331 protein-coding genes, 1 rRNA gene, 4 pseudogenes and 2 riboswitches are annotated in these 387,293 nt (G+C 45.1%); of the genes and pseudogenes, 174 read left to right on the top strand and 162 right to left on the bottom strand.

Translation table 11 applies throughout. From position 1 onward, the window contains the following. Positions 1 to 227, bottom strand: a 16S ribosomal RNA gene (locus L3V31_RS02695); the annotation flags it as partial. Positions 228 to 768: 541 nt separating this feature from the next. Then, positions 769 to 1,293 (bottom strand): DUF3087 domain-containing protein, encoded by a 525-nt coding sequence (locus L3V31_RS02690; RefSeq protein WP_237314524.1) that lies wholly within the window; start codon positions 1,291 to 1,293, stop codon positions 769 to 771. Positions 1,294 to 1,439: 146 nt separating this feature from the next. Between L3V31_RS02690 and trmY the strand changes: the two genes are divergently transcribed. Beyond that, positions 1,440 to 2,039, top strand: coding sequence for a tRNA (pseudouridine(54)-N(1))-methyltransferase TrmY (trmY, locus tag L3V31_RS02685; RefSeq protein ID WP_237314523.1), 600 nt, complete (start codon positions 1,440 to 1,442; stop codon positions 2,037 to 2,039). Between the two features lie 80 nt (positions 2,040 to 2,119). On the opposite strand, the gene L3V31_RS02680 is transcribed toward trmY, so the two are convergent. Then, on the bottom strand, positions 2,120 to 3,463 hold the full coding sequence (locus L3V31_RS02680; protein ID WP_237314522.1) for a TldD/PmbA family protein: 1,344 nt from the start codon (positions 3,461 to 3,463) through the stop codon (positions 2,120 to 2,122). Then, a complete protein-coding gene (locus L3V31_RS02675; protein ID WP_237314521.1) occupies positions 3,463 to 4,848 on the bottom strand; it encodes a TldD/PmbA family protein in 1,386 nt (461 codons plus the stop codon). Before L3V31_RS02675 ends, L3V31_RS02680 begins: the two co-directional genes overlap by 1 nt. 355 nt (positions 4,849 to 5,203) lie before the next feature. Beyond that, a riboswitch (TPP riboswitch) is annotated at positions 5,204 to 5,311 on the top strand. 98 nt (positions 5,312 to 5,409) lie between these two features. On the opposite strand from L3V31_RS02675, the gene thiD reads away from it, so the two are divergent. From thiD to L3V31_RS02625, 10 genes are all read left to right on the top strand, one after another. Then, positions 5,410 to 6,267: a bifunctional hydroxymethylpyrimidine kinase/phosphomethylpyrimidine kinase gene (gene thiD / locus L3V31_RS02670; protein WP_237314520.1), complete on the top strand. Its 858-nt coding sequence runs from the start codon at positions 5,410 to 5,412 to the stop codon at positions 6,265 to 6,267. Next, positions 6,257 to 7,015, top strand: a complete 759-nt coding sequence (locus L3V31_RS02665) for an ABC transporter ATP-binding protein (protein ID WP_237314519.1) — start codon at positions 6,257 to 6,259, stop codon at positions 7,013 to 7,015. Before thiD ends, L3V31_RS02665 begins: the two co-directional genes overlap by 11 nt. Next, positions 7,008 to 7,808, top strand: a complete 801-nt coding sequence (locus L3V31_RS02660) for an ABC transporter permease (protein ID WP_237314518.1) — start codon at positions 7,008 to 7,010, stop codon at positions 7,806 to 7,808. The genes L3V31_RS02665 and L3V31_RS02660 overlap by 8 nt, the downstream gene beginning before the upstream one ends. Before the next feature lie 37 nt (positions 7,809 to 7,845). After that, on the top strand, positions 7,846 to 8,796 hold the full coding sequence (locus tag L3V31_RS02655) for an ABC transporter substrate-binding protein (protein ID WP_237314517.1): 951 nt from the start codon (positions 7,846 to 7,848) through the stop codon (positions 8,794 to 8,796). An 18-nt stretch (positions 8,797 to 8,814) separates the two neighbouring features. Further along, positions 8,815 to 9,483 carry a thiaminase II gene (gene tenA / locus L3V31_RS02650; RefSeq protein WP_237314516.1) on the top strand — a complete coding sequence of 223 codons (669 nt, stop codon included), beginning with the start codon at positions 8,815 to 8,817 and terminating at the stop codon, positions 9,481 to 9,483. A gap of 12 nt (positions 9,484 to 9,495) precedes the next feature. Continuing rightward, entirely contained in the window at positions 9,496 to 10,293 is a 798-nt protein-coding gene (thiM, locus tag L3V31_RS02645) for a hydroxyethylthiazole kinase (protein ID WP_237314515.1), read from the top strand. Between the two features lie 67 nt (positions 10,294 to 10,360). Next, a complete protein-coding gene (thiE, locus tag L3V31_RS02640) occupies positions 10,361 to 10,975 on the top strand; it encodes a thiamine phosphate synthase (protein WP_237314514.1) in 615 nt (204 codons plus the stop codon). 69 nt (positions 10,976 to 11,044) lie between these two features. Further along, positions 11,045 to 11,560: a GNAT family N-acetyltransferase gene (locus L3V31_RS02635; protein WP_237314513.1), complete on the top strand. Its 516-nt coding sequence runs from the start codon at positions 11,045 to 11,047 to the stop codon at positions 11,558 to 11,560. A gap of 43 nt (positions 11,561 to 11,603) precedes the next feature. Then, positions 11,604 to 12,086 carry an HAD family hydrolase gene (locus L3V31_RS02630; protein ID WP_237314512.1) on the top strand — a complete coding sequence of 161 codons (483 nt, stop codon included), beginning with the start codon at positions 11,604 to 11,606 and terminating at the stop codon, positions 12,084 to 12,086. Between the two features lie 195 nt (positions 12,087 to 12,281). Next, positions 12,282 to 12,455 carry a hypothetical protein gene (locus L3V31_RS02625; protein WP_237314511.1) on the top strand — a complete coding sequence of 58 codons (174 nt, stop codon included), beginning with the start codon at positions 12,282 to 12,284 and terminating at the stop codon, positions 12,453 to 12,455. A gap of 69 nt (positions 12,456 to 12,524) precedes the next feature. On the opposite strand, the gene L3V31_RS02620 is transcribed toward L3V31_RS02625, so the two are convergent. Continuing rightward, complete coding sequence (locus L3V31_RS02620) at positions 12,525 to 12,800, bottom strand: hypothetical protein (protein ID WP_237314510.1); 276 nt, start codon at positions 12,798 to 12,800, stop codon at positions 12,525 to 12,527. A gap of 402 nt (positions 12,801 to 13,202) precedes the next feature. On the opposite strand from L3V31_RS02620, the gene L3V31_RS02615 reads away from it, so the two are divergent. The 5 genes from L3V31_RS02615 to L3V31_RS02595 all read left to right on the top strand — a co-directional run bounded on the left by L3V31_RS02615 (position 13,203) and on the right by L3V31_RS02595 (position 17,108). Beyond that, entirely contained in the window at positions 13,203 to 15,050 is a 1,848-nt protein-coding gene (locus L3V31_RS02615) for a M3 family metallopeptidase (protein ID WP_237314509.1), read from the top strand. Between the two features lie 68 nt (positions 15,051 to 15,118). Continuing rightward, the gene (locus tag L3V31_RS02610) at positions 15,119 to 15,655 is read left to right on the top strand and encodes a DUF924 family protein (RefSeq protein ID WP_237314508.1); all 537 of its coding nucleotides are present in this window, start codon (positions 15,119 to 15,121) and stop codon (positions 15,653 to 15,655) included. A 25-nt stretch (positions 15,656 to 15,680) separates the two neighbouring features. Then, positions 15,681 to 16,010 (top strand): DUF4144 domain-containing protein, encoded by a 330-nt coding sequence (locus L3V31_RS02605; RefSeq protein WP_237314507.1) that lies wholly within the window; start codon positions 15,681 to 15,683, stop codon positions 16,008 to 16,010. 117 nt (positions 16,011 to 16,127) lie between these two features. After that, positions 16,128 to 16,553 (top strand): VOC family protein, encoded by a 426-nt coding sequence (locus L3V31_RS02600; RefSeq protein WP_237314506.1) that lies wholly within the window; start codon positions 16,128 to 16,130, stop codon positions 16,551 to 16,553. A 39-nt stretch (positions 16,554 to 16,592) separates the two neighbouring features. Further along, complete coding sequence (locus tag L3V31_RS02595; protein WP_237314505.1) at positions 16,593 to 17,108, top strand: macro domain-containing protein; 516 nt, start codon at positions 16,593 to 16,595, stop codon at positions 17,106 to 17,108. A gap of 76 nt (positions 17,109 to 17,184) precedes the next feature. On the opposite strand, the gene L3V31_RS02590 is transcribed toward L3V31_RS02595, so the two are convergent. Next, on the bottom strand, positions 17,185 to 18,318 hold the full coding sequence (locus L3V31_RS02590) for an MBL fold metallo-hydrolase (RefSeq protein ID WP_237314503.1): 1,134 nt from the start codon (positions 18,316 to 18,318) through the stop codon (positions 17,185 to 17,187). A gap of 190 nt (positions 18,319 to 18,508) precedes the next feature. On the opposite strand from L3V31_RS02590, the gene L3V31_RS02585 reads away from it, so the two are divergent. Next, positions 18,509 to 18,754 (top strand): Rho-binding antiterminator, encoded by a 246-nt coding sequence (locus tag L3V31_RS02585; RefSeq protein WP_237314501.1) that lies wholly within the window; start codon positions 18,509 to 18,511, stop codon positions 18,752 to 18,754. 140 nt (positions 18,755 to 18,894) lie between these two features. Here L3V31_RS02585 and ompW read toward each other — a convergent pair whose 3' ends face one another. Further along, the gene (gene ompW, locus L3V31_RS02580; RefSeq protein WP_237314499.1) at positions 18,895 to 19,536 is read right to left on the bottom strand and encodes an outer membrane protein OmpW; all 642 of its coding nucleotides are present in this window, start codon (positions 19,534 to 19,536) and stop codon (positions 18,895 to 18,897) included. 359 nt (positions 19,537 to 19,895) lie between these two features. Between ompW and L3V31_RS02575 the strand changes: the two genes are divergently transcribed. Together L3V31_RS02575 and L3V31_RS02570 are read left to right on the top strand one after the other, a co-directional pair. Next, on the top strand, positions 19,896 to 20,207 hold the full coding sequence (locus tag L3V31_RS02575) for a cupin domain-containing protein (protein WP_237314497.1): 312 nt from the start codon (positions 19,896 to 19,898) through the stop codon (positions 20,205 to 20,207). Positions 20,208 to 20,256: 49 nt separating this feature from the next. After that, entirely contained in the window at positions 20,257 to 20,877 is a 621-nt protein-coding gene (locus L3V31_RS02570; protein WP_237314495.1) for an HAD family hydrolase, read from the top strand. An 18-nt stretch (positions 20,878 to 20,895) separates the two neighbouring features. Here the strand turns inward: L3V31_RS02570 and L3V31_RS02565 are convergent, their stop codons facing one another. Continuing rightward, positions 20,896 to 21,336, bottom strand: coding sequence for an Lrp/AsnC family transcriptional regulator (locus tag L3V31_RS02565; protein WP_237314493.1), 441 nt, complete (start codon positions 21,334 to 21,336; stop codon positions 20,896 to 20,898). Positions 21,337 to 21,463: 127 nt separating this feature from the next. Here L3V31_RS02565 and L3V31_RS02560 point away from each other — a divergent pair, with 127 nt between their 5' ends. After that, complete coding sequence (locus tag L3V31_RS02560; protein ID WP_237314490.1) at positions 21,464 to 22,048, top strand: LysE family translocator; 585 nt, start codon at positions 21,464 to 21,466, stop codon at positions 22,046 to 22,048. A gap of 187 nt (positions 22,049 to 22,235) precedes the next feature. Beyond that, positions 22,236 to 23,009, top strand: a complete 774-nt coding sequence (locus tag L3V31_RS02555) for a siderophore-interacting protein (RefSeq protein WP_237314488.1) — start codon at positions 22,236 to 22,238, stop codon at positions 23,007 to 23,009. 104 nt (positions 23,010 to 23,113) lie between these two features. On the opposite strand, the gene L3V31_RS02550 is transcribed toward L3V31_RS02555, so the two are convergent. From L3V31_RS02550 to kduD, 5 genes are all read right to left on the bottom strand, one after another. Beyond that, the gene (locus L3V31_RS02550) at positions 23,114 to 23,737 is read right to left on the bottom strand and encodes a bifunctional 4-hydroxy-2-oxoglutarate aldolase/2-dehydro-3-deoxy-phosphogluconate aldolase (RefSeq protein WP_237314486.1); all 624 of its coding nucleotides are present in this window, start codon (positions 23,735 to 23,737) and stop codon (positions 23,114 to 23,116) included. An 11-nt stretch (positions 23,738 to 23,748) separates the two neighbouring features. Beyond that, positions 23,749 to 24,678: a sugar kinase gene (locus L3V31_RS02545; RefSeq protein ID WP_237314484.1), complete on the bottom strand. Its 930-nt coding sequence runs from the start codon at positions 24,676 to 24,678 to the stop codon at positions 23,749 to 23,751. 75 nt (positions 24,679 to 24,753) lie between these two features. After that, positions 24,754 to 25,389: an RpiB/LacA/LacB family sugar-phosphate isomerase gene (locus L3V31_RS02540; RefSeq protein ID WP_237314482.1), complete on the bottom strand. Its 636-nt coding sequence runs from the start codon at positions 25,387 to 25,389 to the stop codon at positions 24,754 to 24,756. A gap of 59 nt (positions 25,390 to 25,448) precedes the next feature. After that, the gene (locus L3V31_RS02535; protein WP_237314480.1) at positions 25,449 to 26,006 is read right to left on the bottom strand and encodes a YgjV family protein; all 558 of its coding nucleotides are present in this window, start codon (positions 26,004 to 26,006) and stop codon (positions 25,449 to 25,451) included. Positions 26,007 to 26,027: 21 nt separating this feature from the next. Continuing rightward, entirely contained in the window at positions 26,028 to 26,789 is a 762-nt protein-coding gene (gene kduD, locus L3V31_RS02530) for a 2-dehydro-3-deoxy-D-gluconate 5-dehydrogenase KduD (RefSeq protein WP_237314478.1), read from the bottom strand. A 254-nt stretch (positions 26,790 to 27,043) separates the two neighbouring features. Between kduD and kdgR the strand changes: the two genes are divergently transcribed. Continuing rightward, positions 27,044 to 27,826 (top strand): DNA-binding transcriptional regulator KdgR, encoded by a 783-nt coding sequence (gene kdgR / locus L3V31_RS02525; protein ID WP_237314476.1) that lies wholly within the window; start codon positions 27,044 to 27,046, stop codon positions 27,824 to 27,826. Positions 27,827 to 27,934: 108 nt separating this feature from the next. On the opposite strand, the gene L3V31_RS02520 is transcribed toward kdgR, so the two are convergent. Further along, the gene (locus L3V31_RS02520) at positions 27,935 to 28,804 is read right to left on the bottom strand and encodes a LysR family transcriptional regulator (protein ID WP_237314474.1); all 870 of its coding nucleotides are present in this window, start codon (positions 28,802 to 28,804) and stop codon (positions 27,935 to 27,937) included. 176 nt (positions 28,805 to 28,980) lie between these two features. Between L3V31_RS02520 and L3V31_RS02515 the strand changes: the two genes are divergently transcribed. From L3V31_RS02515 to L3V31_RS02490, 6 genes are all read left to right on the top strand, one after another. Continuing rightward, positions 28,981 to 29,583 (top strand): HD domain-containing protein, encoded by a 603-nt coding sequence (locus L3V31_RS02515; protein ID WP_237314472.1) that lies wholly within the window; start codon positions 28,981 to 28,983, stop codon positions 29,581 to 29,583. Positions 29,584 to 29,607: 24 nt separating this feature from the next. Continuing rightward, a complete protein-coding gene (locus L3V31_RS02510) occupies positions 29,608 to 30,345 on the top strand; it encodes a class II aldolase/adducin family protein (protein WP_237314470.1) in 738 nt (245 codons plus the stop codon). A 270-nt stretch (positions 30,346 to 30,615) separates the two neighbouring features. Next, a complete protein-coding gene (locus tag L3V31_RS02505) occupies positions 30,616 to 31,764 on the top strand; it encodes an S-(hydroxymethyl)glutathione dehydrogenase/class III alcohol dehydrogenase (protein WP_237314468.1) in 1,149 nt (382 codons plus the stop codon). An 89-nt stretch (positions 31,765 to 31,853) separates the two neighbouring features. Then, on the top strand, positions 31,854 to 32,693 hold the full coding sequence (fghA, locus tag L3V31_RS02500; protein ID WP_237314466.1) for an S-formylglutathione hydrolase: 840 nt from the start codon (positions 31,854 to 31,856) through the stop codon (positions 32,691 to 32,693). A 388-nt stretch (positions 32,694 to 33,081) separates the two neighbouring features. Next, on the top strand, positions 33,082 to 33,546 hold the full coding sequence (locus tag L3V31_RS02495) for an oxidoreductase (RefSeq protein ID WP_237314464.1): 465 nt from the start codon (positions 33,082 to 33,084) through the stop codon (positions 33,544 to 33,546). Further along, a complete protein-coding gene (locus L3V31_RS02490; protein WP_237314462.1) occupies positions 33,546 to 34,643 on the top strand; it encodes a GGDEF domain-containing protein in 1,098 nt (365 codons plus the stop codon). The genes L3V31_RS02495 and L3V31_RS02490 overlap by 1 nt, the downstream gene beginning before the upstream one ends. Before the next feature lie 99 nt (positions 34,644 to 34,742). Here the strand turns inward: L3V31_RS02490 and L3V31_RS02485 are convergent, their stop codons facing one another. Then, positions 34,743 to 35,543: an HAD family hydrolase gene (locus tag L3V31_RS02485; protein ID WP_237314460.1), complete on the bottom strand. Its 801-nt coding sequence runs from the start codon at positions 35,541 to 35,543 to the stop codon at positions 34,743 to 34,745. A gap of 148 nt (positions 35,544 to 35,691) precedes the next feature. Here L3V31_RS02485 and L3V31_RS02480 point away from each other — a divergent pair, with 148 nt between their 5' ends. Continuing rightward, positions 35,692 to 37,371, top strand: a complete 1,680-nt coding sequence (locus L3V31_RS02480) for an RluA family pseudouridine synthase (protein ID WP_237314458.1) — start codon at positions 35,692 to 35,694, stop codon at positions 37,369 to 37,371. A 115-nt stretch (positions 37,372 to 37,486) separates the two neighbouring features. Here L3V31_RS02480 and L3V31_RS02475 read toward each other — a convergent pair whose 3' ends face one another. Then, entirely contained in the window at positions 37,487 to 38,827 is a 1,341-nt protein-coding gene (locus L3V31_RS02475) for an MATE family efflux transporter (RefSeq protein WP_237314456.1), read from the bottom strand. 406 nt (positions 38,828 to 39,233) lie between these two features. On the opposite strand from L3V31_RS02475, the gene L3V31_RS02470 reads away from it, so the two are divergent. Further along, positions 39,234 to 40,391, top strand: a complete 1,158-nt coding sequence (locus L3V31_RS02470; RefSeq protein WP_237314455.1) for a GGDEF domain-containing protein — start codon at positions 39,234 to 39,236, stop codon at positions 40,389 to 40,391. Positions 40,392 to 40,417: 26 nt separating this feature from the next. Here L3V31_RS02470 and L3V31_RS02465 read toward each other — a convergent pair whose 3' ends face one another. Together L3V31_RS02465 and L3V31_RS02460 are read right to left on the bottom strand one after the other, a co-directional pair. After that, positions 40,418 to 40,702 carry a hypothetical protein gene (locus L3V31_RS02465; protein WP_237314453.1) on the bottom strand — a complete coding sequence of 95 codons (285 nt, stop codon included), beginning with the start codon at positions 40,700 to 40,702 and terminating at the stop codon, positions 40,418 to 40,420. Positions 40,703 to 40,793: 91 nt separating this feature from the next. Next, a complete protein-coding gene (locus L3V31_RS02460; RefSeq protein ID WP_014233458.1) occupies positions 40,794 to 41,078 on the bottom strand; it encodes a pyrimidine/purine nucleoside phosphorylase in 285 nt (94 codons plus the stop codon). A 517-nt stretch (positions 41,079 to 41,595) separates the two neighbouring features. Here L3V31_RS02460 and L3V31_RS02455 point away from each other — a divergent pair. After that, complete coding sequence (locus L3V31_RS02455) at positions 41,596 to 44,145, top strand: glycosyl hydrolase family 18 protein (RefSeq protein WP_237314451.1); 2,550 nt, start codon at positions 41,596 to 41,598, stop codon at positions 44,143 to 44,145. Positions 44,146 to 44,236: 91 nt separating this feature from the next. Here the strand turns inward: L3V31_RS02455 and L3V31_RS02450 are convergent, their stop codons facing one another. After that, positions 44,237 to 45,094, bottom strand: coding sequence for an alpha/beta fold hydrolase (locus L3V31_RS02450; protein WP_237314449.1), 858 nt, complete (start codon positions 45,092 to 45,094; stop codon positions 44,237 to 44,239). Between the two features lie 130 nt (positions 45,095 to 45,224). Next, complete coding sequence (locus L3V31_RS02445) at positions 45,225 to 45,815, bottom strand: TetR/AcrR family transcriptional regulator (RefSeq protein ID WP_237314447.1); 591 nt, start codon at positions 45,813 to 45,815, stop codon at positions 45,225 to 45,227. Between the two features lie 249 nt (positions 45,816 to 46,064). Between L3V31_RS02445 and L3V31_RS02440 the strand changes: the two genes are divergently transcribed. Both L3V31_RS02440 and nhaD read left to right on the top strand, forming a co-directional pair. Further along, the gene (locus L3V31_RS02440; protein WP_237314446.1) at positions 46,065 to 47,090 is read left to right on the top strand and encodes an acyltransferase family protein; all 1,026 of its coding nucleotides are present in this window, start codon (positions 46,065 to 46,067) and stop codon (positions 47,088 to 47,090) included. A gap of 412 nt (positions 47,091 to 47,502) precedes the next feature. Next, positions 47,503 to 48,933: a sodium:proton antiporter NhaD gene (gene nhaD / locus L3V31_RS02435; protein ID WP_237314539.1), complete on the top strand. Its 1,431-nt coding sequence runs from the start codon at positions 47,503 to 47,505 to the stop codon at positions 48,931 to 48,933. 5 nt (positions 48,934 to 48,938) lie between these two features. Here nhaD and L3V31_RS02430 read toward each other — a convergent pair whose 3' ends face one another. Further along, positions 48,939 to 49,334 carry a GFA family protein gene (locus L3V31_RS02430; protein WP_237314444.1) on the bottom strand — a complete coding sequence of 132 codons (396 nt, stop codon included), beginning with the start codon at positions 49,332 to 49,334 and terminating at the stop codon, positions 48,939 to 48,941. 338 nt (positions 49,335 to 49,672) lie between these two features. Between L3V31_RS02430 and L3V31_RS02425 the strand changes: the two genes are divergently transcribed. Further along, complete coding sequence (locus L3V31_RS02425) at positions 49,673 to 50,281, top strand: YitT family protein (RefSeq protein ID WP_237314442.1); 609 nt, start codon at positions 49,673 to 49,675, stop codon at positions 50,279 to 50,281. A gap of 128 nt (positions 50,282 to 50,409) precedes the next feature. Here L3V31_RS02425 and L3V31_RS02420 read toward each other — a convergent pair whose 3' ends face one another. Both L3V31_RS02420 and L3V31_RS02415 read right to left on the bottom strand, forming a co-directional pair. Continuing rightward, positions 50,410 to 50,892 carry a methylated-DNA--[protein]-cysteine S-methyltransferase gene (locus L3V31_RS02420; RefSeq protein WP_237314440.1) on the bottom strand — a complete coding sequence of 161 codons (483 nt, stop codon included), beginning with the start codon at positions 50,890 to 50,892 and terminating at the stop codon, positions 50,410 to 50,412. Further along, entirely contained in the window at positions 50,889 to 52,256 is a 1,368-nt protein-coding gene (locus L3V31_RS02415) for an AlkA N-terminal domain-containing protein (RefSeq protein WP_237314439.1), read from the bottom strand. The genes L3V31_RS02420 and L3V31_RS02415 overlap by 4 nt, the downstream gene beginning before the upstream one ends. A gap of 196 nt (positions 52,257 to 52,452) precedes the next feature. Here L3V31_RS02415 and L3V31_RS02410 point away from each other — a divergent pair, with 196 nt between their 5' ends. Both L3V31_RS02410 and L3V31_RS02405 read left to right on the top strand, forming a co-directional pair. After that, positions 52,453 to 52,656 carry a hypothetical protein gene (locus L3V31_RS02410; protein ID WP_237314437.1) on the top strand — a complete coding sequence of 68 codons (204 nt, stop codon included), beginning with the start codon at positions 52,453 to 52,455 and terminating at the stop codon, positions 52,654 to 52,656. Positions 52,657 to 53,003: 347 nt separating this feature from the next. Next, positions 53,004 to 53,447: a DoxX family protein gene (locus L3V31_RS02405; RefSeq protein WP_237314435.1), complete on the top strand. Its 444-nt coding sequence runs from the start codon at positions 53,004 to 53,006 to the stop codon at positions 53,445 to 53,447. A 180-nt stretch (positions 53,448 to 53,627) separates the two neighbouring features. Here L3V31_RS02405 and L3V31_RS02400 read toward each other — a convergent pair whose 3' ends face one another. Further along, a complete protein-coding gene (locus tag L3V31_RS02400) occupies positions 53,628 to 54,521 on the bottom strand; it encodes a LysR family transcriptional regulator (RefSeq protein ID WP_237314433.1) in 894 nt (297 codons plus the stop codon). Between the two features lie 148 nt (positions 54,522 to 54,669). On the opposite strand from L3V31_RS02400, the gene L3V31_RS02395 reads away from it, so the two are divergent. Further along, the gene (locus L3V31_RS02395; protein WP_237314431.1) at positions 54,670 to 55,023 is read left to right on the top strand and encodes a DUF413 domain-containing protein; all 354 of its coding nucleotides are present in this window, start codon (positions 54,670 to 54,672) and stop codon (positions 55,021 to 55,023) included. A gap of 152 nt (positions 55,024 to 55,175) precedes the next feature. Here the strand turns inward: L3V31_RS02395 and L3V31_RS02390 are convergent, their stop codons facing one another. After that, a complete protein-coding gene (locus tag L3V31_RS02390) occupies positions 55,176 to 55,427 on the bottom strand; it encodes a DUF3081 domain-containing protein (RefSeq protein WP_014233443.1) in 252 nt (83 codons plus the stop codon). Positions 55,428 to 55,807: 380 nt separating this feature from the next. Between L3V31_RS02390 and nagB the strand changes: the two genes are divergently transcribed. Then, a complete protein-coding gene (nagB, locus tag L3V31_RS02385) occupies positions 55,808 to 56,608 on the top strand; it encodes a glucosamine-6-phosphate deaminase (protein WP_237314429.1) in 801 nt (266 codons plus the stop codon). Between the two features lie 71 nt (positions 56,609 to 56,679). Here the strand turns inward: nagB and L3V31_RS02380 are convergent, their stop codons facing one another. Then, entirely contained in the window at positions 56,680 to 57,546 is an 867-nt protein-coding gene (locus tag L3V31_RS02380; protein WP_237314427.1) for a glycerol kinase, read from the bottom strand. A gap of 193 nt (positions 57,547 to 57,739) precedes the next feature. On the opposite strand from L3V31_RS02380, the gene L3V31_RS02375 reads away from it, so the two are divergent. Genes L3V31_RS02375 through L3V31_RS02365 form a run of 3 tightly spaced genes read left to right on the top strand, consistent with a single transcriptional unit; the run spans position 57,740 to position 59,795 of the window. Next, positions 57,740 to 58,111, top strand: coding sequence for a GntR family transcriptional regulator (locus L3V31_RS02375; protein WP_237314425.1), 372 nt, complete (start codon positions 57,740 to 57,742; stop codon positions 58,109 to 58,111). Continuing rightward, entirely contained in the window at positions 58,108 to 58,965 is an 858-nt protein-coding gene (locus L3V31_RS02370; protein WP_237314423.1) for an ABC transporter ATP-binding protein, read from the top strand. Before L3V31_RS02375 ends, L3V31_RS02370 begins: the two co-directional genes overlap by 4 nt. Then, positions 58,965 to 59,795 carry a hypothetical protein gene (locus L3V31_RS02365; RefSeq protein ID WP_237314421.1) on the top strand — a complete coding sequence of 277 codons (831 nt, stop codon included), beginning with the start codon at positions 58,965 to 58,967 and terminating at the stop codon, positions 59,793 to 59,795. The genes L3V31_RS02370 and L3V31_RS02365 overlap by 1 nt, the downstream gene beginning before the upstream one ends. A 77-nt stretch (positions 59,796 to 59,872) precedes the next feature. Here the strand turns inward: L3V31_RS02365 and gltS are convergent, their stop codons facing one another. Next, positions 59,873 to 61,099 (bottom strand): sodium/glutamate symporter, encoded by a 1,227-nt coding sequence (gltS, locus tag L3V31_RS02360; protein ID WP_237314419.1) that lies wholly within the window; start codon positions 61,097 to 61,099, stop codon positions 59,873 to 59,875. 460 nt (positions 61,100 to 61,559) lie between these two features. Here gltS and L3V31_RS02355 point away from each other — a divergent pair, with 460 nt between their 5' ends. Together L3V31_RS02355 and L3V31_RS02350 are read left to right on the top strand one after the other, a co-directional pair. Beyond that, on the top strand, positions 61,560 to 61,946 hold the full coding sequence (locus L3V31_RS02355) for a DUF393 domain-containing protein (protein ID WP_237314417.1): 387 nt from the start codon (positions 61,560 to 61,562) through the stop codon (positions 61,944 to 61,946). A gap of 60 nt (positions 61,947 to 62,006) precedes the next feature. Beyond that, positions 62,007 to 62,501 carry a peptidylprolyl isomerase gene (locus L3V31_RS02350; protein WP_237314538.1) on the top strand — a complete coding sequence of 165 codons (495 nt, stop codon included), beginning with the start codon at positions 62,007 to 62,009 and terminating at the stop codon, positions 62,499 to 62,501. Positions 62,502 to 62,660: 159 nt separating this feature from the next. Here L3V31_RS02350 and L3V31_RS02345 read toward each other — a convergent pair. The 6 genes and pseudogenes from L3V31_RS02345 to L3V31_RS02320 form a co-directional block, all read right to left on the bottom strand. Next, positions 62,661 to 62,951 (bottom strand): annotated as a pseudogene (locus L3V31_RS02345) (hypothetical protein); the annotation flags it as partial. Next, positions 62,943 to 63,497: pseudogene (locus tag L3V31_RS02340) on the bottom strand (ABC transporter ATP-binding protein); the annotation flags it as partial. The pseudogenes L3V31_RS02340 and L3V31_RS02345, both read right to left, overlap by 9 nt. A 9-nt stretch (positions 63,498 to 63,506) precedes the next feature. Continuing rightward, positions 63,507 to 64,175, bottom strand: a pseudogene (locus L3V31_RS02335) (hypothetical protein). A gap of 222 nt (positions 64,176 to 64,397) precedes the next feature. Further along, positions 64,398 to 65,114 (bottom strand): YebC/PmpR family DNA-binding transcriptional regulator, encoded by a 717-nt coding sequence (locus L3V31_RS02330; protein ID WP_237314415.1) that lies wholly within the window; start codon positions 65,112 to 65,114, stop codon positions 64,398 to 64,400. A gap of 137 nt (positions 65,115 to 65,251) precedes the next feature. Continuing rightward, complete coding sequence (locus tag L3V31_RS02325) at positions 65,252 to 65,461, bottom strand: DUF3283 family protein (RefSeq protein WP_237314413.1); 210 nt, start codon at positions 65,459 to 65,461, stop codon at positions 65,252 to 65,254. Between the two features lie 382 nt (positions 65,462 to 65,843). Further along, positions 65,844 to 66,041 carry a hypothetical protein gene (locus L3V31_RS02320; protein WP_237314411.1) on the bottom strand — a complete coding sequence of 66 codons (198 nt, stop codon included), beginning with the start codon at positions 66,039 to 66,041 and terminating at the stop codon, positions 65,844 to 65,846. A gap of 362 nt (positions 66,042 to 66,403) precedes the next feature. Here L3V31_RS02320 and L3V31_RS02315 point away from each other — a divergent pair, with 362 nt between their 5' ends. The 3 genes from L3V31_RS02315 to L3V31_RS02305 are packed head-to-tail and all read left to right on the top strand — an operon-like array spanning position 66,404 to position 68,654. After that, positions 66,404 to 67,252: an ABC transporter ATP-binding protein gene (locus L3V31_RS02315; protein ID WP_237314409.1), complete on the top strand. Its 849-nt coding sequence runs from the start codon at positions 66,404 to 66,406 to the stop codon at positions 67,250 to 67,252. Between the two features lie 2 nt (positions 67,253 to 67,254). Beyond that, the gene (locus L3V31_RS02310) at positions 67,255 to 68,187 is read left to right on the top strand and encodes an ATP-binding cassette domain-containing protein (protein ID WP_237314407.1); all 933 of its coding nucleotides are present in this window, start codon (positions 67,255 to 67,257) and stop codon (positions 68,185 to 68,187) included. Next, a complete protein-coding gene (locus L3V31_RS02305; RefSeq protein ID WP_237314405.1) occupies positions 68,187 to 68,654 on the top strand; it encodes a transcriptional regulator in 468 nt (155 codons plus the stop codon). Before L3V31_RS02310 ends, L3V31_RS02305 begins: the two co-directional genes overlap by 1 nt. 290 nt (positions 68,655 to 68,944) lie before the next feature. Here the strand turns inward: L3V31_RS02305 and L3V31_RS02300 are convergent, their stop codons facing one another. Then, on the bottom strand, positions 68,945 to 70,915 hold the full coding sequence (locus L3V31_RS02300; RefSeq protein WP_237314403.1) for a replication initiator protein RctB domain-containing protein: 1,971 nt from the start codon (positions 70,913 to 70,915) through the stop codon (positions 68,945 to 68,947). Positions 70,916 to 72,154: 1,239 nt separating this feature from the next. On the opposite strand from L3V31_RS02300, the gene L3V31_RS02295 reads away from it, so the two are divergent. The 4 genes from L3V31_RS02295 (at position 72,155) to L3V31_RS02280 (ending at position 78,429) form a co-directional block, all read left to right on the top strand. Next, positions 72,155 to 73,372: an AAA family ATPase gene (locus tag L3V31_RS02295; RefSeq protein ID WP_237314400.1), complete on the top strand. Its 1,218-nt coding sequence runs from the start codon at positions 72,155 to 72,157 to the stop codon at positions 73,370 to 73,372. A 7-nt stretch (positions 73,373 to 73,379) separates the two neighbouring features. Then, on the top strand, positions 73,380 to 74,354 hold the full coding sequence (locus tag L3V31_RS02290) for a ParB/RepB/Spo0J family partition protein (RefSeq protein WP_237314398.1): 975 nt from the start codon (positions 73,380 to 73,382) through the stop codon (positions 74,352 to 74,354). Between the two features lie 120 nt (positions 74,355 to 74,474). Beyond that, positions 74,475 to 76,496: a GNAT family N-acetyltransferase gene (locus tag L3V31_RS02285; protein ID WP_237314537.1), complete on the top strand. Its 2,022-nt coding sequence runs from the start codon at positions 74,475 to 74,477 to the stop codon at positions 76,494 to 76,496. 256 nt (positions 76,497 to 76,752) lie between these two features. Then, positions 76,753 to 78,429 (top strand): FapA family protein, encoded by a 1,677-nt coding sequence (locus L3V31_RS02280; RefSeq protein ID WP_237314396.1) that lies wholly within the window; start codon positions 76,753 to 76,755, stop codon positions 78,427 to 78,429. A 194-nt stretch (positions 78,430 to 78,623) separates the two neighbouring features. Here the strand turns inward: L3V31_RS02280 and mpaA are convergent, their stop codons facing one another. Beyond that, complete coding sequence (gene mpaA / locus L3V31_RS02275; protein ID WP_237314394.1) at positions 78,624 to 79,334, bottom strand: murein tripeptide amidase MpaA; 711 nt, start codon at positions 79,332 to 79,334, stop codon at positions 78,624 to 78,626. A 133-nt stretch (positions 79,335 to 79,467) separates the two neighbouring features. Here mpaA and L3V31_RS02270 point away from each other — a divergent pair, with 133 nt between their 5' ends. Beyond that, the gene (locus tag L3V31_RS02270) at positions 79,468 to 81,093 is read left to right on the top strand and encodes a peptide ABC transporter substrate-binding protein (protein WP_237314391.1); all 1,626 of its coding nucleotides are present in this window, start codon (positions 79,468 to 79,470) and stop codon (positions 81,091 to 81,093) included. Between the two features lie 130 nt (positions 81,094 to 81,223). On the opposite strand, the gene L3V31_RS02265 is transcribed toward L3V31_RS02270, so the two are convergent. From L3V31_RS02265 to L3V31_RS02235, 7 genes are all read right to left on the bottom strand, one after another. Continuing rightward, positions 81,224 to 81,814, bottom strand: a complete 591-nt coding sequence (locus L3V31_RS02265; RefSeq protein WP_237314389.1) for a mechanosensitive ion channel family protein — start codon at positions 81,812 to 81,814, stop codon at positions 81,224 to 81,226. Between the two features lie 423 nt (positions 81,815 to 82,237). Continuing rightward, positions 82,238 to 84,352, bottom strand: a complete 2,115-nt coding sequence (locus L3V31_RS02260; RefSeq protein ID WP_237314387.1) for a type I secretion system permease/ATPase — start codon at positions 84,350 to 84,352, stop codon at positions 82,238 to 82,240. Positions 84,353 to 84,366: 14 nt separating this feature from the next. Continuing rightward, a complete protein-coding gene (locus L3V31_RS02255; protein ID WP_237314385.1) occupies positions 84,367 to 86,280 on the bottom strand; it encodes a LapD/MoxY N-terminal periplasmic domain-containing protein in 1,914 nt (637 codons plus the stop codon). Positions 86,281 to 86,285: 5 nt separating this feature from the next. Then, a complete protein-coding gene (locus L3V31_RS02250) occupies positions 86,286 to 86,969 on the bottom strand; it encodes a transglutaminase-like cysteine peptidase (RefSeq protein WP_237314383.1) in 684 nt (227 codons plus the stop codon). A 125-nt stretch (positions 86,970 to 87,094) separates the two neighbouring features. Continuing rightward, on the bottom strand, positions 87,095 to 88,486 hold the full coding sequence (locus tag L3V31_RS02245) for an HlyD family type I secretion periplasmic adaptor subunit (protein WP_237314381.1): 1,392 nt from the start codon (positions 88,484 to 88,486) through the stop codon (positions 87,095 to 87,097). A 171-nt stretch (positions 88,487 to 88,657) separates the two neighbouring features. After that, a complete protein-coding gene (locus L3V31_RS02240) occupies positions 88,658 to 89,884 on the bottom strand; it encodes a response regulator (protein WP_237314380.1) in 1,227 nt (408 codons plus the stop codon). After that, positions 89,877 to 91,727, bottom strand: a complete 1,851-nt coding sequence (locus L3V31_RS02235) for an ATP-binding protein (RefSeq protein ID WP_237314378.1) — start codon at positions 91,725 to 91,727, stop codon at positions 89,877 to 89,879. Before L3V31_RS02235 ends, L3V31_RS02240 begins: the two co-directional genes overlap by 8 nt. 269 nt (positions 91,728 to 91,996) lie before the next feature. On the opposite strand from L3V31_RS02235, the gene pdxH reads away from it, so the two are divergent. Further along, positions 91,997 to 92,632: a pyridoxamine 5'-phosphate oxidase gene (gene pdxH / locus L3V31_RS02230; protein WP_237314376.1), complete on the top strand. Its 636-nt coding sequence runs from the start codon at positions 91,997 to 91,999 to the stop codon at positions 92,630 to 92,632. Between the two features lie 68 nt (positions 92,633 to 92,700). Here the strand turns inward: pdxH and L3V31_RS02225 are convergent, their stop codons facing one another. Continuing rightward, entirely contained in the window at positions 92,701 to 93,420 is a 720-nt protein-coding gene (locus L3V31_RS02225) for a helix-turn-helix transcriptional regulator (protein ID WP_237314374.1), read from the bottom strand. A 760-nt stretch (positions 93,421 to 94,180) separates the two neighbouring features. On the opposite strand from L3V31_RS02225, the gene L3V31_RS02220 reads away from it, so the two are divergent. The 6 genes from L3V31_RS02220 (at position 94,181) to L3V31_RS02195 (ending at position 102,665) form a co-directional block, all read left to right on the top strand. After that, positions 94,181 to 94,993 carry an AraC family transcriptional regulator gene (locus tag L3V31_RS02220; RefSeq protein WP_237314372.1) on the top strand — a complete coding sequence of 271 codons (813 nt, stop codon included), beginning with the start codon at positions 94,181 to 94,183 and terminating at the stop codon, positions 94,991 to 94,993. 385 nt (positions 94,994 to 95,378) lie between these two features. Continuing rightward, on the top strand, positions 95,379 to 98,540 hold the full coding sequence (gene putA / locus L3V31_RS02215; protein ID WP_237314370.1) for a bifunctional proline dehydrogenase/L-glutamate gamma-semialdehyde dehydrogenase PutA: 3,162 nt from the start codon (positions 95,379 to 95,381) through the stop codon (positions 98,538 to 98,540). An 11-nt stretch (positions 98,541 to 98,551) separates the two neighbouring features. Continuing rightward, complete coding sequence (locus L3V31_RS02210; RefSeq protein ID WP_237314368.1) at positions 98,552 to 99,259, top strand: 1-pyrroline-5-carboxylate dehydrogenase; 708 nt, start codon at positions 98,552 to 98,554, stop codon at positions 99,257 to 99,259. A gap of 136 nt (positions 99,260 to 99,395) precedes the next feature. Next, entirely contained in the window at positions 99,396 to 100,889 is a 1,494-nt protein-coding gene (gene putP, locus L3V31_RS02205; protein WP_237314366.1) for a sodium/proline symporter PutP, read from the top strand. A 575-nt stretch (positions 100,890 to 101,464) separates the two neighbouring features. After that, a complete protein-coding gene (locus tag L3V31_RS02200; RefSeq protein WP_237314363.1) occupies positions 101,465 to 101,713 on the top strand; it encodes a hypothetical protein in 249 nt (82 codons plus the stop codon). A 475-nt stretch (positions 101,714 to 102,188) separates the two neighbouring features. Continuing rightward, complete coding sequence (locus L3V31_RS02195; protein WP_006740877.1) at positions 102,189 to 102,665, top strand: Lrp/AsnC ligand binding domain-containing protein; 477 nt, start codon at positions 102,189 to 102,191, stop codon at positions 102,663 to 102,665. Positions 102,666 to 102,731: 66 nt separating this feature from the next. Here the strand turns inward: L3V31_RS02195 and L3V31_RS02190 are convergent, their stop codons facing one another. Next, entirely contained in the window at positions 102,732 to 103,439 is a 708-nt protein-coding gene (locus L3V31_RS02190) for a DUF445 domain-containing protein (RefSeq protein WP_237314361.1), read from the bottom strand. Between the two features lie 1,060 nt (positions 103,440 to 104,499). On the opposite strand from L3V31_RS02190, the gene L3V31_RS02185 reads away from it, so the two are divergent. Beyond that, the gene (locus L3V31_RS02185; protein WP_237314359.1) at positions 104,500 to 105,501 is read left to right on the top strand and encodes an arginine deiminase-related protein; all 1,002 of its coding nucleotides are present in this window, start codon (positions 104,500 to 104,502) and stop codon (positions 105,499 to 105,501) included. A gap of 158 nt (positions 105,502 to 105,659) precedes the next feature. Here the strand turns inward: L3V31_RS02185 and L3V31_RS02180 are convergent, their stop codons facing one another. From L3V31_RS02180 to L3V31_RS02165, 4 genes are all read right to left on the bottom strand, one after another. Then, the gene (locus tag L3V31_RS02180; protein ID WP_237314357.1) at positions 105,660 to 107,231 is read right to left on the bottom strand and encodes an arylsulfatase; all 1,572 of its coding nucleotides are present in this window, start codon (positions 107,229 to 107,231) and stop codon (positions 105,660 to 105,662) included. A 314-nt stretch (positions 107,232 to 107,545) separates the two neighbouring features. Then, positions 107,546 to 109,114, bottom strand: a complete 1,569-nt coding sequence (ahpF, locus tag L3V31_RS02175; RefSeq protein WP_237314355.1) for an alkyl hydroperoxide reductase subunit F — start codon at positions 109,112 to 109,114, stop codon at positions 107,546 to 107,548. A gap of 159 nt (positions 109,115 to 109,273) precedes the next feature. Next, positions 109,274 to 109,831 (bottom strand): alkyl hydroperoxide reductase subunit C, encoded by a 558-nt coding sequence (gene ahpC / locus L3V31_RS02170; protein WP_237314353.1) that lies wholly within the window; start codon positions 109,829 to 109,831, stop codon positions 109,274 to 109,276. A gap of 271 nt (positions 109,832 to 110,102) precedes the next feature. Beyond that, positions 110,103 to 110,561: a MarR family transcriptional regulator gene (locus L3V31_RS02165; protein ID WP_237314351.1), complete on the bottom strand. Its 459-nt coding sequence runs from the start codon at positions 110,559 to 110,561 to the stop codon at positions 110,103 to 110,105. A 135-nt stretch (positions 110,562 to 110,696) separates the two neighbouring features. On the opposite strand from L3V31_RS02165, the gene L3V31_RS02160 reads away from it, so the two are divergent. Beyond that, the gene (locus L3V31_RS02160) at positions 110,697 to 111,119 is read left to right on the top strand and encodes an organic hydroperoxide resistance protein (protein WP_237314349.1); all 423 of its coding nucleotides are present in this window, start codon (positions 110,697 to 110,699) and stop codon (positions 111,117 to 111,119) included. Positions 111,120 to 111,197: 78 nt separating this feature from the next. On the opposite strand, the gene L3V31_RS02155 is transcribed toward L3V31_RS02160, so the two are convergent. From L3V31_RS02155 to L3V31_RS02135, 5 genes are all read right to left on the bottom strand, one after another. Then, positions 111,198 to 112,097: a GyrI-like domain-containing protein gene (locus L3V31_RS02155; protein ID WP_237314347.1), complete on the bottom strand. Its 900-nt coding sequence runs from the start codon at positions 112,095 to 112,097 to the stop codon at positions 111,198 to 111,200. Positions 112,098 to 112,262: 165 nt separating this feature from the next. Continuing rightward, the gene (locus L3V31_RS02150; RefSeq protein WP_237314345.1) at positions 112,263 to 113,372 is read right to left on the bottom strand and encodes a lipocalin-like domain-containing protein; all 1,110 of its coding nucleotides are present in this window, start codon (positions 113,370 to 113,372) and stop codon (positions 112,263 to 112,265) included. Next, on the bottom strand, positions 113,372 to 115,861 hold the full coding sequence (locus L3V31_RS02145) for an ABC transporter permease (RefSeq protein WP_237314343.1): 2,490 nt from the start codon (positions 115,859 to 115,861) through the stop codon (positions 113,372 to 113,374). Before L3V31_RS02145 ends, L3V31_RS02150 begins: the two co-directional genes overlap by 1 nt. Then, a complete protein-coding gene (locus L3V31_RS02140; protein WP_237314341.1) occupies positions 115,848 to 116,552 on the bottom strand; it encodes an ABC transporter ATP-binding protein in 705 nt (234 codons plus the stop codon). The genes L3V31_RS02145 and L3V31_RS02140 overlap by 14 nt, the downstream gene beginning before the upstream one ends. A 218-nt stretch (positions 116,553 to 116,770) precedes the next feature. Then, positions 116,771 to 117,016 (bottom strand): DUF3297 family protein, encoded by a 246-nt coding sequence (locus L3V31_RS02135; protein ID WP_237314339.1) that lies wholly within the window; start codon positions 117,014 to 117,016, stop codon positions 116,771 to 116,773. Positions 117,017 to 117,307: 291 nt separating this feature from the next. Here L3V31_RS02135 and L3V31_RS02130 point away from each other — a divergent pair, with 291 nt between their 5' ends. The 3 genes from L3V31_RS02130 to galM are packed head-to-tail and all read left to right on the top strand — an operon-like array spanning position 117,308 to position 120,796. Beyond that, positions 117,308 to 118,702 carry an MFS transporter gene (locus L3V31_RS02130; RefSeq protein ID WP_237314338.1) on the top strand — a complete coding sequence of 465 codons (1,395 nt, stop codon included), beginning with the start codon at positions 117,308 to 117,310 and terminating at the stop codon, positions 118,700 to 118,702. Between the two features lie 10 nt (positions 118,703 to 118,712). Continuing rightward, complete coding sequence (locus tag L3V31_RS02125; RefSeq protein WP_237314336.1) at positions 118,713 to 119,651, top strand: glycoside hydrolase family 43 protein; 939 nt, start codon at positions 118,713 to 118,715, stop codon at positions 119,649 to 119,651. A 56-nt stretch (positions 119,652 to 119,707) separates the two neighbouring features. Beyond that, on the top strand, positions 119,708 to 120,796 hold the full coding sequence (galM, locus tag L3V31_RS02120; protein ID WP_237314334.1) for a galactose-1-epimerase: 1,089 nt from the start codon (positions 119,708 to 119,710) through the stop codon (positions 120,794 to 120,796). A 78-nt stretch (positions 120,797 to 120,874) separates the two neighbouring features. Here the strand turns inward: galM and araC are convergent, their stop codons facing one another. The 4 genes from araC to L3V31_RS02100 form a co-directional block, all read right to left on the bottom strand. Continuing rightward, a complete protein-coding gene (araC, locus tag L3V31_RS02115; protein ID WP_237314332.1) occupies positions 120,875 to 121,711 on the bottom strand; it encodes an arabinose operon transcriptional regulator AraC in 837 nt (278 codons plus the stop codon). A gap of 545 nt (positions 121,712 to 122,256) precedes the next feature. Then, positions 122,257 to 123,759, bottom strand: coding sequence for an L-arabinose isomerase (araA, locus tag L3V31_RS02110; RefSeq protein ID WP_237314330.1), 1,503 nt, complete (start codon positions 123,757 to 123,759; stop codon positions 122,257 to 122,259). Positions 123,760 to 123,822: 63 nt separating this feature from the next. Beyond that, positions 123,823 to 124,557, bottom strand: coding sequence for an L-ribulose-5-phosphate 4-epimerase (locus L3V31_RS02105; protein ID WP_275949714.1), 735 nt, complete (start codon positions 124,555 to 124,557; stop codon positions 123,823 to 123,825). Then, the gene (locus L3V31_RS02100; RefSeq protein ID WP_237314328.1) at positions 124,550 to 126,256 is read right to left on the bottom strand and encodes a ribulokinase; all 1,707 of its coding nucleotides are present in this window, start codon (positions 126,254 to 126,256) and stop codon (positions 124,550 to 124,552) included. Before L3V31_RS02100 ends, L3V31_RS02105 begins: the two co-directional genes overlap by 8 nt. Positions 126,257 to 126,637: 381 nt before the next feature. Here L3V31_RS02100 and L3V31_RS02095 point away from each other — a divergent pair, with 381 nt between their 5' ends. The 4 genes from L3V31_RS02095 (at position 126,638) to L3V31_RS02080 (ending at position 131,899) form a co-directional block, all read left to right on the top strand. Further along, complete coding sequence (locus L3V31_RS02095; protein ID WP_275949713.1) at positions 126,638 to 127,636, top strand: arabinose ABC transporter substrate-binding protein; 999 nt, start codon at positions 126,638 to 126,640, stop codon at positions 127,634 to 127,636. A gap of 59 nt (positions 127,637 to 127,695) precedes the next feature. Then, positions 127,696 to 129,213, top strand: a complete 1,518-nt coding sequence (araG, locus tag L3V31_RS02090; protein WP_237314326.1) for an L-arabinose ABC transporter ATP-binding protein AraG — start codon at positions 127,696 to 127,698, stop codon at positions 129,211 to 129,213. A gap of 17 nt (positions 129,214 to 129,230) precedes the next feature. Beyond that, positions 129,231 to 130,220: an L-arabinose ABC transporter permease AraH gene (araH, locus tag L3V31_RS02085; protein ID WP_237314324.1), complete on the top strand. Its 990-nt coding sequence runs from the start codon at positions 129,231 to 129,233 to the stop codon at positions 130,218 to 130,220. 704 nt (positions 130,221 to 130,924) lie between these two features. Further along, positions 130,925 to 131,899 (top strand): porin, encoded by a 975-nt coding sequence (locus tag L3V31_RS02080; RefSeq protein WP_237314322.1) that lies wholly within the window; start codon positions 130,925 to 130,927, stop codon positions 131,897 to 131,899. Positions 131,900 to 132,085: 186 nt separating this feature from the next. On the opposite strand, the gene L3V31_RS02075 is transcribed toward L3V31_RS02080, so the two are convergent. Genes L3V31_RS02075 through L3V31_RS02055 form a run of 5 tightly spaced genes read right to left on the bottom strand, consistent with a single transcriptional unit; the run spans position 132,086 to position 139,322 of the window. Continuing rightward, the gene (locus L3V31_RS02075; RefSeq protein WP_237314320.1) at positions 132,086 to 133,288 is read right to left on the bottom strand and encodes a type III PLP-dependent enzyme; all 1,203 of its coding nucleotides are present in this window, start codon (positions 133,286 to 133,288) and stop codon (positions 132,086 to 132,088) included. After that, on the bottom strand, positions 133,281 to 135,110 hold the full coding sequence (locus tag L3V31_RS02070) for an IucA/IucC family protein (protein ID WP_237314318.1): 1,830 nt from the start codon (positions 135,108 to 135,110) through the stop codon (positions 133,281 to 133,283). The genes L3V31_RS02075 and L3V31_RS02070 overlap by 8 nt, the downstream gene beginning before the upstream one ends. Next, positions 135,082 to 136,275, bottom strand: coding sequence for an MFS transporter (locus L3V31_RS02065; RefSeq protein ID WP_237314316.1), 1,194 nt, complete (start codon positions 136,273 to 136,275; stop codon positions 135,082 to 135,084). The genes L3V31_RS02070 and L3V31_RS02065 overlap by 29 nt, the downstream gene beginning before the upstream one ends. A 6-nt stretch (positions 136,276 to 136,281) precedes the next feature. Beyond that, positions 136,282 to 138,114, bottom strand: a complete 1,833-nt coding sequence (locus L3V31_RS02060; protein WP_237314314.1) for an IucA/IucC family protein — start codon at positions 138,112 to 138,114, stop codon at positions 136,282 to 136,284. Then, a complete protein-coding gene (locus L3V31_RS02055) occupies positions 138,111 to 139,322 on the bottom strand; it encodes a hypothetical protein (protein WP_237314312.1) in 1,212 nt (403 codons plus the stop codon). The genes L3V31_RS02060 and L3V31_RS02055 overlap by 4 nt, the downstream gene beginning before the upstream one ends. A 238-nt stretch (positions 139,323 to 139,560) precedes the next feature. Here L3V31_RS02055 and L3V31_RS02050 point away from each other — a divergent pair, with 238 nt between their 5' ends. The 3 genes from L3V31_RS02050 (at position 139,561) to L3V31_RS02040 (ending at position 144,872) form a co-directional block, all read left to right on the top strand. Beyond that, entirely contained in the window at positions 139,561 to 141,609 is a 2,049-nt protein-coding gene (locus L3V31_RS02050) for a TonB-dependent siderophore receptor (RefSeq protein ID WP_237314311.1), read from the top strand. Between the two features lie 115 nt (positions 141,610 to 141,724). Next, entirely contained in the window at positions 141,725 to 143,863 is a 2,139-nt protein-coding gene (locus L3V31_RS02045; RefSeq protein WP_237314309.1) for a TonB-dependent siderophore receptor, read from the top strand. Positions 143,864 to 143,999: 136 nt separating this feature from the next. Then, positions 144,000 to 144,872, top strand: a complete 873-nt coding sequence (locus L3V31_RS02040) for a Fe(3+) dicitrate ABC transporter substrate-binding protein (RefSeq protein ID WP_237314534.1) — start codon at positions 144,000 to 144,002, stop codon at positions 144,870 to 144,872. A gap of 94 nt (positions 144,873 to 144,966) precedes the next feature. On the opposite strand, the gene L3V31_RS02035 is transcribed toward L3V31_RS02040, so the two are convergent. Both L3V31_RS02035 and L3V31_RS02030 read right to left on the bottom strand, forming a co-directional pair. Beyond that, on the bottom strand, positions 144,967 to 146,433 hold the full coding sequence (locus tag L3V31_RS02035; protein WP_237314307.1) for an arylsulfatase: 1,467 nt from the start codon (positions 146,431 to 146,433) through the stop codon (positions 144,967 to 144,969). Further along, complete coding sequence (locus L3V31_RS02030) at positions 146,430 to 147,926, bottom strand: sulfatase (RefSeq protein ID WP_237314305.1); 1,497 nt, start codon at positions 147,924 to 147,926, stop codon at positions 146,430 to 146,432. Before L3V31_RS02030 ends, L3V31_RS02035 begins: the two co-directional genes overlap by 4 nt. Before the next feature lie 136 nt (positions 147,927 to 148,062). Here L3V31_RS02030 and L3V31_RS02025 point away from each other — a divergent pair, with 136 nt between their 5' ends. The 8 genes from L3V31_RS02025 (at position 148,063) to L3V31_RS01990 (ending at position 160,657) form a co-directional block, all read left to right on the top strand. Then, positions 148,063 to 149,265: an anaerobic sulfatase maturase gene (locus tag L3V31_RS02025; RefSeq protein WP_237314303.1), complete on the top strand. Its 1,203-nt coding sequence runs from the start codon at positions 148,063 to 148,065 to the stop codon at positions 149,263 to 149,265. A gap of 394 nt (positions 149,266 to 149,659) precedes the next feature. Then, on the top strand, positions 149,660 to 151,381 hold the full coding sequence (locus tag L3V31_RS02020; RefSeq protein WP_237314301.1) for a DUF2264 domain-containing protein: 1,722 nt from the start codon (positions 149,660 to 149,662) through the stop codon (positions 151,379 to 151,381). 68 nt (positions 151,382 to 151,449) lie between these two features. Further along, positions 151,450 to 153,369 carry an ABC transporter substrate-binding protein gene (locus L3V31_RS02015; protein WP_237314299.1) on the top strand — a complete coding sequence of 640 codons (1,920 nt, stop codon included), beginning with the start codon at positions 151,450 to 151,452 and terminating at the stop codon, positions 153,367 to 153,369. Between the two features lie 113 nt (positions 153,370 to 153,482). Further along, positions 153,483 to 154,478 carry an ABC transporter permease gene (locus L3V31_RS02010; RefSeq protein ID WP_237314298.1) on the top strand — a complete coding sequence of 332 codons (996 nt, stop codon included), beginning with the start codon at positions 153,483 to 153,485 and terminating at the stop codon, positions 154,476 to 154,478. A 16-nt stretch (positions 154,479 to 154,494) separates the two neighbouring features. Further along, the gene (locus tag L3V31_RS02005) at positions 154,495 to 155,670 is read left to right on the top strand and encodes an ABC transporter permease (RefSeq protein ID WP_237314295.1); all 1,176 of its coding nucleotides are present in this window, start codon (positions 154,495 to 154,497) and stop codon (positions 155,668 to 155,670) included. 10 nt (positions 155,671 to 155,680) lie between these two features. After that, the gene (locus L3V31_RS02000; protein ID WP_237314294.1) at positions 155,681 to 157,354 is read left to right on the top strand and encodes an ABC transporter ATP-binding protein; all 1,674 of its coding nucleotides are present in this window, start codon (positions 155,681 to 155,683) and stop codon (positions 157,352 to 157,354) included. A gap of 111 nt (positions 157,355 to 157,465) precedes the next feature. After that, positions 157,466 to 159,469 (top strand): methyl-accepting chemotaxis protein, encoded by a 2,004-nt coding sequence (locus L3V31_RS01995; RefSeq protein WP_237314292.1) that lies wholly within the window; start codon positions 157,466 to 157,468, stop codon positions 159,467 to 159,469. Positions 159,470 to 159,472: 3 nt separating this feature from the next. Then, positions 159,473 to 160,657 (top strand): ROK family transcriptional regulator, encoded by a 1,185-nt coding sequence (locus L3V31_RS01990; protein WP_237314290.1) that lies wholly within the window; start codon positions 159,473 to 159,475, stop codon positions 160,655 to 160,657. Between the two features lie 175 nt (positions 160,658 to 160,832). Here L3V31_RS01990 and L3V31_RS01985 read toward each other — a convergent pair whose 3' ends face one another. Further along, the gene (locus L3V31_RS01985) at positions 160,833 to 163,538 is read right to left on the bottom strand and encodes a sugar-binding domain-containing protein (RefSeq protein WP_237314288.1); all 2,706 of its coding nucleotides are present in this window, start codon (positions 163,536 to 163,538) and stop codon (positions 160,833 to 160,835) included. A gap of 153 nt (positions 163,539 to 163,691) precedes the next feature. On the opposite strand from L3V31_RS01985, the pseudogene L3V31_RS01980 reads away from it, so the two are divergent. Continuing rightward, positions 163,692 to 163,921, top strand: a pseudogene (locus L3V31_RS01980) (IS1 family transposase); the annotation flags it as partial. 65 nt (positions 163,922 to 163,986) lie between these two features. On the opposite strand, the gene L3V31_RS01975 reads toward L3V31_RS01980, so the two are convergent. Together L3V31_RS01975 and L3V31_RS01970 are read right to left on the bottom strand one after the other, a co-directional pair. Then, positions 163,987 to 165,327, bottom strand: coding sequence for an arylsulfatase (locus L3V31_RS01975; protein WP_237314286.1), 1,341 nt, complete (start codon positions 165,325 to 165,327; stop codon positions 163,987 to 163,989). A gap of 45 nt (positions 165,328 to 165,372) precedes the next feature. Continuing rightward, entirely contained in the window at positions 165,373 to 166,152 is a 780-nt protein-coding gene (locus L3V31_RS01970; RefSeq protein WP_237314284.1) for a hypothetical protein, read from the bottom strand. 1,194 nt (positions 166,153 to 167,346) lie between these two features. On the opposite strand from L3V31_RS01970, the gene L3V31_RS01965 reads away from it, so the two are divergent. The 7 genes from L3V31_RS01965 (at position 167,347) to L3V31_RS01935 (ending at position 179,798) form a co-directional block, all read left to right on the top strand. Beyond that, positions 167,347 to 168,972 carry a SulP family inorganic anion transporter gene (locus tag L3V31_RS01965; RefSeq protein WP_237314283.1) on the top strand — a complete coding sequence of 542 codons (1,626 nt, stop codon included), beginning with the start codon at positions 167,347 to 167,349 and terminating at the stop codon, positions 168,970 to 168,972. 3 nt (positions 168,973 to 168,975) lie between these two features. After that, a complete protein-coding gene (gene galE / locus L3V31_RS01960; protein WP_237314281.1) occupies positions 168,976 to 169,992 on the top strand; it encodes a UDP-glucose 4-epimerase GalE in 1,017 nt (338 codons plus the stop codon). 13 nt (positions 169,993 to 170,005) lie between these two features. After that, positions 170,006 to 171,055, top strand: coding sequence for a UDP-glucose--hexose-1-phosphate uridylyltransferase (locus L3V31_RS01955; RefSeq protein WP_237314533.1), 1,050 nt, complete (start codon positions 170,006 to 170,008; stop codon positions 171,053 to 171,055). A 256-nt stretch (positions 171,056 to 171,311) separates the two neighbouring features. Then, a complete protein-coding gene (locus L3V31_RS01950; RefSeq protein ID WP_237314279.1) occupies positions 171,312 to 172,481 on the top strand; it encodes a glycoside hydrolase family 88 protein in 1,170 nt (389 codons plus the stop codon). A gap of 67 nt (positions 172,482 to 172,548) precedes the next feature. Continuing rightward, on the top strand, positions 172,549 to 174,735 hold the full coding sequence (gnpA, locus tag L3V31_RS01945; protein WP_237314277.1) for a 1,3-beta-galactosyl-N-acetylhexosamine phosphorylase: 2,187 nt from the start codon (positions 172,549 to 172,551) through the stop codon (positions 174,733 to 174,735). Positions 174,736 to 174,841: 106 nt separating this feature from the next. After that, positions 174,842 to 176,860, top strand: a complete 2,019-nt coding sequence (locus tag L3V31_RS01940) for a polysaccharide lyase 8 family protein (protein WP_237314275.1) — start codon at positions 174,842 to 174,844, stop codon at positions 176,858 to 176,860. A gap of 187 nt (positions 176,861 to 177,047) precedes the next feature. Continuing rightward, positions 177,048 to 179,798 (top strand): M16 family metallopeptidase, encoded by a 2,751-nt coding sequence (locus L3V31_RS01935; protein ID WP_237314273.1) that lies wholly within the window; start codon positions 177,048 to 177,050, stop codon positions 179,796 to 179,798. A gap of 62 nt (positions 179,799 to 179,860) precedes the next feature. Here the strand turns inward: L3V31_RS01935 and L3V31_RS01930 are convergent, their stop codons facing one another. Then, complete coding sequence (locus L3V31_RS01930; protein WP_237314271.1) at positions 179,861 to 180,958, bottom strand: AarF/UbiB family protein; 1,098 nt, start codon at positions 180,956 to 180,958, stop codon at positions 179,861 to 179,863. A 600-nt stretch (positions 180,959 to 181,558) separates the two neighbouring features. Beyond that, positions 181,559 to 181,643: riboswitch (cyclic di-GMP riboswitch) on the top strand. A gap of 264 nt (positions 181,644 to 181,907) precedes the next feature. Between L3V31_RS01930 and L3V31_RS01925 the strand changes: the two genes are divergently transcribed. The 3 genes from L3V31_RS01925 (at position 181,908) to L3V31_RS01915 (ending at position 189,894) form a co-directional block, all read left to right on the top strand. Then, positions 181,908 to 183,482 carry a glycoside hydrolase family 68 protein gene (locus L3V31_RS01925; RefSeq protein WP_237314269.1) on the top strand — a complete coding sequence of 525 codons (1,575 nt, stop codon included), beginning with the start codon at positions 181,908 to 181,910 and terminating at the stop codon, positions 183,480 to 183,482. Positions 183,483 to 183,555: 73 nt separating this feature from the next. Then, a complete protein-coding gene (locus L3V31_RS01920) occupies positions 183,556 to 185,178 on the top strand; it encodes a glycoside hydrolase family 32 protein (protein WP_267135866.1) in 1,623 nt (540 codons plus the stop codon). A 939-nt stretch (positions 185,179 to 186,117) separates the two neighbouring features. Beyond that, positions 186,118 to 189,894 (top strand): S8 family serine peptidase, encoded by a 3,777-nt coding sequence (locus L3V31_RS01915; protein WP_237314265.1) that lies wholly within the window; start codon positions 186,118 to 186,120, stop codon positions 189,892 to 189,894. A gap of 136 nt (positions 189,895 to 190,030) precedes the next feature. Here L3V31_RS01915 and L3V31_RS01910 read toward each other — a convergent pair whose 3' ends face one another. From L3V31_RS01910 to L3V31_RS01890, 5 genes are all read right to left on the bottom strand, one after another. Then, a complete protein-coding gene (locus L3V31_RS01910) occupies positions 190,031 to 190,315 on the bottom strand; it encodes a hypothetical protein (RefSeq protein ID WP_237314263.1) in 285 nt (94 codons plus the stop codon). 80 nt (positions 190,316 to 190,395) lie between these two features. Further along, entirely contained in the window at positions 190,396 to 190,803 is a 408-nt protein-coding gene (locus L3V31_RS01905; protein WP_237314261.1) for a hypothetical protein, read from the bottom strand. A 9-nt stretch (positions 190,804 to 190,812) separates the two neighbouring features. Beyond that, complete coding sequence (locus tag L3V31_RS01900) at positions 190,813 to 191,034, bottom strand: peptidase M6 (RefSeq protein WP_237314259.1); 222 nt, start codon at positions 191,032 to 191,034, stop codon at positions 190,813 to 190,815. Positions 191,035 to 191,045: 11 nt separating this feature from the next. Next, positions 191,046 to 192,611 carry a M6 family metalloprotease domain-containing protein gene (locus L3V31_RS01895; RefSeq protein ID WP_237314258.1) on the bottom strand — a complete coding sequence of 522 codons (1,566 nt, stop codon included), beginning with the start codon at positions 192,609 to 192,611 and terminating at the stop codon, positions 191,046 to 191,048. 865 nt (positions 192,612 to 193,476) lie between these two features. Then, positions 193,477 to 193,935 carry an exoribonuclease R gene (locus tag L3V31_RS01890; RefSeq protein ID WP_237314256.1) on the bottom strand — a complete coding sequence of 153 codons (459 nt, stop codon included), beginning with the start codon at positions 193,933 to 193,935 and terminating at the stop codon, positions 193,477 to 193,479. Between the two features lie 698 nt (positions 193,936 to 194,633). On the opposite strand from L3V31_RS01890, the gene L3V31_RS01885 reads away from it, so the two are divergent. After that, positions 194,634 to 195,557 (top strand): OmpA family protein, encoded by a 924-nt coding sequence (locus tag L3V31_RS01885; protein WP_237314254.1) that lies wholly within the window; start codon positions 194,634 to 194,636, stop codon positions 195,555 to 195,557. Between the two features lie 128 nt (positions 195,558 to 195,685). Here the strand turns inward: L3V31_RS01885 and L3V31_RS01880 are convergent, their stop codons facing one another. Then, positions 195,686 to 196,885, bottom strand: a complete 1,200-nt coding sequence (locus L3V31_RS01880; RefSeq protein ID WP_237314252.1) for a type III PLP-dependent enzyme — start codon at positions 196,883 to 196,885, stop codon at positions 195,686 to 195,688. Positions 196,886 to 197,148: 263 nt separating this feature from the next. Then, positions 197,149 to 198,063 (bottom strand): LysR family transcriptional regulator, encoded by a 915-nt coding sequence (locus tag L3V31_RS01875; protein ID WP_237314251.1) that lies wholly within the window; start codon positions 198,061 to 198,063, stop codon positions 197,149 to 197,151. A 243-nt stretch (positions 198,064 to 198,306) separates the two neighbouring features. Here L3V31_RS01875 and L3V31_RS01870 point away from each other — a divergent pair, with 243 nt between their 5' ends. Both L3V31_RS01870 and L3V31_RS01865 read left to right on the top strand, forming a co-directional pair. Next, positions 198,307 to 199,767, top strand: a complete 1,461-nt coding sequence (locus L3V31_RS01870) for an aspartate aminotransferase family protein (protein ID WP_275949711.1) — start codon at positions 198,307 to 198,309, stop codon at positions 199,765 to 199,767. 23 nt (positions 199,768 to 199,790) lie between these two features. After that, positions 199,791 to 201,287, top strand: coding sequence for a CoA-acylating methylmalonate-semialdehyde dehydrogenase (locus tag L3V31_RS01865; RefSeq protein ID WP_237314249.1), 1,497 nt, complete (start codon positions 199,791 to 199,793; stop codon positions 201,285 to 201,287). 65 nt (positions 201,288 to 201,352) lie between these two features. On the opposite strand, the gene L3V31_RS01860 is transcribed toward L3V31_RS01865, so the two are convergent. Further along, a complete protein-coding gene (locus L3V31_RS01860; protein WP_237314247.1) occupies positions 201,353 to 202,000 on the bottom strand; it encodes a glutathione S-transferase family protein in 648 nt (215 codons plus the stop codon). Between the two features lie 116 nt (positions 202,001 to 202,116). Here L3V31_RS01860 and L3V31_RS01855 point away from each other — a divergent pair, with 116 nt between their 5' ends. Continuing rightward, positions 202,117 to 202,941: a LysR substrate-binding domain-containing protein gene (locus L3V31_RS01855; protein ID WP_237314245.1), complete on the top strand. Its 825-nt coding sequence runs from the start codon at positions 202,117 to 202,119 to the stop codon at positions 202,939 to 202,941. 78 nt (positions 202,942 to 203,019) lie between these two features. Here the strand turns inward: L3V31_RS01855 and L3V31_RS01850 are convergent, their stop codons facing one another. Continuing rightward, on the bottom strand, positions 203,020 to 203,334 hold the full coding sequence (locus tag L3V31_RS01850) for a multidrug efflux SMR transporter (RefSeq protein WP_237314243.1): 315 nt from the start codon (positions 203,332 to 203,334) through the stop codon (positions 203,020 to 203,022). A gap of 94 nt (positions 203,335 to 203,428) precedes the next feature. Between L3V31_RS01850 and L3V31_RS01845 the strand changes: the two genes are divergently transcribed. The 3 genes from L3V31_RS01845 (at position 203,429) to L3V31_RS01835 (ending at position 205,956) form a co-directional block, all read left to right on the top strand. Next, on the top strand, positions 203,429 to 204,316 hold the full coding sequence (locus L3V31_RS01845) for a LysR family transcriptional regulator (RefSeq protein ID WP_267135864.1): 888 nt from the start codon (positions 203,429 to 203,431) through the stop codon (positions 204,314 to 204,316). Positions 204,317 to 204,491: 175 nt separating this feature from the next. Beyond that, a complete protein-coding gene (locus L3V31_RS01840; protein ID WP_237314239.1) occupies positions 204,492 to 204,917 on the top strand; it encodes a DoxX family protein in 426 nt (141 codons plus the stop codon). A gap of 286 nt (positions 204,918 to 205,203) precedes the next feature. After that, complete coding sequence (locus L3V31_RS01835; protein ID WP_237314237.1) at positions 205,204 to 205,956, top strand: alpha/beta hydrolase; 753 nt, start codon at positions 205,204 to 205,206, stop codon at positions 205,954 to 205,956. A gap of 54 nt (positions 205,957 to 206,010) precedes the next feature. Here the strand turns inward: L3V31_RS01835 and L3V31_RS01830 are convergent, their stop codons facing one another. The 5 genes from L3V31_RS01830 to L3V31_RS01810 all read right to left on the bottom strand — a co-directional run bounded on the left by L3V31_RS01830 (position 206,011) and on the right by L3V31_RS01810 (position 210,458). Continuing rightward, positions 206,011 to 206,358, bottom strand: a complete 348-nt coding sequence (locus L3V31_RS01830; protein ID WP_237314235.1) for a RidA family protein — start codon at positions 206,356 to 206,358, stop codon at positions 206,011 to 206,013. Between the two features lie 417 nt (positions 206,359 to 206,775). Beyond that, entirely contained in the window at positions 206,776 to 207,537 is a 762-nt protein-coding gene (locus L3V31_RS01825; RefSeq protein WP_237314233.1) for an ATP-binding cassette domain-containing protein, read from the bottom strand. Between the two features lie 11 nt (positions 207,538 to 207,548). Continuing rightward, positions 207,549 to 208,499: an iron chelate uptake ABC transporter family permease subunit gene (locus L3V31_RS01820; RefSeq protein ID WP_237314231.1), complete on the bottom strand. Its 951-nt coding sequence runs from the start codon at positions 208,497 to 208,499 to the stop codon at positions 207,549 to 207,551. Continuing rightward, positions 208,492 to 209,448, bottom strand: a complete 957-nt coding sequence (locus tag L3V31_RS01815) for an iron chelate uptake ABC transporter family permease subunit (RefSeq protein ID WP_237314230.1) — start codon at positions 209,446 to 209,448, stop codon at positions 208,492 to 208,494. The genes L3V31_RS01820 and L3V31_RS01815 overlap by 8 nt, the downstream gene beginning before the upstream one ends. Before the next feature lie 89 nt (positions 209,449 to 209,537). Next, positions 209,538 to 210,458: an ABC transporter substrate-binding protein gene (locus L3V31_RS01810; protein WP_237314228.1), complete on the bottom strand. Its 921-nt coding sequence runs from the start codon at positions 210,456 to 210,458 to the stop codon at positions 209,538 to 209,540. 197 nt (positions 210,459 to 210,655) lie between these two features. On the opposite strand from L3V31_RS01810, the gene L3V31_RS01805 reads away from it, so the two are divergent. Both L3V31_RS01805 and L3V31_RS01800 read left to right on the top strand, forming a co-directional pair. After that, positions 210,656 to 211,594: a LysR family transcriptional regulator gene (locus tag L3V31_RS01805; RefSeq protein ID WP_237314531.1), complete on the top strand. Its 939-nt coding sequence runs from the start codon at positions 210,656 to 210,658 to the stop codon at positions 211,592 to 211,594. 137 nt (positions 211,595 to 211,731) lie between these two features. After that, positions 211,732 to 213,762 (top strand): TonB-dependent receptor, encoded by a 2,031-nt coding sequence (locus L3V31_RS01800; RefSeq protein WP_237314225.1) that lies wholly within the window; start codon positions 211,732 to 211,734, stop codon positions 213,760 to 213,762. A 70-nt stretch (positions 213,763 to 213,832) separates the two neighbouring features. Here L3V31_RS01800 and L3V31_RS01795 read toward each other — a convergent pair whose 3' ends face one another. The 3 genes from L3V31_RS01795 to L3V31_RS01785 all read right to left on the bottom strand — a co-directional run bounded on the left by L3V31_RS01795 (position 213,833) and on the right by L3V31_RS01785 (position 217,381). Then, complete coding sequence (locus L3V31_RS01795; RefSeq protein ID WP_237314223.1) at positions 213,833 to 215,044, bottom strand: multidrug effflux MFS transporter; 1,212 nt, start codon at positions 215,042 to 215,044, stop codon at positions 213,833 to 213,835. Continuing rightward, entirely contained in the window at positions 215,041 to 215,685 is a 645-nt protein-coding gene (locus tag L3V31_RS01790) for a recombinase family protein (RefSeq protein WP_237314221.1), read from the bottom strand. Before L3V31_RS01790 ends, L3V31_RS01795 begins: the two co-directional genes overlap by 4 nt. Before the next feature lie 256 nt (positions 215,686 to 215,941). Further along, positions 215,942 to 217,381, bottom strand: coding sequence for a sucrose-specific PTS transporter subunit IIBC (locus L3V31_RS01785; RefSeq protein WP_237314219.1), 1,440 nt, complete (start codon positions 217,379 to 217,381; stop codon positions 215,942 to 215,944). 387 nt (positions 217,382 to 217,768) lie between these two features. Here L3V31_RS01785 and L3V31_RS01780 point away from each other — a divergent pair, with 387 nt between their 5' ends. Then, positions 217,769 to 218,755, top strand: a complete 987-nt coding sequence (locus L3V31_RS01780) for a LacI family DNA-binding transcriptional regulator (RefSeq protein ID WP_237314217.1) — start codon at positions 217,769 to 217,771, stop codon at positions 218,753 to 218,755. 102 nt (positions 218,756 to 218,857) lie between these two features. Here L3V31_RS01780 and glgX read toward each other — a convergent pair whose 3' ends face one another. Next, positions 218,858 to 220,840, bottom strand: a complete 1,983-nt coding sequence (gene glgX, locus L3V31_RS01775; protein WP_237314215.1) for a glycogen debranching protein GlgX — start codon at positions 220,838 to 220,840, stop codon at positions 218,858 to 218,860. 456 nt (positions 220,841 to 221,296) lie between these two features. Here glgX and L3V31_RS01770 point away from each other — a divergent pair, with 456 nt between their 5' ends. The 4 genes from L3V31_RS01770 (at position 221,297) to L3V31_RS01755 (ending at position 225,980) form a co-directional block, all read left to right on the top strand. After that, the gene (locus L3V31_RS01770; RefSeq protein WP_237314213.1) at positions 221,297 to 222,574 is read left to right on the top strand and encodes a maltoporin; all 1,278 of its coding nucleotides are present in this window, start codon (positions 221,297 to 221,299) and stop codon (positions 222,572 to 222,574) included. Between the two features lie 100 nt (positions 222,575 to 222,674). Then, entirely contained in the window at positions 222,675 to 223,484 is an 810-nt protein-coding gene (locus L3V31_RS01765) for a MalM family protein (RefSeq protein ID WP_237314211.1), read from the top strand. A gap of 299 nt (positions 223,485 to 223,783) precedes the next feature. Beyond that, the gene (locus tag L3V31_RS01760) at positions 223,784 to 224,290 is read left to right on the top strand and encodes a glycosidase (protein ID WP_237314209.1); all 507 of its coding nucleotides are present in this window, start codon (positions 223,784 to 223,786) and stop codon (positions 224,288 to 224,290) included. Between the two features lie 91 nt (positions 224,291 to 224,381). Next, positions 224,382 to 225,980, top strand: a complete 1,599-nt coding sequence (locus L3V31_RS01755) for an alpha-amylase family glycosyl hydrolase (protein ID WP_237314207.1) — start codon at positions 224,382 to 224,384, stop codon at positions 225,978 to 225,980. A 179-nt stretch (positions 225,981 to 226,159) separates the two neighbouring features. On the opposite strand, the gene pulA is transcribed toward L3V31_RS01755, so the two are convergent. After that, positions 226,160 to 230,146, bottom strand: coding sequence for a pullulanase-type alpha-1,6-glucosidase (gene pulA / locus L3V31_RS01750; protein ID WP_237314205.1), 3,987 nt, complete (start codon positions 230,144 to 230,146; stop codon positions 226,160 to 226,162). Between the two features lie 544 nt (positions 230,147 to 230,690). Here pulA and L3V31_RS01745 point away from each other — a divergent pair. Together L3V31_RS01745 and pdxY are read left to right on the top strand one after the other, a co-directional pair. Beyond that, positions 230,691 to 231,878: a tetratricopeptide repeat protein gene (locus L3V31_RS01745; protein ID WP_237314203.1), complete on the top strand. Its 1,188-nt coding sequence runs from the start codon at positions 230,691 to 230,693 to the stop codon at positions 231,876 to 231,878. 239 nt (positions 231,879 to 232,117) lie between these two features. Beyond that, positions 232,118 to 232,987 carry a pyridoxal kinase PdxY gene (gene pdxY, locus L3V31_RS01740; protein ID WP_237314201.1) on the top strand — a complete coding sequence of 290 codons (870 nt, stop codon included), beginning with the start codon at positions 232,118 to 232,120 and terminating at the stop codon, positions 232,985 to 232,987. A 70-nt stretch (positions 232,988 to 233,057) separates the two neighbouring features. On the opposite strand, the gene sstT is transcribed toward pdxY, so the two are convergent. The 6 genes from sstT to malT all read right to left on the bottom strand — a co-directional run bounded on the left by sstT (position 233,058) and on the right by malT (position 240,815). After that, positions 233,058 to 234,278 (bottom strand): serine/threonine transporter SstT, encoded by a 1,221-nt coding sequence (gene sstT, locus L3V31_RS01735; protein WP_237314199.1) that lies wholly within the window; start codon positions 234,276 to 234,278, stop codon positions 233,058 to 233,060. A gap of 658 nt (positions 234,279 to 234,936) precedes the next feature. Next, complete coding sequence (locus tag L3V31_RS01730; RefSeq protein ID WP_237314197.1) at positions 234,937 to 235,239, bottom strand: PTS glucose/sucrose transporter subunit IIB; 303 nt, start codon at positions 235,237 to 235,239, stop codon at positions 234,937 to 234,939. Positions 235,240 to 235,436: 197 nt separating this feature from the next. Then, positions 235,437 to 236,054, bottom strand: a complete 618-nt coding sequence (locus L3V31_RS01725) for an SCO family protein (RefSeq protein ID WP_237314195.1) — start codon at positions 236,052 to 236,054, stop codon at positions 235,437 to 235,439. Positions 236,055 to 236,063: 9 nt separating this feature from the next. After that, the gene (locus L3V31_RS01720) at positions 236,064 to 236,489 is read right to left on the bottom strand and encodes a hypothetical protein (RefSeq protein WP_237314194.1); all 426 of its coding nucleotides are present in this window, start codon (positions 236,487 to 236,489) and stop codon (positions 236,064 to 236,066) included. Between the two features lie 144 nt (positions 236,490 to 236,633). Beyond that, the gene (locus L3V31_RS01715) at positions 236,634 to 237,551 is read right to left on the bottom strand and encodes a DUF368 domain-containing protein (protein WP_237314192.1); all 918 of its coding nucleotides are present in this window, start codon (positions 237,549 to 237,551) and stop codon (positions 236,634 to 236,636) included. 555 nt (positions 237,552 to 238,106) lie between these two features. Continuing rightward, positions 238,107 to 240,815: an HTH-type transcriptional regulator MalT gene (gene malT, locus L3V31_RS01710; RefSeq protein WP_237314190.1), complete on the bottom strand. Its 2,709-nt coding sequence runs from the start codon at positions 240,813 to 240,815 to the stop codon at positions 238,107 to 238,109. A gap of 571 nt (positions 240,816 to 241,386) precedes the next feature. Here malT and L3V31_RS01705 point away from each other — a divergent pair. The 6 genes from L3V31_RS01705 (at position 241,387) to L3V31_RS01680 (ending at position 252,245) form a co-directional block, all read left to right on the top strand. Beyond that, on the top strand, positions 241,387 to 243,840 hold the full coding sequence (locus L3V31_RS01705) for a glycogen/starch/alpha-glucan phosphorylase (RefSeq protein ID WP_237314188.1): 2,454 nt from the start codon (positions 241,387 to 241,389) through the stop codon (positions 243,838 to 243,840). Between the two features lie 115 nt (positions 243,841 to 243,955). Continuing rightward, complete coding sequence (gene malQ, locus L3V31_RS01700; RefSeq protein WP_237314186.1) at positions 243,956 to 246,136, top strand: 4-alpha-glucanotransferase; 2,181 nt, start codon at positions 243,956 to 243,958, stop codon at positions 246,134 to 246,136. Between the two features lie 281 nt (positions 246,137 to 246,417). Beyond that, entirely contained in the window at positions 246,418 to 248,622 is a 2,205-nt protein-coding gene (gene glgB, locus L3V31_RS01695) for a 1,4-alpha-glucan branching protein GlgB (protein WP_237314184.1), read from the top strand. Positions 248,623 to 248,768: 146 nt separating this feature from the next. After that, positions 248,769 to 249,446 (top strand): monofunctional biosynthetic peptidoglycan transglycosylase, encoded by a 678-nt coding sequence (gene mtgA, locus L3V31_RS01690; protein WP_237314182.1) that lies wholly within the window; start codon positions 248,769 to 248,771, stop codon positions 249,444 to 249,446. Positions 249,447 to 249,607: 161 nt separating this feature from the next. Then, positions 249,608 to 251,671 (top strand): alpha-amylase, encoded by a 2,064-nt coding sequence (locus L3V31_RS01685; protein ID WP_237314180.1) that lies wholly within the window; start codon positions 249,608 to 249,610, stop codon positions 251,669 to 251,671. 193 nt (positions 251,672 to 251,864) lie between these two features. Next, complete coding sequence (locus L3V31_RS01680) at positions 251,865 to 252,245, top strand: YkvA family protein (RefSeq protein WP_237314178.1); 381 nt, start codon at positions 251,865 to 251,867, stop codon at positions 252,243 to 252,245. Positions 252,246 to 252,352: 107 nt separating this feature from the next. Here the strand turns inward: L3V31_RS01680 and L3V31_RS01675 are convergent, their stop codons facing one another. The 3 genes from L3V31_RS01675 to nfsA all read right to left on the bottom strand — a co-directional run bounded on the left by L3V31_RS01675 (position 252,353) and on the right by nfsA (position 255,475). Then, positions 252,353 to 253,657, bottom strand: a complete 1,305-nt coding sequence (locus L3V31_RS01675; protein ID WP_237314177.1) for a dicarboxylate/amino acid:cation symporter — start codon at positions 253,655 to 253,657, stop codon at positions 252,353 to 252,355. A gap of 419 nt (positions 253,658 to 254,076) precedes the next feature. Continuing rightward, positions 254,077 to 254,538 carry a hypothetical protein gene (locus L3V31_RS01670; RefSeq protein ID WP_237314175.1) on the bottom strand — a complete coding sequence of 154 codons (462 nt, stop codon included), beginning with the start codon at positions 254,536 to 254,538 and terminating at the stop codon, positions 254,077 to 254,079. 214 nt (positions 254,539 to 254,752) lie between these two features. Continuing rightward, a complete protein-coding gene (gene nfsA / locus L3V31_RS01665; RefSeq protein WP_237314173.1) occupies positions 254,753 to 255,475 on the bottom strand; it encodes an oxygen-insensitive NADPH nitroreductase in 723 nt (240 codons plus the stop codon). A 198-nt stretch (positions 255,476 to 255,673) separates the two neighbouring features. Between nfsA and L3V31_RS01660 the strand changes: the two genes are divergently transcribed. Both L3V31_RS01660 and L3V31_RS01655 read left to right on the top strand, forming a co-directional pair. Then, positions 255,674 to 256,315: a MarC family protein gene (locus L3V31_RS01660; protein ID WP_237314171.1), complete on the top strand. Its 642-nt coding sequence runs from the start codon at positions 255,674 to 255,676 to the stop codon at positions 256,313 to 256,315. 161 nt (positions 256,316 to 256,476) lie between these two features. Next, on the top strand, positions 256,477 to 257,349 hold the full coding sequence (locus tag L3V31_RS01655) for a patatin family protein (RefSeq protein ID WP_237314169.1): 873 nt from the start codon (positions 256,477 to 256,479) through the stop codon (positions 257,347 to 257,349). 69 nt (positions 257,350 to 257,418) lie between these two features. Here the strand turns inward: L3V31_RS01655 and L3V31_RS01650 are convergent, their stop codons facing one another. Next, positions 257,419 to 257,919 (bottom strand): fasciclin domain-containing protein, encoded by a 501-nt coding sequence (locus tag L3V31_RS01650; RefSeq protein ID WP_237314168.1) that lies wholly within the window; start codon positions 257,917 to 257,919, stop codon positions 257,419 to 257,421. Between the two features lie 245 nt (positions 257,920 to 258,164). Beyond that, on the bottom strand, positions 258,165 to 259,145 hold the full coding sequence (locus L3V31_RS01645; RefSeq protein WP_237314166.1) for a rhodanese-related sulfurtransferase: 981 nt from the start codon (positions 259,143 to 259,145) through the stop codon (positions 258,165 to 258,167). A gap of 366 nt (positions 259,146 to 259,511) precedes the next feature. On the opposite strand from L3V31_RS01645, the gene L3V31_RS01640 reads away from it, so the two are divergent. Further along, a complete protein-coding gene (locus L3V31_RS01640) occupies positions 259,512 to 260,000 on the top strand; it encodes a GNAT family N-acetyltransferase (protein WP_237314164.1) in 489 nt (162 codons plus the stop codon). Positions 260,001 to 260,082: 82 nt separating this feature from the next. Here L3V31_RS01640 and L3V31_RS01635 read toward each other — a convergent pair whose 3' ends face one another. Beyond that, complete coding sequence (locus tag L3V31_RS01635) at positions 260,083 to 261,378, bottom strand: alpha/beta fold hydrolase (RefSeq protein WP_237314162.1); 1,296 nt, start codon at positions 261,376 to 261,378, stop codon at positions 260,083 to 260,085. A gap of 245 nt (positions 261,379 to 261,623) precedes the next feature. Between L3V31_RS01635 and L3V31_RS01630 the strand changes: the two genes are divergently transcribed. Together L3V31_RS01630 and L3V31_RS01625 are read left to right on the top strand one after the other, a co-directional pair. Next, positions 261,624 to 262,781 (top strand): D-alanyl-D-alanine carboxypeptidase family protein, encoded by a 1,158-nt coding sequence (locus L3V31_RS01630; protein WP_237314160.1) that lies wholly within the window; start codon positions 261,624 to 261,626, stop codon positions 262,779 to 262,781. Between the two features lie 150 nt (positions 262,782 to 262,931). After that, complete coding sequence (locus L3V31_RS01625) at positions 262,932 to 263,150, top strand: VF530 family protein (RefSeq protein WP_014234972.1); 219 nt, start codon at positions 262,932 to 262,934, stop codon at positions 263,148 to 263,150. Positions 263,151 to 263,218: 68 nt separating this feature from the next. On the opposite strand, the gene L3V31_RS01620 is transcribed toward L3V31_RS01625, so the two are convergent. Then, positions 263,219 to 263,671, bottom strand: a complete 453-nt coding sequence (locus L3V31_RS01620) for a thioesterase family protein (RefSeq protein WP_237314158.1) — start codon at positions 263,669 to 263,671, stop codon at positions 263,219 to 263,221. 205 nt (positions 263,672 to 263,876) lie between these two features. Between L3V31_RS01620 and L3V31_RS01615 the strand changes: the two genes are divergently transcribed. After that, positions 263,877 to 264,641: a ferredoxin--NADP reductase gene (locus tag L3V31_RS01615; protein ID WP_237314157.1), complete on the top strand. Its 765-nt coding sequence runs from the start codon at positions 263,877 to 263,879 to the stop codon at positions 264,639 to 264,641. Positions 264,642 to 264,732: 91 nt separating this feature from the next. On the opposite strand, the gene L3V31_RS01610 is transcribed toward L3V31_RS01615, so the two are convergent. The 8 genes from L3V31_RS01610 to L3V31_RS01575 all read right to left on the bottom strand — a co-directional run bounded on the left by L3V31_RS01610 (position 264,733) and on the right by L3V31_RS01575 (position 273,654). After that, positions 264,733 to 265,398: a DUF2057 domain-containing protein gene (locus tag L3V31_RS01610; protein ID WP_237314154.1), complete on the bottom strand. Its 666-nt coding sequence runs from the start codon at positions 265,396 to 265,398 to the stop codon at positions 264,733 to 264,735. A 204-nt stretch (positions 265,399 to 265,602) separates the two neighbouring features. Further along, complete coding sequence (locus L3V31_RS01605; protein ID WP_237314153.1) at positions 265,603 to 266,751, bottom strand: AI-2E family transporter; 1,149 nt, start codon at positions 266,749 to 266,751, stop codon at positions 265,603 to 265,605. Continuing rightward, on the bottom strand, positions 266,744 to 267,430 hold the full coding sequence (locus tag L3V31_RS01600; RefSeq protein WP_237314151.1) for a potassium channel family protein: 687 nt from the start codon (positions 267,428 to 267,430) through the stop codon (positions 266,744 to 266,746). The genes L3V31_RS01605 and L3V31_RS01600 overlap by 8 nt, the downstream gene beginning before the upstream one ends. Before the next feature lie 21 nt (positions 267,431 to 267,451). Then, on the bottom strand, positions 267,452 to 268,339 hold the full coding sequence (locus L3V31_RS01595; RefSeq protein WP_237314149.1) for an HlyD family secretion protein: 888 nt from the start codon (positions 268,337 to 268,339) through the stop codon (positions 267,452 to 267,454). A gap of 12 nt (positions 268,340 to 268,351) precedes the next feature. Continuing rightward, positions 268,352 to 268,555 carry a DUF1656 domain-containing protein gene (locus L3V31_RS01590; RefSeq protein WP_237314147.1) on the bottom strand — a complete coding sequence of 68 codons (204 nt, stop codon included), beginning with the start codon at positions 268,553 to 268,555 and terminating at the stop codon, positions 268,352 to 268,354. Further along, a complete protein-coding gene (locus L3V31_RS01585) occupies positions 268,555 to 270,192 on the bottom strand; it encodes a TolC family protein (protein WP_237314145.1) in 1,638 nt (545 codons plus the stop codon). The genes L3V31_RS01590 and L3V31_RS01585 overlap by 1 nt, the downstream gene beginning before the upstream one ends. A gap of 10 nt (positions 270,193 to 270,202) precedes the next feature. Then, positions 270,203 to 272,383 carry an FUSC family protein gene (locus L3V31_RS01580; RefSeq protein WP_237314143.1) on the bottom strand — a complete coding sequence of 727 codons (2,181 nt, stop codon included), beginning with the start codon at positions 272,381 to 272,383 and terminating at the stop codon, positions 270,203 to 270,205. Between the two features lie 413 nt (positions 272,384 to 272,796). Then, positions 272,797 to 273,654 carry a DMT family transporter gene (locus L3V31_RS01575; RefSeq protein ID WP_237314141.1) on the bottom strand — a complete coding sequence of 286 codons (858 nt, stop codon included), beginning with the start codon at positions 273,652 to 273,654 and terminating at the stop codon, positions 272,797 to 272,799. Positions 273,655 to 273,993: 339 nt separating this feature from the next. Here L3V31_RS01575 and L3V31_RS01570 point away from each other — a divergent pair, with 339 nt between their 5' ends. Next, a complete protein-coding gene (locus tag L3V31_RS01570; RefSeq protein ID WP_237314139.1) occupies positions 273,994 to 274,281 on the top strand; it encodes a hypothetical protein in 288 nt (95 codons plus the stop codon). A gap of 91 nt (positions 274,282 to 274,372) precedes the next feature. Here L3V31_RS01570 and L3V31_RS01565 read toward each other — a convergent pair whose 3' ends face one another. After that, the gene (locus tag L3V31_RS01565) at positions 274,373 to 275,413 is read right to left on the bottom strand and encodes a serine protease (RefSeq protein ID WP_237314137.1); all 1,041 of its coding nucleotides are present in this window, start codon (positions 275,411 to 275,413) and stop codon (positions 274,373 to 274,375) included. A gap of 235 nt (positions 275,414 to 275,648) precedes the next feature. Here L3V31_RS01565 and L3V31_RS01560 point away from each other — a divergent pair, with 235 nt between their 5' ends. Beyond that, positions 275,649 to 276,401: a phosphatase gene (locus L3V31_RS01560; RefSeq protein ID WP_237314530.1), complete on the top strand. Its 753-nt coding sequence runs from the start codon at positions 275,649 to 275,651 to the stop codon at positions 276,399 to 276,401. Between the two features lie 141 nt (positions 276,402 to 276,542). Next, positions 276,543 to 276,932, top strand: coding sequence for a cytochrome b562 (locus L3V31_RS01555; RefSeq protein WP_237314136.1), 390 nt, complete (start codon positions 276,543 to 276,545; stop codon positions 276,930 to 276,932). Between the two features lie 203 nt (positions 276,933 to 277,135). Here L3V31_RS01555 and L3V31_RS01550 read toward each other — a convergent pair whose 3' ends face one another. The 4 genes from L3V31_RS01550 to flgA form a co-directional block, all read right to left on the bottom strand. Beyond that, entirely contained in the window at positions 277,136 to 277,852 is a 717-nt protein-coding gene (locus L3V31_RS01550; RefSeq protein WP_237314133.1) for a lytic transglycosylase domain-containing protein, read from the bottom strand. Next, a complete protein-coding gene (locus L3V31_RS01545) occupies positions 277,852 to 278,289 on the bottom strand; it encodes a flagellar protein FlgN (RefSeq protein WP_237314131.1) in 438 nt (145 codons plus the stop codon). Before L3V31_RS01545 ends, L3V31_RS01550 begins: the two co-directional genes overlap by 1 nt. Before the next feature lie 34 nt (positions 278,290 to 278,323). Further along, a complete protein-coding gene (gene flgM, locus L3V31_RS01540) occupies positions 278,324 to 278,605 on the bottom strand; it encodes a flagellar biosynthesis anti-sigma factor FlgM (RefSeq protein ID WP_237314130.1) in 282 nt (93 codons plus the stop codon). 153 nt (positions 278,606 to 278,758) lie between these two features. Continuing rightward, entirely contained in the window at positions 278,759 to 279,544 is a 786-nt protein-coding gene (gene flgA, locus L3V31_RS01535) for a flagellar basal body P-ring formation chaperone FlgA (RefSeq protein ID WP_237314128.1), read from the bottom strand. Between the two features lie 89 nt (positions 279,545 to 279,633). On the opposite strand from flgA, the gene flgB reads away from it, so the two are divergent. The 12 genes from flgB to L3V31_RS01475 are packed head-to-tail and all read left to right on the top strand — an operon-like array spanning position 279,634 to position 289,635. After that, on the top strand, positions 279,634 to 279,978 hold the full coding sequence (flgB, locus tag L3V31_RS01530; RefSeq protein WP_237314126.1) for a flagellar basal body rod protein FlgB: 345 nt from the start codon (positions 279,634 to 279,636) through the stop codon (positions 279,976 to 279,978). Positions 279,979 to 279,980: 2 nt separating this feature from the next. Further along, positions 279,981 to 280,415, top strand: coding sequence for a flagellar basal body rod protein FlgC (gene flgC / locus L3V31_RS01525; protein ID WP_237314125.1), 435 nt, complete (start codon positions 279,981 to 279,983; stop codon positions 280,413 to 280,415). Continuing rightward, entirely contained in the window at positions 280,415 to 281,095 is a 681-nt protein-coding gene (gene flgD / locus L3V31_RS01520; RefSeq protein ID WP_237314123.1) for a flagellar hook assembly protein FlgD, read from the top strand. The genes flgC and flgD overlap by 1 nt, the downstream gene beginning before the upstream one ends. A gap of 26 nt (positions 281,096 to 281,121) precedes the next feature. After that, a complete protein-coding gene (flgE, locus tag L3V31_RS01515; RefSeq protein WP_237314121.1) occupies positions 281,122 to 282,336 on the top strand; it encodes a flagellar hook protein FlgE in 1,215 nt (404 codons plus the stop codon). Positions 282,337 to 282,347: 11 nt separating this feature from the next. Then, complete coding sequence (gene flgF / locus L3V31_RS01510; RefSeq protein WP_237314119.1) at positions 282,348 to 283,079, top strand: flagellar basal body rod protein FlgF; 732 nt, start codon at positions 282,348 to 282,350, stop codon at positions 283,077 to 283,079. Between the two features lie 25 nt (positions 283,080 to 283,104). After that, positions 283,105 to 283,890 (top strand): flagellar basal-body rod protein FlgG, encoded by a 786-nt coding sequence (flgG, locus tag L3V31_RS01505; protein WP_237314117.1) that lies wholly within the window; start codon positions 283,105 to 283,107, stop codon positions 283,888 to 283,890. A 25-nt stretch (positions 283,891 to 283,915) separates the two neighbouring features. Beyond that, positions 283,916 to 284,611 (top strand): flagellar basal body L-ring protein FlgH, encoded by a 696-nt coding sequence (flgH, locus tag L3V31_RS01500; RefSeq protein ID WP_237314115.1) that lies wholly within the window; start codon positions 283,916 to 283,918, stop codon positions 284,609 to 284,611. Beyond that, on the top strand, positions 284,611 to 285,735 hold the full coding sequence (locus L3V31_RS01495; RefSeq protein WP_237314113.1) for a flagellar basal body P-ring protein FlgI: 1,125 nt from the start codon (positions 284,611 to 284,613) through the stop codon (positions 285,733 to 285,735). The genes flgH and L3V31_RS01495 overlap by 1 nt, the downstream gene beginning before the upstream one ends. Positions 285,736 to 285,745: 10 nt before the next feature. Then, positions 285,746 to 286,279, top strand: coding sequence for a rod-binding protein (locus L3V31_RS01490; protein WP_237314112.1), 534 nt, complete (start codon positions 285,746 to 285,748; stop codon positions 286,277 to 286,279). Beyond that, complete coding sequence (gene flgK / locus L3V31_RS01485) at positions 286,280 to 287,653, top strand: flagellar hook-associated protein FlgK (RefSeq protein WP_237314110.1); 1,374 nt, start codon at positions 286,280 to 286,282, stop codon at positions 287,651 to 287,653. Positions 287,654 to 287,667: 14 nt separating this feature from the next. Continuing rightward, positions 287,668 to 288,567, top strand: coding sequence for a flagellar hook-associated protein FlgL (gene flgL / locus L3V31_RS01480; RefSeq protein ID WP_237314107.1), 900 nt, complete (start codon positions 287,668 to 287,670; stop codon positions 288,565 to 288,567). A gap of 18 nt (positions 288,568 to 288,585) precedes the next feature. Then, a complete protein-coding gene (locus L3V31_RS01475; RefSeq protein WP_237314106.1) occupies positions 288,586 to 289,635 on the top strand; it encodes a flagellin in 1,050 nt (349 codons plus the stop codon). Positions 289,636 to 289,774: 139 nt separating this feature from the next. On the opposite strand, the gene L3V31_RS01470 is transcribed toward L3V31_RS01475, so the two are convergent. The 18 genes from L3V31_RS01470 to L3V31_RS01385 form a co-directional block, all read right to left on the bottom strand. After that, positions 289,775 to 290,056 (bottom strand): hypothetical protein, encoded by a 282-nt coding sequence (locus L3V31_RS01470; RefSeq protein WP_237314104.1) that lies wholly within the window; start codon positions 290,054 to 290,056, stop codon positions 289,775 to 289,777. Positions 290,057 to 290,156: 100 nt separating this feature from the next. Next, the gene (locus L3V31_RS01465) at positions 290,157 to 291,131 is read right to left on the bottom strand and encodes a flagellar motor protein MotB (protein WP_237314102.1); all 975 of its coding nucleotides are present in this window, start codon (positions 291,129 to 291,131) and stop codon (positions 290,157 to 290,159) included. Then, on the bottom strand, positions 291,131 to 291,988 hold the full coding sequence (motA, locus tag L3V31_RS01460; protein WP_237314100.1) for a flagellar motor stator protein MotA: 858 nt from the start codon (positions 291,986 to 291,988) through the stop codon (positions 291,131 to 291,133). Before motA ends, L3V31_RS01465 begins: the two co-directional genes overlap by 1 nt. Before the next feature lie 9 nt (positions 291,989 to 291,997). After that, positions 291,998 to 292,726, bottom strand: coding sequence for a FliA/WhiG family RNA polymerase sigma factor (locus L3V31_RS01455; RefSeq protein WP_237314098.1), 729 nt, complete (start codon positions 292,724 to 292,726; stop codon positions 291,998 to 292,000). Positions 292,727 to 292,735: 9 nt separating this feature from the next. Continuing rightward, on the bottom strand, positions 292,736 to 293,239 hold the full coding sequence (locus tag L3V31_RS01450; RefSeq protein ID WP_237314096.1) for a flagellar basal body-associated FliL family protein: 504 nt from the start codon (positions 293,237 to 293,239) through the stop codon (positions 292,736 to 292,738). Positions 293,240 to 293,257: 18 nt separating this feature from the next. Beyond that, positions 293,258 to 294,376, bottom strand: a complete 1,119-nt coding sequence (locus L3V31_RS01445; protein ID WP_237314094.1) for a flagellar hook-length control protein FliK — start codon at positions 294,374 to 294,376, stop codon at positions 293,258 to 293,260. A 3-nt stretch (positions 294,377 to 294,379) separates the two neighbouring features. Beyond that, entirely contained in the window at positions 294,380 to 294,694 is a 315-nt protein-coding gene (locus tag L3V31_RS01440; RefSeq protein ID WP_237314092.1) for a LafD, read from the bottom strand. Beyond that, positions 294,678 to 295,064, bottom strand: a complete 387-nt coding sequence (gene fliS / locus L3V31_RS01435; RefSeq protein WP_237314090.1) for a flagellar export chaperone FliS — start codon at positions 295,062 to 295,064, stop codon at positions 294,678 to 294,680. The genes L3V31_RS01440 and fliS overlap by 17 nt, the downstream gene beginning before the upstream one ends. A 19-nt stretch (positions 295,065 to 295,083) precedes the next feature. Further along, positions 295,084 to 296,421, bottom strand: coding sequence for a flagellar filament capping protein FliD (gene fliD, locus L3V31_RS01430; protein ID WP_237314089.1), 1,338 nt, complete (start codon positions 296,419 to 296,421; stop codon positions 295,084 to 295,086). Positions 296,422 to 296,773: 352 nt separating this feature from the next. After that, positions 296,774 to 297,619, bottom strand: a complete 846-nt coding sequence (lafA, locus tag L3V31_RS01425) for a lateral flagellin LafA (RefSeq protein ID WP_237314087.1) — start codon at positions 297,617 to 297,619, stop codon at positions 296,774 to 296,776. Positions 297,620 to 297,858: 239 nt separating this feature from the next. Further along, on the bottom strand, positions 297,859 to 298,671 hold the full coding sequence (locus tag L3V31_RS01420; protein ID WP_237314085.1) for a diguanylate phosphodiesterase: 813 nt from the start codon (positions 298,669 to 298,671) through the stop codon (positions 297,859 to 297,861). Beyond that, positions 298,664 to 300,754 carry a flagellar biosynthesis protein FlhA gene (flhA, locus tag L3V31_RS01415; RefSeq protein WP_237314084.1) on the bottom strand — a complete coding sequence of 697 codons (2,091 nt, stop codon included), beginning with the start codon at positions 300,752 to 300,754 and terminating at the stop codon, positions 298,664 to 298,666. The genes L3V31_RS01420 and flhA overlap by 8 nt, the downstream gene beginning before the upstream one ends. Before the next feature lie 31 nt (positions 300,755 to 300,785). Further along, positions 300,786 to 301,913 (bottom strand): flagellar biosynthesis protein FlhB, encoded by a 1,128-nt coding sequence (gene flhB, locus L3V31_RS01410; RefSeq protein WP_237314082.1) that lies wholly within the window; start codon positions 301,911 to 301,913, stop codon positions 300,786 to 300,788. Beyond that, positions 301,910 to 302,686, bottom strand: coding sequence for a flagellar biosynthetic protein FliR (gene fliR / locus L3V31_RS01405; RefSeq protein WP_237314080.1), 777 nt, complete (start codon positions 302,684 to 302,686; stop codon positions 301,910 to 301,912). The genes flhB and fliR overlap by 4 nt, the downstream gene beginning before the upstream one ends. Further along, on the bottom strand, positions 302,686 to 302,955 hold the full coding sequence (gene fliQ / locus L3V31_RS01400; protein WP_237314078.1) for a flagellar biosynthesis protein FliQ: 270 nt from the start codon (positions 302,953 to 302,955) through the stop codon (positions 302,686 to 302,688). The genes fliR and fliQ overlap by 1 nt, the downstream gene beginning before the upstream one ends. A gap of 11 nt (positions 302,956 to 302,966) precedes the next feature. Next, a complete protein-coding gene (fliP, locus tag L3V31_RS01395; protein ID WP_237314076.1) occupies positions 302,967 to 303,725 on the bottom strand; it encodes a flagellar type III secretion system pore protein FliP in 759 nt (252 codons plus the stop codon). Between the two features lie 13 nt (positions 303,726 to 303,738). Next, complete coding sequence (gene fliN / locus L3V31_RS01390; protein ID WP_237314074.1) at positions 303,739 to 304,107, bottom strand: flagellar motor switch protein FliN; 369 nt, start codon at positions 304,105 to 304,107, stop codon at positions 303,739 to 303,741. Then, the gene (locus tag L3V31_RS01385; RefSeq protein ID WP_237314072.1) at positions 304,104 to 304,904 is read right to left on the bottom strand and encodes a flagellar motor switch protein FliM; all 801 of its coding nucleotides are present in this window, start codon (positions 304,902 to 304,904) and stop codon (positions 304,104 to 304,106) included. Before L3V31_RS01385 ends, fliN begins: the two co-directional genes overlap by 4 nt. Positions 304,905 to 305,374: 470 nt before the next feature. Between L3V31_RS01385 and L3V31_RS01380 the strand changes: the two genes are divergently transcribed. The 8 genes from L3V31_RS01380 to L3V31_RS01345 are packed head-to-tail and all read left to right on the top strand — an operon-like array spanning position 305,375 to position 313,232. Continuing rightward, the gene (locus L3V31_RS01380; RefSeq protein WP_237314070.1) at positions 305,375 to 306,172 is read left to right on the top strand and encodes an OmpA family protein; all 798 of its coding nucleotides are present in this window, start codon (positions 305,375 to 305,377) and stop codon (positions 306,170 to 306,172) included. Positions 306,173 to 306,226: 54 nt separating this feature from the next. Continuing rightward, entirely contained in the window at positions 306,227 to 307,558 is a 1,332-nt protein-coding gene (locus L3V31_RS01375; RefSeq protein WP_237314068.1) for a sigma-54 dependent transcriptional regulator, read from the top strand. 13 nt (positions 307,559 to 307,571) lie between these two features. Beyond that, entirely contained in the window at positions 307,572 to 307,928 is a 357-nt protein-coding gene (gene fliE / locus L3V31_RS01370; protein ID WP_237314066.1) for a flagellar hook-basal body complex protein FliE, read from the top strand. A gap of 3 nt (positions 307,929 to 307,931) precedes the next feature. Further along, entirely contained in the window at positions 307,932 to 309,686 is a 1,755-nt protein-coding gene (gene fliF, locus L3V31_RS01365; protein ID WP_237314064.1) for a flagellar basal-body MS-ring/collar protein FliF, read from the top strand. Continuing rightward, complete coding sequence (locus L3V31_RS01360) at positions 309,646 to 310,668, top strand: flagellar motor switch protein FliG (RefSeq protein WP_237314062.1); 1,023 nt, start codon at positions 309,646 to 309,648, stop codon at positions 310,666 to 310,668. The genes fliF and L3V31_RS01360 overlap by 41 nt, the downstream gene beginning before the upstream one ends. Positions 310,669 to 310,671: 3 nt before the next feature. After that, the gene (gene fliH, locus L3V31_RS01355; protein ID WP_237314060.1) at positions 310,672 to 311,424 is read left to right on the top strand and encodes a flagellar assembly protein FliH; all 753 of its coding nucleotides are present in this window, start codon (positions 310,672 to 310,674) and stop codon (positions 311,422 to 311,424) included. Further along, entirely contained in the window at positions 311,417 to 312,757 is a 1,341-nt protein-coding gene (gene fliI / locus L3V31_RS01350) for a flagellar protein export ATPase FliI (RefSeq protein ID WP_275949710.1), read from the top strand. Before fliH ends, fliI begins: the two co-directional genes overlap by 8 nt. Before the next feature lie 34 nt (positions 312,758 to 312,791). Beyond that, positions 312,792 to 313,232 carry a flagellar export protein FliJ gene (locus L3V31_RS01345; protein WP_237314058.1) on the top strand — a complete coding sequence of 147 codons (441 nt, stop codon included), beginning with the start codon at positions 312,792 to 312,794 and terminating at the stop codon, positions 313,230 to 313,232. Between the two features lie 94 nt (positions 313,233 to 313,326). Here L3V31_RS01345 and L3V31_RS01340 read toward each other — a convergent pair whose 3' ends face one another. Next, positions 313,327 to 314,256, bottom strand: coding sequence for a LysR family transcriptional regulator (locus tag L3V31_RS01340; protein ID WP_237314056.1), 930 nt, complete (start codon positions 314,254 to 314,256; stop codon positions 313,327 to 313,329). Between the two features lie 348 nt (positions 314,257 to 314,604). Between L3V31_RS01340 and L3V31_RS01335 the strand changes: the two genes are divergently transcribed. The 4 genes from L3V31_RS01335 to L3V31_RS01320 all read left to right on the top strand — a co-directional run bounded on the left by L3V31_RS01335 (position 314,605) and on the right by L3V31_RS01320 (position 318,277). Continuing rightward, on the top strand, positions 314,605 to 315,288 hold the full coding sequence (locus L3V31_RS01335) for a spondin domain-containing protein (protein ID WP_237314054.1): 684 nt from the start codon (positions 314,605 to 314,607) through the stop codon (positions 315,286 to 315,288). A gap of 9 nt (positions 315,289 to 315,297) precedes the next feature. Continuing rightward, positions 315,298 to 315,993 carry a spondin domain-containing protein gene (locus tag L3V31_RS01330; RefSeq protein ID WP_237314052.1) on the top strand — a complete coding sequence of 232 codons (696 nt, stop codon included), beginning with the start codon at positions 315,298 to 315,300 and terminating at the stop codon, positions 315,991 to 315,993. Positions 315,994 to 316,141: 148 nt separating this feature from the next. Beyond that, positions 316,142 to 316,879: a response regulator transcription factor gene (locus L3V31_RS01325; RefSeq protein WP_237314050.1), complete on the top strand. Its 738-nt coding sequence runs from the start codon at positions 316,142 to 316,144 to the stop codon at positions 316,877 to 316,879. Between the two features lie 24 nt (positions 316,880 to 316,903). After that, a complete protein-coding gene (locus L3V31_RS01320; RefSeq protein ID WP_237314049.1) occupies positions 316,904 to 318,277 on the top strand; it encodes a HAMP domain-containing sensor histidine kinase in 1,374 nt (457 codons plus the stop codon). Between the two features lie 32 nt (positions 318,278 to 318,309). Here the strand turns inward: L3V31_RS01320 and sodC are convergent, their stop codons facing one another. Then, positions 318,310 to 318,831: a superoxide dismutase [Cu-Zn] SodC gene (gene sodC / locus L3V31_RS01315; RefSeq protein WP_237314046.1), complete on the bottom strand. Its 522-nt coding sequence runs from the start codon at positions 318,829 to 318,831 to the stop codon at positions 318,310 to 318,312. 538 nt (positions 318,832 to 319,369) lie between these two features. Here sodC and L3V31_RS01310 point away from each other — a divergent pair. From L3V31_RS01310 to tdh, 5 genes are all read left to right on the top strand, one after another. After that, positions 319,370 to 320,788 (top strand): aminotransferase class V-fold PLP-dependent enzyme, encoded by a 1,419-nt coding sequence (locus tag L3V31_RS01310; RefSeq protein ID WP_237314044.1) that lies wholly within the window; start codon positions 319,370 to 319,372, stop codon positions 320,786 to 320,788. Between the two features lie 60 nt (positions 320,789 to 320,848). Then, on the top strand, positions 320,849 to 321,778 hold the full coding sequence (locus L3V31_RS01305; protein WP_237314043.1) for a transporter substrate-binding domain-containing protein: 930 nt from the start codon (positions 320,849 to 320,851) through the stop codon (positions 321,776 to 321,778). After that, complete coding sequence (locus L3V31_RS01300) at positions 321,778 to 324,102, top strand: EAL domain-containing protein (RefSeq protein WP_237314041.1); 2,325 nt, start codon at positions 321,778 to 321,780, stop codon at positions 324,100 to 324,102. Before L3V31_RS01305 ends, L3V31_RS01300 begins: the two co-directional genes overlap by 1 nt. 212 nt (positions 324,103 to 324,314) lie before the next feature. Further along, positions 324,315 to 325,508 carry a glycine C-acetyltransferase gene (locus tag L3V31_RS01295; protein ID WP_237314039.1) on the top strand — a complete coding sequence of 398 codons (1,194 nt, stop codon included), beginning with the start codon at positions 324,315 to 324,317 and terminating at the stop codon, positions 325,506 to 325,508. 44 nt (positions 325,509 to 325,552) lie between these two features. Next, positions 325,553 to 326,584, top strand: a complete 1,032-nt coding sequence (gene tdh, locus L3V31_RS01290) for an L-threonine 3-dehydrogenase (RefSeq protein WP_237314037.1) — start codon at positions 325,553 to 325,555, stop codon at positions 326,582 to 326,584. Between the two features lie 43 nt (positions 326,585 to 326,627). On the opposite strand, the gene L3V31_RS01285 is transcribed toward tdh, so the two are convergent. Then, complete coding sequence (locus L3V31_RS01285) at positions 326,628 to 326,828, bottom strand: hypothetical protein (protein WP_237314035.1); 201 nt, start codon at positions 326,826 to 326,828, stop codon at positions 326,628 to 326,630. A 666-nt stretch (positions 326,829 to 327,494) separates the two neighbouring features. Between L3V31_RS01285 and L3V31_RS01280 the strand changes: the two genes are divergently transcribed. Further along, complete coding sequence (locus L3V31_RS01280; RefSeq protein WP_237314033.1) at positions 327,495 to 327,698, top strand: cold-shock protein; 204 nt, start codon at positions 327,495 to 327,497, stop codon at positions 327,696 to 327,698. Positions 327,699 to 327,788: 90 nt separating this feature from the next. On the opposite strand, the gene L3V31_RS01275 is transcribed toward L3V31_RS01280, so the two are convergent. Beyond that, a complete protein-coding gene (locus L3V31_RS01275; RefSeq protein ID WP_237314031.1) occupies positions 327,789 to 328,226 on the bottom strand; it encodes a DUF3859 domain-containing protein in 438 nt (145 codons plus the stop codon). 368 nt (positions 328,227 to 328,594) lie between these two features. Here L3V31_RS01275 and L3V31_RS01270 point away from each other — a divergent pair, with 368 nt between their 5' ends. Then, entirely contained in the window at positions 328,595 to 329,314 is a 720-nt protein-coding gene (locus L3V31_RS01270) for a carbonic anhydrase (protein WP_237314030.1), read from the top strand. A 65-nt stretch (positions 329,315 to 329,379) separates the two neighbouring features. On the opposite strand, the gene L3V31_RS01265 is transcribed toward L3V31_RS01270, so the two are convergent. Further along, on the bottom strand, positions 329,380 to 330,483 hold the full coding sequence (locus tag L3V31_RS01265) for a mechanosensitive ion channel family protein (RefSeq protein WP_237314028.1): 1,104 nt from the start codon (positions 330,481 to 330,483) through the stop codon (positions 329,380 to 329,382). Positions 330,484 to 330,710: 227 nt separating this feature from the next. Between L3V31_RS01265 and L3V31_RS01260 the strand changes: the two genes are divergently transcribed. Continuing rightward, on the top strand, positions 330,711 to 331,058 hold the full coding sequence (locus tag L3V31_RS01260; protein WP_237314027.1) for a helix-turn-helix transcriptional regulator: 348 nt from the start codon (positions 330,711 to 330,713) through the stop codon (positions 331,056 to 331,058). A 126-nt stretch (positions 331,059 to 331,184) separates the two neighbouring features. On the opposite strand, the gene lldD is transcribed toward L3V31_RS01260, so the two are convergent. Together lldD and L3V31_RS01250 are read right to left on the bottom strand one after the other, a co-directional pair. After that, on the bottom strand, positions 331,185 to 332,327 hold the full coding sequence (gene lldD / locus L3V31_RS01255; protein WP_237314025.1) for an FMN-dependent L-lactate dehydrogenase LldD: 1,143 nt from the start codon (positions 332,325 to 332,327) through the stop codon (positions 331,185 to 331,187). Positions 332,328 to 332,628: 301 nt separating this feature from the next. After that, on the bottom strand, positions 332,629 to 334,320 hold the full coding sequence (locus L3V31_RS01250; protein WP_237314023.1) for an L-lactate permease: 1,692 nt from the start codon (positions 334,318 to 334,320) through the stop codon (positions 332,629 to 332,631). A 161-nt stretch (positions 334,321 to 334,481) separates the two neighbouring features. Between L3V31_RS01250 and L3V31_RS01245 the strand changes: the two genes are divergently transcribed. Next, positions 334,482 to 335,381 carry a LysR family transcriptional regulator gene (locus L3V31_RS01245; RefSeq protein WP_237314021.1) on the top strand — a complete coding sequence of 300 codons (900 nt, stop codon included), beginning with the start codon at positions 334,482 to 334,484 and terminating at the stop codon, positions 335,379 to 335,381. Between the two features lie 121 nt (positions 335,382 to 335,502). Continuing rightward, positions 335,503 to 337,536, top strand: a complete 2,034-nt coding sequence (locus tag L3V31_RS01240) for a prolyl oligopeptidase family serine peptidase (protein ID WP_237314019.1) — start codon at positions 335,503 to 335,505, stop codon at positions 337,534 to 337,536. A gap of 231 nt (positions 337,537 to 337,767) precedes the next feature. Here the strand turns inward: L3V31_RS01240 and L3V31_RS01235 are convergent, their stop codons facing one another. Next, entirely contained in the window at positions 337,768 to 338,265 is a 498-nt protein-coding gene (locus L3V31_RS01235; RefSeq protein WP_237314017.1) for a hypothetical protein, read from the bottom strand. A gap of 195 nt (positions 338,266 to 338,460) precedes the next feature. On the opposite strand from L3V31_RS01235, the gene L3V31_RS01230 reads away from it, so the two are divergent. Further along, positions 338,461 to 340,821, top strand: coding sequence for an ATP-binding protein (locus L3V31_RS01230; protein ID WP_237314015.1), 2,361 nt, complete (start codon positions 338,461 to 338,463; stop codon positions 340,819 to 340,821). Between the two features lie 116 nt (positions 340,822 to 340,937). Here L3V31_RS01230 and L3V31_RS01225 read toward each other — a convergent pair whose 3' ends face one another. Beyond that, positions 340,938 to 341,672 (bottom strand): flagellar brake protein, encoded by a 735-nt coding sequence (locus L3V31_RS01225; RefSeq protein ID WP_237314013.1) that lies wholly within the window; start codon positions 341,670 to 341,672, stop codon positions 340,938 to 340,940. A gap of 130 nt (positions 341,673 to 341,802) precedes the next feature. Between L3V31_RS01225 and L3V31_RS01220 the strand changes: the two genes are divergently transcribed. Together L3V31_RS01220 and L3V31_RS01215 are read left to right on the top strand one after the other, a co-directional pair. Next, complete coding sequence (locus tag L3V31_RS01220) at positions 341,803 to 342,078, top strand: GNAT family N-acetyltransferase (protein ID WP_237314011.1); 276 nt, start codon at positions 341,803 to 341,805, stop codon at positions 342,076 to 342,078. Positions 342,079 to 342,086: 8 nt separating this feature from the next. Then, positions 342,087 to 343,064 carry an ecdysteroid 22-kinase family protein gene (locus tag L3V31_RS01215; RefSeq protein ID WP_237314009.1) on the top strand — a complete coding sequence of 326 codons (978 nt, stop codon included), beginning with the start codon at positions 342,087 to 342,089 and terminating at the stop codon, positions 343,062 to 343,064. A 26-nt stretch (positions 343,065 to 343,090) separates the two neighbouring features. Here the strand turns inward: L3V31_RS01215 and L3V31_RS01210 are convergent, their stop codons facing one another. Continuing rightward, entirely contained in the window at positions 343,091 to 343,591 is a 501-nt protein-coding gene (locus L3V31_RS01210; RefSeq protein ID WP_237314007.1) for a GNAT family N-acetyltransferase, read from the bottom strand. A 389-nt stretch (positions 343,592 to 343,980) separates the two neighbouring features. On the opposite strand from L3V31_RS01210, the gene napG reads away from it, so the two are divergent. The 3 genes from napG to L3V31_RS01195 all read left to right on the top strand — a co-directional run bounded on the left by napG (position 343,981) and on the right by L3V31_RS01195 (position 346,880). Then, positions 343,981 to 344,751: a ferredoxin-type protein NapG gene (napG, locus tag L3V31_RS01205; protein ID WP_237314005.1), complete on the top strand. Its 771-nt coding sequence runs from the start codon at positions 343,981 to 343,983 to the stop codon at positions 344,749 to 344,751. Continuing rightward, on the top strand, positions 344,751 to 345,605 hold the full coding sequence (napH, locus tag L3V31_RS01200) for a quinol dehydrogenase ferredoxin subunit NapH (RefSeq protein ID WP_237314002.1): 855 nt from the start codon (positions 344,751 to 344,753) through the stop codon (positions 345,603 to 345,605). Before napG ends, napH begins: the two co-directional genes overlap by 1 nt. 93 nt (positions 345,606 to 345,698) lie before the next feature. Next, positions 345,699 to 346,880, top strand: a complete 1,182-nt coding sequence (locus L3V31_RS01195; RefSeq protein ID WP_237314000.1) for an MFS transporter — start codon at positions 345,699 to 345,701, stop codon at positions 346,878 to 346,880. Positions 346,881 to 346,986: 106 nt separating this feature from the next. Here the strand turns inward: L3V31_RS01195 and L3V31_RS01190 are convergent, their stop codons facing one another. The 7 genes from L3V31_RS01190 to deoD all read right to left on the bottom strand — a co-directional run bounded on the left by L3V31_RS01190 (position 346,987) and on the right by deoD (position 355,092). Further along, entirely contained in the window at positions 346,987 to 347,535 is a 549-nt protein-coding gene (locus L3V31_RS01190) for an ECF-type riboflavin transporter substrate-binding protein (RefSeq protein ID WP_237313998.1), read from the bottom strand. Between the two features lie 226 nt (positions 347,536 to 347,761). After that, the gene (locus L3V31_RS01185) at positions 347,762 to 348,895 is read right to left on the bottom strand and encodes an HlyD family secretion protein (RefSeq protein ID WP_237313997.1); all 1,134 of its coding nucleotides are present in this window, start codon (positions 348,893 to 348,895) and stop codon (positions 347,762 to 347,764) included. Continuing rightward, positions 348,895 to 349,272, bottom strand: a complete 378-nt coding sequence (locus tag L3V31_RS01180; RefSeq protein ID WP_237313995.1) for a DUF3302 domain-containing protein — start codon at positions 349,270 to 349,272, stop codon at positions 348,895 to 348,897. The genes L3V31_RS01185 and L3V31_RS01180 overlap by 1 nt, the downstream gene beginning before the upstream one ends. Before the next feature lie 379 nt (positions 349,273 to 349,651). Further along, positions 349,652 to 351,235 (bottom strand): GGDEF domain-containing protein, encoded by a 1,584-nt coding sequence (locus L3V31_RS01175; RefSeq protein WP_237313993.1) that lies wholly within the window; start codon positions 351,233 to 351,235, stop codon positions 349,652 to 349,654. Then, positions 351,219 to 352,703, bottom strand: a complete 1,485-nt coding sequence (locus L3V31_RS01170; protein ID WP_237313990.1) for a hypothetical protein — start codon at positions 352,701 to 352,703, stop codon at positions 351,219 to 351,221. Before L3V31_RS01170 ends, L3V31_RS01175 begins: the two co-directional genes overlap by 17 nt. 147 nt (positions 352,704 to 352,850) lie before the next feature. After that, a complete protein-coding gene (locus tag L3V31_RS01165; protein WP_237313988.1) occupies positions 352,851 to 354,320 on the bottom strand; it encodes a lactate dehydrogenase in 1,470 nt (489 codons plus the stop codon). A 61-nt stretch (positions 354,321 to 354,381) separates the two neighbouring features. Next, positions 354,382 to 355,092, bottom strand: a complete 711-nt coding sequence (deoD, locus tag L3V31_RS01160; RefSeq protein ID WP_237313986.1) for a purine-nucleoside phosphorylase — start codon at positions 355,090 to 355,092, stop codon at positions 354,382 to 354,384. Positions 355,093 to 355,489: 397 nt separating this feature from the next. Between deoD and L3V31_RS01155 the strand changes: the two genes are divergently transcribed. Genes L3V31_RS01155 through L3V31_RS01140 form a run of 4 tightly spaced genes read left to right on the top strand, consistent with a single transcriptional unit; the run spans position 355,490 to position 359,603 of the window. Beyond that, positions 355,490 to 356,440: a DUF523 and DUF1722 domain-containing protein gene (locus L3V31_RS01155; RefSeq protein ID WP_237313983.1), complete on the top strand. Its 951-nt coding sequence runs from the start codon at positions 355,490 to 355,492 to the stop codon at positions 356,438 to 356,440. After that, a complete protein-coding gene (locus L3V31_RS01150; RefSeq protein WP_237313981.1) occupies positions 356,430 to 357,245 on the top strand; it encodes a MerR family transcriptional regulator in 816 nt (271 codons plus the stop codon). The genes L3V31_RS01155 and L3V31_RS01150 overlap by 11 nt, the downstream gene beginning before the upstream one ends. A gap of 9 nt (positions 357,246 to 357,254) precedes the next feature. Beyond that, on the top strand, positions 357,255 to 358,670 hold the full coding sequence (gene phrB, locus L3V31_RS01145; protein ID WP_237313979.1) for a deoxyribodipyrimidine photo-lyase: 1,416 nt from the start codon (positions 357,255 to 357,257) through the stop codon (positions 358,668 to 358,670). A 6-nt stretch (positions 358,671 to 358,676) separates the two neighbouring features. Then, positions 358,677 to 359,603: a L,D-transpeptidase family protein gene (locus L3V31_RS01140; RefSeq protein WP_237313978.1), complete on the top strand. Its 927-nt coding sequence runs from the start codon at positions 358,677 to 358,679 to the stop codon at positions 359,601 to 359,603. A gap of 21 nt (positions 359,604 to 359,624) precedes the next feature. On the opposite strand, the gene L3V31_RS01135 is transcribed toward L3V31_RS01140, so the two are convergent. Then, positions 359,625 to 359,870, bottom strand: coding sequence for an Lpp/OprI family alanine-zipper lipoprotein (locus L3V31_RS01135; protein ID WP_014234915.1), 246 nt, complete (start codon positions 359,868 to 359,870; stop codon positions 359,625 to 359,627). Positions 359,871 to 360,426: 556 nt separating this feature from the next. On the opposite strand from L3V31_RS01135, the gene L3V31_RS01130 reads away from it, so the two are divergent. After that, positions 360,427 to 361,758 (top strand): DEAD/DEAH box helicase, encoded by a 1,332-nt coding sequence (locus tag L3V31_RS01130; protein ID WP_237313976.1) that lies wholly within the window; start codon positions 360,427 to 360,429, stop codon positions 361,756 to 361,758. 93 nt (positions 361,759 to 361,851) lie between these two features. Here L3V31_RS01130 and L3V31_RS01125 read toward each other — a convergent pair whose 3' ends face one another. Continuing rightward, positions 361,852 to 363,495, bottom strand: coding sequence for a methyl-accepting chemotaxis protein (locus tag L3V31_RS01125; protein WP_237313974.1), 1,644 nt, complete (start codon positions 363,493 to 363,495; stop codon positions 361,852 to 361,854). A 349-nt stretch (positions 363,496 to 363,844) separates the two neighbouring features. Between L3V31_RS01125 and L3V31_RS01120 the strand changes: the two genes are divergently transcribed. From L3V31_RS01120 to pstB, 4 genes are all read left to right on the top strand, one after another. Then, on the top strand, positions 363,845 to 364,666 hold the full coding sequence (locus tag L3V31_RS01120) for a phosphate ABC transporter substrate-binding protein (RefSeq protein ID WP_237313972.1): 822 nt from the start codon (positions 363,845 to 363,847) through the stop codon (positions 364,664 to 364,666). 101 nt (positions 364,667 to 364,767) lie between these two features. Then, on the top strand, positions 364,768 to 365,700 hold the full coding sequence (pstC, locus tag L3V31_RS01115; protein WP_237313970.1) for a phosphate ABC transporter permease subunit PstC: 933 nt from the start codon (positions 364,768 to 364,770) through the stop codon (positions 365,698 to 365,700). Positions 365,701 to 365,722: 22 nt separating this feature from the next. Further along, positions 365,723 to 366,586 carry a phosphate ABC transporter permease PstA gene (gene pstA / locus L3V31_RS01110; protein WP_237313968.1) on the top strand — a complete coding sequence of 288 codons (864 nt, stop codon included), beginning with the start codon at positions 365,723 to 365,725 and terminating at the stop codon, positions 366,584 to 366,586. 60 nt (positions 366,587 to 366,646) lie between these two features. Then, positions 366,647 to 367,396 (top strand): phosphate ABC transporter ATP-binding protein PstB, encoded by a 750-nt coding sequence (gene pstB / locus L3V31_RS01105; RefSeq protein ID WP_237313966.1) that lies wholly within the window; start codon positions 366,647 to 366,649, stop codon positions 367,394 to 367,396. Between the two features lie 74 nt (positions 367,397 to 367,470). Here pstB and L3V31_RS01100 read toward each other — a convergent pair whose 3' ends face one another. The 6 genes from L3V31_RS01100 to L3V31_RS01075 are packed head-to-tail and all read right to left on the bottom strand — an operon-like array spanning position 367,471 to position 374,172. Then, entirely contained in the window at positions 367,471 to 369,114 is a 1,644-nt protein-coding gene (locus L3V31_RS01100) for a BatD family protein (protein WP_237313964.1), read from the bottom strand. A 7-nt stretch (positions 369,115 to 369,121) separates the two neighbouring features. Continuing rightward, positions 369,122 to 370,780 (bottom strand): VWA domain-containing protein, encoded by a 1,659-nt coding sequence (locus L3V31_RS01095; RefSeq protein ID WP_237313962.1) that lies wholly within the window; start codon positions 370,778 to 370,780, stop codon positions 369,122 to 369,124. Beyond that, positions 370,773 to 371,777, bottom strand: coding sequence for a VWA domain-containing protein (locus tag L3V31_RS01090; RefSeq protein WP_237313960.1), 1,005 nt, complete (start codon positions 371,775 to 371,777; stop codon positions 370,773 to 370,775). The genes L3V31_RS01095 and L3V31_RS01090 overlap by 8 nt, the downstream gene beginning before the upstream one ends. After that, a complete protein-coding gene (locus L3V31_RS01085; protein WP_237313958.1) occupies positions 371,770 to 372,246 on the bottom strand; it encodes a DUF4381 domain-containing protein in 477 nt (158 codons plus the stop codon). Before L3V31_RS01085 ends, L3V31_RS01090 begins: the two co-directional genes overlap by 8 nt. 28 nt (positions 372,247 to 372,274) lie before the next feature. Next, the gene (locus L3V31_RS01080; RefSeq protein WP_237313955.1) at positions 372,275 to 373,201 is read right to left on the bottom strand and encodes a DUF58 domain-containing protein; all 927 of its coding nucleotides are present in this window, start codon (positions 373,199 to 373,201) and stop codon (positions 372,275 to 372,277) included. Between the two features lie 14 nt (positions 373,202 to 373,215). Next, positions 373,216 to 374,172: a MoxR family ATPase gene (locus L3V31_RS01075; protein WP_237313953.1), complete on the bottom strand. Its 957-nt coding sequence runs from the start codon at positions 374,170 to 374,172 to the stop codon at positions 373,216 to 373,218. A 247-nt stretch (positions 374,173 to 374,419) separates the two neighbouring features. On the opposite strand from L3V31_RS01075, the gene L3V31_RS01070 reads away from it, so the two are divergent. The 3 genes from L3V31_RS01070 to L3V31_RS01060 all read left to right on the top strand — a co-directional run bounded on the left by L3V31_RS01070 (position 374,420) and on the right by L3V31_RS01060 (position 376,587). Beyond that, positions 374,420 to 374,620: a chromosome segregation ATPase gene (locus tag L3V31_RS01070; RefSeq protein ID WP_014234902.1), complete on the top strand. Its 201-nt coding sequence runs from the start codon at positions 374,420 to 374,422 to the stop codon at positions 374,618 to 374,620. A gap of 172 nt (positions 374,621 to 374,792) precedes the next feature. Continuing rightward, positions 374,793 to 375,461 carry a LuxR C-terminal-related transcriptional regulator gene (locus L3V31_RS01065; protein WP_237313951.1) on the top strand — a complete coding sequence of 223 codons (669 nt, stop codon included), beginning with the start codon at positions 374,793 to 374,795 and terminating at the stop codon, positions 375,459 to 375,461. Between the two features lie 271 nt (positions 375,462 to 375,732). Beyond that, a complete protein-coding gene (locus L3V31_RS01060) occupies positions 375,733 to 376,587 on the top strand; it encodes a mechanosensitive ion channel family protein (RefSeq protein WP_237313949.1) in 855 nt (284 codons plus the stop codon). Between the two features lie 260 nt (positions 376,588 to 376,847). On the opposite strand, the gene fhuB is transcribed toward L3V31_RS01060, so the two are convergent. The 4 genes from fhuB to L3V31_RS01040 are packed head-to-tail and all read right to left on the bottom strand — an operon-like array spanning position 376,848 to position 382,671. After that, positions 376,848 to 378,815 carry a Fe(3+)-hydroxamate ABC transporter permease FhuB gene (gene fhuB / locus L3V31_RS01055; protein WP_237313947.1) on the bottom strand — a complete coding sequence of 656 codons (1,968 nt, stop codon included), beginning with the start codon at positions 378,813 to 378,815 and terminating at the stop codon, positions 376,848 to 376,850. Next, positions 378,812 to 379,744 carry an iron-siderophore ABC transporter substrate-binding protein gene (locus L3V31_RS01050; RefSeq protein ID WP_237313946.1) on the bottom strand — a complete coding sequence of 311 codons (933 nt, stop codon included), beginning with the start codon at positions 379,742 to 379,744 and terminating at the stop codon, positions 378,812 to 378,814. The genes fhuB and L3V31_RS01050 overlap by 4 nt, the downstream gene beginning before the upstream one ends. Beyond that, positions 379,735 to 380,520, bottom strand: coding sequence for an ABC transporter ATP-binding protein (locus tag L3V31_RS01045; protein WP_237313944.1), 786 nt, complete (start codon positions 380,518 to 380,520; stop codon positions 379,735 to 379,737). Before L3V31_RS01045 ends, L3V31_RS01050 begins: the two co-directional genes overlap by 10 nt. 54 nt (positions 380,521 to 380,574) lie before the next feature. Continuing rightward, positions 380,575 to 382,671, bottom strand: a complete 2,097-nt coding sequence (locus L3V31_RS01040) for a TonB-dependent siderophore receptor (RefSeq protein ID WP_237313942.1) — start codon at positions 382,669 to 382,671, stop codon at positions 380,575 to 380,577. 146 nt (positions 382,672 to 382,817) lie between these two features. Here L3V31_RS01040 and L3V31_RS01035 point away from each other — a divergent pair, with 146 nt between their 5' ends. Continuing rightward, entirely contained in the window at positions 382,818 to 384,644 is a 1,827-nt protein-coding gene (locus L3V31_RS01035; protein WP_237313940.1) for an ABC transporter ATP-binding protein, read from the top strand. Between the two features lie 84 nt (positions 384,645 to 384,728). Here the strand turns inward: L3V31_RS01035 and azu are convergent, their stop codons facing one another. Then, positions 384,729 to 385,181: an azurin gene (gene azu / locus L3V31_RS01030; protein WP_237313938.1), complete on the bottom strand. Its 453-nt coding sequence runs from the start codon at positions 385,179 to 385,181 to the stop codon at positions 384,729 to 384,731. Between the two features lie 276 nt (positions 385,182 to 385,457). Then, positions 385,458 to 386,108, bottom strand: a complete 651-nt coding sequence (locus L3V31_RS01025; protein ID WP_237313936.1) for an HAD family phosphatase — start codon at positions 386,106 to 386,108, stop codon at positions 385,458 to 385,460. 202 nt (positions 386,109 to 386,310) lie between these two features. On the opposite strand from L3V31_RS01025, the gene L3V31_RS01020 reads away from it, so the two are divergent. Beyond that, on the top strand, positions 386,311 to 387,189 hold the full coding sequence (locus L3V31_RS01020; RefSeq protein ID WP_237313934.1) for an NAD(P)-dependent oxidoreductase: 879 nt from the start codon (positions 386,311 to 386,313) through the stop codon (positions 387,187 to 387,189). Positions 387,190 to 387,293 lie beyond the last annotated feature (104 nt).

Below are 387,293 nucleotides of genomic sequence, written 5' to 3'. Positions count from 1 at the left end.
GAGGCCCGAAGGTCCCCCTCTTTGGCCCGTAGGCATCATGCGGTATTAGCCATCGTTTCCAATGGTTATCCCCCACATCAGGGCAATTTCCTAGGCATTACTCACCCGTCCGCCGCTCGACGCCGTTATCGTTCCCCGAAGGTTCAGACAACTCGTTTCCGCTCGACTTGCATGTGTTAGGCCTGCCGCCAGCGTTCAATCTGAGCCATGATCAAACTCTTCAATTTAAGATTTTGTTCGGCTCAATGAATACTGACTTCAAAACTGCTCTTACTCGAAAGTAAGACGTAATTTTAAAGCTATTACCATTCCAACAGAATGATAATGAATTGACTGTGCCAAGATTAAACAAGTTAATCTCGATTGGTCACTCAGTTCATTGAAACCTAATTTGATACCCCTCTTTATTTAAGAGAAATATCTAATTGGATTATCATCAACGAGTGCCCACACAGATTGATAGGTCTATATTGTTAAAGAGCTTGCTTTGCGAGAAGTTTTCTCTCAAAGCGGAGGCGTATTCTAATGAACTAATCTTTCGTGTCAAACACTTTTTAAATTAATTTTTAGAAGTATTTATTCGCCTTATTGCCAATCGCTGTTGCGTTTCCGCTTTGCCCTGACAACGGAGGCGCATTATAGGGAGATGATTTTTCTTGGCAACCCTTTTTGAAGAAAAAATTCAAAAAAAAAGCGCCGAGTGATGAAATCTCACTCAAACGCTTATTTTTAGCACTCATTTGTTAATATCAGGTAGCAAATAGGCAATCAATATGTATCCAACCAAGACTGTTCAAAGCTTGTAATATCAATTACGAGCGATTTACTCGCTTCGATCTCTTCAATGGCTTCTAATTCTTTATTTACGCTGCTCATGGTTAGCGTGTTGTTGTCTAACTCAAATACTTGCCTTTGCGTGGTGTAGTAGAACTTGAGAATGGTCAACGCTTGCAGATCATCAGAACTCGCGGCTGCTTTAATATTTTTTAGTTTGCGGTAAATCTTATTGTGTATCTGCTTAAGCTTCCAAACATACAGTACCTCTTGCATGTATGGATGAGTTTTAAATTGGTTTAGTAAAGAGAGGGACGTAGCAATTGCCAGAAGTACACCAATCAAATTCCAATGAAAGTTACCTGTCGATTGTTCCGGTTGAATATTGGTATTGCCAAAAAGACTAATGAGTAGAGAGCTGAAGGCTAATGAAGAGACAGCAAGCAATACGACAAAGCCACCAATAACTAGGTTTACTTTCTTTTTATAGACTTCTTTATTGATTTTTTTAATTTCCATATATCACTCCTAAAGGGTTATCCCTATTGTAGCGACGAGAATTGGCACCACAATCGAAGCTTTGTAAGTAAGTTCATAATTCTCGCATCAAAGCGTCGTCTGAGTATATACTCCGCGCATTCACTCTTGATATAGAGGCTAAATTCATGCGCTCTTTCGTTTTACGAGCTCGTGCAGCACCGACCACCAGCAAAGCACTACTCGAAGGTGTCGGTCAGGAAGCACACACCGAGATCCTTGCTCACACTATGATGAACACTATGTTTGTTGCGCAGTCACATCGTGAAGACGTGGTTGTGTATTTAGTTCTTGAGAGCACTAAAGATTACTCCCGCACGGTGACAATTCGATCTAATGAAATGACTAATATTGGTGGATTCCATGAGTCGACGTTGATCGCAGCAGTAGCTCGCGCTTTGGATGCATCAGTTGGCATGGGTAAAGAGCAGCTTCGCGACGTTGAGCCGGGTATTACTGTCCGTACTGTTAGTTTCGAGCGTTTGGTTCAAGAACTGGCCGAAGACCACCAGCTTTATATGCTGGATAAGAAAGGCGAATTCGTTCGCGACGCAGAAATAGGATCAAACCCTTGCTTCTTGTTGACTGACCACATTCCAATGCCGAAGAAGTCATTCAACAGTTTGAAACGCCTTGGTACTGAAAAGATCAGTCTTGGTCCTAAAATGCTGTTTGCTTCACAGTGTGTAGTATTAATCCATAATGAACTGGATATTCGCGAATTCTAGTGCTTCGCTGACTGCTGATTAAAAAACGAAAGAGGACTCAATGGAGTCCTCTTTTTGTTTCTGAATTTCTAATGATGGGCTTATTTTCCGCCGATACTCAAGCGAGCAAAACGCACATCTGGTGCGAAGAAGGTACGGCTGTCATTCTTCAGCTGTGTATCTCCGACTGCTTCTACTTCTTGCAACATCTTATAGAAGTTACCCGCGACAGTAATACCGCGAACAGGTTGAACACGTTGACCATCGCGACATAAGAAGCCGCTCGCGCCAAACGAGAAATCACCGCTGACGGCATCTGCGCCAGAATGAACGCCTTGTAGCTCCACAAGCTCAAGGTACTCACCCGATTTAACTTCCGCAACACTGCTCTTGCCCGTAGCAATAACTTTGTGGTTAGCGGCGACATCTAAGCTTGATTTAGCTCCCCGAGCCGCACTCGCGGTTGAAACAGCACCTAAGTAGCTTGCCGTATGGCTGTTGTGTAACAACGTATTTAACTGGCCATTATCAATTAACACATTGTCCTGAGTTGCAAAGCCTTCGCTATCAAATCCGCAAATCGCCATACCATTTGCCATGTACGCGGTGTCAGTAAAGGTAATCAAATCACTTGCAACGCTTTGACCGAGCTTGCTACCCAGTGGTGTAATCCCTTTCACTGCACTTACACCAGAAAAAGCACTACCGAATGCACCGAACAAACTGCTTAGCGCATCGATATGGAAGATAGCTGGATAGTTGCCTGTCTTAACCGGGCTGCCATCAAGCAAGTCACGGGCTAAGTTGTAACCCTCTTCAATACAAAACGCAGAGTTCAACTCATCGAAACGACGCCCTACTGACATCTTACCCGCCATCGACTGCTTACCGTCTTTCTCAAAAAGCGTGTAGGCGTAACAGTTGAAAGATCGTTCAAAATGCTGACATAGAGTACCTTGTGTATTGGCAATGATCAGCTGAGTTTCACCATCGCTGTAACCGTTGTATGGCGAGCTTGAAGCATGAGGTAAGCTGACCACGCCTTGCTCAAGCGCCAAAGAAAGCTCGATTTTTTGATCAACAGACGTGGGATCTTCCTGCGCAATTTCCTCAACATCAGTAGTGATATTGCTGTCTACACAGCTGATCGTTTGATGTTCATCTTGCTTGGAGAAGCGCGCGCTCTGCAACGCATTAGTCAGCATCAAATCTAAGCTTGGTTGTTCTAGTGACTCAGAGTAGCTGGTCGCCACTCGCGCGTCTTTCACCACTCGAACACCTAATACCTGACTCGAGCTTACTTTGTATTCATCCAGCTTGCCTTGGTTCGCTTTGAGAGAGAAGCTGCTGTTGCGATTAACTATCACATCCGCTTCTGCTCCTTGGCGTTTGGCTTCTGACAGGACGTAATCAACGGCATTAAGAAGTTGTTGTTCTTGGCTCATTAGTTACCACCTCCTACCAGAATGTTATCTACTTTCAGCGAAGGTTGACCCACACTTGTTGGTACTGCACCACTCACTGACCCACACATACCCGATGCAAGCGCCATATCCTTGCCCACCATGCTGATTTCTTTCAGAACTTTAGGTCCCGTACTGATCAGCGTTGCCGCTTTGAGTGGTTTTGTAATTTTGCCGTTTTCTATCAAATAAGCTTCACGTACTGCAAAGTTGAACTCGCCCGTACCCGGCTGAACAGAACCGCCGCCCATTTTCTTGGCATAAATACCACGCTCAACCCCCGCCAGCATATCATCGAGTGAGTGCTCACCTTCTTCAATAAAGGTGTTACGCATACGAGAAGTCGGAGCAAACTTGTAGTTTTGGCGACGGCCAGACCCCGTTGGCTCATAACCCGTTTTCATCGCGCCCATTTTGTCGACCATAAAGCTGGTTAACTTACCATCTTTGATAAGTTGAGTGCGCTGAGTAGACATACCTTCATCATCGACATGAATTGAACCCCACTCATTAATCATGGTGCCATCATCGACCGCGCTCACAGCAGTATGAGCAATCATTTCGCCCATCTTGTCGTGGAATACTGACGCCTTCTTCGCAACCGATGTGGTTTCAAGCAAGTGACCACACGCTTCGTGGAAGATAACACCACCAAAACCATTACCGATAACGACTGGCATTTCGCCAGATGGACACACATCCGCGCCAAGCTTAACCAAAGCTTGTTGTGCGATAGTTTGGCCTAGTTCTTTAGCATCCAGTTGTTCACTAAATTCCCAGCCAGCCAATGCTCCCGGGCCTTCCATACCAGAAGATTGTTCATTACCTTTTTGCGCAACGGTGTTACCTGCAACGCGAATGTAGTGCCGTGTATCGTCAACGTGTAGACCTTCTGAGTTGAAGATCGTTACCTTTTGCTCTCGCTGTAGCACGCTACCAATAAACTGGCTGATGTATTCACTTTCTGCTCGTGCCGCTTGGTCAACTTTTAAAAGGAACGCGATTTTAGAATCCAGATTAGCGTCTTTGCTAAGTGGCAAACGACAACTGTGCTGAACTGGATAGCGATTCAAATTAAGAGAACCGGCTGATGCGATTTGCTTACGTTTGTCTTTCGCGGCTAGCAATGAAGTTACGCGTTTAAGTTCCGCTTCGTCAGTGCTGTTGGTGTAGCCATAAAGCACTTTGTGACCGAAGAAGAGGCGAATACCGATACCAAAATCGATACCGGAATTGACCTTATCCACCTCACCAGATGCGATCTGGACGGTGTTAGTTTGATGATGTTCAACGAATAGCTCAGCGAAATCAGCTCCTAAAAAAAGAGCATGATCGATCACTGACTTCGCTGTTACAGAATTAAGCATGAAGTCTCCTTGCTCGATGATCGTCTTAGCCTTCCAAATTAACCTGTTCTCGAAATAATCAAATAGTTGCTGACTTCCTTATCCCAAGCTCAGGTTAAATAACTTACTGTTAATTCAGTAAAGTTAAATTGGCAATGCGTCAAATTTTAACAGTTTTTTAACCTTTTTTTGTGCTAATCCTTGCTAAGTGAGACCACGATTGTTTATTTAATATTCCAGTATTTGCACACAAACCAGATAGTTACACTGGTAAATTTTGCGCTACAAAACAGACTAAACCTTACTCTATCACTCACGACACACAAGTGAATACTCAAAAAAGTATCCCTTGAGGAACTGTCCTGCTATCATCCTAGCGAAATAGTCGGGGGGCCACGCATTAAGCGTTGGCTGAGATCGAAATTCGAGACCCGTTGAACCTGATTCAGTTAGCACTGACGTAGGGAACTATGAGTACTTTGCCTTTCGCCTAACTTACTAGGCACGCTGCAGCGGATACGAAAATCGATCTGCCCACCGTGGTCAAAGTCAGTTCCTATACGTCTTGTAATAGGAGCGACCATGACGCAGCAATCACAGCCTTATTCACACAAGACGCCATCTTCAAGCACGCCTATCGTTTTGACGATCGCTGGTTCAGATAGCGGTGGCGGCGCTGGTATTCAGGCAGACATTAAAGCCATGTCTGCAACAGGCAGTTTTGCCTGCTCTGTCATTACCGCCATTACTTCACAAAACACTCAAGGCGTTTCCGCCATTTTTCCTATCCCACTTGAGCACGTAGAAAGCCAACTCGATGCGGTGTTTACTGATCTTAATATCGTGGCGGTTAAAGTCGGCATGCTGGCCGATTCCAACATCATCAAAGTAGTTGCGAACAAGATTAAACAATACCAACCGAAGCATCTGGTCATTGACCCGGTAATGGTCGCCACCAGCGGTGATTTATTGCTGGAGCACTCCGCGATTAGCACGCTAAAAGAAGAACTCATCCCTCTCGCGGACATCATCACCCCTAATCTTCCTGAAGGTGCAGCATTAACCGGAAAAGCAGCACCGGAATCCGAAGCCGAAATGAATGAGATGATTGCGAATTTGCGTGCTCTCGGCGCAAAAGCAGTCTTGTTGAAAGGCGGTCACTTGGAGAAAAGTGAAAACAGTAACGATCTACTGATCATGCAAGACTCTTATGAACTCATTAGCGCGAAGCGTTTCCCCACCAAGAATACTCACGGTACGGGCTGTACCCTTTCTTCGGCGATTGCTTCTTACCTTGGACAAGGCAATAACCTGCACAAAGCGGTGCATTTAGGTAAGCAGTATATCTCTCAAGCGATCGCCCATGCTGATGAGCTGGAAGTAGGTAAAGGTCACGGCCCGGTTCACCACTTCTTCGCAGGCCACACGTATGTACGCTAATGCGCTTGGTATCCAGCTGAGTAACGCCAGTCTACAATACAACGACAGCCAGACACCCACGCTGGCAGGGGTGAATATGACCATTCCCGCAGGTCAGTGGACGGTATTATTGGGGCGCAGTGGCTGCGGTAAAACCACCATTTTGCGTTATCTAGCCGGCTTATTAGATGACCAAGTTGAGTGGCAAGGTGCACTTACGACTACCGATGGGCTAGCCATACACGACCGTATTGCGTATATGGCACAGCAAGATTTGTTGCTTCCGTGGCTCAATGTGCTGGACAACGTCTGTTTGAGTTCTCGCTTTTCTCACGCCAACTCAAATTCAGCAGGTGAGAAGCAGCGCGCTATTCAATTACTCAAACAAGTTGGATTAACTGACTACGCAGATGCCAAACCCGCACAACTTTCCGGAGGTATGCGCCAGCGTGTTGCCCTTGCTCGCACTTTAATGCAGGACAAGCCTCTGGTATTGATGGACGAACCCTTCTCTGCGCTCGATGCCGTGACTCGTCATAAACTGCAAACCTTATCGGCCACGCTGCTCAAAGAAAAGACAGTGGTACTAATTACTCACGATCCACAAGAAGCTGTCCGGCTTGCCCACCAACTGTATGTACTGCAAGGCACACCAGCACAGGCCAAGCATCTGCTGGTACCACAATCTCTCCCCCCTCGAATTCTTGATAGTGAATGCGCGGCTTTGCAACAAGCGATTTTGGATCAACTGGAGATAGATTATGAGTGATATGACTCAATACAACTCCGTCTCGACACGTATCAGTAAAAAAGAGCGAGTCACCCATCCAGTATTACGTTTGGTGATCAGCACAGCAGTCATCTTAGGTCTGTGGCAACTGATTGTCGTAGTGTTCAATATGCCCAGCTTCATTTTGCCTGCGCCTGTTGATGTGCTGAATAGATTGTTGTCCCGCTACGACGTGTTACTCGCTCATACCTGGGTCACCGCACAGGAGATCTTATTAGGTCTCGGGTTCGGTTTGTCGATGGGTTTGTTGTTTGCACTGCAAATGTTGCTGTTCGAGCCGCTAAAACGCTGGCTGTTGCCCATTCTGATTGCAAGCCAAGCGATTCCGGTATTTGCCATCGCACCCGTGCTGATGCTTTGGCTTGGTTACGGCATCGCTTCAAAAGTCGTGATGGCAGCGATCATCATCTTTTTCCCTGTTACGACATGTTGTTACGACGGTTTACGCAATACCCCAACCGGATACCTGGATTTGGCCAAAACCATGGGCGCTTCGAAATGGCAACTATTGCGCCACATTCAATTACCCGCGGCACTACCAACATTGGCTTCTGGCATTCGTGTCGCGGTCGTTATCGCCCCGATTGGTGCGGTCGTCGGTGAATGGGTCGGTTCCAGTGAAGGTTTGGGTTATCTGATGCTACAAGCCAACGCGCGCATGATCATCGACGAGATGTTTGCGGCGCTGTTTATCCTCGCCGTGCTGTCCATCGCGCTCTACTTCATTACTGACAAATTATTGAAAAAAGCCATCCCTTGGGAAAGCAAATAGATACAACAAATAGAGATTACTAAAAGGAAGATACCTCATGAATAAAAACAAACTAATGAGTGCAGCGGCCCTACTTACTGCGATTGCCTCGACTAATGTACTGGCGGCTGAAAAAGAACTGACGTTGATGTTGGATTGGTTCGTGAACCCGAACCACGGCCCTATTGTGATTGCAAAAGAGCGTGGCTACTTTAAAGAGCAAGGGTTGCAAATCAATATTCAAGAGCCTGCCGACCCAAGCACGCCACCTAAACTGGTCGCCGCTGGCAAAGTGGATATGGCAATTTCATATCAACCAAGTCTGACGATTGATGTTGCCGCAGGTTTACCACTTATCCGCTCAGCAACGCTCATCGCAACTCCGCTGAATACCATGATGGTGCTGGACAACGGTAAGAACGACAGCCTTGCCGATCTAAAGGGCAAGAAGATTGGTATTGCTATCGCAGGGAACGAAGAAGCGACCATCGGCACCATGTTGGCACAAGAGAATGTGAAGTTTTCTGACGTGCAAATCATCAACGTAGGTTGGGCACTATCTTCATCTCTGGCATCAGGCAATGTGGATGCGATTTGGGGTGGTCTACGTAACTTCGAAACTAACCAACTTGCGTTAGAAGGTTACCAAGCCAAAGCCTTCTTCCCAGAAGAACACGGCGTGCCTGCGTATGACGAACTTGTGTTTGTCGCGAATGCAAACAGCTATGACAAAGACGCGATTAAAGCCTTCAACAAAGCGCTTGAGCAAGCCACCACTTACATCGTGAACCATCCAAAACAATCTTGGAAAGAGTTTGTGGCTTACTCACCAGACACGCTGAACAACGAGCTGAACCAACGCGCGTGGAATGACACCTTGACTCGTTTCGCGCTTCGCCCATCTGCGGTAGATCTAAAACGTTACGACGATTACGCCGAATTCATGTACTCACAAAAAATCATCGAAACGCTGCCAAAAGCAAAAGATTACGTGCCTAGCTTTGACTAATTCTGAGGTGATCCCGTTATGAAATACCAAGATTTGATCGACGCTTGCCGTCAAGACTGGCAGGAATACACACAGCACCTCTTCGTTCAGCAATTAGCGCAAGGTACGCTCGCTCAGCCTTGTTTTCTGCATTATTTGAAACAGGACTTTTTATTTCTCAAGCAATACGCGCGCGCTTATGCATTAGCAATTTATAAAGCACGGACTTTGTATGACATGCGCCGCGCACTACCGAGCGTTCATGCTTTATTGGATTCCGAAATCGCTCATCATGTGACTTACTGTGGTCAATGGGGTTTAACTGAATCCGACCTGGAAAACGAACCTGAAGATTTTGGCACCGTCGCCTACACGCGCTATGTATTGGATGCGGGGATGACCGGTGACTTGGTTGACCTGTATGCCGCATTAGCACCTTGCTCTATCGGCTACGCCGTTATTGGCAAAATGTTGATGGACGATGAAAACACCCTCATCGAAGGTAACCCTTACGCAAGTTGGATCACCCTGTATGGCGGAGAAGAGTTCCAGTCTGGTGTCGCAGATGGTGCTGAGCACTTTAACGAGCTTTTAGCTGAAATCGACATCAACAGCCAGCGCGGCCAGAACCTGATTCAGGTATTCAAAACAGCAACACGTATGGAAGTCGCTTTCTGGCAACAAGGCTTGAATGCTCATCAAGATTAATTGGAGAAGCCCATGTTAATTGAACAAATCACTCAAGCATTAACCGCTATACGTCAACAAAAGCCTTTGGTTGTGAACATCACTAACTACGTGGTAATGAACAACACAGCAAACGCTCTACTAGCCGTCGGCGCATCTCCAATCATGGCGCACTCTAAACAGGAGATGGCAGAAATGATGTCATTTGCTGGTGCGCTGGTGATCAACATTGGCACACTCGATAGCGATTGGACACCACGAATGAGCTTCGCGGTAGAACAAGCCAATGCCAATGGTAAAATCGTTGTCCTCGACCCTGTCGGCTGCGGTGCCAGCACACTGCGTACCGAAACGTCACGTCAAATTGCACGTCTGGCAGACAAACTCATCATTCGTGGTAATGCGTCGGAAATCATTGCCCTAGCTGGCGAACAGGCTCAGAGCAAAGGGGTCGATTCTCTGGATAGCAGCGATACTGCTTTAGGTGCGGCTGAGTTTTTGGTTGCAGAATATGGTGCAAACGTTGTGATTTCTGGCGAGACAGATTACATCGTGACAAAATCGCAGACCGTAACACTCAGCAATGGTCACGAAATGATGCCATACGTGACGGGAATGGGTTGTACGTTATCGGCACTCACTGGCGCATTTGCCGCGGTGGGTGATGATACAGGTTTGGCCGCCGCTGCCGTACTTGGCGTAGCGGGTGAAATCGCCGCCGAACAAGCGCGCGGTCCGGGCAGCTTACAATTAACCTTGCTTGACGAGTTGTATCAGCTTGATGAACAAACACTGGCAAAACGACTCAAGATTACCGTCATTAAAGACTAACAACAGAGCAACTTTACATCGATGCCTCCGGCTCATAACGAAGAGTTGGAGGCATAAAGGAAACAAAATGAACGCCTATCGTTTGTATTTGGTCACCGATGACCAACAAGATCTTGCCACGCTCAAGCATGTGGTCAGTAAAGCAGTGGAAGGTGGCGTGACCATGGTGCAAGTTCGTGAGAAACATGGTGACGTACGTGCTTTCATCGAACGGGCTCAAGCGGTAAAAGATATCCTCAAAAATACTAACGTACCTTTGATAATCAATGACCGAGTTGATGTTGCACTTGCAGTCGATGCTGACGGCGTGCACCTCGGGCAATCAGACATGCCAGCTCATATCGCGCGCGAACTGATTGGTCCAAACAAGATCCTCGGTTTATCCATCGAAGATGAACAACAGCTCGCCGAAGTAGACACATTGCCGATCGATTACATAGGCTTAAGCGCTATCTGTGCAACATCTACCAAAACTAATACCCTAAAACACTGGGGCATAGATGGTTTAAAAATGGCACTCAATACCACATCGCTCCCAATCGTCGCAATTGGCGGAATTAACGAATCCACCATCCCAGCGCTAAGCGCGACCGGCGTACACGGTTTGGCACTGGTATCGGCTATCTGTCATGCCGACGACCCCAAACTGGCTTGCGAGTACTTACTTAGTTTGATGGAGTAAGTTCCCTATATAAAGAATATTTTCGGCACTTGGAAGCAAAGTACCCGGACCAATGTAAATAGGAAGCGTATGTCGATTCACTTAACCACTCCCAGAACAATAATGACCCCTATCGGAGAAAGCGACTGGGCATTATTTCACCGTCTTCATACCGATAGGGATATCATCTCTCTCTGTTTCGATGCGCCCAACGAGGTGCAGTTAAAAGAAAAGTTCGCTTCACGCTTACCAACGTGGACAACGAAAAGCGAGCACTGGCTTTGCTTAGTGATAAAAGATTCCGTCACTAAGCAACCGATAGGTATTACGGGGTTTATTGTTCAGAAAGGAACCGCAGAAGTCGGCTATTTGCTTCTGCCAGAGTTTTATGGCAAACAATTAGGCACCGAAACTCTCGAAACCGTAATAAGCTGGGCACATACGCAGCATCAGATCAATGTGTTTTCGGCTACGGTAACTGAGGGGAATATCGCCTCTGAACGTGTGTTGGAAAAATGCGGTTTTACCTTAATGAACGTCATCCCGGATGCTTATGAAATCAGAGGTGTTCGTTTCGCAGACAAGATCTACACTCTGGAAATCTAAGAAAGTTCATTAAGTACAGTTCAGGAAGACTGGAGACTAAAACATGATTTATCTATTCGACTGGGGAAACACATTAATGGTCGATTTCCCTCACGCACAAGGAAAGATGTGTGACTGGAACACCGTGGAGGCAATTCCACAGGCCAAAGAAACGTTGGCAATGCTCTGCAAAGAGCATCAGATTTATATTGCCACTAGTGCTTCGGACTCTGCTATGGAAGATGTCCAGAAGGCTTTCCAGCGAGTTGATTTAGACCAATACATCAGTGGTTACTTCTGTTTTTCTAATATTGGCATTAAAAAAAACTGCGCCGAGTTTTATCAAGCTGTGGCGAAAAAGCTTGGTGTCAGCGAAAACAAATTGACCATGGTTGGTGACGTTCCGAGCAAAGACATCTACCCCGCGATGGAAGCAGGGTTGAATACCATTTGGTTTAACGCTGCAGGTGAGTCCGCGCCGGGGAAGCCCATCGCGCAGCAAATTCGCTGTTTGTCGGAGCTTATTTTAAACACTGCCAATGAATAACCACTTGAGTTTTATCGTCATCGTGCAGCTTTGAATACTTGGCTCTTATCATCGTTTTATTAGATGCATAAAAAGTAGGGTTTTATACATCATTATCACGTCTGGCATATATACTTAAACCAAAGGCACTTCGATGTACTTGGATCAGCACGTTGAAGTCACTTGGCTAATAGCTGAAGCTAGCGGAGGAACATCATGGAATTACATAACAAAGCCGGCGAAGTTGCGAAAATTGCCGACAACCTCACTTTGAAAGAAATTACCGAAATGGGCTACACCATTGATTTATGCGATGAAGCGTTTGATCCGGGTGAGCATTGGAAAGCAGAAGGTAAAACTCAAGGCATGGGTGAATACCCTGAAGAGTAATCCCACTGTTGACCTAGCGGTTCATACTCCGGCAAAAACAGCCCTAAAACCGAGCGCCAAACGCTCGGTTTATTTTGTCACTTCTTCAATAAACATCGCCATCTCTTCGACGTAGTTGCCATTGGCGCATCCCCAATCGGTCACTTCAATCAACTCCGTCATTAACTGTCTGGTTTCATCCCATTGCACAGCCTGAATAAAAGTATTGAATCGGTCGCCATCCCCCTGACTGTGTACCGCATGTGTTGCGTACTGTTGCAATAAGTCATTGTAAACCTGCCAACGTTGCTCCTCCGATACGTGGCTACTCAGAATCAGCGCACATTTATCCTGAATACTATTCACGGAATCCTTTTGTGGTGATGTGACCGATGAGCACCCTGTCAAAACCCAACCTAGTGTGAATAGAGTTGTAATTGTTTTCGTTGTCATTTTTATGTTGTTTATCGTTGCTGAAAAAGAGTGTGTATAGACTATATACGTAAACTCTATCTCTGTATGACTTTGATGCTAAATGTCGTGATCAAAGACGAGACTGAGCACGTAACCGTCCACCGTTTAGCCAATTAGGTTTTGATTTTCCGGTTAATTTAAGGACAAATCAGTCACTAACTCATTAAAATGTAAAAGAATAGTAAAACCTCGTTTACGAACTGAAACGGCAGTAAATAACGCGCCTACTCCTTTCTTGCATCCAAGCGTGTAATAATCAACCGTATACATAACTCAACTATTTGAAGGATCAAAATGACCGCAACGGATTACCTTAACGACCTCAATCAACGCTATCTCGCTATTCATCGCACTAAAGAAGATTTCTTTTGGGAAACTTACATGGGGATCAGCGACGACCATGATGGCTCGACTAAGGCACAAACAGCATGGACAAGCTTTTTAAGCAACGCGGAACAAATTACAGTGATCAAACAACAGCTTGAAGCCGCTGATTCAATTTCTGATCCGCAAGAAAAACAGCAAACCATCACTGGTTTGTCAGGCTGGCTTGCGATGTTTGAATCACATGCGATCGAAGGTGAAAAAGCGCAAGCATTGAAAAATCAATTAATTGCCTTTGAAGCAGAGCTATTTGAGAAAAAGCAGAACCACGTACAAACGTTTACCGATGAGAACGGCAAACAAACAGAAGGCTCACTTCCAGTATTGAGTTCTACCATTCGAACCAATATTCATGAAGAAGTGCGTCAATCCGCTCATCAAGCGTTACTGAACCTTGAGCAATGGTTGCTGAAAAATGGCTTTATTGAGTTGATCAAGCTCCGTAATCAATTCGCGCGTTCACTCGGTTATGCAACCTTCTTTGATTACTCAGTACAAAAAACGGAGAAGATGACCTCTGAGCAGCTGTTCGATATTCTGGAAGATTTCGAACAACGCACCCGAGATGCTCACCTGAATAGTTTAGAAAACTTGGCGCAAGAGAAAGGTCACAATGCGCTGACAGGCCACAACTTTATCTATTCATTCGCAGGTGACGTCATGCGTGACCTTGACCCATACGTACCGTTCTCGAAATCCCTGAGACGCTGGGTAGAATCGTTTGGCCGTCTGAAGATTGATTACTCAGGCGCAACGCTAACTCTGGACTTACTCGATCGCAAAGGCAAATACCCGAACGGATTCTGCCATGGGCCTATCCCTTCTTTTTACAACCAAGGCGAGTGGGTTGCTGCACAGGTTAACTTCACCAGCAACGCCAAACCCGACCAAGTGGGCAGCGGCTACGATGGTATCAACACGCTTTTCCACGAAGGCGGTCACGCTGCGCACTTTGCCAACGTTAAAATGAATGCGCCTTGTTTTTCACAGGAGTTTGCTCCGACTTCGATGGCTTATGCAGAAACTCAATCGATGTTCTGTGACAGTCTGCTGACCGATGCAGATTGGCTAAAACAGTACGCACTGGATGATGAAGGTAACTCAGTGCCAGATGAGATCATTCAAGCGATGATCAATAGCCGTCAGCCGTTCAAAGCCTATGAAGAGCGCAGTATCTTAGTTGTGCCATATTTTGAGCGCGCGCTTTATCAGCTAAGCGATGAAGAATTAACACCAGAACGCATCACTAAGCTTGCACGTGATTGTGAGAAGCAGATCCTTGGTTTGGAATGCAGCCCTCGCCCACTCATGGCAATTCCGCATCTGCTATCTGACGAAGCCGCTTGTGCTTATCAAGGTTATCTACTCGCGCACATGGCGGTGTATCAGACCCGAGCTTACTTCTTAGATAAATTTGGCTACCTGACCGATAACCCAGAAATTGGCCCTCTGTTAGCCAAGCATTACTGGCATGCAGGCAACAACTTGTCGCACAATGAAACCATTGTCAGTCTGACTGGCGAGGGCTTTAACGCTAAGTACCTGGCGGATGTGTGTAATCTGTCACCAGAGCAGGCGTGGGAACTTCAGCAGCGAAAAATCAAGTCGCTTGCAATACGTGAGAGAGCTCCAATAGCTTCGCTTAATGCGGCGATTAAAGTCGTCGACGGTAGTAAAGAACTGGCGAGCAACACCCTCTCCGATCAGCAAATGTGTGACGATTTTGAACGTTACATCGTAGAAACTTACGGTCGATAATAAAACGGAGAGCCAGAATTGATAGTTCTGGCTCTCAGCTAGGGATTCTCGGTAAAAAAGGACACAGTATGTACCCGTCGATCATTAAGTTTTGGTTTGAAGAACTGAATCCTCAACATTGGTTCGAAAGTAACCCTGAACTGGATAAACTCATTGAATCTCGGTTTTCCTCATTGCTAGAACAAGCCGCTCGCTGCGAACTATTTAGCTGGCGCGACAGCGCAAAAGGACGATTAGCAGAAATCATTGTACTCGACCAGTTTTCGCGCAATGTGTACCGCAATACTCCAAAAGCGTTTGCACAAGATCCACTCGCGCTCTCATTAGCGCAAGAGGCCATTCGACTCGGTCTGCATAAAGCGCTTAATCACGATCAGCGTAGCTTCTTGTACATGCCGTTCATGCACAGTGAATCTCGTATCATCCATGTCGAAGCGGAAAAACTGTTTCGTGCTCCGGGACTTGAAAAGAACTACGCTTTTGAGCTACAACACAAAGCCATTATCGACCAATTTGGACGCTATCCACATCGCAATGCAATATTGGGAAGAGAAAGTACGCCAGAAGAAGTTGAGTTTTTGAAAACACCAAATTCTGGCTTTTAAGGTCAGTGAACAACGAGACAATAGAATGACGCTAAACACCATAATGTGGCCATGCTTATTGAAACTGGAAGGCGATGACGAGCTCATCTATCTGCACTCGCACTCGGACTTACAAACAGAGTGCCAAGCGCTCATATGGGGACTAGAAGACTACGTGATTGACTCTCGGGGTCACACCTTCGGCTTGCAGTACGGTAGTTCCAAGCAAATTGTGCTGTTCCCAGAAGACAAAACACTGTCTGTCGAAGAAGTCACCACACTCATTCAGTCTCATGAGTTCAGTCAGGCGCAGAGATGCATCATTAAAATCCAATTCAGTAACGTACAACAGGCCGTTTCCGCATTGGCCAGTTAATACGTTCAGCTTTACGTTCCTCTCCCTATTTTATCACTACTGCCCAGTTCCCTTACTAACATACAAGCACTCTTCCTCCATATGCTATTCTCAATAGCAAGTAGAGAGGAGGAATGCATGCCTAAAAACAACCCCATCGAAATCAAAGCACTCGATCACATTGTTTTAAGAACCACTAACCTCGATGCCATGTTGTACTTTTATCGAGACATACTCGGTTGCCCAGTAGAAAGGGAGCTCGCCGAATTGGGATTAACGCAGCTCAGAGCAGGAACGGCATTGATTGATATCGTCACGGTAGACAGTGAGTTGGGTAAACTGGGTGGAAAACCTCCAGTCCAAGATGGCAGAAATGTCGATCACTTTTGTCTGCAATTTGCACCGTTTGAAGAAGCTGAACTCCTTCAATATCTGCATATGCACGATATTCAGACTGAGGATTTTGCCGAGCGTTACGGTGCGCAGGGTTTTGGGCGTTCGCTCTATATTAATGATCCTGAGGGGAACGTTGTTGAGCTAAAACCTCAAGTGGTCAACGAGTGAGTTTCAGCAATTTCAAACTAATTTAAATAGGGCAACCGGATGAACACTATCTCACTGATTAAGGGCGACATCACCACAGCGCAAGTCGATGCTATTGTTAATGCCGCCAACCCGAGAATGCTCGGTGGCGGTGGTGTCGATGGTGCAATTCACCGTGCCGCTGGCCGCGACTTGTACGATGCATGCTTAGCAGTGAAAGATATCGACGGCATTCGCTGCCCTTTTGGCTACGCACGCATTACGTCTGCTGGTAATTTGAACGCACGCTACGTTATCCATGCGGTTGGTCCGATCTATGATAAATTTCACGACCCTCGAGCGGTATTAGAGTCGGCCTATAAAAACGCGCTTAATCTGGCGCTAGCAAACGACTGCAAAACAGTCGCGCTACCAGCCATCTCATGTGGTGTGTATGGTTATCCTCCGCATGAAGCAGCCGAAGTAGCATTATCAGTCTGTCAGCGCCCTGAATACCACTCATTGCAAATGCACTTTTATCTGTTTGACGATGAGATGCTAAGGGTTTGGCAACAGGCTCTCGCTGCCTATCAATAAACCAAATCGACAAGTGCACCAAAGGCTAAAAACTTAACCACGTTGAACGGCCAACAAGCATAAAATGTAATACAAGTTACACCTCAACCCCTCTCACGGATTCTTCACTTACTTCCTTCTGCCACCAAGTACAGTTTCTCACTTCATTCTGAACGTAAAAGCTCTCTCCTGGCATCGGCGTGAGTAAAGTTATGCTTTCGTTTTGGCAATGGCTAATCAAATCTTCAATTGGCTCATCCCATTTATGAGTGAACAACTCATAGGTAGCCCAGTGGACAGGCAATAGCTTTTTCGCCTGCAGATCCTTGAATGCCTGAACCGTATGGTGCGCTTGCATATGGCCCCAGTTTTCAACTGGATAGCCTTGATTTTCCTTCACATCTGCGGCGACTTCTAAACAGGCAATGTCGATTGGTCCGAATCGCTGCGCGATTTCGGCAAAATGCTGGTCATAAGCACTGTCACCACTAAAGTACAGTGTCTCGCTTCGCCCTTTCATTACCCATGACGCCCACAATGTGGTGTTTTTATCGAGGTAAGTTCGCCCTGAATTATGGTTAGCAGGCGTACAAATAAGCTCGACATTGGCATACTGTATACTCTCCCACCAGTCGAATTCGACTATATCATCAGCACACACGCCCCACTTTATCAGGTGCTTTCCGACGCCAAGCGGAACGTAAAATATCACGGATTTATCCGCATAGAAGCGGATGCTTGAGGCCTCTAAGTGATCGTAGTGATCGTGCGAGATCACGATAACATCGGGGACAGGTAAACTTTCTCTCGCATGTGTGTTGGGGATATTACGTTCAAACCATGCTTTCGCGATCAATGGCGAAGCGTAGTCAAAAACCGGATCAGTCAGAATGCGAACCCCATCCACTTCGACCAGCATGGTTGAGTGCCCTAGCCAAGTCACCCGCATCGGATCACTACGATGCAAAAACTGGTCATGAACGATGGGAGAGTAAGGTAAATGTCCATTAGGGCACAATGGCGCTCGGCCTCCCAGATAGCTCCAGAAAACCTGCCAGAGCGGCTGATGACTTGGCACTTTCGGCATGGCATTTTTAACTCGGCCATTTTCGAACTGAGGAGAGTGATGAATACGATGCGCGAGTTGCGCAGTATAAGTTTGCGGCTTAAGCAGTGAGCCTAATTTACGCTCACGGTTCAGGAAACTGCTCTTCAGGGTCGTTTCAGACATCTCTTATCTTCGTTTGCTCGACGATAGTTTTAGTAAAGCCCGCTTACATGTCTGTTTTATGACCAATTTGAGGCGTAATATGAAGATTAGGTTTCAGTGGAAACTATTCCCCTGGAGTGGAATCTCAAACCAAACAGTTTGTAGAAGGTATACTTTAAACAAATGGCTCTGGTGTGGAAGGAGAACAGCGATGGTGACCTGTAATCAATACGATTTTATTGAAATAGCCTGTATGTTTCAGCTACCCGTGGAAATCACGCTAAAAAATGGTGAAAGCCATCAGGGGAAAGCGTTTGATACCGGTTTTGATATGCAGCGACAAGAATGTTTATTTCTTGATGTTGACGGCGAACATATTGCCTTTCCGACCGAACAACTTCTCACGATGCGTGCGCTGAAGGCAAACCCACACTTCACCGAAGTCACTTTTGATTAAATCCACTGATTTGAACGTGGAAGCAAAAAAAAGGGGCAGTGCCCGAATACCGCCCCTAAAGTCATGCCAAACTGTTATATGCTAATTCGCATTATAAATATTGCTAGCGGTCATATGACCTAAAAACTACTGGTTATTGCTTAAAACTTGTAACCACCACTGATCATAAACACCCAAGGGTTAATTTCTACGTCGGTCTTATATTTCACGCCACCAGCTTTATAGGTTGCCTCTGTTTCAATGTTCGCATACCACGCAGACGCGTTTAGGAACCATTGATCATTAATCATGTAGTCCACACCAACGTTGGCGGCTAAGCCAAATGAATCATCCAATTCCAGATCCGACAGACCATTAACTTTACCTTTGTTATTAAAGCCTTCGTCAAAGAAGATGGTGTAGTTCAGACCCGCACCAACGTATGGACGGAATTTACTTTGTGGCTCGCCAAAGTAGTACTGAACCATAAACGTTGGTGGCAGGTGTTTGGTATTCGCAATATCACTACCAACTAGATCCGTAGAAATATCGTGACTAAACGGTGTTGCCGCTAGCACTTCAAAGCTGATGTTGTCTGTAAACATGTAGCCAAATGTCAGGCCAAGCTGAGTATTAGAATCCACTTCCAATTCATCTTGGGAACCAAGAATTTTATCGCTGCTATCATTAGGAACAACAGACGCTGCACCAACACGAAGAACGAAGTCACCTTGTTTATGAGCGAAAACACTTGGTGACACGAGCGCAGCAACCACTGCCAAACTGCAAATTGTTTTTTTCATTTTTATTTCCTTTTAAGGGCTTCGTTTTTTACCCAATCACGTGTTCATGAACACTGAAATAACCAATGGAAGTCATAGTGTTAACGAACTCAGGTTTTTATTTTTGTGAACTGCGCGCAATCTAGCACATAAAAACCTTACTAATTTGACGGAAATCAATTTGTAAAAAATATAGCGACTCTGTATGAGAAAGCGCCAAATTGATCAACAAATGATGCAAATGATATACAAACTTGTAATGCAAAATGTGCGTGTGAGAAGATCTTGCCTCCCTAGAAGCTCAAGCTTAAAGCAGGCTAAGCAACAGCAAGTCGTTTATCATCTGATGAATGTGATACTTTTCGACCTTAGGGAATAAGATGAACCTTTTTAAAGATTTACCTCATGATGTCAGTGAAGAAACATTTGAAGATTTACTGTGCCACGAAAATCTGCGCATTGAGCGCATTGTCTCTCACGGACAAACCTCACCTGAACATGGTTGGTATGATCAAACAGAACACGAGTGGGTATTAGTCTTAAAAGGGGCGGGAGAATTGACCTTCGAAAATGGCTCGGTAAAACGCCTTGAAGCAGGTGACCACGTAAATATCCCAGCGCACACCAAACACAAAGTAAGTTGGACCGATCCCAATCAGGAAACGATTTGGTTAGCGATATTTTACCTATAATCCAGAATCAAGTTACCTTGGTAAAAATGAAAACAAGTAGACACTTATAGTGAGCGATGTGAAAAAGCCTTCTTTGGCACTGTTTGATTTTGATGGCACCATTACGAATCAGGATATGTACAGCCTGTTCTTGCACTATTCAGCGTCTGGCAAGCGAAAGAGCGTTGGCAAGATCGTACTCACGCCATTTTACTTGCTGTACAAAATCGGAATATTACCTGCGCACTTTATGCGTCCTATTGCGAGTTTTATCGCTTTTGCTGGTAAACAGACTCAACAAGTTAACGTCATCGGTGCTCAGTTCGCCAACGACATCATCCCCCAATACGTCAGACCAGAAGCAACAGATAAACTGGAATGGCATCAGAAAAATGGCGATACCATTGTCGTGGTTTCAGCGTCCTTAAACGCGTATTTACAGCCTTGGTGTGAAGCGAACGGATACCATCTACTATGTAGCGAACTGGTTTCCGACGCGCCAACAATCAGCGGGCGGTATCAGCAAGGTGATTGCAGTTTAGAAAGAAAAGTGAGGCGGGTAAAAGCATCATTTAACTTAAGTGATTTTGCGTCGGTTTATGCTTACGGCGACACCCATGAAGACATCCCGATGCTAAAACTCGCCGATCACGCTATGCTCAACTGGAAAAATTGGGAAGCAGACGAGTAGAGATTACCTGCGTTACTATCATCGCTCGTCTTTTGGTGTATCCATAACCACCATAGTCGTAATCCCTTGAACGTGTTCACACTCTCCCAGAACCCCTGCATGAAACGCTTTATAGGCAGCCAAGTCTCGCGTCTCTACTCTCAGTAAATATTCGTTCGCGCCAGTGATGTTATGACACTCTACGACTTCTTTCACAAAACGTACGTGATCTTCAAAAGCATGCTGCGCCTGTTTAGAGTGAGAGGCCAGACCTATCGAAACATACGCGACAAAACCGACACCAAGTTGCTGACTGTCCAGCACCGCTCGATAGCCTTTAATCACACCTTGTCGCTCTAACTCCTGTACCCGACGTAACGTCGCAGAAGGCGACAACCCAACTCTCTCAGACAGCTCAACATTGGAGATTCTTCCGTCCAACTTAAGCTCTTGCAATATTTTTTCGTCAAATTTATCCATAGTGATTTTTTATTGCTTAATTAGTCCATATAAGGTCAATAAAAGCACAATATTGATAACGTTTCTACTTATAGTTGTTTGATAGATGACGTCCAGTTAGGACGAGTTTTGGTGTAAGGAAAAAACTATGGAATACCATCAATTAGGCGCGCTGGCACTGTTTGCTTTTGTATCGACATTTACTCCGGGTCCGAACAATATCATGCTGATGACATCAGGCGCGAACGTCGGGTTTAAACGTACCATTCCACACATGCTAGGTATTACTTTTGGCTTTGGTGCGATGCTAATTCTGGTTGGTATTGGCTTAATGGGCTTGTTTCACGCGTATCCGTTTACCCATACGATATTAAAAGCTCTGAGTTTAAGCTACTTGCTGTATCTGACTTATAAAATCGCCACCAGTGGTAAAGCGGAAACAAAAAATGATTTTAAGCCGATGTCATTTATCGGTGCAGCCGCATTTCAGTGGGTGAATCCAAAAGGTTGGTCAATGGCGCTTACTGCTGTCACCGTGTACAGCTCGGGTGCCGCATGGTTAGAGCTGACGTTTATTGCGGGCATCTTCTGTTTAGCCAACCTACCCTCAGTCACCTTTTGGACAGCTGCGGGGATACAGCTTCAGCGCTGGCTAACCACGCCTAAACGTGTAAAAGGGTTTAATTATGGTATGGCAGCGTTACTTCTTTTATCAACGATTCCAATGATATAAATGAATGCTAATCAAAACCTCTGCGGAGGTTTTTTTTATGTTTGAGGGATAATCATCGAAGAAGCGAACTTTCTCGCTTAGGTTTCAGTTTCAATTCACAGTGTAAATTTGTTTAAAGACACTACTCTCTCAAGAGAGATATTGATACCCTTAAATGAGAAAGAGAACGATTATCGAGAAAGTAAAGATGAAAAAGAAACCTGAGCCTAAAGAACTTGTCGTGACGCACACCGAAACGATTACGCTCAACATGCAGCGCCTTACTTTACAGGGTGAAGCCCTCAGCCAATTCCCGGCTGACTGTGAGGGTAGCTACATTAAGCTTCTATTTAATGAAACAGGCGGTACCGACTTGCAATCAATGCCGGAAGGTCATCGTCCATTGATGCGTACCTATACTATTCGTCGTTACCATCCAAAGACATGCAGTATTGAAGTCGACTTTGTTCGTCATATTACTCAAGATCTGCAATGTGGATTCGCCGCTCGCTGGGCGATGACAGCACAAAAAGGAGACACCATCAACATCGTTGGCCCGGGCAGCATATCTAATCTAAACACTGGCGCAGATTGGTTTTTCATGGCAGCAGATATGACCGCCCTCCCTGCTTTATCGGCCAAAATCCGAACTTTGCCTGAAGAGGCAAAAGGCTATGCGGTTATTAGCGTTATCTCCGCCGCAGACATCCAACCTCTGCACGCGCCAGCAGGAATGGAATTGATTTGGCTGACTGAAGGGCAAAACCTGGCAGAAGCTGTTCGTGAATTAGAATGGTTGGAAGGGGATGCCGCGGTTTGGTGTGCTTGTGAGTTTGATTCTATGCGCGCATTACGCCAATACTTCCGCAATGAGAAGAAAGTCGAGCGTGAAAACATCTACATCAGCAGCTATTGGAAACAAGGCGTTTCAGAAGATGGGCATAAAGTGATCAAGCGCGAAGACGCCGAATCCAATCAATAGCATTTCACGTTTAAAGATACGCCCGGTGGAGCCGGGCGTGGGCAAAGAGCCTAAAAGCTTGTTCGACTATCAACGATAGTTTTCAAGGCTTTGCAGGGTAAAAATTATTCAATAATTTTTGCAACTTCACGAATCAGTGTAGCCAGTTCGTCCCATTGCTCGTTGTCAATCAAATCGCCAGGCACCATCCAGGTACCACCACACGCTAAGACAGACGAGATCGCCAAGTAATCTTTGACGTTACTTGGACTCACTCCACCTGTTGGCATGAATTTAACTGGATAAACCGCTGACAGTGCTTTAAGCATCGCCGTGCCACCAGATGGCTCTGCTGGGAAAAACTTGAGGGTACGAAGACCCATTTCCATGGCTTGTTCAACTAGGCTTGGATTATTTACACCAGGTACGATAGTGATATTACGCTGCTGACAGTATTTAACGGTGGTTGGGTTAAAGCCCGGACTAACAATAAAATCGACACCAGCTTCAATCGCTTCATCCACCTGAGCACTGGTTAAGACCGTGCCCGCGCCAATTAGCATCTCTGGATACGCGTCGCGCATATTTTTGATCGCACGTGCCGCATCTTCAGTTCGAAACGTCACTTCAGCACACGGTAGGCCGTTTTCAACCAATACCTGAGCCAATTTTACTGCCTTGTTTGCGTCTTTAATTGCAATAACAGGGACTACTTTAATTTCAGAAAGTTGTTGATTAAGGTCTTTCATTTCATCGTTCCTTAAATAGTCGGCATCGATTCGCTTGGAATGATTGCACCGCGATGTTGGATAACAGAACCAGCCACTTTGTGTCCAGCCAGCGCAGACGCAGCAACGTCTCCACCTAGAATACGTTTTGCAAGGTAACCCGCACTGAAAGAGTCGCCCGCTGCCGTAGTATCTACCACAGCATCGACTTTCAATGCCGCAATCGTATGCTGTTGATCTTGTGTCACGACAAAACAGTCATCCGCGCCACGCTTCACAATGATCTCTTTCACACCCAAGTTTTTGCTACGGTTAATTGCTTCGGATTCATCTTTGTCACCCCATAGCATGACTTCATCATCAAACGTCAAAAAAGCCATGTCCGTAACACTTAGAATTTTTGAGTAGAAATTACGAGCTAACTCTATATTCGGCCAAAGTTTTGGCCGGAAATTGTTATCAAACGCTATGGTGACGCCCTTGTTACGGCAGGTGGTGAGCAGTTCGATCAGCATTTGACGATGTTCTTCAGCGATAATAGCTAAGCTAACACCGCTCAGATAAATCATTTGATGTTGGCACAGATCTTTTACTAAAGATTCAAAGTCACGCTCTCGTAGCCAGTATTTCGCGGCGGCGTCTTCGCGCCAGTAAAAGAAACTCCGCTCACCATCGTCTGCGGTTTCAATGGCATAAATGCCCGGCAACTTATCTTCAGAAAAGTAGACCATGTCGGTGTTGATACCTTCGTCTTGCCAAGCGGTCAGCATTTCGCGGCTAAACGGATCATGTCCTAGCCCAGTCAAATAGGATGTTTCAACGCCATGTTGTTGGGTTAAACGAGACAGGTAAACAGCAGTATTGAGTGTATCACCACCAAAGCCTTGCTGTAGCGCGCCACGATGTTTCCTAAGCTCCACCATACATTCACCGATGATAGCGACGCGACTGATTGGGTTCATGGGAGCCTCCTAAGTGGTAAAAAATAAGCCAGCACAATGGCTGGCTTGTACTTAACTTCCCGATAAATTAAGTAATTAGTTCAGTAGAGACTTCACGTACTCAGCGATTTCAGGTACTTGGCAGTGTGCGAAGAAACACTCTTGGAATTGCACGCTACCTACGGCAGCTTTCACTAGCTCTTGATCGATTGCACGTAAGCCTTCAACCACATCTTTAGAAACGGCGGCTTTAACGTCGTTCAAAATAGCAGCGTTGGCTTGCTGAGGAGCTGCTCGCTCGATAGGGTAACCTTCACCACGATTTCCAGTGAACGCTTTTTCGAAGATGTAACGCACGTTCAGTTCACCAGCCCAACCAAAGCCTTTCGCAAATGCCAGAGAAATAGCGTTGCCGTTGTTGATTTGGTTGAACAGGAATGCATCTGATGGCTCCAGACAGTAGCCACAAACCACGCCTGGATGTAGGTTGCTTGACATCAGTGCGCCTTGGCCAGTACCACAGCCCGTAACCACAAAATCTACTGCTTTCGAGTTCAGTAGAATACTCGCCATGATACCTAAGTGGACGTACGTTAGGTGATGATCGTTTTCATCAGTCATACCTACGTTGAATACATCGTGACCAAGGCCACCAGCTACAGTATTTAGTTCACCAGCCACCATTGCGTTTTTCGCGGCTTGGCTATTTTCCATCATTAATGCAATTTTCATGTATTACTCCTGCGGGGCAAACCGCATTCAAAAAGTTTCTTAAACAAAATTCTTAGGATCTATAACCTTTCAAGCTGATTTTCATCAGTTTGTAGCTTCTTTACGCAAGGCAGAAGCTTTGGCTCTGATCGCTGGCGATATAAACGATAGATTGTCATTGAGTTCATTACGATCACTGTTATTTCCAGTAGTGTTCCCCCAATAGAACCCACCAAAATATTGTTGGTCAGCCAACAAGCGGCACCAATCAAAAAGCCTACGCGCATCTGAATTCCCGACAAGCAGAACACGGAGTAGGTACCGATAATCGTTCCTAAAATAGGCCAAAAGTCACGCCACTGCTCTGCTGCCCAACAACCACTCACTAAACTAATAACAATAAATGCAGCAGCGATCCGCTTCGACGAAACAAATATTGCCGTGGTCGTTCTGATTGTCGACAGTAACGCGCTAAGCGCTGAGACCATTGAGCCGAGTAGTAAAAAATGGAGAAGATGATTGAGATTAAAAATCAGCATCAAGATTTTTAGGTGCTTATCATTTTTCTGGTAAAAGACGGAGAACCCCAAACCAAAACTAATAAACCCTAATACTTGCGCTAATGTTGCAGTATCCACAATCAACTTCTCACAAATCGGTTATCGAGCTAACCAACCGCCGTCAACGGCAATCGTGTAACCATTGATGTAGTCAGCCGCTTTTGATGCCAAAAATACACAAGGACCAGCTAAATCTTCAGGCTCGCCCCAACGAGCAGCAGGAATACGATCGACAATTTCTTTGTTGCGTTGCTCATCAGCACGCAACGCCTCGGTGTTGTTGGTTGCCATGTAACCCGGCGCAATCGCGTTCACGTTAATGCCGTGACTTGCCCATTCGTTCGCCATTAGACGAGTGACCCCCATAACGCCGCTTTTAGAGGCGGTGTACGAAGGAACGCGGATACCGCCTTGGAAAGACAGCATCGATGCGATGTTGATGATCTTGCCCCCTTCACCTTGAGCGATGAACTGTTTTGCAACCGCTTGAGACATAAAGAACACTGATTTGATGTTGATGTTCATTACGTCATCCCAATCTTGCTCAGAAAACTCAATCGCATCATCGCGGCGAATGATACCCGCATTGTTTACCAGAATATCAATACGGCCCAGCTCTGTTACTGCGCGATCAACGATTGATGGAATGTCATCCAACGTCATTAGGTTAGCGCGGATATCAATAAATTTACGGCCTTCTGCTTCAATCTTCTCAATGGTTTCTGTCGGTTCAGTGATGTTTACGCCGACGATATCACAACCGGCTTTTGCTAAACCAAGCGCCATTCCTTGGCCAAGACCAGTGTCACAACCAGTAACAATGGCTACTTTGCCTTCAAGGCTAAATGAATCAAGAATCATTTCTTTTTCCTCAATAATTAGATAATTCGTGATTTGGCGACTGGCCATGTCACTTTCTACACTCATATATTGAACAAAAAAGAAATTACTTTCAATTATTTTTGAAAAGACGTTTCAAAAAATAGATAAGGTTCCTATTTTTCTGCACCGAACCCTAGCTTGATTCCAAATTATTGAAAAGGTATTTTAAAATTACTAGTGCTACAGATTTTATAAGATATAATGAAGCAAACAAAAAATTCACAAGGATATCAATGAAAACGTCAACGCAACCTGAAGCAGTTTCATCAGTTCTAAAAGTATTTCATATTCTTCAAGCACTAGGGGAGCAAAAGTCCATCGGTGTATCCGATCTTTCCCAACGACTAATGATGTCGAAAGCAACGACCTATCGTTTTTTACAAACAATGAAGTCGTTAGGCTATGTGTCGCAAGAAGGTGAAGACGATAAGTACTCACTAACGCTTAAGCTATTTGAGTTGGGTGCGAAATCGCTCGAGTATGTGGATCTGATTGAACTGGCCGATAAAGAAATGCGTCATATTTCAGAACAAACGAATGAAGCTCTGCACTTAGGTGCTCTGGATGAAAATGCCATCATTTACATCCACAAAATTGATTCTGGCTACAACCTACGCATGCAATCGCGTATTGGCCGTCGCAACCCTCTTTACAGTACAGCCATTGGTAAAGTGTTACTTTCTGAGCGCGATGAAAGCTTCATCCGTGATGTGTTAAGCGGTGTGGAATTTATTAAGCACACAGAAAAGACGCTAGAGAACACTGAACAGGTGCTAGAAGAATTAGCACAAGTACGCGTTCAACACTTTGCAGAAGATAACGAAGAGCAAGAACCAGGCCTTCGCTGTATCGCAGCTCCGGTTTATGATCGCTTTGGTCGAATCATTGCAGGTCTTTCTATTTCGCTCCCTGTTATTCGCTTTGAAGAAGAGAGAATGGAAGAGTATGTTGGCTTATTGCATCAGGCAGGCAAAAATATTTCCGAGCAATTGGGTTATCATAACTACCCCTCTTAGTCTGGAAAGCAGCTAGAAAGCTGCTTTGTTGCCGACTTTGTTAATGTTGAAAGGTCGATTCAGTTGAGCGATTTATCTTATGTAACACTTCGTCAGTTGATGCGCTGATCACGCCAACTCTTTCGCCAAAAAGTCGATGAGCAATCTGACTTTAGGCGACAAGTTATGACTTGGAGGATACAGCGCCCAAATGCCTTCACGATCGTCTCGGTAATCACTGAGCACTTCGACCAGCTCACCACAATCTAACGCCTCTTGAACGTAATAATCCGGTAACTGTACTAAACCAAGCCCTCGCTTTGCCGCATCCACTAAAGCGAAACCACTATTGCACTTGATCCGTCCAGATACGCGCAACGACTTCTCTCGATTTTGCTCCTTAAAATGCCAGTAATCGACGGAACCCACTAAGCACTGATGACGCCCCAATTCTGAGAGTGTATGGGGTTCGCCAAATCGTTCTAAATAGTTAGGACTCGCACAGACATGCATTTGGCGTGAAGAAAGACGCTTAGCAATCATACTTGAGTCTTGTAAGCGTCCAAGGCGAATAGCAACATCCACCCCTTTCTCAATCAAGTCGAGCCGTTGGTTGGTCAGAATCAAGTCCAGATTCACCTGAGGATGCTTGTCAAGAAACTGGTGCAGTAATGGAGCAAGGTTCATTTCTCCATAGGTAACCGGAGCCGTCACCCGTAGTATGCCTTTTGGCTCAGCCTGCATTTGAGTCACGGCAAGCTCGGCTAACTCCAGCCCTTCTAACAGGTGCTTACACTGCTGGTAATAAAGCTGACCAGCCTCAGAAAGAGAAACTTTACGTGTGGTACGGTGAAGCAATTTAACAGCTAAACGTTGCTCTAGAGCGGCAACTCGACGACTGATCTGTGCAACCGAAGTTTTAAGTTTATTTGCAGCGCCAGTGAAACTGTTTGTCTCTGCGACTGCTACAAACTCAGTGACACCTTCCCAATTCGCCATCTCTCTATTCCCGTCAAAAAACATCCAACAACATTGTCACACAAACACCAACCGGGAGAAACTTTCCTTTAGTTTCATACCTCAACACAAAAAGTTAATCAAATGTAACTGTATTAACATTAGGCCAACACGAGCTGTGTTTTTATAGAGTCTGAATCCACAAGTAGGACAGAAGAATGAACAAGCACAATACCCCATTAGCTGGTTTTACTCATATGGAACACGGTACAGCGCAAGACTGGAAGATCATCGCGGATCAATTTGTTGATTATGCTGGAGAGTTACCAGACCGAATCATCAAACACCTTTTATTACTTGATGGTGATTTTGGTGGCTTCCAGGTTGATAGACTCACGCACAGCCTGCAATGTGCAACACTCGCGTATCGAGATGGTAAGGATGACGAATACGTAGTATGTGCTCTACTGCATGATATTGGTGATACATTGGGCTCTTATAACCACCCAGACATAGCCGCCACTATCCTCGAGCCTTTTGTCAGTGAAGAGAATCACTGGATGATAAAACATCATGGTATTTTCCAAGGATATTACTTCTTCCACCACTTGAATATGGACCGAGAGATGCATAAGGCTTACATCGATCATCCTTGCTACCAACGCACCCTAGAGTTTGTGCGTAAATATGACGCGCCAGCCTTTGATCCTCAATTAGATACTCTACCGCTAAAATTCTTTGAGCCGATGATCCGCAAGGTATTTGAGCGTCCCGTTCGTTCAATTTACAAACAAGCCCAAGACCAAATAGCAGCACAATAGCGAGAGGCAATGATGAACTCACCAATGAGAAATCGAGTTAGCGAACAAGAATGGCAGTTACGTGTTGAGCTAGCAGCATGCTACAGACTGGTGGCAGAGTTTGGCTGGGATGACTTAATCTTTACCCATATAAGTGTACGAATCCCGGGGCCTGAACATCATTTTCTCATCAACCCTTATGGGATGATGTTTGATGAAATTACCGCCTCGGATCTCGTTAAGATCGATCAGAATGGCAATGTGTTGCAAGACACGTCCCACTCGGTCAATCACGCTGGATTTATCATCCATAGCTGTATTCATGAAGCTCGTCATGATGTCGGCTGTATCATTCACACGCATACGCGAGCTGGTGTCGCGGTCAGCGCACAGAAAAACGGTATACTACCAATCAGTCAGCAGTCTACTTATGTGCTTTCGTCATTGGCTTACCATGACTATGAAGGCGTCGCGGTAAGAGAAGATGAACAACCACGTTTGCAGCATGATCTGGGAGAAGCAAACTTCCTTGTACTACGAAATCATGGGCTACTGACGGTCGGAAAAACCGTGGCAGATGCGTTCTTGTCGATGTATGCAATGGAAACCACTTGCCAAATTCAGTTGGCCGCGCAGTCAGGTGGCAGTGAGCTTATTCATATTGAACCCAAGATTGTCAGCTCAATAACTAAAGCAGTGAAAACCCAGGGCGTAGATGGTTCCATCGTATGGCCAGCGCTACTACGCAAACTGGACCGAATCGACCCACGTTACAAAGACTAACCACTGACCCTCAAAGCGCTTAACCATGGGCATGATAAGCGCTTTGGGGTTTGCCTGGTGAACGCTTGTTGCCGCCAAAAATCCCTTTGACTTATCACCTAATTCAACATATTCATTATTACGTGTATGTAAAAATCATTTTCATCAACGACGGATTATCATTTTAAATGAAATAGATAAAATGAATACAAATAAAACATCGGGCGAAAAACGAAAGCTCAGCTAGGCTTAATTACTACGCCTACCGATTGATTAGATAAGGGAAATCCAATGGCACTTGAAATCAAACCAGGTCAAACTTCGATCAAATCTAAAGCGGCTGTCGCATGGGCGGCAGGTGAACCACTAAAAATGGAAGAAGTGGACGTACAACTGCCTAAAAAAGGGGAAGTTTTAGTACGTATCGTGGCAACGGGTGTATGTCACACTGATGCTTTTACACTATCTGGCGACGATCCTGAGGGTATCTTCCCCGCGATTCTTGGTCACGAAGGTGGTGGTATCGTCGAAATGGTCGGTGAAGGCGTGACTAGCGTTGAAGTGGGTGATCACGTTATTCCTCTATACACAGCAGAATGTGGCGAGTGTAAGTTCTGTAAATCTGGCAAAACTAACCTTTGTCAGGCCGTACGTGAAACGCAAGGTAAAGGTCTAATGCCGGACGGCACGAGCCGTTTCTCTATTAATGGTGAAACCATTTTCCACTACATGGGCTGTTCGACATTCTCTGAGTACACAGTACTTCCAGAAATTTCACTGGCAAAAGTAAACAAAGAAGCTCCACTAGAAGAAGTTTGTCTACTTGGCTGTGGTGTTACTACAGGTATGGGTGCGGTACTGAACACAGCAAAAGTTCAGGAAGGCGACACAGTAGCCATCTTCGGCCTAGGCGGTATCGGTCTGTCTGCAATCATTGGTGCACGTATGGCTGGTGCAAGCCGTATCATCGGTATCGATATCAATGAGAGTAAATTCGATCTTGCGAAACAGCTTGGCGCAACAGATGTGATTAACCCTCAGAAATTCGACAAGCCAATTCAGGAAGTCATTGTAGAAATGACGGATGGCGGCGTTGATTTCTCGTTTGAATGTATCGGTAACGTTAACGTAATGCGTCAGGCTCTTGAGTGCTGTCACAAAGGCTGGGGCGAATCAGTCATCATCGGTGTAGCAGGTGCAGGTCAAGAGATTTCTACCCGTCCATTCCAACTAGTTACTGGCCGCGTATGGCGAGGCAGTGCGTTTGGTGGCGTGAAAGGCCGCTCTGAGCTTCCAGACATTGTAGAAAAATACATGGCAGGTGAATTCGGTCTACAAGAGTTCATTACTCACACAATGGGACTTGAAGACGTCAACGAGGCGTTCGACCTAATGCATGAAGGTAAGAGTATCCGTAGCGTGATTCACATGGACAAATAATGTCTCTGCTGGCTCTCCCTAGGGAGAGCCTTATTGTATTAACGGTGTCCTGCCGTTGAATCTAATTTCTGCTTCTTAAGAGTTTATTCATGATGATAGAAAACGTTAGTCAGGCCAAAGTTTTTGGTGGCTGGCACAAACAATACACACACGAATCTAGTTCGCTGAATTGTCAAATGCGATTCGCTATTTTCCTGCCGCCAAATGCGACAAAGTCCCACCCAGTACCAGTACTTTACTGGCTATCGGGACTCACGTGTAGCGATGAAAATTTCATGCAGAAAGCTGGGGCGTTTCGTATGGCCGCCGAACTTGGTATAGCCATTGTAGCCCCGGATACCAGTCCTCGTGGAGAAGGTGTGGCAGATGATGAAAATTACGACCTCGGTCAGGGTGCAGGTTTTTATCTTAATGCAACTCAAGCACCTTGGTCACAGCACTACTTCATGTATGACTACATCACGAAAGAACTACCAGCAATCATTGAGAACAATTTCCCAGTTTCTGATGTTAAATCTATTTCGGGTCACAGCATGGGCGGACATGGTGCACTGACTATCGGGCTAAAGAATGCAGATCAGTATCGCTCGATTTCCGCATTTAGCCCTATCAGTAACCCTGTTCAATGTCCTTGGGGCCAAAAAGCCTTTACTGCTTATTTGGGTACCGATATCGAAAATTGGAAGCAATATGATGCGAGTGAGCTACTGAAGCAAGGTCCATCACCTTTGGCTATTCTGGTTGATCAGGGAGACGCAGACGGGTTCCTGAGTGAACAGCTTAAACCTGAAGTCCTTGTCGCGGCAGCAAACAAGCATGGTTCAGAATTAACGCTTCGAATGCAACCAGGTTATGACCACAGTTACTACTTCATCTCGAGCTTTATTGATGATCATTTGAACTTCCACGCGAAGTATTTGTTCGAGTAACTAATTAAGAAATAAAGTAATAATAAAACCACCCTAAATAAGGTGGTTTTATTATTTTTTGAATATTTATTCGTTATTCGCAGATATTATTAAAGCTAAATGTTAATTTTCTTCTAATAATTACCAATTGATAATTATACCTATTTGTATTGAATAGCGTTGAAAATACGCTAAGAGCCCAAATCTCCCTGAAGTCACTACTTTTCATCGTTCATTTATTTAATAAGTAACTTAATAGCCTTGACGTAAAGTTAACGTAAGGTTACTTTTCAAAAACAATATATTTTTTTACCTTATCCATTTATTCAAACAATCAAAACCTGAAATAAATCGCTGCTAGCACCATTTGCTCTAGCTCAAAAAAGAATAAAAAACCAAAATGAATAGAATGAAAAAGATACTCGTATTAGGCTTGCTGTGTTTTGCACCATTTATTTCTGCAAATACCGTTTCATTTAGTGACGGTCCACAAAAACCTAGTGTTACGTTAAAACTAGAAGATATTCAATCGTTGCCAGAAACCACTTACACCACTGAGTTACCATGGAGTAAAGGAATCCGTGAGTTTACCGGTGTAAAACTAAGTACCTTACTGACTCACGTATATGGTGATATCCCAGAGCAAATAGACATCAGTGGCTTAAACAATTACCACGCGGCTATTACGCGGTCAGATATTATTAAATATCAACCGATACTTGCCTATCAAAAAGACAAACATTACATAAAAATCAGGGATAAAGGCCCATTTTGGGTTGTATATCCTCTGAGTCTGTACCCAGAACTAAATCGCGCGGCATATCATGCCCAAATGGTCTGGCAAGTTAATGAGATTAAATTGATAAAGAAATAATGAAGTTATCAGAAAGCTACTCTATCAAATCTAACAAATGGCAGTATACGACACTCAGCAAACTGCTGCTGTTAGTCTTTGCTACCTCTTTATTGCTCGCGAATGTAATGCTGCTTCAACAAACTCGTGCATTAGCGCAAAATTTTACTAATGAGCAAAAACAAGCAACGTGGTTTTTGTTTCAACTTTCTAAGGAACTGTCTGAACTGGTTGGCGAAACCCGTAGGCTCGATGAAAACATTCAGGATATAAATGGCGCAGAGCTCCAGTATGAACTCGCATGGAGCCGCTTTGATTTACTCATCAACAGCGATGACGCGTACACTTTCTTTTCGCGTAACAATATCCAGCAGTACTTTTTAGAACTCTTCGAACAATATAAAGATCTGGAGCCTTTTCTTGTAAAGGCGAAAACCGGCGATCGTCAGGCGGCAGCTCAGTTTTATCGCTCAACTCAAACGCTGTACTTGGACTTGGTGGATTTTGTGAACCAAAACTTCCGACTCTCCAGCAAAGTATATGAAGCACAAAAAGGTGAAACACAGCGACTAGTACAAGCGCAATATATGCTGTTTGCGACTTTTGTTTTGTCGACACTGTCTCTTATTTACTTCTTTTACCGCGAATCAAGTTTCCACAGAAAATTGGCCCTTAGTGACCCTCTAACAATGCTTGGCAACAGAAGTGCGCTGTTTCTGACACTAAGAAAAAACATGCACTATAAAAACACGTTTTACCTTTGTATCTTGGACTTAAACGGATTTAAAAAGATTAATGATACTCATGGGCACCAAGCAGGCGACAAAGTTTTACGAGCTATCGCTAACCGGCTAAAATCTATGGAGATCAGTCATTTTACCGCTTACCGAATGGGTGGTGATGAGTTTGCCATCGTCGTTCAGGACAATGCCATCAGTGAAGATGAAATAAAGCGTCACATTAATGCCGTGTTTGATGACCCTGTATTAAAAACGGAAAATGCCTCGTCACTCTCGACCAGTATCGGTATCGCTCAGTACCCGGTGGATAGCGACAATATAGACTTTCTTATCAATATCGCAGATAAGCGCATGTACAAGATGAAATTTCAGCGCTGAACTAATATCACGTCAGCACAAATAAAAGCCCCGCACTCTCATTGCGGGGCTTTACTTTATATTTACAAGGCTACTGAGCTGAACCACCCGGCTCGATGTTTAATCAGAAAGCAGCTTCAGTAGCACAGTAAGCACACCAGACTCCTGATTGCTTGGCGCCGAAAAACGGGCGACTTTCTTAATCTCTTCATGAGCATTTGCCACCGCATAAGAATGCTCGCTCACTTGCAGCATTTCCAAATCATTCAGGTAATCACCAAAAGTCATGGTCTCTGCAGGCGTAAAATTCATGGTTTGTTGAAGATACTGAATTGCCGCACCTTTAGAAGCTTTTGCGTTCATCACATCTAACCAAATTTTGGCACTAACAACAACTTTGTGTGAGTCACCAAACTGGGCATCCATCGTCGGGAATACTAACTCTTCTGAGCCATCAAAATGGCAGATCGCAACCTTGATAAATTCATCATCAACCTCAAGCAAATCGTCCACGTTCTCACAGCGATGATAGTACTTTTGAAACTCTTCCAAGGTCTTTTGATCTTGAATTTCGATATAAGCCGAACGCTTACCACACAGAACAATGTGTGCCCCATCTATGCCGCGCGCCGCTTTGATTATCTCTGCTACTTCAGGTTTCGGAATGGTACAGCTATAGAGTTCTTTATCTTTGTGTATCACCAAAGTGCCATTTTCTGCCACGTACAGGATGCGATCCTGAATCGGAGCGAAAGTGTCACGCAAGCTATAATATTGACGACCAGAGGCAGCCGAAAACAAAATACCTTGTTCCTCTAATCGTAAAAAGACATCGAAGAATTCTGGGTCTAAACGACCGTACTGATCGAGTAGCGTGCCATCCATATCGGAGGCGATAAATTTAATGCTAGCTTGTGACATGAACTAAAACTCTAATTAGGGTAGGAAAACTGCAATTACGTTTAAGGTACATGATCGTGAGTGAATCTCAAGTACCGTTGTTAATATAGCAATCCTGATTCAAACAGGTACAATCCTCGCTCGATTTTGACGCTCGCGGATACACATCATGCACTCGCCTGAACATTGTTTTACTCGTTTTACTGTCAATATTTCTGGTTATGAGTTACCAGAGCAGTTTACGTTTCCGTTCTATTATACGCCGCACCCTTTATGCGTATTAGCCGCTGAACAACTGCAACAGCACTTACTCACGCAAAACGACTTTGAGCATGACTTTGGGTTAGAGGATGAGCAAGCAGGGCGCGGGAAAATGTTTGGGGTACTTTTGGTGGAAAATACACAAGGCGATCTAGGTTATCTAAGTGCCTTCTCCGGCAAAATCGCCGATCAAAACTTGCTGCCGGGATTTGTTCCTCCTGTGTACGACATGCTGACAGATGAAGGTTTTTTTCGCGCAGAAACAGACGCTATCAATGTAATTAATACCGAATGCAAACAGTTTGCAGAGAACCCAGAGCTGACGGAACTGAAAACAGAGATTGAAGCCGATCGCGCCACTTACCAGCAAGAGGAACACGCCCAACGCCAAGTGATGATCGAAGGTCGCGCAAATCGAAAACAACTGCGTAAACAAAGCGAGAAAACACTGAGTTCCGATGAGCTACAAAGTTTGTTGGACGAATTGGCTAAGCAAAGTGTGGCTGAAAAGAACACACTCAAATATCTCAAGAGGGCGTGGGATGAAAAACTGGCGGTAAAAGAACAGCGTTTAGCAGTACTGAAACGCCAGCTATCAGAGCTTAAAGAACGCCGTAAAACGCTATCTAACGCTTTACAACACAAACTGCATAGACAATACCGATTTCTTGACAGCCAGGGAAAAGAGCGTGATTTAGTGGATATTTTCGCTAACACCACTAACCCAGTGCCACCAGCAGGCGCAGGTGAATGCGCCGCCCCAAAACTGCTTCAATACGCGTTTAAACATGGCTTTAAACCGCTGGCTCTTGCCGAGTTCTGGTGGGGGGAATCGCCAAAATCCGAAGTACGCCAGCACAAAAAGTTTTACCCATCGTGCAACAGTAAATGCCAGCCAATACTGGGCCACATGCTGCAAGGTATGAACGTCGAACCTAACCCGCTGGCTGAAAACTGGGCAGAAGATAAAGAGCTGGAAATTCTCTATCAGGACGATGCAATGGTCGTGGTGAACAAGCCATCCGGTTTGCTGTCTGTACCGGGAAAAACCATCAAAGATTCGGCTTACACAAGGCTACAGACAATGTTCCCTGACGTTGAGGGGCCTTTTGTCATCCATCGCTTAGATATGGCGACATCGGGCATTTTGGTGTTTGCACTGACCAAACGCGCTAATAAAAGCTTACAGAAGCAGTTCATGGCTCGTGGCGTACAAAAACGCTATATGGCTTTGCTGGAAGGTGAACTTAGTGATGCCGAGGGTGATATCTCATTACCCATGCGTGGCGACCCTGAAGATCGCCCGCGCCAATTAGTTTGCTTTGAACATGGTAAACCTGCGGAGACACACTGGCAGTTAATTGAAGTTAAGAATGGCCGAAGCAAGGTGTATATGTACCCTAAAACTGGCCGTACCCACCAACTGCGTGTCCACAGTGCTCATCACATGGGATTAAATATGCCAATGGTCGGCGATGGCTTGTATGGCGAGAAAGCGAATCGCTTACACCTGCATGCTGAAATGCTGGAACTGGCTCATCCATATAGCAAAGAACGGATGAGCTTTCATGCGGATTGTGAATTTTAAACCCGGTACGGTTAATATAGGGATACTAAAAAGGCACTGAATTCAGTGCCTTTTTTTACATTTAGGCGAAGCATATTCCGACTCAGCACCTTCGTCACTATCAGCTATGACTCATTTAACTGACTTTAAATTTCATCCACACTTGTGAACGCCAGCGTCTCGCCATGATGATGCCACGAACCCATTCATCCAAAGCAATCGCCATCCAGGCTCCCATTACGCCGTAGCCCATATGAATACCAAGCACGTAAGAGAACAACACGCCTAAGCCCCACATACTTACGATACCCATTTGCACCGGGAATTTAATGTCGCCTGCGCCTTTTAAACCAGCAATAAAGATCAGGTTAAACACACGTCCAGCTTCCAATAGAATTGACCCCAAAACCAATGAGCCAGCAAGAGCAAGGATTTCAGGCTGATCAGTGAATACACGGAGAATGTCTTCTCGGAATATGTAAATCACGGTCGTCGCAACAGTAGAAGCAACAAAGCCCACCAAGAAATAAACCTGAATGCGCTTAAGGATGCTGCTCACCCAACCTTTGCCAATGTAATAGCCGGTTTGAATCTGTGCTGCCTGACCAATCGCCAGTGCAAAGGCAAAAGAAAAACGCGCAATATTCTGCGCATAGGTAAATGCCGCCAACGAAGCAGTGCCCATTTGTACCACAAAGTAAACGATACAGATTTGGGCAATGTTGTAGGACAACACCTCACCCGCATTCATGCCACCAATCTTCAAAATCTTTTTATAGATGTCCGCCGGCACTTTTTTCATGGTCGACATTGGTAACTGGATACTCGAACGCGCCACAACCACCAACAACATCAATGTACCAACGACTTGGCTCACGACGGTTGCAACAGCAACACCCTCTACGCCATATACGGGTAAACCAAACGGCTGATATAGCGCGATGTAATTACCTGCAATGTTTAACACCCCACTGAGCAGGTTAACCACCATTGGGGAACGCGAATAACCGTGACTACGCAGAATCGTGGTGAGCACGATGCCAATGGTGACATTGAATGTCAGCGAGCCGCTGATCAACAAGTAATTGCGCGCGTATTCTTCCACTTGGGCTTCAAGGCCGTAATATGGCAAAAAGAATATCGCACCAAGTACCGCTATCACGCTGAGAAAAACACCCACAATCACCGACAGAACAACACTCGCAATACCAACATCGACCGACTCTTTCTCTCTGTCAGCACCATTGTATTGCGCAATTAAGATGCCCGTCCCACTGCTAACAAATGTTGAAACAATAATCAGAAAAAACGTCAACTGGGTGATAACCCCAACCGCTGATACCGCTTTGTCTGAGTAACCACTCAGCATGAATACATCACTGGTTCCTAAAGCCGTCCTTAGCAAAATTTCCACGAGTATCGGCCAAGCGAGTGTCACGATGGACATGCGCTGGCTGATGTTCTGGCTTTTAGGCATAGTTGTAAACCTTCACACAATGAAAAACTGCTTCACAGGAAACTGTGAAGCAGTTTAAGAAAATAGCCATTCATACTTGAAATGGGCGAAAAGTTGCTATGCGCAAATTTTATTCGCATCTCGGTCACAACAGCAACAAAATTTCGTCGAACAGAGTAATTTTTTCCTTATCTCACGGGCACTCATTGACGATATGAAAGGCACTTTCTCTACGTATACAAAAAACAATAGAAGAGAAGCGTACGACCAACGCTAGACATCATCGTCTTCTAAAAAATTTCACGACAATTCAATTACTCATCGTCATATTCAAAATGATTTACTTCACAGATAGCCGAAGTTTTATTCTATCTAGCGCTCAGTTAACAACTAGAATAGAGGTAAAACTATTAAATAGGGATACAAGATGTCGACATTGGCAGGGGCACGCTTAGAAGAGATGGCGGATATACGTGCAACGAGGAAAAAGAAGATTGTTTTTATATGTTCTAGCATCGCTGCCACTTGCCTAATCTATGGTGCGATTGTTCAATCATTTGAACAGCACTGGGGGCTGTGTCTGCTTCATTCTTTATCTGCAACGGCCTGCTTTACGATTTGCTACATGATAAAAGTACAAAAACACCACCAGTATGCCGATCTATTATTAAGCGCCGTGATCATGCTAGAAGGTTTGTTGTTACTGCTTTTTAATGATGCGCCTTCAGGGAAACTTTTGTGGCTGTATCCGATCGTCGCGACACTCATTCTCATCAACGAGTTTAAAGTTGGACTTCTCTTTAGCTGCACTTACATACTTTCTATTTTCTTCGGCATCGCTTTTCTGGATAGATTACCAACCGCGACTCCCATGATTGAATACCGGTTTATGTTGACGTTGATTGCAATTAGCTTTGTATGTCATACATTTTCTTATTACTACGCCAAAGTTCTGAATTACATTCAGGTCCTCTATCGAGAAGGCATTGAAGAGCTGGCCTATTTTGACCAACTCACCAGTTTGGCGAACCGCTGGAGCTTTGAAACTTGGGCAAGGCAGAAACTGAATGAAATCAATCGTTTTAACACCAAAGGTTTAACCGCCGTTATCTTTCTTGATCTCGACAATTTTAAACTCATCAATGACAACTACGGCCATGACGTTGGTGATCACGTTCTAAAGACATTTGCATCTCGATTGAAAGAGAGCGCTCGCTTAGCTGCCCACACTCCCCCGAAGAATGATTATTCTATCGCTCGGTTTGCCGGTGATGAATTTGTCCTGCTACTATACGATGTGCCTAACAAAGAAAGTTTGGACGAAGTGTTAAAACGCATTGTTAATGTATTCTCAAACCGCTCTCTAGATTACGACCTCATTAATAAAATTACGATGAGTGTTGGAGTGGCAATTTATCAACAAGATGCAAACGACTTATCTGAGCTGATTCGATGTGCAGACAAGGCCATGTATGTGGCAAAACAGACCGGAAAGAATCAGTACGCGTATTATGAGCATTGCACGCAGGCAGAAGAGTTGAACCGCCAACCATTAATTCAACAAGAAGTTGGAGAGGCTTTTTAGATCGGCGAGCGAATGCTCATAAGACACTAATAAGCAAACCTATACATCGCCCATAAACCAACGAACAGAATAACCAGCAACCAGATTACTTGGCTTGCTCGTCTGGGCTTTCCTTGTTGCGAGGTATTGTTAGGTTTGAAAGCTTGTTGACTCAATTTAACCACCAGGTCTTTCTCTAGTGCTCGTTTGTATGAGTCTCGCCGCTTTTGTGCAGCGTTCGCCACCGCAGTGAAGCGCTGCCTTTGCTCTGTGGTAAAATCCTTTACCTCGTAACGAGGAGGGAGATCGGTGTGTTTGCGTTGTACTGACATCAGTTCCTCCTTGGATTGATGAGTACACAATAAGTATACACACAAAAAAGCCACCCGAAGGTGGCTTCAATTCACGATTTACGACGGTGTTTTATAGATATTCACACAAGTACGCCGTTGCATCTTTAACTTGCAGTTCAAACGATGAGTTGCCTTCAACGTCGAAAGACTCACCGCTGTTGTATGTTGTCCAGTCCGTTTCGCCTACACGTTTAACAATAAGGGCACCTTTTACTACAGTCATTCGCTCTGGAGCTTGTGTGCCAAACGTATACTCTCCCGGAAGCATCACACCGACACTCACTTCTTGCTCGTGTTGACTAAAACCTAGTGACTTCACACCGCCTGCAAAATAGCTGTTTTCCTTGATACTCATTATCAGTTCCCTCATTAAAAATCTGACCTTTTTTACCCTGTTTTCCCCCACGACTCAAGCCCATAAAACCTTCTAATTTAAACATCAATGACAAATAGGTGCGTGATCAGGTTTTCTCACCATGCATAGCACGTCAAAACTGGTGATTATTTAGGCATGACAATTTGACGACTTTGAACCTGACTCCACACTCTCTTAAAGCCCCTTGCTGCACTAGTTCCCTTCATATTCAGACAAATAAATAAGTTCATTTAGATTCATCTTTAAGTGCGTAAACGATAAATACTTCTCGTGCAGAATATTTTTAGATTATTGACTCAAGATTGTATTTCCCGTGCAACAGCAAGTGCGTTTTATATCACTTCTCTCAAGTGACTCGAAAACCGCTGTAATTTTTTTTGACGAAAAAAAACTCTCTGAAATGCTGTGCGTGATGCTTTTGCACGTGGTAGTGAACTTTGGCGCAAGAGCAGATTATGTTTGTGATAGAACATGAATCTAAGGATAGAGAGACGTTATGATTCGATTTAACCTATGTGCAGCAGGAATTGCTTTCGCACTTTCAGGAGCGACAGTCGCCGCTCCGACGGCACCAAGTATTGATCTATATGGTTCCAACAACCTTCAGTTTTCTAAAATTGAACTGGCCATGGAAACCACGTCTGGTTACCACAGCATGGTGACTTACCATGACCAGGCAAAAATTACTGTAAAATTCAACCAGTGGAGTGGCTCAACTGGCGACACTTACAACATTTATTTCGATGGTATCCAAGTCGCCACTGGCTCAATTATCGGTAGCCAAACCACCGCCGAGTTCGAATATGGTCAAGGCGGCTTATACCAGATGGAAGTCGAAGCATGTGATGCAACAGGTTGTGCGAAGAGTGCTCCTGTTGAAATTACCATCGCTGACACTGACGGCTCTCACTTAAAACCGCTTACGATGAATGTTGATCCAAACAACAAATCGTACAACACAGACCCTAGCGTGGTGATGGGGACTTACTTTGTTGAGTGGGGCATTTATGGCCGTGATTACACCGTCGACAATATTCCTGCAGACAACCTGACTCACATCCTTTATGGCTTCATCCCAATTTGTGGTCCAAATGAGTCAGTAAAATCAGTTGGCGGCAATAGCTTTAATGCATTGCAAACCGCCTGTAGCGGCGTACCTGATTATGAAGTGGTTATCCATGACCCTTGGGCAGCATATCAAAAGAGCTTCCCTCAAGCAGGTCACGAATACAGCACGCCGATTAAAGGTAACTACGCAATGCTGATGGCGTTAAAACAGCGTAACCCTGATCTTAAAATAATCCCATCGATTGGTGGTTGGACCCTGTCTGACCCATTCTTTGATTTCGTCGACAAAGCCAATCGAGATACCTTTGTTGCCTCAGTTAAAAACTTCCTCAAAACGTGGAAATTCTACGATGGTGTGGATATCGACTGGGAATTCCCTGGTGGTGGCGGTGCGGCGGCTGACCGGGGTGACCCTATCAACGATGGTCCGGCTTATGTTGCTTTGATGCGAGAACTACGTGTAATGCTGGATGAGCTAGAGGCAGAGACCGATCGTACGTACGAGCTAACCTCAGCAATTGGTGTTGGTTACGATAAGATCGAAGACGTTGACTACGCAGATGCGGTTCAATACATGGATTACATTTTCGCCATGACCTATGACTTCTACGGCGGCTGGAATAACGTCCCGGGGCATCAGACCGCCCTTTACTGCGGTTCGTTCATGCGCCCTGGTCAGTGTGATGGCAGTGGTGTTGATGAAAACGGCGAACCATTCAAAGGACCTGCATATACGGCCGACAACGGTATTCAGCTACTTCTCGCCCAAGGCGTACCTGCCAACAAACTCGTACTAGGCACCGCCATGTATGGTCGTGGCTGGGAAGGGGTAACACCGGACACCCTAACCGATCCAAATGACCCAATGACTGGTACAGCAACAGGCAAACTAAAAGGCAGCACCACACAAGGTGTCTGGGAAGCTGGCGTTATCGATTACAAAGGCATTAAATCATTCATGCTGGGAGCAAATAACCCTGGGATCAACGGCTTTGAATACGGCTACGACGATCAGGCAGAAGCGCCGTGGGTGTGGAACCGTTCAACGGGTGAATTAATCACTTTTGATGACCACCGTTCCGTACTAGCAAAAGGTAACTACGCTAAAACGCTTGGCCTTGCTGGCTTATTCTCTTGGGAGATTGACGCGGATAACGGCGATATCTTAAATGCTATGCACGAAGGTATGTCCGGGGCGGTTGTTGAGCAGCCGAACCTTGCACCAAAAGCAACCGCTGGCGCAGATCAATCAGTAATAGGCCCTGCAACCGTGATGCTAGATGGCAGCCAATCCACCGACTCTGACGGTACGATCGCAAGCTACACTTGGGAGCAAATATCAGGTACAGCGGTAGTACTCACTAGTGCAAACAGCGCAAATGCAAGCTTCGATGTAGCAGAAGTAACCACAGAAGAGCAACTGACGTTCAAACTCACCGTGACCGATAACGAAGGTCTAAGTACTTCAGATCTTGTTGTGGTCACAGTGAAACCCGCGGGCGTTATCGAACCACCTAAAAACACCGCGCCAGTGGCACAAATCTCAGTGCCAGCAACTGCTAATGCGGGTGATATTGTGGTGATCGATGCATCGGCGTCTAGTGATGCCGACAATGACACACTAACGTTCAACTGGACGCTACCGCAAGGAGTTGCGGCAACAATCAGCGGGGCTAAAGTGACATTTACCGCGGCCGAGTACTCAAAAGATACGAGCCTAAACTTCACCGTGAGTGTGAGTGACGGTGAAGCATCCTCGACAGCAAATGCGACCGTAGTGGTTGCACAGCACATCACAGATCCAAATACGGGCGCATGTGATAACGCTTGGGATGCAGGTACGGTTTACACAGTTGGTGACCAAGTGACGCATGCTGGCAGTACTTGGGAAGCGAAGTGGTGGACTCTCGGTGACGACCCAACGAAGTCTGGCGAATGGGGTGTTTGGAAAGAAGTAGGCACAGCGAACTGTAACTAATCAGCGTTACCGTCTGCGAAAATAATCCATCAGCAAGATTTAAAGGACAAGGACATCACTCGCTTCCTTGTCCTTTATTTTTATAAAATCGCTACGCTATAGATTCGATTAAGCGGTCAAAGCTTTGGAATACTTGCTTACACTTCATGACTCGACCATGGCCTTGTCCCTGAGTGGTGACCAACTCAACATTAGCGATATCCTCTGCCGCTTTCGCTGAGATACTGTGCTTAGTGAACTTGTCTTGCTCATCGTGAACAATAATAGTCACCGACTCACGCTCAGAAAGGCGTTTAAGCGGGTCAATCGACTGTAACGGGTAATCAAACTGCGCTTCTACTTCGGATACCACCGCATTGAACAGTTTCATGGAATAGCCCGAACGCGCAATACTGCCAAACAAATTTTCTACATAGTTTAGAACGGGAGCGATAAGCAATAGTGGTTTGTTCTCTAATTTGCTGTGTCGGCATTCAAGCGCAGAGGCCGTCCCCATGCTGTGCCCGATCAAACCTGATATCTCTCCAACTGAATCCAACACATCCTCCAAACCTCGAATAAACCCAGGAATGTGGCCGTACTGACCTTCACTCTCACCGTGAGCTGGATGATCATAAGCCAGTGCGGTAAACCCTTTCGCGGCAATGTGTTCCATCAAAGGAAAAAACTGGCTCGCAGTCCCAGACCAACCGTGAGTCAGAACCCAAACAGGACCAGAGCCAAGAGAATAGGTTTTAATCACACCATCAAAGCCTTGGATCTCCCCTTTTACCAGCCCTTTCGGCTGCTCATTTTTAGGTTTAGTACGTACAGGCGTCAGAAGAAGCTTTCTTGCAGTGCTTTTAGCGTGTGAAGGTGCCAGTGTGTGGTGCAGACGGGTACTGATATTAACCAAGCTTCGTTTGACGCTAAAACGCTGCGAGGTGTTAAAGTAAATTTTATCACTCATGATTTTTCCTTTACTAGCAGCATAAAAAATAGAACGGTCGTGCTTTTTATACTGATAAGAAAAAGCGAACTCAGTCGCCCTCTCTAAATGTTTAATGGGTTTGTGTTTTAAATGAATTGAAACAGGATACTTACGCCTTCCAACGTGCAAACAAGTTATCTATCCCTTGCCAGAACAGTTTCTGACTCTCTGCCTCACCTTTGATCGAATAAAATACATGCGCGCTTAAATACAGCCCATACAAATCAAAGGTTGCCTGTTTGGTGTCTAAATCGCTTGAAAACTCACGATTTTCTTTTCCTTTCGCGATTTGTATTTCTAAGTAGCTCAGCCATGTATTAATGGACTTTCTCAATGCGGCTTGCAATGGACAATCATCCGCTGCGGCATCGTTCCAAGCATCAAGAAACATACAACTACCCTGAAAAGAGTGGTTCCAAGTCATCCAGGAATCTAACAACCCACGAATTTTTCTCTCCAGGTGGTCATCCCCTAGCTCCCGAACAGGCTCGATCACACGAGAGGTGAACACTTGATTCGCATGCTCTAGTACTGAGAGCTGCAAGTTCAGCTTAGAGTTAAAATGGGCAAACAAGCCACTTTTCGACATCCCACACAGCTTGGCCAGTTCACCAATGGTAAGGCTCTCTAGCCCCTCTTCACTGGCAATCTCAAAGGCTCTCTGCAGAATAAACTCTTTGGTTACTTTTCCTTTCTTCATAACAGTAGTTTTAGCACGGTCGTTCTTTTATGCAAGTTTTAGTGTTCTGGTCTAACCAATTATTGACGAGAACAAGTACAGCGATCGGTATATTGAGCTCCTAAATAGATATGAAAATAAGAAGTTTGAACCGTGTCTGATTCTTAGCCAGTACCTGTAGCAAAGAGAGAAAGAGTTGATTTTTTACGCATAAATTTAATTGCAACCTGTTACTTTATCTAAGTAATTTCATTTTAAGGTAAGTATTTTATGACAACAAAAAAGAAAATAGTCAGTTTAGAATTTGCCCGAATTATCGCCATGTTAGCGATCATTGGTCTTCACTGCCAAATGGCACTTACTTACTGGCAATGGGATGAAGTGCCCTGGGTTGGTTACATCCTTAATCAGATAGCTCGTTTCGCGGTTCCTCTGTTTTTTCTTATTTCAGGCTATTTGATCCAACCTAAGCTCAGCACGAATCCACTCGAAACAGTCAAACATTATTCGAAACCGTTAATCAGGATCTGGGTCGTGTGGAGTGTGATTTGCTTGTTGGTGCCTTTCCAATGGCAAACACTCTCTAAAGCAGGTTACTTAGCAGAGCGACAAGGTTACTGGGATTATCTGATGTTATCCCCGATTAACTCTTTACTTGAAGGGGGGTTAGTACATTTATGGTTCCTGCCAGCGCTCTTGATAGCCGTGGCTCTGATTGCTTTTTTAGTCAAAGCCGGACAGTCACGACTCCTACTACCCGTCGCTTTACTACTTTACGTGTATGGTGTTTTAGCAGGGAGCTACTCCACATTAACTGAACTGCCCTCTCCCTTTTTCACTCGCAATGGCCCTTTCTTTAGTACGTTACTGGTTGTGCTTGGTTATCTGGCTAGGGAAAAACAATGGCAATGGTCTAGCAGTAACGCCTTGCTCCTGATGGTGATTGGTGTGGCACTTCACTTTGGAGAGGCTTATGAGTTGATGCAGTACGACGTTGGTTTTAACACTCATGATTTCTTATTTGGGACAGTTATTTGGTCACTTGGTATTTTCATGTGGCTACTTGCTCACCCTGATTTTGGCAATATGCCATGGGTGCTCAAGTGGTCGCCAAGCATCTTAGGGATCTACGTTAGCCACCTACTAGTGGTAATTATCATGATGAATGTAGCGGGCATTCTCGAACTACAAGATTTGTTTAAAGATATTTTTATTTACTCAACCACTATTGTCGCCACATTACTTCTGGTCAAAGGTATTGAGGCTTCACCACTAAGAAAACTATTACTAAGATAAATCAATTAGATGCAAATCATCGCTTGCTCTGACACGTTCGTTAGGGCAAGCCAAACAAAAATGAGAGAGAGCTCTCACTAGGTAAAAATTTAGCTCTCTGAGCCTCAATAATTTTGTCGACACTCACAAAAAACATCGTACATTTCCTTTAGATTGGTCCGAATAATACAACATTGCTCATTTAACGGAGGCTGTATGTGGGCATCTCAAGGAATTACTCCTTTTTTAGAAATAAGCCATTGGCTGACTTACGGTTTGTATACCGCAGCCATTCTATGTTGCGTAGCGGGTATCGTGTCACTAAGAAAATAGTGGCATAAATACCCGACTCCTACCGTTAATTCGAGCTTTCTCACAACTAACCTCTTAATTTATGGCTAATATTTCTCCAACAAGAAAGGGAGAAATGTCTATGCCAATTTACCCAATTGCGGCTTTCTGCTGTTTGTTATTCTCAAGCAACAGCTTGGCAGCGGCCACCAATGATCTCAACTTAGTAAATTCTACCGTTGGCTATACCGCTCTGGTACTGTTCTCTATTGCTTATGCTCTGGTTATGCTGGAAGAGTATCTCAAGATGAGAAAATCCAAACCAGTGCTGCTCGCCGCTGGGTTAATTTGGATTCTAATCGGATACACCTTCACTCAACACAACCAACAGGATGTGGCTAAGGCTGCGTTAGAGCACAACTTACTTGAGTACGCAGAATTACTGCTGTTCCTGCTGGTGGCGATGACTTACATCAACGCCATGGAAGAGCGAAGACTCTTTGATGCCTTACAAGCATGGATGGTGGGTAAAGGTTTCAGCTTTAAAAAATTGTTTTGGCTGACAGGCTTCCTCGCGTTCATTATTTCTCCCATCGCGGACAACTTGACAACAGCGCTGTTAATGTGTGCTGTTGTGATGAAAGTTTCCGGCGACAACCCAAAATTCGTCAACTTGGCCTGCATCAATATCGTCATCGCCGCCAACGCTGGTGGTGCATTCAGCCCTTTTGGTGATATCACGACCTTAATGGTCTGGCAGGCTGGTCATGTCAGCTTTGCTGAATTCACCCCTCTGTTTATTCCCTCTTTGGTCAACTATTTGGTTCCTGCCTTTTTGATGTCAATGTTTGTGCCGAATACCAGACCAAATACCAAGCATGAACATGTGGAACTCAAACGTGGGGCTCGGCGTATTGTGTTGTTATTCATTCTGACTATTGCCACTGCCGTCTCCTTCCATGCGGTACTCCACTTCCCACCCGTCATAGGAATGATGATGGGCTTAGCCTACTTACAGTTTTTTGGTTACTTCTTGCGTAAAACTCTCAAACAATCCTTGGCAAAAAAAACCGCCATCGCCATCGCCAATGGGGACGAACACGCGCTGAAACGAATCGGCTCGGTGGTGCCATTTGATGTCTTCCACCGTATTTCACGGGCCGAGTGGGACACCTTACTCTTCTTCTACGGTGTGGTGATGTGCGTGGGAGGGTTAAGCTTGCTCGGTTATCTAGAGCTGGTTTCTCATGTGATGTACACCGAATGGAACCCGATATGGGCTAACGTAATGGTCGGTATACTTTCTGCCATCGTGGATAACATCCCAGTGATGTTTGCGGTGTTAACCATGCAACCTGATATGTCTATCGGTAACTGGCTGCTGGTTACGCTAACCGCTGGTGTTGGGGGTAGTTTACTTTCAATAGGGTCGGCGGCTGGCGTTGCGTTAATGGGCGCAGCACGTGGCCAATACACTTTCTTTGGCCACCTGAAATGGGCGCCCGTCATCGCTTTGGGTTACGCTGCCAGCATTGCCGTACACTTATGGATGAATGGCAGTCTATTTAGCTAACCCCTTTAACGATCTGATGGGTGGTTCACGCCATCCATCGCTTCAATCTCGCCTAAATCGTATGGATTAACGCCATCAAGACAGCCAACATTATAACCATATTCAGCCGGGTCTGAACGACGTTGATGGTGGGTATAAATACCACACTCGCTACAGAAATAGTGCTTTGCCGTATGTGTATTGAACTGATAAAGCTTAAGTTTTTCTTCTCCTTTAACAATTCGAATACCATTTAGGGGCACGGAAGCAACAATAGCACCACGACGGCGACACATCGAGCAATCACATCGTCTTGGTTTTTCAATACCATTAGGTAGTGAAAGCTCTAGTTCTACTTCTCCACAATGACAAACCAGCCTGTGCAAAGGTTTAATTTCTGCTTCTCCAACTCTCTTTATCATGACTTTTCCTTTCTTCTTTCTCGCTCAACTTTACAACGTGTACATTATGTTAAACAGACTAACAAAAATTCAATGTTTGTTGAAAACTCGACATTGGTCACTTTTCAAGACATTTTATGCGCAAGTAACCCAGACTTACGCTTTTTCAGTGACAATTGGGAGGCTAACGATGGAGTGTCTTCCTGAAGTATTGCCAACCTCCCTATCTCACCCGGCGACATAAAGTCATCAGGTTATATCAATTATATTACAAATATTTTGGTGGCCACATTGGCGACCGCATCCCTAACTCTAGCCGCCAATGTGGCTGGAAGGGCTTAAACCAAGGAAAAACTTTTATGGATAAAGATCATAGCATTAGAGAGAACCTCTTGGCTCTGACGCTGGGCAGTGCGTTGGTATCTCTGGGGGTTATTATTTTCAGCAAAGTCGGACTACTGACTGGCGGTACGGCAGGTTTAGCGATATTCCTCACCAAAGTGAGTGATTTTAGTTTTGGTCAAATCTTTTTTGCTCTCAACCTGCCGTTCTACATTCTTTCTGTTACACGTATGGGCTGGCGCTTTTCCATCAATACGTTTATTGCGGTGACGATTGTCTCTTTCGCGGTCGATCATCTGCATCAAGTTATCGAGATTTCAAGAATAAATATGGTGTACGCGGCACTTCTGGGTGGCGGACTGATCGGTATCGGAATGTTGGTTATCTTTCGCCATAAAATGAGCCTTGGTGGCTTTAACATTCTGGCTCTGTATCTACAGGAACGTTTCGGTATTCGAGCGGGTAAAGTACAGATGGCTTTGGATTGTGCCATTGTCATCATGTCACTATTTATAGTGGATGTTTACATCATCGCTCTATCAGTAATGGGGGCTGTCATTATCAATCTGATTCTGACCATGAATCATAAGCCTGGCCGTTACCAACCTAAACCTCAGGAAACATAATCGCCAGATATTGCTTAAAGAAATATAAAAAACCCCGAGCCAAAGTCTCGGGGCTTTTTGTAGGCAATGAAAATAGTGAGCTTATCTTCTGAACAGTCCAGTCTGGAGGCACTTTCAACTCACCTCGGTCACAGAGGCTTGCCCTGCTCCAAAGCCAGTAACTGCTGCTTACGCTCGACACCACCAGCATACCCTGTCAATTTCCCACTCTTACCAATCACACGATGACAGGGAACAACGATAGAAATCGGATTTTTCCCGTTGGCCATACCCACGGCGCGCACGGCTTTAGGGTTACCTATCGCATCCGCAAGCTGTTGATAGCTCCATGTTTCTCCGTAGGGAATGGTTGTGAGAGCATGCCAGACCTGGTGTTGAAAATCCGTCCCCGTAACCGCTAAAGGAAGATCAAACTCATTTCTTAACCCAGAAAAGTATTCCCCTAACTGAACAACCGTCTGATTCAGAACCGGATGATTATCATCGCGCTCACCCAAATCATCCGGTTTTGTTGTACAGGTTTCAAACCAAATACCAAGTAAGCCATCAGAGTTAGCTTGTATCGTCACGGTACCTAACGGGCTGGACATTTCGGTATAGATTGTTTTCATGATTGATTCCATAAATGAAAAGTTGCGTAACTTCCCCAAGGTGATGCGGTATGGCTGTTGAGAGAAGGGAAGCGCTGCATTACCTTTTTTACTACTAAGTCGTTATGCAAAAAACAGTCAGGTTGAGATTCTCCCCGAAGCTGGGCATAGCTCACGGTCCAGGGCCCTATTCCTTTTAGCTTCAACCATTGCTGAGGTTCCACTTGTGGATTATCCAACATAAATTGTGCAAAGGTCACTAACGTATTCTTACGACTTTGAGGCATGCGCAGAAAACTCACATCCGCATTAACGATGTCAATTGGCTCAGGAAAGCAACGAGCTTCTCCTTCTGCACTGAGTTGATCTACCAACAAATTTAACTGACCAATCGCGGCTTTAACCGAAACTTGCTGACCTAAAATTGCTCGAACACCAGCTTCCCATGTACTCCACACACCTGGAATACGAATCCCATGGCTCTTCACAATTCCAGGGGCAACATAGTTGAGATGCTGCTCTATCGCGCAAATATCAGCGTCAAGATCAAACATTCGACGAACACTGGTAACCAGACTTTGCAATTTGGCGACGTCTTCAATTTCGAAATCCAGTTCCAGATGGCTTTCACATTTCGTCGCTTTAAACCACGCTTTACTCCCTGTGATACAAACCGTACGGCTATAGCTATTTTCAGTCAGAACTTCCACCCCTTCTATCGCCCTTAAGCGATAAAAATTCAGGATATGCTGCCAATTAAACTCGCCGCGAAACGGTAACACGATTCTATTCGTTTCCATTTTTTCAAACTCATTCCGCCTTACCTGAGACGGTGTTAACTTGAGAAACTTTTGAAAAGCATCATTAAATCGACGTGTGCTGTTAAAACCAGCGGCAAAGCCCACTTCAGTAACAGACATAGAACTCGAATGCAGTAACTGTTTAGCAAACATCAATTGCTGATATTGAGCATATTGCTTGGGCGACATGCCCAGGTACTGTTCGAACAATATCCTTAAGTAACGATCAGAGATCCCGACACGCTCCGCAAGTTCACACACTGAGTGATGATGCAGCTCCCCCTTATCAATCATAGAGATAGCACGTTGAAACGTGGTTTCTACTCCTCTCCATGCCCATGAGCCAGGTGCACTATCTGGTCGGCAGCGCAAACAAGGGCGATAACCTGCCTTAATAGCCTGAGTTTTGTCCGTAAAGTATTCAACATTTTCTTCTTTCGGTAAGTTGGCTGGGCATATTGGTCGGCAGAAAATTCCCGTCGTTTTAACGCCAATATAAAATCGGCCATCAAAACGGCTATCACGTGACATACGCGCCTTTTGACACTGCTCAAACGTCAATGACGTATAGGGGTGTATAAGCATGATGCAGTCCTTGCTTGCACAATCTGAACGAGCAGTTTATATCTGCTCAATGGGCTATATGCTCATTGTAGAACGAGGTGCTTACTGAGGTTAGCCATTTTCGGAACTCAATATTGAGATTAATTGGCATTAGCGTATTTCTACACTAAAGTTAAGACCAGAACATCACAACAACGTCGGCTAAAAGGGAATTGGTATGGACTTACACACATGCGTAATTGTACTTAGAAACCAAAAAGTTATTACGAGTAAATCCGTTGATCATTCTATCGGAATAATTGAGCGAGACTCAAATAACGAGATTTCAGAAATTCAAATCAACGCGACTGATGGGGGTAATATTAGGACCTATCACTACAACAATGTAGAGGAGTCGCTTGAAAGTTTGATGAATCTCTAGTTCTTGTTCCCGGGGATGCCTCCTCCCTCATTAATATCGAAGAAATAGAGCACCTGCCCCGTGCTCTATTTTTTTGTTCTAATTTCATATCTCTAACACCACAGCTTCTTCCCTCACTTTCGAAAAAAATGACATAGTGATAAAAAAACTCGAGATATTTAGCAAAAATAAAGGCTAAATAAAACCTTAACAAAATGAATTAAAAAAGAAAAAGCCTTTAGTTCGAATTTATTGAACTAGAGAGTCAAATAACCCCAATTTTTTCTCGTACTAACCCGACCTAAACTGTGCTCAACAGCAAGGGAGAATGGACTCCCGCTCAACAAACATCAAATGAGGACAGAATCATGAAGGCACTTCTGCAAAAAATTACAGCATCAAACGCAGGTTTCAGCACATTGGCACTTCGCATTCCTATCGGCATCATCTTTATGGCACACGGCTCTCAGAAGCTATTTGGCTGGTTTGGTGGTTACGGGTTGGAAGGTACGGGTCAGTGGATGGCATCAATTGGCTTGAGTCCAGGTGTCTTAATGGCTTTCCTAGCAGGTAGTGGTGAGTTCTTTGGTGGTTTGTTTATTCTATTAGGCTTGCTTACTCGACCAGCGGCAACTGTTCTTGCTTTTACCATGCTTATCGCTATTTTTTCAGTTCACTTCGAGAATGGTCTATTCCTATCAAACAACGGTTATGAATTTGGATTAGCGTTATTGGCCGCGAGCGTATCTCTGATTTTTTCAGGTGCAGGTAAAGCCGGTCTGGATAACCTTTTAAACAAGAAGCTTTCTTAATTTATCTTCCTGGAAATACGGTTCAGAGTGCAATTCCACTCTAAACCCTGTATCTGAATACCAATACTGAGGAAACACAGATGTTCGACTTAGCGTAAACCAAGTATTCATGAACAAAGCCCCTGATGTCACTTCCATCAGGAGCTTTTCTTTTGTGTTCAATCCGCCGCAAATGATGGCTTATTCGTCAGACATTCCGGACCCAATTTGCTGCAAGCTGTATGCAGTTAGAGGATCAACATCCTTAACAATCTCTTCAACCTGCTTAATCGCCTCTACAGACGAACTGGCTTTGCGATAGCTCAAGTAAATAGGGCGATGCCAGTCTTCCACACCAGACACCTTATAGAGCTGCCCATTGGCAATAAATGGCTCAACAAGCGATATCGGTAAGTAGGCAGCCCCGCCTTTCTCTAAAATAAAATCCAGTGCAATACGCGCGGTAGATGTCCGCAAAAATGGAGCCGGGATCTTAGGGTGACGTTCCGAATGCTCAGAAGCAAAACGGGTGCCCCAATCAACGTACACGTATTTTTTATCAAATACCGTATCTAGCGAATCTTGTTCGGTAGACACCAGAACAAGCACGACATCAGCAACTTTTTTACAGTTCAGCTCATCCGCTTTTATCTGGTCAAAAGCAAATGCCATGTCCAGAGTACGCTCCAACAGACTACGACTCAGCATTTCACGCCCCATGACTTCCGCCATAAAGCCATAGCCACCAAAAGAATCGGTGACCACACTTAAACAATTCTGTAGATACGCATCCCAAATATTCGGTGTGCCACCTAAGGTAAGTTGTAGCGCTTTACCATCATCGAGTGACAGTTCCAGTTTGGCTTGCTGCAATGTAGTGACCATCACCTCAGCATAACTAATTAATCGCTCACCCGCAGACGTTAGCTTTATGTTATTGCGATCACGAATAAACAATTGAGTATCGAAATAACTTTCCAGTTGCTTGATGCGAGCACTGACTGCTGCTTGGGTAATATACAAGTTCTCAGCGGCACGCCCAAAGTGACGAACCCTTGCCAGCTCTAAAAATGTTCGAAAGACCTTTACATCCATAAACCATCTCCTGGTTAATATCAAACCAGATTAACAACTATTTAAAATCATGACGATAAAAAAAATTTGTTTTTCTTTTGTTAGCTTTACGCCTAATTTTCGCCTTAGTTCATTACATTCATCAATAACGGTTACAGAGGCTGTTGACATGTCTGACACTGAATTCCGTCATGGCAAAAAACGATTTTACGATAACGTAAAATTCCCACGCGGATTTGCAAAGTCTGGTGATTTTACTCTTGCAGAAGAGGAAATCCTAACAATTTATGGGGATACCATGCTTGGTCTGGAAACAGGCGAGTTAACACCTGAAAACAGCGAAGAGAAACACTTCGTTAAGGTGTTAGAGCACCCGGGCAAAGCAAAAACCAAAATTGAGCGTACGTGGTTGAAATACACTCAACTCGCTCGTGGTCGCAAGCGCTTCCATACGCTGAACGGACGTAATAAACCTGAAGCTGCGGAAGACTACACGGAAGAGAGTTTGGTTGAAGACGATTAATTAACCAGTATTACCAATTAATAGATAGTTAAGTCGAAGACTTAGACAAGTGTTCGTTCGCTTTATGGATGAACGCTTGTGATTTTTTCTTCTCCTAAAGCCCAAGGTCGCGTTCTCCCGAGGGCTTTATTTGAGTATCAAACCGTGCTGGTTTACTTGGCAAGCATCGCAATCTTTTTCAAAAAACTCTCCTTCAAGTGTTCCTGATCGTATTCAAGATTGTAGGTATTGTGGAAACCAATCTTTAATTCCACACCGTTTCCTCTCAAAAATACGTTGTAGCCATCGTAGTCAGAAAACGCCTCCACCCCTTCATAGATCTTACCAAACTCAGTCGGGGTACCATTGTTCATTACATTTTCGTATGCCGATAACACTTTGCTTGGATCTAATTCGTTTTTCATAGCGATTTCCTCACCAGTACACACGCCTTAATTATGGATAAGGAATTTACACCTCGCCATAATCGAGGTTATCCGAAATCAAAATATCCTCATGTCTGTCGATACTTATTACTTTTTCAGCGCTACCGCAAGAGCTCCCACCCGATTAAAACTTAATTTCAGGCATGAATTTTATCGCAATGCACTCTACGATAATAAGAGAAAAGAACCGCATCCAGGGCCGTACCAGTGTCATGAAATGGCTTACTTGTTGACAAAAACAACATTGGTTAAATAAAACGCAAATTTTTGACCTAAAACAATGGCAGTTACCAATAACTTATTTTATAATGCGAATTAATGTTTCAGAACATATTACATTCAATTACTAGGGGCACAAAATGAGACTTATCCCGTTAACTCAAGCAGCACAAGTAGGTAAGTGGGCAGCAGCGCACATCGCAAAACGCATCAACGACTTCCAACCTACAGCTGAACGTCCATTCGTTCTGGGTCTACCTACTGGTGGCACTCCTCTAGCAACTTACAACGCATTGATTGAACTGCATAAAGCGGGTGAAGTAAGCTTTAAGCACGTTGTGACTTTCAACATGGATGAATATATTGGTATCCCTGCTGACCACCCTGAATCTTACCGCTCATTCATGTACAGCAACTTCTTCAACCATATTGATATCCAAGAAGAAAACATTAACTTGCTGAACGGCAATACCGACGACCATGATGCTGAATGCAAGCGCTATGAAGATAAGATCAAATCTTACGGTAAAATCAATTTGTTCATGGGCGGTGTAGGTAATGACGGTCATATTGCTTTCAACGAGCCAGCCTCTTCCCTTTCTTCGCGTACTCGAATCAAAACTCTGACGGAAGACACTCGTATCGCGAACTCTCGCTTCTTCGACGGCGACATTAGTCAAGTTCCAAAATACGCACTGACTATCGGTGTTGGTACACTTTTGGATTCTGAAGAAGTGATGATCTTGGTGACAGGCCATAACAAAGCCCTTGCTCTTGAAGCAGCAGTAGAAGGCTGCGTTAACCACCTATGGACAGTCTCAGCGCTTCAACTGCATCCGAAAGCCGTGATCGTATGTGACGAGCCTTCTCAGCAAGAGCTAAAAGTGAAGACTGTAAAATACTTCTCTGAACTAGAAGCAGAAAACATCAAAGGCTTCTAATAGTAAGAAGGCTTTTAGCACACGCTAGAAATACAAAACCCGTGATCACTCACGGGTTTTTCGTTTACCGACTAATATACTTTGATATCAAATCGGCGTAACCGTTGAGGTAACACCTCGTCTAACTTTTCGAGCTCACTTGGATCAACTTCAATCAAGTTGAATTGGTGCTGCTCATAAACAACTCGAATAGCCTCTCGGTCATCCTTGCCGATCTCTCCACTGTCACTGCCCCAAAACTGCAAATAGACTTTTCCAGTAGGCAAGTAGAAATCACTGGTGATATCTTGCTCAATCGGCAGTTGGCGTTCGTAGGCATGTACAACACCGGCTAAATAGAGCCAGTTATCAATCAACAGCTCTCCTTTAGAACGCACATAATGCCCGTCTAAAGTGCGGTGTTTGGCTTCAAACTTTTGGCGAAAACTAGAAAAAGATTTATCCGTCGAGTGAGACTCTGCATCCTGACCTAAAAACTCCACCACAGACTGCTTCAAGCGCTTGTTTTTCAGAACGACTTCGTGCCAGACAACAAAAGTATGCTGCGACTCTTTGTCGGTCCTCTGTTGCCCTCCGACGCGAACACCCGTAGCAGTCACAGCCCAACCTGTCTCCGACTTATTGATCCACCCCAATTCACTCAGTAGTTGATTAATACGCTTCGGGTTTAAGTTGAGTTTCTCCCCAAGCTGCGTCGCACTGAATGTCTTACCGGAAATAGAAGTCAGCTCAATATGCAGCGTGGTTGGCCACACAATAAATTGGCCAAATTTGGCATGATTGACGTACTCTCCGCCGAATTTAGCCCCCTCTTCAGTGAGCAGCCATTTGTCGTCTTGACGTGTGATATAACCCGCTCGCTGAAGATCGGCGAACAACAGCTTGGCCTCTACATTACGCATTTTCGCTAACGCCGACGTCGATATTTTTTCAGACATGTTCTACCTCTGGCTGTTGTTCAATTGAATAAATATTAACTCATTGATTTTATTACTTGAAGTGGCAGCCGTGACAAACCTCTTACGCAATCACTAAAACCATGATTCTCACTCATTTTTGTACAAGGCTTTCTAAATAAACATCAAGGTGTTATACCTATATATAACACTAATTCGGCCAAAGGGTTTCATCATGAAACATTGGCATGATCGCCAACCCATTTTTCGTCAGTTGGCGGACCTGCTCACTCAGCAAATCCTACAAGGGACTTGGAAAGAGGGCGAAGCTTTGCCTTCTGTACGTAGCGTCGCTGCTGACATGAAAATTAACCACCTTACTGTCATGAAAGGCTATCAACTCTTGGTTGAACAAGGCGTTGTAGAGAAAAAACGTGGTCAGGGTATGTTTGTCTCACCTGGAGCACAGCAACGGTTATTAACCGCAGAAAAGAAACGCTTCCTTAATGAGCAGATCCCTCAGATAGCCGAGACATTAAAGCGCCTGGATATGTCTCTCGATGAGCTTATCCTACAACTCAAATTACAAATTAAAGGTGACCAATGAACGCAACAGTCAGTGTAAAGCACCTCTCCAAACACTATAGCCAACAAGGAGAAACACTACACGATATCAGTTTTGACTTGCATCCTGGTCAGGTACTCGGCTTACTCGGTCACAATGGCGCGGGTAAGTCGACGTTAATTAACGCTCTGCTAGGCGCACATGAATATAAAGGAACGATCCGCATCAACGGCTATGAGCCGATCATGCAGCGCCACAAAATCATGCAGCACTTGTCGTATATCTCAGATGTTAACGTGCTGCCAGACTGGATGACAGTCGAACAGCTGCTGACTTATACCGAGGGGGTTCACCCAGGTTTTGATCGCCACAAAGCCAATGCCATACTTCACCAGACTGATATCAAAGCAAAATCTCGCATTCGAGCGTTGTCGAAAGGGATGAAAGTTCAACTGCATCTGGCGATAGTCATCGCGACCAATACGCAAATTCTGATCCTTGATGAGCCGACTCTCGGTTTGGACTTAGTTTATCGGGATACGTTCTATCGCCACCTCTTAGAGTGGTTTCACGATGGCGAACGTATATTGATCATCGCCAGTCATGAAGTATCCGAAATCGAACACCTGTTAACAGATGTCCTGATCCTCAAACATGGTCATTCTGTTTTACAAACGTCGATGGACAAAATCCATGAAGACTACTTCATTCTTGATGCACAAGATCAATACCATCGACAGATTGAAGCGATGCATCCCCTCTCTTCCCAAAAAGGGCTTGGTACAACGAAATGGTTGCTTCCCTCAAGGTATGCCGCACAAGTCGAAGGTTTAGGTGACATTCACGGTGTCACACTTGCTGATCTGTTTCTCGCGTTGCAAAAAGGGGTAGCGTAATGCGTTCTATAATGACGATGTTAAATAAAGAATGGCTAGAAAACCCACTCGTGTCTCGTGTGCCATTTTTTATGTTTGTCTGCGGGACCTTGTTGTTTATCGGTTTAATGAGCAACTCTAACCTTCAGCAAAATTTCTTCTTCCATATGAGTGTCGGCGGTGATGCTAACGGCATCCAAAAGCAGCTGGGTGAAGAATTAAGTTCTCTTATAGCGGGAGGTGCAGGCTTACTTTCAATTCTACTAAGTACTCAGTACTTTCCGAGAACGCTACGCAAAGAACGTTCAGAAGGCAGTATCATGTTCTGGCGTAGTATGCCGATCAGCGATATTCAGATTCACGTAGTCAAGCTCGTTTTCGGGCTGTTAGTGATTCCTTTGGTGTGCTCTGCCTTGGTCATCATTGCCGACTTTATGTTGTGGTCACTCAATATATCCACCGATCATCAGATTGGTTTCTTATATCGTTACTCATCAATAGGGTACGTATTACTGCACTGGAGCGAATTTCTATTAAGAATGGGGTTAGCTGGCTTTTTACTTCTCCCTTTGGCTTTGACCACCATGGTCATCTCACAAAAAGTAAACTCACCGCTGGTGATCTTATTTATCGCCATTTATGCACTGCGCTGGATGCCGATCGCGTTGTTTGGTTACTACGGCGTGGATCAGTTTTTCTCTGAAATATTCTACCTACCTTTCCACGCCATCATCGCTCCTAACCCACTGGATGCGTTTGCAGAGGTTGGAAAAACCAATATTGGAATTTATGTTTTTATTGGCTTACTAGCCTGGGCAGCAAGCCTTAGGGTAAGCCGAACCATTAATTAGCCATAGAACATCAACACTACACTCAAAAAAATGGTCACAACGAAAGTTGTGACCATTTTTTATAACACTCTTTCCTCTTAGCCAAGAAACGATATATACCCTTGCAGGATGACTAAGTTGACGATATCGATAAAGAAAGCCCCGACAATCGGCACCACCATAAACGCTTGAGGTGATGGACCATAACGGTTAACGATAGACCCCATATTCATTACCGCTGTTGGGGTGGCACCTAAACCAAAACCACAGTGACCCCCAGCAATAACCGCAGCATCATAATTGCGCCCCATGACTTTAAAGGTCACATAGTAGGTAAAGATTGCCAGTACCGCAGACTGCACAGCCAAAATAACCAAAAATGGAATCGCCAAATCGAATATATTCCAAAGTTTCAAGCTCATTAACGCCATCGCCAGAAATAGGGATAGCGACACTGTACCGAGCATATCAACCGTTTCTGCATCCAACTTACGAATCTTGGTCACTTCCAGGAAATTGGTCACAACCACGCCAATAAACAAGGCATACACAAAATCAGGAATCATCAGCCATGAGATTTCGAACGTATTTACCCATTGCTCGAGGTATTTAGCTCCAGTGACACAAATCAGTAGAAAGAACAGCTTCTCAACCACTTTTTTGGCGGTCACTTTGTCTTCTTCGTACTCGTTGTAGGTCACTAATTCTGGGAATTTTTCATGCGTTTTTGCGCTGCGACCATATTCTGATTCGATACCATGCTTATCCACCAAACGCTCTGCCATCGGGCTGCCGATAATACCGCCGATGATCAAACCAAATGTGGCAGACGCCATCGCGATTTCCAAAACGTTATTTAATCCATAGACATCCTGGAAAGTTTGAGACCAGGCCGCGCCAGTTCCATGCCCACCAGAAAGCGTTATTGAACCAGCGATCAGCCCCATTAATGGATCTAAGCCCAGTGCTGCTGCGAGTGAGACGCCCACGCCATTTTGGATGATGATGTAGAATGAAGCCACCGCTAGGAAGATGAACACCTTGGCGCCACCTTTCATCAATTGGGTGTAATTTGCCGCTAGGCCGACGGTTGAAAAAAACATCAGCATAAACGTGTTTTGTAACGGGAGATCGAACTCTAAATCGATACCGTAGAAATGAAGTGTCGTAATCAGACAGGCTACGATAAGACCGCCTACAATTGGCTCTGGTATGTTGAACTTATTTAAAATTGGCAGTTTGGCATTAACGAAATGTCCCAGGAAAAGCACACTGATCGCAACCATGAAGGACTCCAGAGCCCCGATAGATATTATATGATTCATATCACCTCTTATTGTTGTTCTCTTCATCCTCCATAATGATTGAGCGTTAATTTATCCGTGTTCCAGTAGCAAATATTCTCACTGATGTTTTCAAAAATATTCTAAAGATCGTACAAATGCGCGATAGACTCTATGAGAGCGCATTAAAATGTAGAAGGGGGACTGATTATCGAGTCGTTTACTTACTCTGATTCATGGACACTAAAACGAGCTGAATCCAGAGAAACTCTCAAGCCACAACAAAAATGTTCGCTATAACGGAAACAGATTATATCATCAAAAACTGTCTTTATTTCAACAACATTCACGCCACCCATATTTCGCAGTCAAACCTATTCATCACGCACTATTACTCTATCTGAAGATATAAAATGGAATAGGTTAGAACCCACATCGCTGAAACAACGTATAAAAGAGGGTATTCAAAACGGTGTTCTTAGAAGGAGTGTAAGGAGTAGCCATGACAAAACTCACCATATTTTATGATGGTACCTGTCCACTTTGTACCAAAGAGATGAAAGCGTTGACTAAGCGAGATACGCATCAATATATCTGTATCGTCGATATTTATAGTGAAGCATTCTCTGATTACCCACAAATCGACGCTGCCAAAGCAAATACTATACTCCACGCATTGGACGACTACGGTAATTTACTGCTTGGTTTAGACGTCACCTACCGAGCATGGCACCTCGTGGGGAAAGGATGGCTTTATGCGCCATTGCGCTGGCCTTTGATAAGACCTGTTGCCGATTGGCTGTATCTACGATTTGCCAACAATAGATACCGCATTTCTTACTGGCTCACTGGCACGTCCCGCTGCGGCACCGATCAATGTTCACGATAATACGCACACAGAATCACTTGAGCTATAATGCCTTCCCCAAACTCGAATCGAGAAAAACGCATGATCATTATGACAACCAATTTCGGTGATATAGAAATTGAACTGAATACCGAAAAAGCCCCCGTAAGCTCAAGAAATTTTACAAGATACTGTGAAGACGGCTTTTATAACGGTACGATTTTTCATCGTGTCATTAAGGGTTTTATGATCCAAGGTGGTGGCCATACTGAAGACATGACAGAAAAACCCACCCGAGCACCAATTGCAAATGAAGCAAACCGCGGCTTAAAAAATACCATTGGTACTATTGCAATGGCTCGCACTGATGCGCCACATTCCGCCACCGCACAATTCTTCATCAACTTGGCAAATAACGACTTTCTCGATCATACCGCCACCACAAATCTAGGTTGGGGCTACGCAGTATTCGGCAAAGTCACCGCTGGTATGGATGTGGTAAATCGCATCGAAGAAGTGAAAACAGAGTCTAAACTCGGTCATGATGATGTTCCTTGCGATCCCATTATTATCGAGAAAGTGACAATAAGGGACTAAACCTGACCAACACAAAGATACGCCACAATTTCACAAAGATTGGATAGGTATACTTTTAATAGAATAAGAGCGTAGTTTACAGTGTAAAGAACCTAGCGCCTTGCAAAGTAACGGTCACATGCCTTTAAATAAACTTTGCGAGGCTCGACTTACCGCCAGTTTCGTATTACCAATGTGAACAAACATTCGTCCTGAAAAATCTTTATTAACTTTATTGATTCGACAAACCCGAACGCCCGTTGAATAGACGCCGCGGACTTTAAAGTCATAAGCATTGAGAGCCCCGTCCGTAGTCGTAGCCAGTAGTGTGATCCAGTCACCTACGCTTACGCTCAGATTGCTGGCGAGATCCACACCTAACATTACTTCCGGTTCTGCAGGGTCGTAACGTGAAGCGTGGATATTGGACAGCGTCTGTCCTTCTCGCACATCCAGAAATGGCCCTTTCATAATATCGATCACTTTATTGGCACTTTGGCTATCCAGACTGGCGGTGGGTTCATCTGCAATCACGAGTGCCGGTTTGTGGACCAGAGCGCGCGCAATCGCGACTCGTTGCTGCTGACCTCCCGACAAGTTATCTGGCATATGGTGAATGAACTCCCCAAGCCCCACGAGTTCAAGCATTTCGCTCGCTAGCCTGGTTTGTTCGGCTTCGGAAAAACCGTTGAGATGCAACGGATAGGCTACATTCTCTATGGCCGTCATCACTGGCACTAAGTTGAATTTCTGGAATACAAAACCGAGCTTTTGACGGCGCATTTTAGCGGCTTCCATTTGTCCGGTTGGGTACGGGCTTCCTTTAAAGGTCACTTACCCGTGATAATGCGTATCCAGCATGCCAAGAATATTGAGGAGCGTGCTTTTTCCCGAACCAGAAGGACCACACAGCGCGGCCATCTCTCCGGCAAACACCTCCCCTGACACGTTTCTCAGCGCATGAACCATCTGGTTCCCTAAGACATAATCACGACTGGGTTGATTGAAAGTAATCATAATGGCTCCTTAATGTTTCGCGATCAGAGACTTAGCGTTTTGCGTTTCAGGATTGGCATAATCTAAGCGCTCCATCTCCGCCAACCAAGCTTTGGCTTGTGTCTGATCGTCGGCGCGTAAAGCGGCCTCAATGGCGTAACGATAAACCCATTCGGTAGAGGAAAAAGGCTATTGCTGGAAGCTTGGATCGTTGAGTAAAGCAAGGTACAGCTCATAGCCTCGCTCAAAGTGATTGAACATATCAGGAAGTGCAGTATAAGTTGTCGCAGCCATCGCGGTCGCTAACTGGTATTCCGGTAAGCCTTGCAATCGTTGCTGCTCTTGAAGCGGTATCGGCTGGCTAGCCATCAAATCCAAACCTTTTTGTATCGTCGCGAGGCCTCGCTCAGCGAACTTCATCTTATTTCAAGGCATAAACGCATCCCGACCTTGCAGAGTTTGGATGCAACCGAGGTATACCAAGGTCAAAGGCGTTGCTCCTTGCTGCTCAAGCAGAGCAGATAACTCGTCATGAACACTATCTACCATGCCTGGAGCACCCTGTTCAGCTTGGTTAAATCGGTGGAGTAATGAATCCGTTGGGTTGGCAAATGCGAAACTACTGCTTAGCGCGAGAACGGTAAGCAGAGTACTGAATAATTTGAATCTCGAAGCGAAGTGCGAATTGAAAGCCATCATGGTAACTGTCCTTGGTCAAAAGTAATTAGATGGTTTCAGATTAAGGAAAGGTGCCCTTCCCTGCTGAGAGATGCGACCAACGGTCTTTTTGCGGAGTGAATGGGGGTTAGCACGGATGAATGGTTGTATTGATCTCCCAATCTGCAAGATTGAAGATTCACTTACGGCGCGATCAAAAAAGGCTTCCCGAAGGAAGCCTTTTCAATCGAATTCGCGAACGAATTACAGCTCAGCGTTGTGGTAAACCTGCTGAACGTCATCACAGTCATCAAGAAGGTCTAGGAACTTCTGGAATTTCTCAGCATCTTCACCCGCGATCGGAGTGTGAGTTTGAGGAACGAAAGTGATCTCTTCCACATCAAGAGTCAGATCTGGGAATGCATTGTTTAGTGCAGTCTTTGTTTTGAAGAACTCAGTGTGAGGTGCAAATACAGTGATCACACCATCTTCAAGTTCAACGTCAGTCACATCAACGTCATCCATCATTAGCGTTTCTAGAATGATTTCGTCATCATCGCCTTTGAACTGGAATACCGCTTGGTGATCGAACATGTGAGATACAGAACCTTCAACACCAATTTTCGCGCCTGTTTTTACAAAACACTGGCGAACATCTTGGAAAGTACGGTTGCCGTTATCTGTTAGACAATCCACGATAACACTTGTGCCACCTGGGCCAAAGCCTTCGTAACGCGCTGGTTGGTAATCTTCACCGCCACCGCCACTCGCTTTATCAATCGCTTTGTCGATAACGTGTGCAGGAACTTGGTCTTTTTTCGCTTTCGCGATCAGGTGCTTAAGAGACAAGTTCATGTCTGGATCTGCACCGCCATTTTTCGCGCACATGTAAATTTCTTTACCGTATTTGGAATAAACTTTAATTTTTGCGCCCGCTGTTTTCGCCATTGAGGCTTTGCGCACTTCAAAACTTCTTCCCATCGGGATGTTCTCTCTAAATTCAAATTTAATGCGAAGGATTTTAGCAAAAAGCGAAACCTTTTCAATTTTCGCTTTGCAGAGGAATGGGGAAGTTATCTCATTCGCCACATTGATTCACACCAAAGCCACAATTCGCGTTACGCGACACCCATTACTCGCTTGTACTTTTCAACCGATTGCTGGAAAAACGCTTTTTCATCAGCATCGTTAATCTTAGACAGTTGCTCTTCTATCACTTCAGGACCAGATTTGGCCTCTCTGAGTTTCCAAACCAAAAACGACGCTTGCTTATCCAGCTCGATTTTGTTTTTTTCATCAGGCGGCAATAGGGATAGATTAAACGACATTCACAGCCTCAAGGTACTTTAAATACTAGCCGCGCACTATAGCATACCGACTCGCAATTGGAGAATAGAAACGAACTTAACTTGATCAATTTCAAACTACTGGTGTCAGTATCGCATCAAATTTCAACGCGTTCGGCTGTGAATAAATATCCCTTACAACGCATCCCGATAACGTCATTTTTTGCAAGCTCCATTTACAGTGTAAACAGGCCACGCTTACCAAAGGGACAACACGCTTTGATTACGTGGTTGTCCGGCGAATGCTTCTGTAGAAAGGCGGATTAACTATAGATAAAACAATAGACGTTGATGTGCTGGTGCAAAAATTAAAAAGGGTAGCTGAATGCTACCCTTTACATTGTTTGTTGGTGACAAAGATGAATCAGTGAATCAAACCCAGTTCTCTGGCTTCTTCCATCGTCAAACCGCTTTCACGGATTTCACGAAGTGCCTCAATGCGTCTTCTGGCTTCTGCCGATTTCACGGTTTTGTCAGGCTGCACAACGGACTCTTCTTCAGGTAGTTCCCACTTGTGAGCAATGTTACTCATTTCTTCATGGTCGATAGAATTAATGGACATATTTCCTCCGAACACACCATGTTTTCGATGAGTAATCTATAGCAAACCCCATTGGGTGTGGTAAGAAAAACGATAGGGAAATGTGAACCCTCCCTACCTTTCACTAACTCATTAACAGATTCATCATTTAAGCTTTGCCAAAGGAATGAATTAAGATTAAATTTAAACAATTACCCCTAACAAAAGTGTGCTGATCCAGCTCTCATTTTTGTCCTCTTTGACGTTTATAACCTACACCATAAACCACTATTTGTTTCACTTAACTTTCGAGTCACTTCACTGATTCTCCGTTTATTACTTTCTAAAAACCTTCCCGCCATGATAATGATAATAATTATCTTTTAGATTGGTAAGGTGTTTATATGAGTGGTATTAACTTAAATCATGCATACCACAATGATCCGGTCATCCAGATCAGAGATTTGTGTGTCGATTACATCACTGATAATGGTGATTTTAATGCAGTGAAATCCGTCAGTTTTGATATCGGCAAAGGGGAGGTATTTGGTCTGGCAGGTGAATCGGGGTGTGGAAAAAGCACGATAGCGTTCTCGATAAATCGTCTCCATAAGCCGCCTGCGTTTATTTCTGGCGGCAAAATACTGTTTGAGGGTAAAGACATCCTCTGCCTCTCAGATTCTGCGCTGACGGCTCTGCGATGGAGCGAAATCGCGATGGTTTTTCAAAGCGCGATGAACTCACTCAACCCAGTCTTAACGATTCTAGAGCAATTTGCCGATGTATTGCGTCATCATCAAGGCTTGACCAATGCTCAAGCGAAGGCTCAAGCCGAGAGGTTGATGGACTTGGTCAATATTCCTCGAGAGCGGCTAAGCGAATACCCACATCAATTTTCTGGTGGGATGCGTCAGCGCTTAGTTATAGCCATCGCCCTGTCTCTCAATCCGAAGCTGATCATTATGGACGAACCAACGACGGCTTTAGATGTCGTTGTACAGAGAGAAATTTTACAGCAAATCTATCAGCTCAGAGATGAATTCGGGTTCTCGGTACTTTTTATCACCCATGACTTGGCACTAATGAGCCAATTGTGCGACAGAATCGCCATCATGCGCCACGGAGAAATTGTCGAAGTTAACCAAGCTTACGAAATTCGTAATCACCCTCAACATCCGTATACGCAAAAGCTATGGGCTTCTTTCCCAAACATTCACGACGTCCACAAGCAACCTGAGACACAAGGAGCCTAATCATGAACCAGCCTATCATCCAAATGAAAAACGTGGTTAAAGAGTTCAACGTCGGTGGTGGTTTAGCGAAAGAGGAAACCTTTCGTGCACTCCAAGGTGTTAGTTTTGATCTGTATGCAGGGAAAACACTGGCTTTGGTCGGTGAATCTGGCTGTGGTAAAAGTACCTGTGCGCGCTTGATCACGAAAGTCTATCCGGCTACAGATGGAAAGATCCTGTTTAATGGTAAAGACATCAATGAGATCTCGTCCCGCTCTGACATCCAAGAGTATCGCAGTAGGGTACAAATGGTCTTTCAAGATCCTTTTGGCTCACTCAATCCAACGCATACGATTCGCCATCACCTTACTCGCCCTCTAAAGATTCATAAGCAAGTCAAAAGCGATCGTGACATATCAGCCCGCTTGCTAGATCTATTGAAGCTGGTGGAATTACCAGAGGAAACGTTAAATAAGTTCCCACACGAGCTGAGTGGTGGCCAACGCCAGCGGGTTAATTTAGCACGTGCTCTCGCCGTTGGATCACAAATAATTCTCGCGGATGAGCCGACATCGATGCTTGATGTATCCATTCGCTTGGGCGTTTTGAATTTAATGCAACGAATGAAGCAAGATCTTGGAATTGGCTTTTTGTATATAACTCATGATCTGGCGACCGCGCACTACATCGCAGAAGAAACCGCAGTGATGTACAAGGGGCAAATCGTTGAATGGGGTGATACTCACTCAATCCTCAAGAACCCGCAGCACCCTTATACTAAGCTGTTGATTTCTGCCGTTCCTGATCCAGACCTTCCTTTTGGTAACTTAGTGGAAAATGAACCAAACTATTCGGTAGACGCCGATGAAATTCGTAGTCGAAGCAGCATCATTGTCGACGAATTTGAGCAAATAGGGCCAAATCACTTTGTAAAACAATGGACTGAGGCAGCGTAATGGAATTGAGTACCTGGCAAGATCAGATCTCGATGTGGTATGAAAATCGGAAGCATGATCAAGTTGATGCATTAGAATCGATCTTATATCAAGTTCCAACTGACGTATTCGGGCCAGAGCTGAGCGAGCCGCAAAGCAAAGCGATTGCTTGTTGGCTTGACGGTTGTTTACGAGTGTTCCAACACGCCAGGTATCATGACCATCAAAAAGCCTATCAAACCTTGCTCTACACAAGTGCGAAATTGGAACAAGCCGCGTGTCAGCTCGCAACCGATATTCAGATTAAAGACTGGTGTTTGAAACGTTTGCAGCATCTCACTGTGTTAGCTTTAGAGTTTTGTAATCAGCAGTGCGATCAAAGTGAGTGGCAACAACAAGCCAATAACTTGATCGAGTCACACGTGGCTTTGATGCGATCTTTAAATTGGAATGAAACTAGGAAGCATGATCAAGGATTACATCATTAATCCGGAAAAATGATCAAGGTTGTCCCTGAATTTGAGACAAAAAAAAGCGAGTTTCCTAAGCAGAAACTCGCGAAGTCTATTCAGAATGAATGTAACAATATATGAGCCTATCTATAAATCATCAGAAAGGACAAAAGGTTGTCTATTCGAGATTAAGCTTAGTCTCGACCCCGAGATGCTATGTCATCATTATGTTAGAGTTAGGTCTGTTTTCTATTATCGAAATATATATTTACATTTGAAATCAATCAGTCGCATTAATCGGTTTCAATACATAAAGCTGAGTGATGTTAAATCGCCATTTCATCCAGTGCTCGATACACCATCTCATCCATATGACCATCATAAATTTGTCTACAGACCTTACGTCGGACAGCTAAACCGGCAATTAGACGCTCAATAGTAAGATGTTTCAGATCATTTTGCGTATTGAACAGCTCTACGGTCTTACTCAGAGTCTCATAAGGTAACGGGTCATCTCCGACTCTTAACCAGTCAAGCTTCTCAATGTACTCAGAACACTCTTCCTTAATCGAGGCGTACGAGTGCCCTGTCATTGCTGATAACGCCGTTACGCTGCGTTCCAGAGCCTCTGGTGAGGTATATTTGGATAGAGTAATGGTAATTTCATCTGCATTAATCTCAACTAGGTGTTTTCTTTGCTTGATCCTACGCCCTAAATTACCGCGGGGAGACGGTGCTTTGCGCTGAATAGGCTCAAATTCGCCGTCAATGATGCCTGAGAGCTCTTCCAGTTGTTGCTTGGATACCATCTCATTACGAAGTGGGTTTGGCAGCGTAGGAGCCATGTTACGCTTTCCTGCGTTTGTGGTACGGGCACGTGAGTAACGCAAGACTTCCTCAACATCACACTTGATATCGATCTGGTAATCCATGACTTTTCCTTTCTCGATCATGGTTTCGATCGTCAGGTGGTAGCCCCATAAGTTCACAACAAAAAGATCTTCCGTCCCTTTACCATCAGATAATCGTTTCAATTCCCGGATCAGATCCATGGAGAATCGACGCCACTCGATGTTACGCGCTAACTTCTGATTCAACTCACTAAGTAACATACAATCCGTGTGGCGACGAACCATGCGACTACGGAAAAAGGAATATAACTGGAACACTAAAGTATGTTGTTTCAGGATCTCTGGTGGAAACAGGAAGAAGTAATCACGAGTAAGTAACTCCTCATAAAATGACGGCTCCCAAACCAATATGTACAAATTGGGTTTGATTCGGATCTCACCATCGCTGCCCTCAACAGGCGCTTCTTCTGACGCGGTGATCGTTCGCGCTAGAAAGCGGAATCGATCACTTTTAAAGCCTTCCGGCATGTTTTCGCTTAACCAACGGCCTGTAAGCTCATGCAACTGGAAGTCGGTGAATTCGATTCTATCGATACTATCACGGATGGAATCACGCGCAGGTCCACTATCCTTTTTGCCACGCAATGACAGGATATCAGTAATATACAGCGGTGTTTTGTTTGGTACATGAGCAGCATCAAGGTGGTACTGATCTTTGTGATGATCATGGTATTGCACGGTCAGAGTAAACAGAGCAAACAAGGTCATCAGATCATCTACTGTCATGATATTTTTTGACGATCGTGTTTCTATTACCGCTTTCGTGCCAGAAATCGACACCATTGATTTCTGATAACTCTTGCGTGTACGCGGTGGCGCCAGAGCTTGGTCGATGATCCCTGCCCAATTAGTTGGAGAGACGACGAATTGATCCACTTCATCTTTCATCGTCGGTGGCGTATTTAAGCCATGTTCTGTCAGCAAGCGTTTGTTTACTTGCGTTTGTGCTAGTGCTTTTGAGCGTTTTTGTTTTTCATTCTGACGGACTTTTTCAGTGACTAAGCTCGTTGCACCCAAAGCAGAAATTAGCTTATTGGGATTAACAAACTTGTGAAGCATGGTTTTACCTGCCAGACCTTCTTCAAAACGAACCGGAGTTTGAGTAAATAAACCAATGTTTACTGCCGCTCGTAATCGTTGTTGGAGCGCAGCACGAGTCAATTGACCATCTGTTGCTCCAACGATTTCAGTGGTTGATACGAGTCCATCTTTACTGCTGAAACCTCTCAATGAGATCAGATTAAGCAATTCTAAGATACTTTTGGTCACCCCTTTGAAGTGTTGGTATTGTTCTACCCAGTCTGCAGAAGATTCATGTACTTCAAAAAGATGCCCATCTTTGTGGCTTCTTGGTGCTTTAATCAGAATTTTTTCATCAGCCATCATTTTAGATCCAGATCACACTAGCCGTAGTTGTGCTATGGTTCCGAAGAATAAAGAAAAACAGATCATAAATAAAGAAAAAATCTTGTTTTTTAAATAACTGATCTTTTTGATTATTATGATCTTAATTGATTATATGATCTATTGATCTGGTGAGTTTTATCTTTTTAAGTTGTTGTTATTAAAATGAATTCTTGGAAGCCTTATCGGAACTATGATCATGAATATTACGAAACGATGATCAACAAACTCTTGAAAGCATGATCATATTCTCTCGTAAGCATGATCATTAAGCTTCTGAAAAGATGATCAAAATAGTCTTGAAACGATGATCATGATGTTTGTACAGGTTATCCACAGAAGTGAAGGTTTGCTTGATCAACCAAGGTGTAAATAACATGGTTTTTACTGCCTCTAAAGTTCCGGATCGATGATCAAGCACAATGGTGATGCCTGATTAAAGTCTAATTTTGGTGGCAAATTATTCATGTGTTGAAAATATCATCAGAAATCAGTCTTTAGCATGTAAACTCTATATCTGTCCTAAATTTAGGAAGCATGATCATGATAGTCGTACTTATCAAATTCGATGTTTTTATTTCATCGTTCCGAGCTTGGTTTGCTCTTGATTCTCTGAATGCCCCAGTATATCTGCATTCGTCCGTAAAATGGCGGATAAAAAGCATGCTTCCGAGAAACATATTCACTTGATCATTTTTCCGATGGTTTGATCACACAGTATTACGTCCGTTTGGTTACGCCCTCCCCTTTTTTACCATGATCATGCTTTCGTGTGTTGGTTACAACCCGGAAAGATGATCAAGCTTATCTCTTGATCATCTTTCCGAGGGATCTATTAAAAAACAGCCTTAATTGCTTTGGAAGCATGATCAAGTAAGTATCTCGTAAGAGAATCTCACTCTTGTTTATCCATTTTTTTGTCTATACATATTGATTTTACATAATCCGTAATTTAGCCGTTCATTGTAATCGTTCCGTATAAATTTTAATTTACATTGTAAATGTGTGACGCTGTAACACTTTTTATTTATAGAGTCAGCAAAGTATTTATCCGAACTTTTTTGATTAAATTTTTATATATTTTTCACCATAATTCATAAAAGAGTCGATTTTATTGTTTTTTTATGTGATTGTTATTCAAAATGTTTGTGCACCTTTTTGTTGTTATTGGTGTTCACTGCTGTACAATTGCAACCAGATATCCTTTCAACGGAAATTGGCATGAAAAGAGAAAAAACGATTGAAAACCTTCATGAGTTAGCAGAGCTCACACAACAGGTTCAAGCTGACCGTATTGAGATTGTTTTGGAAGAGCGAAGTGACAATTACTTCCCTCCAATGTCTAAGGCAATGATGGAAACCCGTTCGGGCTTGACTCGTCGAAAACTCGATGACGCGATTGGTAAAATGGAAGCCGATGGCCATCAATTTACTAAGAACAACGCTAATCACTATTCCATTACGTTAGAAGAAGCGCACATGCTAATGGATGCGGCTGAGGTGCCTAAGTTCTACGAGCGTAAAAAAAACAATGGTAATAAGCCGTGGATTATCAACGTACAAAACCAAAAGGGTGGTACGGGTAAATCGATGTCGGCGGTACATTTAGCTGCCTGTTTAGCGCTTAACTTAGATAAACGCTACCGTATTTGTTTGATTGACTTAGATCCACAAGGCTCTCTACGTCTATTCTTAAATCCACAAATCAGTGTCGCCGAACACGATAATATCTATTCTGCTGTTGATATTATGTTAGGTAACGTGCCGGACGGCGTTGAGATTGACAGTGAATTTTTGCATAAGAATGTATTACTGCCTACGCAATATCCAAACTTGAAGTCAATTTCTGCTTTCCCTGAAGACGCGATGTTTAATGCGGAAGCTTGGCAAACCTTATCTGAAGATCCATCTTTAGATATCGTTCGTTTGTTAAAAGAGCAGCTTATCGACATAATTGCAGACGATTTCGATATCATCATGATTGATACCGGCCCTCACGTGGATCCGTTGGTTTGGAATGCAATGTATGCGTCTAACGCATTACTGATTCCATGCGCAGCAAAACGTCTTGACTGGGCTTCAACGGTAAACTTCTTCCAACATTTACCAACAGTGTATGAAATGTTCCCAGAAGATTGGAATGGTCTTGAGTTTGTACGCTTGATGCCAACCATGTTTGAGGACGACAATAAGAAGCAAGTTTCTGTGTTAACTGAAATGAACTATCTTCTAGGTGACCAAGTTATGATGGCGACCATTCCGCGTAGTCGTGCGTTTGAAACCTGTGCTGATACCTATAGTACGGTGTTTGATCTCACTGTGAGTGACTTTGAAGGTGGTAAGAAAACGCTGGCAACTGCTCAAGATGCTGTTCATAAGAGCGCACTTGAACTCGAGCGTGTATTGCACTCTAATTGGCCGTCATTGAATCAGGGGTAATAAGTAAATGGCTTTGAAAACGTCTGAACTAAACGCAAAATTATTTGGCAAAACGAATAAACGCCGTGTAGCGACGCCTCAAGAAGCGCAAACCGCTGCAAAAGAAAAAACGCAAACAATCGAGTTAGCTGTCGCAGGTGAAAATACTGTTCAATTCGAGTTGGTCCGCATTCCTGCTGACAAGGTTGAGTTAGAAACAACAGTATTTGTTGATAACGCACGTGAACAATCTTTCTTGAATGAGCACGCTTTATCTGATGTATTGGTTACGTTAAAAGAGCGTGGTCAGCAGTATCCTGCAGTCGGCCGTCGCACTCAAGATGGCAAGATTGAAGTATTAGACGGTAGTCGTCGTCGTAAATCTTGTATTCTGGCTGAGCAGGATTTTCTGGTTTATGTTGGTGACAACATTAACTCTCATCATGCTAAGTTCCTCTCTGATGTAGCAAACGCTCACAAGCCTCTCTCTCTTTATGAGAAAGGTAAGGAGATGCAGGCTAAGTTGGACAGCGGCGAAGCAGAAGACCAGAAAGCACTAGCGAAAATGTTCCAATGCAGTGAAGCTCTGGTGAGTGGTGCACTAAAAGCGGCCTCGTTACCACTCGAATTGCTTCAAGCGTATCCCAATGTAGGCGACCTTGGGCGTCCAACTATCGTTAAATTGCACAAGCAGTTCACAAACCTAAGCGCTGAACAGCAGCAAGGGTTATTAGATAAGTGTCGTACAACGGAAGGATACTTGTGGCAGCGCAGCACAGCTCAAGGTGTTGCTCGTTTAACTAAAGAAGTCACAGAAAGCTTAGAAAGCTGGATTAGCGAATTATCGCCAGCCAAACCATCGCCGAAGGTAGACAAAGTCGATTTGATAAAAGGTCGCGCAAGTTACAGCCGTAAGGGTAGTAATCTGGCTCTGAACCTTAAAAAAGTAGATGATAGTTTGATGGAAGAAATTCTTGCTTTTGTTCATAGCAAATTGCAATAACGTTTATCAAAACTCCAACCGCCTTCGGGCGGTTTTTTTATGCCTGTTGTTTTTGGTTGTCGATCCGTAGCCTGTTTCAGTTGTGGTAATATGGCGTTGGTTAAACCTTGGGTATACAGCATGCACACACACACTGAGTTTCTCGCTTTACTTCAACAAAAGGCTTTCCAGTCTTTTCAACGCATTGGCGTAGCTATCCAAGGTGATGGCTGTTGGCAAAACGAACTTATCGCTTCGTTCTATCAAACTCATCAAGAATTACGTTGGTTTTGTGTGGGTGAATGGGCGTTAGGAGACGCTTTTTCAGTATCTGCCAAACAAGGGCATATGTTACTGGGAAGAGAATGTGATGTGCTCGTCTATGATGCGCGTAAAAACTTTGATGCGAACAGCTTCTCAGCGGCGTTGGGTTCGTTGGTTGGTGGCGGAATTCTGATTGTTGCTACTGATAATGTTGAGCCATCAAACTGCGCTCAACGCTGGATGGCGTCTCAGTGGCAGAAATTACTTGTCTTAGAGCAACATCAAACTGTGCCTGAGTTACCAAGTTTTGAACTTAGCAGTAAAACTTCCCAATATACACAACAAGAGCAGGCTGTTGCGGCGATTGAAAAAGTCGTAACGGGTCACCGAAAACGCCCTTTAGTGTTAACCGCAGACCGTGGCCGTGGGAAAAGCAGTGCCCTTGGGATCGCGTGTGCGAACTTATTACAAAATAAGCCGTTGCGAGTGTTAGTGACAGCACCATCTATTAAAGCGGTAGAACCGGTTTTCTTACACGCAGAACGAATATTGCCAAGCGGCCAGCGTATCAGAAAAGACAGATTTGAAGCCGGGCAGGGGAGTATACAATTTATCGCGCCGGACGAGTTACTCGCGTCGCTACCAGAATGTGACTTACTACTTGTCGATGAAGCCGCTGCAATTCCAGTTCCTATGCTGCAGCAGATGACTGCTCATTTCCACCGCCTTGTGTTTTCTAGCACCATTCACGGTTACGAGGGTTGTGGACGCGGATTTACGCTTAAGTTTGTTGACTGGCTGAGAAAGCATAGAGCCGGAATGAAAACATGTCATCTTAAGCAACCAATCCGCTGGAGCGAAGGTGATATTCTTGAGTCCTGGCTATATCAAGCATTTGTATTGGATGCAGAACTGACAGCCCCTCCATCCGTGGTTGCGCAAGAGTTCCTACTTGAAAAAGTTGCAAAGCATGAGTTGGTTTCTAATCCGAGTTTACTACGTGACTGTTTTGCTCTTTTGGTGAATGCACACTATCAAACTTCTCCGAATGATTTGCTGCACTTACTTCAAGATGAATATAGTTCTATTTATGTAGCAACGAGTGAAAAGAAAATAGTCGGCGTTATCATGACGGTTGAAGAGGGCAGTTTAGATGAGATTATTATTTCTGATATTCAGCTCGGTAGACGTCGTCCGCCTGGTCATCTAGCCCCTGTTACTATTATCAATCAGCTCGGCATGCCTGATGTGGGTCGGCTTTCAACGCTTCGTATTATGCGTATTGCGGTTCATCCTGAGTTACAAAATAAAGGACTCGGGAAGAGGATGCTTTCTCAACTTGAGTTGTCTCTACCTTCTCACGTCAATTATCTTTCCACCAGCTTCGGTTTGACAGATGAGCTGTTGCGCTTTTGGAACTGCGTCGGTTATCAGCCGATTCGTCTTGGTACGATGCGCGATGCAGCAAGTGGGTGTTACTCTCTATTGATGGTCAGACAGTTGGCCAATAAACCGCAGAAATGGATTGATGACGCTGAGCTACTTTTATGTGAGTTTATGTCGATGAGCGGCAATCTGGTTTACTCGAAGTTACAGCCTAGTTTATATCGAAGTTTACTCGATGCGCCAAGAATGGAGATCGCTCTTCATCCTTGCCAACTTATGCTTATTCGTAATTACGCTCTAGGTGGTGGTAGTTACGAATCTGTGTTTGTGTGGTTAAAACAGTGGCTATTGAAAAATGGCTTAGTATCAGTTTCCGATTTAATGATCTGCAAGTTATTCCTTAACCATGATTGGGAGAGCTGTGCGAAACAGTTCAAACTGACTGGACGTAAGCAAGTTGAACAAGAAATTCGGCGGGAAGTGCAGTTGCTTCTGAAACAATTTACACTGTAAAGCAGGCTTTAATTAGATTTACACTGTAAATTAAAACAACGAAGAAGAGGGGTTTACACTGTAAATCGCCTCTTTTTTTATTTGTCCTTTTTTAAGCTGGTTTAGATTAAATTCACGATACTATTCGCTGACTTGGCGGAATTGACATTTATCTCACTATTAGTGATATAAGCTTGATTATTAAGACTGCACAGTTTGTCGAGAAAATATTTTTAGTTAGACTGATGGTGTTGATGTTCAGCAAAGTGGTATCGCTATGTGGAAGCTGTGTCTTGAATGGTCTGAGGATAAAACAAGGATAATCGCTCGTCTTGCTCCAGATGTGGATTTGGAAAGTGAGTTCGATCGAAAAGAGTTACTTACGCAACTTACGTTAATGAATGCCGATTCGTTATTTGTTGAGGATGACGCGGTCAGCCGATTTATTGAATGCGTGAGAGTTCGAGACGCGCTAGCTTATAAAGGCGTCGTGGTCGCTCAGAAGAAAGACGCACAGATTAATGTAGAGTTGTCCAATAACGATATGCTTGCAAGTATCACCGTAACCGGCGCTTATGGCGGACGCGGATTACGTGGAGAAGAAATTGTTAGGGCACTTGCACAAGCAAAGGTTACCAAGGGAATCAACAAACTCGCGTTAAAGAAAGTAATGCTGGTCAGTGGTCAACTTAAGCCCGGAGCAAGGTTCACACAACCTGTTGCTGTTGGTAAACCGCCAATCAAAGGTAAAGACTCTATTTTTACGCCTCTGGTAAAAGACATCACCAAACGTATACTCAAGCCAAAACAGGGGCAATCGAGTAGCGATAAAATAGACTTGAGAAATCTTGGCGAAACAATCTCTGTCAATGTAGGTGACGAACTCATGCGCCGCACTCCTGCTACTAAAGGGGTCCCCGGCTTCACTGTCCAAGGCCGACTTATACCTGCGCATACGGGCAAAGATACCGCTCTCAAACCGGGCAAAGGTAGCGAAGTTTGTTCAAGTGATCCAAATCTTCTCATTGCTTCAATTTCAGGTACGCCACTAATAAAGAACAATACAATCGAAGTCGACAACGCACTATGCCTCAATAATGTTGGCGTTAATACTGGCCACGTTAAATTTAAAGGTAACGTGATTATTGGCGGCAACATTGAATCTGGCATGATTGTTCAGGCGACAGGCTCGATTATGGTAGGTGGATTTATTGAGTCCGCTGATGTTCAAGCGCGCGATGACATTCTGGTCGGTAAAGGAATTATTGGTCATACCGTTAGTGATGGCCAACCTAGAAGTTGTCGGGTCAAAACCAAAGGTTCTATTCGGGCTAGTTACGCGCAGTATAGCGAACTATCAGCAGGTAAAGACATTGAGCTCGCAGTGCATAGCATGAATAACGAAATCACTTGCGGTAAGAGCCTGACAGTTCTGGATGCGAGTGGCAAAAATGGCACACTGAGTGGTGGCCATGCCAAAGTCGCCAAAAGCGTGTTGTGTTTGCAACTGGGCGTAGAGGGGGATACAGCAACCAGGGTCGAAGCGTTCACAGGCTATTCCTTGTATAAGGAGCATATTGGCAACTTAAAGGAACAATATAAAAACGCACAAGCTGGAATAATGGATATCATCCGCAAAGAGTTAGAATTCAAAAAGCGCCCAAAAGAAGAACGCAATCACGAAGAACGTGTGGAAATAGAAACGTTAAAATCCCAAAATAACCGCCTAGTGGAAGAGTTAAAGCTGAAACTTGATCAGACCGAGATAGCGTTTGAGCTTGCGCTAAAAGAAAACACAGTGGTAGCGAAAGAACATGTTTTTTCTCGGGTAACCGTTCAGTTTAGTAACGAGCATGTGACAACTAAACGCACTCACGGTGGTTGCACATTTCGATTTAATCAATACGAAATCAATGTGTCCGCAAGTCTCGAACAAGAATTCATAATTGCGTAGACAGCAGTTTTTTGTCACTTAAACTTTTGCCGTTTAGGTATCGCATTCTGGTTTATCGGGTGTTACACAGAGCAGTGTCTTCAAACACTACGGATGTTTGACTCCGCCGATATAAGGGCGCTTTACACTGTAAATCACATCCTATGTCTTTCTTTTTTCGACGCATATATAAAATTACCTTTCTGTGGTAAACGTTAGATAGCGGGCTCGTACTGAAGTAATGCAATAATCGCAGGAAGGTACTGCTCAGTAGTTAAATCAGAGGATACGGTTGGTAACTCCAGAGTGATACACGGTAGTTCTCGTTCACTACACCAAGTGCCAAATGAACCAGGAGTTTCGTAATCCACATCATCGACCAATGGGAGGTCGAACTGCTTACTGAGCCATTTTGCTAAGTCAGAAAATTTTGGGTCATCTACAAAGGCTAGCGGTTCATGGAAGGAGACCACGAACTTTGGTCGTCTTTCTTCGATGAGATTGATCAGAGCGGCTACTTCTGGCTCTAGTTGATTAACATTACCCGTTTTTACTTTTACATCGCGTACTGGAGTATGAGAGTTCCAACGATACACAGTACCATGCTCAGTCCAATTTTGAGTTGGAAAAGCGCGATTAAGATCGACTTGATTAGCGTTTGCTCTGGTACCGAGCTGGTTACCATCTGGGTTCATCGATAAGACCACATCATGATGTAAGCAGTTTTCTGGCAAACATCTTAGTGCGCACGATAAACCTGTAATTGAAGCTGTCTCATCTCCGTGCGTTCCCGCTAAAATCAAACCACGTGAATTGCTTTCTATCTGAGCAGGGAAATAAAGCAAAGGCGCACCTAAAACGGACTTTCCATAGGTTTTGGGCCTAATTAAAAATGCAGCTCTTTCCGTTCTTGGAATTAGATTCACCATAATCTCCGACCAGATGAAGTATCATTAATTTTAATTACTTAGATAAACCGAACTGTTAAATTTCGTCAATGGTTGTCTTGTTAATTATTGCACTGGCTTCAAAAGACGAGTTAGGAGAACTAAAAACGATATGGATATTAAACAACACTCAATAACATTACTTATTTCCTCTCTTTTAACCCCTGTCGTAACGACATCTGCGTTTGCGGATGTGATGCCTAGAGATGTTCAACTTGCCGATGAGCAAGTTTTAGTGCGAGCGAATGACGCAGAAGCGGCTACTCTCGATCCGGCAAAGGCCGAAGGGATGCCTGAAATGCACATATTGCGAGACTTATTTGAAGGGCTAGTGATTCAAGATCGTGATGGCAATATTGTTCCTGGTGTTGCTCAGTCTTGGGAAACGAAAGATAACCAAACGTTTGTCTTCAATCTACGTAAGGATGCAAAATGGTCCAACGGTGATCCGGTGACGGCTGAAGATTTTGTTTACGCGTTAAGACGTGCAGTGGATCCAAAATTGGCCTCACCAAATGTTTGGTATCTTGAAATGACAAGTATCAAGAACATTGCGGATGTTGCAGAAGGTAAACTGCCCGTTGAAGAGTTAGGTGTTAAGGCTTTAGACAAATATACACTTCGTTTCGAACTAGAAAGTAAAGTCCCGTATTTTGTGGCAATGACAGGTCACACATCAATGATGCCTGTACATAAAGTGACAGTGGAGCAGGGGAACAAGCCATGGAGCGATCCGAAACAGTTTGTCAGTAATGGCGCATTTGTTCTCGATAAATGGGTAGTTAATGAACGCATTGAACTGAAGAAAAACCCTAATTATTGGGATGCAGATAATACGCACCTCACCAACGTAACTTACATCCCGTTCGAAAATCAAAATGCCTCGATTAATCGCTATGTGGTTGGGGAAGTAGACATCACTTCTGATGTACCCACACATATGGCACAGAAGCTTGAACAAGAGTACCAGGATGCGTATACAGTGGTGCCACTCCTTTGTACGTATTACTATGCGTTCAATACCACGCGTCCTCCGTTTGATGATGTCAGAGTCCGCCAGGCCGTGTCTTATTCAATCATGCGGGACGTCATTACCAATGGCGTGACTCAGGTTGGTAACTTACCAGCATATACGTTTGCTCACCAATATACGGCTGGTTTTGATGCGACTCAGCCGGAGTACAGCAACTGGACACAGCAACAACGTGACGAAAAAGCTCGCCAGTTATTAGAAGAGGCAGGCTATGGAAAAGATAAGCCGCTCGATTTCAAACTTCTTTACAACACGAGTGAGTCAAATAAATCCATTGCTGTGGCAATTGCGTCTATGCTCAGTGAAAACTTAGACGCGAAGGTAGAACTGGAAAACCAAGAATGGAAATCTTATTTAGTGGCGCGTAAGCAAGGCAATTTTGATGTCATGCGTGCCTCTTGGTGTGGGGATTACAATGAAGCATCGACATTCTTGAGTTTGTTAAGATCGGATTCCTCAGGCAATTTTGCGCGTTACCAAAGCGCTGACTACGATCAGGCAATGGATAATGCACTAGCGACCACAGACAATAAAAAGCGTCAGGCGTACTACGATGAAGCAGAAAAGCTGATCGCAGCAGATGTGCCTATTGCCCCAATATACTATTACATGCAAGCGAGGTTAGTGCGCCCTAACGTGGGTGGCTTTGCTAAAAACAACGTAGAAGGTCGTATTTACTCAAAAGACATCTATATTAAGAAGTAATATTAAAGCCCCGTAGAGCCAACTCTCGGGGCTTTATTTTCAACAGCACCATATTTTGTCTAAGCTTTATTACTCGATGTCTTATTTCTATCACAAATCACACCGATACGACTGGCCGGTAAGGATGTGATTACTTTCTTCGGGTGTAAATTCGAGACGTCGTTTTCTTGGTCGCCGGTTTGGTTTTTGCCAGTTTTAATACCGCTTTCTGTAATATTTGGTTATTTGGATAGGTGATAAGGTTGCCGCTGTCGTGTTTGATTAACACGTGAAACATGCTGATTTCTTGAATCTCGCCACTGATATCTTCATCTTTATCGACGACTTTGATCCGGTCTCCAACACGATAGGGGAATGCGAAAAAGATCAAAAAGCTAGCGGTGATATTACTCAAAATCGACCATTGGGCAATAAACGCGACACCCAGTACAGCAAATATGGAGGATAAAAATAGCGATACATCACCGTAGCCAATCCCAGTGACAATCGCAAGAGTGGATGCGGTCAGAAACAACAGCGCCACGTTAAAGCAGCGCTGAATGAAGCTTAGGCGCGCCTTTTTTACCCCCTTCGATGAAGCAAGATTTATGATGGCTCGGTTGGCAACTCTTTTCAGGATCCGATAAGTGATCAAGACAATGATGCCCATTAACACTTTATATCCGAGAGAGCCTTCGTTGAAATACTGGTTCACTTGATCTAATTGGATCCAATCATTCATTTCTTCAACTCGATAATTCTAACAATCGGCTGTTATAGCTGATTTTTTACTGCAAGTAATCACAAATTTTCATCTTAGCTGATCAACTTTGTCTCGTACTTGAATATGACTTGATTTATCTCGCATATCTGAAATTGAAACGGCTAATGCGAATCCAGAGAACCGGAATTAGCGCTTTCCTACTGCTAGTCTAAAAGTTATGGCGACTAGTAATCTGTGTGGATTAGCGCAGCGAGTGCACTTAGTTCTCTGTGGTGAGGTCAAATAAGTGAGACATATGGAAGAAGATGAAAAAGCGATTATGATGCTGGCTGTGATTGTTGGCTTAGTGCTTATTTGGGTGTTCCTAGAAGAGATCAACTATTTTGGGTTCAGATAAAGTGAGTCCCGTAAACCATCCGTTTAAGAGGCGGTGTTGAGACGTTAGCTTACGGCGCGCACTTTACCGTGTTTCAAATCACTTAGTACCTGTGCTTTTGGACCATCCGCAATAATGCTGCCTTTTTCCATAACGATGACACGGTCAACAATATCAAGCATCGCGGTCTTGTGAGTGATAACAATCAACGTCTCATTAGCTTTCAACTGAGCTAACTGATGCTTTATATGCATTTCAGAGCGGTTATCCATAGCACTGGTCGGTTCATCCATTAGCAGAACCGGAGGGTGCCCTAAGAGAGCCCGAGCAATCGTTACAGCCTGACGCTGCCCTCCAGAAAGCATCGCACCACCTTCACCCACCTGACGTTCCAGACCCGCAGGATCTGATTGAGTAAATGCTGTTACCCCTGCACGATTAGCGGCATCCATAACATCACGATCATCGGTGAGAGGGCGGCCTAGCGTGATGTTATCGCGTATCGATCCAAAGAATAGGTTTGGATCTTGTGGTACGCAGCCGATATTACGTCGAATATCGACGTGGTGAAGCTGAGCGATATCGGTGTCATCAATGCGCACATGCCCTTCTGTGGGCTGATATAGCCCCATAATAAGACGTTCTAACGTTGTTTTACCTGAGCCTATACGCCCAATAATTGCCACTTTTTCTCCGGGGTTAATAGTCAGGCTTAACTCACGAATCGATGCGACAGGTGAATTAGGGTAGTAGAAGGTGACGCGTTCAAGTTCAATTTTACCCTGAACAATAGGGCGATGAATGTAACGCTTTCCCTCTTCCTGTTCGTCAGGCATTTCCATGACTTGATTGATGATGGTCATCGAAGACTTCGCTTGATTGTAGCGTGTAGATAGTAAAGAAAGCTGAATCATAGGGCTGATGGCGCGTCCACTCAGCATCGTCGCCGCGATTAAGCCACCCATCGTTAACTCACCTTCTGCAATTAGATAAACACCAAGAATCACCATTCCGACATTACTACTTTGCTGCACAAAGCTTGCTGAGTTTTGTATGCTGTCGGTGATACGGCGGCTTTTGATATTCCAGTTTGCCATGTGCGCCACGGCTTCTTCCCAACGATATTGAAATTGGCTTTGCGCACTGAGCATTTTCACTGTTTCGATACCTGATAGGCTTTCAATTAAGTTGGCGTACTTTTGCGAAGCGAGTCGCGACCCTTCTTCTATCGAACGTCTCAACGGTTTTTGAATGATCAGCGAGTGAATAATCAAAATGATGACACCGACCAAAGGCACGAATACAAGGTTACCCGTCATTAGCCAAATAATGACTAAAAACAGTATCGCGAAAGGTAAGTCGATGAGGGCGCTGACGGTCGCAGAAGTGAAGAATTCACGAATAGATTCAAATTCCTGTAGATGGCGAGCAAAGGCGCCAACCGAAGGAGGTTTGGATTCCATTCGGATCCCCATCACTTTGCTAAACAGTTTAGAGGAAATCAGAATGTCGGATTTTTTACCCGCGATATCGATGAAGTAGTTGCGTAATGTCTTGAGAATGAAATCGAATAAAAAGACAACAAACACACCACTTGCCAGTACCCATAGGGTTTCAAACGCAAGGTTAGGGATAACTTTGTCGTATACCAAGCGGGTAAACATTGGTGCGGCAATGGCGAAAATATTAATCAGCAGTGAGGCAATAAACACATCTCGGTAAATACGTTTCGATTGCCATAATGTTGACCAAAACCAGTGACCTTGATTGGTTTTTAGTACCTCTGGCGAGCGTTCATCAAAACGGAACTGCTTTTTGACGAGAAAGTAACGCCCGGCATATTGTTGAAGTAAGTCTGGTATTGAAATGGAGATAGGCACCATTCCACTTTCTAAGGTGATGATTTCCGCTTCTTGTGTGTCTGGGCTAAGACTATTCAAAACACAAGAATCACCACCTTTCAGAACTAATATTGCTGGCAGTATCAAGCTGGAGATACTCTCCAGCTCTCCACGGTTTTCTTTGGCGACCAACCCAGCTCTCTCTGCTGCTCTGGGAAGCAGAAACGGAGTTAACTTGCCTTCTGAGAGCGGCAATCCGTTAACAAGTGCTTCCGGAGAGTTAGCTAATCCATAGTAACGGCTAACGTAGATCAGCGAATTCAGCAAAGGGTCTTTCATCGTGGTTGAACCTTCTATTCTTTGTCGACAATGAATCCTTGGAATACCTCAACAAAGTGTTCAGCAAGGAAATCCAACTGGATTTGAGTCTCGATACGCGATGCAATGGTTGTGATACCTAAATTGTGCGCGGTACGAGAGATCGAAGTCAGCGTAAATTTCTGTTTTTCATCGTGTAGATTATGCGTAAACAAGTAATCGAGTTTCACGTAGTTTGGACGGAACTCTTGAATGTACTCCAGAGACTGGAAGTTTCGACCGTAATTATCCACACCGAATACTGCCCCCGTTTGGCGAATAGCATTACACAACAGGGCAGTGTGGTGAGGATTTTCAATAAAGCACTCTTCTGGAATCTCAAAGTGTAGCTTAGGCGCAACTTCAGGGTGCTTTTCCAACATGCTCGTTGTCCAACGAATAAAAGAAGGTTGAGATAAACTACTTTGCGCAATGTTGATCGCGACAGGATCGGTTAATTCTCCACGCTCTAGCATACTGATCATTGACTCGATCACGTATTGATCGAAAATATTGGTCGCTTCTAGCTGCTCAAGCGCGAATAAGTACTGGTTCGCACGGAACGTTTCGCCATCTTTTTCAATACTCGAAAATACTTCACTGTGGAATACTTTGCCCCAGGTATTTTTCGCAGCCTGAAAACGGAAGTGTATCCAGTCACTGTGAATGGCTTCTTCAACCAAAGCTTTCCATTGCTGTTTACCCATCAGGTTAGACGGGGAATCGCTGCCGATAAATCCGTAAGGTTTATCTGGCTGAGCTTTTGCTTTAGACAGGGCATTATCGACCATGGATAGAATTTCAGAGTGGGTTTTGTGCTCTTTACTATGGGCGACGCCTAGTGCCGCTTTCGGTTTAGCAAGACCGGTTGGATCGGTGTTTAATCCATTCACACAGTTAACGATACTGTCGGCCATTATACGAAGTTCACTCTCATCCATATGTGGGAAAAGAAGACCAAATTCGTCACTAGAAAGGCGAGCGATCGTCGCTCCCGACACATCGATGGTATTTTTCAGACGTTGGGAAAGTTCTTTTACGTGCGCATCAGCACGTTGGTAATCTTTAGTCTCGTAAATATCTCCAATATATTCTGCATGGAGTAGCGCGATACCACCTTGCGTTTCTTCTGCTAGCCATTGATCGACTTGATTCATATAGAACGAGCGGTTACCTAATTTGGATACTGGGTCTAGGTAGGCCTGAGCACGTAAACGTTGTGCTTCTTTCGCCTGTTCTTTAAAAGACAACTCAATTTGAGCTGACATGGTATTGATGCCATCTACGACGGCAATCAGGTCTTTGGTTTTAGGGCGTGTAAGTGGTTCTCCAAACTGGTTATTCGCGATGTCATGCATTTTCTGTACGATAGCCGCTAACGGTCTGAGTGAACGTCGTAAAATGTAGGAAATAGCAATCAAGCCTGCCAGAAAGAGAATACCGAACGCGGATAATAGACCAGTGAATCCTTTCCATAGCTGTTCATAGGCAGCTCCGGGATGGCTGATAATTTCCACTTCGGCAAGCTGCATCCAGCCACTGGTCACCACACGTTTGTCATGAATGGCTTTAAAGAGATTTAGGTTGATAAACCATTGTGGCACGGAGCTCGGTTTGATTGGATAAGAGCGTACGATCTGGTAATCAGAGTCAAGCGATGTCAGACGAACAACCGAATAGGTGCTGCCATCAAACAGTGCATTGATTACCGACTCAACGGCAACTTTATCTTTATCTTTTAAGTAAGGCGCTAATGCCAAACCGACAGTATTGATGGTGTTGTTGACCTCTGAACGCTGCTGTTGTTCCAGGCTGGTTCGAGTAGTATTGAATTCGATTACGAATACTGATGTCATTAAGAGTACAAAGACCGTAACCATTCCCACTACTAGCTTCTTATATAGGGTCATGTTTTTCACTCGTCATAATTAATTTTAGGTTTTTTTAACTGCAACTTACGTTCGCGTGAGCGTAAGTCATTCCAAAGGCTCAAACGAGAGGATTTCCCTGCCAGTTCTCCACTGCCGGCAGAAGACTTTATTAACCACAGGTTTGTACCATTAAAACTGTAAATCGGTAGCAAGTCTCGGCGCTTAGAGGCTCTGACTATATTTCCATTTAGGTTGTCGAGAATCAGCGGCTCTGCACTGGCCGTCGGATAATAGGCCAACACCATATGAAACTGATTTAACTCAATTGCTTTAACGTACACCAAACGCATCTTAGAGTCAGGTACACCCAGTTCAAGTAATGAGAAATACTTCGCAATGGTGAAATCTTCACAGTCTCCAGCATTACTTCCTAAGAATTCGAGGGGCGTTGCCCAGTAATCCGACGTGCCCCAAAGCTTTTTATCATCAACGAAATACAATTGATTAAAAAAGCGATTAACACCCGCGAGCTTCTCACTGGTATCCACATGGCTTAGCTGAGTCAGTGTGTTTCTCCACGTACTGACACGCACTCCGGCTCGTTGCCCGTACACCGCCGTGACCTTATCGACCCATCGCTGCTCTTCTTTGTTTAACGCACCCGTTTGGAGCGAAAGACAACTCAAGCTAAATAGTAATATGACTTTACGTGTAAAAATGGGTTGCATACTAGATTTACGTCACAAGTGTACTCTTATAATGAGTTCGTCTGTGAGAAATAATTACTTTTTATTTAACAACTTACAAACTCACCGTTGCGAATTCAGTGTGAACTTAGAGTGCCACGTGTCGTCTACTCCTTTAACGCATTGGTTTTGGCTTTCAATATAGGCTCAAGCAAATATTCCAAAACGGTTCTCTTCCCGGTAATGATATCGACGGATGCGGTCATGCCCGGAATAATCGGTAAATCGGCACCCTGGCCAAAGTTAGTTTTGTCAGTGCGTATACGGACAATATAAAAGCTGTTGCCCTCGTCATCTTGAGTGGTATCCGCGCTGATATGCTCGAGCTCTCCTTCCAAACCTCCGTACTTGGTAAAGTCATAAGCGGAAAACTTTACAATGGCATGTAGGTCCGGGCGCAGAAATGCGATGTCTTTTGGGGCAATTTTGGCTTCAACCAATAATGTATCTTCGGTTGGGACAATCTCGACGATATCCATTCCCGGTTGAATCACACCGCCAACGGTATTGACGTAAAGCGTTTTTATTTTGCCGGTAACTGGCGAGTTGACGACGGTGCGATTGACTCGGTCTTCTAGACCAACGGCTGACTCAACTAACTCTGAAAGTTGGTCTTGCGCATTATTGAGCTTCTCTTGTTGTTCTGAGCGGAATTGTAATGCGACATCAATACGCTTGAGCATAGCTTCTCTCAACGCAGATTTGAGCACTGGAATTTTCAGCTCGCTAGACGTCATTTCGCGGCGGGTGTCATTGACCTGACGTTGCAGTTTTAAAAGTTCAATGCGCGGCACCACCCCTTCGTCAGCCAAGGGTTTGGTAATATCGAGTTCTTTGCGAACATATTGATAGCTTTGACGTAAGTTTCGTACTCGAGCTTCGATCTCGACGAGATCTTGCTGCTTTTGTTGGACTTGTTGATCGATAACGGAAAGTTGATTACGCAGATTGTCTAAGTTTTCGCGGTATTCTGCTTTTTGACGCAGTGCCAGTTGTGGTTGTTTTTCTTCTAAAAGAGGAGGAAAGGTTAGTTTTCCATAATCCAGTACGACGTTCTGTTTCCAGGTCTCTGTATCGAAATCTCGATTGACTTCCACACTGCTGATCGACGCTGAAAGCTGTAGAACGGAGGCAGTTAAGTTCGCGACCTGCTGTTCTCGTTCACGAAAATCGGAGCGAAAGCGGGTATCGTCAATTAACAGGAGCTGCTGACCTTTTTCTACCAACTGACCTTCTTTAACCAAAATTTCTTTGACCAAGCCGCCCTCGAGATTTTGGACAACCTGAATTTGAGAGGAAGGAATCACCTTGCCTTGGCCAACGGTCACTTTATCGATTTTCGCCCAAGAAGCCCATCCAATAGCAGCAACGAAAAAAAATACCATCACCCACAGCATTAAGCGCGCGCTACTGGGGGTATTGAGAAGCAAAGCTGCGGTTTTATCGTCGACAAAATCCAGTTCATCAGTGCTGAGTTTACTGTAATTGTTTTGGCCCATCACATTCCCTGATCACTATGGCTCGTTATGTTTATGATCTAATTACTGTTCAGTCTTATGCGTTTGTTCTCGTGTTGCTTCGACTAAATGGATGTGTAGGGATTGTCTCCCCACTGTTCATCACCCAACGTTATACTGTTCTGCCGTATGGCACGGGCGCTGTTTCTGCTGTTACAGTGCCTTGAACTTTGTTTTGTCCAGCTGATGTTTTTTTAGTTTGTCGTACAAGGTCTTGCGTGATACCTGTAATTCTAGTTGAACCTCTTTAAGTCTTCCTCTGTGCCGTTGTAATGCATCAATTAATAGACAATATTCAAAGTGTTCTGTGCGTTGGGTCATACTCTGAATTTCGATGCTTTTGTCGCTATTCCAATCTTCCATACGAAAGGTATCGGGCTTAAGTGCACGCAATTCAGCAAATCGACGCAGTTGTTTGATGTTTTCAGGCCATGACAATTCCGTAATGTATTTGACTTCATCTAGGCTGATATGTGGTGGTTGTAGTTGGTAACGACTGGCAGCATGGCGTACGAAGTGTTTGTACAGCGGGCCTATATCTTCCTTTCGCTCATCCAATGTCGGCAAGTGAACCAGTGTTGCGATGTTTTTTATGTCGTTTTCTACGTGTGTCGCAGCACCAAACACACGTTCGAGTTTGGGATGGTTAAATAGGCTTTGCCACTGCGGCAAAGAGAGGTTTTCTGCATTGTATAGATATAAGCTGCAATGGCTTTTGCCTTCGGTTAAATGTTGAATGGTTTTATCTAACGCATCGACAGAAAGTTCTGGTAAGTCTTCTCCGGAAACGGCGATTAATTCGCTGTCGGCGGTAGCGTGTATATCATGAGCAAATTGCGTCGCAAGCCTGCGGCCCGTGCCATCTTGTCCAATGAATATCAATGGTTGGCTGGTCGGAACGCTAATGAGTAACCGACGAATATTTACCATGGCTTTACTATGACCAATCATTTTGGGGCCAACGTGCGTTTGCATGTCGAGCTCTTTCTTCAGCCAGATATTTTCTTGCAGTAGATTGAGTTTATCGTCGGCATTATTGAGAGATTTCATTAACTGATCGGTTGAAAATGGTTTTTCCAGAAAGTCGTACGCACCACTTTTCATTGCTTCAACTGCGGTTTTGACATCTCCGTGCCCGGTTAACACGATAAACTGAAAGTGTTTATTTTTGCTGAGCAAGGTGCGCATGAACTCCAGACCATCCATCACCGGCATGTGAATGTCGGTAATGATGACTGCTGGAGAATTCGGGTCGATCACGCGTAAGGCTTCGACGGCATTTGGCAGGCAGGTGACGTCTATACCCTCGATAAGTAAGGCCTGAGAAACCGCATCTCGAATATGAGGTTCATCATCTACGAAGAAAACAGGATTATGCATGATCGTTTTCCATTAATTGAGTGGTTGTGTGTTGCTTGGTCATCGGAATGTTCACCACAAAAGTCATACCGCCGCGTTGCGCTGACGTAGCGCTGTTATGATTAAAGGCGCTGAGCGAACCCTGATAGCTCTCTAAAATACGTTTAGAAATGGTCAAACCTAGTCCCAACCCCTCGGGTTTGGTGGTGAAAAATGGATCGAATACTTTCGCCAATGCCTCGTCGGACATGCCTGGACCATTATCAGAAATCAGAATGTCACAGCTCGAGTCATTGCATTGAACGGCAATGGAAATCTGCGGATCGATACAATAGCCATCCATTGCCTGTGCTGCGTTGTGAAAGATATTGATTAAGACTTGCTCCAACTCAACACTGTGAATGGCTAATCGCAAACTGCTATCGATCTCGGGCACTTTCAACGTCACGCCTTGTTTAATCAGTTTGTTACTTAAGATGCTGGTGGCATTGTGCACGGCATCATGCAGTATCGATACTTCACTGAGGGTGCTATGGTCGGTTTTGCGGGTAAAGATTTTGAGACGAGCAATGACTTCGGCAATAGTGTCATTCAAAATCAGCATCTTCTCCAAGTTTTCTACGACCATCGGGTAGCGTTCCATAGCCAGTAGACGTTGGGAATTCTCGGTGTAAGTTCTTAATGCGGCTAAAGGCTGGTTAATTTCATGATTGATGCTGGCAGAAAGCTCTCCCAATAAAGCCAGCTTCGCCGCTTGGGTCAACTCCTGTTGTGTTTGTCTAAGCTCTTGCTGGCTTTGTTCATATTGGCGAACGGTTTGTTGAAGCTTTTGATTCGCTTCGCTTAAAACAACGGTTCGTTGTACCACTTTTTCTTCCAAACTGACATTTAGATTAGCCAGATGAGCTTTGTTGACCAACATTTGAAACCAGGCAAGTGCAATCAAAGCAATCAGAGCGTAAAGGATAAGATAGACGGCATCAGCCTGTATGACTGCAGCAAGTACCGTATCTTGATTTATCAGGGCGATAACTCGGAAACCTTTATCTGACAACTGAGTAGCATAAGCGAGATAATTTGGGGACAACAAAAGCTGGTTGCCTGAAAAGTTGGAGGCACGACTTTGCGCAGTAAGTGCACCGTTATACTTCGGCAGGGAATCACCATATTGCCGGGTTTGAGTCAGCGCATTAATCGCTTCTGGGGTCAAGGGGAACAGGGCTTTGTAGCGCCATTCGGGCAAGTTACTCATGAAGACAACATTATGTTGATCTGCAATCAAAACATCAGTGCCGTTTTGAGCGAGTCGCTTCTCCAACTGTTCCAGGTTCACTTTGACGGTAATTACGCCCGCGACTTTGTCATCGACCCAAAGTGGTGACGAGAAAAAGTAACCGCGTTTATTCGATCGAACGCCTAGACCTACGTATTGCGCCGTTTGTCCGCGTCGCGCATTTTGAAAATATGGGCGGAAACTGAAACTGGAACCAACAAAAGAATCCGATTGCTGATAGTTACTCGACGCAATCACTAAACCAGTACTATCGTGAACATAAATCGTATCCGCTAAACTTTGTTTTAACCAGTTTTCCAGTAAGACATTGAGCTCATCAGAAGCGGTGCCTTGCTGTATCGCTTTGAGCAGCCTTGGATCATGGCTTAAGATATTTGGGATTTGCTCAAATTTAGCCAGCTCGTAGTCGACTTCTTGGGATACCAGAGAGGCTTGGTTTTCGAGTTTGTGCTGCCATTGATCAAGTTGATATTGAGTTGCGTAATGATGAGTAAGCGCAAGCCCTGTGAGACCAACAGCAAACAGCAGTAATAAAAAGTGGCGAAGTGCTTTGGGATTGAGTAAGTTCACGTTTAGCTCACCTGATGTAACGCTATCCCGAATTGGGGCTGCGAGATAGATTTGGTTTCAGACGCATCAATTTTAGATAAATCATGATTTTCGAGATTTAATCCCCGCATCTTAAAGTCATTGGGGTAAAGAAGTCACTAGAGCCTTAGTTTATCAGAAGGTTTCTGATGATGCTGTGAGGCGCAGCGATTACGAGACATAACCATTGATGTCCTTGTATTTCCTTATTATCGAGAGCACAATCGACAAAAAATAGTGAAGGAGTAAAGATGGAACTTGCTGATATTCGTCGTGAATACACGAAAGGTGGTCTGCGTCGTAAAGACTTGGCGGCGGATCCTATTGATCAATTTAACCTGTGGCTACAGCAAGCTGTTGAAGCGGGTTTAACCGATCCTACCGCAATGACAGTGGCAACGGTGGACGAAAATGGTATGCCATTTCAACGTATTGTTCTGCTGAAAAATGTAGATAAAAATGGTTTTGTGTTTTACACCAACCTGGGTAGCCGTAAAGCCCAACAACTTGAGCATAACAGCAACATCAGTCTGCATTTTCCTTGGCACCCTCTCGAACGACAAGTTCACATCACTGGCGTTGCAGAAAAGTTAACTGCAATGGAGAACATGAAATACTTCGCGTCTCGCCCAAAAGAGAGCCAACTTGCTGCGATTGCCAGTAAGCAGAGTAGCCGTATTTCGGCTCGTGGCGTGCTAGAAGGTAAGTTTCTTGAACTAAAACAGAAGTTTGCCAAAGGAGAAATTCCAGTGCCTTCGTTTTGGGGTGGCTTCCGAGTGAGACCTCAAAGCATTGAGTTTTGGCAAGGTGGGGAACACCGTCTACATGACCGCTTCTTATTCTCTCAACATGAAGGTGAGTGGGATATCGATCGCTTAGCGCCATAGTCCATCGACATCAGGTTACTTGATTGAAAGACACCGCCACGTCGGCGGTGTTTTGTTATGTGCTACTTTTATCTGTCACCATTAAGAACAACAGAAAGCTGATGCTTCAGCAAGGTCTTCGGTACCACAGAGCCGTATCCAGCTTCCATCGCTTTATCAATCAACTCATTTTTGCTGTTCGCATCAAATTTGTTGCGCAGGCGAGCGACGTGACCTTCAACTGTTTTGGTCGAAATCCCCATTACTTGGGAAATGAACTGCGGCTTCTTGCCGTAAAGTAACAAGAAAAGCGTTTCTTGCTCACGCTTGGTGAGTGTCACGGCTTTGGAGTCTAGATTCGAGAAACGGAATATGGATTGCTGATTAGGATCGGTTTCGACCGCTCGGCAAACCCAATAGCCAACTTCGATAACTGCCGTGTCGGTCAGTTCTCTTCCATAAAAGATGGTACCCAGGGTATTTCCCTGTTCATCTCGCCAAGGCGTTTTAGTAAAAATGTGGGCGCGCCAGTGTCCGTCTGGGTAGGGATGAATATCAAGAATTTTCAGCGACTCACCAGTCTCCATAACGTATTTATCCTGACGTTGAAACTCTTCTGCACACTCAGTGGTTGGGCTTAGCATGTCGAAGTCAGTCTTACCAATACAATGTTCGGGGCTGGTATGACCGAGTAGTTCGGCATACTCCTGATTAACGTAACGGAACACGGAATCTTTATCTTTGCACCCCCAACAACCGGGAAGTTGTCGAAGGAGTGACTGTTCTATGCTATTGACTGGGATATTCACAACAGGACTCACTACTCTCTGACTGAGTAATTACAGGTTAATAAGATCACGTTACGGTTTTACCGATTTACATAAAGAGTTTCCCTTGATCATGCTTTCGTCGTTTCGTTATGACTTGTTAGTGTTGAGACTGACATGATTAAGATTACTCAGAATGATAGTTAACGCGAGGATACTATTAGGTGGTCAATATGGTACCAGCTTATGCTATTGTTTTCATTCATATAAAAAAAGCCAGCCTGAAGACGGGCTGGCAACACAAGATATATTCTTATTGACTTGTAGAAGAGGTTCTAATTTACGTAGCGAGGGCCTGCTACGTAAATTAGAGGTATCAATGAGATACCTAGATCTAAAGGGGGATGTTCCCTAAAGTTCTCGGACTAATGTATTGAATTGATAGAATATAAGTAAGGGGGGAAATCCCTCTACGTACAAAGATTGAATAGAATCCTCGTCACTGACTTTTCGCTCAGGAGGTTGAGTCTACATAAGCTTCCGCTCGCAAGAGAGGATCTTTACTAATAATGGCGGCTACATTCATTGGCTGTTTCTATCTATCCGATTTTATTATCAAAATTGGTTTGTCGTTAACCGTAGTTTAAGCTCGCATGATCATCGTTCCGGAACTATGATCATGCAATTTAGATTGATCATAGTGTTTTGATCTTGTCCGATTAATGTGTGGAAGATTTGCAAGCTTCCCTAGAAGGTATATCATGCGTGATTGTAAGCCTCACGCTTAAGATGACTGTGTGAAATGACTGATTCAAATAACCCGAAAGCCCCGCTATATAAAGAGATTATGCAGCCTCGTCCTGCAGAACTGATCACACTTCCATCTTATATGGAATGCCATGATCACTCTTATACTCAGATTGTCATTGGGTTGAAAGGACAGGCTGAATTTGAAGTGCGCGGGAAGGGAAATCTCGTCGGACCAGGTCAGGGATGCGTGGTAACCGCCTGCTCTGATCATGCTTTCGGAGGGGTGATAAATCAGTCAGATATTTTGGTACTCAATATGCCAAAACCAACCAATGACGATCCGGAAATGTTGGATAAACTCAACAACTTGGAACGTTCACACCTGTACTTTAAGTTAGATAGTCAAATTCAGAAGTTGATACAGATGTTGGTTCAGGAGATGCGTAATCACCCAGAAGATCTGTTATTGAGCCGCGCTTGTAACGATACGGTCATCGCATTGATGCAGCGTCATATCTCCGCTTTTGAAACCAGCCGTAAAGAATCCCGTTTTGATCTGGAAGCGATCGATCGCTATATCGAGCAGCATTTAAGCCATAAGATCAGTGTCGCTCAACTCGCTGGTCGAGTGTTTTTAGGCGAAAGTCAGTTCCATTGCCTGTTTAAAGAGCAGATGGGGATTACCCCTCATCAGTATGTTTTAGGTAAACGCATTGATATGGCGCGAGAGCTAATCAATCAAGGGCAGCTATCACTTGGTCAAATTGCAGAGTTTACTGGCTTCTCCAACCAAAGTACGTTCACACATACTTTTACTCGTTTGCAGGGATTATCGCCTTCCCAATATAAGAAACAAGTTGGGTAAATTTAGAAATTTCTCGCTCAAGACCATGCTTTAAGCATGGTTTTTGTTTTTTGTTTGTGTGATTTAGATCTCTTTTTCCTCCATTTTTCATCAAGTTGTCGTTTAAATCAGCAATCTATCCTGAGTTATTCCATTTGAACGGTAAGCTTACGAACAATATTATTGATATCGTTGGTTTTTTGTTGTTTATAAGCCAAGAAAATTAAAATTTACGACACAAAATATTACCTAATTGAGTGTGATTGTGTGGATGTTTTGTTATAAAAGCGAGTTTTTGGCAAAAATGCCGTAGTTTTTGACAAGTATTCTTGTCGGCCTCAAAATACACTCCCAGCCATTGATGATCCTCGAAGCGGTTTTCGAGGAGTGAGATTGAGGAACACACATGTTTACAGCTACGAACGTGTTGACACCGGAGTTTATCGAGCAGCCGCTTGATAAGTTGTGGTCACTGATCTCGCCATTGTATATGGTGGACGAGTCTCAATGGCTAGAGCAATTGTTGCCGCTAGCGACGCCGACAGAGGAAGAAAAATCGGCGATCACTATCCAAACGACCCAACTTATCGAAGCGATTCGTGCCGATAAGAAGTCAATCCAGATGATTGATGCCCTGCTGCTGGAATACAGCTTAGATACACAAGAAGGTATCTTGTTGATGTGTCTTGCAGAAGCATTAATGCGTATCCCTGATTCTGCGACTGCTGATGCGTTGATTAAAGACAAGCTAAGCGTTGCGGACTGGAAATCTCACCTGAAAAATTCAGACTCTGTTTTCGTTAACGCGTCAACATGGGGTCTTATGCTGACGGGTAAAGTGGTTGGTCTTGGTGAAAAAGGCAGCCAGAGCCCAAACCAGGCTGTAAACCGTCTGGTGAACAAATTCTCTGAACCTGTGATTCGTAAAGCCATGTATCAGGCAATGAAGATCATGGGTCATCAGTTTGTTCGTGGTCGCACAATTGAAGAAGCGCAAAAAAATGGTCGCCCGATGCGCGACAAAGGTTTCACTTACTCATTCGATATGTTGGGTGAAGCGGCGCTGACCACGGCTGACGCGAAGAAATACTTCAAAGATTACCTAATGGCTATCGAAGCGGTTGGTCGAGAGACTTACGGCAGCGATACCAGCCCAGCACCTTCTATTTCTATTAAGCTTTCAGCGCTGCACCCACGCTATGAAGTTGCAAATGAAGAGCGTGTCATGACCGAGTTGTACGACTCGTTAATGCAGCTGCTGAAACGTGCAATTGAAGTAGACGTTGCGATTACGATTGATGCAGAAGAAGCCGATCGTCTTGAGCTTTCTTTAAAACTATTTGAGAAAGTGTACCGCAGCGACCTAGTGAAAGGCTGGGGCAAGTTTGGTCTTGTTATTCAAGCGTACTCGAAGCGTGCTCTTCCGGTATTGGTATGGATAAATGCGCTAGCGAAAGAGCAGGGCGATCTTATTCCATTACGTCTGGTTAAAGGCGCTTACTGGGACAGCGAAATTAAATGGTCGCAGCAAGCTGGCTATGACAACTACCCAGTTTATACCCGTAAAGAAGCGACAGACGTTGCGTACCTAGCTTGTGCTCGATTCTTATTGAGTGACGGTGTACGTGGCAATATCTTCCCGCAGTTTGCGAGTCACAACGCGCACACTGTGACGGCAATTGCAGTCATGGCGCAGCACAAAGATTATGAGTTCCAGCGCCTTCACGGCATGGGTGACTCACTTTATAACCATGTAATGGCAAAATACGGCCAGCCAGTGCGTATCTACGCACCAGTAGGTAGCCATGCTGACCTGCTTCCTTATCTGGTTCGCCGTCTGTTAGAAAATGGTGCGAACAGCTCATTTGTACACCGTTTGGTGGATGCTCGTTGTCCTATTTACGAGTTAACGCATCACCCTGTCGATGTGCTAACTGGCTTTGAGACGTTGCATAACGACAAGATTCCATTGCCATCGGGTATTTTCCCAGAGCGTAAAAACTCTTACGGCGTGAACATTGATATTGAAAGTGAAGCTACACCATTTGAGACCCAGGTTGAAAGCTTCCTGAACAATACATGGACTGCTGGTCCTGTGATCAATGGTAAGTCTTTCGCTGAAAGCATGATCAAGGAAAACGCAGCAGAGATTGTTACTGCACCATACGACCGTCGTATTGAAGCAGGTAAAGTGGCTTTTGCTACTATTGATCATGTTTCCTCAGCAATTCAAGCGGCGCAGAGTGCTTTCCCTGAGTGGAAAGGCACCGAAATTGAGCAAAAAGCGCAGTGTTTAGAAAAGCTTGCTGACTTAATGGAAGAAAACCTAGCTGAGCTGGTAGCGATTTGTCACAAAGAAGCAGGTAAGACTATTCATGACAGTATCGATGAAGTTCGTGAAGCCGTTGATTTTTGTCGTTACTACGCGAAACAAGCGCAAAACCTACAACCATTTGAGCTAGAAGGCTTTGATGGTGTCAAACGTATTTCGAGCCGTGAAGGTTTGGGTGTGTTTGTTTGTATCAGCCCATGGAACTTCCCTCTGGCGATTTTCCTAGGTCAGGTAACAGCGGCTCTTGTTGCAGGTAATACAGTGGTCGCGAAACCAGCTGAACAAACCAGCTTGATTGCGGCACGTGCAATTGAACTGATGCTGGAAGCAGGTTTCCCTGCTGGTGTTATTCAGTTGCTTCCTGGTCGCGGTAGTGAAATTGGTCATGCACTGACGTCTCACGATGCGATTGCAGGTGTGGCATTTACGGGTTCGACAGCAACGGCGCAGCGTATCAACGTAACATTGGCAGAGCGCACGGCGAAACCAGTACCGTTTATTGCAGAAACCGGCGGCCAGAACGCGATGATCGTCGACAGTACGGCGCTGCCTGAACAGGTTGTACGTGATGTCATTCGTTCAGCGTTTGCATCTGCGGGTCAACGTTGTTCAGCGCTACGTGTGTTATTCGTACAGGCAGACGTGGCCGATCGCATTGTCAACCTTATCCAAGGTGCGATGAATGAGCTAGATGTTGGTTTGCCATACTTACATAAAACCGATGTTGGTCCGGTTATCGACCAAAATGCGAAGCAGAAACTTCAGGCTCACATTGAGCACATGACGAAAACGCAAAAGAAAGTAGCTGAGCTACAGTTGAATGAAGCGTGTCAGTACGGTGATTTTGTATCACCAAGCGCGTTTGAAATCTCAGGTATCGATGTACTGAAAGAAGAGCAATTTGGTCCAATTCTACACATTGTTCGTTTTAAAGCGTCTGAGTTACCAAACGTTGTTGAGCAAATCAACCAAACGGGTTTTGGTCTGACTATGGGTATCCATAGCCGCAACGAAACCACTTACCGCTGGATTGAAAAACATGCACGTGTTGGTAACTGCTACATCAACCGAGATCAAGTTGGTGCCGTAGTGGGTGTTCAGCCATTTGGTGGTCAAGGCTTGTCTGGTACTGGCCCTAAAGCGGGTGGTCCTCACTACTTGTACCGCTTTTCTCAACAAACTTTTTCTCAACGAACAGTTGCTCAACAAATAGTTGCTCAAGCAGAAAACGCATAAGGAGTCGCATTATGGTTCATCAGATCACATATTTTAAAGATGCATTTTCTGCGTGGGAACAGTGGAATCTGACCGATTTTGATTACAAATGCGAGCACGTGCTGGCATTTAAATCTGCACTTGAAGGGCAGAATGCAGTAGTAGCAAAAGTGGTTTCATACCATTTGCAACATGCGTCAGCACTTCTTGCAGACACTCATCAGTTAGTAGGGCCTACTGGTGAAACTAACGAGCTGTATGCCGCAGGTCGTGGCGTAGCTTTGGTGATTTGTGAGAACAACACCGAAAATACGGCTAACGCGTTATACAGTGCCTTTGCAATGATCACCTGTGCCTTAATTGCCGGCAACAGTGTTGTGATTTGCAGCGACAATACCGAACTAAACCAATTGGTTACACAAGCAGTATCGTCGACGAACCTCCCATCTAACTTAGTCCAGGTTGTTGCGTATGATGCCTCAGCACCGTTGCTTGAGAGTGATGTACGTAGTGTGGGTTATGTTGGGTCTTCTAAGGTTGAGCATGCGCTCAATCTTCAATTGGCTAAGCGCGATGGTGCCATCGTTGGCTTAGTTTCTGAAACGGATTTAGAGTCACCGACATTGGCTCATGATCCTCATCTGTCGTTACGCTTTATTACTGAGCGTACTCGAACGATAAATATTACCGCGGTGGGTGGTAACGCAACTCTACTCGAGCTGGGGAACGAAACTCACTAACCTGACTTGTGACGCCAATTTGGAATAACTCTCCTGAGATAAGCTTCAGGTTGGTGTCTCTTACTTTGATGTATTGCTGAGATGGCAAAATATCAAAGAAGACAAGGAAGGAAATAATTATAACGAGGACTATCAAATGATAGAAAATAGCTTTGCGATCACGTCCACTTTTGTGGCGTATTTATTAATCATGGTTGCCATTGGTGTTATCGCCTATAAGAGGACTTCCAACTCATCTGATTACTTCCTAGGTGGCCGTAGCCTAGGTCCGTGGCCTGCTGCGTTATCTGCAGGTGCTTCAGACATGAGTGGCTGGCTGCTACTTGGTCTACCTGGTTACGCTTATGCTGCGGGTATCGAGGCATTCTGGCTAGCAGGCGGTCTGCTTATTGGTACATGGGCGAACTGGTTAATCAGTGCAAAGCGTCTGCGTACTTACAGTATCCAGACTGACGCGCTGACATTGCCAGAGTTCCTGTCACGTCGTTTCAACGATAACTCAAAACTGATCCAGACAATCTCTGCGTTTTTCATTCTTCTATTTTTCCTTTTCTACACCAGCTCTGGCTTGGTAGCAGGGGGCAAACTGTTTGAAACAGTATTTGGTCTAGATTACACCTATGCGGTTGTCATCGGCACGGTGTGTGTGGTTTCTTACACACTATTCGGCGGCTTCCTTGCGGTATCTTGGACAGACTTGGTGCAAGGCCTATTAATGGCTGCTGCACTGATGATCGTGCCAGTTGCGGTGATGGACGGTGGATTAAGCCAGCTTTCATCAGATATGCATGATATCAACCCTGAACTACTGACGCTTTGGCGTGATGTGAAAGGTGAGCCTCTATCGGCTATCGCGATTATCTCTCTGGCAGCTTGGGGTCTGGGTTACTTCGGTCAGCCTCACATTCTAGCGCGTTTTAAAGCGACTCGTTCAAATAAAGACCTGACGACTGCACGCCGTATTGCTGTTGGCTGGACTGCGCTTTCAATGGCGGGCGCAATGCTTGTTGGTCTTGTTGGTCTTGTATGGGTTGGCGATCACTCTGGTGTTCAATTAGAGGATGGAGAGAAAATCTTCATGTTGCTGGTTAACACGGTATTCCACCCAGTTATCGCAGGTATCTTGCTTGCAGCGATTCTTGCAGCGGTAATGAGTACCGCCGACTCTCAGCTTCTTGTTTCTTCTTCAGCACTAGCGGAAGATTTCTACAAGCAAGTATTTAAACCAGGCGCATCTTCAGAAGAAATCGTAATGGTTGGCCGCGTTGGTGTGATCGTAATTTCTCTGCTTGCTCTGTTTTTGGCAATGACACCAGACAGCTCAGTACTAGGACTTGTATCTTACGCTTGGGCTGGCTTCGGTGCCGCATTTGGCCCAGCAGTAGTACTAAGCCTTTACTGGAGCGGTATGAACCGTAACGGTGCACTGGCTGGTATTCTGGTAGGTGGTATCACTATCGTTGCATGGAAACAACTGTCTGGCGGTTGGTTCGACGTGTACGAAATCGTACCGGGTATCATCTTTTCCACACTGGCTATCTTTGTCGTAAGTAAAATGACTGGTGGTGCCGCGCATGATGTCTTGGAGCAACACAAGTCATACAAGCAGAAATTGATTGATTTGGACTAATTTCTAGCACCAGATAAAACCAATAAAGCTCGCTTCATAGCGGGCTTTATTTTTGTCTGTATTCTGCCACTGTACATCCAGACATTCCCTGCGATGGTTTCACTCTTCTCACCTTTTATGTTCTGAGAGCTCCCCCTCAAACGGCAACCGTGTTTTTCCTTTTCTTGGGTCTGAGTTAGCTTCTTGCTGGCAATTCGGGATGGTGCCGTATGGCTCTATATCATTGAATGAAAAGTGAAAGTTAGCACTAAATATGTAGTTAACAGTGTGAATTTTCCACTTTAAGTCGCATTAAGCAGGTGATTTCTTATAGTTAGCTTTAGGAATGCTTTTTAAAATAGTCATATTCAACAAATGGTTATGTGTATTTCGTCAAGTTCTGACAGTAATTGGCATTAATTTTCACAAAATAACAACAAAAATTGACATCTGAGCAATGTCTCAATTTTATAAATACATTACCCTGTTTTTTGGAGGTAGGACACAAAATACAAAAGGGTATTTTTTAATGTGGAATTATTTTGAACAAAATATGTCACTTATCAGTAGCACAGAAAAAATTGGGAGAAAAAGAAATGCCGGATATTTATTGCTCAGCTTGTAGAAAGTCGACTCAACATAAGGTCATAATGAGGCGTTGTGAGTCACAGCCAGTTGAAACCCTGACTGGCAAAGTTCTGAGCTTTACACAGTTGATGGCGAAGTTTGTGTCGGGCGAACACTACTATGAGATGGAGCCTCAGTACTACTGCCGTCGTTGTAATCACCGAGCCATCGGTGAAGTGTTACCACATCCGACAAGACAAACGTCTGCAATTCTGTAATAGAGTGGATGGTTTTTCGTTAAAGTGCGCTGACCCTGAATTATCGTCGAACAGTTAAAGCGAGTACATTTAGGTGCTAGAGTTTTGTGACTTTGTTAAACGGTGTTGTAGGGCTATTCGCTCGTCTATACGGTTTAAATAAGTCGCAGTCTCTGCCTCTCTGTTCTTTCTCTGAGGCTGTATCAACACCTGTGTTTCAATTCTATTTTCTTTTGTACTTCGTCAAGTTGTGCGCGATAAGTGCTGCTCTCCCGAGCGTGAACTCGTTATCTCTCATCAGTCTGTGGGCTTTTTCATTTTGTCTTTTCCTACGCTATTTTTAGTCAATTATCGTGGACTCGGTATTTGTGCCTGCTTTTTATGCGTCGCCAATACAAAAATAAAGCTGGTTTCACACGTTATTCATTTGTCAGTTTGCAAATGAGTCACTAACGATTATTGTGAGTCTCCATATGATATGACTAGGGTGTGGTTGATGAGTTATCAATTGGACAGGATTGACTTGCATATTTTGAGAGTGCTTCATTCACGAGGCCGAATTCCAGTTGTTGAACTAGCAAAGCAGATAAATTTAACGACGTCGCCTTGTTCTGATCGGGTTAAGAGGTTAGAGAAAGAAGGCTATATCAATGGCTATCATGCAGAGCTTAATGCGGAAAAATTGGGTCTGGACGTACAAGTGTTCATTCACATTCGTCTTGATCAAACCAGCTTCTCGATATTTGAGAAATTTGCCAAAGCGGTTGAGTTAATGCCAGAAATCGAGGAGTGCTATTCGCTCTCTGGTGACTTCGATACCATGATTAAAGTTCGCGTTAAAAGCATGAAAGCGTATCAAGAATTTATGTCGAGTAAGCTTGGTACTTTACCTGGCGTGATTCAGACACGCAGTGAAGTGGTGATTGAAGAACATAAAACCGGATTTGGTGTGAACCCAGAGCTGCTGGGTTAGTATTATTCAGTCGCGACAAAAAAGGAGCCATATGGCTCCTTTTTAATTTTGCTCGGAATATTAGTATTAGCGACTGATCAAGGTAGTCAGAATACCGATTAAGCCACCAAAGACACCCCCCCAAACGACAAGCCAGCCCAAGTGCTCTTTAATCATTTTTTGCACCATCTCTTTAACCAATGCAGGGGTCAGTTCACTGAGGCGCTGATCGATAATGCTTTCGATGTTTTGTTTGATTTCATCCATCATAGCTGGTGATTCAAACTGTTCTTTCAGTGCTTCTTTTACAGAGTCGCTTTGGCTCAGCTCAATTAAAGATTCTTGCATCTTCTCTACAAAGGGTTGTTTCATTGGCTGAAGCGCCTCTGCGCCGCCAAACATCGCTAGCATGCCACCAAACTGAGAGCCTTCGATCACTCCCACCAAAGAATCAAAAGCAGGGTTGAAATCCACCTTATTAATAACAGGTTGAAGGTTGATGCTCGCACCACCCGCCATCTCTTTATTCAAGAACCTATCGATATTAGCTTCAGTAAAGAACTGCTCCATCATTAGGTTTTTGATCGCGAGTTTGAACTCTTCAAATCGTGCTGGGATGACACCAGAGCCGTATAACCCGGGTACTTTTTCAAATAGCATGTGGATGGCAAGCCAGTTGGTGATAGCACCTGAGAAGGCGAATAAACCCGCATACCAAAGATAGTTGTTTTGAAGCTGATGGCCAGCACCCATCAATACCATTGCGAGGACATTCGTTAACAAACTTTTGTTCATAGTGACCTGTAATGTATGAAATTAGCAGTGAAATAAGTGGGCCTGATTCTATACCCAAATAACCTCGAGATGCTAGGCTCAGCGAGAATGACTTGCTTTACAGGTGTGGCAAAGGTTTGAAGATCTACTAATTGCTCTACGGGGCTGGTGGTCTGGGCTAAAAAATAAAACCCGACAATCATTGCCGGGCCACTGCTTTTTCTTAGAAAATCTAAGTGTAATTTTTATATTTTTAGATGCGGTAGATCTTACAACAAAGTTGGCACTTCCATCTTTCTGAGTATCCAAATAGCTTGTCAGTCCATCTTGGCTTTATTTGTACGATCTGCATTGAACCACATTTACACATAAGCTAATTACCTTATTGTCAGTTTAATTACCCGTGACCACGCATCGTGGACTGGGTAGAACCAGCCGTCTATTGAGTATAGCTGTTTATCAACACGTAGCTACGTAGCTCGATAAATGATCCAGCAAGATACTCTGTAAGGTGTTCATTGCTGTGGATACGCAATGAGCATTGATAGTAGCAGAATAGGTTTGCTCTTTATCACTTAGTGTTGTTTCATATCCGAGAATCTATGCTCTCTGTATGGTTATCCGTACTTCTTGATAAATCGAAAATCAAAGCTTAACGATGGCTATTTAAGGCACCATTGCAATGTAACACCTTCAATTTGGAGTGCTTGGGCTTTTAGTTGAAAATGTCTTGTTTTGCCATTTTATTGCCTGAATTTGTATTCATGTTTTTAGGTTTTTTATTTTTATTGTCCGTTTGTTATTTCTTATATTTAAAGCAAATTCAATGATAAATCGTGTATATCTTTAAGCTAACTCTGTGTAATTGGCGATAATTTGAGTTCATAACACTGTTTTTTCCGACTTGTAACCCGTGTAACACAAAAGTTTTAGACTCTAAGGTGGGCAGAAGTATTCCTGAAAATTTTGGGTTATGCAGTAAATTTTACTTTTTAATGGATGAAATAATCGTGAAAACAGTAAAACCTTACTTAACAATGTATTTACAATCTCCTCATTCTAGTGAGAAGGAATGTATCGGATGCTATTACACGAATCAGTACCCCAATTTGCAAATGGGAATGAAGAAAGCACACAAAGTGCTCTGCGCCATACCGCAAACTGCGTAGTGATGGTGCCACCTAAAGAATTTCGCTTTAACGAAGAAACCGCGAGAGATAATGAGTTTCAAAATCAGGTGTCACTCAGCCAGGAAGAAGTTTCTCAAAAAACCATGGCTGAATTTGCTGCGATGGTAGCAACCTTACGCCAAGAAGGTGTTCAGGTGGTGGAGTTTGATTATCCTTTGTCAGATGTTGAGACGCCAGATGCAGTGTTCCCAAATAACTGGTTTAGTACAACGTGTGATGGGACTTTATATACGTTCCCGATGGCGTGTGAAAACCGTCAGAAAGAAGTTCGCCCAGACGCTCTAGTAGCCGCGCTAATGAAAGCGGGACGAGAGGTACACCAGCAAGCTAGCTTAACTGAATACGTGAACGATCAGGCGTATCTGGAAAGTACTGGCGTGATGATTTTTGATCATTTTAACAAGACGGTTTATGCGGCGCTTTCTCAGCGTTGTGATCGCTTGGTTCTGGAAGACTATGCAAATCGCGTTGGCTACGATCGCGTGATTTCTTTCCAAACACGCTTGCCTTCTGGCTCGCCTATTTACCATACCAATGTAATGATGGCGGTAGGTGAACAGTTCTGTGTGATTTGTGATGAAGTAATCCCTGAGTTTGAGCGTCGCTTCGTAATGAAATCACTAGCGAAAGACAAGCAAGTGATCTCAATTTCGATTGAGCAGATGAACCAGTTCTGCGGCAACATCCTTCAACTGGAAACAGTGAACGGTGACAAGGTGATTGCGATGTCTCAATCGGCGTACGATGCGTTTTCACCTGCACAAAGAAACCAGTTAGCGACGCACGGTAAATTACTGCCGTTTGATGTGTCTACTATAGAATCTATTGGTGGTGGCTCTGTTCGCTGTATGTTAGGTGAAGTCTTCTTACCAAGCCGTCAAGCTATGCTGTAAGTCCTCACTAACTTTTTAGTTCTAAACGTTTTCGCCAATCCTTTTTAGGGTTGGCGAAACTGTTTCTATCTGGCGTAAATGATTATCCAGCCGTGTCTACTTGGCAAAAAAAGGGCGAACTGTATTCAGTTCACCCTTTAAAATTGCCAAGATATCTCTTATTGCTGCGTCGAGCTCATCGCTTCTTTGATCATTTCTGTCATATCAAATGTAGAGCCACCTTGTGTCGGCGGGTATTCTACTAAGCTTTGAACATGCTCTTGTACCATTTCACTTACAGGCGCAAGCATCCATGACATTTTCTGAACTAAGTGACCGTTCGCATCTACCGAGTCATAACTCTCAAATGGATCCGCGCGTAAGTTATAGAGCTTAGGTTTAGCGAGAGGGAGTAGGTTGTCGTAGTAATGTTCGGCAATAGCGAAGTGGAATTTCCAAGGTCCGACACGTACCGCTGATAATTGGCTTTCAAAGTAGTACAAGATGGAGTTACGGGCAGAATGATTCGACTCCCCCTTCCAGTACGCTAAGTTATCAATACCGTCGATATACTGTTTTTTCTCTTTTATCATTTTTTCGTGTACATCTTTAACCCCAGCAGCTGAAGCTAAAGTAGTGAAGAGATCTTGGTGACCTTGAATACCGTTCAATACTTGCCCTGAAGGAATAACGCCAGGCCATTTGACCATGGTCGGTACTCTTACCCCACCTTCATAGGTGGTCATTTTTTCTCCACGGAACGGTGTTGTACCGCCATGCGGCCAAGATGAGTGCTCTGGGCCATTATCGGTGGAGTAGATGATGATGGTATTGTCTGTGACGCCTCTTTTATCAAGTTCTTCCAGTAAATAGCCAATGTCGGCATCATGCTGTAGCATCCCGCTGCCATAAAAATCATATTCACTGGTAAATTTCTCGGCAGCATAACGCCACTTATCATTTAAACGCGTGTACAAGTGCATGCGGCTGGTGTTGATCCAAGTAAAGAATGGTTTGTCGTCTTTCATGGACTTGTCGATAAACTTGAGCGCCGCTGGGATCATTTCTGCACGGTCAAAGTCTTTCATACGTTCATTACCTAGAGGCCCTGTATCGGTACATTTTTGTTTACCGACCACGCCAAATCTAGGATCAACCGTCTTATCTTCTGTGTCTGTTGCAAAGCAATGAAGAACACCACGAGTACCAAATTTCTTCGTATACTCTTCAACCGAGCCGGAATACTCTTTTGCGAAGTTTATATAATCGCGCTGCTCGTGCTCTTCTTGAGTATTTAGGTGATACAAATTGCCGAAAAACTCATCGAAGCCGTGAACAGTTGGTAAGGAAAAATTGTGGTCACCGAGATGGTTTTTACCAAATTGTCCTGTCGCATAACCCACATCTTTTAACACTTCGGCTAAAGATGGCGATTCTTTTTTAATTCCCAGCGCGCCACCAGGCATCGCTACCGTTGTCATACCTGAACGAATTGGGTACTGCCCGGTAATGAATGCCGCACGACCCGCCGTAGAACTCGGCTGGGCGTAGTGATCGGTAAACATGATGCCTTCGTTGGCGATGCTGTCGATGTTCGGTGTTTTATATCCCATCGTACCCATGCCATACGCACTGACATTTTGCCAACCAATATCATCACCAAAAATGACCACGATATTTGGCTTGTCTGCCGCTAGCGCCGTCACAGGTAATGCAGCTCCTATCATTGCTGCAACTGTTTTGATTTTCATAGATTAATTTCCATATGCTACTGACTGTCTAGGTCAGTATAGTGCAATGATTTTATTCGGTTTGAGTTTGAATATCTTTTTGGGATTTTTGCAGGCGAGGCACGTCAGACACGCAGATATTTTCAACGAGTCGTGTTTTTAAGACAGAGCGAACGTGAAAACAGCATGACGATTTTAGATATTTTAAAGAACCTGATTAAGTTATGATGTAAGTACTTACTATTTATTTAGGTATAAAAAAACCAGCAGATAGCGGTCTGCTGGCAAAGTCTTTGGGCTTCTTTTATTTTTTATTATTCCAGAAGTTCTGGAGGTTAACCTTGCTTACGAATCAGGTAGTCAAACGCGCCTAAGCTTGCTTTTGCACCTTCACCCATCGCGATGATGATCTGTTTGTAAGGAACCGTAGTCGCGTCACCCGCTGCAAACACACCTTCTAGGCTGGTTTCACCGTGGCTGCCTACTTCAATCTCGCCACGTGGTGATAAGTTCACTTCTGAATCTTTTAGCCACTCAGTGTTTGGTACCAAACCAATCTGAACAAAGATACCTGACAGTTCCAGCTCTTTGATGTCATCAGTATTGCGGTCTTTGTATTTCAGACCCGTTACGCGTTTGCCATCGCCCACAACTTCTGTGGTTTGCGCCATGGTAATGATGTCGATGTTTGGTAGCGAGTTGGCTTTATTGATTAGCACTTGGTCTGCGCGCAGTACGTCAGCAAATTCAAGTACCGTTACGTGCTCCACGATACCAGCGAGGTCGATCGCTGCTTCGATACCTGAGTTACCACCACCGATCACCGCGGTTTTCTTGCCTTTAAACAGCGGACCGTCACAGTGAGGGCAGTACGCCACGCCTTTGTTGCGATATTCCTGTTCACCCGGAACGTTCATTTCACGCCAGCGAGCACCAGGGCTCAGAATGACACTCTGACTCTTTAGTGTTGCGCCGCTTTCTAACTGAATGTGGATGAGACCATCTTCAGTATGCGCTGCGCCCATTAACTTCTTCGCTTGTTGCTCAGTCACAACATCTACATCGTACTCTTTCAAGTGCTCGCCAAGATCGGCAGCCATCTTAGGGCCTTCAGTTCGTTTTACTGAAACAAAGTTTTCGATCGCCATGGTGTCCATAACCTGACCACCAAAACGTTTAGCAACAACGCCCGTGCGAATACCTTTACGAGCCGCGTACAGAGCGGCTGCACTACCACCAGGGCCACCACCTACAACGAGTACGTCGTAAGGTTCTTTTTCATCTAGTGCTTTCGCTGCTTTCTCGCTCGCGCTGTCGTCGACTTTGTTCAGAATTTCTGTAAGAGTCATGCGGCCTTGGCCGAACAGCTCACCGTTAACGAATACACTTGGTACTGCCATGATATCGCGCTGTTTCACTTCGTCTTGGAACAAAGCGCCGTCGATCATGGTCGCTTTCACTTTCGGGTTAATCGCAGCTATCATGTTGAACGCCTGAACAAAGTCGGGACAGTTCTGGCAAGAAAGCGAGATGAAAATTTCGACGTCCAGTTCTTTATCCAGCGCTGCAATTTGCTCAATCACTTCTGGATCTAGCTTAATTGGATGGCCACCAGAGTGAAGGAGCGCAAGGACTAATGACGTAAATTCGTGGCCCATAGGCAGGCCAGCAAAGCGAAGTGCGGTACCTTTAGTAGGGTTAGTTACAGTCATTACTGGTTTACGGTCACTCGCTGCGTCGTCACGAACAACAGAAATATATTCGCTCATTTCTGCGATTTGATTAGCGAGAGACAAAATATCATTTGCCGCTTTGCTTTCATCTAGGCTAACCACTAGACGTACGTCTTCTTTTACATTAGCCAGATATTGTTTGAGTTGTTGTTGGATCGCTTGGTCTAACATAGTTGTTATTACCTTTTAATAAACAGAAGAGTGGTTACTCTGGATAAAAACATGAGGAGAGAGCAAACCGGGAAGAAGGTCGTCAAGGTATCTAACCCGAATTGCTCTCTTTAATTAGGTTTTGGTTCTTGGATTGAACCCGCGCTGGCTAATCTAGAATTAGATTTTGCCTACTAGGTCTAGAGAAGGAGCTAGCGTTTCTTCGCCTTCTTTCCATTTAGCTGGGCAAACTTCGCCTGGGTGTGCAGCTACGTACTGAGCCGCTTTCACTTTGCGCAGTAGGTCTTCTGCGTCACGGCCGATGCCTTCTGCAGTGATTTCCATTGCCTGGATAGTACCTTCTGGGTCAATTAGGAAAGTCGCGCGGTCTGCAAGACCTTGACCTTCACGCATCACACCGAAGTTATTTGTGATGTTGCCAGTTTGGTCGCCAAGCATGTAGTAGTTGATTTTGCCGATAGTTTCAGAGCTGTCGTGCCATGCTTTGTGAGTGAAGTGTGTGTCAGTTGATACTGAGTACACTTCAACACCGCGGTTTTGTAGCTCTTCGTAGTGGTCTGCTAGGTCACCTAGTTCAGTCGGACATACGAATGTGAAGTCTGCTGGGTAGAAGAAGAATACAGCCCATTTGCCTAGGACGTCTTGCTCTGTTACTTCAACGAATTCGCCGTTTTTGTATGCTGTAGCTGCAAATGGTTTGATTTTAGTGTTGATCATTTTTACTTTCCTCAGAATATCTTAGGGTGAGCAGTTCTTGCTTTCGGAAAGTATATTCGCATCAGAGTGTGCTTAAAGAAAATCGCTTGTAACTATCCTATTGATAGACAAATCCTATTTTAGTTAATAGGGGGTAGCAATTATAAACGCGAGAAGTTGATAGGTTTTGTTGAAGGACGGCAGTGGAGATAGCGTTTGACGGTGATGATAACAACAAAGCCCGCAATCGCAGGCTTCATTCAATGAGTAAGTGTGAAAAAGGGCGTGGTAGTTAACTCAACGTATTGAGTACTTTTTCGCACAGCGTTTTTAGCGTAACCAACTCTTCCAAATCCAACGTGAACTTACAGGCGATGGCATCGGGTACTGATTTCGCCTGATCTTTGAGTGCTCTGCCTGCTTCGGTAAGGTTCAACACTCTTACACGTTCATCCATCTCACTACGACCTCGGGTCACAAACCCTTTTACTTCTAGTCGCTTTAACAGAGGCGTCAGTGTGCCTGAATCCAGATGAAGGCGTGAGCCTAACTCTTTTACACTAGCCCCGTCTTTTTCCCACAGAACCATCATAACCAGATACTGAGAGTAGGTAAGGTCCAGTTTATCCAGTAAGGGACGGTAAGCACGAATCACGGCATTAGCGGCACTATAGAGTGGGAAGCAAACTTGATTCTCTAGCAAGATTTTTTCTTCATCATTCAACGGGGTTTCTTTGTAGCACTGACTCATGGACTCGGCCTATCTGTTCACTATGGAGGTTATAAAAATAAATTGTGCACAATATAGTTGCAAGTTATCTTTATTTCGATGTAATATTGCTCGTAATTAAATTGCACACAACCTAAATTGAAAGAGGATATTTTTATGAAAACGCTATACAAAACTCAAGCAACAGCTCTTGCTGGTCGAAATGGCCAAGTGAAAACTGATGATGGTCTATTGTCTCTCGACTTAGCGTACCCGAAAGAAATGGGTGGTACCGGAGCGGCAACCAATCCTGAGCAACTGTTTGCTGCGGGTTACTCGGCGTGTTTTTCTAATGCCATTTTACACGTAGCACGTGAAGCTAAAGTAAATCTGAAACACGCACCAGTAACCGCAGAAGTCGGTATTGGACAGAACGGCAACGGCGGCTTTGCTTTGACAGTGAGTTTGGCAGTAGAACTGGATTTACCTCAAGAACAAGCGCTTGAGCTGACTCGTACTTCGCATCAGGTTTGCCCTTACTCAAATGCGGTACGCGGTAATATCGACGTTGTAGTCACGGTAAACGGTGAAGCAATTTAATTGAGTTGGAAATGTGTCAACCTTATTTAGGACGGTACAATCAGATAGAAAAAGCCTGCATAATCGCAGGCTTTTCGGTTATTTGATGGCTGTGCAGAAACTGACGTCTGCTTGGTGAGTTTGTGGGTCAAAGCTATGGTAAAGCTCGAAGCAAGGACGATCATCGTTTTCAATGCCAGACTCGATCACGTTACTCATCAAATCATCCCAAGCTTTTGCGTATTGACTGTTCTCCGTGATGCGCTGACGCATGATCGCATATTCGCCACCGGGAAAGTCTTGTAGCTCAATACCACTTGGGACTTCGGTGCCTTCAGGCACCATCAAACAGATGTCAGTTCGACATTTCTCGTTTGGTGTTATTTCTGGGTTGTCGTGATAAATGAAGATGCAGGTATTGCCCGCTAAACCTTTCATGCCTGCCCATTGATATAGGCGACTTGATGGCTCTTCATAGCCTTCGCCGTAAGGGCCATTCACACGAATGTACGCCAGTTTGGTAGGGTCAAAGTGTTGCGTTTCCATAATAATGCTCCATGTCGTGAATCCAGAATCAGTATATGAATCGCTGGAAATTTTTTCGTTTCCATTCTTGCGCAACGTGTGTCCAATCTTGCTGTTTCGCGTTAACTCAGAAAATTGTTGGTAGTTTTCACAATCGCGAAACGCCGTCGGCGTTACCCCATAATGTTGTTTGAATGCTTTGGCTAAGCTTTGTGAGCTAGAAAAATTGTAGTCTAAAGCTATGTTGAGTACTGGTTGTTTGGATTTGAACAGGTCATCCGCTGCGGCTTCTAGTCTTAAGCGTCGGATGAAATCGGCTAGGGTCTCGCCCTGCACGGCCTTGAAAGTTCGATGAAAATGGTAGGGAGACAGGTTCGCTAACGCTGCTACTTCTAGTAGGTTGAGTGGTTCGTTAAAGTGCTGTTCCAGATAACGAATAACAGGAACGAGTCGTTTGTGATAATCGACACGCATTTACGGATTCTTCCTTGCTTGATTTGCTCAAAGCCTATCTCAACAAGGCTGACTTTCAAGGCTGTTGTTGGGTAAATGCGTCGCAGTCGTTAGTTTCAATAAAGACATTGCTGTTCAACCACAGGTGACAATCCACAATGATAAGTGAAGCTCACACTAACATGTTCAATATCCTGTCAGCTCCATATAGCCTGTTCCTGAATGAGAACCGTCAATAGTCACTGGGCCTTCCCAATAGGTTACAGACAGCGGCATTTGTGCTTTAGGGTTGAGTGCAGATATCGTGAGTTCAACTTGCTGGTCGGGGATCGAAAGCTGCCACTCCGTTGGGTAATTACGCCCTTCAATTTGTGTTTGCTTGGTCGCTTCTAAGTGGATGTTGTTTTGTTGAATTGCAATTCCGCTGCCATCTTTATGCATCAGCTTTGCGTGCGAGTAACTGGCTTGTCCGGTTCTTGAATCGCGAAGTTGGAACACCACCAGGCTGGTTTCATCAGTCAGCCTTAGCGCAAACCAATCCCAGCCTTGCTGTGACTCGTGTAAGTACTGCGAGCTCCACTCTCTGTCGATCCAGCCTTTACCTGAGACCTGGTGAGTTTCGCCATCAATGGTGACTTCTCCCTCTACATCAATAAAGGGCTGACTGTAGTAATGCGATGCTGCCTGACCATCGGAACTTTTGGTGCTGTATCCTTGCTCGCCTTGTTTTTGATAGGGCGCATTGCTGGTTAGTGTGAGTGAGTAACCAAATTGCTTGGAATTGGTCTTTAATGTCGCGGGAAACAAGTCGTTGGTTGACGATTTCCATTGCCAATCGTCAAGATAAACACGAAATGGTGAGGCGTCCACTCCGGCAAGCTCGCTGTGATCCCGTGACCATTTTTCATCGGCGTAATGTTTGTCTTTTGTGGTGATAGCGTTGTGCGCCATGAAGATTTGATGGCTTTGCCATACGGCTTTTTTTTCTGCTGGTTCGTCTTTCTGTGGTACAGCCGCGAAACGAAATTGTGTCCATTGCACACCGAGTGGATTGCCCTTTTCGTCGGTTAAGTTTGCCGTTAGGTACCACCATTCATGACGAAAATCGAGATGCGCTTGATGATCGGCAGGGAAGGTGATCTCTACGCCTTTCATCACGGGAGTGAACGACTCGGCCTCAACAGGTGCTTCATTTCCCCCTAATAACGCCCCTACATTTTGTTGCTGGGATTCTTCACAGCCGATAAGAGATAAGCAGCCAAGCGCTAGTGCGACATGTTTTACGATGCGATTCATCACAGTACCTCACTCTGTAAGCTGGATACCACAGGTTTGCTCACCAAGCGCCACAGTGGGATTAAAGTCGCTATCACTGCGACTAAAATGGTGATGGCGCAGATACTGAGTGCATCACTCCAACTCCATAGGTAGTTCAGGCTCCAGCCGAAAGCGCGTAAGGTGACGATGTCAGTGAGTACATAGCCGACCATCGCGCCAAGTGGTAAAGCGATAACCAGAGTGAAACTGACCAAAGCGACGATTTGCCCAACCACCATAGTCATTAACTTTCGGCGACTCACGCCAAGTGCATACAAGCGTGCAATGGCGGCTTTGCGTGCATCAAGCAACATAAAGCAAGCGCTGAACAATCCAATCACAGCCACCATTAAGGTCACGCCATTGAGTGCACGTGTGATAGCAAAGGTTTGTGAAAAAATCTCCAGTGCGACCGATTTAATGTGTGCCTGATCGTAGAGCTGACTTGGATGCAGATTAAGTTGCTGTTGCAGTTGCTCGTACATGGTTTTTTTGTCGCCAGAGACTTTGATTCCAAGGCTAGTTGGCAAGTCAGTAAAACTGCTCTCCCGCCACAATATCGGCGCGAGTAATACTTCACCATTGGGTGCGCCGTAGTCGTAGAAAATGGCGCCGACGATCAGCGTCTTGTCTTGCAGTGCGTCGAGCTTCAGTGAACTGCCAAGGGATAAACAAAGTTTTACGGCGGTTGGTTCACTGATCGCAACCAACTCTCCATGGTAGAAGCGCGGCCAGAACTCAGCAACACGAGACTTGAACACCATGGTTTGTTCTAAAGTGTCTTTGTCTTTGGTTCCAAGCCGGATAGGTAATCCCTGGAGGTTATCATCGACATAATACTGCTTATAAACCTTCTCGACGTTGTCGAACTGTTCCAGCGCATGCTCAACATTCGCAATTTCACCTTGTGATGGGCTTACGTAAATATCCGCATGTAGCCTTTGCTCTAGCCATTGCTTTAAGGTGGATTCAAAGCTGCCGACCAAATTGTTCATACCGATATTGGCGGTCACGGCGAGCAGCAACGCCATCATGGCAAGGGAGAGTGGAGAAATCAGCTCACGCAGTTCAGCAAAAAGATATTGTACTAAACCAGATGTGGCTCGTTGCTCGATCCAATGGGCTAATACGCTGAGCGTTTTCGGTAAATACAAAGGGATTGAAACCACGAACACACCAAGCCATGCCATGGTGAAGCGATGATGCTCACTCAGCCATAACCCCGCCAGAGATAGCGCGGTGAGCACTATGCCGAGAATGAACAGTTGATTCTGGTTGGACGTTTCTGGTGCTTGATAAAGACCACCATGAGACGAAAGTGGCTGATGGACTCGCTGTTTAAAGTGCTGCCAGCACGCGAGCAAAGTCGCAGCTAAAGTCAGCAACAGAGCCTGAGCCCACCATTGCCACTGCCAGATGCCGGGGAGTAGAGTTGCACCATAGAGTTGCTCAAGCGTCAGGGCAACGGTTGGATGTAACCAATGGCTTAATTGCATACCGAGGACGAACCCAAGTGAAGCGCCAAACATCACCAGAATCGTCAATTCAACTAACAGTGCAGAGAACACGTTTATCGGAGCGATCCCAGCTTGCTGCATTTGTACTAACAGTCGATTACGTTTGAGTAAGCTGTACTTCACGCCGTTATAGGCGATAAACAGACCGACTAAAAATGCCAACAAACTCATCGCAGTAAGATTAAGGTGGAAGCTGTCTGTCAGCGAGCCGAGATCGGAGCTTTGGGTGTTGGCCACCCATTGTCCTTGTTCTCCGACTAGGCTTTGCCATTTAGTGAGTTCATTGCCTTCAGTACTGAAAACGGCGATATAGCTCAGTTGTCCTGATTTATTGAGTAATTGCTGGGCGAAGCCAATATCCATCAACATTCGACTTCCCAATTGCCATTCATCCGGCAGCACAACCACGTTGGTTTTTACTTCATCCAGAGTCATGACATCCAAGGCACCTAGACTTTGGTGTTGGGATTGACTCATCATCACAATGGGTTCGCCAGCCAATAGCCGGGGCAGTGGCAGTGCGTTGTCAAATAGGGAAACATCGTGTTCGTTACTAGAGTCGGAGGAGTAACGTGTTCCAGAGGTGATCGCCGCAATGAGCTCACTTCCTTGTACTGACCACCGACGGCCTTGTTCATCCCTGACTTTACCTTCAATCACAGGCAGTGAGTCACTTAAACCCTGCTGCCTTAGTGAGAAATAGAGCGATTCGGGTAAATAGCGTTGACCTGCTGGTGGAATAATCAGGTTTTGTGCCTGAGCACTAAGCTGCTCAGTGGATTCTGCATAGCTGCGCTTGGCATTGAGGTTGATGGCCTGCACTGCGACAAAGAGGGTCACGGCTAGCACGATACCAATCAGTATGGCGGCGGCTTGCAGTGGCGCCTGCCGATAATGAGCGGCAAACAAGTAAAGTGCGAGTTTGGTGTGCGTAAACCTAGTTTGCTTCATAGCGTGGCTCGTGGTTTTGCTGCTTAAGGGCAACGTGGCCATTTTTCAAGCGTAGCTGAGTCTGCATAAAGTCAGCACATTCAGGGCTGTGAGTCACTAATATCACTGCGGTTTTACCGTGGGTGGTAATGTCACTCAGCAGTCTCATGACCTCTAAGCCGGCTTTTTGGTCGAGATTACCAGTAGGTTCGTCAGCGAGTAAGAGTTTGGGTTTGTGGGCCAACGCTCGGGCTATCGCCACACGCTGCTGTTGACCACCAGAAAGCGCCGATACATGCCTGTCGAGTAGCTCACTGATGCTTAAAGATTCCACCAAATAGTCACACCATTCGTTCCATCTTAGTTGGTTCAAATTTAGTGGAAAGGCAATGTTTTGTTTAACGTTAAGTGGGGTTAACAGGTTGAATTGTTGGAAGATAACGCCAAGGTTTTGGTGTCGAAAACGGCTCCATTGTGGATCTTTCCAAGCGGTCGTGTCCTCTCCATCCAACCATAATTCACCACTTGATAGAGGTTCAAAACCCGCAATGACATTGAGCAAGGTACTTTTACCGCTGCCACTTGCCCCCGTTAATGCCACGCTCGCTCCGTTTGTCAGAGTGAAGTCGACATTTTCCAAAACGCAGTGTGTTTCTTTACCATCAACAAAGCTTTTGTTCGCACTTTTAAGAGTGACAAGTGGGCTTTCCATTTCCTCTTCCTTAAATCCAACAAATTATGTCGTTTCTTTTGGCGGTTTTGTATCTATAAGATTTTAGACAACAAACTGAAGAAGATAGCGATTAACGTCGACTTCCTGACAACTTGTACTCAAAAGAGAAGGGAATGGATGAGTGGTGTGGTGAGATAGCAGACACAAAAAAAGCCCGAGCAAGGCTCGAGCTTTTGCGTTGGATTCAGCATTAAAGCTTACACGTAGTACGCTTCAACTTCGCCTTTCAGTTTGATCAGCATTGGGTTACCGAAACGGTCTTTTGCTTTTGGAGACGCGATTTTTACCCAGCCTTCGCTAACGCAGTATTCTTCGACGTCAGCACGCTCTTTTCCGTTGAAACGGATACCGATTTGGTGATCAAAGCACTCTTTAACAAAGAATGGGCTACGTGGGTTGCCGGCAAGGCGATCTGGTAGAGCTGGTTTAGTTGTGTCGTTCATTTTTTGACCTGGATTCCGTAAAGAAAGTGCGTCATTGTAGTCAGTGTCTGTGCAGTGTTCAAGATAACGTTACTTCAATATATTGATGATTGTTTTCTATAAGGTTGAAATGCTGTTATCAAACCGTATTTCATTAGTCCTAGCCTTTTTTTTGCCATCCTTTCACATAAACAGATTGGCTGAAGGCATGTACAAAACCGCTATCACTATTTATCTATGAGATTCCTAACAGCCAGCCTCCTGATTCCTAGTTAGTATCTTTGTCATCGTGAAAACAATGGATTCGTCCCTATGTATAAATATAAATTACCTGTCCTTGAGAAAGTCGGCTTTGGTGCTGGCGACATGGCAGTCAACGTGGTGATTTCATCAATGATGTTAATCATTACATTCTTCTATACGGATATTTTTGGCATCAAACCAGAAGATTTAGCGATGCTATTTATCGTGGTTCGATTAATCGACGCGGTAACCGACCCGGTGATGGGTATGATTACCGATAAGTTTACCTCGCGTTGGGGGCGTTATCGCCAATATCTACTCTTTCTGGCGGTCCCTTTCGGTATCTCCGTTTACCTCGCTTTCAGCACACCTGACGGTGATTACAACACCAAGCTGATTTATGCTTACGCGACGTACATCTTTGTCACAATCATGTTTACTGCTGTGACGATTCCGTACATCTCATTAATCAGTGTGCTGACCGATGACCCGAAAGAGCGTTTGTCTGCCAACGGCTATCGTTTATTCTTCGCCAAAATCGCAGCGTTTCTTGTCACCATCATCGTACCGCAGATGTCAGCCGCTTGGGGTCAAGACAATATCCAATTGGGTTACCAGTACTCGATGGGTTTAATGGGACTAATGGGCACGTTGCTATTCTTGTTCTGTTTCGCGACCACTAAAGAGCGTATTGAACACGTGGTCGATAAGAAGTCGTTTAAAGACCAAGTCAAACTGCTGATGAAAAACGATCAATGGCTAGTACTGTGCGCGGTATGTGTAACGGGCACCATTGGCTATGTAATCCGTGGTTCCGTTGCAGCTTATTACGCCAAGTACTACCTTGGTGGTGACGCCGGCACGATTTCAGCGTTTCTTGCAACGGGTGTAGGAGCAGCGATTCTGGCAATGGTTGCGTCAACTTGGATTACTAAGACGTATTGTAAAATTAAACTGTTCCGCTACAGCCAAGTTGCGGTTCTGATACTGAGCGCGATGCTGTACGTGTTCGTTGGTCGTGATGACTTGGCACTGGCATTCGTGTTGTACTTCTTAGTGTCGTTTGTGGTGGATTTACACGCTCCAGTCTTCTGGTCAGCGATTGCAGAAGCTGTGGATTACGGCGCATACAAAACCGGTCAGCGTGTGTCTGGACTTGCGTTTGGCGGTATCTCATTTAGCCAGAAGCTAGGCATGGGTATCGGTGGTGCGGTAGTCGGTTGGTTACTGACATTCTTTAACTACGTGCCGAATGAAGCGCAGTCAGACTACGCTCTCACTGGTATCGCACTAATGCTGACGGTTATTCCTGGCTTGTTCCATTTCTTGATGGGCTCACTGATGTTCAAATACAAAGTGACCGACAAGTACTACCAGTCGATGACAGCAACGAACATCCTGGAAGAAGAGAAAAACCTAAGCGACGTTCAATCTTCAAAACCTCAATCAAATTACGCAAATTAAGGGAAGCAGTATGACCGATTTCGTCAATCCCATTATCGAACAGCGCGCCGACCCGCACATCTATAAACACACGGACGGCTACTACTATTTTACCGCTTCGGTACCGGAATATGATCGAATTGAGATTCGTCGAGCAAAGACCATCGCTGAGCTCGACACCACTAGCGAGTTGATAAACGCATGGTACAAGCCTGATACAGGCCCATACAGTGACCTAATCTGGGCGCCGGAGCTGCATTTTATCGACAACGCTTGGTACGTCTACTTTGCAGCGGCACCGTCACGAGAAATCGTGGACGGTTTGTTCCAGCACCGAATGTACGCGATTTCTAATTCGAACCCGAATCCGATCACTCCGGAATGGACGTTTGAAGGGCAAATCGATACCGGAATGGATACATTTTGTCTGGATGCGACCTCATTCAGTCACAACGGCGTTAATTACTACGTTTGGGCGCAAAAAGACAACAATATCGGTGGCAACTCCAACTTGTACATCGCGGAATTAGAAACGCCAACTAAGCTGCGCACCGCACCACAGTGTCTGACCATTCCAGAGTTTGAGTGGGAACAGATCGGCTTTTGGGTTAACGAAGGGCCATCGGTTATCCACCGTCATGGTAAGTTCTGGATGACTTACTCTGCCAGTGCGACCGATGAAAACTACTGTATGGGGCTGCTATACGCGGATGAAGACAGTGACTTGCTTGACCCGAAAAGCTGGGTGAAAGCCAAGCAGCCAGTATTTAAAACTAACTGGGAGAAAAAGGTCTACGGGCCTGGCCACAACAGCTTTACCGTTGATGAAGAAGGCCATGACTTGTTGGTTTATCACGCACGTGATTACACCGAAATTGAGGGCGACCCACTTTGGGACCCTAACCGCCACACTCGCATCAAACGCCTTATCTGGAAAGACGGTTTTCCAGTCTTTGGCGAAGCGATCTAATCCTATTATCTCAGTACCTGCGCTTTGCAGGTACTGTGTTTTTGAAAGGAGCCCCTATGCCCAATAGCATAATCCCACCTGACTCGATCAAATCCGCAATCGAAAGCGATCTTTTCACTGATGACGAGCCTGCCAAGGTTCATATCTTACGTAATCATCACGGCATGACAGCCACTTTTATGGACATTGGTGCGACCTGGTTAAGTTGTCAGCTTCCCACTTCATCTGGGCCACGAGAAGTATTGCTCGGCATGACATCACTGCGCGATTATCAGTCTCACTCGGCGTTTTTAGGTGCGACCATTGGCCGGTTCGCCAACCGCATCGCCAATGGGCAGTTCAACTTAAACGGACAAACCTATTCCATTACTCGCAACAATAATGGCAACAGCCTCCATGGCGGTGTTGAAGGCTTTGATAAACGCCGCTGGTTGGTGAAAGACAAGAGCGATTCACACATTACTTACTGTTTGATGTCCCCCGACGGTGACCAAGGCTTCCCGGGGAATCTGACCGCTGAAGTCGCTTATACGCTGACGGAAAACAATCAGTTATGTATTGAATATTCGGCGATCTGTGACCAGGACTGTCCGATCAACCTGACCAACCACGCCTATTTTAATCTTGATGGTGCGGAATCGGGCCACACTATTCTCGATCATGAGCTGCAACTTTTTGCGAAGGAATATCTTCCCACTGACGAAAATCTCATCCCAACTGGCGAGCTGAAAGCTGTCCAAGGGAGCAGTTTTGATTTTAGTACCGCTCAGGCAATCGGTACCCGCTTGCTCCAGGATGAAGATCAGAAGCTAGCCAAAGGCTATGACCACGCGTTTACCTTGCCTGAAGAGTTGGTTGATGGCGAAAGCACCATAGCATGTCTGACAAGTTCAGATAAACAGGTGGTGATGTCTGTATTTACCGACAAACCTGCGATTCAGTTTTACAGCGGTAACTTCTTGGCGGGAACACCATCACGTAGTGGGGAGTATAAGGATTATCAGGGGCTGGCGCTTGAAACTCAGTTCTTACCGGATTGCTCGAACCACCCTGAATGGCCAGAGGCGAATAGACGCTTTATTGCTCAAAAGTCGTTTTACCAGCATCAAACCAGTTACCAGTTTAATATCAATCACAATAAGTAAGTATTCAGAAATAATTCGGGCAGGTGCGAATCCTGCCCGACATGTATACACAAGCATCTTGAGGGTACTTGGGTATACTTACATCACTTTCTCACGATAGAGTTTCGGGCTTAGCCCTGCCTTGTTCTTAAACACGCGCGAAAAGTAGAGTGGATCAGAGTAGCCAATCAAGCGAGAAATTTGGTTGATGGAATAGTTCGATGTCACCAGTAACTGTTTCGCTCGACTGATTCGCTGGTCATCACGCCATTGGATGATCGTCATACCAACTTCGTCGCGGAATAAATGCCCCAATCTGGAGGGGGACAAGCAAACCAGATCGGCTAATGTTTCATTGCTGAAATCCTCATTGAGGTGCTTGGCCATGTAGTTCAATACGTTGGTGATTCGCGGATCAACGAGTTTCTTGATCAGGTTTGGCTGATTCATTTTGCAGCGAATCAACAATTGCTCTAGCAAATTTAGCGTCAATTCATCGCTGTATGGTTCGTCCTTTTTACTCAGATCTTCAATCTGCTTAAACAACAGGTCCAGCTTTTCCTGGGCGTCAATGTGCACACCTTTAGTGATAAACACACCATTGATACAACTTTCCCACTTAAGACGGTTTATCCAGTAGGCGCGAGGGCGAAAATAGATCCAGCGGTGATGCCAGTCTTCTGCCTCTTCTGAGCGGTGGTAGTAGTGCGGTACACCCGTTGGAAAGAGTAGTAAATCGCCTTCATTAACCGTAAAGGATTCGTCACCGTGGAATACGGTACCTTGACCTTTGACAGTCAAATTGATGATAAAGCCCTTCATCCCATGAGGACGGTCAATAACAAAGTCTAGATCGTTGCCTTTTGAGATTGGCGTTAAGCCCGCAACTAAATGAGCATTGAAGTCATATCCAGGTTTCAAGGGATCGTTTTGCATTCTATTTTCCGTATAACAGCATTAAAAATTGCCGCAAAATCGCGCGGCAAAAAAGTAAACCAGAGTGGGAAGCGTTGTTGTAGTCGTTTTGATAACCCTTCGCCATGATTATTGGTTGCAGTCATTATATTTGTGAAACTTCTGATACTTAAATCCACTTAACATCGCTAAACCGCAACCCGAAATTGGTCGCATTAATTTTAAATTATAGTTGTCACCCGCTGTAATCGCTTGCTCAATATCAAGCTGGATCGAGACGAGAGAGTCATTCAAGAGGCTGTCCCGTCATTGTCAAAACCACTCGACTATTGCCGGCATTCGCAAGCCACTTGGTGTGACATATTTGTTCCTTTTGCATTCGTTTAAATGCCCCAATACTACTCGATTACTTTGCGCAGTAACAAAACAGGTAGCGAAAACGAGAAGTAGGGAATCGTTTAAGCGCGTAGGGCGGATGGCATGACTTGCGGGAAGTTGGATGTTAGAAATATAGCAAAACGCCTATTCAGCTGACCCCCTCAGCCGAATAGGCGCATGCTATTTTTTTAGATACCGCTGCTAAAACGGTAGAACAGGCTGTTGTGTTTTAGCTCTGTTTTGAAGTCACGAATGGTGGTGTTCTTGTCAATCACAACCAGCTCGATACCCGCAAACTCAGCGAAGTCTTCTAGCATCTCTAAGGTGACGTTTTGCGTGTATACGCTGTGGTGCGCGCCGCCTGCATGAATCCATGAAGCCGCAGACACTTCTAGGTTTGGCTGAGGTTCCCAAAGCGCGTGTGCCACAGGCAAGTTGGGTAGATCTGATGGCGGTGTCACGGTATCAATTTCATTCACCAATAAGCGGAAGCGGTTACCTAAATCAATCAAGGTTGCCACTAGAGCAGGGCCAGCTTTAGCGCTGAAAATTGCGCGAGCCACATCGTCGGTTTTACCGATAGTATGGCGATGGATTTCAATCGATGGTTTGTCAGCAGCGATAGTCGGACACACTTCCAGCATGTGCGCACCTAGCACCTGGCCTTCACCCGTTAGGTTGTAGGTGTAGTCTTCCATGAAAGACGTGCCGCCTGGTAGACCTTGCCCCATGGTTTTGATGATGCGTGTCAACGCGGCCGTTTTCCAGTCGCCTTCGCCGCCGTAACCATAGCCTTTTTCCATTAAGCGTTGCGTTGCCAAACCAGGTAGGTTAGTCATGCCAGTCAGGTTTTCAAACGTGTTTACAAATGCCATGCAGCCACGTTCTTGTAGGAAGGTTTCCATACCGAGTTCAAGGCGAGCTTCATTCTTAAGAATTTCCAACTGTTCTGGCGTTTCAAAAATTTCCGGAGCGATTCGGTACGTTGAGCGGTACTCTTCCAGCAGGGCATTGATTGCGCTGTCTTCGACTTTGTTCACGACTTCAGTCAGTTCACCTAAACCGTATGCGTGTACTTCAAAGCCAAACTCGATTTGTGCGCTAACCTTGTTGCCTTCAGTTACCGCTACTTGGCGCATGTTATCGCCAAAGCGTGCAACACGTAACGTGTGGCTCTCGTGCCAACCAATGGCCGCACGACACCAGTGGTCGAGCTGCTTACGTACAGAAGGCTTCTGCCAGTGACCAACGATAACGCGGCGATCCAAGCCAAGGCGTGTACCGATGAAGCCAAATTCGCGATCACCGTGTGCACTTTGGTTCAGATTCATGTAGTTCATGTCGATGCTTTCCCAAGGGAGCGCTTCGCTGAATTGGGTGTGCAGATGAACAAATGGTTTATTCAGTTGCTTGAGACCTGAAATCCACATTTTTGCTGGTGAGAAAGTGTGCATCCATAGCACCACACCCAGACAGTTTTCATCGTTGTTTGCTTGCTGGCATACGTTGAGGATTTCTTCTGGCGACTTCACTGTTTCTTTACATACAACAGGCACGCACACATCGTCGCTCTGGTTAAAGCCAGCCACGATCTCTTCGCTGTTTTTTGCCACTTGCTCCAATACTTTAGGACCGTATAGGTGCTGTGAACCGGTGATAAACCATACAGATTTGTTTGTTAAATCTTTCATAAGTGCCTCTGTTATTCTGTGTCGCATTGGTCGCCTCGCCAGTTGCCAGGCGACAATTGTTCGTTATTTTTGTCCGTAGTACGCGTCTTTACCGTGCTTGCGTAAGTAGTGCTTATCCAGCAAGGTCTGTGGTATCGGTAACGTGCTCGGATTGATAGACAGTGTGCGGAACGCCATTTTTGCAACTTCTTCTACCACTACGGCGTTATGTACGGCGTTATGTGGGTTAGTTCCCCAAGTAAATGGCGCGTGCTCACGAACCAAGATGCCGGGAATCGCCATTGGGTCAGTCGCACCGATCGTCTCAACGATGACTTTGCCGGTATTTAGCTCGTAGTCGTTTTCAATCTCTTGTTGAGTCAAAGCGCGAGCACATGGAATATGACCGTAGAAATAGTCCGCGTGCGTGGTGCCAAAGGCGGGAATCGCTGCTCCTGCTTGCGCCCATGACGTCGCATAAGAAGAGTGGGTATGGACGATACCCCCAATCTCCGGGAACTGACGGTAAAGCTCGAGGTGCGTCGCGGTATCAGAAGAAGGTTTCAACTCGCCTTCGACGATTTGGCCTTGCAGATCGACCACCACCATGTTTTCTGCGCTGAGATCGCTGTATTCGACGCCACTTGGCTTGATAACCACTAAACCGGATTCGCGATCAATACCTGAAACATTGCCCCAGGTGAACGTCACGAGGTTATGACGCTGAAGACCCATATTGGCCTGCCACACTTGATGGCGAAGCGTTTTCATACGTTCAGCGAATGAGTCCATGTCATTCCATGTTGTTTGTTCAGACATCTTCACGCTCCTGAGATTGATGGAACTCCGCCATTTGTTCCATGTGTTGACCGAGTTGACGGTAAGCTGCGTAGCGCTCCGCTCGCAAAGCTTGTACTTGTGCGTTTGGCGAATAAGTTTGACGAACAGGGCTTGCCATTACGTCTTGAGCCGCTTTGGTGTCTGGGTAAACGCCAGCCGCGACAGCAGCAAATATTGCCGCCCCTAATGCACAGCATTGATCCGACTCAACCACGATAATTTCGCGACCAATCACATCCGCACACATCTGCATCACGAACGGTGATTTCTGCGCAATACCCCCGATCGCAATCACGCGTTCAACCTTGACGTCTTGTTCAATGAAGCAATCCACAATCGCTTTGGCGCCGTGAGCCGTTGACTCAACCAATGCTGAGAAGATGGCTGGTGAAGCACTGCCAAGGTTTAAATCACAAATAGCGCCTTTTAATCGCTGGTTTGCGTATGGTGTGCGTCGGCCGTTGAGCCAGTCCATTGCTACTGGCGTGTACTGGTCGATACCCTGCTGCTCTGCAGCTTGTGAAAGCATTGGTAATAGGTCAGACGCAATTTCTTCTGCTTTTGGTGCAAAGTCAGGGTTAAGCTTGGCGTACGCCTGCAGTGGCCACATCAGAACGTTCTTAAACCAAGCATACATATCACCAAATGCAGATTGTCCTGCTTCTAGCGCGAGTAGCTCTGGCATTGCACTGCCTTCAACCTGGCCGCAAATACCGTGAATGGTGCGATCGCCAACCTGATCCGATTCAACCATCAAAATGTCACACGTTGAAGTACCAATTACTTTCACCAAATCATTGGCACCAGCACCTGCACCAACCGCGCCCATGTGGCAGTCAAATTCGCCAATTGCAATCGCAATACCTTCTGGTAGCCCCAGCTTTTCTGCCCATGCTTTTGACAAGTAACCAGCAGCTTGGTCCGAAGTGAAGACTTCCGTGAACATACGATCGCGAATGCCATCTAGCGTCGGAGATATCGCGCTTAAAAACGCTTGGTCTGGCAGGCCACCCCAGCTGTCATGCCACATGGCTTTGTGTCCGGCAGCACAAATGCCGCGACGCAGTTTTTGAGGGTGTTGAGCATCGGCGAGAATCGCTGGAATCCAGTCACAAAGTTCTACCCAGCTGTACGCGCTTTTAGCCACTTGTTCGTCTTGTTCGCTGACCCAAGCGGCTTTAGCCCAGAACCATTCCGATGAATAAATACCACCGATGTAACGGGTGTAATCGGTGAAATCACCTGAGTGGGCAAGCTCATTAATCAGATCCGCCTTAGTCACCGACGTATGATCTTTCCAAAGGACAAACATCGCATTTGGGTTGTTCTCGAACTCTGGAAGCAATGCCAGGATGTTGCCGTTTTCATCAATTGGGGCTGGTGTTGAGCCTGTTGTATCGACACCGATACCAACGATGGAAGAGGCGAGCTCTGGTGATACTGTGGTCAGGACTTCTTGGATCGCACTGGTCATTGCATCCAGATAATCTTGAGGGTGATGTCTGAATTGAGATTGAGCAGGCTGACAATATAGCCCTTTCATCCATCGTGGGTAATAGACGACAGACGAAGATACTTCTTTGCCTGTTTGTGCATTAACGATTAGGGCACGTACGGAGTCTGAACCGAAGTCCAAACCGATGACATGCTGTTGTTGTTGTGTGTGTATTGTGTCCATGACTGCTCCAGCTTTTGGTCAGCAAACTAAATCTACTTGTTGTTATAGCTATAGGAGGGACGTTATCCCATAAAGAGGTCTGCTAACTTTATGGACAAAAACGTCATGGGCTATTTTTTGTGTTCTTTCTAACACCTTCTTGTGACAGGTAGGAATAACAAAAAAACTGCTTATTCATCGTTTGCATTAGGCTCGTATAGGGTTGTCTACTGTGTGTTTGCATCAGTGGTCGCATAATTGAGATCTGTGTCATAGCCACACTGGCTAAATGAATGGACAAATTCGCTACATTTTTCAGCTGTGATTTTTGTCACTAACAAATGTCCCTAAATCCACAAATATGTATTACGAACACTTACCCCTACCAGTGGATGGATAACAATGAAACTTAAAAAACTACTCACAATCGCTGCCCTATCTGGCGTAACTATGCTTAGTGCTTCTGCTAACGCATTCTTTGGTTCAGATGATGAAACGAGACTAGGCTATCTGGTTAAGCAACCTGAAGAACCATGGTTCCAAACGGAATGGTCATTTGCGGAAAAAGCCGGTAAAGATTTAGGCTTTGAAGTAGTAAAAATGGCGGTGCCAGATGGCGAAAAAACCCTCAATGCTATCGATACTCTCGCGGCGCAAGGCGCGAAAGGCTTCGTTATCTGTACTCCTGACCCTAAATTAGGTCCTGCAATCATGGCGAAAGCAAAGAGCTATGACCTAAAAGTAGTCACGGTTGATGATCAGTTCTTAAACGCGAAAGGCGAGCCAATGACAGAAGTACCATTGGTTATGATGGCGGCTACCGCTATCGGTGAACGCCAAGGTACCGAGCTGTACAAAGAAATGCAAAAGCGTAACTGGGATGCTTCCGTAACAGGTGTGATGGCAATCACTGCGGACGAACTCGATACTGCGCGTCGTCGTGTAGATGGCTCAATTTCTGCACTTAAAGCCGCTGGATTCCCTGGAGACCAAATCTACCGTGTACCAACGAAAACGAACGATATCCCAGGTGCATTAGACGCAGCTAACTCTCTACTTGTTCAATACCCTGACGTTAAGCAATGGCTTATCGTTGGTATGAACGACAACACCGTTTTGGGTGGCGTACGTGCAACTGAAGGCCAAGGCTTTGGTTCAGACAATGTAATCGGTATTGGTATCAACGGTGTTGATGCGGTTAACGAACTCGCAAAATCTCAGCCAACTGGTTTCTACGGTTCACTGCTACCTAGCCCAGACGTGCACGGCTACAAGAGTATCGAGTCTCTATACAAGTGGGTAAAAGAAGACGTTCAACCAGAGAAGTTTGTTGAAGTTACGGACGTTGTTCTTATCACTCGTGACAACTTCAAAGACGAACTAGCGAAAAAAGGGCTGTAAGCTCAATTTCGGTGACGGCCGACTTGGTCGTCACCAACTGATTTAACGGAGAGAATGTCATGGCGAAGTCCCCCTCTTACATAGAGTTTCGAAATATCTCGAAGCACTTCCCTGGTGTTAAGGCATTGAACAACGTGAGTTTCCGCGCCGATGCGGGCAGTGTTCACGCTTTGATGGGTGAAAATGGTGCGGGTAAATCAACGTTACTCAAAACCTTAAGTGGTTTCCATAAGCCTACGGAAGGTCACATCGCTATTGATGGTAAAGAAGTGGCGCTGAATTCAACCAATGATGCGCTTGATCACGGTATTGCCATTATTTATCAAGAGCTCAACTTGGTTCCTGAGTTGACGGTTGCGGAAAATATTTATCTTGGTCAACTACCGACCAAGGGTGGCCGCGTGGATACAGAAACCCTCAACAAGAACGCACGGGTTCAGTTAGAGCGTTTAGGTGAAACATTCGACCCATCTTGCCAACTAAAAGAGTTGTCTATTGGCCAATGGCAGATGGTTGAAATTGCCAAAGCACTGAGTCGAAACGCACAAATTATCGCATTTGATGAGCCAACCAGTAGTTTGTCACAGCGCGAAATTCAAAACTTATTCAAGGTTATCCGTGAACTGCGTGATGCGGGCAAAATCATTATGTACGTATCGCACCGTATGGAAGAAATCTTTGACCTGTGTGATGCATTAACGATCTTCAAAGATGGCCAGCACGTGCAGTCATTTACTGACCTTTCTCAGCTGACAAACGATCGTTTAGTTGAACTGATGGTTGGCCGTGAAATTAGCGACATCTTCAACTACCGCCCGCGTGAACATGGTAAGAGTGGTTTACGCATCGAAAACTTCGAAGGCCCAGGATTAACCGCACCAGTGTCACTGGATGTTAAACAAGGTGAGGTCCTTGGTTTGTTTGGATTGGTTGGCGCAGGTCGTACTGAGCTTACTCGTCTTATTTTCGGCGCAGATAAAAAGACAGGCGGCGATCTTTACTTACACGATGTCAAAATTGGCGTAAAAAACCCGCAAGATGCAATTCGTTACGGCATTACGCTTTGTTCGGAAGACCGCAAAGCAGACGGCATCGTTCCTATCATGTCGGTACAAGAGAACACCAACATCAGTGCTCGCCCTTGGCATTTAAAGTTCAAGAGCTTGATTGATTTCGATTGGGAGAAAAACAACGCTTCCAAGCAAAAACAAGCCCTCAATGTTAAAGCTTCTTCTCTGGAGCAGCCAATTGGCAAGCTATCAGGCGGTAATCAGCAGAAAGTGATTCTTGGTCGTTGGTTGTCAACGGCAATGAGCGTTATCTTACTGGATGAACCTACTCGTGGTATCGATGTGGGCGCCAAATCTGAAATTTACGAACTCATTTTTAAGCTGGCAGAGAACGGAGTAACAGTACTCGTCGTTTCCAGCGATTTACCAGAAGTGTTGGGTATCTCTGACCGTGTACTTGTTATGAAAGACGGCGCGGTAACCGGCGAACTACAACGTGACGAATTCGATGAACAAACCGCACTTCGTCTAGCCATGCTAGATAAAGAAGAGTCGGCAGCAGCTTAAAATTAAGGAATATCATTATGTCTACTTCTAGTCCTACAAAAGCTCTAGAGTCAGCACCTAAAACTGGCGGCTTAAGCTTCGCAAAAATTTGGGATAAGTTTGGAATGCTAATGGTGTTTGCAGGTCTATTTCTGCTTTGCGCCTTGTTTGTTCCTTACTTTGCAACCTTCATCAACATGAAAGGCTTAGGTCTCGCAATCTCAATGAGTGGTATGGTGGCATGTGCCATGCTGTTCTGTCTTGCTTGTGGTGACCTTGACCTATCTGTTGCTTCAATCATCGCTTGTTCCGGTGTTGTTACGGCTGTGGCTATTAACGCGACAGGCAGTGTTGTGTTAGGTATCGGTGCTGGCCTACTTTCAGGTGTTGCATTTGGCCTATTAAACGGCTTTGTTATCGCTAAACTGCAAATCAACGCACTGATCACCACACTAGCAACCATGCAGATTGCACGTGGTCTTGGCTACATCATTTCTGACGGTAAAGCGGTTGGTATCACAGAAGAGAGTTTCTTCGCTTTGGGTAACTCTTCATTCATCGGTATTCCAACTCCGGTTTGGCTAACACTGATTACATTCGCTGTATTTGCTTTTCTCCTAAACCGCACGGTTTACGGACGTAACACTCTGGCGATTGGTGGTAATGAGGAAGCCGCTCGCCTGGCTGGTGTGAACGTGGTGAAAACGAAGATGATTATCTTCACCATCTCTGGTTTCATCTCAGCCCTTGCGGGTGTCATTTTGGCAGCACGTATGACTTCTGGTCAGCCAATGACATCAGTTGGTTTCGAGCTGGTGGTTATCTCGGCTTGTGTACTGGGTGGTGTATCTCTAAAAGGTGGTATCGGTAAAGTCTCTTACGTTATCGCTGGTGTACTTATTCTTGGTACTGTAGAAAACGCGATGAACCTACTGAACATGTCTCCGTTTTCTCAATATGTTGTTCGTGGTGGGATACTACTCGCAGCGGTTATTTTTGACCGCTACAAGCAGACAGTAAAAGCATAAATGAATTGCTGACCTAAGAACGCTACAAATCACTAGAAAGAGTCCCTTCAGATATGAGGGGACTTTTTTATTCTTGGATTGACAACCCTTTGAGGCATTGAGTATTAACGCTTGGGTGCATGCTCTACTGCAAGATTTGCGTGTTTTTCTCGTTGCTCTCTCCTCGTTTCTCTCTTCTCGTCGCTAAAGAATCATCAATTAGCTCAGGCTTGTCTATCAATACCTGAGTTTCTGTCTGTTTATCTCCCAGAGCAGTCAGCCTGCTACGCCAGATCCCTCTCATAGCATATTAATTATATTAAATAATACATTTATAAATAGAATTGCGAGTCATATCTTATTTTTATTTTTATAAATTAATGTCCTTATAATAATTTCGTTGTTTGTTTTTTTATTCACATTTATATATGACACTTTTTACAGCCATGACATGTGTTTTAATATTTGATTTAGATCAATAAATCTATCAAATATCATTAATTTTAGTGAATAAAACTGCATATCGTTACTTCAATAATATGGGTTTAATTATGAAGTCGATCGTATTTATTTAAAATGAAATTATATTTCAATTTTAAATTGTATTTATTTCGATAATATTATCGACAGAAACGCATTCAGTATAAGAATGCAATCTCTGAGCCTATAAATGCTTTTAATACAATTAGTTGCGTTAAATTTTTATGCAACATATGGAGTACGATATGAACATCAAACCTTTAGCTATTGCAATTTCTGTTCTATTTACTGGTGCAGCAGCAGCTGGCGAAATTTACAAATCAGAAGAAAATAAAGTTGAACTATCAGGTTGGGCAAAAGGTATCGCAGTATACGTTGATGCTGATGATAAAGAGAAAGCACCACACGTATTTACGGATGCACACCTAAAAGTTAAAGGTACGCATCAGTTGAATGAAGATGCGAAACTAATTGGTTCTTTTGCAATTAATGCTGGCGACAGTGTGACAAAAGAAAACCGCAATGCAGAATTCGCTGATATTAAATTAGAATTTGACCATGTTAAATACGGTAATTTCTCTTTCGGTGATACAGGTAACTCTTTTGGTGCGGCCGAAAAAGCGCATCAAGGTGAAGGGACAAACTTGTACAAGATTTCGCAAGGTGGTGTAGACGGTCAAGGTATCCGTTACAAGGCAAAAATCAACGATCTTGAGTTTTCTGCAAACTACGAAACAGACAGCGATTCAGACAATGAGGCAAACTACGCAACATCTCTAAACTACAAAACAGACGATTTCTCTGCAGCGGTTGCTTACGGTTCTGATGGTGATGAAGCGAATTCTCTAGGTTTAGGCGGTGACGTAAAACTGGGTGATTTCAAATTTGGTGCAGCATTCATTTCTTTCGAAAACGCAGGGAGCTTGAAAGCAAGCGACAGTGTTGAACTTAAGCTTGAATCTCCAAACGACGGTGAAACTTACTCTGTAGCAGCAGCGTACACATTTGAATGTTTCAAACTTTATGGTTCTCTTCAATACGTCGAGGGTGACCTACAAGGTACGGCTGTAGAAGCGCAAACGGCATACCTAGGTCTTGGTTATGAAGTAACAGACTCATTCAAAACAGATTTTGTTGTTCAAACAGGTTCTGTAGAACAGGAAGGCGAAGAGAAGAAAGACGGTTACGGCCTTAAGTTTGTAGCGAAATACTCGTTCTAAGTTCCAGTTCTATCATTAATCCACTGCTTTACCTTACTTAAAGCCACCCGCATTCCGGTTTGAATGCGGGTTTTTTGCTTTTAGAGAGAAAGTAGATCGCAAAGTGGCTAATGTAAGTGAGTCTGTGCTTGAGGCTAAATAAAAAGCCCCAATTATTGGGGCTTAAACGAAGCGAAGCATTACGTTTTAGAAATAGTGGAATATCGGTGGTTCATGCATCAAGAAGTTTTGATGCGAGATGTTCCACGCATACGCGCCCGCTAAGGTAAACACGACGTAGTCACCAATGTCGATGTGTTCGACGTGTTGATTGCGCGCCAGCACATCTTTTGGCGTACAAAGCTGTCCGACAAAGGTCGCTTGCGCATGCTGGATTGGGTGAGAAATTTCGTTGTGCTGCTCGTTCTTAAGGATGATGAACGGATGATCATGGCTCTGCGCCGCTGGTGTGCGGAAATGGTGAGTACCTCCGCGCGCAATTACGAAGTTTTCACCAAGATTTTGTTTAATATCTAACACTTCCATTACGTAGTAACCACATGGGGCGGTGATAAACCGTCCGCACTCAAAACGCAGTGTCCAGTCTTGCACTTGCTCTTTCGCGATAAGAAATTCCAACTTGTCGCAAAACTCCATCCACGGAAAGTGTTGCTCAGGGTTTTGATAGTTAATACCCATGCCGCCACCCAAGTTGATCATCAGCTCACTGAGTTCGAACTGCTGTTGCCACGTCTTCACAACTTGGAAGTAGCGCTGCATCAACGCCAAGTGACTTTCGACGTCGAGTTGATGCGACATCAAGTGAAAATGGAAACCTTTCAGTGACACTTGCGGGAAATCACGCAGCAACATCAGGGCATTGCTCAGTTCAGATTCGTCCAAACCAAATGGGGTTGGCTTTCCGCCCATCGCCAGCTTGCTTAGCGTGATGTCGCCGATATCAATGTTCATACGTAGGAAAATCGAAGCAGGGCGGTTTAGTCGCTCGGTTAGTGCACCAATGCGTTGCAATTCGGTTAGGCTTTCGACATGAATCGCATCGACGTCGAGCTCAATCGCTTGTTGCAATTCACTTGGCATTTTACCTGGGCCGCCGAAGATCAATGGCTTGTCGAGTAGTTGCTGGTGGAGATGAGCCAACTCGCCGCCGGATGCGGCTTCAAAGCCATCGACATAAGGCGCGAGTGTTGTGAGGATAGGCCCTGATGGGTTGGCTTTCGCAGCGTAAAACAGCTCCACATTTTCTGGCAATACGTGACGCAGTTGTTTGATGTGCGCTTCCAAGTTGTTTAGGTCGTACAAGTACGCGCACAAGGGTTGATCTTGCTGCTGTGCGAGCGTTTTAATTTGCTGGCTGACGCGTGTTGGTAGGATGAGTGAGTTAGGCATGTTGCGCTCCTTTTTCACCTTGTTGCCAAGGCGCGGCTACTTGGGTGTAACCCGACTCTTTATCGGCTTTTTGCATCAAACGCGTGGTGAAATTGTTTTTGCTTGGGAAGTGACCGACATTAAGTAACGCTTCAAGTTCCGGATGTTTTCCATTAACTGATTGCCAACGCACAATCGCACTTTGCACCGCATTCCACAGTGTTTGTTCTAGTTGATCGTCACCTTCTGCGATGAAGAATATCGCCTCGCTGATATTGTTGATAAAGGTGCAGTATCCGATGCGATTCCAGCCCTGTTCGCGACTGTAGTAGACTGATTGTCGCGCGCGTTCAGACAGGTTGGTTAAGGCCTCTTCTGGCCAAAATTCTGGCAGCAATTTGGTGCCTTCCAAATCACGAATCCAAACGCAGCAAGGCATCTCTTGCTCAAAGCCAATCAAGGTGTTTTGCAAATGCGGCTCAAACGCGACTCCGTGCTTGAAGTAGTAATTAAACACGCCCGGAATCAGGCAATGCAAATAGCGTTCAAACCACAGTGTTGCGATGTCGTGATAGTGACTTTGCGTTGTACGTGCTTTGTTTGTCAGGTGTTGAGCAATGCAGCTGTTGCCGTTTCTGTCGTAGGCAAACAGAGCGCCGGCGAGGGTTGGCTTTAAGATATCGACTTCGCTAAGCGAGAAGTTTTCGCGGTACAAAATGCCGAACGACTCGCGGGCTTTGGTGTTGTCGTCCCAATTTCTCTCGGCCACACTTTCAAGATTCAATGTGGTGGCGTAGGGTTCGGTCATCACTTTAAACACCGGATTGCGCAGCTGTTCGTTCTCTCGAATCGGCTTGAGAATCGATGTGAGTTGCACTGCACTGTCGAGTTCGTACCAAGCGTTTTTGCGCACGCAGTTGGTTAATCGTACGTTGATGGAGAACTTAGCAAACCAGTCCATATCAGGGTGGTAGAGGGTACGAACTGAAGACGTCGGTTGCATCTTTTCTCCGCCTAATCCCAGTGGAGTGATCTGGCCTTGTTCAATCGCTTTTTTCACGCTTGGGTTGCTCAAGATGGTGTAGCTTTCCCAAGGATGGCAAGGGTAGAGTATCTTCCCATTGCAGGCTGCATGATGTGGCGCGAGCTGTTGTAGCATGTGCTGCGCAGAGCCAGATTCATTGTCGGAACTCAGTACATCAAGTAAGGACGAATCCACTTCAAACCAGAACAACGGGACTTGCGCACCGACTTCCGGAGAGAACGCCAAAAGATCATCCATTGTGACGCCTGAGCGACTTTTCGGTGTCGGGTGGAAAGTATGACCCCAAATCAGCGATTGTTCCGAGGCGATAAATTCGTTGTGATACGATTTGGGCGCGACGTTGAGAAACTGCTCCGTAACCAGCACGCTATTGTCAAGCTGTTCGAGCAGCTCATGGTTAAACGGGATCGCCAACACTTGCTTGAGATAGTTAAGCAAAAGCGTGAGGGTTTGCGTAGAGTTCAACTTCGTCCAAGCAGAGCCAGGCATTTTTACCCATGGCATTCCCGCCAACTTGATTTTGCCTAGTTTACTTACGTAGTGAGTCGGTAAAACTAGCACGCCATTTTGCTGGGATAGATGAACGGCAACGAGCTGTTTTGCTGAGTAGTTTCTTTTTAACGTCTGCGGTAATGACGTCGAGTTGTATTGCCATTCTACTTGCTGATTTGGCAACGCAAACTCGCGTAAGTAACAATTGAGGACACCCATCATGGTATTGAGTTGGGCTTTTTCACGGTTGAGTTGCACATCATGCGCGCGCAACTCACTAGTCGGAGAGGATTGAGTCTGTAACATGTTGATTTCCAAATTTTGAGTGGATAACCAGTGCGATCAAGGTGATCACGCTGACTATCGCAGAAAGTAGGAAAGGAACCTCAAGTAGCCCCAAGCTAGAAATGAAAGAAGCGCAAAATCCCGCTGCCACGCCACCCCATTTGGACATGGCATCAAAGCGAGAAAATACTTTGCCACTGAGTTTGCGATCCAGATTGCTCGCTAGATGTTGGTGCAATCCGTGATAGCAACACACCATCGCGACGCCGAAGAAAACTCTTGCTGCAATTAGCGTGGTTTCGGACGCAAACAAATGCAAGGCAGAACTCACGGCAAGCAATGCAAACCCAAGCCACAACGTACGCATCGGTTGATAGCGATTAAACCCATCCGATAACACGTGGATTTTGCCAGCCAACAACAGATAGATGCCATGCGGCAGCGCGTACAGAAAACCGATCCATGCGTGGTTGGTGATTCCATATTGCTGCACAAACGGCGAGAAATAGGGAAAGGTCACCACCATCGAGAAAGCAAAACCGAACTGAGCGAAGAAGATCCAGCGAATAGCATGCATGACGCTTTTTTGCGTAACGGTTTTCTCTTGCTGTGATTCTAAGTTTGGCTTTTCGCGGCTTTGGTCAGCGGGTAGTGTCAGCGTTATGCCCATTGCGATAAAAGGCAAAACGCATAACCAAAGGTAAGCGTTAAGCGGGTTGGTTTCTGACAAGCTCCAGCCCAATCCGATTGGTGCGACGATCAGTGCCAAGCGGGCGGAAAGTTGGGTTTTATTAAGCGACTTGCCGAGGGTTTTGGCTTCTTTAATTTGGCTAGATAAGTAGCTGTTTGAGGCGGCCATGGTGCCGCCAAAGGTTCCTTGAACAATAAGACCAAACACAAACATTGTGAGGTTGTCTGCCAAGCCACACAGCGCAAACCCTGCTGCAAGGCCAAGTTGTGCGCGCAAGAGTGAGCGGCGGCGACCATAGCGATCGGCAAAGTTGCCCCAAAAACGCGCCGCCAACGCGGTACAAAAAGTGGGTAGGATGAATAAAACGCCTGCCCAGTCCGCGTCAATGCTTGCGCCCAATGTTGGCAACACAACGGGTAGAAATAGTGGCATACCTAATGCGGCAAACGCGGCGATAAAGTGGCACAACAACACACTGTAGATGAGTTTGGTCATAATCGGTTAACGTAGGCTTTTTTTGATGGTTTCTAAGTAGGCACGCTGCGCTTCCTCGCTAGTGAGTAGCAAGAAGTTAGGGGCCGACAAACCGTAGAACTTGTTGATGTCACTCGCGCCGGAGGCTTCTTTTGAGAGCAAACTGCCAGAGCTCAACAAGTACTTGGCATAAAGATCAGGCGCTGTTTGCAGTAGCTCGCGTGCCAGTTTTGTTTCTAATCCTTTGCCTTCTAATCGGTTGAGTTGCTCTGCAATGCTGTTGGCCACAATGGCGTAAAGCGAAGCTGAAGATGCAATACCATTGGCCGACATCGCTTCTACAATCGCAGCGATATCCAGCTGCAATGTGATGGTGGTAAACATCTGTCCAAGCGCTAACTCGTTATCGACTTTAATACGTTGATCGAGCAATTCATCGTAATGTACCGGAGTGCTTCCCGCGCCATGTTTTTGGGCTGCATGTTCTGTAACGAAGTTGAAGCGCTCTGGCCAAATTCTCGCCGCATCGTTGTCTTTCATCGCGAGCGTCATTTTGCCCTGTTGATCAAACGCAACGATGGCGTTTTGCTGATTGGACTCCAATGCAATGCCATAACGAAGCCACAAGGTGAGGTGCACTTGGCATAACAGGTCGACGTAATCTTGGAACCACGCAAGCGTGTCTTGTTGGTAGTATTGTTCAGCCAAATGCTCTAAGAACAGGCGTCCGTCAGGCATTGGGCTTGCCAGTGCTGCAACCGGAACTAACGCTTTATCTTCACAATGAGTAAGTGGGTACTCGCGCACGATATAAGCAAAAGTTTTATCGTCGCCAACATGTCCACCGTGTTGTTCATTGCAATGGAAAAGGCGGCCGTTTAAGTCAGGGTCCGTTTGCTCAAGATGGCTAAGTAGACGCTCAAACCAGTGGCCGTCATACAGCGTCGATGGTTTGATTAAGCGGATGTTTTTTGTGCCCAGCGAGCGCATGATCAGCGGAACTTTGATGTGAATATTCGGCGCATCGTTTACCACCACCGTGCGAACGGAAAGTGTTGGTGTGACTTCTAAGTAAGTGAACGGCGCTTCTATCATACCTTCAGGTAGCGTCTCCAGAGAGCGAAAAGTGAGCGGATGCGCCGGGAACAGTACGTGGCTAAGTGCAAAATCAGCAGGAAGCCCGACTTGCTCCATCGTTGGCCAACAATCAGGTTGCTCGCTGGTTAATGTCGCCTGTGACTTTTCAATCGCAATCCAATGAAGAGAAAAACGTTGTGCGAACTCGGGTGCGTACTTAGCAAGGTCTTCATCGCTCAGACCGAACTTCGCACGCGCCGTTGGGTAGTACGGGTGGTCAAGATAGGACGCGATCTGGTCGGCAAGCAACAGCTTTTGATGCCAAGATTCAAGCTTGGATATTGGTTGAGAAATGTGGTCCGAATGGTCGCGAAACGCTTGGTCACACAACTGTTTGTGTTTCTCTGCGCATTCCAATTCTTGTAGATATCCGGCCAACAGTTCGTGAGAGCTCTCCTGTGCCAACGTCGTCAGCAACGCAATCCACTCTTGGTAATGCTGCTGATGATCCACTTGGCCATTTTTCTCTACCCACCAACCTTGTGGCGCTTCTCCGCTGACTTGGCCGTAACACCAGGGCTGCATGTAATACGCCGGAACAACAGGTAAGTAGAGGGTGAAATCAGAATTATTAAACGTCAGCCATACTTGCTCGCCCTTGGGAGCAACTACCCCTGTTGGTGTGGCGTTGCTGAAGTTGGCGTTCGACAAAATTCCAAACATGTCTTCGCGTAGGCAAGTATCGATCAGTCGTTGGGTTAGGTACAACGCGTTGTGATTCATGCTACTACCTCGCGAGTTGGAGCTAGGTTGAAGTTGCTGAGCGCGTTCTGCAGCGTTTGGGCAAGGTTTTGGCCCGATGGCGAGACAATGGAAATTCGAGCGAGATAATCCTTGTTGGAATAACTCTGTTGCAGGTGTTCCCCTTCGGCCTTCAACACCTGTTGCTGGGTAATGACATCGCCATCGTGGTGGATGAAAGAAGTCGAGTTTCCATCAATCACACCGCTGTGTTCTGCCACCACGTAATGGACGTGCGCTGAGCCATGAATTGGGTAATCGCCATCTAATCTTCGTCCTAAATGCAGACCTAAAATCGTGCTGAACCAGCCGTAGTGGGCGAGATTGTTGAGTAAGAATTCGCGTCCATCCCCAATGCTGCGGTAGTTGATTTCTACCAGAACCGGGCCGTTTTCAGTGATGATGAACTCGCTGTGGCAAACACCAAAACCAACGCCGAACGCTTTGAGTTGAGCCAGGCAAGCCTCTCGGTGTGCGATGCTGTTTGGTCCGTTCCAGTCTGCGGCGGTTTCGATAAAGTAAGGTGGCTCAGAGAGTGCCACATCAAAGCCGCCTACGGCGATAAGGCGTTCACCATCTCCCAGGGTTTCCAGTGTAACCAACGGCCCTTGAAGAAACTGTTCCACCAGAATGGCGGCATTAGGGTGTTTCTGCCAAAACGCATCGCAGTAAGCATCGAGCTCGCTTTGAGAATCACAGCGTTGCACATCCAAACTCGCTACGCCTTCTTTTGGTTTTGCCACAACAGGGAAGGCCATGTCCAATGCCACATTCGAATGGCGGTGCAATAGACAATTTTGCGTATTGGGTAGCGCTTTCTCAGCCAGTACTTGTCGAGTTAAGTGCTTGTTTTTAGCTTTTAATGTGACTGACCAATCTTTAGCGGGCAGGCCAAAAAATTGTGCACAAACGGCGGTGGAAGTTTGTAAGTGATCACTATTGCTGAAAATAGCGTCTGGTTTTAACTCATTCTCTGTGATGGTTTCGATGATCTCCAAAGGGTTGAAGACATCACACTCTAGAATGTCATCCGGATTAAAGTGATGGTCACGACTCGCCAGCTCTAAATGGCTGAGCTTGTGATCGGTGATAAGAACGACGTGGAGGTCCATCGCTTTAGCTGCAGGCACGAAGCCGTGAGTGACTGCATCGTTAACGACATGACTTACGATAATCATCGTAGATTTCATGAGCTTTCCTAATTTTCTAACGTTGATACTGTCTGCTCACAGTCGACTTCCAATGTGCCTCTGAGCGAGGCGCAGGGGCAGAAGGTTTTATCTTTATTGTTATTGTGTTGATTTTTTGTTGCTGCTTGTGTTTTTAAGGTGAACAAATATAAGAGTATAAAATTAATATTGCAAATATAAATAATATTTGTTCTTATTTGCATCCGTTGGATTTATATAAACTATACGGAATGATGAAATGAATAAATTATTGCCTCTAAGCCCATTAGCAGTTGCGATAAGTTCTGCGGTGGTAGCGAGCGCTGTTGCGCCGATTGCTTTGGCTTCCGAGGAGAAGAGCTCCGACTCATCTATGATGGAAACCGTGCAAGTTTACGGTTACCAGTACGAAGGCTATGCCGAGTACATGCCGCAGTCGGGGAGCAAAACGGATGTGGAATGGCTCGATGTCCCACAAGCCGTATCGGTTGTTACCAAAACGGAAATGCAAGATCGTGGCGCTGTACGCTTAGTGGATGCGTTAGATGGGGTAGCAGGGGTCAATAACACGTTAGGTGAAGGAAGCCGAGATCAGTTCATGATCCGTGGTTTTGATTCCCTCAATGATATGTACCGTGATGGCATGAGAGACGACGGTACGCTGCAGTCTTACCGCAGCTTGGCGAACGTTGAGCGTGTTGAAATCGTCAAAGGCCCGGCGGGTGCGTTGTATGGTCGTGGCTCAGCCGGTGGCATCATCAACTTAGTAACCAAGCGTGCCAATGGTGAGAGCTTCACCCACGTGAAAGGCAGTGTTGGCAGTAACAGCCAATTTGTCGGTCAAGTCGACAGTTCGATGGCGTTTTCCGATAAGGTGAATGGACGTATTAACCTGGAATACCGTCAAGCAGACTCTTACGTAGATCATGTAGATTCGAATGATTTCTTCATTGCACCAACCATTCGTTTGTTGCCAGCGGAAGGTCACACGATCGATATTGATGTCGAGTACGCACATCAAGAGTTGGTTCCTTATCGTGGTGTTCCATCAAAAAATGGCAAGCCAGTTGATGTGCCAGTAAGCACTTACTTTGGTGGTGCGAATGATTATCAGGAGTCTGACAGCATTCGTGTTGCGCTCGATTACGAGTGGCGCTTCAATGATCAGTGGGTTTGGAATAACCGCGCAGCGTTCAACCATATCGAACTTGAACAAAAAGGCACGCGTCAGGGCAAAGTGACGGACAATGAAGTGTCTCAAACCGTGAATAACTTTGGTTACGATCCTCGTACCACGACTACTTTGCAATCTGAACTGATTTGGGAAACCAATGACAACCAATTGATGTTAGGTGCGGATTTCAACCAAATTGATATTGACCTAATGTTAGCGAGCGATAAAACGCTCCCTCCGCAAAATATCTACAACCCAGTTGTTGGCCCAACGCCGGATCCGGGCTTCAAACCATTCCGCGACAACACCACAACTACCACTGGTGTGTATGTACAGGACGTGTACACGTGGGGCGATCTTTCTGTGATTGGCAACGTGCGTTACGACTCGATGGAGTTGGAGCAACGCAAAATGGGTGCTGCGAAAGAAAAATTGGATGATGACAAAGTCAGTTATCGAGCTGGCTTGGTATACCGCATCAATAATGATGCATCGGTTTACGCCAGTTTAGCGCGCTCTTGGCAATTACCTTACGCGGGTATCTACATCAATCCGAAATTAGCGGAATTCTTCCACACCGATCTTAAAGAAGTGGGTGCAAAGGCTTACTTACTGGATAACGCGTTAATGCTCAATATGGCGCTTTTCCAGATCGACCAAGAGCAGCCACAAACCAACGTGGATGGTGATGTGATCGACAAAATTGCAGTTCGTCATCAAGGCCTTGAGCTGGAAGCGCGCGGCCAAATAACCAAGCAGTGGGACATCTCAGTCGGATACAGCTATTTGGACGCGGAAGACAAAGCGACAGGCAAAAAGCCGAACGATGTGTCGGACCACTTATTCTCCCTTTGGAGCACTTATCAGTTGGATGACAACTGGCGTTTAGGCGGCGGCGTGAAATACGTCGGTGATCGATATGCGGGCAATAATGAGGCGGTGGCGCTAGGCGATTACACCACGGTGGATATTATGGCGGCGTACACAACGGGACGTCATAAGTTTCAGGCCAATGCTTACAACATTTTGGATGAGAAATACATTCTTGGCGCTACCAGTGGCAGCTCTGGTTTGAACCAGATTGGCTACGGCGCGCCAGCAGAGTTCATGCTCAGCTATGGTTATCAGTTTTAGCGTATTTGTGCGTATTTTTTGCACGATCTCTGATTTTTATATTGAGAGCGATGAGTCCAGAAAGCTAGTGAATCAGGGGCTCTTCGCTGTTTAACTGTTTTATAAAGGAAAAATAATGTCTTACCTAAATTTGAACAACAAGGAGCGTGTTCGTGCGGGATTGTCTACGACCTATAGTGCACTCGCCATCGCTATCGCATCTGCTACATCAATTAACGCCGTAGCAGCAACCGCGTCAGAGACCACTACGAACTCAATGGAAACTGTTGTTGTTACAGGCAGCGTGATAGGTAACTCTGAAATAGAAGATGTCAAAGCGTATCCGGGAGCACGAACCATCATTACCAGTGAGCAAATTGAAAAAACAGCTGCAAGCTCAATTGATGGCGCTCTGCAAAGTGTTCCTGGTATTAAAGTTCAGGATGAAACCGGAACAGGTGTCCTGCCGAATATTTCGGTTCGTGGCTTAAAAGCGAGTCGCAGTGGTCATGCTCAATTCTTAATGGATGGCGTTCCTCTCACTCTTGCACCTTATGGTCATACTGGTCAGTCTATTTTCCCAGCGACGTTGTCGATGATTGAACGGATTGACATTGTTCGTGGTGGAGCGGCGGTTCAGTACGGACCAAACAACGTGGGTGGGGTGATCAATCTGGTGACCAAACCGATTCCCTACACTTGGCAAACTGAGATAAGCAATCGTCTGACAGTATTTGAAGGTGGTGATACACCGCTGAACGATTTTTACCTGAGAACGGGTGGCTGGTTGAATGATAGTTTTGCATTGCAACTGGAGGGAAACTTTCTCAAAGGAGAGAGTTTCCGCGAACACTCGGACACGGATGTGAAAAACTTCCAAGCTAAAATGCAGTGGTTGCTTAGTGACACGCAAGAACTGCAAGCCTTTGTTCAGCGTTATGAGGCGGATACGCAAATGCCGGGTGCTCTGTCACCAGAAGACTACCAGCAAGACCGAGAGCAGTCGAAACGCCAATACGATGAGTATCAAGGTGAATCGACGCGTTGGAGCGTTAAATACATCCACGATTTAGCGTTTGCAGACAGTGCTGAACTTGAGCTACTCACTTTTGGTCATCAATCGGAGCGTTTTTTCCAGTGGGGCTTTAATAGTGCTGGTGGTCACTGGGCCGATCCTGCGCTGCCATCCACCGATATTCGGACATCTCCACGTGAATTTACCGTATATGGCTTTGAGCCGAAGCTGGCAATGTACTTTGGTGAAGGCAAGCCAGTCACTCAAAACTGGATTGTTGGGGCACGTTACGTCAATGAAGATATTGATTACAAACTCACACAAACCCCTATCTCTGGCGGTACCACTAAAGTACCACGTGACTGGCACCTTGATACGGATGCATTTGCAGGTTATGTGAGTAATGAAATTGGTCTGTTTAATGATGCGTTAAAAATCACTCCGGGGTTGCGATTTGAATCGGTTGATATGAGCTTTGACGATCTTGGCAAAGAACAGAGCGCCGATAACAAAGTGACGGAATGGTTACCTGGTTTGACGGTAGCTTATAGTGTCAATGACCAGTGGGTGACGTACGCAAATGCGCAAAAATCTCTGCGAGCCCCTCAGATTGCTTATATCCGAGGTTTAGGGGAAGAGGGCAGTGAGTTAGCGTGGAACTACGAACTGGGAGCGCGTTACACTCAAAACGAGACAAGCTTTAACGCGGCGCTTTACCGCATCGATTTTGAAGATCAACTGCAATGGCAAAGTGCGACACAAACTTTTGATAACATTGGTAAAACGTTGCATCAAGGCATAGAGCTGTCAGCTCGATATGTGCCGGAATCATTACCGCTGCTTAGCTTAGGTGCCAGCTACAACTACTTAGATGCCACACTCGAAGAAGACGGTGATAACAAAGGGAATCAGCTACCGTTTACTTCCAAGCACCAACTTGGCTGGGATGCGACTTATGCATTCTCTGGTGTAGATACAACCTTATCCGGGTTCTACTTCAGTGATGCGTACACTGATAACGCCAATACCAGCTCAGAGGATAGTACTGGAGCGACTGGTAAAGTACCGTCTTATATGGTCTGGAACTTTAATTTGGGTGCCGACCTGTACAAGGACGAGAATGGCAAGCTGCGTATGAATGTCGCCGTTAATAACCTGTTCGACGAGGATTATTACTTCCGCGGCATTGATACCAGCCCGGTTGGTCGCTACCCGGCGCCGGGACGTTCATACACGCTTGATCTGAACTACCAGTTTTAAGTGGTTTGTTGAACCAACTCTAAAAGAAAAGTCGCCAATTTAGGTTGGCGACTTTGTCGATCTTAGTATGGGAGAATGTATTGATATGGAAAATTTAAATAGACTGGGTAGTAATCGTTTTTATGTGCTTACATTGATGTCGCTTATGCTTGTCATTACTTCATTTTCGAGTATGGCTGAGGTGCGCACAGTTCAAGATGAGCAGGGTACATTCGAGATTGACACGATTCCCGAACGTATCGTTGTTTTAGAATTCTCTTTTGTGGATGCCTTAGCCGCGGTTGACTTGTCGCCAGTTGGTGTCGCTGATGATAAAGACCCAACACGCGTCATTGCAGCAGTTAGAGAGAAAGTAGAGCCTTGGCAGTCTGTTGGCGCTAGGTCACAGCCTAGCTTGGAAGTGATTGCGCAACTTAAGCCGGATCTCATCATTGCTGACGCGGAGCGCCATCGTACTATCTATCAGGATTTGCAGCGAATAGCGCCAACATTGCTGCTAAAAAGTCGTGGTGAGACGTATCAAGAAAACCTTGAATCTGCGCTGAAAATTGGCGTCGCGATTGGCAAGCAGGAACAAATGGTGCAACGTGTTGAGAGGCATCAGCAAACCATGGCACATTTTAAACAGCGCTTTTCTACCCAAGAGAGCATACAGTTTGGGGTAGTCTCCGACAAAGGCATGTGGCTACATAGCCCGGTATCTTACGCTGGTGGCGTATTGTCCACATTGGGGATAAAAAGCCCATTGGCTGAACAAACTCAAAACGCTTACCTGCCAACAAGCTTTGAACTGTTGCTGAAAACCAATCCAGATTGGCTTTTGGTTGGGCTCTATTCTCAGCCAAATGTTATGGACGAATGGCATAAAAACCCGCTATTCAAGTTGCTAACTGCTGCGAAAAAGCAACAATTAGTGGAGGTCTCCCCTGAGTTGTGGTCACTAAACCGCGGCATGCTTGCGGCCGAAGAAATCGCGCGAAACCTCGAAGAGCTATTGGATCGTTCTTAATGGGGGTCGGTAATAACAGTTGTAATGAAACCTAAGAAATCAGAGAGCCCAAACTCGGGCTCTCGTGGTTTAAAAAATGATAAAAGAGAAGCTATTAACGAGTGCGTGGTGCTTTGATACTCTTTTCAAGCAGTGCTGCTAACTCTTCAACTTTTTCGGGATACTGCTCGGCAAGGTTAACAACCTGGCCAATATCATCCTGTAGATCAAATAACTGAGCGCTGGAAAGGTTGCCTTTTTCATTCCCCGTATATTGGCAGATAAAATCGTCATCGTGCGGCGGAATATAAGCGAAACGTTGGTCTCTGAATACTTTCTTATATTGCATCCCTTCTAGCACCATGTTGTTTCGGCCTTGAGGTTCCTTACCAAGTAAAGTGTCTAGCAGCGGTTGGCTATCCGGCGCTTCTTCCTCTTGCAGTTGGGAGCCTGTTAGCTGAGCAAAACAGTGATAAAGGTCGACTTGATTGAACAACGCTTCCGTTTCTCCTCGAGTAGCGCCGTTTGGCCAGCGGATAATAAATGGTACGCGTGTCCCACCTTCAAACAGGCTATATTTACCACCGCGTAATGGGCCCGCCATTCGATGATCGCCGTTGAATTCTACCGCTTGATCTTTGTATCCATCATTTAAAACCGGACCATTGTCACTGGAGAATATCACGATCGTATTGTCTGCCAGTTGCAGCTCTTCCAATTTATCGAGCACTTGTCCGATACACCAATCCATTTCGACAATCACATCTCCGCGTACACCGTGGGGTGTAACGCCTCTAAAGCGAGGATTTGGGATACGCGGTACGTGTGGCTGATGCAGAGCATAGTAAAGGAAAAACGGTTGCTCTTGATTCTGCTCGATGAACTTAATCGCTTTGTCAGCAAAGACTTCGCCCATGGTTTCATCATTCCAGATTGCGGATTGGCCGCCGCGCATGTGACCGATACGGCTAACGCCATTGATGATAGTTCCATCGTGGCCATGGTCGTACATGACATCCAGAAGCTCCGGGTTGTGACGGCCGGTGGGAACGTCATCAAATGCTTGGTCCCATTCGTAGGTCACTTCAATTGGGTCTGAAGGGTCAAGGTTATCGACATGGCGATTGTCAATGTAGACACACGGTACGCGGTCATTTGTCGCGGCCATAATATAGGAATCGTCAAAACCTACATCGTTCGGTGTTCCCTGAATTTCTTGATTGAAATCGAGTTCACCATTGCCGAGCCCTAAATGCCATTTACCTACTATGCCAGTGCGATAGCCTGCCTTTCGGAACATTTTTGGCATCGTGAAATCAGAAATAGTGATGATCTGCGGTGCATCGCCAGGTAAAACGGCGGCGTTAGGGTTACGCCAAGGGTAAGAGCCTGTAAGTAAGCTATAACGCGAAGGCGTACATGTCGCTGCAGTGGCGTAACCTTGATGGAATTTAAGCCCTTCTTCGGCCAGTTTATCCAGGTTAGGTGTTGGAATGTCGTTGGCTCCGTAACAGCTCAAGTCTCCGAAACCGAGATCATCGGCATACATAATAATTACGTTCGGAAGTGTATGGTTACTCATGATCGTTCCTTCTCGGTGCCATAGTTGTTGAACAAGTCATATGGAAGTAAGTGAGCGAGTACTCGGCCATCAGCCCAAGGATCGTCCGTTCGAACTAACTCTTCCGCCATGGCGCGTAAAAGGCGACGAACGTCCGGCTCTTCAGGATTGAAGGACAGGTTATTGGTTTGGTAAGGGTCTTGAAGATTGTCGAAAAATTGGGTTTTTTCGAGTTGACCAAAAGCATCAATATGCAGTGCTAAGGAATAGCGCTCAGTTTTAATGCCTCGGACGGCAGCGAAATAGCCACGGATTTTACCGTCTGGATCTGGAGCGGTGTTCACATTCTTTAGATAGAGAGCATAAGTTGGGCTGGTATCGGTTGTATCAGAGCGGAATGCCTCGGCGAGATCGCGGCCATGAATATTGGCTGGGCAAGACGATGACAGCCCCATTAATCCCAATATGGTTGGCATAATGTCAGCACTACTCAAAAAGGCTGGGTGTTGCTTTGCTTGATTCTGCTCAGCCGTTTTCACGATGAAAGGCACTGAGAAGGCTTCGTTGTAGATGCAGTTCTTGGCATCGTTTACGCCTTGGCTGCACAAGGTTTCACCGTGGTCGCTGGTAAATACCACGACGGTATTGTCCCATTCACCCATCGCTTTAAGTGTCTCAACCAAGCGGCCGAACTCACTGTCGGTGCCCGTAACGTTGGCAAAGTAATAAGGCGCACTAAGCGCTTTCTCGAGACTCGTATCGGCGTTGTCACGCAATAAAAGCTCGTCAACGGGCGTGTCTTTGTAACGCTGCCAGTCTGCCAAACGGCAATCATCAAGGCTGTCATATGGGCTGTGTGGCGGGTTCATCGAGATAAATAGCGCAAACGGTTTGTCATCGTCACGTTGGCCTTGCTCGTTTTTCAGGTATTCAATCGCCTTGTCGGTTTCGTGTTCTGCCGACCACACTTTTGGCTCGTGGCGATGGCCGTTGGTGTCGTAATAGTGGGGATTGTTGTGTTCATCAAATGTGCCGTATCCATACCAATAATCGATACCATGGCGGCGCTGTGGCTCGGTATAGGAATCCCAAGCTGGAATATTCGGATCAACATAATGACCGGGTTTGGCCGGATCGTTTGGTGTCGGTACGTCCAAGTGCCATTTGCCGATGTAACCGACGTGATAGCCAGCCATTGACAAGACATCGGTGAAACAAGTTTCGGTCTCTGGCAGCTCGGAATCAACACGGTCTGAATTACAGTTCAACGGTACGCCACTGCGTGATGGGAATTGTCCGGTCATCAGGCTGCCACGGTGCGGGCTACAAACTGGGCAGTTACTTACGGCGTTGTTAAGCAGAGTTGACTGCTGGATAAAGGTATCAAGATTGGGTGTGTAGACTGGGTCCCCCGCACCGGGAATAAAGTCACGGTAGTTGGGATCTTGCCAGATACCCAACGACATCAGTCGGAACTGATCGGGAAATACATAGAGTAGATTGGGCTTTTTCATGATTCACAATAGTTAAGGGTTTTAAATATTATATTGAAACGCAGTTTTAAAATTGTTGTTTGTGATCACGGATTGATAATAAATTAAAATGGCGTTTTAAAATAAGATATCAACTAAGAATTAAGGTGTAGTTACAGTGTCACTAATCATTCCTACCAGTAAAGTTAAAGCAAAGCGTCCGTTTCATATTCTATCCAAGCCGATTGGCCCTTTGTGCAACTTAGATTGCGACTATTGTTTCTATCTTGATAAAACCGATTATTACCCAGAAACTAAGCAGTTTGATATGGGTGACACCACGCTTGAGGTACATGTAAAAAGTTATATTGAGAGCCAACCAGTTGGTTGCCCGGAAGTGACATTTGGTTGGCAGGGGGGGGAGCCGACCCTTAGAGGGCTGGATTTTTTCCGCCAAGCAGTGGCGTTGCAAAAGAAGTACGCCCGCCCGGGAATGAAGATCATTAATACACTACAAACCAATGGCGTACTGATTAACGACAATTGGGCGGCATTTCTTAAACAGCATGAGTTTTTGGTTGGGATCAGCATTGATGGTGACGAAGAACTGCACGACCATTATCGCAAAACCCGCAGCGGCAAAGGCTCTTATCGTCAGGTAATCCAAGGTTTGCAGATGTTGCAAAAGTATCAGGTCGACACTAATGTGCTTACCGTGATTCAGAACCACAACGGCGGCCATGGTAAACGGGTCTATCGACACTTAAAACAACTCGGGGTGGCGTTCATTCAGTTCATCCCGATTGTTGAGCCAGAAAAAGGCAAAGGTGTTTCTGAGCGAAGCGTATCACCAGCGCAGTTTGGTCAGTTCATGGTTGATGTGTTTGAAGAGTGGCGTAAAAATGACATTGGTAAGGTGTACGTCAGCCACTTTGATAATGCGCTCGGTATGCATTTAGGCATGCCGTCGTCTATTTGTGTTCATGCTCCCCAATGTGGTGAGAATCTAGTGATCGAGCATAACGGTGATGTATATAGCTGTGACCATTTCGTTTATCCTGAATTCAAAGTAGGGAATATCAACCAGCGGGATTATCCGGACTTAATTGAGACGCCTATCCAGCAACAATTTTCTACCCGCAAGCCTATTGGTAGTCAAACCCATTGCCAACGATGCGACCAACGTTCGCTTTGTCATGGCGCGTGCCCTGCGCAGCGAATCGATGAAAATGGCGAGCTATCAATCTCAGCTAAGCACTATCTGTGCGAAGGGTACTATCAACTGTTCTCACACCTTCGCCCTTATCTTGATGCAATGGGACGATGTTTGCATCGCGGACTACCGCCACTTTATTACGCGCGATTTATGCGCGAAAAATAACACCAACCTAAATCGATATTTGACCATTTCTTTTAGGTCAACCTTCAAGTCAAAGTGCTCCCGGTGACGACTGGCGTTGAACATAAGTTCATGCGTCAGTGTGCCATAGTCGGGTGCGCATTATCTCGTTTCGATAAAACCCAGCCTATCTCTACGAGTTTGCTCCATAAGCAACAGAGCAAGATTCATATACTCTCCAAAAACCAATAATTGAAGCGGAGCTTTAATTATATTGCTTCTCTCGTTCAATTTTGCGAGGCAAGTGGGCATTAAATTAAAAAAATAAAACGTAGTTTTGATCTTTATATCATAAATATAAAAAAGCGTTTCAATAATTATGGTTGATGGGTTTTAATTCATCTCATTGATGATTTTGTTGTTAAGCGAGTAACCCGTGTCAATAAGTTTGAATTGTTTGGCAAATACGGCACAAGGTTGTACCAACCGTTCTGAAACGCTGAAAATGCTAAAAGCGATTGTAGAGCGCCAGATAGATGTTGTTCGTGGAACAACACAAGACGTGCCTAACTTCAACAGTGCTGCGCATTACACGGCAAACGTGGCAAGTATCGAACATATCTGTCGTTTGATGTGGGGGTCAGTGCCAGCTGGAGAGGCGTTAAGAGATGAACACGCCGTGTTGCGCCAGTTGATCGCCAATGGTACCAATCCATTGCACCCAGACTTTTGGCAGTTTCCACGAAACTATGACCAACGTGTTGTCGAGATGTCATCGATAGCAGTCGCGTTGATTGATGCCAACGAGCTTTACTGGCAGCCATTAAATAGGGAACAGCGCGCCAATCTTGTGACTTGGTTAAATTCCGTCTCCGATCTAGAGCTGCCACCAAACAACTGGCGCTGGTTTAGAGTCCTTATTTTAAAAGCACTGTCGTTGTTAGGTGTCGAGATTCAGCAACAAGTGCTTGAGCAGGATCTCGCGTTTATTGATGAAATGTATTTAGCAGACGGGTGGTACCAAGACGGTCTCACAGGCGTTGTGGATTATTATAATCCGTTTGCTTTCCAACTATACGCTTTAGTTTATGCCCGCTGGGATAACTCAAATAGCGAGTTCAGTCAGATTTTGCTTAGCCGCGCGATTGAGTTCTCCCATCGCTATCAATATTGGTTTGGCGAAGATGGTCAACCTCTTTGTTACGGCCGTTCATTGAACTATCGCTTTGCCGGTGCAGCTTTTTGGGCGGAATTGGCTCGTAGTGAACACCCTGATGCTGATATAGCAACAGCAAAGAGCTACTGGATGCAAACTATGCGCTGGTGGGCGACTCAGCCGATTTGGGATCAACAGGCACAATTGCTACCGGGCTTTGCTTATCCTAATTTGCTTGCGAGTGAATTCTATACCAGTTACGCGTCACCCATGCTGGCACTGAAAGCCTTTAACGCCCTTTATCTACCTGAAGAGCATCCGTTTTGGACGACAGAAGAGCAACCATTATCCAGCAACATGCCTGCTACGTGGATTGGTGAGCATCATCAGCTTATCCGTCGTCAAGGTAGCTATCTATTAACCAATAGCGCGCCTGCAAACGAGATGCGTAATTGCGAAGACAAATACAGTAAGTTTGCCTATAGCTCGGCGCATGGACTGTGTGTTGAATCAACCCGTTGGCTGGATCAAGGCTGGGCAGGAGACAATATTTTTGCCTTTGTTCATCCGCAAACTCGTCAATGGTTTAGCCGTACCCGCAATATCAATAGCTATCGTGAAGGTGGTGCATTGGTCTCACTGTGGCAGCCGTTTGAAGGTTGTGTGGTGAAAACGCGCCAACAATTTTCTGAGCAGGGTGAGCTTCGTAGCCACGAAATCACCACAGACTTTGCTTTGGAGTTTGTGATGACAGGGTATGCCGTGGATGGCTGGTCTGCTTGGTTTAGTCATCAGGTGATTCAGCCAGCACGAGTGGAATCTGAGCGGCTCTTTAGTGAGCTGATTTTACTACAAGGTGAAGGGCAAAGCCGAGTATACCCATGCGCACCCAACACCAATTTACTTTATCCACAAGCCAGTGTTCCTGCCATTACTGGTCGTATCGAACCCGGTACCCATCAATATATTGTCGCCGTGAACGCTGGCAATGTGCCTCGCTGAGTTAAATGGCTACGCGAATTACGAAAGAATTAATCCATAAGTTTGTAAACAAAATCAGGGAGTTACTGATGAGTTATAAGAATGTATTACCTCAATTTGGCAAAGTCGCTATCGCGGTTGCAGCCTCTGTCTCTTTTTCTACTTTGGCGGATACGTACAATGAAGCTCCACAGCTAAAAGAGTTGGTTGCAGCAGGGCAACTAGCACCTGTTTCTGAGCGTTTGCCAGAAAACCCACTAGTTGTTGAGCCGATTGAGTCTATCGGTCAATACGGCGGTGAATTGCGTTTGCTTGGTCTAAAAGCAGACCGAGGCCACCGCATGCGTATGCTGAAGTACGACAACTTATTTAACTTTAATCGTCACTACACTGGCATTGAGCCAAACCTAGCAACGAGCTACACAGTAAACGCAGATCTTACTGAATACACAATCAGTTTGCGTAAAGGCGTTAAATGGTCTGACGGCAAAGAGTTTACAGCGGAAGACATTAAGTTCTACCTAGACTTGATCAACCGTGAAGATTGGTCTGGCAACAAACCTCTATATGCCCGTTCACCGGGTGATGCAGTCGGTGAAGTTGTCGACAAGCACACGATCAAAGTGAAGTTAAAAAATGCCGATGGTATGTTCATTCGTAAACTGGCGAACACTGATGGTTCTAACATCGTTCAGTTCCCGAAACACTACTGTGAGCAGTTTTTGCCTGAAGTAAACTCTAAAGTAACGGAAGAAGCAAAAGCAGCGGGCTTTGATAGCTGGCAGCAGTACTTCCAAACTAAGTGTCGTGCGATTTACTTCCAAGAGAGCTACCAAAACCCAGACCGTCCTACTGTCAACGCTTGGAAGGTAAAAGTGGTTCCAGGTCCGCAAACGCAATATGCAGTTTGGGAACGTAACCCATACTACTGGCAAGTTGATACAGCAGGTAACCAGTTACCTTACCTAGATACGGTTTACTTCTCTTTCTCTGAAAACAAAGAAGAGATGGTACTTCGCGCAGCAGCGGGTGAGACAGACTTCCAAACGCGTCATGTCGGTGTGGCTAAGTACCGCCCAATGTTAATCGAAAACGAGAAGAAGAGTAGTTACACCTACGCGACTCGTCCAAGCACTAGCATGAATGCAGTCATCCTTGGCTTCAACCAAACGCACAAAGATCCAGTTAAGCGTGAGCTGTTCTCTAACAAAGATTTCCGTGTTGCACTTTCTCACGCCATTGACCGTGAAGGCATTAGTGAGACGGTTTTCTCTGGCGTCGTTGCGCCATACCAAGCTGCGCCGTCAGAGGGTAGTGCATTCTACGATGAAGAATTTGCAACTCAGTACACGGAGTTTAACCTTGAGTTAGCAAACCAATTGTTAGACAAGATCGGCCTAAACAAAAAAGACGAAGAAGGCTACCGCTTAGATAAAACGGGTAACCGTTTACGCATTGAAGCTCTTGTTAACCAACAAAACGTTGGCGAAACGACGGACATCCTTGAACTGGTTAAGAATGACTGGCAGAAGGTGGGCATCTTCTTCGATATCCGCATCGTTGAAGGTTCTTACCTGCAAACACAACGCTTGGCTAACGAGTATGATCTAGCACCAGCGAAAGGTGATGGCGGTATCGGTGTGCTGGATACGTTCCGTAGCTACGCGCCTCAAAACCCAGAATCTACTTGGGGTCTAGGTTACTACTATTGGATGACGGACGCTTCACACGCTAACGCTGTTGAGCCACCTGCGCATGTTAAGAAGCAAATCGAGCTTTACCGTGCTATGGGCAAAACCGCTTCTCATGAAGAACAGTCTAAGTTAATGCAACAAATCATTGATATCGCAAAAGAAAACTTCTATGTGATTGGTACGGTTCAACCTCTAGATGAAGGCGTGATTATCCGTAAAGGCGTACATAACGCAGATACTGAAGTTCCTAACTCATACAGTATCGCTTCGCCTGGTCCAATGCGCACCTCACAACTATGGAAGGAGTCTAAATAACTCCGTTGAACTAGGTATGGATTAACCAGACCTGTTAGCCGCAGTAACTAGCTGCTGCGGCTAACGAACCTCTTGTTATAAAGGTTTGCGAATTCGCAAATGTAGGAAGATTTATGAGCAGTTTTTTTCTGTATATTGGACGTAGATTAGCGGCGGTGTTTACCACTCTGCTGGTCGTGTCGATTTTAGTATTTGTCGTTATTGATTTACCACCGGGTGATTTTGCTTCCGCAAAAATCGCAGAAATGGCCGCTATGGGTCAAGATGTCGATCCTGAGCAAATACTGGTTTTGCGTGAAATGTTTGGCTTAGATAAACCGCTGTATGAGCGTTACCTAAGTTGGATTGGGGGGCTACTCACAGGTGATCTTGGGCTGTCTTTAGTGAACAATAAGCCAGTTTGGGAAAACATTCAGCCCACACTGATACCTACTATTCTTCTCGCTTGTGCAGTACTGACATTTAAGTTTTTATTAGCCATTCCAATCGGTGTTTACTCTGCTCTCCGCCAATATTCCTTTGGTGATTACATTGCGACCATTTTCGGTTTTATTGGTATGGCTACCCCCAACTTCGTTATTGCGATTGTTGCCTTACTCATTGGTTACCACTCATTTGACGTGATGTTGTCGGGTCTTTACTCACCAGAATATATCTCTCAACCTATGAGCTTTGACAAGTTCATGAATGGTGCTAGCCGAAGCTGGCTTTACATTCTTGTGGCTGGTACAGCAGGTATGGCGGGTATCATCCGAATCATGCGTGCCAACTTGCTCGATGAACTAACGAAGCCTTACGTAAAGACTGCACGTGCCAAAGGCCAAAAAGAATTTACACTCCTTGTCAAATACCCTATTCGTGTTGCGTGTCTGCCACTTGCAGCGACTATCGGTTGGCAATTACCACTGTTGATCAGCGCTGACGTTATTGTGAGCCAAGTATTGAATATCCCAACTATGGGGCCAACCATGCTTAACGCTTTACGAAACCAGGATATGTACCTAGCTGGCGATATTCTATTGCTGATGTCCACCTTAACCATTATCGGTACCATCATTTCTGACATCATTATGTATTGGGTAGATCCACGCGTACGCGCTGGTCTATAACTTAGGAGCCAACACCATGACAAGTAATATTCAAACCGCTCCTTCTACAAGCATCTTTGCTCGTGTATTTAAGCGTAAGGAAAAACAAATTGATCTAGCGGAAGCAACCGCTTGGCAATTGATTGGTATTAAGTTAAGACGTCACAAACTGGCTTGGTACAGCATGTGGTTCTTAGCTCTAATCTATTTTGTTGCTGCATTCGCGGAGTTTTTTGCACCGTTTGACTCAAGTGACAACTGGAGCCGGTACACGTACGCCCCGCCGCAAACAGTCAACTTATTTGAAAAGACGGATGACGGTTGGGACTGGGCGCCACACTTGATTGGTTATAAAGTGAAAACCGATACGCGAACTTTGAAGCGTCACTACACAGAAAACCCAGCGAAAAAAGTTTACTTTGAGTTTTTTGGTGAGGTAGAGCCGTACACACTAGCGGGTTTCATTCCTATGAAATATAAGCTATTGGCACCCAAAAATAAGCGTGACCCATTCTTTATTCTCGGCTCTGACCGCATGGGCCGTGATATGTTGTCTCGCTTGATCCACGGTGCACGTATCTCTCTGTCGGTTGGTTTGATTGGTGTATTTTGTACCTTTTTCATCGGTATTTTAATTGGGGGTATCTCTGGTTACTTTGGTGGCCAAATCGATAATTTCATCCAACGTACGATGGAAATTGTAAAGTCTATCCCAACCCTTCCTCTTTGGATGGCGTTAGGTGCGTCATTGCCAAGTGATTGGAGCTCGCTACAGCGTTACTTCTTGATCACCATCATTCTTGGTTTAGTTGCTTGGCCTGATATGGCTCGTGTCGTACGAAGTCGTTTTATGTCATTGAAAAGCGAAGAGTACGTTGCGGCAGCATGGTTAGATGGCAACACGCCGTTTGAAATCATCCGCCGTTACATGGTGCCAAACTTCTTAAGCCACATCATTGCTGTTGTCACACTTGCGATTCCAGGCATGATTTTGGGTGAAACCGCACTCAGCTTCTTAGGCCTTGGCCTTCAGCCTCCAATGGTTAGTTGGGGCGTATTGTTGCAAGAAGCGCAGAATATCCGTGCTCTGGCTGATGCTATCTGGCTATTAATCCCAGCGGCGAGTGTTGTCATTGCCATCCTAGCGATGAACTTTGTAGGCGACGGTTTACGTGACGCCTGCGACCCTTACCACGAACAAGGTGCAAAATAAGGTATTTAAAATGGCTGAAAAAATTCTTGAAGTTAAAGAGCTTAACGTCAGCTTCCCAACAACGATGGAAACGTTCCACGCTGTTAAAAACGTATCGTTTGAATTGAACCGTGGTGAGACTTTGTCGGTCATCGGTGAATCGGGTTCAGGCAAATCAGTTACTACTAGCGCGATCCTTCAACTGTTGGATAAACCGGGCCGAATTGACTCGGGGGAAATTCTTTACCATACAGACGGCTCTATGGTGGATATCACCACCTTAGATCCTCGTAGTGAAGAAATGCGGAGTTTACGTCGTTTTAACTTCTCATTGGTATCGCAAGAGCCAATGGCAGCACTTAGCCCTGTTCATACGGTTGGCGACCAAATTAAAGAAGTGCTATGTCTTGTTGACCCAGGCATCACCAAACAAGTGGCTCATGAACGTGCAATTGAACTTCTGACTCAGGTACAGATGCCTGAACCTGAAAGTTTGATTAACAAGTATTCGTTCCAGCTATCTGGTGGTCAGCGTCAACGTGTTGTGATTGCGATGGCGATTGCCAGCCGTCCCGATGTATTGATTGCTGACGAGCCGACGACGGCGTTAGACGTAACAACTCAAGCTGAAATTTTGGAATTGTTTGCCAAACTGCAGCAAGAAATTGGTATGGCTATCTTGTTCATCACTCATGATTTAGGGGTAGTGGCACAGATCTCAGACCGCGTAGTTGTTATGGAAAAAGGTGTCGTTGTTGAACAAGGAGATGTACGCCAGATTTTCGAACAACCTGAACATCCATACACGATTAAGCTGATGAATGCGACGCGAGCACTTGAGTTACCTTCCAAGGTGAAGAAACCGTTTGTTCACGAAGGGCAAACGCCGCTTTTGGATGTAAATAACGTCACTAAAGTGTTTGAAAAGCCGGGCAAGATGTTCGAGAAGAAGCAATTTATGACGGCGGTTAACAACGCGACGTTAACGCTGCACCCAGGTGAATCTTTGGGGATTGTTGGTGAGTCAGGTTCGGGCAAAAGTACGTTAGGTCGAGCTATTTTAGGTATGCAGCCAGCTACGTCAGGTGACATTCGTTACGTAGATGAAAAGAGTGGCATCGAGCTTGACCTCGCGGATTATAAGCGTGTGAAACGTGATCCATTGTTTGCTGATCTTCGTTTGATTTTCCAAGACCCGTGGTCATCCTTAAATCCACGTATGACGGTTGCGGATATCATTGAGGAACCACTGAAACTGCTTCGTACAGAGATGAGTGCGAAAGAGCGTAAAGATCGTGTACGCAATATGATGCGTCGCGTTGGATTGCCAGCGGAGTTCTCAAGCCGCTATCCGCACGCGTTCTCGGGGGGGCAGCGTCAGCGGATTGTTATCGCTCGCGCTTTGGTGACGATCCCTAAACTCATCATTGCGGATGAAGCTACGGCAGCACTAGACGTATCACTTCGTGCCCAGGTATTGGATTTGTTGATTGAGTTTCAAAACGAATTTGGTACTTCTTTCATCTTGATTACTCACGACATCGCAACAGTGAAGTACTTCTGTGATCGAGTGATCGTACTGCAGCATGGCACCATTATGGAGCAGGGTACTATCGAACAGGTGATTCACAACCCACAAGACCCGTATACACAGAAATTGATTGCGGCGGTTCCCGTTGCTGAACTACCTAAAGACGTGGCGTAAAGTTTGCTGGTAACCCAGTTGTAACTTTAAGTTGTCTGTAACATAAGGCCGCGTTACGCGGCCTTTTTAATTTTCAGAGCTCGTAAGTTATAAAGATATTAAAAGGTTCCTATGAAGTATTGGCAAAATCTGTCTATTGTTAGGCGCATCCATATCAGCTTTATTCTATTGCTGCTGGCGATGATTTCGATTACGGGAGTGAGTTTAGTTCAAGGTCACTTGCAGTCCGAGCGAACCCATATAGTGACCGAAGTGATTTCTCCTTACATGGTAGTGCTTAATCGAATTACAGTTGACTTGCTCACTAGCCAAGCTCTGGCTAACTCTTATTTCACGCCGTTGGATACCGGCATGTATACAAAAATCGAATCTCAGTTTTTAAAAAAACATGAGCTCTATGATGAGAAACGGTTGGCGTTGGAAGCTTTGTCCTCCAAACTCAACGAACATCAAATCGATTTGTTAAAAATTCCATATGACATACCACTATTCTCAAAAACACAGGATTTGTTTAAGCGGTATCAACAAGTAGTTGATACTGAGCATTGGGTAGAACGTCAGTCTGCGCAGTTTGCCTTAGACAGCACTAAAATGAAACGTGCCGCTTATGGCATGTCTGGTTCGGTTGATGATTTGAATGCCAGCTTTATGGCAAACAACCTAGCGACCACCATAGATTCACTGATCTTCAATACCGACAGAGGCTTAAATTCCAATTCGGCGCAAGTTATCGATGGACTTATCAAAAAGAATCGCGCCGTCGCTGAGAGGATTCTTAAAACCAGTGAGTCTTTAGCCAAAACAACGCGCAGCTATACAAAGCGTGATCAAAAACTTCTAAATACGGTCATTGATCATGCTACAGATGAACAAGGTGTGTTGGTAAAACATCATCGCGCCATGTTGGAGCAGGCAAATATATTAGATCTCGTCGGTGGCGTTCAGGCAGAAACGACACAATTAATTGAACAAATTGTTCAACAGTCTGAACAGCTAAGACAACTGTCTGCACAGCAAGTCGCACAGGTCAATGCGATGCAAGCTGGCGGCGAAAAACTTGTTGTTTTAGCGACATTAGTTGCTTTTTTGTTCGTGTCAGTTGCCGCTGTGGCGCTAAGTCGGACCATCCACAACGCTTTACATAAGCTCAAAGCTTCTTTAAATCGTGTCGAAAATGGCGACTTGACGCAACTAACAGGCATTAAAAGTAAGAACGAGTTTGGCGAATTATCTAACTCGATAGATCAAATGATCAATACATTAAAGCACTTAGTTGCATCGGTACAGTCGGTAACCCATCAGCAAAACAAGCTTGCTAATCACAATCAAGTGACGGCCAGTAACAGTCAAAAATCGCTTGAGTCGCAGCGCATTGAAACCGAAAGTGTAGCCGCGGCGATGAACGAAATGGAAAGCTCGGTTGCTGAGGTTTCCCAAGCAACACGTACAAGCCAAACTCAGTTAACCGATATTGAGCGTTCGATAGTGAGAGGGCAAGAGCAAACTACCGTCAACTTAGAGGCTCAAAATCAATTGTCACAAGCTCTCCAAGAGTCGACCGATACCATATCGCGAGTGAGTGATGTAAGCACAGAGATAGGCCGTGTGATCGAAGTGATTCAAGCCATCGCGGATCAAACCAACTTACTGGCGCTAAATGCAGCCATTGAGGCGGCGAGGGCTGGAAGCATGGGGCGCGGTTTTGCGGTGGTGGCGGACGAGGTTAGGGAGCTAGCCAGTCGCACAGGGCGTTCAACGCAAGAGATCCATACTATGATTCAATTGTTGCGTGAATCGGTTGAGCAGGCGGTCAATCAAGTGGAGCAATGCCATTTTTATATGCAACACTCGCGCGAATCATCAAACGAAACCAGCATGGTAATGCAAGGGATTCAAACATCAATCTCTGAACTGACTCAGTTGGGAGCACATATCGCTTCGGCGACAGAACAACAACAAAACACCGCGATAGACATAGCAAAAAACATTAGTCGAATCTCAGATATAGCGTCATCGAACTCAAAAGGTGCTGTTCAAGTGGCAGATAACGGGCAGAGGTTGGAAGAGCTGTCGATAGAACAACTTCAATTGATTAAGCATTACAAGCTGGGGTGAGTTATGGTGATACGTCAAGGACTCGGTTTATCCAATAAAGCGATTCGAGTTCACAACAAACGTTCCATTTTAACGCATTTGGCCAAAAGTGGCCCCTTGAGTAAATCTGAGTTAGCGTTACGCACACAGCTTTCGATACCTTCAGTAAGCAATATACTGACGGATCTGGATGCAGAATCAAAAGTCATACTTAACCCCGTGCCTGTTCACGGCCGTGGGAATAGTGCTGGAATCTATGCGCTTAGTAATAAACTCAGTCCAATTCTTTGTTTGAATGTATCACCTAATAAAATCGCGGCATTAGTGGTTAGCGCAGATTTTCAGTTGCTATTGCCGATCTCAGAGCACCAGATTAACGTCGACACTCCAGAAGAGTTACTTGATGCGGTCTGTGATGTTTATGCTAACGCGTTAAAAGCTTGCAAACAGCGCACGCTGCGCGTTGCGATAGGGTTACACGGTCAGGTTTCTAGGCATAGTGGGGCATCTCTACACATGCCACTTGCCAAATGGCACGGCGGCTTTGAGTGTCGTTATTTGCTAGCGCAACGGCTTGATACCGAAGTCATTGTTGAAAACGATTGTGTTGGCTTAGCAATGGCAGAAAAGTGGCAAAGTGAGCGTCCGGAACATTTTTGTGTAGTGAATTTAGACTACGGAATTGGCTCTGCTTTTATCGTCGACGAGCAAGTATTTAGTAGCCGTTCTCATGCAAACGGCGAAATTGGACACACGATGGTGGATATTCAAGGCAAACAGTGTGGCTGTGGTCAGCGAGGATGCCTGGAAACTATCGCCTCGCTATCGGCATTGCAAACTGAATGGGACAAAATTTTACAACGCGGATGCATGGGTAATGAACGTTTTATTGATGCAGTATTAGCTAATCACCCAAACGCTATCCCTTTAAGCGAAAACGCGGTAAATGCTATTGGTCGGACGTTAAGTAACTGCTTAAATTTAGTAGGTATCGAGCAAATTGTACTGTATGGCCGTTTGTGCGAGTTGGGTAACGCTTGGCTAAGCCGCATTCGTGAAACGATTGCCTCGCACCCGTTCAATAACCAGGAAGACCTCACCCACCATCAAACTCAAGTGATCTTTGGCGAGCTTTCTCTTTCCCAACAAGTTAAGGGGTTAGCGTATCTATTCATAGAACGAAACCTAAATTTAGCTGAGCGTTATTGATTAACTCTTTGCTTAGTCGCAGTGCCAAAACTTAGTCAGGCGGCAGTAACACCATTGCCGTAATAAGCCGCAGGAATGGATACCCCTACATGGGCATTTAGAGCTGCGGATAAGTTGAATGCCCTAGGCTTTTGGCCGATTAAAAAAACGCGCCAACTAATGTTGGCGCGCCTGATTAGAAATGAAACTCTCCACAATCAGATTGTTGTAACTCAACACCTCGAAGCTTTGCTCTTATATAGGTATTGCGAGCAATTCGATTATCAAATGCCTCAACAAAAGCGCGTTTAATTTCGCTTAACCTCTCACGGTTATCGGAAGATTGAGCTTGCGGTTCTAACTGCAAAATAGGATGAGGGTTAGGTTTGGTTTCTAGTTCCAGAATCGCGGGAACAAGTGTGTTTAACCCTTCGTTTACAGGACGTGCAATCACGAGAATCTTACCAGCAGTTTGCGTGGTACGAATCAAAGCTGGCGCGCTTCCCCACTCGGTTGCTCTTGGATTCGCAAAGATGTTATCCGCTTCAATTAAGTTCGCTTCACCGTATACCTCAAACTGAATCTGGTGGCGGGCCAAGCGTTTGATGTTGCCATCTTCATCCGTCACTTCCGCAACGACAGTGCCAATATCTGAACCATTAGCAATCAGTGATGAGTTGTCGATACTCAGGTGCAGACGTGTTGGACGTTTTGCCGGATATTTGATTTCGGAGATCACACATTCTTCGCCCACATAGCCCTTGGCAATGATGCAAGCCTCTGTGAACTTGTCTTCGCGGTGTAGGCGTTTAAAGTCCATAAAGTCAAACGCACCTTTGAAAATGGCAGGCAAAAACGGAATGCCATTTTTTGAGTTTTTGATAACTTGCGTGCCGAAATCTTTACCTGCAATGCTAAGTTCAACTCTGTCGACGTTACTGACTACCACAACATCTGAGCCTGAAATAGGCGTGGCTTCGTGCAAAATTTTTAAATGGTAACCCGATTGGCAAATAGGGTGAGTTTTGTTTGGGTCACGCTGCGCCATAAATACATGATAGCTGTATTTTTCCTGGCGAAACGCGTCCATAATGCCACCCCAAAATTGCTCTGGATGATAACCACGTTGATGATCAAAACCATGCCACATAGTGCCGCCAATGTGCTGCCTTGGTGTTTGATGTAATACGTTTAGATTGGTCGCATATTCATGACCTGAGCTATCGGAGCCTATCGCATAGTGCAGCGCTTGAAGGATTTGTGCTTGCTCGCCCCAGCTACGATGCACTCGGCTGTTAGAGTTGTGAGAGTTCCAATCGTCGACGTTATCTCCCCATTCACGCGTAAATACGGGAACATCAAATTTCTCGGGGTAAATCAATTGACCGTCGTCCGCTTCACCTTCTTTGATTTGGTTAGGGTGGGCGTACATCACCTCTCTCGCTTTCGCACAGTCAATGTAGCTATCAAGTGGAACCCATGTGCTGTCATCCATTTCTTGATGAACAATTTGGTGTAGATCTTCTAAAAACCAGTTCGGCTGATGGGTTTCATTTAGAGCAGGTTCAAACATCCAAATGCAGGCGTGGTTGCGATCACGGCGAATTTTTTCGCGCACGTTTTGCTTAGCTTGTTCAACAAACTGAGTGTCTTCGTTCCAGAATTGCCAACCAATAGAAGGTTGAATAATTAATACCCCCATTTGATCCGCTGCGTCAAGGAAGGCTGGGTCTTGAGGATAATGCGCGGTGCGGATAACCGATAGGCCAGCATCTTTGAGCTTTTTCACATCATTCCAGTGTTGGCTATTGCTTAGCGCAGTACCAATGTGTGCGTAGTACTGATGACGGTTAACGCCGATAAGCTTTTCTTCGTAAGCTTCGCCGTTAATGTAAAGGCCATCTTTACCTTTTAGTTCAAGAGTGCGGATGCCAATTCTCAATCTCAGGCTATCAAGCTGTGCACCGGACTTATCAAAGAGTCGACAATCCAACCAGTATAAATTAGGTGAGTCAGGGTGCCATAGCTCTGGCTGCTCGATTTGCATGTTGCAGTTGATATGTTGATCACTAGATTCTATCGATGCATTCAACGAGTGCTTGGTAGCAACGTGTCCAGTTTGGCAAGAGCTAAGCTGACACTCAACAGTGATGGGCTGTGCGTCATTAGTCTGATTAATAATCTGCATGCTAAGGTCAACGATGGCGTTTTGCTCTGAAACGTTGCGATAGCGAACTCTTAATCCAGAACGTTTGGTATTAGGAGTGGGATTGTTAGCGAGTCCTTCGTGCCCAAAATGCACCTGATGGGTGGAATAAAGCCACACGTCACGATAAATGCCGCCAACGTAAGTAAAATCAAGCTCGTATTGATTTTTTCCTGCAGGGTAACTTGAGTCGTCGCTGTTGTCGGCTTTGACGGCAATAAGATTGGTTGAATCAAAATTCAGGTATGAGGTGACATCAATAACAAGTGGCAGAAACCCCTCTTTGCGCGAGGCGACAAGCTCTCCGTTAATCCAGACTTCTGACTTGCCCTGAATTGCTTCAAAATCAATGACAACTCTCTGACCTTTTAAACGTTCTGGAATGAGGAAGTGTTTGCGATACCAAACAACACCTTGGTAGTTAATGGTGCCACTGGCATCTTCTGGTAATAGCTCCACACAATGTGGGAGAGAAACGGATGACCAGTTTTTATCATCGCAACCGATTTGATTGGCGTTTCGCGGATCACCCTTGTAGAACAGCCAGCCCCCGTTAAAATCAAAAACATGGCGTGATGTGTCTGGCATAGCGAAAAAGCCAGAATGAGAAAACTCACGTTGATAATCAAGGGATAGAGTTGGTTTGTGATGAATGAGTTGCGACTGACAACTAGCCTGTTCTAGCTGTGATGTCATGTGATGCTCCTAATGCTGTACTTAGACCGAGATATTATACCAACGCCGTAAAACTCAATGCGGAAGGGATTTGAATCCGAAATCACACAACAAAGTTAACCAAGTTTAGTATTGTTACATTTCGTCACTTTAGTGCTTAAAAGATCCGCAATTGTCTTATGGCTTTTTGATATTCGTTTCTATTGCACTGATGACGATAGTGCTTACGCCATACCAAGAGAAAGCACGGTGTAGTAAGTGCTCCAGCCAGCGGATTGAGCGCACTAGTCCCACTTTACGGTCTAGGTTAAAGCGACTAGTGCGCAGGACGATTAGCCATTCAAGTCAGAAGCCCGACTCGATAAGTGATTGGAACCTTTATTGAGGGAGCGTTCTACACATGACTCCACTGGTTTAAGTCACGGCCTTAAAGATAAAGATGTTGTATTTTTCAGACTTGTTCTAGGGGCTACTTTTTGCCACGTAGAAAAGTTGGACTGTATGATATCGGCGACTCTGTTGGGGAATAATTCTCATGCTCCGATTCGGCGATTAACTTCAACGAGTGAAAAACATCGGGGTTATCCGACTTTACGTCGTTATCCTCATGCGGATCACTTAGCAAGTCATACAGCCTTTCATTTCCATCACTGTCTGAGAAGTATTTCCAGTTCCCCTGTCTTACTGCGATTTGGCCATCAAACTCGAAGTATAAATGTTCATGATCCGACTGCTGATCTGCCTGGTTAAGTAAAAGAGGGTAAAAAGACAAGCCATCTTGAATGCCATGAGCATCTGCCCCCGTAGCTTCTGCTAGCGTCTTTAAGATATCTGGGAAGTAACCCATTCGGTTTGATACCTGAGGCTCTACGGTTCCCGGCCACCAAGCAATAAAGGGAACCCGGATTCCACCTTCATGAAGGCTGCGTTTATACCCTTGGAAACCTGCCGTAGAATCAAACGCCGTGACACTATGGCCCCCTTCATTATGAGGACCATTATCACTGGTAAAGAGCACTAAGGTATTATCTGCGATACCCAGAGATGTTAATTCTTGCATGATGCGACCAACAGATTGATCGATACGCTGAACCATTCGCGCGAACCCTTTCTCATTCGGCGGCCAGTCTTTGTACTCAAAATCACCATAGCTATCGACTTCCATTCCATCGGTCGTATAACCGCCTTCATTGTTTGCATGTGGCAAAGTCAAACAAAAGTGAAGGAAAAATGACCTGTCCTGACAATCGCGAATAAATTCAACAGCCCGATCCTCAAGGAAGTCGGGTGAGTAGTCAATTTTGACCTCGGCTACCCCAATTCCGGTTTCCCACTGAAAATCATCCCCTTCCGGTGGAAGGTTTCTAAGAGGGACTTTAACGCCATTTTCTCGTAAAAACGGGGGGAAATAATTATGTGCATGACGCATACAATTGTAGCCAAAATGGTAGTCAAACCCTTTCTTAATCGGGTCTAGATCCGGTTGCCCGTTACCCACTCCGTATTTCCCGATACACGCACTGACGTATCCTGCGTCTTTTAACAGCTTGGGTATCGTGGTTACATCGTCTGGCAGGTAAGAGTCTCTGAGGTTTCGGATAGGTAAATGACCGGAATGAAGTCCAGTCAAAAGCGATGCGCGAGCTGGCGAGCAGACAGGACTGGCACTGTAAAAATCAGTAAACCGAATCCCCTCATTCGCCAGTTTATCGATATTTGGCGTCTGCCAATGTGACTGGCCGTAACAGCTAGGATCACCGTACCCGAGGTCGTCACAGAGAATGATTATTATGTTAGGTTTTTGCAACATTAAAAAATTAGCCTTTTAAGATCCACTTATAAGCAGTGTTGAAGGTTAAATTGAAGATAAAGGGAAAATATCTTGTGCTGATACGGAAACTGTCTTGCGTAATGACTCGTAGCCAACATCAGAGAGGTTGCTTGTACGATTATTCGCAAACGCTTTCAGCGCAATGACGAGGTTCCGTGTGGCAAACAACAGGGAAATTCGTTTTTTCTCATCTAACTCATTGTTTAATTTGAAATCATTCTTTCCGATCTGGCTGTGTAAGTTTTCCAGTTTTACCAAAAGAGCGTGTTGTTGCTCTTTGGTAAGGAGCAATGGATCGTACGGAAGTTCAGGAATTAACTGACGAATTTTAACCAGTGTTTCCTTATCTGACTCGATTTGGGACTGCATATGTTGTTGAGGAAAGAGACTGCTAAAGTAACGCGGATTTGCCAGGCTCTTTTCCAAAAGAGTGCGCAAACTTACCGTTTCGAGCTTTGACGGACAGTAAGTTCCGAGTAAACGCTGGCAGTAATCCAGTTCTGACGAACTTATCGGGTCATCATGGGGGAGTGCGGCAATGATAGAGACGTGATCACCGTCTAGAGCAAGCACTTTCTGGGCGTCCTTAATCTCGTGTTCACTGACTGGCTGACCTGGACATATGAGGAAAACTTTTTTATTGGTGAACTTTGAGCTAACGATACCTGTCGATGAGTTTAGGTAAAAATATGGATGGGCCCAGTTCGATCTTGCATAACAGAGCACCAGACGACGAAACCGCTCGGAATCATCACTAATAATGCTGGATATCTGTTGATATAACGGTGGAGACAACAATTTCATAACCTTCCTATTTTCGTCCAATGTGGCGTCCTGAAAAGCACCACTGGATTGGCAATGTGGCTGTTAAATGTGGGTTGTGACTCAAACCAGTCTTAAACTGTATGAGATAAGAACTTTTAGGTCGTTGCGATCGTTTTGATACACAATGTCGTCACAAGGTGAGTTATCTTTGCATTCATGATCAAAGTAAAGGATCTCGGATATTCCTGTAGTTTCACCTAGCTTCAGGTTGGTGTCTGCCCACAAATCGAGACCAATCGTAAACGTTTATTTCGCTTGTTCTGTTCAATAAACCGCTGCTTAATTCTCGTTAAGTATGTCCGTCGGATCCGTATTATTTTCGAATACTGAGATAGAAGTGAGTGCAGCCATGATTGAGGTACTAACCAGAGTAAAGTAGGTTCTATGTTTCATATCCATATGTTCCATTTTTGTTTTGATAGCGGAGAATTTCATCTGTCGTAGGATTATTATTGATGTTTTATTTTTTAAAGTGAAATATTGTTTTAAATTCTTAAATTGATATGCAAGTCAAAAAAACAAAGGATGTCGTGATATTTATTTGTGTGTTTTGTTTCTTATTTTTAGAGAGTAGAATGAGTTGTTAATAGAAGGCTTTAATGGCGATTGGAAAGTTACGTATCTGACTATATAAAAAAAAGAGCCCGTAAGGGCTCTTTGAGTATGCAAACAATATCTTAGGAAATATAAAGCTATATCTTATTTCAACCAGTAACTACTTTCGTAGGGCCAATACCAGTTAAAACTAACCTAGAGCTATCAACGACTTTAATTTTTGAATGCAGCTAATTAACTTCATTCAAGAGCACCGTATTTTAAATTACGCATATTCAATATCTTTGAATTAAAACTATTAATCTAGTACTGAATAATTGTTAATTATCGTTCACAGGTAAATAGTATCGCTATGGAGTGATAAGTCAATTCTGAAACGCCGTTTTACAATGCTGATCACACAATTGTAGTTTATTAAAACTAAAAATGAAATGATGTTTCAATTAACATTGATTGCGTCGGAGTGATTGTTTATAGTTTTTATGTTCATTTTGCTTTCGTATCGCTACTCATGGTTTTAGAGACGTTTCCCTACTGTTTAAGTTGTCCTCATGTATTGCCGGTAAAGCGAGATGATCACCTTCCCGTCATAAATCGACTGTTGTTAGAGGAATAGTGATGCGCGCTGTTGAACATCGCAAGTTGTCCCTTCTGTTTCCGTTTTTAAGCTGGTCCTCAAAGGTAAGTTCTCAATCACTTAAAGCGGATGTTTTAGCCGGACTTACAGGAGCGATTATTGTGCTCCCCCAAGGTATTGCTTATGCCATGATTGCAGGTTTGCCACCTGAGTTCGGTCTATATACTGCAATTATTCCCGCTATTTTGGCATCACTGTTTGGCTCGTCTCATCATTTGATTTCTGGCCCGACAGCGGCACTATCTGTGATTGTCTTTACCACTATAAGTCAATTCGCTGATCCGGGAACGCCTCTCTATATCCAGCTCTGTTTTACGTTAACCTTGTGTGCTGGGATTATTCAATTGCTTTTCGGGCTCTTGCGTTTTGGCGCCGTGGTGAATTTCGTTTCTCACTCCGTAGTACTAGGGTTCACTCTAGGGGCGGCGATTGTTATCGGAGTCAGCCAGCTAAAGCATGTGTTGGGTTTGCAATACGACTCTGGCGAAACCGCGATTGAAAATATTATTCTGCTTGTCAGCAATATCAATATGTTAAATGGCAAAGAGCTGCTGGTGGGGTGCATTACCATCGCTGTTTGTGTGTTGTGCAAACGCATTTGGCCCAAACTACCTCATATGTTGATGGCAACCTTGGTGGCGATGGGGTTTGCTACTTGGATGAATCATACCGGTAACGAGGTATTGATGGTTAGCCAAGTAAGCAGTAACTATTTAAGCCTGTCTTCTCCTTTTGTTGGTTTTAGCCACTTATCTACCATGCTTGACGGTGTTTTCGCTGTAGCGATGTTGGGTTTGGTTGAAGCGATTTCAATTAGCCGTTCGGTCGCGATGAAATCTCGCCAGCAGCTTGATAGTAACCAGGAGTTTATCGGGCAGGGACTCTCAAACATTGTTGGCTCGTTTTTCTCTTGTTATGTCTCCTCAGGCTCTTTCACCCGCAGTGGCGTGAATTACAGTAGCGGTGCGCAAACCCCACTAGCCGCCGTTTTTGCAGGCGTGTTCTTATTAATCATCATGGTGCTGTTTGCTCCGTATGCGGCCTATATACCGATTGCAGGCATGGGCGGCTTGTTGCTGGTTGTTGCGTGGAACCTAGTGGATGTTCATCACATCAAAGTGATTGCAAAACATGATGGTAAAGAAATATTTATTTTGGCGGTGACCAGCCTAGCAGCGATTTTTCTTCACCTTGAACTTTCTATTTATGTTGGCGTTGCAGCCTCGCTCTTCTTCTATCTGCGCAGAACGTCGCGTCCCACTATCGAATTGCTAAGTTGCGATGAGCTGGATATTGATGATCAGCAAGATATCGCAGTGATCCGCATCAATGGCTCGATTTTTTTTGGTTGCGTTCAATATCTCCATCAAGAGTTACAGAAAATAAGTTCTAAGCAATTGATTATTTTAGGAAGAGGGATCAACTTCATTGATCATCTCGGCGTGCAGATGCTCGATGATTATGTGTCAACCAGTGGGCGGAGCGTCTATTTCTGTCGCTTTAAAGCTAACGCCAAAGCATCACTGTTAAATGGTGCAACGTCGGTACGAGAAGAACAATTTTCTGATCGATTGACGCCATTGTTAAAGCTAATTTGTAAGAGGTAATTCATGAAAGTATTAGTGACGGGTGGCTGCGGCTATATTGGCAGTCATGCGTGTGTCGCATTGGCTGCAGCAGGACATGAACCGATTGTGTTGGATAACTTCAGCAACAGTAACCCTCAGGTCGTAGTTCGTATTGAAAAGTTGATCGAGCGTCCATTGGTTGTCTATAAGGGAGACATTCGCGATCGCTTAGTGCTTGATTGTATTTTTGAACAGCACAAAATCGGTGCCGTGATGCATTTCGCCGGGTTAAAAGCCGTGGGCGAATCGGTGGCTAAACCGCTCGAATATTACGAAAACAACGTCTCAGGTACGCTGAATTTACTGGCTGCGATGAGAGCCGCACATATTTACCGCTTGATCTTCAGTTCATCCGCTACGGTATATGGCGATCCTTTAACTGTCCCTATTGAAGAATCTGCTCCAACCGGTGCGACGACTAACCCATATGGCACCAGTAAACATATGGTCGAAAGTTGTTTAAGAGATTTCTCCACCGCCAACCCGGACTGGAGTATCACTCTGTTACGTTATTTCAATCCGATCGGGGCTCACCCTAGCGGTTTAATTGGTGAAGACCCAACAGGCATTCCCAACAACCTCATGCCGTTTATTACTCAAGTGGCGATTGGACGACGCGACACTCTGTCTATTTTCGGAAACGACTACCCAACGCCTGATGGTACTGGCGTGCGTGACTACATTCATGTGCAGGATCTCGTAGAAGGCCATGTGGCGGCACTAGAAGGGCGCGGTTATATCAGCGGGTTGCATGTCTATAACCTAGGAACGGGTAACGGTGTCAGTGTATTAGATATGGTTGCCGCGATGAATAAGGTGTTGGGCCGAGAGTTGCCTGTACGCATCGAGCCTCGAAGAGCGGGTGATATTGCTCAGTGTTTTGCCGAAGTGGATAAGGCTGAACAAGAGCTTGGTTGGAGCGCGAATCACGATTTAATGGATATGGTTGAGCACAGTTGGAACTGGCAGCAGCGCAATCCGAATGGTTACCAATCTTAATTTTTAAGGAAACATTATGTCTCAATCATTTGATGTTGCAGAGCATCCTCACCGTCGTTTTAATCCCCTTACGGGCGAGTGGGTGCTGGTGTCGCCTCATCGCGCAAAAAGACCGTGGCAGGGGCAACAAGAAGCACTCAGTATTGAAAGCCTGCCAAGCTATGACGATAACTGCTTTTTGTGCCCAACAAATACTAGAATCAGCGGTGATGTGAATCCGAATTATCAAGGTACGTTCGTCTTTAAGAACGACTTTGCCGCCCTCACAGAGCAAACCCCTGATGCTCCGGTAAACGATGATCCTCTTTTTCAACTTCATAGTGCTAAAGGGGAAAGCCGCGTGATCTGTTTCTCGCCTGATCACAGTCGCACATTGCCAGAATTGAACCTTGAAGAAATCGAATTTGTGATTTCCACTTGGATGGAACAAACGGCAGAACTCAGCCAGCATTACCCTTGGGTACAAGTATTTGAAAACAAGGGTGAAAGCATGGGCTGCTCTCAACCTCACCCGCATGGTCAAATTTGGGCAAACAGTTTTGTACCAACCTTGGTGGCAAAAAAAGACCAACAGCAGCAGCACTATTTTGAACGACACCATCGTCCTCTATTGTTGGATTATGTGCAGCGTGAAGTGGCTTCTGGCGAGCGTATTGTTGTCGAGAGTGATTACTGGGTGGCATTGGTTCCCTACTGGGCAGCTTGGCCGTTCGAAACGCTGGTCTTGCCAAAAATTAAGCTAAGTCGATTGACGGAAATGACACCAGAGACCCAGGCTGATCTTGCTAAGACCATTAAGTTGTTAACCACTAAGTACGATAACCTTTTCCAGTGTTCCTTCCCTTACTCAATGGGCTGGCATGGTGCACCGTTTATCGGCGGAAATCCAGACGCTTATTGGCAAGTACACGCAAGCTTTTTGCCACCATTACTGCGCAGCGCCACAGTACGAAAATTTATGGTGGGATACGAAATGCTAGCCGAGAGCCAGCGCGACTTAACGCCAGAACAAGCGGCAGAGCGCTTACGCAATGCCTCAGATGTTCACTACAAACAGAGTTAATTTAGCGTAGTTCGGAGAAGAAACGCTTCTCCGAAAGGCTGAATCATAAAGTTTGATGGCGGTTGGATAACTTGATAATTCGCCGTAAGAGGAAGCTGACTGTCAGCTTTTTTTTGAAATTAACATTTAAAATGAAATGATGTTTTAAAAATGTGAGCGAGTTATGCGTTTATAGAAAAGTATCACTGTAAACTATAGATATATCATCGAGCATAACCCTGAGTTTGCATTACAAAGGTTTTAAGAGAATTTCGGTATGAGTGAAACGATTACTTTGCGTCCGTTGCCAGGCACACTGGACGAAACAAAAGTGGTGAACCATCTAACCACGGTAGTAGAAGCGATTAAGCGTAATATTCCTAAAATTGGTGAGCGTAATCCAAAAATTGGTACGTCGGAGCACCAATGGGATTACTGCGACCAGTTTGACTGGGTTTCGTCGTTTTGGACAGGCGAGTTATGGCTCTGCTACCAAATGACGGCTGATCAGCAGTTTAAAAACAGTGCCAAGTTGCGCAAACAATATTTTGCCGACATGCTGCTTGACCCATTCTGGTTAGATCACGACTTAGGTTTCCAATACAGCTTAAGCTGCGTGGCCGATTACAAACTGACGGGCGATGAAGAATCAAAAATGATGGCAATTCGCGCCGCTGATCACCTTATCCATCGTTTCCGCAAGATTGGTGGTTATATCGTTGCGTGGAATGACACTCATCCTCTCGGCCCTGAAATTACTCAAGGTAAATCGATCATCGATTCGCTACAAAATACGGCGTTACTATTTTGGGCGTCAAAAGTGACAGGTTCTCCGGTTTATGCGCAAGCGGCAACTCGACACAGCGAGACTCTAGCAAAGCATATTGTGCGTGATGACTACTCGACTTATCACTCATTTAACTTCCACCCTGTCACACAGGAGCCGATTAAAGGTGAGACGTTCCAAGGTTTCGCGGATGATTCCTGTTGGGCTCGCGGACAGTCATGGGCAATTCATGGTTTTGCGCAAACTTATCTATACACTCAAGACGAGAAATTTCTAACGCTGGCGAAGAAATTAGCCCGCTACGCGGTAGAACAAATCACCGACGATGGGGTTCCTGTCTGGGACTACTCGCTACCAAGTGAAGAGATTCAGTATAAAGATAGCTCCGCGGGCGCGATTACTGCTGCGGGATTACTGTTGATTTCTCAGTGTATTCAAGACCCACAAGAAGCGCAGCAGTACCGAGATTGGGGTAATTTCTTGTTGCAAGGTCTGATGAATAGTTGTGATTTAACGGGCGATGAATCAGCTCTTGGCTTGCTCGCACATGGTGCTTCGTTTGTCAAAGTTGGCCTATGCGACAACATGTTGCCTTATGGTGATTACTACTATCTAGAAGCTTTAATGCGCGCAAACGGTTATCAGAAGTTCTTCTGGTAAGCACACTCGATTTTCCATTCAGGGGGAGAAAAACTCCCCCGTCTCTCCCAACTTTTTGGAGCCTATCATGACCCAATTTGCCTCTCGTAAAGGTCATATGACCCTGCCTGTTGAAGAAGGGCAGGAAGAAGTAGTACTGGATTTATACCAGCGTTGGCAAGCGGATGCTCTTCGCGATAGCGACGGCACAACCATGCCAGATTCATTGGCTGAGAAAGACAGCGACATCTATTCGGTGATGTGTCTTGTGCGTGCAGATCAGGAGTACGCCAACCAGCACCCAGAATACTTACATCGTAAATATCTGATGTCTTTCCCTGTGACGGCGATGAGTGATCACGTCTTAATTCACCCACTTGATGGTTACAGCAAAGACAAATATGAGTTGGATGACGATAGCGATCCCAAGTTATGGTGGGAAGTCCGAAATCGTACGTTGAACGAAGTGCTCCCGTCTGAGCAGTGGGATTTTGATCCAGAACACCAGCGCATCGATATCTATGATGCGATCCCTTATCACGAGTACACGATTACCTTTATGGCGCGCCAAGTCTGGGACAGTGTCTCTATGTACAACGCGTTGACCAACGATTGGACAGGCCCTCGAATTAAGAGTCTTGACCCATATCACCCAGAATGCCGTGCGCATTTGTTAAACCATTTTGCACACTGGTTAGAAACGCATCCGAATACTACAGTGGTTCGATTCACTACCTTTGCATTTTTGTTTGTCATTGATACGGGCGAAAAGAACCAAGACATCTATCGAGATTGGACCGGTTATGGCGAAACCGTGAGCCCTCGAGCGTTAGAAGATTTTGAAAAGCGCTTTGGCTATAAATTGTCTCCAGAAGATTTTGTTGATGCTGGTTACTACAACGGTACTTATAAAGTGCCTTCTAAGCAGTACCAAGACTGGATGACCTTTGTTCAAGAATTCGTTGTGGAGTTTGCGGCAGAGTTAGTCAACATGGCCCATCAAGCAGGCAAAAAGACGGCGATGTTCCAAGGTGATCACTGGATTGGGACGGAACCATTCCTTGAGAGCTATCAAAAGATCGGTATCGACATCAATGTCGGCGCGGTAGAAGATGGCGTAGCACTACGTCGTTTAACGGATTCATGCGGTGATCAGATTCGCGAAGCGCGCTTCTACCCTTACTTCTTCCCGGATGTATTCCGCGAGGGTAATGATCCTGTTGTTGAGTCTATGTCTAACTGGACTAAGATTCGCCGTGCCATGTTGCAAAAGCCGTTAGATCGAATTGGCTATGGCGGCTACTTGTCGCTTGCGAATCAGTTCCCGCACTTCATTGACCATGTGACTGAAATCTCAAGTCAGTTTGGTGATTATCTCGAGTACACACAACGCAGTGAATCGAAAAAAGTAGCAGGCAAAGTTGCGGTATTGAGCGCATGGGGCGCCGCGCGTAGCTGGCTGCAAAACCAAGCACGCGACCAACGTTTTTACGTCCCACCACGTCCTGATGTGATGGAACTGGTAGGCAACAATATCCTTGAGTGTCTATCTGGATTGCCATTTGACGTTGAGTTCATTAGCTTTGATGACATTGCAGAAAAAGGCATCGACCCGGAGATCAAAGTTATCATCAACACAGGTGATGCGAACTCTGCATGGAGTGGTGGTGAGTGTTGGGATGATCCTAAAGTCATTGTTGCACTGCGTCAGTTTGTTGCTCAAGGTGGTGGCTTACTGGGTGTATCTGAGCCTTCGGCATGGCAGAAAAATGGTCGTTACTTCCAGCTTGGCGATGTATTTGGATTAGAGAAAGAAACCTCCCTGACGATGGGACGTGTCGCGATGCCACTGCAAATCGCAGAGAACCATTACTTAAGTCAGTTCATTAAGGGTGACGAGGACTTCGGTAACCCAAGCTATGTGTATCCTCAAGCGGATGACTTGACGGTATTGGCAGCGCAAGGACAACATTTGGCGTTAACGGCGCGCGGATACGGAGCTGGCCGAGCTGTGTATCTGGGTAACTTGCCATTCAGTATGGAAAACGCTCGTTTGCTGCAACACACTCTGTTATGGCTAACTCAGCAAGAGACGGTTTCTCATCCATGGCTGTCGAATAATCCGTTTGTCGATGTCGCTTTTTATCCAGAGACTAATAAAGCCACAGCCGTAAACTTCACCAATCAAGAGCAGCAGGTCACGGTATTTAATACGCAGGGTGAACCACAGCAATTGGCTTTACAGCCGTATGAGTGGTGTTGGTTCGATAACTAACCAAGTCAAAGAAGGTGTGAGAGCACCTTCTTTTTTATTTCCTGACAGTGAACAAGGTTGACTGTTGAATCCTCCCTTTTGGCTGAATCAAGGAGTTATTCGCATCATGTATTCACAACATTTGATGCATATCCGACGTAAGGTGTCACAAACAATTGTTGACCAGCAATTGTCTCTTCAAACACAACAGGACTGGAAACTACAAATAGCGCAGTGGCAAACCACTTTTTCTCCTCATTCTGGGTGGCCAGATATCCAGTTGTCAGACGCCGTGCATAATGGACAAATCATTCACACGTATTTGCAGCGTGTGCTGGTTCTCGCTTGCCAATACCGTTGTCAGCGCTGCTTAAAGGCGCGTTCTATTGCTGAACAGGCCTTGGCGTATTGGTATCAAATAAACCCAACGAACTGGAACTGGTGGTGGAACCAAATCGGTAAGCAACGACTCATTGGGCCAATCGCTCTGTTGCTCAATGAAGAGCTTAGCGAGGCATTAACCAATCAGTTGATTGAAGACCTGCCCAATAACGTTTCGATGACAGGGGCAAATCGTGTCGATCTTGCCAATGGAATGGCCTATCGTGGGTTGTTAGAACGCGATGAAACACTTTTTGCAAAGGCGATGGAAGCGATAGCAGAAACGATTGCCATTACTCACCAAGAGGGCATACAGGCTGATTTCTCCTATCAACAGCATGGGCCGCAATTACAAAATGGCGGCTATGGTGAATCGTTTCTCAATGTTGCGCTTCCCTGGGCTTATGTTTGTGCGCAGACTCGGTTCCGTTTTTCATCACAGCAGCAACGTTTGTTATTGGCTTACTATCTGCAAGGCTCGGTGTGGATGACCCGAACCGGACGCTGGGACTACAACGCCTGCGGCCGAGCTATCGCCAAACCTGACTTGGAGAAAATGCACTGCCGAACGATGTTGATAACTCAAGCTAAGATGTTGCTGGCTTTGTTCCCGGATTATCGCCTTCAACTTCAACGATATCTCGAGCATCTTCAGGGACATGACTATCCTTTTGCTGGGTTTAAACACTTCTGGCGTTCTGATTACGCGGTTATGGTCAATAATAAATACGCGGTGTCTGTGAAAGCCAACTCTTGTCGCATTAAACCGATTGAAACCGGCAATCAGGAGAACCTTATGGGTTATTGGTTGGGTTTTGGCAGTATGAATATTGGTGTGACAGGTAATGAGTACCACGATATCTATCCCTATTGGGATTGGGCTAGGATTCCGGGTGTGACGTGTCCACAAATTGTCAGACCAGCCCATGAATGGGGAAAAATAGAACAACAAACGGATTGGACGGGCGGCGTCAGCAATGGTCGTTGGGGGATCACCAGTTTCGAGCTGGATGTGATGCAAACCCAAGGACTAAAATCTTGGTTCTTTTGTGATGGGGCGATTATTGCTCTTGGGGCGGGGATTCATTCAGAGCATCCTGAGCCGATATTGACCACCATTAACCAGTGTCACTATCAATCCCCTGTCTGTGTAAATGGTACAGAACTGGATGAGGAGTCGACGACAGTTGAAGCCAAAAGTTGGCTGCATCATGCTGACGTGGGTTATGTTCTCGGTAATGTGAATGCTCACTTACATAGTTACATGCAACAAGGCAGTTGGCAGCGAATTAATGCTCACTTAAGTGCAGACAAAATGAGTGGCAGAGTGTTTAACTTGTCGATTGACCATGGTGTCGAACCTAAAAATGCCTGTTATGAATACACGCTTTTGCCCGGGGCTTCATTAGCAGAGACAAAACGTTATGCCGCTCAACCGTATGTTAAGATATTAGAGAATACGCCTACGCTTCAGGCGGTGGTTTATCAGGACAATATTGGCTGTGCTTTTCGCCATGCGGGCCGTATTGAAATACCAGAGTCTGATGCGCAAGAAGGTGTGACTCTAGAGGTCGATAAGCCGTGTTTATTGCTTTGTGAGAGAACACATACAGGTTTTCAGTTTGCAGTATCGACGCCTGGAAGAGGCGATAGAATCAACCTGGTGCTTTACTTCAAAGGAGAAAGTCATCGCTTTTTTGTTGAGACTTTCGACAAGCTCGACAGACTCGGAGAGAGCGTTCGTTTTGACCTACACTTGCATTAGTTTTCTTGAATTTGAACTTGAGCTAGTGGCTACGTTTGCAGTCCTCCACCTTGAATTCAATTGGACATGAACCACAGCTAAAGCGGGATCTGGAGCACGGATTTAAGCCGAAGACCCCATCACTCATATTAAGGCTATGCGACGAGAGAGAGTTTGAATTGCATAGTCATCATCTCGGATCATTGTTATGCGCTATAGTTTGTTAGCCTCGACGTTAATATTGTCGGGATGTGCTGTTACCCCTCATTCGACAAAGATTCAGGCTGACAGTAACTGGTATGTTAATCAGCTACCGAATGGATTGAGATACCATGTTTACCCGACACAAGACCAAGAGATCTCGGTTCGAATGGTGATGAATATTGGTTCGTTCCAAGAGCAAGAAAACCAAAAAGGATATGCGCATTTTGTTGAGCACATGGCGTTTAATGGCAGTACGCACTTTTCTGGTAATGAGGCGATAAGATTATTCGAGCAGTCTGGAGGGAGTTTTGGCGCGGACATCAATGCTTTCACGACCTATCAGCAAACAGGATACAAACTGGAGCTTGCGAACCCCAGTCAATTGCAAGACGCACTAATCTGGATGCGAGATATTGGCGATGGGTTGACGTTTTCACCAACCCAAGTGGAAAAAGAAAAAGGTGTGATCTTAGGCGAGTGGCGTCGGGCAAACCCGGATGACAAGCCCTTTGCTTTGAATGCGTATCAAGCTTCGGTGGAAGGTACACCCTATGGTGAGCATGATCCTATTGGTACAAGAGACTCGATAGAAAAGGCGACGCCAGCTACGTTGAAAAGCTTTTATCAACAGTGGTATCAGCCTCAGTACGCTGAACTTATCGTGACTGGCAATGTAAATATCGACGCTCTTTCTGACGACATTAACAAGACCTTTTCCAGTTGGAAAAGCACGTCAGATGTTGTTGTCAAAAAACGCCGTGATATTCGGGTAAACACTAACAATGAAATCCTGCCAAGTAACTCCATAGAATCACCCAGCTTGCATCTTGTTATTGAACGAGAAGCGATAGGACGTCAAACCGTCGAACAACAGCATCAGGAATGGCTAGATGAAGTCGCTGGACAATTAATTCAACAGAGACTTATTACGGCTCTCAATGATGCAGCCGTCCCCTTTCAGTATGCGTATGCTCAGCCTTACTATTCCAACTACCACCGCATGATGTCTGCTGGTATTTCATTTGCGCCAGAGCGACGTGATCAAATGCACAGCCTGTTTGTCAATGCGTTAACGTCGCTTCGGGATTATGGAGTAACGCAAGCGGAATTAGACAGTATTATGGCCAACTGGCAAGGTGAACTCACCAATCTGGATTCCGACTGGAGCAAGCGTAAACCAAATAGCTACGCTGATGCGCGTGTATTCCAGTTAGAGCAAAACAGCGTCAGCCAGTCTAAACAGAGTTATGCTCAGAGCTTGGCAATGTTTCTCGGCAGCGCCACGTTAGCAAGTGTGAATACTCACATTACAGAGCTGTTATCTTTGCCGCCGAGCTTTTCCATCGGGATGAGTAAAAATGAAACGCGCGCGCAGTTTTCCGATGTATTTTCATCTCTGAATACGGCTTACTTCCAACCCGGAGAAAAACCATTGTCGATGGAAGCGAGAGCGGGTGGTTTCCTTCAGCCAGTTAAAGAAGGCAGCATTATCAGCGCTCGCAAAGAAGCGGGAGGGTTTGAGGTCTACACGCTCTCTAATGGCGTGGATGTATGGTTCCAAAAAGATGAAAAATCGGGTGGGCGCGCTTACATTTACTTTGCAAGCCAAGGCGGAAAAGCGGCAGTAGATAAGCTGCTTTACCCAGCTTATGAGATAGCAACCATGGCAACCGTAAGAAGCGGGCTAGGGGACTTTTCAGGATCTGAGTTAGACAGTTACTTACGTAGCAACAATATTTCTATTGTCCCGATGCTAGATACCACCAGTCACGGCGTAAAAGTAACCACACAAAAAACACAGTTGGAAAATGCATTGAATGCCATTTATAACCTGAGCACAGAAATAAAGGTTGATGAACGCCAACTGACAGCGGTAAAGCAAGAATTTAAACAGCAGCGTCGCGCGTTTTTTGAATCACCAATGGGAAAGTTGGTTCAGGAAGCCAATCAAAATGCTTATCTGCCGGAAAGTCGCCATCGTATTTTGGACAGCGACGGTGTCGAGAGCGTTACTACGGAACAGATATTTGCGGTACACAAGCGTTTATTTAAGTTCAATAACGGTTTCAAGATGGTGGTGGTGGCAGATGTAGAACCAGAGCAACTTGAGCCTCTGCTGCGCAGGTATATTGCTGCTATCGAAATGAGCCCGAGTAAGCAAATTGATTACCGCGTGGCGCTGAGATCCGGTGGGCCGACCCGCACGGTGATAACTGATGGCCATGAGCCGTCCTCACTTTACTTGCAGCGCTTGACCAACGCCAATGACGATGCTCAAAGTGGGAGAGACACCATGGTTGTCGATATCCTAAAACGCATCAGTACCGCACGTATATTAGATCAATTACGTGAAGACCTAAGTCTGGATTACAATCCGAGTATTTACCCGATGATACAGGATCGTGAGCAAGTATCAGATTGGATCTTTGAGTCGCAAGTCGATCCGAAAGATGTAGCGATAATGGACAGCCAGCTAAATAAAATTTTTGATGATTTGGCGGAAAATATTACCCAACAAGAGCTCGATATCGCGGCGAAGCAGTTGGTGGTCGCCATGCAGGGTATGGAAGACAGGCCGAACCAGCGAGCGTGGGCATATGGCCGTTATCTGGTGCACGACTATGGGCTCGATGTGTTACTGAATGTCGAAGACACGGCTAAAGGCATTACTTTGGAAGAGGTTCAATCGCGCGCGCGATCAGTATTTGGGCCGCAAGCAAAACGTACAACGATCATTCTCAATCCAACCCAATAAGTTGTTCACTAGTCACTTAGCCCAAGTGAGAGGACGCACTTTTTACTTGGGCTATTAAGTGGTTACTGGTGACTTTCGCTGAGCTGATATTCCTTCACCAAAGCAAGTTTTTCGCGGTAGGAGTCCATGAGTTCTTGCTTTGATTTCCCTTCATTTTGGTAGAACAGTGCACCTTGTTCGCTGAGGAAATCATAATGATCGTTTACCATCTCAAGAACCGTATTGACGCGCTTTAGTGTCGTTGCGGTACAACTTCTACCATCAATGTCATCCTCAATATCCATACAATGAGAGCGGAACATCTCTACAACAAACAATGCCTCTAAAGCCTCTTCACTCTGCAGCGCGGTTTGGTATTTAGTCACTAGCGCTTCTTTGTAGCTTAAGACTGCTGAACTTGCCTCGTTCCTGCGTAACCACTTACATTGCTCAAGCAAGACAGTAAGCGCTTCATGCTTAACATTTTTGAACAGAGCTAATGACTCTAGGTGTGAACAATTTTTCTTCACAAGCCAGCCCGATAGGAATCGGGTTTCAAAACGTTCACAAAACTGAAAGATTGGCGCGTTAAGGCCATCACTATTGAGCTCAGTTAACGGGTTGAAGGGGTACATGTAGCCGAAGTCGAACAGCCAGAGCTTATGGTCGTTATCCACAAGCAGGTTGCCGCTGCACAGATCCCACTCGAACAGACCACTTTTTTCACAAGCTGACAATGTCGAGAACAGCTGATAAAGCAATGAGGAGGATATGTCGCTGACGGGTTTTCCTTCAATCCATTCAGAGAGAATGATGCCTAAGCGATAATCAGCGTAAACCGTCGGAACGATGCATTCGAAGTCCACGGATGTGTGCGGAGAATCTTTCCGTTTTTGCAAATCGAAACGACGTTGTACTTCATTCAGAAACGAAAGCTGACCATTGAGATTCTGTACTTTGGCCTCTGGGCGTTTCTTTTTCAGGGTGTAGTCTTTTCCGCCAAACCGAACTCGAAATACTTCAGCCGTTAACCCACTCTGAAATGCTTCGACAACATAAGGAGATGCTTCCGTCGTTAGCGCCAATTGGTCCGGAGATATCGGGCAATCTGCAATACTGCCAACAATGAGATTTTCCCCACTCTTTTCAAATTGCATCTGCTGCTTTTGACGTTTGTCCATGTGAATGCCCATCTTCCGATTGATTCTGATTATTTTATCAAGAGAGTCAGGTTATAAATCCTCCCTATTTGATAAATCTAAGGCTGAGCGTTGAGGAGCAGATATAAAATATTTCTTTGTGTTTCGCGTAGTCATATCAGAGATTTCCAGTAAAGAAAGTTGGTGAAGTGGAAATTATGGCCGTCGCTTGCGTAGCGTAGCTTACCCGAGTTGCTTAAATTCTTTATGGTAACGCTCCCAATGGTTAGGGGGGTATTAAGTTTAAAAATTGTCTGGTGCCTACTTTTTGTTCTTATTTTGTTTATAAATAATTGTTTGTCATGAAAATTTAATTTTTATGCAAATAGGTTGGTATGTGTAGGAAAGCGTGATGAATTTTCTGTGTAGATTAATTGTAACCGGATACAAGTCAGCCTCAGTAAGGTCTGGTTAGGCAGCAGCATTCATAGATAAAAGCTTTTTGGCGTAAGGCTATTGTCAGAGTTTTATGGGCTTAACCTTGTTGTTCTTGAATTGTAATATTTCATTGCTATGATTTTTCGCGTGGATAGCAAAGGCTTCCCCACAATCAGTTCATCATCTCTCCTTTTGTAAGGTGCTTGACTGAAAAGGCAAAACCTCTGAAAGGAGGTGACGCAAAGTCTCCGATCTAACGGAAATTTCCTATGATAGCGGGACCGCCAGTTTTGTATTTCGACTAATTAAATTTATTCGTATCTTAATATCAAACTTTCGGTTTGGTGTTTTCATTCACGAATGCATTCGGTCATTTTTTGATTTAGTTTGGATGTGAATGGCTATGTTTTATCTAAAATCGGGAACGTTACCGATATTTGGGTGATTTTTAGAAGTGTTGAATGGTTTTCCGTTGTTAGTTTATGACATGACTGAGGGTTAACCACGTCTGGAAAATTGCACATTTGATATTTTTTATTAACAGGTAAGTAAAATGCGTTCGACAAAAATTAAAGCGGGAGTGCCGATATTAGGCATGATAATCGGCTCAGCTGCGGTGAGCCCGGTGGGTTTCGCAGCTCAGCTTCAACCAGGTCCTGAGCCTACAGTACACACTCAAGAAGCTTACTCTCCTGATAGTAACTTTACGGCTAAGTGGACTAGAGCTGACGCGCGCCAACTTAAGCGCTTGTCTGACCCTATGGCGGGATCGCGTGAAAACTCGATGCCACAAGAGTACACCATGCCGAGTGTTCCACAGGACTTTCCAGATATGTCTGACGAGCAGGTATGGGTTTGGGATTCATGGCCATTAACTGATGCAGATGCGAACCAATACAGTATTAATGGCCAGGAAGTCATTTTCTCGCTTGTTGCAGATCGAAGCCTAGGTTTTGATGAACGCCACCAGTTTGCGAAGATCGGCTACTTCTATCGCCCTGCGGGCATTCCAGCGGAAGAGCGTCCGGAAAACGGTGGATGGACTTACGGTGGTCTTGTTTTTGATGAAGGGGTAACTGGGGAAATCTTTGAGGATCAGTCATTCAGCCATCAAACACAATGGTCTGGTTCTGCACGAGTTTTTCCAGGTGGTGAGGTCAAACTTTTCTTTACTGATGTAGCGTTCTATCGCGACTCAGCGGGTAATGACATCAAGCCATACGACCCACGTATCGCACTGAGTGTCGGCAAGATACACGCGAATAAAAATGGCGTGAAGTTCACTGGATTCGATAAAGTGATTAATCTTCTGGAAGCAGACGGTACTTACTATCAAACTGCTGAACAAAACCCTTACTTTAACTTCCGTGACCCGTTCACCTTTGAAGATCCTGCTCACCCAGGTGAAACCTTTATGGTGTTTGAGGGGAACTCCGCAATGGAAAGGGGTTCGGCTAAATGTACCGAGGAAGATCTGGGATACCAAGTTGGTGACCCTTATGCAGAAACAGTGCGAGAAGTGAATGCATCGGGTGCGACTTTCCAGATTGGTAACGTTGGTTTAGCACGAGCAACCAATGAAGACCTTACTGAGTGGGAGTTTTTACCACCTATCCTGTCGGCTAACTGTGTTACTGACCAGACCGAACGCCCTCAAATCTATCAAAAAGATGGTAAATACTACCTGTTCACTATTAGCCACAGCACAACATTTGCAAATGGTATCACAGGTCCTGAAGGGGTGTATGGCTTTGTTGGTGATGGTATTCGTAGTGATTACCAGCCAATGAACCAAGGCTCTGGTTTAGTGCTTGGTAACCCAACTAACCTGAATTTCTACCCAGGAACACCTTACGATCCAGACTATAACCAACCAGCGGGCCACTTCCAGTCTTATTCGCACTATGTGATGCCTGGTGGGTTGATTCAATCATTCATTGATACCGTTGGCGTTAAAGAAAATTTCCGTCGCGGTGGTACGTTGGCGCCAACTGTCAAGGTCCTGATTGATGGAGAGAAATCAGAGGTTGATTACTCTTACGGAACAAATGGATTAGGCGGCTGGGCTGATATTCCAGCGGGTGTGAACGTCAATCCGAGCGGTGTTATCCGGAAACCACTTAAGTAGAACTTATTAAGTTCTGTATTCCATTAAATGAGAGGGGCGGCTTTTCCGCCCCTCTATAATAATTAGTAGGGTTATGCGCTTTAATATAAATTCATTGATGGGCGTAAGGCCTAGCAGAACTGCTTTCACTCTCTGTGCATTGCTGGCATCTGGTGTTGTGACTAGTTCACCATCGTTTGTTGAACATACATCTTCAGAATTATCTCCGTTTACGCGCCCGGTTAAATGGTCTCCCTACCGCCCTGCAATACATATTACTCCTAACAGACACTGGATGAACGATCCTCAGCGTCCATTGCTGATTGACGGTGTCTGGCATTACTACTATCTGTATAACGCTGACTACCCGAATGGAAACGGGACCGAGTGGTACCATATGACATCAAAAGACCTGGTCCACTGGCAGGAGCAGGGAGTTGCTATCCACAAATACAAAAACGGCCTTGGGGATATACAAACGGGCAGCGCCGTCGTGGATAGCAACAATACAGCTGGTTTTGGTAAAGATGCCGTGATTGCAATTGTCACTCAACAGCACGAAGGGGTTCAGCGACAGTCGCTCTTTGTTTCAACGGATGGTGGTTACCACTTTAAAGAGTATAAAGACAATCCCATTATGGACAATCCTGGATCGAAACATTGGAGAGATCCAAAAGTCATTTGGGATGAGGAGAATAGTCAATGGCTCATGGCGCTTGCTGAAGGGCACAAAATCGGCTTCTATACCTCCCCAGATCTTAAACGCTGGACCTATCAATCCGATTTCCAGCGCAATGATCTTGGTCTTTTGGAGTGTCCTGATCTGTTTCAGCTCTCGCTTGATGGTGACCCTAATAATATTCGATGGGTACTTGCATCCGGAGCGAATGGTTTTAAAAAAGGGAAAACCACCGGCACAGCCTACTGGATTGGTGATTGGGATGGAAAACGATTTACGCCAGAGAGTAATGAGCCCAAATGGCTTGATGCTGGTGCTGATTTTTATGCGATGGTATCGTGGGCAAATACCGACCAGGAAACGAAACAACGTCTTGACTCTCGGTACGCGATCGGCTGGCTAAATAATTGGGCTTATGCAACGAAGTTGCCTACGAAAGAATGGCATGGCGCTGCGAGCTCTATCGTACGTCAAATACAACTCAGAACGGTCGATGGAGAGTCAGTGCTTTTATCCAAGCCAATCGATGCCATCTCTAAGTTGGAAGGGAATGCCTATACTCGCTCGGCAGTCGAAGTCTCTGAAACCACAAAGACCGTCTTCCCTAGACCCAACTCGGATGCGTATCGAATCACCTCCGATATCGACACACATTCTGATGCTAGCGAGATTCAATTTCGCCTTATGGGCAAGGGGGGGCAATATGCCATCGTTGGATATAACTTTGCAGACAAAACGGTGTTTATCAGACGTGATCAGGATGCAATAGCAAGCTTGATGCCTGATGTATATCGTGAGGAACGTAAGGCGGTGGTTAGTGCCAACAACGGTAGTCTGAAGCTAGATATTATTGTTGATACATTCTCTATTGAAGTGTTTGTTAACGATGGCCAGGCCTCGCTTTCTAATCTTTATTTTGGTGGTCCATCAAACAATGATATTTCAGTGGTCTCCGTTGAAGGAGGCAGTGTGCTGAATAATTTAAAGCTTATGCCCTTAAAAGTTGCACCAATTAAACGAAATAATGGTGGTGAATAACATCGTTAGGGATGATTTGTAGCACTATTAATAATCGTTGCTAGGTACATTTCGGCGTTTTTGATTAAATCTAACCAAAATATTATTCTGTCATTTACTCTGTTTTTACAAATTAACAGGACTTAATTTTTCTTGCCTTTTTCTTTTCGAATTTGAGTGAATTAGATCTGGATATTGTCGTGTTTATCATTTACTGACAAGTCATAAATCATTTTAGAAACGTAAGTGGATTTCGGAATAAAGCTTATTAAATTTAGGGGCTTTCACTTTAAGCTATCGATTTTGGTGGCGTTACACATCAATGGTTCTGTTTGGTCGAAATTAAAAAATTATTTATTAATCAATATTATAGTTAAGGTGGCTATCATATTGATGCACAATGAAGCGGAGAAAAACCACTCCCTTAAAAAATCCCTTACGATATAGCCTTGTCAATCAATCTAAAACTAAGAATATCTGAACGAATAATGTAATTTTTCGTTTAAAACGATAATTACTGTCTTTCACCCTAAATTACATTTAATAAGTTGATCTTTGTTCAGATATTCTCCTGATCTAAAGGTTATGTTTGGTGAGTGAATTATGTGTTGATAAATAAATAGAATGGTAATTTCCATCCTAATGATCTTGTTAAAAAATTAATTTATGAAAATTGTTTTTATTTTTCAATGGATTGGGGTGCATTCTGTGCACGCTAGTACTTTTAGTCTCACAAAAATACAAAAGTTGTTTTAAACACTTAATGTTTAATCTATTCCTCACTCTTGAAAGCCATAAGACATACCTTCTATTTACCTTAAATAAGTAATGTGTTAATAATTTCCCCTAATTCTCAGGGGCTGTATGTACTGCGTTTTAAATAAAAAGGACTTGGTTCTTAATCTTTACGGAATAAAGGTTAAAGAGCTATCGAGTATAAATATAGAAATAAGGAAATTTATGAATAGTCGCTTTAAGCGCAGCAAGGTTGCTGTGCATTGTTTAGCGTTATTAGGTGCAAGCATGTCACTTTGCGCGCAAGCTGAAACGGAATTGGCTGTAGCACAAGGTGGAGCAAAAGGGGTTGAGTTTACCCTGATTACTGGGGACAAAGTCAGTGCTGTTGTGAGTAATACCGGTGAACTCGGTGGTATTCGCATGTTGAATAAAGACGGGGTAGAAATTGTTACTTCTGTGTTCAAACGCGGTAATGATACCTACTTGGTGCCAGCTAAGGCTCAACCTTTCGTTGATTCTCGCGCCATTGACTTAGAGTTATTTAATATCAATAAGTTATACCAGTCAAATTATGATGATGCGAGCTCAGATAACCTCCCGGTAATTATCGAATATGCAGATGGATCGCTTGCAGGTGCTGCAGCACCTATTGTGATTGAGGGGACTTCACTAACCGGTGAAATCGAATTAATTGACAGTGCAGCATTTGGTATCGAAAAAGATAAAGCCGCAGAAGTGTGGGAAAGCCTGACACAGGACGGACGTATCGAAGGGGTGTGGCTTGACGCAGTGATACATGGACACAAGCAATCGGTAGGTACCACTTTAACACCGACCGTGCCTTTAACAGGCGCATTAGGTCCTTCAGCGGTTACGTTTAATGGTGAAGGTGTCACGGTTGCAGTACTAGATACGGGCTACGATGTTGAGCACCGTGACTTACAGGGTCAGGTGGTTGGTTCGAAAGACTTTTCCTATTCTTCAAACGGTGTTGACGATTTAAATGGCCACGGTACCCATACTGCTTCAACGATTGCGGGTACGGGCGCAGAATCGAATGGCTACTGGGAAGGTATGGCGCCGGGTGCAGACCTTTTAATCGGTAAAGTATTGAGCAACAGTGGTGGCGGCAGTACCTACGGAATTATTAGTGGCATGATCTGGGCGGTTGAAAGTGGCGCAGACATTGTCAATATGTCACTGGGTGGCTCAGCAACTGCCTGTGAAGGCCCAATGGTTGATGTGGTTGAAGCATTTAGGGATCAAGCCCTGTTTGTTATCTCTGCCGGTAACAGCTTTACCCGTGAAACCGTCGGTTCTCCGGGTTGTGCGCCAAGTGCCTTAACGGTGGCTGCGCTGGATCGTGAAAACCAGACGGCTGTGTTCTCTTCTCGTGGTCCGTCACCGGATGGTCACTCTGCGAAACCAGATATCGGCTCACAGGGGGTCGATGTAGTGGCAGCAGCGTCGGGTGGTGTGGGTTTCAATGCATACCGCTCTTTGTCGGGTACATCAATGTCGGCTCCTCATGTCGCTGGTGGGGCGGCGATTGTATTACAGGCTCGTCCGGAGCTGTCTCCTGTACAACTCAAACGCGTTCTGACTTCTTCAGTGTTTGACAATGACGCCCATGTACTAGAGCAAGGCGCAGGCCCAATGGATGTGAACCGTGCCATTACTCAACCTGTTATTGCCGCGCCAAACGTTGAGCTAGGCCGCTTTGTTGATGTGGCATCAGCGGGTAGCGTAGAAGCTTCAGTGACGCTGACCAATATCAGCGACACTGATGTAAGCTACAAGTTGAGTTTGGATCTGATCGGCGAAGACGGTAAAACGAAATTGCCAGCGACGTTGGCTGGTTTAGGGGTTAAATCTGTTACTGTGCCTGCGAATGGTTCAGTGGATGTACCTGTATGGATTGAACCACAAGTAGCGCTTCGCGACGGTGCGTATGGCACGATAACCGGACGTATTAAAGGCGTAAGCATTGGTCAGTCGGATGATCAAATTACGGTGCCTGTTTCGTTCATGATCCAACCGCCGGAAGTACAACTGATATTAAATGCGTACGATAACCGTGGTAAGCCTGCAACCAACGTGTCTAAAGCTTATATCATCAATGAGGAAGATGATTGGGGCCGTGCGCTTTACTTTAGCAATGGTCAAGCAAGTATTAGTCTTCCCAAAGGTAACTACAGTGTTGTCTCACACATTGTAACCTATGACAATGACTCTGATTTTGGTGGATTGCCTGAGTCTGCGGCACAGATGGCGTATCTTGACCACAAAGTCACTTCAGATACGGTGCTTACTTTTGATGCTGGGATGGCAGAAAAAGTGGCGTTTAAAACGGATAAGCCAATTGAAACTCAAGGCTTCTCGTTTGGTTTCACCTACGCACTGGATGACAACAAAGTCGCGAAGCTGGCTGCGATTGATTTGATGCCGGATTATGTGGAAGACATGTACCTTTGGTCACAAGGCCACGACAGCCGTTTCCGTTCATTTGTGTCTACTCATGCGACAGCCCCAGAAGCTGTACTTACCATGGAAAATGGCCAACAGTTAGGCACTGTTTCACAAGGCCTTACCGTTGGTTTTGATGGTGAGGGTACGGCAGAAGTGGTGCCTGTTGGTGAAGGTGACTACAGTACAGTATGGAGCGAGTTTGACCTAGAAGGCAAAATTGCTTTGTTCCAGCATCCTTACTACATGACTTCATACATGGTAAAAGGTGCACTGGACCAAGGTTCAATTGGTGTTCTTTTCTATCGTCCGGGCACTCATGGTCGTTATAAAACAGCTTTTTACGGTATTCCGAATAAGCCCGTGGTTGGCTTAAGTGCCGAAGAAGGTGAAATGCTATTTGCAGAAATTCAGGAAGGCCGTAACAAGATAAGCTGGTCCGGAACGTCTGTTGATAGAACCCCTTATACTTATCAGCTGCACCACATCACTGATGGTCACAACAAGGGGGGCTTGATTCGTGTGCATGACAAAGACATGTATCACATCAGCGCAGCGTATCACGCTCAAGGTGAAGAGCGCCCCGTGTTCCGTGACTTGATGGCACAAACCAATAGCACGGGTGAGTTTTACTCAACGGGTAGCCCACAAATGTTAATTGCACCAGTTGTACGTGACGAATACTACACGGCAACCAGCAAAAATACATGGACCAATATTGTGATGCCGGGCAACCGTATTCAAGCTGATGGCGCATACTTTGACGGCCCGCGTATTATGCCCGCTGGCGGTGAAGAAGAAACAACTTGGTTGAAAGGACCAAAAGGCGCGAGCTTGAATACGAGCTCCTATGCAGTAGGCCACCGTGATACTAACTTGATCACTTGGAACTTCCCGTTGTTTGGTGACGCTTCAGGCCATGACGCTATTTCAGGTCATAATGGTAGCTCCGCTTATGGTTTGTGGGTGAATGGTGAAAGTGCGTATATATCTTCAGGTACTTTGACCATGCCAGTTGAAAGTGCAGAAGTTCGCCTTGAACTACGTAACTATAATCGTGGTGTCGCAGAGCGTTCAACGATTGGTGACAAGCTAGGTTCGTTCTATCAGGGGATCTTTACCTTTATGACGGATCAAAACTTACAAGGCGCACAACCTATTCTGGTACCGCAAATTAATTTGCCTGTGGATATTAACAACAGCTATGCTGCGGGCGAACCCGCAAAGGTTGTTTTATCGGGTGCAATGGACAGCATTGATAATGTCAGCCTGACTGAAGTGACTCTTCAGTATGCTTATGGTCAGGAATGTTTGCTGAGCTATGTGTTCGGTTACTCTTACTGTCCAGTTTCTACCAAACTGAATGAGTCAGATTGGATCGACGCAGACGTGTCTTATGAAGACGGCCAGTGGATTGCTACTGTGCCAAATGATGCTGAAACCGGTGAATTTGTTCATTTACGTGTTGTGATGAGCGACGAAGGCGCAAGCTCAGCGCAAGTAACAACCTTACGTGCTTACCAGCTGAAATAAAGCTTGTTTATAAGGCCAACTGAGTCACTACTTGACACAGTGTGGTTTGCAATACAGCAATATAAAAGCCCCATAAGGGGCTTTTTGTTTTTTGCCATCGAATATTGTCTACTGTATGGCAAGCGGCGCTTAGGCACTAATGAAAATCTGCGCTGATATCGCTTAGCTGGCACTCCTGATGATGTGGTCCACCGATAAATTCGGCCTGAACCCGTACCTGGCTGCCGACCTTGAGCTCATCGACTTTGTCAAAGGTGAAGCAGTCTAAACGGTCCCCTAGCTCGGCAAAGCATGGGCCAAAATGACAATCGATCTGCTCGATCTGCAGACTCACCAGGTGCTTACCATTTTCATTCTGGCTAATTGCCAGCACTTGGCCTGTTAGGGTGGATTGATTGGGGGCTGCCGATACTCCGCTCATAGTTGGCTCCGTAAAAAATAACAAGATGCACACCAGCAGTGTAGAAGGTGTGCATCGGCTTGTTAAGTACCCGTTCAATTCTACTTCTTAGCCCGGGTGGATTTTTTTTTCTCAGCTACCGGTTGTTCTTTCGGCTCGGGTATCACGTTGTTGGTCAGTTCCGAATCGTAAAACTCGTCTGGCATGGGTACATGCTCATCCGAAGTATCGGACAATGTCATTTCTGTCATATCCGGTTGTGGAGCAACATTTAGGTCGCTCACTCCTTCGTGAAAGAAGTCTTCTGGGCCGGGCGCTGTCGCATCGTCAAACGCAGCGGCTTCGTCAAGATCAGAACCGCTAGGAGCCGGTGCGCTCAGCTCATCGTGACTCTCTGCAAGTACTCCACCGCTAGTAGGGGGAGGACCGTCATCTGTGACGAATGCCTGAGCCGATGTCTGAGTATCAGGTTGTGACTCAGTGATATTGATATTAATTGTCTGTGCCATGTCAGCCCCCTAGAAGTAAAGGATGGTGATCTGATTCGTACTGTCTTCAATGGTGCCCGATACGGTTTTACCGCTGCCTTTCGCAGCATTAAGCATCATAAACATATTTGTTGAGCTGTCGTTATTGCTGGGCTTGATTTTCCGCCAGCCGATGGTATCGATATACCCCCAGACATTTTTAGAGTGTGGAGTTGAATAGGTACGAAGGATTTTTTTGTTAGAGAAGTTCATGAGAATTACTCCTAATTCATGTACGCGATGTAAATTTTACTGCCGTCGATTTGTACTGAAACGGGCTTATCGTATGCACGTGCGTTTACCAATAAGTTGAATACGTTACTGACGCCATCGTTGCTGATACCGTCTATTTTTCGCCACCCAACTCCGGCGATGAAGGCCCAGCAATTGTTCACATGGTAGGTAGCATATGTGCGCGAAACCGCGACGTTGTGTTTCCATTCTTTCGCCGCAGCACCGCCGACATTGACGTTAGCTGTGATATTGTTGCTGACGCGAGTAATATCGCTGACTGTTACCTTGGAGTCGGCACCACTGTAACTTTTGCTGTTGGGCGTTGAGGTGCTGGAGAAGCTATCATTGCTGCCTGATGGGAAGGGGTCGTTACTGTCGCCTGAATTGGCATTGATATTGAGGTGACGCTGCCCATCGGCTTGTTCGATATCGACCAGATAATGGCTTTCGTCGGTGTTATTGGTCTTGTTTTCATCCACATGCTCAATGATCATCCCCTCGCCGGGTAAGTATTGATCGTAACCGCTTTTTTGGCGGTTGCTGAGCAGGAAGTACTCCTTGCTGTTGACGCTACCGATCGGCAGCTTGTAAACCTGTGCGTTATCGCTATAGGGTTTGAGGTTTATGGCCTGTGCACTATTGAAGATCACCGCAGGGGTGGTCCACCCAGCTTGTACCTTACACCAAGCTGTAGGATGCGCGGGAGTGTTGCCGCCATTGTTCCAACTGCCTCCTGCCATTAAGTCCCATCTACCAGTACCGCGACTTGAATAGTCGGTGTCGTACAGATCTGGCCAACCCATTAACAGATGTCCTAATTCGTGTGACATGACGCCGACCCGGCCATTTTCTGGTGCCATAAAATAGCGATCGACCACCACACCATCTACGTTCTTGGGTGAGATGCTCCATTTATGTGACCATATGTCATCTTTATCACCAGATTGTTCGCCGCCGATGCCAGCGCAAATGATCACCAGGGCTTCCACCCTGCCGTTGCCACTGTTGTCGTAGTTGGAGAAGTTGACATGAGGTGCAGCCAGATCAATCACATCCTCCACCAGTTTTTGAGCATTGCGTGGGTAGCTGCCAAAGCCAAAATCGTTATTGGTGTAATAACTTTTTGGCTGCGGCGCTCGATACCATCCGGCGGTTGGGCCGCTGCCAGATACTTGGCCCTGTACATCTAACTTGTTGTAGGACACTTCACGATAGTATTCACGCATACTGTTGCCACCGAGTGAAAACAGCAGGTTATTAAAGTGACTTTGTGGTTGCGTGGCGGTTTTATCTGTGAAGTCGACGAGCAACACTAATGCCCGTCGCACTCCGGTTACCGGAGCCGACTCAAGAGTGTGGTTATGAGAACGGGTTTTTGCCGGGCGTCCGGTGATAAGCGTATAAGTACGCATATCAAGTAAGTCGACCTGATCGACCTGGTCCAGTAGGCTACCGTGTAAGAAAGCATCCTTGGACTTGTCTATCTTGTTATGCAGCTCCGGATCCGGAGGCATAATACATAAATCTCTACACATAATATAAATTCCTTTTGCCATTTGGTTTCAATATATTACGTTCGATTTCTGGTTATCTTTTAACTGCTTGGCCAGAACGATAGTACGTGCTTACAAGGGCAAGCTCGTTACCAAATGAAGCAGCTGATTCAGCCTGAAATAAGAGCATGACTTGTGACCTTCACGTTAAAACGTCCTTATGTACTCATGGTGTCGTAATCACTGGCTAACCCAATGGACATGAGACGAGGAACGTTACTACTCCGACTGTCCCTGCAATTGCAGGATATCTGCAAGATTTGTCTTATTTATACTTTACTCAACTACGCGCATAAAGCTTTGGTCAAGACAAGAGGCAAGTCAAATGCAGCAAGGGCTACAGCCTGGTTTGACAAGACCGCTGGGGCTCTGAAAATGGGTTAAAACGAGCAGTTAAGGACGATAATATTGAGCAAGTGTGTAAATGCTCAATAACATTGAGACGGCAAAAAATAAAAGATATTTTTTAAGTAATTGGTAGACGTTAAAACGAGAATTTAAAAATGAGCATAGTTGCATATGGGTAGGTGCGTAGAGGTTTATTTAGCTTTTTTGCGTGGTTCCAGATTGCTAGCGCTTAATATGCAAATAGTATCAATGTCGAGATTAATTTTCTGGTTGCTCAGATTGTTATCACAAGGAAAAAATTTATTGATTTTTTTGTTGAAAACAGGGGCTAAGACTGTTCAGAACGTCCTAATGGCAATGTATGCAGCAGACATGGTTGGGGGATGAGCTCCTGAGCTATACGTGACTTTCTAGCAAGGTAGGGGCCCTGATTAAACTGGCAGTGACGTAGAACGGAGTTGTAAGAAGGTGAACCGATGATCCACCTTCTTCCAATCATTCTGAAAAGAACAAAACAAACTTAGTCTTGAGGGCTTAGTTTTGCATTGAGCTCTGCATAAGTGTGTAGGAGATCTGTCAGTGTTTTAACCCACATAAATACATCCGTCGGGGTGTCTTCAAGTAGTTTTTCAACTTGCGCACAATGCGTTTCAAGAGTGATGGCTTCTTCCAAACGAAATGAGATCGCGTAGAAATGCCAAAGGATTAATCGCGTCATTCTCTCACTGTTTTGCTTCGCGTGCTCTGAGTCATCAAAAGCTTGTTGAACTTCACTCAGCGCAATTGCTGTCATCCGCAGCATTGCATCAAGGCGGGCAGACAACATGCGATCTTCACTATCCACTTCTTCTTGATCAAAAGTAAACAGCTCATTCATCACGTCTTCTGGCACCATTTTGCTGATCATACGAGCACTAAACTCTTCCAGCTCATGACGAGGCATGGTTACAAGACAATCGAAGGTGTAATCACGAAGCATAAAATCACTCTAGTTTGGTCATCAGTTTCTGTTGTTGCATTCTAAGTGCTGAGGCTTGGATTTCCACTGTTTATTTTCGCGTATCGTTCGGAACCGAGAAGTTCTGTGTGAGTACCGAATTGGCTTGCCATCAAATCTCTCATATCAATGTCATTTATAACTGACTAAAATTTTTACAGGAACTGCTAAAGGCACAAAAACAAAGGATGTAAATAATACGCCCTTTGTATTATTAGAAAAACGTTTAATCCCGACATACGTATATACGGAATATTTAAAATTCCCCTGTGTTCTAAAACTTTCTTAAGATAGCTTTTAAATTTATCGCCATGGGTTTATGTAAGAAAAATCTGAAACTCATGTAGTTACAGTTATGGAAAGTATAATTTCAAAAATGTGATCTATTAACCTATCAGGAAGGTAATTGTTTAATTTTGATGGAAATTTAAACAAAAAATTAAGTTTTTATTTGTTGAGTGTATTATTCGTTTTCGAAGTGATTAAAAAAATTAATGTGGCCAGGTTTGATAAATTTAGTTTATATCAAAGATAAACTGAGTTTGTTAATTAAACCTCAATATTCATATAGCATGCGCTTCAATTCTTAAGGCTAGTTTTTCTTGATTAAGGTTTATAAAAAACGAAATCATTGAATAAATAGTCGATTAATAACATATCTAATAAGCGCAGGAATTTCTATGAAATTAAAAGCAGTTACGCTAGCAATTATGTTAGCTGGTGGCGTATCAGTGGCAAACGCTGCAAACCTAGATCAAAATATTGATAAATCTGGATTCTGGCTGGGCGCAGCAGCTGGTATGGGTCTATCTGATACTGATGCTGGAGAAAGCGAAGTACTTAGCCCTAAACTTGAAATGGGTTACGACTTCGGTAAGCATTTTGGTCTCTACGGTAGCTACGATTACATGCATAACCTAAGCGATGCAGAACTGCACCTTGGCACATTAGGCATGAAAGGAAACCTGTACTTTACTGACAACTTGTCTATGTTCGGTAAGCTTGGTGCAACGTACATCTTTGCTGATGGTAGCGAGCTAAAAACTGACAGCTTTAGTGGTACTGCAGGCGTAGGTCTTGAATACCAACTGACTAATGCTGTAACAACAAAAATTGGTTACGACTACTACAACAATCTTGAAGCTAAAAATGGTCACGACCTAGATCTTAGCCAAGTATACTGGGGTATGACATACAAATTCGGCCAACCTGAAACACCTTTAGTCGTTGAGGAAAAAGTTGAAGTACCAGTAGAAGTGGTGAAAGAAGTGACTCAAACTTCTCGCTCTACTTACACGCTCCCTTACCAAGTTGGCCAGGTTGATGTAAATGACTACGGTCGTTACAACCTTGAGGAAGTGATCACCACAATGCGCAACAACCCTGAGTTAAATGCAGAAATCGTGGGTCGCACGGATTCTACTGGTTCAGCGCTGACCAACGAACGTGTTTCAAATGAGCGTGCTCAGTACGTTGCACAATACATGATCGATCAAGGTATTGAAGCTGAACGCATCCACACTTCTGGTGTTGCGAACCAACAACCGTTGACTGATGGTAATAACGCACAGCTTGAGCGTTCTGTTCAGATCACATTGAACTAGGATAAATATTTTATCCATAAGTCAGAGTTCAAAAGGCGATTTTGTTACTCCTTTTGATTAATCTGTTGCTCTTATCAAAGAAAAAGCTCCCGTAGTTGGGAGCTTTTTGATTGCATATCTATTTATTATTAACCAAACAGACGTTGGCTGCGCTCATCACGCTCGTTAATCACAATCGTTTGAGCACGTTTGAAGAAGTTAAAATCCGTTGCCGTTGCACTGGTATAAGCGCCCATCATACGGCCAATGATCAAGTCGCCGTTTTCTAATTTCGGTAACATCACGTTTTCTGCGATCACATCAATGCTGTCGCAAGTTGGGCCAGACAACACACTTGGTAAGTACTCGCCTTCGTGCTTCAGCGTCACCAACGGGTATTGCGCGTCATCAAACATCAAACCGCTGAATGAGCCGTAAATACCATCATCTAGGTAGTACCACATTTGGCCGTCACGCTCTGCTTGACCCATTACCGATGCCACACTGGTTACTGACTCTGCAACAATAAAGCGACCTGGTTCTGCAATAACCTGTACCGTTTCTGGCAACTCGTTTAACGCTTCGTTAATCGGTATGCAGAACTCATCAATTGGCATCACTTTATCTGAGTAAGAAACCGGGAAGCCACCGCCAATATCCAGTGTACTCAATGCTGGTAAACCGCGAGCCACAACTTCATCCATCACTTGCTTACAAGTACGGATTGCATCAACGTATTTCTGTGGGTTCATCGTTTGTGAACCAACATGGAACGACAGTCCCTTAATACGAATATTCCACTCTTTCGCCGTTTCGATGATGTTGAGTGCCTGCTCTGGTGTACAACCGAATTTTTTCGATAAATCGGCAAATACGTCTGAGTTACGGAAGCTCAAACGCACAAGGAGTTCTACTTTGTGGCTGTACGCTTTGAACTTTTCTAGCTCGTTCAGGTTATCAACAACAAACACATGACAGCCATACGCTAACGCATCACGAATATCACGGTCACGTTTAATAGGGTGAGTGTGAATCGTGCGATCTGCTGGTACGCCTTGTTGTTTCACTAAGTCTACTTCACCAGACGTCGCCAAATCGAAACTTGCGCCTTCTTCCAATAGGGTTTTTACCACCGTTGGATGAGGCAATGGCTTCAATGCAAAGTGCAGAGTGACATTCGGTAGTGCTTGGCTTAGTGCTCGGTAATTTTTACGAACCATATCGCAGTCGAGCATTAACAATGGCGCGCCAAATTGTTCAACAGATGTTTGAATAAGATCGACCGTCTCCGCTGGTAAAGCCGGAGAAGAAAAAGATTGAAAACCGAGTACAGACGCAGAATGAGCCATAGCAAACCTCCAAAGTTAAGTAGACACTTTTCATGGGCATTATGATGAAAAGTGGAGCGTCAATAAGAGCGGGGTTACCGCCGTCAAAGAAACTCTTGGATAGTTGCTCTATCGCCTTGCCACAAAACTGCTGTGATGTACTCGGATTGGCTATCATCAAGAAGCAGCGCGATATTAAGGTCATAAGTTTTCATGCGCAATAAAAAATACAGCAAATAAAGAACAAGTTTTTTATCGTCAGGATAACGTTTATTAATTAATGTTTACTCTATGATTTCTAGGAATTTATCGAGAATTTGGTTGTGTTTTAACCCACTTCTGGTCACCAATGAGATATCGGAACTGAAGTGAAACGTATCGGGGAACAGAGGACGCATTTGGCCTTTATTGCACCAATAATCGGCGTAATGCTGCGGTAAAAACCCAATGTAAGTCCCTGTCAATATAAGGAAAGCGATACCTTCGTGATCGGATGCCGTCGCCGAGCATTTTAGCTTTTGGTACAGGTCGGTGACTTCGGGAGACATTCTGTGCCTTGTTATAACGGAATTGGTCTGTTTAAGACGTTCTATCTCCCGATCGCTTTCGCTAAAAAATGGATGTTCATGACTGCAGTAAAGGTGATAACTTTCGTTATACAAAGTACGGTAATCGAAGTTATTGCTTTTGTTATTCGCAGGGAATGCACCAACGTGAAACCGTCCGTCGATTAAACCTTTTTCGATATCTGCTGGGGTCGACATCGTGATGTTGATATTTATTTTCTCGCTCATCTTGCGGATGTACTTTAGCGCGCGGGTTATCTTCATGTGCGGTTGAGTGACTAGATTATTGACTAGTGCGATATTGAGCTCACCACGAAGCTCATTATTGATCTGGTTTACGTCATTGCGAAATTGCTCAATCGAAGCAAGCAAAATATCGGCGGATTCTAATACCGCTTCGCCTTCGTCTGTTAGGGTGATACCGCCTCGTCCTCGATGACAAAGCTTCATATTAAGACGTTTTTCAAGGTCACTCATTTGTAGCGATATCGCTGATTTTGTAATGCCAAGAACGGGCTCAGCGGCGGTATAACTGCCGCACTCGACAACGGTTTTAAACAGGCGGATCAGTTTGATATCAAAGTCGGTGATCTGGTTGATGACACTTTTGCTTTTATGGTTGAGCTTTTTCATAACTAACGTAAAGTAAATTTATAATCTACTTAACATACTCATGTGCTAAAAATAAATAAAGGGTCTGTTGACCTTTCGAGCTGATTTTTGCAGCAGTTTGTGGGTTCTTTATACAAGGCAGAGGCTTTGAAATGTAGTTGACCTACCTGATAAGCCGATAACACAGTAGAAAGGACCCACAAACGCTGCCCGAAGGGTTCGGCTAAAAGCGTTTTACTCTTTGTTGAGAGGTGTTTGCTTAGAATGACTAGGCTACAAACGACTAGCCGTCCGCCTCTCGCCGCGATTAAAACGCTTTTATCTCGAACAAAATTTAACCGCGAAAGGTCAACAGACCCTGGTCACTACAAGGATGGTATAGCGATGAGTAACTACAAATTTGCACAAGACGGAATAGATAAAGATCTTTCTGCTCATTGGATGGCATTTACCTCCAATCGCAGCTTTCACCAAAACCCCCGCATCATCACTCAAGCTCAAGGTTCTTGGCTCAAAGATGCCAATGGTCGTGATATCTATGACTCACTGTCTGGGCTGTGGACATGTGGCGCTGGACATGGTCGTCAAGAGATACAAAAAGCGGTCGCTGAACAGTTAGGTACTCTCGATTACTCGCCAGCGTTTCAATTTGGTCACGAACTCTCGTTCAAGTTGGCGGAGAAAATCGTCGAGAAAATGCCACAAGGACTCGAGCATGTATTGTTCACTGGTTCGGGCTCGGAATGCGCCGACACATCACTTAAGTTGGCAAGAGCGTATTGGCGCGTAAAAGGCAAAGCGTCGAAAACTAAGCTGATTGGTCGAGCCCGTGGCTATCATGGTGTTAATGTTGGTGGCACTAGCCTGGGTGGCATTGGCGGCAATAGAAAGACATTTGGTCAGTTGTTTGATGCAGACCATATTCCTCACACTCTGCAACCTGATTTAGCCTTTACAAAAGGTTGCGCGGAAACGGGTGGAGTGGCGCTTGCGAATGAGTTTTTGAAGCTCATTGAACTTCACGACGCATCAAATATTGCCGCCATCATTGTGGAACCTATGTCGGGCTCTGCTGGTGTGATTGTGCCACCAAAAGGTTACCTACAGCGTCTGCGTGAAATCTGTGACCAGCATGACATCCTGCTGATCTTTGATGAAGTCATTACCGCATACGGACGTATGGGATGCTGGACTGGCGCTGAGTATTTTGGTGTGACGCCAGATATCATGAATACCGCGAAACAGCTTACCAATGGTGCAATCCCAATGGGGGCAGTGATTACGTCCCACGAAATCTATCAGGCATTTATGGAGCAGGACTTACCTCCTCATATGATCGAGTTTGCTCATGGTTATACCTATTCCGCCCATCCCGTCGCATGTGCCGCAGGATTGGCAACACTAGATCTATTAGAAAAAGATGCGTTGATTCAACAGTCGAGCGAGCTGGCACCGATTTTTGAAAATAAACTGCATGCGATTAAAGGTGCAAACCATGTTCTCGACATCAGAAATTGCGGCTTAGCCGGAGCGATTCAGATCGCACCAAGAGACAATGATCCAACCATTAGGCCATTCGAATGTACATTAGATTTATGGGACAAAGGATTTTATGTACGTTCTGGTGGCGACACGATTCAATTCGGTCCAAATTTTAATGCCAAAGCTGATGACCTAGAGCGCCTATTTGACGCGGTTTACGAGACATTGAATCAACTAAATTAAAAATTAAGAAAGGAAGTCAAAGCATGGAAGTTATTTCTCACTTTATTGACGGAGACAAGTTCTCACATTCAGGTTCGACGATTGATGTTTACAACCCAGCGACGGGGGAGCCGATTCGCCAAGTCGAAATGGGCACGTCTAAAACTGTGAGTCAGGCAGTAGATGCAGCAAAACGCGCTTACCCTGCATGGAGTAAAACACCACCGCTAAAAAGAGCGCGAATCATGTTTGCGTTCAAAGACCTCTTGGAAGCGAATCAAGATCAAATCGCGCGTTTAATCAGTGAAGAGCATGGTAAAACGATAGATGATTCTCTCGGCGAGCTTCAGCGTGGTATCGAGAATGTGGAATACGCGTGTGGTGCGCCAGAGTTATTGAAAGGCGAATACACCCGAGGAACAGGACCGGGCATTAACGCATGGAGTGACCATAAACCAGTCGGCATCGTTGCTGGTATCACACCATTTAACTTTCCTGCGATGGTACCGCTTTGGATGTACCCTCTCGCGATTGTTTGCGGTAACTGTTTTATTCTCAAACCGTCAGAGAAGGTACCAGCTTCTACTTTGTTTATCGTTGAGCTATTACATGAAGCGGGTTTACCAAATGGCGTAATAAACGTGGTAAATGGTGGTAAAGAGGTTGTCGATGCACTGATCGAAGCGCCGGAAGTGAAAGCAATGAGCTTTGTAGGGTCGACGCCTGTTGCGGAATATATATATTCGGAAGGCACTAAGCGCGGTAAACGTGTTCAGGCGCTTGGCGGTGCAAAAAATCATGCGATCATTATGCCGGACGCTGAAGTTTCGAGCACCATCAACTCACTGATGGGGGCAGCATTTGGCTCCTGTGGTGAACGCTGTATGGCGATTTCGGTTGCGGTGTGTGTGGGTGATGAAGTCGCAGATAATTTGGTTAAAGAATTGACCCCGTTGATTCAGGAACTGAGAGTCGGAGCTTTTACTCAGAACTCGGTGGACATGGGACCAGTGATTGCGAAAGAGCATCTAGAGAAGGTTTCTGGTTATATTGAAAGTGGTGTTGAGGCAGGTGCTGAATTAGTCGTCGATGGCCGCGGTCTTTCGGTTCCTGACTTCTCTACTGGCTACTTTATTGGTGGCAGCTTGTTCGACAAAGTGACACCAGACATGAAGATTTACACTGATGAAATCTTTGGTCCTGTGCTGTGTGTGGTGCGAGTTAAATCCCTTGAAGAGGGAATTCAGCTTATTAACCAACATGAGTTTGGTAACGGGACTTGCATCTTTACACGCGATGGTGAAACGGCAGAGATTTTCTGTGACGAAGTTGAAGCGGGCATGGTTGGTGTAAACGTACCGCTTCCTGTCCCGGTGGCTTACCATAGCTTTGGTGGCTGGAAACGTTCGTTGTTCGGCGATCTCCATGCGTATGGTCCTGACGGCGTGCGCTTCTACACTCGTCGTAAATCCATTACTCAGAGATGGCCAAAGCCGCAAACCAACGAAACTGCGCAATTTGCATTCCCAAGCAATAAATAGCGCTTATTTCTTGAGTTAATTACCTATCCCCTAGCTTTTTCGCTGGGGGATTGGTGATAAGCAGGCTAGATCGGCTCACCCGCTTCATCTTCTTCGACGATATCCGTTTCAAGGTTGGCTTCCGCTAGCCAGCGCTGCATGGTGTCGCTATTCAGAACTTTTTGCTGGTATTGGGTTGCCTTATCTGACAGTTTGATGCCATAAGTAAGCGTGCGCAGTACCACAGGTGCATACATAGCGTCCGCAATCGACCATTCTCCAAATAACCAACCATCCGGGTATTGTTCCATTTGTAGTGACCAGATTTGGTCAATGCGTTCGATGTCTTTAAGCGCGTCTTTACTCAAAGATACCGTTCTATTCGCACGACAGTTCATTGGCATTTCGTTACGTAGTGCCATAAATCCGGAATGCATTTCTGCAGATATTGCTCTTGCTTTGGCTCGCTCAGAAAGAGGTTGAGGCCATGCCTTACCATCTAGGAAAGCTTCGTTTACGTACTCGAGAATCGCCAGTGAGTCCCACACGGTAACATCATCACCAACCAAAGTGGGCACCTTGGCGGTCGGTGTAATGTCCTCTAGTGTGTTATAAAACTCGTCCGTGAACAGTCTGATTTTTTGGATCTCAACATCGATGTCGTATTGCATGAAGATAAGCCATGCTCTGAGAGACCAGCTCGAGTAGTTTTGATTGCCGATATAAAGTTTCATCCATGCTTCCTTTTTTGAGTGATGGTTTGGAACATTTACGATAATAGATTGTTTTATCGAAAACTAACGGATAGTTTTGATGGGACACATTAATAAAACCGATAGATAAGCTTAGTATGGATATTGATGCTTTAAGAAGCCTTCTGGCATTTGCAGAAACGGGCAGTTTTACCCGAGCAGCGAAGCAAATTAATCGAACCCAGTCGGCGTTCAGTGCTCAGATGCGTAAGTTGGAAGATGAACTGAATATTCGCCTGTTTGTAAAAGAAGGACGTAATCTGGTGCTCAGCGAAGCTGGCCTTGCGTTACGAGCTCATGCTGAGCAACTGGTCGCTTTACACAACAAAGCGGTGAAACAGGTGCGCCGTTATCAAGATAAGCTGCCACTGAGGTTAGGCTGTCCGGAAGACTATAACGACGCCATTCTGCCGAAAGTCATCGCGATTCTAAAAAAGGCTGAACCAACCTGTTCCATTCAAGTGTTCAGTCAACCCAGTGTCACTTTGAGAGAGTGGCTAGATGAAGGCAAAATCGACGCCGCTATACTCACGCGCGCCGCTGAAAGTGAGGAAGGACATTGGCTTGCCCACGATAAAGGGGTGTGGATTGCGAGTCAGGATTACCAAGTGGATACGGCTAAGCCTTTACCACTCGCGCTTTTCCAGCCAGATTGCAAATACCACGCTGCTGCAATTGATGGTTTAACAAAAAGAGGTATCTCTTACCAACTGTTAGCCTGTTGTAATACCGCGTCTGCCCAAAGGGCGATAGTTCGAGAGGGGCTGGCCATTGGTGCCATGGGACGATTAAGTGTCTCAAACGACCTACATATTCTAGATAATATGCCACCGTTGCCTGCGGTCGACATCGTGTTAGTTTCTGGAGTAACGCCGCACCCATTGCTCAGTTCGTTCGACCTGACCATCGCGACTTTTCTTTGATTGAGAAAAGAACTTCATTTGATGTTTAGATAAGCATTAACGCGTGCTTTATAAGGGCTGCGTTAATGCTTTGGCTCACTAGTGACCGAGCTTCAACATCGCCACGCCAGACAAAATCAGCATGATACCGATGTAGCGAACCATGGAAGTCGGGTCTCCATAGAAATAAACGCCGACAAGAAATGTTCCGGCTGCGCCAATGCCTGTCCAAACTGCGTATGCGGTACCCATAGGGATCGCTCGCTGCGCTGCAAATAGCAACGCGCCGCTTATCGCCATGAATACCACTGCCATTGTTATCCCTAACACCTTGTGCCCAGATTGAGCAACTTTCAATCCAACTGGCCATCCAATTTCCGTAAGACCAGCTAAAACTAAATATAACCAGCTCATAAACTCCACCTAATTAGACAAAGGAAAAACATTTGCAGGCTATGGTATCGATTATTATGATAGATAAAAGTTAATAACTATCGATTTTTTTCATATGTTAAGTTTGGAACAAGTTAGGATGTTAGTGCTCTCTGCGGAGCTAGGGTCGTTTTCTGCCTGTGCAAGAAAAATGGGTAAAGTTCAATCTGCGGTTAGTCATGGTATCAGTACCTTAGAGATTGATTTAGGCATCGAATTGTTTGATCGTTCGTCCAGAAGCCCAAAGTTAACCCCTGCTGGTGAACGTTTAATACGCAGTGCGAAAAACTTGTTGGCGCAGGCAGACGAATTCGAAAAGATTGCTCAATCCATTGAAAGAATGGAAGAAAGCCAACTGACGATAGCCATCGACGACGGGGTATATAATTCAAAGTTCGCAGACTTATTTAAGCGTTTAGATAACCAATTTCCGACAATTCAAATCGATGTACTGAGCTTAGCGTCTGGCGATATTTCCACTGAAGTGGCAAATGGAGATGTGGATATCGGGGTCATGTTTACCGAACTGGAAGTCATCAAGCAGGTCGATTTCTGTTACGTGGGAAGTATTGATTACCTTCCAGTTTGCCACCCAGATTATCCGTTGGCCGATATTGATGTCGAGTTACAATCAGATCTCGCCCCGTACCGCCAACTCGCGATCCGAGGTAAATCAAAAGTAGAATCTCAAGCCTTGATCAGCATCGCACCCAAAGTTTGGTGGAGCTCTAGTCACTACAGTGCGTTGGAGCTAGTGAAGCAGCAGGTAGGTTGGGCTTATTTGCCCTCTTTTTTGGTGAATGATTTAATCGATTTAGGTGAATTACACAAAATTAAAGTCGCCTTTGACCATAAGCCTTGGAATGCACCCGTCGATTTAGTCTTTAAAAAGGGCAGAATGAACGGGCCAGTATTTCAGTGGTTATTTGACGAGCTCAAACAAATATTTACACCCTCAACCTAAACCCTGATAAATATGCAATAAGGCATCCTCATATCGCAGTACGCGTCTGACTAAATTGATTTATATCAATGATATTGTTCGGAAAAATTGATGGGGTTTGTTAATGTTTTAAGCTGATGATCATCTTTCTAAACCTCTATATTGAATATTATTAGACATAAAAAGGGCAGTGGTTATGGGTGAACTATTTCATTTTATAGACAGACTTTTGGCGAAACCCGATGTGGGTAAATTGGTGTTGCGTGTCAGTTTTGCATTCCTATTTTTGTTGCACGGCATCCACAAAGTGGTTGGCGGTACGGACTTTATACAAGGTTTGTTGGTCGATCACGGTTTGCCTGCTTTTGTCGCATATGGGGTGTATTTAGGAGAAGTGGTTGCGCCCATCTTGATGATTATTGGCTTATATACTCGCTTGGCTTCCGTTGTTGTTATTGGCACTTGTTTAATGGTTGTCTACCTTTTAAACATGGGGGATTTGTTATCCTTAAATAAACATGGTGCTTGGGCAGTTGAAGGCATTGGTGTTTATTTGTTTGCTTCAATTGCGATTATGTTTCTTGGTTCAGGAAAGTACGCATTGAAGCCAGACGCACAGTAATTATTTACTCCTGAGCACTCTTTATAAAGCTGGGAAAATACCCGGCTTTATTTGTACTAATCAGATGTTTTTTAGTGTTTGTCTTTATCATAATGACTGCGATAGTTCGAGTCTGCCTCTTTTTAGCTTCATGTCTTTCGCCGCGTATCTTTGGCTCAAAATATTTAACTCCTCTTTTTATCAGGCTACTACACTGTATAAAAGTAAATTTGTGTACTCCCGTGTAATGGTGTTTTAGGCAATATTATGGCGACTAAACGATCGAGAAGATTAGGGAAAAAGCTTCATGAGTAATGACATCGTCTTAATTAGAGGACTCTTTCGCGGTCAATACCATTGGGGCGAGTTTTCACAGTTGTTGAATGAACTCCTTCCTAACCAGAGAGTTATTGCTGTGGACATCCCCGGCACTGGTTCACTTTCGGAAGAAAAATCACCATGTTCAATAGAGGAAATGGTAGAGAGTATACGCTTTCAACTAGCAACAAATGTTCAAGTAGATATTATCGCGATTTCGATGGGGGGAATGATTGCGCTGAAATGGGCAGAACTGTACCCCAATCAGGTAAGGCGGGTCATTTGTATTAACACCAGTAGTCGAGATTTGAGCCCCTTTTATCAGCGGTTAAAGCCCACGAACTATTTCAAAATCATTAAAGCATTGCTGTCTCGCCCTGAGCGAAAAGAGTCGATCATTTACTCCATGGTATCTAATAAACCGTTAAGCGAAACGGTAATTGATGATTGGGTGATGTTGAGTAAGCTTTACCCAACCACGGCGATGAACCTGTTTCGGCAACTATTTGCGGCTATGAAATTCAGGGCGAGTAAACCAGTAAACGAAATTCTGTTTATCTCATCTCTCGAAGATAACCTAGTTAGTTATACCGCGACGGAAGCCCCTGCGAAGGCTTGGAACATGCCGATCATCTACAACCATAGTGATGGTCACGACATTCCATTGGATAACCCTGAATGGTTAGCTTACAAAGTGATTCGGTATTTAAAATTGGATGTAGAAGGACAAACGCCACCCTAGGTTAGGTGGCGTTGACGTGTCTTGATAAGTGCAATATTGCTAAGTATTTATAGACTATTGAGCGGCGATCACCGACATTTCTACTAGAATAACGTCTCTTGCCATGCGAGCTTCAACGCACGCTCGTGCAGGTTTTTCACCATTTGCTACCCAAGCGTCCCATACTTTGTTCATCTCGGCAAAGTCTTTCATGTCGCGAAGGTAGATAGTAACGGATAAGAGTTTATCTCGATGACTGCCCGCTGTTTCAAGTAAGGCATCAATCTTATCCAAGCAGCGTTGAGTTTGCTCAGTAATATCCCACGCCGCATCGCCGGCAGTCTGACCACAAAGATAAATTGTGCCGTTGTGTTTAACAATACGACTCATACGTTCTGTGGACTCTATTCTTTCAATTGTCATTGGTTTCCTTTTTAACAGCTTTAACTGCAATAATTAGTAATTGTAAATTTATATAGAGTTTGCGTTACGCATACTAACCAAATATAGCGTTAGCTAACAGCCCTCCTTCAACGCCAATACGTCATTTTTCGCTTTTTTAATAGCTTGTTGGTACAACATCGCAGCAATAAAGACGCAAGTTTTATCAAGCATCTACATATCGCCCCGCTCAGTAGTAAAGCTCTTTCTTTTCTGTTGTTGGATCCATTTTCTCTTATAGAGATCAAAAGTGGCTTTACTTAAACTGTGCCCTACAGCTTGTATCAGCCGAACATTGTTAAGACAACCAATAGGTAAGCTAGGGCGGTATTTGATGGTTTTATTGCTGACAGACACAAAAATGGCGACCTGATGTCGCCATTTCATAAACTGCTATTTCTAACGTCGATAGTATAAAGAAATACGATTCCCATCGATTTCCTGAACGATAAAACGAATCTCATAAATATCGCTTAATACCGCTTCATCAATGACTTCGTCTACAGTGCCAGCCTTTATAACTTCGCCCAGTTTCATTGCGACGATATGGTCGGAATAACAGGAGGCAAAGTTAATGTCGTGGATTACGATCACCACCGCTTTGTTCTTCTGTTTGGCTAATTTGTGCAGCGTACTCATGATATCGACAGAGTGCTTGATATCGAGGTTATTCAGAGGTTCATCAAGAAAAATGTAATCGGTGTCTTGTGCGACGACCATTGCGATGAATGCCATCTGGCGCTGACCACCAGAAAGTTGGTCAATAAAGCGATCTTGTAAATGGTCGATTTCCAGGTGCTGCATAGACTCTTCAATAATACGATGGTCTTCTTCTGTTAAGCGTCCCTGAGAGTAAGGGAAGCGCCCAAATGCGACTAAATCACGCACAGTAAAACGCATATTGATGTTGTTGGACTGACGCAGTACGGAAAGGCGTTTTGCCAAATCTTCCGTGTTCCATTGATCAAGCGGTTTGTCACCGATCACGACGGTACCCGCATCGCTTTCTGTCAGGCGGCTTGCCATCGAAAGCAGGGTACTTTTACCTGCGCCATTCGGGCCGATAATGCTGGTGACTTTACCAAGTGGAAAAAGGGCATCAGCATTTTTTACCACGTATTTTTCATTATATTTTTTACTTAAACCTTGAATACGGATCATGTGATGTCTCTTTAATCGAATTTATTTTTCATAAGCAGAACTAAGAAGTAACCGCCGCCAATAAAGTTGATGATGACACTAATGGTGGTATCGAAATCGAATAGATTTTCAACTACCCACTGACCACCAGACAGCAAAACTACTGACAGCACGGAACTTGCCACAATCAGCAGACGATGCTGGAATCCAGTAAATATTTGGCGAGTCAGGGCGACAACAATTAAACCAAAGAACAGGATTGGACCAATTAAAGCGGTAGAAATAGAGACCATCAGTGTGATGATGAACATCACTTGCATCGTTAACTTATGCGTATTCACGCCCAAACTTTTAGCGTTATCCACACCCAACCACATAACATCCAGTTTATTTGAGATACGCATTAAATAGGCGCCGCAGAGCAGCATAGGAACGGCACACCAGTAGACCAGCTCACCGTTGATGTTATTAAAACTGGCAAACATGGAGCCCTGAATGAGGTTAAACTCGTCTGGATCCGTCACCATAGTAAAAAAGCCAGTGATGCTACTGAACAAGCTGCTGAGCACGATACCAATCAGTAAAAGAGTGAAGATGTTGCGTTGACGGCCTCGAAAGTAGAAGCTGAATAGAGTCATCGCACACACAATCATGATGCCAGTCGACAGGACAAAATTGAGTTTGCTGTTGATGACCCAAGCACTCAGACCACCAAACATCACCACCAATATCACCTGAATCAGTACGTAAAGTGAGTCAAAACCGAGAATCGACGGCGTTAGGATTCGGTTATTGGTAATCGTCTGGAAAATCAATGACGAGGAGGCAATGGCGATGGCTGCTAATACAATCGCCAAGACTTTAGGCACACGACGAGACAAGAAGAATTGGTAGTTGTCCGGGGTTAAACCTTTACCGATAAATACGGCACAAATCAGTACTGCGATTACCGCGAGTACCATGACTTTAATGGAATCACGCATTCGCTTTGTCTCTCAATACCAGGTAAATGAAAACAGAACCACCTAAGATGCTGATGATCATCGAAATAGGGATTTCATAAGGGAAGATAATCAAACGCCCTAAAATGTCACAGGTCAGTACCAGAATGACGCCTGCGTAAGCGGTCCAAGGCAAATTGCGACGCATGTTATCGCCAATAAATATCGACACTAAGTTTGGCACGATAAGACCGAGGAAAGGGATCATCCCCACGATCATCACAACAGACGAGGACAATACTGCCACTAATACGACGCCGATAAGTACGATACGCTGGTAATTTAAGCCGATGTTTTTCGCGAAACTCTCACCAACGCTGGCTGCACTAAAGCGGTTAGCATAAGCGTAAGCCAGTACCGACACAGGGAGCGCCAAATATAAAAACTCGTAGTTACCCTGCAAAACAGAAGCGAAGTTCGCGACCGTCCAGGAGCCAAGTGTCTGCACTAAATCGTATTTATAAGCGACAAAGGTCGTCATAGAAGAGACGACATTGCCATACATGATGCCGATCAATGGGACTAAAACGGTATTCTTGAATTTCAAACGCTGTAGGAAGCGGACAAAAATAACCGTTCCAAGCACAGAAAAAGCGAAGATGGTAATGAGGTGGACCCAGCTGCTCATATCAGCAAAGAAAATAAGAGCGATGATGTAACCGAACATCGCCCAGTCTACGGTACCTGTGGTAGATGGAGCAGCGAAGCGGTTCTGAACGATTTGTTGCATGATCAATCCAGCAATACTCAAACCTGCTCCGGCTAAAACAATAGCAAGCAATCGGGGCAGTCGACTGACGAACAGAATGTTCAGACTGTGGCTGTCACCAGCCAAAATTTGTGTGAGAGATACGTTTGCTACCCCGACCAGCAGAGAGGTGACCGCGAGGATGATGAGCAAAGCAAACGCCAAAATATGATGTAATTTCATAGTGAAGATACAGCTTTATAAAGACGACAATGACCTTTCACGCCAGAAGCGGAAAGGTCATCTTTTATAGGGTGATTAAAATGGGCTTATTAGTTAACAACGACTTGTTTTAGCTCTTTAATCATGGTTTGAGTTGATTGATAGCCGCCAGCAGTCAAGTACCAAGCCGCCGGGTCAATAAACATCACGCGACCATTTTTCGCTGCTGGTGTTGATTTAACCAGTTCGTTATCAAACAGCGTTTTCGCTTTACCGTTGCTCTGACCAATCGCTTGTTCTCGGTCAAGGACCAATAGTACTTCTGGTTGCGCGTCTGCGATGTATTCAAATGAGATCAGGTTACCGTGATTACCGGAGATGGATTGCACGTTTTCAGACGCAGACGTCGCGAAGCCTGCTTCGTCATACACAAATGAGAAACGGCTTTTTTTACCGAACATAGCCAAGCTGTTACCGCTGTTAGAAACGGTTAAAGTGCGAGGCGGCTGCTGTACCACTTTATTGTGAAGGGTGTCGATCTGACCTTGCACGTCTTCAATCAATTGATTCGCCAAGTCTTTCTTTTCAAAGATTTCGCCTAACGTGCGCCAGTGTTTCTGTGTGGTTTTCCAGTAGTCTTTGGTATCGATCTCGAACATGTACGTCGGCGCGATATCTTTTAGATCTTTATAGATGCTTGCCATGCGCGCTTCTGCAATGATCAGATCAGGTTTCAACGTAAACAAGGTTTCAAAATTCACTTCTTTCACACTGCCCGTGTTTACCACAGCATCGTCTTTGTACTTTTCCAGAGTGGTTGGAAGTAATGTTTTTGGTACGCCAACTGGAGTGACACCCAGAGCATCGACGTAATCAAGGCTACCGTAGCCGAGAACGACAACGCGTTTCGGTACTTGATTAATTTCTACAGAGCCCATGCTGTGTTGGTAGGTTTTTGCGATGGCCCCGATTGGCGCTAATGCCAGTAGTAGCGCACTTGCTGCTACACGAAAAGAAGTTTTACCAAGCATAATGATTCCCAAAAAGGTCTATAAGTCAGTCATCTAACTGGAAAGCGTTTAAGCATGAAAGCAGAGCAAAAGATGATCTGAAAAGAATTGAAACTTAATTTGAATAAAATCAAATAAGAATGATTATTGATTGCAGACACATTATCAGATAGGTTATAGCCAGCAACTGAATTGTCAGAATAGTGAGTATTCAAAAAGTGAATTTAGCCCAAGTAGATTTAAACTTACTGTTTATTCTCAAGAATTTACTTGAAGAGAAGCATGTGTCCAATACTGCCGTTTTGCTGAATATGAGTCAGCCATCCGTCAGTCGATCTTTACAAAAGCTAAGAAGTTTGTTCAGCGATGAACTACTGGTTCGGACCGCCCATGGTTATGAACTAACGCCAAAAGCCGAGGTCATCAAACAAGATTTAACTTCCGTGTTAACCGGGTTAGAAAAGCTAATGTATGGTCAGTCATTTGTTCCAGAGAAGAGCAAAGGTACAATACGTTTTTACGGTCTAGTTCCTCAAGTGATGATGTTGCTACCTAGTGTTATCTCTCGCATTCGGGAGGAAGCACCGAACATGATTGTCGACATCGATTCTATCCCCAAAAGACATTTCGATGCTTTGATTACTGGTGACGTGCATTTTGTGCTTTCAACGGCGTCTCCCCCGAGTTCGGAGCAAAACTTGTATCGCATGAAAGTTGCCAGTCGAGACTATCGATTCTTAATGAGCGAGTCTCATCCGTTGGCGCATGTTGAAGAGTTGACGATAGACATGTTACTGGAATGTAACTTTGGCCAGATATCTCTGCAGGGGGGAAAAACACTGTCGATTTACCATCGTTTTGCCGAACTCGGCGTGGTGGATAAGAATCGAAGGTTGTCGATACCCATACAGCTTTCCAATTTTAACGCTGCGCCTGCCATTGCGGAACAAACGGATGTGATCTTCCATTTGCCTACTCCATTTGCCGAAGGAGCATGCCTTGGTCGCCAATTGATCACAAAAACGGTACCGAAGGAAATTCGTCTTGATAGCGAATCGGTCTATCTGTATTGGCATAAAAGGTACCACAACGATCCAATGTGCAGCTGGGTAAAGTCCTTATTTAAAGAAATATACGGCTCTGTTGAAGGTGAATGATTGAATTCTTGATTATTCATTTTGTACATACTGGTAATTTACTGAATGGATACATCGAGACTTGTCTTGGCTATATAAAATCTATTTAATGCGAACCATTATCATTATAACTTTCAATAAGAATAACAGGTTTTAATATGCCCAAGACTACTCTGTTCGCAACAAAGCCATTAGCAGTGGCGATCGGTGCGCTATGCGCCTCAATGTCAGTCTCCGCTGATACAACTCCAACCAACGTCGATGAACAGATGGTTGTGACGGCAACACGTACTCAACTAGAGTTGAAAAATGCGCCGGCATCGATGTCAGTCATTACCGCAGAAGATATCGAGAACGACCCGGGTATTACGTTAGCGGATATCGTTGCAAACCAGACCAGCGTTGAATCTGATTACGACAGCACTCGAGCGGGGCGTCAGCAGATCTCTATACGTGGTATGGATTCAAAATACACTCTCATCATGGTGAATGGGCGTCGTATGAGTTCTGCAAGTGCGATTGTTCGTGGTAACGATTTCGATTTATCTGCGATTCCAATGGACTCTATCGAACGCGTTGAAATTATCCGTGGTCCTATGTCTGCGCTTTACGGTTCAGATGGTATGGGTGGTACGATCAACATCATTACTAAGTCTCCTGACAATGACTGGAGCTCTCAGCTAAGTCTGGATAACGCGACACCAAATGACGGCGATGGCGGGCAGAAATATACGGTTGGCTTAACCACGTCAGGTGCCTTAATTGATGATACGTTATTTGCACGTTTATCTGTGTCACAAACCAATCGTGATGCATGGCAACCATACTCTGGTATTAAAACGGTAAGAGGCGTTGACTACGATCGTTCAGAGGTTACGGCATTAGAAGAACGTGACACTTTGGCGTTGTTTGGCTCACTGTCGTGGCATTTAGCCGACAATCAGTTTATCGATCTGGATTTAGGCTACAGCAATGATGAACGTGATAGAGCGGCGGAAAGCGCAACACGAGTCATTTACTCTGAATCGCGTGTTAAACGTGACAGCCAGGCAATCTCCCACACGGGCTTATGGTCTTGGGGTGATACTCAAGTGCGTTACTCGCGTGAAAACGTAGAGAATGTTGATGCCGCCAACGATGGCGTTGATTCGATTGAAGAGCTGACACAAATTGTTGAAGCATCGGCAACGACATACTTAGGTGAGAGCCATACGTTCACGTTTGGTATGGACTACCAAAACAGTGAGCTGACTAACCCGGAAAACCTAGTTGGTAACAAAGCAGAAGCTTACCAAGGTGCTGTGTTTGCTCAAGATCAGTGGGAAGTGACGGATACTTTAACCGCAACTATTGGCGGACGTTTGGATAAACATGAGCAATTCGGTGAAGAGTTCAGTCCTCGTATATACCTGGTTCATCAAACAACAGACTCTCTAGTATTAAAAGGTGGTGTAGGTAAAGCATTTAAAGCGCCAACCATGACACAAAATAACCCTGACTTTAAATTGATCAGTTGTAAAGGTAACTGTGACATTCAGGGTAATGAAGATCTGGAAGCCGAGACCAGCATCAACTATGAGCTTTCTGCACTATACAGTGCTCGTAACTGGGATATTGAAACGGCGTTATTCCGTAACGAGGTTGAAAACCTGATTGAACAAACTGATGTTTTCTGTGAAGCAGGAACGTGGTCAAGCTCAATCATGAGCTGTATCGACGAGAATGGTGACCCGATCGACCGTGATCTTTCCAATCCATACAAGTCATTTAAAAACGTCTCTAAAGCCGTTATTCAAGGCGTAGAGTTGTCCGGTAACATCCAGCTCTCTGAGCTGTGGGCAATGTCAGGTAATTACACGTATCTAGATACTGAAGACAAATCGACAGGCGAAGAGCTTAATGAGCGTTACAAGCATTCAGCATTTGCTCGCCTGAATTGGTACCCAACTCAGGATTTAGACTTGTTTGCGAGTGCTCGTTACCGCGGTGAACGTAAGATTGATTCAGAGCTAACCCAAGACTCTTACACGACGCTAGACATGGGTACGGTATACCATGTTAATGAGTCACTACGCATTCGTGCTGGTGTTACCAACCTAACCGATGAGAGTGTTTCGAAAGAACTTGAAAACATTGGTTATGTTGAAGCACCACGTACTTACTATGTTGGTATGACAGCTGATTTCTAAGCGGCAACTCAGATGATAAAAGGGCGTCGCAGTTTACACTGTGACGCCCTTTTTTTTGTAGTGTAGCGCATTAGCTAGACTGCGTAACTTGATCAACCGTCTGCTCTGCGGGCAACGACGTACTAAATCCTCGCAGAATATTCATTAATGTAATGGCAGTGAACAGAGCGATAACCAGAGAAAGGTGCCAAGCTTCACTCAAACCGAACTGAACCAAGGTCAAACTAACCAGTGAAGACACGATCATTTGGCCGCCACCAGACATTGCTGCTGCTGTACCTGCTTGTTCCTTATACGGTTGCATGACCAAAGCCTGGGCACATGGCAGAGCAATACCATTACCTAAAATCATCAGAAGCTGACCAAGCATCAAGTACAAAGGTTCTACCGGGCAGAAGAATAGCCATAACGCTGCACTGATATGTAACACCGGGGTCCATAACAGCATCTTTTTGTTACCAATGATCGGGCGCGCGCGGTTACAAATGGTTGTGCCACCCAACATACCCAGAGCGGGAATGAGTGCCCACATCGCGTATTCATCCGAAGTCATACCGATCTGGTCCTGCATAATAAATGGCATGACAGACACGGTTGTGATCATCAAGCTAAAGTTAAGCCAACTGATGCTAGCAAAACTCATAAAGTAACGAGAGGTCAGTAGGTTTCGGTACTGACGTATCATCGTCTTAGGTGATGGAATGGAAGAACGCTTTGAAATTGTCTCGGTAAAGCGAAAAGCAATAACCACCCATGCGATCGACACATAACCTAATAACGAAATAAACACCATACTCCAGCCGAAATGGAAGTTGATGAACCCACCAATAACGGGCGCCATCAGAGGTGTGATAGAAGCCGCCATTGCAATGTAAGACATCGCGACCGGAAGTTCATTTCCGCTAAAGCGATCGCGGGTAGAGGCGCGGGCTAACACCGCACAACAGCCGGTACCAAGCCCTTGCAGAAAACGACCCATGACCATGCCAGTAAAAGTCTGACTCATAAATATAATCATCAGCAGCCCAGACATGGCAATCAGTAAACCAGTCAACAAGACCTTTTTTCTGCCAAGTGCATCAGATATGGGGCCATAGATAAACTGGGACGGGCCAAAGCCAAGTAAGTAAATACTTACTAATAGTTGAGCTTGATCGAGTGAAATAGAGAAGTCTTTCGCTATCCATGGCAAGGACGGCATAACCAGCCCCATGCTCAGCTGACCAATACTGATGATCAAACATGCGAGTAAAATGGAGCGAAAGTTAATGGCGTGCTTCATGATGACTCACCATTTGAAAGACCAGCTCTCCCGCGTGTTCTCAGCCCACCTTCATCGTCAAATTCATTCAGTTTGGCTTTGACACGTTTTACGGTCGATAAGCTGACTTCACACTGCTGGGCAACACTTTGCAGAGTGTTACCCTCAAGCAGTAATGTCGCGATTTGCTGATGCTTTTCCTTATCTGCAGGGCGCCCTCGGAATTTTTGTTTCCACCTTTCTGGCTCGCCTTTGATCGCACGTCGACCTTGTTCTGCCGCAAACAAGCGGTGCTGGGTTTGCACTTTTCCGTAACCAGATAGCAGTGCGATCATGGTTTTGCTCTCGAGCGAGTTGGGCTCGAAGCACAGCGGTTCGCACACCGTTTTAAGTGTCACATTTTTACTGAGTAACAGTTCGATGGTATTGAGTGACTGACTGAAATTCCGTCCGAACGTCGTTAGCCACCAAATGATGACCGTATCGCCAGGTTTGACGGTATCAAGTAACCTTTGAAATGCCTCACGCTCAGTGGGTGGTATACAGCCGCGTCCCCGATCTTCGAAATGCAGCGCTTCAGGGGCGGCCGCTTTCAATATTGAAAGGTTCTCACTGTACGCTCGGTTTTGAGGCGAATAGCGAGAATAAAGATAGGTTGTCATGGATATTGGCCTGATAAAGAATTTGGTTCATATAATGTAATGGTTCATAAATATACATGGGTTCATTAGTGTTTACAACACCAAATGAGCCACTGAGAGGGCGACAGGAAGAAACAAAAAAAGCCAGTCAAAAAGTTTTGACTGGCTTGGTTTTAAAACCTAATGGCAGGGGGAGGTTTTCCATCTTCTTCTAATTTCTCATTTCTTTGGGGCAAGAAACAAAGATGGGACAGTGGTTAAGAAAGATACTCATTTATTAAGTGGTTGCTTGCTTACCCTGTTTTGCCTTGTCACGCATTCCCAATACGACGGTCAGGGCAAATGCAGTGATGAAAGAGATAACCATGCCGATAACGTAGTAGCTTATTTTCTCTGGCGAGATAGAGATAATGCCAGGTAAGCCTGCTGCACCAAGTGCTTGCGCTTTTACGTTAAACAGGGTGATAAACGCACTCGCAACGGCTGAGCCTACGATTGCTGCTAAGAACGGGTAGCGAAGCTTCAGGTTCACCCCGAACATTGCTGGTTCGGTAATACCCAATAGTCCAGTGATACCAGATGGAACAGCGATGCCTTTCATTTTCGTATCGCGTGTTGTGAAACCCACCGCTAATGCTGCTGCACCTTGAGCGACATTCGACATGGCAGCAATAGGGAAAATAAATGTACCGCCAGTGGTTGCGATGTCTGCCAGTAGCTGAGTTTCAATCGCAATAAAACTATGGTGCATACCAGTAATAACAAACGGAGCGTAGATAAAGCCAAACAGCGCACCACCAACAAAACCTGCCGAATCGTATAGCCAGTTCAGAGCGTCACCAAGCATAAAGCCAAGGTCACGAGTAAACGGACCGACCAGAGTGAAAGTAACAAAGCCAGTGATAAAGATAGCCAGCATTGGGGTTAGCAAGTTATCTAGTACTGAAGGAATCACTTTACGCAGACCGAGCTCAACTTTTGCCAGAATAAACGCAGAGACTAAAACTGGGAGAACTGAACCTTGGTATCCTACTTTTTGGATCTCTAAGCCAAGAATGTTCCAAGTTGGGATCGTGCCCGAAACAGATGCGCTACCAAAGCCCCAACCATTTAACAGATCTGGGTGAACCATTAGCATGCCAAGTGCAGCCCCTAAGAATGGGTTGCCACCAAACTTTCTAGAAGCGGAAAACGCCAATAAAACAGGTAAATAAACAAAAGGCGCATTGGCGAATGTGTTGATCATGCTCGCTAAATCAGCTAAGCCCGGGTAGGCTTCAATGATCGATTGACCTTCGATAAACAAGCCTTGTGCGGTAAGCAGGTTGAAAAGCCCCATCAGCAAACCGCCCGCAACGATCGCCGGAATGATTGGAACAAAAATATCCGACAGGCCTTTTACGGCACGTTGAACGATATTTTGTTTCTGGGCGCCCGCCGACGCAACGTCGTTGGTCGACATTTCGGCTAAGCCTGTCTGTTTTGCTAATTCGGCGTAAACCTGGTTTACGATGCCAGAACCAAAAATAATCTGATACTGACCAGCAACTTTGAACTGACCTTTAACGCCGTCTAAGTCGCCTATTGCTTCTTCATTGACTTTGGTTTCATCTTTTAGTGCTAGGCGCAGACGTGTTGCGCAGTGAGCGAGGGCTTGAAGGTTATCTTTACCGCCTAAGTGCTCAAGTAGTTGTTTTGCTATGACTGGATAGTTCATTGCACACCCCGATTGGTATTACTGAAATTTAAAATGTATCCAAGTGCTATCGCCAATATACAGATTGATAATTGTTACCGAATCACCTGTTTTACCACTCGTTATCGAGGGGATGTTTGACTTTAATAATACTCAATCCCGGTAAGGTTTGTGGTCTGAGTACATATCAGCACCTGATTTATCGTTTTTGTATTTTTGGGAACGTTTGCAAGATGGATTTTTGATGATTATTCATAAGTGGTCAAAGCGTAAGACTGAAATATGTGAGTGTGATCGCCATATTGGTTAACAACACGACGCTTAACGAGGGTAAAATCACGTTAATTAACTAGGGATACAGATGACTTTCTGCAAACAATCCCAATAAATAAGTGGAATAGGGGCAATATGGCAAGTTTGCACGACGTTGCGCGTTTGGCTGGTGTATCAAAATCCACCGTATCTCGCGTGATAAACAATGAGTATGGGGTAAAAGAAGCCACCAAAGTGAAAGTGCGTAAAGCGGTGGAAGAGTGTGGCTATGTAGTGAATCAAGTGGCTAAGGATCTCAAATCTCAAAAGACAAACCTTGTTGGCGTAATCGTACCGCGCGTTTCTTCACATGCTATTTCTCAGGGTGTTGATGGGTTGACCGCTGTTATTGAACGGTCCGGAAAACACGTCCTATTAGCCAATACACATCAGATTTATGAGAAGGAAGTTGAGTATATTCAGATCTTTAACCAAAAAAGGGTCGAAGGAATCATTCTCTATGCTACGCACTTAGACGCGAAACTAGTTAAAGCGATTCAACAGTCTAATGTACCTGTTGTACTAGTGGGACAAGATGGCTCTCTGCACAATGTACCAAGTGTTGTTCATGATGACGTACGTGTTGGTTTTGAAGCGGGTAACCGCCTTATTGCAGCAGGTTGCCAACATGTCGCTTTCATCGGTGTTCAGGGTGATGACATCGCGGTTGATTCACTGCGTTCGCAGGGACTCGAGCAGGCTTTAGCCTTTCACCAGCAATCATTGCTCGCTCATGCTAGGGGTGACTTCACCATAGAGTCTGGTTATCAGCAAGCGCAAGAGTTGATAAAAACCTATCCAGAAGTCGATGGCCTGTTTTGTGCGACAGACCGTATTGCTGTTGGCGCGGTTAAGGCACTACGTGAAATGGGTATAAAGGTCGGAGAACAAGTACGCGTACTGGGCGTTGGTAATGATGAACTGTCGAGTATCAGTATTCCAAGCTTATCTACTTTCAACTATGCATTTGATAAAGCAGGGGAAAATGCGGCGAAAATGTTGCTTGAACGTATTGAAGGCCGCGGTGAAGAAATGAGCAAAGTGGTGCTAACTTTCCAAAACATCGAACGTGAAACTTGCTAGATGGAAAATATCTAATTAGGGAACGTTCCCCTAGGCTAAAAATAAAAACCGATGTGATTAAAAGCATCGGCTTTTTACTGTTATTTTTATCCCGAGGAATCTTCAAACCTCTAATGGTTTAGATTTAGCGTTTGGTTGGTAATGTAATATCACCATCGACGTCGCTGAAAGCAGCACTTCGCCTTCTGCGTGACCTGGGTTTAAATTGCGTACATTGGTATCACAAATCGTTACCCAATTCTGTTTACGATCATTTGGCAACTTAAAGCGCGCAGTAGCATTGGTTTGGTTGATTAAGTACACCAACTCTTGCCCGTCTTTGCCAATCCCAAGGTGAAGGGCTACAGAGCTAAGGCGGTTCCAGTCATCGTGCTCCATTAAGTGGCCATCCGTTCGTCGCCAGAAAATCCGGTTGTTATTGCGGTTGTCACCACTGAACGAGCGAATAAACGGCACCATGTATTTGTTGCGGTTGGCAACCATTTGCGACATCCAGATTTTGAAATGTTGCTTGCGCTCTGTTTGGCCCCAGTTTAACCAGCTGGTTTCGTTGTCCTGACAGTAGGCATTGTTATTCCCCTTCTGTGTGTGAGACAACACATCAGCCGTCAGGATGTGAGGAATACCAAATGAAAACAATAAGCTCGCGATAAGGTTACGTTTCTGCTTCTCGCGAGTCGCAATGACCATCAAGTTTTCCGTCTCACCTTCTACACCGTAGTTTTCTGAGCGGTTATCACCGTGTCCATCGCGGTTCTCTTCGCCATTGGCTTCATTATGCTTGTGTTTGTACGATACTAAGTCTTGCAGAGTGAAGCCGTCATGATAAGTGATGTAGTTGACGGTCAGTTTGTAAGGCCAATTTGCGGCGCTATAGATATCTCGCGAACCCATCAGGCGGGTCGCGAACTCTTTTAAGTAGCCTTGATCGCCACGCCAGAAGCTACGAGAGATGTCACGAAGCTTATCGTTACACTCGTTCCAGCCAAAAGGGAAGTTACCCACTTGGTAGCCGTTAGGGCCAATATCCCAAGGCTCTGCGATCAACTTCGTTTCTCGCAGAATAGGATCTTGTGCCACCGCTTTGAAAAACGCTGCTTCAGGATTGTAATTGTCTCCCTGACGACCAAGTGTAGCGGCCAAATCGAAGCGGAAACCATCCACTTTGAATTCACTAACCCAATAACGAAGTGTATCCATAACTAAGTTTAATGCGGGTTGATAAGTGAGATCGACGGTATTACCGCACCCGGTATAGTTAGCAAAGTGGGTGCCATGCTTAATGTAAAAACGTGAATCCAAGGCTTTGAGATTAAAAATCGTTGGGCCTTCGCCGCCTTCCGCTGTGTGGTTATAGACCACATCGAGAATGACCTCGATTCCGTTTTTATGAAGCTCACGAATGGTTGTTTTTAGTTCCGTCACCGCATCTTTTTTCGCATAACGTGGATCGGGTGTCATGAACAGGTAGGGATTATAGCCCCAGTAGTTCGCTTTCTTCATTTCGAGTAAATGGGGCTCGTGCATACACGCTGCGACAGGTAGCAACTGTAACGTGTTGATATTCTGCTGCTTATAAAAAGCCAACATCTCTGGCGTAGACAAGCCGAGATAATGCCCTTTCTTGGCTGCATCAACTTCGGGATGAAGTTTAGTGAGACCCTTTACGTGGGTCTCGAATAGCACCATTTCTTCTCTAGGGATTCGCGGGTGTTCTGTGTTCTGCCAATCAAAGTCATCTTTGATAACCACACACTTTGGCATATCAAAACTTTTTTTTGCCGAGTAAGGGGGTTGGTAATGGAGAGTCTTATCAATTGACTTAGCGTAAGGATCCGAGATGAGCAGCGGTTCATCATTATGGGAGACGATGTAACCGTACTTCTGTCCAGCCTTAACTTTTGGAATAAAGGTGTGCCGTATACCGGCGTATTCACCGGGTAGGTCGTACAGCGTGTACTTACCATCGTCGGAGAACAACGCCAGTTTTATGTCTTTATTCTGGGGCGAATGAATAGAGAAGTTACAGCCTTCTTTATTCAGTGTTGCACCCAAGGGGTATGGGCGAGATCGAAAATTCGTCATCTGAGATTCTTTATTTAATAATTATTGCTACCTATAGGAAACTATAAGTTAAAAACTTTGTCTTACTAAGGTCAACAGCTTTAAATACAAATGAATATAAAATATTCGTGTAATTTAATTACCTTAATTATTCACTTTTATGTTTAAAATTTGATCTTCCTATCATTTTGTACCTATCTATAAATAATAATACTTACGGACTACGCCTTATATCCGTGATATAGCTAGATAAAACGCCGTTCGGTATATTTTCTACGCCTTTCTCATCCCCCTTAATTTAGTTTAGGGCGGAGGAAGTCATCCTTGTACGCCTCGGGTAATCTCGATTCTGTTGAAACAAACGGGGACTTGTTCCCATCTTACCTCTCTTTCTCTAGGTGAAGTTAAACTGCCTTTTATTCATCTTTAGAGCGAGCAGGGAAGACAGAATTATAAATACCCTTAATGGAGTTAAGAATGAAAAAAGTAAGTGTAATTGCTGCAGCAGTGGCTGCGTCTTTAGCTGCTGGTTCTGCATTCGCAGTGGATTTTCATGGTTACATGCGTGCTGGCGTTGGCGTAAATGGTGACGGTGGCCAACAAGTAACATTTGAAAAGAATAAAATTGGTCGTCTTGGTAACGAAGGCGATATCTACGGTGAAGTTCAACTAGGCCAAGAAGTTTACAACAACAACGGTAAAACGTTCTACGTAGACTCTATGGTTGCAATGACTTCTAACGGTTCTAACGACTGGGAAAGTACTTCTACTAACTGTGGTCTAAACGACACTGGCGACGCTGTTGAGTGTGTTGATGATGCTCAATTTGCTCTACGTCAGTTCAACGTTCAAGCTAAAGGCCTGCTAAACTTCGCTCCTGAAGCAACACTTTGGGCAGGTAAGCGCTTCTACCAACGTCACGATGTTCATATCTCTGACTTCTACTACTGGAACATCTCTGGCGCTGGCGCTGGTATCGAAGGTATCGAAGCTGGCCCAGGTAAACTTTCTTTCGCGTGGGTACGTAACGACCGTGGTGACATCGTTGACCCAGGTAACAACGGTGATGCAGCAAACGTTAACACTCTAGACCTTCGCTACGCAGGCCTTTCTCCATGGTCAAATGCGTCGCTAGAAATGGGTCTGGACTACGCAATCGTAAACGAAACTGAAGACGCACCAAACGGCACTAAAGATGCGAAAGATGGCGTTATGTTTACTGCTGAGTTGACTCAAGGTCTAGATTCTGGCTTTAACAAAACAGTATTCCAGTACGGTACAGAAGGTTACTCTAAAGCGTTCGCATTCTACGGCGATGGTAGCTGGTACGGTGCAGAAGCAAACGACGGTGCAGACGGCTACCGTTTCATCAACTGGGGTGTAATTGGCCTAGGCGATAACTGGGAACTTGGTCACCAGCTAGTTTACGGTGTTGGTAACGACATGTGGGATGGTCAAGACAAGTGGGAAACATTCTCTGTAGTGGCTCGTCCAGTATTCAAATGGGATGAAAACAACAAGACTATCTTCGAAGCGGGTTACGCAATCGACGATAACGATGGCTTCGAAAGCACTTACGGTAAGATGACTGTTGCTCAAGCTTGGTCTGCTGGCTCTAGCTTCTGGGCTCGTCCAGAAATCCGTCTATACGCTACTTACCTAACCGCTGACGATGACAACGATACGCAAAAATTTGATGGCGGTCGTTCAGACGATACATTCCAATTTGGTGTACAAGCTGAAGCTTGGTGGTAATCATCTAACCATTAAGTCCTAAATTGTCCTAGAATGATACAGCCAGAACCTATCTGGCTGTATTTATTTCAAAAACAATAAAAAGTCGAGGTAGACAGTAATGAGAAAATGGCTTGCTCCCGTACTGCTGGGCATGTTGGCGTCTGGCTGTGCATCTGTAGAACAAGTAGAGATGACGTCTAATGACCAGCAACAGGTGATCACCCAGTCTGGTGATATTCAATGGGTACCGCTTGATGTACCTGTGGTTACTGATTTTGCTTTGACTGATAAAAGCCAAATGCTACTAGATGGTAACAGCGCAGGTGCTATAGCAGCATTTGCACTTCCGGGAAATCGTGGCAGTCTCGATTTGCAGCTAGAGACATTCGTTAGCACAGACCTTCAATTTTACGCACCAAATGTAATCGTGGTTAACGCAGACGGAAAAACAGTTTATTCAGCAGATTTTTCAAAGTTTGAGTACGTACCTGCAAAAATGTTGGATAACGACAAATTCGTACTTGAACTCAATGTTATTCCTGACATGAGTGGTGATGACCTTCATGTATTGATTTACACCACTTCCCAAGATTTAAAAGGAAGTACTCAGATTCTGCATCCGGCGAAAGCCTATGCGAAGGCGCGCCATACTCAGCCGCCAGATATTGCCGATCCATTTGCAAAGCACAGCCCGCTTGGTCAGTTCCGTTTATCGGTAACTGCAAATGATATTGTTACAACTAAGATTGTAGCGAAAAATGATAATATTCCAGAAGGCGCAGAATTAACCGGTTACTACCACCGTGCAATTGAAAGAGCGGTAGCCGAAGACAATATTCCCAAAGCCTTAACCTTACTCGATGAAGCGAAAGAGCTAGGTATAGAAGGTGCGCAAGATGTATTTGTTAAAGCTGTAAATAGGAAATAATCGAATAAAATAGGCCAGTGCAATGCTGGCCTTTTAAATAATAAATTAACGTATAAATATTTACCCCTACATACAGTTATCTTATTCACATATTTATTTTTATCCCTTTGTTTTTAATACTACTAAGAGTAATAATTAAACAAAATCTCTAATCTGATCTTTATGATTGGGAAATATACCTATCCAAGTAATTAAGCTCAGCAGAATAAAGTTTTTATTACCTCATAAATGAGTGCGATTTAATATTAATCTTTGTCTGGTTTTATGAGCTTTACAAAATAAAAAGGAATAACGTGAATATGAAGATGATGAAGACTTCTCTTGCTGCTGCCTTACTTGTTGCTTTAGTTGGTTGTCAATCTACCTATGAGTCTGAAACGGCTATGCAGCCTGTTATGAGTATGTCAGATGCTGAAGCAATTGCATTCATGCAGGCTTGTGATAACCCAGATAGTGCTGACAAAGGGCCTATTAAGAAACCGCTATTTGTCGTTGGTACCTTTGCAGATTCTGACTGGAAACATGTGCCTCAGCGCCAATATTCTTACAAAGGAAATAATATCTACCAAGCTGTAACTCAAGAAAAATCAGGTTCATTTAAAATGCAGTATGCAACAGAGTTATGGTTCCCTCAGTTTACGGCTAAAGGCAATCGAATGAATGTTGGCGAATTAACGCCATTAACATTTGGTGGTTACGGTACAGATACTTCAGTTGATATTAAAGAAGACGGAAAATATGTATGGAGCCTCCAGTTTGAAGGGGAAGGGAAACCACTTCATGTCATGGTAAATAAGTGCCAGTAATATTCTATTAAGTTAGTTTAATTTTGATTTTTATTTAATTAGCTCCTGCATGTAAAACATGTCGGGGCTAATTTTTTTGGGGAGGTTATGTGTGAACAAACGACTATATCGATCTTTACTGGCCTTAGCTGTGGCAGGCGCTTTATCGGGCTGTAACTCATCTGATGGTGATAATGGTGGAGCAACTTTACCCGAAGCCAGTAACTATGCTTGCCAGACAAATGTATTGGAGCAAAGTAATCAGCTTAGGACTTATCAGATTATGGTTGAAAGCTTTGTCGATGGCGACACAAGTATTGGCTATGGCACGGGATATGGCACCAGTCATCACAATGGCGACCTGCAAGGCATTATTGATTCACTCGATTACATTCAGGACTTGGGTGTGAATGCGATTTGGCTGACGCCTATTTTTGAGTCTGAAGCCATTGATGGGCAAGATGACTGGTCTGATCGCTTGGATGCCACAGGTTACTATGCGACGGACTACTTCACGATTGACCCGCGCTTTGGCGATTTGGAAACCGCAAGAATGCTGGTGGATGAAGCGCATAAACGAGGCTTGTATGTCTTTTTTGATGGTGTGTTTGGTCACCATAAAGCGGGGTTGATTAAGCCTTCTCCATCCGGTTTGTTACCATCGGGGGCAAATAACCCCGTTGATTATCCACAGAGCCTCGAATTTTATAAAGAAGTGGCGACCTATTGGATCAACGAGCTCAAGATAGACGGATGGCGTTTAGATCAGGCGTATCAAGTCTCGACCGACGCCTGGACACAACTGCGTAAAGCCGTGGTTCAAGCCTCGCAAAATGTGACATATACCAATAGTGACGGTGACCAGGTGAACCCTCTTGGTTACATGGTGGCGGAGATCTGGAAAGGGGAGTCAGACATTGCAGGTGAAGCCTATGGCACAGAAAGTGATCCTGCCTTGTGTTCCGCTTTTGATTTCCCGATGCGCTATCGCATTGTCGAAACCTTAGCGGTGAACGAAAGTGGCGTTGGTGGCAGAGGGGTCGATTGGTTGGATAATGGTTACCTTACTCACCAACAATATCCAAGTCATGCGCAACCCAACTTAATGATAGGTAACCACGATTTAGTGCGTTTTGGTGATCTATTGCAACGGGGCGGGCTAGCGGATGTCAACGACGTAGAATACTGGCTACGCCATAAAGCGGCGTTTGCTTTCCAGGCAGCTTACTCGGGCCCGATCACTTTGTATTACGGAGATGAAATTGGTGACCAAGTCGACGGATTCGCTGCAAAAGAGGACATCAACACTTGTGCCCTGGCGGGTCTATGTGATGATCACGTTGCCAGAAGCAGCGCGAAAATAGAGGGTGTTACCGCAACCTTAGATGCTAATCAAGCTGACCTTAAAAGTTATGTTCAATCTCTGATGAGGATGCGTGCTGCGCACCCTGCGCTATATGAGGGCACACGTACTAACCTGTTGTCGAGCAACGGTAGTTATGTTGATTTAAAAACATCTGGTACCGATCAGGTCTTGTTTGCGTTGAATACGTTAGAAAGTACCAGAACCGTGATACTCAGTGAGGATTCTGTCGGCAGTAGTAAAGCTCTGGTGGATTTGTTAGCGAACGAGAATATCACGCCAAGTAATGGTCAGTATCAAATCTCGATGTCGCCTTTAGAGGCTCGATTCTTTACTGTTTCTCGATAAGATTGTTTGAACTATTTCTTCTCTTAAGCCAAGTGCGGTTGCCAATCTGAAATGCATCACTTGGCTTTTATTTGTCTACTCGAGTGGATACCAATCACAACAAACAATGAGTCATTTTTACTTATCAAAATACAAAAAAGGGGAAGCGATTGCTTCCCCTTTTCGTATCGTTAAATGACTTAGTTTTGTGTCACTGTCACGATTGGTGCTGCTTTATCAGCGGCATTGAAGTGGAAATTGTAGTTTCCGTCTGCTGGTACAGTGATACTGATGTTACCGCTTGAACCACCAGCTTCCATTGTTAATGGAGTGCCGAATTCAATTGCGCCCTGACCACCAAAGTTAGTGGCGTCAGCCCAATCTGAGCTGGCAATCTTCATGTCGAACGTACCTGCGGTAAGGTTGATGTCTAATGAGTAAACATCGTTTGCGACATAGCTGAACTTCGCGCTGTCGATCGCTGCCCAGCTAGCATCTGTTACATCACCGCGTAGGTAAAGTGCAGTTTCGCCGAACGTTGGTGCGTCGGCTGACTTGGTTACCGAAACGACTGGTTTTTCTACGCTTTCATCTTGAACGTTAAGTGCGTTTAGAATGAAGTTGTATTTACCCGTTTCAGCCACAGTTAGTGTACAGTTTTCACCTGTTCCCAAAGCAAGAGAATCACTTGCCTGATCCGCTGCGCTACAACCAATATTTGGGTTTGCCCAGCCAGAGTCTGCAAACTTAAACTCATGGTCACCAGCTTCTAATACACCTGTTACAGAGTACATGCCGTTACCAATGAAGGTCATTGCCCAGTCTGAGCTGTCAGCCCAACCGTTCATTGTACCTTTCACGTAGACAACTGTTTCACCGTAAGGAGGGATGCTTGATACGTCTTTGTTTGACGTATTCACTGGCAGACCTTCACCTTGAGTAGTACCTTGAGGCTGAACAAATACTGCTGTCGTTAGAGCTGGAACCATAAAGGTTTCTCCAGAGAAGCTTGCTCCTTGTACAACAGTATCCGCAGAGTTTTTCAGAACGTCGTGAAGTTCAAAGCCGCTCGCGCCTGCAACAGTAAACGACTGTGCTTCAGATGATGAGTTAACTATTGCGACAATCGCATCGTTGTTTGGATCCAGATCTTGGCCTGCAGATACACCATCATCAATAGACATAACAATCAGACCAGCAACTTGATCTTGACCAACGTTGCGGAAGTCAACACGATTCATCACTTCTTGAGCAGTATCCAGACGGAACAATTCGCTTGAACTACGGATTTTTAGTAGCTCGAGGAACTGCTGTTTAGTCAGCTCAATGTCTGAAGTATCAGGCTTCGCTGTGCTGTCACTGATGATCGTTTTGATAAGATCCCAGTTGCTGCCATCTTTATCTTCTCGAGGCAGACCTACGTTCCAGTTGTTGTCGCTACCGTCAAAGAATACACGGTTGAACCAGTCGCCAGAATCGTAAGAGTCGCGCTGCATTGATTTTGAACGAAGTAGTTCAGAACCCATGTGAATGAACGGAATACCTTGGCCTAGCATCACGGTTGAAAGAGATACGCTTTGCATACGAGCACGATCAGCAGAACTGGTGCCTGTCGCAATCTTGTACGCGTTGTTATCCCAAAGCGTTTGGTTATCGTGCTTAGAAACGTATGAGATGTTCTCTGAAGGCATCTTAGTATAGCCAGCAGGAGCACCGTTGTAGTCTACGTTTTTACCAAGCTTGGTCTCACCGGTGTAATCGACAAGGACGTAGTCTGCCAAGTTACCAGCCATACCTAAACGAACGATATCTTGGTTATGCAGACGCCCATTCACTGAGTCAGTATCTGTTTTGGTTTCTTCGTTTGCGTATGCCGCGTTACCAAAGCCCTGATTGTAGCGAAGTGAGTGGGTGCCATCTGAATCGACACCGCCGTCAAATGGACCACCACCACGGACTGCATCACGTAGACGGTCTGAGAAGGTACCAATTTCTGTGCCAGCCATGTTCAGCTGAGTCGCTTGATCAAAGCGCGCGTCGTTTGCTACTTCACCAAAGTCCCAACCTTCGCCGTAGAATAGCGTGTTCGGGTCAATCTGGCGGATTTGCTCTAATGCGTAAACCATCACATCTTTTGGTTGGTGACCCATCAAGTCAAAACGGAAGCCGTCAACTTTGTAGTCTTCAGCCCACACCTTCAGTGAGTCAACCATCAGTTTGCCCATCATCAGGTTTTCAGTCGCGGTATTATCACAACAGGTTGAGTTTTCTACGCCACCAGTATTCACGTTTAGGCGGTGGTAGTATCCCGGAACGATTTTATCCAGAACGGATTTTTCATTGATGCCTGATGCGTTGGTATGGTTGTAAACCACGTCCATCACCAGCTTCAGATCCATCTTATGCGTTGCCTGAACCATCTCACGGAATTCAATAATACGCTGGGTGCCATTCGGGCTCGTCGCGTAGCTGCCTTCCGGTACGGTGTAATGGAATGGGTCGTAACCCCAGTTGAAGCTGTCGAGCATACGTAGATCGTTCATTAGTGCCTGAGCAGAACCGCTTGCAGGATCGTAACCGTTCAGGACATCTTCAATGATTTTCGCATCATCTTCTGATTCACAGATGGAAGCATCTGGCTTAATGCCACAGAGTTTGCCAACGGTGTCGTTAATGTCGACACGCTTTTCTACATTCTCATCTACGGTAGCGATATCAAATGCAGGCAGGATGTGTAGCGTTGTTAAACCTGCATCTTTCAGCGCTTGCAGGTGCGAGACAGATTCACGCTCAGGCTCTGTTAGGGCTAAGTATTTACCGTTGTAAGCTGGCGTACCTTGGCTGTCATTGAAACTGAAGTCACGCAGGTGTGATTCGTACAATACGTGATCTTCGTCTTTTTCAACCGTTGGACGTTCGTAGTTGTTCCAGTCTTGTGGCATTAGGCTTGCGTCGTTAAGATCGACAACTTGTGAGTAGAGAGAGTTTAGCGACAAGCTTAATGAGTATGGGTCAGTGACCATACGTGTTTCTATAGCGCCAGTTGTTGGGTGGTAAACCTTCACTTGATAGCGGTAGAATTTGTTCACTACGTTACTTTGTGGCTCTGAAACCCAAATACCAGTAACGCTATCTTCCGTCATTGTAACGGTTGATTCTTCTTGCAGATTCTCATCATAGATAATCAGAGAAATCTCTTGAGCGGTTGGTGCCCATAATTTGAAGGTCGCAGCGCCGCCTTCAACAATCGCGCCTAGCTCCTGACCAATAGCGTTACCAGCATCAGCATCAGCGAATACAGCATCCAGTACGCCTGGTTTCTGCACTTCGGTCGCGGAAATAACATCACCGTTGGCGTTGTAAGCCACCATCACGATTTGTGATTTCAGAATTGTACGGAGTGTGGCGTCATCCACATCGATACCAGCGGCTTGCATGCTAGATAAGTGACGGAAGCGAGATTTCAGAGCGTCCGATAAATCACCCGCTTTGCTTAGATCTACCGCTGTTCCGCCGGTAATTTGCTTGTCGTCATCCATTTGGATGTCGTTAGTCAGGCTGTAGTAAAGCTTCATTGAGTCAGCGTTTGCTGCTGCCTCCCACGCAATTGTGGTGGCATCTAACCAATGAGCTTTTTGGCCATCAACGTCGACAGGTCGTTCTGCGATTGGTTCGTAGAAAAGTTCGCTACTGCCGTGGAAGCCAAATACCCCTTTAGATTCGCCGATCTTAGTCAGCTCAACTTTCGAGTTTGCACTGCCGAAGGCTTTGTCGTCTCCATTGTGTAAAATGAAGTTCATACATTCGTATGGGTCAGACGCGTCAGGATCGACTTTAAGTACGTAGTACGCACCATAAGTTTCGCTAATACCATCATATGGGTGAGGTGCAGCCCAATCCGTGCCACTGCTTGTAATGCCCATGGCCTCTAAATCAGTACTGGTACAGCCTTCACCATTCCATAGGTGCAGACCCCAGCCATTGTAGTCGCTTGCTGTCGATGCCGAGGCAACATCACGTTTATAGTAAACAACAACTTCATTCTCTCCCGCTGGGTACAGCTCTGCACTCGGGCTGGTGGTATTGTCGTTGGTGCTGTCACTGCCACAACCGCTGATCACCGCGACGGAGATCAAAGGCAGTACGGTTTTGGCAATTATTGATAATTTAAATGTTTTTTTGTCCACGTTTACAAATCCATTTTTATTGAATTGAAATAAAGAATGCGTCAGCTCTTCTCGGCTCAAAGCACGGAAGAGCCATACGTCCTATTTGGTGTAAATGCCGAAAGGAAATGTTCAAAGAAATGCTAATACACTGACTCATCAGCAAAATGTGAGAGCGGGCTGTTTAGTTTTTTACAAATGAAAATTTTCTTACACAGTCGATTTGGTTCACAAATTAAGTAATAAAATGGACGCATAGTGAGAGGAGTAACACACACTTAAAATGTTAATTTTGATAGGAGTAGGAAGGGGGGATGACAGGGGAGGAGAGTGTCTCAGCCCCAAAAGCGTGACTACCTTCTATAAAAAACAATGTGATATTTTATAAAGAAAAATAAGTTAAGGCGTATTAGATTAAATGACGTCATTCTTTACTTCTCAACTTCAGATTTTCATTCGGTGGCCGATATAAAGCCCAAGTGCCGAAACTAATCTGGTACAACTATTTTAAGTGTTTCCCTAAGGGGGAACGTCAATTTTTATCATGGAGAACAAGAGGCGGTTTATGAGTAGCATGGGTATTGCCATTGCGGCAACTGGCCTTTCACTTGTCCTGATATTTGTATGGATGATCTCGTTGTCGATGAGAAAGCAACGTCTGGAACTAGAAAGGCGTGCTCGTGAGGCGGTATATCGTAAGGCAATAAAAAAAGCCCGAGAACAAGAGCTTAAAGAGCGAGAGTTTAAGGCTGAAACGGGTCATATACCGACGATTTTATTTCTGGCTAAAGAAGCGGAAAGAAACAATATCAAGCAAGCGTTGTATTGGTATGATAAAGCGGCGAAACTGGACAACATCAGTGGTATGTATGGCATTGTTCGCATCAGTGAGCGTATGCGTGAAGATGTGGTTCTAAAAGAGCAGGCAAACTTTTGGCGCACTGCCATCGCAGGTGTGGAAGGTGACCTAGAAGCGAAGTTTGTCACTGGAAAAGCGCTGGTATTTGGCCGAGGTGTGGAACAAAACATTGCCAAAGGACATGAACTGATTGAAGAGGCGGCCGACGAGGGCTGTGTTGATGCGATGCTGTATATGGGGGAGTGGCAGTTGTCCCCGGAAAATACGTCGGGTCACAGTGCCGACGCACTCTACTGGTTTATGAAAGCAGCAGAGAAAGAAAGTGTCGCTGGAAAAATTCAGGTAGGACGGTGTTATACCAAGGGCATTGGTACTGAAAAGAGTATGCTGAAAGGTCGTTATTGGTTGGAAAGCGCGGCAGAACTCGGTAGCGCAGAAGCAATGTTTTACGCTGGAGAAGCTTGGAAAGATTCGAGTAAAACTGGCAACGCCATTGCATATATCTGGCTGTTTCTCTCTGCGAGTATGGGGTACGAAGCGGCCCGAACACTACGTGATAAAGTTGCGAGTAATATCGGTGTCGATGTGGTGGTGGGCTTACAAGTGATCGCCAAACCACTGCTAAGAATGCTGACATCCGGCATGGTAAAAAAGCACTCAATCATTCGTGCGTTAAACAAGGTTTATAAACGTGAGGCGTACTTCCCTAATGAAGATGAGATCAAGGATGTCCTAGCCGATGAGCCTAATTTAGAGCTGGATCTGCTAAATGAAGGAGACGTGTCCGACTTACAGCATGCGTTAACAACAGACGAGCTGGAGACAAAATCAAAACCCTCGAACTCCTCTCAGCCTTCCAAAGCCGCGCTCGACTTTACCCAGAACTTCCTCTAGCCGTTATGGCTGCAAAGCCTCACTCTTGAGGCTTTTATTTTAACATCCTGTAAACTCTTCCTAGTGTCATGCGATCTAAGCCTGCACAACTTTATGAGGGCCAAATTACTGCATCGGTATGGGATGGTTAAGAATAGAGTTAAACAATCTTTGCTAGTCGGATACACTAGCTGCTTCGCAAAACTGGCGCTTGCCGCAGTCTTAGAATTATCAATAACAAAAATAAAAGGACAGGTACAATGCAGGGTATCCTCTCTATACAATCACACGTTTCTTTTGGTCATGCTGGTAACAGCAGCGCTGTCTTTCCGATGCAGCGTATGGGTTTTGAAGTGTGGCCTATTCATACCGTGCAATTTTCCAATCACACCCAATACAAAGAGGGTTGGACAGGTCGAGCGTTTTCCGCCGATGACATCAGTGAACTTGTTCGTGGTTTAGGTAACATTGGCGCTCTGGATAAATGCCAGGCTGTATTAACTGGTTACCAAGGAAGCGCAGAACAGTGCCTCGCAGTGGAAGAGACGGTCACTCAAGTTAAGAGTAAGAACCCAGACGCACTTTATATTTGTGACCCAGTGATGGGCGCGCCAGATAAAGGCTGTATCGTTGCTCCGGGGATTGCTGAAAACCTGTTAACGCGTCTGATGCCAATGGCAGATGTGATCGTGCCAAATCAGTTCGAACTCAGCCAGTTTGCAGAAATGGAAATCCATACGCTGGAAGAGGCCATTACCGCCTGTGAGCGAGCATTAGCGAAAGGTCCCAAAGTTGTATTGGTAAAACATCTATACTGTTTGGACAACGGTAGCTTCAACATGCTACTGGCTACCCAAGATGGTATTTATCTGGCAAAACGCCCCCATTTTGAATTTGCCAAACAACCTGTCGGTGTGGGTGATCTTATCTCAGCGATTTTTACTGCTGGACTACTCAAGGGCTGGAGCCCGAAACTGGCTTTCCAGCACTGTCATGATGCATGTTATGGCGTACTAAGCGCAACTTTCCATGCTGGCGAGTGGGAATTACAAACAATTGCCGCTCAGCAAGAGTTTGTCGAGCCAGGTAAACATTTCCCCATTGAAGAGGTGGCATTCGCCACCGTGTAATAAAAGTTGATATAAAAAATGGGGAGCCGACTGGCTCCCCATTTTATTTATCTATTGAATCTTAACTTGATTACTGCTGTTCTTTTTGGTGCTCTGAACGGCAAACTGCAGCAGTGAAGACAACGTCTGTAGAACTGTTTAGTGCAGTCTCTGCTGAGTCTTGAATAACGCCGATGATAAAGCCGACCGCTACCACCTGCATTGCTACGTCGTTTGAGATACCAAACAGACCACAAGCAAGAGGGATAAGCAGTAGAGAACCACCTGCAACACCAGAAGCACCACATGCAGATACCGCTGCGACGATACTTAGAAGTAGTGCAGTCAATATGTCAATTTCAATGCCCATAGTATGAACTGCTGCCAACGTTAGCGTTGTGATAGTGATTGCAGCACCTGCCATGTTGATGGTTGCACCTAGAGGGATAGAAACTGAGTAAGTGTCTTCATCCAGTTTTAGCTTCTCACACAATGCCATGTTCACAGGGATGTTTGCTGCACTTGAACGAGTGAAGAATGCAGTCACACCACTTTCACGCAGACATTGGAAAACCAATGGGTAAGGGTTTTGTTTCGTTTTGAAGTAAACGATCGCTGGGTTTACTACCAATGCGATGATAAACATTGCACCTAACAGTACTGCTAGTAGGTGAGCGTAGCTCGCTAGCGCGCTGAAACCCGTTGTTGCAAACGTTGAAGCTACCAAACCGAATATACCAAACGGCGCTAGACGAATGATAAAGCGTACGATGTGAGACACACTGTGGCTTAGATCTTCGAAAACCGCTTTGGTGGTTGCTGAAGCGTGATGCAGCGCCAGACCAAGGCCAACACCCCAAGCAAGAATGCCGATGTAGTTTGCTTCCACTAGAGCGTTTACTGGGTTATCTACCACTTTAAACAGTAGTGTGTGCAGAACTTCTGCAATACCTTGTGGTGGGGTCGCACCCTCAGCGCCGGTTACAAGCGTTAAAGTGGTTGGGAAAAGGAAGCTTAGAACCACGGCTGATAGCGCAGCGAAGAATGTGCCCAATAGGTAAAGCACAACGATCGGACGCATGTAAGTGTGTTGGTTTTTCTTTTGGTTTGCGATAGACGCAGCCACCAGAATAAATACAAGGATTGGAGCAATCGCTTTAAGCGCTCCAACAAAAAGGCTACCAATCATTCCAGCACTTTGAGCATGACTTGGTGAAACTGTCGCGAGCAATACACCAAAGACAATACCGACAAGGATCTGGAGAACGAGGTTACCACGAGCATATCGGGCAACGAGGCTGTTATGTTGCATACATCATTCCTGCAATGTTATGTCTAAGTGATTGAATAATAACTAACCATTACACGGCGATAATGCCCTTGTTATACAAGGGATGAGCATTGTTTCTGGTCACTAAGACACATGATTATCAATTATCCTGTTTTTGTATGTTCAGTCACTCTCTGACTGAACAGCCCATATCTTAGCTTGGTAATATTTTGTGTCTAGTTTTAGTTTGTTTTTGGATTAAATGTTTGCTTGATGTTATTAAACTAAGCTGTTTGTGTTGCAAAAGATTGGTGATTATGAATGATGCTTTTTAATAAAGTTATTAAAAAGGAGACATTTGTCTCCTTAAATTTTATTGACCCACGAAAGCCAAAGCGTTAGCAATTTGGGTTACGTTTACGCTTCTTACTCATAGCACAACGAACCAGTTTTCCAAACTGTCTGCTTTTTGCTCTCTGTTCTGCTGTTTTGTCAGCGGCTACTGAAAGAAAGGTGTCCGACCTAAACGCTTGAGTGGGTTGCAGGTTGAAGTCAGTGTTTCAAAAAAGCGTTTGTTTTATTCATTATTGAATTATCCGAGACGCAACGAAGCGCCTTAATACAAATTGCATTAGGGTCTAATTCGGATAGATTTACCCCCGGTGAAAACCGAGAAGGGAAGGGAGAGTCGTGGCCAGACCTAAGTATGGCTACTCATACGCTCTTCCATTATCTGTGAATAGCTGTTTGCTTTCAGCCCGTAGATGATTTGGATATGTTTTTCATCTAAAACCACTACGCCGTGTGCGCCATGCTGTTTCAAGGCTTTGTGATCAACGACTGCCGTCGATTTTAGGGTCAATCTCAAACGTGTGGCGCATGCGCCTGTTTCAACGACATTCTCTATACCACCAATCGCGACAATAATCGTGTCGACATCCTGATCCATATTTGGATTTACCTGAGTCAGGAACTTTAAAATACGTTTGAAACCTTGAAGCATGCTGTTGTTTACCTCTGGAAATTGGAGACTAATATATAGCGTAAATACACCTATATATATGAGGGGTAAAGCACAGAATTGTATTTTGAAACAAAGAGCCAGTGAGAATAGAGTGAGATAAATGAGGCTCCTATTGAGGAGCCTCTATCGCTTAATCGTTGAAGTGTTGCGTTGTTAACAAGAGTTCAATGACTTGTTTAGCTTTTCGTCGAGGTTTCCTTTGCGGTTAGCTGTGAGATTGCCTCGACTATCGGTGCTGGCGTCAGCGTGTGAGGAACTTTGGTGATCAAGGTTCCGTCAGGTTTTAAGAAGTAGAAGTAGGAGCTGTGGTCCAGGGTATATTTCAGCTCAGAGCCTTCTAGTTCTGTTTTGCGGAAAATAACGCCGTAGCTGTGTGCCAGCGGAGTCGTAATGTCTAGCGGCGCTGACAACCCTTCAATCATAGGATGGAAGTAGTGTGCGTATTTCGCTGACGCATCCGCCTCATCACGTTCTGGATCTAACGAGATAAACATCGGGCGTAGCTGGGCTTTTTGCGCATCGTCAATTTGGTTCAACGCGCCTGCTAACATAGCGAGTGAGGTTGGACATACGTCAGGACAGCGTGTGAAGCCAAAGTACACGATACGAATACGAGGGTCATCGACATCGAAAATATTGACTGGTTGTTCATTTTCGCCAAATAACACCGTTTGCTCTGAATTAGCTGGCTCAGTTGGCTCGGTCTGGATAGCTTCTTGGCTGTCCAAATAGCTTTTCGCGCCAAATCCGAGTACGAAAGCGACGACGAGAAATAGTGACCAGTTGCGGCTCATATTGATTCCTTATCTATGCATTTTGATGGCGGGATAAATCGTGTCTTGTCCGTCGGTGAGCTCTCCCAACCAAGTCATTGACTCTTGAGTACAGACCGGCAAGACCACTTCACCCATGTATTTACCTGGAGACACTTTGTTTAATAAAAACTTAGGTTCACCCATTTCCATTTCACGTCCTGATAAGCTCAGTACGAGTTGTTCCGCTTCGCTGTCAGACCATTCTACAGTGAGCAGAGCAGGGACTAAGGGCTGAGTGTTATCGACATTGAGTGTCATGGAGACGTTTTGTTGTACGCAAGCCGCCGTAGATAGAAAGCAATATTCATCAAGCGGTTTGAGCTCGGAGGAAGTCGACAAACTTTTTAGTAGAGTCGGGGTGTAAAAGCCCGCAACCAGTGCCACAGCGACACCAGTGATATTCAACAGTTTCATTAAGGTTCAGCAGTTATGACTTAATAAGAACTGCATCGTAGCATACCTGGGCGATGCTCAACGAGACAAGTTCCGAGAAAATGTATTTACCTTAGTAGATTAGAAAAAAACGGAGCCATCGGCTCCGTAATGAAATTAAGACATTTATTTACTTGAATCTGCGAACTTTTCCAAGCTAAGTACCAGCGCTATCGCGGCCAGCATCATGACAATGGCGATAACCAGCTGTGACGGCTGAGAAGTAATGTGTTCGTATTCAAACGGAGTCAAGTTGTGCTGAAGTAACGGAACTTGTTCACCTTTTGAGTTTGTGCGCCAGGTTAATGTTTCTTTCCATGGCCAGATTTTAGGCAATGTGCCAATCATCAGCCCGGTTAGGCACATCAATGTTGCGTCTCTAAAGTGGCGCAATAACCAAGAAAGTAAATGTGAGAACGTCAGTAGGCCGATAACACAACCTGTTAAAAATAGCGCCAAGATGTCTACTTGGAAGCCTTTTACTGCCGCTAGTACAGGAGTGTACATGCCAATGAGCAGTAAAATGAAGCTGCCTGAAATGCCCGGCAGAATCATGGCACAAATAGCGATAGAGCCAGCTATCAGCGTATTCACCATTGTCGGTTCCATATGCAGTGGTTTAAGCACAGTAATGCTGTAAGCGAATGCAACGCCAACCAATAAGGTAATGAAGCGAATCGCGTCGCGTTTTTCTACCTGACGAACTATGTGGTAAACCGAAACCAAAATCAGCCCAAAAAAGAATGACCAAATTGGAATAGGGTGCGTATTCAGAAGCCAAGTGATCAGTTTTGCGAGGGTTGCAATGCTAACGCAAATACCGGAAAACAGCGCGATAAGGAAAAAACCATTGATATGGTTAAACGCCGCTGTCGCTCCTTCTCTTTTCCAGATGGATAAAAGCCTTGGATTGATGCGTCGAATGCTCTCTAGCAGTGTGTCGTAAATGCCTGTAATAAAAGCGATAGTACCGCCAGAGACGCCGGGAACCACATCGGCTGCACCCATTGCCATCCCTTTAAAGAAAGTAATTAGATAGTTCATTGTTGTACTGTTGATTTCTGATGATGGAGCAGAGTATACAAACATTACCGGTAAAAAAGTATGAAATAGTATTGTTATTACGAGATAAGTTCCTTTCTAACCGGTTGATTATTGTTCAAAGATTGGGTGTTTTCTCTAGGTATTGAGATATTACTCAATAATTGTGGTTGGAGTGTGATTTTTGCAAATTGCATTTGCCAAATGCAATGATGCTTTTCGTTTTGCTACAGATAATGTTTTAGATCGCTTTCATATGGGATATTGAGCCCAAAATAATCCTTTTAATTTTGGCATGCTTTATGCATAATACGTCGCGACCCTTCTTAAGCCGAGGGTCACCTAGCCAACTGACGTTGTTAGTGAATACAGATTGTTCACGTTAAATATCAGCCAATCGCGATTATTGCGATTGGCTATTTTTTTGTCTGAATAAAAGGTTTTTACTTAACCAGAGCTCAGGTTATTTAGTGAATTTCTGAAGGGATAAGCTAAATAAAAAGGGCTGACGCTTTTACGCCAACCCTTAATTTTAAGTTTTTGAGTGGATTAACTCTTCTAGTAACCCATCAATTGCAGTAGATTTTCTGCCGTGATAATCGCTTCCTTACGGTTCGCTATGTTCAGCTTCTGATACAGATTTCGAATATGGGTTTTAATGGTTGTCCCAGCGACATCGAGCTCCTGAGCAATTTGTTCATTACTAAATCCAGAGTAAATCAATCCAAGCACCTGCCACTCACGCTGAGTTAGCGGGCTAGTACGCACTAACTCTGGCACGTTCGGATGGTTCACCAAGTTCTCGATGAACTCTTCATCGAAGTGAATGGAGCGGCTGCGCTGATTTGATGAAATGTCTTTCATCAGTTGCTGTGCTCGGTGACGTTCTAAATCTCCCAATTCATGGCGCAGGCTGAGCTTCTCTAACAAACCACCAATGGTTGCGCCATCAATCAAGAAGTTTCCAACCATACCTGTCTGGTTGGTCATCACTAATGCTTCTTTAAGTAAGGTTTTCGCTTTATCTTCATCTTTCTGACGCGCTGCTAACACCGCTTCGACAATCAAGTTTCGGTTCGTGTCAGTGACTAAGTTACTGCGATACGCTTCGCTTTGTAGGAAATTCAACGCTTGGCGAGCTTCGTCATATTGGCCGAGATTAATATGCGCACGAGCAATATTACGCCATTGCAGTTGACAAAAGTGGTTACAGGCAGATTCTGGACGAACCGCACTATTGAGCCACTCTTGTATTGCGTCCGTATTGCCGCGAGCTTGCCAAAATAGGATGAGGGACAATGATGCATTCGCCGTCCAGTCTACGTGGTAGGTCGATTGTTTCATCAAGTGTTGAATATGCTCAATAAACTTACCTGCTTTGTCTAGCTCTCCACGACCAATGGCGATACGTGCAAGCATTGAGTAGCTATGTAAGTGCTTGCTTGGAGAATGATTTTCTAAGATCTGTAATCCCTTATAAGCACAGTCTTCGGCTTCATCTAGGCGATTCCAGCACCAAAGCACTTGTGCTCGAATACGCAGTAAAAATTCATGCAGTGGCACGTGTTGAAGCTGATGCTCTTCTATCAGACGGAAACCAGAATCTTGCAGTTCAAAGGCGGCTTGAACATAACCTTGAGCTATCAATATTTCACTTTGCTGTAAAATTGCCCATAACGCTTGGTGGTAAACCTGATACTGGCGAGCCAGTTTTTCTGTTTGCTGCATCATTGGCAAAGCACGATCGAGTATACCAAGCACGTGGTTGACTTCACCTACAACAGAGGTCGCCACGATTCGGCTGCGATAGATAGTGTGATCGAGTTCACTGAGTGCGAGTTCTGCTAACTCTAGTGCTTTTTCTGGTTGGTTACTGTTAATCGCGACCTGAGCAAGTAGCGCATTGGCCTGCCCTTGATAGTGGACATCCAGCTCAATATTGCGTTTTTGGTGCTCCGTTTCTGCTTCTTCAAGTAACTGACCAACCTGATTATAACGGTGCTGACTTTGAGCTAGCCATGCGCGTAACATGGTCAGTTTTGGATGACTAAACAGCAATTCTGAGTCAAGTTGATGAATGGCATTTTCCAAGGTGCTTAGTTCGCCTTGGTTAAACATTTTCCAGCCAAATTCGTTGAGAATTTTAACCACTAAATCTTTGTCGTCAGATTTCTGAGCGTGGTGAATCGCTTGGTGAGGCGATTTCTGTTGCAACCATGCTAACGCGGCATTGCGGTGTAGATCTTTTTCTTGCTGAGGAATGCGAGCCTGACGTTCATGAGACAAAAACTCCCCAAACAAGTTGTGGAATCGGAACCAGTTATGCCCCCCCTCCAGAGGGTAAATAAATAGGCCGTAGCGATTCAGAGATTCGATCATCCCGAGCGCATCTTCGCGCTGAGTTAAGGCGAATACCAACTCGTCGTTGAAATGATCCAGAACCGAAACCTGCATCAGGAATTGGCGAGTTTCATGATCGAGCAGATCAAATACTTCTTCTACCAAGTAATCCCATAAATGTGCATGATTGAACTGAGAAACAGACTCCACCGTTTGCGCCAAGGTACGGTTTTGATGCTGCGCCTGCAGAGCGATAAGTTGTAATGCAGAAGGCCAGCCTTCGACATATGTTCTGAGGCTATTGGCCATGTCTTCATCAATACCGTCAGCGATGCGCTGGTTAAAGAAGCGGGTCGTTTCTTCCGTATCGAAGGCTAACATGTCGTTGCCGATTTCGATCATTAAGTCACGCACTCGTAGGTTTGCAGTGCCTAAAGGCGGTGTAGCACGGCTTGTAACGACCACAGTAAGGTTATCCGGCATGTGCTTTAAAAAGAAACGCATCGACTCATGAATCTCATCATTGGTAATTACGTGATAGTCATCGAGTACCACATAACATTCCTGATGAAAGTCAGCCATTTCGGCAAACAGTTCACTGTAAAGTGAGCGTAAAGAGGAAATTTGTCGTTTTTCCGCCAGTTTTTGTGCATTAGAACAACTGAAGTTTGTTGCTTTGTTTAATGCCTGCAATAGGTAATTGACAAAACGGAAGCCGTCATTATCGCTGTCATCAATACTATACCAGCCAACATTAGGCTTATCCGACAGCCACTGGGCAGCCATTGTTGTTTTACCGTAACCGGCAGGTGAGCGAAACAAAACCAGTTTGTAATAAGGCGCTTGTTGCAGTAAGTCCAGCACTCGTGGGCGCACGATGGCGTTATGTAACCGGCCTGGGCGAGTGAGCTTAGATGGAATCCACATTATTCGTTATGTCCTTAATTAATGTAAGCTAGCTAAATCTGAAAACGGTTTTCGTCACCAAATCTTGGTTTGTTTAAAAAGTAAACAAAAAATACAAGTCGAGTGGGATGTTACGATATCGCTAATACACCTTACTTTGATCAACTTCCTAATTCTCACTAGATGATGGGAATAGCACCAACTACGCCCTTTATTTGTGAGTTTGGTCACTTATTTGTTCTGGTTTTTGGTAAGTACTAGTGTCTTTTGCACGGTAGTTCAATGATTTTTACTTTTGTGAACAAGGATAATGTGATCGCTAAGACAAAATTCACATCATAGATTGTCAGTGCCTTAAAAAACATTATGGGTGAATTTTAGCCATTTCTCATGTTCGCCTGTGATCGGAATCACTAAGAAGCGGAGCGGATTAAGCTTTGTTGCGATTTAGATCACTAACTGCTAGGTGGTACCCCCCTCTACGCCCTCATTCCTCCTCCTTCAAAGGAGGAGAATTAGGAGGATGTTTATTCACAGCGCTAAATGCACGATGTATGGCAGATGAATTACTAAAAGACGTGAGAATTTCGTAATGAAACCTACACAGCAAAAAAAATTTGACAAAAAATCGTTTCAAGACAGCGTTAAAAAACACTTGTCAGTGACTTACGCACATACTGTTGAAAACGCAGACAGCCGCGCATGGTACCTAGCAATGGGTCAAGCACTCGCTGAGTTCACTACTTTTGATTTACTTGCTACTGAAACTGATCCTCGCATCCAACAAGCGAAGAGCGTTAACTACCTTTCACTAGAATTTCTAATCGGCCGTTTAACGGGCAATAATTTAATCAGCATGGGTCTGTACGAGCAAGTAACAGAAGCAATGGCTGAACTTGGTCACAACTTAACTGACCTTCTGGAAGAAGAGCGCGACCCATCACTAGGTAACGGTGGTCTTGGTCGTCTAGCTGCATGTTTCATGGATTCATGTGCTGCTCAAGAATTCCCAACAGTTGGTTACGGCCTTCACTACGAATACGGTCTGTTTAAACAGTCGTTCAAAGATGGTCGCCAACAAGAAGCACCAGACGCATGGCGTGGTGTTGAAGGTTACCCATGGGAAGTTGCTCGCCCAGAGCTTGCACAAGAAATCGGATTCTACGGTCACGTTGAAGTGGTCAATGTGGATGGTAAAGAAGTTCGCAAATGGGTTCCTGGCATGTCTGTAAAAGCAATGCCTTGGGATCTGCCTATCGTAGGTTATGAATCAGATACGGTTTACCCGCTACGTCTTTGGGAATGTCAGGCGATTGCGCCATTCTCACTAGCGAGTTTTAACAACGGTGATTACTTCGAAGCTCAGCACGCGCTTATCGACGCTGGTAACATCACTAAAGTGCTTTACCCGAACGACAACCACGAGAAAGGTAAAACACTTCGTCTAATGCAACAGTACTTCCACTCTGCTGCGTCTGTACGCGATATCTTGCGTCGTCACGAAGCAGCAGGTTACTCGCTAGCGGATCTACCGAAGCAAGAGACGATTCAACTTAACGATACGCACCCAACGATTGCTATCCCTGAACTAATGCGCATCCTTGTAGACGAAAAAGGTCTAACTTGGGAAGCGGCTTGGGAAATCAGCTCGCATACCTTCGCGTATACAAACCACACGCTACTTCCAGAAGCACTAGAGACATGGCCAGAGTCGCTAATTCAGCACCTGCTACCACGCCACATGGAGATCATTTACGAAATCAACCATCGCTTCCTACAGGAAGTTCGTGCTAAATGGCCGGGTGACGTTGCGAAACAACAGAAACTGTCGATCATCGAAGACGGCTTCCACCGCATGGTTCGTATGGCTAACTTGAGCGTAATCGGTTCATACGCAGTTAACGGTGTAGCAGCACTTCACTCTGAATTGGTTAAGAAAGACCTGTTCCCAGAGTTCCACGAGCTGTACCCAACACGTCTACATAACGTGACGAACGGTATCACTCCGCGTCGTTGGTTGAAGTTCTGTAACCCAGGCCTGTCGACGTTAATTACTGAAAAGATTGGCAGCGAATGGCCAGCGAAGCTAGAGCTACTAGAAGGTATCGCTAAATACGCAACTGACGAGAAATTCCAAAAAGAATTCATGGCAGTGAAGAAAGAGAACAAAGCACGCCTAGCTAACTGGGTGAAAGATAACATGGGTATCGAGCTGGATACTAATGCGATCTTCGATGTTCAAATCAAGCGTCTGCACGAATACAAGCGCCAACACCTAGATCTTCTGCATGTATTGTCGCTTTACCATCGCATCCTTAACGAGCCTGGTTTTGAGTGTGTACCACGTGTTGTGTTCTTCGCAGCGAAAGCAGCACCGGGCTACCACCTAGCGAAAGAAATCATTTTCGCAATCAACAAGATTGCAGAGAAGATCAACAACGACCCTCGTATCGGTAACAAGCTTAAAGTAGTGTTCATCCCTGACTACCGTGTGAGCATGGCAGAAATCATCATTCCTGCGGCGGATGTATCACAACAAATCTCGCTAGCAGGTAAAGAAGCATCAGGTACTGGTAACATGAAGATGGCGCTAAACGGTGCCCTGACTATCGGTACAATGGATGGTGCGAACGTTGAGATTCGTGAAGAAGTGGGTGACGAGAACATCTACATCTTTGGTCTGGATGTTGAAGGGGTGAAAGCGCTGAAAGCTCAAGGCTACAACCCATTTGATTACTACAATGCGGACCATTTACTAAAAGCTTCAATGGATCTACTTCTTGGTGAAGAGTTCACACCAGGTCAACCGGGTCTATTGCGCGCAACGTACGACAGCTTACTTGATGGCGGCGATCCATACCTATGTCTTGCAGACTTCGCATCATATGTGAAAGCGCATGAAGATATGGGCGAGCAATACAAAGACCAAGCTGGTTGGGCTAAGAAAGCCATCCTTAATACAGCTCTTGTTGGTAAGTTCACGTCAGACCGCTCAATTCGAGACTATGTGAACAACATCTGGAAACTAGAAGCGGTTCACCGTTAATAAGATAAGTAAAGATCAAGGTAGCCCAGCGCTACCTTGGTCATTTGTAAATATAAGTTATTGATAAAAATAAAACCCTACATGGAAGGTGTTTGCATTACCTTCGGAGAAAGCGATGAAAGAACAAACAGCATTAAAGAAAGTCGCGGCAATGGCGAGATTGGCTGACAGTTACGTCAGTGCATGGGGAGATGAGGCTAAAGTGTCTGATGAGACTCTGCGCCGTTTGCTCGCTTCACTTGGCTACGATACTAGCAGCGATGAAAAACTATTAGCTTCTGCTGAGAAGAAGCATAAGAAAGACGTACTAGCCCCTGTTCTTGTTTTACGCGACGGTGAGCCTGTCGAAGTGGAACTAAACCTAGGTACGAGTGCTCGTGAGAGTGAATTCAGCTGGCGTTTAGAAACAGAACAAGGAGAGGTACTTGAAGGCTATCTTCAGTCTCAAATTGTTCGTGATGAACGTGCTGAGGGTGGCCCTCTAGTGTTTGCATTGCCAAAGAATTTGGCATGGGGTTACCACAAACTGATCATCAATCGTAAGCGTCGTAAAACGCCTTACGAAATGTCGCTGATCATCACTCCAAAAGCGTGCTACAAACAAGATGCGCTTGCTCAACACAAAAAGCTTTGGGGTCCAAGTATCCAGCTTTACACGTTGCGTACTCAGCACAACTGGGGTATCGGAGACTTCGGCGATCTCAAACAGTTGGTTAGTGACATCGCATCTCGTGGCGGTGACTTCATTGGCTTGAACCCAATTCACTCTCTGTTCCCAGCTAACCCGGAAGGTGCGAGCCCGTACAGCCCATCTTCACGCCGCTGGTTGAACATTATGTACATTGATGTGGTATCAGTACCTGAATTCGCCCTGAGTGCAGAAGCGCAGCAACAAGTTGGTAGTGCTGAATTCCAGCAACGCCTGCAAAAAGCGCGAGACTCTCACTGGGTAAATTACACAGAAGTATCTGCGCTTAAGATGAGTGTGTTGCCGCTTCTATTTAGCGAGTTTAAAGCTCGTCATTTAGATAAGAATACCGATCGTGCTCGCGCATTCTTAGAGTTCGTAGAGAAAGGTGGTGATAGCTTATTACACCAAGCTACATTTGATGCACTTCATGCTGATCTGCATGCAGAAGATGCAAATATGTGGGGCTGGCCTGTATTCCCTGAGAAGTACCGTACATTCGAGTCAGCGGGGACACAGAAATACATTAAAGATCAAAAAGACCGCGTCCACCTGTATATGTACTTACAGTGGATCGCCGATGATCAAATCAAAGAAGCACAAGCACTTGCAGAAGAAAAAGGCATGTCTGTGGGTCTGTACCGTGATCTTGCAGTCGGTGTGGCAGATTCTGGCAGCGAAACCTGGGCTGACGAAGGCAACTTAGTTCTGGACGCAAGTATTGGTGCGCCACCAGATGTACTAGGGCCTCTCGGTCAAAACTGGGGTTTACCTCCGTTGAATCCACAAGTACTTGAGGCTACTGGTTACGATGCCTACATCCAGCTACTGCGTGCCAACATGAAGCACTGTGGTTCACTACGTATTGACCATGTACTTGGTTTACTACGTCTGTGGTGGATTCCAAAAGGTGAAAAGGCGACGGAAGGGGCTTACCTGTACTACCCAGTCGAAGACATGCTAGCAATCTTAGCGCTTGAATCACATCGTCATCAATGTTCAGTTATTGGTGAAGACTTAGGTACAGTGCCAGATGAAATCGTGGATATTCTTCGCGATGCTGGTGTGCACTCATACAAGGTATTTTTCTTCGAAACATCAAAAGACGACGGCGGTTTCATTTCTCCGAAGCATTACGCTGAGCAATCTATGGCGGCACTATGTACGCACGATATGCCAACGTTACGCGGTTTTTGGCACTGTGATGACTTGAAGATGGGCCGTGAAATCGGTTTGTACCCAGATGAAGAGCAACTAGAAGAGCTGTTTGCTGATCGTTTGAAGTGTAAGCAAGGTATTCTGGATAGCGTTCGCTGGCATGGTTATATGCCAGAAGGCATTGGTCACGATGCGCAGTACGTTCCAATGGATTCGTACTTGAGCGAAGCGCTTCAAGTGCATGTTGCAGCGGGTGACTCAGCTCTACTTAGCGTTCAGTTAGAAGACTGGTTAGAGATGGATCAACCGGTCAATATCCCGGGTACTGTGGATGAATATCCAAACTGGCGTCGTAAACTGTCGATGAATCTTGACGAAATTTTCAGTCGTGAAGATGTGAATCGAGTTGCAAAACGTTTAACGGAAGTCCGTGCTCAGGCAAGTAAGTAAGGAGTGATAGAGTGAGTAGACAAGCGAGCGGATTATAAATTTGTTTGCTTTGAGGCAAGAAATTCCCATCTAGGTCACTCATTCTATAAAAACAATCCGTTAGGATGGAGTACTGTTATTATGCCCGCAATAATAGCGGGCATTTTCGTATTTTGATGCTGCTTACAAACATTGACGTTCAAAGCAGTGCATTTTAGTAAGTTTACAATGTTGGCTGTGCAAACCAATATTTACCTAAACTCGGTTTATTTAAGGTGGATATTGGTTTTAGGGAGAAAGGTTTGAAAAACACGAAAACAAATAAAATAAAGAGAACAAAGAAAAAGCATGAACGTGCCTATGAACTGCTAGCTCAGGCTTCTTACTCTGATCCATTTGCAACGCTTGGACCGTTTATTGATGATGGTGAAGGTTACCTAAGAGTCTGGATGCCAGGCGCAGATAAAGTTGAATTACTGATTGAAGGGGAGCCAAGAGTTGCCCTTGAACGAGAAAGTGAAAGCGGATTTATTCTCAAAGAAAAACGCGATTTACACCTCACACATTACCGCTTAGCAGTAGATTGGAATGGCGTTGAACAGATCATTGACGACCCATACCAATACCACAATATTTACCAAGAGTACGAACATCTACACACACCGAAAGACATGTACCACTACATGGGGGCGCACTTTGTCACGCTAGAACGTGGAGGTGAACATATCTCTGGCGTTCGTTTCCTCGTTTACGCACCACACGCTTCAGCCGTGAGTTTAATCGGTGGATTTAACCAGTGGGATGGCCGTCGTCAGCCAATGCAACGCCTCGATTACGGTATTTGGGGCTTGTTCGTTCCTGGCTTAGAAGAGGGCGTACAATACAAATACGAACTTAAAGGTCCGCACGGTGAAGGGCTACCGCATAAGCAAGACCCTTGGGGCTTTTATTCTGAGCAGTACCCGTCATTTGCCTCCATCACTTATGACCACAATCGCTACCAATGGCAGGATGCTCAATGGCAAAGCCGCCCTGTAACGGAAAAGCGTCATGAAGCGTTGTCTTTCTATGAGCTTCACGCTGGCTCTTGGAAACGTAATGAGCAGGGTGAGTTTCTTAACTACCGTGAACTGGCTGAACACTTAGTGCCATACTTAGTTGACATGGAGTATACCCACGTTGAGCTGATGCCAGTTTCTGAACATCCATTCTATGGTTCTTGGGGCTACCAGCCAGTGGGACTGTTTGCTCCAACCAGTCGCTATGGATCGCCAGATGACTTCAAATACTTTGTTGATGCCTGTCACCAAGCGGGTATTGGTGTGGTTCTCGATTGGGTACCTGCGCACTTCCCATCAGACGATCACGGTTTGGCGAACTTTGATGGTACACCTTTGTTCCACGATCCTGACCCGCGTCGTGGCTGGCACCAGGATTGGAACTCGTATATCTATGATGTCGGCCGTGAGCATGTCCGTCGCTTCTTAGTCGCGAATGCGTTGTACTGGTTCGAGCAATTCCGTATCGATGGTATTCGAGTCGATGCCGTTGCTTCCATGATCTATCTTGATTACTCACGAAGTCATGACCAGTGGATTCCGAATGTCGATGGCGGCAACGAAAACTATGACGCGATTGCGACACTAAAATGGATGAACGAGGAGGTGTATAAACACTTCCCGAATGCCATGACGATTGCCGAAGAGTCTACAGCATTCCCTGGTGTATCGGCACCAACATTCATGGGTGGCCTAGGCTTTGGATTTAAGTGGAATATGGGTTGGATGCACGATAGCCTCTCATATGTACAAGAAGATCCTGTTCACCGCAAATACCATCACAATACCATCACATTTCCGCTTATTTATGCACACAGCGAAAATTACGTGTTGTCTTTGTCGCATGATGAAGTGGTGTATGGTAAAGCTTCTATCCACAATAAGATGCCGGGTGACGAGTGGCAACAAACTGCAAACTTACGGGCCTACTATGGTTACATGTACGGTCAACCAGGTAAGAAGCTCAATTTTATGGGCGCAGAATTAGGTCAAACAGCAGAGTGGAACCATGATGATCAACTGCAATGGTTCTTGTTAGAGTTTGAACGTCACAAAGGGGTTCAAGATCTGACTCGTGACCTGAACCACCTTTACCGTACTGAGCCAGCTTTGCACGATCAGGATTGTGTTCCCGCTGGCTTCGAGTGGCGTCTTCAAGATGAAGCTGATGCGAGTATTTTAGCACATGAGCGTATTAGTCAGGACGGTGAGCGTATTTTGGTTATCACCAACTTCACGCCTGTACCGCACGAGAAGTTCCGCGTAGGCGTTCCGAATGAAGGGAAATACGAACTTCTGCTTAATACAGATGACAGCAAATACGACGGCAGTGGCTTCAAAGTTCTCAACAGTGTCGAGACTGAATCGATCGAAAGTGAGTCGCTTCCACAATCACTGGGGCTTCGTCTTCCACCTTTATCGACCTTGTTCTACAAGCTTGCTAAATAATAGTCTCTGAAAACATCAAGCCCGCTTTACAATGTAAATCGGGCTTTTTTTGACCTAATTTTAACCTCCGAAACTTGTTGTTCTTTGCAGAATACGGCAATCTTGATCGCTTGCTTTTAAAGCGGTGAGTTGTCGGGATACTGAGAATGCTCAAAAGGTTAAAGTCATTTCTAATTAAATTCGTGTTGGTACTGTTACTTGCCCCTGCTGTTCTCGTCGGAGCGGTAAAGTTTGTTGATCCTCCAATTTGGGGCTGGAAGCTCAGTCGTCTTGTCTCACCTCCAACAAGCTATCCTGAACACAGTCAGCATGAGTGGGTGCCTTTGTCACAAATCTCCAAGAATATACAGCTTGCTGTGATTGCAACAGAAGACCAGAAGTTCCCGACTCACTATGGGGTCGATTTTGAGTCTCTGTTCAACGTGATAGCAAATGCGGGCGAAAATGGCCCTTCTCGAGGTGCTAGCACGATTACGCAACAAACAGCCAAAAATGTCTTTCTGTTTCCTGCTCATTCTTATGTGCGCAAGGCTTATGAGCTTTACTTTGCTCTGCTTATGGAAGCCATGTGGAGCAAAGAACGCATTCTGGAGGTCTACCTAAATGTGGTTGAATTTGGCCCGGGCATATTTGGTGCGGAAGCCGCTGCTCAGACCTATTTTGGCGTAAGCTCGGAGAGACTGTCGAAGTGGCAGGCGGCACAATTAGCCGTAGTACTACCTAATCCTTATCGCATAAAAGTTTACCCGCAAAGTAACTATACTCAGCGCCGCACCAGATGGACGATGAATCAAATGCGGAACTTGGGCGGGGTTCAGTTGTAGAAAAATCGAACTACGCCTTGATAGAGCAAAAATGTGAGCTCATCCAAGCTTTAGGGCGTAGTCTATTAGAATGATGTGCTCAAATTTTCGTCCATTTACTATTAGTGTGAATAAAACTAATAAATTTGCGTGGGTTACATACGCAATCAATGGATGGAACGATGAAACTGAATCTGATCACGACGACATTGTTACTCGCCTCGGCAAGCGCTATTGCTGAACCCAATATCACCATATCTACCACAACGAACAGCCGCGACTTTCCACTAAGTACCGAACAGCCTTTAGTTGTGCCACTGACTAAAGATGGTTACACGTTAAAAATAACCGGTATTGAGGGAAGCTGTGCTGCTCCGGACGGACAGAACGTAAAATTCAATACGCCCATTTCGTTAAACTGTGGTGAACCGACAGAACTGCCGCTGAAAATACGTTTTAGCGGAGATTACTCATTTGCCTACGATGAGCAGGCAAAAACGCTTCTGTTCAAACGAGAACCCAAGAAAGCCGCAAAAACCGAGTTCAAACGCCCCATCCCAACAGTCCAATGTGAAGCATACCAAGGTGGCGAAGTTTCCATTGCGTTGGGGGATAGTTTCCCTGATGGCACCAAATTACGCGATGCGTATTCTGGACAGGTTGTCCATGTTAAAAATCAACAAGTCTCTCTGACGCCTGACAAAGCTTCTGGCGGTATCGTATTGCTCGAACCGCTTAAAACAACCAAACAAGCGGTACCGTTTGATTACCGCAATGCCAACATCTACTTTGTGATGGTCGATAGATTCAATAACGCCGATAGCAGCAATGACAATAGTTATGGTCGTAAAAAAGACGGTAAAGAAGAAATCGGTACCTTTCACGGTGGTGATCTCAAAGGGGTGATTGAGAAGTTGGATTACATCAAAAGCTTGGGGACAGATGCCATTTGGCTATCGCCGATTGTTGAGCAGGTACACGGTTTTGTTGGCGGTGGCGACAGTGGCTCGTTCCCTTTTTATGCCTATCACGGCTACTGGACGCGTGATTTTACTAAGATTGACGAAAACTTTGGCAGTGAAGATGACTTAAAGACGCTGGTGGAAGAAGCGCATAAACGTGGCCTTAAAGTGCTGCTGGATGCTGTCATCAACCACACCGGTTACTCTACACTAGCGGATTTACAGTTTGATGGCATCGAAGTTCTAAAGCCGGGTGCTGATTTACCTGAAAAGTGGGGAGACTGGCAACCGAAGAGTGGAGAGAACTGGCACAGCTACCACCAATTCGTGGATTACCAAAGCCCTAACTGGGTTAACTGGTGGGGCGGTGATTGGGTCCGAGCTGGTTTGCCGGGGTACTCTGAGCCGGGCAGCAGTGACATAACCATGTCGCTTGCTGGGCTGCCGGACTTTATCACGGAAGCAGAGCAAGGCGTCACACCACCACAATGGCTACTTGATAACCCGGGTACGCGTGTTAAGGCGCGTGACAATTACACCGTATCGGACTACTTAATTGAGTGGCAAACTGATTGGGTGAAACGCTTTGGGATTGATGGTTATCGTGTAGACACCGTAAAACATGTCGAAGGTGAAGTGTGGAAACGCCTGAAAAAAGAAGCATCTCAGAGCTTAGAGCAATGGCGTGAAGAGAACAGAAAATTGGGCCAACCATTTTGGATGATGGGCGAAGTATGGGGACATACCGCGTACCGCAGTCCTTATTTTGACGATGGTTTCGATGCGCTGATTAACTTTGATATGCAGAAGAAGCTGGATAAAGGCGCGGCCTGTTTTAGTCTAATGGCCGAAACCTACCAAAGCTATGCTGATACCATCGCCAACGAGAAAGACTTTAACCCGGTCAGCTATATGTCCTCCCACGACACCGAGTTGTTCTTCTCGCGCTTCAAAGACTACGCCATGCAGCGTAACGCAGCGAATGCGCTGTTGTTAAGTCCTGGTGCAGTACAGGTCTATTATGGTGATGAAGTTGGGCGTAACATTGGTCCGTATGCGGATGACTTCCATCAAGGTACTCGCTCTGACATGGTATGGGAGCTTACTGACGAGAAACAATCGTTACTTAAGCATTGGCAAACGCTTGGTCAGTTCCGTAAAGCACACCCTGCGATTGGCGCGGGTAAGCATCATGTCATCGCTCAGGATGGAGCGTACGTCTTTTCCCGTTCATTAGGCGATGACAAGGTAGTGGTTGCGTTTGTAGGCAGAGAGAAACCGTAAGCTATTGGCTATTAGTTAAAAAGCTAGTGCTGGGCTTTCAATCCAGATTAAAAAATCAGCCCCCAGACTTAGGTTTGGGGGCTTTTCTTTGTACTCATCTTACTTTTCATTTTAGTAAAGCCTGACCGTTAATGTTGTGTTCAGATTCGTCTCATTACTATTATTGCGATCGTCATAACTACTGGAGGCAATGATGACTACAGCTATGTCTTTAAAATCGGCGCCTAATGACGCCGTTGATGACACGCTAAAAGTGCCAGATGAAAAAACGTTTTGGCACAAGATGAAAAGATCGGTCAAGAAAGCGGGTGAAGAGCTTGCTGTTATGGGGATTAAATCCTGGCTCGCGATGACAGACGCCAATACCTCCGTGCGCCATAAAGCGATTCTTGGCGGAGCGCTAGCGTATTTCGTACTTCCAACTGATATGGTACCAGATGTGCTCGCTGGTGTCGGATTTACTGATGATATGGCAGCGCTAACATTGGCCGCGAACACGGTGGGTAACGCTATTACGCCAGAGCATGAAGAACAAGCCAGAGCGAAGCTGAATTCAATGGCTAACGACGAATAGACTTTAAGCTTGCTTAATAAACCTTTCTCAATAAAATTGCTCTCAATAAACAAAGCCCCGATGTTTCCATCGGGGCTTTGTTTTAGACAGGATAACCGTAGAACGGTTTAAGCGTCAGCGCGTTTAAGATGCACTTCTTCTTCGGCTGCGCCGGCCATTGGATCGTTGAAGCGAGCTTCATCCAATGCACCTTCTGATTTAGCAACAATAACCGTTACTGCGCTATCACCAGTAATGTTTACTGCGGTACGAATCATATCCAGCAGACGGTCAACACCCATAATCAGAGCGATACCTTCCAGAGGCAAGCCTACTTGGTTTAGTACCATCGCTAGCATAACAAGGCCAACACCAGGGACACCAGCAGTACCGATGGATGCCAGAGTCGCCGTCATGATAACCATCAGGTAGTCACCCATGGTTAAATCAATGTTGAATGCCTGTGCGATAAACGCTGTAGCAACACCTTGCATGATCGCCGTTCCATCCATATTCACGGTTGCACCAAGTGGTACAGTGAATGAAGACACACGGTTTTCAACACCCATGCGGTGTTTTGCTGTTTCCATAGTAACAGGAATGGTTGCGTTCGATGATGCAGTAGAGAACGCAAACATCACAGCATCTTCCATTTTCCGCAGGAAGGTAATTGGGCTAAGACCAGTAAACCCTTTCAACATTAGGCTGTACGTTACCAGACCGTGGAGCAGTAGTGTGCCAGCTAGAACGATAAAGTACTCGGCTAGGTTTAGGATCGCACCCAGACCAAGACCAGTAAACAGCTTCGCCATCAGGAAGAACACACCGAACGGTGCAAGGTTCATCAAAATAGCAACCAGCTTCATGATCACTTCATTCAAGTCTGAGAAGAATGCAGCGATACGCTCACCTGGCTTACCTGCCGCGCTGATCGCGATACCAAATAAAACGGCGAACACGATAACTTGAAGCGTTTTACCTTCAGCCATTGCACTGATCGGGTTAGTCGGGAACATACCGATGATCACCTGACCCAAAGACGGTGCTTCTGATGACTTGAATGAGCTTACCGCTGTAAGGTCAGCACCAGCACCTGGCTGAAACACTGTGCCCATCGTCAGAGCGAGTGTGATAGCGACCGCTGTTGTTGCAATGTATAAAGCTAGGGTTTTACCGCCCATGCGCCCTAAGGTTGATAGGTCTTTAAGAGAGCTAGTACCGCAAACCAGTGATACAAACACCAGAGGTACTACTAGCATCTTCAAGCTGGCGACGAAGATCTGTCCACCAACTTCAAATAGTCCATTAACAATGTATGCGTCGACAAATCCGTTGTCGGCAAAAAGTGTGCGAATTGCAAATCCTGTCAAGATACCCGCAACCATACCGAAAATAACACGGCTAGTAAGCGACATCGGTTTCTTGGTATTCATGAGAACACTCCTTATAGTTATGCACTCTGAGTTCACTTCAAAGTGGCGTGCAGGTTAGCAGCGGAGTGAAAAAACACGAAAGGAAAAACCGATTCTTGGTCGGTAGATGTGACCACGGTCACCATAAAAAATGTTACATTAACACTAAATTAACGTACGGGTTGGTGTCAAAGGCTGTTTTTTAACATTTTTATCGAGTATAAAACTAGTGCTCACCTATTGTTACACTATGGTGGTTTTTGTTTTGGTTGCATATTGAACTAGTGATTATTCACCCTAATTAACACGGGACTAAATATGCAACTGAAACTTGTTTATATAATGCGCATTAATAGTAGATAATGAGAGCAACACATTTATCTAACTATTAGCATCGCTCTGTTATCTTTAGCTACTAAGTTGGTAAATTCAGCGCCGTATCAACATTGTACATTGGACAGGCTAGATAGCTGTAGATGATCCCAATCCCAACGGCTTTTGTTGTTGTTTGGAATTCCACCAACCCAATACTGTTGAGCAAATTTAACCTGACCGTTTAAACAGTGTATTCCATGCTGAGTGATGCACACTTGCTGTTCCCACCAACTTTTTTCTGGTGAGTCTATTGCTACCAGAGGACTTTCATTCGTCGCTAGAGGAAGAATCAGTGCATAGAACATGGCATCACCCAGATAAGGCAAAGGTTCGATCTTCTGATAAAGCTGGAACCACTTACTTACTGAAATCGGGTTACTTTGTTTCTTTAGTGCATCTAATGCGAGACGCTGGGTGAAGCTCAGTCCTGATATCGAATGGGGAAGTTCCTGTAAATGGCGCTTGAGCACGCTAGGCATATTGGGTAGACAATCTAACCCGTTGCTATAACAGAGAGACAATCGCATTTGGTGTTTCGTCCGGCAGAGCCTGCCAATAGTGCAGGGAAGCTAAATTGCCGTGAACCGAGTTCTTTCCGCGAGTGTTGGGAGCTGTAGGCCAGAGCTCGTTTATCATAGGCGACGGCTGAGTGGCTGGCAAACGAAAATCAGGGAGCAGGTGATGAGATCTTATTAAAAACAAAGCCCCACCTTGATTGGCAGGGCCATCGTTCCATTTAATTTATCGTTTCGCTAACCCTTTGCTATTTAAATACGGCAAAATATGCGGGCGAGACTCTCCGGCTAATTTCGTCGTGACTTCCTCAGACCAGGTGCTTTGCTTCTGATTACTGGAGCGTGTGGCGTAGTAATCGTGCATGCTTTGGTCGTAAGTCTTTATGTCTTCTAGATTTAAAGGTTGATACTGATTTTCGTGCACAATAACTTTCGCAGGTAAGCGAGGTTTAACTTCAGGGTTTTGCTCTGGGTGACCAAGACACATACCAAACAAAATGGCAGTATTGGCAGGTAAGCCGAGTAACTCATCAACGTCTTGGGCTTTATTTCTTAAGCCTCCAATGTAAACGCCTCCTAGTCCCATTGATTCTGCCGCCAATAGACAGTTTTGCGCCATGATGCCGGAGTCAACCGCACCAATAAGCGTTAATTCCGTAAAGTCGGCTTGAACTTGAGGGTTGATTTCCGCGTGACGCTGATAATCAATGCAGAACACCAAAAACTCCGCTGCACTTGCTACGTAAGCTTGGTTACCAGCGTATTGTGCCAATTGTGCGCGTTTCTCAGAGTCGGTGACTCGGATAATAGAAACGACTTGCAACATGCTTGAAGAGGAGGCAGCCAGACCTGCTTGAATTATTGTGTCCAGTTGTTTTTTTTCGATGGGTTGTGGGCTGAATTTTCTAATCGAGCGGTGGCTGAGTATGGTTTGAATCGTGCTGTTCATGATGACTTAACATCCTTTGTTATTGTTCTCTTAATTCGTGAACTTCACCTTATCGGCATTTGACGGCTGGGTAAACTCTCTCAAAAGAAAAAGTGAGTCTTAAACCATAAGTTTTACTAGCGAGGAACGGGAATCAGGCAAATCCGAATACATAGGTATATACTGACTTAAAATCAATGAATTACATGCGGTAAAAGGATGCAAGAGTTAATCGTTCACACAGTAACGGTGTTTATGGGGTTCTTTGCCATCATGAACCCTATCGCGAATATCCCAATATTCTTAAGCTTAACGGCAGATGAAGATAGAGAAACGGTTCGCTCCATAGCGCTGCGCTCCGTATTCATTGCCTTTATCATCGTTGCGGTGTTTTCAATTGCAGGGAAGCTGATTTTCGATTTATTTGGTATTACGCTTTATGCCCTGCGTATTACTGGCGGAATTCTGGTCTTTTTGATTGGCTACAACATGCTGCAAGGTGACACAACTCACCAAAAAACTAAAGAAAAGGCTTACTCGCCTGCTCAGCAACAAGCGGCTTTAAGCGTTGCGGTTTCACCTCTTGCGATGCCAATACTGGCTGGCCCTGGAACCATTGCAACGGCGATGAACTTTGCTACAGCAGGTGGATTTGATCAAACGATTATTACCATTGTTTCATTTGCTGTGCTTTGTATTATCACGTATATCTTGTTCTTATTTGGCGATAAGTTAGTGAAAGCGGTTGGTCCTAGTGCGCTTAATGTTGTGACTAAAATGATGGGTCTGATTTTGGCAGTTATCGGTACTCAAATGCTGATTGATGGGGCTGCGGAAGCCTATAAGAGCGTCTTTTCTTAATCCAACTATTCTTATTTGAGGTTTGGGCATTGTGACTGGTTATATTTCTCCGCCAAATTTGGCGCTGGTATAGGAATCACCTATCTAAATAATAAGCATAACCAATTGTTTCTATTGCCTTACTTTCAATACTATTTTAACCACAGTATTGGGGAGGGAAAATGGTCAAAAAAGCAATTGTGGTTGAAGGTGGGGCGATGCGAGGCGTCTTTGCTAGTGGCGTACTAGACGCATTCATGGAGAAAAATTATAAACCCTTTGATTTCGCAATCGGTGTTTCTGCTGGCGCGTCCAATCTGATTGGTTATTTAACCGATTACCCACATCGCAGCATTAATATCATCACCAAGCTTGCAACCTGTAAACGTTTCTTTGACCCAACTCGTTTTATAAAAGGCGGCGATCTCATTGACGTTAAGTGGTTATTTGAAGAGTCTAATCGTTTGTACCCAGTCGATGAGAAGAAACTGTTTGATGGCATTCCTTTTTATGCGACCACTACCAATGTCGATACGGGAAAAGCTGATTACTACCGAGTAAATCGGGAAAATTTTCATCACGCGCTAGAAGCGACGACGGCTTTGCCTATCGCATACAAACATACGCCTTGTTTTTCTGGTGGCTGCTACACCGATGGAGGCGTTGCTGATTCAATTCCGGTTCGTGAAGCCTACCGAAGAGGGGCTCGAGACATTACTGTCGTCCTATCCCAGCCGCTGAACTACGCCAAGAAGCCGGTAAAAACGACCTGGCTCACCAAGAAGCTTTTTGCAGAACATCCTAAAATGGTCGAAGCCATGTTGCGCCGAGCTGAGAACTATAATGAATCTTTGGCGTTTATTCGTAATCCGCCAGAAGATGCGCGTATCCGCGTTATCGCTCCGCCAGATAATTTTCACGTTCAGCGTTTATCAATGCGCCAGTCTGTGTTGCTTGAAGGTTATGAGATGGGACGTGAAGAGGGCAGAGCACACTTGAGAAATCTTGCTGATGCTCATGGCTTAGATCGAGATAGTTGTCACCTTTGCACCTGAGAGCATAAGATTGGTTGTCAGCAACTGAGTCATTTTTAAGGGCGGAATATCTCCGCCCTTTATAAGTACTTATTTCGGCATAATTACCGTATCAATCACATGAATGACGCCGTTTTTGGCTTTGACGTCGGTTGCGGTCACATTGGCGTTGTTGATCATGACTTTATCACCCATGGTTTTTATCATAACGTCTTGTCCTTGAACGGTCGTTGCTTTATCAAGCTTCACAACGTCAGCTGCCATTACTTTTCCTGGTACCACATGATAGGTCAGAACAGAGACGAGCTTGTCTTTGTTTTCTGGCATCAGGAGCATATCTACTGTTCCTTCAGGAAGTTTTGCGAAGGCATCGTCTGTAGGGGCAAACACAGTAAAAGGCCCTTCTCCTTTCAGTGTTTCTACCAAGTCAGCTGCTTGCACGGCTGCGACAAGTGTATTGAATGATCCATTACTAGAGGCGACATCAACAATATCCGCTTTCATCATCCCATGCTCATGCGCTTTCACAGGAAGTAAAAAAGACAAGATCGCAACTAAAGTTGCGGTGATAACAAGTATACGTTTCAACATAATGTATTCCTTTTGTGTTGAGGGTACGACATGCTCCCGAGCGATGTTCTTTGCTTGTACGCGCCGCTAGCGATAGACGATCAACGGATTTATGTTGTTTAAAGTGAGGGGTTATTTGATGGGCGAAGAGTGTGTGGTGTTAATGAAGTGCTTAGGATGGGATTGAACGGCATTGTTCTTAGGGTAGAGAATAGAAGAAGCGAGCCACTAAAATGTAGCTCGCTTTAAACTGAAACGAATCGCTCTTATGCCTTATTACGCTGTGCTTCTTTTTGAGCAAGCTTGGCAGCACGTCGCTCTTCTCGTTGTTTAGCGCTTTCACCGCCAACGTGCTGTTCACCACGCTGATCCGCTAAAGAAATTTGTTTTTCACGTTCGCGGAATCTAGCAATTTGCTCTTCTGAATGAGTACCGTGACATTTAGGGCAGCTTACACCTTGTTCGTAAAGGTCTGATTGTTTGTCTTCTTCTGTGATTGGTAGACGACAAGCATTACATAAGTCGTAGTCTGCTTTTTCTAGCTGGTGGTTTACCGCCACACGGCCATCAAATACGTAGCAATCACCTTCCCACATGCTCTCTTCTTGTGGTACTTCTTCCAGATACTTTAGGATGCCGCCTTCAAGGTGATAAACTTCGTCAAAGCCTTGCTCTTTCATATAAGCCGTTGATTTTTCGCAACGGATACCACCAGTACAGAACATTGCGATTTTCTTATGCTTTGCCGGATCCATATTTTCTTTCACGTAGTCTGGAAATTCGCGGAAAGTTTCAGTGTTTGGATTTACTGCTCCTTTAAAAGTACCGATCTCAATTTCGTAATCATTACGTGTATCGACAACAAACACTTCTGGATCGGCAATCAGATCGTTCCAGTCTTTTGGTTTCACATAAGTGCCAACCACATGACGAGGATCGATGCCTTCTACGCCTAAAGTGACGATCTCTTTCTTGAGTTTTACTTTAGTGCGGTTAAAAGGCTGTGACTCTGCAAGTGACTCTTTATAAACAGTACCTGCAAGACGTGGCTCTGCATTTAGCCATTCAAGCAGCGTGTCAATACCCGCGCGATCGGAAGCAACGGTACCATTGATACCTTCACTTGCCAGTAGAAGGGTGCCACGAATCTGGTTCTTTTCCATCAGCGCAAGCAATGGTTCGCGTAGCTCTTGATAGTTACCTAGTTCCACAAACTTGTACAGCGCACAGACAACATACTGACTCATGAGATTTCCTTTAAAAAAACAGGCTTTAATAAAACAGGTGGTCGACGACCATTAAATTATAACGGTCCGGAGTATACCTGACTAAAATGGTCGGGTATACAGGTAAACCCGTCGGACATCAAACAAGCATGACGATTGATTCGTTGCAACGTGTGGATGTAGAACGGATGGTCGCTTACCTACAAACCTTGTAGGCCTTCAAATTATCAACAAAAACCTAAGGGAACTGACGACGTTACCCTCGACAGAGTTGTGTGAAATTTGTACGTTTAATTTGTTGAGTCCTAGTTGCTCGTAATTGCACTCAGCGCAGTACAGTAAGATAAAAAACAAAAATTAATTCAACGGAATGGTTAGGGCATAGACATGCAGCAGTTTCATATCAGGCGACTCAGAGAAGAGGATATCCCGCTTCTCAAACTTCTTTTGGTTGAACTCGATACTTCGCACTATCAAGCTGAGCCCGATTTTTATCGTTCACCAGAAGAAATGGCAGAGATTAGGAATAGCCGTAATATCTTTGAAACATACTTCGATGGCAGTATCACTGCATTTGTTGCTTGTTCAAACCGTAACATAGTGGGGTTTATCTCGGGAACCACTCGTGAACTCAACTCCATCATTTCACCAGAGAAATATGTTGGCTTTATCAATGAGCTCGTTGTTGCAGAAAGCCATCGAAACTTGGGAATTGGCTTGTCTTTGATGGATAGAATTGAAAGTGCGCTTTGTAGCCTGGGTGTTGAGGAAATCGGAGTGTCCGTCGGTTCGTTTAACCACGAAGGAGAAGATTTTTATCACAAGATGGGCTATCGAGTAATCACTAAGTCCATGATAAAAAGGTTCAAAGATTAACGAATTTACGCGATATCCAGTACAGAACAGCAAAACGCCTTTTCATTGTGAAAAGGCGTTGATATATACAACGGTGGGTTGATTAAGCCAAATTCGCCGCAGTTTGGTTACCCATTGCAATTAAGGTATCCAGAATGCGTTCGCCATCTGCACGCAGACCATTGTGTTCATATTCGTTGGTGATCCACGCTTTTGAGTTCGGCATGGAAGCGAGTGTTTCTCGGCTGATGTCCATTTCCACAAACATATCGTCGGCGTAAACTGCGCAACTTACTGGAACTTTGTTATCTGCCAGTTGGTTTTGGTCATAAAGTGGTGACCAGTCCTCTTTGCTTGCCAGAATTTCAGCGGCTTCTTTCAGTGGTTTTAGGTTGACGTATTGGTCAAACATCCATGGGAAAACCATTTCCCCGGTAAAGTAGAAAGGTTTGCCTTTTTCATAGTTAAACGCTTGGTTTGACTGACGAACTCGGTGTGCACTCCAATTTGACGCAAAGCCCTGGCAGTATATAGACTCGTGCAAAATGGCGTAAATAGGGTTGGTTTGGAAGTTTTGCTGAGCCAGCATGTCACTTAAAAACTCGTAACGAAGCTGCGCTTTTCCGTTTACCTCTATTAGTGCACTCTCCAGCCAGTAATATGTTGGCAAGAAGGTATCGCTGACACCAAAATTAATCCCAATTTGCTGGAACTGCTCAACAGTAAAACGTTGCCCGTTTGGTAGGAGTTCTTCATTTTCTAGCAGGTGATCAGCGATGGCTTGGCAAAGCTGTTGCGCTTTAGGAAATTGCTGGAAGAACGCCAGGTTTTTGTCCATCGTACGTTTAAACGTTGCTTGATACACATCGTCAGGGTGACGCGAAACAGATGGCACGCCTCCAGTAATGTAGCTTCGAGTCAGACTTTCAGGGAACATTGATAAATAGGTTAAAGAACAAAAGCCACCGAAGCTTTGACCTAAAATCGCCCATTTTTCTACACCAAATTGCTGACGTATAAATTCAGCATCGCGAACAATATTGTCTGCTCGGAAATGGCTTAAGTACTCGGCCTGCTCTTGTGGTGTCAGGTGCGCCAGTGTTTGGTGATTGATCACCGAGCTGTTTCCCGTGCCGCGCTGATCGAGCAGTAATACTCGGTGCTCTTGAAGTGCTCGCTTTATCCAGCCGTTATGGCCATTTTGACGTGGAGAAGGGAAGCCGGGACCACCTTGTAGGTACACCAGCCATGGTTTTGTTGAGTCCTCTTCTCCCACTAAACTTATCGAACGCGCAAAGACTTCAATGGTACCTTTGCTCTCTTCTTGGTAATCCAGAGGCACATTAAAGGTGTGGGGAGTGTAGTGCAATCCTGAGTCGATAAATGATAGAGCATTCATTGTATTATTTTATATCCTTGTTGGGTTCAGCATCTAGTAGACCTTACGCACGCTACTTTACTTCGAAATGAGGGTTTAACCAAGAACCCGAAGTTGAGCTGGTCACTAATGAGACATTGACTCTCTTGCGTGAAATCAGTGTAAGTTCAAGAAAATGAAACGATTAGCGACTGGTGCAACTGATTGAATGAGCTATGCTCATTAGAGTTGCTATAAAGTGCAGTGCGAATAGTGGAGGATGTTGAATGAAAGTGTCACTGGCTCGATGGATTATCGTGACTTGTTTAGTGAGCCTACCTGCCTTTGCAGTGGTTACGCCAAACCCACCTCAGTTACAGGCAAAAGGGTATGTGTTGATGGACTTTCAGTCGGGAGCCATTATCGCGGAACAGAACGGGAGAGCTGGATTAGCACCTGCAAGTTTAACCAAGCTTATGACAGCGTATGTCGTGGGTCAGGAAATCAAAGAAGGTCGACTCAATTGGGATGATTTAGTGACGGTAAGCGAAAATGCGTGGTCAGAAAAATTTCCCGGCTCCTCAAAAATGTTCATCCAACCGAAAGATGAAATCAGCGTTGCGAATTTAATGCGCGGTGTCATTATTCAATCGGGAAATGACGCATGTGTTGCGCTTGCTGAACATGTTGCAGGCAGTGAGCGTGGATTCGTGGCACTGATGAATGGCTGGTCCGAAAAGCTCGGACTTCAAGACACATACTTTGTGAATTCTCACGGACTAGATAGTGAGGGGATTCAGACTTCTCCAATGGATATGGCAACGCTGATGCAATCGATCATCAACGATGTCCCTGATGTCTATGCGCTTTACAATGAAAAGGTGTTCAAATGGAACGATATTACCCAATACAACCGTAACAAGTTGCTGTGGGATAAGTCGATAAATGTGGATGGTGGCAAAACAGGTTACACCAGCAATGCGGGATATAGCCTGGTCAGCTCAGCCACTGAAGGTAAAATGCGACTGATCTCTGTTGTGATGGGAACACCGAGTCCACAAGCACGCATCAGTCAGTCTAAAAACATACTCAGTTATGGCTTCCGCTTTTATGACACCAAGAAGGTGGCCACACAGGGACAGGTGGAATCAAAAGTTAAAGTTTGGAAAGGGAAGGTGAGTGAAATAGAAGCGAGCTTTCCGCAAGATGCCTATTTGACCTTACCTCGCACAATGACGGCGGGCTTGGACAAGAGTGTTGAAATGAATGACCCTTTGATGGCGCCAATTGAGCTAGGAGAAGTGGTTGGTAAAGTCGTATGGAAAAATAACGATGAAACCGTTGCCAGTTATCCACTGGTCAGTAACCAAGCTGTTGAACCTGCCTCGTGGTTTGGCCAAGTTTGGGACAGTATTGTTTTGTGGGTGAAATCGTTCTTTAAGTAACCCAGGCCCAGCTAACTAATCAGGAAGAACAGAAAACAGCCCGCTTTCAATCGGGCTGTTTTCTGTCTGCTACAAATAATAGTTGGGTATCACGTTTGTTTCAGTTAGATTAGCCCGCCAAGTCGCCCTATAAATTGTTGGATTGAAATCATGAGCAACGAACAACCGAATAACCCACTACACGGGTTGAGTTTAGAAAAAATTGTCACCCGTTTGGTTGAGCACTTTGGGTGGAATGGCATGTATGAACGTGTTCGTGTTAACTGCTTTAAAAAAGATCCGTCTATTAAGTCGTCGCTAAAGTTTCTCCGTAAGACACAATGGGCAAGAGATAAAGTTGAAGCGCTGTACATTGAGACTTTTTGTTAAGTAGCTCAAATAAGGCAATGATTCCCGAAAGCGACGAACGCGCTCAATCGGGAATCTGAACGTGATTATTACTCTAAGTGGTGAGTATTTCCTACCGTTGCTTCCAGTTCCAGAATCGACTTGCGGACGTTGTCTGGAATCTCAGTCTTTGTATTATTTTTAAAATCAAACATCACGCCTGTTGCTGTTGCGACGGTGACCACTTTTCCCCACTTCTTACTAAAAACCTGATACTCCATAGTCATGCGGTCTCCCTGCATGTCAATCACTCGTGCGCCAATCAGTAGTGTGTCTGGGTAAGTAACTGGTAATTTATAGCGGCACTGAGTTTCACTCAGAACAGGGCTAATTTGCGAGGTTTGTAGGTCAACGAGCAAATTAATCGCTTCAAAATAATCCAGACGTGCTGTCTCGAAGTAACGAAAGTAAACGACGTTGTTGACGTGTTGCAAGGCATCCATTTCTCCCCAAGCAACTCTGATCTCAGTAACGACGGGGAAGTCTTTTAGTTGTGTGTCCATGGTCTTTGTTCCTTTTTCATCAACGTTGCCACAAATTGTGAAGTCACTTATTAATCTGAGCATTTATTCTAGATGTAATTCTTTAGAATGTAATAAAATTGTTCCCGAAGTGTGAAATAAACTGGTTGCTTATGTAAAGTTTAATCTTTACATAATGACGTTGTAAGCGTAAGTTTATTTGAGAGTAGCTAAAGGGAGATGTCTCATGGCAGAACTGAAAAATTTCAATCTCGCCAGAGTTGAGAAGCGAATAGACTGGACAGATGAGCTGTTCAGCTTAAGAGTATCTGGCGCTCCACTTTCCTTTAAAGCTGGTCAATTTACCAAACTCGCGTTGTTAGAAGAAAATGGCAACCTCATCAGCCGCGCTTATTCCGTGGTGAATGCCCCGAGCGAACAGTTTGACTGGTTGGAGTTTTTGATTGTCGCGGATCCGCAAGGACAATTGTCGCCGAAGCTGCAAAAGTTGAAGACTGGCGATAGCATCTATGTGGGTGAGACGGCCCACGGCGACTTGATCCATGATACGATTCCAAAACAAGCCCATGATCTTTGGTTGCTTTCAACGGGGACGGGGATTGGGCCATTCTTGTCATTATTAGACGACATCAATCTGCTTCCGCACAACGAGAAGATTGTTTTGGTTCATGGTGTTCGGTATGAGAAAGACCTCGTGTATAAATACTTAATTGAGCACTTAGAACAGCGCTATGAAGGCCGGTTGAAGTATGTACCGATAGTGAGCCGAGAAACGGTGGAAGGTAAGTTACAAGGTCGAATTCCAGACTTAATTGCTTCCGGAGAGCTTTCTAATCAAGCCGATGTCGAGTTTTCACCTAACCGTAGCTTTGTCATGCTGTGTGGCAATCCAGGAATGATTAAAGACACCTTGCCCGTGTTACAAGAGCGCGGTTTAGAGAAGTTTCGAGCTAATACTGGTGGTAACATCATTTACGAACGTTACTGGTAAGTCTGAAAACAGTAAGATAAATCGGTTGAGTTTATTACAGCACGAAAAAAGCCACATCAGATGTGGCTTTTAAACTGAGACAGACCAAACGCTATTGTTGGTTGATGTACGCTTTGAAGCGAGCTTTGGTTTCAGCATCCGCTTTTTGGTACCAGAAATGCAGCATTTCTTCTGCGGTTGAATCTGCTTTTGCAGCCGCTCGTGCTTGCTTCATATCCTCAGGGATTTCGGCAGGTAAAGTCATCGGCTGAACCATCGATCCTGCAACGGCAATTGCCGCCACGCCGCCAGTTCGATTGTAATCTTCTACTTCACGAACATAATCTCGGCCAATCTGCATACCTTCTTTGATAAGCTTATCTTGCTTAACGGCAATCGCGTCGCCAGATGCATCAACCAGTTTCCAATCTAGGTTTTTGATGTTGTCTTCTGCGTCACGTATATCGCGGTACTCAGGAAGTTGTAACGCCAGCTCTGAATCTGAAGCCGTAAAGCTCGTAACGATAACATCGCTTTCAACACTGATGCGGTCATTACCTTGGTTGAAAAACGGAGCAAATCGGAATACCAACTGGTTAACGCCATCAGGTAGCGTCAGGGTTCTTTCAGAAGCAAAAAAGCTGCCATCCAGCTTCACTTTTTCACCGTTTGCAGCGAGTACCGAAACGTCGTCAGGAACACTAACGGTCACGTCAGCAAATGCCATGCTACTCATTGCCAGAGCGAGCGCGCAAGTTAAAGGCTTGATCAATTTCATTGTTTTTATCCTAAGCACTATGTGAGCATCGAGAGTGCATCGTTATGTGCTTGATTGCAACAGTCAAGTGTAATAAGTATGAAAATTTAACATTAGCTTCATTTTTCATCGGCAGTAAAATGAAAATGTGACCGCAATAAAAACAAACCGCTGCAATGCAACGGCTTGTATTATTATTGAGTGTCGAGTTAAGGTTTAGTGAACTTAAATGCCTGAGCCGTTGCCAGACTCATTTTGTTCACCTGACTCTTCTAGTAGCTCAGCCATTTCCTCTTGCTGTTGGGCTTTCTCAAAATGTAGCCACCAAACGAACAACTCATACCAAATGGAAAGGATAACTGCGCCGAGGAAGAGGCCAACGATGCCATAGAAAAGCATACCGCCGATGGCTCCAATCAGGATAATTGGCATCGGAGTGTCCACGCCTCGTCCCATAAGCATTGGTTTGAGTAAGTTTTCAGAAAGTGCACCAACGATAGCCCAAACGGTAAACAAGGTCGCCGTCGTGCTGTCTTGAGTCATGTACATGTAGCCAATCACAGGTAACACGGCAAGAAGGGCAGGTAGCTGAGCGATACACAAAATCATGAGTATTAGAGTGAGCAAACCAGCGGCAGGAACGCCAAATACGAAGAAACCGGCACCAATCAGCAACGCTTGAATGGCTGCGACACCAACAACGCCAAGTAGCACGCTCTTAATGGTTGCTGCAATCAGTGTCGCCCAGCTTTTGGCGTTGTCACCTGCGGTACGAATTGCAATTGTGGTTAGACCTGATGCCAATGATTCTGAGTAAGTCATAAAACCAGCGGCAATAGCTAGAGACAAAATAGAAAGTAATACACTGCCTAGAGCACCACCCATCATGCCAAGCAGGGAAGTCAATGCTGACTTAATCTGAGGCATAAAGGTTTGAATTGCTTGCTCTAAATTAGTCGAGAAAAGTGTCCAGGTGTCATAGAGCTTACCACCGACAAGAGGCCAGTCTGCAACTGATGGTTTAGGCCCAGGTATTTTGACATCACCGCTTTGAAGTACTTGCAGTGCGTGGGTTGCACCGTCGTAAATGGAACCAGATACCATGACTAGTGGAGTCACTAACAGAGCGATACCGAGCAGAGCAATGGTGGTCGCCGCCAAGCCTCGTCTGCCGCCATAGGCTCGCTGTAGTCTTTTAGTGACGGGTAAAAGTGCAACTGCAATGATTGCCCCCCAAATAACGGGAAGGATGAAAGGCCTGATAATGTCGTAAGTAAACATAAACAATACGAAGATCAAGCCAATACGTATTGCCGATTCCACCATATTACTGATGAAAATCTTACTTTCATTTCTTTCCGATAATTTATCCATTTTTATTTACCTGATGATCAATGTTGGAACTGACGAGGCTAGAAACCACAATAGCCATATAAAACACACCTGTGATGGCCTCTAAATAAACGATGACTTGAGCCAGCGGAGTCAGAGGACTGATGTCGCCATAACCAAGAGTGGTCAAGGTGACGAAACTAAAATACGCTGCATTGGAGAAGTTTTGTCCCCAGGAAATGGCCTCCATACCAGTGAAAGCCTGTGGTGAAAACTCGAGCAAAATGAGGTAGGCGATGGCCCACATCAAACCAAGCAACAGGAATAAGGCAACAGAACCAATCACTTTGTTACTGTTGACGTGACCAGTAAACAGGATTTGTCTTGCAATAGATTTAAAGGTGCCAAAGAAAAACGCGAAGGTTAACGCGAGCATCACTACGTTCATTTCTTGGATATGAAAAATCGTTTTTATCACGATGGTAAACACCCACACAGCAAAAAGGGTGTAAAGGAATCGAGACCAGGCTTTATCAAATCGTAGGCTGGCGAAGCAGACGATAAATGTGATAACCGTAAACGCCTGTAGAATGTGCTCTATGGCTCCTTCATTCACCATTTGAGCGGACGCACCGCCAATCAACAAAACGATGAGTGATAGTGTCAGATAGAAGAAGTTGTTTTCTTCATTAATGTTTTTGAGTTTTTTACCAATGACCATGGCGGTTCTCTCAATTAGTCGCTATTCATTGTTTTCTGCTGAGTCTTTCATCACCATGATGGAGGCTGAAAGTCCAAATCGAAGCTCAATGTCTTCTGGCAATTCGTTGATGGCAATACGAACTGGTATACGTTGTGCTAGACGAATCCATTGGAATACCGGGTTCACATTTGGCAGTAAGTTGTAACCCACTGTTCCGTCCCTCGGCGCAATGCCCCAGCCAATAGAATCTACAGTTGCGTCAATGGGCGTATCTGGATGAGACATCAAAGTGACTTGCGCTTTGCTACCTGACTCGATTTGTTGCAACTGGTTTTCGCGGAAGAATCCAAACACCCAGAAGCTGTGTTTATCGATAAGCGCGAGTAATGGTTGGTTGGCAACCGCTTGGGTACCATTGCGGATGTCCAGATTGGAGACAAACCCGTCAACAGTCGCGTAAATCTTGGTATAGCTGAGATTTAACTTGGCAGATTTTAACTGCTCTTCCGCCGACTTAATTTGTAATAAAGACTCTTCATAAGCGATCTCGCGGCGAATAAGATCTTTATGAGAGACTGCACCGCGGTCTTTTGCTCGGATATCCGTTAAGCGATCGTATTCAATTTTCTTACCGCGAGAGCTGACGATGGACCTTTCCAGCGCCACTTCAGCTTGTGATAACGCAACCTCGTAGGTGGTTGGATCGATCTCAAACAATAAATCGCCGGTTTTGACTTCCTGGTTGTCTTTAACCGCAACGTTCACAATGGGGCCGGATACACGAGGCGCGACTTTGATCACGTTGGCACGTACTTGCCCATCTCGTGTCCAGGGGTTATTAAAATACTCTTCATATTTTTGATAGCCGAGCCAAGCTGCGCCACCAAGAATGACAAGATTGAGTGCAATTACGAATAGTTTTTTCATCTTGTTTGGCACCTAAAATTGAATATAAAAGCTGTCTATCGCCACCACATAAAAGACCATGATGGCAATGAAAGTCAGCGACGGAAAAGCGATAAAGCGAGACAACCTAGTTTTGTTTAACAGGATCACGGTTATCCAGGTTGCGGTGACCGCAAGAAACAGCACCAGCAGTAGCGGGGAAAAGTAAACATCACCCCAAGAGAGTTCATAAGGCATTATGGTTCCTCCCCTTTAGGCGCTGTTTCATCAACCCTTTCAATAGGAAGTGGTGGTAGAACACGGTTTTCTTGGTCTAAATACCCATCCCAATCGGTGCGTTCGACCATCTGCTGAGTAATCTCGTCAGATAAGAACGGCTTACCAGTTTGCGCTTGCCAACCTCCACCAAGGGACTTGTACAGAGCCACGACCTGGTTAGCGACACTGCCTTTAATCGAGGCGTAGTTGTCTTCTGCTCGCGTCATTTTCTCTACCGAGTTGAGTAGACGCTCAAAGGATATTTGACCGTTTTCGTATTGCGTCATCGAAATGTTGAATGCACGAATCGATGAGTTTACTGACTGCAAACGTAGCGATTTTTGTTGTAAATAAAGGTCATAAGCTTCTAAGGCGTTGGTGACCTCATTAACGGCCTGCAGTACTTTCTTGTTGTAGTTGGTTAAGGTTTCCTGAAAGCTGGCATCTTCGAAACGAATATTATTTTTCACACGACCATATTGGAAAATGTTCCAGCTAAACGCAGGGCCTGCGACCATCGTGAGAGAGTCACTAAAACTAAAGCTACTACCATCTGGTACGGTACTGTCGATGCCAATCGAGCCAAACAGAGAAAAACTTGGATACAAGGCCGCTTCCGCTACACCAATTTGGGCACTCTGAGCGCGAGCTTGCATCTCAGACACTTGCAGATCTGGTCTGCGCATGACTAAGTTCGCATCAATTTGGGTCTCTAAAAGTGGTGGGCGCGGGACAATAGAGTTTTCGTCATTGCCAGATAAAGCTGTTTTTCTGCCAGTCGATTTAAATTGCGCCTCGTACTCCGCAATACGCTCAGGAACCCCATTCGATGCCAGTATTGCATCGACTTCTTCTGGTAGTACGCCTAACAATAGCGCAATGGCGGTACGCGACTGCTTCATCGCAATTTCAAGGCTCGGTTGGGCCGCTCTGGTGGTGTACAACTGGTTTTGAGCTTGTTGAACGTCAAGTTCAGTCACGTTACCTGAGTCAAATTGAACTTGAGTAATGTGTACCACGCGCTCTTGAATCTCGATGTTTCGTTTAGAGAGCAGAATACGCTCTTGGTAGGTTCGATAGTTGATGTAATTGCGCACCACTTCTGAAGTAATGGTGACCATAATGTCGTGGTAAGATGCGATCGTCGCATAGTAACCCGCTTCTACCGATTCAATACCTCGTGAGTATTTACCCCAAATATCCATTTCCCACGCCGCATCAAATGTGAGCGCGGCGTTATTGAGCCCCTGATCATTGACGTAAGCACGCGCCAAATTACCGGATACGGTTTGTACCTGCGGATACTGAAGTCCAGATGCGACGCCGACTAATGCACGGGCCTGGACAATACGCAACCCAGCCGCCTCTAAATCAAGGTTTTGCTGGCTAGCCAGTTCAACCAATTGATTCAGCGTCGGGTCATTAAATTGTTGCCACCACTGTTGTACCTTTTGCTCAGATTGAACGGTATCCTGAACCGCTTTTTGCAACGACCAATCACTTGGTAAAGTCGTTTGTTGTGGGTGGACATAGTCTGGCCCCACCGTTGTACACGCACTGAGCCCAATCAGAGTCATTATGGCGAGGCTTGGTTTCGTTAATTTTTGAAGCATCATACCCCTACCTTTAAAACCGCTTCTGCTGTAAGTTCACCCAATCGATATCCTCGTAGGTTTGCTTGCAATGTTTTATTGCTTCGAACACGTTCCGTTTTAAATTCAGCAAGATATAAAAACCAGCTATCTCTGAATAAGCGTAGTCAGATAAATCCAATTCATTAAAAAAACCTTCCAGTTTATCTTCGAAGGATTGGTAATCCTGACTGTACTGATTAAAAACGGAGTCGAGCTCTTCTGTAATCTGGTGGCTGGCTAATGCACCAGCCATCGAAGGAATGATAGCGTCACGATGTTGTTGACGAAGCTTGTTTATCAGAGGGTTAGCCAACAACTTTTTATCTGCAACCATGAGCACGTTAATATGGCTGCATAGAACATCACAAGCTTTGCTGAATGCACTGATAGCCTCTGGTGTGGTTTGGTCAAAATGTTTGTGGTTGATTTTTGACCCCCAAACTTTGAGTTTTTTCGCAGACACGTTCAATGTCACTAAATGCAAAGCACGTTTAAGTGGTGTGAAAAATGAATCGGATTGTTTTTGATAGGTGACAAACAGAGAGCGTGTATGCCGGAAATAGCGTTCTTTTATGGTTAAGAAAAGGTGCTCGGGCCTTGAACTGAACGGAAAGTAATGAGCAAAAATAATCATGAATACGACCAAGTAAAACAGTGTCATGATCGTCATTAAGATGCCGAAGTGATAGAACATATTATTGTCCAGCCCAAGGACAAACAGACCGACCATGTAAAAAATCGTTATCGGCCCATTGAAAAGGTAAAAACCAATAAACGTGTAGATAAAGATAAACAAACCGAGCTCTAGTCCGAGATCCAGTTGTGGCAAGATGAATAAGTAAGATGGCACAGCAAACAGGAAACCAAAGGTGAACAGCGCCAGTAGCACAATTGGATGCACGGGAACAAAGGACAACAAAGACATGAACATGGTCGAGAAAATCACAAACGAGTAGCCACCCGGAGGGTTAAAATAGATCCAGATGAGCCCGGCAACCCAGTAAGTTACGAAGGTTTTGACTGCTGTTTTGAAGTTTTCAGCATCCCACCATAAGAACCTGCCTTTCGACTTTGGCAGTTCAACGTGGAACGAGACGTTGTTAGTCACAGAGTCAATACAGCTAATGCTTTCAGCCAGGCGTGAGAGGTTCTGGTGCATGGACTCCAGTAAAAAACCTAAAGTGATCGCCGAACCTTTAGTGAGATGTGGTGCTGAATCTAGCAATTCTTGATTGTATTCAACCTTAAACTCTTTGGCGCGATAAACGTGTTCATTGTCTTCCCAGACCTGCTGACAGGTATGGAATAACTGTTCTATTTCCGCGATCGTTTCATCAAAGTTAGTGATGCATTGACGATCTTCTTCCAGGCTAAAGTGGCTATGCACGGCAACTGATAATTGCTGAGTAATTTGTTTGCTTAGGTGAACGGCCAAACGCCACTCTTGTAAGTAAGCGGAGACGTCACTGCACTCAACACTCACGGTTGCAAATCGTTGCTCCAAACTATTTTGCGCAGCAAACATTTCTTCGGTGAGCTTGTCGATATTAAGTTGAGAAGCCCTGTGTTCTGATTCCTCTGGTGATTCCGAACCATCGACTGAGTCTGGATGTGGCTCATGATTTTGTTCAAAGCTATGGACAAGCGTTGCGAATAGCGCTTGCTGAGTTTGATTTAACTGCTCAATAAGCTGACGTAGATTTTGTTCGGTTTTGACTGGGAATAGAAAAGTACCGACCAATGTATAGACCACCACGCCAAATACGGTCATGTAGGCGCGATCAACACCATAAAGAAATGCACCGTCCGCATCACCACCGTTAGACATCATTAAAGTCATCACCCCGGTCAGCATAAGTAGCGTAGGGTCTTTTTGATAAGCGTTACGAAAATAAAAGATAAATGAAACGACGAGTGACACACTCAGCATATATAACAGGCGATCTTGTGCGAACAGTCCAACTAGCAACAAGCCGACAACTGCCCCTACTAGGGTACCGAGGACACGTAGCGTGCCTTTTGCGAGAGACTCTCGGCGACTGCCTGTTGTGGCAATCAGCATCACAGTTGTCGCGGCGGTAGACGCCTGCGGCCATCCCATAGCAAATGGAATCAGATAAGCCAAAGTGAGGCTAAGCGCTACTTTTATAGCAAATTTAATTTTGTCATTCATAGTCAAAGTTTGCTCAGGCTTATCGTTTCAAGTTGATGAATTTATTAATAAAGGTTGGTGTAGAGTTACTGTTCTAACTATATTTTGGTTGGCGGAATATAGCGAGCAAAAAGGAGCGGATTGTAAATCTTGTGTCAAAACTAAATGCATATAAAGCGACCATTTTCCCCGTAACCCTTGTCACCATTAGGGTTATTGGACAAATGCTCAAAACCGCTACTTACTGGCGGTCTTATTTATGAAACAGATTTGCTTGTACTTCCTAGCCAAAACTTCTTAAATCTATAAACCGCCTGATAATAAATAGGGGGGATTTGTCTATTGTCATCTATTCCTCACCTATAAAAAGGATAGATGATGAATGGGATTTTGAGAGGAAAAGTTTTATTTTTTATTAAGTTGTGTCGGTTGTATTACTCTTTATTCGCGCTTTGCGCGCGAGATAAAAAAACCAGCGTGATACCACCTAAAATGATTGCGCTGGTGACGATGGAGTGAAGTGATAGGGATTCATTGAGCAGAAGAGATCCGAGTACCAAGGCAATAACAGGTACCGAAAGTTGGCTTATCGCAGCTTGAAGCAGGGTCAGTTTCTGCATTACGTGATACCACAGTAAATAACCAATCCCTGATGCAAGTACACCCGAGGTGATAGCTAGAGAAATGCCTTCTATGGAGAGACTGACCGAAGAGAGAAGGAAAGGGGAGACAAGTAAACTAATCCCAGAGGCGGCAATAAAGCCCCATGCAATACCACTGCTTGGTGAAGGTGCATGTTTGCCAAGTGCAGTAAAGAGCGCCCAGCAAACACCAGATATCACCATTAGGAGTGTCGACCAAACATCTGGACGAGTCGCTGATGGAAGCATTAGCCAAGCGAAACCAAGAATGGAGACTGCAATACCAATCACTTCTAAAGTTCTAAATCGTTCCCCTTGCCACCAATGTAAAGTCAAAAGCGTTAACTGCACAGCCCCAAATAGGAGTAGCGCGCCCGTTCCTGCATTCATATTCAGATAAGCGTACGAAATGAGTACCGCATACCCAAATAACGTCACACCCGCGAGCACCTTAAAGCGACTCGTCGGCTTTTCTGAATGCCAAGTTCCAGTAATAAGGAGAAAAAAAACGAGAGTTACCGCTCCGGAAATTAATCGGATAAGTGTGAAGCTTCCCGCATCGCTCAGTCCATCTACCAATGCTGCGCGGATTAACAGTGAATTGGCGGCAAAGGCGAACATCACAACAACGGTCAGCAAAAAAGTGAACATTTTCGATCCTTAAATTGGGGGCATAGAATGAGTGTAGCGATAAAGTTAATTGTTCAATTAGTTGATTATGTGATTAGTTATATCTGTCTTGAACAATATTCTGAGGCTCTGTTTATAGTTATATCTATGACAAAACTATCACTCAATCAATTATTGGTGATAAATGTGGAGCATTTGTTAACTGATTGATACAAAATGAATAGTCCGTAATTTCTTTCACTCAGTTAGGAGTTTTCCTACACGCCTCTAGTGCTGCTTCTTGCTATCTTGTCGGAAGGCTGGAACACAATATAAACACGTGTTCTTAACGTCAGGCTATAGCGAAAAAGAAAGACAACAATGAATGAATTTGTTTTGCGATTGATGAAATGTGCTCGTGCTTATGAAAGCTTTATCGGGAATAAATTGTTAAGTAAACAAAGCATTAATACCGAAGAGTTGAAAAACATACAAAAAGAAGCACTAACCAGATTCCCAGAGTTAAAAACGCAGCAACTCAACCAAGTAAAAGAGACGGTGGAGTTTGAGCTATTTAACAAAGTTTTGCACAATACCATGTTAAAAGTGGGCTTTCGAATCCCTGAAGGCAAAGCCGCAAGTACGACTGCAATTTACATTCGTCGCTAGAAGACAAACAGCCTTCCAATGACTCATTACGTGGAGGCTGTTTTCTTTTTGGTAAGACAGACCGGGTGAAGCGCTACTGTCTGAGCTTTGGCTATCTCAATACATATTTGTTGTCAGAGTGACGTCTGCGTATCCAGCCAAGCCAGCCAACTATCATCAACAAGCCAGCCCCGAATGCACCTCCGCTGCCTCCATCATCGTTGTTGTCTTCTTCAAAAACCTGAGAATCACCTTCACTGTGGTAATCTTCGGTTGCGGCTAACTCAGCGTCATAACTGGTTTTTACGCCAGAGCTGGTTTGCTGTTCAATCCAAGATGTGTAGTTAAGAATTTCGGTAAACACACTTGGTATGGCGGCAGACTCACAAACAGATGAACCATAACTGACAATACCAATTTGTTGATACATACCCTTACTATCAACGTAGGTAAGTGGTCCGCCGGAATCACCACGGCAAATACCAGTATATTCCCTGCCAACAAAGCCATTTGCACACAAACTTTCTTGAGAGTTGAAGTTTGTTACTAATGCCTCACACTCTGAGTCAGTCAGTGGGTCGACTTCTGCCCAGCGCAAAGAGGTTGGTCCCGAAGTATCTGTGGTAGAGGTTTGCCCTAAGCCAAATATTTGATAAACCGACGCATCGCTGTAATCGCCGAAATCTTGTGGCAAAGTGATGGATTGCACGTTGTCCGTGATTGGTCGGGAGAGTTCTAGCAAGGCCAGATCGTTAATCCACAATGTATTCGCGTTATAGTCTGGATGAATGGTAATTCTACGAACGTCTTTAAATTCGGAGACATAAACGTCATCCATGGTCGGGTTTTTCACTAAAACACGTAAATCGTCAGTGCTCCATCCATCAGTGAATACATTGGATTCCACACAGTGTGCGGCAGTTAAAATGTAGCGATCATTCACAATAGAGCCGCCACAAATATTAGCGAACTCGCTAGACCCAGTCTTATGCAATATCAAGCGAGCAAAAAATGGCAGTTGATTCAAAGTGGTAGGCTCACCGCCAATGATCGCAGTCGATATATTTTGTTCTGAGAGATTGGTATCCGTATCTGCGAAAGTCGTTATAGGCAAAATGAGGAAAGCCCCGATCAAAGCATGATGTAACCTCATAACCTTATCCTTATTGTTAGCGTTATTGTATTTACTTTAGTCAAGACTCCAACAAGCACAACATTGCTTCCATCCTGTATCACTATTCATACGAGTGTAATGGGCGGGCGTTACTAAAGCGGAGCGTGTGATGCTGATAGTAACAAGGTATGGTGAGTTGAGGTTTTATGCCCTGCATACTGACAACATTTGGGTATACAATACCTGAAAACCTGCAAATCTAAGAGAGTACATGATGGAATTTAAGGTCGATACCCATACACATACGTATGCCAGCGGCCACGCTTATAGTACGTTGATTGAAAACGCTAAGTCGGCAAAAGAGAACGGGCTCGTTATGTTCTGCACTACCGACCACGCAGAATCAATGCCGGGTGCGCCTCACTACTGGTTCTTCTCCAACCAAAAAATCCTGCCTCGTTATCTCGAAGGTGTTGCCATTATTCGTGGCGTTGAAGCCAACATTCTTAATATTGAAGGCGATATTGATATCCCTTTGAGCGTTGATCGTAATCTTGATTGGGTGATTGCCAGTTTCCATGAGCCAGTATTTAGTCCGTCGAATCGAGAAACCCATACGGAAGCGTTACTCAATGTTATCCAAAGTGGTCGAGTCGATGCGCTTGGGCATCTGGGTAATCCTAATTTTGACTTTGATTTTGAAACGGTCTTGAAATGCGCGCAAGAGCATAACGTTGCCATAGAGATTAACAACACGACTCTGAAAGGGAATAGCCGCGTTGGTAGTGTCGACCGTTGTCATGAGATCGCCCAAATAGGCAAAGAAGTGGGGGTTTTCTTTACGACAGGCAGCGATGCACATTTTTGCCATGATGTCGGTAATCTCGATCTAGTGGGTGAACTGATGGACCGAGTGGATATTAAGAGCGAGAACGTCATTACACACTCGGCTAAGCAGTTCTTGTCGTTCCTGGAACTTCGCGGGCGAGAGCCAATTGCAGAATATGATGAAATGCTTACCGCATAAACTTGATTACATTTTGCTAATGCACCCTTAGTGCGTTTCCTTTACACTGCGTAGCTTAACTATCCGAACCATCCTGAATGAAGGATGATGGTGATAAACAGAGCCGACACAGAATTCGGCACTAAAAATGGAGAAGTGAAGATGTTACGTCCTTTAGTTTTAGGGTGTGCGATTGCGTTGGGCTCAAGCTACGCAATGGCGGAAGCGGTCGATCTAAAACAGAACATGAAACAAATGAAGATGGATTTCAAACAAGCGGCCGAAGCGTCGGATGTTGAAACCATGAAAGCAGCTATTGATAGTTTACAAGCGATCATTGAGCAATCTAAACGCGGTAACTACCCGCCAGAAAAGTTTGATACGTATCTGGAAGGCTTTAACAAATTAACGGTAACGCTCGATAAAATCGAAGCTGATTTGGATGCTGGTAATTTAACTGAAGCCAAACAGCAATTGCGTGAAATTGATAGCTTGCGAGAAGAGTACCACGACAAACGTAACCCAAGCATCTGGAGCAAGCTGTTTGGTTGATTTGGGCTGTGGATATGAACAACCCACAACGTTTCAAGACCCGCAACTCTGCGGGTCTTTTGTTTCTGACGCAAAGCAGCGCTGAGTCTGAAATCCTTTATTGAGCTTACTCTTGGAACTGATTACGCCGTGTGAAACTTGTTAAGTTACCGTTGTGCGAAGATTGATTTTTTTCGCAGTGTCTTTGGACCGATTTTGTGAATTTATAGCAAGATGAGAGGTGGTAAAGGGGCTAAATCTACCAAAGGTTCACTATTTTTTCGGCCATACAGAAACAGAAGACTTCTGTTTTGGCTGTGAAGTTTGTTTATATTGATGATGGTCTGTAAGGCATAAAACCGAGCAACGTAGCGCTGGGTTTCCTCTGGAAGCTTTAGGTTAACGAACTTTCGACTGTTTGCTTGTTTAATTGCTCTGGCTATCCGTCCTTCTCCGGCGTTATAAGCCGCCAAGGTCAGAGCCAGATTACCTTCAAACTTTTGGTATAGAAAGGCTAAGTAATTGATTGCGGCTTGAGAACTGGCTGTAGTATCAAAACGCTCATCTTTGTGCTTTTCAACAGTCAGACCAAATCGCTTTGCTGTAGCAGGCATCAGTTGCCAGAGACCTGCCGCATTAGCATGCGACACGACATCCGCTCTGTAAGACGATTCCAACATTGGCACCAGAATAAATGTCTCTGGGAGTTTACGCTTCTCTAGTAACGTAACGATTTGATTAATCAGAGAGTAGTTCGAGTCTAGCCGCTGTTTAATTTGGGCTTGATAAGGGCGAAGTGTCGTTAGTTCCAAATCGATCGCAGACTGAGATGGTGCAGCGCCCAATGTCCGGCAGAAGCAAGCCAAAATCAGCAAACCAGTTGCGCGCAGTAAGCCCAACCGGTGCGAACCTGAAAACAGGTTTGGTAGAGTTAAGACCATCAAACCAACTGATCTTCGTACGTATCCGGAGATGCATGTGTAAACTGACTCATGAGCTCATGAAAAGAAGCTGAGCTTTGACCGTTTTTTTGGTTGTATTGTTGGCACTCTATTATCAATGCTTCTAGCTGACACCATTGTTGTTTGAGCGGAAGACTTAGTTTTTCTGGCAGCACCGAGAAAATCTTGCTTACGCCTTTTTCATTGGCAGGTAATCCCAGTTTTTGCATACAGTGGCTGCGCTTTGCTGCATTGCGGTTAAGCTGGCCAAGAATTGGTATTTGTTGGTCAACATTAGCTCTTAAAGCAGAAGCATCGAAAGTCAGATATAAGCCGCTTTGTTTCTGCTGTAACTCCATTAACTTTTGATAAAGTTTAACGTCTTGACTAATGGATTGAATAAATTCTTGTATTAGTAATTGTTTTTCTGAGGCCATACAGTTGATCCTGAAGTTACGTCTTTACGGCTGATTATTCGTGACCAGTATGAAATTGCATGACGGCCTGAGAAAGAGCCTTCGTATCCAGATTGAGTTCACCACGGGCAAGCGCATTCCGAATTTTTTCAACTTTCTCCATATCTACTTCTGGCAAGGTTTCCATTTCAACCATTGCTTTATCCAGCGCTGCAGTATTGACGTTTAATGTTGCTTCCACCGCTTTTTTTGAGGGCGCTACTTCAACCGTTTTATTGGACTCCTGATTGAGTCTGGTTTGTGCTAGATGGCCGCCTGTCACTTTGTCGATTTTCATATCACTATCCTAAATCATCACTCTTATCACTCTTATCACTTATAAGCGACTAAAAGCGGGAAAAATTAAGCCTAAATTGTCATTTATTTTGTGAACTTTTAGAAGGCTACTTATTTTCCAGTTTGCTTACCAATTGACAGATTTCTACGAAGATCAGAACTGCGTTTTAACCTGATTTAGCCCTGTTACTACGGCTTTGATGCTCTTACCAGAAGAGCTGTTCTGGATATCTATTTGTTGTCCTCTCATACCATCTTCAAGCGCTATTCCTATAGTCGTGGCGGTAAAACCGTCTTTCGAGGCAGTGATCACAACCTGATTGCCTTTCTCTACCATATTGGGCGCACTCAGAGAGTTGGGGTTAATAAGCTGCCCGCTACGGATTCGTCGCGCAGCTTGTTTGCCAACGGCTTGGTTAATCGAAGAGAAGAAATCTTGAGGACGGGTTAACGTCCTTTTTTCAATTCGTAGTGCTTTTGACGTTAACTCTTCGTCTCTCTGAATCAAGGTGTTGGCGACGACAACGTCCAAATCCAAAGCAGATTTGATTGAGATGTTTATTCGCCATGATACATCGAAGCTCTCACAAATGACGGCACGTTTCAGGTTTCCCACCGGTATGGTTTGATTGTCACGGCCAGAGATCACCAGTGGCTCTGGGCATAGAGGAAGATGATTCGCGGAACTCGGCACCCAAATGTCATAACTGAGTTTATAGTCCTGCCAGTGATTGATGCTCGCTTGATGGCTGACTTCCTGTTCAAAGTCGCTGCTTACCGCTTGCTGAATCGAATCAACGGACATGGTTTGCTCCGCTGCTGTGAGTGAAGCAACATGCAGTGACAGGCTGAGCACCCCCGCTTTTAATACGGAGGAAAAAAGTGGTTTCCTATTTACGGAATTTACTTCCGCAGCTAGGAAGTCTGATTTCCTGTTCATTTGTAACTCATTGTTATATATGATTTTATTTTCTGGCATGCATTTTGTTTCTACTGTAGGTATTCGAGCCAACCTTAAGGGAAAAATGCATGGCTATCAATTTTGAAAATGCGTTGGGTGTACATCCGGACTCGCTGAATTTTCGCGTTCAGCGTACCAAAGTCCTTGCGAGTAACCTAGCGAATGTTGATACCCCAGGATATTTGGCGAAAGACCTCAGTTTTACCTCGGTAATGAGTCAGACGTCAGCTTCACCTCGACTTCAGATTTCGACTCAGTATGCGGTTCCATTCCAGAACAGCAAAGATGGCAACACTGTGGAGCTTGGTGTTGAGCAAGGAAAGTTTGCACAAAACAGCATGGATTTTCAGACTAGCCTGACATTTCTTAATATGAAATTCAACGGGTTGGCAAGAGCAATAGAAGGGCGCTAAGTATGTCATTTACCGATATTTACTCCATTGCAGGTTCAGCAATGAACGCTCAGACAGTACGGCTAAATACTGTCGCGAGTAACCTAGCGAATGCGGATGCGGTATCTGCGAACCCAGACGACGCGTACAAAGCGCTAAAGCCTGTTTTTGCAACCGTCTATGGCAAAACACAGCTTTCAATGAGTAACGATGCCTATCCAAGTGCAGAAGTGAAGATTGTCGATGTGGTTCAAAGTGCCAGCGAAGCAGAAAAGCGTTTTGAACCGAGCCATCCGTTAGCAAACGACGAAGGTTACGTTTACTACCCAGGTATAGACGTCGTGTCTGAAATGGCGGACATGATGTCTGCCACTCGCAGTTTCGAAACCAATGTTGAAGTACTTGCGAACGTAAAAAGCATGCAGCAAGGCCTGCTGAAACTAGGGCAGGGTAGCTAATGAGTATTGCGCAATATACCGCTTTAACGGCTGACAGTCCGACTCAGACGGCCTCCACGACGGCTGGCATCTCAAATAACCCATTAGATATGAACAGCGCCTCTTCACTGGAAAACGAATTTATTTCGTTGATGGTGGCACAAATCCAAAATCAGGATCCTCTCAATCCTTTAGATGGCACTGAGTATGTTGGTCAATTGGCGCAGTTTTCTCAGGTTCAGAGTACCGAGAACATGGCAAACATCATGCAAAGCAGCATGGTTCGTCTAGACAATATGCAGGTGCTGTCAACCGCAGGGCTGGTTGGGCAGACGGTTTACGTCTATGGCAACGAGTTTGAATTGGGTGAGGGTGCACAAAGTGGGAAGGTGGAACTGACCCACAGCTCAAATCAGGTGAATTTGGTCGTCACTGACGCATTTGGTCAATCTAGCGAAATCCCGCTTGGTGCTCATCCAGCAGGTGAGGTGGATTTTTCTATCGATCCTGAACAGCTCGGACTAAAACCAGGTCACTACTCCCTTTCCGTGGAAGTTCAGGAAGGCCAGCAAGCTCCAAACATTCTTCTATCCGGTCAGGTAGAGAATGTCAAAATTTCAGGTTCTAGCGGTACTTCATTTGTCAATATCGAAGGCGTCGGCAGCGTACCTTTCTATCAAATCAGTCAGTTTGGCGCGTAACCAAATAAGGAATACAGAGGTTAGTTATGAGTTTTAATATTGCACTTAGCGGTCTTGATGTTACTAACACAGAATTGAGTACTATCAGTAACAACATTGCTAACGCATCGACATACGGTTTTAAAGGAGCACGTACAGAGTTCGCTGCAGTCTATAACGGTATGCAACCAGGCGGCGTAGAGGTTGCCGCTATCTCGCAGAACTTTGATAAAAATGGCTCGGTGAGTGGAACTGGACGCGCGATGGACTTAGCAATTAACGGCACGGGTTTTTTCGTGACCAAAGACAGCGCGGGACAAACGCTATACACACGAGCGGGTGTTTTTGGTACGGATAAAAACAACTATATCGTTGGCAATACCGGGGCTAAGCTTCAAGGCTACACCGTGGACAACAATAATACCCTGCAAACCGGTGCAGTAGGCGATTTACAGATTTCAACGGCCAACTTGGCCGCGAAAGCGACAGATAGTCTGGATTTTATTGCCAACTTTGATGCCAGTGCTGCAACGATTGATCCAGCAGTGAACCCGTTCAACCCTAATGACCCGGATTCATTCAATTCATCCTACACCTCGCAGGTTTATGACTCCTTAGGCAATACGCACACCGTCACTCAGTATTTCACTAAAACCGCATCGAACACTTGGGAAGTGAATGTTCAGGTGGATGGCGGTACTACAGTGGCAACGGTAGATGGTGTTCAAGGGCCTAAAACCATCACATTCAGCAATGATGGTTCTCTGGATACACCTGTGGGGCCATTTAATGTTTCATTCGATGCAGCAGGTGCGAATGCAATGAGTATCGATATTGATCTTGGCGACTCGACGCAGTTTGGCGCCGCTTTTGGCGTTAGTACCAATAACCCTAATGGCTACAGTTCAGGTGAACTGGCGGGTGTGCGTGTTGAAGACAACGGCATGGTGTATGCGACATTCACGAATGGTCAGTCTCAGCTACAGGGACAACTGGTACTGGCTGATTTTGCCAACCCTCAGGCGTTATCGAAAGTCAGTGGGACTTCATGGAGTCAAAGCTTTAACTCAGGTGCGCCAATCGTTGGTATTCCGGGCTCAGGCACTCTAGGCGACTTAACGCCAGGAGCGCTAGAAGGATCGAACGTCGACCTCACCAGTGAGCTGGTTAACCTGATGACCGCTCAGCGCAACTATCAAGCTAATGCCAAAACGATTTCAACTAACGACCAGTTAACTCAGGCGTTGTTTAACGCGATTTAACGGAGTCTAAAATGGATAGTTTGTTATTTACTGCAACATCAGGGGCCAGTCGGGTTCTTCAGGCTCAGCATGTACGCTCAAACAACTTGTCAAACGCTGACACGGCGGGCTTTCGCGCCGATATGGAACAGGTAAAAAGTACTGCGCTTCAGGGCGCGGGGTTCGATGGTCGTACTTTGGTCTCAAGTAATTCCGCTGCGACGCGTTTTGACTCGGGCGATGTGATTAAGACCGGAAGACCTCTTGATGTTGCGGTGATGGGCGATGGCTACCTGACGGTGGAAACTGCGGACGGGCTAGAAGCTTATACTCGCGCGGGTAACATCTCGGTAGATACCTTTGGTGCGCTCACCATCAATGGCTTCCCTGTGGTTGGTGATGGTGGTCCTGTAGTCGTGCCAGACTACCAAAAAGTAGAAATCAGCGATCGCGGTCAGATCTCCGTTATCCCGCCTGGTGGTGGTGCTGAGCTGGTGGTGGGAACGCTGAAATTGGTCAATCCACCTCAGGGGCAGTTACAAAAAGGCAGTGACGGCCTTCTTCATGGTGTGAATGAGGCTCAGTTTGCGGCAGATCAGACAGTTCAACTTGCTCAGGGCCATATTGAAGGCAGTAACGTGTCAGCGATTGATGAGCTTCTTAGCGTCATGTCACTGACCCGTAATTTTGAGATGCAGGTTCGCATGATGAAAACCGCAGAGACACTTGCTCAAGCCGGAAACAAATTAATGGCATCTCGCTAAACGTGGATGTACAGGAGTAAAAATAATGCATTCAGCACTTTGGGTAAGTAAAACGGGCATGGCGGCTCAGGACACTAAGATGACCGCCATTTCGAACAACTTGGCTAACGTCAACACGGTGGGCTTTAAACGCGATCGCGTTGTATTTGAAGATCTGTTCTACAGCATTCAGCGCCAGCCGGGTGCCGCTGTTGATCAGGTTAACGAACTGCCGAGTGGGGTACAGCTGGGTAGCGGTGTACGTGTTGTTGGTACACAGAAAGTCTTTACCCAGGGGAATACCCAAAACACCAGTCAGGAACTTGATCTAGCTGTCATGGGGCAGGGCTTTTTCCAGATCGAAAATTCAGATGGCCAGATCATGTACACCCGCAATGGTCAGTTTCATGTCAATTCAGAAGGCCTGATGGTAAATACACAAGGTTTGCCTCTTGAGCCGCAAATTCAAATTCCTGAAGACGCGATTTCCCTGTCTGTGGGCGTGGATGGCACGGTAACCGCGACGACGGCGGCTGATGTCAGACCGCAAAACTTAGGTCAGATCACATTGGCTAACTTCGTCAACCCAGCTGGTCTTGAAGCCATTGGTGGAAACTTGTTCCGTGAAACGGAAGCGAGTGGTCCGGCAGACGAGTTAATTGCGGGTGAAGATGGTGCTGGCAGTATCAAGCAAGGTGCGCTCGAAGGCTCAAACGTTCAGGTAGTGGAAGAAATGGTCGACATGATCACCACTCAGCGAGCGTATGAGATGAACGCAAAAGTCGTGTCGGCAGCTGACGACATGCTGAAGTTTGTCGCTCAGTCAATGTAGCGAACTATTAAGTAGTAAAAGTGTGATGATAAAGGAACTACGCATGAACGTTTTTTCTAAAGGCTGGATAGTTGCGGCTGCAGTCATTCTGTTGGCCGGATGTGCAGGTCGGGAGGAATTCGTTCCGCCTAAACCCGATGAAGAAAAGTACGCGCCGCCTAAACTGGACTACTCGCTGCCAGAAGCAAAAGCCGGTAGCCTTTATCGTCACAATTATCTTGTGACGCTATTTCAGGACAGACGTGCTTATCGTGTGGGGGATATGCTGACGGTCGTTTTGTCTGAAGAAACCGAGTCCAGCAAAACGGCTGATACCCAATATGATAAAAGCTCGAATGTTGGTTTTACTGCTCCGGTATTTGGCAATAAAACCTTTAATGATCTAAGTGCGAGCGTTAATGGCGACCGCAGTTTTGATGGCAGCGCCTCCAGCTCTCAGGGAAACAGACTCGAAGGCCAAATTACTGTGACGGTTCATGAAGTACTGCCTAACGGCGTATTGCGTGTGAGCGGCGAGAAGTGGCTTCGTTTAAACCAAGGCGATGAATTTATTCGTTTGACAGGGATAGTCCGCGTCGATGATATCAGTCGTAATAACCGGGTATCCTCTTCTCGAATAGGTGATGCAAGGATTACTTACTCTGGCCGTGGAGCACTGGCTGACAGCAACGCAGCAGGTTGGCTATCGCAACTATTCAACAGCCCTTGGGTACCGTTTTAATGAAGTTGAACAACTCTCTATTTATTGTCATTTCTCTTTTGTTGTCGTTAGGGGTGAACCCGATATCTCAGGCACAAGTTGCCATCCCTATCATGGACTTGGTTGATGTACAGGGCATCCGTGATAACCAGCTGGTTGGTTATGGTTTGGTGGTGGGCCTGGATGGTCAGGGCGATCGCAACCAGGTCAGTTTTACATCACAGTCTGTCACTAACATGCTGCGCCAGTTTGGTGTGCAGATCGACGATAACACCAATCCAAAATTGCGCAATGTCGCTTCGGTAAGTGTGACTGCGGTTGTTTCCCCAATGTCTGGTCCGGGGCAGAAACTAAACGTTGTTGTCTCTTCGCTCGGTGATGCGAAAAGCTTGCGCGGCGGTACTCTGTTATTGACACCTTTGCGAGGTATTGACGGTGAAGTCTATGCAATAGCTCAGGGCAACTTAGTGGTTGGTGGTGTATCCGCTGAAGGTCAGAGTGGTTCCAAAGTCGTAGTCAACACGCCAACAACAGGGCGAATTCCTGATGGAGCCACGTTGGAGAGAGAAATACCAAGCGATTTCAACCAGATGGAAAAAATTGTGTTGAACTTGCGAAAACCAAGCTTTACCACTGCAAAAAACATTACCCGCGAAGTGAATAATATCTTTGGGCCAAAAGTGGCGGTCGCAGTCAACAATGTACGCATAGATGTTCAAGCTCCCCAAGATACCCAGCAACGCGTTGTTATGATGTCGATGTTGGAAGAGCTCAAAGTACTAGAAGGGCGCAAACCCGCACGCATCGTATTTAACTCTCGCACAGGAACGGTGGTTGTCGGTCAAAACGTAAAAGTGAGTGAAGCTGCGGTAAGTCACGGCAACCTCATGGTCACCATTTCTGAGGCTCAGCAAGTCAGCCAACCCGGAGCATTTGCGAACGGTGGCGAAACTCAGGTGGTTGACCGCTCCGAGCTGGATGTCCGAGAAGAAACCGCTCAGATGGTGATCTGGCCGCCTGGCACGGAGTTAAAGACGATTGTTAATGCGGTAAATAGCTTGGGAGCGACACCAACGGATTTGATGTCGATCTTACAGGCGTTGTATGAAGCTGGCGCGTTAAACGCGGAACTTGTAGTGATTTAAGGAGCACACTATGAATCTGGAAGGGCTAAATGAACAGAGCTCAGTGCTCTATCACGACAATAATACACTAAAGCAAATTAAGCAGAACAATCAGCAAGGTGAAGCGTTAGAGACGGTAGCAGAGCAGTTTGAAGCGATGTTTCTACAGATGGTATTGCGTCAGATGCGCAGCAGCAGTGATGTACTGGCGGATGACGATAGCCCCTTCGCCAGTCAACAGCAAGGTGTGTTCCGTGATATGTATGACGGCCAGTTAGCCATCAATATGGCAAAAAAGCAGCACTCGGGAATCGCTGATATGCTGGTTCAGCAGTTAGGTAGTTCTTTTGACGGAGTCACATCTGTTAACAGCGGCAACATGCAGGCGGTAAATGATAGCCGACTCAAATCCGATGCCACTGAGGGTGTGTTAAAGAGTACGTCGAATAATTTGAATCAGGAGATACATCTTTCCAGCGAAATGGTCGCCTCTGTTAAGCAGGCGCAGCAGGAAGTGCATACCACTGCTTTTGCGCAACCACTGATTCGTAAAAGGGAGCTGTAAATGAGTCTCATCAATATCGCTTTATCTGGTCTGAATGCCAACCGAGTTGCTTTGGATGTCACGGCTCAAAACGTGGCAAACGTGAATACACAAGGCTACAGTCGGCAACAGGCATTGATGGAATCAGTAGAAGGCGGTAAATATGATCGTCTTAGTCCGGGTATCGGAGTGGAAGTGTCGGGTATTCGTCGCGTGACTGATGAGTACTTGGTGAAACAGATGTGGTCGACGAACAGCTTTGCTTCATATGCCACTCGCTACACCACCAACATGAATCAACTGGAAAATACGCTCAACGCAGATGGTCTTAACTTGTCCTCGGGGTTTGATGCGCTATTTTCAGGCTTGAATGACGCGACGGTTAAACCTGAGTCGATTCCTTATCGCCAGCAAATTATCAACGAAGCGGAAGCCCTTAGCCTTCGTTTTAATACGCTGAGTGAATCCTTACACAATCAGTTGCAAAATGTAGGTGAGCAGCGAAACGCTGCAATCAACCACGCTAATACCTTACTGAGCAATATCGCAGACATTAACAAGCAGATCGTAGAGTTGCAGGGAACCGGAGGGAACTCTGCTACTTTGCTAGATAAACGTGACTTGCTGATTGGTGAACTGTCGACTTTTATAGAAGTAAAAACAACCACCCAAGGCAATGGAGGCATTCAGGTAATGCTGGCATCCGGGCAACCTTTGGTAATGGGCGGTGATCATGGAGAGCTCAAAGTAACACCTGACCCTTCTGCATCTAATCGTCCTAAGATGGAAGTGGAGTTTGGTACACAGATCTTCATAGTGGCTGATGTACAAGGCGGTGAGTTAGGTGCATTAAACGATTATCAGCAAAATGTCCTTGAACCATATAAAACCGCCATTGACGATATGGCGAAAGCGCTTGCGGATGAATTCAACGCGGTACTGGCAACGGGTACGGATCTTAACGGTAATTCGGGAACGCCTCTATTTAGTTACGATCCGGCGAATCCTGCCTCTAGTCTCATTGTTACGGATATTGAGCCTAAGCAATTGGCTTTTTCCTCTGATGGTAATCCGGGTAACGCCGATGTCTTAACGAATCTGATCGACTTGAGCAATCAACCAGTGAGTGTGTCTGGTTTCGGTTCTTTGACGTTAAACGATGCTTTCTCTGCGATGGTTGGTGAGACCGCAATTAAAGCACGTCAGGCCGAAGCTGACTATCAGGCGAAGTCAGCCATGAACCAACAGGCAATCTCTGCTCGCGACAATGTCAGTGCCGTCAATAGCGATGAAGAAGCGGCAAACTTAATGACGTTTGCCAATGCACACAACGCCAACATGAAAGTGATCAGTACCGCTAATCAGCTTTTTGATACGGTTCTCCAGTTATTCTAAGGGTAGGGAAAAAGATGCGAATCAGTGATACTCAATTTAGCCAGATGATGTTGCAGAGTTTAGAGCGCAACAATGCTGGATTAGGTGAGGTGATGCAGCAGATGGCAACCGGTGAACGTCTGACAAAACTGTCGGATGATCCGATGGCGTCAATACGCTTGCTTAACTTAGACCGTGAAGGTGCAGCAATTGACCAGTATCAGTCAAACATTGCCAACGTGAAGAGCACACTCTCCAGTCAGGAAGTGCACCTTGATAACATTAATGAGAGTCTGCATACAATACGCGAGCTCACTCTGTGGGGCGCAAATGGGTCGTTAAGCAGTGATGATCGTACCGGAATCATCATTGAGCTGGAAAGCTTGCGTAATGCTGTCGCGTCATCGTTTAACGCTCAGGATGAAGAAGGTCACTACCTGTTTTCTGGCACAAAAAGTGATACTGCCGCATTGTCGAATGCGACAGGCGCTTATTTGATAGAAGGTAATGCGGACAAGCGCGTCGTCACCGTAGCGAAAGGGGTGACGATGGAGTCAAACATGACCGCTGCGGAGATCCTTGACCTTGGCGGGGGTAGCAATGTGCTTAACCAGATGGATGCCTTAATTGCTGAATTCCGTAACCCTACCGCTGACTTCAGAACCACAGTTGAGTCGTCGATAACAGCGATCGATACAACTCACGAGAATGTGCTTGCTGCGATGTCTGAAATTGGCGGCAACCATAACAACTTGGAAATGCTGAATAGCGCGCATGGTGAAAACAAGCTGTTTGTCGATAAGGTTAACTCTGACCTGTCAGCTTTGGATTACGCGGAAGCATCGGTGCGTTTAAGTAACTATATGGCTGCCCTGCAAGCAACGCAGGCAAGCTATGTGAAGATTCAAGATCTGAGTCTGTTTGACCGGATTTAGTAGGTAGGATTTCCAGTTATGGTAATGAGTACCGTAGAGGTTCGCTCGTATGATCTCCGTGTTCCCGGAAGAGACAATACCTCGATTACGTCGTCCCGAAGTACTGATGCAACAGGAACCAGTACTTCACGCAGTGTAACAAGTCGAACTGCCCTTCCATTTTCGTACTCTGTTTCTAGCGTTATGCTGACCCAGGGACAGCAGCACGCCACATCTGTGCAGATAGCGACAAAAGCGCTACAGGCTGTCGGAAAGGAACTGACCATGGTTAAGCGAGGTCTGACTCAGGCGCTCAACCATGGGACAGAAAAACAGCCAGCGTTACAAAATGAGTTAGCGCGTTCAAAAAATAATATTCATTCTGTCCTTGAACAGACTCGTTTTGATGGAAATCGAGTAGTAGATAATGAGCTTAACCTGACATTGAACCAAACGGATGTTCGCCGCTTTTCTATTCCCGGGCTTAACGTTCATCGTCAAAGCGAACGTGCAGAGCAGATACGGCTTGATTTCCCACAGGGGCAGTCAGTTATGGTGCAGTTTGATGGCCTTTCTGATGGCAAACAAACAGTAAAAATGCTTGATCGCAGTTTGATTCCTCTTGGCTTACGAGCGTCACTTTCCAATGATGGGACGATTTTGTTCGAATCATCGGAAAAGGCTTATCAGCAGATGCAGCAGAAGGTTATGGTAACAGGACAAGGCTATCGTTTTCCCGCAGGTCAGGCCAACCTGTTGAATCTAAAATCTGAGCCGGATGGTATTAATGAACTGACGTTTGACCTAGGTTCACGAGACGGAATAAAAAATACGATCATCAAGGTCAATCAGCATTTGAAACAAGTGCAGAAGAGCCTTGAGACCGCTCGGGAAATCAGTGCGGATCTTAGTTCGCAAATGCAATCCATTCGAAATCAATCCAATATGTTGTCTCCAAACGAAGTCAACGAGAAGCTCGCTCTGCTTGATGCTTTGAGTTCTTCAGGCCCGTTTACTTCTGCTTTTAAGGCTTTGAATGCCCAAGCGAATGTAAAGCGACATACCGTCGTCGCTTTGATGCGTGGCTAGCCTTTTACCTCGCGAACAAACGCGATATTTCCTTCCTGCAACGTGCTTGTTCGCCTAAAACCTAAATTCAATACTGACACGTTAATTAACTGGTAAGTTAGTTAACGTGTCTCGCCTCATTCGATAAGAAAATTTGGTCTTACACCAGGAAAAAGAAATAGAGAAAGCAGGTAAACGCTAATAAGGTTGCGGAGAGAGTAGGGTAGATGATGTAGGCATCTTGCTTTTCTGTGCGCCGGAAGCACAAAAAGGTCAGTAAGACATTGTAGATAACCAGTAACGTACTTATTGCAGTCCCGCTGTTTAGCGTCAGGTTGTATAGCTGGCTGAGAAAAAATGTGAGCAGCACATAATCGATGATGATCAGCCACATAAAGGCCTTTTTTAACCCATCTTTTTTTTGATTTTCAATATGAGACATAGGCGTGCTTACATTAGGTTAAGAGCTCAGAAGCTGACCATTTTCGTCATGCCAATGGTCAACTACCGAACGGTAAAATAAAAATTTCTCGATTTAGATTTTATACTTTTTCAGAGCTTACAGCAGGTGTGTCTATCACCATTTTGCGAATAACTGGTTGATTGAATTCTGCTTTCTCTCTCGCTTTTTGTAATTCACCATCATTTTTGTTGCCAAAGAAAGTTTCGAGTACTTGCGCGGCCGACGTGGTGAGAACGAACAACTCAATCCGACGATTCTCACTTGACTCTGGAGCTTGCTCATTGAGAAGTGCACGATCAGACATACCTGTCACCTGAAGTACGCGCTCATCAGGCATTCCTCCGGACACCAAAGTTTGTCTTGCTGCATTCGCCCGAGATGCTGAAAGTTCCCAGTTCGTTGCACGGCTAAATTGTTGTTTAAACTGGGTAGCATCGGTATGCCCACTGATTATCACCGGATTGGTTACTCTCTCGAATACAGGGGCCATCGCCAGAAGTAGGTCTTCAAAAAAAGGTGTTAAATCGTCTCCGCCACGGCTGAACATGTGCTGTTTATAATCATCCTGAAGCACGATGCGCAAACCTTGCGGCGTGACGGTTATGTCAACGTTACCTTGGGCGCTGCTTTGTCTCACGGTGTTTTCGACTACCTTTGCCAGAGCAGCAAGCCGTTGCTGCGTGTCATAGTTGCCGGGTATTAACGAGTCGGTTTCCGGTCCTTCGCCATTTCCTTGAAAGAATGAAGTGACCATATGATTCGAATCGTGACGGCTTGGCACTGAAGATTCAGATGCGAGATCAATCGGTGAAAGACTCTGAGCTGTATCAAAAGGGTAACTGTAGCTATTTTCGAAAACGCTGACACTATGCAGCTGAGCGACAATGGCCTTACGTTCATCTTGATCGACCACCTGCATGATCCACAACACAAGGAAAAGCGCCATCAAGGCGATCATGAAGTCCGCAAACGCGACTTTCCATGCTCCTCCGTGGTGTTCTTCGTGTTTAGCGGCTTTTGCCCGTTTGAATACCATATGTTCTTGTTTTTGCATTATGCCTCCTGCTCAGCCAGCCATTTTTCCATCTGGTTGAAGGTAGGCTTAATGTCTAACTGAATGTGCTTACGGCCAGCATCGATAGCGAGCAGGGTTGGCTTTTTAGCGACGTAAGCAACAAGCGTTTCACGAACACATTCAAATGCTGACATATTGCGTTTTACACGCTGCGCCATTGCGTTGCTCAGTGGATCGAGACAGCAGTAACAGCCGAATATGCCAACAAATGTGCCAACCAGCGCAGCTGCTACGTGATAGCCTACCATGGCTATAGAGCCGTCAATCGCTTGCATGGTAATGATGATCCCGCCGACAGCAGCCAGTATCCCAAATCCAGGTAGTGCTTCAGAAGTGCGTTGTAATGAGCGTGATGGCAGAAGCAGATCAGTCTCGATAGCGTCAATCTCTTGTTCTAAAAGGCCTTCCAACTCATGCGGTGACATCTGTCCCATTGCCATCAGACGCAGGTTATCCGTAATAAAAGAAATAAGGCGATAGTCAGACGCGACCAAAGGATAACGACTGATCAAGCTGCTGCTTTGAGGATCTTCAATGTGGCTGTCCAGAGACTTAAACCCACCGTTTCGTACGGTTTCCAGCAGGTTCTGAAGCAGAGCCATCAGCTCCATATAGTATTCGCGCTCGTTTTTTGCACCGGAAATCGTGCTACGCAGTTGACTGCGCATTTCCTTAAGCACTTGAGGCGGGTTACCGACGATCAAAGAGCCGAAAGCAGCACCAATGATGATAAGAAACTCAGCAGGTTGCCAAATTGCCCCCATCTTCCCGCCAGCCCACATATATCCGCCGAATACACACAATAGTATGGTAATGGCTCCAAAAAATTTTTGCATTTGTAACTCCTAGGAGGACAGGTATTGGTTGAGTTGCTTTAGTGCTTGTTTATGTAGCTGACAAACTCGGGGAGGCGTCAGGTTGAGCACCAGTGCGATTTCATTAAGGTTGAGCTCATGCTGGTAGAACAGGGTGAGCATCAACTGGTCACGTTTAGGCAGGGACTCCATTGCTGACTCCAGACTGCGACGCACCTGCTCGTGCACCATGCCGTCATAGTGCGCGTCTAAATGTGTTTCGATGCCATTCTCAATAAGTTGATCCAGACTTTGCATCTCACCCGCCAGTGAGGCGTTTTGTCGCGCAAGGTAATCGTTTTTGTCTGTCCCGAGTGCTTGAATGATCTCTGCATCGGAAGGTTGGCGACCAAGGCTACGGGTTAAGTCTCGAGTGACGTCATTGAGTTCATGTGCCTGCTGACGCGTTTTACGTGAACGCCAGTCCAGACGGCGCAGTTCATCCAGGATCGAGCCACGAATACGGCAAACAGCAAATGCAGGAAAATTTGGGTCATTGATGTCTCCGTAACGGCGGCCGGCTTCAAGTAGTCCAATAAGTCCGATTTGTTGCATATCTTCAATGCTGCAATGCTGAGTTGCATGGACCTTTAGCTGGTTGACAATACGCTTTACCAGAATCTGGTGTTGCTCAAGAAGCTTGTTTTCATCAATCGGATTCGAAGGAGTGTGGATTTCCCCTTCCATCCCATATTCTTCCTGAAAATGGATATCCAACATAGTTTCTACCTATTGAACTACATACTTAGTCAGCAAAATATCGTCGATATCGTGAATGATATCGGTATCAGCGAACGCCAGAAGAATGCTTTGTTTCACTTCTTCTTGTAGTTGATTGACTGCGCCGTGTTCGCTTAGTGCTTCATATGTCTTATCGCTGAAAAGCTTGAGTAAGGAATTGCGCACGACAGGCATGTAGTCGTCGATAGCTTTAATGCGATCTAAATGTCTTGTCTCAATCGCGACTTCAAGCATCACGAAGTGGGATTGCTTTTTGCCTTTGACACTGAGCACCACTTTTTCCAGCGAATGAAAACTTGTCTTGGCTTCTTCTTCCTCCTCGTTTTTCTCGGTCAGAAATGCAAGAGGAGTATCTTCAAGCCATCCCTTGGTTTCTTCACTCTGGCCAGATTTGTTCAAATACCAGACACCACCAACCAGTGTTCCGGCTGATACAAGGGCACTGATAATTACTACCGAAATAATTACCGCGACCAGCTGCTTTTTAGACATAACTTTAATCCTCGAAAATTATGCTTGAGTACTGAGCCAGTGCTCAGACAGATTTGATAAAGAGTCAGGATTACTGGTTTCTCGTGCTGAGAAAATCGTGAAATTATCCAGTTCCTGTTGTGCTGTTTGTTGCTGGCTGCTGTCATCTGAGCCGACATTCACATTCACATTCACAAAGTTTTGATTTTGCAGTTCGGCTCTTAAGCGATCTGAAACCTGCATCAGTGCCTCTCTGGTGGATGCGGCATTCGCGTTAATCTGAACACTTAGCGTGTCGCCTTCCACACGGACTATCAGGTTTAGTTTTCCAAGCTCGGGTGGGTCAAGACGAATCTTCGCTTCTTGCATGCTTTGCTGGGCCTGCAATGTCACTCTGTCATGCAGTACCTGCATCATCTGCTCTCCCCATTTAGCGGCACCGGTATCCACCTTTATGCTTGCCCATTCCGCACTGTGAACTTGCTCCGAAGCTCCAAAATGTAATGTGGTCTGCATGTGAAGAGGGACAGACGGAGCATGGTTCTGGGTTACGATGACGTTAGGCAATATTTCCTTTGAGATTTGGCTGCGAGATAGTGGTGACATCGGCTCGTTAGAGAGTGTCGATATCTGGAAGCTGTTATTGCTTTCGCTAGCGGATCCGAATGCCGTAGTTTTCTGTAGTCCTTTTTCTGTACCATAGGAGGATACCGACGAAGACGCGTAGAAAACGGAAGAAGCCGGCATGTTCAGCGCTTTATCCAACTTATCGTCACTTAACTTAAACAGAGCCGCTTTAGAGGCCTGACTCTCTGATGGAGAAGTTCCGATTGACGACTCGGAACCCGCAGCAGAACCGACTGGCGAGAGTGCACCCGCAATGAGTAATTGCGGATTATGTGAGGTGACACCGATATCATTGTTATCGGTAGATGTTGTCGCCATCTCTGAAAGCACAAGCGATTCGGTCGAAACCCACTGATCTTCCAGTGAATCGGAAACATCCTGCATTAGAGGCTCAGCTTTCGGAGTTGGTATCTGAAAGCTGATTTTCTCTTCATTAGAGTAGGAAGAAGGACGAGCCTCGTGAATATTGATTTCCTGAGATCTCGATGAGGACACTTTTGCATCGTTAGCTTGCAATAAAGGTGTATTCATTACTCAGTACTCCATGGTTACTGTAAGCTCATACGCTTTTGCCCGTTCATTGTTTGCTTCCGCAGTGCTCAAGTCTTCGCCTAGCTCTTTCATCGCTTGTTCCAGAGCTAAAAACGCTTCTTTGTGAATTGCTTTGAGACTTTCGATTTCCGGAGCCAGTTGCGGATCCTGAAGTTGAGATTTATGCTTAGCAAGCAGTTCTCGTAGTTTCATGTCATGGCGCTGAAGGCTGTTCCAATCTTTTGTTTTAAAAGAAATTTGTATCAGTTTAGATAGATGACGAAAACGCTCTGGAGACACTTTATGCTTGTTGGCCAAAATTCACCCAACCTTCTCGAATGTTAACCATCACCTGTTCAACTGTCGCTAATTTGCTCAAGTCGTTGTGGATGCTTGCCTGATAAAGTTCTAGCTGGCAAAAGTCATACAGCTGGTGGAGGTGTTCCGCGATCTCGCCACCGTTTTCCGTATCTAGTGCGCTGTCGAGACCAATAATGATGTTCATACATTTGTTGATACCCTCACCTTTCTCTGCCAATCGCCCGGTGTCGATATGACCACGGATGCGTTCTATCTCATCAAGCAGGCCATCAAGCAGCATTACAACTAACTGATGTGGGGACGCAGACGCTGCCTGTGCGTCCAGTTCTACTTGCTGATATGAGTCGTAATCTGAGCCCATTAACATAACTGTCTCCTAGTCGCCATTAACCAAACATGCCCATGGTTTGTTCCATCTGACGCATAATGGTGTTCATTTGAGTAAATTGTTTTAGGTAGCGGTCGTACGCCATATCGTATTTACGTTCGAGCACTACTTGCTTGTCACTGATGCGGTCGATACTTTGCTGGATGGCGTCCTTGCGCGATTTGAATAATCCGGATGTGAATTGCAGATACGGCTCGACTAAAGTGTCTAGTGAGTCTAGGAGGTTGCCGTCACCATTAAACATCTCTTCCAGAGCGGCACTATTATTGAGCTGAGCCTGTTCAAATTTGTCAGAGTCCAGCTTCATCTTACCGTGGCGATCAATCTCTATCCCGGCATCTGCCAGACGCAGACCACCAAACTCACTACGAATCATGGCGTTGAGTTGGCTTTCGATTGATCGTAGTGTTGGATCGCTGGCCAGAACTGGTCGTGTCTCTTGTTCACTATCTATTTGGGAATATTTATCAATAGTCGATACCAGAGAGTTATAGGCGTCGATGAACTTGGTCACCTGTTCTGTGGTTGCCTCTTCATCAGCGCCAATATCCATTGTTAACGCCGCGTCAGTCGCGCTTTGTGCTTTTGTCACCGTAATATCAACGCCATCAATGACGCTGCTGAATGTGTTGCTGCTCTCTGTCAGTTTAAGACCGGTATCTTTTGCTCCCAGCCAGATGATGGCGTCCTGCGGGGCGGTAATTGTGTTTAGCGTATTAAAGCCATCTTCAAACCAGGCTTGACCTGTGCCAGAAGCGGTGACGCTGAGGCTGTTTGCGACACCCGTTTCTTCACTTGAGAGCATAAAATGCGTTTGGCCGTTGGAACGAACCAGAGTGGCGTTGACGCCAGGATTGTTAGCATCGTTGTTGATGGCCTTGACTAGGTCCGTCATGGTTGCGATGCCATCTCCGTCGCTGTCAACAGTAGATAAATCAAGTGTCATGGTATTGCCGTTAACCGTGAAATCCATGGTTCCGGTTAATGGTATTTCTGTTGTGGAATCCAGTGTTGTGGGTAGAGTTGTGGAAACCTGATGAGCGGTCGCCACCTGCTCAACAAATATTTGGTAGCTACCTGAAAGCGCCGTTGCATCAGCAGTTGCAGAAAAAAAGCCGTCTTCTGAGGTGGTAGCGCTGTTCTTGATAATGCTGCTAGTACTGCTGTTCATTTCATCCACAGCAGTGCGAAACTCACGTAACGCGCTTTCAACTTTTTGTAGCGCATCTAGCTGTGATTGATATTGCTTTGTCTGTGTCGAATAGCGTGTTTGAAAAGATTGGACATCATATGTTGCCAATTGGGTCGCCATCGAAATTGGATCTAATGAACTCATTGGAGTACTCCCTTGTCGTCGCTAGTTTTTAGGGTTTGTGTCGCGCATCATCGTTTGGTCCATAACTGACGTGTAGCAAGATGAGTGCCAGTAAGTAAATCTTTATTTAACAATGAATTATGTTGACTTTTTTGCTTTTGCGGAAAGAGGTATTCCATGCTGCTATTTCCGCTGCTTCCTCTGAAAGGTGAGGATACGCTTGTAAATAGAAGGCGACCGAAGTGGGGAGGAGATTAAATAAAATGTGTAACGAAGCGAACTCAGATTCTGATCAGAAAAATAAAACAGCCTCCAGTAGGAGGCTGTTTTTTGGACGAATAAAATAAGGCGGAGGAGGACTCCGCAACTTACATTAACGTAGCAGAGACATTGCCATGCCTGGTAGCTGGTTTGTCTGAGACAGTACCGTTGTACCTGCTTGCATCAACATCTGGTTCTTAGTCATGTTAGATGACTCAACCGCGAAGTCAGCATCTACAATACGGCCTTTGGCAGCAGAAGTGTTCTCAACCATGTTACCTAAGTTGGCAACGGTGTGGTCAAGGCGGTTGATGGTTGCACCGAGACCAGCGCGCGCAGTACCAACTGTATTGATAGCAGTGACTAGGCCGTCCATTGCTGCTGTTGCGCCCGCAGTTGTGCTGATATCAAATGCAGGGACAGTTGTACCCAATGAAGTGTGCGCAGCGATTACGTCAGTATCAACATCTGTTAGCGCTAGTGTTTCTGCAGAAGAAGCGCCAATTTGCAGCGTTAGTCCACCTGTTTTGATACCTGCAGCAGTGATCAGTGCATCACCTGCGTATTTGGTGTTATCAACAATGTTCGTCAGCTCTTCACCTAGTGCAGCAAACTCTTTTTGCAAAGACGCTTGATCGGCAAGAGTGTTCGTGCCGTTTGCAGACTGTGTTGCTAGGTCGTTCATGCGGTAAAGGATGTTAGTCGCTTCGTCAAAAGCACCTTCAGCCGTTTGCAGCATAGACATGCCGTCTTGTGCGTTACGCATTGCTACGCTCATACCACGTGTTTGTGCTTCTAGGCGGTTAGAGATTTGTAGGCCCGCAGCATCGTCAGCCGCTGAATTGATGCGGTAACCGGTGCTTAGACGCTCCATTGCAGTATTTAATAGATTGCTTGTTTGGTTTAGTGTGTTTTGCGTTACAAGCGATGCGTAGTTAGTGTGCATAGATAAAGCCATGGTAAAACTCCTTCGTTTCTCTCAATAGTCTGTCACTAGATTCAGGACTTGGGGCTTTTCCCCGTTATTTAATAGAGGCGGATGAAGGAGGCGAAAAATTAATTAAAAATTTAATTAATTTGGATTTTTTGTTTTGGCACCATACCGAGACTTTTTTCGTCAGTGGTTGGCGCCAAGTTTTTAGCATCTAAATAGAGGGAAAAAAAGGGGGGATTGAGTGCTATCTGGCTGACGGTGTATCATTGCCAAGAGTCGTTGTCAGAACCAAAGCCTTTAAAAGAGAGTGGTGTCGGAATATCACTAAAGTAGCCAAAGTAATAATTGGCACCCAGCAGTTTGTACTGGCTGAGCTCTTTCTGACACGCAACACGGCTGGCGACCCACTGGATATGGTTTTTCCTGAGAAATCGAACAATAGGTAAGAACGCCATGCGCGATTCTTTATCTTCCAGGGTAATGGCAAGTTTTAGTACATCTGGTTTAAGCGGTTGAATTTGGTCTAAGTACGAACATGGTGCAACAGCTTCGAACCACAAGGCGAGTGCAAACTGCCTCACCTGTTCAATGAGGTTTTGTCCAGCGGGAGTAAAACTCGAGCTTTCGTTTAGTTGAATCGAAGGGATAACATGGGAGAACTCTCTCTTATGGCATTGCAGTACTTGCTCAAAAAATTCTTTCCCCGGTTGCCAAATCAGTGCATCCAGCTTTAAAGGCACCACCACATTGCTGATAAAATCCGGATGGAACGTTTCCATCTGAAATCGGGTCTGGCGCAGCGCGAGATACAGGCTGTAGAGGTCGAGACAGTAGGCAATCTTTTCCGACAGCGCGAACTGATAGACACTTTGTTCGCCTCCTCCGCCAAAGCGCAGTGTTAAGTGTTGAAACTCGATTTCTCCTGAACGGGTTTCACGAATAGCCTGACAGGCGTGCCGAATGTCATTATGTCTGAATGCATCGTGAACCAATTTGTCGTCATCTGTCTCTAAGTGTGTTTCCATAAGCTTATCGAGATAACGGTATATTGCCTGATATGATTTGAGACTAGCCAAGGTTTCCTACCACGTTTATTTGTTTATTTTCTGGAATTTCATTGTACGACAAGACCGCCAATCCTTGAGAGAAGGTCCGCGCATAGCGAGCGATCAATGGGCGCAATTGTGGCATAACTAATAGGATTGGCGCCATTCCTTGTTGCTTTAATTGTTGTTTAATCAGTGGTAGGTTCTGCTGAAACTGCGCTAGTATATTGGGCTCTATAGGGAAACTATCCAGCATGATTTTTCCGCTAGCCTGAGCCTGCTGCAGGGATGTCATTAGCATTTGTTCCAGTTCATCTGATAGGGCGTAAACGTTCAATTCATTTTTCTGCCCTGCAACGAGATTAATTAAGGTACGTCGAAGCGAGTAACGTATGTCTGCCGCCAGCAAAATCGGATCTTTGGTGTTTTCTGAAGACTCTAACATCGAGTTGGCGATGGTTCGAATGTCCTGGAGCGGCACCTGATCTAACAACAGTTGTCGATAAACTTTGAGTTGCTGTGCTGGGTTGAGAGCGGCACTAAGCGCTTCGGCCAGTTTTGGCGCTTGCTGGGTCAGGCGCTGGGTTATCGCATCCACATCGTCATGATTGAACAGTTCCGCCAGATTGGTCTTAATGACCTTACTGATATGCGTTGCAATCACCGTTGCGTCATCAACAACCTGGTAGCCCATATTCAGTGCTTTGGCTTTGTTAGTGTGTTCAATCCAAACCGCAGGAAGTTGGTATGCCGGATCATGACCCAAGATACCATCTATTTCTCCGTAGGTTTCGCCAACCGCTATCGCCATCAAACGGTCAGGTTCAATAAAGCCTTGCTCAATGACTTCACCGTTAAGGGCAATCGTGTACTGGTTCGGTTTGAGGCTGAGGTTATCGCGGATTCGGACTTCCGGTAACAGAAAACCCACCTGTTCAGAGAGGTTGCGTCGAACGCCACGAATGCGTTTTGCTAAAGGGGCTCCCTGATCTTTGTTAACCAGATGAACCAAACGGTATCCCAACGCCAGTGACAGGGTGTGAACATGAGGAATATCATCCCAACTCAGCGGAGTCTCTTCCTGTTGCATAGCCTGAGAAATGACTTCGACTTGTTCGAGCTGTGTGTCGACAGCTGGATTTTTGTACTGACGCCAGCCAGCAAAACCTAATGCTGCGGCAAAGGCAAAGAAGGCGAGGTGAGGCATACCCGGCACCATGCCTATCATCAGCATGATTGCAGCGACAGTAAACAGCGTGGCAGGGGTTGCTAACAGCTGTTTTTGCAAGGTTTCCGACATGCCGTTGTCGCTGTCATTGATACGTGTAACGATGATCGCGGCAGAGGTAGCAAGCAGGAGTGATGGGATCTGCGCGACCAAACCGTCACCAATAGTCAGTAGCGCATAAACTTTGAATGCTTCTGACGCTGGAAGACCGTGTTCAAATACCCCGATGCTGATACCGCCGATAATGTTGATAAACAGAATCATAAGGCCCGCAATGGCATCACCGCGGACGAACTTTGATGCACCGTCCATAGAACCGTGGAAATCGGCTTCATTGGCCACTTCGCGGCGACGCAGACGAGCGGTTTCCTGATCGATCAAACCTGCATTGAGATCGGCATCAATCGCCATCTGCTTACCTGGTAACGCATCCAGAGTAAATCGGGCGGATACTTCTGATATACGTTCGCCGCCTTTGGTGATGACGACAAAGTTGATGATCATCAAAATCACAAAAACTACCATACCAACAACGTAGTTCCCGCCGATGACGACTTCACCAAAGGCCTGAATTACCTTACCTGCGGCATCACCACCATTGTGACCCTCTAGTAGTACGACACGGGTCGAGGCGACGTTCAGAGTCAGACGCAGCAGAGTTGCAATCAGCAGAATTGTCGGAAATATAGAAAAGTCCAACGGTCGTCTTGCTGTCGTGCTGACCAGCAAAACCAATATGGCCAGTACAATGTTGAAGGTAAACAGAGCATCCAGCAGTAACGGAGGCAACGGTAGAATGACCATTGCTAATACCATTAGCAGAACTATCGGTATGCCGACATAGCCTTTGCTGGAAATCTGGAGTTGTTTTAACCGGTTAAGCATGGGTTTTTATCCTAACAATGAATTCTTATGATTAATGCTGCAAATGTTGAGGGATCGTAAAGTGAGGCAGCGGCATCGGTTTTTCGCCCTGTTGGGTGCGGAATGTTTTTAGCTGCATCACGTAAGTCAGAATATGTGCCACCGCGATATAGAGCTGACTGGGAACTGCTTGCTCAATAGCAGTGGTGTGATAAATAGAACGTGTTAATGGTGGAGAATTAATGATCTCCACATTGTTCTCTCTGGCGATGCGTTGAATATGCATGGCGGTTTCATCCACGCCTTTCGCAACGACAAACGGGGCATCTGAAAGCGATGGGTCATATTTAATCGCGACCGCGTAGTGTGTCGGGTTGGTGATCACCACATCAGCGGTTGGCACCATTTTGTCGATTTTACGCCGGGCAAATTGCTGTTGGATCTGGCGAATGCGCTGTTTTACTTCCGGACGACCTTCGTTATTTTTGTACTCTTCTTTGAGTTCTTGCTTGGTCATTTTGAGTTCTTTCAGGTGTTCCCAGCGCTGATAGGGGATATCGATTAAGCCAAACAGCAGAAGTATCCCTCCCATAATTAACAGACCATTAAACAGGATCATCATAATCGTTTTTACGCCTTGACCCAGAGGTAGATGGAGGAGATTAAGCAAAGGCTGCAGATTACTGCTTAGGTACCAATACAAAACGGCAAATATGACCGCGACTTTTAAGGAGGATTTAATCAGTTCAACCAACGAGCGAGTAGAGAACATTCTCTTTACTCCTGAAATTGGGTTGAGCTTGCTCAGTTTAGGTTGAGCATTAGGCAGATGAAGCATCCATCCGCCAAGAACCATGCTACTTGCCACCGAGGCAAGCATAATGATGACGAACATAGGCGTCAGCATCGTGATTATCAGACCTAGGCTGTGACCCAGTTGTTCGACTAATTGCTGAGGGTTCGCTAAGTCCGCTTTCGTCAGTTCCATGTTGTAGCGAAAGACGCCCGAAATATTATCCCAGATGGAAGTGAACTGGCTGTATAAATAGGTAATCACGGCCAGAAATATAACCGCAGTAGTGAATTCTTTGGCGCGGGGAATCTGACCATCCTGACGTGCCTTTTTAATTTTCTGCGGTGAGGCTTTTTCGGTTTTATCCTGAGATGACGATGTGCTCATGCCTGCCCCAAAAGATATTTACTCAGAAAACCCAATGTATCGTGCACCAGAGCAGTGTATCGGGTTGGTACGCCAGAAATGGAAATAAGTACCGCAATGAGGCCGAGTAGCATGGTCATAGGAAAGCCTAATGCATACACGTTAAGTGACGGTGCTGCGCGGTTCATCACGCCAAAACTGATGTTTGCTAGCAGCATCGCTACAATTGCTGGTAACGCTAAAGCTAGAGATGAAGCGAACATCCAACCAAATACGCTGATAATACCGTCCAGTGAGATAGCGCTGATTCCAGAGCCCACTGGCCACACTTCAAAACTTTGGATAACAATATCAATGATCAGCAGGTGCCCTTCGAGAGCGAGAAATAGCAATGTACTGAATAGGAGAAATATCCGCCCCAGAATAGCGACCGACATGCCGTTTACCGGATCATTCATCATTGCCATACCTAAACCCATTTGTAGGGAAACGATCTGCCCAAGCATGGTGAAAATGGTGAATAGCATATGCATAATCAGGCCGAAAAAGAGCCCCCATATGGCTTGTTCAAATGCGAGCAACAAAGACGTTAAGGAAAATAAATCGACGGCAGGCATGGCTGGCATTAGTGGCGCTGTAATAACGACAATTGATAATGCAAAAAGGGTGCGAATCCATATCGGAATTAACGCATCGCCAAAAAATGGCATAGAGATGAATACCGCACTCACTCGAAAAAATGGCCACCAAAACTGCCCCAAGATGCGAGAGATGTCAGCAAATGTTATTTCCATCAGCCAATCATTCCCGGTATGTTGTGGAACAGGTAGTCGAACAAATCCATGATGGTTCTGAGCATCCAGTGGCCAGCGAAAATCACCATTAACAGAGTGACCAGCAGACGAGGCAAGAAGCTGAGTGTCTGCTCGTTAATTTGTGTGGCGGCCTGAAAAACTGCGATGATCAGCCCGGTGATAAGACCTGGCACGACCAGCACCGCGACGATGGTGATTATCATCCAAACTGCGTTGGAAAACAGGGTTACAACTAATTCTGGAGTCATGGATTCACCCGTTACCCGAAGCTTGCGGCGAGCGTTCCAACGGTCATCGCCCATCCATCGACAAGAACAAACACAACCAGCTTAAAGGGCAGTGAAACGATAAGTGGCGAAAGCATCATCATACCCATGGCCATCAATACACTGGCTACGACCAGATCGATAATGAGAAAGGGGATAAATAGCATAAAGCCTATCTGGAATGCGGTTTTCAGCTCACTAATCACAAAAGCCGGCAAAACAACGGCGAAAGAGATATCCTCCAGTTTTGTGTCCAATGGCTCATTAGCGATGCGAAGCATCTGTTCTAAAGAACTTTGTTGAGTTTGCGTAAGCATGAAGTTGCGCACAGGTTTCTCTGCAATAGACAGAGCCTGCATCAGCGTGACTTCTCCTTGGTCGTAAGGCATGAAGGCGTTGTCATACACATCTGTCCAGACCGGACGCATGATCAATAATGAGAGTGCTAATGCAATACCAACTAATACGCGATTGGGAGGGCTTTGCTGTAAACCAAGAGCCTGACGCAGAATCGCGAGAACAATGATAATTCGGGTAAAACTGGTCGCCATCAAAATAAAAGCAGGAAGGAAGCTTAACGCTGTCATCAGAAGCAGGATTTGCAGCTTAACACTATATTCCTGCTGAGAATCGCCATCACTGACAGATAAAATCGTTAGCCCATTGTCGGCAGCCATGGATGGCAGGGCAAAAAGCAGAATCACAACACCAAGCAGAGGAAGCCATAGCTGATGGTACAGAGGTTTCTTCATCCTATGAACAGCCTTATTTCACAGCATTCGTTAGCGTGGTATCCAGCACATCCGTCAGACGCAAGCCGTATTTGTCATTAACAATCACGACTTCTGCATGGCCCATTAAGGCACCGTTCACTTTGACATCCAGAGGTTCACCGTTAAGTTTATCCAACTCGATAACGCTGCCTTCACCGGCTTTCATCAGGTCAGCAAGTGTGATTTCCTTGCTGGCGACTTCCAGCGTTACGGTAACCGGAATGTTCTTAAAAAAGCTGAGGTCACGCTCCGCTTCAGCTGGTGTGAACTTTGGCGTATTGTCGTTTATGCCTTCCAGCTGGAAATCATCAAAATTCAGTTCTTCGCTATCAAAGGCGTTGTTTTCTAGTGAATCACTCATCGCAAGGACTCCTTGTCTTGGTTAATAATCAAAACTAATTGGCCATCTTTCTCGGCTACGTGTCCTGTAAACAGGTGCTCCTGGCCTATACTCACCGGGATATCAGAAAGCAATTCAATGGGTAAAATATCGTCAGGTTTCAGAGAGAGTAATTCGCTCAACGGAAGAGTCTTCTTACTAAGCAGAGCATTGAGTTTCACTGGTGTGGACTCTAACGAGTGGCAAAATGGCTCATACAGCGCTTGGTTAGATTTGAGCCCTAGCTGATCGGTCAAAACAGAGATCAACGCCTCATTCAGTTTGATGTGGATAAAACCACTAGAATCAGCAAAGTTCACTTTTATGGTCGCGTACAGTCCTAACCCCTGTGATGGCTCAAACTCTGATAAGGTCCACATTTCCTTAGGAGCCAGCCAGTGAATGATGAGCTTGCCTATTTTTTCCTGTAGGCGAAGGTCGCTATTGCTAAGGTTGGTCGTCTTGCGTTCGATCTTAGAACCAAAAAAGCGATCAGAGAGCCGGAGCAGAGTCGCATGGTCGATGTGTACATAAAGAAGCCCGCCGCCGTGATGACTAAACGTGCAGGTATGAGGTTTCGCCATTTTATTCGGCGCAAGTGTGTGGAGAGAGACCTTATTTATAGAGGTCTCTACTTTTTCAGTTTTTAGCCAAGTTTGTAGTTCATACGTTAACACGTTGCATGAGTCTGATAACATACTTTCCAGTTTTTCACGGATAATATGAATTGGCTTACCCAACCATTCTATGTTTAATGGTTGAAATTCATGAATAGACATTTTAATTCAGTGTTTGCTTTTATTTGTTTAATGGAATTGGATACGAAACCTCCAATTAGGTCGAAATGAGTTTACAGCCATGACAACAGAGTGTCTATATGGTTATTTATATTTAATATTAATTGTTGGAATGCTTATTAAATTAATGAAATTTAATAATCGATTATTGTTTCCTTTATTACTATAATTGTGCTTAGTATTGTGTTGCTCAAGAATTGAGTAAAGGTTCGCCTCTAATAACTCCAAAGTTGCATATGGGAGCTTAAATCATCTCTCTATAGAGTATGATCTTAAGCTTTTGTATTGGTTGATTTGTTGTGACATTAATAGGGCCGTGTAAATTAGAAAGTGCTTTATTGCTGATAAGGTACTTGTTTCTTATTTGACTTTTGAATATGAGTAAATGTTTTCTGTGGCTTACTTTTTTCTTGGGTTGCTCTATTGGAAAGGCTTTTGCAATAGAAATCCCTATGGATTTAGTTCGCTGGACATATAGTGGTAATCGTTTGGAATGTAAGTTGGAATATTATATTCCGCAGCATGGGAAGTTTTACTTCCGCTCAAATAAAAAGAACGAACTTTTATTTAATATAGAATTAAAGGAATATTCAAAAAATTGGAATAAAGGATTTTTATTTAGTCAGCCTACTCCTTGGGCTTATGAATCAGAACAGGTATTAATCTCTGATAGTGTTGTCATCGATGATAAAAAGGTATCTTTTCGTCATAATGTTGAAATATTACTTGATGCGACAGCAATGGGGAGTTGGTTAAAAATTATGTTAAGCGGAAGTGATATTTCCGCTTCACTTGAATATACCGTTCCAACAGTTCGCTACCAGGCGAGTCTGTCTAAATTTAAACAGTGTAAAGAAACATTACCTGAGATTTCTTTTTCTAAAGCGCGCGATGCTTTCATCTATTTTGAATCGGGGCAACGAATACTGACCGCCGCTCAACGCAAGCATATACGCGCTCTACATAGTTATCTGGCTGCAGATTCGCATATAACTAAAGTTCTGATTGATGGGTATACAGATAGTAGTGGTACTTCAGTTTCTAATCTGAAGCTTTCCAGGCAGCGAGCAGACCTGGTTGCCACTGAGCTGAAAAAACTAGGTGTTAGTGAGAAGCAAATAGAGGTTAGAGCCCATGGCTCTCGCTACCCAATAAAAAGTAATACGACAAAAGCAGGCAGAGCGAAAAACAGACGTGTCACGATTAGGTTAGTCCGTGACAACGAAAAAGTGATGCCCGCAAAAAAATAAAATAATAACTGGTACCACGATGTGTAGTACCGACAAATATGATTAAGGTTGTCTATGTCAAGGATGGAAATTTTGTTGGTTGAGCCCAACGAACATTGTGCCCAACTTGTAATGAATGTATTGGAAAAGTCTGATTATAAAGTCAGACACTCACGCACAGGGCGTGCGGCACTGATTGATGAACGGGTAGACGTTACGTTAGTCAGTTCCAATCTGCCCGATATGTGTGTGCGGGAGTTTGTTGCCAGTCATCAGAAACAGAGTAAAAGTGGTTTTGTTATTGCGATTGTTGAACAAGATCAGGGCGTTTTAGCTGCAGAAACAATGAAAGCGGGAGCAACAGATTATCTGCTGCGTCCGTTCGAAGCGAATCAGTTAAAGAGTGTGTTGCGTCGGGTTGAAGCCTTAGGTAAGCCGATAGCGAACATCGTTGCAGAATCTTGGCGCAGTAAACAGGTTCTTCAGTTAGCTCATCGCGCAGCTTGTACAAGTGCAAGCGTTTTAATTACGGGTGAATCAGGTACTGGTAAAGAAGTCCTTGCTCGTTATGTACACGAGCACTCTTCAAGAGCTGAAGGTCCATTTATCGCGGTTAATTGTGCTGCAATACCTGAATCTATGCTTGAGGCGGTTCTTTTCGGTCATGTGAAGGGGGCCTTTACTGGCGCTACGGGTTCTCAAAGCGGTAAGTTTGAGGAAGCGAATGGTGGAACCATTTTACTTGACGAGATTGGTGAAATGTCTCCTGAGGTCCAGGCTAAGTTATTGCGCATTCTGCAGGAGCGAGTCGTCGAGCGTGTAGGAAGTCATAAAACAATTCAACTCGATATTCGTGTTATTGCATCAACCAATAAAGATCTACGTGAAGAAGTGCAGAAAGGGACATTTCGCGAGGATCTTTATTATCGTCTTGATGTTCTGCCACTTCACTGGCCAGCATTGCGCGAACGTAAAGAAGACATTCTGCCGATCAGTCAGTTTTTCATTAAAAAGTATCAGGACGGCAGTCATTGTCACCTGTCTCAGGACGCTATGGTTGCGCTTAGCCAATATCACTGGCCGGGAAATATCCGCGAGCTAGAAAACGTTATACAGCGAGCTTTGGTCATGCGACATGGTGACTACATCACCGCTCACGATCTTATGCTGCCAGTTAAGTTGATCGGCGCTGTACCAGATGAAATGCCGGCCAATAAGCTTGGACATGTAGAAGTGAAGAAGCAGGCTGAGTTCCAATATATTTTGGACAAGTTACGCGAGTTTGGTGGTAATCGTACTAAAACGGCAAACGCTCTAGGGGTATCTACCCGCGCATTACGCTACAAACTAGCGGCAATGAGAGAGTACGGTATAGATCTGCAGTCGGTGCTTGGATCGGCAGCATAGAGGAGATGACATTATGGAAAGTCAACCGCTCAACAATTTAATGACTGCTGAACAACTGATGTTGTCGAAAATGGAAACCATGCGTGCCCATGCGACACCAGAGTTTGTTGTTTCGGCTAATCCGCTTGATGGACAAAAGGTTACTCAACCTATGTCCTTCTCTAACGCAATGACGAATGTGTTGGACGTAGTGAATAAGCATCAGTCAGTGGCGAGTGAGAAAATGACGGCTGTTGAAACTGGCCAGAGTGATGACTTGGTTGGTGCAATGATAGCAAGTCAGAAAGCCAGTCTCTCGTTCAATGCGCTTATGCAGGTACGCAATAAAGTGGTCGCTTCGTTTGAAGATGTTATGAAAATGCCGGTGTAATTCATGTCTGATATATCTACCAATGTTATGAGCAATCTGGCCGTGAAATCTGATCCACGTAACGGGTCAGTTTCCCCGAAAGAGCCGGGAGAGTTTACAGATAAAGTAAAGCAACTCTGGGCGAGCAGTCAGCGTAATTTAGTCTTGTCAGCAGTACTGGCGGCAATTGTAGCTGCCATCATTGTGGTGGCTTTGTGGAGTGCTTCGCAAAGCTATCGTCCTCTATACAGTAAGCAGGAACGCTTCGATACCAGCGAAATTGTGTCGGTACTGGAATCCGATGGCATCAGTTATCGTCTGCAGGAGCAGAGTGGTCAGGTCTTAGTTCCGGAAGGGGAAGTGGCGCGGATTCGTATGTTGCTCGCCGCAAAGGGCGTAAAAGCGAAACTACCAAGCGGCTTTGACTCTCTTCAGGAAGACAGCTCATTGGGTACCAGTCAGTTCATGGAAACGGCGCGTTATCGTCATGGGCTGGAAGGTGAGTTAGTGCGCACTATCATGTCGCTAAACGCAGTTTCAAATGCGCGAGTGCACCTTGCTATTCCAGCTAAGACTCTGTTTGTGCGTCAAAATGCCGAGGCACCGTCGGCATCTATCATGCTAGAGCTAAAGCCTGGAGAAGATTTAAAGCCGGAGCAGGTTGAAGCAGTGATCAATCTGGTTGTTGGTAGTGTGACAGCAATGAAACCGGAATTTGTCTCTGTGGTTGATCAATATGGTCGTCTGTTGAGTGCTGACGTCGGTTCTTCTGAATCGGGTAAAGTAAACGCTAAGTATCTGGACTACCAGAAAAATGTAGAGAAGCAGATCATTCAGCGTGCTGCGGATATGTTGACCCCGATTGTCGGCCCGAGCAACTTCCGAGTTCAGGTTGCTGCCGATATGGATTTCAGCCGAGTTGAAGAAACTCAGGAAATTCTGGATAACAATCCGGTCGTTCGTAAAGAGCATACCATTCATAACAACTCCATTGATAACATCGCGCTAGGCGTACCAGGTACGTTAAGCAACTTGCCGCCAGTGGACGGAGAAGCTGAGACCGGAGATAGCCAAAACACCAATGCTCGTGCAGAAGTAAATCGTCAATACGCGGTTGGCAGCAGTGTTCGTCGTACACAGCATCAACAAGGTCAGATCGAAAAAATCAGTGTTTCTATTCTATTAAATGATGCCGCTGCGCCTAATGGTACGAACTGGTTACCGGGTGAGAAAGAACAGATCTCAACCATGATCTCGGACGCGGTTGGTATCACTGCTGAGCGAGGCGATAGATTGAGCATGATGAGCTTCAACTTTATGCCATTGAGTATTGAAGCTCCGCCAACGATCCCTTGGTGGCAGGACCCTACCATTCAGCAGCCTCTGCGTTATGTGATTGGCGGTATGTTGGGGTTGGCGATGATTTTCTTTGTCTTGCGTCCATTAATCATGCATGTGACCGGTGCTGATATGGCCTCACGTGAAGTAGAGCCTACTGAAGAGCAAGATGATCACCTATATGACAATATGCAGACCCGTGAGGAACGTGAACGGGAAGAGATGATCAACCGTCGCTTAATGGAGAAGGGCATCACCGCTTCTACTGGCCTTGATGTGAGCAACGATATGTTGCCGCCGCCGGGGTCACCTCTGGAAATTCAACTTAAACACCTGCAGCTTATCGCGAATGAAGAGCCAGAGCGAGTTGCCGAAGTATTGAAACAATGGGTAAACGTCAATGAATACAGAACAGCTAGCGCAGCCGCAAGCAACGCTTAATAATGTTGAACAAACGGCACTTGTGTTACTTGGTATGGGTGAAGATGCCGCAGCGAAAGTACTGCGTCATTTCAGCCGTGACGAGACTCAAAGAGTGACGAAAGCCATGGCGCGTCTGAGCGGAATAAAAAGTGACAGCGCTTACAGTGTTATTCAAAGTTTCTTTGAAGACTTCCGTCAGCACAGTGGTATTCGCGGGGCGTCTAAAGAGTATTTGTCAAATACCTTGCGTAAAGCGCTCGGTAACGATCTGGCGAAAGGACTACTGAATAATATTTACGGCGATGAAATCCAAAATAATATGCAACGCCTGCAGTGGGTGGATTCTGAAATATTGGCGCGATTCATCGCGAGTGAGCATCCGGAAATGCAGGCAATCTTTCTGGCGTATTTACCAGCAGAAAGCTCTTCTTTAGTGCTTAAATACTTACCAGAAGATTGTCATGACGAACTGCTATACCGCATAGCATCTCTACAAGATATTGACCACCAGATCGTCAGTGATCTCAATGACCTCATCGAACGTTGCATTGAGCAGGTGTCGATAGCTCAGGGGGCACCACTCTCAGGCGTGAAGCAGGTGGCAAATATCATTAACCGATTCGAGGGCGACCGAGGTTCACTCATTGAAATGCTTAAACTGCACGATGAAGAAATGGTTGGTAGGGTTGAACAAAACATGTTTGATTTCATGGTTTTGGCGCGTCAGCGAGAAGACACGATGGACAAGCTGGTGCAGTTAATACCGGTCGACCTGTGGAGTGTGGCTTTGAAAGGCGCGGAAATTACGATTCAGCAGGCTATAAAAGCTTCCATGCCACAGCGTATGGCTAAAGCGCTTGAAGATGACATGCAAGTTCGTGGAGCCGTCCCTATCAGTCGCGTGGAAAGTGCGCGTCAAGAAATTATGCAAATGGTTCGCGAGCTGCATGATTCCGGTGAAATTGAGTTGTTGCTCTATGAAGAGCCAACCGTGGAGTAAACTATGTCGGCTACAAAATCGAATTTACTCAAGGTGCCTGCGTCTGGGTATCGTGTTCATCGATTTCCTCCTCTGGCTCAGCCTGTTCGCAAAGAGAGCGAAATGCATGCGGACGATTCCTGGCAGGATGCGCAAGTCGATCTACAACAGCAGTTAGAAGCAGGCTTCCAGCAAGGAATCGATCAAGGGCATCAGGAAGGGTTTCGTCAGGGACTAGAGCAAGGTAAGCAGCAGGGAGTCATGGAAGGCCAGAAAGAAGGGTTCCAAAAGGGCTTTGTTTCTGGGGAGCAGTCAGGCAAGCAGTCATTTATTGAGGCGGCCCAGCCCGTCCATCAGCTCTATCAGGCGCTTTCAAATTGGCAAGATGAGCGTGAACAGCAGCAGCGACACATCATTTGTGAACTGGTGCAAAAAGTAGCTCAGCAGGTGATTCGAGCTGAACTGACGCTCAGGCCACAGCAAATTCTGTCTCTGGTTGACGAAATACTCGAGGCAATGCCTGGTAAGTCAGAAAAAGTCGTCGTGCACCTTAATCCGCAGGATCTGGAACGTATAACCCAAGTTAATTCTGATTTACCGAAAGAATGGAAGCTTATCGCTAATCCAGAGCTGTCAGCCGGAGGTTGCCACGTGGTAACGGAAGAAGCCGAAGCGGATGCCAGTTGTGATTCTCGCCTAGAAGTGTGTATGGATAATGTGAAAGAACACCTTCTGGATGAAGTGACACCTTTTAGAGCTGAAAGTGTTGATGAATAGCGCATTTGAGAATGACATGCTGTCAGAGCGGATGAATGGCGCGTTAGCATCGCTCGACGCCATTCCGGTTGCCCGAGTGACTGGGCGCTTAGTAAAAGTCAGCGGCTTTATGCTTCAAGCTGTCGGATGCAAGTTCAAGATTGAGCAACGCTGTTTAGTGGAAACAGCCGAGGGAGAAATGATAGAAGCTCAGGTGGTCGGTTTTGATCATTCGGTTGCCTATCTGATTCCTATTAGCCGCTTAGGTGGCCTGTTTGCCGGAGCGAAAGTGATACCGTTGGATGGTGATAGTACTATCCAGCTAAGTGAACATTGGCTGGGACGTGTTGTTAACGGATTGGGCGAACCACTGGATGATGGACCTCAACTCCAGGTTGGTGAGCGTGTTTCACTGCATCCTAAGCCGATAAATCCACTTAAGCGTCGTCCGGTTGATACGCCTTTGGATGTGGGAGTTCGTGCGATAAACGGACTGCTTACTATCGGCAAAGGACAGCGTATCGGACTGATGGCGGGCAGTGGTGTAGGTAAAAGTGTTCTGATGGGGATGATCACTCAGAATACTGAAGCCGATGTGATCGTTGTGGGTCTGATAGGCGAGCGGGGGCGGGAAGTCAGAGAGTTTGTTGAACGTAACCTGACGCCTGAAACACGCCATAAAGCTATTATCATTGCTGCTCCTGCAGATGAGTCGCCTTTAATGCGATTGAGAGCGACACTGCTTTGTCACCGAGTTGCGGAATACTTTCGTGATAAAGGAAATGATGTTCTGCTGCTTATGGACTCATTAACTCGTTACGCTATGGCACAAAGAGAGATCGCGCTTTCATTAGGCGAACCACCGGTCTCCAGGGGGTATCCACCTTCCGTTTTCAATATCTTACCTCAGCTTTTAGAACGTTCAGGAAATGGCGAAAACCATGACGGCAGTCTGACCGCTATCTACACCGTTCTTGCCGCTGGTGATGACCAGCAAGACCCGGTTGTCGATTCAGCACGTGCTATTCTTGATGGGCATGTTGTTTTGAGTAGGAAGTTGGCTGAACAAGGCCATTACCCTGCTATAGATATTAACGCCTCAGTAAGCCGTTGCATGACGGCATGTACACAATCCTCGCATCTAATGATTGCGCAGAATTTCCGTCAGATGTACTCAAACTATCTGCAGGTGAAAGATCTTTTGCCACTTGGTGGATATCAACCCGGACAAGATCCTGAGCTCGATCGTGCTGTTGCCTTATACCCTCAGCTTAAAACATACCTTCAGCAATCTGCTGATACGGCGGTGGATTATAAGTTGAGTCTGACTGAACTGGCGCAGCTGTTTCAATAACATAATTTCTATAACCCTATAGTGGATAAAGGCAATGGAAGCAAAGTTACGTGCTGTCGGACAGTTTCAGAAGATACAAGAAAAAAATCGTGATCTTATGTCTCAACAATTAGAGTCTATGCGTCAGCAACATACACTGACAAAGAGCAAGTTGGAGCAACTTACCCAGCTGAGAAGTCTTACAGGAAGTTCGGTTCGTAATGCTCCAAGCCTGAACAGTGAAGCTTTGATGAACTTAAATCGCGTCGACCAGATGTTACAAAAAATTATTGTCCATCAAGAGAATGAACAGGCGGTTATGCAGGCTCAGTGCACATCGCTACAGAGACAGATTGAGTACAAGCAGATGAAAGTAAAGGGATTAGAGAAAGTGCTTGAAAACTGGCATTCAGAGCAGAGATATCAGAAGCAGAAGCTTGAAGAACATGCAATAGAAGAAATAGTGAATAGCCGTTGTCAGACAAAGTTATTCTGATCTGGATGATATTAATCCTGTCCCTACGAGAAGCGCTCACACGATAGCGCTAGGCACTAAAAAGAGCAACCTGAGCCCGAGCAAACCTAGCGACTTAAATTCGGCTAGGTTCTTTAGATACCAAATGATCGTTAACAAAATCGATAAATACCCGCAAGCGCGCAGGCATGTATTTGGTTTGGGGGTACTGCATAGCAATAGCACCATGGTAGTTACTTTTGATCATCCAATCAGAAAGCACTTCGACCACATCTCCACGCTCCAGCGCCTCTTTAATCACAAAGTCGTGAAATATTCCGATACCTAACCCCGCTTTAACGCCATTTAAACGCATTTGTGAGTGGTTAACGGCATAACGACCACTGACGGCAATCGAGTGAAAGGCTTCTTCTTTAAAGAAGGACCAAATGTTGTCTTTGTCATTTTCTGCAAGGTAAATACAGTCGTGTTTCTCCAACTGAGTAGGATGTTCTGGCATGCCGTGACCTGCCAGATAGTCTGGTGATGCGCAAAGCACAAGGTTGGTCTTACTGATTTCTTTCAATACCAGATTCTCATCGGGTTTATCGGTCAGCTTAAAGGCCACATCGATACCTTCACGGAACAAGTCAATTTCACCATCAGCCGCTCGAAGTTTGAGCTGAATCTCTGGATAACGCTGTAAAAAAGGCAGCACAAAAGGCTGAAGAACCGAGTTCAAAAACGCTTCTGGCGCTGCAACCGTTAGTGCACCAGTTGGTTCTGTATGATCTTCAGCGGACAGTTCCACCGCTTGTTGGGCGGCATTGACCATAGCGATGCTCTGGTCATAGACCTTCTGGCCTGCTTGAGTGATGAGCAGCTTACGTGTGGTACGTTCAAATAACTTCACGGAAAGCGCATGTTCTAATCGTGTGATCAATTTACTCAAGGCTGAAGGGGTGACCCCAAGCTTTTTAGCGGCGGCGGTAAAACTGCCTTCGTTCACCACCAGGATAAATGAGGCGAGATCCGGAAGTAGGGCGATAAGTTTTGGATTAACCATATGTTTCGGTTCTGTGCTGCGTGATGCTGGTATTTTCTGGTAGGACAGGGATTGGTTCAAGTGTGTCAGTCCCGCTTTCACGATATTTTTGTCAGAAAGACATTTTTAGACAGCGTTATTCAGTGAAAAGAGCGCTATCAGCAGACTAGAAAAGCACCATTTCTTCGTGTCAGGATCAAAACCAGAAGTTGTGAGAATTTTGTGAGAGTTTGATGAAATTGTCGATAGATCTACTTGCCATGCTTAGAGACAAGAACGGAAGACGTTCGATAGTAATCTTACCCAGGCAGTCAGAAGACGATGTGTTCACTGGCTTGGGTATCACTCTTATTAAAGGATGGACTCACAATGAAAAAACGTACCCAACTTGGTCTCGCTATGGCTTCTGTTGCTCTGACGTTTGGTGCTGCATCGGTGAGCGCGGCAGAATTAGAAATTACCGTCACCAATGCTACCAAAGGCATCTATTTTACGCCGCTCATCGTGGCTGCACATGGCTCCGATCTGCATATGTTCAAAGTGGGAGAAACCGCGACGTCTGAGTTAGAAGCGATGGCTGAACAAGGTGACATTTCAGGTTTATCAAGCGTGATTGGTAACGCTGGGGGCACTGTAGTAGAAAATCCCGCCAGTGGCTTCCTTAATCCGGGCAGTGCGACCGTGTTTACCTTCGACAGTGGTGATCACGATTACCTTTCTCTCAGTGCAATGCTGTTGCCAACCAATGATGGGTTTGTTGGTTTAGACAGTTGGAAAATCCCTACTACCGCGGGCACTTATAAAGCAACATTGAACAGTTACGATGCAGGTACCGAAGCCAATGACGAGTTAGTGGCAAGCATCCCCAACCCACCTTTTATTACTTTCGGAAGCGGAGGGGCGGGTGTTGAAGCTGCGGTCTCAAATGACAAAGTTCATGTACATCCCGGGAATTTGGGTGACAGTGACTCGCTTGGTGGTCTCAGTGACCTAGACAGTAGCAGTCACCGTTGGTTAAACCCCGTTGCTACCATCACCATCGTAGTGAAGTAAGGGGGACGTATGAAATACAAAATCTTACTCGTGGCGGCACCAGTCGCTTTACTTGCCGGTTGTCTTCATGATGATGACAACGACAAAGTGACGTCATTCCAATATACGGTAAATGTGGCGAACCTAACCGCAAATCAGCCTATGTCTCCACTGGCGGTACTTACTCATAACAGTGATTTCCGTTTGTTTGAAGTTGGTAAAAGCGCATCGGTTGCCTTAGAGCACTTAGCTGAAGGTGGTAGTAATGCCGAGTTGATAGCGATAGTGAACAGCGACAGCAATGTCTATCAGGGGGTATCGGGGAATGGCTTAGTACTTCCCGGTGCTTCTGACGAGGTGACAATTACGCTTAATCCAGACCACTATGGTTTCTTGTCGGTGGCCTCTATGTTGGTAAACACCAACGATGCCTTTGTCGGAGAGACAGGCTTGCCAATTAAATCGCTCGCTGTTGGTGAAAGTTACGAAATGAACATGAACGTGTGGGATTCCGGAACCGAGCTTAATGATGAACTTGCTGAGACGATTCCAGGCCCTGCTGGTGGAGGTGAAGGCTTCAATGCAGAGCGGAACGATAACGCTGATATGGTTGCTTTTCATGCGGGCATTATTAGCCGCGATGATGGACTGACGAATTCTACCTTGTCTGCAAATCATCGATTTCTAAACCCTAGTGCGAAGGTGACGATCACGCGGATAGAATAAAAGCAAATTCCGGCGGTTTCTTCATTCGCTAGGCTTTATTCATTTTCGCCGCCGGAGCCTTTTTCTGAAAGAAAGATTGCTTTGATCCGGTCCTGTGCAGAATGAGACTTCTCATCGGTAGGGAAAGTCATTCGCAGGGGAAAGGATCATGGTGCAGCAAACTTTTAACCCAGCAATCAATATGGCAGCGAACATTTTGTTGATAGAAGACGATAACGATTTAGCCGAGCTAGTTCAAATGCACCTTAAGTTTCAAGGGCATCATGTCACGCGAGTCGTTAGCATCGAAAAGGGGACAACTGAGTACCAGCGACAGGCTTTTGATCTGGTGATCCTCGATAGGGGATTACCAGATGGTGATGGCTTAGATTTTTGCCATTACTTGCGTCAGCAGCAAGATTGGACACCAGTTCTGGTGTTGACCGCGAGAGACAGTGAAATGGACAAAGTCGATGGGTTAGAGGCAGATGTTGACGACTACATAACGAAACCGTTTAGTGTACTGGAGTTTCAAGCTCGAGTGAGGAATGTATTGCGCCGCGTTAACCAAACGACGGACAACAAGACCAAAGAGACAGAAGACGCTTTGAATTTTGGCGCGTTAAAGATTGTTCCGGAATTGCATCAGGTTTCACTCAACAATAAAGATGTTTCGCTAACCGCTACTGAGTTCTCGTTGTTACAGTTCCTTGCGATGCATCCCGGCAGGGTCTATAGCAAAGATGAACTGCTTGATCATGTTTGGAATACTCATCACGCCGGATATCACCATACGGTTTGTAGCACCATTAATCGCTTACGCTCTAAGTTGATGCTCTCGGATTCCGAGCATCACTTTATCCAAACAGTTTGGGGCGTGGGTTACAAATTTCAGTCGCATCAATAAGCCAGTTACCTAGGAGGCAGTTGGATGAGCTTTAAATCTCGTTTAATGGTGTTTACCACGGTCTGGTTTTGTTTGGCTGCGGCTGCCATTGCACTCACTTATAACTGGCACAAAGAGACCATCGAACTTCGCACTCAGCAGAGTTTACACAAAGAATTGGCCAGCCATATGCGCGATGATAATCCGTTGATGATAGGGACAGATTACAACCCGAAAGCGCTAAAATCGATATTCCATACTTTAATGTTGATTGGACCTGACTTCGAAATCTATTTTCTTGATAGTCAGGGGAATATCACCACACATGCCGCTCCGGATGGAACCGAACTGTTGGAGTCTGTGGACCTTGGTCCTATCAAGCAGTTTTTACGCGGTGACCCTTTGCCGATTTTAGGCGACGATCCGCGAAGTAGTGATGAACATAAAGTGTTTTCCGTCGCGTCGATTGAAGAGTTTGGCTCAACGATAGGTTATCTTTATGTGGTGATCGGCAGTTCCCGTCACACCGCAATTGCCAATGCACAAGTCGATACGCCTTACCTCGCACTCGCTGGGCTGGTGTTACTCTCCATATTAGGCTTTGCTTTCGGTGCTTATGTGTTGGTGAAGCGCAGTCTTCTTAATCCTATAGAGCGCGTGACCGATCAAATGCAACAGCAGGCGGAACATGATTTTCGTCTACATCCAAAGTTTACTCATCAGGTTCCAGAGTTAATACCCGTTGCTCACTCTTATCAGCTGATGGCGAAGCACATTCAGCAGCAATTCTTACACCTCGAATATCAATCTTCTCACCGTCGTCAAAGCCTTGTGCAGTTGAGTCACGATTTAAAGACACCGCTTTCAAGCGTATTGGGATATTTAGAAACGTGGCGATTACAACATCCTGCATCAGATCCTCTTATTGATGTGGCTTTTCGAAATGGAGAAAAACTTTCCAGACAACTGCATGCGTTGCTCGAAGAGGCAAAAAAAGAAGCCTCGCTACCGAGCTACGAATATCTTCCCGTCGATCTGGCTGAGCTGGTGACAGAGTGTGCTGAAACGATGCAAAGTCAATTTCAGCATAAGGAAGTGACGCTGAGTATAGAGATAGAAGATCAAATACAGACAATTGGTGATAAAGGGTTGCTGGAAAGGGTGCTACTTAACTTGTTAGAAAATGCGTTACGCCATAGTCCGTCAAGGTCGACCGTCGTTTGTCAAATACATCTCAGTGATGACAGAGCAAGTGCCCACTTTACGCTTTCCAATCACATTGAACCAGAGTCCCATCAAGGCGCATTAGGTATTGGAACTAAAATTGTACAGTCCATTTTAATGTTGCATCACAGTTACTTAGAAACGGATATAACGGCGTCTCGATTTACCCAACGATTCACACTTCCCGCGGTATGAGAGAAGTGTGAATCAGCAAAGCGTTTGACTCTTTAGTCGATCACACCACAAACAATGCGTGCACCACCACCGCCTAATTTGGCGGGTTGGTCGGAGTGATTATCTCCTCCTGCATGGATCATCAGAGCTCTGCCTTTTAAGTCAGATAATTTTAGTCGTGGTGCTAAAACGGGCACAACGGCATTGCCTTCCATATCCGCATACAAGGCAGGAAGATCGCCAAGGTGGTTATCTTCTGTCCACGGATACCCATGTTTACCGGTATTTTTTGGATCATAATGGCCGCCAGCCGCGCCACCTAGGACTGTTTTTCCATCTTTTTCTGCACTTTCGCAAGATGGATTAACATGTACATGAAAGCCATGTAGCCCCGCCGGTATGCTGGATAATTGAGGGGCAAATACAACACCATATTGAGTTTCTGATAGTTCCACGGTTCCAACGCTCTTATTGTTGTTGAGGTCGGTCATGGATATCGATTGTGCTATAGCTGCAGGGGCAATCACTCCCATCAATGTCGCGATTGCCGAAATGCTCAGTGATCCTTTTAACATGGTTTTTCCTTCCATATCTATGTTCGGATGGTCGTAAGTTCAAACGTCGAGTTTCATAAAGAGTGGCGTTTTGTTTCATACTCTTCCAACAACTTTTCGTGTGAACTCAAGATAGATCTCAAGCCGTACCGTCTAACTCCCGGCTTTAATAAAACGTAGCACATCAGACATATTTGACATAAGAATCGCCGTGATGAGCATAGAGTCAATGGCAAAGTTGTTTGAAACCATGAAGAAAAACAGAAATGTTGAGCTCAATGAGAATGATCGAATCTGTTTTAAATGAACGAATAAATTAAATTTTTACTACTAAAGTGCTCTAATTTAACTACTATTTTATTATGAATTCAGATGAATATAAATGATGGCTGATTGTTGATTGTGTCATCATTTTGTTAGAAAAATGGAACAAAGATCACTTAATAGCGCTGAAAAAAATTAAACTTTGGTTTGAATAAGTAATAATGGTTTAGTAACAAATAGTTACGTGTGTTTAATTAACAATATGATGGCTAATTTCGACAAGGAATGAAAAAAGATGAGCAACAAGGAACCTACGCAGACTGATCGCAGCCGCCGTAATTTTCTCAAAGGAGCAACGGGCGCCGTTGTTGCTGGTGTGAGTGCTTCTGCCTTCTCAGGCATAGCACAAGCGGGTGAGCAGAAAATTAACTGGGGCAGCCAAGGTCTAGGTAGTAAAAACGATAGACAATTTTGGCGTAAAGTACAAAAGCAGTTCGTTTTAGACAAGAAAACCACGTATATGAACATCGGTACGACTGGTTCTATGCCGAAGCATGTACTAGAAAACTACGCAGATAATAACAAGCTGGTCGCAGAATACCCATGGGATATGCAAGGCAAGTTTGGTTCTTGGCCACAAGTTACCAATATGGCTGAGGAAATTGCTGCGGGCTTTGGTGCTGATGCGGAAGAAATCATTCTTAGTCGCAATACTACCGATGGTTTATGTACCATCATCAACGGCCTGCACTTCGAAAAGGGTGACGTTATCCTAACAACGCACCATGAGCATGTGGCGGCCCTTTCTCCTCTTAGCGTAGCAAAAGAGCGCTTTAATGCTGAGGTGGTTGAGATCCAATTACCTGTGTTTACTGGTACTGAAGAGGTATCGGAAGAAGATTACGTTGAAGCATTCCGTACAGCGATTGAATCTAATGGGAATGTGCGACTTATCGTTTTCTCTCACATCACTTACAAAACAGGTACGGCTTTACCTGCCAAAGCGATTTGCGAGCTCGCGAAAGAGTACCGAATCCCTACAATGATCGACGGTGCTCACACCATTGGAATGTTAAACCTCGACTTCCATGATCTAGACTGTGACTTTTATGCAGGTTCTGGCCATAAATGGCAGTGTGGTGCGGGTGCGACTGGTATTTTATATGTGCGTAAAGGTGAAAATAGTCTTGGCGAACGTCTGAATGAATATTGGCAACGTGAGAATCCACTATGGTTGATTAACTCATCACTGTCTCACGCTGATTACTTAGGTAAACAGATCCAGCTTCAGTACGTTGGTAACGATAACTTCCCTGCGAAACAGGCGTTAACTGACAGCTGTAAAATGTGGGATGAGATTGGCCGAGATCGAATTGAAGAGCGTGTGCTTGCTTTAGGTAGTCTGTGTAAAGAGTTACTTGCTAAGGCTTTACCACAAGCAAAAATCTTCTCGCCAAACGTAGAGGGTCTAACCAGTGGTCTCACGACGTTCAACCCATTTTTTGATAATGTGACGAACGGCGACATTCTCACTGAGTTTAGAGATCGCTTACGTGAGGAGTATGGCTACATCATTCGTACAACAAATTTCAAGTTGTATAAAGATGATCTAGATGACACGTATGCTCTTCGTATCTCTACACACTTGTTCCATGATGAGCAAGATGTAGAAGGGTTAGTCCAAGCGATTACAGACTTGTATTACTCATTCTAAGGTTGTTGTTTATCACGTAAGCGTCCAGTTTTGGGCGCTTTGTGAAAAAGGTTAAGCACTATGTCAGTCAAGATACTTAAACGAACTATAGCTGCGATGGGGATACTCACGGCTACGGTTATGTCTTCTTCAGTTTGGTCAAGTGATCTTCAAGAGATCCACGAGAGGGGAGTCCTACGCCATATCGGTGTTCCTTACGCCAATTTTGTTTCTTACATCGAACAAGGTGAAATGGAAACGCTTACAGGTTTTGATGTAGACATAGTAAAAGGTTTCGCTCAGTCCTTGGGGGTGCGTTATGAATACGTGCCTGCTCAGTGGAGTAATATGATCGGAAAGCTTGTTGGTCAGCATGTTTATTACCAAGATAAACGAGCTGTTTTAGGAGAAACGACACCCATTGAAGGCGATTTGATTGCTAATGGGGTGACCATTCTCGACTGGAGAACGGAGGTTATTGATTTTTCTCAGGATTACTTCCCTTCTGGCGTTTGGTTAGTATCCAGAACGGATTCATCGCTCTCCCCAATTAAGCCTACTGGCTCTATTGATGAAGACATCGATATAGTGAAAAAGCTGATTGAAGGTCGAGAGGTATTGGCTTTGGAGCACTCTTGTCTTGATCCCAACCTTTATGACTTATACGACACTGGAGCAAAAGTGATTCTTCCGGATGGTCACCGCCTTCTTAACGAGATGGTGCCAGCAATTATGAAGAATGATGCTGAAAGTACTTTATTAGATGTTGCTGACACACTCATCGCACTTGAAAAGTGGCCTGGTGAAATAAAAGTCATTGGTCCAATATCAGAAAATCAAAAGATGGCTGTAGCATTCCGAAAAAATTCGCCAGAATTACGCGAAGCCTTTGACCGCTATTTGGACTCTATTAAGCAAGATGGAACGTACGAAAAGTTAGTGAAAAAATATTATCCATCGATCTACTACTTTTATAATGATTACTTCATAGAAGAAAGTAAGAAAAATTAATGAAAAAGGCTATTAAAAAAATATCCAGTAGGAAAATAATAACAATAAGCGCAATATTAGTGTCTGTTTATTTGGCGATGCTTATTGTTGTTACAAGTCTTGGCCAAAATAAATTAAAAGAGTCACAATATAGAGAGCTAGACTTAAAAGTAAAAAGTTATGCAAGTACACTTGATAATTTATTTACGATTGCAAGTGAAGATATTGATAATTTATCCGGTGATAAGACCGTTCAAACATTTTTTGCCAACTTGGCGTCTGGCATGTCCATTGAGTATGGTTTAGGTGCGAGTCTTATTAACCTCAAACATCGTTTTGATAGTAAAATAGCCAGTAAGAAAATAAATAACAGCAATATTTATAATAAGTTAACGCTGGTGGGAGGTGATGGAACGATTATCGTCTCCACAGATCCTCATAATTTACACTCGGTTGATGTCCATAAACTCTCGATAGATCATAATCATACAGAGGAAGTCTACGCATCTGATGACGGGAATGGCACACTCATTCAAGTTGTCAAAAAAGTACAGTTTTCAGGTAAACAAGTTGCTTTTATTGTTGCAGATATCAATACAAGTGTAGTGATTGAGCAATTAACCAACCAAGAACACGAAGATAGCTACAGTCGAATGGTTCTCAGTGTTAAAAACGTTGAGATGGTTGTGTGGGATTCTATAACAAAGAATACTACCGATCCTCAATACGATCGTTCAGTAGAACCCAAAGAGCTGACAAGTAAAATATATTTTGAAGTACCAGTTGAACGCTATCACTTTAAATTGAGAGCTTGGTTTGAACCTTTAAGTGAAAGTGATGTTCTTACCTCTCGCTTATTTATTATTGGTTTGAGTATTCTTGCCGTAATGATTGTTAGCGGTCTTTGTTATGCTTTCATTGCGAATAATAATAGAATTGAATTAAAGATAAAGCTTGAAGAAGAGAAAAAGCGTAAGGATATTCTTTCTAAACAAAACCAAAAGCTTACCAATGAAATAGAGCGTCGTATCGCCTCAGAAAAAGAGCTCGAGTTCCAAGCGAAATATGACACATTAACTAATTTACCAAATCGTAGTTATGGTTCAGAGCGATTGGCGTTGGAATTGATCCGGGCTTCTCGCAGTGGTTCTAAAGTGCTGGTTATGTTTATCGATTTAGATCATTTTAAACAGATCAACGACTCCATGGGACACTTTGTTGGTGATGAAATCCTTAAGCTAAGTGCGCTACGCCTACATGGCGTTACGAGAAAAACGGATTTACTGGCCAGAATAGGTGGTGACGAATTTTTATTAGTTGTGCCTGACTTGCCGGATGATGATACGGCTAAACGTGTCGCCTCTAGTGTGCTTACTGCATTCGACGAGCCGTTGGTGTGGAACAACCATGAGTTTTTCCTGACCAGCAGTATTGGGATGTCAGTGTTCCCTGATGATGGGGAAACTGCGGAGCAGTTGCTGGCAAGTGCTGATATGGCAATGTATCGAGTCAAACAAGATGGCCGAGATGCTTTCTGCTTCTATGACCAGAACATGAACCAAGATTTGCAACGCTACCTTGATTTAGAAAGCCGATTGCGCCATGCGATTTCGAATCAGTCATTGGAATTGTATTATCAGCCTATCGTTGAGTTGAAAACAGGCAAGATTGTTGGTGCAGAAGCACTAATGCGCTGGAATGATGAAAAATACGGATTTGTGAACCCTGAAGAGTTTATCTCCATCGCTGAGAAAAATGGATTGATTCACCAAGTGGGTGAGTTTGCTATTCAACAAGCATGTCAGCGAGCAGCGCAATGGCAATCGATTACTCCTTTATTTATGTCGGTCAACTTCTCTAGTGTTCAGTTTCGTTATTGTGACAAATTACTTGATCTGATTACCCAAAACTTAAGTGAGTCGGGACTCCCAGCAGATAAATTTGATGTCGAAGTGACAGAAAGTTTGCTGTTCAACCATGACCAAGAACTATTGGACATGCTGAATAACTTGCGTGCATTAGGAACTCAACTGACCATTGATGATTTTGGAACGGGGTATTCGGCACTGAGTTACTTGCAGAAGTTCCCATTTGACCGTCTGAAAATCGATCGAGCATTCATGCAAAACGTGTTTGAAAATGAATCAGACCAAGAGCTGGTTAATGTGATTGTTGCGATGGCGAAAGCACTGAATCTAAAAATTGTTGCTGAAGGTATAGAAGAACGTCGACATGTCGATTATCTAAATAACTTAAACTGTGAGTTTGGGCAAGGTTTCTACTATAGCCGTCCAGTACCCGCAAAAGAGTTTGAAGCCTTACTCAAACAACCAAACTGGTTATAAATCCTTTTAATACAATATAATAGCTAAGCATTGATGAAATTTGTGCCTCAAATTCATCAATGCTTTTCCACCTTTAGGGATAATCCCTCTTCCTACTTTGAATTACACTACAATTAATTGATAAGTGATCGCCGGTGACGCCCGTCACATAAAGGCTAAACCAAATTCAAAACGAGTGAAAACTCGCCAACGTAATCAAGAAGGAATTGCGAATGTCTTCTGCATTTTACCAACAGATTCAACAGCAAATTGAAGAAGTGAAGGCTGAAGGCCTTTACAAAGCAGAGCGAATTATTACGTCGCAACAGCAAGCTGCTGTGAAAATCTCAACCGGTGAAGAAGTACTGAACTTCTGTGCAAATAACTACTTAGGCCTTGCTAACCACCCTGCACTGATTGAAGCAGGCAAAGCTGGCATGGACGAGCATGGTTTTGGTATGGCGTCAGTACGCTTTATTTGTGGTACTCAAGACATCCACAAGGAGCTAGAGCAGAAACTGTCTAAGTTCCTAGGTAAAGAAGACACCATTCTTTACACCTCTTGCTTTGACGCAAACGCAGGTCTGTTTGAAACCATTCTTGGCAAAGAAGATGCCATCATTTCGGATGCGTTAAACCATGCGTCTATCATTGATGGTGTTCGCCTATGTAAAGCAATGCGCTTCCGTTACTCAAACAACAACATGGAAGAGCTAGAGCAACAATTGATTGCGGCAAAAGAAGCAGGTGCTCGCCACATTCTTATCGTTACTGATGGCGTATTTTCTATGGATGGTGTAGTTGCAAACTTACCAGCTATCTGTGACCTAGCAGAAAAATACGGCGCATTGACCATGGTTGATGACTCTCACGCTGTTGGCTTTATGGGTAAAACTGGTGCAGGTACGCACGAGTACCACAACGTCGTTGACCGTATCGACATCATCACAGGTACGCTTGGTAAAGCAATGGGCGGCGCTTCAGGCGGCTACACATCAGGTAAAGCAGAAGTGATCGACTGGTTGCGCCAGCGTTCTCGTCCGTACCTATTCTCAAACTCAGTTGCACCAGCAATCGTAAATGCCTCTATCCGAGTTCTGGATCTACTAGAAGAAAGTGAAGACCTACGTGACCGTCTATGGGAAAACGCAGCGCATTTCCGTGCTCGTATGGAAGCTGCTGGCTTCACTATGGGCGGTGCCGATCACGCAATCATCCCAATTATGCTTGGCGATGCGAAAGTAGCGGCTGAGTTTGCTGAGCGCGCACTAGAAAAAGGCATCTACGTAATCGGCTTCTCATTCCCTGTCGTACCAAAAGGCCAGGCGCGTATCCGCACTCAAATGTCAGCGGCGCACTCTCGTGAGCAATTGGATCGTGCGATTGATGCGTTCATCCAAGTTGGTAAGGACATGGGCATTATTTAAGGCTTTTAGGTGCTAATGTTTAGCACCATAGTTTAGGTTACATTATGAAAATTAAAGCATTATCAAAGCTAAAGCCTGAAGAAGGCATCTGGATGACAGAGGTGGAAAAACCTCAGGTTGGCCACAACGATATTCTGATCAAAATTAAGAAAACGGCGATCTGTGGTACAGACGTTCATATCTACAACTGGGATGAATGGTCACAAAAAACCATTCCAGTACCTATGGTTGTGGGCCACGAGTACGTGGGTGAAGTTGTAGCGATTGGTCAGGAAGTTCGTGGCTTTGAAATTGGCGATCGCGTATCTGGTGAAGGCCACATTACTTGTGGTCACTGCCGTAACTGTCGTGGTGGTCGTACACACCTTTGTCGTAATACGATTGGTGTAGGTGTAAACCGTGAAGGTGCATTTGCAGAATATCTGGTTATCCCAGCGTTCAATGCATTTAAGATTCCAGATGAGATCTCTGACGATCTAGCATCGATTTTCGACCCGTTTGGTAACGCTGTACATACCGCACTTTCTTTCGACCTAGTAGGTGAAGATGTGCTGATCACGGGTGCTGGCCCAATCGGTATCATGGCAGCTGCAGTTGCAAAACACGTTGGTGCACGTCACGTCGTCATCACAGATGTCAACGAATACCGTCTGGATCTCGCTCGTAAGATGGGCGTAACACGCGCAGTAAACGTAGCAGAAGAGAAGTTAGAAGATGTAATGGCAGAGTTGAACATGACAGAAGGCTTCGACGTAGGCCTAGAAATGTCGGGCAACCCTGCAGCATTCAACTCAATGCTAACAACCATGAACCACGGTGGCCGCATTGCACTATTGGGTATTCCACCATCAGATATGGGGATCGACTGGAACCAAGTGATCTTCAAAGGTCTGGTTATCAAAGGTATCTACGGACGTGAGATGTTCGAAACTTGGTACAAGATGGCAAGCTTGATTCAATCTGGCCTAGATCTGTCGCCAATCATCACGCACCATTACAAGATTGATGACTTCCAAGCAGGCTTCGACGTCATGCGTAGTGGGCAGTCTGGCAAAGTTATCCTTGATTGGGAATAATCTTTCTAATTAATAAAAGCGCTCCGCAAGGGGCGCTTTTTGTTTATACCCAATACGTTTCTTCTAGCTCTTTTTGAGTTTTATCCAGCAACACCATTAGCCTATCTGCATCTTTATATTGGCCCTTAATGATGGCTTGCCGTAACTCAACTTGAATAACCTTTAATTTATCTAAGCAAACTGGGTTTTTCATTAAGCGGCGTAAACTTTCCGCCTGATCCGTACATATGCGTTCATTGCTCATCTAAGCTTCCCCCTCGATGGAGTACGATGTCTCTATGAGTTCGGTGAGAAAAAACTTCTGCAGAACAATTTACACACTCGTATTTTAAGTATTTTTTTCGAACCACTTTCTCAATGAAAGTCCGGTGTATTCGATTAAACACCGAACTTTTTTTACAAGAAGGGCACATCCCATAAAGTTGCATATAAATTAGCCTACTGACGAACTGACAAAATTTACTCATACCTGCTTGGGTATGAAACTTAGTTATATGCATTAGATTAATCTGTGCTGGGAGTCTTTAGTGTGATTCTCGCCGCATAATCAAACGTTAAATAATCTGTAGGGGCTAATATTGAAACGTATATGTAGGAGTATGATCTCTGTTGTGGGAATTGATTAATATTGACATTCGTGTGGGGCTCGCCCAACCGGTGCAAGTGTTTCTTAGCTGATACTCATCCTAATATTTATGGTGGATATCTGCTTTTACCAAAGTGAGCTTAAATTTTTTCAGCAATTTTCTTGTCTATTGCCCATACTAAGTTAATGGTTGCTTGTGGTTTTATTTGCAATTAATCAATTGGCCTATTTTAGCGCTAATAAAAACTTTAAAACAAAACGGCTCTTGCGATGGTGATAGCAAGGTAAGTCATTCATAGTTCACCAAAAATGAAGATCGAGAATATGAGTACAGGAATAGTTAAGTGGTTCAATGGGGATAAAGGATTTGGTTTCATTACTCCAGATGATGGCAGCAAAGATTTATTTGTGCATCACTCGGAAATTAACATGAGTGGGTATAAATCGTTGAATGATGGTCAGAAAGTAGAATATGAAGTAGGGCAAGGGCAAAAAGGTCCGTGTGCGACTAACGTTAAGCCTATATAAACTAAGCGATAATACATAGTTTGCTCAGCAAGCAGACTCATTAAGTGTCTCTATGAGTCTGCTTTTAGTGGTTTTTAAGCATAAGTCAGTTTAAAAACCTCGGCTTTTCCAGAACTGACCTGCGTCACGAGCGATGACTTTGAACGTTTTCTCGGCGACTGTCTTACCTTGCATTTCCAGCATCATTCGCCATTCACCCAAGTTACTTTCTAGTCCATTAATCGGGCACAGCAGCTGGATTGTATCTCCCAGATAAAAGTGCCAGTCATTACTCCGGACATACACTTCACCATCAAAAGGCGCGAGTATTTTTCCTTTCTTGTTGATGATGCCCGGATGATAGATGCAAAACTGTAACAGTTGCCCTTTCGCTTTTTTAATATTGACGGTAAAGCCAAACTCAACCCCTTCATCGGCGGTTACTGTTTGGGTGAACTCTTTAATTTGGGGCAACTCTTTGGCTTTTGCATCCCAGTGGGAGTATATCCCATAGGACGTCATTTCTATCACTGGAGTACGTTTTGCCACTTACTGGTTCTCGCTAATAAATTATGCCGCGATTTTAGCAAATACCGTTATGGCTTGAAACAACGCCAGTCCCCCAATAAATCCGTGCAAGTATTGACTCGATTATTTATGGCATATTAGTTCCAGATCCACCCTTCGTTAGTTATCCAAGTTTTTATACGATTGATGAATTCCAAGAGGGCTTCGAAGCTTGGTTTTTTGTGACTTTCTGTGAACCTGCCGTGGGTGAGATAACTGTCAATTACATAGCGAGAGGCCTTGCTCCCAAAATTTTTTTGCAATCATAGTTTTCAGACTATTCCGACTGGATCTTCTGAGATTAGTATAGCGAGGTTTAAATACTTCACTTGATGGAATAAGGTAACATTATGAATAAGTCACTCGCAGCGCTAGGTTTATCATTGGCATTGATTGGTTCTGCCCATGCTGCAAATTGGGGATATGAGGGGAACCATGGTCCTGAACATTGGGGAGAGTTTGCTTCTGAATGTGCACAGGGTAAAAACCAGAGCCCGATTAATATACAGTCTGCGGTTCAGGCTGAGTTGGCCAAGCTGGAATTAGATTACAAAGGTAAAGCTATTTCGCTGACGAACAATGGCCATACGCTACAAACGAGTTTAGAAGGGGATAACAACCTGCTTGTTGACGGAAAGTCATTTAATCTAAAACAATTTCACTTCCATACCCCGTCAGAAAACCATGTAGATGGAAAATCCTACCCGTTAGAGGCGCACTATGTTCATGCTGATGACCAAGGGAACCTCGCGGTTGTTGCGGTATTCTTCGAGAAGGGTGATGCTAACCCTGCACTAGCAAACTTGCTTGAGAGCGTGCCTGAAAAAGATAACAACGTTACGATTCGTGCGCCATTTGATGCGAGAGCGCTTATCCCGAGTGACAAAGACTATTATCGATTCAATGGCTCTTTAACGACGCCACCGTGTTCAGAAGGTGTACGTTGGTTAGTGATTAAAGAGCCGCAAACTATCTCAGCTGAGCAAATCAAAAAGTTTGAAAAAGCCATGGGTGAGAACAATCGTCCGGTTCAAGCATTGAATGCGCGTCTGATTCTGACCAAGCAATAATGCCTGCTACACTATAATGTAAAAGCCCATTTCATTAATCGAGTGGGCTTTGTATTGTTGGCTTGTTACAAATCGTTGTCATCTTGTCTCGTTGCGTTGGCCATTTGAATGGGGTCCAACTTGAGTGTTTGAGTCGGGAACGCAATGTCTGCATTGTGTTCTTTGATAATAGAGACAACTTGCAGTAAAACATCCTGTTTCACCTCGTGGTAGCGCACCCAGTTGACTGTTTTCGTGAAGGTGTAAATAAAGAAGTTTAACGACGATGGGCCAAAAGAATCAAAGTTCACAATCAGCGTTTGGCGTGCATCGATGTCTTTGTGTGTCTTCAGCATCTCTTTCACTGCGGTGATGATCTCCGGCACTTTTTCAGCATCATCATAGCGAAGGCCAATTTTTTCATAGATACGTCGATTGAGCATTCGAGAGGGGTTTTCTACCACAATACTACTGAAAACCGAGTTTGGTACGTACAGTGGGCGTCTATCAAATGTGCGAATAATCGTCATGCGCCAGCCGATACGTTCAACAGTGCCTTCAATCTCTCTGTCTGGCGAGCGGACCCAGTCCCCGACCTTAAATGGACGGTCGAAATAGATCATCAAACCACCAAAGAAGTTAGACAGCAAATCTTTAGCCGCTAAACCCACAATCAAGCCACCGACACCACCAAAGGTGAGTAGGCCTGACAAAGAGAGACCAAACGCCTGCATGATCGTGAGAATACCCAGTGTCGCGAAGAACAAGCGAGCCACTTTTGCGATAGCCTGTACCGTCGTCTCGTCGCGCTTCTGATGTTCGAGTACGTATTCTTCGACATTGGTGATTAACCTCATTAAGGTCCAGACCAATATACTGATGACCAAAATGAGCTTGAGCGTGCTCAGCCAGTCTATCTTGTCGTTTAGCTCGCTTTCTAAAATAATGCCGAGTGATACGGTTGCAGGCCAACACCAAATGAGTGTACTCACGGGGGCTTTTAGTGCCTGTAGCAGCATGTCATCCCAATGGAATTGCGTTTTTTCAACCAAAATGGCCAGACGGGAGCGAATCAACCGCCAGGCTACCCAGGCTACAAAGCTGGCAAGTGTGATGAAAAGGACGCTTCCGCTCCAATCCTGACTATGTGTTTGAACATAATTTTGTAGGTCGATAAACCACTGTGACATAAGTAACTTTATTTCGAATGAGTCTTGGTCAGAAAGGTAGCAGATATTAAACGCTCACCCCAGAAATTTAACAAAGATTGTATAGAACCCGCGTTGTGGTCAGTAAAATTGGGTAACATTACCTTACAGGACTTGAACGTTTAATTATAAGTTCTTTGACTTATCGCTAACATTAAGCGGCAGCAAGTGTGAGAGGGTATCGCCACTTAAAATTAGCGGAGGCAGATATGGAATTTACAGAGCAGGATAGAAGTGCGCTCTATAACACTTGGATGTCACAAAAAGCCAAAATGCACATTACCCAAATGGATATGGCGAAACGCCTTGGGCTTAGTTTGCATGAATTTTCTGGCTTGTTACGTGGTAGTTCACCCCTGACATTGGGTTTTGTAAAACAGCTATGCGAGCAGCTACATGTACGTCCTAGTCAAGTGATTCCGACTTTAAATGAGCGAGAAATGTCTGCTATAGGTTCTGTACATCTGCAAAGCCGAGTAACGGTGGATGGCGATATCAGTAACGTGTTTATCGACGGCAACCAAGTGGTGATCGAATACGTCCATCAAGTTAGCTAGATTTCGTCGTCGCGGTCTTAATCACTATTAAGACGACGCTTTGACTATCGACGATGTTCTACAGCCCCTAGCTAATTCACAATAAAAAACGAGCCTTTGATGGCTCGTTTTTTGTCGTATATGGCTTTAGTTTGGAATTTTTACCAGAGAGTCTTGTGACAGATCGGCAATTGTTTTTGCACCTGTTAACGTCATCGCTACGCGCATTTCTTTGTCGTACAGGTCAAGCAGGTTTTCTACACCAGTACCACCTTGCGCTGCCAATGCGTAAACAAAAGAACGTCCCAGTAGCGTGCAGTCTGCGCCAAGAGCCAGCATGCGAACCACATCCAATCCAGTACGAATACCAGAGTCAGCAAAAATCTTAAGGTCGCCTTTAACCGCGTCAGCGATACTTGGCAGAGCTTTAGCGGTAGAGAGAACACCGTCTAGCTGACGACCGCCGTGGTTGGATACCACAATACCATCCGCACCAAAGCGTACTGCGTCTTTTGCGTCTTCTTCATCCAGAATACCTTTGATCACCATTGGGCCATCCCAAAAGTCACGAATCCATTCTAGATCTTTCCAAGAAATTGAAGGATCAAAGTTTGCACCTAGCCAACCAATGTAATCTTCTAACTTAGTTGGTTCACCACGGTAAGTTGAGATATTACCTAAATCATGAGGTTTACCCAGCATACCTACATCCAGTGCCCAGCTTGGGTGGCGCATCGCCTGAAATACACGGCGCATTGCAGCATTAGGACCACTCATACCGGAGTGCATGTCGCGGTAGCGGGCACCGGGTACTGGCATATCAACCGTGAAGACCAGAGTCGTCACGCCTGCCGCTTTTGCGCGCTCAAGAACGTTTTTCATAAAGCCACGATCTTTTAGCACGTATAGTTGGAACCACATTGGGCGTTCAATGGCTGGAGCGACTTCTTCAATCGGACAAACGGAAACGGTAGACATGGTGAATGGAATGCCTTTTTTCTCAGCTGCCTTTGCTGCCTGAACTTCGCCGCGGCGTGCGTACATGCCTGTCAAACCAACAGGGGCAAGTGCGATAGGCATGGCGAGCTTCTCACCAAAGATCTCGGTTTCTAGGCTTAAATCAGCCATGTCACGCAGGACGCGCTGACGAAGAGAGACATCACCTAAATCGTCAGTATTGCGCTTCAGGGTACGTTCATCGTAAGAGCCGCCATCAATATAGTGGAATAAAAATGGAGGTAGCTTGGCTTTAGCGGCTGCGCGGTAATCGGTAGAAGCAGATATAATCATAATGGTGTCCTAGCGTTTATTCTAAGCAAGTTGTGGAGCGTTGTTTCTCATCGCTACTGAGTAGCTGACGACATCAGAATAAGGGTTAACAAAGAAGTACGACTATCAGATAGAGTAATTCTAGTAACCAATTTACATAATTGATTAAACAATCCGTGTTAAATCATTCAGTCAGTTATGCAAAGTGATTGAAGGTGACACAGCTACCGGGGGTGATTTGCAGGTTAAAGAAACCAATGCGGGTAGTGTTGCTAATAGCTGTGTCAAAACAGTGCAGGGCGGCAGCACCCTGCGCTTTTGTTTACTTCATCAAGACATCTGTCACCTGGAATCCGTAAATCAGTACCAAACCGATAATGCCAGTCATAACAAGGTAGTAGAATGTTGGGATAACGGTTTTACGTAGTGTCGCACCTTCGCGTCCCAGCAGGCCTACCGTTGCTGATGCCGCTACGACGTTGTGAATCGCAATCATGTTACCTGCAGCCGCACCTACCGCTTGAAGTGCAACAACAATCACACTTGAGATAGATAGCGTTTGAGCTACTTCAAACTGGAATTGGCTGAACATCATGTTCGATACCGTGTTAGAACCAGCGATGAACGCGCCTAGTGCACCCACGGTGGCGCTCAATGCTGGGAATGCAGAGCCAACAAGGTCAGAAGCAAAGTTCGCTGTTGTTACTGGCATACTCGCAAGGTCTGCACCATTGATGCCCGAGTTAATGAAGATACGTACCATTGGAATGGTGAACACCAGTACGAAGCCAGCACCAATGAGTGTTTTGCTCGATTCACCGAATGCTTCACGAAGTGGTTTCGCGCTACCATTTTGTAGTAGTGCTGCAAGCAGAGCAACAAACACCAGGATACCACCAGGTAGGTATAGCGGTTGGATTGCTGTACTAACGCCTGCTTCACCAAGAATATTACTGAAAGATAAGCTGATGCTTTGAAGGAAGGCTTTGAACTCAGCACTAACTCGGCTAGCAACAAGAATCACAGCCAACATTACGTAAGGAACCCATGCCATTACTAGGCTCATTGGCTTACCAGACTTTTCTTTGATGTTAATTTTAAGAGAACCTAACCACTCTGCAGGCCATTTGTCTTCACTTTCAAAGTCCCATTTTGATTTCGGTACTAAGAAGCCTCTTTTCGCTGCGGTAACCACAATTGACAGACCAACTAGGCCACCAATCAGAGATGGGAACTCAGGCCCTAGGAATACGCCAGTCAATGCGTAAGGAACCGTAAATGCGATACCAGCAAACAGAGCGAACGGCAGGATATCGAGACCTTCAGTCCAGCTTCTGTTTTTACCGAAGAAGCGTGTTAACATCACAGCCATTAGCACTGGCATCATGGTACCGACAACAGCGTGAATAACGGCTACGTGAGTGGTAATGTCCTGTAGGTACATCTCCCATGTTGAGCCTTGAGTTACCAATGTCTCGGTAATGTTATGTGAATCCAGTCCTTTGTTTACACCGACAATGATCGGTGTGCCTACAGCACCAAATGACACAGGTGTAGACTGAATCATCATGCCCATAAGCACCGCTGCCATAGCAGGGAAGCCAATCGCAACGAGTAGAGGCGCAGCAATCGCTGCTGGTGTACCGAAACCAGACGCCCCTTCGATGAACGAGCCGAAACACCATGCAATGATGATAGTTTGAACACGACGGTCGGTAGAGATATCTGTAAAGCCGTTACGGATAGTTGTGATCGCTCCAGTGTGTTTTAAAGTGTTGAGCAAGAAGATGGCGCCAAACACGATCCAGAGAACAGATACGGTAATTCCTAGGCCTTGGAATACGGATGCCAGTACGCGAGTAGCTGACATATCCCAAAACATTAGGGCAATAGCGACGGTAAGACCGAACGCAACAGGCATAGCTTTTTTAGCAGGCCAGTTGAGACCAACCAATAAAATGGCGGCCACAACAATTGGCGAAAAGGCCACGAGGGCAAGTAGGGTTTCACTCATTTGTACATCCTTCGTCCGCAGACTTTTTGAACGGTATGTTTCCGTTGTAGAGGCGACTTTTGTTGTAATGGTTTTGTTAATTTGGCGTGAATCTACTCCTTTATTTTTTTTAGATATAGGGAAATAATGAAAATAATTAATTCCAAAAGTGACATAATAAAATGAGAGCAGACGACTTAATCCTATTTTCTCAGGTAATTGAATTGGGCAGTTTTAGTAAGGTTGCAGAAGCAAATAACGTTACAAATTCGGTAGTTAGTAAAAGAATCGCCAGGTTGGAAGAAGAAATCGGCGCACAGCTATTATATCGAACAACACGTAAATTGACCCTAACGGAAGCGGGGAAGGTGTTATTACATAGTGCTAAAAATGTGAAGCAAGCCACTCAGGAGGCTATGGATGCAGTTGCAGGCTTTGGAGAGAATGTAAGCGGACATATCAAGATGTCTGTGCCGTCCATTTCTGGGGACTTGATTCTTGCTGATGCGGTAGCCGAATTTTGCAACCTTCATCCGGGCTTAACTGTCGATATGTCGCTCGATAATCGCTTCGTTGATCTCGTGGCTGATGGTTACGATCTTGTGATTCGCACCGGGTATCTTGAAGACTCCAGCTTAATTGCAAGGCATATTCTTGATTCTCAATGGGTCGTGTGTGCTTCCCCTTCTTATATTGCTAAAAATGGTAAACCAGTAGAACCGATCGATTTGACGCGTCATAACTGCTTTCAGTACGCCTACCAAACTACGGGCGCTTCCGACTGGGAGTTTAAGAGTGACGAAGGCAACTACATTGTTAAAGTGTCAGGAAGTTTTTCTACTGATAACGCAACAGCGCTTCGTAAGGCGGCACTAGGTGGTCATGGTATCGCCTACGTGCCAAGGTGCTTGGTGTATCACGATATTCGTAATGGTCAGTTGGTTGATATCTTCCCTGAATTAGTCGGCAAAAAACTGGGCATATATGCGGTGTATCCGTTTACTCGCCAGCCACCCAACAAAGTGAAGCTATTAATTGAGCATATTCGGGAGCGCTATTTAACGATTTCTCATTACTTCTAAGTCACTCATGTATTTAATAAATATTTCAATCTTTTAGTTGAAATCAAACGTTAGCGCCCTAAGGTATGTGTTGAGAATCAGTCTCAACTAAAACAAAATAAAGTGGAGTAACACGGACGTTATGCATTACCCAAAAACTCGCAAAGATTCTACTGTGGATAGCTACTTCGGACACGATATTGCCGATCCGTATCGCTGGTTAGAAGATGATCGCAGTGAAGACACGGCAAACTGGGTCTCAAGCCAAAACTCAGTGACTTTTGATTTACTGGGTCAGATCCCTTATCGCCAGAAAATCCGCGACCTGGTCGCAAGCAGCCAAAACTATGAGAAGTTCTCACAGCCATTTGTGCGCGGTGATTACACTTATTTTTATAAAAATGATGGTTTGCAAAACCAAAGCGTACTTTATCGTTGCAAAGGAGAGGGTGAGGCAGAAGTCTTTTTAGACCCAAACACCTTTTCTGAAGAGGGTACCACTTCTCTTGGTGAAGTGAGCTTTTCAAAAGATAACCGTTTAGTCGCGTATTCTATCTCTGAAGGTGGCAGTGACTGGCGTAAGATCTTTGTGATTGATGTGGAATCCAAAGAGCAGCTGGAACCAGAAATTATCGATGCGAAATTTACCTCCATTTCCTGGTTGGGCAGTAAAGGCTTCTACTATTCCAGTTACGATAAGCCAAAAGGCAGCGAACTGTCGGCGCGTACCGAGCAGCATAAACTTTACTATCATGAGCTGGGTACTGCACAATCTGAAGATAAAGTCGTGTTTGGTGCATTGGACTCTCAGACACATCGCTATGTATTCGGTACGACAACCACGGATGATCGCTATTTAATTATCTCTGGCGCGGAATCGACTTCGGGCAACCGTCTGTTTTATATCGACCTTAACTCAGTAGCACAAGAGATTGTGACGTTACGCGAAACTACACAAGGCGACACACACCTCATCGATAATCAGGATGAAACCCTGCTGTTTTATACCAACCTAGATGCGTCAAATGGCAAAGTCGTCAGTTACAACACGCAAACCTCACAGTGGGCAGAAGTCATCGCAGAGCAAGAACAGCCGTTAGAAGTCGGTAAAGGTGGCGGCTATTTATTTGCGACTTACATGGTTGATGTTCTGTCGAAAGTACAGCAGTTCAACTATCAAGGTGAATGGATTCGTGATGTTGAATTACCAAGTGAAGGCACAGCGTATGGCTTAGCTGGGAAGAAAGAACAAACCACGCTGTATTACACCTTTACCAATTACGTTACGCCTCCGACGATTTTCTCTTTTGATGTTGAGACCGGTGAATCGAAGCTGTATCAAGAATCTAAAGCGCCATTTGATCGTAACGACTATGAGTCGAAACAGGTTTTCTACACATCTAAAGATGGTACGCGAGTACCGATGATCATCTCCTATAAGAAAGGCACTAAATTTGATGGTGCTGTGCCGACAATGCTCTACGGATACGGTGGTTTTAATATCAGCCTGACACCAATGTTTTCGGGCAATGTAGCCAACTGGCTTGAGCTAGGTGGTATTTATGCGGTAGCCAATATGCGAGGCGGTGGTGAATACGGAAAGGCATGGCACAATGCCGGCACCCAACTGCAAAAACAGAACGTCTTTGACGACTTTATCGCCGCTGCTGAATACTTGATTGAGAACAACTACACAAGTTCAGAACGCTTGGCGATTCGTGGTGGTTCGAATGGTGGGCTACTCGTCGGTGCATGCATGACGCAACGTCCAGAGCTGTTCAAAGTGGCACTGCCAGCTGTAGGCGTGCTTGATATGCTTCGATACCATACATTCACTTCTGGGGAAGGCTGGAAGTATGATTTTGGTACGTCTGAGCAAAGTGAAGAGATGTTCCAGTATCTACTTGGTTATTCGCCTGTACATAATGTGAAAGAGGGTGTGCAATACCCTGCGACGCTGGTGACCACTGCCGATCACGATGATCGTGTTGTGCCTGCTCACTCCTACAAATTCATTGCTGAACTGCAAGATAAACATCAGGGTGAAAACCCAGTATTGATCCGAATTGATGTCAATGCAGGGCACGGTGCGGGTATGCCACTAAGTAAACAGATTGACCTCACTACTGATGTATATGCATTCACGTTATACAACATGGGAATTGAGTCTGTATAACAGCCACTAAAAAGAAGAATAAAAAATGCCGCGACAGAATCGCGGCATTTTTCATGGTTGGGGGAACTCAAGTCATACTGATAACAGTATGGTGAGTCAGGTTGACTAAGTCTGACTCGTTGAACCAACCAGTCTCGGCGGCCAAACCGAAAGGCAGCTATGCCCATATTTAAATTGATACGAGGGCTTCATTACCAAATGACGCTTCTCTGCGGCACTGGGATTCGTGACTTAATTGTAAAGACGCGTACTGTCAGGCTCTCTAGAGATCTTCGCCTGTAACTGCAAAAACTGTTCATGTGCATGAGTAACGTGGTTCAATTCTATCATCCACTCTGCATTACGCTGAGCGGAACAAAATGCGACCATGTGTGCAAGTAAGTCTTCACTGTGCTGCGCGAGTAGGTGTCCCAAGCGCTCTATCAAATCATTATCTTCTAGTTGTAAAAACTGTAATAGCGCATAAGTTTGGTTTAGAGCTGAAAAGGCCTCGCGCTGAGATCCAAGCCTGTTGAGAATTTCTGACTGTGCCACGCTTGCATCACGTAACCCGCTAATAAGACAAATAAATTGGCAGGGTTTGGTCTGGTCGTTTTCTAACGCGGAGTGGATGTGATTGGGTAAATGATTAAGGACGCTTTCATATAAACGATGAGCTTCAGGCCAGTGACCCTGTTGTATTAATTGCCCAGCTTTCATGTAGTGCATCCAGCATTGCTCAATATCCATGTTCAACTCCCCAAATTAGATTGAACATGATATTAAATGAAAATAGTTATCAATTGCAAGTGTGCGTTGTTGTCATTTTTTCTAGTTTAGTTGCTCATAAAGTGTTCGAACAGGCCGTGATGTAATGTAAATCACTTAAAATTAAACAAATAATCTCTACACTCAATTGATGACAATAAGAAAAAGGAAGCGGATATGGCAATACTAAGGCTAGAACCCAAGCAGTTATATTCTGTAGCTGATCTAGAGAATATGCCATGTAAGTCTACCAAGGAATTACCTCCTCTTGACGAAATCGTGGGGCAGGAACGCGCTCAAAAAGCGGTTGAGTTTGCGATGTCAATCAAGGAGAAAGGGTACAATATTTACGCAATCGGTCAGAATGGTCTAGGTAAACGTACCATGATTTTACGTTACTTAAATCGTCATCAACACGATGCGGAAGCACTATTTGATTGGTGTTATGTTGCTAATTTTGAAGACACTCGTACACCGAAGGTCCTGAAACTGCCTTGTGGTATAGGGAATAAACTACGAGTCGATATAGAAACCTTGATGGGAAAATTGCTCAATGCGCTACCACTGGCATTCGATAACGAAATGTATTTTAGCCGCGCGGATCGTTTAAAAAACCAACTCGCCAGCAAGCAACAGAATGAGTTGGATCGTATCAGTAAGGAAGCGAAAGAAAAAGGCATTAGCCTGACGATCACAACGCAAGGTGACTACCAGTTCGTCGCTATGAATGGTGATGAACTGCATACCGAAGAGTCTTTTGATGCACTGAGCAAAAAAGAGCAAGAACAATTCAGCGATGCCATTGATGAATTGGAAGTGGCTTTGCGCTCCATGGTACGTGAACTCACCGAGTGGGAAGAAACCTTTAGTGAAAAGATCAAAAAGCTCAATGATGAAGTGACATTGGATGTGATTACGCACTTCATTAAGACGCTTAAGGTTGATTACTCCCAGTACCCTGAGATCAAAACCTATCTTACTGAACTACAAAAAGACATCGTCGAGAACGCCGATATTTTTCTTGACCAAAGTGCTGAACAAGGCGAAATAGCAACCGCGTCTTTAGATAAGAAGTTACCGCGTCGCTACAAAGTGAATGTATTGGTCAGTCGCTGTAATAGTGACTTCCCAATTGTTGTCGAAGAGAACCCTAATTATCACTCGCTATTTGGTTCAATTGAAACGGCAACCTTCAAAGGCACAGTGTTTACCGATTTCTCACTTATCCGAGCGGGTAGTCTGCACAAAGCCAATGGCGGCGTACTTTTGATGGATGCACAGAAAGTGCTTGAGCAGCCCTATGTATGGGATGGTCTAAAGCGTGCTATTCGATCGCGTCAGTTAAGCTTTACCTCGCTAGAGAAAGAAGTGACGCTAACAGGTGCGGTTTCACTCGATCCAGAACCGATTCCGTTAGATATCAAAATTATCCTGTTTGGTGACTACCGAACTTATCAGTTGTTACAGCACTACGATCCGGAATTTAGTGAGCTATTCCGAGTTACGGCAGATTTCGAAGATGAAATGAGCCGAACGCCAGAGTCTGAGCTGCACTATGCGAGCTTTATTTCTAGTGTCGTCCACGATAACAACATGCTGCATTGTGACAAGAAAGCCATTGCTCGTATTATCGAATACAGTTCGCGTTTGTCTGGGGACCAGTCTAAGTTGTCGCTCCATTCTGCAAATATCGCTAACTTGCTCCGAGAATCAAACTACGTTGCTCGTCAGGCAAACTCCAACATGATTCGAACCGGGCATGTACAAGAAGCGCTGAAGAATCAAGAAATGCGCGTGAGCCGTTTGCGTGACGGTGTGATGGAATCGTATGTCAATGGTACGACGTTGATACGCACGGAAGGTATGGCGGTCGGGCAAGTTAATGCATTGTCTGTGTTGAGTACCAGTGACTATATGTTTGGTGCACCAAACCGTATTACCGCGACCACGTGCTATGGTGACGGTGAAGTGATTGATATCGAACGCAGTGTTGATCTCGGTGGTAGCATTCACTCCAAAGGCGTCATGATCTTATCGGCGTATTTGTCGTCTGTGTTTGGTAAAAATGCACGTGTTCCGCTCACGACCACAATCACCTTTGAGCAGTCTTATGGCGGGGTCGATGGAGACAGTGCCAGCATGGCCGAGCTGTGTGCGGTTGCGTCAGCATTTTCAAAACAGCCAAACCGTCAGGATATTGCCATCACAGGTTCGATGAACCAGTTTGGTGAAGCGCAACCCATTGGCGGCGTAAACGAAAAGATTGAAGGCTTTTATGATGTGTGTGTCATTAAAGGTCGTCATGACGGTCAGGGGGTTATCATTCCGGCTTCTAATGCACATAACTTGATGTTACGAGCGGATATCGTCAAAGCGGTAGAAAGAGGTGAATTTAATATTTGGGCGATCGACCATGTCACCGAAGCGATTGAACTGTTCACCGGAAAAGTGGCTGGGGAGCCAACAGAAGAAGGCTCTTATCCGATCGATACGATTTTTGGGATTGCTCAAGCTAAGCTCAATGCATTGAGAAAGTAGACCAAATATCGCGGAAAAGCGCTTTAGTCGCTGACCGAACTAAACAAGAAAAAGGCACATTCAGTGCCTTTTTCTATTCTTGTGTCATCAGAAATAACGATGAGACAAATGACGAACTACTTTAACTTGAGTTTGGTTCCGTCAAATTTGAGGTTGCTCAGTAAGCCCTTTGCATTGGTTTTACCTACGTCATCAAATTCCACACCATAGCGGGAGTAATGTGTCGATTTTTGCAGATTACAGATGCGGCCGTTTAGCGGTGCTAGCAAACGGTTATCTTCCTGCATGGCTACATCTAACGAAATCTGGTCGCCAACTTGTAGTGGACGACTCATTGGTGAAGTCACGAAGCGGCATCCACTTCGTGAAATATCTCTTATCTCACATTCATTGCGATATGCTTCGAAGCGTACATGTGCTTTCAAATTGACTTCGTAGCGAACTTCTTTCCTAAGCTGATACACTTGCATCGTATTTGGTAGGCTAAGCACCAATATTGGGTAAGGTTCCCCTAAGCGATGCTGTATTTGCGCTCTAAATGGAATAATAGCGCCCTCACCACGCTGAGAGTACGCTTTGATGTTGATCCAGAACCCCTCTTGAAAGTAGAACTTGAGATCTTCTTCCGAAATATTAGGTACTTCTACCAACGCGGTATGGTTGGAGTGACAGCCAATAAAGGTACTGGTGGTAATAAACTTAGTTCCTACTGGCGTGGTTACGTTTAAAGAAACTTCACTACCGTGCTCCACCATTGCCATTGCATCAGTGCTGTTTAATGTTGTCGCCTGACGTTCTGGCTCCCTCTTGCTTTGAGAAGGTCGCTTGCCATCTATGGCGCTGGGTATCATATTTCTCATTATTATGGTCGAACCTGAAAAAGGGACTGATATGAATTACTTGGGCTTCCTAGCGTGGTATTGATTTTATTCAGTGATATAGTTCTATTCAATAAGTGAACGGAAAATAAGGTAGTAAGTTATGCAAAAAGTGACTCACGACATCGAAAATGGCCTCTTTTGGGTTGAACTTGAACCAGGCTTTAGCGCCAAAGTCGAGTATCAACTGCACAATGGCGAAATGCATATCACGTCTACCTTGGTTCCTGAAGAGCTTAGAGGTAAGGGGTGCGGAAAGGTGATGATGGAAGCGGTACTGCCAGAGATTGAATCATTGGGCTACAAAATCGTTCCGGTTTGTCCTTATGTCGGGCATTACATTGATAGAAATAAACAATGGGCGCATCTTTTGGCGTAAGAGAACAAATGATCAACTCTCCATACGAGAACATTGGCAATGAGCTAAACCTTGGTAATCTCGCGTCGGTCGAAGTAATTCAATCACTTTGGGGAGGTTACGGTGAACTGGTACGAGTGAACTTTTCGAAGCGCTCAATCATTGTAAAACATGTGACGCTTCCTAAACCATCAGAGCACCCGCGAGGCTGGAATACCGATCGATCCCATTACCGTAAGCTGCACTCTTATCAGGTTGAGGTCAGTTGGTATGAACACTTTAGTCAACCTATCGATGAACATTGCCGGATACCGAAAGGGTTAAAATGCTTTCAAACGGATAATGAATGGTTGATCGTTATGGAAGATCTCGCGCAAGCGGGGTTTACCAAAGTGGTGACTAAAGCGTCTAAAAAACATTTACGAGCGTGCCTCTCTTGGCTAGCGCATTTTCATGCTCGTTATATCGGGGTTTACCACGATCAGCTATGGGTTATTGGAACCTATTGGCATTTGGCAACGAGGCCAGATGAACTGGAAGCGTTAGAAGATACAGAGTTAAAACAAGCTGCGTCATTAATTGATAGCACACTTACCCACGCAAAATATCAAACTATCGTTCATGGCGATGCCAAATTAGCAAACTTCTGTTTTGATGACGCAGAATCATCGGTTGCTGCAGTCGACTTTCAGTATGTTGGTCATGGCTGTGCTATGAAGGATGTGGCGCTGTTTATGAGCAGTGCGGTCGATCCAGAAGCATGTTCAGAAATGGAAAGTTGGGTACTCGATACCTATTTCAAAGAACTGACGCGTGCACTTCAAATCTACCAGTCACATCTTGACCCTAAAGATGTAAAGCGAGAGTGGCGTCCACTGTTTTCTGTCGCCTGGGCTGACTTTCATCGTTTTGTAAAAGGTTGGAGTCCGAACCACTGGAAAATTAATCCCTATACCGAAGCGTTGACGGCGAGAGCGATTACTTCACTGAAAGTCCAATCTCAATGAAAAAGCCTCCTTGTGGAGGCTGAATTCTAATTCTTGCGAGGTCTTATTCGCGCCATGTAATAGGTATTGATGAACTCGCCATCGCGGAAGCAGGCATCAACGGCTTCGCCTTCGATTTCGAAGCCATGCTTTTTGTATAAACCAATGGCTGCGTCGTTGTCTGCGTTCACTTCTATTTGAATTCGCCTTACATTTAACCAGTTATCGGCTAATTCTATCACCGTCTCAATTAACTTAGTGCCTACACCAAGGCCGTGAAAACGGTCGTGAACACCAATACCAAAGGAAGCCGTATGCGAAGTTCTGGGACGTTGTGAGTGATGAAAGCCGATGTTACCGACTACCTGACCATCTACTTCGGCTACATAGCTGTATACGCCAGAAGGCATGTTAGTCAATCTTTCCTTCCACATGGCAATAGACGGGTTAGGGAGCTGCAGGGTTTCACGTTGCGCTTTAGGCTGTGAATAAATTTCAACCAGCTCGGCTGCGTCTTCAACCGTGGTTGGACGTACGATTATTTCCATGCTTCTCTCCTTTGTGTTTGTTTTACCTTAATCTAACCACTGTTTTTAATTTTGAATAGCATTTTTTAAATTTTATTGAACTTATATCATTAAAATCAGCTGGTTATATGTGTGTCTCTTTAAGTTTATCTAGTAATTTAAAGCTGGTGATGCCGATAAGATTGAAAATGTGTTGGATTTTCATACTAAAAATTTACGCAGTTATAGGTGATTGTGGTGAATTCATTTTTAGCTGAGAAAAGAAGGTTTTTAAACTGTGAAGCGGATAGGCGCGTAAATTTGACTTGAATCAATAGAGGTCTGAGTTACCCCTTATGAGGCATGGGGAAGAAGCACGTTTCGGGCTATTTATGCTTAACTTGATAAAGGAGCTTCTTTGAGGAAACGTGATGAAATCATTCCCGTCAAAAATGTCCCAAAGTCGTCGCCGATTTTTGCGTGATACTGCTCGAACTGCGATGGGCGTTGGTGCTGCTGCCTGTGTATTGGGGCTACAATCCTTGCAAAGTCAAGCTCGCGAAACCAAAGGGGTCCCAATCAGGCCACCGGGTGCTCTGCCAGAGGGTGACTTTGAATCTGCCTGCATCCGTTGTGGGCTGTGTGTACAAGCATGCCCATACGATACGTTAAAACTTGCCACGCTACTGTCTCCGGTTGCTACAGGCTCACCGTATTTCACTGCACGTGATATACCATGCGAAATGTGTGATGACATTCCGTGTGTGGTTGCGTGTCCGAGTGGGGCGCTCGATCCTGAATTAACGAACATTGATGATGCTCGTATGGGGACTGCGGTGCTCATCGATCACGAAACGTGCCTTAACTGGCAGGGGTTACGTTGTGATGTGTGTTACCGAGTCTGTCCTCTTATTGATGAGGCGATTACTTTAGAGAACATTCACAACGACCGCACAGGCTACCACGCTAAGCTGATCCCAACCGTTAATTCAGAGGTCTGTACAGGTTGTGGTAAATGTGAACAAGCCTGCGTACTGGATGTCTCGGCAATCAAGGTTGTGCCTACGGACTTAGCGAAAGGCAAAGTTGGTAGCCACTACAACTTCGGTTGGCAGGAAATAGACAAACCTTTAGAGAACGTGCTTCCACAAGAAAACCCTGTACCGGCAGGTGCACTTGAGTCTCTAAAAGGAGGTAAGTAATGGCTAAAAACTTAGCTCAAGATGCTGGTAAAGAGGCGGTAGAAAAGCTTGGCTGGTGGCGAGCACACCGATTTCTAATCTTACGCAGGCTTTGCCAACTCACCATTATCGCACTGTTTATGGCTGGGCCAACGCTAGGTGTTTTTTCTGGCAATCTTTCGTCTAGTATGTTGCTAGATACTGTACCCATGAGCGATCCGCTGATCGTACTGCAGGCTGTGGCTACTGGGCATGTTCCGGAGTTTAATGTTTTATTAGGGGTAGCCATCGTTATTGTGATTTATGCGATTCTTGCACCACGAGCATTTTGCGCGTGGGTATGCCCTTTGAATGTGGTGACAGACGTTGCTGCCTGGCTGCGCAGAAAACTGAATATCAAAGCGAGTTATCGCTGGTCTCCATCTATTCGCTATTGGTTAATTCCAGTTCTGATGTTAGGCAGTGCATTATCCGGCGCGATCCTCTGGACATGGATAGATCCGGTTGCCGCGTTGCATCGAGGACTCGTGTTTGGCATGGGAGCAGGTTGGGTTTTAGTTGGACTCGTTTTTGTCCTAGATCTATTGCTTGTGGAACATGGATGGTGTGGTCACTTGTGTCCTTTAGGCGCAACCTACGGCGTCATAGGCAGAAAGAGTATTCTCAGAGTTACCGCCGTAAGACGTGAAGCATGCACGAAATGCATGGATTGTTTTTACGTGTGTCCAGAACCAGAGGTATTAAGGTTGCCCTTAAAAGAAGGTGATCGCCGAGTAATGGATCAGAACTGTATCAGTTGTGGTCGCTGTTTAGATGTTTGTCCGGAACACGTCTTTGAATTTAAAAATCGCATGAACGTAAAGAATATCGATTAGGCGATCATTTTGCTTTTTCGCTCAAGCATAATGATATTGCGAATTTGTTACATTTAGAGATATGATGATGCCTTCATATCTAAAGGATGCATCATGAATACCTCATCTCAAGGCTGGAGAACACCGCAAAACTTCTTATTGCTTATCTCTATCATTGTGCCTATTGCCTTCTCAACCTGGATGGCGCTACTCAATAATTTCGTTATTGAAAAAGCAAACTTTGATGGCTCAGACATCGGTTTGCTACAAAGTGTACGTGAAGTGCCAGGTTTCTTGTCGTTTACGGCCGTATTTGTGCTGCTGTTCATTCGCGAGCAACGCTTTATGTTGGTTTCACTCGCCATGCTGACATTCGGTACAGCAATAACAGGTTACTTTCCCTCTCTGTACGGCTTACTTTTTACGACCTTGTTAATGTCTACTGGATTTCATTATTTCGAAACGTTAAAGCAGTCCCTCTCGTTACAGTGGCTGTCTAAAGACGAAGCACCTGAAATGCTTGGTAAGTTTATTTCGGTAGGTGCGCTTGCTTCTCTGATTACCTATGGGGCTCTGTGGGTAATGCTAGAGCAACTTAAGTTGGATTTTAAAATCGTCTATATGGTTATGGGCGGAATAGGCTTTATGTTGATCTTAGTGATGGCATTTGCTTTCCCTCAGTTTAAATCGACAGTGCCGCAGAACAAGAAGTTGGTACTGCGTAAACGCTATTGGTTGTACTACGCACTAACGTTTATGAGCGGCGCTCGTCGTCAGATCTTCACCGTTTTTGCGGGATTCTTAATGGTAGAGAAGTTTGGTTATTCGGCAGCGGATATTACCTTACTGTTTCTGATTAACTACTTATTTAACTTCCTGTTTGCCAAACGTATTGGCCGGTTTATTGGTATTGTCGGAGAGCGTAAGGCATTGGTGTTTGAATACGTCGGTTTGATTTTTGTGTTTGTTGGTTACGGGCTAGTTCAAACCGCAGAGTGGGCAGCTGCACTGTATGTCGTAGATCATCTGTTTTTTGCTTTGGCATTAGCGATTAAAACGTACTTCCAGAAGATTGCTGATCCTGCGGATATGGCGTCTACGGCTGGTGTGGCCTTTACCATTAACCATATTGCTGCGGTTGTTATTCCAGTAACGTTTGGTGTTATTTGGTTGGTGTCACCTTCTAGTGTTTTCTACATTGGTGCTGGTATGGCAGCAGTGAGTTTGTTGTTCTCTCTGAATATCCCTGCCAAGCCAGAAGAGGGGAACGAAACCCGTGTGTTGAGGTGGAGTTAGGGCATACTGAGCTATCAGCTCACAGTGACCTGATTTAAAAATGGGATGCGCTGGCATCCCATTTTTGTGTCTGAATAGAACGGTACGGTGCTTAGTGCAGGTGCGATTAGGTCTCGGTAAGCTTGTCACTGCCTTTGTTGCGTTTAGCAATGGTTCGGATGATGAAGTAGCCAATAAGAGAAATGAGTATCGTGTTTCCTGTCGTAATGATTAGCATCTGTGTCAGTACTTTATTAAATGGTTCAGCATAGAAGATGGTATCAAGATAAGCAGAGCAACCATAACCCAGAATATTACCAATAAGAGCAAGCGCAACGAAGAGTATGAAGTCTTGCCTTCTGAAGTCCCCTCCATCTAAACGGTGACGTGTCAGGTAGGGGAAGAGTCCAATGACCAGACCGACAATACCTGACCCTACAACCCAAGTTAACCATACGCCCCAACCTGAGAACTGATCCGTGATCCAGTGGCCGATAACACCCACTAAAAAACCAACAATTGGACCGAATAATACCGAGTACACGGCTAATATCGCCATGGCTGGTTTTAGGGTTGTATTAGCAAAAACAGGTACGCCAAACATAGGTAGGCCGCCGATACCGTAGAGTAAAGCGCCGCTAGCGATAACGATGAGGGTTTTGCCTGAAAGATTCATAGATAGCCTCTGCTTAGTAGTCAGCGTTGAATATCGTTCACTTACATTACTTTGAATTATCGATATTTTTGCTGTCTATTACATCTTAGCAGTAACCAAATTGATTGGGATTTTGACGCGGTCTATTTGAAAAAAGTGTGTGATTAAACTCACGTCTCCGGTGGATGGAGAGACAAAAAAGGGGCGGATATCCGCCCCTTTGTGAGTAGGTATCAAAGTCTGAGTATCAATGGTCTAAGTACAGATAGTTTTGCCAGCTCTTCATGCGGATGAGCACTTTACGCATGATAGAGACATGGTGGAAGCTGTCTGAGTAAACGGCAACTTCAACGGCGGTACCCATAGGAAGATGGAACTCACTTAGATCATCGGTGATTTTGAGTTTGACGAACACGCGCCCACTCGTACGAAGTGCGTCTGTACCTACCAATGCTCCACGAGCTTGGAATTGGCTTTCACCGATCGCAGGAATGACCTCGACGACTTCTCCTCGAAATACACGGCCTGGGATTGCTCGGAACATGAATTCAGCTTCAAAGCCTCTTTTTAGGCGTTGTAGCGAGTTTTGTCGGAATGCCGCCGTGTAGTAATGGGTGTCTTCCGTATGCACAAAAGTCATCGCTGGTGCGAGTGGTAGTGGTACCGCCATCACGCCTGGGCGCAAAGCAAGCTGCGTGACGTAGCCATCTGTCGGAGCTCGAACCACGGTTTGTTCCAAGTTGAACTCGGCTTTACGCAACTCAGCAAGTAATTGAGCAACTTGAGTATTTTCACCGCCAACTTCCGAGTTTAGCGCGATTTGTGCTTGCTCTTTTTGTTGCAATGCGACTTCTAGAGTGGCTTCTGCCGCTTTAAAAGCCTGGCGACGAGTGTCAAGGTCTTGTTCAGTAAACGCACCACGATCAAAACCTCTTTGGTAGCGATCGTACTCTCGCTTCGCTTTGTCTCGCTCTGCTTGAGCTTTGATAACTCCTGCTTGTGCCTCTTGTACTCCAGATTCAAGCCCCAAAGCACCTTGGCTTGCTTCTTTCACTTTAGCTTCTAAGCGTGTCACTTCGGCTTCAAAAGGTGTCGGATCGATTCTAAACAGCACATCGCCCGTTTTTAATGGTTGGTTAGGTTGTACTGGCACGTCGATTACACGACCACGTACACCAGGCACAATAGGCGTAGTCGGATAGATCTGATTCCCTATCTGAGTAAAGGGATGGTTGTAGTTCATAAGAAGCACGAGTGTGCCTATTAGTACAACGCCACCAAGAACGGCTGTTGGAACCGACCATTTGTTAAGAGGGATCTTAAAAATTTTGAAAATCGCTATACAAAAAGCTGTATAAGTCAGGATCAACAATAAATCCATTATTTTTCCTCTTTACTTAGGTCAGCGTTCGGTTTTTGCTGAGATTGCTTTTTTAATACTGATACTTCATTTTTTAGCTCGTTTACTTCGTCAATGAGCTCTTCAAGGCGATGATGAATATCGTGTGTTTCTTGTTCTAGTTGTTTAAAGCCCCAACCTCGCTCTTTGCGCCATAATGTTGCCCAAATCCAAAGGAAAGGCCACAGAGCGTGAAGTGTAAACAAACTTACCCAACCAGCGTAATGAATTGCGTCTTGGTGTGGGTGCTCACGCTCTTTGGCGATTTCATAGGGAATATCGTGAATAACGATGATCCCGTAGAAAATGACCAAAGCAACGAAAATGAGCATCCCAAGTGCAAAATAATCTAGAAACATCTTACTTACCCGTGTTTGTTGCTATATGAAAAAAGTTACGTAAATGAGTTGCTTAAGTATTTGATATAAATATAAATTAATCAAGTGTTTTTGACACTTATACTCAGCTAACCCCAAGATGCTTTGTTCCTGGCTCAAATAGTGCACCTGGAGAGACAAAGTGGTTTAAAGTTTGTGTCCCTTTAGACTGGGATAACAATCTTCAACCGTCTGGAAGAATTATAGCGTTTTGACATGCTAGCAGTTCGAAACGACTTGGCCTCTGCATAGTTAAGTAATAGACCTTTATTGGAAGGAATGGAAACGAATTGCAGTACTTAGGAGTGACTGCAGAGAAAAGGGCTGCTATGTCGGCTATTACCCATATGTTGGGGACCATTTACAACTCGGTACAAACTTGGTTGCGGCCATTGGCTTTCGCGCGGTAAAGCGCTTTATCGGCACGATAAAAGGTACGCTGTGTATTTTCACCCTCACGGTGGACGGTAATACCGATAGAAACCGTCAGGCCACGCTCGCCTAAAATATCACTCCAGTTATAGTTATAAATTTTCTCCCGGTAGTTGTCTGCGAGGATCTCAGCATGTTCTAACTTGTTGTTTTCAAGTATGACGAGAAACTCTTCACCACCAAAGCGAATGCATGAAGCGCCTGGAAAGTTAAAGTAGTTGGACAAATGTTTTGATACGCTCTGGATTGCTTTGTCACCGACTAAATGGCTCAGTTCATCATTGATAGACTTGAAGTGGTCGATATCAATCACCATGAGAGCAAAAAGTGTATCGCGGAGCAGTAAGTCCTTCAGTTTCCCTTCTAACCAGCGGCGATTATGTAAAGACGTTAATGGGTCGGTCAAAACATCCTGTTGTAACTGAGCAACGGTATTCTTGTGTTGTTTTGTCGTCTCTTTGAGTTCTTTGTTTTCAATCTCTGATAAGATCAGTTTGAGCTGTAATTCATAACGATCCAGGCGATGTAGCTGAGCATAGCCTAACTCACTGATAGGCATTTGCCTGATCAACTCTGACTCAATACTATACGCACGTTTTTCACATTCCAGTGCAACTTCAAATTGACCCTGAGAAGCATTAATCTCACTCATCGCATTGTAAAATTTGTGTGCAAGCATAGCGGAAGAGTGTTTCTTTATTCGCTTTTCAACTGAAGCCATGACTAGGTTGGCTAAAGCTGTATTACCTTTCCCATTCAGACAGTAAGCTGTCTCAATTTTGACCATCGCGGACAACCAAAACGTCGCGGAGCTGCCGGAAGTATACTGTACATTAGAAAGTGAAAGTAACGCGTTTAAATAGTCATTGTTCAATTGATGCATTTTGGCTCGGTATAGGTGGATCTGACCAGCAAGGTTTTTATCACTGACCAGAATACTGAGCTCTTCACATTCAGTGAGTAACTCCATGGCATTATCGGTACGTTCTAAACTGATGTAACAAGCAAGCATGTATAGCTTGTAGCGTAAGCGCAATGAACGATTGCTGATCGCATGGTCTATCGCATCGATTTTTTTGTAAAAACGCATTGCACGTTCGTGATCCCCATAGGCATCGCACAAGTTTCCCATACCAACAATGGCTAACACATATTCATTAATAAAACCGAAATCCACCGCGATTTTGGTTGACTTAATATACTCGGACATTGCTGAATCATAATCACCGTTCTCAACCAAGTGTTCACATAAACTCGATTTGACCGACAAAATATCTTCAGCATTGATTGGGAGGTTGAGGTGTTCCAGTGCTTGTCTCAGTTCGGCAATACCGTCGTTCAGATGTTTTAGCTCTCGGCGATATTCTGCGCTGATGATATAACAATGTGCTTTTTCGAGATGGGTTTCTGCAATGTGTACTCGAATGTGTTTCCAAAGTGCCACCGCTTCTTCACCCGTTACAGAAGATGGGTCGATGCCAGCCTCAGTCACTTTATTAAGTAACTGTTCCATTTTTCATTACCTCTATAGGGCTTTCTTCTAATTGCTCTAATGTGAACGGGAAAGTCAGAATATCTTGTACATACAGGGTGGGCATTGGTCCTTTCAGACCTTGTCTCTCCCATGGATAAATTTTTATCATGGACTGGACCGTCTTACACAGCGATTCAGCCGCCTGACCTTTTTCCGCTATTAACATAGCAAGCCGGTCATTAGAAATGCGGGATACTAAATCGTTTGGCGTGGTTAAAGAGTGGACGAGTTCGGTACAGGCATCCAAAAAAGCCGGTTCGGCGTGACGGATCATGATAATCGCGTGATTCGATTGTTTAAGCTCAGTTTTGAAGAGAACAAGTTGCTCCCACCAATAGGTTTCAGAGACGAGTTTAGAAAGGTGTTTTTCGGGATCATATTCATACTGAGAACGAATATGGTTAATCAGTTTTCGAGCGCGCTGTTCAAGTTTGCGCTTGGCGCTGTGCGCTTTATCCTGATTGAGTTGATGCATTTGTTCTTTTAGCATTTGAAGCGAGTGCTTGCGGTATTTTTGGAAAGCGTAGAATGCGGCTTCAAACTGACCTTGTTCTTCTGCAACACGCGACTGCTGGTAGCAAATCTGACTAAGTAATTCACCCTTATCAAAATGCTGGGCGGCCCCTTCAGCGGCAATTAACAATCTTGTTGCACTTTCGGTATTGTTACGCAGAAGTTCCAGACGAGCTCTGCTGGTGAACGAATGCGCCTTCATCCAAGTAAGATCATGATCAATGGCAATCTGATGTGCTTTTTTCGTCGCAACTTCTGCTGCGTCTAATCTCTCTAACCCGAGTAAAGCCAGTCCTTTGATGTCCCATATTTCCGCTTGCCATGTCGAATCTTGATGATCTTTTAGCGCTTCGGTTGCACCATCAAGAACAATCAACATGTTGACGTAATCCTTCTGTAGGTAGTAATCCCACGCTAGTAAAATACGGGCTTTGCCTTCCATCCAGGAAATGCGGACATTGTTCGCCACTTTTACGGCTAACTGATGCGTTGATGTGGCAAGTTTGTGTTGATTGGTGATACGCCAAACGTTACCGAGCCCAATCAGTGATTCAAGTTGGATTTCGATATTGTCGACAAGGGCGGATTGTTCGAGAGCATTAACCCAGTATTGCTGAGCTGAAAAATATTTGGCTTGCCCCCAGTACTGAAGCGCAAATGTGTGAAGAATTTCTGGAAGGTGCTCATCGGTCTCGAGCTGGTTCTGCTTGTCGTAGGCTGCCTTGATAAGCTTAAGGCCTTGACGATAATCCATAGCGCACCAGCAACAGTGTGACATGATAAGTAAGGCTTGGATCTCGCCTTCGATAAACAACATTTGTTTTGTTGTAACACGCAGCTGCTCAGCTTTACGCAGAGTGGATTGAGGTTGAGATCTCACTTGTTCTTTAAGCAGTGCTAGCTCGTATGCTAGCTGAGTTTGGCTTCTATCCAACGTTTACATCCATGACTATCGAGCTGGAACTTACACCTAAACTTCGTAGCTAGGAGCGCATTTCATTACGAGAGCAGATCAAGTACTACTTCATAAATCATCAGGAGATCTCATTGATATCGTCATGGCTCCTAATGATTCAGACCGTTAGGATAGGAGCTGTTTAATCGTCAAAGGGGCGTTAGTAACTTCGAGCCTTTGAGCCGCCGTGAGACCTTCTTTATCTTGATAGCACAAATTATGCCAAGCTCTGAAGATGTCTAAAAGAGGTAACAGACCTCCAGGTCTTAATTTGCGACGAGGTTCGTTGATGAAGCTTTCAAAGAGTAGCTGAAATCGATTTTGGTAGAATTGAACTTGACGTGTTGTGGCAACATGGAACCATTTTTCAGGTTCATTGTGATCACCTGCGAGGTAACAAATTCCTTTGCTGTTATCTCCTTGGTTTGAGATCGCCCAACGGTCTCGCCACCAACTCATGTAAGCAATATCAATTTTGCCAAATGGTAAGTTCATATCCCATGCTGGGTCTTCGTCGACATACATCAAGTCGATATTTTTTTCTTTAATACGAGACAGACACACGCTCAATGCCGCAGAGCGAAGCAGCGGATCCTGGGGCATGTAAATAGACACGCGTTTACTTGGACTACACATATCAAGGACATGTAAATAATGCGCGTAAGATGTGTAAGGTGGTCGAATAATCGCCCCTTTGGATGGGTAATGAAAGACGGCCAGATTCCCAAGCGGATCTTCCACATTACCGCGAGCTAAAATGGTCTGGTATTTTTGGTCGATGCGTTCACGAAGTTTGCTTGACGGGGCGGCTGGTGGTTCGCTGGCTTCTGCAGTGTACTCTTGAGAGACAAAGCGAGATACCTGATCGTACGGGTTATGATCAACGGTACCAGTTGGTTCTTCATCAGAAGCGTAGTTAACGTGCTGACAAAGAATATAACCGGAATGCGCTTCACCGGAGACGATCCAGTATACGCCATTGTTACTCTTTGGCTGCAAAGCGACGTAATTTGATGCTAACTCATAGTGATTCGCATGGTTTACCCACCGTGCATCAATAGTCGCTAATTTACGGCGACAGCGACTGGCAATATGATCGACATGATCGTAAAACGTTTTCGGGTTGATACTGAGCTTACGGCAGATTTCGCGGACAGAGTAACCCGTGAATAGGAGTGCCATCAGATTCTCTTGAAACTGTAGCTTTTTGTTTGCACCGGACCACTTATCGACGAAAGTACTTTGACACGCTTTGCAGCGGTAACGTTGACGATCGCCGCTGTAACCGAACGCGTGGTAGAGGTGTTTATGTGTATGGACAGAAAGTCCGAAGTTGTCGCAGTCATTATTGCGACACGCAGGCAAGCCGTCACTATGAACGTGCCGAAGACGATGAAGTTCGTTCACCACATCGCGATTATTAAGTAAGGGGGGGAAAGCTCCACATTCACGGCATACCATCGCCGGACGCTTAGGGTTAGCATGTTGCAGAACGTAACGTTTTGCATCACTCAATCCAAAGTTGTCACACGCCAATGTTTTACAAAAGTTGAGTTGTAACCCATCTGCATCTTTTGGCAGTTCGCCGTTAGACACGATCGCCCCCTCTGGGTAATTCGGGCAGCCAGTCAGGCACTGGCTGCAAATAATTCATGACTTAGATGTTGATTGCTGTTTCTATTGCAACTTTCATCATGTCGTTGAATGACTTTTGACGCTCTTCAGAGCTTAGTTTTTCACCACGGATGATGTGGTCAGAAACCGTCAGGATAGTCAGTGCTTTTGCACCTAAGTCAGCAGCTACGCCGTAGATGCCTGCCGCTTCCATATCGACACCTAGGATACCTAGTTTTTCCATCTTCTCGAAGATGTCCGCTTCTGGTGTGTAGAATAGGTCAGCAGAGAACACGTTACCCACTTTTACTGGTACTTCTTGCTGGCGAGCTTGTTTTACCGCTTCTTCCAGCAGACCGTAGTCAGCAATTGCCGCGAAGTCGTGGTTGTTGAAACGGATACGGTTTACTTTTGAGTCTGTAGAAGCACCCATACCGATGACTACGTCCATCAGGTTTACATCGTCACGAACAGCACCACAGCTACCAACACGGATAACGTTTTTCACGCCATACTCAGCGATCAACTCGTGTACGTAGATGCAGCATGATGGGATACCCATACCGTGGCCCATAACTGATACTTTTTTACCTTTGTAAGTGCCAGTGAAGCCGAACATGTTTCGAACGTCACAAACTTGCTTCACATCTTCCAGGAACGTTTCTGCAATGTATTTAGCTCGCAAAGGATCGCCAGGCATTAGAACTGTTTCAGCGAAATCACCTGGTTGTGCGTTGATGTGTGGGGTTGCCATAAGTGCTCTCCAAAGTTTTATTTGATAAAACAGACCCAGTATAGATGCCTGTTACCAATTCTGTTGAATTCGTTCGTTTTCGTTGAGGCAATAATATCGGGGAGTACACCTTACCCTTGAGAGGTTGGTCACAAAAAGCACTCTTATGGAAACCAATATTAATCATTATAACTAAATCTGTTGAAAGCAAAAAGGCAATCGATTTGCTTGATGCAGGTTTGTTGACGGTGCCCACAGAATCGGTGGTTTAAGCGGAAATTCTTTTTTCACTCTCGGTGATCGAAATCCAAATTGGCGAAGTAAAATGCTTAAATTGTACAAATTATTTTCTTGTACAATAAAGGATGGCTTGCTATAAGTTATACAACAAAACCTTTTGTATAGGGATGGTGTTATTATGGAATCTTCAATCAAAGTTGGTATCAGTTCTTGTGTACTCGGTGAGCGTGTTCGTTTTGATTCTGGCCATAAGGTCAGTAACTTTGTGACTAAAGAGCTCAGTAATTACTTCGACTTTGTTTCTGTTTGTCCAGAGGTTGGGGTTGGTATGCCTGTACCTCGACCTACTATTCGTCTGATTTCTGATGCAGAGCGGGTAGCGCTCGTTGAAACAAAAAATCCTGAGAATGATCACACTGACAATATGTTGGCATACTCTGCTAAAAAAGTGGACGAGCTACAGAGCCAGCAATTGTGTGGCTACATTGTGTGTGCCAAATCGCCTACTTGTGGCATGGAGCGAGTCAAAGTTTACAGCAAGCATCATGCTTCTAAGGAAGGGGTGGGGTTGTACACGCAAACGCTGATGCAAAAGATGCCATGGTTGCCAGTGGAAGAAGATGGCCGCTTAAATGATCCTGTGCTTAAAGAGAATTTTATCACTCGCATTTACTGCCTGAATGACTTTTATCAATCCATGGCAGGTGAGCCGACTCGTGGCAAAATTATCGATTTCCACTCTCGCTACAAATTAACGCTGATGGCACATCATCCAGAATCATACCGATCTTTGGGTAGACTAGTTGCGGATGTTGCAAGCTACGAGATTGAAGACTTTTATGCACAGTATCGTCTGGGCTTAATGAAAGCACTTTCAAATCGAGCCAGTCGGAAAAATAACACCAACGTATTGATGCATCTGCAGGGTTACTTTAAAAGTGCATTAACAAAAGACGAAAAAGAAGAGTTAGCGACGGTTATTCATGATTATCGCACTGGTGTACTGCCGTTGCTCGCGCCGCTAACACTGATTAAACATTATTTAAATAATTACCCAGACGAGTATTTACAGAAGCAAAAATACTTACAGCCGCACCCGCAGGAGATGAGATTACGTTATGGTTTGTAATTCAGAAGTGAAACTGTACGCAATTAGAGATGTCGCAGAGATAACAGGAGTAAAGCCTGTCACTTTGCGAGCTTGGCAGAGGCGATACAATCTGATTCAACCGCAGCGGACAGATAAGGGACATCGTTTGTATCGCCAGCAGGATATTGACACCATTAAAGAAATACAAAGTTGGCTGGCGAAAGGCATCGCAATTGGCAAGGTGAAAGGTCTGCTGGGCGAGGCTAATGAGTTAGAAATGAGTGCTGAGCCAGCAACTTTGGAAGAGGTGGAAACCCTGCTTTCAGCATTATCCGATCTTAATCATGCCAAGACGGAGAGTATATTGTCATCGGTAATGAAGGAATATCCTCTCAATTTAGTCGTTGAGCAGTTCATTGAGCCTGTATTTGAAGCATTAGAGCTCGTCAAAGGATCGCTTCGCTCAATACAGATGGGGCTGTTTCAGACATGTCTGATCAAACGACTGGCACTTATCGTTGACTCTGAAAACAAGGCGTCTTCTAAAGGGAAGTGTTTGCTGGTTTGCTTTGAACAAACCCGAGAAGCAGAAAGCTGGATTCAAGCAGCAATACGTTGTGAGCAAGGTTATCACACAACCTTAATTGCTAACGTTAATGACATTTCAGGTCTGGCTGAACATCAGGTTGTCGATCGTTATCAACGTATATTTTTGTTTTCTAATAAAGCACTACCAGCCAAACAGGTTGAAGTGTTAAAAGCGATGCAAGCGCAATTTCCCAACCAGATTCAATGCTCAGAGGTAATAAAGAAACTTCATGTAGATCAGGTAGAGAATAGCTAAGGAGACATCATGGTTCTGGTATGGTTTCGACGTGATTTAAGAACGTTAGACCACACGGCATTACAAGCGGCCCTAGACTCGGGGCAACCTGTAGTCGCCTGTTTTATTGCGACGCCTCAGCAGTGGCAAGCGCATCATATGGCTCCGATGCAAGCGGATCTCATCGCTCGTCGCCTGGAGCACTTGAATGAAGAACTCACAGAACTGAACATTCCGTTTTTATATGCCGAAGTCGATAAGTTCTCTGATTGCAGTGCGGTGATAAGTCATTGGGTGCAGGTTCTAAACGCCACGGGCGTAATGGCAAATATCCACTACGAAGTGAACGAGCAGGAGCTTGACCGAAAAGTATCTGATGCATTAAATCAGTCTGGTGTGAGCTTTGAATTATTTCATGATAAGTGTGTTCACGCACCGACTACTGTACTGAACAAACAGGGTGAGTACTTTAAGGTTTTTACACCTTTCAAACGTGCCTGGCTACAGAAGTTTCAATTACCCATCGTAACAAAACCTCATGCACAACCAGCGCTTTCTAGACAAGAGCTGAAAGCGATAGAAGGGAAATGTTTTGATGATAATTTCACATTCAGTTACCCACGAAAATCCAGTGAGTATTGGTCGGCTTCAACGAGTGATATTCTCAATCAATTAAGAGAGTTTGCTCGTGAGCGAATTGATGAATACCGTGAGCAGCGTGACTTCCCAGCAACCGACGGCACCAGTCAATTGTCTCCTTATCTGGCGATTGGCGCTTTGTCTCCAAGACAGTGTATTGCCAGATTGTTCGCTGAGAATGAGCAATCAGATTTAACGGAAGGCAAAGCAACATGGTTGAGTGAAATTATTTGGCGTGAGTTTTACCAACACTTATTGGTGTTTGAACCAAAGCTAGTTAAAGGCAAGGGTTTTATTGATTGGGAAGACAAAATTCAGTGGTCTTACGATGAAAAGGCGTTTGAGCGCTGGAAAACAGGAGCCACAGGTTACCCTATTGTAGACGCTGCGATGCGTCAGCTGAACCAAACTGGCTGGATGCACAATCGCTTACGTATGATAGTCGCGAGTTTCCTGACTAAAGATCTTCACATTGATTGGCGCTGGGGTGAACAGTACTTTATGAGCAAGCTTGTTGATGGTGATTTTGCCGCCAATAATGGAGGTTGGCAATGGTCTGCGTCGACCGGTTGCGATGGTCAGCCTTACTTCCGAATTTTTAATCCTGTTAGTCAGGGAGAAAAGTTTGATGCTGATGGCCGCTTTGTGCGTCATTGGGTGCCAGAAATAAAAAGTGTACCGAACAAGTTCCTCCACAAACCATGGACTTGGGAAGGTTTTTCTTTACTGGATTATCACACTCCGATGGTTGATCATAAAGCAGAAAGAGAGATAACCTTACGGCTCTTTAAAAGTGCCAAGGAATAGAGTGAAATGCTTAGCAAGAAGCGACCGATGAGTATCGCGAAACGAACCCTGTTATCAGTATCGTTGTCATTAGTAAGTGGATTGTCATTTGCTAAGATGTATGAGTTACCTTCAGACAGCAGTCGTGTCATTGGTCGTATTGAAAACCACGTTGTGCAAAACGGCGAAACAATGGCTAATATTGCTAAGTTATATGACGTTGGAATGCTGGGTTTGATGGCGGCGAATAAAGGCGTAGACCCTTTTCTTCCCCAAGAAGGGCATGTTCTTACTGTTCCTACCCAACTCATTCTTCCGGACGTTCCTCATCAAGGCATCGTCATCAACCTGGCCGAGTTGCGCTTGTACTACTTCCCATCTAACGAGAACGTCGTGCACGTATTCCCGGTTGGGATTGGACGTATAGGGCGTGATACTCCAGTAATGTCAACCAGTGTCAGTCAAAAGCGCCCTAACCCGACGTGGACACCACCGGCTTCTATTCGTGCTGAATACAAAGCAAAAGGCATAGACTTACCAGCGGTTGTGCCTGCAGGCCCTGATAACCCGTTGGGTATGTTCGCATTACGTTTAGCTTACGGGAACGGCGAGTACCTTATTCATGGTACCAACAAAGATTTTGGTATTGGTATGCGTGTCAGCGCGGGTTGTATCCGTATGGAGCCAAACGACATTGAGTGGCTGTTTGAACAAGTACGTCGAGGTGAAAAAGTCACGGTCATTAACCAACCGGTTAAAGTGGCATTAGAACCAGACAGAAGTGTCTTTATTGAAGCACACGAGCCATTAACTCGAAGTAACGGTAAGAAAGATGAATTGGAATTACCGAAAGAGTTGGGCTGGTGGTTGAGTGAGTTTGGTATGAAGGATGTGAAGGCAAAAGCTGTGATTGCCGCGCAGAATGGAGTACCAGTAGAAATAACCGCGCCGTGAGGCGCGGCATAACACTATAACTTACTTAGTGTAAGATTGAGCGATGTTGTCGATACGCTCATTAGCACGTGCAGCTTCTTCTTGAGCAGACATTGCTGCGTCTTTAGACATTTGAACGTCAGATTGAAGAGTTTGTACGTCTTGGCTTAGCATGCTAACTTGGTTGCTTAGTTCGTCTAGTTTAGCTGTAGTTGCGTCATCAGAAGAAGCACAACCTGCTAGTAGAAGTACTGAAGTTGCTGCAGCTGCGATCAACGTTTTGTTCATATAAGAACTCCTTGCTTATAGTGAAAGTCTCGCTCCATAGTTTTTGTTAGAGGCGAGGTTAAATGTGGATACATTGTATCAGTACATGATGTAGCAAAAGTCAAAAAAATCCAAGAATTTCATGGAGTACCTGACGTTAACTTTTACCTGAGCCTAACAAAAGACAGTGTTCAACCCTTCATTGACTCCAACAACAGTCTTCATGGCAGGTATTTTTGCCACGTTCCTGATATCAATAATTTAGACGATATTGACGCAAATGAAAGCTTCTCTCCGCAAATAAACGCAATATGCAGGTATAAGCCCGAATAAGCCGTGTTATCGCCATGGCAACCGTGTACTAATGAACATAAGTTTAGGGCATAGATTGAAGCTGTGCAGCTTCAACTTGAATGAGTCTCAAAAGTAACTCTATTTTTTCTTCAGTAATTAGTTTGTGTGATCTCTATCTATACTCCTATGATTTGCGGTATTATAGCGGGCTTTTATTTATTGCTACGTTAGAGCGGAATGACATTACAGAGCGCTCATATTGACTGATTTATTGGAGAATACTTTGCAATTTAAAGATCTAGGCCTAGACAACCGATTGTTGAAGAACCTAAAACACTACGATTTCAAAAAAGCGACTGAGATCCAACAGCAAGCAATTCCTGTTGCGATTGCAGGCAAGGATCTATTGGCATCTTCGAAAACGGGTTCGGGCAAGACTTTGGCGTTTGTATTGCCGATGCTTCACAAGTCACTTAAGACTAAATCGTTTACTGCTAAAGACCCTCGAGCTGTCATTCTGGCGCCAACGCGCGAATTGGCCAAACAAGTATATGGTGAGCTTCGCTCTATGCTGGTCGGTCTGTCTTACGAAGCAACCTTAATTCTTGGTGGCGAAAACTTTAACGATCAAGTGAAAGCGCTGCGTCGTTACCCTAAATTCATCGTGGCAACACCGGGGCGCTTAGCTGACCACTTAGAGCACCGTTCTTTGTTTCTTGACGGCCTAGAAACTCTGATTCTGGATGAAGCGGACCGTATGTTGGATCTGGGCTTCGCACCAGAGCTTCGCCGTATTCACAATGCCGCTAAACACCGTCGTCGTCAGACGTTGATGTTCTCGGCAACGTTAGATCATGCGGAAGTAAACAGCATTGCCTCTGAGATGCTGAATGCACCAAAACGTATTTCCATCGGTGTCTCTAACGAAGAACACAAAGATATCACGCAGAAATTCTACTTATGTGATCACCTTGATCATAAAGAAGCGATTCTTGAACGCGTCCTTGCTGAAGCTGAATACCGTCAGGTCATTATCTTTACGGCAACACGAGATGATACTGAGCGTCTGACAGCGAAGCTGAACGAGAAAAAACTTAAGGCTGTTGCTTTGAGTGGTAACCTGAACCAGACGCAACGTAATACCATCATGAGCCAGTTTGAGCGCGCTGTGTTTAAAATTCTGGTCACCACTGACGTAGCCTCTCGCGGTTTGGATATTGCGACAGTGACTCACGTTATTAACTTTGATATGCCGAAGCACACAGAAGAGTACGTTCACCGTGTTGGCCGTACTGGCCGTGCTGGTAATAAAGGTGATGCGATTTCTCTAGTGGGTCCAAAAGACTGGGATAGCTTTAAACGTGTTGAAGCATACCTACAACAAGATCTGTCGTTCTCTGTTTTCGAGGACTTAAAAGGTAAGTTCAAAGGGCTTAAGCCACCTAAACCAGATTTGCGTAATAAGAAAGCGACGACGAAAAAAGCGCGTCCTCAGGCTAAGAAAGTCGCGAAGAAGCCAGTTAAGCGAGACAAGACCTTCTACAAAACTGTGTCTGTTGGAGATGATGTTTTCATCCCTAAGAAGAAGCCAGCAGAACCGAAGGCAGAAGATTAATTTCTAGAATATTAACTCTGTTCTAGCCAAGAAAAAGCTCCGCAAAAAATCGCGGAGCTTTTTTATATTCACACAAATCGTCAGTGTTAGTGACTAAATCTGGAATTGTTTCAGTTCTTGTTGCTGCTTTTCTGCCAAGCCAGACAGTTCTTGTGCAGCCGCCGCTGATTGAGTAATGCCTGTGACGTTCTCACTGACCAGTTGATAGATAGTTGACAAGTTATTGTTGATGTCTGCTGTCACTTGCTTCTGTTCTTCTGAGGCGGTCGCTACCTGTGTATTCATGGCATTCAAATCAGAAATAGCCTGGCTGATGTTATTGAGTGAAAGGCTGACTTCTTCCGCAATCGCTTGGTTGTCTTTTAACATAGCCAGGCTAGAGTGCATGCTTTCATTTGCTGTCCCTGATTGTTGCTGAAGATCCTCAATAATGACCTGGATTTCTTTGGTTGACTCTTGAGTTCTGGCCGCGAGCATGCGCACTTCATCCGCCACGACAGCAAAGCCACGACCACTTTCACCTGCGCGAGCCGCTTCTATTGCCGCGTTCAGTGCCAGCAAATTCGTTTGCTCAGAAATGCCTTCAATGACGTCAATAACATGTCCAATTTGCTCGGATTGTTCTTTTAATGAAGTGACTACCACAGCGGCAGCATTAAGCTGGTCGGCCATTTTCGCGCTTGCTCGAGTACTCTCTTCGAACATGTTTAAGCTTTCTGTGGCGATCTGTCGAGCCTCTGTCGAAGCGCCGTCTGCCAGTTGTGCATTATTGGAGACTTCAGCGGCTGCAGACTCCAACTGATTGATCGCTGAGGCGACTTGTTCGACTTCCTGTTTTTCCTGATCGGAATTGGTACTGCTCTGTGTCATGACCGTGGCAAGCTCGGTGGAAGCAGAAGCGACATCTTCGCTAATACGAACCAGAGAGCCGACGGTGTTACGTAGCTGAACGATTGTCTGGTTCACATCATGTGAAAGTTGGGACACTTCGTTTTTTCCGATTTCTTCGGCTGTAACTAACAGATTTCCTTTCGCGACCTCACGCATAGTGTTTTGTAAGTTACGAATTGGAGCCACAATATAGTTGGCTAAGAGCCAGCTAATCAGAGATGCGGCTAACAGGATAATTGCGATGGATATTGCACTTTGAGTCAAGGTGTCAGAATGCACCTTTCCGTTGGCTTGTACGTCGCTGATTACGGTCTGATTCAGCTTTTCTGACAGGTTATCAATCGCGGTAATCATCTCTTCACCGGCGACTCGATAATGTTCCATGGCATTCTCAAACTTCTGATTGAAGTCAGCAGTGGCGTATTGACTCGCGTGCTTTTGAGCAAGTAATGGCGTCATGGTGAGACGCGTGAAGTCAACATAGTGGTTCATTGCTTCGCGCATGGCGGTGACTTCTGACTGAACTCCTGGCAAATCATTAATGGAATCTAACAATGCCCGGCTTTCAACTTGTCGTTGTGATAGCTCTTGATTTAGGGATTGAACATCCTCGGCTTGAAAAAGGCTGTAAATGGCTTTAATGCGCATCCCATAGGTATTGTCGACAATGACGCTCAGCTCATCTTTATGAACGACGAGAGATTGAGTGGACGTCGAAACCTTATTGAATGCCTGATCTAACTTATTTATCCCGACCGTGAGTCCTATAACGAGTAAAACGACAGTAAACAAAACAGGTAAAAATACCTGCAATTTAATAGATAGCGCGCTTAGAAATTGACGCATGGTTAACCTCAAACTGAATGAATTATTATGTGTTTTATTATTAGATTTGAATTCTAATTAATCTCTTTTTTAAATCAATAGTTTAGAGTTATATTTCTGTAGTTTGGCGTTATACAAAAGCGTTCAAATTTGATATGGCTATTCAAGTGGTGAAGGTAATGTAGCGAAATAGTAAAAATAAATTGAGAGGAAAGGTAAACGTCAGATTAATAGGCCAATTTCCATCAGGGATGAGTAATGTGTCATAGAGGCTTCAATTAAGTGAAACACAACTGTCACATTCGAGTTCTAAAGTGAGCACCGTTCAAGTGAAACACAACGGCAATAAAGCCACTTTAAGGAAATTGTGATGAAAAAGACAGTAATCGGTGCAATCGCACTTCTAGGCGCAATGGCAGTGACTCCTGTTTCTGCTAAAGAAACTATCTCTGCAGTGGGTTCTAGCAGCGTAACTCCACTGATGGAAGTTTTCTCTGAAACATACATGAAGAAGAACCCAGAAGTATTTATCGAAGTTCAAGGTCCAGGTTCTTCAGCTGGCGTAAAAGCAGCAAAAAATGGTTCGGCTGATCTAGGTATGTCTTCTCGTAATCTAAAAGACTCAGAAAAAGAACCAACTCTTATCGAAGAAGTTGTTGCACGTGACGGTATCGCTGTTGTTGTTAACCCACAGAACAACCTGAAAGGCCTGACTGCGGAACAAGTTACTTCTATCTACAAAGGTGAAGTATCAAACTGGAAAGAAGTGGGCGGCGAAGACAAGCCAATCGTAGCAATCACTCGTGATACTGCTTCTGGTACTCGTGGTGCATTCGAAGACATCATGTCTCTTAAAATGAAAGTTTCTGGCAAGAAAGTTTCTGCTATCTCTCAACGTGCGCAAGTTGCTAACGGTAACGGTGCTCTGAAGACTATGGTTGCTTCTAACCCATACGCAATCGGCTACATCTCTCTAGGTACTGTCGACAACACGGTTCACGCTCTAGCAATCGACAGCGTAGATGCGACAGTCGCTAACGTTAAGAACGGTTCTTACAAAGTAGCTCGTCCATTCCTTGTTCTTTACAAAGAAGGCAAGCCATCTGCTGAAACGCAAAAATTCCTAGATTGGATGCTAACTGAAGATGCTCAAAAGCTAGTTGACCAAAACGGTTACATCTCAGTTAACTAATCCTATCGAGGCGCTTAAATTTGCTCAGCCCACCGTTTAGGGCTGAGCCTTTCTATTCATAGTGTTCACCGGCTATTGCCGAGAACCGTGAGATTTTTAAAATGACCATCGCAACAAATAGTGAAAAGCTTATGAATACTGACGCTAAAGCTATCAGCAAGCTAGGTCTGCGCGAGAAACGTCGTGTAGACTGGAAAGAGCGTATCTTCCACGGCTTGTTCCTAACCAGTGCCGTAATCGGCATCGTATCATTAGCCGTAATCGCCTACTTTATTGTTCGAGAAAGTATTCCCGCATTTCAAGAAGTTGGGGTTTCGGGCATCGTTTTAGGTCAAAATTGGCTCCCACCTGCGCTTTACGGTGTCGCAACCATGATTGTTGCTTCCGTCGTTTCAACGGCTGGCGCTGTGATGGTTGGTGTTCCGGTTGGTGTTTTGACTGCAATCTTTATCGCTGAAATAGCACCAAAGCGTTTGGCCGACATCATTCGTCCAGCGGTAGAACTACTGGCCGGTATCCCCTCTGTGGTTTACGGCTTCTTCGGCTTGGTTATCATCGTTCCATTGATTCAAAATATCTTTAATGTACCAGCGGGTAACACGATTCTTGCCGGTATCATCGTTCTTGGGGTGATGATTCTACCTACTGTTATTACGGTATCTGAAACGTCTATCCGTGCTGTGCCTCGCGCATACAAAGAAGGTTCTTTGGCACTTGGCGCTTCAAAAATTTACACCATTTTCAAATTGCTTGTTCCTGCGGCTCGCTCGGGAATTATGACGGGTGTCATTCTTGGTATCGGTCGTGCTTTAGGTGAGACGATGGCAATCATCATGGTGATGGGTAACGCACCAGCCATGCCTGAAGGCATTCTGGACTCTGCACGTACACTAACGGCGAACATTGCGATTGAAATGTCTTACGCAAGTGGTGTTCACGCGAACGCACTTTACGCAACTGGTGTGGTACTTCTGGTCTTCATCATGTCGTTGAACGCTGTACTTCTTTACCTAAACCGAGAAAAAGCGAAGTAATCGCTCGTTAAAGGTGACAATTATGGATCGCGCAAAATTAAAACAAGCTCGCCAGTTCAAAGATAACGTCTTTACCGCTTTCGTTTGGATCTCGGCTGGATTAACGGTAGGTTTTTTGTTCTGGATTATCTGGTACATCCTATCAAACGGTCTGCAACACGTAGATTGGAACTTCATTACTGACGATTACACACGTACTGGCGATGAGCACGGCATCTTCCCGATGATTGTGTCAACCATCTATATGGTAATCGCATCTATCGCTGTGGCAGCGCCACTCGGTATCATGACGGCAATCTACCTGACTGAATACGCAAAAGTCGGTAGCCGTTTAGTGAAAGTGATTCGATTCTGTACTGAATCCCTGGCAGGTATCCCGTCGATCATTTTCGGTCTGTTTGGTATGACTTTCTTCGTGGCAATTCTTGGTCTTGGCTTCTCGATTCTATCGGGTGCACTGACACTAAGTATTCTGATTCTGCCAGTTATCATCCGTACTACGGAAGAAGCGCTAATGGCAGTACCACAAACGTATCGTGAAGGCTCTTACGGCCTTGGCGCTTCTAAAATTTACACTATCTGGCGTTTGATTCTTCCGAGCGCAATGCCAGGTATCTTAACCTCGGTCATTCTAAGTATTGGTCGTGTCATTGGTGAATCTGCTCCGGTGTTCCTGACAGCAGGTATGGTTGCTCGTATTCCGGATTCTCTATTCGATTCAGGTCGTACGCTAACCGTTCACCTTTACAAACTGACTACCGAACTGTTTACCGTTGAAGAATGGAATCAGGCTTACGGTACCGCAACAGTGCTCATCGTGGTTGTTCTTTTGATCAACATGGTGACTAAACTGATTGCAAGACGTTTTAACACCGCAACTTACTAACAAAACCAATTAAGAACGCACGTTAAAAGACACGAATTCAAGATTTAAGAGATTAAGAACATGAACAAGTTTGATATTGAAAACCTAGACCTTTTTTACGGTGAAAACCAAGCACTGAAATCAATCAACCTACCTATTCCTGTTCGTCAGGTAACGGCGCTTATTGGCCCATCGGGTTGTGGTAAGTCAACATTGCTACGTTGTTTGAACCGCATGAATGATCTGATCGAAGGCGTGAAGATCACAGGCAAGTTGGCAATGGACGGTGAAGACATCTACGGCAACATTGACGTATCTGATCTTCGCATCAAGGTTGGTATGGTATTCCAGAAGCCAAACCCATTCCCAATGAGCATTTACGAGAACGTGGCTTACGGCTTACGTGCTCAGGGTGTTAAAGACAAAAAATACATTGATGAAGTGGTTGAGCGTTCACTACGTGGCGCTGCACTTTGGGATGAAGTGAAAGACCGCCTTAAGTCACATGCTTTTGGTCTTTCAGGTGGTCAGCAACAGCGTCTGTGTATTGCACGCACAATCGCAATGGAACCCGATGTGATTCTAATGGACGAGCCAACTTCGGCACTTGACCCAATTGCAACCCACAAAATCGAAGAATTGATGGAAGAGCTTAAGAAGAACTACACCATCGTTATCGTGACTCACTCAATGCAACAGGCGCGTCGTATTTCTGACCGCACTGCGTTCTTCCTGATGGGCGAACTGGTTGAGCACAACGATACGCAAGTGATCTTCAGCAGCCCACAAGATGACCGTACGCAAGGTTACGTGAACGGTGACTTCGGTTAATCAGTAATATTTATTGGCATAATTACATAACTATAAGCGATGGTAACTTTGCCCCTCTTTATGAGGGGCTTTTTTTATAGCTTTTCAAGCTGAGGGCTAGGTTGGGCTTTTTTCGCCTTTGACAGCTTATTAATATTGGCGAGTAAAGAATCTGAGTTCCAAGGCTGCTGCTCGGCACTGAAACGTGCTTGATTCATCACTTCAAGATCGTGCTTAACCGCTTCTACTGCCGCTGAGTTTAACCACTCTCGATTGGCCAGTAAGTATTCGCTAACGACCCTTTCAATTTTGGCGGCATCACCTTGCTTGATAACAGCCTCAAGTCCGTCAACGCTCAGTGAAATTTCTGAATCTATCTCACGGTTTTTTCTTTCCTGAGGACGCTTTTTCCAAACCACAACCGTGATGATTGATGTTATTACCCACAATCCTGCGAAGACAAAAGTCAGAATTTTCCAGCTCTCATTGACGCCACCTTGAGTGGGAGGAATCGCTGTCGTTGCCGGCGTTTGTGGCAGAGTCGTTTCTGGCAAGGTAATCAAGCCAATATCACTTTTCTCTACATCCAGTTCGATTGCATCGAGTGTTGCCGTTTTCGCGTCATCTTGGCTGCTATTCCACCAATTCAGTGTATAAGCGGGCAGGGAATAAGTGCCGACTTCCGTTGGTATGATCACTTGTTTCACAGTCATGATCAGCGTGCCATCTCGCGTTGTTTCAAACTGCGGTTGTTCTGGATATACACGCAATGAAGCTGGGTAATCCATATCAATTCGAGGTAAGAACTCGGCTTGGGTTCCACGCGCCTTGATTTGAATAGTGCGAGTAATGGATGAGCCCTGCTTTACTTTATTCAGTTCGCTTGGCGATAACTTGTTACCCTCGTCGTCTTGCCAACTTTGCGTCATCTCTAACGCCGAGGCTGGCAACCATTTCCCCTGAAACTCCGCAGGAATGGCTTTAACTGTAATCGGCATTTGTTCAACGTTGGTTTGGATCGGCATTACCTTGGTTGAGCCAGTTAGGCTATCGCCATAAATGTAAGAGCCAGTCAGTTGCGGACCATTTAGCGTGTAAGTACCGGCAGTATTCGCTGTCAGACGAAAAGATTGCTCTACGACCGTCACTTCAAGACCATCGATGACTCGCTGACCTTGCTGCATTTCTCCAACGGGTTCGAGCTTCATGCCTTCAATGCTCGGAGGCATGATCTTAGGGTTGTCCAAACGACGAGTATCCGCCTTGATAATGAGCTGCATACGTAAATTGGCTGATTGCTGAGGATACAAGGTATGATTGTCGACGCTCATGGTGAAGCTGAACAGGTCATCGAGCTTAGGCTCTGTTTGACTAGCCGTTACACGCAATTTTATTGGCTCAGTGCGCATTCCATCTACACTAAAGCTTGGAATGGTTAATATTCCTTCCTTCATTGGCGCGATAGAGATAGTCCACTCGGTACGTAAAAATTTACGCCCGTTTATATTGTTACTAGAGCGGCCATAGCGCGGTTGCCCTAAGAAAAAGTCTTTCTCTAAAACACTGAAATCGATCGTATCAGAACTTAACTCCGTGTCCGCCATGATCCTGAGGTTGATCACTTCGTTCTTCACGGCCTGAGTTTTGTTGACACTTGCTTCAAGACTTTGAGCCATTACCGAAACACTCGATAACAAGCTGGTCAAAAGAATAAAGACCAGTTTTACGCCTTTGTTCATCACTGGCTTACCACTCCTTTTGAGATTGTTGTGGACGTTGTTTTTGCTGCGCTTGCAACTGCATTTGTGCGCGAATCAGAAAGCTTGGATCTCGCGCGCTTTCCACAGCCTCCAAACGGCGGAATTCAGGATCATCCTGGTGTGATTTGTCTGGTTGAGCCTTTACCTTCATCGGCTGACCGTCTTGTTCAGACGTATTGTCGTCTCTTTGATGGTTACGTTTTAGCTCTGATTGTGTATTTTCCTTTTTATTTTCAGTGTCTTGATGATTTTGTGACTGTTGCTGTTGCTGTTGCTGTTGCTGTTGCTGTTGTTGCTGTTGGTGCTGTTGCTTCAGTTTCTCCTCTACCACTGAGAGGTTTTTCTGGGCGGCATCGAAGTCTGGCTTTTCCGCAATCAATTGTTTATATAGGTCTGCTGCTTCTTCGAGCTGGCCGTTTTGAGCCAGAGCATTTGCAAGGTTATAACGTCCTTCAACGGATGGATTATCAGAAAATGCTTCGATGGCCGTTTTATAATCTCCGGCCTGATAGCTCGCAGCTCCTTTCCAATTTGGGTCAGTAAACACGCCTTGTGCCTTTTCAAACTCGCCTTGTTGATAGAGCTGGGCACCTTGTTGGTTGTCATTTAAGAATGGGTTTGCTTCGACTTTAGCGGTCCAAGTCATCGGTGTGAGTCCTGCGATAAATAGCCAAATTACGCCACGACGGAAAAGCAAAGCTGCAGGAAGTAATAGCATTGGCAGTAGCCAAAAACCATTATTCATTCGCGAGCCAGTTTGCACCTCATCGTTTTGTTTCGCAGCAAAGCTATTACCGGAATTATTGGTAAAAGATGCGATTGCTTCTACATCACGATTGCTATATTGGATCGGGACAAAGAGTCCACCTGTTTCATTGGCGAGTGTCTGTAAGTTTTTTAAGTGAGTTTTAGCGATTACCGTCGCCCCTTGGTTATTCTTGAGCAGGGAACCATTTGGAAGTGCAATAGGCGCACCATTTGCAGTGCCTATTGCAAGTACAGACACACGGAAATTTTTACCTTTCAATAGATTAAGTGAGTTGGTTAGCTCAGAGTCGTCAAGATCGTCGGCCAACACAATGATATCGCCTTGATTTGTCCCTGCTTGTGAAAACTGACTTAACGCTAACTGAATTGCAGAAGGCAGATTAGACCCTTGAAAAGGCATCAAGTCAGGGGATAAGTTCTCGATAATGCCTGCCAACGTGTTTGAGTCTGTCGTGAGAGGGCTTAAGTTGTAGGCATCACCAGCGTAAGCGATAAGCCCTGTCCCACCTTCTTTCCAGCTAGGCAGTAAGTCTAAAGCTTTATAGCGAGTTTGCGCCAATCGGTCTGGTTTGATATCCGTCGCGTACATAGATCGCGACATATCGAGTACCAAAATGCGGCTTTGACTCAATTTAAAGCTCGGGCGTTCATTCGACTGCCAACTTGGCCCTGCCAGTGCAATACAGGCTAAGGCCCATGAGATTCCCCAAATGGTAAAGTAGCACTTTGATTGCACTGAATGTCCCAACACTCTAGCTAAATGAGGGGCAATGAGCGCCGATCGTTTGCCCGCCAGTTTTTTATTCAGAGTGAGCGCGATGGGGATCGCGATCAGTCCAGTCAGCCAAAGCGGATGGAGGAAAATAAACTCAGCCATGTTTTCTCCTTAGGAAGAATAACAACACAGATAACCCCAATGCAGCGCTCAGTGGGTAGCGGAACCATTCGGATTGAGGGCGCCATGTTTGTGTGTCACTGGAGACAGGTTCTAATTGATTAATGGTTTCGTAGATCCTTTCAAGCTGCTTGGCATCTCTTGCGCGGAAGTACTGGCCTCCTGTTACTTCGGCTATTTGGGTCAGTGTCTTTTCATCGAGATCCGCTGCTGTATCCACTTTACGAGTCATGAAAAACTCTTTTACCATCATCTCTCCCGCGCCTATACCTACGGTATAAATCGTGGCGTTGTATTTCTTGGCGATTTCTGCCGCCTCTATCGGATCTAAAACACCAGCGGTATTTCCCCCGTCGCTCAGTAAAATCATTACGCGCTGAGGTGCGTCACTATCGACAAATGTTTTAGTCCCCAAACCAATGCCGTCGCCCATTGCGGTGCTTTTCCCGACTAATCCAATAACGGTTTGGTTGATTTGTTGTATGACTGCTTGTCGGTCTGCGGTGAGTGGGGTTTGTAAATAGGCATGATCGCCGAACAACACAACACCTAAGCGATCGCCTTTACGTTGCGTCACGAAATCAGATAAGACTTTTTTTACAGCGGTAAGTCGGTCGGTAAACTCACCGTCCAAATTCATGTCTTCCTTTTGCATTGAACCAGAAAGGTCAACCACTAACATTAAGTCGCGGTATTTCGGTTGAAACTCGATTGGATCGCCAAACCAAACTGGTCGTGCACAGGCGATGACTAACAAGGTCCATATGGCGATAGATAAGGTTTTTTGCAGCCATTGTTTCGGCTTGTTGCTGTGTGTATTGTCCGGTAAATAAGCCAGTTTAATCTCAGCTCGCTGGCTTTCTTGTGGCAGCAGCTTGTAAACAAGCAAGGGTAGGGGCAGTAAAAGCAGTGCCCACCACCAGACAAATTCAATATTCAACCATTGGCTAAAGCCGGTTGCTAAGGTTTGCTCAGTCACGGGTGTTGGCTCTTTTCTTCGGTGGTAAAGCGTGGCTTATCCAGAAAACACAGTCTTCAATTAAATCCTGGTGCTCTCCCTGAGAAGATTTCTGATACAAGGCGGCCTGCCATTGTTGCTGTTTATCTAAGAATCGACTTTCTTTGGTGTGGTTATCCAGAAATTCATACCAAGCTGTGCCAGTGAGCGGTGAAATATCTTCGCGAGGAAAGTAGCTCAACGCTGCCTGACGTAAGATCTCTAAAGCAGAAGAAGGGGTATGAGGCGTCACCGAGTTTGTCAGAAGCTTTAGTGCTGTTCGTTTAGCGCGCAGACGCTTAGTACGCCATTTGAAATACAGGTATATGCCTAAAAGAGTTAACACAATACCTGTAATTAGTGCCCACCATCCCCAGGCGAGTGGCAACCAATCGGGAGCATTAGGCAAAATTAAAGGTTCAAGGTTTAGGCTTCGGTTATTTGTTGTCATTGTTATTACTGCTATTTGAGTTAGGCTGCTAGCTTAATTGCTGGATCAATGAAGAGCCACTGGAGAGGCTGTTAAATGGAATCGCCATCGAATGGCATAGCTGCTTGATGGATTCCTGATGAGCCTTAAAGTGCGATTCGAGCTCTCTTCTCTCTCCTTTGGAACCAAAGTTGAACCACTGACTACGACGACCATCAGACGCTTTTACTTGTCCTCGGAAGTCTGTTTCTCCCCTTTCTAATGGATCAAAAAACTGAATGGCTCTGACGGAGTTGTGTTGTTTAAGCCGACGTAGTTGAGTTAATTCTTTTTCGCCAGTTTGTGAAAAGTCACTGAGCAAAATCAACTCACTGCCTTTTGGTGTCAACGTATGCAGTGTTTCGAATACTTGGGAATAAGGCATAGAACGGCGTCCATTTGTTTCCATCACTGATAGTTGCTCATTATGCGTGTTGATAATGGCATTTAGGATCTTCAGTCCCTGCGTTTGTAAGGACGAGGGACGGAACTCCAGGCATTGATGCCCGTCGTCAATAACGGCCCCGATGCGGTCTTTTTTTGCTAGCGTTAGCCAGATTAATACACTGGCAAAATGTGCCAGTTGTACCGACTTCAATACATACCTTGAGCCAAAGTAAAGACTCGAGCTTAAGTCGATGTATAAAATCACCGCTTGCTCTTTGTCTTCGGCGAACAATTTAGTGTGCGCTTTGCCAGTGCGCGCGGTGACTCGCCAATCAATACTGCGGATATCATCTCCGGCCTGATATTGGCGTACTTCCATAAAGTCCATACCACGACCTTTCTGGCGACTAGTATGGTTACCGCTCATCTGTGACCAAATACTTTGCGCTGGTGGTAACCATCGAATCGATTGGGAGCGATGATGCAGCAGTTCTTCTAAGGTTAACGTCACCCCATTTGCATGAGGTGGCAATGGCTGTGTTGCAGACATATTATTTACCCATTTTATGCGCTGCCAACAAGGTTAAGTAGCTTATCAATGACTTGATTTGCACTTATGCCTTCTGCCTGTGCGTGATAGCTCAGTAGCAAACGGTGACGCAGAACGGGGTATGCCATCGTTTGTACGTCTTCTGGAGAAACAAAGTCTCGCCCTTTTAACCAAGCATGAGCACGAGCACATCGGTCTAACGCGATCGTGGCTCGGGGGCTGACACCCATCGCTAACCATTTATCCAGTTCGCTGTCATACTCACTCGCTTGACGTGTTGCCATCACCAGACGCACGATGTACTGCTCGATCGTTTCTGCCATATGAATATCGAGCACTTCTTTTCGTGCGGTGAAGATATCTTGTTGGCTGATACTCGGACGTTCGAGTGCGGCTTCGCCTTTCGCTTCCCCTCGGTTGATACGCAATATCGCCAGTTCGTGTTCAGCATCCGGATAATTCACTTCTAAATGCAGCAAAAAACGGTCTAGCTGTGCTTCTGGAAGCGGATAGGTTCCCTCTTGTTCGATCGGGTTCTGAGTTGCCATTACTAAAAATAGTTCAGGTAACGCATAGGTGTGGCGCCCTGCTGTCACTTGTTTCTCAGCCATGGCCTCAAGCATGGCTGCCTGCACCTTCGCGGGCGCACGGTTAATCTCGTCTGCCAGAATGAGTGAGTTGAAGATAGGGCCTGACTGAAAAGTAAATTCCCCAGTTTCTGGTCGGAAGATATCAGTACCGGTTAAATCCGCAGGCAGTAAATCGGGAGTGAACTGAATACGGTGGAAATCCCCTTCAACGCAGTCGGACAATGATTTGACTGCTCGGGTTTTTGCGAGCCCTGGAGGACCTTCAACCAAAATGTGCCCGTCGGCAAGTAGGGCGATCAAGAGTTGTTTGACCAAGTCCTGTTGACCAATTATTTGAGACTCGAGGTATCGTTGAAGTGTTTCGAAGTTAGATTTATGCATGTTGTGGACTCTCGATATCCATTTGAGTTGATTATCAGTATTGGTCATTTACTTGGTAGAAAAAGTTCCTAGTAAGACCTTGAAACTTATCTTTTCAATATTGGGTCATTGACAAGTATTACAAGCCTTTAAAGTCGGCGATACGAGTAGAGTGATGGCGGATATGAGATGCTTGGTAGCGTGAAGCGGTAGACTTAGATAGAATAAAGACAGTTAAAAGTTCAATGGTTATATTTAGGTAAGTACTATGAATGATTTCGAACAAGAGCTAGAGCAAATGTCTCAAGAGGTCTCTCAGGAAGAAGAAGTTAAGCTACCTTCGCTAGAAGAGCAGAAGGCGATAGCTGCAGAACTTAAAAAGCTAGAAGCAGAAGGCAAACTGACACCAGAGATTCTCGAGCAGTATTTCGGCAAGTTTAACCAAAAGAATGCGGTGCCGATTCACTAATAAAAGGGAGTGTTTACTCCCTTTTTTATCCTATTGACTAAACTTAAACAAACTTATTTTATATCAGTGTGTTACATGCCTCGTATTAGTCATTTTCATACTTGACATTGTTGACGCTCTAACCAAATCTATTATGCATTGCAATCTATATGGTTAGAGGAATGTTTGCGGTATGGAGTATCACACTACAGGGGATATCATTTTAATTACTGAGGGGAGTTTACAGTCTTCGTTATTGAAGGATGTTTTAGAAATGAAACTCGGTATAAGCGTTGTTTTGATAACGCCAGAAAACCTTACCAGCCGATCGATTCAAGGTCAGCTCATTTCCGCCATTATTTTAGATTTCAGTATTCTTACAGAAGATATACGTTCGCTATACCGAAACTTCAAAAAGTCAGAGCTAAGGGGGATTAGAGAAATCCTTATTAACTGTGATGGAGACGTCTCTACCGAAGACCTTTTCATTTGGAACACGTTAGCGGGTATTTTTTATACTTCAGATGACTTCCAAACGCTACAAACTGGCATTGATAAGATCTTACAAGGTGACATGTGGTTCAGTCGTAAATTTTCGCAGCAATACATTACTCATCTTCGTCAGAACATCAAGCCAGTATACAACCATGACCCAAGCATATTAACGAGAAGAGAGATGCAAATAATCACTTTTCTTGCAATGGGGGCGTCGAATCAAGAAATCGCTGAACAATTGTTTGTTAGCGAAAATACAGTGAAGACTCACTTACATAATATTTTTAAGAAAATTGAAGTGAAAAATAGAGTTCAAGCGCTCATCTGGGCAAAAGAAAATATTGCCGAATGTTCGATGCCTGTCTAGATAGATGAAATATCAACGTCCGAATTTATTGATGGATTATATATTATCTCAGGATATCGATTTAGTTAACCCTGGCTAGCAAGCTTGAGAAGATTAAACACCTCAAAAGACGTTTTGACTTCAAACCGATTAGGATTCGGTCTGTCTGTACCGAAATCTATGTGTTTCTATATCATTTAGAGAAACTCAAACGGACAAGTTAAAGTTTTTTTTGCTATTGTTGCCTGCTCTGAGAAAGATTTATCAATAGTTCAATAGCAGGAAGTTGATAATGGAAAAAGTGCAGTTGGTCGTCAGTTTTCTACTGGCCCATAAAATGCTGTTTACCACGTTAATTCTTATTGCCGCGTGGTTAACGCGTCGGTCCATTCTCTCTATGATTCGTGGTGATCACACGCTTCTTTCGGAGAAGCAGCGTAGTTGGATGTCGAGAACGAAAAATGGCACCTTTACCATCACGTTGTTGATTCTGTTCGTTCTTTGGCAGTCTGAAATCAGTGAGTTCGCATTAAGTGTTACTGCGATTGCGGTGGCGATAGTGGTGGCCTCAAAGGAAATCATTCTGTGTTTTACTGGTTCTATTCAGCGTGCCAGTTCACGCTCTTTTCGGGTTGGCGACTGGATAGAAGTTGGGAAATTATGTGGTGAAGTGATTGACCACAATATGATGGCGACAGTGATTCAAGAGATCGACCTTCATCATGGCCAATATCATTACACTGGGAAAACAGCCACCTTACCAAACAGTATGTTTTTCACTTATCCGGTGAAAAACCTGAATTTTATGAAGCGGTATGTTTATCATAATTTCTCTGTCGTAGTTAGGGACTTTGTGAATTTATACCCACTTTTGACGCCACTAACAGAGAAAATTGAGGAGCATTGCAGTTACTTCAGCGACGTTGCCCATCGCTATAACGCAATGATTGAAAAACACGCGGGTGTTGACCTGCCGGGCGCAGAACCGCATATTCATATTTCTAGTAATGCGACCGGTGAGCAGAGCGTGCATGTCATGATCTTTTGCCCAACGGATAAAGCGAATCACTTGGAGCATCTGATTCGTCAAGATTTTATGGACCTTTATGAACAACGTTTCCCGCTAGACATCAAACAACCCACTTAGATAAAACATAACCCGTTATGTTGAGAGAAATTCCAATCGTTTAATGAATTTTATCTGCGTTATTCCAGCGAGCTCTAGCGAGACTAGGAATCTAATAGCAGTGTGCTGAGAAGTTAAAGAAATAACGTTGATCATAAAGAGTGCGGAAAGTAGATCCTGAATCACGCTCCTTGGTCGCTGTTTAGGAAGACGGGAGACAAAAATAGACCGTTCGTTGTTAAACGAACGGCCTTTCTATGTTGAGAGCGGATATTGTTTATCTAGCTGAACTTACTTTTAAGCATCAGGAATAAGAAGTAAGCACTACCTATAATCGCGACCAAGGTTCCAGCAGCCACTTGGCTAGGATAGATGGCTATCTGACCCAGCCAATCAGCCCAAAGCATTAGCGTTGCGCCAATCAAACCACCGACTAGCAGCTGCTCTTTTACCTTTCTGGCGCCCAGCATCATCGCCATGTGAGGAGCTACCAGACCGACAAAAGCCACGGGGCCGACTGTCGCGGTGGAAAATGCACACAGTAAGGCAACGATAGTCAGCATTATGGTGTTGGCAACCGAAGGGTTTAGTCCTCTCGCATTAGAAAATGCACGGCCAATAGAGATCAGAGTTAACCATCGGGAGATAGCAAACACGCTAGCAAAAAGGATCATTACCGCGATGGTCAACATGACCGCAGTCTGGGAGGTAACGCGATAAATCGAACCTGTTAACCACAGTAGGATCTTATAACTTTCACCAGAACCTTGAGCTAAAGCAAATTGAACTAATGCTTCGAGCAGAGCAGAAAGCGCAATACCCGATAATACGAAGTTCGAAGGGTTAAACTGACTTCGTTTACCGATTAGCAGTAACAACACTAAGACGGTCAAACTGCCTAAAAAAGCGACGCCCCAGTTGAAGGAGGCAAGCAATGAACCGGAAATCACGCCAGTGATTATGATCGCAAATGTCGCACCGGAAGACACACCTAGAATATCTGGGCTGGCTAATGGGTTATAGACAATACGCTGTAAAATGATTCCCGCAACAGAGAGCGCGATGCCGACGGCAAGCGCAGTAATCATGCGAGGCCAGCGCAGTTGCCATTGAAACTCTCCTGGTAGCGCAACTTCGATGCCATTCGCGCCATGAGTAATTAGTGAGTAGACCAGTATTCCCGCGAAACTCATGACGATTATGCTTGCAACTGTTACTTTTGATAGCTGTGTTTTGCCCTGACTCATGGAAAGGTTGAGCTGATCCGTTGCTGTGAGCTTTTTACGAGTAAACCATATTAAAGCTGGTGCTCCGATGGCGGCGGCTGCAACGCCACTAGGAATGATTTCTTCCAGCCATAAACTTAATGAGATAGCGAGTGAATCGGTAACGAGTAGCAGCGTTGCGCCAAGTAACAGGCTACTTATAAGTTCGTCACGAGGCGTTCTTGCTCCCATCGCACGGGCGATATTCGGAGTCAGTAAACCGATAAAGCTGATGATGCCGACAGCGGTAATGGACACTGATACGAGCCAGATCCCCATGACCATTAAAGCACCAAATGCTGGGAGTACGGCCAACCCTCGTGCTGCAGCACCTTCTTGACCGAGTTTTAAGAGTGTTAATATGCGCGGTGCTATCAGAACAATAATGAGTGCAATTGCAGAACGTGGCAATAACCACTCAAACCAGTCCCAGCTGTATTGAGAGAGATCCCCTGCACCCCACATAAAGATATTCTGCGCGAACTGAGCATTAAGGATGATAATGGCTGTCGCAACGGATCCGAGCAGAATATTAATTACCATGCCAGATACCACGAGAGGCAAGCCCGTCATGTTTCTTATGCCTGCGATAGATACGATCAGCCCAAACGCGATAAGTGCGCCTGCCATGGCTGCCAAAGCTGAATAATCTGCCACCCAATCTACAAACCAGATATTCACCACGACCAATGCCAGCCAAGCGCCAGAGGATGTTCCTAGTGTGAGAGGTGAGGTTAAGTGGTTTTGTGTCAGCTGTTGCATCAAGCTGCCTGTTAGTCCAAGCATTGCACCGACGAGTAGGGTGATACATAGTCTCGGTAATTGAGACTGAAGGAAGAAAACGTCACGAAACTCACTGCCAAGTTCCGGTTGAGTCAGCAGTCCCCACTGTGCGCCGAATGACAAGCTTGTGTCTAATTGCAGACTAAAAACACTAAGCAACAGAATTAGTGCCAAGTAACCGATGTATTGTTTTATTCTCATTGTTTTGGTGCCAACTCAATTAAACTCTCGGTGATGGCCTCAGCCATGTATTGTAAAGACATGGCTCCACCATATGCCCAAACGGCTTTGACTGAGTTAACTCTCTGCTTTTTCACAAAAGGCATGGCTTGCCAAAGAGGAGAATCCTTCAATTTGTCTTCTTGAGGAAAGGGCTGTACGTATAAGATGTAGCTGTCTTCAAGATACTGCAGACGATTAATACGATCTTGTTTTACTCCCCAAGCTTGGGGTGACTCATGTATTGGATTGGTTAACCCCAGATGTTTAACCACGTAATCTGTGGTTGAGTTTTCTGTAGACAAAAACACCGAATTCGGAGTGGAAAAGCGCATCACTAGTACTTCTAACGGATCGGGATAATGCTGGTGGATACGTAGTCGCATTTGTTCAAACGATCGATTTAAAGCGGTTAATTTCTCTTCTACAAGATCTTGCTTATCAAACAGTTTTCCCAGCGTACGGAAATGACGGATTGCCGTCTCTGCTGCCGCTTCGTTTTCTGAAAAGTTTGGCAAATAAATCACAGGCGCTATTTGTGATAGTAACGGAATGAGATCCTGCTGTGGTGAGGCGGCTAAAATGACATCTGGGTTAAAGCTGGCGATTTTTTCTAAATTCGGTTCAGCACGAGTACCAATATCTTCAATGGTTTCTGACGCATAAGGATTGACTACCCATTGACGATAGCCCGATAAGTTTGGCGCAGCAATAGGCTCAATTTCTAACGCAAGAACCTGCTCGAGTATATCCCAGTTTAATGTAACCACACGCTGAGGTACTTGCTCAAAAGTGTGGGTAGAGTATGTATCAGTTATGGTTATTTCAGCCTGTGCCGGTGCGAGAAATAGCATACTAGCAATAGCTATTGATGTGCTGAGGCGTTCTAGAAAACGAAGTACTAAGCGCATACAACGGCTACCTTACGGCTGGCAAGGGTGTCTGCCGGAGTCGGGTGGTCGATCAGTGTGATTGGTGACTCGTAGAGATCCGACAAACGTTCTTCATCGAGAAGCATTTCGGCTTTGCCTTCAAAAGCGATTTGCCCTTTCTTGAGTGCCACGATGTGAGTTGCGTAGCGAAGCGCCAAGTTCAAGTCATGCAAAATAACAATGATCCCGACGTTCTCAGTCTTATTCAACTCTGACAGTAATGCCATTAACTGAAACTGATGATGAACATCTAGCGCAGAAGTCGGTTCATCGAGAATCAGAATCGGTGATTGCTGAGCGAGCAACATGGATACCCAGGCTCTTTGACGCTCACCTCCGGACAAATCATCTGCCAGAGCCTGAGAGAATGGAGTGACTCCGGTACGCTGCATCGCTTGAGAGATGATCTGCTTATCTTCAGAGTTCCAGCGACCTAGCGCGCCGCGCCATGGGAAACGCCCCAAACGAACCAATTCTTCTACCGTTAATCCAGCGGAAGCCGGGAGTTTTTGCGGCAAGTAGGCGATTTGCTTCGCCAGTTCTTTGGTTTTAAGTGATGAGAGGTTTTGACCGTTGAGTTCGACGGATCCTTTGTCTGGTGACATTTGCCCGGAAAGCAAGTTAACCAAGGTAGATTTCCCTGAACCATTATGACCAAGCACTACGGTGAGTTCATTGGTTGGGAGGTTAAGCTGATCGATAGCGAGTATTTTACGTCCACCTCGAACGATCTGAATATTAGATAGTTGAAACATGGATAGGTCTCAAGATTAAATACTCCCCTCACAGGAGGGGAGTAGGAAAAACAATTACCAGCGGTAGTTGGCGTTTAGCATCACAGAGCGAGACTGACCGAAGTAACAGTAGTAATCGCATCCAGAGATAAACTCTTTGTCCAGAATGTTGTTCACATTGAGCTGAGCTTGCCATTGTGAAGTGATGTCATAAGTGACAGACGCATCCCAAAGTGTCACAGATGGCACAGTCAAATCCGAACTCGCCGGGTTGTCTTTAGATTCGCCTACATAACGTACACCAGTACCTACATTCAGACCTGGAATTAAGCGGTATGCATTGTAATCTAACCATGCAGACGCCTGATGCTTAGGAATAAGCCCCGCTTGTTGCGTGCCCTTGCCGTAAGTCTCGTCCGTTTCCGCTTTAGTGTAGGTGTAACTCGCCAGCAGTTTCAGGTCGTCAGTCAACTGAGCAGTCCCTTCAACTTCGACGCCAGTTGATGTGACTTCACCGGTTTGAGTAGCAACCCAAGTTGATGGGTTGGTGACCAGCGCATTTTTCTGTGTGATATCGAACCATGCGATGTTGATGAAGCCATCCATAAAGATCGGTTCAAACTTAACACCTGCTTCAACTTGCTCCCCCTCGAGTGGTTTGTAGAGCTTATGCGTTGCTTTATCTATCGTGCTGATTACTTCAAACGATTGTGAGTAGTTGGCGTAAGGAGAAAGCCCGTTGTCTGCAAGGTACATTAGGCCAGCGCTCAGAGACAGTTCGCCATCATTGCGAGACTCACTCTGATCGACGCTTGCACCTTTACCACTATTCTCTGTTTTCACCCAATCGTAACGGGCGCCAACATTTCCAATCCATTGTTCGTGGAATTTTAGTTGGTATTGTGAGTAAACACTTGCCTGATACTTGTCGATCTCGCGCTTGATGTTATCTGCGGAGTCCAGAGGTGTGTAGTTTCCGTAGCTCGGATTAAATGGGTTTACGGTACCGAATGAATAGTTGTCTTGTTCGTCACCCTTCGTTTTGTGATATTGCAGATCAACGCCCACTAACACAGTGTGCTCGGCATTGTCCGTCATCCAGTTACCAACCGCATTATTGTCGAAAGTGAAGCTTTGATTTTTGCCGTCACGGAATACAACTCCACGATAGTAAAGCGAGTCGTCGTTTAAATCCCAGCCTGGAGATGGCATGCTGTAAACACTACGCAGGAATAGTTCGTTATAGCCGTAGTTGAGATTTTGTGAAAACGTCCAAGTATCGTTTATATCATGTGCAAGTAAGTAACCAAGCGAGATTTGAGTACGTTCATACTTGTCGTAATCTGGTTCACCTAAGTTAGTTGATGGATCGATCTTGCCGTATTCCGAGTCGACTAGCGTACCTGCAGCTGGGAAGAATGGGTTAGTTGGCACACCATCATCTTTTAGATAGGTCGCCATCAGAGTCAGCATGGTACGATCTGAAACATCGATTTCTAGGCTTGGTGCGAGGTAGAAACGTTCATTTTCTGTATCGTCCAGTTCACCATCTTGGTTTGTCATTAAGCCAACCAAGCGGTAACGCATGGTGCCGGAATCATTTGCTTCGTCGGCGATATCAAAGCCAACCGATTGATGATTGTTGTTGCCACCTGCAACCTTCACTTCACCTTGTGGTGTGAAGGTTGGTTTTTTCTGCACGGCGTTTACGACGCCGCCCGGAGCCGATTCACCGAATAGAATGGCTGATGGGCCTTTTACGACTTCAACGCTTTCCAAACCATATGGTTCAACGAGCCAAGTGTAGTAGCCGTCGCGGAACAAACGGTTGCCGTTCAAGTAAGTTGCGGCATCGAAACTACGTACTTTAAACCAATCCGTGTCGTTATCAGAGCCGTAAGGTTGAGAGGTGACACCAGATGTGTAACGTAATGCTTCATCTAACTTTTGTGGTGCGCGGACACGCAACTCATCTTCAGAGATAATGGAAACACTGCGTGGTGTTTCTTTTGCTGGAGTTTCGACTTTAAGTGCTTGTGCTGTGACTGTGATGGTTTCCATCTCAGTTGAATCAGCTTGTGCGTGTGCTATAAACGGAACCACTGCAGCTGGCACAATAGCACAAACCAACGCTTTACGGACAGCGATGGCGAGAGAGTTATGATTTGTCATTAATACATACCCGACAACTATTTTTAAACAAAAAGCTAAACTATAATTATTATCATTTAAATTATTATTTGTGTATTTTACTGACTTTTGCATCAAAAGATAGTAAAACGTCAGCAAATTTGATCGATATAACCAAAGTAGTTGTTATGTTTAATTGGTTTGAAAAACTAACCCAACCGTTTCCCCTGCATGAAACCGAAAAGCCACCCAAGACATTGTTTGGCTTTTGTCGTTTTTATACGCGTGGATTTGAAGTGCCGCTTATTGTCATGGCGGTGTTTAGTGCGCTAATTGCGATCACGGAAGTCACCCTGTTACGCTACATGGGTGAGCTAGTCGATATATTGTCTAACCAAGATCGCGCCACTTTCTGGCAAGATCAGAGCGATCAAATGTTGATGATGCTCTTCCTCGTTGTGGTTGTCATGCCCGCATTAAGCTTTGTACATGCGATGGTGATGCACCAAACACTGCTGGGTAACTACCCAATGTCGATTCGCTGGCTGATTCATCGCTACTTACTCAAGCAAGCAGTTGGTTTCTTCCAGAGAGATTTCGCTGGTCGTGTTGCAACAAAAGTAATGCAAAGTGCGCTGGCAGTGAGAGAAACCGTGATGAAGCTGCTGGATGTATTGGTCTACATCAGTGTCTATTTTGTATCAATGATATGGATGATGGGTGAGGCCGACGTTTTGCTCATGCTGCCTATCGTTATCTGGCTTGCATTATATATCCTGATCCAGCTCTACTTTATTCCGAAAATGAAGCGAGTGGCGACCGAACAAGCAGATGCGCGTTCTGTGATGACAGGGCGTATTGTAGACTCTTACACCAACATCTCTACGGTTAAGTTATTTGCCCATTCGCAGCGCGAACTTGAGTATGCAGAAAGCAGCATGAAGCAGTTTTTGGTTACGGTATACCGTCAGATGCGTATGGTGACTTGCTTGCTGTTTAGTGTGGATTCAATCAACTACTTACTGCTGTTGTCTATTGGCGTTATTTCGGTTTATTTGTGGCTGGATGCGGCAGTAACGATTGGTGCGATTGCTATTGGTATCAGCATCGCGCTGCGTGTACAGGGCATGTCGAAATGGATCATGTGGGAAGTCAGTACACTGTTTGAAAATATTGGTACCGTTGTTGATGGTATTAGCACTATTTCTAATGACGTTGAAGTGAAAGATGTACCGAATGCGAAACCGTTGCAAATTCAACAAGGTGAAATCTGTTTCGATAACGTTAGCTTCAACTACAGCGAAGAAAAGTCAGTACTTGAGAACCTAAACTTGACGATTAAACCGGGTGAGAAAGTTGGCATTGTTGGGCGTTCTGGTGCAGGTAAGTCAACGCTGGTTAACTTGCTATTGCGTTTTTATGATGTGAACTCCGGTAAAATCTGCATTGACGGACAGGACATCTCTCAGGTAAAGCAGGAGTCTTTGCGTCAGCACATAGGGATGATCACTCAGGATACATCTTTGCTGCACCGTTCAATCAAAGACAACATTCTATATGGCGATCCAGCTGCCTCTACGGAGTCTGTGATAGCCGCCGCTGAGAAGGCACATGCGCACGAATTTATCCAGACTCTGAAAGATGAGCAAGGTAATGTTGGCTATGATGTTGAAGTGGGTGAGCGTGGCGTAAAACTTTCTGGTGGTCAGCGTCAACGTGTCGCTATCGCGCGTGTGCTACTTAAAAATGCGCCGATTCTTATTATGGACGAAGCAACATCTGCACTGGATTCTGAAGTGGAGTCTGCGATTCAAGAAAACCTAGAGGTATTGATGGAAGGGAAGACCGTGATTGCCATTGCTCACCGTTTGTCGACTATCGCTGCTATGGACCGTTTGATTGTGATGGATAATGGTCAAGTTATCGAACAGGGCTCTCATCAGGAACTCCTAAAACTAAACGGGGTTTATGCACAGTTGTGGAAACACCAGACAGGTGGTTTTCTGACTGAGTAATCATGAACTAACATCGGACTCTTAGTGTTACTGATTGTTCAACTAAAAAGGGAAGCTGTTGTGCTTCCCTTTTTGTTATTCATTTTATTTAAACTCAAACTTACCTTGCATGATCGCCCAGTGGCCTGGGAATGAGCAGAAGAATGAGTAGTCACCGCCTGCCGTCATTTTTTCCGTACTGAAGGTGATACTTGTGCTTTCACCGCCACCGACGACTTCAGTGTGCGCATAAACACGCTCATCATCGGGCTTCACGTAGTTATTATCAGCGCCTGCTGTCATGCCATCGGTACCGACGGCTTGAATGTTCGCTGTATCTGCAATAACAACGTTGTGACCCATTGATTGTGCAGGCATTTTACCAGTGTGGTTCAAAGTCAACGTTACTTCGCTACACGTTGCTGGCACACTCAGAGTTTTGGTAGAAAACTGCATCATATCGTTAGCATCTAGAGATACTTCACACTCGGCACTGGCTTGTGCGCCAAAGCTCACTCCAACAAGTGCGAAGGTTGCTGCTAATAAACGTAAAGACATATAACACTCTCCATTTTATATTTTTGGCTGACTGGTTTCGTATGAACCAATAATTCTCATTATCAACGAGTTAATACCGTAAAACTGTGCTGTGAGTGGTACGGTGACACTTTGTTGCAAACTTATACTCGTTCGTCTCTATGATTGATCACATGAAGCGTTGCGAGTGGCAACAGCACAAAATAAGAGACAGATAAAAAATAGCAGGCGATTTGGTATTAAGCTAAAAATGAAAAAGCTCAACCATTAGGCTGAGCTTATTTAAATGACCGAGTGTTAGCGCGTTTGTTTCAATTCTTTCAGCACATCGTATAGTGAAGGGACGATAGCGTGACCGAGTTGGCGTACTTCGTCGCATGGCGCCACCAAATCTGGGATCTGGTAGGTCGACATATTAGCGGCGACAGCGGCACGCACACCATTGTTTGAGTCTTCAAAAGCCAGACATTTCGTAGGTTCAACGTTCAGTCTGTTAGCGGCTAGTAAATAGATTTCCGGATCAGGTTTACCATTGCTGACTTCACAGCCTGTCGTCAGGTTATCGATATATTTGCTTAACCCGGCAAGTTCAAGCTTAATCTTGGCGACGTCTTTAGCCGTCGACGTCGCAACTGCGATAGGCAAATTCTGCTCTTTCAGCCATTCTAGCAGCTCTACTACGCCCTCTTTTACAGGAATAGCCTGGTGTTTGACCACGGCGTTGTAACGAGTTCGCCATTCTTGATGTAAGCGATCTAAGTCATTTCCGTAAGCTTTGCGGAAAATTGCTTCAATACCTGCGGCATTACGCCCAATGATAGACAGGTATACCTCTTTGTAAAACGTAAGTTCTTGTACTTCGCAGGCTTCTTGGAACACGCGCATACAGACACGCTCTGTATCAAGAAGCAAACCGTCCATATCAAAAATAGCAGCTTGATAATTCATTACTTTGCCGATTTATTGAGTGATAGGGCATTCTGACATAAGTCACATTGTATTTCTCGCGAATTTAAATGGTTACCGAAACCTGATCCTGCACTTCACCTATTTCGTTATGAAACACTGAATAATTTGCGAGTGTAATGATCAGAAATCTTTAGTAGCATGTTACAAAACATCTAAATTCAGTTGATTAGGGAAGCAGGCAATGGAAAAACAACGTGTAGCATTTATTGGTTTGGGTGTGATGGGCTACCCAATGGCAGGCTATTTAAGTAAAGCGGGCTACGAGACAAAAGTGTACAACCGCACAAAAGCTAAAGCGGATAAGTGGGCGGAAGAGTATAACGGTGTTGCCTGTGAAACACCGGCGGAAGCGGCTGAGGGATGTGACATTGTATTTACCTGTGTAGGTAATGATGACGACGTTCGTGGTGTTGTTTATGGCGAAGAAGGGCTTCTGGTTGGTCTTAAAGCGGGCGCGGTATTCGTCGATCACACCACGACTTCTGCAGAATTGGCGGTCGAACTGGCTGATGCTTGCACCAAGGTTGGTAATCATTTTATCGACGCCCCAGTCTCCGGAGGCCAAGCCGGCGCTGAAAATGGAGTGCTAACCATTATGTGTGGCGGTGACACAAATGTATTTGAGCAGGTTGCTCCTGCGATGGATGTATACGCAAAACAGATCACGCTATTGGGTGAGAATGGTCAGGGACAACGTTGCAAAATGGTCAATCAAATTTGCATTGCAGGTGTACTACAGGGTTTGAGTGAAGCACTGCTATTGGCTCAAAAATCTGGTTTAGATATTGAACAAGTGGTCGAAACACTGAAACATGGCGCTGCTGGGTCATGGCAAATGGAAAATCGTGCCACGACTATGGCGCAAGATAAATTCGACTTTGGCTTCGCGATTGACTGGATGCGCAAAGATCTTGGTTTCTGCCTTAAAGAGGCTGAGCGTGTTGGTTTGCAGCTCCCGTTGACCCAAATGGTTGATGAACAATATGCAGACCTACAGCTTGATGGTCTTGGGCGTATGGATACCTCGGTACTTATTAAAGCGGTGGCTAAAAATCAGTAATAGATAAACAACTCTTGAGTATCGAAGAGTTTAAAGAAATCGAAGTTAATCATACTTTTCTCCTTACGAATAAGAGGTGCGTACTGCGCCTCTATTTTCTTCTT

This window comes from Vibrio sp. J1-1, assembly GCF_021728395.1.
Classification (GTDB): Bacteria; Pseudomonadota; Gammaproteobacteria; order Enterobacterales; family Vibrionaceae; genus Vibrio.
This window is presented reverse-complemented; position numbering and strand designations above follow the sequence as displayed.

Coding starts and splice junctions, on each gene's coding strand:
- L3V31_RS02490 (WP_237314462.1), top strand. CDS start 33,546: ATGAAGTTATCAGAAAGCTACTCTATCAAATCTAACAAATGGCAGTAT.
- L3V31_RS01590 (WP_237314147.1), bottom strand. CDS start 268,555: ATGCCTTATGAACTCTCTTGGGGTGATGTTTACTTTTCCCCGCTACTG.
- malT (WP_237314190.1), bottom strand. CDS start 240,815: ATGTGGATTCCATCTAAGCTCACTCGCCCAGGCCGGTTACATAACGCC.
- L3V31_RS01305 (WP_237314043.1), top strand. CDS start 320,849: ATGTCAGTCAAGATACTTAAACGAACTATAGCTGCGATGGGGATACTC.
- pstB (WP_237313966.1), top strand. CDS start 366,647: ATGAACAAGTTTGATATTGAAAACCTAGACCTTTTTTACGGTGAAAAC.
- L3V31_RS02615 (WP_237314509.1), top strand. CDS start 13,203: ATGACCGCAACGGATTACCTTAACGACCTCAATCAACGCTATCTCGCT.
- L3V31_RS01600 (WP_237314151.1), bottom strand. CDS start 267,430: ATGGTCATTGGTAAAAAACTCAAAAACATTAATGAAGAAAACAACTTC.
- L3V31_RS02610 (WP_237314508.1), top strand. CDS start 15,119: ATGTACCCGTCGATCATTAAGTTTTGGTTTGAAGAACTGAATCCTCAA.
- L3V31_RS02270 (WP_237314391.1), top strand. CDS start 79,468: ATGGATATTAAACAACACTCAATAACATTACTTATTTCCTCTCTTTTA.
- fliI (WP_275949710.1), top strand. CDS start 311,417: ATGAATAGCGCATTTGAGAATGACATGCTGTCAGAGCGGATGAATGGC.
- L3V31_RS01320 (WP_237314049.1), top strand. CDS start 316,904: ATGAGCTTTAAATCTCGTTTAATGGTGTTTACCACGGTCTGGTTTTGT.
- L3V31_RS01100 (WP_237313964.1), bottom strand. CDS start 369,114: ATGAACAAAGGCGTAAAACTGGTCTTTATTCTTTTGACCAGCTTGTTA.
- L3V31_RS02295 (WP_237314400.1), top strand. CDS start 72,155: ATGAAAAGAGAAAAAACGATTGAAAACCTTCATGAGTTAGCAGAGCTC.
- L3V31_RS01195 (WP_237314000.1), top strand. CDS start 345,699: ATGAATACCTCATCTCAAGGCTGGAGAACACCGCAAAACTTCTTATTG.
- L3V31_RS01450 (WP_237314096.1), bottom strand. CDS start 293,239: ATGTCTAAAAAGCAGCTGGTCGCGGTAATTATTTCGGTAGTAATTATC.
- L3V31_RS01190 (WP_237313998.1), bottom strand. CDS start 347,535: ATGAATCTTTCAGGCAAAACCCTCATCGTTATCGCTAGCGGCGCTTTA.
- L3V31_RS01725 (WP_237314195.1), bottom strand. CDS start 236,054: ATGAGCCGCAACTGGTCACTATTTCTCGTCGTCGCTTTCGTACTCGGA.
- L3V31_RS01950 (WP_237314279.1), top strand. CDS start 171,312: ATGAGTGAAACGATTACTTTGCGTCCGTTGCCAGGCACACTGGACGAA.
- L3V31_RS02265 (WP_237314389.1), bottom strand. CDS start 81,814: ATGAATGATTGGATCCAATTAGATCAAGTGAACCAGTATTTCAACGAA.
- nfsA (WP_237314173.1), bottom strand. CDS start 255,475: ATGAACAGCACGATTCAAACCATACTCAGCCACCGCTCGATTAGAAAA.
- L3V31_RS02240 (WP_237314380.1), bottom strand. CDS start 89,884: ATGCATAATCCTGTTTTCTTCGTAGATGATGAACCTCATATTCGAGAT.
- L3V31_RS02590 (WP_237314503.1), bottom strand. CDS start 18,318: ATGTCTGAAACGACCCTGAAGAGCAGTTTCCTGAACCGTGAGCGTAAA.
- L3V31_RS01620 (WP_237314158.1), bottom strand. CDS start 263,671: ATGGACACACAACTAAAAGACTTCCCCGTCGTTACTGAGATCAGAGTT.
- L3V31_RS01345 (WP_237314058.1), top strand. CDS start 312,792: ATGGAAGCAAAGTTACGTGCTGTCGGACAGTTTCAGAAGATACAAGAA.
- L3V31_RS02045 (WP_237314309.1), top strand. CDS start 141,725: ATGTCTTACCTAAATTTGAACAACAAGGAGCGTGTTCGTGCGGGATTG.
- L3V31_RS02410 (WP_237314437.1), top strand. CDS start 52,453: ATGGACTTACACACATGCGTAATTGTACTTAGAAACCAAAAAGTTATT.
- L3V31_RS02190 (WP_237314361.1), bottom strand. CDS start 103,439: ATGAACAAAAGTTTGTTAACGAATGTCCTCGCAATGGTATTGATGGGT.
- L3V31_RS01760 (WP_237314209.1), top strand. CDS start 223,784: ATGAAGATGATGAAGACTTCTCTTGCTGCTGCCTTACTTGTTGCTTTA.
- L3V31_RS01240 (WP_237314019.1), top strand. CDS start 335,503: ATGCATTACCCAAAAACTCGCAAAGATTCTACTGTGGATAGCTACTTC.
- L3V31_RS01865 (WP_237314249.1), top strand. CDS start 199,791: ATGGAAGTTATTTCTCACTTTATTGACGGAGACAAGTTCTCACATTCA.
- L3V31_RS02425 (WP_237314442.1), top strand. CDS start 49,673: ATGGATAAAGATCATAGCATTAGAGAGAACCTCTTGGCTCTGACGCTG.
- flgK (WP_237314110.1), top strand. CDS start 286,280: ATGAGTCTCATCAATATCGCTTTATCTGGTCTGAATGCCAACCGAGTT.
- L3V31_RS01920 (WP_267135866.1), top strand. CDS start 183,556: ATGCGCTTTAATATAAATTCATTGATGGGCGTAAGGCCTAGCAGAACT.
- L3V31_RS02460 (WP_014233458.1), bottom strand. CDS start 41,078: ATGAGTATCAAGGAAAACAGCTATTTTGCAGGCGGTGTGAAGTCACTA.
- L3V31_RS02055 (WP_237314312.1), bottom strand. CDS start 139,322: ATGAAATCTACGATGATTATCGTAAGTCATGTCGTTAACGATGCAGTC.
- L3V31_RS01745 (WP_237314203.1), top strand. CDS start 230,691: ATGAGTAGCATGGGTATTGCCATTGCGGCAACTGGCCTTTCACTTGTC.
- L3V31_RS01640 (WP_237314164.1), top strand. CDS start 259,512: ATGCAGCAGTTTCATATCAGGCGACTCAGAGAAGAGGATATCCCGCTT.
- fliD (WP_237314089.1), bottom strand. CDS start 296,421: ATGAGTTCATTAGATCCAATTTCGATGGCGACCCAATTGGCAACATAT.
- L3V31_RS02290 (WP_237314398.1), top strand. CDS start 73,380: ATGGCTTTGAAAACGTCTGAACTAAACGCAAAATTATTTGGCAAAACG.
- L3V31_RS02420 (WP_237314440.1), bottom strand. CDS start 50,892: ATGAAAACAATCTATACCGAAATGTCCAGCCCGTTAGGTACCGTGACG.
- L3V31_RS02300 (WP_237314403.1), bottom strand. CDS start 70,915: ATGATGGCTGATGAAAAAATTCTGATTAAAGCACCAAGAAGCCACAAA.
- L3V31_RS02585 (WP_237314501.1), top strand. CDS start 18,509: ATGGTGACCTGTAATCAATACGATTTTATTGAAATAGCCTGTATGTTT.
- L3V31_RS02310 (WP_237314407.1), top strand. CDS start 67,255: ATGAACCAGCCTATCATCCAAATGAAAAACGTGGTTAAAGAGTTCAAC.
- araA (WP_237314330.1), bottom strand. CDS start 123,759: ATGAAAGATTTAACAAACAAATCTGTATGGTTTATCACCGGTTCACAG.
- L3V31_RS01180 (WP_237313995.1), bottom strand. CDS start 349,272: ATGTTTCTAGATTATTTTGCACTTGGGATGCTCATTTTCGTTGCTTTG.
- L3V31_RS01215 (WP_237314009.1), top strand. CDS start 342,087: ATGATCAACTCTCCATACGAGAACATTGGCAATGAGCTAAACCTTGGT.
- L3V31_RS02350 (WP_237314538.1), top strand. CDS start 62,007: ATGATCATTATGACAACCAATTTCGGTGATATAGAAATTGAACTGAAT.
- L3V31_RS01605 (WP_237314153.1), bottom strand. CDS start 266,751: ATGGATAAATTATCGGAAAGAAATGAAAGTAAGATTTTCATCAGTAAT.
- L3V31_RS02395 (WP_237314431.1), top strand. CDS start 54,670: ATGTCTGACACTGAATTCCGTCATGGCAAAAAACGATTTTACGATAAC.
- L3V31_RS01925 (WP_237314269.1), top strand. CDS start 181,908: ATGCGTTCGACAAAAATTAAAGCGGGAGTGCCGATATTAGGCATGATA.
- L3V31_RS02355 (WP_237314417.1), top strand. CDS start 61,560: ATGACAAAACTCACCATATTTTATGATGGTACCTGTCCACTTTGTACC.
- L3V31_RS02370 (WP_237314423.1), top strand. CDS start 58,108: ATGAACGCAACAGTCAGTGTAAAGCACCTCTCCAAACACTATAGCCAA.
- L3V31_RS02040 (WP_237314534.1), top strand. CDS start 144,000: ATGTCGCTTATGCTTGTCATTACTTCATTTTCGAGTATGGCTGAGGTG.
- L3V31_RS01675 (WP_237314177.1), bottom strand. CDS start 253,657: ATGAATACCAAGAAACCGATGTCGCTTACTAGCCGTGTTATTTTCGGT.
- putP (WP_237314366.1), top strand. CDS start 99,396: ATGATAGAAAATAGCTTTGCGATCACGTCCACTTTTGTGGCGTATTTA.
- L3V31_RS01300 (WP_237314041.1), top strand. CDS start 321,778: ATGAAAAAGGCTATTAAAAAAATATCCAGTAGGAAAATAATAACAATA.
- L3V31_RS01660 (WP_237314171.1), top strand. CDS start 255,674: ATGCAAGAGTTAATCGTTCACACAGTAACGGTGTTTATGGGGTTCTTT.
- L3V31_RS01045 (WP_237313944.1), bottom strand. CDS start 380,520: ATGTTTCAACTATCTAATATTCAGATCGTTCGAGGTGGACGTAAAATA.
- L3V31_RS02690 (WP_237314524.1), bottom strand. CDS start 1,293: ATGGAAATTAAAAAAATCAATAAAGAAGTCTATAAAAAGAAAGTAAAC.
- L3V31_RS01970 (WP_237314284.1), bottom strand. CDS start 166,152: ATGAAATTGTTGTCTCCACCGTTATATCAACAGATATCCAGCATTATT.
- L3V31_RS02475 (WP_237314456.1), bottom strand. CDS start 38,827: ATGCCTAAAAGCCAGAACATCAGCCAGCGCATGTCCATCGTGACACTC.
- L3V31_RS01050 (WP_237313946.1), bottom strand. CDS start 379,744: ATGCGCTTAGTACTTCGTTTTCTAGAACGCCTCAGCACATCAATAGCT.
- L3V31_RS02050 (WP_237314311.1), top strand. CDS start 139,561: ATGAATAAATTATTGCCTCTAAGCCCATTAGCAGTTGCGATAAGTTCT.
- L3V31_RS01065 (WP_237313951.1), top strand. CDS start 374,793: ATGGAGTATCACACTACAGGGGATATCATTTTAATTACTGAGGGGAGT.
- galE (WP_237314281.1), top strand. CDS start 168,976: ATGAAAGTATTAGTGACGGGTGGCTGCGGCTATATTGGCAGTCATGCG.
- deoD (WP_237313986.1), bottom strand. CDS start 355,092: ATGGCAACCCCACACATCAACGCACAACCAGGTGATTTCGCTGAAACA.
- flgA (WP_237314128.1), bottom strand. CDS start 279,544: ATGAACAGGAAATCAGACTTCCTAGCTGCGGAAGTAAATTCCGTAAAT.
- flgD (WP_237314123.1), top strand. CDS start 280,415: ATGAGTATTGCGCAATATACCGCTTTAACGGCTGACAGTCCGACTCAG.
- flgF (WP_237314119.1), top strand. CDS start 282,348: ATGGATAGTTTGTTATTTACTGCAACATCAGGGGCCAGTCGGGTTCTT.
- L3V31_RS01095 (WP_237313962.1), bottom strand. CDS start 370,780: ATGGCTGAGTTTATTTTCCTCCATCCGCTTTGGCTGACTGGACTGATC.
- L3V31_RS02390 (WP_014233443.1), bottom strand. CDS start 55,427: ATGAAAAACGAATTAGATCCAAGCAAAGTGTTATCGGCATACGAAAAT.
- L3V31_RS01360 (WP_237314062.1), top strand. CDS start 309,646: ATGAATACAGAACAGCTAGCGCAGCCGCAAGCAACGCTTAATAATGTT.
- L3V31_RS02060 (WP_237314314.1), bottom strand. CDS start 138,114: ATGAATCACAACGCGTTGTACCTAACCCAACGACTGATCGATACTTGC.
- L3V31_RS01825 (WP_237314233.1), bottom strand. CDS start 207,537: ATGATCCGTATTCAAGGTTTAAGTAAAAAATATAATGAAAAATACGTG.
- L3V31_RS01880 (WP_237314252.1), bottom strand. CDS start 196,885: ATGGCTCATTCTGCGTCTGTACTCGGTTTTCAATCTTTTTCTTCTCCG.
- L3V31_RS01340 (WP_237314056.1), bottom strand. CDS start 314,256: ATGGTTAATCCAAAACTTATCGCCCTACTTCCGGATCTCGCCTCATTT.
- L3V31_RS02470 (WP_237314455.1), top strand. CDS start 39,234: ATGTCGACATTGGCAGGGGCACGCTTAGAAGAGATGGCGGATATACGT.
- L3V31_RS01185 (WP_237313997.1), bottom strand. CDS start 348,895: ATGGATTTATTGTTGATCCTGACTTATACAGCTTTTTGTATAGCGATT.
- L3V31_RS02165 (WP_237314351.1), bottom strand. CDS start 110,561: ATGAGTCAGTGCTACAAAGAAACCCCGTTGAATGATGAAGAAAAAATC.
- L3V31_RS01140 (WP_237313978.1), top strand. CDS start 358,677: ATGCTTAGCAAGAAGCGACCGATGAGTATCGCGAAACGAACCCTGTTA.
- fliR (WP_237314080.1), bottom strand. CDS start 302,686: ATGGAAATAACATTTGCTGACATCTCTCGCATCTTGGGGCAGTTTTGG.
- napG (WP_237314005.1), top strand. CDS start 343,981: ATGAAATCATTCCCGTCAAAAATGTCCCAAAGTCGTCGCCGATTTTTG.
- L3V31_RS01135 (WP_014234915.1), bottom strand. CDS start 359,870: ATGAACAAAACGTTGATCGCAGCTGCAGCAACTTCAGTACTTCTACTA.
- L3V31_RS02320 (WP_237314411.1), bottom strand. CDS start 66,041: ATGTCCATTAATTCTATCGACCATGAAGAAATGAGTAACATTGCTCAC.
- L3V31_RS02220 (WP_237314372.1), top strand. CDS start 94,181: ATGACTGATTCAAATAACCCGAAAGCCCCGCTATATAAAGAGATTATG.
- fliQ (WP_237314078.1), bottom strand. CDS start 302,955: ATGACTCCAGAATTAGTTGTAACCCTGTTTTCCAACGCAGTTTGGATG.
- fghA (WP_237314466.1), top strand. CDS start 31,854: ATGATGATAGAAAACGTTAGTCAGGCCAAAGTTTTTGGTGGCTGGCAC.
- L3V31_RS01905 (WP_237314261.1), bottom strand. CDS start 190,803: ATGGCACAGACAATTAATATCAATATCACTGAGTCACAACCTGATACT.
- L3V31_RS02515 (WP_237314472.1), top strand. CDS start 28,981: ATGAACAAGCACAATACCCCATTAGCTGGTTTTACTCATATGGAACAC.
- tdh (WP_237314037.1), top strand. CDS start 325,553: ATGAAAATTAAAGCATTATCAAAGCTAAAGCCTGAAGAAGGCATCTGG.
- L3V31_RS02010 (WP_237314298.1), top strand. CDS start 153,483: ATGAGCAGTTTTTTTCTGTATATTGGACGTAGATTAGCGGCGGTGTTT.
- L3V31_RS02250 (WP_237314383.1), bottom strand. CDS start 86,969: ATGCAACCCATTTTTACACGTAAAGTCATATTACTATTTAGCTTGAGT.
- L3V31_RS01285 (WP_237314035.1), bottom strand. CDS start 326,828: ATGAGCAATGAACGCATATGTACGGATCAGGCGGAAAGTTTACGCCGC.
- L3V31_RS02430 (WP_237314444.1), bottom strand. CDS start 49,334: ATGATAAAGAGAGTTGGAGAAGCAGAAATTAAACCTTTGCACAGGCTG.
- L3V31_RS01785 (WP_237314219.1), bottom strand. CDS start 217,381: ATGAACTATCCAGTCATAGCAAAACAACTACTTGAGCACTTAGGCGGT.
- thiM (WP_237314515.1), top strand. CDS start 9,496: ATGTTAATTGAACAAATCACTCAAGCATTAACCGCTATACGTCAACAA.
- L3V31_RS01260 (WP_237314027.1), top strand. CDS start 330,711: ATGGAATTTACAGAGCAGGATAGAAGTGCGCTCTATAACACTTGGATG.
- L3V31_RS02600 (WP_237314506.1), top strand. CDS start 16,128: ATGCCTAAAAACAACCCCATCGAAATCAAAGCACTCGATCACATTGTT.
- L3V31_RS02450 (WP_237314449.1), bottom strand. CDS start 45,094: ATGAGTGATAAAATTTACTTTAACACCTCGCAGCGTTTTAGCGTCAAA.
- L3V31_RS02445 (WP_237314447.1), bottom strand. CDS start 45,815: ATGAAGAAAGGAAAAGTAACCAAAGAGTTTATTCTGCAGAGAGCCTTT.
- L3V31_RS01235 (WP_237314017.1), bottom strand. CDS start 338,265: ATGGATATTGAGCAATGCTGGATGCACTACATGAAAGCTGGGCAATTA.
- L3V31_RS02135 (WP_237314339.1), bottom strand. CDS start 117,016: ATGAACGACACAACTAAACCAGCTCTACCAGATCGCCTTGCCGGCAAC.
- L3V31_RS01245 (WP_237314021.1), top strand. CDS start 334,482: ATGAGAGCAGACGACTTAATCCTATTTTCTCAGGTAATTGAATTGGGC.
- L3V31_RS02035 (WP_237314307.1), bottom strand. CDS start 146,433: ATGAGTAACCATACACTTCCGAACGTAATTATTATGTATGCCGATGAT.
- L3V31_RS01560 (WP_237314530.1), top strand. CDS start 275,649: ATGGAATTTAAGGTCGATACCCATACACATACGTATGCCAGCGGCCAC.
- L3V31_RS01935 (WP_237314273.1), top strand. CDS start 177,048: ATGCGCTATAGTTTGTTAGCCTCGACGTTAATATTGTCGGGATGTGCT.
- L3V31_RS02255 (WP_237314385.1), bottom strand. CDS start 86,280: ATGACCCTATATAAGAAGCTAGTAGTGGGAATGGTTACGGTCTTTGTA.
- L3V31_RS01680 (WP_237314178.1), top strand. CDS start 251,865: ATGACTACAGCTATGTCTTTAAAATCGGCGCCTAATGACGCCGTTGAT.
- L3V31_RS01475 (WP_237314106.1), top strand. CDS start 288,586: ATGGTAATGAGTACCGTAGAGGTTCGCTCGTATGATCTCCGTGTTCCC.
- galM (WP_237314334.1), top strand. CDS start 119,708: ATGCCCAATAGCATAATCCCACCTGACTCGATCAAATCCGCAATCGAA.
- L3V31_RS01910 (WP_237314263.1), bottom strand. CDS start 190,315: ATGAGCGGAGTATCGGCAGCCCCCAATCAATCCACCCTAACAGGCCAA.
- L3V31_RS01455 (WP_237314098.1), bottom strand. CDS start 292,726: ATGTTGGATATCCATTTTCAGGAAGAATATGGGATGGAAGGGGAAATC.
- L3V31_RS01990 (WP_237314290.1), top strand. CDS start 159,473: ATGGTGATACGTCAAGGACTCGGTTTATCCAATAAAGCGATTCGAGTT.
- L3V31_RS02145 (WP_237314343.1), bottom strand. CDS start 115,861: ATGAAGCAAACTAGGTTTACGCACACCAAACTCGCACTTTACTTGTTT.
- L3V31_RS02160 (WP_237314349.1), top strand. CDS start 110,697: ATGAAAACGCTATACAAAACTCAAGCAACAGCTCTTGCTGGTCGAAAT.
- L3V31_RS02280 (WP_237314396.1), top strand. CDS start 76,753: ATGTGGAAGCTGTGTCTTGAATGGTCTGAGGATAAAACAAGGATAATC.
- L3V31_RS01985 (WP_237314288.1), bottom strand. CDS start 163,538: ATGACATCACAGCTAGAACAGGCTAGTTGTCAGTCGCAACTCATTCAT.
- L3V31_RS02065 (WP_237314316.1), bottom strand. CDS start 136,275: ATGACCAAACTCATCTACAGTGTGTTGTTGTGCCACTTTATCGCCGCG.
- L3V31_RS02095 (WP_275949713.1), top strand. CDS start 126,638: ATGAAACTTAAAAAACTACTCACAATCGCTGCCCTATCTGGCGTAACT.
- L3V31_RS01615 (WP_237314157.1), top strand. CDS start 263,877: ATGGCAGAACTGAAAAATTTCAATCTCGCCAGAGTTGAGAAGCGAATA.
- gnpA (WP_237314277.1), top strand. CDS start 172,549: ATGACCCAATTTGCCTCTCGTAAAGGTCATATGACCCTGCCTGTTGAA.
- L3V31_RS02365 (WP_237314421.1), top strand. CDS start 58,965: ATGCGTTCTATAATGACGATGTTAAATAAAGAATGGCTAGAAAACCCA.
- L3V31_RS02660 (WP_237314518.1), top strand. CDS start 7,008: ATGAGTGATATGACTCAATACAACTCCGTCTCGACACGTATCAGTAAA.
- nhaD (WP_237314539.1), top strand. CDS start 47,503: ATGCCAATTTACCCAATTGCGGCTTTCTGCTGTTTGTTATTCTCAAGC.
- L3V31_RS01020 (WP_237313934.1), top strand. CDS start 386,311: ATGGAAAAACAACGTGTAGCATTTATTGGTTTGGGTGTGATGGGCTAC.
- L3V31_RS01705 (WP_237314188.1), top strand. CDS start 241,387: ATGAAACCTACACAGCAAAAAAAATTTGACAAAAAATCGTTTCAAGAC.
- L3V31_RS01025 (WP_237313936.1), bottom strand. CDS start 386,108: ATGAATTATCAAGCTGCTATTTTTGATATGGACGGTTTGCTTCTTGAT.
- L3V31_RS01490 (WP_237314112.1), top strand. CDS start 285,746: ATGAATCTGGAAGGGCTAAATGAACAGAGCTCAGTGCTCTATCACGAC.
- mtgA (WP_237314182.1), top strand. CDS start 248,769: ATGCTCAAAAGGTTAAAGTCATTTCTAATTAAATTCGTGTTGGTACTG.
- kduD (WP_237314478.1), bottom strand. CDS start 26,789: ATGATTCTTGATTCATTTAGCCTTGAAGGCAAAGTAGCCATTGTTACT.
- flgH (WP_237314115.1), top strand. CDS start 283,916: ATGATAAAGGAACTACGCATGAACGTTTTTTCTAAAGGCTGGATAGTT.
- azu (WP_237313938.1), bottom strand. CDS start 385,181: ATGTCTTTACGTTTATTAGCAGCAACCTTCGCACTTGTTGGAGTGAGC.
- nagB (WP_237314429.1), top strand. CDS start 55,808: ATGAGACTTATCCCGTTAACTCAAGCAGCACAAGTAGGTAAGTGGGCA.
- L3V31_RS02565 (WP_237314493.1), bottom strand. CDS start 21,336: ATGGATAAATTTGACGAAAAAATATTGCAAGAGCTTAAGTTGGACGGA.
- L3V31_RS01070 (WP_014234902.1), top strand. CDS start 374,420: ATGAATGATTTCGAACAAGAGCTAGAGCAAATGTCTCAAGAGGTCTCT.
- L3V31_RS01895 (WP_237314258.1), bottom strand. CDS start 192,611: ATGGCAAAAGGAATTTATATTATGTGTAGAGATTTATGTATTATGCCT.
- napH (WP_237314002.1), top strand. CDS start 344,751: ATGGCTAAAAACTTAGCTCAAGATGCTGGTAAAGAGGCGGTAGAAAAG.
- L3V31_RS02455 (WP_237314451.1), top strand. CDS start 41,596: ATGATTCGATTTAACCTATGTGCAGCAGGAATTGCTTTCGCACTTTCA.
- L3V31_RS02480 (WP_237314458.1), top strand. CDS start 35,692: ATGCACTCGCCTGAACATTGTTTTACTCGTTTTACTGTCAATATTTCT.
- L3V31_RS01625 (WP_014234972.1), top strand. CDS start 262,932: ATGAGCAACGAACAACCGAATAACCCACTACACGGGTTGAGTTTAGAA.
- thiE (WP_237314514.1), top strand. CDS start 10,361: ATGAACGCCTATCGTTTGTATTTGGTCACCGATGACCAACAAGATCTT.
- pstA (WP_237313968.1), top strand. CDS start 365,723: ATGGATCGCGCAAAATTAAAACAAGCTCGCCAGTTCAAAGATAACGTC.
- L3V31_RS01225 (WP_237314013.1), bottom strand. CDS start 341,672: ATGATACCCAGCGCCATAGATGGCAAGCGACCTTCTCAAAGCAAGAGG.
- L3V31_RS01900 (WP_237314259.1), bottom strand. CDS start 191,034: ATGAACTTCTCTAACAAAAAAATCCTTCGTACCTATTCAACTCCACAC.
- L3V31_RS01975 (WP_237314286.1), bottom strand. CDS start 165,327: ATGTTGCAAAAACCTAACATAATAATCATTCTCTGTGACGACCTCGGG.
- L3V31_RS02520 (WP_237314474.1), bottom strand. CDS start 28,804: ATGGCGAATTGGGAAGGTGTCACTGAGTTTGTAGCAGTCGCAGAGACA.
- L3V31_RS01545 (WP_237314131.1), bottom strand. CDS start 278,289: ATGGCCTCAGAAAAACAATTACTAATACAAGAATTTATTCAATCCATT.
- L3V31_RS02180 (WP_237314357.1), bottom strand. CDS start 107,231: ATGAAAATCAAAACAGTTGCAGCAATGATAGGAGCTGCATTACCTGTG.
- L3V31_RS01565 (WP_237314137.1), bottom strand. CDS start 275,413: ATGAGGTTACATCATGCTTTGATCGGGGCTTTCCTCATTTTGCCTATA.
- L3V31_RS01385 (WP_237314072.1), bottom strand. CDS start 304,904: ATGTCTATTCATGAATTTCAACCATTAAACATAGAATGGTTGGGTAAG.
- L3V31_RS01570 (WP_237314139.1), top strand. CDS start 273,994: ATGAATGAATTTGTTTTGCGATTGATGAAATGTGCTCGTGCTTATGAA.
- L3V31_RS02260 (WP_237314387.1), bottom strand. CDS start 84,352: ATGAAAGACCCTTTGCTGAATTCGCTGATCTACGTTAGCCGTTACTAT.
- L3V31_RS02245 (WP_237314381.1), bottom strand. CDS start 88,486: ATGGGCCAAAACAATTACAGTAAACTCAGCACTGATGAACTGGATTTT.
- L3V31_RS01800 (WP_237314225.1), top strand. CDS start 211,732: ATGCCCAAGACTACTCTGTTCGCAACAAAGCCATTAGCAGTGGCGATC.
- phrB (WP_237313979.1), top strand. CDS start 357,255: ATGGTTCTGGTATGGTTTCGACGTGATTTAAGAACGTTAGACCACACG.
- L3V31_RS01595 (WP_237314149.1), bottom strand. CDS start 268,339: ATGAAAAAACTATTCGTAATTGCACTCAATCTTGTCATTCTTGGTGGC.
- L3V31_RS01250 (WP_237314023.1), bottom strand. CDS start 334,320: ATGAGTGAAACCCTACTTGCCCTCGTGGCCTTTTCGCCAATTGTTGTG.
- L3V31_RS02675 (WP_237314521.1), bottom strand. CDS start 4,848: ATGCTTAATTCTGTAACAGCGAAGTCAGTGATCGATCATGCTCTTTTT.
- fliN (WP_237314074.1), bottom strand. CDS start 304,107: ATGAGTGATTCACTAGAAAACAACGCCTTTGATAGCGAAGAACTGAAT.
- L3V31_RS02075 (WP_237314320.1), bottom strand. CDS start 133,288: ATGCCTAACTCACTCATCCTACCAACACGCGTCAGCCAGCAAATTAAA.
- L3V31_RS02105 (WP_275949714.1), bottom strand. CDS start 124,557: ATGTCTGAACAAACAACATGGAATGACATGGACTCATTCGCTGAACGT.
- L3V31_RS01270 (WP_237314030.1), top strand. CDS start 328,595: ATGAATAAGTCACTCGCAGCGCTAGGTTTATCATTGGCATTGATTGGT.
- L3V31_RS01155 (WP_237313983.1), top strand. CDS start 355,490: ATGGAATCTTCAATCAAAGTTGGTATCAGTTCTTGTGTACTCGGTGAG.
- L3V31_RS02440 (WP_237314446.1), top strand. CDS start 46,065: ATGACAACAAAAAAGAAAATAGTCAGTTTAGAATTTGCCCGAATTATC.
- L3V31_RS01580 (WP_237314143.1), bottom strand. CDS start 272,383: ATGAATGACAAAATTAAATTTGCTATAAAAGTAGCGCTTAGCCTCACT.
- L3V31_RS01645 (WP_237314166.1), bottom strand. CDS start 259,145: ATGAGTCAGTATGTTGTCTGTGCGCTGTACAAGTTTGTGGAACTAGGT.
- L3V31_RS01465 (WP_237314102.1), bottom strand. CDS start 291,131: ATGCAAAAACAAGAACATATGGTATTCAAACGGGCAAAAGCCGCTAAA.
- L3V31_RS02155 (WP_237314347.1), bottom strand. CDS start 112,097: ATGCGTGTCGATTATCACAAACGACTCGTTCCTGTTATTCGTTATCTG.
- L3V31_RS02185 (WP_237314359.1), top strand. CDS start 104,500: ATGCTATTACACGAATCAGTACCCCAATTTGCAAATGGGAATGAAGAA.
- L3V31_RS01965 (WP_237314283.1), top strand. CDS start 167,347: ATGCGCGCTGTTGAACATCGCAAGTTGTCCCTTCTGTTTCCGTTTTTA.
- L3V31_RS01445 (WP_237314094.1), bottom strand. CDS start 294,376: ATGAATACACCTTTATTGCAAGCTAACGATGCAAAAGTGTCCTCATCG.
- fliS (WP_237314090.1), bottom strand. CDS start 295,064: ATGTTAATGGGCTCAGATTACGACTCATATCAGCAAGTAGAACTGGAC.
- L3V31_RS01890 (WP_237314256.1), bottom strand. CDS start 193,935: ATGCTTCGTGATTACACCTTCGATTGTCTTGTAACCATGCCTCGTCAT.
- thiD (WP_237314520.1), top strand. CDS start 5,410: ATGACGCAGCAATCACAGCCTTATTCACACAAGACGCCATCTTCAAGC.
- araH (WP_237314324.1), top strand. CDS start 129,231: ATGTCTACTTCTAGTCCTACAAAAGCTCTAGAGTCAGCACCTAAAACT.
- L3V31_RS02555 (WP_237314488.1), top strand. CDS start 22,236: ATGAAAAAGAAACCTGAGCCTAAAGAACTTGTCGTGACGCACACCGAA.
- L3V31_RS01770 (WP_237314213.1), top strand. CDS start 221,297: ATGAAAAAAGTAAGTGTAATTGCTGCAGCAGTGGCTGCGTCTTTAGCT.
- L3V31_RS02625 (WP_237314511.1), top strand. CDS start 12,282: ATGGAATTACATAACAAAGCCGGCGAAGTTGCGAAAATTGCCGACAAC.
- L3V31_RS02070 (WP_237314318.1), bottom strand. CDS start 135,110: ATGTTACAGACTCAATCCTCTCCGACTAGTGAGTTGCGCGCGCATGAT.
- L3V31_RS01375 (WP_237314068.1), top strand. CDS start 306,227: ATGTCAAGGATGGAAATTTTGTTGGTTGAGCCCAACGAACATTGTGCC.
- L3V31_RS01175 (WP_237313993.1), bottom strand. CDS start 351,235: ATGGAACAGTTACTTAATAAAGTGACTGAGGCTGGCATCGACCCATCT.
- L3V31_RS02005 (WP_237314295.1), top strand. CDS start 154,495: ATGACAAGTAATATTCAAACCGCTCCTTCTACAAGCATCTTTGCTCGT.
- L3V31_RS01820 (WP_237314231.1), bottom strand. CDS start 208,499: ATGCGTGATTCCATTAAAGTCATGGTACTCGCGGTAATCGCAGTACTG.
- L3V31_RS01470 (WP_237314104.1), bottom strand. CDS start 290,056: ATGTCTCATATTGAAAATCAAAAAAAAGATGGGTTAAAAAAGGCCTTT.
- L3V31_RS01075 (WP_237313953.1), bottom strand. CDS start 374,172: ATGCATAAATCTAACTTCGAAACACTTCAACGATACCTCGAGTCTCAA.
- L3V31_RS02680 (WP_237314522.1), bottom strand. CDS start 3,463: ATGAGCCAAGAACAACAACTTCTTAATGCCGTTGATTACGTCCTGTCA.
- L3V31_RS02330 (WP_237314415.1), bottom strand. CDS start 65,114: ATGGGAAGAAGTTTTGAAGTGCGCAAAGCCTCAATGGCGAAAACAGCG.
- L3V31_RS02545 (WP_237314484.1), bottom strand. CDS start 24,678: ATGAACCCAATCAGTCGCGTCGCTATCATCGGTGAATGTATGGTGGAG.
- L3V31_RS01875 (WP_237314251.1), bottom strand. CDS start 198,063: ATGAAAAAGCTCAACCATAAAAGCAAAAGTGTCATCAACCAGATCACC.
- L3V31_RS01230 (WP_237314015.1), top strand. CDS start 338,461: ATGGCAATACTAAGGCTAGAACCCAAGCAGTTATATTCTGTAGCTGAT.
- L3V31_RS01610 (WP_237314154.1), bottom strand. CDS start 265,398: ATGAAATTGATCAAGCCTTTAACTTGCGCGCTCGCTCTGGCAATGAGT.
- L3V31_RS01845 (WP_267135864.1), top strand. CDS start 203,429: ATGTTAAGTTTGGAACAAGTTAGGATGTTAGTGCTCTCTGCGGAGCTA.
- L3V31_RS01720 (WP_237314194.1), bottom strand. CDS start 236,489: ATGAAACTGTTGAATATCACTGGTGTCGCTGTGGCACTGGTTGCGGGC.
- L3V31_RS01325 (WP_237314050.1), top strand. CDS start 316,142: ATGGTGCAGCAAACTTTTAACCCAGCAATCAATATGGCAGCGAACATT.
- motA (WP_237314100.1), bottom strand. CDS start 291,988: ATGCAAAAATTTTTTGGAGCCATTACCATACTATTGTGTGTATTCGGC.
- L3V31_RS02210 (WP_237314368.1), top strand. CDS start 98,552: ATGGTTCATCAGATCACATATTTTAAAGATGCATTTTCTGCGTGGGAA.
- L3V31_RS01860 (WP_237314247.1), bottom strand. CDS start 202,000: ATGAAACTTTATATCGGCAATCAAAACTACTCGAGCTGGTCTCTCAGA.
- gltS (WP_237314419.1), bottom strand. CDS start 61,099: ATGAATCATATAATATCTATCGGGGCTCTGGAGTCCTTCATGGTTGCG.
- L3V31_RS01995 (WP_237314292.1), top strand. CDS start 157,466: ATGAAGTATTGGCAAAATCTGTCTATTGTTAGGCGCATCCATATCAGC.
- pdxH (WP_237314376.1), top strand. CDS start 91,997: ATGGAACTTGCTGATATTCGTCGTGAATACACGAAAGGTGGTCTGCGT.
- L3V31_RS01635 (WP_237314162.1), bottom strand. CDS start 261,378: ATGAATGCTCTATCATTTATCGACTCAGGATTGCACTACACTCCCCAC.
- flgM (WP_237314130.1), bottom strand. CDS start 278,605: ATGAAAATCGACAAAGTGACAGGCGGCCATCTAGCACAAACCAGACTC.
- flgE (WP_237314121.1), top strand. CDS start 281,122: ATGAGTTTTAATATTGCACTTAGCGGTCTTGATGTTACTAACACAGAA.
- pdxY (WP_237314201.1), top strand. CDS start 232,118: ATGCAGGGTATCCTCTCTATACAATCACACGTTTCTTTTGGTCATGCT.
- L3V31_RS02635 (WP_237314513.1), top strand. CDS start 11,045: ATGTCGATTCACTTAACCACTCCCAGAACAATAATGACCCCTATCGGA.
- L3V31_RS01790 (WP_237314221.1), bottom strand. CDS start 215,685: ATGACAACCTATCTTTATTCTCGCTATTCGCCTCAAAACCGAGCGTAC.
- L3V31_RS01730 (WP_237314197.1), bottom strand. CDS start 235,239: ATGCTTCAAGGTTTCAAACGTATTTTAAAGTTCCTGACTCAGGTAAAT.
- L3V31_RS02540 (WP_237314482.1), bottom strand. CDS start 25,389: ATGAAAATTGCATTAATGATGGAAAATAGCCAAGCCGCGAAAAACGCA.
- L3V31_RS02000 (WP_237314294.1), top strand. CDS start 155,681: ATGGCTGAAAAAATTCTTGAAGTTAAAGAGCTTAACGTCAGCTTCCCA.
- L3V31_RS02140 (WP_237314341.1), bottom strand. CDS start 116,552: ATGGAAAGCCCACTTGTCACTCTTAAAAGTGCGAACAAAAGCTTTGTT.
- L3V31_RS01940 (WP_237314275.1), top strand. CDS start 174,842: ATGTATTCACAACATTTGATGCATATCCGACGTAAGGTGTCACAAACA.
- L3V31_RS02380 (WP_237314427.1), bottom strand. CDS start 57,546: ATGTCTGAAAAAATATCGACGTCGGCGTTAGCGAAAATGCGTAATGTA.
- L3V31_RS01685 (WP_237314180.1), top strand. CDS start 249,608: ATGAAACTGAATCTGATCACGACGACATTGTTACTCGCCTCGGCAAGC.
- L3V31_RS02015 (WP_237314299.1), top strand. CDS start 151,450: ATGAGTTATAAGAATGTATTACCTCAATTTGGCAAAGTCGCTATCGCG.
- L3V31_RS02285 (WP_237314537.1), top strand. CDS start 74,475: ATGCACACACACACTGAGTTTCTCGCTTTACTTCAACAAAAGGCTTTC.
- L3V31_RS01040 (WP_237313942.1), bottom strand. CDS start 382,671: ATGACAAATCATAACTCTCTCGCCATCGCTGTCCGTAAAGCGTTGGTT.
- L3V31_RS01795 (WP_237314223.1), bottom strand. CDS start 215,044: ATGAAGCACGCCATTAACTTTCGCTCCATTTTACTCGCATGTTTGATC.
- glgX (WP_237314215.1), bottom strand. CDS start 220,840: ATGACGAATTTTCGATCTCGCCCATACCCCTTGGGTGCAACACTGAAT.
- L3V31_RS01810 (WP_237314228.1), bottom strand. CDS start 210,458: ATGCTTGGTAAAACTTCTTTTCGTGTAGCAGCAAGTGCGCTACTACTG.
- flgC (WP_237314125.1), top strand. CDS start 279,981: ATGTCATTTACCGATATTTACTCCATTGCAGGTTCAGCAATGAACGCT.
- L3V31_RS01885 (WP_237314254.1), top strand. CDS start 194,634: ATGAAATTAAAAGCAGTTACGCTAGCAATTATGTTAGCTGGTGGCGTA.
- L3V31_RS02125 (WP_237314336.1), top strand. CDS start 118,713: ATGACCGATTTCGTCAATCCCATTATCGAACAGCGCGCCGACCCGCAC.
- L3V31_RS02315 (WP_237314409.1), top strand. CDS start 66,404: ATGAGTGGTATTAACTTAAATCATGCATACCACAATGATCCGGTCATC.
- L3V31_RS01840 (WP_237314239.1), top strand. CDS start 204,492: ATGGGTGAACTATTTCATTTTATAGACAGACTTTTGGCGAAACCCGAT.
- L3V31_RS01650 (WP_237314168.1), bottom strand. CDS start 257,919: ATGTTGAAACGTATACTTGTTATCACCGCAACTTTAGTTGCGATCTTG.
- L3V31_RS01915 (WP_237314265.1), top strand. CDS start 186,118: ATGAATAGTCGCTTTAAGCGCAGCAAGGTTGCTGTGCATTGTTTAGCG.
- L3V31_RS01585 (WP_237314145.1), bottom strand. CDS start 270,192: ATGATGCTTCAAAAATTAACGAAACCAAGCCTCGCCATAATGACTCTG.
- L3V31_RS01850 (WP_237314243.1), bottom strand. CDS start 203,334: ATGAGCTGGTTATATTTAGTTTTAGCTGGTCTTACGGAAATTGGATGG.
- L3V31_RS01655 (WP_237314169.1), top strand. CDS start 256,477: ATGGTCAAAAAAGCAATTGTGGTTGAAGGTGGGGCGATGCGAGGCGTC.
- fliF (WP_237314064.1), top strand. CDS start 307,932: ATGTCTGATATATCTACCAATGTTATGAGCAATCTGGCCGTGAAATCT.
- L3V31_RS01120 (WP_237313972.1), top strand. CDS start 363,845: ATGAAAAAGACAGTAATCGGTGCAATCGCACTTCTAGGCGCAATGGCA.
- L3V31_RS01220 (WP_237314011.1), top strand. CDS start 341,803: ATGCAAAAAGTGACTCACGACATCGAAAATGGCCTCTTTTGGGTTGAA.
- L3V31_RS01085 (WP_237313958.1), bottom strand. CDS start 372,246: ATGACAACAAATAACCGAAGCCTAAACCTTGAACCTTTAATTTTGCCT.
- L3V31_RS02130 (WP_237314338.1), top strand. CDS start 117,308: ATGTATAAATATAAATTACCTGTCCTTGAGAAAGTCGGCTTTGGTGCT.
- L3V31_RS01265 (WP_237314028.1), bottom strand. CDS start 330,483: ATGTCACAGTGGTTTATCGACCTACAAAATTATGTTCAAACACATAGT.
- sstT (WP_237314199.1), bottom strand. CDS start 234,278: ATGCAACATAACAGCCTCGTTGCCCGATATGCTCGTGGTAACCTCGTT.
- lldD (WP_237314025.1), bottom strand. CDS start 332,327: ATGATTATATCTGCTTCTACCGATTACCGCGCAGCCGCTAAAGCCAAG.
- L3V31_RS01870 (WP_275949711.1), top strand. CDS start 198,307: ATGACTAGGCTACAAACGACTAGCCGTCCGCCTCTCGCCGCGATTAAA.
- L3V31_RS02200 (WP_237314363.1), top strand. CDS start 101,465: ATGCCGGATATTTATTGCTCAGCTTGTAGAAAGTCGACTCAACATAAG.
- L3V31_RS02505 (WP_237314468.1), top strand. CDS start 30,616: ATGGCACTTGAAATCAAACCAGGTCAAACTTCGATCAAATCTAAAGCG.
- fliP (WP_237314076.1), bottom strand. CDS start 303,725: ATGAAGAAACCTCTGTACCATCAGCTATGGCTTCCTCTGCTTGGTGTT.
- L3V31_RS01855 (WP_237314245.1), top strand. CDS start 202,117: ATGGATATTGATGCTTTAAGAAGCCTTCTGGCATTTGCAGAAACGGGC.
- L3V31_RS01555 (WP_237314136.1), top strand. CDS start 276,543: ATGTTACGTCCTTTAGTTTTAGGGTGTGCGATTGCGTTGGGCTCAAGC.
- L3V31_RS02030 (WP_237314305.1), bottom strand. CDS start 147,926: ATGAAAAAGCCCAATCTACTCTATGTATTTCCCGATCAGTTCCGACTG.
- putA (WP_237314370.1), top strand. CDS start 95,379: ATGTTTACAGCTACGAACGTGTTGACACCGGAGTTTATCGAGCAGCCG.
- L3V31_RS01035 (WP_237313940.1), top strand. CDS start 382,818: ATGTTTAATTGGTTTGAAAAACTAACCCAACCGTTTCCCCTGCATGAA.
- L3V31_RS02400 (WP_237314433.1), bottom strand. CDS start 54,521: ATGGATGTAAAGGTCTTTCGAACATTTTTAGAGCTGGCAAGGGTTCGT.
- L3V31_RS01715 (WP_237314192.1), bottom strand. CDS start 237,551: ATGAACTATCTAATTACTTTCTTTAAAGGGATGGCAATGGGTGCAGCC.
- L3V31_RS01830 (WP_237314235.1), bottom strand. CDS start 206,358: ATGACAATTGAAAGAATAGAGTCCACAGAACGTATGAGTCGTATTGTT.
- L3V31_RS02665 (WP_237314519.1), top strand. CDS start 6,257: ATGTACGCTAATGCGCTTGGTATCCAGCTGAGTAACGCCAGTCTACAA.
- araG (WP_237314326.1), top strand. CDS start 127,696: ATGGCGAAGTCCCCCTCTTACATAGAGTTTCGAAATATCTCGAAGCAC.
- L3V31_RS02405 (WP_237314435.1), top strand. CDS start 53,004: ATGAAGGCACTTCTGCAAAAAATTACAGCATCAAACGCAGGTTTCAGC.
- L3V31_RS01930 (WP_237314271.1), bottom strand. CDS start 180,958: ATGGACAAACGTCAAAAGCAGCAGATGCAATTTGAAAAGAGTGGGGAA.
- flgG (WP_237314117.1), top strand. CDS start 283,105: ATGCATTCAGCACTTTGGGTAAGTAAAACGGGCATGGCGGCTCAGGAC.
- L3V31_RS01670 (WP_237314175.1), bottom strand. CDS start 254,538: ATGCGATTGTCTCTCTGTTATAGCAACGGGTTAGATTGTCTACCCAAT.
- L3V31_RS02575 (WP_237314497.1), top strand. CDS start 19,896: ATGAACCTTTTTAAAGATTTACCTCATGATGTCAGTGAAGAAACATTT.
- lafA (WP_237314087.1), bottom strand. CDS start 297,619: ATGGCTTTATCTATGCACACTAACTACGCATCGCTTGTAACGCAAAAC.
- L3V31_RS01575 (WP_237314141.1), bottom strand. CDS start 273,654: ATGTTCACTTTTTTGCTGACCGTTGTTGTGATGTTCGCCTTTGCCGCC.
- L3V31_RS02560 (WP_237314490.1), top strand. CDS start 21,464: ATGGAATACCATCAATTAGGCGCGCTGGCACTGTTTGCTTTTGTATCG.
- L3V31_RS01330 (WP_237314052.1), top strand. CDS start 315,298: ATGAAATACAAAATCTTACTCGTGGCGGCACCAGTCGCTTTACTTGCC.
- L3V31_RS02080 (WP_237314322.1), top strand. CDS start 130,925: ATGAACATCAAACCTTTAGCTATTGCAATTTCTGTTCTATTTACTGGT.
- L3V31_RS01080 (WP_237313955.1), bottom strand. CDS start 373,201: ATGTCTGCAACACAGCCATTGCCACCTCATGCAAATGGGGTGACGTTA.
- L3V31_RS02485 (WP_237314460.1), bottom strand. CDS start 35,543: ATGTCACAAGCTAGCATTAAATTTATCGCCTCCGATATGGATGGCACG.
- pstC (WP_237313970.1), top strand. CDS start 364,768: ATGACCATCGCAACAAATAGTGAAAAGCTTATGAATACTGACGCTAAA.
- L3V31_RS01280 (WP_237314033.1), top strand. CDS start 327,495: ATGAGTACAGGAATAGTTAAGTGGTTCAATGGGGATAAAGGATTTGGT.
- fliE (WP_237314066.1), top strand. CDS start 307,572: ATGGAAAGTCAACCGCTCAACAATTTAATGACTGCTGAACAACTGATG.
- L3V31_RS02465 (WP_237314453.1), bottom strand. CDS start 40,702: ATGTCAGTACAACGCAAACACACCGATCTCCCTCCTCGTTACGAGGTA.
- L3V31_RS01125 (WP_237313974.1), bottom strand. CDS start 363,495: ATGCGTCAATTTCTAAGCGCGCTATCTATTAAATTGCAGGTATTTTTA.
- L3V31_RS02495 (WP_237314464.1), top strand. CDS start 33,082: ATGAAAAAGATACTCGTATTAGGCTTGCTGTGTTTTGCACCATTTATT.
- L3V31_RS02150 (WP_237314345.1), bottom strand. CDS start 113,372: ATGAATCGCATCGTAAAACATGTCGCACTAGCGCTTGGCTGCTTATCT.
- L3V31_RS02510 (WP_237314470.1), top strand. CDS start 29,608: ATGAGAAATCGAGTTAGCGAACAAGAATGGCAGTTACGTGTTGAGCTA.
- L3V31_RS01550 (WP_237314133.1), bottom strand. CDS start 277,852: ATGGTCTTAACTCTACCAAACCTGTTTTCAGGTTCGCACCGGTTGGGC.
- L3V31_RS01380 (WP_237314070.1), top strand. CDS start 305,375: ATGGATTTAGTTCGCTGGACATATAGTGGTAATCGTTTGGAATGTAAG.
- L3V31_RS02415 (WP_237314439.1), bottom strand. CDS start 52,256: ATGCTTATACACCCCTATACGTCATTGACGTTTGAGCAGTGTCAAAAG.
- L3V31_RS01150 (WP_237313981.1), top strand. CDS start 356,430: ATGGTTTGTAATTCAGAAGTGAAACTGTACGCAATTAGAGATGTCGCA.
- L3V31_RS02325 (WP_237314413.1), bottom strand. CDS start 65,461: ATGTCGTTTAATCTATCCCTATTGCCGCCTGATGAAAAAAACAAAATC.
- fliH (WP_237314060.1), top strand. CDS start 310,672: ATGTCGGCTACAAAATCGAATTTACTCAAGGTGCCTGCGTCTGGGTAT.
- L3V31_RS02100 (WP_237314328.1), bottom strand. CDS start 126,256: ATGGACACAATACACACACAACAACAACAGCATGTCATCGGTTTGGAC.
- L3V31_RS01210 (WP_237314007.1), bottom strand. CDS start 343,591: ATGGAAATAATCGTACGTCCAACCACGGTTGAAGACGCAGCCGAGCTG.
- L3V31_RS02605 (WP_237314507.1), top strand. CDS start 15,681: ATGACGCTAAACACCATAATGTGGCCATGCTTATTGAAACTGGAAGGC.
- L3V31_RS02305 (WP_237314405.1), top strand. CDS start 68,187: ATGGAATTGAGTACCTGGCAAGATCAGATCTCGATGTGGTATGAAAAT.
- araC (WP_237314332.1), bottom strand. CDS start 121,711: ATGCAAAACGATCCCTTGAAACCTGGATATGACTTCAATGCTCATTTA.
- L3V31_RS02550 (WP_237314486.1), bottom strand. CDS start 23,737: ATGAAAGACCTTAATCAACAACTTTCTGAAATTAAAGTAGTCCCTGTT.
- tenA (WP_237314516.1), top strand. CDS start 8,815: ATGAAATACCAAGATTTGATCGACGCTTGCCGTCAAGACTGGCAGGAA.
- L3V31_RS01335 (WP_237314054.1), top strand. CDS start 314,605: ATGAAAAAACGTACCCAACTTGGTCTCGCTATGGCTTCTGTTGCTCTG.
- flhB (WP_237314082.1), bottom strand. CDS start 301,913: ATGAGCACATCGTCATCTCAGGATAAAACCGAAAAAGCCTCACCGCAG.
- trmY (WP_237314523.1), top strand. CDS start 1,440: ATGCGCTCTTTCGTTTTACGAGCTCGTGCAGCACCGACCACCAGCAAA.
- L3V31_RS01295 (WP_237314039.1), top strand. CDS start 324,315: ATGTCTTCTGCATTTTACCAACAGATTCAACAGCAAATTGAAGAAGTG.
- L3V31_RS01310 (WP_237314044.1), top strand. CDS start 319,370: ATGAGCAACAAGGAACCTACGCAGACTGATCGCAGCCGCCGTAATTTT.
- flgL (WP_237314107.1), top strand. CDS start 287,668: ATGCGAATCAGTGATACTCAATTTAGCCAGATGATGTTGCAGAGTTTA.
- flhA (WP_237314084.1), bottom strand. CDS start 300,754: ATGCTTAACCGGTTAAAACAACTCCAGATTTCCAGCAAAGGCTATGTC.
- L3V31_RS01835 (WP_237314237.1), top strand. CDS start 205,204: ATGAGTAATGACATCGTCTTAATTAGAGGACTCTTTCGCGGTCAATAC.
- kdgR (WP_237314476.1), top strand. CDS start 27,044: ATGAAAACGTCAACGCAACCTGAAGCAGTTTCATCAGTTCTAAAAGTA.
- sodC (WP_237314046.1), bottom strand. CDS start 318,831: ATGTTAAAAGGATCACTGAGCATTTCGGCAATCGCGACATTGATGGGA.
- L3V31_RS01060 (WP_237313949.1), top strand. CDS start 375,733: ATGGAAAAAGTGCAGTTGGTCGTCAGTTTTCTACTGGCCCATAAAATG.
- ahpC (WP_237314353.1), bottom strand. CDS start 109,831: ATGATCAACACTAAAATCAAACCATTTGCAGCTACAGCATACAAAAAC.
- ahpF (WP_237314355.1), bottom strand. CDS start 109,114: ATGTTAGACCAAGCGATCCAACAACAACTCAAACAATATCTGGCTAAT.
- L3V31_RS02655 (WP_237314517.1), top strand. CDS start 7,846: ATGAATAAAAACAAACTAATGAGTGCAGCGGCCCTACTTACTGCGATT.
- ompW (WP_237314499.1), bottom strand. CDS start 19,536: ATGAAAAAAACAATTTGCAGTTTGGCAGTGGTTGCTGCGCTCGTGTCA.
- flgB (WP_237314126.1), top strand. CDS start 279,634: ATGGCTATCAATTTTGAAAATGCGTTGGGTGTACATCCGGACTCGCTG.
- L3V31_RS01630 (WP_237314160.1), top strand. CDS start 261,624: ATGAAAGTGTCACTGGCTCGATGGATTATCGTGACTTGTTTAGTGAGC.
- L3V31_RS01780 (WP_237314217.1), top strand. CDS start 217,769: ATGGCAAGTTTGCACGACGTTGCGCGTTTGGCTGGTGTATCAAAATCC.
- L3V31_RS01815 (WP_237314230.1), bottom strand. CDS start 209,448: ATGAAATTACATCATATTTTGGCGTTTGCTTTGCTCATCATCCTCGCG.
- L3V31_RS02595 (WP_237314505.1), top strand. CDS start 16,593: ATGAACACTATCTCACTGATTAAGGGCGACATCACCACAGCGCAAGTC.
- L3V31_RS01495 (WP_237314113.1), top strand. CDS start 284,611: ATGAAGTTGAACAACTCTCTATTTATTGTCATTTCTCTTTTGTTGTCG.
- L3V31_RS02195 (WP_006740877.1), top strand. CDS start 102,189: ATGAGTTATCAATTGGACAGGATTGACTTGCATATTTTGAGAGTGCTT.
- fhuB (WP_237313947.1), bottom strand. CDS start 378,815: ATGAGAATAAAACAATACATCGGTTACTTGGCACTAATTCTGTTGCTT.
- L3V31_RS02375 (WP_237314425.1), top strand. CDS start 57,740: ATGAAACATTGGCATGATCGCCAACCCATTTTTCGTCAGTTGGCGGAC.
- L3V31_RS01765 (WP_237314211.1), top strand. CDS start 222,675: ATGAGAAAATGGCTTGCTCCCGTACTGCTGGGCATGTTGGCGTCTGGC.
- malQ (WP_237314186.1), top strand. CDS start 243,956: ATGAAAGAACAAACAGCATTAAAGAAAGTCGCGGCAATGGCGAGATTG.
- L3V31_RS02630 (WP_237314512.1), top strand. CDS start 11,604: ATGATTTATCTATTCGACTGGGGAAACACATTAATGGTCGATTTCCCT.